This window comes from Gemmatimonadota bacterium (genome assembly GCA_016712265.1).
Lineage (GTDB): Bacteria > Gemmatimonadota > Gemmatimonadetes > Gemmatimonadales > Gemmatimonadaceae > RBC101.
Genome location: JADJRJ010000030.1, coordinates 346029 through 807401, shown reverse-complemented (window position 1 = coordinate 807401; position 461373 = coordinate 346029). Strand labels below are relative to the sequence as shown.

General features: G+C 67.3%; 433 protein-coding genes, 11 tRNA genes, 3 rRNA genes, 1 other RNA gene and 2 pseudogenes (2 of these 450 running past the window's edge). 201 read left to right on the top strand and 249 right to left on the bottom strand.

Going from position 1 to position 461373, the window contains the following annotated elements:
* From accC to IPK85_18995, 6 genes are all read left to right on the top strand, one after another.
* Window positions 1-314, top strand: partial view of an acetyl-CoA carboxylase biotin carboxylase subunit gene (gene accC / locus IPK85_19020; protein ID MBK8249465.1) — the 3' portion only. 1045 nt of this gene lie to the left of the window's left edge; the window shows 314 of its 1359 coding nt (coding positions 1046-1359); its start codon lies beyond the left edge, outside the window; it ends in the stop codon at window positions 312-314.
* Entirely contained in the window at window positions 311-1063 is a 753-nt protein-coding gene (locus IPK85_19015) for a 2-phosphosulfolactate phosphatase (protein MBK8249464.1), read from the top strand. The genes accC and IPK85_19015 overlap by 4 nt, the downstream gene beginning before the upstream one ends.
* Entirely contained in the window at window positions 1060-3360 is a 2301-nt protein-coding gene (locus tag IPK85_19010; GenBank protein ID MBK8249463.1) for a DNA translocase FtsK 4TM domain-containing protein, read from the top strand. Before IPK85_19015 ends, IPK85_19010 begins: the two co-directional genes overlap by 4 nt.
* 112 nt (window positions 3361-3472) lie before the next feature.
* The gene (locus IPK85_19005) at window positions 3473-3844 is read left to right on the top strand and encodes a YraN family protein (GenBank protein MBK8249462.1); all 372 of its coding nucleotides are present in this window, start codon (window positions 3473-3475) and stop codon (window positions 3842-3844) included.
* Window positions 3845-3937: 93 nt separating this feature from the next.
* Entirely contained in the window at window positions 3938-4987 is a 1050-nt protein-coding gene (recA, locus tag IPK85_19000) for a recombinase RecA (GenBank protein ID MBK8249461.1), read from the top strand.
* Window positions 4988-5117: 130 nt separating this feature from the next.
* A complete protein-coding gene (locus tag IPK85_18995; GenBank protein ID MBK8249460.1) occupies window positions 5118-5807 on the top strand; it encodes a regulatory protein RecX in 690 nt (229 codons plus the stop codon).
* Here the strand turns inward: IPK85_18995 and IPK85_18990 are convergent.
* Window positions 5792-6805, bottom strand: a complete 1014-nt coding sequence (locus IPK85_18990) for a COX15/CtaA family protein (protein MBK8249459.1) — start codon at window positions 6803-6805, stop codon at window positions 5792-5794. The genes IPK85_18995 and IPK85_18990 overlap by 16 nt on opposite strands.
* Window positions 6806-6882: 77 nt before the next feature.
* On the opposite strand from IPK85_18990, the gene alaS reads away from it, so the two are divergent.
* From alaS to gmd, 12 genes are all read left to right on the top strand, one after another.
* Window positions 6883-9606: an alanine--tRNA ligase gene (gene alaS, locus IPK85_18985; GenBank protein MBK8249458.1), complete on the top strand. Its 2724-nt coding sequence runs from the start codon at window positions 6883-6885 to the stop codon at window positions 9604-9606.
* Window positions 9603-9902 (top strand): hypothetical protein, encoded by a 300-nt coding sequence (locus IPK85_18980; GenBank protein ID MBK8249457.1) that lies wholly within the window; start codon window positions 9603-9605, stop codon window positions 9900-9902. The genes alaS and IPK85_18980 overlap by 4 nt, the downstream gene beginning before the upstream one ends.
* Window positions 9899-10660, top strand: coding sequence for a hypothetical protein (locus IPK85_18975; protein ID MBK8249456.1), 762 nt, complete (start codon window positions 9899-9901; stop codon window positions 10658-10660). The genes IPK85_18980 and IPK85_18975 overlap by 4 nt, the downstream gene beginning before the upstream one ends.
* Before the next feature lie 2 nt (window positions 10661-10662).
* The gene (locus IPK85_18970) at window positions 10663-11232 is read left to right on the top strand and encodes an SIS domain-containing protein (GenBank protein MBK8249455.1); all 570 of its coding nucleotides are present in this window, start codon (window positions 10663-10665) and stop codon (window positions 11230-11232) included.
* Window positions 11229-11984 (top strand): SDR family oxidoreductase, encoded by a 756-nt coding sequence (locus IPK85_18965; protein ID MBK8249454.1) that lies wholly within the window; start codon window positions 11229-11231, stop codon window positions 11982-11984. Before IPK85_18970 ends, IPK85_18965 begins: the two co-directional genes overlap by 4 nt.
* Window positions 11984-12949 carry an asparaginase gene (locus IPK85_18960; GenBank protein ID MBK8249453.1) on the top strand — a complete coding sequence of 322 codons (966 nt, stop codon included), beginning with the start codon at window positions 11984-11986 and terminating at the stop codon, window positions 12947-12949. Before IPK85_18965 ends, IPK85_18960 begins: the two co-directional genes overlap by 1 nt.
* The gene (locus IPK85_18955) at window positions 12942-14237 is read left to right on the top strand and encodes a CCA tRNA nucleotidyltransferase (GenBank protein MBK8249452.1); all 1296 of its coding nucleotides are present in this window, start codon (window positions 12942-12944) and stop codon (window positions 14235-14237) included. Before IPK85_18960 ends, IPK85_18955 begins: the two co-directional genes overlap by 8 nt.
* Entirely contained in the window at window positions 14237-14779 is a 543-nt protein-coding gene (locus tag IPK85_18950; GenBank protein MBK8249451.1) for a hypothetical protein, read from the top strand. Before IPK85_18955 ends, IPK85_18950 begins: the two co-directional genes overlap by 1 nt.
* A 74-nt stretch (window positions 14780-14853) precedes the next feature.
* Window positions 14854-16140 (top strand): replication-associated recombination protein A, encoded by a 1287-nt coding sequence (locus IPK85_18945; protein ID MBK8249450.1) that lies wholly within the window; start codon window positions 14854-14856, stop codon window positions 16138-16140.
* Window positions 16141-16153: 13 nt separating this feature from the next.
* Window positions 16154-16606, top strand: a complete 453-nt coding sequence (locus IPK85_18940; protein MBK8249449.1) for an LEA type 2 family protein — start codon at window positions 16154-16156, stop codon at window positions 16604-16606.
* A gap of 99 nt (window positions 16607-16705) precedes the next feature.
* Window positions 16706-17962 (top strand): GTPase HflX, encoded by a 1257-nt coding sequence (gene hflX, locus IPK85_18935; protein ID MBK8249448.1) that lies wholly within the window; start codon window positions 16706-16708, stop codon window positions 17960-17962.
* 9 nt (window positions 17963-17971) lie between these two features.
* Window positions 17972-18955: a GDP-mannose 4,6-dehydratase gene (gene gmd, locus IPK85_18930; protein ID MBK8249447.1), complete on the top strand. Its 984-nt coding sequence runs from the start codon at window positions 17972-17974 to the stop codon at window positions 18953-18955.
* Between the two features lie 54 nt (window positions 18956-19009).
* Here the strand turns inward: gmd and IPK85_18925 are convergent.
* Window positions 19010-19083: transfer RNA gene (locus tag IPK85_18925), tRNA-Val, on the bottom strand.
* Between the two features lie 116 nt (window positions 19084-19199).
* Between IPK85_18925 and IPK85_18920 the strand changes: the two genes are divergently transcribed.
* A complete protein-coding gene (locus IPK85_18920) occupies window positions 19200-20528 on the top strand; it encodes an OFA family MFS transporter (GenBank protein MBK8249446.1) in 1329 nt (442 codons plus the stop codon).
* 303 nt (window positions 20529-20831) lie between these two features.
* On the top strand, window positions 20832-22613 hold the full coding sequence (locus IPK85_18915; GenBank protein MBK8249445.1) for a hypothetical protein: 1782 nt from the start codon (window positions 20832-20834) through the stop codon (window positions 22611-22613).
* A gap of 39 nt (window positions 22614-22652) precedes the next feature.
* Here IPK85_18915 and IPK85_18910 read toward each other — a convergent pair.
* A tRNA-Ile gene (locus tag IPK85_18910) sits at window positions 22653-22726 on the bottom strand.
* Between the two features lie 15 nt (window positions 22727-22741).
* Window positions 22742-23752 (bottom strand): bifunctional hydroxymethylpyrimidine kinase/phosphomethylpyrimidine kinase, encoded by a 1011-nt coding sequence (locus tag IPK85_18905; protein MBK8249444.1) that lies wholly within the window; start codon window positions 23750-23752, stop codon window positions 22742-22744.
* Between the two features lie 87 nt (window positions 23753-23839).
* Between IPK85_18905 and IPK85_18900 the strand changes: the two genes are divergently transcribed.
* The 22 genes from IPK85_18900 (at window position 23840) to rsmA (ending at window position 45440) form a co-directional block, all read left to right on the top strand.
* Window positions 23840-24832 (top strand): asparaginase, encoded by a 993-nt coding sequence (locus IPK85_18900; protein MBK8249443.1) that lies wholly within the window; start codon window positions 23840-23842, stop codon window positions 24830-24832.
* Window positions 24833-24859: 27 nt separating this feature from the next.
* On the top strand, window positions 24860-25501 hold the full coding sequence (locus IPK85_18895; protein MBK8249442.1) for a carboxymuconolactone decarboxylase family protein: 642 nt from the start codon (window positions 24860-24862) through the stop codon (window positions 25499-25501).
* Window positions 25501-26499 carry a GTPase ObgE gene (gene obgE / locus IPK85_18890; protein ID MBK8249441.1) on the top strand — a complete coding sequence of 333 codons (999 nt, stop codon included), beginning with the start codon at window positions 25501-25503 and terminating at the stop codon, window positions 26497-26499. The genes IPK85_18895 and obgE overlap by 1 nt, the downstream gene beginning before the upstream one ends.
* Complete coding sequence (dprA, locus tag IPK85_18885; protein MBK8249440.1) at window positions 26489-27649, top strand: DNA-protecting protein DprA; 1161 nt, start codon at window positions 26489-26491, stop codon at window positions 27647-27649. The genes obgE and dprA overlap by 11 nt, the downstream gene beginning before the upstream one ends.
* Window positions 27650-27695: 46 nt before the next feature.
* Entirely contained in the window at window positions 27696-28811 is a 1116-nt protein-coding gene (gene hemW / locus IPK85_18880; protein ID MBK8249439.1) for a radical SAM family heme chaperone HemW, read from the top strand.
* Between the two features lie 10 nt (window positions 28812-28821).
* On the top strand, window positions 28822-29868 hold the full coding sequence (gene hrcA / locus IPK85_18875) for a heat-inducible transcription repressor HrcA (protein ID MBK8249438.1): 1047 nt from the start codon (window positions 28822-28824) through the stop codon (window positions 29866-29868).
* A gap of 7 nt (window positions 29869-29875) precedes the next feature.
* Window positions 29876-31018: a molecular chaperone DnaJ gene (gene dnaJ / locus IPK85_18870; GenBank protein ID MBK8249437.1), complete on the top strand. Its 1143-nt coding sequence runs from the start codon at window positions 29876-29878 to the stop codon at window positions 31016-31018.
* Window positions 31015-31836 carry a 50S ribosomal protein L11 methyltransferase gene (locus IPK85_18865; GenBank protein MBK8249436.1) on the top strand — a complete coding sequence of 274 codons (822 nt, stop codon included), beginning with the start codon at window positions 31015-31017 and terminating at the stop codon, window positions 31834-31836. The genes dnaJ and IPK85_18865 overlap by 4 nt, the downstream gene beginning before the upstream one ends.
* Window positions 31809-32552, top strand: a complete 744-nt coding sequence (locus IPK85_18860; GenBank protein MBK8249435.1) for a 16S rRNA (uracil(1498)-N(3))-methyltransferase — start codon at window positions 31809-31811, stop codon at window positions 32550-32552. Before IPK85_18865 ends, IPK85_18860 begins: the two co-directional genes overlap by 28 nt.
* Window positions 32549-32890 carry a histidine triad nucleotide-binding protein gene (locus tag IPK85_18855; protein ID MBK8249434.1) on the top strand — a complete coding sequence of 114 codons (342 nt, stop codon included), beginning with the start codon at window positions 32549-32551 and terminating at the stop codon, window positions 32888-32890. The genes IPK85_18860 and IPK85_18855 overlap by 4 nt, the downstream gene beginning before the upstream one ends.
* Window positions 32887-33342 carry a GatB/YqeY domain-containing protein gene (locus IPK85_18850; protein MBK8249433.1) on the top strand — a complete coding sequence of 152 codons (456 nt, stop codon included), beginning with the start codon at window positions 32887-32889 and terminating at the stop codon, window positions 33340-33342. Before IPK85_18855 ends, IPK85_18850 begins: the two co-directional genes overlap by 4 nt.
* A 6-nt stretch (window positions 33343-33348) precedes the next feature.
* Window positions 33349-35736 (top strand): endonuclease MutS2, encoded by a 2388-nt coding sequence (locus IPK85_18845; protein ID MBK8249432.1) that lies wholly within the window; start codon window positions 33349-33351, stop codon window positions 35734-35736.
* On the top strand, window positions 35733-37535 hold the full coding sequence (locus IPK85_18840) for a DNA primase (GenBank protein MBK8249431.1): 1803 nt from the start codon (window positions 35733-35735) through the stop codon (window positions 37533-37535). Before IPK85_18845 ends, IPK85_18840 begins: the two co-directional genes overlap by 4 nt.
* A 31-nt stretch (window positions 37536-37566) precedes the next feature.
* A complete protein-coding gene (locus IPK85_18835; protein ID MBK8249430.1) occupies window positions 37567-38277 on the top strand; it encodes a hypothetical protein in 711 nt (236 codons plus the stop codon).
* 34 nt (window positions 38278-38311) lie between these two features.
* Window positions 38312-40039 (top strand): single-stranded-DNA-specific exonuclease RecJ, encoded by a 1728-nt coding sequence (gene recJ, locus IPK85_18830; protein ID MBK8249429.1) that lies wholly within the window; start codon window positions 38312-38314, stop codon window positions 40037-40039.
* Window positions 40039-40578 (top strand): RsmD family RNA methyltransferase, encoded by a 540-nt coding sequence (locus IPK85_18825; GenBank protein MBK8249428.1) that lies wholly within the window; start codon window positions 40039-40041, stop codon window positions 40576-40578. Before recJ ends, IPK85_18825 begins: the two co-directional genes overlap by 1 nt.
* Before the next feature lie 93 nt (window positions 40579-40671).
* Window positions 40672-41157: a pantetheine-phosphate adenylyltransferase gene (gene coaD / locus IPK85_18820; GenBank protein MBK8249427.1), complete on the top strand. Its 486-nt coding sequence runs from the start codon at window positions 40672-40674 to the stop codon at window positions 41155-41157.
* 3 nt (window positions 41158-41160) lie between these two features.
* Window positions 41161-42138: a phosphotransacetylase gene (locus IPK85_18815; protein MBK8249426.1), complete on the top strand. Its 978-nt coding sequence runs from the start codon at window positions 41161-41163 to the stop codon at window positions 42136-42138.
* 28 nt (window positions 42139-42166) lie between these two features.
* Complete coding sequence (locus tag IPK85_18810) at window positions 42167-42499, top strand: STAS domain-containing protein (protein MBK8249425.1); 333 nt, start codon at window positions 42167-42169, stop codon at window positions 42497-42499.
* Between the two features lie 73 nt (window positions 42500-42572).
* A complete protein-coding gene (locus IPK85_18805; protein ID MBK8249424.1) occupies window positions 42573-43031 on the top strand; it encodes an ATP-binding protein in 459 nt (152 codons plus the stop codon).
* Window positions 43028-44632: a SpoIIE family protein phosphatase gene (locus IPK85_18800; GenBank protein ID MBK8249423.1), complete on the top strand. Its 1605-nt coding sequence runs from the start codon at window positions 43028-43030 to the stop codon at window positions 44630-44632. The genes IPK85_18805 and IPK85_18800 overlap by 4 nt, the downstream gene beginning before the upstream one ends.
* 22 nt (window positions 44633-44654) lie before the next feature.
* Window positions 44655-45440, top strand: coding sequence for a ribosomal RNA small subunit methyltransferase A (rsmA, locus tag IPK85_18795; GenBank protein ID MBK8249422.1), 786 nt, complete (start codon window positions 44655-44657; stop codon window positions 45438-45440).
* On the opposite strand, the gene IPK85_18790 is transcribed toward rsmA, so the two are convergent.
* The gene (locus tag IPK85_18790) at window positions 45437-46063 is read right to left on the bottom strand and encodes a redox-sensing transcriptional repressor Rex (GenBank protein MBK8249421.1); all 627 of its coding nucleotides are present in this window, start codon (window positions 46061-46063) and stop codon (window positions 45437-45439) included. The two genes, rsmA and IPK85_18790, sit on opposite strands and share 4 nt — an antisense overlap.
* Window positions 46064-46243: 180 nt before the next feature.
* Here IPK85_18790 and IPK85_18785 point away from each other — a divergent pair, with 180 nt between their 5' ends.
* The 9 genes from IPK85_18785 (at window position 46244) to IPK85_18745 (ending at window position 53676) form a co-directional block, all read left to right on the top strand.
* The gene (locus IPK85_18785) at window positions 46244-47083 is read left to right on the top strand and encodes a 3'-5' exonuclease (GenBank protein MBK8249420.1); all 840 of its coding nucleotides are present in this window, start codon (window positions 46244-46246) and stop codon (window positions 47081-47083) included.
* A complete protein-coding gene (locus tag IPK85_18780; GenBank protein ID MBK8249419.1) occupies window positions 47080-47964 on the top strand; it encodes an MBL fold metallo-hydrolase in 885 nt (294 codons plus the stop codon). Before IPK85_18785 ends, IPK85_18780 begins: the two co-directional genes overlap by 4 nt.
* Before the next feature lie 321 nt (window positions 47965-48285).
* Window positions 48286-48801: a translation initiation factor IF-3 gene (locus tag IPK85_18775; GenBank protein MBK8249418.1), complete on the top strand. Its 516-nt coding sequence runs from the start codon at window positions 48286-48288 to the stop codon at window positions 48799-48801.
* A gap of 18 nt (window positions 48802-48819) precedes the next feature.
* On the top strand, window positions 48820-49017 hold the full coding sequence (gene rpmI / locus IPK85_18770; protein MBK8249417.1) for a 50S ribosomal protein L35: 198 nt from the start codon (window positions 48820-48822) through the stop codon (window positions 49015-49017).
* A 12-nt stretch (window positions 49018-49029) separates the two neighbouring features.
* Window positions 49030-49389, top strand: coding sequence for a 50S ribosomal protein L20 (gene rplT, locus IPK85_18765; GenBank protein MBK8249416.1), 360 nt, complete (start codon window positions 49030-49032; stop codon window positions 49387-49389).
* A gap of 143 nt (window positions 49390-49532) precedes the next feature.
* Window positions 49533-50543, top strand: a complete 1011-nt coding sequence (pheS, locus tag IPK85_18760; protein ID MBK8249415.1) for a phenylalanine--tRNA ligase subunit alpha — start codon at window positions 49533-49535, stop codon at window positions 50541-50543.
* Between the two features lie 49 nt (window positions 50544-50592).
* The gene (locus tag IPK85_18755) at window positions 50593-53049 is read left to right on the top strand and encodes a phenylalanine--tRNA ligase subunit beta (protein ID MBK8249414.1); all 2457 of its coding nucleotides are present in this window, start codon (window positions 50593-50595) and stop codon (window positions 53047-53049) included.
* Window positions 53050-53056: 7 nt separating this feature from the next.
* Entirely contained in the window at window positions 53057-53359 is a 303-nt protein-coding gene (locus tag IPK85_18750; GenBank protein MBK8249413.1) for a hypothetical protein, read from the top strand.
* Window positions 53356-53676, top strand: coding sequence for a cell division protein ZapA (locus IPK85_18745; protein MBK8249412.1), 321 nt, complete (start codon window positions 53356-53358; stop codon window positions 53674-53676). Before IPK85_18750 ends, IPK85_18745 begins: the two co-directional genes overlap by 4 nt.
* 7 nt (window positions 53677-53683) lie before the next feature.
* Here the strand turns inward: IPK85_18745 and IPK85_18740 are convergent, their stop codons facing one another.
* Window positions 53684-55711, bottom strand: a complete 2028-nt coding sequence (locus IPK85_18740) for a sulfatase (protein MBK8249411.1) — start codon at window positions 55709-55711, stop codon at window positions 53684-53686.
* A gap of 335 nt (window positions 55712-56046) precedes the next feature.
* Between IPK85_18740 and rny the strand changes: the two genes are divergently transcribed.
* From rny to recN, 8 genes are all read left to right on the top strand, one after another.
* Window positions 56047-57630 (top strand): ribonuclease Y, encoded by a 1584-nt coding sequence (gene rny, locus IPK85_18735; protein ID MBK8249410.1) that lies wholly within the window; start codon window positions 56047-56049, stop codon window positions 57628-57630.
* Window positions 57617-58522: a bifunctional methylenetetrahydrofolate dehydrogenase/methenyltetrahydrofolate cyclohydrolase FolD gene (gene folD, locus IPK85_18730; GenBank protein ID MBK8249409.1), complete on the top strand. Its 906-nt coding sequence runs from the start codon at window positions 57617-57619 to the stop codon at window positions 58520-58522. The genes rny and folD overlap by 14 nt, the downstream gene beginning before the upstream one ends.
* 65 nt (window positions 58523-58587) lie before the next feature.
* Window positions 58588-59745 carry an exodeoxyribonuclease VII large subunit gene (xseA, locus tag IPK85_18725; protein MBK8249408.1) on the top strand — a complete coding sequence of 386 codons (1158 nt, stop codon included), beginning with the start codon at window positions 58588-58590 and terminating at the stop codon, window positions 59743-59745.
* Between the two features lie 11 nt (window positions 59746-59756).
* Entirely contained in the window at window positions 59757-59978 is a 222-nt protein-coding gene (xseB, locus tag IPK85_18720) for an exodeoxyribonuclease VII small subunit (GenBank protein MBK8249407.1), read from the top strand.
* Entirely contained in the window at window positions 59971-60873 is a 903-nt protein-coding gene (locus IPK85_18715; GenBank protein MBK8249406.1) for a polyprenyl synthetase family protein, read from the top strand. Before xseB ends, IPK85_18715 begins: the two co-directional genes overlap by 8 nt.
* A gap of 41 nt (window positions 60874-60914) precedes the next feature.
* Window positions 60915-62792, top strand: a complete 1878-nt coding sequence (locus IPK85_18710) for a 1-deoxy-D-xylulose-5-phosphate synthase (protein MBK8249405.1) — start codon at window positions 60915-60917, stop codon at window positions 62790-62792.
* On the top strand, window positions 62789-63634 hold the full coding sequence (locus IPK85_18705; protein ID MBK8249404.1) for an NAD(+)/NADH kinase: 846 nt from the start codon (window positions 62789-62791) through the stop codon (window positions 63632-63634). Before IPK85_18710 ends, IPK85_18705 begins: the two co-directional genes overlap by 4 nt.
* 16 nt (window positions 63635-63650) lie before the next feature.
* Window positions 63651-65324, top strand: coding sequence for a DNA repair protein RecN (recN, locus tag IPK85_18700; GenBank protein MBK8249403.1), 1674 nt, complete (start codon window positions 63651-63653; stop codon window positions 65322-65324).
* Between the two features lie 8 nt (window positions 65325-65332).
* Here the strand turns inward: recN and IPK85_18695 are convergent, their stop codons facing one another.
* Both IPK85_18695 and IPK85_18690 read right to left on the bottom strand, forming a co-directional pair.
* Window positions 65333-65725 carry a hypothetical protein gene (locus IPK85_18695; GenBank protein ID MBK8249402.1) on the bottom strand — a complete coding sequence of 131 codons (393 nt, stop codon included), beginning with the start codon at window positions 65723-65725 and terminating at the stop codon, window positions 65333-65335.
* Window positions 65722-67404, bottom strand: a complete 1683-nt coding sequence (locus IPK85_18690) for a hypothetical protein (GenBank protein ID MBK8249401.1) — start codon at window positions 67402-67404, stop codon at window positions 65722-65724. The genes IPK85_18695 and IPK85_18690 overlap by 4 nt, the downstream gene beginning before the upstream one ends.
* A gap of 127 nt (window positions 67405-67531) precedes the next feature.
* On the opposite strand from IPK85_18690, the gene IPK85_18685 reads away from it, so the two are divergent.
* The 20 genes from IPK85_18685 (at window position 67532) to IPK85_18590 (ending at window position 93844) form a co-directional block, all read left to right on the top strand.
* Window positions 67532-69307, top strand: coding sequence for a hypothetical protein (locus tag IPK85_18685; GenBank protein MBK8249400.1), 1776 nt, complete (start codon window positions 67532-67534; stop codon window positions 69305-69307).
* Window positions 69304-70437, top strand: a complete 1134-nt coding sequence (gene galK, locus IPK85_18680; GenBank protein ID MBK8249399.1) for a galactokinase — start codon at window positions 69304-69306, stop codon at window positions 70435-70437. Before IPK85_18685 ends, galK begins: the two co-directional genes overlap by 4 nt.
* Window positions 70438-70483: 46 nt before the next feature.
* Window positions 70484-70566: transfer RNA gene (locus IPK85_18675), tRNA-Leu, on the top strand.
* 28 nt (window positions 70567-70594) lie between these two features.
* The gene (locus IPK85_18670; protein MBK8249398.1) at window positions 70595-71590 is read left to right on the top strand and encodes a M20/M25/M40 family metallo-hydrolase; all 996 of its coding nucleotides are present in this window, start codon (window positions 70595-70597) and stop codon (window positions 71588-71590) included.
* A 2-nt stretch (window positions 71591-71592) separates the two neighbouring features.
* Window positions 71593-72660, top strand: a complete 1068-nt coding sequence (gene asd, locus IPK85_18665; protein MBK8249397.1) for an aspartate-semialdehyde dehydrogenase — start codon at window positions 71593-71595, stop codon at window positions 72658-72660.
* On the top strand, window positions 72657-74012 hold the full coding sequence (gene lysC, locus IPK85_18660) for a lysine-sensitive aspartokinase 3 (GenBank protein ID MBK8249396.1): 1356 nt from the start codon (window positions 72657-72659) through the stop codon (window positions 74010-74012). The genes asd and lysC overlap by 4 nt, the downstream gene beginning before the upstream one ends.
* The gene (locus IPK85_18655; protein ID MBK8249395.1) at window positions 74009-74698 is read left to right on the top strand and encodes a 4-hydroxy-tetrahydrodipicolinate reductase; all 690 of its coding nucleotides are present in this window, start codon (window positions 74009-74011) and stop codon (window positions 74696-74698) included. The genes lysC and IPK85_18655 overlap by 4 nt, the downstream gene beginning before the upstream one ends.
* Window positions 74695-75585, top strand: coding sequence for a 4-hydroxy-tetrahydrodipicolinate synthase (locus IPK85_18650; GenBank protein MBK8249394.1), 891 nt, complete (start codon window positions 74695-74697; stop codon window positions 75583-75585). Before IPK85_18655 ends, IPK85_18650 begins: the two co-directional genes overlap by 4 nt.
* Entirely contained in the window at window positions 75585-76439 is an 855-nt protein-coding gene (locus tag IPK85_18645) for a 2,3,4,5-tetrahydropyridine-2,6-dicarboxylate N-succinyltransferase (protein ID MBK8249393.1), read from the top strand. The genes IPK85_18650 and IPK85_18645 overlap by 1 nt, the downstream gene beginning before the upstream one ends.
* 2 nt (window positions 76440-76441) lie before the next feature.
* The gene (aroA, locus tag IPK85_18640) at window positions 76442-77719 is read left to right on the top strand and encodes a 3-phosphoshikimate 1-carboxyvinyltransferase (protein MBK8249392.1); all 1278 of its coding nucleotides are present in this window, start codon (window positions 76442-76444) and stop codon (window positions 77717-77719) included.
* Window positions 77703-78404: a (d)CMP kinase gene (gene cmk / locus IPK85_18635; protein ID MBK8249391.1), complete on the top strand. Its 702-nt coding sequence runs from the start codon at window positions 77703-77705 to the stop codon at window positions 78402-78404. The genes aroA and cmk overlap by 17 nt, the downstream gene beginning before the upstream one ends.
* 77 nt (window positions 78405-78481) lie before the next feature.
* Window positions 78482-79567, top strand: a complete 1086-nt coding sequence (locus IPK85_18630) for a radical SAM protein (protein ID MBK8249390.1) — start codon at window positions 78482-78484, stop codon at window positions 79565-79567.
* Between the two features lie 47 nt (window positions 79568-79614).
* Window positions 79615-80733 (top strand): glycosyltransferase family 4 protein, encoded by a 1119-nt coding sequence (locus IPK85_18625; GenBank protein ID MBK8249389.1) that lies wholly within the window; start codon window positions 79615-79617, stop codon window positions 80731-80733.
* Between the two features lie 128 nt (window positions 80734-80861).
* Window positions 80862-82643 carry a 30S ribosomal protein S1 gene (gene rpsA, locus IPK85_18620; protein MBK8249388.1) on the top strand — a complete coding sequence of 594 codons (1782 nt, stop codon included), beginning with the start codon at window positions 80862-80864 and terminating at the stop codon, window positions 82641-82643.
* 163 nt (window positions 82644-82806) lie between these two features.
* Entirely contained in the window at window positions 82807-83142 is a 336-nt protein-coding gene (locus tag IPK85_18615; protein ID MBK8249387.1) for a hypothetical protein, read from the top strand.
* The gene (locus IPK85_18610; protein ID MBK8249386.1) at window positions 83139-84431 is read left to right on the top strand and encodes a sigma-70 family RNA polymerase sigma factor; all 1293 of its coding nucleotides are present in this window, start codon (window positions 83139-83141) and stop codon (window positions 84429-84431) included. Before IPK85_18615 ends, IPK85_18610 begins: the two co-directional genes overlap by 4 nt.
* Before the next feature lie 46 nt (window positions 84432-84477).
* Window positions 84478-84648: a hypothetical protein gene (locus tag IPK85_18605; protein MBK8249385.1), complete on the top strand. Its 171-nt coding sequence runs from the start codon at window positions 84478-84480 to the stop codon at window positions 84646-84648.
* A 228-nt stretch (window positions 84649-84876) separates the two neighbouring features.
* The gene (locus tag IPK85_18600) at window positions 84877-87168 is read left to right on the top strand and encodes a hypothetical protein (protein MBK8249384.1); all 2292 of its coding nucleotides are present in this window, start codon (window positions 84877-84879) and stop codon (window positions 87166-87168) included.
* A 407-nt stretch (window positions 87169-87575) separates the two neighbouring features.
* On the top strand, window positions 87576-91505 hold the full coding sequence (locus tag IPK85_18595) for a fibronectin type III domain-containing protein (protein ID MBK8249383.1): 3930 nt from the start codon (window positions 87576-87578) through the stop codon (window positions 91503-91505).
* The gene (locus IPK85_18590) at window positions 91502-93844 is read left to right on the top strand and encodes a hypothetical protein (GenBank protein ID MBK8249382.1); all 2343 of its coding nucleotides are present in this window, start codon (window positions 91502-91504) and stop codon (window positions 93842-93844) included. The genes IPK85_18595 and IPK85_18590 overlap by 4 nt, the downstream gene beginning before the upstream one ends.
* 33 nt (window positions 93845-93877) lie before the next feature.
* On the opposite strand, the gene IPK85_18585 is transcribed toward IPK85_18590, so the two are convergent.
* A complete protein-coding gene (locus IPK85_18585) occupies window positions 93878-94108 on the bottom strand; it encodes a hypothetical protein (GenBank protein MBK8249381.1) in 231 nt (76 codons plus the stop codon).
* Between the two features lie 281 nt (window positions 94109-94389).
* Entirely contained in the window at window positions 94390-95781 is a 1392-nt protein-coding gene (gene sthA / locus IPK85_18580) for a Si-specific NAD(P)(+) transhydrogenase (GenBank protein ID MBK8249380.1), read from the bottom strand.
* A gap of 85 nt (window positions 95782-95866) precedes the next feature.
* On the opposite strand from sthA, the gene IPK85_18575 reads away from it, so the two are divergent.
* The 14 genes from IPK85_18575 to IPK85_18510 all read left to right on the top strand — a co-directional run bounded on the left by IPK85_18575 (window position 95867) and on the right by IPK85_18510 (window position 108766).
* Window positions 95867-97411, top strand: a complete 1545-nt coding sequence (locus IPK85_18575) for an acyl-CoA carboxylase subunit beta (protein MBK8249379.1) — start codon at window positions 95867-95869, stop codon at window positions 97409-97411.
* A gap of 57 nt (window positions 97412-97468) precedes the next feature.
* Window positions 97469-98986: an acetyl-CoA carboxylase biotin carboxylase subunit gene (locus IPK85_18570; GenBank protein ID MBK8249378.1), complete on the top strand. Its 1518-nt coding sequence runs from the start codon at window positions 97469-97471 to the stop codon at window positions 98984-98986.
* The gene (locus IPK85_18565; GenBank protein MBK8249377.1) at window positions 98970-100211 is read left to right on the top strand and encodes a class I SAM-dependent RNA methyltransferase; all 1242 of its coding nucleotides are present in this window, start codon (window positions 98970-98972) and stop codon (window positions 100209-100211) included. The genes IPK85_18570 and IPK85_18565 overlap by 17 nt, the downstream gene beginning before the upstream one ends.
* Window positions 100208-100732, top strand: coding sequence for a biotin/lipoyl-binding protein (locus IPK85_18560; protein ID MBK8249376.1), 525 nt, complete (start codon window positions 100208-100210; stop codon window positions 100730-100732). The genes IPK85_18565 and IPK85_18560 overlap by 4 nt, the downstream gene beginning before the upstream one ends.
* 139 nt (window positions 100733-100871) lie before the next feature.
* Window positions 100872-101318 carry a 50S ribosomal protein L13 gene (gene rplM / locus IPK85_18555; GenBank protein ID MBK8249375.1) on the top strand — a complete coding sequence of 149 codons (447 nt, stop codon included), beginning with the start codon at window positions 100872-100874 and terminating at the stop codon, window positions 101316-101318.
* Window positions 101319-101329: 11 nt separating this feature from the next.
* Window positions 101330-101713 (top strand): 30S ribosomal protein S9, encoded by a 384-nt coding sequence (gene rpsI / locus IPK85_18550; protein MBK8249374.1) that lies wholly within the window; start codon window positions 101330-101332, stop codon window positions 101711-101713.
* A gap of 192 nt (window positions 101714-101905) precedes the next feature.
* On the top strand, window positions 101906-102805 hold the full coding sequence (rpsB, locus tag IPK85_18545; protein MBK8249373.1) for a 30S ribosomal protein S2: 900 nt from the start codon (window positions 101906-101908) through the stop codon (window positions 102803-102805).
* 119 nt (window positions 102806-102924) lie between these two features.
* On the top strand, window positions 102925-103815 hold the full coding sequence (locus IPK85_18540) for an elongation factor Ts (protein MBK8249372.1): 891 nt from the start codon (window positions 102925-102927) through the stop codon (window positions 103813-103815).
* Between the two features lie 129 nt (window positions 103816-103944).
* Window positions 103945-104664 carry a UMP kinase gene (locus IPK85_18535; GenBank protein ID MBK8249371.1) on the top strand — a complete coding sequence of 240 codons (720 nt, stop codon included), beginning with the start codon at window positions 103945-103947 and terminating at the stop codon, window positions 104662-104664.
* Window positions 104661-105215, top strand: a complete 555-nt coding sequence (gene frr / locus IPK85_18530; GenBank protein ID MBK8249370.1) for a ribosome recycling factor — start codon at window positions 104661-104663, stop codon at window positions 105213-105215. Before IPK85_18535 ends, frr begins: the two co-directional genes overlap by 4 nt.
* Complete coding sequence (locus IPK85_18525) at window positions 105212-106075, top strand: phosphatidate cytidylyltransferase (protein ID MBK8249369.1); 864 nt, start codon at window positions 105212-105214, stop codon at window positions 106073-106075. Before frr ends, IPK85_18525 begins: the two co-directional genes overlap by 4 nt.
* Window positions 106072-107181 carry a 1-deoxy-D-xylulose-5-phosphate reductoisomerase gene (locus IPK85_18520; protein ID MBK8249368.1) on the top strand — a complete coding sequence of 370 codons (1110 nt, stop codon included), beginning with the start codon at window positions 106072-106074 and terminating at the stop codon, window positions 107179-107181. Before IPK85_18525 ends, IPK85_18520 begins: the two co-directional genes overlap by 4 nt.
* Window positions 107175-108374, top strand: coding sequence for an RIP metalloprotease RseP (gene rseP, locus IPK85_18515; GenBank protein MBK8249367.1), 1200 nt, complete (start codon window positions 107175-107177; stop codon window positions 108372-108374). The genes IPK85_18520 and rseP overlap by 7 nt, the downstream gene beginning before the upstream one ends.
* Window positions 108371-108766, top strand: a complete 396-nt coding sequence (locus IPK85_18510; GenBank protein ID MBK8249366.1) for a hypothetical protein — start codon at window positions 108371-108373, stop codon at window positions 108764-108766. Before rseP ends, IPK85_18510 begins: the two co-directional genes overlap by 4 nt.
* Here IPK85_18510 and IPK85_18505 read toward each other — a convergent pair.
* A complete protein-coding gene (locus IPK85_18505; GenBank protein MBK8249365.1) occupies window positions 108763-110427 on the bottom strand; it encodes a serine/threonine protein kinase in 1665 nt (554 codons plus the stop codon). The two genes, IPK85_18510 and IPK85_18505, sit on opposite strands and share 4 nt — an antisense overlap.
* Before the next feature lie 100 nt (window positions 110428-110527).
* Here IPK85_18505 and rpsO point away from each other — a divergent pair, with 100 nt between their 5' ends.
* From rpsO to IPK85_18445, 12 genes are all read left to right on the top strand, one after another.
* Window positions 110528-110788 (top strand): 30S ribosomal protein S15, encoded by a 261-nt coding sequence (gene rpsO / locus IPK85_18500; protein ID MBK8249364.1) that lies wholly within the window; start codon window positions 110528-110530, stop codon window positions 110786-110788.
* A 135-nt stretch (window positions 110789-110923) separates the two neighbouring features.
* Window positions 110924-113176 (top strand): polyribonucleotide nucleotidyltransferase, encoded by a 2253-nt coding sequence (locus IPK85_18495; GenBank protein ID MBK8249363.1) that lies wholly within the window; start codon window positions 110924-110926, stop codon window positions 113174-113176.
* Window positions 113085-114446, top strand: coding sequence for an insulinase family protein (locus tag IPK85_18490; GenBank protein ID MBK8249362.1), 1362 nt, complete (start codon window positions 113085-113087; stop codon window positions 114444-114446). Before IPK85_18495 ends, IPK85_18490 begins: the two co-directional genes overlap by 92 nt.
* Before the next feature lie 24 nt (window positions 114447-114470).
* Entirely contained in the window at window positions 114471-115586 is a 1116-nt protein-coding gene (gene ald / locus IPK85_18485) for an alanine dehydrogenase (GenBank protein MBK8249361.1), read from the top strand.
* A gap of 157 nt (window positions 115587-115743) precedes the next feature.
* Window positions 115744-117405 (top strand): protein translocase subunit SecD, encoded by a 1662-nt coding sequence (gene secD / locus IPK85_18480; protein MBK8249360.1) that lies wholly within the window; start codon window positions 115744-115746, stop codon window positions 117403-117405.
* Window positions 117405-118430, top strand: coding sequence for a protein translocase subunit SecF (gene secF, locus IPK85_18475; protein MBK8249359.1), 1026 nt, complete (start codon window positions 117405-117407; stop codon window positions 118428-118430). Before secD ends, secF begins: the two co-directional genes overlap by 1 nt.
* A 93-nt stretch (window positions 118431-118523) precedes the next feature.
* Window positions 118524-119309 carry a TatD family hydrolase gene (locus IPK85_18470; GenBank protein MBK8249358.1) on the top strand — a complete coding sequence of 262 codons (786 nt, stop codon included), beginning with the start codon at window positions 118524-118526 and terminating at the stop codon, window positions 119307-119309.
* 49 nt (window positions 119310-119358) lie between these two features.
* A complete protein-coding gene (locus tag IPK85_18465) occupies window positions 119359-121032 on the top strand; it encodes a formate--tetrahydrofolate ligase (protein ID MBK8249357.1) in 1674 nt (557 codons plus the stop codon).
* A 35-nt stretch (window positions 121033-121067) separates the two neighbouring features.
* Complete coding sequence (locus tag IPK85_18460) at window positions 121068-121448, top strand: RidA family protein (GenBank protein MBK8249356.1); 381 nt, start codon at window positions 121068-121070, stop codon at window positions 121446-121448.
* A 59-nt stretch (window positions 121449-121507) separates the two neighbouring features.
* Window positions 121508-122545 carry a selenide, water dikinase SelD gene (gene selD, locus IPK85_18455; protein ID MBK8249355.1) on the top strand — a complete coding sequence of 346 codons (1038 nt, stop codon included), beginning with the start codon at window positions 121508-121510 and terminating at the stop codon, window positions 122543-122545.
* A gap of 48 nt (window positions 122546-122593) precedes the next feature.
* Window positions 122594-122690 (top strand) — tRNA-Sec (locus IPK85_18450).
* Between the two features lie 20 nt (window positions 122691-122710).
* Window positions 122711-123382, top strand: coding sequence for a hypothetical protein (locus IPK85_18445; GenBank protein MBK8249354.1), 672 nt, complete (start codon window positions 122711-122713; stop codon window positions 123380-123382).
* Here the strand turns inward: IPK85_18445 and IPK85_18440 are convergent.
* Window positions 123370-124134: a UDP-2,3-diacylglucosamine diphosphatase gene (locus IPK85_18440; GenBank protein MBK8249353.1), complete on the bottom strand. Its 765-nt coding sequence runs from the start codon at window positions 124132-124134 to the stop codon at window positions 123370-123372. The two genes, IPK85_18445 and IPK85_18440, sit on opposite strands and share 13 nt — an antisense overlap.
* A gap of 89 nt (window positions 124135-124223) precedes the next feature.
* Here IPK85_18440 and eutM point away from each other — a divergent pair, with 89 nt between their 5' ends.
* The 57 genes from eutM (at window position 124224) to IPK85_18155 (ending at window position 178865) form a co-directional block, all read left to right on the top strand.
* Window positions 124224-124514, top strand: a complete 291-nt coding sequence (gene eutM, locus IPK85_18435) for an ethanolamine utilization microcompartment protein EutM (protein ID MBK8249352.1) — start codon at window positions 124224-124226, stop codon at window positions 124512-124514.
* Window positions 124465-124971, top strand: coding sequence for a BMC domain-containing protein (locus tag IPK85_18430; GenBank protein MBK8249351.1), 507 nt, complete (start codon window positions 124465-124467; stop codon window positions 124969-124971). The genes eutM and IPK85_18430 overlap by 50 nt, the downstream gene beginning before the upstream one ends.
* 13 nt (window positions 124972-124984) lie before the next feature.
* Window positions 124985-126463, top strand: a complete 1479-nt coding sequence (locus IPK85_18425) for an aldehyde dehydrogenase family protein (GenBank protein ID MBK8249350.1) — start codon at window positions 124985-124987, stop codon at window positions 126461-126463.
* Complete coding sequence (locus IPK85_18420) at window positions 126363-127508, top strand: hypothetical protein (protein ID MBK8249349.1); 1146 nt, start codon at window positions 126363-126365, stop codon at window positions 127506-127508. The genes IPK85_18425 and IPK85_18420 overlap by 101 nt, the downstream gene beginning before the upstream one ends.
* Complete coding sequence (locus IPK85_18415; protein ID MBK8249348.1) at window positions 127508-127918, top strand: acyl-CoA thioesterase; 411 nt, start codon at window positions 127508-127510, stop codon at window positions 127916-127918. The genes IPK85_18420 and IPK85_18415 overlap by 1 nt, the downstream gene beginning before the upstream one ends.
* A complete protein-coding gene (locus tag IPK85_18410; GenBank protein ID MBK8249347.1) occupies window positions 127911-128525 on the top strand; it encodes a hypothetical protein in 615 nt (204 codons plus the stop codon). The genes IPK85_18415 and IPK85_18410 overlap by 8 nt, the downstream gene beginning before the upstream one ends.
* Window positions 128503-129003, top strand: coding sequence for an LptE family protein (locus IPK85_18405; protein ID MBK8249346.1), 501 nt, complete (start codon window positions 128503-128505; stop codon window positions 129001-129003). The genes IPK85_18410 and IPK85_18405 overlap by 23 nt, the downstream gene beginning before the upstream one ends.
* Window positions 128997-129347: a hypothetical protein gene (locus IPK85_18400; protein MBK8249345.1), complete on the top strand. Its 351-nt coding sequence runs from the start codon at window positions 128997-128999 to the stop codon at window positions 129345-129347. Before IPK85_18405 ends, IPK85_18400 begins: the two co-directional genes overlap by 7 nt.
* Window positions 129248-129835, top strand: a complete 588-nt coding sequence (locus IPK85_18395) for an adenylyltransferase/cytidyltransferase family protein (GenBank protein MBK8249344.1) — start codon at window positions 129248-129250, stop codon at window positions 129833-129835. Before IPK85_18400 ends, IPK85_18395 begins: the two co-directional genes overlap by 100 nt.
* Window positions 129816-130532, top strand: a complete 717-nt coding sequence (gene rph / locus IPK85_18390) for a ribonuclease PH (GenBank protein MBK8249343.1) — start codon at window positions 129816-129818, stop codon at window positions 130530-130532. Before IPK85_18395 ends, rph begins: the two co-directional genes overlap by 20 nt.
* A complete protein-coding gene (locus IPK85_18385) occupies window positions 130529-131143 on the top strand; it encodes a non-canonical purine NTP pyrophosphatase (GenBank protein ID MBK8249342.1) in 615 nt (204 codons plus the stop codon). The genes rph and IPK85_18385 overlap by 4 nt, the downstream gene beginning before the upstream one ends.
* A 37-nt stretch (window positions 131144-131180) precedes the next feature.
* Window positions 131181-131254, top strand: a tRNA-Pro gene (locus tag IPK85_18380).
* A gap of 46 nt (window positions 131255-131300) precedes the next feature.
* Window positions 131301-131374 (top strand) — tRNA-Arg (locus IPK85_18375).
* Between the two features lie 19 nt (window positions 131375-131393).
* Window positions 131394-131466 (top strand) — tRNA-Lys (locus tag IPK85_18370).
* 360 nt (window positions 131467-131826) lie between these two features.
* Window positions 131827-133349, top strand: a 16S ribosomal RNA gene (locus IPK85_18365).
* A gap of 285 nt (window positions 133350-133634) precedes the next feature.
* Window positions 133635-136578, top strand: a 23S ribosomal RNA gene (locus tag IPK85_18360).
* A gap of 93 nt (window positions 136579-136671) precedes the next feature.
* A 5S ribosomal RNA gene (rrf, locus tag IPK85_18355) occupies window positions 136672-136788 on the top strand.
* Together the 16S, 23S and 5S rRNA genes with 3 tRNA genes alongside form the textbook arrangement of a ribosomal RNA operon.
* A gap of 80 nt (window positions 136789-136868) precedes the next feature.
* The gene (era, locus tag IPK85_18350) at window positions 136869-137726 is read left to right on the top strand and encodes a GTPase Era (GenBank protein ID MBK8249341.1); all 858 of its coding nucleotides are present in this window, start codon (window positions 136869-136871) and stop codon (window positions 137724-137726) included.
* On the top strand, window positions 137723-137899 hold the full coding sequence (locus IPK85_18345; protein MBK8249340.1) for a Trm112 family protein: 177 nt from the start codon (window positions 137723-137725) through the stop codon (window positions 137897-137899). Before era ends, IPK85_18345 begins: the two co-directional genes overlap by 4 nt.
* Entirely contained in the window at window positions 137874-138848 is a 975-nt protein-coding gene (locus tag IPK85_18340; protein ID MBK8249339.1) for a hypothetical protein, read from the top strand. Before IPK85_18345 ends, IPK85_18340 begins: the two co-directional genes overlap by 26 nt.
* A gap of 181 nt (window positions 138849-139029) precedes the next feature.
* Window positions 139030-140025 carry a diguanylate cyclase gene (locus IPK85_18335; protein MBK8249338.1) on the top strand — a complete coding sequence of 332 codons (996 nt, stop codon included), beginning with the start codon at window positions 139030-139032 and terminating at the stop codon, window positions 140023-140025.
* Window positions 140022-140813 carry a zinc-ribbon domain-containing protein gene (locus IPK85_18330; protein ID MBK8249337.1) on the top strand — a complete coding sequence of 264 codons (792 nt, stop codon included), beginning with the start codon at window positions 140022-140024 and terminating at the stop codon, window positions 140811-140813. The genes IPK85_18335 and IPK85_18330 overlap by 4 nt, the downstream gene beginning before the upstream one ends.
* Window positions 140814-140965: 152 nt before the next feature.
* On the top strand, window positions 140966-142066 hold the full coding sequence (gene prfB, locus IPK85_18325) for a peptide chain release factor 2 (protein MBK8249336.1): 1101 nt from the start codon (window positions 140966-140968) through the stop codon (window positions 142064-142066).
* The gene (gene lysS / locus IPK85_18320; protein ID MBK8249335.1) at window positions 142063-143598 is read left to right on the top strand and encodes a lysine--tRNA ligase; all 1536 of its coding nucleotides are present in this window, start codon (window positions 142063-142065) and stop codon (window positions 143596-143598) included. The genes prfB and lysS overlap by 4 nt, the downstream gene beginning before the upstream one ends.
* A complete protein-coding gene (locus IPK85_18315; GenBank protein ID MBK8249334.1) occupies window positions 143595-144845 on the top strand; it encodes an ABC transporter permease in 1251 nt (416 codons plus the stop codon). Before lysS ends, IPK85_18315 begins: the two co-directional genes overlap by 4 nt.
* Before the next feature lie 59 nt (window positions 144846-144904).
* Window positions 144905-145603, top strand: a complete 699-nt coding sequence (locus tag IPK85_18310) for an ABC transporter ATP-binding protein (GenBank protein MBK8249333.1) — start codon at window positions 144905-144907, stop codon at window positions 145601-145603.
* 1 nt (window position 145604) lies between these two features.
* A complete protein-coding gene (locus IPK85_18305; GenBank protein ID MBK8249332.1) occupies window positions 145605-146099 on the top strand; it encodes a UvrB/UvrC motif-containing protein in 495 nt (164 codons plus the stop codon).
* On the top strand, window positions 146096-147181 hold the full coding sequence (locus IPK85_18300; protein ID MBK8249331.1) for a protein arginine kinase: 1086 nt from the start codon (window positions 146096-146098) through the stop codon (window positions 147179-147181). The genes IPK85_18305 and IPK85_18300 overlap by 4 nt, the downstream gene beginning before the upstream one ends.
* A 25-nt stretch (window positions 147182-147206) precedes the next feature.
* Complete coding sequence (locus tag IPK85_18295) at window positions 147207-149711, top strand: ATP-dependent Clp protease ATP-binding subunit (GenBank protein MBK8249330.1); 2505 nt, start codon at window positions 147207-147209, stop codon at window positions 149709-149711.
* A gap of 83 nt (window positions 149712-149794) precedes the next feature.
* Window positions 149795-152224: an outer membrane protein assembly factor BamA gene (gene bamA, locus IPK85_18290; protein MBK8249329.1), complete on the top strand. Its 2430-nt coding sequence runs from the start codon at window positions 149795-149797 to the stop codon at window positions 152222-152224.
* A gap of 9 nt (window positions 152225-152233) precedes the next feature.
* A complete protein-coding gene (locus IPK85_18285; GenBank protein ID MBK8249328.1) occupies window positions 152234-152827 on the top strand; it encodes an OmpH family outer membrane protein in 594 nt (197 codons plus the stop codon).
* Window positions 152824-153906 carry a UDP-3-O-(3-hydroxymyristoyl)glucosamine N-acyltransferase gene (lpxD, locus tag IPK85_18280; GenBank protein ID MBK8249327.1) on the top strand — a complete coding sequence of 361 codons (1083 nt, stop codon included), beginning with the start codon at window positions 152824-152826 and terminating at the stop codon, window positions 153904-153906. Before IPK85_18285 ends, lpxD begins: the two co-directional genes overlap by 4 nt.
* Window positions 153903-155174, top strand: a complete 1272-nt coding sequence (lpxC, locus tag IPK85_18275) for a UDP-3-O-[3-hydroxymyristoyl] N-acetylglucosamine deacetylase (protein ID MBK8249326.1) — start codon at window positions 153903-153905, stop codon at window positions 155172-155174. The genes lpxD and lpxC overlap by 4 nt, the downstream gene beginning before the upstream one ends.
* Window positions 155171-155947, top strand: coding sequence for an acyl-ACP--UDP-N-acetylglucosamine O-acyltransferase (lpxA, locus tag IPK85_18270; GenBank protein MBK8249325.1), 777 nt, complete (start codon window positions 155171-155173; stop codon window positions 155945-155947). The genes lpxC and lpxA overlap by 4 nt, the downstream gene beginning before the upstream one ends.
* Window positions 155944-156942, top strand: coding sequence for a Gfo/Idh/MocA family oxidoreductase (locus tag IPK85_18265; GenBank protein ID MBK8249324.1), 999 nt, complete (start codon window positions 155944-155946; stop codon window positions 156940-156942). Before lpxA ends, IPK85_18265 begins: the two co-directional genes overlap by 4 nt.
* Window positions 156935-158047, top strand: a complete 1113-nt coding sequence (lpxB, locus tag IPK85_18260; GenBank protein ID MBK8249323.1) for a lipid-A-disaccharide synthase — start codon at window positions 156935-156937, stop codon at window positions 158045-158047. The genes IPK85_18265 and lpxB overlap by 8 nt, the downstream gene beginning before the upstream one ends.
* A gap of 25 nt (window positions 158048-158072) precedes the next feature.
* Window positions 158073-158663, top strand: coding sequence for a lysophospholipid acyltransferase family protein (locus IPK85_18255; protein MBK8249322.1), 591 nt, complete (start codon window positions 158073-158075; stop codon window positions 158661-158663).
* Window positions 158656-159675 carry a tetraacyldisaccharide 4'-kinase gene (gene lpxK / locus IPK85_18250; GenBank protein MBK8249321.1) on the top strand — a complete coding sequence of 340 codons (1020 nt, stop codon included), beginning with the start codon at window positions 158656-158658 and terminating at the stop codon, window positions 159673-159675. The genes IPK85_18255 and lpxK overlap by 8 nt, the downstream gene beginning before the upstream one ends.
* A 32-nt stretch (window positions 159676-159707) precedes the next feature.
* The gene (locus IPK85_18245; protein ID MBK8249320.1) at window positions 159708-161015 is read left to right on the top strand and encodes a Glu/Leu/Phe/Val dehydrogenase; all 1308 of its coding nucleotides are present in this window, start codon (window positions 159708-159710) and stop codon (window positions 161013-161015) included.
* Between the two features lie 66 nt (window positions 161016-161081).
* On the top strand, window positions 161082-161534 hold the full coding sequence (locus tag IPK85_18240; protein ID MBK8249319.1) for a 23S rRNA (pseudouridine(1915)-N(3))-methyltransferase RlmH: 453 nt from the start codon (window positions 161082-161084) through the stop codon (window positions 161532-161534).
* Between the two features lie 29 nt (window positions 161535-161563).
* On the top strand, window positions 161564-163120 hold the full coding sequence (gene bshC / locus IPK85_18235) for a bacillithiol biosynthesis BshC (GenBank protein MBK8249318.1): 1557 nt from the start codon (window positions 161564-161566) through the stop codon (window positions 163118-163120).
* Window positions 163117-164706: a murein biosynthesis integral membrane protein MurJ gene (murJ, locus tag IPK85_18230; GenBank protein MBK8249317.1), complete on the top strand. Its 1590-nt coding sequence runs from the start codon at window positions 163117-163119 to the stop codon at window positions 164704-164706. The genes bshC and murJ overlap by 4 nt, the downstream gene beginning before the upstream one ends.
* Window positions 164707-164735: 29 nt before the next feature.
* Complete coding sequence (uvrC, locus tag IPK85_18225) at window positions 164736-166601, top strand: excinuclease ABC subunit UvrC (GenBank protein MBK8249316.1); 1866 nt, start codon at window positions 164736-164738, stop codon at window positions 166599-166601.
* Between the two features lie 26 nt (window positions 166602-166627).
* Window positions 166628-167773 (top strand): threonine synthase, encoded by a 1146-nt coding sequence (locus IPK85_18220; GenBank protein MBK8249315.1) that lies wholly within the window; start codon window positions 166628-166630, stop codon window positions 167771-167773.
* An 8-nt stretch (window positions 167774-167781) separates the two neighbouring features.
* A complete protein-coding gene (gene larC / locus IPK85_18215; GenBank protein ID MBK8249314.1) occupies window positions 167782-168966 on the top strand; it encodes a nickel pincer cofactor biosynthesis protein LarC in 1185 nt (394 codons plus the stop codon).
* Window positions 168967-169020: 54 nt separating this feature from the next.
* Window positions 169021-170625: a hypothetical protein gene (locus tag IPK85_18210; protein ID MBK8249313.1), complete on the top strand. Its 1605-nt coding sequence runs from the start codon at window positions 169021-169023 to the stop codon at window positions 170623-170625.
* 204 nt (window positions 170626-170829) lie between these two features.
* A complete protein-coding gene (locus tag IPK85_18205; protein ID MBK8249312.1) occupies window positions 170830-172134 on the top strand; it encodes a DUF512 domain-containing protein in 1305 nt (434 codons plus the stop codon).
* The gene (gene der, locus IPK85_18200; protein ID MBK8249311.1) at window positions 172131-173438 is read left to right on the top strand and encodes a ribosome biogenesis GTPase Der; all 1308 of its coding nucleotides are present in this window, start codon (window positions 172131-172133) and stop codon (window positions 173436-173438) included. The genes IPK85_18205 and der overlap by 4 nt, the downstream gene beginning before the upstream one ends.
* Window positions 173439-173440: 2 nt before the next feature.
* Complete coding sequence (gene plsY, locus IPK85_18195; protein MBK8249310.1) at window positions 173441-174067, top strand: glycerol-3-phosphate 1-O-acyltransferase PlsY; 627 nt, start codon at window positions 173441-173443, stop codon at window positions 174065-174067.
* Between the two features lie 2 nt (window positions 174068-174069).
* Window positions 174070-175065: an NAD(P)-dependent glycerol-3-phosphate dehydrogenase gene (locus IPK85_18190; protein ID MBK8249309.1), complete on the top strand. Its 996-nt coding sequence runs from the start codon at window positions 174070-174072 to the stop codon at window positions 175063-175065.
* The gene (locus IPK85_18185) at window positions 175062-175448 is read left to right on the top strand and encodes a MerR family transcriptional regulator (protein ID MBK8249308.1); all 387 of its coding nucleotides are present in this window, start codon (window positions 175062-175064) and stop codon (window positions 175446-175448) included. The genes IPK85_18190 and IPK85_18185 overlap by 4 nt, the downstream gene beginning before the upstream one ends.
* A gap of 34 nt (window positions 175449-175482) precedes the next feature.
* The gene (surE, locus tag IPK85_18180; protein MBK8249307.1) at window positions 175483-176244 is read left to right on the top strand and encodes a 5'/3'-nucleotidase SurE; all 762 of its coding nucleotides are present in this window, start codon (window positions 175483-175485) and stop codon (window positions 176242-176244) included.
* Window positions 176226-176879, top strand: a complete 654-nt coding sequence (locus IPK85_18175; protein MBK8249306.1) for a protein-L-isoaspartate(D-aspartate) O-methyltransferase — start codon at window positions 176226-176228, stop codon at window positions 176877-176879. The genes surE and IPK85_18175 overlap by 19 nt, the downstream gene beginning before the upstream one ends.
* Window positions 176880-176914: 35 nt before the next feature.
* Window positions 176915-177937 carry a hypothetical protein gene (locus IPK85_18170; protein MBK8249305.1) on the top strand — a complete coding sequence of 341 codons (1023 nt, stop codon included), beginning with the start codon at window positions 176915-176917 and terminating at the stop codon, window positions 177935-177937.
* Window positions 177938-177953: 16 nt separating this feature from the next.
* Complete coding sequence (locus IPK85_18165) at window positions 177954-178229, top strand: acylphosphatase (protein ID MBK8249304.1); 276 nt, start codon at window positions 177954-177956, stop codon at window positions 178227-178229.
* Window positions 178229-178747 (top strand): adenine phosphoribosyltransferase, encoded by a 519-nt coding sequence (locus IPK85_18160; protein MBK8249303.1) that lies wholly within the window; start codon window positions 178229-178231, stop codon window positions 178745-178747. The genes IPK85_18165 and IPK85_18160 overlap by 1 nt, the downstream gene beginning before the upstream one ends.
* A 44-nt stretch (window positions 178748-178791) precedes the next feature.
* Window positions 178792-178865: transfer RNA gene (locus IPK85_18155), tRNA-Arg, on the top strand.
* Window positions 178866-178935: 70 nt separating this feature from the next.
* On the opposite strand, the gene IPK85_18150 is transcribed toward IPK85_18155, so the two are convergent.
* Window positions 178936-179352 carry a hypothetical protein gene (locus tag IPK85_18150; protein MBK8249302.1) on the bottom strand — a complete coding sequence of 139 codons (417 nt, stop codon included), beginning with the start codon at window positions 179350-179352 and terminating at the stop codon, window positions 178936-178938.
* Window positions 179353-179530: 178 nt separating this feature from the next.
* On the opposite strand from IPK85_18150, the gene IPK85_18145 reads away from it, so the two are divergent.
* Window positions 179531-180172 carry a tetratricopeptide repeat protein gene (locus IPK85_18145; protein ID MBK8249301.1) on the top strand — a complete coding sequence of 214 codons (642 nt, stop codon included), beginning with the start codon at window positions 179531-179533 and terminating at the stop codon, window positions 180170-180172.
* A 237-nt stretch (window positions 180173-180409) separates the two neighbouring features.
* Here the strand turns inward: IPK85_18145 and IPK85_18140 are convergent, their stop codons facing one another.
* From IPK85_18140 to vanZ, 102 genes are all read right to left on the bottom strand, one after another.
* Window positions 180410-181639 (bottom strand): aminotransferase class III-fold pyridoxal phosphate-dependent enzyme, encoded by a 1230-nt coding sequence (locus IPK85_18140; GenBank protein ID MBK8249300.1) that lies wholly within the window; start codon window positions 181637-181639, stop codon window positions 180410-180412.
* A 2-nt stretch (window positions 181640-181641) separates the two neighbouring features.
* Window positions 181642-183429: a phosphotransferase gene (locus tag IPK85_18135; GenBank protein MBK8249299.1), complete on the bottom strand. Its 1788-nt coding sequence runs from the start codon at window positions 183427-183429 to the stop codon at window positions 181642-181644.
* Window positions 183426-184301 carry a diaminopimelate epimerase gene (locus tag IPK85_18130; GenBank protein MBK8249298.1) on the bottom strand — a complete coding sequence of 292 codons (876 nt, stop codon included), beginning with the start codon at window positions 184299-184301 and terminating at the stop codon, window positions 183426-183428. Before IPK85_18130 ends, IPK85_18135 begins: the two co-directional genes overlap by 4 nt.
* A gap of 16 nt (window positions 184302-184317) precedes the next feature.
* On the bottom strand, window positions 184318-185082 hold the full coding sequence (locus IPK85_18125) for a polyprenol monophosphomannose synthase (protein MBK8249297.1): 765 nt from the start codon (window positions 185080-185082) through the stop codon (window positions 184318-184320).
* Window positions 185079-187475 (bottom strand): YfhO family protein, encoded by a 2397-nt coding sequence (locus tag IPK85_18120; protein MBK8249296.1) that lies wholly within the window; start codon window positions 187473-187475, stop codon window positions 185079-185081. Before IPK85_18120 ends, IPK85_18125 begins: the two co-directional genes overlap by 4 nt.
* A gap of 121 nt (window positions 187476-187596) precedes the next feature.
* Window positions 187597-188757: a glycosyltransferase gene (locus tag IPK85_18115; GenBank protein MBK8249295.1), complete on the bottom strand. Its 1161-nt coding sequence runs from the start codon at window positions 188755-188757 to the stop codon at window positions 187597-187599.
* 1 nt (window position 188758) lies between these two features.
* The gene (locus IPK85_18110) at window positions 188759-189838 is read right to left on the bottom strand and encodes a glycosyltransferase family 2 protein (protein ID MBK8249294.1); all 1080 of its coding nucleotides are present in this window, start codon (window positions 189836-189838) and stop codon (window positions 188759-188761) included.
* Window position 189839: 1 nt separating this feature from the next.
* Window positions 189840-191342 carry an RNA polymerase factor sigma-54 gene (rpoN, locus tag IPK85_18105; protein ID MBK8249293.1) on the bottom strand — a complete coding sequence of 501 codons (1503 nt, stop codon included), beginning with the start codon at window positions 191340-191342 and terminating at the stop codon, window positions 189840-189842.
* On the bottom strand, window positions 191339-192115 hold the full coding sequence (gene lptB, locus IPK85_18100) for an LPS export ABC transporter ATP-binding protein (GenBank protein MBK8249292.1): 777 nt from the start codon (window positions 192113-192115) through the stop codon (window positions 191339-191341). The genes rpoN and lptB overlap by 4 nt, the downstream gene beginning before the upstream one ends.
* 446 nt (window positions 192116-192561) lie before the next feature.
* Entirely contained in the window at window positions 192562-194109 is a 1548-nt protein-coding gene (locus IPK85_18095; protein MBK8249291.1) for a hypothetical protein, read from the bottom strand.
* Window positions 194106-194651, bottom strand: coding sequence for an LPS export ABC transporter periplasmic protein LptC (gene lptC, locus IPK85_18090; GenBank protein MBK8249290.1), 546 nt, complete (start codon window positions 194649-194651; stop codon window positions 194106-194108). Before lptC ends, IPK85_18095 begins: the two co-directional genes overlap by 4 nt.
* Window positions 194648-195613 carry a KpsF/GutQ family sugar-phosphate isomerase gene (locus tag IPK85_18085; protein MBK8249289.1) on the bottom strand — a complete coding sequence of 322 codons (966 nt, stop codon included), beginning with the start codon at window positions 195611-195613 and terminating at the stop codon, window positions 194648-194650. The genes lptC and IPK85_18085 overlap by 4 nt, the downstream gene beginning before the upstream one ends.
* Window positions 195610-196203: an HAD hydrolase family protein gene (locus tag IPK85_18080; GenBank protein ID MBK8249288.1), complete on the bottom strand. Its 594-nt coding sequence runs from the start codon at window positions 196201-196203 to the stop codon at window positions 195610-195612. Before IPK85_18080 ends, IPK85_18085 begins: the two co-directional genes overlap by 4 nt.
* Window positions 196200-197018, bottom strand: a complete 819-nt coding sequence (gene kdsA / locus IPK85_18075) for a 3-deoxy-8-phosphooctulonate synthase (GenBank protein ID MBK8249287.1) — start codon at window positions 197016-197018, stop codon at window positions 196200-196202. The genes IPK85_18080 and kdsA overlap by 4 nt, the downstream gene beginning before the upstream one ends.
* A complete protein-coding gene (locus IPK85_18070) occupies window positions 197018-198688 on the bottom strand; it encodes a CTP synthase (GenBank protein MBK8249286.1) in 1671 nt (556 codons plus the stop codon). The genes kdsA and IPK85_18070 overlap by 1 nt, the downstream gene beginning before the upstream one ends.
* Before the next feature lies 1 nt (window position 198689).
* The gene (kdsB, locus tag IPK85_18065; protein ID MBK8249285.1) at window positions 198690-199445 is read right to left on the bottom strand and encodes a 3-deoxy-manno-octulosonate cytidylyltransferase; all 756 of its coding nucleotides are present in this window, start codon (window positions 199443-199445) and stop codon (window positions 198690-198692) included.
* Window positions 199446-199521: 76 nt separating this feature from the next.
* Entirely contained in the window at window positions 199522-200694 is a 1173-nt protein-coding gene (locus tag IPK85_18060; GenBank protein MBK8249284.1) for a membrane dipeptidase, read from the bottom strand.
* Complete coding sequence (gene xerD, locus IPK85_18055; protein ID MBK8249283.1) at window positions 200691-201617, bottom strand: site-specific tyrosine recombinase XerD; 927 nt, start codon at window positions 201615-201617, stop codon at window positions 200691-200693. Before xerD ends, IPK85_18060 begins: the two co-directional genes overlap by 4 nt.
* The gene (locus IPK85_18050; protein MBK8249282.1) at window positions 201589-202224 is read right to left on the bottom strand and encodes a DedA family protein; all 636 of its coding nucleotides are present in this window, start codon (window positions 202222-202224) and stop codon (window positions 201589-201591) included. Before IPK85_18050 ends, xerD begins: the two co-directional genes overlap by 29 nt.
* A gap of 2 nt (window positions 202225-202226) precedes the next feature.
* Window positions 202227-202712, bottom strand: coding sequence for a 2-C-methyl-D-erythritol 2,4-cyclodiphosphate synthase (ispF, locus tag IPK85_18045; protein ID MBK8249281.1), 486 nt, complete (start codon window positions 202710-202712; stop codon window positions 202227-202229).
* Window position 202713: 1 nt separating this feature from the next.
* Window positions 202714-203751: a dehypoxanthine futalosine cyclase gene (gene mqnC, locus IPK85_18040; GenBank protein ID MBK8249280.1), complete on the bottom strand. Its 1038-nt coding sequence runs from the start codon at window positions 203749-203751 to the stop codon at window positions 202714-202716.
* A 77-nt stretch (window positions 203752-203828) separates the two neighbouring features.
* Window positions 203829-204668, bottom strand: a complete 840-nt coding sequence (locus tag IPK85_18035; GenBank protein MBK8249279.1) for a menaquinone biosynthesis protein — start codon at window positions 204666-204668, stop codon at window positions 203829-203831.
* Window positions 204669-204670: 2 nt separating this feature from the next.
* Entirely contained in the window at window positions 204671-205873 is a 1203-nt protein-coding gene (locus IPK85_18030) for a CofH family radical SAM protein (protein MBK8249278.1), read from the bottom strand.
* Window positions 205839-207083: a beta-ketoacyl-ACP synthase II gene (gene fabF, locus IPK85_18025; GenBank protein MBK8249277.1), complete on the bottom strand. Its 1245-nt coding sequence runs from the start codon at window positions 207081-207083 to the stop codon at window positions 205839-205841. The genes IPK85_18030 and fabF overlap by 35 nt, the downstream gene beginning before the upstream one ends.
* Before the next feature lies 1 nt (window position 207084).
* Window positions 207085-207327: an acyl carrier protein gene (locus IPK85_18020; protein ID MBK8249276.1), complete on the bottom strand. Its 243-nt coding sequence runs from the start codon at window positions 207325-207327 to the stop codon at window positions 207085-207087.
* Between the two features lie 53 nt (window positions 207328-207380).
* Window positions 207381-208118, bottom strand: a complete 738-nt coding sequence (gene fabG / locus IPK85_18015) for a 3-oxoacyl-[acyl-carrier-protein] reductase (protein MBK8249275.1) — start codon at window positions 208116-208118, stop codon at window positions 207381-207383.
* Window positions 208115-209062, bottom strand: a complete 948-nt coding sequence (gene fabD / locus IPK85_18010; protein MBK8249274.1) for an ACP S-malonyltransferase — start codon at window positions 209060-209062, stop codon at window positions 208115-208117. The genes fabG and fabD overlap by 4 nt, the downstream gene beginning before the upstream one ends.
* 2 nt (window positions 209063-209064) lie before the next feature.
* Window positions 209065-210054: a ketoacyl-ACP synthase III gene (locus IPK85_18005; protein MBK8249273.1), complete on the bottom strand. Its 990-nt coding sequence runs from the start codon at window positions 210052-210054 to the stop codon at window positions 209065-209067.
* Window positions 210051-211061, bottom strand: coding sequence for a phosphate acyltransferase PlsX (gene plsX / locus IPK85_18000; protein MBK8249272.1), 1011 nt, complete (start codon window positions 211059-211061; stop codon window positions 210051-210053). The genes IPK85_18005 and plsX overlap by 4 nt, the downstream gene beginning before the upstream one ends.
* Before the next feature lie 3 nt (window positions 211062-211064).
* Entirely contained in the window at window positions 211065-211247 is a 183-nt protein-coding gene (gene rpmF, locus IPK85_17995) for a 50S ribosomal protein L32 (GenBank protein ID MBK8249271.1), read from the bottom strand.
* 27 nt (window positions 211248-211274) lie between these two features.
* Window positions 211275-211784, bottom strand: coding sequence for a DUF177 domain-containing protein (locus tag IPK85_17990; protein ID MBK8249270.1), 510 nt, complete (start codon window positions 211782-211784; stop codon window positions 211275-211277).
* A 77-nt stretch (window positions 211785-211861) separates the two neighbouring features.
* Window positions 211862-212281 carry a nucleoside-diphosphate kinase gene (ndk, locus tag IPK85_17985; protein MBK8249269.1) on the bottom strand — a complete coding sequence of 140 codons (420 nt, stop codon included), beginning with the start codon at window positions 212279-212281 and terminating at the stop codon, window positions 211862-211864.
* A 65-nt stretch (window positions 212282-212346) separates the two neighbouring features.
* On the bottom strand, window positions 212347-213219 hold the full coding sequence (gene sucD, locus IPK85_17980) for a succinate--CoA ligase subunit alpha (protein ID MBK8249268.1): 873 nt from the start codon (window positions 213217-213219) through the stop codon (window positions 212347-212349).
* Window positions 213216-214361, bottom strand: a complete 1146-nt coding sequence (gene sucC, locus IPK85_17975) for an ADP-forming succinate--CoA ligase subunit beta (protein MBK8249267.1) — start codon at window positions 214359-214361, stop codon at window positions 213216-213218. Before sucC ends, sucD begins: the two co-directional genes overlap by 4 nt.
* Window positions 214362-214465: 104 nt before the next feature.
* Complete coding sequence (locus IPK85_17970; GenBank protein MBK8249266.1) at window positions 214466-216937, bottom strand: UPF0182 family protein; 2472 nt, start codon at window positions 216935-216937, stop codon at window positions 214466-214468.
* Window position 216938: 1 nt separating this feature from the next.
* On the bottom strand, window positions 216939-218306 hold the full coding sequence (locus tag IPK85_17965) for a phosphomannomutase/phosphoglucomutase (protein ID MBK8249265.1): 1368 nt from the start codon (window positions 218304-218306) through the stop codon (window positions 216939-216941).
* Between the two features lie 49 nt (window positions 218307-218355).
* Window positions 218356-219882, bottom strand: coding sequence for an NADH-quinone oxidoreductase subunit N (locus IPK85_17960; protein ID MBK8249264.1), 1527 nt, complete (start codon window positions 219880-219882; stop codon window positions 218356-218358).
* A 1-nt stretch (window position 219883) separates the two neighbouring features.
* Window positions 219884-221479, bottom strand: coding sequence for an NADH-quinone oxidoreductase subunit M (locus tag IPK85_17955; GenBank protein ID MBK8249263.1), 1596 nt, complete (start codon window positions 221477-221479; stop codon window positions 219884-219886).
* A gap of 3 nt (window positions 221480-221482) precedes the next feature.
* Window positions 221483-223663 (bottom strand): NADH-quinone oxidoreductase subunit L, encoded by a 2181-nt coding sequence (gene nuoL, locus IPK85_17950; protein MBK8249262.1) that lies wholly within the window; start codon window positions 223661-223663, stop codon window positions 221483-221485.
* Window positions 223663-223959: an NADH-quinone oxidoreductase subunit NuoK gene (gene nuoK, locus IPK85_17945; protein MBK8249261.1), complete on the bottom strand. Its 297-nt coding sequence runs from the start codon at window positions 223957-223959 to the stop codon at window positions 223663-223665. Before nuoK ends, nuoL begins: the two co-directional genes overlap by 1 nt.
* Window positions 223956-224489 carry an NADH-quinone oxidoreductase subunit J gene (locus tag IPK85_17940; GenBank protein MBK8249260.1) on the bottom strand — a complete coding sequence of 178 codons (534 nt, stop codon included), beginning with the start codon at window positions 224487-224489 and terminating at the stop codon, window positions 223956-223958. The genes nuoK and IPK85_17940 overlap by 4 nt, the downstream gene beginning before the upstream one ends.
* Window positions 224489-224914 (bottom strand): NADH-quinone oxidoreductase subunit I, encoded by a 426-nt coding sequence (locus IPK85_17935; GenBank protein MBK8249259.1) that lies wholly within the window; start codon window positions 224912-224914, stop codon window positions 224489-224491. Before IPK85_17935 ends, IPK85_17940 begins: the two co-directional genes overlap by 1 nt.
* A gap of 71 nt (window positions 224915-224985) precedes the next feature.
* The gene (gene nuoH / locus IPK85_17930) at window positions 224986-226221 is read right to left on the bottom strand and encodes an NADH-quinone oxidoreductase subunit NuoH (protein ID MBK8249258.1); all 1236 of its coding nucleotides are present in this window, start codon (window positions 226219-226221) and stop codon (window positions 224986-224988) included.
* 50 nt (window positions 226222-226271) lie between these two features.
* Window positions 226272-227834, bottom strand: coding sequence for a (2Fe-2S)-binding protein (locus IPK85_17925; GenBank protein MBK8249257.1), 1563 nt, complete (start codon window positions 227832-227834; stop codon window positions 226272-226274).
* Window positions 227831-229150 carry an NADH-quinone oxidoreductase subunit NuoF gene (nuoF, locus tag IPK85_17920; protein ID MBK8249256.1) on the bottom strand — a complete coding sequence of 440 codons (1320 nt, stop codon included), beginning with the start codon at window positions 229148-229150 and terminating at the stop codon, window positions 227831-227833. Before nuoF ends, IPK85_17925 begins: the two co-directional genes overlap by 4 nt.
* A 109-nt stretch (window positions 229151-229259) precedes the next feature.
* The gene (locus IPK85_17915; protein ID MBK8249255.1) at window positions 229260-229805 is read right to left on the bottom strand and encodes an NAD(P)H-dependent oxidoreductase subunit E; all 546 of its coding nucleotides are present in this window, start codon (window positions 229803-229805) and stop codon (window positions 229260-229262) included.
* A 49-nt stretch (window positions 229806-229854) separates the two neighbouring features.
* Complete coding sequence (nuoD, locus tag IPK85_17910) at window positions 229855-231024, bottom strand: NADH dehydrogenase (quinone) subunit D (GenBank protein MBK8249254.1); 1170 nt, start codon at window positions 231022-231024, stop codon at window positions 229855-229857.
* A 144-nt stretch (window positions 231025-231168) separates the two neighbouring features.
* Complete coding sequence (locus IPK85_17905) at window positions 231169-231774, bottom strand: NADH-quinone oxidoreductase subunit C (GenBank protein MBK8249253.1); 606 nt, start codon at window positions 231772-231774, stop codon at window positions 231169-231171.
* 89 nt (window positions 231775-231863) lie between these two features.
* Window positions 231864-232451: an NADH-quinone oxidoreductase subunit NuoB gene (gene nuoB / locus IPK85_17900; protein MBK8249252.1), complete on the bottom strand. Its 588-nt coding sequence runs from the start codon at window positions 232449-232451 to the stop codon at window positions 231864-231866.
* A 29-nt stretch (window positions 232452-232480) separates the two neighbouring features.
* Window positions 232481-232885 carry an NADH-quinone oxidoreductase subunit A gene (gene ndhC, locus IPK85_17895; protein ID MBK8249251.1) on the bottom strand — a complete coding sequence of 135 codons (405 nt, stop codon included), beginning with the start codon at window positions 232883-232885 and terminating at the stop codon, window positions 232481-232483.
* Window positions 232886-233155: 270 nt separating this feature from the next.
* Entirely contained in the window at window positions 233156-234124 is a 969-nt protein-coding gene (locus IPK85_17890; protein ID MBK8249250.1) for an acyl-ACP desaturase, read from the bottom strand.
* A 154-nt stretch (window positions 234125-234278) separates the two neighbouring features.
* Complete coding sequence (locus tag IPK85_17885; protein MBK8249249.1) at window positions 234279-235055, bottom strand: succinate dehydrogenase/fumarate reductase iron-sulfur subunit; 777 nt, start codon at window positions 235053-235055, stop codon at window positions 234279-234281.
* 5 nt (window positions 235056-235060) lie between these two features.
* Window positions 235061-236974: a fumarate reductase/succinate dehydrogenase flavoprotein subunit gene (locus tag IPK85_17880; GenBank protein MBK8249248.1), complete on the bottom strand. Its 1914-nt coding sequence runs from the start codon at window positions 236972-236974 to the stop codon at window positions 235061-235063.
* Window positions 236971-237714: a succinate dehydrogenase cytochrome b subunit gene (locus tag IPK85_17875; GenBank protein ID MBK8249247.1), complete on the bottom strand. Its 744-nt coding sequence runs from the start codon at window positions 237712-237714 to the stop codon at window positions 236971-236973. The genes IPK85_17880 and IPK85_17875 overlap by 4 nt, the downstream gene beginning before the upstream one ends.
* Before the next feature lie 20 nt (window positions 237715-237734).
* A complete protein-coding gene (mdh, locus tag IPK85_17870; protein ID MBK8249246.1) occupies window positions 237735-238664 on the bottom strand; it encodes a malate dehydrogenase in 930 nt (309 codons plus the stop codon).
* A gap of 97 nt (window positions 238665-238761) precedes the next feature.
* Window positions 238762-239742 carry a GTP 3',8-cyclase MoaA gene (gene moaA / locus IPK85_17865; GenBank protein ID MBK8249245.1) on the bottom strand — a complete coding sequence of 327 codons (981 nt, stop codon included), beginning with the start codon at window positions 239740-239742 and terminating at the stop codon, window positions 238762-238764.
* On the bottom strand, window positions 239739-240191 hold the full coding sequence (locus tag IPK85_17860; GenBank protein MBK8249244.1) for a molybdenum cofactor biosynthesis protein MoaE: 453 nt from the start codon (window positions 240189-240191) through the stop codon (window positions 239739-239741). Before IPK85_17860 ends, moaA begins: the two co-directional genes overlap by 4 nt.
* Complete coding sequence (locus IPK85_17855; GenBank protein ID MBK8249243.1) at window positions 240188-240427, bottom strand: MoaD/ThiS family protein; 240 nt, start codon at window positions 240425-240427, stop codon at window positions 240188-240190. Before IPK85_17855 ends, IPK85_17860 begins: the two co-directional genes overlap by 4 nt.
* Window positions 240428-240508: 81 nt before the next feature.
* Window positions 240509-240856: an integration host factor subunit beta gene (locus IPK85_17850; protein MBK8249242.1), complete on the bottom strand. Its 348-nt coding sequence runs from the start codon at window positions 240854-240856 to the stop codon at window positions 240509-240511.
* Window positions 240857-240928: 72 nt separating this feature from the next.
* Window positions 240929-242269, bottom strand: a complete 1341-nt coding sequence (gene carA, locus IPK85_17845; protein ID MBK8249241.1) for a glutamine-hydrolyzing carbamoyl-phosphate synthase small subunit — start codon at window positions 242267-242269, stop codon at window positions 240929-240931.
* Between the two features lie 262 nt (window positions 242270-242531).
* Entirely contained in the window at window positions 242532-243281 is a 750-nt protein-coding gene (locus IPK85_17840; protein ID MBK8249240.1) for a triose-phosphate isomerase, read from the bottom strand.
* A gap of 3 nt (window positions 243282-243284) precedes the next feature.
* Window positions 243285-244478 (bottom strand): phosphoglycerate kinase, encoded by a 1194-nt coding sequence (locus tag IPK85_17835; protein ID MBK8249239.1) that lies wholly within the window; start codon window positions 244476-244478, stop codon window positions 243285-243287.
* A 13-nt stretch (window positions 244479-244491) separates the two neighbouring features.
* A complete protein-coding gene (gene gap, locus IPK85_17830) occupies window positions 244492-245502 on the bottom strand; it encodes a type I glyceraldehyde-3-phosphate dehydrogenase (protein MBK8249238.1) in 1011 nt (336 codons plus the stop codon).
* Window positions 245503-245517: 15 nt separating this feature from the next.
* On the bottom strand, window positions 245518-246072 hold the full coding sequence (locus IPK85_17825) for a ComF family protein (GenBank protein ID MBK8249237.1): 555 nt from the start codon (window positions 246070-246072) through the stop codon (window positions 245518-245520).
* Between the two features lie 222 nt (window positions 246073-246294).
* Window positions 246295-247110 carry a shikimate dehydrogenase gene (locus tag IPK85_17820; GenBank protein MBK8249236.1) on the bottom strand — a complete coding sequence of 272 codons (816 nt, stop codon included), beginning with the start codon at window positions 247108-247110 and terminating at the stop codon, window positions 246295-246297.
* Window positions 247107-247577 carry a low molecular weight protein arginine phosphatase gene (locus tag IPK85_17815; protein ID MBK8249235.1) on the bottom strand — a complete coding sequence of 157 codons (471 nt, stop codon included), beginning with the start codon at window positions 247575-247577 and terminating at the stop codon, window positions 247107-247109. Before IPK85_17815 ends, IPK85_17820 begins: the two co-directional genes overlap by 4 nt.
* Before the next feature lie 55 nt (window positions 247578-247632).
* Entirely contained in the window at window positions 247633-248304 is a 672-nt protein-coding gene (locus IPK85_17810; GenBank protein ID MBK8249234.1) for a threonylcarbamoyl-AMP synthase, read from the bottom strand.
* Window positions 248301-249071: a 2-C-methyl-D-erythritol 4-phosphate cytidylyltransferase gene (ispD, locus tag IPK85_17805; GenBank protein MBK8249233.1), complete on the bottom strand. Its 771-nt coding sequence runs from the start codon at window positions 249069-249071 to the stop codon at window positions 248301-248303. Before ispD ends, IPK85_17810 begins: the two co-directional genes overlap by 4 nt.
* A gap of 3 nt (window positions 249072-249074) precedes the next feature.
* Window positions 249075-250430 (bottom strand): DNA repair protein RadA, encoded by a 1356-nt coding sequence (radA, locus tag IPK85_17800; GenBank protein ID MBK8249232.1) that lies wholly within the window; start codon window positions 250428-250430, stop codon window positions 249075-249077.
* A gap of 2 nt (window positions 250431-250432) precedes the next feature.
* Complete coding sequence (gene dnaB, locus IPK85_17795) at window positions 250433-251851, bottom strand: replicative DNA helicase (protein MBK8249231.1); 1419 nt, start codon at window positions 251849-251851, stop codon at window positions 250433-250435.
* Window positions 251805-252785 carry a uracil-DNA glycosylase gene (locus IPK85_17790; GenBank protein MBK8249230.1) on the bottom strand — a complete coding sequence of 327 codons (981 nt, stop codon included), beginning with the start codon at window positions 252783-252785 and terminating at the stop codon, window positions 251805-251807. The genes dnaB and IPK85_17790 overlap by 47 nt, the downstream gene beginning before the upstream one ends.
* Before the next feature lie 44 nt (window positions 252786-252829).
* Window positions 252830-253981: a bifunctional phosphopantothenoylcysteine decarboxylase/phosphopantothenate--cysteine ligase CoaBC gene (coaBC, locus tag IPK85_17785; GenBank protein MBK8249229.1), complete on the bottom strand. Its 1152-nt coding sequence runs from the start codon at window positions 253979-253981 to the stop codon at window positions 252830-252832.
* A 52-nt stretch (window positions 253982-254033) separates the two neighbouring features.
* Window positions 254034-254243: a DNA-directed RNA polymerase subunit omega gene (locus IPK85_17780; GenBank protein MBK8249228.1), complete on the bottom strand. Its 210-nt coding sequence runs from the start codon at window positions 254241-254243 to the stop codon at window positions 254034-254036.
* A gap of 2 nt (window positions 254244-254245) precedes the next feature.
* Window positions 254246-254890 carry a guanylate kinase gene (gene gmk / locus IPK85_17775; GenBank protein ID MBK8249227.1) on the bottom strand — a complete coding sequence of 215 codons (645 nt, stop codon included), beginning with the start codon at window positions 254888-254890 and terminating at the stop codon, window positions 254246-254248.
* Window positions 254887-255756 carry a YicC family protein gene (locus tag IPK85_17770; protein MBK8249226.1) on the bottom strand — a complete coding sequence of 290 codons (870 nt, stop codon included), beginning with the start codon at window positions 255754-255756 and terminating at the stop codon, window positions 254887-254889. Before IPK85_17770 ends, gmk begins: the two co-directional genes overlap by 4 nt.
* A gap of 15 nt (window positions 255757-255771) precedes the next feature.
* The gene (locus IPK85_17765) at window positions 255772-257688 is read right to left on the bottom strand and encodes a Plug domain-containing protein (protein ID MBK8249225.1); all 1917 of its coding nucleotides are present in this window, start codon (window positions 257686-257688) and stop codon (window positions 255772-255774) included.
* A gap of 5 nt (window positions 257689-257693) precedes the next feature.
* A complete protein-coding gene (locus IPK85_17760) occupies window positions 257694-259169 on the bottom strand; it encodes a leucyl aminopeptidase (GenBank protein MBK8249224.1) in 1476 nt (491 codons plus the stop codon).
* Window positions 259170-259248: 79 nt separating this feature from the next.
* A complete protein-coding gene (locus IPK85_17755) occupies window positions 259249-260220 on the bottom strand; it encodes a D-glycerate dehydrogenase (protein ID MBK8249223.1) in 972 nt (323 codons plus the stop codon).
* A gap of 62 nt (window positions 260221-260282) precedes the next feature.
* Window positions 260283-260366: transfer RNA gene (locus tag IPK85_17750), tRNA-Leu, on the bottom strand.
* A 34-nt stretch (window positions 260367-260400) separates the two neighbouring features.
* Window positions 260401-260949: a hypothetical protein gene (locus tag IPK85_17745; GenBank protein ID MBK8249222.1), complete on the bottom strand. Its 549-nt coding sequence runs from the start codon at window positions 260947-260949 to the stop codon at window positions 260401-260403.
* Window positions 260950-260951: 2 nt separating this feature from the next.
* On the bottom strand, window positions 260952-261548 hold the full coding sequence (locus IPK85_17740; protein MBK8249221.1) for a zf-HC2 domain-containing protein: 597 nt from the start codon (window positions 261546-261548) through the stop codon (window positions 260952-260954).
* On the bottom strand, window positions 261541-262095 hold the full coding sequence (locus tag IPK85_17735) for a sigma-70 family RNA polymerase sigma factor (GenBank protein ID MBK8249220.1): 555 nt from the start codon (window positions 262093-262095) through the stop codon (window positions 261541-261543). Before IPK85_17735 ends, IPK85_17740 begins: the two co-directional genes overlap by 8 nt.
* A gap of 179 nt (window positions 262096-262274) precedes the next feature.
* Window positions 262275-262532, bottom strand: a complete 258-nt coding sequence (gene rpmA / locus IPK85_17730; GenBank protein MBK8249219.1) for a 50S ribosomal protein L27 — start codon at window positions 262530-262532, stop codon at window positions 262275-262277.
* A gap of 14 nt (window positions 262533-262546) precedes the next feature.
* On the bottom strand, window positions 262547-262864 hold the full coding sequence (gene rplU, locus IPK85_17725; protein ID MBK8249218.1) for a 50S ribosomal protein L21: 318 nt from the start codon (window positions 262862-262864) through the stop codon (window positions 262547-262549).
* A 124-nt stretch (window positions 262865-262988) separates the two neighbouring features.
* A complete protein-coding gene (locus IPK85_17720; GenBank protein MBK8249217.1) occupies window positions 262989-264533 on the bottom strand; it encodes an Rne/Rng family ribonuclease in 1545 nt (514 codons plus the stop codon).
* A gap of 360 nt (window positions 264534-264893) precedes the next feature.
* A complete protein-coding gene (locus tag IPK85_17715) occupies window positions 264894-265445 on the bottom strand; it encodes an isoprenylcysteine carboxylmethyltransferase family protein (protein MBK8249216.1) in 552 nt (183 codons plus the stop codon).
* A complete protein-coding gene (locus IPK85_17710) occupies window positions 265442-266659 on the bottom strand; it encodes an acyl-CoA dehydrogenase family protein (GenBank protein MBK8249215.1) in 1218 nt (405 codons plus the stop codon). Before IPK85_17710 ends, IPK85_17715 begins: the two co-directional genes overlap by 4 nt.
* A 249-nt stretch (window positions 266660-266908) precedes the next feature.
* A complete protein-coding gene (locus IPK85_17705; GenBank protein MBK8249214.1) occupies window positions 266909-269398 on the bottom strand; it encodes a U32 family peptidase in 2490 nt (829 codons plus the stop codon).
* 57 nt (window positions 269399-269455) lie between these two features.
* Window positions 269456-269617, bottom strand: coding sequence for a hypothetical protein (locus IPK85_17700; GenBank protein ID MBK8249213.1), 162 nt, complete (start codon window positions 269615-269617; stop codon window positions 269456-269458).
* A gap of 3 nt (window positions 269618-269620) precedes the next feature.
* Window positions 269621-269980 carry a hypothetical protein gene (locus IPK85_17695; protein ID MBK8249212.1) on the bottom strand — a complete coding sequence of 120 codons (360 nt, stop codon included), beginning with the start codon at window positions 269978-269980 and terminating at the stop codon, window positions 269621-269623.
* Entirely contained in the window at window positions 269977-271338 is a 1362-nt protein-coding gene (locus IPK85_17690; protein MBK8249211.1) for a DUF1446 domain-containing protein, read from the bottom strand. Before IPK85_17690 ends, IPK85_17695 begins: the two co-directional genes overlap by 4 nt.
* Window positions 271338-272987, bottom strand: a complete 1650-nt coding sequence (locus IPK85_17685; protein ID MBK8249210.1) for an acyl-CoA carboxylase subunit beta — start codon at window positions 272985-272987, stop codon at window positions 271338-271340. Before IPK85_17685 ends, IPK85_17690 begins: the two co-directional genes overlap by 1 nt.
* Complete coding sequence (locus tag IPK85_17680; protein ID MBK8249209.1) at window positions 272984-273400, bottom strand: cobalamin B12-binding domain-containing protein; 417 nt, start codon at window positions 273398-273400, stop codon at window positions 272984-272986. Before IPK85_17680 ends, IPK85_17685 begins: the two co-directional genes overlap by 4 nt.
* A gap of 100 nt (window positions 273401-273500) precedes the next feature.
* Window positions 273501-274166, bottom strand: a complete 666-nt coding sequence (locus IPK85_17675; protein MBK8249208.1) for a class I SAM-dependent methyltransferase — start codon at window positions 274164-274166, stop codon at window positions 273501-273503.
* A gap of 122 nt (window positions 274167-274288) precedes the next feature.
* Entirely contained in the window at window positions 274289-275974 is a 1686-nt protein-coding gene (locus tag IPK85_17670; protein ID MBK8249207.1) for a methylmalonyl-CoA mutase, read from the bottom strand.
* Window positions 275971-277035 carry a methylmalonyl Co-A mutase-associated GTPase MeaB gene (gene meaB / locus IPK85_17665; GenBank protein ID MBK8249206.1) on the bottom strand — a complete coding sequence of 355 codons (1065 nt, stop codon included), beginning with the start codon at window positions 277033-277035 and terminating at the stop codon, window positions 275971-275973. The genes IPK85_17670 and meaB overlap by 4 nt, the downstream gene beginning before the upstream one ends.
* Window positions 277032-278009, bottom strand: coding sequence for a DUF21 domain-containing protein (locus IPK85_17660; GenBank protein ID MBK8249205.1), 978 nt, complete (start codon window positions 278007-278009; stop codon window positions 277032-277034). Before IPK85_17660 ends, meaB begins: the two co-directional genes overlap by 4 nt.
* The gene (locus tag IPK85_17655) at window positions 278006-279256 is read right to left on the bottom strand and encodes an HlyC/CorC family transporter (GenBank protein MBK8249204.1); all 1251 of its coding nucleotides are present in this window, start codon (window positions 279254-279256) and stop codon (window positions 278006-278008) included. The genes IPK85_17660 and IPK85_17655 overlap by 4 nt, the downstream gene beginning before the upstream one ends.
* Complete coding sequence (gene ybeY / locus IPK85_17650) at window positions 279256-279696, bottom strand: rRNA maturation RNase YbeY (GenBank protein MBK8249203.1); 441 nt, start codon at window positions 279694-279696, stop codon at window positions 279256-279258. The genes IPK85_17655 and ybeY overlap by 1 nt, the downstream gene beginning before the upstream one ends.
* Window positions 279697-279736: 40 nt before the next feature.
* Entirely contained in the window at window positions 279737-280693 is a 957-nt protein-coding gene (locus IPK85_17645) for a PhoH family protein (GenBank protein ID MBK8249202.1), read from the bottom strand.
* 4 nt (window positions 280694-280697) lie between these two features.
* Window positions 280698-282458 (bottom strand): aspartate--tRNA ligase, encoded by a 1761-nt coding sequence (aspS, locus tag IPK85_17640; protein ID MBK8249201.1) that lies wholly within the window; start codon window positions 282456-282458, stop codon window positions 280698-280700.
* A gap of 19 nt (window positions 282459-282477) precedes the next feature.
* Window positions 282478-282831 (bottom strand): VanZ family protein, encoded by a 354-nt coding sequence (vanZ, locus tag IPK85_17635; GenBank protein ID MBK8249200.1) that lies wholly within the window; start codon window positions 282829-282831, stop codon window positions 282478-282480.
* Window positions 282832-282989: 158 nt separating this feature from the next.
* On the opposite strand from vanZ, the gene rlmN reads away from it, so the two are divergent.
* On the top strand, window positions 282990-284111 hold the full coding sequence (gene rlmN / locus IPK85_17630) for a 23S rRNA (adenine(2503)-C(2))-methyltransferase RlmN (GenBank protein MBK8249199.1): 1122 nt from the start codon (window positions 282990-282992) through the stop codon (window positions 284109-284111).
* Here rlmN and IPK85_17625 read toward each other — a convergent pair.
* The 5 genes from IPK85_17625 to IPK85_17605 form a co-directional block, all read right to left on the bottom strand.
* Window positions 284004-284420, bottom strand: a complete 417-nt coding sequence (locus IPK85_17625) for a LytR C-terminal domain-containing protein (protein ID MBK8249198.1) — start codon at window positions 284418-284420, stop codon at window positions 284004-284006. The two genes, rlmN and IPK85_17625, sit on opposite strands and share 108 nt — an antisense overlap.
* Complete coding sequence (locus IPK85_17620) at window positions 284402-284875, bottom strand: hypothetical protein (GenBank protein MBK8249197.1); 474 nt, start codon at window positions 284873-284875, stop codon at window positions 284402-284404. Before IPK85_17620 ends, IPK85_17625 begins: the two co-directional genes overlap by 19 nt.
* A 126-nt stretch (window positions 284876-285001) precedes the next feature.
* Window positions 285002-287071 carry a GAF domain-containing protein gene (locus IPK85_17615; GenBank protein ID MBK8249196.1) on the bottom strand — a complete coding sequence of 690 codons (2070 nt, stop codon included), beginning with the start codon at window positions 287069-287071 and terminating at the stop codon, window positions 285002-285004.
* A 27-nt stretch (window positions 287072-287098) separates the two neighbouring features.
* Window positions 287099-288568, bottom strand: coding sequence for an HD domain-containing protein (locus IPK85_17610; protein MBK8249195.1), 1470 nt, complete (start codon window positions 288566-288568; stop codon window positions 287099-287101).
* The gene (locus tag IPK85_17605) at window positions 288565-290274 is read right to left on the bottom strand and encodes a HEAT repeat domain-containing protein (protein MBK8249194.1); all 1710 of its coding nucleotides are present in this window, start codon (window positions 290272-290274) and stop codon (window positions 288565-288567) included. The genes IPK85_17610 and IPK85_17605 overlap by 4 nt, the downstream gene beginning before the upstream one ends.
* 202 nt (window positions 290275-290476) lie before the next feature.
* Between IPK85_17605 and lexA the strand changes: the two genes are divergently transcribed.
* Window positions 290477-291085, top strand: a complete 609-nt coding sequence (gene lexA, locus IPK85_17600; GenBank protein ID MBK8249193.1) for a transcriptional repressor LexA — start codon at window positions 290477-290479, stop codon at window positions 291083-291085.
* A 6-nt stretch (window positions 291086-291091) separates the two neighbouring features.
* On the opposite strand, the gene IPK85_17595 is transcribed toward lexA, so the two are convergent.
* Together IPK85_17595 and IPK85_17590 are read right to left on the bottom strand one after the other, a co-directional pair.
* A complete protein-coding gene (locus IPK85_17595) occupies window positions 291092-291970 on the bottom strand; it encodes a GAF domain-containing protein (protein MBK8249192.1) in 879 nt (292 codons plus the stop codon).
* Window positions 291945-292403, bottom strand: coding sequence for a hypothetical protein (locus tag IPK85_17590; GenBank protein ID MBK8249191.1), 459 nt, complete (start codon window positions 292401-292403; stop codon window positions 291945-291947). The genes IPK85_17595 and IPK85_17590 overlap by 26 nt, the downstream gene beginning before the upstream one ends.
* A 149-nt stretch (window positions 292404-292552) precedes the next feature.
* On the opposite strand from IPK85_17590, the gene truA reads away from it, so the two are divergent.
* The 16 genes from truA (at window position 292553) to IPK85_17510 (ending at window position 309109) form a co-directional block, all read left to right on the top strand.
* The gene (truA, locus tag IPK85_17585; GenBank protein ID MBK8249190.1) at window positions 292553-293323 is read left to right on the top strand and encodes a tRNA pseudouridine(38-40) synthase TruA; all 771 of its coding nucleotides are present in this window, start codon (window positions 292553-292555) and stop codon (window positions 293321-293323) included.
* A 28-nt stretch (window positions 293324-293351) separates the two neighbouring features.
* On the top strand, window positions 293352-294758 hold the full coding sequence (locus IPK85_17580; protein ID MBK8249189.1) for a trypsin-like peptidase domain-containing protein: 1407 nt from the start codon (window positions 293352-293354) through the stop codon (window positions 294756-294758).
* The gene (locus tag IPK85_17575) at window positions 294755-296191 is read left to right on the top strand and encodes an adenylosuccinate lyase (GenBank protein MBK8249188.1); all 1437 of its coding nucleotides are present in this window, start codon (window positions 294755-294757) and stop codon (window positions 296189-296191) included. Before IPK85_17580 ends, IPK85_17575 begins: the two co-directional genes overlap by 4 nt.
* Window positions 296188-297108, top strand: coding sequence for a phosphoribosylaminoimidazolesuccinocarboxamide synthase (locus tag IPK85_17570; GenBank protein ID MBK8249187.1), 921 nt, complete (start codon window positions 296188-296190; stop codon window positions 297106-297108). Before IPK85_17575 ends, IPK85_17570 begins: the two co-directional genes overlap by 4 nt.
* Window positions 297105-297761 (top strand): phosphatidylserine decarboxylase family protein, encoded by a 657-nt coding sequence (locus IPK85_17565; protein MBK8249186.1) that lies wholly within the window; start codon window positions 297105-297107, stop codon window positions 297759-297761. The genes IPK85_17570 and IPK85_17565 overlap by 4 nt, the downstream gene beginning before the upstream one ends.
* Entirely contained in the window at window positions 297758-298615 is an 858-nt protein-coding gene (gene pssA, locus IPK85_17560; GenBank protein MBK8249185.1) for a CDP-diacylglycerol--serine O-phosphatidyltransferase, read from the top strand. The genes IPK85_17565 and pssA overlap by 4 nt, the downstream gene beginning before the upstream one ends.
* Entirely contained in the window at window positions 298616-298873 is a 258-nt protein-coding gene (gene purS / locus IPK85_17555) for a phosphoribosylformylglycinamidine synthase subunit PurS (protein MBK8249184.1), read from the top strand.
* Complete coding sequence (gene purQ / locus IPK85_17550; protein ID MBK8249183.1) at window positions 298870-299562, top strand: phosphoribosylformylglycinamidine synthase subunit PurQ; 693 nt, start codon at window positions 298870-298872, stop codon at window positions 299560-299562. The genes purS and purQ overlap by 4 nt, the downstream gene beginning before the upstream one ends.
* Window positions 299563-299605: 43 nt before the next feature.
* Window positions 299606-299908 (top strand): zf-TFIIB domain-containing protein, encoded by a 303-nt coding sequence (locus tag IPK85_17545; GenBank protein MBK8249182.1) that lies wholly within the window; start codon window positions 299606-299608, stop codon window positions 299906-299908.
* The gene (purL, locus tag IPK85_17540) at window positions 299909-302209 is read left to right on the top strand and encodes a phosphoribosylformylglycinamidine synthase subunit PurL (protein ID MBK8249181.1); all 2301 of its coding nucleotides are present in this window, start codon (window positions 299909-299911) and stop codon (window positions 302207-302209) included.
* 2 nt (window positions 302210-302211) lie between these two features.
* Complete coding sequence (locus IPK85_17535) at window positions 302212-303591, top strand: amidophosphoribosyltransferase (GenBank protein ID MBK8249180.1); 1380 nt, start codon at window positions 302212-302214, stop codon at window positions 303589-303591.
* 71 nt (window positions 303592-303662) lie between these two features.
* Window positions 303663-306326, top strand: a complete 2664-nt coding sequence (locus IPK85_17530) for a pyruvate, phosphate dikinase (protein MBK8249179.1) — start codon at window positions 303663-303665, stop codon at window positions 306324-306326.
* A 74-nt stretch (window positions 306327-306400) separates the two neighbouring features.
* Window positions 306401-307288 carry a 3-deoxy-7-phosphoheptulonate synthase gene (aroF, locus tag IPK85_17525; GenBank protein MBK8249178.1) on the top strand — a complete coding sequence of 296 codons (888 nt, stop codon included), beginning with the start codon at window positions 306401-306403 and terminating at the stop codon, window positions 307286-307288.
* Window positions 307285-307575, top strand: coding sequence for a chorismate mutase (locus IPK85_17520; GenBank protein MBK8249177.1), 291 nt, complete (start codon window positions 307285-307287; stop codon window positions 307573-307575). The genes aroF and IPK85_17520 overlap by 4 nt, the downstream gene beginning before the upstream one ends.
* Window positions 307572-308348, top strand: coding sequence for a carboxy-S-adenosyl-L-methionine synthase CmoA (gene cmoA, locus IPK85_17515; GenBank protein MBK8249176.1), 777 nt, complete (start codon window positions 307572-307574; stop codon window positions 308346-308348). The genes IPK85_17520 and cmoA overlap by 4 nt, the downstream gene beginning before the upstream one ends.
* A complete protein-coding gene (locus tag IPK85_17510; GenBank protein ID MBK8249175.1) occupies window positions 308345-309109 on the top strand; it encodes an isoprenylcysteine carboxylmethyltransferase family protein in 765 nt (254 codons plus the stop codon). Before cmoA ends, IPK85_17510 begins: the two co-directional genes overlap by 4 nt.
* Here the strand turns inward: IPK85_17510 and metC are convergent.
* Both metC and ssrA read right to left on the bottom strand, forming a co-directional pair.
* Entirely contained in the window at window positions 309099-310274 is a 1176-nt protein-coding gene (gene metC, locus IPK85_17505; protein ID MBK8249174.1) for a cystathionine beta-lyase, read from the bottom strand. The genes IPK85_17510 and metC overlap by 11 nt on opposite strands.
* A 61-nt stretch (window positions 310275-310335) precedes the next feature.
* Window positions 310336-310697: a transfer-messenger RNA gene (gene ssrA, locus IPK85_17500) on the bottom strand.
* Between the two features lie 266 nt (window positions 310698-310963).
* Between ssrA and IPK85_17495 the strand changes: the two genes are divergently transcribed.
* A complete protein-coding gene (locus IPK85_17495) occupies window positions 310964-311803 on the top strand; it encodes a class I SAM-dependent methyltransferase (protein ID MBK8249173.1) in 840 nt (279 codons plus the stop codon).
* Here the strand turns inward: IPK85_17495 and larB are convergent.
* Entirely contained in the window at window positions 311793-312563 is a 771-nt protein-coding gene (gene larB / locus IPK85_17490) for a nickel pincer cofactor biosynthesis protein LarB (protein ID MBK8249172.1), read from the bottom strand. The genes IPK85_17495 and larB overlap by 11 nt on opposite strands.
* Window positions 312560-313582, bottom strand: a complete 1023-nt coding sequence (dusB, locus tag IPK85_17485; protein MBK8249171.1) for a tRNA dihydrouridine synthase DusB — start codon at window positions 313580-313582, stop codon at window positions 312560-312562. The genes larB and dusB overlap by 4 nt, the downstream gene beginning before the upstream one ends.
* A 97-nt stretch (window positions 313583-313679) precedes the next feature.
* Here dusB and IPK85_17480 point away from each other — a divergent pair, with 97 nt between their 5' ends.
* A complete protein-coding gene (locus IPK85_17480; GenBank protein MBK8249170.1) occupies window positions 313680-314132 on the top strand; it encodes a PTS sugar transporter subunit IIA in 453 nt (150 codons plus the stop codon).
* 82 nt (window positions 314133-314214) lie between these two features.
* Here the strand turns inward: IPK85_17480 and IPK85_17475 are convergent, their stop codons facing one another.
* The 23 genes and pseudogenes from IPK85_17475 to murA form a co-directional block, all read right to left on the bottom strand.
* On the bottom strand, window positions 314215-315573 hold the full coding sequence (locus IPK85_17475) for an MATE family efflux transporter (GenBank protein ID MBK8249169.1): 1359 nt from the start codon (window positions 315571-315573) through the stop codon (window positions 314215-314217).
* A 4-nt stretch (window positions 315574-315577) separates the two neighbouring features.
* On the bottom strand, window positions 315578-317230 hold the full coding sequence (guaA, locus tag IPK85_17470; protein ID MBK8249168.1) for a glutamine-hydrolyzing GMP synthase: 1653 nt from the start codon (window positions 317228-317230) through the stop codon (window positions 315578-315580).
* Window positions 317125-317646 (bottom strand): metallophosphoesterase, encoded by a 522-nt coding sequence (locus IPK85_17465; GenBank protein MBK8249167.1) that lies wholly within the window; start codon window positions 317644-317646, stop codon window positions 317125-317127. The genes guaA and IPK85_17465 overlap by 106 nt, the downstream gene beginning before the upstream one ends.
* Window positions 317643-318914, bottom strand: coding sequence for a diaminopimelate decarboxylase (gene lysA, locus IPK85_17460; protein MBK8249166.1), 1272 nt, complete (start codon window positions 318912-318914; stop codon window positions 317643-317645). The genes IPK85_17465 and lysA overlap by 4 nt, the downstream gene beginning before the upstream one ends.
* Window positions 318914-320380, bottom strand: coding sequence for a proline--tRNA ligase (locus IPK85_17455; protein ID MBK8249165.1), 1467 nt, complete (start codon window positions 320378-320380; stop codon window positions 318914-318916). The genes lysA and IPK85_17455 overlap by 1 nt, the downstream gene beginning before the upstream one ends.
* Window positions 320381-320455: 75 nt before the next feature.
* Complete coding sequence (locus tag IPK85_17450) at window positions 320456-321817, bottom strand: ATP phosphoribosyltransferase regulatory subunit (protein MBK8249164.1); 1362 nt, start codon at window positions 321815-321817, stop codon at window positions 320456-320458.
* Between the two features lie 9 nt (window positions 321818-321826).
* Window positions 321827-323113 carry a bifunctional folylpolyglutamate synthase/dihydrofolate synthase gene (locus IPK85_17445; protein ID MBK8249163.1) on the bottom strand — a complete coding sequence of 429 codons (1287 nt, stop codon included), beginning with the start codon at window positions 323111-323113 and terminating at the stop codon, window positions 321827-321829.
* A complete protein-coding gene (locus tag IPK85_17440) occupies window positions 323098-323961 on the bottom strand; it encodes an acetyl-CoA carboxylase carboxyltransferase subunit beta (GenBank protein MBK8249162.1) in 864 nt (287 codons plus the stop codon). Before IPK85_17440 ends, IPK85_17445 begins: the two co-directional genes overlap by 16 nt.
* Window positions 323962-324011: 50 nt before the next feature.
* The gene (gene rodA / locus IPK85_17435) at window positions 324012-325274 is read right to left on the bottom strand and encodes a rod shape-determining protein RodA (GenBank protein ID MBK8249161.1); all 1263 of its coding nucleotides are present in this window, start codon (window positions 325272-325274) and stop codon (window positions 324012-324014) included.
* Entirely contained in the window at window positions 325271-327043 is a 1773-nt protein-coding gene (gene mrdA / locus IPK85_17430) for a penicillin-binding protein 2 (protein MBK8249160.1), read from the bottom strand. Before mrdA ends, rodA begins: the two co-directional genes overlap by 4 nt.
* Window positions 327040-327525: a rod shape-determining protein MreD gene (mreD, locus tag IPK85_17425; GenBank protein MBK8249159.1), complete on the bottom strand. Its 486-nt coding sequence runs from the start codon at window positions 327523-327525 to the stop codon at window positions 327040-327042. Before mreD ends, mrdA begins: the two co-directional genes overlap by 4 nt.
* Window positions 327522-328559 (bottom strand): rod shape-determining protein MreC, encoded by a 1038-nt coding sequence (locus IPK85_17420; GenBank protein ID MBK8249158.1) that lies wholly within the window; start codon window positions 328557-328559, stop codon window positions 327522-327524. The genes mreD and IPK85_17420 overlap by 4 nt, the downstream gene beginning before the upstream one ends.
* Before the next feature lie 12 nt (window positions 328560-328571).
* A complete protein-coding gene (locus IPK85_17415) occupies window positions 328572-329609 on the bottom strand; it encodes a rod shape-determining protein (protein MBK8249157.1) in 1038 nt (345 codons plus the stop codon).
* A 119-nt stretch (window positions 329610-329728) separates the two neighbouring features.
* Window positions 329729-330229 (bottom strand): dUTP diphosphatase, encoded by a 501-nt coding sequence (dut, locus tag IPK85_17410; protein MBK8249156.1) that lies wholly within the window; start codon window positions 330227-330229, stop codon window positions 329729-329731.
* A 12-nt stretch (window positions 330230-330241) separates the two neighbouring features.
* A complete protein-coding gene (locus IPK85_17405) occupies window positions 330242-331165 on the bottom strand; it encodes a bifunctional riboflavin kinase/FAD synthetase (GenBank protein MBK8249155.1) in 924 nt (307 codons plus the stop codon).
* Window positions 331158-332021, bottom strand: a complete 864-nt coding sequence (gene truB, locus IPK85_17400; protein ID MBK8249154.1) for a tRNA pseudouridine(55) synthase TruB — start codon at window positions 332019-332021, stop codon at window positions 331158-331160. The genes IPK85_17405 and truB overlap by 8 nt, the downstream gene beginning before the upstream one ends.
* Complete coding sequence (gene rbfA / locus IPK85_17395; protein MBK8249153.1) at window positions 332002-332385, bottom strand: 30S ribosome-binding factor RbfA; 384 nt, start codon at window positions 332383-332385, stop codon at window positions 332002-332004. Before rbfA ends, truB begins: the two co-directional genes overlap by 20 nt.
* 41 nt (window positions 332386-332426) lie before the next feature.
* Window positions 332427-335150 (bottom strand): translation initiation factor IF-2, encoded by a 2724-nt coding sequence (gene infB, locus IPK85_17390; protein MBK8249152.1) that lies wholly within the window; start codon window positions 335148-335150, stop codon window positions 332427-332429.
* A gap of 9 nt (window positions 335151-335159) precedes the next feature.
* Window positions 335160-335519 carry a ribosomal L7Ae/L30e/S12e/Gadd45 family protein gene (locus IPK85_17385; protein MBK8249151.1) on the bottom strand — a complete coding sequence of 120 codons (360 nt, stop codon included), beginning with the start codon at window positions 335517-335519 and terminating at the stop codon, window positions 335160-335162.
* A 5-nt stretch (window positions 335520-335524) separates the two neighbouring features.
* A complete protein-coding gene (gene nusA / locus IPK85_17380) occupies window positions 335525-336844 on the bottom strand; it encodes a transcription termination factor NusA (protein ID MBK8249150.1) in 1320 nt (439 codons plus the stop codon).
* A gap of 10 nt (window positions 336845-336854) precedes the next feature.
* Window positions 336855-337322 (bottom strand): ribosome maturation factor RimP, encoded by a 468-nt coding sequence (locus IPK85_17375; protein MBK8249149.1) that lies wholly within the window; start codon window positions 337320-337322, stop codon window positions 336855-336857.
* Window positions 337323-337472: 150 nt separating this feature from the next.
* Window positions 337473-338153, bottom strand: a complete 681-nt coding sequence (locus tag IPK85_17370) for a polyphenol oxidase family protein (protein MBK8249148.1) — start codon at window positions 338151-338153, stop codon at window positions 337473-337475.
* Window position 338154: 1 nt separating this feature from the next.
* Window positions 338155-339440: pseudogene (gene murA, locus IPK85_17365) on the bottom strand (UDP-N-acetylglucosamine 1-carboxyvinyltransferase).
* A gap of 95 nt (window positions 339441-339535) precedes the next feature.
* On the opposite strand from murA, the gene IPK85_17360 reads away from it, so the two are divergent.
* Entirely contained in the window at window positions 339536-340072 is a 537-nt protein-coding gene (locus tag IPK85_17360; protein ID MBK8249147.1) for a hypothetical protein, read from the top strand.
* Between the two features lie 2 nt (window positions 340073-340074).
* Window positions 340075-340983: a zinc dependent phospholipase C family protein gene (locus tag IPK85_17355; GenBank protein MBK8249146.1), complete on the top strand. Its 909-nt coding sequence runs from the start codon at window positions 340075-340077 to the stop codon at window positions 340981-340983.
* On the opposite strand, the gene gatB is transcribed toward IPK85_17355, so the two are convergent.
* The 7 genes from gatB to IPK85_17320 are packed head-to-tail and all read right to left on the bottom strand — an operon-like array spanning window position 340980 to window position 349524.
* Entirely contained in the window at window positions 340980-342413 is a 1434-nt protein-coding gene (gatB, locus tag IPK85_17350) for an Asp-tRNA(Asn)/Glu-tRNA(Gln) amidotransferase subunit GatB (GenBank protein MBK8249145.1), read from the bottom strand. The genes IPK85_17355 and gatB overlap by 4 nt on opposite strands.
* Window positions 342410-343855 (bottom strand): Asp-tRNA(Asn)/Glu-tRNA(Gln) amidotransferase subunit GatA, encoded by a 1446-nt coding sequence (gene gatA, locus IPK85_17345; protein MBK8249144.1) that lies wholly within the window; start codon window positions 343853-343855, stop codon window positions 342410-342412. Before gatA ends, gatB begins: the two co-directional genes overlap by 4 nt.
* Window positions 343852-344157: an aspartyl/glutamyl-tRNA amidotransferase subunit C gene (locus tag IPK85_17340; protein MBK8249143.1), complete on the bottom strand. Its 306-nt coding sequence runs from the start codon at window positions 344155-344157 to the stop codon at window positions 343852-343854. The genes gatA and IPK85_17340 overlap by 4 nt, the downstream gene beginning before the upstream one ends.
* Window positions 344158-346476 (bottom strand): UvrD-helicase domain-containing protein, encoded by a 2319-nt coding sequence (locus tag IPK85_17335; protein MBK8249142.1) that lies wholly within the window; start codon window positions 346474-346476, stop codon window positions 344158-344160.
* The gene (locus IPK85_17330) at window positions 346473-347624 is read right to left on the bottom strand and encodes a HAMP domain-containing histidine kinase (protein ID MBK8249141.1); all 1152 of its coding nucleotides are present in this window, start codon (window positions 347622-347624) and stop codon (window positions 346473-346475) included. Before IPK85_17330 ends, IPK85_17335 begins: the two co-directional genes overlap by 4 nt.
* 3 nt (window positions 347625-347627) lie before the next feature.
* Window positions 347628-348902, bottom strand: coding sequence for a serine--tRNA ligase (gene serS, locus IPK85_17325; protein MBK8249140.1), 1275 nt, complete (start codon window positions 348900-348902; stop codon window positions 347628-347630).
* Between the two features lies 1 nt (window position 348903).
* On the bottom strand, window positions 348904-349524 hold the full coding sequence (locus tag IPK85_17320) for a hypothetical protein (GenBank protein ID MBK8249139.1): 621 nt from the start codon (window positions 349522-349524) through the stop codon (window positions 348904-348906).
* 115 nt (window positions 349525-349639) lie between these two features.
* Here IPK85_17320 and IPK85_17315 point away from each other — a divergent pair, with 115 nt between their 5' ends.
* From IPK85_17315 to IPK85_17300, 4 genes are read left to right on the top strand one after another with little or no spacing between them, the layout of a single operon-like run.
* Complete coding sequence (locus IPK85_17315) at window positions 349640-349993, top strand: roadblock/LC7 domain-containing protein (protein ID MBK8249138.1); 354 nt, start codon at window positions 349640-349642, stop codon at window positions 349991-349993.
* Window positions 349990-351021, top strand: a complete 1032-nt coding sequence (locus IPK85_17310; GenBank protein ID MBK8249137.1) for an NTP transferase domain-containing protein — start codon at window positions 349990-349992, stop codon at window positions 351019-351021. Before IPK85_17315 ends, IPK85_17310 begins: the two co-directional genes overlap by 4 nt.
* Window positions 351018-352214: a hypothetical protein gene (locus tag IPK85_17305; GenBank protein ID MBK8249136.1), complete on the top strand. Its 1197-nt coding sequence runs from the start codon at window positions 351018-351020 to the stop codon at window positions 352212-352214. The genes IPK85_17310 and IPK85_17305 overlap by 4 nt, the downstream gene beginning before the upstream one ends.
* A complete protein-coding gene (locus IPK85_17300) occupies window positions 352211-353014 on the top strand; it encodes an MBL fold metallo-hydrolase (protein MBK8249135.1) in 804 nt (267 codons plus the stop codon). Before IPK85_17305 ends, IPK85_17300 begins: the two co-directional genes overlap by 4 nt.
* Here the strand turns inward: IPK85_17300 and IPK85_17295 are convergent.
* Window positions 353011-353973, bottom strand: a complete 963-nt coding sequence (locus IPK85_17295) for a glycosyltransferase family 1 protein (protein MBK8249134.1) — start codon at window positions 353971-353973, stop codon at window positions 353011-353013. The genes IPK85_17300 and IPK85_17295 overlap by 4 nt on opposite strands.
* A 108-nt stretch (window positions 353974-354081) precedes the next feature.
* On the opposite strand from IPK85_17295, the gene IPK85_17290 reads away from it, so the two are divergent.
* From IPK85_17290 to IPK85_17260, 7 genes are all read left to right on the top strand, one after another.
* Window positions 354082-354789 (top strand): carbonic anhydrase, encoded by a 708-nt coding sequence (locus tag IPK85_17290; GenBank protein MBK8249133.1) that lies wholly within the window; start codon window positions 354082-354084, stop codon window positions 354787-354789.
* A gap of 129 nt (window positions 354790-354918) precedes the next feature.
* Window positions 354919-356517, top strand: coding sequence for a SulP family inorganic anion transporter (locus IPK85_17285; GenBank protein MBK8249132.1), 1599 nt, complete (start codon window positions 354919-354921; stop codon window positions 356515-356517).
* Between the two features lie 47 nt (window positions 356518-356564).
* Window positions 356565-359366 carry a DUF2309 domain-containing protein gene (locus IPK85_17280; protein ID MBK8249131.1) on the top strand — a complete coding sequence of 934 codons (2802 nt, stop codon included), beginning with the start codon at window positions 356565-356567 and terminating at the stop codon, window positions 359364-359366.
* Window positions 359359-360657, top strand: a complete 1299-nt coding sequence (locus tag IPK85_17275; protein ID MBK8249130.1) for a proton-conducting membrane transporter — start codon at window positions 359359-359361, stop codon at window positions 360655-360657. Before IPK85_17280 ends, IPK85_17275 begins: the two co-directional genes overlap by 8 nt.
* Window positions 360654-361763, top strand: a complete 1110-nt coding sequence (locus tag IPK85_17270) for a hypothetical protein (GenBank protein ID MBK8249129.1) — start codon at window positions 360654-360656, stop codon at window positions 361761-361763. The genes IPK85_17275 and IPK85_17270 overlap by 4 nt, the downstream gene beginning before the upstream one ends.
* Before the next feature lie 279 nt (window positions 361764-362042).
* Complete coding sequence (locus IPK85_17265) at window positions 362043-362522, top strand: sigma-70 family RNA polymerase sigma factor (protein ID MBK8249128.1); 480 nt, start codon at window positions 362043-362045, stop codon at window positions 362520-362522.
* Window positions 362519-363133: a hypothetical protein gene (locus IPK85_17260; protein ID MBK8249127.1), complete on the top strand. Its 615-nt coding sequence runs from the start codon at window positions 362519-362521 to the stop codon at window positions 363131-363133. Before IPK85_17265 ends, IPK85_17260 begins: the two co-directional genes overlap by 4 nt.
* Here IPK85_17260 and IPK85_17255 read toward each other — a convergent pair.
* From IPK85_17255 to IPK85_17170, 18 genes are all read right to left on the bottom strand, one after another.
* Window positions 363069-365747, bottom strand: coding sequence for a CHAT domain-containing protein (locus IPK85_17255; protein MBK8249126.1), 2679 nt, complete (start codon window positions 365745-365747; stop codon window positions 363069-363071). The genes IPK85_17260 and IPK85_17255 overlap by 65 nt on opposite strands.
* A 240-nt stretch (window positions 365748-365987) precedes the next feature.
* On the bottom strand, window positions 365988-367619 hold the full coding sequence (gene groL, locus IPK85_17250; GenBank protein ID MBK8249125.1) for a chaperonin GroEL: 1632 nt from the start codon (window positions 367617-367619) through the stop codon (window positions 365988-365990).
* Window positions 367620-367636: 17 nt separating this feature from the next.
* Window positions 367637-367945, bottom strand: coding sequence for a co-chaperone GroES (gene groES / locus IPK85_17245; GenBank protein ID MBK8249124.1), 309 nt, complete (start codon window positions 367943-367945; stop codon window positions 367637-367639).
* Between the two features lie 120 nt (window positions 367946-368065).
* Window positions 368066-368839: a type III pantothenate kinase gene (locus tag IPK85_17240; GenBank protein ID MBK8249123.1), complete on the bottom strand. Its 774-nt coding sequence runs from the start codon at window positions 368837-368839 to the stop codon at window positions 368066-368068.
* The gene (locus tag IPK85_17235) at window positions 368823-369509 is read right to left on the bottom strand and encodes a biotin--[acetyl-CoA-carboxylase] ligase (protein MBK8249122.1); all 687 of its coding nucleotides are present in this window, start codon (window positions 369507-369509) and stop codon (window positions 368823-368825) included. Before IPK85_17235 ends, IPK85_17240 begins: the two co-directional genes overlap by 17 nt.
* A gap of 77 nt (window positions 369510-369586) precedes the next feature.
* Entirely contained in the window at window positions 369587-370387 is an 801-nt protein-coding gene (gene uppP, locus IPK85_17230; protein ID MBK8249121.1) for an undecaprenyl-diphosphatase UppP, read from the bottom strand.
* The gene (bshA, locus tag IPK85_17225; GenBank protein MBK8249120.1) at window positions 370384-371547 is read right to left on the bottom strand and encodes an N-acetyl-alpha-D-glucosaminyl L-malate synthase BshA; all 1164 of its coding nucleotides are present in this window, start codon (window positions 371545-371547) and stop codon (window positions 370384-370386) included. The genes uppP and bshA overlap by 4 nt, the downstream gene beginning before the upstream one ends.
* The gene (gene miaA / locus IPK85_17220; protein MBK8249119.1) at window positions 371544-372482 is read right to left on the bottom strand and encodes a tRNA (adenosine(37)-N6)-dimethylallyltransferase MiaA; all 939 of its coding nucleotides are present in this window, start codon (window positions 372480-372482) and stop codon (window positions 371544-371546) included. Before miaA ends, bshA begins: the two co-directional genes overlap by 4 nt.
* Window positions 372451-374190, bottom strand: a complete 1740-nt coding sequence (mutL, locus tag IPK85_17215) for a DNA mismatch repair endonuclease MutL (protein MBK8249118.1) — start codon at window positions 374188-374190, stop codon at window positions 372451-372453. Before mutL ends, miaA begins: the two co-directional genes overlap by 32 nt.
* Window positions 374191-374240: 50 nt before the next feature.
* A complete protein-coding gene (locus tag IPK85_17210; GenBank protein MBK8249117.1) occupies window positions 374241-376337 on the bottom strand; it encodes a BatD family protein in 2097 nt (698 codons plus the stop codon).
* Window positions 376337-378034 (bottom strand): VWA domain-containing protein, encoded by a 1698-nt coding sequence (locus IPK85_17205; protein MBK8249116.1) that lies wholly within the window; start codon window positions 378032-378034, stop codon window positions 376337-376339. The genes IPK85_17210 and IPK85_17205 overlap by 1 nt, the downstream gene beginning before the upstream one ends.
* Window positions 378031-378963 (bottom strand): hypothetical protein, encoded by a 933-nt coding sequence (locus IPK85_17200; GenBank protein MBK8249115.1) that lies wholly within the window; start codon window positions 378961-378963, stop codon window positions 378031-378033. The genes IPK85_17205 and IPK85_17200 overlap by 4 nt, the downstream gene beginning before the upstream one ends.
* The gene (locus tag IPK85_17195; GenBank protein MBK8249114.1) at window positions 378960-379937 is read right to left on the bottom strand and encodes a DUF58 domain-containing protein; all 978 of its coding nucleotides are present in this window, start codon (window positions 379935-379937) and stop codon (window positions 378960-378962) included. Before IPK85_17195 ends, IPK85_17200 begins: the two co-directional genes overlap by 4 nt.
* A 12-nt stretch (window positions 379938-379949) precedes the next feature.
* Window positions 379950-380918: a MoxR family ATPase gene (locus tag IPK85_17190; GenBank protein MBK8249113.1), complete on the bottom strand. Its 969-nt coding sequence runs from the start codon at window positions 380916-380918 to the stop codon at window positions 379950-379952.
* 2 nt (window positions 380919-380920) lie between these two features.
* On the bottom strand, window positions 380921-381709 hold the full coding sequence (locus IPK85_17185) for an rRNA pseudouridine synthase (protein MBK8249112.1): 789 nt from the start codon (window positions 381707-381709) through the stop codon (window positions 380921-380923).
* Between the two features lie 8 nt (window positions 381710-381717).
* Window positions 381718-382260: an SMC-Scp complex subunit ScpB gene (gene scpB, locus IPK85_17180; GenBank protein MBK8249111.1), complete on the bottom strand. Its 543-nt coding sequence runs from the start codon at window positions 382258-382260 to the stop codon at window positions 381718-381720.
* Complete coding sequence (locus tag IPK85_17175) at window positions 382235-382966, bottom strand: segregation/condensation protein A (GenBank protein MBK8249110.1); 732 nt, start codon at window positions 382964-382966, stop codon at window positions 382235-382237. The genes scpB and IPK85_17175 overlap by 26 nt, the downstream gene beginning before the upstream one ends.
* On the bottom strand, window positions 382963-383676 hold the full coding sequence (locus IPK85_17170; protein ID MBK8249109.1) for a site-2 protease family protein: 714 nt from the start codon (window positions 383674-383676) through the stop codon (window positions 382963-382965). The genes IPK85_17175 and IPK85_17170 overlap by 4 nt, the downstream gene beginning before the upstream one ends.
* Before the next feature lie 199 nt (window positions 383677-383875).
* Here IPK85_17170 and IPK85_17165 point away from each other — a divergent pair, with 199 nt between their 5' ends.
* A complete protein-coding gene (locus IPK85_17165) occupies window positions 383876-384106 on the top strand; it encodes a 30S ribosomal protein S20 (protein MBK8249108.1) in 231 nt (76 codons plus the stop codon).
* A gap of 194 nt (window positions 384107-384300) precedes the next feature.
* Here IPK85_17165 and IPK85_17160 read toward each other — a convergent pair whose 3' ends face one another.
* The 23 genes and pseudogenes from IPK85_17160 to IPK85_17050 form a co-directional block, all read right to left on the bottom strand.
* Window positions 384301-385227: a hypothetical protein gene (locus IPK85_17160; protein ID MBK8249107.1), complete on the bottom strand. Its 927-nt coding sequence runs from the start codon at window positions 385225-385227 to the stop codon at window positions 384301-384303.
* A complete protein-coding gene (locus IPK85_17155; protein ID MBK8249106.1) occupies window positions 385224-385946 on the bottom strand; it encodes a class II aldolase/adducin family protein in 723 nt (240 codons plus the stop codon). The genes IPK85_17160 and IPK85_17155 overlap by 4 nt, the downstream gene beginning before the upstream one ends.
* Entirely contained in the window at window positions 385939-387252 is a 1314-nt protein-coding gene (locus IPK85_17150; GenBank protein ID MBK8249105.1) for a dihydroorotase, read from the bottom strand. Before IPK85_17150 ends, IPK85_17155 begins: the two co-directional genes overlap by 8 nt.
* 81 nt (window positions 387253-387333) lie before the next feature.
* Complete coding sequence (locus tag IPK85_17145) at window positions 387334-388287, bottom strand: aspartate carbamoyltransferase catalytic subunit (protein MBK8249104.1); 954 nt, start codon at window positions 388285-388287, stop codon at window positions 387334-387336.
* Entirely contained in the window at window positions 388284-388829 is a 546-nt protein-coding gene (pyrR, locus tag IPK85_17140; GenBank protein ID MBK8249103.1) for a bifunctional pyr operon transcriptional regulator/uracil phosphoribosyltransferase PyrR, read from the bottom strand. The genes IPK85_17145 and pyrR overlap by 4 nt, the downstream gene beginning before the upstream one ends.
* Before the next feature lie 53 nt (window positions 388830-388882).
* Entirely contained in the window at window positions 388883-390058 is a 1176-nt protein-coding gene (locus tag IPK85_17135; protein MBK8249102.1) for a GGDEF domain-containing protein, read from the bottom strand.
* A gap of 70 nt (window positions 390059-390128) precedes the next feature.
* A complete protein-coding gene (locus IPK85_17130) occupies window positions 390129-390851 on the bottom strand; it encodes a signal peptidase II (protein ID MBK8249101.1) in 723 nt (240 codons plus the stop codon).
* 120 nt (window positions 390852-390971) lie between these two features.
* Complete coding sequence (locus IPK85_17125) at window positions 390972-391796, bottom strand: hypothetical protein (protein MBK8249100.1); 825 nt, start codon at window positions 391794-391796, stop codon at window positions 390972-390974.
* Window positions 391797-391901: 105 nt separating this feature from the next.
* A tRNA-Ser gene (locus IPK85_17120) sits at window positions 391902-391988 on the bottom strand.
* Window positions 391989-392094: 106 nt separating this feature from the next.
* Window positions 392095-392181, bottom strand: a tRNA-Ser gene (locus tag IPK85_17115).
* A 70-nt stretch (window positions 392182-392251) separates the two neighbouring features.
* Complete coding sequence (locus tag IPK85_17110) at window positions 392252-392686, bottom strand: nucleoside deaminase (GenBank protein MBK8249099.1); 435 nt, start codon at window positions 392684-392686, stop codon at window positions 392252-392254.
* Between the two features lie 21 nt (window positions 392687-392707).
* Window positions 392708-395295: pseudogene (gene clpB, locus IPK85_17105) on the bottom strand (ATP-dependent chaperone ClpB).
* A 194-nt stretch (window positions 395296-395489) separates the two neighbouring features.
* Window positions 395490-395951 (bottom strand): hypothetical protein, encoded by a 462-nt coding sequence (locus IPK85_17100; protein MBK8249098.1) that lies wholly within the window; start codon window positions 395949-395951, stop codon window positions 395490-395492.
* Window positions 395952-396051: 100 nt separating this feature from the next.
* Entirely contained in the window at window positions 396052-397881 is a 1830-nt protein-coding gene (selB, locus tag IPK85_17095) for a selenocysteine-specific translation elongation factor (GenBank protein MBK8249097.1), read from the bottom strand.
* Window positions 397878-398636 (bottom strand): DNA repair protein RecO, encoded by a 759-nt coding sequence (gene recO / locus IPK85_17090; protein ID MBK8249096.1) that lies wholly within the window; start codon window positions 398634-398636, stop codon window positions 397878-397880. Before recO ends, selB begins: the two co-directional genes overlap by 4 nt.
* Window positions 398637-398645: 9 nt before the next feature.
* A complete protein-coding gene (locus IPK85_17085) occupies window positions 398646-399428 on the bottom strand; it encodes an ABC transporter ATP-binding protein (GenBank protein MBK8249095.1) in 783 nt (260 codons plus the stop codon).
* The gene (locus tag IPK85_17080; protein MBK8249094.1) at window positions 399425-400405 is read right to left on the bottom strand and encodes an iron ABC transporter permease; all 981 of its coding nucleotides are present in this window, start codon (window positions 400403-400405) and stop codon (window positions 399425-399427) included. The genes IPK85_17085 and IPK85_17080 overlap by 4 nt, the downstream gene beginning before the upstream one ends.
* Window positions 400402-401244: an ABC transporter substrate-binding protein gene (locus IPK85_17075; GenBank protein ID MBK8249093.1), complete on the bottom strand. Its 843-nt coding sequence runs from the start codon at window positions 401242-401244 to the stop codon at window positions 400402-400404. The genes IPK85_17080 and IPK85_17075 overlap by 4 nt, the downstream gene beginning before the upstream one ends.
* A gap of 13 nt (window positions 401245-401257) precedes the next feature.
* On the bottom strand, window positions 401258-402355 hold the full coding sequence (locus tag IPK85_17070) for a hypothetical protein (GenBank protein MBK8249092.1): 1098 nt from the start codon (window positions 402353-402355) through the stop codon (window positions 401258-401260).
* An 11-nt stretch (window positions 402356-402366) separates the two neighbouring features.
* Window positions 402367-402900: a bifunctional nuclease family protein gene (locus IPK85_17065; protein MBK8249091.1), complete on the bottom strand. Its 534-nt coding sequence runs from the start codon at window positions 402898-402900 to the stop codon at window positions 402367-402369.
* A gap of 27 nt (window positions 402901-402927) precedes the next feature.
* Window positions 402928-404130: a methionine adenosyltransferase gene (locus IPK85_17060; protein ID MBK8249090.1), complete on the bottom strand. Its 1203-nt coding sequence runs from the start codon at window positions 404128-404130 to the stop codon at window positions 402928-402930.
* Between the two features lie 117 nt (window positions 404131-404247).
* On the bottom strand, window positions 404248-404799 hold the full coding sequence (locus tag IPK85_17055) for a DUF4199 domain-containing protein (GenBank protein ID MBK8249089.1): 552 nt from the start codon (window positions 404797-404799) through the stop codon (window positions 404248-404250).
* Window positions 404800-404935: 136 nt separating this feature from the next.
* A complete protein-coding gene (locus IPK85_17050) occupies window positions 404936-405382 on the bottom strand; it encodes a winged helix-turn-helix transcriptional regulator (GenBank protein MBK8249088.1) in 447 nt (148 codons plus the stop codon).
* Window positions 405383-405465: 83 nt separating this feature from the next.
* On the opposite strand from IPK85_17050, the gene IPK85_17045 reads away from it, so the two are divergent.
* Window positions 405466-406986 (top strand): amidohydrolase family protein, encoded by a 1521-nt coding sequence (locus tag IPK85_17045; protein ID MBK8249087.1) that lies wholly within the window; start codon window positions 405466-405468, stop codon window positions 406984-406986.
* On the opposite strand, the gene ptsP is transcribed toward IPK85_17045, so the two are convergent.
* The 33 genes from ptsP to alr all read right to left on the bottom strand — a co-directional run bounded on the left by ptsP (window position 406983) and on the right by alr (window position 436324).
* Window positions 406983-408746 (bottom strand): phosphoenolpyruvate--protein phosphotransferase, encoded by a 1764-nt coding sequence (gene ptsP / locus IPK85_17040; protein ID MBK8249086.1) that lies wholly within the window; start codon window positions 408744-408746, stop codon window positions 406983-406985. The two genes, IPK85_17045 and ptsP, sit on opposite strands and share 4 nt — an antisense overlap.
* A 1-nt stretch (window position 408747) precedes the next feature.
* Window positions 408748-409014, bottom strand: coding sequence for an HPr family phosphocarrier protein (locus tag IPK85_17035; protein MBK8249085.1), 267 nt, complete (start codon window positions 409012-409014; stop codon window positions 408748-408750).
* A complete protein-coding gene (locus IPK85_17030; GenBank protein MBK8249084.1) occupies window positions 409011-409787 on the bottom strand; it encodes a PTS system mannose/fructose/sorbose family transporter subunit IID in 777 nt (258 codons plus the stop codon). Before IPK85_17030 ends, IPK85_17035 begins: the two co-directional genes overlap by 4 nt.
* The gene (locus IPK85_17025; protein MBK8249083.1) at window positions 409784-410467 is read right to left on the bottom strand and encodes a PTS sugar transporter subunit IIC; all 684 of its coding nucleotides are present in this window, start codon (window positions 410465-410467) and stop codon (window positions 409784-409786) included. The genes IPK85_17030 and IPK85_17025 overlap by 4 nt, the downstream gene beginning before the upstream one ends.
* A complete protein-coding gene (locus IPK85_17020; GenBank protein ID MBK8249082.1) occupies window positions 410464-410958 on the bottom strand; it encodes a PTS sugar transporter subunit IIB in 495 nt (164 codons plus the stop codon). The genes IPK85_17025 and IPK85_17020 overlap by 4 nt, the downstream gene beginning before the upstream one ends.
* Complete coding sequence (locus IPK85_17015; GenBank protein ID MBK8249081.1) at window positions 410948-411343, bottom strand: hypothetical protein; 396 nt, start codon at window positions 411341-411343, stop codon at window positions 410948-410950. The genes IPK85_17020 and IPK85_17015 overlap by 11 nt, the downstream gene beginning before the upstream one ends.
* On the bottom strand, window positions 411336-412307 hold the full coding sequence (gene hprK / locus IPK85_17010; protein ID MBK8249080.1) for an HPr(Ser) kinase/phosphatase: 972 nt from the start codon (window positions 412305-412307) through the stop codon (window positions 411336-411338). Before hprK ends, IPK85_17015 begins: the two co-directional genes overlap by 8 nt.
* Window positions 412304-412615, bottom strand: coding sequence for an HPF/RaiA family ribosome-associated protein (locus IPK85_17005; GenBank protein ID MBK8249079.1), 312 nt, complete (start codon window positions 412613-412615; stop codon window positions 412304-412306). Before IPK85_17005 ends, hprK begins: the two co-directional genes overlap by 4 nt.
* Before the next feature lie 3 nt (window positions 412616-412618).
* The gene (locus tag IPK85_17000; GenBank protein MBK8249078.1) at window positions 412619-413719 is read right to left on the bottom strand and encodes a glycosyltransferase family 4 protein; all 1101 of its coding nucleotides are present in this window, start codon (window positions 413717-413719) and stop codon (window positions 412619-412621) included.
* A 1-nt stretch (window position 413720) separates the two neighbouring features.
* Window positions 413721-414152 (bottom strand): transcription antitermination factor NusB, encoded by a 432-nt coding sequence (gene nusB / locus IPK85_16995; protein MBK8249077.1) that lies wholly within the window; start codon window positions 414150-414152, stop codon window positions 413721-413723.
* A complete protein-coding gene (locus IPK85_16990; GenBank protein MBK8249076.1) occupies window positions 414133-414612 on the bottom strand; it encodes a 6,7-dimethyl-8-ribityllumazine synthase in 480 nt (159 codons plus the stop codon). Before IPK85_16990 ends, nusB begins: the two co-directional genes overlap by 20 nt.
* A gap of 6 nt (window positions 414613-414618) precedes the next feature.
* Window positions 414619-415824: a bifunctional 3,4-dihydroxy-2-butanone-4-phosphate synthase/GTP cyclohydrolase II gene (locus IPK85_16985; GenBank protein ID MBK8249075.1), complete on the bottom strand. Its 1206-nt coding sequence runs from the start codon at window positions 415822-415824 to the stop codon at window positions 414619-414621.
* 10 nt (window positions 415825-415834) lie between these two features.
* Window positions 415835-416434: a riboflavin synthase gene (locus tag IPK85_16980; protein ID MBK8249074.1), complete on the bottom strand. Its 600-nt coding sequence runs from the start codon at window positions 416432-416434 to the stop codon at window positions 415835-415837.
* Window positions 416435-416436: 2 nt separating this feature from the next.
* Complete coding sequence (gene ribD / locus IPK85_16975) at window positions 416437-417525, bottom strand: bifunctional diaminohydroxyphosphoribosylaminopyrimidine deaminase/5-amino-6-(5-phosphoribosylamino)uracil reductase RibD (GenBank protein MBK8249073.1); 1089 nt, start codon at window positions 417523-417525, stop codon at window positions 416437-416439.
* 36 nt (window positions 417526-417561) lie between these two features.
* Window positions 417562-418554, bottom strand: a complete 993-nt coding sequence (locus IPK85_16970; GenBank protein MBK8249072.1) for a hypothetical protein — start codon at window positions 418552-418554, stop codon at window positions 417562-417564.
* Complete coding sequence (locus IPK85_16965; protein MBK8249071.1) at window positions 418551-419576, bottom strand: phosphoribosylformylglycinamidine cyclo-ligase; 1026 nt, start codon at window positions 419574-419576, stop codon at window positions 418551-418553. Before IPK85_16965 ends, IPK85_16970 begins: the two co-directional genes overlap by 4 nt.
* Before the next feature lie 8 nt (window positions 419577-419584).
* A complete protein-coding gene (locus IPK85_16960) occupies window positions 419585-420502 on the bottom strand; it encodes a sugar kinase (protein MBK8249070.1) in 918 nt (305 codons plus the stop codon).
* Window positions 420503-420567: 65 nt separating this feature from the next.
* On the bottom strand, window positions 420568-422211 hold the full coding sequence (locus IPK85_16955; protein ID MBK8249069.1) for an arginine--tRNA ligase: 1644 nt from the start codon (window positions 422209-422211) through the stop codon (window positions 420568-420570).
* Window positions 422208-422540, bottom strand: a complete 333-nt coding sequence (locus tag IPK85_16950) for a zinc ribbon domain-containing protein (protein ID MBK8249068.1) — start codon at window positions 422538-422540, stop codon at window positions 422208-422210. Before IPK85_16950 ends, IPK85_16955 begins: the two co-directional genes overlap by 4 nt.
* A gap of 180 nt (window positions 422541-422720) precedes the next feature.
* Window positions 422721-424316 carry a methylmalonyl-CoA mutase gene (locus IPK85_16945; protein MBK8249067.1) on the bottom strand — a complete coding sequence of 532 codons (1596 nt, stop codon included), beginning with the start codon at window positions 424314-424316 and terminating at the stop codon, window positions 422721-422723.
* A 115-nt stretch (window positions 424317-424431) separates the two neighbouring features.
* Entirely contained in the window at window positions 424432-425448 is a 1017-nt protein-coding gene (gene fbp / locus IPK85_16940) for a class 1 fructose-bisphosphatase (protein ID MBK8249066.1), read from the bottom strand.
* Between the two features lie 2 nt (window positions 425449-425450).
* On the bottom strand, window positions 425451-425864 hold the full coding sequence (locus tag IPK85_16935; protein MBK8249065.1) for a hypothetical protein: 414 nt from the start codon (window positions 425862-425864) through the stop codon (window positions 425451-425453).
* Window positions 425834-428020 carry a DNA internalization-related competence protein ComEC/Rec2 gene (locus tag IPK85_16930; protein MBK8249064.1) on the bottom strand — a complete coding sequence of 729 codons (2187 nt, stop codon included), beginning with the start codon at window positions 428018-428020 and terminating at the stop codon, window positions 425834-425836. Before IPK85_16930 ends, IPK85_16935 begins: the two co-directional genes overlap by 31 nt.
* Window positions 428021-428041: 21 nt before the next feature.
* Complete coding sequence (locus IPK85_16925; protein ID MBK8249063.1) at window positions 428042-428335, bottom strand: late competence development ComFB family protein; 294 nt, start codon at window positions 428333-428335, stop codon at window positions 428042-428044.
* A gap of 118 nt (window positions 428336-428453) precedes the next feature.
* Complete coding sequence (miaB, locus tag IPK85_16920; protein MBK8249062.1) at window positions 428454-429788, bottom strand: tRNA (N6-isopentenyl adenosine(37)-C2)-methylthiotransferase MiaB; 1335 nt, start codon at window positions 429786-429788, stop codon at window positions 428454-428456.
* The gene (locus IPK85_16915; protein ID MBK8249061.1) at window positions 429785-430405 is read right to left on the bottom strand and encodes a hypothetical protein; all 621 of its coding nucleotides are present in this window, start codon (window positions 430403-430405) and stop codon (window positions 429785-429787) included. The genes miaB and IPK85_16915 overlap by 4 nt, the downstream gene beginning before the upstream one ends.
* Entirely contained in the window at window positions 430350-431012 is a 663-nt protein-coding gene (locus tag IPK85_16910) for a hypothetical protein (protein ID MBK8249060.1), read from the bottom strand. Before IPK85_16910 ends, IPK85_16915 begins: the two co-directional genes overlap by 56 nt.
* Before the next feature lie 8 nt (window positions 431013-431020).
* The gene (locus tag IPK85_16905) at window positions 431021-432157 is read right to left on the bottom strand and encodes a hypothetical protein (protein ID MBK8249059.1); all 1137 of its coding nucleotides are present in this window, start codon (window positions 432155-432157) and stop codon (window positions 431021-431023) included.
* On the bottom strand, window positions 432154-433434 hold the full coding sequence (locus tag IPK85_16900; protein MBK8249058.1) for a hypothetical protein: 1281 nt from the start codon (window positions 433432-433434) through the stop codon (window positions 432154-432156). Before IPK85_16900 ends, IPK85_16905 begins: the two co-directional genes overlap by 4 nt.
* The gene (locus tag IPK85_16895; GenBank protein ID MBK8249057.1) at window positions 433403-433690 is read right to left on the bottom strand and encodes a EutN/CcmL family microcompartment protein; all 288 of its coding nucleotides are present in this window, start codon (window positions 433688-433690) and stop codon (window positions 433403-433405) included. Before IPK85_16895 ends, IPK85_16900 begins: the two co-directional genes overlap by 32 nt.
* Complete coding sequence (cdd, locus tag IPK85_16890) at window positions 433687-434088, bottom strand: cytidine deaminase (protein MBK8249056.1); 402 nt, start codon at window positions 434086-434088, stop codon at window positions 433687-433689. The genes IPK85_16895 and cdd overlap by 4 nt, the downstream gene beginning before the upstream one ends.
* Window positions 434085-435248 (bottom strand): phosphopentomutase, encoded by a 1164-nt coding sequence (locus tag IPK85_16885; GenBank protein MBK8249055.1) that lies wholly within the window; start codon window positions 435246-435248, stop codon window positions 434085-434087. Before IPK85_16885 ends, cdd begins: the two co-directional genes overlap by 4 nt.
* Window positions 435248-436324, bottom strand: a complete 1077-nt coding sequence (gene alr, locus IPK85_16880) for an alanine racemase (GenBank protein MBK8249054.1) — start codon at window positions 436322-436324, stop codon at window positions 435248-435250. Before alr ends, IPK85_16885 begins: the two co-directional genes overlap by 1 nt.
* A 47-nt stretch (window positions 436325-436371) precedes the next feature.
* Here alr and mazG point away from each other — a divergent pair, with 47 nt between their 5' ends.
* The gene (gene mazG, locus IPK85_16875) at window positions 436372-437136 is read left to right on the top strand and encodes a nucleoside triphosphate pyrophosphohydrolase (protein MBK8249053.1); all 765 of its coding nucleotides are present in this window, start codon (window positions 436372-436374) and stop codon (window positions 437134-437136) included.
* Between the two features lie 50 nt (window positions 437137-437186).
* Here mazG and IPK85_16870 read toward each other — a convergent pair whose 3' ends face one another.
* From IPK85_16870 to asnS, 4 genes are all read right to left on the bottom strand, one after another.
* Complete coding sequence (locus tag IPK85_16870; protein MBK8249052.1) at window positions 437187-437354, bottom strand: hypothetical protein; 168 nt, start codon at window positions 437352-437354, stop codon at window positions 437187-437189.
* Between the two features lie 2 nt (window positions 437355-437356).
* Window positions 437357-438955 (bottom strand): sodium-dependent transporter, encoded by a 1599-nt coding sequence (locus tag IPK85_16865; GenBank protein ID MBK8249051.1) that lies wholly within the window; start codon window positions 438953-438955, stop codon window positions 437357-437359.
* Window positions 438956-439326: 371 nt separating this feature from the next.
* Window positions 439327-439887, bottom strand: coding sequence for a DUF1572 family protein (locus IPK85_16860; protein MBK8249050.1), 561 nt, complete (start codon window positions 439885-439887; stop codon window positions 439327-439329).
* Window positions 439884-441185: an asparagine--tRNA ligase gene (gene asnS / locus IPK85_16855; GenBank protein ID MBK8249049.1), complete on the bottom strand. Its 1302-nt coding sequence runs from the start codon at window positions 441183-441185 to the stop codon at window positions 439884-439886. The genes IPK85_16860 and asnS overlap by 4 nt, the downstream gene beginning before the upstream one ends.
* A gap of 95 nt (window positions 441186-441280) precedes the next feature.
* On the opposite strand from asnS, the gene IPK85_16850 reads away from it, so the two are divergent.
* Both IPK85_16850 and IPK85_16845 read left to right on the top strand, forming a co-directional pair.
* Window positions 441281-442771, top strand: a complete 1491-nt coding sequence (locus IPK85_16850) for a HAMP domain-containing protein (protein MBK8249048.1) — start codon at window positions 441281-441283, stop codon at window positions 442769-442771.
* Window positions 442768-443325 carry a hypothetical protein gene (locus tag IPK85_16845; protein ID MBK8249047.1) on the top strand — a complete coding sequence of 186 codons (558 nt, stop codon included), beginning with the start codon at window positions 442768-442770 and terminating at the stop codon, window positions 443323-443325. Before IPK85_16850 ends, IPK85_16845 begins: the two co-directional genes overlap by 4 nt.
* A gap of 80 nt (window positions 443326-443405) precedes the next feature.
* Here the strand turns inward: IPK85_16845 and IPK85_16840 are convergent, their stop codons facing one another.
* The 14 genes from IPK85_16840 to IPK85_16775 all read right to left on the bottom strand — a co-directional run.
* The gene (locus IPK85_16840) at window positions 443406-444458 is read right to left on the bottom strand and encodes a hypothetical protein (protein ID MBK8249046.1); all 1053 of its coding nucleotides are present in this window, start codon (window positions 444456-444458) and stop codon (window positions 443406-443408) included.
* A 224-nt stretch (window positions 444459-444682) separates the two neighbouring features.
* The gene (recG, locus tag IPK85_16835) at window positions 444683-446800 is read right to left on the bottom strand and encodes an ATP-dependent DNA helicase RecG (protein ID MBK8249045.1); all 2118 of its coding nucleotides are present in this window, start codon (window positions 446798-446800) and stop codon (window positions 444683-444685) included.
* A 10-nt stretch (window positions 446801-446810) separates the two neighbouring features.
* Window positions 446811-447743, bottom strand: coding sequence for a signal recognition particle-docking protein FtsY (gene ftsY, locus IPK85_16830; GenBank protein ID MBK8249044.1), 933 nt, complete (start codon window positions 447741-447743; stop codon window positions 446811-446813).
* A gap of 193 nt (window positions 447744-447936) precedes the next feature.
* Window positions 447937-449763, bottom strand: a complete 1827-nt coding sequence (locus IPK85_16825; protein ID MBK8249043.1) for a hypothetical protein — start codon at window positions 449761-449763, stop codon at window positions 447937-447939.
* Between the two features lie 40 nt (window positions 449764-449803).
* The gene (locus tag IPK85_16820; protein MBK8249042.1) at window positions 449804-451045 is read right to left on the bottom strand and encodes a M23 family metallopeptidase; all 1242 of its coding nucleotides are present in this window, start codon (window positions 451043-451045) and stop codon (window positions 449804-449806) included.
* Entirely contained in the window at window positions 451042-452241 is a 1200-nt protein-coding gene (gene ftsZ, locus IPK85_16815; GenBank protein ID MBK8249041.1) for a cell division protein FtsZ, read from the bottom strand. Before ftsZ ends, IPK85_16820 begins: the two co-directional genes overlap by 4 nt.
* A 226-nt stretch (window positions 452242-452467) precedes the next feature.
* Complete coding sequence (ftsA, locus tag IPK85_16810) at window positions 452468-453727, bottom strand: cell division protein FtsA (GenBank protein MBK8249040.1); 1260 nt, start codon at window positions 453725-453727, stop codon at window positions 452468-452470.
* On the bottom strand, window positions 453724-454422 hold the full coding sequence (locus IPK85_16805) for an FtsQ-type POTRA domain-containing protein (protein MBK8249039.1): 699 nt from the start codon (window positions 454420-454422) through the stop codon (window positions 453724-453726). The genes ftsA and IPK85_16805 overlap by 4 nt, the downstream gene beginning before the upstream one ends.
* Window positions 454419-455813: a UDP-N-acetylmuramate--L-alanine ligase gene (gene murC, locus IPK85_16800; GenBank protein MBK8249038.1), complete on the bottom strand. Its 1395-nt coding sequence runs from the start codon at window positions 455811-455813 to the stop codon at window positions 454419-454421. The genes IPK85_16805 and murC overlap by 4 nt, the downstream gene beginning before the upstream one ends.
* On the bottom strand, window positions 455806-456942 hold the full coding sequence (locus IPK85_16795; protein MBK8249037.1) for a UDP-N-acetylglucosamine--N-acetylmuramyl-(pentapeptide) pyrophosphoryl-undecaprenol N-acetylglucosamine transferase: 1137 nt from the start codon (window positions 456940-456942) through the stop codon (window positions 455806-455808). Before IPK85_16795 ends, murC begins: the two co-directional genes overlap by 8 nt.
* The gene (locus tag IPK85_16790) at window positions 456943-458100 is read right to left on the bottom strand and encodes a cell division protein FtsW (GenBank protein MBK8249036.1); all 1158 of its coding nucleotides are present in this window, start codon (window positions 458098-458100) and stop codon (window positions 456943-456945) included. It abuts the gene before it with no gap.
* Window positions 458097-459461, bottom strand: a complete 1365-nt coding sequence (gene murD, locus IPK85_16785; GenBank protein MBK8249035.1) for a UDP-N-acetylmuramoyl-L-alanine--D-glutamate ligase — start codon at window positions 459459-459461, stop codon at window positions 458097-458099. The genes IPK85_16790 and murD overlap by 4 nt, the downstream gene beginning before the upstream one ends.
* Entirely contained in the window at window positions 459458-460603 is a 1146-nt protein-coding gene (locus tag IPK85_16780) for a phospho-N-acetylmuramoyl-pentapeptide-transferase (protein ID MBK8249034.1), read from the bottom strand. The genes murD and IPK85_16780 overlap by 4 nt, the downstream gene beginning before the upstream one ends.
* A gap of 10 nt (window positions 460604-460613) precedes the next feature.
* A protein-coding gene (locus IPK85_16775) for a UDP-N-acetylmuramoyl-tripeptide--D-alanyl-D-alanine ligase (protein MBK8249033.1) crosses the window boundary here: on the bottom strand, window positions 460614-461373 show its 3' portion. Its footprint extends 620 nt past the window's final position; only the last 760 of its 1380 coding nucleotides appear in the window; its start codon lies beyond the right edge, outside the window; its stop codon occupies window positions 460614-460616.

Here is a 461373-nt window from a genome sequence, read left to right as displayed (position 1 = left end):
CGTCGCCTGGGCGCATTGACGTGTTTCATCCGCCGGGTGGGCCCGGGGTGCGGCTGGATACGCACGCCTATGCCGGGTATCGCGTGCCGCCGTACTATGACTCGATGATCGCCAAGGTGATCGTGCAGGGGAAGAACCGCGAGGAGGCACGTCGCCGCATGTTGCTGGCGCTCGAGAGCTTCATCATCGAGGGGGTCACGACGACGGCCCCCTTCCTCGCCCGCGTGATGGAGCACCCCGAGTTCCGGGAGGGGAACTTCGACACGAAGTTCCTCGAGCGCGAGCTGACCACCATCCTCCAGCAGCCCGCGTGAGCGCACGCGTGGATGTCTACTTCGGGGTGGTGGCGCTGCCACCCACCGAGTGGCAGGGCCGGATGGTCGTCGTGATCGACGTGCTGCGGGCGACGACCAGCGTCGCGACGGCGCTGGCCAACGGGGCGCGGGCCGTGATCCCATTTGAGTCGGCCGAGGATGCCGTCGTTCGCTTCAAATCGTTTGATCGGTCGGAGGTGCTGTTGGCCGGGGAGCGCCGCATGGGGCGCATTTCCGGTTTTGACCTTGGCAACTCGCCTGCGGAATTCACGCGCGAAGTGGTCGAGGGGAAGACGATCCTGATGACCACAACCAACGGGACGGTGGCGCTGTCCGCGGTGCAGGGCGCGACGGAGGTCGTGTTGGGGGCGTTCGTGAATCTGGCGGCCACGGTCGGGGTGCTGCGGGGCGCAGTGCGCCGAGGACTGCCGATTGCGATCGTCTGTGCCGGATCGGAGCGGCAGTTCGCCATGGAGGATGCGATCTGCGCGGGTCGCTTATTGCGCGCCCTCTCCAGGCGACTGGCCGGGGCCGCATGGAACGACGCGGCCCGGGCCGTGGTGGCGCTGGACCGGCGCTACGGCCGGGACCTGCTCGCTTGCCTTGAGCAGACGGCCCACGGGCGAGCGCTGACCGAGGCCGGCTTCGCGGGTGATCTGGCGCTGGCTGCGTCGGTGGACGCCCACCCGGTGGTGCCGGTGTACGCGGAGCGGCAGGTGACGGCCCAGGGCCGAGCGCGCACGCGGTGACCGGCGTGTCCAGTGGCGTGCGGCGCGAAATCGCCGGGGTCGCGTGGATCATCCTCGCCGTGTTCCTCGCCGGCGCCGTGGCGCTTCAGCCGGTGGATCCCTACACATCTTGTGCAGCGGCGACGGGGCGCTTTGGCCCGGTCGGCGCCTGCCTGAAGGCGGCGACCCAGGGGGCACTGGGGGCCTCAACCACCTGGCTGCTCCCACTCCTCCCCCTGTTGCATGGGCTGCGCGTGCTGCGGCGGATCCCGCAGGACGCAGATCGTCGCTGGACGCTCTTTACGGTCGGTCTCCTCGCCCTCCTGCCGATCGCGATCGGCTTGTGGAGTGACGGAACCCCGCGTCCGGACAGCCCCGGGGGACTCTGGGGTGGCTTCGTCTCGTTCTATCTGCGGCGAGCCCTCGGCACGGCAGGTGGCTGGCTGGCGCTCCTGATGAGCGGGTCGGCGCTTACCGCGTGGAGCTTGCGCTGGAACCCCGTGCGCATGGTGATCGGTTCGGCCGCGTCCGCGCAGGTCAAACCACCGCTTGCCGCTGTGCTCGAGCCGCCGCCGGAGGAGATGCCTGCGGTCGAAGGGTACGTTCCCGCCGAACCCGCGCGGCCGCTCGCCGTGGAGCCCACGGTAGATCAGCTGGCCGAGCGTCGGAAGCGCAAGGAGAAAAAGGCGGTCCCTGCGCCAGCGGCGCCGGTGCCCGACGTGGCCGTGGTGGCGCCCATCCTGGTGAGCAGCGAAGACGCGCTCGCCTACGCCTTGCCCTCTCCTGAGCTGCTGACCCCGGCGCCACCCTCGGAACCCGAGCTCGGCAAGCGCGAGTTGGAGGCTATGGGGGTGAAGCTCATGGACGCGCTCCGGACCTTCAAGGTGGAGGGGACGCTCGTCGATCACACGGTCGGTCCGGTCGTCACCCAGTTCGAGATCGAACCAGCGCCGGGTGTAAAGGTCCGCCAATTCGCGAATCTGGCGAATGACCTTGCCTTGGCTATGCGGGCCTCAAGTATCCGGGTGGTTGCCCCGATCCCGGGGCGCGGCGCGGTCGGCGTGGAGGTCCCCAATCCGACCCCGCAGGTCGTGGCCTTTCGGGCGCTGATCGAGTCGCCGGAGTTCCAGAACGCGCGCATGGCCCTCCCGCTCGCCCTCGGCCGCGACCTCGAGGGGCGCCCGGTGGTCACGGACCTCGCCCGCATGCCGCACCTGCTCATTGCCGGCGCCACGGGCTCCGGCAAGTCGGTCTGCGTGAACACCATCATCACGAGCCTGGTCTACCGGCACACCCCGGAGACCCTGCAGTTCCTGATGGTCGACCCGAAGATGGTCGAACTGTCGGTCTACAACGCGCTGCCACACCTGCTGCACAAGGTCATCACCGACAATCGCGACGCTGCCTACGTCCTCAAGTGGGCCGTGATGACGATGCAGAAGCGGTATGAGCTCCTCGCGGCCAATGGGGCGCGCAACATCCAGGAGTTCAACAAGCGCGTGCTCGATGGTGCGCCGCTGATTCATCCACGCCGCGCGGACGTCGCGTTCGAACGGGAGGAGTACAAGGACGGCATCATGCCGTATGTGGTCCTCGTCATCGACGAGTTGGCCGACCTGATGATGACGGTGCAGGGCGAGGTGGAGACCCCGCTCGCCATGCTCGCCCAGAAGGCACGCGCGATCGGGATCCACATCATCCTCGCCACCCAGCGCCCGTCGGTGAACGTGATCACCGGCCTGATCAAGGCGAACTTCCCGAGCCGCATTGCGTTTCGCGTGGCGTCCCAGATCGACAGCCGAACGATCATCGACGGGATGGGGGCCGAGTCGCTGCTGGGCAACGGCGACATGTTGTTCATTCCCCCGGGGAAGTCCGAGCCCCAGCGCCTGCAGGGGGCGTATATCCCCGGTGAGGACACCGAACACCTTACGGCCTGGTTCACGGCCCGCACAGAGGCGCGCCAGGACGCACTGCGGGCCCGTGGAGCCGCGGGTGAGGAGTTGCGCCGGGCCGATATCATCGCGGAGATGAAGGCGCAGGAGGCACTCGACCGCGAGGACGAGGAAGAGTCGTCGGAAGGCGAAGGGCAGCGCGACCCGATCTTTCGCAAGGCAGCCGAGACCTGCATCCAGCACCAGCTGGGGTCGACGTCGTTGCTCCAACGACGCTTGGGCATCGGCTACGGTCGTGCTGCGCGCGTCATCGATCAACTGCATGCGGCCGGCGTGCTGGGCCCGCCCAATGGGTCCAAGCCACGGGAGATTCTCATCGGCCTCGACGACCTGGATCGCATCGTTCCGCAGTCCCTGGACTGACGTCAGGAACGGTGGGCGAACGCGCCGGGGTCCGAACCCGGGTGCGCGAAAATGCTGGGATCGGGGATGGATCGGTGACGCTGCGAGGGCGTGTGGGTGCCAACATGGCGGGGTGCAGACACCGTACGAACTCGGGATCGTAGGCGAGCAGATTGCCGAACGCTGGCTTCGCCGCCGGGGCTGGCGCGTGCTGCACCGCCGGTACCGGTCCGGCCATCGCGACATTGACCTCGTCGCGGAACGCGATGGTCTGGTCACCTTTGTGGAAGTGAAGACGCGCCGCGGGGCCGCATTCGGTGGACCGGTGGCAGCGGTTAACTGGCGCAAGCAGAGGGAGTTGGCGCGTTCAGCTCACACATGGGTTGATCGGTTCGGGCGTCGGGGGGAGTCGTATCGCTTCGATGTTGTCGGCGTTTTGGTTAACGGAGAGGTTGTCCGTGTACGGCATGTGGAGAATGCATTTTCTCTTGAAAGTGGCGCTTGAGTTCTTGCGAGGGTTTCGTATTTTGTTCGGGCGGCGTTCGGCGGCGCACTTTCGGCGATCGGCGCCTTTCCCCACCACACCACACCTTGGGTGATGCACATGGCGGCAGCAACGCAGGATGACCGACGAAAGGCGCTGGGTCTCGCCATCTCGCAGATCGAGAAGAACTGCGGAAAGGGCGCCATCATGCGGATGGGGAGCGAGTCGGCGCGGGTACCGATCGCCTGCATCCCGACGGGGGCGATCAACCTTGATGCAGCGATTGGCATCGGTGGGATCCCTCGGGGGCGAGTCACCGAGATCTACGGCCCGGAGTCGAGTGGCAAGACGACCCTGTGTCTCCACGTAGTCGCGAATGCGCAGCGGAGCGGCGGAGTGGCTGCCTTCATCGACGCCGAACACGCGCTCGACGTCGAGTACGCCAAGAAGCTCGGGGTCGACATCGAGAACCTGCTGGTGTCGCAGCCGGACACCGGAGAGCAGGCCATGGAGATTTGCGAGATCCTGGTGCGCTCGGGCGCGGTCGACGTGATCGTGGTCGATTCGGTCGCGGCGCTGGTGCCGAAAGCCGAAATCGAGGGCGACATGGGGGACTCCCACGTGGGGTTGCAGGCGCGCCTCATGAGCCAGGCCTTGCGAAAGCTCACCGGTGCCATCGCGCGCTCGCGGACGGCCGTGATCTTCATCAACCAGTTGCGTGAGAAGATCGGGGTGATGTTTGGCAACCCCGAGACCACCACCGGCGGCAAGGCACTGAAGTTCTACGCCTCGCTCCGTCTCGACATTCGGCGGATCGGCGCCGTGAAGGACAAGGAGGAGGTCATCGGGTCACAGGTTCGCGTCAAGGTCGTAAAGAACAAGGTGGCCCCCCCGTTCAAGCAGGCCGAGTTCGACATCATGTATGCCGAGGGCATTTCGCTCACGTCCCTGCTGGTGGATATCGGATCGGAGGCCGGGATCATCGACAAGTCCGGCGCCTGGTATTCCTACGGCGGACAGCGGATCGGTCAGGGCCGGGAAAACGCCAAGATGTTCCTCAAGGACAACCCGGCGCTTATGGCAGAAGTCGAGGAAAAGGTCAAGGGCGTCCTGGGGCTGAAAAAGGGCGAATTGACCGTCGACGTGGAGGCTCCGGAGGAGTAGCGTTCTGTAGGTCCGTTCCCACGGAAATCTCGGGGCCGGAGGGTTGTTCTCTGAGGATGTTGGGGCCCGGTACCCCGCATTGCTCAAAGGGCTTCTCTCCGGCCCCTTCCGTTTACCCTGAGACCCGACTGTGAAGCGAGACCTCGCCCCCCCGCCAGACGGCACCCTCGTTCCGAGCGCCGGGATAGTGGCCGGGCTGCGCGCGATCGACAGTTCCGGGGCTCGCTTTGAGATCCGGGTGGGGGAGTCCGCCGCGACGGTCTCGGCTGCCCTGATCGCGGAGTATCAGCTCGCTGCGGGCAAGTTGCTCACCCCGTCGGAGGCAGCCGGCCTCTCGCAAGCTGTGAGTCGCCTTCGGGTCTTCGACAAGGCAGTCGCCCTCCTCGCCCTGCGCGCGAGGTCCGCGCGCGATCTACGTACCGCACTCCGGCGCCGGGGTGCCGTCGCGACAGACGCCAACGCCGTCGTCGAGCAGCTGCAGGAACTCGGCCTCGTCAATGACGCCGCCTTCGCCTTAGCGGTAGCCCAGGGCCGTGCAGGCTCAAGCGGGATGTCGCGCCGACGGGTATCGCAGGTCCTAGCCCGGAAGGGGATCGACTCCCGCCTTGCGGACGAGGCGGCCCGTGAAGTCTTCGATGGCGTCGACGAGACCGAGGCCGCCCGAGTGATCGCCGAACGCCGCCTGAGGTCCCTGGGCCGGCTTGATCAGGCGGTACGGCGCCGTCGACTTCACGCGTTCCTCGCGCGCCGCGGCTTCTCCTCCGACGTCGTGAGGCGCGTGTTGGACCAAGTGCTCCGGGGCAGTCAGCGCGACGAGTGACCCGTTGCCGGATGCGCCGCCCGAAGCGCTGCGGTAAGTAGCACGACTGCTCCCAATTGGTGCAGTGCGGCTATAGGGATCGGCACCTGCATGAGCAGGGTCGTGATGCCGAGCGCCACCTGCCCAAGGGCCGCGACTGCCATGACCTTGGTGCCTTGCGCGCGTCCTTGCCACCACGCCAGGAGGGCGGCGAACAGGGTGACGGTGGCCAGAACGCGATGGTTGAATTGCACGGCGGCCGGGTTCTCAAACCAGTTGCGCCACATCGGGGTCAACTGTGAGTAGCCGGGCGGGACCATCCCGTCGCCCATGAGCGGGAACGTGTTGAAAATGTGGCCTGCGTCGAGGCCGGCGACGAAGCCCCCGCTGAGGATGGTCGCCGCGGCCAGGGCGGCGACGAGGGTTCCCATCCGGTTGAGTTGTCCTGGTCGCTGTCCCGAACGCAGGTCCAGCCACGTCCAAATGGCGATTGCATAGATCAACAGGGCGAGACCGAGGTGAGCCACCAGGCGGTACTGGCTGACGTCGGTGCGTTGCGAGAGACCGCTGCTCACCATGTACCACCCGAGGGCCCCCTGCGCACCGGTGAGAATGGGAAGCGCGGCCAGCCGGGTCATCCACCCCGCGGGAACCTGCCGACGGGCGAGGAGCCAGAGGAACGGCAGCGCCATGACCAACCCCGCGAGTCGTGCCACGATGCGGTGCGCCCATTCCCACCAGAAGAGCGACTTGAACGCCTCGAGGGAGATGCCGCGGTGAACGGTCTGCGCCTCTGGAATTTGCTGATAGGCGGTGAACGCGGCCTCCCATGCCTCGCGTGTGAGCGGAGGGAGCACCCCGGACACCGGCTTCCACTCGGTGATGGAGAGTCCGCTCTCGGTGAGGCGAGTTGTGCCCCCGATGACAAGGGTGAGCACGACGACGGCGGCGCTTGCCAGCATCCAGCGGCGGAGGAACGCGGCGTGGGAGGCGGTGATGAACGGGGGGGCCGGGGGCATCGCAGGGTCGGATGGCGTTGCGCTTACACAAGATACACCGCGCCATCAGTGCACAGGCGCGGCTATATTTGGCCCTCATGCGCGCTTCCGAGATCCGCACCCGATTCCTGGAGTACTTCCGTCGCCACGGGCACGCCGTGCTCCCCAGTTCGTCGCTCGTTCCGGGCGACGACCCGACGTTGTTGTTCACCAACGCCGGCATGGTCCAGTTCAAGAAGGTCTTTCTGGGGATGGAGCAGCCGGCCCATGGGCGACGGGCGACGACCTCGCAGAAGTGCGTGCGGGCCGGCGGCAAGCATAACGATCTCGAGCAGGTGGGGCACACGGCGCGGCACCACACGTTCTTCGAGATGCTCGGCAACTTCTCGTTCGGGGACTACTTCAAGCGTGACGCCATCCGGTTTGCGTGGGACTGGGTGACGGGACCCGTTGCCGAGGGTGGGCTGGGGATGGACCCCCAACACCTGCGCGTGTCGGTGTTTCGCGAGGATGACGAGGCGCGCGTGCTGTGGCGCGAGGTGGCCGGGCTTCCGGATTCCCGCATCTACGGCCTGGGGGAGAAGGACAACTTCTGGCAGATGGCGGACACCGGCCCGTGCGGGCCGTGTTCCGAGATCTACGTGGACCTCGCCCACCTGGCTCGCGATTGGCGCTTTCCCGAGGGGGCGACCGGCGAGTGGACCGACCTGACCCGCGAGGAGTTTTCGGAAGCGGCGTTCGTCGAGGGCGGGGAGGCGGGACGTTTCCTGGAGATCTGGAACCTGGTGTTCATGCAGTTCGACAAGCAGGCCGATGGCACGCTCGTGCCGCTGCCCAAGCCGTCGGTGGACACGGGGGCTGGTCTGGAGCGTATTGCGGCCGCCCTGCAAGGCGTGACGAACAATTTTCATGCGGACGTCTTCGCCCCGTTGATCGCGCGCATCGAGGAGGTGGTCGGGCGCCCGTATGATGGGCGGTCGGCGACGGCCAGCGATCGGGAGGCTTCGTACCGGGTCATCGCGGATCACGCGCGGGCGGTCGCCTTTCTCTTGGCGGACGGGGTCTTTCCGTCGAACGAGGGGCGCGGGTACGTCCTTCGGCGCATCCTGCGTCGTGCGGTGCGCCACGCGTGGCTGCTCGGCCGGCGCGAGCCCACCCTGGTGCACGTGGTGCAGCGGGTCATCGAGACGATGTCGGATGTGTATCCCGAACTGACGCAGCGTGCGTCCCATATCACCGAGACGACGCGTGCGGAGGAGGAGCGGTTCCTCGCGACGATCGAGGGAGGGATGCGGCGGTTTGACGAGCTGGCGCCTGCCGGTGGCACCGGGACGATTGCCGGGGACGACGCCTTTCGCCTGTACGACACGTTTGGGTTCCCGTTGGACCTGACGGAACTGATGGCCCGGGAGCGCGGGTACAGCGTGGACGTGGCCGGGTTTGAGACGGCGCTGGCGGCCCAGCGCACGCAGAGTCAGGAGGAGCGCAAGTCGCGCAAGCTGGGCGTGGATGCCGGGTCGGCGACGGAGTGGACGTGGGAAACGGCCACCGGGGCCCAGTCGACCGTCGGCGCAGGCATGCCGTCATTTGTCGGGTACGCGACGACGTCGATCGACACGCAGGTGACGGCGGTCCGACACCTCGACGATGGGCGCGTCGCGGTGATGTTGCGCGAAACGCCGTTCTACGCGGAGTCCGGTGGCCAGGTCTCCGATCACGGGGAGATTCGTGGTTCGGGGTGGTCGGTCACGGTTGAGGATGTCCGCAAGTTCGAGGGACGGACCGCTGCGATCGGGGCTCTGACCGGCACGATATCGTTTGGCCCCGCTACGGCCATCGTGCCGACGACGCGGCGACATGACACCGAGCGCAATCACACGGCGACGCACCTGCTGCACGCGGCGCTCCGGGACGCCCTCGGCGACCACGTGCACCAGGCCGGGTCACTGGTCGCCCCGGATCGGCTTCGGTTCGACTTCACCCACCATGGACCGATCAAGGCCGAGGTATTGGCCCGCATCGAACAGCAGGTCAACGAAGGGATCTGGGCGTCCGTGGACGTGCGGACGGACGAGCGCCCGTACCAGGAAGCGGTGGCGGCGGGGGCGATGGCCCTGTTCGGCGAGAAGTACGGGGACGTGGTGCGCGTCGTGAGCATCCCCGGGCTGTCCGTCGAGTTGTGTGGCGGAACGCATGTGCGCAACACCGGCCAGATCGGACTGTTCAAGGTGGTCTCCGAGACCGGGGTCGCCGCGGGGGTCCGTCGCCTCGAGGCCGTGACCGGCAAGGGAGCGTTTGGGTTGCTGGCGGAGCGCGACCGCACGCTGCACGAGGTGAGCGACTTGCTCAAGGCGAATGGTGCTACCGTGGTGCGCAAGGTTCAGGGGCTGCTCGAGGAACGAAAGACCCTGGAAAAGCGGTTGGACGAAGCGCTCCGAGGCGGCGGTGACCAGGTGCGCGAGATGTTGGCCCGCGCGCGCGACGTGGGGGGGCTCAAGGTGATCGCGGAAGCGGTCGTCGTCGAGGATGCCAAGGTCCTCCAGGCACTCGGCGATGCCCTGCGGGAACAGATGGGGTCGGGCGTCGCCGCCCTGGCCGCCACGTTGGCGGATGGGAAGTCGAGCCTCCTGGTGGTGGCGACCGATGACGCGCGGGATCGCGGTGCCCGTGCGGATGTCATCGTGAAGGACCTCGCGTCCGCCATTGGTGGGCGTGGGGGAGGGAAGCCCCACCTGGCACAGGCGGGGGTGCCCGATGGGTCTCGACTGCCTGAGGCGCTCGGGCGGCTCGAGGGCGTGGTGCGCGGGCTGTTGGGCGCATGACGGACGCGCGGCCGGCGTGGGCCGAGTCGGTCCCGGTGCACCTGCGGGACCGCGTTGCCACGGCGCTCGCGGCGCAGGGGCGTCCGGCACCGGTGGACCTGGTGCAAGCCGCGGTCACCCTCACGACCCCGCTGTTGGGGCCCGAGGGTGGGAGGCGGGGAGCAGCGCTGGACTTGCTTGCCGCCGATGCCCTCGTCACTCATGCCTTGCTGCTGCTGGCCGACAATCCGGAAGATTTTGACCCGCGCTGCGGTGATGTGATGGCGACCCTGTCCTCCATGGTGCCTCCTCCGTGATCGATCTGCATACGCACCTCCTGCCTGGCGTCGACGACGGGTCGCGGACCATGGAGAATTCGCTCCGCGTGATGGAGCGCATGCGAGCCGAAGGGGTGACCGACGTGGCCTGCACGCCGCACCTGGATGCGTCGCGAGCCGGCGAGGCGCCCTTTGATGCGTACGCCGCGCTGCTGACGGAGCTCCGTGCCAAGGCGCCGCCGGGACTCCGGCTGCACAAGGGCTTCGAGATCATGCTGGACAAACCCGGGGCCGACCTGACCGATCCGCGGCTGGCCCTCGGGGACTCGAAGGCGGTGTTGGTGGAATTTCCGCGTGAGCCATTGGGACAGCACTCCACCGATGACCTGATGCAGCTGCGTGCGAGCGGCGTGGTGCCGGTGATTGCGCATCCCGAGCGCTACCAGGGGATCAGCATCGACCGCTTGCACATCTGGCGGGACATTGGCGTGGTGATCCAGGGCGACGCCCTGCTCCTCCTGGCGGCCGGTCGTAAGGGAGACTTCGCGCGCAAGGCGCTCGCGAGCGGGTTGCTGGATATCCTGGCGAGTGACAACCACGGCGATGCGCGTGCGCTCGCCACCGTGCGCCTGTGGCTGCACGAAGTTGGAGGTGACCGGCACGCCCACATCCTCATGGAGCACAATCCGCGGCACGTGCTGGATGACGAGATGTTGGAAGGGGTCCCGCCCCTGCACGAACACAAGTCGATCTGGGATCGGCTCCGCGAACTCTTCACCGTGGGGAGGGGGGGGTGACCATGGACGCCGAGACCCTCGTGCGGACGCGTCTGGGCGATTTGTCTGCGGTGGCGAGCGCCTCGACTGGCTGCCTGGACGATGTCCTGGCTGCGGCCGGGTTGATGCGCACGGCGCTGCGGTCGGGCGGCAAGCTCCTGTTCTGTGGCAACGGCGGTTCCGCGGCCGATGCACAGCACCTCGCGACCGAGTACGTGGTGCGATACATGAAGAACCGGCGTCCCCTGGCCGCGTTGGCGCTCACGACTGACACCTCGCTGCTTACGGCGGCCGGGAACGACCTCGGGTTCGACGAGATCTTCGCGCGACAGGTCGAGGCGTTAGGTCGCCCGGGTGACGTCGTGGTGGTGCATTCCACGAGCGGCAACTCGCCGAATGTGTTGCGGGCCGCGACCGTGGCGCGGGCGGCGGGGCTGCCCGTGATCGCGTGGACCGCGCAGGACGGCGGGCAGCTGCGTGCGCTGGCGACGGTGTGCGTGCGGATCCCCACGGCGCGCACCGACCGGGCGCAGGAACTCCACCTGCACCTGCAGCATGTTATTTGTGAACTCCTCGAGGGGGACCTGACGTGATCGACTTGACGGGACGACGGGCGCTGGTGACCGGGGGCTCGCGCGGGATCGGCGGCGCGGTGTCGCGCCTCCTGGCGGCGTGTGGGGCGGATGTGGCCGTCCACTATCGGAGCCGCGCGGCGGACGCCGAGGCGATGGTGGCGACGGTGCGCGCCGCGGGACGTCGCGCGATGTCGGTCGCGGCGGAGTTGTCGGACGGTGCCGCGGTCGCTGGGGCGGTGGACGCGGTGGCCACGGCGTGGGGCGGGATCGACATTTTCGTGGGCAATGCGGGGATCTGGCCGGTGGAGGAGGTGCCGATCAGCGCCATGGCCGATGCGCGGTGGTCGCAGACGATGCGGGAGAACGTCGACGGGATGTTTTTTTCCACGCGTGCGGCGTTGCGGCATATGGGCGATGGCGGTCGCGTCGTGCTCGTCAGCAGCACGGCGGGCCAGCGTGGCGAGGCGATGCACGCGGACTACGGCGCCAGCAAGGGCGCGATGATTGCGTTCGTGAAGTCGCTGGCCGTCGAGGTGGCGTCTCGCGGGATCACGGTCAACAGCGTGGCACCGGGGTGGGTGGACACCGAGATGTGCGAGGCGCCGTTTGCCGGCGAGGGGCGCGCGCGCATCGCCGCGGCCATTCCGGTCGGGCGGATCGCCACGGCGGAGGACATTGCGTTTCCGATCGTGTGCCTCTGTGCCGCGCAGGCGCGTCACGTCACGGGCGAGATTGTCAACGTGAATGGCGGGAGTGTGCTGTGCGGGTAGTGGCCCTGGTCTTTACCGGGGGGACCATCTCCATGCGCTTTGACGCCGGGGCGGGCGGCGCGGTGCCAGCGTTAGGCGCCGAGGAGATCCTGGCCGCGGCCGGTGGGATCCGCGAGGTGGCCGACCTGCGCATCGAGGAGTTTGGCCGGTTTCCCGGCCCCCACATGTCGATGGCCCGCGAGTGGTCCCTGCGCAATCGCCTGGCGGCGCTGGTCTCGGATCCGGCGATCGATGGCGTGGTGGTGACCCACGGTACCGACACGATCGAGGAATCGGCGTACCTCGCGACGCGCTCCATCGACACCGAGAAGCCCATCGTCTTCACCGGGGCCATGCGCAATGCGTCGGAGTTGAGCTGGGATGGACCCGCCAACCTCAGCGATGCGGTGCGGGTCGCGGCGTCGACCGACGCCCGGGGGTATGGCGCGCTCGTGGTCCTGAACGGGCGTGTGTTCTCTGCGCTGGACGTGACCAAGGCGCACACCCACCTGCTCGACGCCTTCGAGAGTCCGGGTCTTGGCCCCGTCGGGGTGGTGGACGACGGCGATGTCGTATTCCGTCGCATGCTGCCGCCGTCCTCCCCGGTGCTGGCCCCCGCGCAGCTGGCGGATCCGGTCGACATCATCCTCGCGTACTCCGGGGCAGACGGACGCCTCGTCGATGCGGCGCGAGGGACCGCGCGTGGCCTCGTCGTGGCGGCGCTGGGACGCGGTAACGTGCCGCCGGCCATGTCTGAGGCCATCGGGCGATGTGTGGGGGATGGGCTGCCTGTCGTGGTGGCCTCCCGCGCGCCGCGGGGGCGCGTGGGCCAAACCTATGGATATGAGGGCGGTGGCCGACACCTTGCGCGCCTGGGGGCGATCTTCACCGGGGCGCGCCGGCCACAGCAGGCGAGAATCGACCTGATGCTGGCGCTCGGCGCCGGGCTGTCGGGGGACGCACTGCGCGCGGTCTTTGATGGCTGAGCCGCGCCTGGATCCTCCGCCGGCGGTTACCGAGATCGCCGCACGATTGGAGCAAGCGGGGTTCGAGACCTGGTGTGTCGGCGGGGCGGTACGCGATGCTTTGCTGGGCCTGCGGCACCTGGATTGGGACCTCGCGACGGCGGCCACCCCCCCACAGGTCCGCCGCCTTTTTCGGCGGACGGTCCCGGTCGGCGAAGCGTTCGGCACGATCGGTGTGCTGGACGCGCACGGGCAGATGCACGAGGTCACGACCTTTCGGCACGACGTGAAGACGGATGGGCGGCACGCCGAAGTGGAGTTTGGGGCGTCGCTGGACGAGGACCTGGCGCGACGCGACTTCACGATCAACGCCATGGCCTGGTCGCCCTCGCGCGGCCAGCTGCACGATCCCTTTGGGGGGCGTGCGGACCTGACGAAGCGGGTGGTCCGGGCGGTGGGGGATGCACCGACCCGCATGGCCGAGGACCGACTGCGCGCGCTCCGGGCGATCCGTTTCGCCGCCCGGTTCGGCTTTGCCATTGAGCCCGCGACCTGGGCGGCCATTGCCGCCAGCGCGCCCGCACTGCAGCGTTTGTCTCGTGAGCGCATCCAGCAGGAATTGGTCAAGACGCTTGAGCAGGTCCGCTGCCCGGGCGATGCGCTGCAGCTGTGGGACGCCAGCGGCGCGTTGGCGGAGCTGCTGCCGCCACTCGCGGGGCGTGCGGCATGGCAGTACCGCGCGGCCGACCGTCGCGCACTTCCGGATGATGCGTCGCTGGACGGCGTGTCGCGACGGCGGATGCTTGTCCGCCTGGGCGCCGTGCTGGCCGGGCTTGCTCCAGACGTCGTGCGGTCCTTGCTGACCGGGCTCCGGTTCGCGGGCCGTGACGTCCAACGGACGGCGCGGCTCGTCGAGGTCGCTGGCGTGATCGCGGCGGCACTGGAACAGCCCGGGACGCTGCGCGACGCCACGTACCGCCGGTGGGCGGCCGCCGCCCAACGACCGGACCTGGCCGACGCGATGCGCGTCGCGATCAGCGTCGTGCAGGCCCGCGGGGCGGCGCCAGACGGTATACGACGGCTGTGGGGCCGCGACTATCGACGGGCGATTCGTGTGGCCTACCGCGATCCCGTGGCGGTGGCTGACCTTGCCGTCGATGGTGAGGACCTGGTACGGGCCGGTGTAGGCGCCGGGCCGGCGGTGGGCGCCATGCTGCGTCGCCTGCTCGATCATGTGTTGGAGCATCCGGAGGCCAACCAGGTGGAGGCCTTGCTCGGGCTCGCCCGGGCGTGGCAGCATTCCCGCTGATGTTTATTCGTGAACGTCCCGTCGAGGCGGCACCGTGGCACCACACGCGCCAGACGGGCGACGGCTTCGTGTTCGGGGTGCGTGGCGGCATCCACGAGGCACGGCTGGTGCCTAACGCGGACCGCGCCGTCGAACTGTTTCTCGCGATTACCGAGCACTTTGGCCCGTTCGGCCAGGTGGTGGTGGACGACTGGCGGCGCGACCGCACCTGGCGCGGGGATGACCTGTCGACGTCCGACGTGCGTGAGGCGGTGGCGCGGGCGCGGCACGTGCTCACGGCGCACGCCGGCACGGAGCTTACCTTCGTGGCGGATGGGGAACAGGCCACGCTGACCGCCAACCTGGGGGTGCGCGTGTTCGCCCCGACGGACCGCTGGCTGTTCCTGCTTCAGGGCAAGGGCCTGCGGCGTGTCCATCGACTGCGGCGTCGCAGCTGGGCACTGGGACGTGGGGAGTTTCGTCCTGTGGCGGCAACAGAGGAGATGGTCTCCCTCCTGGTGGCGCGTCTTCAGCTGGCCCCGGACAGGAGCGAGCAGACGTGAGAGGGTCGAGTCGTGGCCGCGCGGAGGGACAGACCCTGTTCGCTCCACTGGATGCGGAGCCGCTGGCGGCCCGCATGCGTCCTGCCAGCCTGGATGAATTCGTCGGTCAGGGGCACCTTCTGGCGCCGGGCAAGCCGCTGCGCGAGGCGATTGAGAAGGGGACGCCGGGGTCCATGATTTTGTGGGGGCCGCCAGGCACCGGCAAGACGACCCTGGCCCTGCTGCTGGCGCGGTATACCGATCGCGAGTTCGTGCCCTTTTCTGCGGTGACCGAGGGGGTCCCGCGGGTGCGGGAGATCGTAGCCGAAGCGCGCCAGCGTCTCGACCTCGGCCGCCGCACGATCCTGTTTGTCGATGAGATCCATCGCTTCAATCGCGGACAGCAGGACGCGTTCCTGCCCGCCGTGGAGCGCGGGATCGTGACCCTGATTGGGGCGACCACCGAGAACCCGTCGTTCGAGCTGAATGGGGCGTTGTTGTCCCGCACGCGCGTGTTTGTCCTTCAGTCGTTAGGCGCCGAGGCATTGGCGGTGCTGTTGCGGCGTGCCCTGGTGGACCCGACGCGCGGCCTCGGGGCGACCGGCGTGTTGGCCGAGGACGAGGCGATCCTGTGGCTGGCGACGGAGGCCGACGGCGATGCGCGGCGGGCGCTGACCGCGCTCGAGGCGGCCGCGGCGCACGTCGGGGCCGGGGGGCGCCTGACGGTGGATGTCGCAAAGGAAGCGCTGCAGCTGCGCGTCCAGCGGTATGACAAGTCGGGCGAGGAGCACTACAACCTCATTTCCGCCTATCACAAGGCCTTGCGTGGCAGTGATCCGCAGGGGGCACTGTACTGGCTGGCGCGCATGATCGAGGGGGGTGAGGACCCCATGTACGTCGCGCGGCGGACGGTGCGATTTGCGGCGGAGGACGTGGGCCTGGCGGACCCCCAAGCCCTAACGATCGCCCTGGCGGCGCGCGCGACATACGAGGCCCTCGGGTCTCCCGAAGGCGAGTTGGCGATTGCCGAGGCGGCCGTGTATCTCGCGACGGCGCCCAAGTCCAACCGGGTCTACGCGGCCTGGAAGGCGGCGCTGGACCTCGCGCGCGCGCACCCGGCTGAACCGGTACCGTTGCACATCCGCAACGCGCCGACGGCGCTCATGAAGGAACTCGGGTACGGCGATGGGTACCAGTACGCGCACGCGGCGCCGGAGGGATATGTCCCGCAGGACTATCTTCCCGATCGGCTGCGCGACCAGGTGTTATACGAACCCGGGCCCTTCGGTTTCGAGCGTGACATCGCGAAGCGATTGCAGTGGTGGGCCGACCTCAAGCGACGCGCGGACGACGCGGCGCGTACACCGACGACGGAGAGTTGACACGATGCGGGTCATGCGAACACTGACGGGAATGGGCCTACTGCTGGCCGCGACCGGATGCGCTGCGCTGCGCGGGGGCTTCAAGGAGCCGGTCGTCACCTTCAAGGAGGGCCGGGTGACCGGGCTCGGCGTCACCGGGGGGTCACTGGAAGTGGTGCTGGACATCTACAACCCCAACGGGTTCCGGCTGGATGGCTCGCAAGTCTCGTATACCATCTTCGTGGATTCGTTGAAGTTCGGCGATGGCGTGTATTCGTCGCGTTTTCAGGTGGAGAAGGGACAGACCAGCGAGATTCGCCTCCCGTTGAACTTCAGTTACGCCGGCGTAGGTGCGGCCGGTCGACGACTCATGCAGACGGGCAGTGTGGAGTATCGGGTGGCCGGCGACATCACGGTGGGCACGCCGATCGGGAGTTTCACGCGACCGTATGACCAGAAGGGCCGTTACTCCACCCTGTCGCGCTAGGCGCGCGGTCGTCACCGTTATCTTGCAAACGCCACTGATCGCACTGAGGCTGCCATTTCCCGCGAACTGATTTCCCTTGCGCCCCCGGTCGAGCGCGCCATTCTCGTTGGCGCGCCGCTCAAGCGGAGCGCGGCCAAGCTGCATGTCGAGGAGCATTTGGCCGAGCTGGCGCAGTTGGCGGACACGGCGGGTGCCCAGATAGTGGGCACCCTGACACAACAACTCGACCGGCCGAATCCGTCAACCTACCTTGGGAAGGGCAAGCTCGAGGAATTGGCGACGCTCGCGACGGACCTCGGGGCCTCGCTGCTGATCTTCGATGACGAGCTGTCTCCCTCGCAGGCGAAGAACGTGGAGGAGGCGGTCGGGAAGCGGGTGATGGATCGCGCGGAGCTGATCCTCGACATCTTCGCTACCCGGGCGCGGAGCAATGAGGCACGGATGCAGGTGGAGCTTGCCCAGCTCGAGTACCTCCTCCCGCGCCTCACGCGGATGTGGACGCACCTTGAAAAGACGCGCGGCGGGATCGGCCTGCGGGGGCCGGGAGAGACGCAGCTCGAGACCGATCGCCGGCTGATTGGCCACCGCATCCGCGTGCTCAAGGAACGACTCGCGGATGTGCAGCGTTCGCGCGCGATCCAGCGCCAGTCACGGCGCACGCTCTTTGGGGCCGCACTTGTCGGGTACACCAATGCCGGCAAGTCGTCGCTGCTGCGCGCGCTGTCGCATGCCCCCGAGGTGTTTGTCGAGGACCGGCTGTTTGCCACGCTCGACCCGCTGACCCGCGAAGTGGCGATCTCGGACCAGCAGAAGATGGTGGTCACCGATACGGTGGGATTTATTCGCAAGCTACCGCACCACCTGGTGGCGTCGTTTCGTGCCACCCTGGAAGAGGTCCTCGAGGCCGATGTGTTGCTGCACGTGATTGACGCGTCCCACCCGTTCTGGGAGGAGCAGCGCGAGGTGGTGGAGGAGGTGCTCGTGGACCTCGGCGCGCAGGACCGGGACGTGGTCTACGTCTTCAACAAGGTCGACCTGCTGAGCCCGGAGGAGCGAGAGGGGCTTGCGGCGCGTTGCCGCAACCTGTTTCCGTCGCACGTGCTGGTTTCTGCGGTGGGTGGTGACGCCGGTGTGTTGGCGTTGCGCGACCTGCTGCTGGAGCGCGCGCGACGGCATACCCCTTTGGTGGAGCTGCGCCTCGACCATGGCAACGGCCGACTGCTCGCCGAGCTGCACCAGCACGGCGAGGTGGCCGGCGTTCGGCATGCGGAGGACGCCACGTACGTGACGGCGCGACTCGATGCCGCTGCGCTGGCGCGCGCGACCCGTTTGGGCGGGGTCGTCGTTCACGCTTAGTTTTCGCGCATGAAGATCGCGCTCATCACGGGAATCACGGGGCAGGACGGGTCCTACCTCGCCGAGTTGCTCCTGGCCAAGGGGTATCACGTGCACGGCCTCGTGCGCCGGGCCTCGACGTTCAATCGGGGGCGCATCGACCACCTCGCCCTCGACCCCGCGCTCGCCGAACGATTTACGCTGCACTACGGCGACATGGCGGACGGCAGCTCGCTTCGGCGCGTGGTGGAGCTGGTGAAGCCGGACGAGGTGTACAACCTTGCCGCGCAGTCCCACGTGCGCGTGTCGTTCGACCAGCCGGAGTATACCGCCGACATCGTCGCCACCGGGACCCTGCGCCTGCTGGAGGCGGTGCGCGAGCACATCGACCGGACCGGCCGCGCGGTGCGCATCTACCAGGCGGGCTCGTCGGAGATGTTCGGTGCCGAGGCGCCACCGCAGTCGGAATCCACGCCGTTCCACCCGCGCAGTCCGTACGCAGTAAGCAAGGTGGCGGCGCATTGGCACGCCGTGAACCATCGTGAGGCCTACGGCATGTTCGTGGCTAACGGCATCCTGTTTAACCACGAGTCGCCGCGACGCGGTGAGTCGTTTGTCACGCGCAAGATCTCACTGGCCGTTGCGCGTATCGCGGCGGGCCGCCAATCGGCATTGGCGCTTGGCAACCTGGATGCACGTCGCGATTGGGGCTTCGCTGGTGACTACGTCGAGGCCATGTGGCGCATGCTGCAGCATCACACCCCTGGCGACTACGTGGTCGCGACCGGGGAGTCACACTCCGTGCGCGAGTTCGTCGAGGCGGCCTTCGGGCATGCGGGACTCGAGTGGGAGCGCTTCGTGAAGCTCGATCCGAAGTACTTGCGGCCGTCCGAGGTGGATCACCTGTTGGGCGACCCGTCCCGGGTGAAGCGGGAGCTTGGCTGGACCCCCACGGTGACGTTCCAGGAACTCGTTCGCCGCATGGTGGACGCCGACCGTGCGGCAGAGCACTGACCCGCCGAAATGACAATGCCCGCCACGGGGGCGGGCATTGCTCTGAACCGAGGATGGTCGCGCAGGGACTCGAACCCCGGACCTCTGGTATGTGAGACCAGCGCTCTAACCAGCTGAGCTACGCGACCGAAACGGAGCGGAACGTTAACGGGTCGTGGGAGGGGGTGGTAGTCCGCCCGCAGGCATTGACGCGCCCGGTTCCGGGGGAGAGGTTCGCGCCGCCTCTCGTCTCGCTGAACCGGTGCTGAACCTCCTCGATCGCCATCGCACGATTGCCCCCCGGGGCTACAACCGGTGGCTGGTGCCGCCGGCGGCGTTGGCGATTCATCTCTCCATCGGTCAGGCGTACGCGTTCAGCGTGTTCAACCTGCCGCTCGGCACCCTGATCGGGGGGGATCGACCGGCCGCTGGCGACTGGAAACTCTCGACGATCGGGTGGGTGTTCTCGGTGGCCATCGTCTTTCTGGGGCTGTCGGCGTTCGCCTTCGGCCGATGGCTCGAGGACGCGGGCCCACGAAAGGCCATGTTCGCCTCGGCGGTCTGCTTTGCCGCGGGGTTCTTCGTGTCCGCCCTCGCGGTCCATTGGCACAACATCTGGCTCCTGATCCTTGGCTACGGGGTCATCGGCGGGATTGGGTTGGGCCTGGGCTACATCTCGCCGGTGTCCACCCTGATCAAGTGGTTTCCCGACCGGCCGGGGATGGCGACCGGCCTGGCCATCATGGGGTTTGGCGGAGGAGCGATGATCGGTTCGCCGCTCGCCGTGGCCCTCATGCGCGCGCTGGATACCGGGACCGGCCATGGGGTCGCCCGGGCGATGATGGCCATGGGCGTCTTGTACTTCGGCTTCATGATGTTCGGCGTGGTGACCGTGCGCCTGCCGGCGGAGGGGGAAGGTGGTGGTAACCGCGCGCCCCGCGCCGCGGCGGCTCCGGACATGCATGTACGACAGGCGACGCGCACCCCGAGCTTCTGGCTGCTCTGGTGGGTGCTGTGCCTCAACGTGACCGCCGGGATTGGCGTGCTGGGTCAGGCCTCGCCGATGATCCAGGAGATGTTCCCGGGCCGCATTGGCGCTGAAGCCGCGGCCGGATTCGTCGGGCTCCTGAGCCTCGCGAACATGCTCGGCCGGTTCGCCTGGAGTTCGCTATCGGACCGGGTGGGCCGCCCGGCGGTCTACGCGACCTACTTCGCACTGGGCGCGGCGCTGTATGCTGTCATTCCGCCCACGGGTACCTCGGGAAACATTGTGGGTTTTGTCGGCGCCTACGTCCTGATCATGAGCATGTACGGCGGCGGTTTTGCCACGATTCCCGCCTACCTGCGCGATCGGTTCGGGGTACGACACGTCGGCGCGATCCACGGTCGTCTCCTGACGGCCTGGTCGTTGGCTGGGGTTCTCGGTCCGGTGTTGGTGAACTACCTGCGGGAGTACCAGGTGGATCGTGGGACCGCGCGGGCCGACGCCTACTCGTTCACCATGTACCTGATGGCGATCCTGCTCGTCGTTGGTCTGGGCTGCAATGCGGCCGTCGCGCGTCGGCCGCTGGAACGCGTGGAGGCACCGTGGTGAGCCGTCGCGATGGGTGGCGGCTCGCCCTGTCCTGGCTCGTGGTGGGGATTCCGGCCGCGTGGGGTATTTGGCAGGTCGTCCAGCGTTCGCTTGCCCTCTTTCGGCCGGCGAGCCCCGGGTGAAACGTGTGCGCCGGCGCACACACCGTGTGCGAGGCAACATCCCGGCGTCACGCCGGCTCACGCCTAGATTTCGCGGATTCGACCGATGGGATTGTTGGTGAGCCAAACGATCATGCGTTTGTGGGGCTGGGGCTTGGTGTCCTCGTGTGTCGCTGGGTGTGATCACCCGGCGACGGCGAGCGTGACCGTGCTCGCGGCACCACCAGTGCTCTCGCTCAGCGCGTCAGACAGTGTCCTGCAGGCGGCTCCCAGCCTGCCCGCCGTTGTGCAGATCAGCATCCGGTACGACTCCGCTGGGACGGTGATGGATAGCGCGACGTTCGCGGTGGATGACACCACACGGGCCACGCTGGCGTGGGACCCCGTGGGGCGCCAGTTGGAGCTCGCCCAGGCGCGATCGAACGGCGTGGTCACTGTGCAGGCCACGCGCGGGCAGGCACAGGGCAGTGTGTCCGTGCGCGTCGCCGGGCCGCCCCCTCCGGATACCACCGAGCAACCGCCGGCGGGGATCAAAGCTCCGGTGTTGCCCCAACGGGAGCCGTCCTGGCCTGCAGACCTCACGACGCGACCGTGCACCGTCCGGCCGACGTCCGCGAGCGCGCTGCAGGCGGCGTTGAACGAAGGTGGCGCTCGGGTGATCTGCCTGCCGATGGGGACCGTGCTCCATGGCAACTGGCACGTGAATGCGCGGCGTACTGGGGACACCAGCTGGGGTGTCCTTCGCGCCGACACGACGATGACCCGTGGAGTGCGGTTGCGCGGTGGTGAGCGATTGCCGCGCCTGGTGGCCGCGCTGGTGAACCAGAGCGTCGTTCAGTTTCATCGTGGGGCGAGTCGGTGGGTCGTCCAGGGAATCGAGTTCACGACGGACAGCGCCCTGGCCCAGGGGCCGATGTCGCATGTCTTTGTTGGGGAGTTCATTGGCGAGCGCGCCGTGGCCGAGTTGCCGCGCGACGTGCACTTCTCCCATGTCCATTTCAAGGGGTGGCTTCACCAGAACGTGCGGCGCGGGGCCGTGCTGAATGGGGTGGGTCACGTGGTGCGCGATTCGTGGTGCACCGAGATCCACGAGCGCAATGCAGATAGCCAATGCCTGATCAGCTGGAACGGCCCGGGGCCGTTCCTGTTCGAGAACAACCTGCTCGAAGCCGCGAGTGAGAACATCATGTTTGGCGGTGCCGATCCTGCGATCCCGGGACTGGTACCGTGCGACATCACGGTGCGTGGGAACCTGATCCGCAAGTCCGTGGCATGGCGCAACATCGGGACCCCCACCAAGAGCGGCAGCTACCTGGTCAAGCTTCTCTACGAGAGCAAGAACGCGTGCCGCGTGTTGATCGAGGGGAATCGGCTGGATGGGTCGTGGCTTGATGGGCAGACCGGATATGCGATCGGCCTCAAGTCCGTCAACCAGGAGGGGCGTTGCACCTGGTGCCGCGTCACCGACGTCACCATCCGCGGCAACACGATCGTGAATGTCGGGGCCGGCTTCGGCCTGGCAGGGGCCCCCGAACGCTTTCCCGTGGACACACCGCTCTCGCGCATCCTGGTGACGGGGAACTGGATCGACAGCCTCAACATGGCCCCGTACAACGGAGATGCGCGTGCAATCCTCCTGTTGGCCAAGGCGCGCGATATCCAGTTCGTCCGCAACACCTGGGCGCGCGGCAACTATTCGCGCGAGGCGATCATCATGGGACTCGACGGCGGGAACTGGCCGGCCGTCAGCGGCTTCCGCTTTGACGAGAACATCCTGCCGATTGGCACGTACGGGGTGGGCGCGTCGGCGGCGGGGGAAGGCGAGCGCGCCTTGCGGGCGGCGGTGCAGGGCACCTGGACCTTTGCACGGAACACGTTCATCGGGGCTCCGCGCGCCAACTATCCGCAGACGACGCGATGGGTCTCGTCGTTGGCCGAGGCCCTGACGACGGGAGCCGGAGTGTCTCGCCCCCCAGTCCCCTGAGCGCGACGGCCGCCGGCCTGGTTCTTTGTACACCGCGAATGGGCCCTGCAGGGTTCGAACCTGCGACCGTCGGATTATGAGTCCGCTGCTCTAACCGGCTGAGCTAAGGGCCCGTGTCACCAAAGCTATCACCCCGGCGGGCGCGGGTCGACGCGTGCCTGGTGGGCGGCGGCCTCGATCTCCTCGGGCGACACCGTGGCGGCCCCGAGCTTCCCCACCTCGACCCCGGCCGCGAGGTTCGCCACGATCGCCGCCTCCAGTGCGGTGGCCCCCGCGGCCAACGAGGTCGCGAGGTACGCCGTCACGGTGTCTCCCGCTCCTACGACATCATAGACCTCACGGGCCGCCGACTGGATCTGGTGCACCTCCCCGTCGGCGCCAACCAGGGCCATCCCGCGCTCGCCCAACGTCAACAACAGGTGGCCCGCGCCGAGCCGGTGCAGGGTCGCGGGCAGGGTCCCGGCGTCGTCGAGATGGACCGCGGCGCCTAACGCGGATTCCAGCTCACGACGGTTGGGCTTGAAGATCGTCGCGCCGCGGTAGGCAAAGAAATTCCGGAACTTGGGATCGACGACGACCGGCACGCCGCGCGCCTGCGCCCGCTCCATCGCGTGGGTGATGACCCCGGCCGTCAGGACTCCCTTGTTGTAGTCCTCGAGGACCACGGCATCACAGTCGGCAATCGCCGCATCGATGGCGCCGCAGATGCGCTCGCGATCCGCCGGCCCGAGGTCCGCGTCGTCTTCCTCGTCGAAGCGCACGACCTGCTGCGAGCGCGCGACCAGGCGCGTTTTGGTCGTCGTCGGGCGCTCCACGCGCAGGACGCCGCGGCCGTCTCCGCCGTGTGCAGCCCACATCTCCGCGAAACGTGCGCCCGATGGGTCGTCGCCGACGACGGCCACGAGGGCGCCGATGGCCCCCGAGGCGACCACGTTCTGTCCGACGTTCGCCGCGCCACCCAGGGCGTACTTGCGCTCCCGGACCCGCACGACCGGGACCGGGGCCTCCGGGGAGATGCGCTCGACGTCACCGCGCAGGTACACATCCAGCATGGCGTCGCCGATGACGGCGATCCGTCGGCCGCGCATCGCGGCGAGGAGGGTGCGCAGGCGCGCGGTGCTCAGGTGGTTTGAAGACATGGCCGGGAAGCTACGAGCCCTCCGGTAACAGGGTCAACGCGACCAGATCGCCGGATTCGGAGCGGTGCCGGTTATCTTGCCCGTCGCATGGATACGTACCAGCTCGATGTCGTGGTGACCCGTGGCCCGATGACCGAATCCCGGCACCGCGTGCACGCTGCGGTGTGGCAGGCCAGCGCCGGGTTGGTGGGCACGGCTCGTGACCCGTTCCTGCAGTGCCCGTGGCGGTCCTGCGCCAAGCCATTCCAAGTGATGCCGTTCCTCGAAACCGGCGGTTTTGACGAACTGGTATGGGGGGATGACGAGCTGGCATTGGCCTGCGCCTCGCATGGGGGCGAGCCGGAGCATGTGGAGGTGGCCTCCCGGATGTTGCAGGCGATCGGGCTTGAGGAGGGGGACCTGGCCTGCGGACCGCATGAGCCGCTGTCCCGCCGCGGGGCGCGCCTGGTCCGCGAAAGCGGCCTCCCGCCGACGCGCCTGCACAACAACTGCTCGGGAAAACACGCTGCCATGTTGGCGCGTGCCCACCTGTCCGGCTGGCCGACCCATGCGTACGAGCGCGAAGGCCATCCGGTGCAGGCCGCTGTCCTGGAATCTGTTGCGGCTTGGACCGGGGTCCCGTCCGACAAGATCACGCGAGGGGTGGACGGGTGCGGCGTGGTGGTGTTCGGCTTGCCTCTCGCCCACATGGCGCGGGCGTGGGCCATGTTCGGCGCCGCCGCCTCGCGAGGGGACGAACACCCGTCGCGCATCGCGCGCGCCATCCGCACGCGTCCCCTGCTGTTTGCCGGCACCGACCGTTTTGACTCGATCGTGGTCGAGGAGACGGGTGGGAATGTCATCCCCAAGATTGGGGCAGAAGGCGTGCACTCCGTGGCGATTCTTGATCGGGGCGTCGGCTTTGCCGTGAAGGCCGAGGACGGCGCCTCGCGCGCGCAGCATGTGGGCGTCCTGCGTCTGCTGCAGTTGCTTGGCGTGCTTCCCGAGACACTGCCCGCGCGCCTCGCCGACTACCTGCGACCACGCGTGAAGAACACGCGAGGCGAGGTGGTGGGGGAGGTGCGGCCCATCGATGCCTGAAGTTTTGATACCCTGCGGGACACGACGATGATGCCCGATACATCGTCCGCACCGACCTTCACCGTCTGGAATGACGAGTTGCGCCTGCTGGTGCGTCTCGCGGCGGCGATTGCCGGTAGCAACGAGGACGGAATCCGGCGCGCGCTGGCCGATGCCACGATCGTTCGTACCCCATGGGTTGAGGAAGTCATCTTGCAGTCCTACCTGTTTGCCGGATTTCCGCGAGCGCTGAACGCGGCGCGCGAGTGGAGGCGCGTCTCGGGTGTTGCGGCCCCGCTTGCGGATGAGGACGCGCATGAGGCGTCCTCCGCGGGCTGGCGCGCGGCGGGCGAGGCGACCTGCGCCGAGGTGTACGGAGAGTTCTACGACCCGCTGCGACGCAATATCCGCCAGCTGCATCCTGCATTGGACGCATGGATGATCGTCGAGGGGTACGGGAAGGTGCTGTCGCGACCCGCCCTGGACCTCACGCGTCGAGAGTGCTGCATCGTGGCCGCGTGCCTGGCTGCGGCGCAGGATCGCCAGTTACACGCGCACCTGCACGGCGCGCTCAATGTGGGTGCCGCACCGTCCGACCTGCGCGAGGTCCTGGCTTCGCTCGTCGGCCTGGTGCCTGACGAGGCCCTTGCTCGCGGGCACCACCTTCTTTCACGCGTCCTGGGGGCCTGATGTTCGTCGATCGTGTTGTGGTGCGCGTGAGCGCGGGAACCGGAGGGTCGGGGCAGGTTTCCTTCCGGCGTGAGAAGTTTGTCCCCATGGGCGGCCCCGATGGCGGCGACGGAGGCAAGGGGGGCGACGTGATCGTGCGCGCGGATCGCAACCTCGCCACCTTGCTCGACTACACCTACCGTGACGCCTGGGCAGCGGAGCGCGGCGAGCACGGTGAGGGCTCCAACCGAACCGGAGCGTCGGGGAATGACATCCTCCTTCCGGTGCCGCCGGGTACCGTGATCCGCGAGCACGAGACCGGGAAGTTCGTCGGCGAGGTCCTCTCTCATGGTGAGGAACTCGTCGTCGCGCGAGGAGGGCGCGGCGGCAAGGGCAACGCCTTTTTCGCCACCTCCACGCACCAGTCGCCGCGGGAATGGCAGCCGGGTGAGGAAGGCGAGGAACGCTCGCTCGATCTCGAACTCAAGCTGATTGCCGATGTGGGCCTGGTCGGGCAGCCGAACGCCGGCAAGTCCACCTTGCTCTCCGTGATCTCGGCCGCGCGGCCGAAGATCGGGGATTACCCCTTCACCACGCTGTCCCCCAACCTCGGGGTCGTGCCGCTGTCCGACCACCGCTCGTTTGTCGTGGCCGACATTCCCGGCATCATCGAGGGCGCGAGCGAGGGGAAGGGGCTGGGTCTTCAGTTCCTGCGGCACATCGAGCGGACGCGGTTGCTTGCCTTCCTCATCCCGATCGATGCGATGGATTGGCAGGCGGAGCTGGACCAGCTGCGCCACGAGATCACGAGCTACTCGGCGGAGCTCGCCGCCAAGCCCTGGTGCATTGTGTTCACCAAGATGGACCTAATGGGGGAATCGTACATACCACCGGTGGAAGCGCCGGAGGCCTTCGCGATGTTCGCCGTGAGCGCCCCCGGCCGCATGGGGCTCGAGCCGATGATGTCGGCGTGGTGGACTCGACTCCTCGAGTTGCGTCGCGCCACCGGTGAAGGCTGAACGCCGCGAGCCGGCAAGCTCGGGGGCTGCGGGGGCGCCTGGTGGTCCCGCGGCGATCGCAGCCCGCACCGATCCGGCGGCGTGCCCGCCGGCGGTCGTCGAGCCACCCGCCGCGCTGGTCCTGCGATGCGTGCGGGGCCTCGGAGGGGTTGGGGCAGCGCGGCTGATCGAGCGTTACGGGTCCGCGATTGAGGCCGCCGGCAGCCTCCCGATGGCCGACCGGCTCCCGGCCATCGAGCGGGCCCGCATGGTGGAGGCGCGCTGCAGGGACGGCGGAATCGCCATGGTGCTCGCGGGGGCGCCAGGGTATCCCGCGTCGTTGCACGCGCTGGAGGACCCTCCGCTCGTGTTGTTCGCTATCGGGAATGTCTCGCTCTTGCATCCCCCTGCGATCGCGGTGGTGGGGACCCGTACGGCGACAAATTATGGACTGCAGGTGGCCGAACGCATGGGGCGAGGTATCGCCCGCGCGGGCGCTGTCCTCATATCGGGCCTGGCTCGCGGCATCGATGCAGTTGCCCACGAGGCCGCGCTCCGGGTGGGTGGCGGCACGGTCGCGGTCCTCGGCACCGGCGTGGACGTCTGCTACCCTCGGGAGAACCTCGCCCTCTATCGCACCATCCGGTCGCGCGGTTTAGTGGTCTCGGAGGTCATCCCCGGGACGCGCGCTCTGCCTGGAGCCTTTCCCCGCAGGAATCGCATCGTCGCCGCCCTCGCCGACGTGACGCTCGTCGTAGAGGCCGGCGTGAAATCCGGCGCACTCATTACGGCGCAGCACGCCATCGCCATGGCACGACCCGTCGCGGGAGTTCCCGGTCCCATCGACGTCGAGTCATCCGCCGGGAGCAACCAGTTGCTGCGTGACGGGGCACACGTGGTGACTGGCGTCCCTGACCTGATGTCCGTGCTTGACCTCACGAGCCGTGGACGGACGCGTCGCGCCCACCGCGAGGTGCAGGAACCGCCCGGGGAATGGACCGACGCCGAGGCTCGAGTGCTCGACGCGCTCGCCCGCATGCCGGCCCGCCCGGACGAACTGGTGGCTGCCGCGGACCTTCCGGTAAGCGACGTGGTCGCGGCCCTCACGTCCCTGGAACTGCGCGGTGCGGTCGCCGTCGATGCGGTTGGCGTGGTCCACCGTAGCGAGTGAGCGGGCGTCGCGAATTGCAGCGCGGCGGCCATCGCTACCTTCCGGCATGACGACGTATCAGCACGTCTACGTCCACGTCCCGTTTTGCGCGCGGCGATGCGTCTACTGCGACTTCTCCATCGCGGTCCGGCGAGAGGTGCCTGCGTCCGCGTTCACCGGTCGCGTCGCACGGGAGCTGGCGCTCCGCGAAGTGACCGCGCACGGCGTGGACACCCTCTACTTCGGCGGCGGCACGCCGTCGCGCCTGGGTGGGGAGGGACTTGCCGACCTCGTGCGGCAGGTCGCGTCCCTCTGCCCCCTGTCCCACGGCGCCGAGGTGACCGTGGAGGCAAATCCGGAGGACGTGAACCTCGCCAACGCCCGTGCCTGGGCGGCGGCCGGGGTGAATCGCGTCTCGTTAGGCGTGCAGAGCTTCGATCCGCGCGTCCTGGCCTGGATGCACCGCGGGCACGACGCCGCGCGGGTCCAGCGGGCGGTGGACGCATTGCGCGAGGCCGGAATCGCCAATCTGTCGCTGGATCTCATCTACGCCCTCCCGGTCGGGCTGGAACGCGACTGGTCGCGCGACCTGGATGCCGCGATCGCTCTTCGGCCGAACCACATCTCGTGTTACGGACTGACGGTGGAACCGCAGACGCCGCTGGGTCGACAGGTCTCACGGGGCACCGAGTCTCCTTCGCCGGAAGAGGCGCATGAACTGGAGTTCCTCGCGACGCACGAACGCCTCACGCGCGCGGGCTTTGACCACTACGAGGTCTCGAACTACGCACTGCCGGCGTTTCATTCTCGCCACAACTCGAGCTACTGGTCGGGGGTGGCTTACCTCGGGCTCGGCCCCTCGGCGCATGGGTTCGATGGGGTGGAGCGTCGGTGGAATCGCCGGGCGCTTGCCGCCTGGGAACGGGACGTGGACGCCTCGCGTGACCCGTTGGAGGGGGCCGAGCGACTGAGTGCGGACCAGCATGAACTCGAACGCGTGTACCTGGACCTGAGGACCACGCGCGGGCTGCTCACCAGAGCGACCGACGCGCCGATGATTAGCTCCTGGATGGCGGCCGGGTGGGCGACCGGGCACGGTGACCGGATTCGACTGACTCCACTGGGGTGGCTCCGCCTCGATGCGCTGGTCGCCGCCTTGACTGATCACCGAAGTCGTTACTAGGTTTGCACTTATGGCGCTTCCTGAACTCACGGAACGCGAACGCCGTGTACTCGAAGCGGTCATTCAGCGATATGTAGAAACCGCGGAACCTGCCGGGTCACGCACGATTTCGCGGCGGTTCGGGCTGGGCGTATCGCCTGCGACCATCCGCAATACGATGAGCGATCTGGAGGAGAAGGGGTATCTCTTCCACCCGCACACCTCGGCGGGCCGCGTTCCCACCGACATCGCGTATCGGTTGTACGTCGACTCCCTTCTGCGTTCCCGCCCTCCCGTGCGAGCCGACGTGGAACGGCTGACCGAGCACCTGAGCGGTGAAGGTTCTGGCGCCATCGAGAACATTCTCCGTCGAGCGGCGCAGAGCCTGTCGATCGTGACCCAGGAGCTCGGCGTGGCGTTAGGCCCCCGGCTGGATGGCGCGCGGTTGCAGCGCCTCGACCTGGTGCGGCTGTCGAGTGAGCGGTTGCTGCTCGTCCTCACGCTCGAGGGAGGGGCGGTGCGGACGATTTTTGTTGAGCTCGCGGGACAAATCGCCGAGTCCGCGCTGGCGGAGGTGATGGTGGTACTCAACGACCGTCTGGCAGGGCTGACGCTGCGCGAAATCCGGTCGTCGCTCGGCGATCGCGTGCGCGATTCGGCGGTTAGTCTGGGTGGCAGCGAACTGCTCAACGTCTTCGTCCAGGAAGGCGATACGCTCTTCGACCTGCCCGTGGTCGCCGAGGGCGAGGAGGTGGTGCTCGGGCAGGCATCCGTCCTCGCCGACCAGCCAGAGTTCACTTCCGGGGATGGGATGCGCCGCCTGCTGGAACTTACCGAGCAGAAGCGCCACCTCGCGGAGTTGCTCCGCACCCGGACCGCCGCCCCCGGGATTTCGATCACGATTGGCAACGAGCACAGCGACCCCAGGCTGGAGCCCTTTACCATCGTGACCGCGGAGTATCGGGTGGGCACGCTGTCGGGGGTGATCGGCGTCATCGGTCCCACCCGCATGCCGTACGAAAAGGTGATCGCACTGGTGCGGCACACCTCGGTGATGGTCACGGACATCCTGCACTAGTCAAGACATGGCTGATTTTTACCAGGTGCTTGGCGTCGCACGCGACGCGAGCGACGACGACATCAAGCAGGCATACCGTCGGTTGGCCACCAAGTGGCATCCGGATCGGAATGAGGGCTCGGCCGAGGCCGAGGAGAAGTTCAAGGAAATCACCGAGGCCTACGACGTCCTGAAGGACCCGGAGAAGCGTTCGGCGTACAACCGGTACGGCGAGGCCGGGCTGCGCGGGGCTGGGGCCGGGGGTGGGTTCCACCATGTGGACCTGTCGGAAGCGCTGAACATCTTCATGCGCGACTTCGGGGGGTTTGGGGGCGGATTCGGCGACCTGTTTGCCCAGGGAGGCAGGCGCAGCGGGCCGCGCGCCGGCCAGGACGTCAAGATCACGGTCGAGTTGTCGCTGGCCGAAGTCGCGGCCGGCAGCACGAAAACGTTCACGGTCAAGCTGCTCGACCCGTGCGACAAGTGCACCGGGTCCGGCGTGGAGCCCGGGTCGAAGCCCGCGACGTGCCACACCTGCGGTGGGTCCGGCGAGGTACGCCGCGCGCAGAAGTCATTCTTTGGGCAGTTTGTCTCCGTGGCCCCATGCCCGATGTGTTCGGGGGAGGGGGTCGTCATCACGGCGCCGTGCAAGAAGTGCCGGGGGGAGGGTCGCGCCCGCGGGGAGCACACGATCCCGGTGCAGATCCCGGCTGGCGTGTCGTCCGGCCAGTACATGACCCTGCGGGGGCTGGGGAATGCCGGGCCGCGTGGTGGCCCGCGGGGCGACGTCCTGATCGTGTTCGACGTGACAGAGGACCCTCGGTTTGAGCGCGACGGGGAGGACCTCTACACCGAGGTGCTCGTCGGTTATCCGCAGTTGGTCCTTGGTGCCGACGTCAACGTCCCCACCTTGGGCGGACCCCTCTCGGTGCGCATCCCGCCGGGGACGCAAAGTGGGCAGGTCATCCATCTCCGGGGACGCGGGTTGCCCCGCGTGAACTCGTCCGGCACCGGTGACCTGCATGTCCGCGTGCAGCTGTGGACCCCGGATCGCGTGACGAAGGAAGAGGAGAAGCTCCTCCGCGAACTCCAGGCCCACCAGCAGACTCCGCCCGAGAGTGCCCGCGGGAAGGGCTTCTGGTCCAAGATGAAGGAAGCGTTAGGCGCGTGACCTGGTCCTCGTTGCGTGTCGACCCCGGCCCGGATCGCGAGGCGGTGCTCGCGGTCCTCTTTGGGGCCGGGGCCCAGGGTGTCCACGAGGATGGATCGTACCTGGTGACGCACTTTCCCGCCGAGACCGATGTCGCCGCGGTCGTGGCGGAGGTCCAGGCCATGTCGGCGAGCGCGACATGCGTGGTGGCCGAGGCGCCTGCCACTGACTGGAGCGTGGCGTGGCGCGATCGGCTCGGGGCCCATGGCGTGGGGCGCCTGACCGTGGCGCCGCCGTGGCTGGCCGAAGGGCGCGATCCGGCCACCACCATCGTCATCGATCCTGGCATGGCATTCGGTACGGGTGATCACCCCACCACGCGCGGCGCCCTGCGGCTCCTCGAGCCGGTGCTCATGCCGGGCATGGTCGTGGCCGACCTCGGCGCAGGGAGCGCGGTGCTGGCCATCGCGGCGGCCAAGCTCGGTGCGTCGCATGTCTTTGCGGTGGAGTACGACGGTGAGGCCATCGGGAACGCACAGGAGAATGTCGCGCGCAACGGCGTGGCCGACGTGGTGGACGTGTTCGAGGGGGATGCCGGTGCCTTCCTCCCCCTCGTCGCCCCGGTTGACCTCATTACCGCAAACATCATCTCGTCGGTGCTCGTTGAGCTATTGCCCGCGATGTTCGCCGCGCTGCGCCCCGGCGGCCGCGTGGTGCTCGCCGGGATCCTCGCCGAGGAGCGTGACTCGATGCTCGAGGCGCTGACGGCGGACGGCTGGACGGTGCTGCAGGAAGACACGGAGGAGGTCTGGTGGAGCCTGACGATCGCCCGGTCGTAGCCACCTTCCTGATGGAAGGGGACCCGTTCCTGCCGGGGACGGCAGTGTCGTTAGGCGATGAGGTCGCGCGACACGTGCGGGTGCGTCGACTGGGCGTGGGCACGCGGCTCGCGCTGATTGACGGCCATGGGCACCGGGCGACCGGTACGCTCGTGCGGACCACGCCGACGACGATGGTGGAGATCGAGAGCCTCGCCGTGAGTGGTCCGCCGGCGCCGGTGCACCTCCTCGTGCCGATTGCCGACAAGGACCGCATGATGTGGCTCGCCGAGAAGGTGGCGGAGCTCGGGGCGACCAGCTGGCGCCCGGTGCTCTTTCGACGTTCGCGCAGCGTGAAGCCGCGCGGCGAAGGCCAGATGTTCACCGGTCGTGTCCGCGCGCGCATGGCCAGCGCCCTCGAACAGTCGGGTGGCGTCTGGCTCCCAGCGCTGTATCCGGAGGCCAACCTGTCGCGCGCCGTGGCCGCGCTGCCCGCGGAGGGGACCCGGCTCGTCCTGGATCGGGATGCTCCACCACTGGTTGGGGTGCCGTTGGTCGGGCCGGCCACAGTGGCCCTCGGGCCTGAGGGCGGGATTGAGCCCGACGAGATGGAGGAGCTTGAGCACGCGGGATTCCGGCGCGTGAGCCTCTCGGCGAGTACCTTGAGGTTCGAGACTGCGGGAGTGGCCGCCCTGGCCATGGTCACCGCGCGCCTGATGGAGGTTCCCCCGTCGTGAGTCCTTCGTGCCTGTTCTGCCGGATTGTCGCTGGGGAGATCCCGGCGACGATCGTACGCGAGGATGATCACTGCGTGGCGTTCCGCGACATCAACCCACAGGCGCCCGTGCACGTGCTGGTCATTCCCCGCGGCCACGTGGACAGCCTGGATACGCTGGCGGATGACATGGTGGGGGCGCGGGTGCTGGCCATGGCGCGTGAGGTAGCGCGGCAGGAGGGGATTGCCACGACCGGGTATCGGACCGTGTTCAACACCAACGCGGCGGCCGGGCAGACCGTGTTCCACCTGCACGCGCATGTGCTTGGTGGCCGTGCGCTGGACTGGCCACCGGGATGACGCCCGTGCCTACACTGCTGCAGCAGGTTCAGGGGGACGCCCTGGCGGCGCGCAAGTCGCAGGACAAGCTGCGGTCGCTTGTGCTGGGGACCCTCCTGTCCGAGTTGAAGAATCGCGAGCTGGAACTCCCGCAGCCGCTGGTGGATGCCGACGTGATCGAGGTGGTGCGCAAGGCGGTGAAGCGGCGGCGGGAGTCGGTCGAGGCGTTCACGCAGGGGAACCGGCCGGAGTTGGCCGAGCGCGAAGCCGAGGAGGCGCGGATGTTGGAGGCGTACCTGCCTCCGGCCATCGATCCCGAGGAGATCCGAGCTGCGGTTCGCGCCGCGATGGCGTCCGGGGCGACCACGATGGGTGCCCTGATGGGGCGCGTGACGCCCCAGTTCAAGGGGAGCGCGGACGGGAGCCAGGTGAGCGCCATCGTGCGCGAGGAGCTGGCCCGCGCGGCCACCTGAGGGGTCGTGAACACGCACGCGTTGTCGGTGCTGCAGTTCGCGTCGGTGCTCGACGTGGTGGCCGGCCATGCCAGCAGCTCGTTAGGCGCCGAGGCCATTCGCGGTCTTGGGCCCACGACGGACCGTGGGGCCATCGAGCAGGAACTCGCCCGCGTCACGGCCATGCGTGCCATGGTCGCCTCGGACCAGGGGTGGTCGCCCCCGGGGATCCCCGACGTGCGCGCCGCCTTGTCGCGCCTCCGCGTGGAAGGGACGCAGCTGACCGGACCCGAACTCCGGGACCTGGGTCGGCTCCTGCGGGCCTCGCGGCTCGCGCAGGACTCCCTGCGGGACCCACGCCTGCCGGCGGTGGCGCGCGGCGTGCTGGAACCGTTCCGCCACCGGCTGGTGGCGAGTGCCGCCGATGAGCAGGCCGTCGAGCGGGCGATCGACGACGATGGCTCCGTTCGCGACGAGGCGTCACCCCTGTTGCGACGGCTCCGTCGCGAGTTGCGCGATGCGCAGGGCAACCTCGTGGCGTTGCTCGAGCGGGTGGTCCAGCGGCTCGAACCACACCAGCGCGTCCTCGATGCCTCGGTGACCATCCGCAACGGGCGTTATGTGATCCCGGTGCGTCGCGAGGCGCGCGGCGTGGTCGGGGGGCTCGTGCATGACGCGTCCGGCTCCGGGGCCACGCTGTTCGTCGAGCCACCGGCGGCCATCGAGGCGTGCAACCGCATTCGCGAGTTGGAGGCCGATGAGGCGGCCGAGGTCGACCGCATCCTCCTCGAGCTGACGGCGCGGCTGCATCCGCTCGCGCTGCCGTTGCGCGAGGCATTGGAGGCCCTCGTCGCCCTGGACGCCCTGTATGGCCGGGCGCGCTACGCGATCCGCTTTGGGTGCGAGGCCACGCAGGTGCGCGATGCAGGGGAGGGGTTCACCGTGAATGTTGGGCGTCACCCGCTGCTGCTCGCGCAGGGCATCGACGTGGTGCCGTTCACGCTGACGATGGAGCCCGGGGAACGCACCATGCTGGTCTCCGGGCCGAATACCGGGGGGAAGACCGTCCTGCTCAAGGCGCTCGCCCTCCTCTCGCTCATGCTGCAGAGCGGGATCCCGGTCCCTGCCGCGGCCGGGAGCGTGGTGGCCATATACGACGATGTCTTTGCCGATATCGGCGACGAACAGTCGATCGAGGCGTCGCTGTCGACCTTCAGTGCCCACCTGCGCAACCTGGGCGAGATCCTCGGGGCCGCCACACCGGCATCGCTCGTGGTGATCGACGAGTTGGGATCCGGCACGGACCCGCTGGAAGGGGCCGCGTTAGGCGGCGCCATCCTCGAGGCGCTGACCACGCATGGCGCGATGACCGTGGCCACGACGCACCTCGGGGCCCTGAAGGAACTGGCGGCGGAGGTGCCGGGGATCGTGAACGCGTCCCTGGAGTTCGACGCCGTGCAGCTCGCCCCAACCTATCGGTTGATCAAGGGGATTCCCGGCCGGTCGTATGGGCTGAGCATCGCGCGTCGCCTGCGGCTGCCAGAGGAGGTGATCGCCCGGGCCGAGGCGCGGGTGCCGACCGTGGAGCGCGACCTGAACGCGCTGCTGCAGGCGCTCGAGGCGCGGGACCGCGAGATCAGCACACGGGAACACGACCTCGAAGCCTCGCGCACCCTGGCGCAGGAGACCGCGCATCGCCTCGCCGAACGGGAGAAAAAGCTCCGCGAGCGCGAGCGCGAGGTGGAGCGGGAGTCTCGACGGGACGCGCGGCGGCACCTCCTCGAAGCGCGGCAGACCGTCGACCGGGTCGTGCGCGAGCTGCGCAAGGCGAGCGAATCCCAGGTCGAGGCGGCGGCGCACGAGGCCCGGCGCGCGGTGGAGGCCGAGGTCGCCCGCCAGACCACGCGCCTCGACCAGATCGAGCGGGAGGAAGCGAACGTCGAGAAGCGTCGCCACCCGCCTGCCCGACGGGTGCCGCTGGCGGCCGGGGACCGCGTCCACGTGCTGCCGCTGGAGGGCCGCGAGGGACGCGTGCTCGAGGTCCGCGACGACGTCGTGCTGGTGTCGTTAGGCGCGGTCAAGCTGAGCTACCCGACGACGCAGCTGGAGCGCTCCGAGGACCAGGGGCCGCGCGCACCCGCACCGACCTGGATTGGTGACCTGCCCGAGGTGACGGCGCCGACTGAGATCGACGTGCGTGGGCAGCGTGCGGACGAGATCGACGACACCGTGATGCAGGCCCTCGATGCGGCCATCCGCGCCGACCTGCGCAGCCTGCGGATCATCCACGGCAAGGGCACCGGGGCGCTGCGTGCACGTGTGGGCGAGATGCTGCAGAAGGACACCCGCGTGCGCGCCTTTCGGCTCGGCCTGTGGAACGAGGGTGGGGCGGGCGTGACCATCGCCGAGCTGTGATCCCGGACGCCGAAGTCGAACGCGTGCGGGAGACCGCCGACATCGCCAGCATCATCGGCGAGTATGTCGAGCTGCGCCGCATGGGGGCCGACTTTCGCGGCCCGTGCCCGTTCCACCAGGGGACGCACCGCAACTTTTCGGTTTCCCCACGCAAGGGGATGTACTACTGCTTTGTCTGCCACGAATCGGGGGATGTCTTCACGTTCATCCAGAAGCGCCTGGGGATGGACTGGCCGGACGCGGTGCGCCTGGTGGCCGGCAAGGTGGGTATTGAGCTGCACGAAACGCGAGCCCGGCAGGAGGGGCCGGACCCGCGCACGCCGTACTGGGAGGCGAACGCGGCGGCCGCGGAGTACTTCCAGCAGGTGCTCTGGGGGGACGAGGCCGGGAAGCCGGCCCGGGCTTACCTCGCGCAGCGCGCGGTAGACAAGACGCTGGCTGACAAGTTCGGGATGGGCTTTGCCCCACGCGATCCCGCGCCGCTCCGTGCCCGTCTGGCGGCGCTCGGAATCCCGGATGAGACCCTGATCGAGGCCGGCCTCGTGGTGCGTCGCCCCGACGAGACCGAGCTGCGTCCGCGATTTCGCAATCGGCTGATCTTTCCGATCCTCGACCTCGGCGGCAAGCCGGTGGGGTTCGGCGGGCGCCTCATTGCCCCCGGGGAACCCAAGTACCTCAACACCGGCGAGTCCCCGGTGTACTCCAAGGGGAGCTTGCTCTACAACCTGCACCAGGCTCGACTCGCCGCACGGCGCGAGGAACGGATCTTCCTCGTGGAAGGGTACTTCGACGTGCTGCGCCTCGTTGGGGCCGGCGTGGAGCCCGTGGTGGCGCCGCTCGGGACGGCGTTGACCGAGGGACAGGCGCAGCTCCTCAAGCGGTATGCGGCGAGCGCGTTCCTCCTGTATGACTCGGACAAGGCCGGCCTCAAGGCGACCTTTCGCGCAGGGGACATGCTCCTCGCGCAGGGGGTCTCGGTGCGGGTGATCACGCTGCCCGAGGGCGACGATCCGGACACCTATGTGCGAAAGCACGGTCGCGAAGCGATCGAGCGGGCGGCCGCCGCGAGCCTCGATGTCTTTGAACGGAAGATTCAGATTCTCGAACGCGGCGGCTGGTTCGCCGACCTGCACAAGCGCCGCAAGGCGATCGACCACCTGCTTCCCACGATTCGCGCGTGCGCCGACCCCGTCACTCGCGAGATCTACCTGGCGCGCGCCGCGGAGGTCTCCGGGGTCGATCGCGAGGTGCTCCAACGAGAGGCAGAGTCGGTGCGCAAGCGCGCACAACCCCAGCCGACACCGGAGCCGGTTGCTCCGCCGGTCGAATCCCGCGGTCCCCAACCCACCAGCCGGGCTCGCCGCCGTCCCAAGGTTGTGGCCGAACCTGCCGAGCGCGAGCTTGTCCGGGCGATGCTCCATGATCGCGGTGTCGTGGAACGCGTGACCGAACGCTGCGGACCCGATAGCTTTCAGGTGCCGGAGCTTCGCGAGATCTTTGCCACCCTCCTGAACCTGGGGTCCGAAGCCTCAGTGGAAGAGTTGGCGCACGAGTTGTCCGAACCGGCCGTGCAGGCGATGCAGGAGCTGCTGGACACACCGGATGCGATCCAGCACCTGCAGCGCACGGTGGACGACAGCCTGTCACGACTCGACCAGCGCCGACTGGAAGAGCGCAATGCCGAGATCATGTCGCTGCTCGCGACGGCCACCGGAGGGGAGAAGGATGCCCTCTTGCTGGAGAAGGAACGGAATCGCCGTGAGATAGGACAGTTGCGCGCACTCCGCGAGCAACCGTGACCCAGCACCTTAACGACACGCAGACCGCCCGATGACCAACCCCGACGTGCAAGCGCTGATCGACCTTCAGGCCGAAGACGATATTGTGGAGGGCATTGTGGCCCAGCTCGACGCCATTGCGCCCCGGCTCGCGACCCTGGACAGCGTGCGGGCCGCGGCGGTCAAGGCCATTCAGCAGCTGCGCGGTGCCGTCGAGGCGGATGATCGGAAGCGCGGGGAGCTGGGGCAGCGCCTGGCGGAGCACAAGGAACGCCACGACAAGAATGTCGCCCAGCTCGATCTCGTGAAACGCATGCGGGAGGCGACCGCTGCTGTAGCGCAGGTGGAGATGGGGAAGAAGGTGCTCCTTGAGCTCGAACAATCGCACCGCGACGTCGTGAATCGGGCCACCGAGGGGCGAAAGGTCCTCGCCGAGAAAGAGGCCGCGTTGGAGCAGCTCGATGGCCAGCAGGCGGCCGCGCGTGCCACGATTACCGCCGAGCAGGGCGCATTGGGGGAGACCTTGGACGCCGCGCGCGCCAAGCGGAATGCGCGCGCTGAGGGAGTGACGAACAGCCTCCGGCTCAAGTACGATCGCATCCGCCAGCGTCGGCGCTCGCAGTCGCTCTTTGCCATCGAGTCGGGCGCCTGCGGGGCGTGCGACACCGCGATTCCGGTGCAGCGCCGCCAGGCGATGACCAACAGCGGGGCGGTTGAGGTCTGCGAGGGGTGTGGCGTGCTCATCTACGCAAGGGAAGGATGATGGTCGGGAGGGGCCGCGCTGAGAGATTGGACGCATGACCGCACCCCCTGTTCGTCCCCGCATCGCGCCTCGGTGGCGCCCCGTGCCGCCGGCACCGTCACCTGACGTGGCGCGCCTGGCGGAGGCGCTGCACCTGCCTCCCCTCGTCGCCCAGCTGCTCATCACGCGCGGGTATGGCGACCTCGACGCGGCGCGCACCTACCTGCGGCCGCGGATGGACCAGCTCCACGACCCGGCGCTGTTCCTCGGCATGGCGCCGGCCGTCGATCGCCTGTCCCGCGCCATCCGCGAAGGGGAGACCGTACTGGTGCACGGGGACTATGACGTGGACGGCATCTGCTCGTCGACGATCATGGTCAAGGTGATCCGGTACCTTGGCGGGCGCGCCGTGCCGTTCCTTCCCCATCGCATGACGGACGGCTACGACCTGTCCAACGCCGGTGTGGATGCCGCCGTGCGCGAGGGGGCGCGCCTGGTGTTGACCTGCGACTGCGGAACGAGTGCGCACGAGGCGATCGCCCGTCTCGCGACCCTCGGCATCGACACGATCGTGTCGGACCATCACCTGCCGAGCCGGCCGGTGCCGGCGTGCGTGGCCGTGCTCAACCCGCGGCAGCCGGGCTGCGAGTACCCGGACAAAGATTTGTGCGCGGCCGGGGTCGCCTTCAAGCTGTCGCTGGCGCTCGTGCGCGCGTTAGGCGGGAACGAGAACGTCGTGTTGCGCCACCTGGACCTGGTGGCGCTGGCCACGGTCGCGGATGTGGCCCCCCTGCGCGGGGAGAACCGAACCCTCGTGCGGTATGGGCTCCGGATGATGCCGGACACGGCCCATCCCGGGCTCCGGGCGCTGATCGAGGCCGCGGGAATGGCGACCACCGCGCTCACCGCTGGACGCATCGGCTTCGTCCTGGCCCCGCGCCTCAACGCGGCGGGGCGCGTGGGACACGCGATGCGCGGGGTCGAGCTGCTCATGTCCAGTGACATGGCCGAATGCAACCGCATCGCCCGCGAGCTCGAGGAGCTCAACCGCACGCGCCAGGAGATCGATCGCGAAACGCTGGCCCAGGCCCGCCGAATGGCCGATGCGCTGGACCTCGAGACCACGTACGGCGTAGTGCTCGGCCGCGAGGGGTGGCACCCCGGCGTGATCGGAATCGTGGCGTCGCGCCTGGTGGAGGACCTGGCGCGTCCGGTGATGATGGTGGCCGTGGACGGCGGGATAGGGAAGGGTTCGGGGCGGTCCACCCCGCGGTTTGACCTACATGCGGGGTTGACGGCGTGCGCGGATCTCCTGGTGCGATACGGCGGTCACCGGGCGGCGGCCGGGATCACGATCGACCCCGCGCGGTTGGGTGCCTTTGCGGAGCGCTTCAACGCGGTCGCGCGGGAGCGGCTCACCCCGGACGACCTGGTGCCGGAGCTGCGAGTCGACGTCAAACTGTCTACAGCAGACGTCACCGATGACCTCGAACGCTTGTTGCGCCACTTCGAGCCATTCGGGATCGGGAACCCGGCCCCCGTGCTGGCCGTGGCCGGGGCTCGCGTGGTTGGGGCGCCACGCACGGTGGGCCAGAACGGCCTCAAGTTCCGGCTGGCCGCGCCCACGGGCAGCTTGGAAGCGTTAGGCTGGGGGATGGCCGACCGGATCCACGAGGTCGGCGATGGGGCCGCCGTCGACGTGGCGTTCAAGTTGGAACGCGACGCCTGGCAGGGCGAGTCGCGCCTGGTCGCCCGCGTCCTGGACGTGCATCCCGCCGACTGATGCGGATCGTGGCCGGCGAATGGCGCGGACGCACCATCAAGGCGCCGCGGGATCAGCGGGTCCGCCCGACGGCAGACCGCGCCCGGGAGGCCTGGATGAGCATCCTGCAGCATGACCTGCATGGGGCCACCGTTGTGGATCTCTGCGCGGGTTCGGGTGCGCTGGGATTGGAAGCCTTGTCCCGCGGTGCGGCCTGGTGCGATTTCGTCGAAATCGCAGACATGGCGATCCGCTGCATCCGCGAGAATGTGGCGACCCTCAATGCCGGAGATCGCTGCCGCATCCTTCGTGGGGATGCGGTGCGCGTGGCGCAGGACCTGCGACACGGCCCGTGGGACGTGGCCTTCGCCGACCCGCCCTACAACCTCGGCATCGCCCCTCGCATCGCAGCCGCCTGGATCGCTCGCCCATTCAGCCGCATCCTCGGGGTGGAGCACGAAGCTCATGAAGAGGTGCCGCCAGGTGGCGCTTCGCGCGCCTACGGGGGAACGCGGATCACCATCTACCGGGCCGGTCACGAGCAGGTGCTGGACCCTTGACCGACCGTCACAGCGCCACCCGTCACCTTGCGTTCGCGCGCCCGGCCGCTACGCTCCTCGCGTCTGCCGTCTGCCCACCCTTGATGAGTCGCCATGCGCACCGCCATCTACGCCGGTTCCTTCGATCCGCTCACGCAGGGCCACGAGGACCTCGTGCGCCGGTCGCTGGGATTCGTTGACCGCGTCGTCATTGCCGTGACGACCAACGTCTCCAAGCAGCCGCTGTTTTCGGTGGAGGAGCGGGTGGCCATGATTCGTGGAGTGATCGCCGATGAGCCCCGCGCCGAGGTGCGTCCCTTCGGCGGGCTGTTGGTTGACTTCGCCCGGAGTATCGGGGCGACGCTGCTCATTCGCGGGCTCCGCGCGGTGTCCGACTTTGAGTACGAGTACCAGATGGCGCTCATGAACCGTCACCTCCACGCAGACCTGGAGACCGTCTTCATGGTGCCGTCCCTGGACACCACCTACATCTCGTCCTCGCTGGTCCGCGAGGTGGCGAAGTACGGCGGGAGCCTGGACGGACTCGTGTCCCCGAGTGTCGCGGACGCCTTGCGCCTCAAGGTCGCCGGAAATCGTTAGGCCATGCCGGCGTTCCTGGAAACCCTCGCACAGCGGGCCGCGACGCGCCAGCGCCGTATCGCGTTTCCGGAAGCCGACGATCCCCGGGTGCGTGAGGCCATCCTGGCGCTGCACGAGCGCCGCACGATCCACCCGGTGGTTGTCGCGGCGCCTTCAATGGACGCAACGCCATTCCGGAGCGCCGGCATCGAGGTCGTGCACCCGTTGACGGATCCGCGCGCCGCGGGGTTCGCCGCCGACCTGCATGCGCGGAGACGGGCGCGGGGGATGGATCTGGACGAAGCGGCGCGACGGCTCCGTGACCCCCTCTTCTTCGCCGATGCCCTGGTCGCGTCGGGAGCGGTGGACGGCTGCGTCGCCGGCGCGGTATCGACCACGGCCGACGTGCTGCGGGCGGCGCTGTGGGTCGTTGGACCTGACGAGGGCGCCTCCACGGTGTCATCGGCGTTTTACATGGTCGTTCCGCCGTTTCGCGGTAGCGCCTCTGAGGTCCTCACCTTCACCGATGGCGCCGTCGTCCCGGAGCCGACCGCGACCCAATTGGCGGATATTGCCGTCTCCGCGGCGCGCGACCGAAGCCGGATTGTCGGTGACATGCCCGTCGTGGCCTTTCTCTCCTACGCCACGCATCTCAGCGCATCAGGCGCGGCGGTGGATCGCGTCCGTGACGCCATGGCTCTGTTCAGGCAGCGGATGCCGGACGTCCCCGTCGATGGCCCGATGCAGGTAGATGCCGCTTTGATCGAGGCGATTTCCGCGCGGAAGGCGCCCGGATCTCCCATCGCCGGGCGCGCCAACGTCCTGATCTTCCCGTCGCTGGAAGCCGGGAACATCGGCTACAAGCTCGTGGAACGCCTGGCCCACGCAACGGCCGTTGGTCCCATCATCCAGGGGCTGCGCCGACCCTGCTGCGACTTGTCGCGAGGTGCCTCTTCCGGCGACATTATGGCCGTCGCGGCCATTACTGCGCTGCAGGCATGACGGATCGCGGAATCCCATCGGAGCAGACATGAGTTTCACCATCAAGAAGCATGGTGAGGTGTGTGTGGTCGATGTCGACGGTCAACTGATCGTGGGCAATCGGCAGGAATTGAAGCAAAAAGTCCTCGATGAACTCGAGCGGGGAGAACGCCGCTTCCTGGTCGACTTTTCGCAGACGGGGTACATCGATTCGTCCGGCCTTGGCGTCCTGGTGTCCTTGTCAAAGAAGGTCCGTGAGTCCGGCGGCCAATTCCGGCTGTCGAGCCTCAACGATGACCTGCGGACCCTGTTCGAGCTCACCAAGCTCGATACCCTGTTCCAAATCGCCCCCTCCAGGGATTCCGGGCTGGCCTCGTTCTGATCCGCCCAATCCCTCCACTCCCATGCCCCCGGGAAAGTGACCCCGGGGCCCCTGCGCGCGTTTTTCTGTCAGAATGACTGCTCCGACCGACGCCTTCCTCGTGGACCTGCCCGGTGACAACGGGTTCCCGATCGACGTGCGCGTCCCCTCCGATGTGCGGCTGATCGAGCCGCTCGTCGGACTGGTGACTCGCCAGTGCGCGGTCCGGCAGCTCTCTCCCCGTGCCTGCAACCTGCGGGTGCCTGTGGCCCTCACCGAGGCGCTGTCGAACGCCATGCTGTACGGGAACCGAGAAGATCGGACCCGCAGCGTGCGTTTGCGTGCACGCCTCGACGAGGTGTCGCTGGTACTGGAGGTGGTGGACGAAGGGAGCGGATTTGACATGGAAGCGTGCACGATCGATCCCACCAGTCCCGAGCACCTCGATCGCGAGGATGGTCGCGGGCTGTTCCTCATGCGGACACTGATGGATCGGGTTGAGCGCTTCACGGACGGCGGTAACGTCGTACGGCTCACCCTCCATCGTGCGTGAAGGACCTCCACCAGGTCATTCTCGGCTTCACGACGGCCACCGGCTTGCCGGCGGTCGTGTGGACCACGACGCACGACGAGCGGGGGTGGGTCGTCGCCGCTGGCACGAGCACCGTGGCGGCTCCCGGCATCCTGCGCCTGCTCACCTCGGGCATGGCCCCCGCCGAGCTGGAGGTGGCCGGTGGGATTCTCTTGATCAGTGCCACCACGGGCACGGCGCGGGCCTGGGTCGGCGTAGGTCCGTGTGATCCACGGGATCGGGAGCGGGCGATCGCCGCGCTCGCCTTCCTCGCGCCTGTGGTCGCGCACTACTTCCAGTCGTCGCTGGAGATGGAGCATTCGGCCTACGAGCTGGCCGAACGGTATGAGGAGATCAACCTCCTGTACACTACGAGCGAGATTCTTGGGCGCACGGTGTCGTTGGAGGATGCGGCCGCCCGGATCCTTGCCGAGATCTCCGAGACGGTCGGCGCCCGTCGGGCCGCGATTCTCGTGCACGACCGGTCGACGGATACGCTACAGGTGCTGAGCGCCCTCGGTTTCGAGTCCGCCGGCCTTCCGGCGATCAGCACCTCCAACCCGGATGCCGTCACCGCGTTCGTGTTCCGCGAGCAACGCGGATACATCTTCGATGACGACGTCATGCCCTGTCCGCTGGAAGCGCGGTTTCGCCAGGGCGGAGTCCTGGCCGTGCCGATCTTGTGGACCAACCCAGGGCACCATCCGGCCGTGCCGCTGGGGGTGCTCACCCTCTCCGAACGACGGACCGGCGAGGCATTCAGCGCTGGGGACGAGAAGCTGGTCTCGGCAATCGCCACCCAAATCGGGACTGCCATCCAGAATGCCCGTCTGGTCCGCTCGTCGTTGGCCCAACAGCGACTGCAGCAGGAGATGTCCCTGGCCAGTGACCTGCAGCAGAAGCTGCTGCCCGACGCGCGGCTGTTCGCGCCGGAAGCACAGGTGGCGGCGCGCGTCGTCTCGGCGGACAGTGTCGGTGGGGACTTCTACCAACTGTTTCGGCTTGGGGGAGGGCGGACGGGGATCATGATTGGTGATGTCTCAAGCCATGGGATGCGGGCGGCGTTGGTGATGGCACTGGTCATGAGTGCCTCGTCGATCCATGCCCAGGCGACGGCGGATCCTGCGGAGATGTTGTCCAAGTTGTTGGGGACCCTGTCAGATGAGCTCGAGAGCACCGAGATGTTCGTCACGGCCTTGTACGCCGTGATCGATCCGGTGCGCGGTCGCATTCGGTATGCGAACGCGGGGCACCCGCACGCCTTTGTGCTCGCCGCGGACGGCTCGGTGGAGCGCCTGGGTGCGTTGGAGCCTCCGCTCGGGATGTCCGGCGCGATTCTCTCCGCCAGGGAGCGTCCGTGGAGCCCGAACCGAGATGTGCTGCTCCTCTTCACGGATGGCATTTCCGACGCGAGGAATCATCAGGAGGTCGCGTTCGGCGAGCAGCGCGTGCTCGACGTCGCGCGCACGGTACGCGAGGAGGCGCCGTCTGTCGTCGTGGATCGTATCTTCTCCGCAGTAGCGTCGCATGCGGGCGACGCTCTGCGTCGTGACGACCTCACCCTCGTCGTCGCGCGTAGCTAGCACTCGTCCCGCGCGCCCCGGCGTGCCCATTCGTCGACGATTCGGCCAGAACTTTCTTACCGACCAGCACGCCCTGGCGCGGATCGCCGCTGCGCTCGAGCTCTCGGGGGGAGAACAGGTCGTGGAGATCGGGCCGGGCCGCGGCGCCCTGACGGCGCACCTCGTGGGGCAGTGTCGGCGACTCACCTGTGTCGAGATCGATCGCGACCTGGTGGCGGGGCTGCGCGCCACGTACGGCGCCCACGAGGATGTCGCGATTGTGGAGGGGGATATCCTCGCGACGGACCTCGACGCACTGGCGGGCGGGCCGTTTGTGTTGGTCGGCAACGTTCCGTACAACATCACCACGCCGATCATCTTCCATGCGCTGTCGAGCCAAGGAATGCAGCGCGCCGTCTTCCTCGTCCAGCGCGAGGTCGCCGATCGGTTGTCCGCGCGCCCCGGGGATGCCAACTATGGGGCGCTGACGGCGAACGTTGGCCTGACGTGTGAGGTGGAAACGGTCGCGGCGATTCCTGCCGGCGCCTTCTTTCCGCGTCCCAAGGTGCAGTCTGCCGTCGTGCGACTCACGCCCCGGGCCAATCCGCGCGTATCACCTGGTCGCGCCTCGGACGTTCGCACCTTTGTCACGGCCCTGTTTGGGCAGCGTCGGCGCCAATTGGTCCGTGCGCTCCGCACGGTGTCCGACCTCTCGGCCGAGCGGGCGACCGACGTGGTGGCCCAGGCACAGCTGGACGCGACCTGCCGGCCGGAAACACTGGGGGGAGCCGAGTTCGTGCGCCTCTACGAGGCGGTGCACAGCGCCTAACGCGAACGGCTGGAGAGTTCGTAGCTCAGTCCTTCCAGCTCCATGGCCATGTTCACGCTTCGGACGGCCACGTCGGGGGGCACCTGCAGCTGCGTGGGCGCAAAGTTGAGGATCGCCTTGACCCCCGCGTCCACCAGCCGTCGGGCGGCGTCCTGCGCCCCGTCCGCGGGGACCGCGAGGACGGCGATGTCCACGGCTTGGGTGGCGAGATCGGCCGTCACCAGCGAGAAGTCACGCACCACGATCCCATCCCAGCGCGTCCCGACCTTCGCAAGGTCCGTGTCATAGACCCCAACGACGTGGAACCCGCGCGGACGAAAGCCGTGGTACTGGGCGAGAGCCGTACCAATCTTGCCGGCGCCCACGATGATCACATTCCATTCGCGCCCGAGCCCCAGGATGTCGCGGATGGAGTTCGTGAGTTCAGGCACCGCGTACCCGAGCCCGCGCTTCCCGAACGAGCCGAAGAACGAGAGATCCTTCCGGACCTGCGCCGAGGTGGTTCCGCCATGGCGCGCGAGTTCCGCGCTGGAGACGGTGGACAGGTCTCGCTGCGCAGACCCCTCGAGGAACCGAAGGTAGATCGAGAGCCGTCGAACCGTGCTGTCCGCGATGCGTTTCACTGATACTGGCGGGCTTGTGAAAGTATTCACAAAGTAGGCGGTCCTTGGTAACCGGTAAAGCGCCATTGGGACTGATCTCGCTTCGGTGTATGTTTGGCCGAGACAGGACCTGGAGCCAACCTGAGAGCCGAAAGTCCGGTGAAGAGCGGGGCGCCCCGGAGCCTGCGCAGCGATACCGAGGTGATCTCCCGCGCTCGGGAGGCACTCAAGCATGGCCCGCTGGACGACGTGGCGCTCCTTGGCCGGGTGCTCAGCCTTCCGGGTGCGCCGCCCGTGGTGGCCGCGAGGATCGCGGCGTCGCTGTTCGGTCGTCAGGAGGGGTTCGCCCGGTCGGCTGACGGCCATTGGATGATCCGTGAGGAGGCGGCGAGCCCGGACGAGGTGCCGGCGCTGTCGCGCGTGTCCTTCGCGGTGGTGGACGTGGAGACCACCGGCGGAGGGGCACGAAGCGGGGATCGCATCACGGAGTTTGCCTCTGTGCCGGTGTGCGGGCGGGAGGTCGGCGAGCCGTGGACCACCCTCGTCAATCCATTGCGACCGATCCCATCCAGCATCACGTCGCTGACGGGGATTTCGACGCGGATGGTGCAGTCCGCCCCGACGTTCGCTGAGGTCGCGCCCGGAGTCGTCGACCAACTGAAGGGTCGCGTATTCGTGGCGCACAATGCGACCTTCGACTGGGGTTTCGTGTCGCGGGAAGTGGTGGCGGCGACGGGCGGTGTGCTGGACGGCGACCGCCTGTGCACCTTGCGGATGGCGCGGGTCTTGTTGCCGCAGCTCAAGCGTCGATCGCTCGATGCGCTGTGTTACTACTTTGGGGTGGAGAACCCGGCGCGGCACCGGGCGTGGGGCGACGCCCTCTCGACAGCGCATGTGCTGTCCCGGCTGCTGGGGATCGCGCAGGACCTGGGGCTGGACACCTGGCCGGCGTTGACGGCCCGGCTCGACCGCCGGACCTCCCGGGCGCGGCGGCGACGGCGCGCAATGCCGCGTCCGGTCGATTACGATAGTGCGGCATGACCATCTCTGCTGCCACACCGTCGGTCGAGACGCGGACACTCGGTCGCCTCCGGATCCACGCCATCCAGGCCGCCGGCCAGAAGTTGGACGGCGGCGCCATGTTCGGGGTGGTGCCCAAGCCACTGTGGGAAAAGCGCATTCGGCCGGACGAACGCAACCGGATTCCGCTGGGCATGCGTTGTCTGCTGGTCGAACACGAGGCTGGCCTCGTGCTGATCGATACTGGGGTCGGGAACAAGGAGAATGACAAGTTCCGCGACATTTATGGGATCGAAAACGCGGGCGAGGGCGGGGGGACGTGGCTTGAGGACGGCCTGGCGGCCCTGGGCTTTACGCCATCAGACGTCCGGGTCGTGATCAACACGCACCTGCACTTCGATCACGCCGGCGGGAACACCCGCGTCGATCCCGATGGGGGTGTCGTGGCATCCTTCCCGAGGGCGCGGTACTTCGTGCAGCACGGGGAACATCACTGGGCGACCCACACGAACGAGCGGACCGCGGCGAGTTATTTCACCCGCAACTGGGATTCGCTGTTGTCGTCCGGCGCCATGACATTGGTTGAGGGGGAGCTTGAGATCGTGCCAGGGATCACGACGGTGCTGAGTGGCGGGCATACCCCTTGGCACCAGAGTGTGCTGGTCGACGGGGGCGATGGGGAGAAGGCGCTCTTTCTTGGCGATGTGTGCCCGACTGCTGCGCATCTGCCGTTGCCCTGGATCATGGGATACGACGTGGAGCCGCTGGTGACCCTGGAGTCAAAGCGGCGCATCCTGACCCGGGCGGTCGGGGAGGGTTGGCTGCTGGTCTTCGAGCACGACGCCGAGGTCCCCTGGGGGCGGATCGAGCACGATGGGAAGGCGTTCCGGCTCAAGGGGTGAAGGGGCAGGGGGCGGGGGCCCCCTTCGGGAGGTGGGATGTTGGCGGGGTGTGCTGGCGCATGGGTTCAGGGCCGGTGCTCCCCTTGCCCTCTAAGTCCCTGTCCTCTAGGTTCTTAGCTACAATTCGTTGAAGTAGAGCGGAGACGCTGCTCTCACCTGACGGCCCGCGTGCGGAGCTGTCTGAGTCCTCGATATGAACTTGTCCGGTGCGCCGTGGGCGCAGCGGCCGGTTGTTCATCGCGGGCTCCCAGGGGGTCCGCGTTTTCATTTTCGGGGACGAGCGTTCGGCGTCTCCACCCCTCCACCTGAGGATTGCCAGCTATTCAGGACACGACCAAGCGCATTCGCGTCAATCGCCAGATTCGCATTAGTCCGGTACGCGTAATCGGTGCTGACGGAAGCCAACTCGGGATCATGGAAGTGGATCGCGCGTTGGCCCTTGCCGACGAGGCAGGGATGGATTTGGTGGAAGTCGCGGCGGCCGCCCGGCCTCCCGTGGTCCGCGTGATGGACTTCGGGAAGTACAAGTTCGAGATGGCCAAGCAGGCGCGTGCGGCGAAGAAGAAGCAGCACGTGATCGAGTTGAAGGAGGTGAAGTTCCGCCCCGGCATCGACGATCACGACTTCGAGACCAAGGTGCGCCATGCGCGGCGGTTCCTCGGCGAGGGCAACAAGGTGAAGGTGACGTTGATGTTTCGGGGGCGGCAGATCGCACACCCGGAGCTTGGGCACGCGGTAGTACAACGGGTGGCGGTGGAACTGGCGGACGTCGGGAAGATCGAGATGTCAGCCAAGATGGAAGGGAAAGCTTTGACCATGATTCTGGCCCCCAAGTAGGGGCCTGGGACGATCGACATGCCGAAGATGAAGACCCACAAGGGGGCGAAGAAGCGTTTTTCCGTCACGGGGACGGGGAAGGTGCGCCGCCTGAAGGCCAACAAGAGTCACATCCTCACCAAGAAGGACGCCAAGCGAAAGCGGCGCCTGCGCCGTCCGGCCACGTTAGGCACGAATGGCGAGGTGAAGGTCATCAAGCGTTTGATCCAGGCTTAAGGAGCACGAGCAATGGCACGCGTCAAGGGAAATCCCAAGCGCCTCGGGCGCAAGAACCGGTACATGAAGGCCGCGCGCGGCTACTTTGGCGCGCGCAGCAAGTTGTGGGGCCCCGCCAAGGAGTCGGTCGAGCGGGCATGGCGATACGCCTATCGGGATCGCCGCAACAAGAAGCGCGACTTCCGTCGGCTCTGGATCGTGCGCATCAATGCGGCCGCACGCCTGAACGACATGAGCTACTCCGTCTTCATGAACGGCCTGCACAAGGCCGGGATCGAGGTCGATCGCAAGGTGCTGGCCGACCTCGCGGTCCATGATGCCACGGCGTTTACCGCGCTCGCCGAAAAGGCGCGCGCTGCGCTCGCCGCCTGACCTTCGCGTCCGGCGCAGTGACCTGAGCGGCGGTGGCGCGGTCTCTCGCCCCCGCCGTTCTTCGTTAGCACCGTTGGGTTTGCTTGCGCTCCGCAGTCTGGGAGCATAGTCATCGCGTCTGTCGTCTGCCTCTCCGCCATCCCGTGACACTCGCCGAACTCCTCTCCGCATGTGACGACCTCCGTGCCGCCGCGCTCGGCGATATCGCCGCGGCGCCCACCACGGAGGCCTGGACCGAGCTCCGGACCCAGTTGATCGGCCGAAAGGGGGGGCGCGTCACGAACCTCATGGCAGCGTTGCCCACCCTGCCCGCCGAGGATCGCCGCTCGGCCGGCGCCGCCATCAATGCGCTGAAGCAGGCGGTGGAAGCGGCGCTCGATGCGCGCGCTGGCGAATTGCAGGCGGCCCGTGCCAGTGGACCGGGGCTGGACCTCACCATGCCCGGACGTCCCGCGTGGCGTGGCAGCCGGCATCCGGTCACCCTCGTCATCGACGAGATCACCGACATCTTTCGCGAGTTGGGCTTCACCATCGCGCTTGGGCCTGAGGCCGAGACCGAGTGGTACAACTTCGGGGCGCTGAACTTTCCCCCCGATCATCCCGCGATGGACATGCACGACACGTTGTACCTGGGGACGGGGACACTGCTGCGGACGCACACCTCGCCGGTGCAGGTGCGCACGATGCAGCGATGGAACCCACCCATCCGGGTGCTGGCGCCGGGCAACGTGTATCGCCGCGACTTCTTTGATGCGACACACGCCCCAGCGTTCGCCCAAATCGAGGGACTGGCGATCGATGAGGGGATCTCGTTCGCTGACCTCAAGGCGACGCTGACGCATTTCGCCAAGCGGTTTTACGGCGCGACGACGCGCACGCGATTCGGGCCGTCCTTCTTTCCGTTCACGGAGCCGTCCGCCCAGATGGATGTCGAGATTGACCTCGGGGATGGCCGCGGTCTTCGATGGGTGGAGATCATGGGGACCGGGCTCGTCCACCCCGCGGTGATCGAAGCCGCCGGGCTCGACAGCCAGCGTTACAGTGGTTGGGCGTTCGGCATGGGGCCGGCCCGCATCGCCATGTCACGCTACGGGATCCCGGACATTCGCCTTCTGTACGATTCCGATGTGCGTTTCCTGGAGCAGTTCGCCTGACGAGTTGTTGGCTCGCCCTGCCATCGACGTTCCCGTTTCCTGACTCACCGTGCTCTACTCACACGACTGGTTGCGCGCCCTGGTCCCGCACGATCGATCGGCGACCGACCTCGCGGCGCTGATTGGCCGTCACGTCGCGACCATCGACGCCCTGACTCCGCTGCGTGCGGACCTTGTCCCCATCGTGGTGGCTCGCGTGGTGGAGGCGGGGCGTCACCCGAACTCGGACCACCTGTGGGTCACCAAGGTGGATGACGGGACCGGCGCGCTGCTCGACGTGGTGTGCGGGGCGCCCAACGTTGTGGCGGGAACCCTCTACCCGTTTGCGCGGGTCGGGACGGTCATGCCCACCGGCAACAAGGGCGGCATCCTGATCGAGCGGCGCAAGATCCGGGGCGAATGGTCCACCGGCATGTTGTGTTCGGCCCGCGAGTTGGGGCTCGGTGAGGACCACGACGGGATCATGCCGCTCGACCTGGATGTGCCGACCGGCACTTCGTTGTTAGCGGCGCTTCCCGTGGGCGACACGTGCCTCGACGTGGACGTCCTCCCGAACCGCCCGGACCTCTTCTCGCAGCTGGGGATGGCGCGGGAGGTGGCGGCCCTCACACGGACCCGGCTGCGCCCGCTCGTGGACGTGGTGGCCAGCGAGGCCGGGGGCGCCGCGCTCACACTTCCCGCCGCGACCCGTGGCCGCGAGGCGGCCACGGCCGGTGGGGTCCAGGTCCGGCTGGAGGACCGGGCGGGGTGCCCGCGGTACATGGCCGCCGTGGTGCGCGGCGTCACCGTTGGCCCCTCGCCGGAGTGGCTCGTGAATCGCCTGGCGTCGGTCGGTGCCCGCAGCATCAGCAATGTCGTGGATGTAACCAACTACATGCTGCACGCTGCCGGACAGCCGATGCACGCCTTCGACCTCGCGCGCCTCGGACAGGCGACGCTGGTGATCCGCGGGGCGCGCGAGGGAGAGCGGCTTCTCGCGCTCGACGGCGTGGAGCGGGCGCTGCAGCCGGAGATGACGGTGATTGCCGATGCCGACCGGGCCGTGGCCATTGCGGGCGTCATCGGGGGACGCGAGAGCGAGGTAACGCCGACCACCACCGACGTGGTCCTCGAGGTCGCGGCGTTCGACGCCCGGACGACCCGTCGGACGCGGCGCGCGTTAGGCATCCAGACGGACGCCGCCCACCGGTTTGAGCGCGGCGTGGATGCGGCGGGCACGGCGGCGGCGCTGGCAGCCGCGGCGCAGTTGCTGGTCTCGGTGGCTGGCGGGCGCGTCGAGGGGATCGTGGATGTCGGCGAGGCACCGCCGCCACCTGCGCCGGTGTCGCTCAGCGTCACGCGCCTCGGGCGCCTGCTGGGTGATGTGGTCTCCGCCGAGGAAGTTGCCGACCTGTTGCGCGCCATTGGGTTCGCCACGACGCGCGAGGGGGACACCCTTCAGGTGCAGCCGCCCACGTGGCGTCGCGACGTGGTGCGGGATGCCGACCTGGTGGAGGAAGTCGCGCGCTTGCGCGGGTACGACCGATTGCCCGACGCTCTCACCCCGTTCCGGCCGGGTGCCGTGCCGGAGCACCCGTATGCCGTGGTCACGCGTCGCCTGCAGGCCGAGCTTGTTGCGGCAGGACTCCACGAGGTGCGACCGATGCCGTTTGTGCGCGGGGATGACGCGACGCACGTCCGCGTGGCCAACCCGTTGGCCGAGGACGAGCCGCACCTGCGCCACACGGTGGCCGAATCCCTCGCCCGTCGGGCGGAGTACAACCTGACGCGCATGGAAGGCAATGTCCGGCTGTTCGAGGTCGGATCGGTGTTTCGCAAGACAGATGACCGGTTGCCGGTGGAGTCTCTTCACGCTGGTGTGCTGCTGATGGGGTGGCGGCGGCCCCCCCACTTCACCGAGCCGGAACCGCCGGCGATCGATGCATGGGACGCACGCGCCCTCGCGGAACGCCTCGTGCCGATGGCCCATGCGGGGGCCATGTCGGTGGAGCCAGGCCACGGTGGCGGCGACTTGTGGCGCGTACACGCCAACGGAGAGGAAGTGGCGCGGGTCTTCCGCGTGGACCTCGATCGGCCGGTATGGGCCCATGAGGCGTTTGGCATTGAGCTGTGGATCGGGACGCTGGATTCCGCAGATGTCACGCCGCCGGGAACCCACGCGGCGCCACCAATGGCGGCGCCTTCGGCGACCGCACACCCGACCTACCGCGCGCTGCCCACGCAACCCGCGGCCGAGTTTGATCTTGCCCTCGTCCTCCCGCCCGACATCGCGGCCGGCGCGGTTGAGGCCGTCATCCGCGGGGCTGCAGGCGCCTTGCTGGAGTCCCTGCGCCTGTTCGACGAGTACCGCGGGACGGGACTTCCCGAGGGGCATCGATCGGTTGCATGGCGATTGACCTTCCGTGATCCGAGTCGCACACTTCGCGACAAGGAAGTCGAAGGACGACGCGCGAAGATCGTCCAAACACTGGAGAAGGAACTTGGAATCCGTCCGAGAGGGAGCTGAAGGCCCCGTGGCCTCACCTGCGTTGCGGCAGTTGGATGCGCTGGTTCGCGCCCTCGGCGATGAGTTGGCCGGATTCCGGCGCCGGGCGCAGGCAGCCGAAGCACGCGTCCGCGCGCTAGAGGGCGCCGCGACGGTCGGCAGTGATCTAGCGACCTTGGAGCGGGTCCGCGCTCTCGAGCTCGAGAATGCCGAACTCAAGTCGCGGCTGGCGTTCGGGGCCAACCGAACCCGGCAGCTGGCGGCACGTGTGAAGTTTGTCCGTCAGCAGGGTTCGCGTCCCGTCGGGCCGTCGGGAACGGGGGCCCCGTGAGCGAAAAACGCCACGCGGTCAAGGTCTCGATTGTCGGGGAGGAGTTCACGATCCGGAGCGACGAGACCCCGGAGCACACCCGGGCCGTTGCCGAGCACGTCGACCGGGCGATCAAGCAGGTCTTGAATACGAGCCCGGTGATCGAAATGCAAAAGGCGGCGATCCTGGCGGCCCTGCAGATCACCGACCAACTACTGAAGTCCCGGGCGGCGCGTCAGGATGTCGAAGACGAGATCGACGCGCTTTCGACCGAGGTACGTCGATGGCTCCCGCCGGCGAAGCGCGGCGAAAGCGGGGATTTTCCGGCTGTAACGTGAGGTCGGGTCAGCGACGCGCCCGGCGCTTGCCTAACGGGCCGAAGACGCTGTCCAACGCCGCGTACAGCTGACGTGCGATGTCAGGCTGCTCCGCACTGATGTCACGCCGTTCCATGTAGTCGGCGTCGAGGTCGAATAGCAACGAGGACTTGCGGCTCTGGATCAGCTTCATGTGTCCCTCGACGGCCGCGTAGAGATCGCCACCCGACGACGGCCATGCCGGACGGCCGTACGGATGTCGCTCGATCACGGAGAACGCCTCCCCGCTTGGGACGGAGTCGCGCAGCGCGGCAGCGAGGGAGCGGCCGGGGAACGACGCGGTGTCGCGCACTCCAGTGAGGTCCACGATGGTCGCGGGAATGTCGCGGATGCTCACCGGGGTGTCCGAGCGTGTCCCTGCAGGCAGCAGGCCTGGGGCAACAATGACCATCGGCACGTGCAAGACGCCATTGTACAGGCTCTTCATGTGGCCGTAGACCGCATTGCCATGCTCGCCGAATTCCTCGCCATGATCGCTCGTGATGATCAGGATCGTTCGGTCGAGCTTTCCGCGGGCCCGCAGCCCCGCGAGCAAGGCCTCCAGTTGTGCGTCGAGGTAACGAATCCCGCCATCGTACGCGTTCCGGAGCTGGATGAGCGTCGCAGAGTCGGGGACGGGAGCCGTCGCGTCGTGGATCCAGTAGCGCTCGCCGGGGGCGGAGAACGTCCTGTTGAATGGCGGCGGCGGAGCGTAGGGTTCGTGCGCGTCGAAGTGATTCAGCACCGCGAGGAACGGCCGATCCGGAAGCCCATCGATCCAGCGGAAGAATGATGCGTTGACATGGTCCGCGCGCCGCCGGAACATCCGCTGCTGCGTACCTTGCGCCTCCCGAACCCGCTCCATCAAGCGCCGCGTCAACTGTCCTCGCGCCGCCACCAGGACGGCGGAGACCGGCGGCTGGTCGTCATAGTGCTGCAGGCCGCGGCCGATCCCGAATTTCGCCGAGCCATACACGAGGTTGGCCGTGAATCCCGCGGTGGCGTATCCCGCACGTTGCATGACCTCGCCAATTGTTGGGTACCGCGCGTCCATCGGGAGTCGGAAGCCCGTGCTCAGCTCGTGTGGAAGCCGTCCGGTCATCATCCCAGCGTGGGAGGGGAGCGACCACGGCGCCGTTGCGAAGGCCCAGTCGAACGCGACCCCGTGCGTCGCCACCGAGTCCAGGACCGGCGACGTCGGACGTGAGTACCCATGGAGCGACAGGTTCGCGGCGCGAACGGTGTCCCAGATCAGGACGATGACGTTCGGACCATCCGCCCGAGCAGGGGCCGCGCCGTCCACTCTCATGGAGCTGCCGATCACTCGGAAGGTCGCTGGCACCAACGGGAGGAGAAGGAACACGCCTGCACCCCGCACCAACCAGCGGTCGGCATGCTGCCTGATCTCCGGCGTGAACAGGGAGGCCAGCCGGGATCCGGCGGATCCGGCGCCGATGCTGAGGAGCGCCATGGCTACCGGGTGCAGCAGAACCTTGAACGCGAGCATGACTCCCGCGACACCGAGGGCGAGGACGATGGGCAAAGCCAGACGACCCGCGCGGAGCCGCCCCCCCGATGCGCGCTGGAGCAGGAGCAGGAGCAGTACCACGAGTACAGCCAGTGCGACGGCATCCAGCGGAGCCATCCACAGCGCCTCGGCCGGGGTGTCCTCACCGCCGGGCTCAAACAGTAGATTGGAACGAAGGTACGAGACGGCGGCTTCCAGCATCCCGAACGAGAGGGCTGCCACCCCCGTGGCCGCCAACAGTGGTCGGGACTCGAACTCCGGTACAGCCGTGGCCCCGCGCTTGTGGAAGCGTTCGCGGCAGCGGCCGACGAACGACGGGCCATACCGTGCCGCGACGATCGCCACGAACATCAGGGCGGAAAGGAGCGCGGCGGCCCGGTACCACAATCCCAAGTAGTGCTGTACGAGGTGGACTTCGCGGCCGCTGATGGCCTGGTTCAGAACCTCAAGGGACTCCCGCCTATAGGCGGACCGAATGGTGGCTGGCACAGCGACTAGGGCCAGGAGACCCCAGCCCAACGCTACCAGAGCGATCAGAACGCGTCGTCTCAGCATTGGGCCACATTACACACCCGCGCAGGAAATTCCAGCATCCCCTTTCAGCGTCACATTGGTTGCCTTGCCCCCCTGACGGGGACTCCGTAGCTTGCCACGTGATCGCACCTGTCGGCACGTAGGTCGCGGACCTGTCACGACTTAGCGCCTTCCACCTCGCGCCCCACGTCGGCGCCAGCCGAAGGCCCAGAGTCCCCACGGATCCCGCTCTCGTTCCGGTCGGCGAAATCCCTGAACCTCGCGGCTCGCTTCGCGATGGAGCATAGATCATGGACCAAACGCTACTCGCTGCGTTAGGCGGACTCGTTGTCGTCGCCTCCGTGGCGTTTTTTATTTTGGGTCGAGGCGCCGGAAGGCGCGCCGCCATTGCCGAACAGGCGCTGGCGAAGGCCACCGCGGAAGAGACCGGCAAGCGGATCGTCGCCGAGGCCGAGCGCGAGGCCGACTCGCTCCGCAAGAACGCGGTGCTCTCCGGCAAGGAAGAGCTGATGAAGGCCCGGGAAGCCTGGGAGTCTGAGGCCCGGCACCGGCGGGAGGAGGTCGAGCGGGAGGAACGTCGCGTCCAGGAGCGCGAGAATCAGCTAGACAAGAAGTTCGATCTTCTCGACCAGCGCGAACGGGACCTCGGTCGTCGCGCCAGCGACCTCGGCCGCAAGGAAAAGGGGGTCGGCGACCGCGAGGCCGAACTCGACCGCCTGGTCGCCGATGAGCGCCGCCGCCTGGAGAGCCTGGCCGGCATGTCGGCTTCCGAGGCCAAGACCGAACTCATTTCGCGCCTGGAACGTGAGGCGGAAGCAGACGCGGCGAACCGCATTCGCGAGATCCGCGAGGGGGCCAAGCGGAACGCCGAGCGGGAGGCCAAGAAGATCGTCGCCCTGGCCGTGCAGCGGATCGCCTCCGAGCACACGTCGGAGATCTCAGTCTCTTCGGTCTCGCTGCCGAATGACGAGATGAAGGGGCGCATCATCGGGCGCGAGGGCCGGAACATTCGGGCCTTCGAGCTGGCGACCGGGGTCGACGTCGTGATCGACGACACGCCGGACACAGTGGTGGTGTCGTGCTTCGACCCCGTCCGCCGTGAGGTGGCCCGCCTGGCGCTGGAGAAACTCGTCGCCGACGGTCGGATTCACCCCGGCCGCATCGAGGAGGTCGTCGCAAAGTCACGACGCGAGGTCGACGCGCAGATCGTCGAGCTGGGCGAGCGTGCCGCGTACGAAACGGGGATCCACGGGTTGCACCCCGAGCTGATCAAGCTCATCGGGCGCATGAAGTGGCGCACCTCCTACGGCCAGAACATCCTGGACCACTCCAAGGAAGTCGCGCACCTCGCCGGGATCATGGCGGCCGAGCTTGGGCTGGACGTGACGATGGCGAAGCGCGGCGCCCTGCTGCACGACGTGGGCAAGGTTCTCACGCACGAACACGAAGGCACCCACGTGCAGCTGGGGGTGGAAGTCGCGACGAAGTTCGGCGAACACCCGCTCATCGTGAACTGCATTGCGGCGCACCACGACGACGTGCCGCACGAGAGCGAGGTCTCCGTCCTGGTGCAGGCCGCCGACGCGATCAGTGGGTCGCGTCCCGGTGCCCGGCGCGAAGCGTTTGAGACGTACGTCAAGCGGCTCGAAGGACTGGAGAAGATCGCGTCGAGCTACCGCGGCGTGGATCGCGTCTTCGCCATTCAGGCTGGGCGTGAAGTGCGTGTGGTCGTGACACCCGAGACGGTGGACGACAACCGCATGGCCGCGATGGCCGAGGAGATCGCGCGCCGCATCGAGTCGGAGTTGCAGTACCCGGGGCAAATCAAGGTTGTACTCATCCGCGAAACGAGGGCAGTCGATGTCGCACGGTGATTCCAGCACGGGCGCCACCAGGATCGATGGGGTGGCGGTGGCGAAGGCGGTCCGCGACGATGTGCAGCTCGAGGTCAACGAGCTCAAGGCGCGCGGCATCACGCCGGGGTTAACGGTGGTGTTGGTGGGAGAGGATCCCGCGAGCACCGTCTACGTCCGCTCCAAGGAAAAGATGAGCAAGGAGCTGGGGATGAAGGGGGAGACGATTCGCCTCCCCGCGGAGACCCCCCAGGCCGAGCTCGAGGCACTCATCGACCGGCTTAACGCCGACCCGACGGTGCATGGGATCCTGGTGCAGAGCCCGTTGCCCAAGCACATGGACGAGAACACCATCGTGCGGCGCATCGACCCGGCGAAGGATGTCGACGGCTTTCACCCGGTGAACGTCGGCAAGCTGCTGATCGGTGAAAAGGACGGCTTCGCCCCGTGCACCCCGGCAGGCGTGCAGGAGCTGCTGGTGCGATACGGGGTCGACACCACCGGCAAGGAAGCGGTCATCGTCGGGCGCAGCAACATCGTCGGCAAGCCGATGGCGGCGTTGCTCGTCCAGCAGGGCGCGGGCGCCAACTGCACGGTGACCATCTGCCATTCGCGCACGAAGGACCTGGCCGCACACACGCGCCGCGCGGACATCGTCATCGCGGCGATCGGCAAGCCCGAGGTGATCACCGGGGACATGATCCGACCCGGCGCGGTCGTGATCGACGTGGGGATCAACCGGGTGACAGATGCGACGCAGCCCAAGGGGTATCGCATCGTCGGCGACGTGCACTTCGAGAGCGCGAGCGCCGTAGCCGGGATGATCACGCCGGTGCCGGGGGGCGTGGGGCCGATGACCATCGCCATGCTGCTGAAGAACACCGTGCGCGCGGCTCGTCAGGCGGGTCGGTGAGCGGGGGCGGGCGTCCGCGACGGAACACGGGCGGCGCCCGGAGCCCGGTCGGACCGGGCGAGGTCGTGCCGGGTGACACGGCGGCGACGGCGTTTCCCGTCGACGACCTGGCCCGGCTCGTTCGCACGATGGTGCAGGGGAGCTTCCCGCCGTTGTGGGTGGCTGGCGAGGTGTCCCAGTTCACGCGGCACCGCAACGGGCACTGGTACTTCACGCTCAAGGGGCGCGATGCGTCGCTGCGCTGCGTGCTGTGGGCGTCCAACACGTGGCGGGTGCCCACGGCCCCTGAAGAGGGAATGCAGGTTGCGGCCTTTGGCCAGTTCGATGTGTTTATCGGGCGCACCGACCTCCAGTTCATCGTGCGCAACCTCGAGGCGGCCGGCGATGGGCTGTGGCGCAAGGCGTTCGACGAGGTCAAGGGACGGTTGGCGGCGGATGGCCTGCTCGACGAGTCCCGTCGTCGACCCCTGCCGTTCTTTCCGCGCCGCGTGGCCGTCATCACGAGCCCGGACGGCGCGGCCTTGCACGACGTGATCTCGGTCGCGCGACGCCGCAACCCGTTGGTGGAGGTGATCCTTGTGCCGGCCGTGGTGCAGGGCGAAGAAGCGCCGCGTTCGCTCCGGCTCGCCCTCGATCGCTGCTACCGGTGGGGCCAGGCCGACGTGATCATCATCGGGCGCGGGGGCGGGTCGCGGGAAGACCTGTGGGGATTCAACGACGAAAAGCTGGCGCGCAAGGTGGCCGACAGCCCAGTCCCCATCGTCTCGGCCGTCGGGCACGAAGTGGACATCACGATCTGCGACCTGGTCGCGGACTTTCGCGCACCGACGCCGTCGGCGGCCGCCGAGAAGGTGGTGCCGCTGCTGTCGGACATGCAGCGCGAGACGCGTCGCCTCGCGCAACGACTCGCCGACGCGGCGACCTGGCGCATCGAGGAAAAACGGCGACGGCTGGAGTCCATCGCCCGACGCGCCAGCTCCGCCTCGCAGGGACTTGTGTCGCGGCACCGCATGACCCTCGCGGGACTGTCCGGTCGTCTCCATGCGCTCAGCCCGCTCGCCACACTCGAGCGCGGCTACGCCGTGGTGACGCAGATGGATGGCGAGCTGGTACGGAGCAGGACGCAGGTCACCGTCGGCGACACCGTGCGGGTGCGGGTTAACGATGGGCAATTCCAGGCGCGTGTCGAGCCAGGTGCACCGCCGGACACTTTGCTGTCATAGGAGGCGATCCCATGGACGTGCGATTCGAGGACGCCATCCAACGTCTCGAGGCGATCGTGGAAGAGCTCGAACAACCGAGCATCACCCTTGATCGCTCTCTGGCGCTGTTTGGCGAAGGAATCACGCACCTTCGCTCTGCAAGTGAGGCGCTGGGCCGCGCCGAGGAGAGCGTCAAGGTGCTGGTGGCGCGGGCGGGCGGTATCCTGGAGGTGACGGAGCATTCCGGTGGCTGAATCGCAGGATCGCGCTGGAGTCGATGCACAGGATCGCGCGGCCATCGACGTGGCGCTGGAGTCCCTCGCTGCCGCTGCGCGCGACTCTTTGGCCGGAACGGTCGCGGAAGCGATTGGCTACGCGTTGGCAGGCGGCGGCAAGCGTGTGCGCGGCCTCCTGGTGCTGCACGCGTACCGGGCCTGCGGCGGTCGTGGGCAGGTTCAATCCCTGGCTGCCGCCGTCGAGGCAATCCACGCGTATTCGCTCGTACACGATGACCTGCCGTGCATGGACGACGACGACATGCGACGCGGCCGGCCCACGCTACACCGGGTCTACGGCGTGCCGGTGGCGACTGTCGTTGGGCTGGCGATGATCCCCCTGGCGGCGCGCGCGGCCTGGCGAGCGTCTCGCGCCTTGGGCAACAGCCCGACCACCGCCGCCGAAATCGTCCAGACGCTCATGCGGGCGTCCGGGGCCGAAGGAATGGTCGGAGGGCAGCTGATGGATCTCGAAGCCGAGGGCCGGGCCGTGTCACTCGCGGAGCTGGAGGAGATCCATCGCGGCAAGACCGGGTCGCTGATCGCGGCCTCGGTCGTGGTGGGGGGACTCGCGGCGGGTGCGAGCGCTGAAACCCGGCGAGCCCTGGCCGCATTTGGTGACCAGGTGGGACTCGCTTTCCAGATCGCCGACGATATCCTCGATGTGACCGCCACGACCGAGACCCTTGGCAAGACCGCAGGGCGCGACATTGCCCTCGCCAAGAGCACGTACCCCTCGCTCCTCGGCTTGGACGGCGCCCGCGCCCGGGCCGCCGCGCTGGTGGATGGCGCCTGCGACGTGTTACACGCGGCCAACCTCCGTTCGTTCGACCTCGAGCGCCTGGCACGGTTCGCGGTCAATCGCCCGTCGTAGCGCTTCCCCTTCCGCCTGAGCGTCGGCAACTTGCAATGACCATGTCGTGCCTCGACCGCATTTCCGAACCCTCGGACCTCAAGCGCTGCGCCCGTGAGGAGCTGCCGCAGGTGGCCGAGGAGGTGCGCCAGCGCATCATCGACGTTTGCTCGCGCACCGGAGGTCACATCGGCGCTGGCCTGGGTGTGGTCGAGCTGACCGTGGCGCTGCACTATGTCTTTGACACACCGACCGACCAGGTGGTGTGGGATGTCGGTCACCAGGGCTATCCGCACAAGGTCCTGACGGGGCGCAACGCGCAACTCGAGACGTTGCGGCAGGAAGGCGGCGTTTCGGGATTCCTCAAGCGCAGCGAAAGCCCCTACGATGCCTTCGGTGCCGGGCACGCAGCCACGTCGATCAGTGCCGCGCTCGGCATTGCGGCGGGGCGGGACGTGCTCGGGGACGGATACAAGGTGGTCGCCGTCATCGGCGACGGCTCGCTCACCAGCGGGCTCGCGTACGAGGCGCTCAACAACGCCGGCCACTCGGATCGGGACATCATCGTCATCCTCAACGACAATGAGATGTCCATCGCGCCTAACGTGGGCGCGATGTCGAAGTACCTGACCCAAGTGCAACGCAACCCCATCTACAACCGGGTGCGCTCAAAGATCGGTGAACTGATCGAGAAGAACCACGCCATCGAGACCCTGGTGCGGAAGTGGGAGGAGAGCGTGAAGTCCTTCCTGACGCCGGGCGTGTTGTTCGAGGAGTTGGGCTTCCGCTACTTCGGCCCGATCGATGGGCACGACCTCGGGCAGCTCGTCGACACCTTGGGGGCGGTGCGTGCGATGGGAGGCCCGCGCCTCGTGCACGTGGTCACGCAAAAGGGACGCGGTTTCCCGGCCGGGGAACATGGGGAGAAGTGGCATGCCCTCCCCCCTGGGCACGACCCGGCCACGGGCAAGCAGCTCAAGGCTTCGACCGCCAACCCGGCCTATACGGCGGTGTTCGGCCGCGGCCTGTCGGAGCTGATGGAGGAGGACGCCCGCGTGGTGACCATTACCGCCGCGATGCCCGGCGGCACGGGGACCGGGCTCGTGGCGAAGGCTCATCCCCAGCGCTTCTTCGACGTGGGCATCGCCGAGGGGCATGCGATCACCTTCGCCGCCGGGATGGCGACGCGCGGCGTGCGCCCCGTGGCGGCGATCTACTCGACGTTCCTGCAGCGGGCGTACGACAACATCATCCATGACGTCGCGATCCAGAACCTGCCAGTGACGCTGTGCATGGATCGGGCGGGGTTGGTCGGCGAGGATGGCGAGACGCACATGGGGCTCTACGACATCGCGTACCTGCTCGCCGTGCCTAACGTTGTGGTGTCCGCTCCCAAGGACGGGACCGAGATGCTCGCGCTGCTTCGCACCGGGGTCGGCCACGAGGGTCCCTTTGCGCTCCGGTACCCGCGCGACGCGGCGCCGGACATCGTGGGGCCCATGCGGGACATCGCGGCGATCCCGGTCGGGAGCTGGGAGGTGTTGAGGAAGGGGAGTGAGGTGGCGATCCTCGCGGTCGGGACGATGGTGCGCACGGCCCTCGAGGCGGCGGAGACCCTGGCCACCGAAGGGCTGCACGTGACGGTGGTGAATGCACGCTTCCTCAAGCCGTACGACGAGGCGACGCTGCAGGGGCTGCTGGTCGATCACCAGGCGCTGCTCGTGGTGGAAGAAGGGACGGTGATCAACGGCTTTGGCGCGTACATGGCGTCGGTGGTCCAGCGCATGGACCCTGCCGTGCGCGTGGTGGCGCACGGCGTGCCGGACCGGATCATCTACGCGGCCTCGCGGACACGACAGCTGGCCGCCTGCGGGTTGGACGCGGCGGGCATTGCGGACCGGGTGCGTGCGGTTCATGGCAGCGAGGCGGTCGCCGGATGAAGGTGCTCGGCGTCGTCGGCAACCGGGAGTATCCGGAGCTTGCGTCCTTCCTCGATCGCCTCCTGCGCGTGGCGCCGGCCGCGGGAGTGGCCTTGGCTTTCGAACCCACCCTGCATGAGTTGGTCCCGCAGGCGATGCGGATGGATGACCCCGAGCAGGTCGACGGCCTGGTGACGTTAGGCGGCGATGGGACCTTCCTGCGCGGCGCGCGGGTCCTGGCCGGGCGCACCGCGCCGGTGCTGGGCGTCAACCTCGGTCGGTTGGGTTTCCTCACGGCGTGCGGGGGCGATGAGGCGGAGACGGCCATTCGTCGCTTTGCCGAGGGTGACTACGTGTCCGAGTCCCGCATGATGCTTGAGGCCCAGTTGTCGCGGAGTGGGGTGGACCTCGAGAGCTGGTTTGCCCTGAACGACGTCGTGCTGCACCAGGGCGGCAAGGCCCGCGTCATCCGCCTGGTGATCGATGCCAATGGGGAGCGCATCGCGTCGTACGCGGCCGACGGATTGATTGTGGCGACGCCGACGGGTTCCAGCGCGTACTCGCTGTCCTCCGGTGGGCCCATCGTCTCTCCCGAGTTGGACTCGATCATCCTGACGCCCATTTCCCCGCATACCCTCAGTGTGCGCCCGCTGCTGCTGGCCCCCGGGGCGACGGTGAGCCTGCGTGTCGCGGATGATGAGAGCGAGCAACTCCTCACGGTGGATGGACAGGAAAGCGCTGAGTTCGTGCACGGCGATGTCCTGTCCGTTCGCCGGGCGGAGCGGCGCGTGGAGTTGGTGCGCTTTCCCGAGACCACCTTCTTCGCCCGCATGCGCCACAAGCTCGGGTGGGGCGGGGCCTGAGCCGCGGCGAGCCGACGTGCTGACGGAACTCTCGATTCGCAACCTGGCCATCGTCGACAGCGTGACCCTCGCGCTGTCCCCTGGGTTCAATGTGCTGACCGGCGAGACCGGGGCGGGCAAGTCGATCATCGTCGAGGCACTCGGCTTGTTGTCTGGTGGCCGTGCCAGCGCGGACGACGTGCGCACCGGGTGCGACCGACTGAGCGTTGCGGCGAGTTTCGCCGGTGCGGCGGTCGATGCCCTCGCACCCATGCTCGACGCGCAGGGGATTGCGCTGGACGAAGGGCGCGTGGTCTTGCGCCGCGAGGTCTCTGCCGCGGGACGTAGCCGCGCCTGGGTGAACGACGTGTCGGTGACGACGACCTCGCTCGCCCAGGTTGGCGCGCAGCTCATCAACATCCACGGCCAGCACGACGCTCGGGGGTTGCTGGATCCCGAGGTCCAGCGCGAGATCGTTGACCGGTTTGCGGGCGCCCTTCCGCTCCGGGACCGGGTGGCCGCGGCCTTCGATGCGCTGGTGGCCGTCCGGACGCAGATCGAGCGACTGACGCGCCGTCGCAGCGAGGCGATCAAGCGCGCGGACTACCTGCGGCACGTGGTCCAGGAAATCGCCGATGCGCGCTTGGTTGCCGGTGAGGAGGCACGCCTGGCGGAAGAAGCGCGGCGCCTGGCGCACGTCGAGGAGCTGCGACTGCACGTGGGGCAGGCACTGGCCACCCTCGATGGCGACGAGGGGAGTACCGTGGATTCGTTAGGCCAGGCGCGCCGGGTGCTCGCCGCGGCGGCCCGACTGGATCCATCGCTCGAAGCCCTCGTCGGTCAGCTGGAGGGGGTCATGGACCAGCTGAAAGACGCCGCCCGCGACCTCACGCACTACGAGGGGGCGCTCGAGGCCGACCCCGGGCGCCTCGCGGAGGTGGAGCGTCGGCGCGACCTGGTGGATCGCCTGGTGCGGAAACATGGTGGCACCATCGAGGAAGTGTTGGCGGCCCTGGCCACGGCCCAGGGCGAACTGGACCTGCTCGATACCGCGGCCACCGACCTTGGGGCGCTGGCGCAGCGCGTGGCCGGCTGCGAGCGAGATCTCGCCGCGGCGACGACCGCGTTGCGGGCGGCGCGCGCGGAAGCTGCCGGTCGTTTGTCTGAGCAGGTGACGCGGGTGTTCCCGGACCTCGGGCTCGTGGACGGCCGTTTTGCCGTGGCCCTCACCCCGCTCGCGGAACCGACACGGCAGGGAGGGGAAGATGTCTCGTTCGTCACCTCGTTGAACCTGGGGCACGACCCGCGCCCCCTCGCCCGTGTGGCCTCGGGTGGGGAACTCTCCCGCGTGATGCTGGCCCTGACGACCGTGCTGACCCGGACGCACCGGGTGCCCACCCTGGTGTTCGATGAGGTCGATGCCGGGGTGGGGGGGCGCGTGGCGACACAGCTGGGACTCCTGCTGCAGCGCGTGGCGGGGGATCACCAGGTGCTGGTCATCACGCACCTCGCCCAGGTGGCCGCCCGGGCGCATGCGCATGTGGTGGTGACCAAGTCGGCCGATGCCGGCGTCACCACCGCGGACCTCCAGCGTGTCGAGGGACGTGACCGGATCCGCGAGGTTGCGCGCATGCTCGGTGGGGCGGAGAGCACCGCAGGCCTGCGGCACGCGCGGGAGCTCCTGACGACGTCCGACGGCCCGGCTCGTTGACAGCGCGGTCAGCTCGGCGGCTGTACCGTCACGCTCAGTTGCGAGGTCACCGACAAGGTCCCGCTCTCGGCCTTGATCGTCACGAGTGACGTCCCGGCCGGGGCCGTGGCCGTTGCCAGCAGCTCAAGGGTGGCGGTGCGGTCGCTCAGCGCCATGTTCGACGGCGTCAGGGTCGCGCGCACGCCCGTGGGTAACCCGGTGAGGGAAAGCTGCACGGCCTGGGTGGCGGTGGTGTTCCGGCTCAACACGACCTGCACTATGGGTGAGGTCGTGCCCGCGCGAAAGGTCACCGATTGCGGGGCGACGGCAACGGCAATCGCCGGTGCCTCGGGCGGGGGGGCATCGAGGGTCGCGCTGCACGCGGCCAGCACGAGGACGCACACGACCGAACGCCTGTTCATCGCCGACCCTCCAGCAGTTGGTTGTAGACCCGAACCGTCAACGCCGTGACGGACTGCTTCATTAGTCCGCCGGAGCCGGCCAACGAGCGTCCGACGGTCAGGCTGACTTCCATCGGCGTGCGAGCCTTCTGTTGAAAGTACTGCGCCATCGTGGAGTACGTGACGGACACGAGGGCGCGCTGCAACACCTGGTCGCTGCCGGTCTCGAGCAGGGAGAGGTCGGTGCCGGCACTCCCGGTGTAGCGGTCCGACCCCTTGCGGTAGAGCTGCCAGGTGGCGCTGAGGCCGAGGTTGTCGGAGACGACGTAGCGCGGCGAGACCTCCACTGCGACGGCGTCGCCGAGGTCTCGCTGGAGCACGGCGATGCGCGACGCGCCGGGAAACGGGTCGTCAACCGACTCGGGGACGCGTTGTCGGAGCTCGTCGGCCTGCTGCACCGTGTACCGCGCGGACACGCTCGCCCATGCCCGTCGGCCAAACAGGAGGTCGGCCATGACGCGACCCTCGAGGTCACGCTGTCCGTCCCCCGTGCCCACGTCGGCAAAATGGTGAATCGAATCACGCGTAGCGGTCCCGAATCGCATCACGCCTTCGATCGCGAGTCGCAGTCGGACCCCGGTGGGCCTGGCCAACTGGGGGACACCCCCGATGCCGTCGAACACGAGGAAACGTCCCCCAACCTCGACGTCGCCGAGGCGGTTCATTCCCACCGAAATGAGCGAGTCGGCACCGATCCCATACGCGGTGTCCGTCAGGACACGTTGGAGATTCCCCCAGCTGAACTGTGTCGCCCCCACCGGACGGGCCGTGATCCACCCGGTCCCACCCGTCGGGGCACCAAGGAAGGTGGCGAAGTCAGCGGAGAGGGCCCCCAGCCGCGAGGCGATCGAACGCTGGAGTATTGAGCTGTCCGCGGGGGCAAACCGACTCCCCGGTTTCGCCGCCGACGTGCCGTACACCGCCTCGACGCCCGTTGCCGCCGCCGCCGCGGACTGCACCAGCGCTTGTGCGCGTGCACGATCGGCGTTCACCGCCGTGCATTCCGGCGCCGTGCTGCCGGAGCACGATTGGAGTAGCTGGCCGAGCGCCTGCGCCGCAGCCTGCAGTTGCGACACGACGGTTTGGTTGGTGCCGTAGCCGCGAGGATTGAGCCCCACGGTGGATCCGTCGCGGCTCTTGTTGGGTTGGACGGATACCTCCGTCCAGGTTTTCACGAGCGGAAACATGGCGCCGACGGTTAGCCGACGCGTCACCCCGTACTCCACGTGGATCGGTGTACGCGCGACCGACACGTCAAAGCGGCTCTCGAGGGCGCCGAGCGTCACGGGGAGCCCGTTCGTTCCCCCAACGATGCTACGCACCCCAGCGCTCACCGCCGCCAGCGCCGGCACCTGGCTGGGCCCAAGGGAGTCTACGTTGAAGTCCGCGGCGAACGGTTCGAGCTCACCCTTCGGGACGCGTCCGCGTCCCGCGGAGTAGCGCTCATGGCCGCGCGCCCACTCGGGGCCGGTCGTGACGCGAAGCATCCCCCGCGGGACAACGGTGGCATCGGTGGTGGGCCCCAGGACGCGCTGCGCGTGCAGGGCAGTCGGCAGGGACAGCACGGCCGCGGCGGCGGTGGCCCGGCGAATCAGGCCCCGGACGGCGAAGGAGCGTAGTACTGGGAATGGGAAGCTCATGCGGGCGCGAAAGATACACCTTGGGGGACGAGGGATCGTACGACCCCGGGTAATCGCCGTCGGTTCCGGCGCGCCACAGCCCAGAGACACGCTAACTTGCGCTCTTCCTTCAGCCCGCCCCCCGTACGTGCAGCCGATTCCCGTCCCGTCCGTTCCCTGGCAGATCACCGGCAATCACTGGATTGCCCTCCCGTGCATCCATCCCACGGACGGGTCCCTCCACGCCATCGGGGTGATCCACCGCGCGGCGCGGGCCGCGGTTGAGTTCGCTGGGGGGGAGGAGTTCAGCGAGGGGAATGCGCCCGCACTTGCCAAGCCATTCCTTGCGATTGACGGCGTCCCCGTGGCGTGGGCGGCCGAAGGTCTCGTCTGGGAGCGTGCCTACGGTTGGCTCCCGACCTTCACCGCCACGATCGGTGATGTGATCGTGCGGGCGACCGTGTTCGCCCCCTACGGTCGCGACGCAGATACGGCCGGTGCCGTGTATGCCCTGGCTTTCGAGAATCGCTCCGCCACCGCCAAGCGACTGACGGTTGGGCTGGACGGGACCCTCGGGCACCGTCAGCTGCGCGTGCGGGTCCCGCGACCGTTCCTCGATGCGCACGCCGTGCGCCGCGGCACCACGGACGCTGTCGTTCTCTCCGGCAGTGCTGTTCCGGGGCTGGCGTCCCTGGCGATCGGGGCCGATGGGACCTCAACCATCGACGTCACCGACGGGTCCTACGTGATCCGCCGCGAGGTTCGCCTGCCCCCACGGGGCCACGCCGACACGGCCTTCTTTCTCGCCGTGGGACCCGAAGGAGATGGGGCAGAAGCCACCGTCGCCGTGATGCGACGCCGCGGCTGGCGCTACCTCCTCACCGCAACACGAGACGCCCTGCGTTCCCTTGAACAAACGACGGGAAACGAGACGCTGGACGCCCTGATCAACCGCAACCTGCTCTTTGCCTATTTCTATGGCGTGGGCCGGGCGCTGGACGACGCCCATTTCTACCTCATGCGGACGCGGGTCCCGTGGCACTCGCGCGGCGTCACGGTGCGCGAGTGGGAAGCCCTCATGTGGACCCTCCCGGCGATCCAACTCGCCGATGCGCCTCTCGCCCGCGAGTTGCTGCTCCGCGCCTGCGAATTGCACGGCTACTCCCCCGGTCAGGGGGTGCGCTATCTGGACGGCACCTTGTTCGAACCAGGGTTCTCGCTGGAGGGCGCCGGTGCCTACGCCATCGCCATCGAGCGCTACATCCGCGAGACCAGTGACGAACAGGTCGTCGAGGAGCCGGTGATTGCCGACACGTTGTACGGCGCTTTTGACGACATGCGCGCCCGACGACGTGAAGACGTGGCCCTGTTCTCGACCGAGGTGTCACCGGCGGGTCATCCCACCCCGTTCGCCTATACCCTGCATGGCAACGCCGTGGCAGCGATGGCGATGGACGTCTTCCGTCGCACCCTGGACGAGGAGACGGCGACGCAGGTCGACGACCCGGATGCTGTGCGGGCGGCCTGTGCCGAGCACTTCACCCGGGAACGCAACGGAAAGTCGATCCTGATGTCTGCCGTGAACCTGGCCGGCGAGGCCGTTGCCGATGACGACCCGTCGGCTTCCGTGGTCTGGCTGCCGATGTACGATGCGGCGGACCGGTCGGACCCTGTGTACCGCCGCACGGTGCGATCGCTCGAGCTGGAGCCCAGTGTCCTGGTGCGCCAGGTGGCGCACTTGCTGGGCCCGGAGGCAAATGAGGTCCTGGCCTGGTTTCGCCGCGCGCCGCTGCACAGCGGCCTCGCGACCGAGTTTGTCGATGCGGACGGCCGTGGAGTGGAGAATGGCGGGGACGCATCACTCGCCGGCTTGCTCGCCTACATGCTCTGGCTGTCCGTGCACGTGCTCGGCGTTCGTCCGTGAGCGCAGGCGCTGCGGCTGAGCTGTTTCGCAGCGCCTACGGTCGTGCCCCCGATGTCATCGCATCCGCCCCGGGGCGGGTGAACCTCATCGGGGAGCACACGGACTACAACGGCGGCGAGGTGCTCCCGATGGCTATCGATCGGCGCACCTCGGTGGCAATTGGGCGCGGCCCCGGTGATCGCTGCCGTGCCATCTCTCGCGAGCTGCGAGGCACCGGGACCTTCGCGCTGGCAGACACCCAACCGGCCGGTGCATGGTGGGATTATGTCCACGGCGCCCTGCGTGAAGTGCGCGCACTGACGGGGGAAGGCGGCGCGTGGGCCGTCGCGGTCGCCAGCGAGGTGCCAGCAGGGGCAGGACTCAGCTCCTCGGCCGCGCTTGAAGTCGCGACCGTTCTCGCGGCCGCGTACCTCACCGATCGGGCGTCGGTACGGGACCTTTCCATGGTTGCGCAACGTGCTCACCGGGCCGAGCGCGAGTTTGTGGGGGTGCCGTGCGGCATCATGGACCAGTCGGCAAGCGCGTGCGCGAGCGCGGGTCATGCCCTGCGTATCTGGTGCGATTCCGGTCGCCTGCAGCACGTGCCCTTTGATCGCGAGGTGCTCGTGATCGACACGGCGGTGCCCCGGACGCTTCGGGGCTCCGCGTTCGCTGAGCGGCAGTCGACGTGCCGCCGCGCCCTTGCCATCCTCCAGGAGCACGATCCCGGCCTCGATGTCCTGGCCCATGCCTCCGTGGCCTCCATCGAATCACTCCTCGATGGGGAGGTGCGACGACGGGCCCGCCACGTGGTGCGAGAATCGGCGCGGGTGGGCGCCGTGGTCGAGGCGTTGGCCAAGGGCGAGTCGTTAGGTCCGTGGCTCGCGGCATCGCAAGCCTCGCTGCGCGACGACTACGAGTGCTCGTCCCCCGAGCTGGACTGGGTGGTCGCCCTCGCCGTGGCGACGCCGGGCGTCGAAGGGGCACGCTTGACGGGTGCGGGGTGGGGGGGATGCGTCATCGCTGTCGGGGAGGCGGATGCGCTCGAGGTTCTTGGCGCACGCGTGATGAGCGACTTTCCGATGCGCTGGGGGCATCAGCCCCGTATCTGGCGGACGCGCGCGAGTCACGGCGCGACCATCGAGCACTAGCCGGATAGCCGGCGACGCAGGTCCGCGCGCTATTATTCGCGGTCACGCGAGGGTGGCGAAATGGTAGACGCGGGGGACTTAAAATCCCCTTCCCGCAAGGGAGTGCGGGTTCGAATCCCGCCCTTCGCATCACGTGCTTTCACCGATCACCGTTCGCATGACTGACGTTGTCTCCCTCGCCGCAGAGTTGCTGGCCATCGAGTCTCCCACCGGCGGGGAGGGGCGGGCCGTCGACTTTGTCTCGCGATGGCTCATCTCGCGCGGGTGGAACGTGACCGTGCAGGAAGTCTCGCCGGGACGTGGCAACGTCTGGGCCTCACGGGCCGGCGGTGGCGTGACGCTGTCCACGCACCTCGATACGGTGCCGCCATACGTGCCGCCGCGCCTCGATGGTGATGTGTTGTACGGTCGCGGGAGCTGCGACGCCAAGGGGATTGCTGCGGCCATGCTCTGCGCGGCGGATGCGATGGCGGCACGCGGCGAGGACCGTGTGGACCTGTTGTTGGTCGTCGGGGAAGAGAAGGGCTCCGACGGCGCGCGGATGGCGAACCGGCTGCCGGCCACGAGCCGTTGGCTGGTCAATGGCGAGCCCACCGAGTCGCGACTCGCCATCGGCTGCAAGGGATCGCAGCGCGTCACCCTGCGAATCCGCGGCCGCGAGGCGCACTCGGCGTATCCACACCTGGGCGCGTCGGCCATCGAGCCCATGCTCGCGCTCCTGCCGACCTTGCGTGATGTGGGCTGGCCGACCGACGAGCGGCTGGGAGAGACGACGGTGAACATCGGCACCATCCGTGGTGGCACCGAGGCCAACATCATCCCCGGGGAGTGCGAGAGCGAGCTGATGTTTCGTCTCGTTGGGGATGTCGGGGTGGTGAAGGCGCGCCTCGAGTCGTGGGTCGCGGGACGCGCGGAGATTTCCTACGGTTCGTACATCCCGGCGCAGTTCTTCCATACGATCGACGGGTTCGAGACGACGCCGGTCGCCTATACCTCGGACATCCCGTTGCTCGATCGCTGGGGGACGCCGCTCCTCTTCGGGCCCGGGTCGATTCACGTGGCACACACCCCGGATGAACACGTGTCCGTCGCCGAGTTGCGGTCGGCCGTCGACGCCTACCAGCGCCTGGTCTCCGCCCTGCTCCCCGCCTGACGATGCCCGTACCAACCTCACCGATCCCCGTGGCCGTGCTCGGCGCAACGGGCGCCGTCGGGCAGACTTTTGTCCGATTGCTCGAAGGGCATCCCTGGTTTCGCGTCGCCGAGGTTGCGGCGTCGGAGCGTTCCGCCGGGCAGCGATACGACGCGGCGACGCGCTGGATCGAGGGAATGATGCCGGCCTCGGTCGCCGACCTCACCGTCGTCGCGTGTCGCCCCGAGGCGGTGCGATCGCCCATCGTCTTCTCCGCCCTGGACAGTGGGGTGGCTGGTGAGATCGAGGCGGCCTTTGCCGGCGCTGGTCGCCTGGTGCTCAGCAACGCAAAGAACTACCGGATGGACCCGGACGTCCCGCTCGTTATCCCCGAGGTGAACGCCGACCACCTCGGTCTTCTCGACGCGCAGCGTGTCCAGAGGGGCTGGGCCGGTGGAATCGTCACCAATGCCAATTGCGCCGCCACCGTCGCCGCGATGGCCCTGGCCCCCGTCCACGCCGCGTTTGGCGTCGAGCGTGTCTTCGTGACGACGATGCAAGCTGTCTCTGGAGCCGGGTACCCGGGGGTGCCCTCACTGGACATCATGGGGAACGTGATTCCCTACATCGGGGATGAAGAGTCAAAGATCGAGCGCGAGATGAACAAGATGCTCGGGCGGTTCGAGGCGGGGCGCATCGCGGACGCTCCCTTCACGGTGAGTGCCCACGCGAACCGTGTGCCCACGATGAATGGGCACATGGCGTGCCTCTCTGTTTCGTTTGCGCGACCGGTCACGACAGAGGATGTACACGCGGCGCTCTTGGGATGGCAGGGACATGCGATTTGCCGCGGCCTGCCCTCGGCGCCATCCGTGCCGCTCCGCGTGATGGCCGAGCGGGACCGGCCCCAAACGCGCCGCGACGTCGAGGCGGGGCGCGGGATGACAGTGAGCGTCGGCCGGATCCGTCCGGACCCGCTGTTCCACGTGAAGTTCGTTGTGCTCGGGCACAACACCATCCGTGGTGCGGCGGGCGGCTCGATCCTCAACGCGGAAGTGCTCGTGGCGCAGGGCGCCGTGCCGCTCGCATGATCGTCGTCAAGTTTGGTGGCACCTCCGTTGGCGACGCCGACGCGATCGACCGCGCGGCGGCCATCGTCCGGGAGCGGCTGCCGCGCCAACCGTTGGTGGTCGTCTCCGCGCTTGGTGGCGCGACCAATGCGCTGATCGCCATCACCCAGCAGGCGTCCGAAGGCCAACTCATCTCGGCGATTCGCGGGGTGGAGGCGCTGCGCGACCGTCACCTTGAGGCCGCCGAGCGATTGCTGTCGCCCGGTCCCGGGCTGCACGAGGTCCAGGCCGAGCTTGGCGCCACGTTCGATGAGCTGGCCCATCTCGCCGAGGCGTTGTCCACCCTGGGGCATGCCACGCCGCGCGCGCGCGATGCAATCGCCGCCAAGGGGGAGCTGCTGTCGAGCGTGTTGGTGGTCGCCGCGTTTCGGGAGCGTGGTGTCCCGGCGACCTGGGTGGACGCGACCACGGTCATGATCACGACTGACCTGTTCGAGAAGGCCGAGCCTCGTCCCGATCGCATTGCCGAAGCGTCGCAGCGTGTGCTGCGGCCGTTGCTGGCCCAGGGACAGGTGCCCGTCGTGGGCGGGTACGTCGGCGCGACTGATCATGGGATCACCACCACCCTGGGACGCGGGGGCTCGGACTACAGCGCCTCGTTGTTCGGGGCCGCGTTAGGCGCGGAGGCCATCGAAATCTGGACCGATGTCGACGGGATGCTGACCGCGGACCCGCGCGTGGTGCCGTCCGCGCGACTCATCGATCGCATCCGGTTTGACGAGGCCAGTGAGTTGGCGTCGTTCGGGGCGAAGGTGCTGCACCCGAGTACCATTTCGCCGGCCGTGCGGCTGGGGATCCCGGTCTGGATCTTCAACTCGCGAAAGCCGCAGGGGACGGGGACACTTATCACCTTCGAGGCCCCGCGTCGGCCGGTGAGCGCGATCGCGGGCAAGACGGGGGTGACCATCGTCAAGGTGCGCAGCCCGCGCATGCTCCTGCAGCACGGATTCTTGCGGACCATATTTGACATCTTCGATCGCCACCGGACCTCGGTGGACGTGGTGGCTACGTCAGAGATCTCCGTGAGCGCCACCATCGACGACGCCACGCATCTCGATTCACTCGTGGTCGAGTTGTCGGCGCTCGGCGACGTCTCCGTCGAACGCAACCGGGGGATTGTCGCCCTCGTCGGCGCCGGGATGGGCGAGTCGAGCCAGGCGATGGCGGCCGCGCTTGGGGCGCTGCGCGACCTGCGGGTGCACATGCTGTCGCTGTCGGCGAGCGCCATCAACCTCACGATGATCGTCGATGGGGACCAGGTGGGGACGGCGATGGGTCGGCTCCATGACGCCTTCTTTCCGGCGACCCCGTGAAGCTGTTGATCGTTGGGGCAGGCCGGATGGGGCGGGCGATCGAGACCCTGGCTCGCGAGCGCGGGGACGAGGTGGTGGACGTGCTCCGGGCATCGGACAACACGGACGCTGCCGGGATCGCGACCTTCGCCGACCGGGTGGATGTCGCGATCGAGGTGTCGGTGCCCACGGCGGCGTCGGCGAACGTGCTGGCGTGCCTCCGCAACGGGATCCCGGTCGTGTGCGGGACCACGGGGTGGCAGGCGCAGCAACCCGCCGCGATCGAGGAATCGCACGCGTGTGCCGGCGCCCTCCTGCTCGCCTCGAACTTCTCGATTGGCGTGGCGCTGCTCACCGAACTGGCCGCCCGGGCCGGTGCCTTGTTCGCGGGGCATCCGCAGTACGACGCGGCCATCGTGGAAACCCACCATCGCGCCAAGCTCGACGCCCCGTCCGGCACCGCTGTGACCATTCGCGACGCCGCCGCCAGGACTCTTGGGCGCGACATCCCCGTCATGAGTGTGCGGGTGGGGAGTGTGCCGGGGGAGCACACCCTCCTCTTCGATGGACCCTTCGAGCAGATTGCCCTGACACACGAGGCGCGGGACCGACGGGTCTTCGCCGACGGCGCGTTGCATGCGGCCCACTGGCTCCACGGCAGGCAAGGAGTGTTCACGATGCGTGATGTGCTGGGGTTGCCCCGATGACCGTGCGACCGCTGACCGGATGCGGGACCGCGCTGGTCACGCCGTTTTCGGCCGATGGGGCCGTGGATGAAGCGGCGCTGCGCGCCTTTGTCGAGTGGCAGGTGCGGGAGGGGGTGCACTTCGTCGTCCCCTGCGGCTCCACCGGTGAAGCGGCGACGCTCACCACGGCCGAACACGAGCGCGTCATTGCGATCACGGTGGAGCAGGTGGCCGGACGGATCCCGGTCGTGGCCGGCGCGGGGGCAAACGACACGGCCCGCGCGATTGCCCTCACGCGCGCGGCGCAGCGACACGGCGCGACGCATGCGCTGCATGTCTCGCCGATGTACAACAAGCCCCCGCAGCGGGGGATCGAGGCGCACTTCCGGGCGATCACGGACGCGGTCGACCTGCCGGTGATCGTGTATAACGTCCCCGGGCGCACGGGGAGCAACATCGAAACCCGGACCGCACTGCGTCTCGCCGAGCTGCCGCACATCGTCGGCATCAAGGAAGCGTCCGGGAACATCGGGCAGATCGGCGACATCCTGCGGGACCGGCCACCGCATTTCGTGGTGCTGTCCGGTGATGATGCCCTCACGCTGCCCGTCATGGCGTTAGGCGGCGAGGGGGTCATCTCGGTCACGAGTAATGCCACCCCGCGAGCGATGGCCGAGCTGGTGGACGCGTGCGCGTCGGGCGACCTGGCCGCCGCACGAGTAATCCACCGCCGCCTGCTCCCCTGGATGCATGCCGCGTTTGTGGAGTCAAACCCGATCCCGGTAAAGGCCGCCGTGTCGTTCCTCGGCCACATCACGAACCACGTCCGTCTTCCGTTGGTGCCGCTCGCCGCGTCTCATGAGGCGACTGTGCGCGAGGCCCTGCGAGCGGCGGGCGCGCTCGCCTGATGGGGGGTGACCGGGTGGCGGCGCTCGCCGCACAGATCGCCGAGTTGGCAGCCTACCCGCCCGGGGTGGCGCTCCCGCCTGACGCGGAAATCGTCGTCGCCCAGCTGATCGACGGCCTGGAGCATGGGGAGCTGCGGTCGGCCGAGCAGGACCATGCGGGGACCTGGCGCGCGGTGCCGTGGGTGAAGCAGGGGATCCTGCTCGCCTTCCGCGTGGGGCGCATCATCCGCATGGACGACGAAGGGATGTTCCCCTTCTTTGACAAGCACACGATCCCCCTGCGTCGGTTCACCCTGTCGGATGCGGTTCGCGTGGTGCCGGGTGGCTCGTCGGTGCGGGCCGGGGCGTATCTCGCCCCGGGCGTGGTTTGCATGCCGCCGATGTTCGTGAACGTTGGGGCGTGGGTCGGGCCGGGGACGATGATCGACTCGCACGCTCTGGTGGGATCGTGCGCGCAAGTCGGGGCGCGCGTCCACCTGAGTGCTGCCGCGCAGATCGGTGGCGTCCTCGAACCCGTGAATGCGGCCCCGGTGGTGATCGAGGACGAAGTGGTGGTTGGCGGGAACTGCGGGGTCTATGAAGGGACGGTTGTACGGGCACGGGCCGTCCTTGCGGCCGGGGTCGTCCTCACCCGGGGAACGCCGGTCTACGACCTGGTGCAGGAGCGGGTCTACCGCGGGAGTGCGGACGCCCCCCTCGAGATCCCGGCTGGGGCGGTCGTGGTCCCCGGGGCGCGCCGGGTGCGGGGGGCCTGGGGCGAGGCGGAGGGACTGTCCCTGCAAACTCCGGTGATCGTGAAGTACCGGGACGAAAAGACCGATCTTGCGACCGCACTGGAAGGGTGGCTGCGTTAGGGATGCGACACCTTGTGGTGCAAGGCGCGCTGGACCTGCCGGGCGACAAGTCGATTTCGCACCGGGCGTTGATCCTCGCCTCGCTTGGGACGGGTCAATCCGAGATCCACGGGATCCTCGCCTCGGCCGATACGCGCGCGACCGCCGCGTGTCTCGGGCACCTCGGTCGGGCGATGCCCGCGCTGGGGGCAGCCATCGCGATCGAGGGGCGCGGGTTGCGGCTGAAACATCCCCCGGTTGACGTGAGCCTCGACTGCGAGAACTCGGGTACGACGGCCCGCCTCCTCGCCGGGCTCGCGGCCGCTCAGGACAGTGTTGCCCTGTTTGACGGGGACGCCTCGCTCCGGGCGCGGCCCATGCGACGGATTGCCGAACCGCTGGCCGAGATGGGGGCCGGCATTCATTGGCGCGGTACCGTGGGGCAGCTGCCGATGGAGGTGCGGGGCGGGGGACTCCGCTCCGTGAGGTACACCACCGAAGTGCCGAGCGCCCAGGTCAAGAGCGGGGTGCTCCTCGCCGGCCTGTGCGCGGGGGTGCCGGTTGCTGTGCGTGAGCCGCTCCCCACGCGCGACCATACCGAACGGATGCTGCAGTCGCTTGGGGTCGACCTGGTCCAGCGCGACGGCTGGCTCGAACTCTCACCGCCTGTGGCGATTCCCGCTGCGCGGTACGACGTGCCGGCCGATCCATCGTCCGCCGCCTTCTTCGCGGTGCTGGCCACGGCGGCTGCCCGCGGCTCGCTCACACTGCGCGGTGTGCTGCTCAATCCTCGACGCACGGGGTTCCTCCGCGTCCTCGAGCGCATGGGCGGGATCTTTGACGTGCATAACGAGCGCATTGCCGGGGGCGAGGTCGTAGGCGACCTGGTGGTCCATGCATCCCCCCTGCGCGGCACGGTGGTCGAGGCCCATGAAGTGCCCGATCTCGTCGACGAGATCCCGGTCCTCGCCGTGCTGGCCGCCTTCGCCGAGGGCGAGACGAGTGTGCGAGGTGCCGGCGAACTTCGCGTCAAGGAAAGCGACCGCCTCGGCGCGGTGGTCGAGAACCTGCGGCGGTGTGGGGTGGAGGCCGAGGAGTACCCCGACGGCTTCGCCGTCCGGGGCGGCGGGGTCATTCGCCCAGCGCCAATCGCGACGCGCGGGGACCACAGGATCGCCATGGCCTTCGCCATATTGTCGGTCGCGTCCGGTGTCTCGCTCGCGTTGGATGCGCCGTCATGCGTTGACGTGTCCTATCCCGGCTTCTTCACCGACCTTGCCCGCATTGCCCCCAGCCCCTGACCGACCCATCGTCGTTGCCATCGATGGGCCTGCCGCTTCGGGGAAGTCGTCGACCGCGCAATGGGTCGCCAAGGAACTCGGCTTCCGGCATGTCGACTCCGGGGCGCTGTACCGCGCCGCGGCGGCGGTCGCCCTGAGGAGCTGCGGACCTGTGGACGAATGGCAGGCCGAGGCAATCGTGCGGGCGGTGGAGGGGATCGAGCTGGTGCCTCAGGATACCTCGTTTGTCCCCCGAATCGGGGACGAGGACCTCGGCGACGAGATCCGGGGGAGTCCGGTGACTGCCGTCGTGCCCCGGGTGGCCCAAATGGAACCGGTGCGGCACTGGGTCAACACTCGGGTTCGCGAGGTGGGGCGGCTCTATGACGTGGTCGTCGATGGTCGCGACATGGGAACCGCAGTCTTTCCGTCCGCGCAAGTCAAGATCTTTCTGGTCGCCGATCCGTCGGAACGGGCGAGGCGTCGGCTGATCCAGAGGCTGTCGCGGCGGCCTTCGGACGACGAGATTGCGGTCGAGGTCGATCAGCTGGTCGCCCGAGATCGGGCGGATGCACTGCAAACGGTGGAAGCCCGGGACGCGGTACGAATCGATACCACGGCCCTGACCCAGGCCGACCAGGTTGAGCAGATCGTGGCATTGGTACGGGACCGGACGGGTTCCGGAACGCAGTTTGCCGGGGAATGAGTGTGGTCGTCTTGACTGACAGGTATGATCCCGCGCACCGGCAGTGGGTGCGATGGGCCACACGGATGGGGTGAGGCATGGACGTCAACTGGCTGTACAAGCGCGTATACGACGGGGTGAATTACCGGCTCCGGACCTTCGCCGGGGGACGGCTGGCTCATTTGTGCCGGCCACCGTCGATCATCTTCCTCCTGACCGAGCGCTGCAACGCGCATTGCCTCCACTGTGACATCTGGAAGAACCGGGGGAAGGAGGACAGCCCGACGTTCGAACAGTGGGCGCAGGTCCTCACCGACCTGCGGAACTGGCTGGGCCCCGTGCAGGTCTCCTTTTCGGGAGGCGAGGCGCTCCTCAAGCCCTATACCATTGACCTCGTTCGGCATGCCCGCTCCATCGGGCTCTACCTCGAGATCCTGACTCACGGGTATTGGACCGACCAGGGGAAGATCGAGGAGTTGGCCCTTGCTGGTCCATGGCGCGTCACGTTGTCATTCGACGGCATCGGCGAGACCCACTCGCGGGTCCGAGGTCGCGAGAAGTTTTGGGACAAGACCAGCACGTCGATCGAGACGTTCAAGCGTGTGCGCCAGGAGCACGGCCTGGGCTACACGATCCGGCTCAAGAACGTCATCATGTCGCACAACCTCCACGACACCGTGAAGGTGGCGCATTGGGCCAACCAGCCGGGGATGGAGGTCTTCTACCAGCCCATCGAGCAGAATTACAACACGCCGGAAGACGAGCGGTGGTGGGAGCACTCCGAGAACTGGCCGAAGGACACGAGCGTGGCGGTGGCGAACATCCGCGAGCTGATTCGCCTCAAGGGGCAGGGGCTGCCGATTGCGAACAGCATTGCGCAGTTGGAGGCGATGATCCTGTACTTCGAGAACCCCGAGTCGAGCCGCGTTTCGTCGATGAGCCATAGCGCGCACGAAGTGCGACAGAGCTGCAACGCCCTCAGCACCCTGCAGTTCCAGGCGAACGGCGACGTGACGGTCTGCACGGGATTGGGAGTGGTCGGCAGCGTCAAGGAGAAGGGGATCCGGGAGATCTGGGAGGGACGTCCCCGCGTGTGGGAGTCCGGCTGCTGCCTGCAGCGCCGTATGTCCCCCGTCGAGATCGAGACGAAGCGTCCGGTCGTCGTCGCGGCCACCCCGGAGTAGGCGCCAGGACCTTGGCAGGCACGAGAGCGCGGGGCGGGCGGACGGTGGTGACCGTCCTGGGACTCGAAGCCCGACGCATCGGAGGCGTTGAGGCCTTTGCGCGCGAGTTTTCGGCGCAGCTCGGTGAACGCGGAATTCGGAGTGTGCTGTGCTTCCTGGGTGAACCGTCGGCGACCGTCCGCGAATACCTGGCGCTCCCAAACGTCGAGCTGCGGGTCTTCGCGAATGCCATGCGTCCACTCGGTGCCGGAGCGGACCTGCGCAAGTTGCTGGCGGAATTTCGTCCCGAGGTGCTGCTGCTGGAGTTCACCCCGTTCCTGAGTTCGATCCCGTGGGAGGCGACCCTCGCGCGCGTTCCTCGGGTCTACTTCGTGGATCAGGGGTCGCAGCCCGAGGGGTGGGTGGGTACGCCCGCGCCGTGGTGGAAGCGGGTGGTGGCGCGGATCATCACCTGGCCGCTCGACCGCGTCCTGTCGATCTCAGATTTCAACCTTCGATCGATTCGCACCCGTGGCCTCGTTGCTCCGGGGAAGACCGTTCGGCTCTATAACGCGGCTGACACGAGCCGACCCCACAATCGCGAGCTTGGAACGGCCTTCCGGGCGCGACACGGGATTCCAGCGGACGCCATCGTGGTGGCGCAGGCCTCATGGCTAATCCCGGAGAAGGGCATCCCGGACCTGATCGAGGCCGTGCGTCTGGCCCGGGTCTCCGAACCGCGCATCCACCTCGTACTTGCGGGCGACGGCCCCCAGAGGGGCGCCTACGAAGCCCTCGTGGTATCCAGTGGGCTCCGGGAGCATGTAACGTGGACGGGGCTCGTGGAGGACCCGTTCGGGGAGGGGCTCTTCGACGCAGCGGACGTTGTCACCCAGCTCTCTCGGTGGGAGGAGGCGTTTGGTTACGTCATCGCCGAGGCCATGGCCACCGAGCGCCCGGTGATCGGGACGCGGGTCGGGGCGATTCCGGAGCTGGTGGTCCACGAGGAGACCGGGTTCGTGGTGGATCGGGGTGACAGCGCGGCGGCGGCCGCCGCCATGTTGATGCTCGCCCGGGACCCTGCTTTGCGGGCGTCGATGGGGCGGGCTGGGCGGGCTCGCGCGCGGGAGCTGTTCGACCTTCGGACCAACGTCCGCCAGGCTGTCGAGCTCCTCGGGCTGTCCTAGCCTCCGCGCCGTCCGTGCGTTGACCGGAGCAGGAGCCAGCGGCTAGCTTTGCAGGCTCCCCCGGCGCCGTGCCTGGGGAACTCCCCCAAACCTCGCCGCGGCGAGCGAACATCCGCGAGTCAGGAGACATGACCGACACTGCCACCCCAACCGGCATGACGGCCGCCGAAAAGCGCAAAGCCCAGATGGGCGAGCTTCGGCCGCTTGCCAACCGACGCCCCGAACTCTACGACGAGGACGAATACACGTCGGCCGAATACGACCGCATGCTCGAGATGTACAAGGGCACGCTGGCGTCGATCGACGAAGGTGAAATCGTCAAGTCGCGCGTCCTCGAGATTCGCGAGAACCTCGTCGTGCTCGATATCGGCTTCAAGTCCGAAGGCACGATCCCGCTGGAGGAGTTCAAGGACCTTCCCGACCTCAAGGTCGGTGATGAAATCGACGTCCTCCTCGAGCACCTCGAGGACCAGGAAGGGTCGGTCGTCCTCTCCAAGAAGAAAGCCGACTTCATGCGCGTCTGGGAGAAGATCCGGATCGCGTACGAGGAAGACACGCCGGTCACCGGCACCCTGGTCAAGAAGATCAAGGGTGGTGTGGTCGTCGACCTGATGGGCGTCGACGCCTTCCTCCCGGGTTCGCAGATCGCGCTCCGTCGCGTCCCGAACATCGACGAGCTCCTCGGCCAGAAGTACGACTTCAAGATCATCAAGCTCAACAAGCGTCGCCGCAACATCGTTGTGTCGCGTCGTGTGCTGCTCGAGGCCGAGCGGGCCGGCAAGCGCGAGAAGCTGATGAAGGAGCTGCAGAAGGACCAGGTGCGGAAGGGCGTCGTCAAGAACATCACCGACTTCGGGGCGTTTATCGACCTCGGGGGCGTGGACGGCCTGCTCCATATCACCGACATGTCGTGGGGCCGCATCCAACACCCCACCGAGATGGTGCAGATCGGCATGGAGATGGAGGTCAAGGTCCTGGACATCGACTGGGATCGCGAGCGCATCTCGCTCGGCCTCAAGCAGCTGCAGCCGTATCCGTGGAAGGACGTCATCGAGAAGTACCCGGTCGGCACGCGCGTCGCCGGGAAGGTGGTCTCGATCACCAACTACGGCGCCTTCATTGAGCTGGAGCCGGGGATCGAAGGGCTGGTCCACATCAGCGAGATGAGCTGGACGCGCAATGTGCGCCACCCGTCGAAGATCGTCTCGATCGGCGAGAGCATCGAGGCCGTGGTGCTCAAGGTCGACCCGAACGAGGAGAAGATCTCGCTCGGCATGAAGCAGACCGAGCAAGATCCGTGGATGGTGCTGCCGCTCAAGTACCCGGTCGGCGCCCGTCTCAACGGCAAGGTCCGCAACCTTACCTCGTTCGGCGCCTTCGTCGAGATCGACCCGGGGATCGACGGCTTGATCCACATCTCCGACATGAGCTGGACGCGTCGCGTGCAGCACCCGTCGGAAGTCGTGAAGAAGGGTGACGCGGTCGACGTCGTGATCCTCTCGATCGACGCCGACAACAAGCGGATCTCGCTCGGTCTCAAGCAGGCGACCGACGATCCGTGGCTCAGCATCGGCGAGACCTACCCGGTCGGCACCGAGCTGCGCGGCAAGGTGGCCCGCCTGATGGAGAAGGGCGTCGTGGTCGACATCGGCAACGACATCGAAGGGTTTGTCCCGCTGTCGCACCTCCCGTCGGACAAGGTGATCGAGTCACCGGCTGACGTGTGTTACGACGGCATGAACCTGGAGCTGCGCGTGGTGGAAGTGGATCCGATCCATCGCCGCATCGTCCTGACCGTCACGGACATTCCGGCGGAGCAGCCGCCGCGTCCGGAAGGGCCGATCAAGATCCACTCGGAAGACGACATTCCGGAGATCCCCGCGGACCTGATGATCCCGGACGAAGACTAGGACTCCGGGACGTCGAGCTGGAAACGAACGGCGCGTGGGCTTCGGCTCACGCGCCGTTCGGATTATGTCAGGTGTGGTGTCTTGGCAGGGAGTGTCCAAATTCCGCCGGTCCGCGCGTCATTCCGTGTCGCTCGATTGCGGGCGGCCCCTACAAGGAGAAGTCATGCCGAAGTACTTGTGCCTGCAGCGGAGCCTTCCTGGCGGGAAGGCCGAGCGTCCCTCGCCCGCGCAAATGCAGGAGATGTACGCCCAGTTCGGCGCTTGGCAGCAGAAGTTCAAGGCGAACCTGGTGGACATGGGTGGCAGGCTCGGCGAGGGGCGGCTCACCACCGCGGACCCTGCGCCGGACGGGCCGTTCGTCGAGATAAAGGAGCTGGTTGGCGGCTACATGATCGTGTCGGCCGACAGCCTGGATGCGGCGATTGAGGTAGCCCGTGGCTGCCCGGGTCTTGTCGGCCCCGGCTCGGGCGTCGATGTCATCGAGATACGCACGCCGTGAGCGACGCGCGACAGCTGGCCGAGCACTTCTTTCGTCACGAATACGGCCGGCTGGTCGCGATCCTCGCACGCCGGACCGGTGCGCAGCACATCGAAGCCGTCGAGGACGCGGTCCAGGGCGCCCTGATGTCCGGCCTCGAATCGTGGACGGTGGGCGGGGTGCCGGAGGATCCCACGGCGTGGCTCTTTCGTGTCGCGCGCAACCGACTGTGGGATGCACTGCGCAAGGAGACCCGCCACCGCCGGCTCATGGAGGAGAACGCCACCGAGTGGGCAGCGGACATTGAGCAGGAGCCCGAGACCCTGATCGTTGCGGACGTGCACGACGACCTGCTCCGGATGCTGTTCGTGTGTTGCGACGAGGCGATTCCAACCGAGTCGCAGCTTGTCCTGGCCCTGAAAGTTCTCTGTGGCTTTGAGGTGCGGGAGATCGCCCACCGACTGTTTACCAGCGAAGCCAATGTGTACAAGCGGCTGGCCCGAGCACGCGAGCGCTTGCGCGCGACGCCGCCGCGCACCGACGAGCTCACGGGCGAACAGTATGCATCCCGGCTCATCGGAGTGCGGAGGATCCTCTATCTCATGTTCACCGAGGGGTACCTGTCGACGCGCGCGGAAACGGCGATCCGCCGCGAACTCTGCGCCGAAGCGATGCGCCTAACGGGCATCCTGGCAGGTCACCCGATCGGCCGGTCACCAGAAAGCTCGGCGTTGATGGCGCTCATGCACCTGCACGCGGCTCGGCTGAGTGCTCGCCAGGACGACGCTGGCGGGCTGCTCTTGCTCGAAGAGCAGGAGCGCGGCTTGTGGGATCCGACCGAAGTCGCGCTCGGCCTCTCATGGTTGGCCAGGTCTGCGGAGGGCAATGACTTTACGAGGTACCACGCCGAGGCGGCGATCGCTGCGGAACATTGCCTCGCGCCGACGTTCGCTGCGACGCGCTGGGACAAGGTGGTGGAGTGTTACGAACTCCTGGAGCGGGTCGCACCGTCCGCGCTCCATAGGTTGAATCGTGCCGTGGCGGTCGCAGAACTCCACGGACCAGCAGCGGGGCTCGCCGTACTCGATGGTTGTGAGCCACCCACCTGGTTGGCAGGTTCATACATGTGGGCGGCGGTCCTCGCCGATTTGCACGGACGCTGCGGCGACGCCAACGCAGCGAGTCGTTATGGGAGGTTGGCTTGCGAGATGGCCCCCACGACGGCCGTGAGGCAACTTCTGCAGCGTCGGTTGCAGATCGTCCAGGCGGCACAGAGCGCGCAGGCGGTGCGGCGGCCGGATCTGCGTTGAGTTCCTGCACCCAGGCGGTTGGGCGCGTGGCGCCGTTGCGTGGCGCGTGGCATCTTGGGAAAACATTCAGACGCTCGCTGCTGACTACATCGCAGAGCTGGGGCGCCAGCTCGCCACGCTGAGTGCCTTCCTTACGGGGCTCGGGCTACTGACGGGCGCGGTGGCAGTGCTCGCGGGCTTGCTTATCGCGGCCGTGACGATGAGTCTCGGCAGCTAGCATCGAGACCGCGGGCGGATGCCAGGCTCGGCCAGTCCAGGATGTGGCGGCGTGTCGATATTGGAACTGGTGAAGAAGTCGGTCGAAATCGGCTAAGCATCGTTCGCCTCGCGACCTGTGCACATGCAGGGGCCGCACCAATGTCCAGAAACCCGACGCGTTGACGCTACCCGGGGACAGGCCTGCGGGCCTTGCCCGACTGTAACCATCACAACGCGGGGTAGAGTCATGCGTGGAAAGTACCTTTCCGTTCTTCTCGTCCTCTGGGCGTGCGCCGAGGCGCCGGTTGCGCTCCCTCCCACCATCAGGGCGACGGCCCCTGTGCAGGTGCACGTCCCGGCCAACTGCAACTTCTGGCTGGCGCCGGTCGATGGGGACTGGGACGACCCAACGAACTGGAGCCTCGGCGTCGTGCCCTACTACAACAGCTGGGCGTGCATAACGACCCCGGGGTCATACACCGTGACGGTGGATTCCTGGGGCGTCGCCGACTTGTACCTTGGCGACGGCACCTCCGATATCCGTCTCGAAGTTGTCGCCAACGCCCTTCCGACCCGCGGCCTGGATGTCGACCGGCTCTTCGTGTACGCCAACGCGCGGCTCGTGCAAACCAGCGGCGCCCCGATTGAAGGCGAAGAACTGCACCTGTACGGCGCATACGATGCCCGCGGCGACAACATCTGGGGCGACCTTGAGGTGTATGCCGGAGGGATCCTGAATGTACGCGAACCATCCCGGATCACCTCCAGTGACGTGGTGCGGTTCAACGGCTACACGTTTCTCTCCACTGCCGCCGACCTGTCACTCTCGGGTGGAGGATACGTCTACATCACCGGATCGATCAGCGGCGACGCCCGCATGTTCGTCGACGACGCAGCGGAGGTCCTCTTGGCGAACGCGCATTTCGGCACCCTCCTGTCGGCTCCGACGGATCCGATCCTGCGGGTCCGTGGGTCCGACGTGGACGTTTTCTTCAACGCCACCGGCGCCGTTGAGGTGGACCCCGCTGGAGAAACCGTGGAGCTCATCGGGGAGATGGACAGCGCCATGCGTGTGCTCGTCCGGAAGTCCCAGTGGGGGACAAGCACCCTGCGCCTCGGCGACGGGAACCGTCCCCTCGCGAACGAAGGAACGCTGGAACTTCAGGATGGCACGGGCACGTCGCTTTCAGTGGTCGGATCCGTCGTCTCGACGGGCACGATCACGTTGGGCCCGGGGCGCCTGGCGATCGCAGCAGATTCGCTGCGAAACGAGGGCACCATCACGGTCGCTGACTCGACGACGCTGTCTTCAGGTTTCCTTCGCAACCTCGGGACCGTTCAGGTGCTGGGTAGTCCGGCCGATCTCGTCGTGAGTAGCGCGGCCTCGTTCTACGCCGAGCCGACGGGTGCCACAACCGGCACGATCGTCCTGGCGAATGCTGGGCGGCTGCGCGGCCGCGGCAGCATGGAACGTGTGGTCTCACTCGGCGGCGTGGTGAGCCCTGGGACGACGACGACCCATGGGACCCTTACCGTCTCCGATCTCAGTCTCGACGCGGCGTCCCGCGTGGTGATTGACGTAGGAGGTACGGCGAACGGGACGTACGACGCGGTTCACACCACGTCGCGCCTGACGATGGCGGGAACGGTAGACCTCCAGGAGATTGCGCCGTTTACCGGCGGGGTGTGCGGCCAATCATTCGAGCCGCTCACTCGCGCACCGGGCAGCTCGCGGAGCGGCGCCTTTGCGCAATGGACGGGGCTCACTCCCGGGACGCATCGCGCGTGGCGAACTGCGACACTCCAGAACAGTATCGCCGTCTACGGCTACGACCCAACGAGGCGGGTAAGCCTTTCCGCCGGCGCGGTTGGTGCCGTCGAGGGGGGCGCGAGCGGGATGGCGAGTGTGTGCATCGGCTCCAACACGCCGACAGCCACGGTGACTGTGACCCCCGGATCCCGACTCGGCCAGACCACGCCATCACCCATTCCGCTCAGCTTCACGACCACGAACTGGTTTGCGCCGCAAGCGCTGACCGTGACGGCCATCGATGACCTCATCGGCGAGGCTCCCCGCGCCGACTCGATCCGCTTTCGGTTGACGAGCGCTGACCCGGCCTATCACAATCTGGTCCCGCTGAACGAACTGGCCGTCATCGTCGCCGATAACGATCCGGCTGCCGACCTTGCGGTGTCGTTGCTGAGCGCGCCGGACTCGGTCAACGCCAACCAGGTGTTCGAGGCGCGGTACCGTGTGATCAACAATGGCCCGGGCGTGTCGAACGGATCGACGTTCACCATCACGGCGATGGATGGGATGACCTTCCAGTCCAGCACTCCGCAGGTCACCTGTAGGGCAGGTGTCGGGATCCTGACCTGCACCGTGGCGGCGCTCGCTGCGGGGGCGCAGGTCGACTTCACGCTGGTGATGCGGGCCGGGGTGGCCGGGAGTTACATCAATACGGTTCGTATCGTGGGAGTCGACTGGGACGTCGTGGCCGGCAACGACTCATTCCTGTGGAACCTGACGGTGAACTAGCGAGGGGGAGAGGTCGGGTCGGATGGCGGGGGCCGGTCGTGCAGGCCGCGGGAGGGATGAAGGGAACGACGCGTGGGCTTCGGCTCGCGCGTCGTGCGTGTCTCACGGTGTCCCGTGTCGCAGCGACCGGCGGGGCCTGGTGGGGTCACGTTCGTGATGTGCGGCGCTCGCACATGGCGACATGCGTTGTGATCGACGGGCGGCGCGTGAACGGGTCGCCCCTGCGGGGGATCAGGCGACTCACGAAAGTGCAGGCAACGGTCCCCGATCTCAACTCGGCTGGCCCCTCCCATGAGGGAATCCGCAGCCCAAGGGCGCTTTGAGGGATGAGGGGTGACGGCCATCGGGTCGATGGCACCCGCCGCTCCCTCATCGGATGTCCCTCGATCAGGAGACCGGGAGGAACCATGCAGCAGCCTCTGTCCGCAGGGCCTCGCCGCGCCATGTCGGTCGGCGCACGACGGCTTCTCGTCCTGTTGTCGCTCGTGGCCGCCTGCCGCGACGACACCAAGCCCCCCATCACGGCACCCCCGGTGGCAGCAGCGGTCGCGAGCGTCTCCATCAACGCGTCGCGGCAGGTGCTCGCCCCCGGCGACAGCGTGCGGTACACCGCCCGCGCCTTCGACGCTGACGGTCGCGTGCTGCCCACGGCCACCATCGCCTGGACTTCCAGCGACCCCCAGGTGGCCACCATTTCGGCGACCGGCATGGTGGCCGCACTGACCGCCGGATCGGCCACGATCACGGCCACCGCCGAGGGGCAGGGTGCCTCGGTCGAACTCTCCGTAGGCCAGTCGCAGCTCTGCGAATGCCTGCGCATCATCGACTCCGCTGCGGTCACGCTCGCGGACCGCAACGACAGCACGGGGATCTACCGGCTGCGCGTGTTGCGCGGCGCGCCGCCGGCAATCGACTCGGGGAGCATCATCGTCGGTGCCGAAGCGGGGGGCTACCTGCGCCGCGTGCACCGGGTCACGCAGGCCGGCCCGCTCCTCACCCTCGAAACCACGCAGGCCTACCTCGAGGAAGCGGTGCAGGAGGGCGAGTTCGCCACCACCAGTCCCAGCGATGGCGAGGTGGTGTTCGAGGAGCCGGTGGAAGAATCCCAGGGAGGGCAGGGCGCGACGCGTTGGGGCGCCTGGCGCACCACCTACGTGGCCCCGGAGCTGGAGGCGTCAGCGGCCAGCGGCCGCGGCACGCGGCTTAACGGCCTGGGCTTTCGCCTGCAGGTCTCTCCCACTCCCCAAACACCCATTCGCGTCGACTTCACGGTCAAGGAAGGGACCTTCGCCTTTGCGCCGCCGCTGGACATCGGGGCGAAGTTCCGGTTCTTCCAGCTGCAAAGCATGCGGGCCATCTTCCGCAGCCAGGCCGACCTGGTCATCGACAAGTACGAGCTCAAGGTGACCGGCGCCCTCACCACTAGCGCCCTGAAGCTGGCCACAGAGTCCAAGCGCTTCCTCGTGAAGCAGCGTCCGTTCGCGACCTTCATCGGCCCCATGCCGCTGGTCGGCATCCTCACGGCGACCTTCAAGCTGCAGGTCACCCCCATCGTCGGGGCCAGCGCGGTGTTCACCGGAGACTTCAAGACAGGCTATGGCGTGGCGGCGGGCATTCGCTGGTCCCGCGACAACGGCTGGACCCCCGTGTCGAGCTCGACGCGCCCCTATTTCAGCGCCTCGGCACCGCAATTCCAGTCGGTGGAGGGGACCGCCTCTGTCCGCATTGCGGTCGTGCCCGAACTCAGCCTTCAGCTCTACGGGGTCGCCGGCCCGTTTGTGAACCTCGAACCCTACGCCGAGGCCGCCGCCACCGCCGCGCTGGGATTTGCTGAGGGGGAGGTGGGCGGGCTGGATTGGGAAACGCGAGTCTCGTTAGGGCTCAACCTGAACATTGGCGCCAAGCTGTCCGCCTTTGGCCGCAAGGACCTGGCCGAGGCCAAGTTCATCATTCCGCTGGTGCAGCCGTACAAGCTGGTGCGCGACTACAGCGATGGCCCGCTCACCGTGCGGACGCGCATCTCGGGAGACGACGCCCCCTCCTCGGTACGTGTGCGGCTGCGCCCCGCCTTTGTCGACACCAATCCACCGTTCGGCCGCGACCTGGGCAACTCGGTCGGTGAGCGCGTGATCGCCGCCGGTCACAGCACGCAGTTTGACGATGTGCGATCGGGGCGCAAGTATCCGCACACCGTCGCCCCCACCGCGCTCGCGGGCAATTGCAGCGCGGACCGGCCGCGTGACACTGTCGTGGTGGCCTCGAAGGCCTACATCCTCGTGGGCGGGACAGCGGCAGAAGACACCATCGCGATCAACTGCGTTGCCCTTGGTGCGCTCGCCGTCCGGGTGCGCGCCACCGGTGACGACATCGTCACGCGTCCGCGCCTGACCCTTGCCCGCCTCGACACGGCGGGAACCGGCAAGGCGACCACACCACTCTCGCTGACCATGCCGGGGGGACTGGGAGCGCGCGACACCGTGGTCACGGGACTCGTCCCCGCGAATCCCGGTTCTGGCGCGACCGGGATGCACCGCGTCACGCTCGATCCCGGGCGCCGCAACTGTGCGGTGGCCGCGCCGTCCATGCCGCGGGCCACGGTGACGTCGGGTGACACGGCCCTGGCCGAGTTCCGCCTGTCGTGCGTGCGGCGCGGGCATGTCGTCGTGATGACGGCGACCACCGACCCGGACCCGGCACCGGGCCTAACGACGATCGACGTTGGCACCCAGGTCGTCCCACGCGATACGCTCGATGGGACGGGCGAGCCGGCCGTGCGCGTGGCCGCGACCGGAAGCGTCGTCATCGACAGTCTCATTCCCGTGTACAGTGCCAGCGGCGCCAGCGGTCGTCACACCGTGCAGCTGACCGATGTGCCGTCGCGCTGCCGGGAGGCGGGTGGCGTGCAGCGCGCCGTCACGGTCTTTCCCGGTGATACGGCGCGCGCCGTGTACGCACTCACGTGCGTGGAGCGCTTCCACCTGCTGACGCGTTCCACCGGCCCCGGCACCGACGTGGACGGTTACTTGGCGCTGATCCATGCTCCTGACGGCTCGATCGACTCCGTCGCCGTTGGCGTGGCCGGCGCAACCGCCATCCCCGGCCTTGCCGTGGGGACGCATCGTGTGGAACTGGCGGGGGTCGACGGAAGCTGCCTGGCCCCTGCGCCCGTGCTGGCGCAGGTGGGAGCTCGGGACTCCACCTCGGTGACGTTCACCGTCAGCTGCCCTGGTCCGGCCGCACCCTCCGGACTCCGCGCCACCGCCATCGGCGTCTCGTCGGTCGACCTGACGTGGAACGCACCGGCCAGCGGGGCCACGGTGGCCCACTACCGCATCACGCGCTCCACAACCGGCTCGCCTGTCACCACCACGATCCTCGACTCGTTGTCCACGCTGTCGCTCGCGGACAGCGGCCTGGGTGCCTTCACGCGCTTTGTCTATCGCGTGGCCTCCGTGGATCGCAACGGATTGGTGGGGCCGAGCAGTGGCCCACTGTCGGTGCGCACGCGCGACGGCACGCCGCCGTCACCGCCGACCAGCCTCAGCGCTGTGCTGGCCAGCGCCAGCAGTGCCTCCCTCCAGTGGAGCGCCGCGCGTGATCCGGAGAGTGGGGTCGTCCGCTACCGCGTCTTCCGGGATGGCACCCTCATCGACAGCACCAGCAGCACCGCCTACGTGGACCGCGGGCTGGCGCCATTCCGCACCTTCACCTACCGCGTGGAAGCGGTCAACGGCGATGGCCAGCAGTCAGCACGGAGCGTGCCCGCCTCAGTGGCGACGCTTGACGCCACGCCACCCAGCGCCCCGTCCAATCTCACGGCCACGGTTTCCGGGCTGCAGGTCGCGCTGGCCTGGACGCCTGCGGCCGACCCCGAGTCGGGCGTGGGGCGCTACATCATCTACCGCGACGGCGTGCGTATCGGCACGTCGGCGATCACCAGCGCGCGCGATAGCGGGCTCACGGCCGGCGACACCTATACGTATGAAGTAGCGGCCGAGAACGGGGAGGGCCTCCAGGGGGCGCGCAGCACGCCGGCTGTAGTCACCATCCCCACCACCCAGCCAGTGGGGGACCTGCAGGTGCAGGTGCGCGTGCGCGGGGCCAACGTGCCGACCGGGGGCCTCTTCGTGGAGATCTCAGCGGGCGCGGTCACGCAGCGGCAGGCGGTCACGCCGAACGGCCACGTGACCTTCAGCGCCATCGTCGCGCAGCCCTGGTCGGTGTTGCTGCAGGGCATCCCGGGCCATTGCGCACTCCGGGACGGCACCAATCCGCGCACGTTGTCCGTGAGCGCGGGGACCGTGAGGCGCACCACCTTCGATCTCGTCTGCCAATGACACCCTCACCTTCTGCTCCCTGGCGAGGCGCGGCGCTGTTGGCTGCGACCGCCGCACTGTTCGTGGCCGCGTGCAGTGACCGCAGCACGGGGCCCGCCGGCGCGGGAGCCATCGACGCAGCACAGTCTGAAGTGTTGATCGCCGCGCGCACGGTGGCGGCCGGCGACTCCGTCCTTCTCACGTTGCGGGCGAGGGACGCGCGCGGCCGCTCCCGCACCACGGGAGGAGGCCTCGTCGCCTTCAGTGCCACCGGCGGCGGCAGCACGGGGATCATCGGCCAGGTATTCGATCGTGGTGATGGCCGCTACCAGGCGACGTTCCATGGGCGCCGATCCGGCTCGCCGGCCACCATCGGCGCGTCCATCGATGGCGTGCCGGTCACGAGTCCGCTCCCCACGCTTCAGGTGCAACCCGGCCCGTACTCACCCACCGACAGCTACCTCTCCGTGTCGCCGCGCACCGTGGTCGCCGGCGACAGCGCGCGCGTGGTGCTCCATACCGTCGACGCCTTCGGCAATCCCCTGGATTCAGGTGGGCTACGCGTGAGGGTGCGCGTCACGGGTGGCAGCGGCACCGGCGAAGTGGGCACGGTAACGGACAACGGCGATGGCACGTACACCGCGACGTTCACCGGCGGCACCGCAGGTACGCCCATCACCGTCACGGCAACCGTGAACGACACCGAGCTCACGTCGCCTCCTCCCACCGTGACCGTCGCACGCGGCGTGGCGGTGGATCGGTCCATCGTGCACCTCTCCGCCGACACCACCGCGATCGACGCCGGCGTGCGACTCACCCTCGTGGTGCACGACTCCGCCGGTGTGCGCCGCACGTCAGGAGGCGAGACCGTCGAGTTCTTCCTGCCGGACGATGCGCCGGGAACCATCGGCCCCGTCTCGGACCACGACGATGGTAGCTACGACGCCACGCTCACGGTCACACAGCCCGCCACGCTGCAGGTCGGGGTGCGCCTCAACGGTGTGGAGAAGGGCGGCCCCGCACCGTCGCTCACGGTCCTCCCGCCACCGCTGGCGCCGCAGCGGTCGCGCGTGCAGGTGAGCGCGACCGCCTTCATTGCGGGGCAACAGGGCACCTTCACCGTTGAGCTGCGTGACGTGACGGACGCCCTCGTCCGCAGCGCGCACACCGTCGAGTTCACGCTCGACAACACGGGCACGAGCGGGGGCACCGTGTCGAAGGCCACCACCAGCGGAGATGGACGCTACACCGCCACCTTCGTGGCGACGCGGGCCGGCACCCCGGTCACCGTCGGGGCCACGATCGATGGCACGACCCTCGTCCAGATGCTCGACTCCCTTGGCGAGTCACACCTGCCGTCCCTCGTGGTCCGTGCCGGCGCCGCCTCGGCGGATTCCTCGGAGCTTGCCGCCTTGCAGTCGGTCCTGACGCCGGGCGATTCCACCCTGGTGCAGCTGAATGCTCGCGACCCGTACGGCAATCGCGTCGAGACCGGTGGTCGCACCGTGACGTTTCGGCGGTCAGCGGCGGTTGGAGCGAGCGTGGGCCGCTTGGGCCCGGTACGCGATGGCGGCGACGGGTCGTACTCCGCCTGGTACGTGGCCCAATCGGCCGGTGCACCGGACGCCATCAGCGCCACCATTGACGGTCGCGCGGTGCGCACCCCCTCGCCCACCGTGACGGTGATCGCGACCTGTCCCAACAGCGAGGTGTCGTACGCCACGTCGGAACTGGTGATCAACGATCGCTCGCCGTCGCCGCAGCCGCGCACATCGCTCGTGTTGCCATCGGGCATCGCCACCACGCTCACCCTCCAGGTGCGTGACGCCAAGGGGTGCACCATCACACGCCCACTCACGGTCACCTTCGGCGCCGCGAGCACTGACAGCGGCACCGTGTCCACCGGCATCATGGGTCCCGTCGTCGACCTCCGGGATGGCCGGTACGTTGCGACCGTTACCGGCGAGGTTGCGGGCGCCGCGACGACCCTGGTCGCCTCGATCGGCGGCACGAGGCTCAGCTCGGTGCCGGTCACGCTCACCGTTGTCCCCGGCGACTTCTCGGTTCGACGCTCCGACGTGTCCGTCGAGCGCAGCACATTGGCGGTGGGCGACAGCGTCATCGTTCAGGTGCGCGCTCGCGACGAGGCCGGCAATGCGATTGCGGCCGGCGGGCGCCAGGTGACGTTCGCCGTCGGATCCGGCGACGGTGCGGGTGCCTTCCGCCCTGTCACGGACCACGGGGACGGCACTTACCGCGCTTGGTTCGTCGCGACGCGGAGTGGGACCGGCGTTACGATCACGGCGCGCGCGGACGGTACCGCACTCACACGCACGATACAGGTGGCGATCTCCCCATGACCGCACTCTGCGTCTGTCAGGCCGCGCCTCGGATCACCTGGTAAGGCGCAGCATGGCCAGACGGCTCGCCATCGAGGTGCTCACCACGAGTACGGTCGGGTCGCTCGGCGCGGTCACCGGGAGATTGGCCAGCTCGAACGGATCGACCTGGAGGTCATAGAGTTCGCGGAACAAACCGCCGCTCGCACTGCCGCGCTCGATGAGGGCGGTGACCACCCCGCGTGCCTGGAGCTCGGTCGCGAGGGTCTGCGCGTCGGCGAACATCCGCGCTCCGCCGCCGGGCGGGCGTCAGGGAAGCACCGGCCTGGTGTCCTGAAGCGCCGGACGCGTGCTGCATCGCTTCGGCGGCGATTCACGAGCGGTCGCACGGCGCGCATTGCCCAACTCGTCGGCGACCCTGGACACACGCAGCGGAGCGGTATCGAGTGCGGCCGCCCGTCGGGCCCAACATTGGCGAGCGCCCCGCCGGTACACGAGGGAGGAGGCCCTGGGGCAGCTCAAGAGCGACCCGCGGGTGGCACACCCCGCGTGACCGCCAGTGCCTCCTAGATCCGGTTGGTGCCGTCCAGCCCCGCGACCTTGTACGCCTCGGCCAACGTCGGATAGTTGAACACCGCATCGCGGAAATACTCGATCGTCCCACCCAGCGCCATCGCGGTCTGCCCGATATGCACCAGCTCTGTCGCGCTGTCGCCGAACGCATGCACGCCGAGGATCCGCTTCGTCTCGCGATTGAACAAGACCTTCAGCATCCCCGTGTCCACCCCCATCATCTGGGCACGCGCCAACTCGGCAAAACGGGCGAGCCCGATGTCGTACGGCACCTGGTCGCGCGCCAGGGTATCCTCCGTGGCGCCGACCATGGAGATCTCCGGGATCGTGTAGATGCCATAGGGCAGCACCACGTCGGCCGGATTGGGGACCGGGGCACCGAACATGTGGCACGCGGCCGAACGCCCCTGTTCGGCGGAGGTGGCCGCCAGGGCGGGGAAGCCGATCACGTCACCGGCCGCGTAGATGTGCGGGACCGGTGTTTGGTACCACTCGTTCACGCCGATGCGTCCCCGATCATCCGCCTCGAGCCCGGCCGCATCCAGCCCAATGAGGTCCGCGTTGGTCTGTCGGCCAACGCTGTACAGCAGGACGTCGCCGCGGACCACCCGCTGGCTCCGCAGACGGACGCTGATCCGGGCGCGGGCATCGTAGCCCACCTCCTCGACCGCGTCACCGAGCCGGAAGACGGCATTCTGGCCACGCATGTGGTGGCAGAGCAGGTCGACCATCTCGTGGTCGGCGAAATCGAGCAGCCGCTCCCGCGCGTCCACGACCGACACGCGAACGCCAAGCGCTGAGAACATCGACGCGTACTCGAGCCCCACCACGCCGCCGCCGACGACGATCAGCTCGCGCGGCAGGGTGCGGAGGTTCAGGATCTCGTCGGAGTCGATGAACCGCTCACCATCAAACGGGATGCTGCTGCACCGCGCGGGGCGTGTACCGCAGGCGATCAGGACGTTGGATCCGCCGACCACCGTGTGTGAACCGGAGTCGTCGACGACGCCGACGTGGTGGCTGTCGGCGAACGTCGCGGCGCCACACAACATGGTCACGTTGTTCCGCTTCAGCTGTGACCGGATGACCTCCAGCTCGCGCGCCATCACCTGGTGCACGCGCGAGGTGAGGTCCGCCATCGTGATGTCTTCCTTCAGCGAGTAGTCGCGCCCGTAGAAGGCCCGCTGGCGGAAGCCGCTGAGGTAGAGGATCGCCTCGCGGAGAGTCTTGGACGGGATCGTCCCCGTATGCAGGCAAACGCCGCCCACGAGCTCGCGGCGGTCGATGAGTGCGACGCGCTTGCCCAGTTTCGCGGCGGCAATGGCGCCGCGCTGCCCCGCGGGTCCGGAGCCGATGACGATGAGGTCGAATTCGTATCCTGCCATGTCCAGGAAAGCATCGGCACCGGGGACGATCCCTGAATGGGCTCCTCCCCCCCGGGCTCGCTCACTACCTTTCCCGGCCATGACCATGCGAGAGAAACTCGAGCAGCTCGAGGGGCGCCGTGCCCTGGCCGAGCAGGGGGGCGGGGCGGCCCGCATCAAGGCACAACACGACAAGGGCAAGTTGTCCGCCCGGGAGCGGCTGGACCTCCTGCTGGACGAGGGGTCCTTTGTCGAGTACGACCGCTTCGTGACCCACCGGTCGACGGACTTCGGCCTGGACCAGCAGAAGGTCTACGGCGACGGGGTGGTCACCGGTCACGGCCGCATCGATGGGCGGCTGGTTTACGTGTTCTCCCAGGACTTCACGGTCTTCGGCGGCTCCCTGTCGGAGACCTTCGCCGAGAAGATCTGCAAGGTGATGGACCTCGCCGTCCGGAACGGGGCGCCAGTGATCGGGCTCAACGACTCGGGCGGGGCCCGGATCCAGGAAGGGGTGGTCTCGTTAGGCGGGTACGCCGACATCTTCCTGCGCAACACGATGGCCTCCGGGGTCGTCCCCCAGATCTCGGCCATTCTCGGCCCCTGTGCGGGGGGCGCGGTCTACTCGCCCGCGATCACGGACTTTGTGTTCATGGTGCGGGGCTCCTCGTACATGTTCGTCACCGGTCCCAACGTCGTGAAGACGGTGACGCACGAGGATGTCACGATGGAACGACTCGGCGGAGCCGATACGCATGCGGCCACCTCCGGCGTGGCCCACTTCGCGCACGACTCGGAGTTGCAGTCGATCCAGGCGATCCGGGAACTGTTCCACTACATCCCGCAGAACAACCTCGATGCGCCCCCGCGTGGCATGAGCCGCGATCCGCATGACCGGCGCGACGAGGGACTGCTGGACGTCGTCCCGGACAACGCGAACAAGCCGTATGACATGCACGAGGTGATCCGGCGCATCGTCGACGACGGGACCTTCTATGAAGTCCACGCCGAGTTCGCCCAGAACATCCTGTGCGGGTTCGCGCACCTGGGAGGCTTCTCGGTCGGGATCGTGGCGAACCAGCCGGCGGTGCTGGCCGGCGTGCTGGACATCAACGCCTCGGTGAAGGCGGCGCGGTTCGTCCGGTTCTGCGATGCCTTCAACATCCCAATCGTGACCTTCGAGGATGTGCCGGGCTTCCTGCCAGGGGTGGCGCAGGAACATGGCGGAATCATCCGGCATGGCGCCAAGCTGCTGTATGCCTACTGCGAGGCGACGGTGCCGAAGCTGACGGTGATCACGCGCAAGGCGTATGGCGGTGCGTACGACGTCATGAGTTCCAAGCACATTCGCGGGGATTTCAACGTGGCCTGGCCCACGGCGGAGATCGCCGTGATGGGTCCCAAGGGGGCGGTGGAGATCCTCTTCCGCAAGGAGATCGCCGAGGCGGCGGATCCGGCGAAGGCGATGGATGAGCGCGTGGCTGAATACAGTGAGAAGTTCGCCAATCCGTATGTGGCGGCCGCCCGCGGGTTCGTGGACGACATCATCGACCCCCGCGATACCCGCCCGCGATTGATCGACGCGCTACAGACGCTGCAAGGCAAGCGCGACCGCAACCCGCCGAGGAAACATGGCAACCTGCCGCTCTGAGTTGGGGCTGCGGCGGTACGCGCTGCCGGGTGCCTGCCGCCTGCCGTCTCCATGACCATGTTCACCAAGCTCCTTGTCGCGAACCGGGGCGAGATCGCCATCCGGATCATGCGCGCCTGTCGCGAACTCGGCGTGCGTACGGTGGCGGTCTATTCGGACGCCGATGCCCAGGCCCCGCATGTGCGTGCCGCCGATGAAGCGGTGAATATCGGGCCCGCGCCCTCGTCGCAGAGTTACCTGCTGGGCGAGCGTCTCATTGAAGTTGCAAGACGCACGGGGGCGGAAGCCATCCATCCGGGATACGGCTTCCTCTCCGAGCGCGAGTGGTTCTCGCGGGCGGTGCGCGACGCGGGGCTGGTGTTCGTCGGGCCGCCGCCCGAGGCGATCGCGGCGCTGGGGAGCAAGACGGCGGCACGCCAACTGGCGATTGCCGCCGGCGTTCCCGTGGTGCCAGGGACCACGGAGGGGCTGAAGGATGCCGCCGAGGCCGAGGCGATCGCTGAACGCTACGGGTATCCGGTGTTGTTGAAGGCCGCGGCGGGTGGGGGGGGGAAGGGGATGCGTGTCGTCCGGACGGCGGCAGAGATGGCGTCCTCGCTCGATGCGGCGCGGCGCGAGGCGCAGAATGCGTTTGGGGACGACACGGTCTACGTGGAGAAGTACATCGTCGGGCCGCGCCACGTGGAGATCCAGGTGATTGCCGACGCGCATGGCACCGTGCGTTCCCTGGGGGAGCGGGAGTGTTCGGTGCAGCGTCGGCACCAGAAGATGATCGAGGAGGCGCCGTCGGTCGCGGTGTCGCCGGAGCTGCGCAAGCGGATGGGCGACACGGCGGTCGCGGCCGCGCGCGCGGCGGGTTACGTGAACGCCGGCACCTGCGAATTCCTGCTGGACGCGGACGGCAACTACTACTTCCTGGAGATGAACACCCGCCTTCAGGTCGAGCATCCGGTGACGGAGTTTGTCACTGGGGTCGACATCGTGCAGTGGCAGATTAGGGTCGCGGCCGGTGAGCGATTGCCATTCCCGGAGCATCTCACGCCGCGCGGCTGGTCGATGGAGTGCCGGATCACGAGCGAGGATCCGGCGAACGGATTCCTCCCGTCGACAGGGCGGATTGAGTTCCTTCAAGTCCCCACCGGGCCTGGGGTGCGATGGGACGGCGGGATCGAGACCGGATCGACCGTTGGGCTGCATTACGACCCGATGCTCGCCAAGTTGATCGTGTGGGCCGCGACGCGTGAGGAGTGTATCGCGCGCATGCACCGCGCCCTGCGGGAGCTGACGATCGTTGGGGTCGAGACCTCGCGGGAGTTCCACCTCCGTGTGCTTGAGGACGAGGAGTTCCGTCGCGGCGCGATCGAGATCCAGTGGCTCGAGCGGCGCCTGCCGTCGTTGGTCGGGGCCGCGGCGCCGGCGTCGCAGGTGCAGCTGGCCGCGATCGCGGCCGCGCTGCTGGCCGACCGGGACCGCGGGACGCGGCGCGTCGCAACCGCGACGACAACGACCGAGGCCGGGCCCGCGACGCCCACGGCCTGGGAGCTGGCGGCGAGGCGTGATGCACTCAGGGTCTAGGGTAGCCACGCACGCCGAACTCCGCATCGACCGCATCGCCGCTGGTGGTGCCGGGATTGGGCGTGTCGACGGACTGGCGACCTTCGTGCCGCGCACCGCGCCGGGTGACCTGGTCCGGGTGCGGCTGCGCAACCGGCGGCGATATGCGGAAGGCACGCTGGTCGAGGTGCTCACCGCGGGGCCGGACCGCGTCGAGCCGTCGTGTGCGCACTATGTGCGCGATGCCTGTGGTGGATGCCAGATGCAGCACCTCGCCTATGACGCGCAGCTCCTCGCGAAGCAGGACATCGTGCGCCAGGCGCTGTCGCGCATTGGACATCGCATGGTGGAGGTCGAGGCGGTGCGTCCGTCGCCGGAGGTCTGGCGCTACCGGAACAAGTTGACGCTGACCGTTCGCGGACGCGGCGCCGGCCGGCACGGTGGGCTCCGGCGACTTGGCGCCCCGGACGAGGTTTTCGACCTCACGGAGTGCCCGATCTCGGCGAAACCGATCGAGCTTGCCTGGCGAGAGGTGCGCGAGGCGATCGCCCTCCTTCCGGCGGGTGACGACGTGCGGGTCGTCCTGCGGTGGGAGGTGCTGGGAGTGAGCGCCGTCGTGAAGGGTGGCGGCCAGTGGGGGGACCGGGAGGCGTTCCTCGGGCGATGTCCGTCCCTCACGCGCGTTCGCCATGACACGTCGGCGGCGGCTTCGACGGACGAGGACGACGCCGTGGCCTCGCTCGACGCCTTCACCCAGGTCAACGACGCGATGGCCCGCGAGATGGAGGACCATGTCGTCGCGGTGATCAGCGAGACGTCGCCGGCCCGCGTAGTGGATGCCTATGGCGGCCAGGGGCGGATTGCCGGGAGGTTGTCGTCCGCCGGGATCGACGTTTCCCTGATTGAGCTCGACCCGGAGGCGACGCGGATCGCCGCCGCGGAATGCCCCGGTGTCGATGTACGAACCGCGCGGGTGGAAGACACCATCGCGGAGGTCCTGCCTGCCGACCTGGTCCTCGTCAATCCGCCCCGGACGGGGCTGCACGCCAGGGTGTGCGAGGTCCTCGAGGGTGCCCGTCCACGGCCGGGTCGACTGGTTTATGTGAGTTGCGACCCGGCCACCCTGGCCCGCGACCTCGGCCGGCTGCCGTCCTGGCGGGTGGAGCGCGTGTCGCCATTTGACCTCTTTCCGCAGACCGCGCACGTGGAGACGGTCTGCGTCCTCAGCCCGGAGGAAGTGCAATGAAGTACGCCGTCGAAGTGAACGGCCAACGTGTGGACATCGCCCTGGAGGAGGGAGGCGTGAGGGTGCTGGGCGACGAAGGAGCCGCGGCACCGGGCGCGTTCGCGTCGGCGCACCTCGAGCAGGTCGACGGGACCCCGGTCTATATGGTACGGCTGGGGGAGGCTGTGCATCGCGTGGTGGTGTCCCGGGGAGAGACCAAGGGGAGCTATGCCCTGTGGATCGATGGGCACCGCTTCGCCGCTGAAGCCCTGGACGAGCGGACCCGGGCCATCCGGGAGCTGACCGCCGCGGCGGCCGGGGCCCAGGGGCCACGCCCGCTGGTCGCCCCCATGCCGGGGCTGATCGTCCGCCTCCACGTGAAGGTCGGGGACGAGGTCATCCCCGGGCAGCCGCTGGTCTCCATGGAAGCGATGAAGATGGAGAACGAGCTACGGTCGCTGTCCGGCGGACGGGTGACTGCGATCCCAGTGGCCCCCGGCCAGCCGGTGGAGAAGGGGGCGGTCCTGGTGGAGCTGGCCTAGGCCGCCCTGATTTCGGCGGTCCGGCTCCGTTGACACGCCAGAAGGGGCTACCTACTTTCAGGGTCTGCCATAAACCACGTATCCATCGCACTTTGCGCGCCTTTGTCGGCCGCGCGTGGCGTCACCCAGGTTCGTCCTCATGAAGACTTTTAGCGCGACCCCCAAAGACATCCAGCGTCACTGGTTCGTTGTTGACGCGGAAGGGATGGTGCTCGGTCGCCTCGCCTCCGAGATCGCCCGCATCCTGCGTGGCAAGCACAAGCCGATCTACACGCCGCACATGGATACCGGTGACAATGTCATCGTGATCAATGCGTCGAAGGTCAAGGTGACGGGCAAGAAGGGCGAGCAGAAGAGCTACTTCTCGCACACCGGCTACATGGGTCACGAGCGGCACACGCCGTACGCCATGCTGCACGGCAAGCATCCGGAGCGCGTGATCGAGAAGGCGGTCTTCGGCATGCTTCCCAAGTCTGCGCTCGCCCGCCAGGTGCTGCGCCTCAAGCTCCGCGTCTACGCTGGCGCCGAACACCCGCATGCGGCCCAGCAGCCGACTGCGCTTTCCTTTGATCGCAAGAGTGCCTGAGCATGGCTGAAATGCAACTCCGCGCAGTGGGCCGCCGCAAGGAAGCGGTGTGTCGTGTCACCCTAAAGCCCGGCTCGGGTAAGTGGGATGTCAACGGGCGTACGCTCGGCGACTACTTCCCGCGTCCGTCGCTGGTGTCTGCCATTCAGCAGGCGTTCACCGCGACCGACTCGCTCGGGCGCTTTGATGTGCGCGCCAAGCTCGAAGGTGGTGGACAGACCGGTCAGGCCGGCGCCCTCCGCCTCGCGGTGGCGCGCGCCCTGGTTTCGCTGGACGAGACGCATCGCCGCAAGCTGCGTGACCTCGGGCTATTGACCCGCGACGCGCGGGCCGTCGAGCGCAAGAAGCCCGGCCGTCCCAAGGCCCGCAAGCGCTTCCAGTTCTCCAAGCGCTAGTCCAATCGCGCATCCCCTCGCCGGGATGCGCACGAAGCACCTCCCCGGCCGGCCGGTGCCGGGGAGACCACAGTACCACCGGCGGTTCGTTCCCCATCTCGCACGCGCTCCCGAGTCGCCTCGGGTGCCGGCTTCGGCCGGTCGAAGGCGACGCCGACGGACGCGGACGCACAACCCGACAAGGACACTTTCATGAAGCCGACACTCGAGCAGTTGCTGGAAGCGGGCGTTCACTTCGGGCACCAGACCCGTCGTTGGAACCCCAAGATGCGCCGGTTCATCTTCGCCGAGCGCAACGGCATCCACATCATCGACCTGCAGAAGACCCTCAAGCAGATCGACGAAGCCGAGAAGTTCATCCGCGAGATCATCCTCCGCGGCGAGAACGTCCTCTTTGTCTGCACCAAGCGGCAGCTCGGCTCCATCGTGCGCGTTGAGGCCGATCGCTGTGGCGCCCTGTATGTCACGGAGCGCTGGCTCGGTGGCTTGCTCACGAACTTCGGCACCATCAAGAAGCAGACGCGCCGGCTCAAGGAGCTGGAAGCGGGCTCTGAGGCCGGTGGTGAGTTCGAGAACTACACCAAGAAGGAGCAGCTGCTGCTCACGCGCCAGCGCGACAAGCTCCTGAAGAACCTGTCGGGCATCAAGAACATGGGGCGCCTCCCCGGGCTCATGTTCGTGATCGATGCCAAGAAGGAGCGCATCGCGGTCAGCGAGGCCATCAAGCTCGGCATCCCGATCGTCGCGATCTGCGATACCAACTCGGATCCGGACCAGATCACGGTGCCGATCGCCGGCAACGATGACGCCATCCGCTCGGTGGAGCTGATCACGCGCTTCATCGCCGACCTGATCATGGAGGCCCGTCGAGAGGCCCCGGTGCGCCAGGTCGAGGAAGAGGCGGAAGAGACGACGTATTCGTCGGACCGCGGGATGGAGCCGGCCGGTGAAGACGAGCGTCGCCGTCGGCGTCGCCCGCGTCGTCGTCGGGCCAACCCGGGTGCCCTCGCGGCGCGGCTCAAGCCGGGCTCGCCGGAAGGCGGCGAGGCAGGGACAGACGCTGGCGAAGCCAGCGAAGCTGGAGCGGAATAAGCAATCGAGGCGGCGCCTCGGACTCCTCCCGGTTCACTCCGGGATCATGGATCACCATCGCGCCGCCGGCCTCCCACGCCGGCGGCGTTCTCACAAACAGGGCAAGGAGTGGTTTGCACATGGCTGTGACTGCCAAGGACGTAGCTGACCTCCGCGCGCGCACCGGCGCCGGGATGATGGATTGCAAGAAGGCCCTCGATGAGTCGGCGGGCGACATCCAGAAGGCGGTGGAACTCCTCCGCATGAAGGGGATTGCCAAGGCGGAGAAGCGCGCCGGACGCACGGCGTCCGAGGGGCGCATCGTGGTCAAGTCGGCCGAGAACGGCAGCGCGGCTGCGATCATCGAGGTCAACTCAGAGACCGACTTCGTCGCCCGCAATGATGAATTCGGCGCGTTCGCCCAGGGCATCGCGGATCACGTCTTCGCCGATGCGACTCTGGACGCGGTCGTCGCCGTGGCCGCCGAGGGGAGCGTGCCGGCCCAGAAGTACCACGCCGACGCCTCCAAGACTGTCGACGAGGTCGTGAAGGAGGCCTCGGCCAAGACCGGTGAGAACGTCGTGCTGCGTCGCTACGCGCGCCTGGTGTCTGACGGCGTGGTGGGGTCGTACGTGCACTTCAACGGCAAGGTGGCCGTGCTGGTCGACGTGCGGGGATCGTCGGGCGACGCGGCGCGTGAACTCGCCAAGTCGGTCGCTGAACACGTTGCAGCCGGTGTTCCCCGCGTGCCTTACGGCGTGACGCGCGATGACGTCCCGGCGGAGTTCGTGGCCAAGGAACGCGAGATCTTCACCGAGCAGGCCAAGCAGTCGGGCAAGCCGGACAACATCATCGCCAAGATGGTGGACGGGCAGGTGAACAAGCTCTTCGCCGAGGCCGCCCTCATCGAGCAGCCGTGGGTCCGGGACCCCAACATGACCATCAAGCAGCTTGCCGAGCAGAAGTCGAAGGAAGCTGGGGCAACGCTGAGCGTGCGGCGGTTCGTCCGCTACCAGATGGGTGAAGAGTAAGGTCGAGATGTTCGGCCATGGCGTGCGCCGTGGGGCGGGCTGGTCAGCCCGTGCCCACGGCGTGACTCCTGCCACTTGCCTCCGGCCCCGTAACAAAGCCACCTTCGCTTGTCGCCCAACCTGAGCTGCATGCCTGACTCCCGTCCCGCCTACGAACGCATCCTCCTCAAGCTCTCGGGCGAGGCCCTCGCCGGGGATAAGGGATCGGGATACGACTTTGATCGCGTTGGCCAGTTCTGCGATGAGATCAAGGGGGTCGTCGAGATGGGAGTTGGTGTTGGCTTGGTGATCGGCGGCGGCAACATGGTTCGCGGCACCCAGCTCGCTGCCCTCGGGATGGATCGGGTGGCAGCGGACTACATGGGGATGCTGGGCACGGTGATCAATGCCCTTGCCTTGCAGGACGTGCTGGAGAAGCGCGGGCTCGACACGCGGGTGATGACCGCGATCCGGATGGAGGAGCTGGCGGAGCCGTATATCCGTCGGCGGGCGCTGCGCCACTTCGACAAGGGGCGCATCGTGATCTTCGCGGCCGGGACGGGGAACCCGTACTTCTCGACGGATACCGCGGCGGTGCTGCGGGCCATCCAGATCAAGGCCAACGTGATCATCAAGGCGACGTCCGTCGACGGCGTCTATACGGCGGACCCCAAGAAGAACCCCGATGCTCGGCGGTATGAGACCATCTCCTATCGCGACGTCATGCTGGAAGAGTTGGGGGTGATGGACCAGACCGCCGTGACGTTGTCCAAGGAAAACCGGTTACCGCTGATCGTCCTCAACATCCACGAACGCGGAGCTGTCGCGCGCGCGGTGCGCGGCGAACGCGTGGGAACCCTGGTCTCATGAGCACACTCGCAGCGATCCTCAAGGACACGAAGGCCCACATGGACAAGGCCTTCGAGAGCACGAAGCATGAGTTCGCGTCCATTCGCTCGGGGAAGGCGTCGCCGAGCATGCTGGATACCGTGCGGGTGGAGATGTACGGCACCAGCATGATGATGAATCAGGTGGCCACGGTGGCCGCGCCGGAGCCGCGCGTGCTGATCGTGACGCCGTTCGACAAGGGCCAGATCAAGCTGATCGAGAAGGCGATTCGCGAGGCGGAACTCGGGCTGGACCCGGTGACCCAGGGTCACGTGGTGCGGGTGCCGCTCCCCTCGATGAACGAGCAGCGGCGCAAGGACCTGGCCAAGGTGATCCACAAACTCGCCGAAGAAGGCCGAATCTCCGTGCGGCACTGGCGCACCGAGGCGCGGGATAAGTTCAAGAAGATCGACGGCGTGTCCGAGGACGACGTGAAGCACGCGGAGAAGGACCTGCAGAAGCTCCACGACGAGGCCGTGGCAAAGATCGACGCCGCGATGAAGGCGAAGGAAGCCGAGATCATGGAGGTCTGACCATCGGCGAACTCGCGCGCCGCGTCGCTGTTGCGATCGTCGGCATCCCGATCGTAGGTGTGCTGGTCTACCTCGGCGCGCTCCCGCTGGCATTGTTGCTCGCGGTACTCGGTGGCCTCGGGGCGTGGGAGTTGTTCCGCATGGCCCGCCACAGCGGGATCGAGGCGATGGACGTGTTCGGCGTGGCGATCGCCGCCGGGCTCCCGCTGTACACCGCACTCTGGGCGTCTGGCGCGCTCGCCGCTCCCGCCGCACTGGCCGCGGTGGTGCTGGTGACCCTGCTTGGGGCGTCGCTCTGGGCCCGAGGTGTGGAGGGTCGCCCGCTGGCCTCGGTGTCCGTGACCGCCTTCGGGGCCGTGTACACCGGTGGGTTGCTGTGTTTCGCCTGGCTCCTGCGGAATCATCGCTACGCGGCGACGGCGGCCGCGGGGACGGCCCTCGTGATGTACCCTGTGGTCCTCACCTGGGCGTCGGACGTCGGCGCCTACTTTGCGGGGCGGGCGCTGGGGACCACCAAGCTCATGCCGGCCATTTCCCCGGGAAAGACGCGCGCGGGGGCTTGGGGGGCGCTCGTGGTCACGGCACTGGTGAGTGTGGGCTATATCCGGTTTGTGCTCGAGCCCCGGGCTCAGCTCTCGTTGTCGTTAGGTGTGGCGATCGGCTTCGGGCTGCTGGTGAGTGTGGTCGCCCAGATCGGTGACCTCGTCGAGTCCATGCTCAAGCGCGAGGCGAAGGTGAAGGACAGCTCGCACCTGTTGCCCGGGCACGGTGGAGTCCTGGACCGGCTCGATTCGTTGTACTTCGTCCTTCCCGTGGCGTACCTGGTCCTCGAGCAGGCACTGAAACCGGTGACGCGATGACCCGGCGCGGCGTGGCGATCCTCGGGGCGACCGGGTCGATCGGTACGTCCGCGTTGCGGGTGATCGCCCGGCATCCCGACCGTTTTCGTGTGGTGGCGATGACCGCGCACGCGAATCGCGCGGCGCTCGACCTGTTGGTCACGGCGCACCAGCCGTTGTTCGCCGGCTTGAGTGGGGCGGACGGGGGAGGGGATGTCCTGCTCGCCGCCGCCACACGCCCGGACGTGGACATCGTGCTCAACGCCGTCGTTGGGGCGGCCGGGCTCGCGGCCACGCTGGCGGCGCTGGAGGCCGGAAAGCGGGTGGCCCTCGCGAACAAGGAGTCGCTCGTCGTGGGCGGCCAGCTCGTTCTCGATGCCGCGCGACGCGGGGGTGGTGAGCTGGTCCCCGTGGACTCGGAGCACTCGGCCATCCTGCAGGCCCTCGGCGCGGCGCCCACCGCAACCGTGCGTCGCCTGGTGCTCACGGCGTCCGGTGGCCCGTTTCGCTCGAGTAGCGCGACCGAGGTCGTGAACGCGACCGTTGGGCAGACCCTGCGCCATCCCACCTGGTCGATGGGTCGGAAGATCACGGTGGACAGTGCGACGTTGGCCAACAAGGCCCTTGAGGTGATCGAGGCGCACTTTCTCTTTGGACTTCCGTTCGACGCGATTGACGTGGCGGTGCATCCCCAGAGCATCGTGCACTCGTTCGTGGAGTTCGTGGATGGGTCGATGCTCGCGCAATTGGGGGTGCCCTCCATGGAGTTGCCGATCCTGTATGCTTTCACCCATCCCGAGCGATTCACGGATGTGGGGGTCCCGCGACTCGATCCGATCACGATGGGGTCGCTCACCTTCGAGGCGGTGCGGCACGACGTGTTCCCGATGCTTTCCATTGGTGTCGGAGCCGCGCGACGGGGTGGGGCTGGTGCGGCGGTGTTCAACGCGGCAAACGAGGTGGCGGTCAGTCATTTCCTTGACGGACGCCTCACATTTGGTGGAATTCCGGAGGTGGTCGGCGAAACTGTCGATACACTTGGATCGTTGGCTGGAGAGACCCGGCAGGAACTCCTGGACGCGGACGCTCGCGCCCGGGCACACGTGGAGGGATTGGTTCGATGCTGACGTACCTGGCGCCCCTGGTAGTGTTCGGGCTGGTGGTGTTCGTGCACGAGCTGGGGCACTTCGTGGCCGCCAAGCTCGTGGGCGTCTACGCCCCGGTCTTCGCGTTCGGCTGGGGGCCACGGCTGTGGGGCTTCCGGCGGGGGGAGACGGACTATCGCGTCTCGTGGTTTCCGGTCGGTGGTTTCGTGGCGATGGCGTCGCGGGATGCGGAGGCGATGAGCGCGATCGAAGGGGACGCGACGACATCCGACGATGCGAAGCCGGGCGTGCAAGGCCACGAGCGGGGACTCAACCCCATTCCTCACGATCCCGAGGCGCTGCGGCCGTTTGGGCCCAAGCCGGTCCCCGACCATCGATTCATCGAATCGAAGACGCTGCTGCAGAAGGTGTTTGTTCTGTCGGCGGGTGTCATCATGAACGCCATCCTGGCGTTCTGTGTCGCCGCGGCGGGCGTCTGGGCATACGGCAAGACGTTTGGTGGGCAGTTCGCCGTCGCGACCCCTGTCGTCGCCCCGGTGCTGGATTCGGTGGTCGGCGGATCGCCGGCGGACCGGGGTGGGCTGCTGTCCGGCGACTCGGTGGTCTCGGTGAATGGCGCCCCGATCCGAGGATGGGGCGAGGTCGTGCAGGCGGTCGAGGGGTCGCCCGGGCGGGCGCTCACGCTCGGCGTCGTGCGGGGCGGCGCGACCCTGTCGCTCGCCGTGATCCCCGATTCGGTGCGTCCCGACAGCACGTCGCCGCGTGTGATCGGACGAATGGGGGTCCGCTCGCGGCAGCGGCTCATCCCGGATCCGGCGTCCTTCTCCGAGGCGTTGGCCCTCGGCGCCACGGTGACCGGGCGGATGGGAGTCGAGGTCGTGCAGGTCGTGAAGGGGCTGTTCACTGGCGCGGTCTCCGTGAAGCAGCTCGGCGGTCCGATCCGGATTGCGCAGGTGTCGCTCGAGGTGGCGCAGAGCGGGCTCGAGCCGTTGTTGGTGCTGATCGCTTTCCTTTCGATCAACCTCGCCGTGCTGAACCTGCTTCCCATCCCGGTCCTCGACGGCGGGCAGATCCTGATTCGCGTGGCTGAGGCGGTGAAGGGCGGGGCGTTGAGCGCGCGCACGCAGGAGTACCTGATGCGGTTCGGCGTGCTGGCGATGCTCGCGCTGTTTGTGCTCGTGATGTTCAACGATATCGTCGGGCTGGTCCAATGAGTTGGGGACGACGTGCCATCGTAGCTTGCGGGTTGTTTGTCTCGCCGCTGGCGGCGAATGCCCAACGGCCGGCGACACGTTTCGAGATCACCGCGGTCACCGATAGCACCTTGTCGTTCCGGACCGCCACCGCTCGATGGATCAAGACCGGGCGCGCAGGGATCGCAGTGGATCCGCGGCGTCGTGACCAGCTGGTCGCGCGCTTCGAGGTGGTGACCGTCGCGGACGGTGTCGCGACGGCGTTGATTACCGGTCAGACCACGGATGTCTCGATCGATCACGTGGCGACGGTCGTCGAGCCCGAGACGGCCTGGTATCGGCGCAAGAGCTTCTGGGTGGGGCTCCTGCTCGGCGGTGCCCTCGGGGGCGCCGCGGGATCAGCCGCGCGTTAGGGATTCGACGCGCTGCAGTCCAGCGTGGCGGTCCGGTCCAACGCACCAGCGCCAACGGTGACGTTCGTTCGAAACTCCTGGCAGCCAGGAGCGGAGATCACCAGCTCGTAGACGCCGACCGGGAGCAGTTGCCCGTTTGGCATCGGGAGCTCACCGCTCCTCGCGATTCCCTCGCCGGTCACCGCGTAACGTGCCTGCTCGGGTTGGGGGCGATTGCGTAAGGCGATGCGGAGGGTACCGCAGGTGCGGACGGCCAGGTTCACCTGCTCGCGACCGCCAGGCCGAACACGCAGGGTGGTGTTCGCGAATGCCGTTGGGCACCCCTCGGGTGCGGCAATGCTCGCCCGAACCGCCAGCGGGGTACCGGCGCGGAGCGTGTCGGATGACCAGCTGGTCGTCCCGACGTCGATGCCGTTGACCGAGAGCCGCGCGCCGTCGGTGGCTCGGACGTCCAGCCGCCCGACGCCGGTGGCTGGTAACGGTTTTCGGCCGCTGTCTCCCCGTGCGCGGGCGATGGAGTCGATCACCGACCCGATCGTGTCCACTGGCGCGACGCCCCGGAGGGAATCTGCGAGGGTGGAGTCGAAGCGTGCCGTGACGCCGGCGATCACCGGTGGAGTCCCGGCCACGGTGGGCGCCGCGCGCTGTGCGAGGATGATGACGCCGACGACCCCGACCCCCGCGAGGGCGAGGACGGTCGCGCCGACACGTCGTGCGAGGCGGGATCCCTTCCGGCGTCGTCCGGAGCTGAGGGGGCGTTCGGTGACCGTCGGTGTTTCCGTCGGCGATAGGAATGCGCCGGGAGACGCTGGCCGCCCACCCCGTGCCGGACGCGGCAGGGCGAGGAGGGCGGAGAGCTCGTCGGCGAGCTGCTCGCCGGTGGCCGGCCGGTCGTCCGGGTGCTTGGCCAGGCAGCGGAGGATCAGCTTCTGGAAGGCCGGGGAGATGTCCGGGTTGAACTGGCGGGGGGGAGGTGGCTCGGCTTCAACGTGGGCTCGGGCGATCTCGTACCAGTCTTCGCCCTCGAAGGGGAGGCGACCCGCGACGGCGCGGTAGAGCGAGACGCCAAGGGAATACACGTCGGCCCGTCCATCCAGCGGCTTGGCCCGGGCTTGCTCCGGGGCGAAGTACTGGGGCGTCCCCACGACCATGTTCGTGCCGGTCTGCTGGGTGTAGCCGGAGACGGCGCGGGCGATGCCGAAGTCCGCCACCACGGCGTTCCCGTGGACGTCGAAGAGGATGTTGTCGACCTTGATGTCCCGGTGGATCACCCCTTCGCGATGGGCAAAGCCGATGGCCTTGGCGACGTCGATTCCCACGCGAAGGACCACCTCCTCCGGGAGGAAAGCCTGCGCCTCGAGCCGGTTGGCCAGCCCGGAGGGGAGGTAGTCCATGGCGAAGTAGACGGCGTCGCCGTCTTTCCCGACTTCGTAGATCTTGACGATGTTCGGGTGCCTGAGCCGGGCGGCCGTGGAGGCCTCACGGCGGAACCGCTCCTCGAACTGCGGGTCCCCCGCGAATTGGGGCTTGAGGACCTTGAGGGCGACCGGGATGCCGAGGGTGGGGTCGAACCCCCGATAGACCCAGGCGAAGCCGCCGGAGCCGATGAGCTCCTCGACCCGGTACTTGCCGAGGCTCTTGCCTAGATAGCGCTCAGGCACCGGGGGCGGACGGCTTTACAGGTTAGGTGACGGCCAGTAAGTTGTTATGCTTCTAACAACTTAGCGAACTGGCGACCGGATCGCGCGGGGAATATACCACATGAGTTTTGAAAAGGCACCAACCATCACGAAGTACAAGACGCACGAGACGGACACGGGTTCGCCCCAGGTCCAGATCGCAGTCCTGACGGAGCGTATCAACTATCTCCGTAGCCACTTCGACAAGAATCCCAAGGACCATCATGGTCGCCGGGGCTTGCTCAAGATGGTCGGTCGGCGGAAGCGCCTTCTCGAGTACCTCCGCGGCAACAATGTCGAAGGGTACCGTAAGGTCATCGCTGATCTTGGCCTCCGCCACTAGTCGAATCCCGAAGTAAGCAACTCGCGCGGGCGCCCATGGGCCCCGCGCGTTTTGTGTGTGCTGTACCCCATCATCACGTGCGCCCCGGGCCTTGCGAAGGCTCCGCTCGCGGCGCCCACCTACGCCACAAGGCAGATGCAACGAATCGAACGCACCTTCGCAGGTCGCACCCTCTCCATCGAGACCGGCCGGATGGCCAAGCAGGCCGCGGGCTCCGCGGTGGTCCGCTTCGGCGACACGATGGTTCTGGCCGCAGTCACGGTCACGGACAAGATCAGCAACCTCCCGTTTTTTCCGCTGACCGTCGAGTATCGCGAGAAGACCTACGCCGCCGGCAAGATCCCCGGGGGGTTCATCAAGCGTGAGGGGCGTCCCCACGATCACGAGATCATCTCGGCTCGCATCATCGATCGCTCGATTCGTCCGCTGTTCCCGGAAGGCTTCAAGAATGAGGTGCAGGTGTTCGTGTACGTCATCTCCGCGGACCAGGAGAACGACACGGACGTCCTCGGGCTCGTCGCGACCTCCTTTGCGCTCAACGCTTCCAAGATCCCGTTCAAGGCCCCCATCGCTGGCGTCCGCGTCGGCCGGGTACAGGACAAGTGGATCCTCAATCCCACCTTCCAGCAGCTGGAATACAGCGACCTCGAGTTCGTCGTCGCCGGCTCCGCCGATTCCATCGTCATGCTCGAAGGCGGCGCCAATGAAGTGAGCGAAGCCGATGCCCTCGAGGCCCTCACCATCGGGCACGGTGGGATCAAGGAGCTCATCGAGATGCAGGAAGAGCTCCTCAAGAAGGGGCGTGAGCCGAAGATGACGTGGACCGCGAATGTGGTCCCGGACGAGATCGTGAAGGCGGTCACGAAGGAAGCGGACGACAAGATCGTCGCGGCGCTGAACCAGAAGGACAAGCACACGCGCATCCAGGCGGTTGAGGCGGCGAAGGCGGCGGTCAACGAAAAGCTCGTCGCGAGCCATCCCGAATGGGCGCCACACATCTACTCCGTCCTGAGCGACCTGGAGTACAACGCGCTGCGTTCGCAGGTGCTCTCCACGAACCTGCGCGTCGACGGCCGCAAGACCACGGAAGTCCGGCCGATCAGCATCGACACCACCGTGCTGCCACGCGCCCACGGGTCCGCGCTCTTCACGCGCGGCCAGACGCAGGCCCTGGTGGCGGCCACGTTAGGCACGGCGGAGGACGTCCAACGCCTCGACACGATCCACGAGGCCGCCGAGTCCACGCAGACCTTCATGTTGCATTACAACTTCCCGCCGTTCTCCACCGGCGAAGTCCGCCCGGTGCGCGGCACGTCGCGTCGCGAGATCGGCCATGGGAACCTGGCGGAGCGCGCCCTGCAGGCCGTCCTGCCCGACTTCAACGAGTTCCCCTACACGATCCGCATCGTCTCCGACGTCCTCGAGTCGAACGGCTCGTCGTCGATGGCCTCGGTCTGCGGCGGATCGCTGGCGCTCTTTGATGCCGGCGTCCCGACCCGCGCGGCGGTGGCCGGCGTGGCCATGGGCCTGATCAAGGAAGGGAAGAAGTACGCCGTCCTCACCGACATCCTGGGCACGGAAGACCACCTCGGCGACATGGACTTCAAGGTCGCCGGCACCGAGCACGGGATCACGTCGATCCAGATGGACATCAAGATCGAGGGGCTCGACCTCAAGATCATGAAGGAAGCGCTGGCCCAGGCGAAGGAAGGGCGACTGCACATCCTCGGTGAGATGCAGAAGGCGCTCGCTGCGCCACGCGCCGAGATGTCGCTCTACGCGCCGCGCATCGTCACGATGACGATCAACCCCGAGAAGATCGGCGACCTGATCGGCCCGAAGGGCAAGACGATCCGCGGCATCCAGGAAGAGACCGGCGCCCAGCTTACGGTTGACGATTCCGGCCTGGTCACCATCGCCGCCGTGGGTGGCGAGTCGATGGAGCGGGCGCGCCAGATGGTGCAGGCGATCACCGCGGAGCCGATTGTCGGCGAGACCTACGAAGGGGTCGTGAAGAGCACGACGACCTTCGGGGCGTTCATCGAGATCATGCCCGGGACCGAGGGGCTGCTGCACATCTCCGAGATGCGCCACACGCGCGTCGAGAAGACGGAGGACGTGGTCAAGAAGGGCGACCGTGTCAGCGTCAAGCTGATCGATCGTGACGAGCGCGGACGTCTCCGCCTGTCCATGAAGGCCCTGATGCCGAAGCCGGAAGGGATGGTAGATGCGCCGGCCGAGGGCGGCGCGGGTGCGTCGGCTGAGGGTGGCGAAGGCGGCGAGGGTGGTGAAGGTGGTGAGGGCGGCGAACGTCGCGAGCGGCGCGGCGGAAGCGGCGGTGGGCGTGGCGGCCGAGGTGGCGAACGTCGTGGAGGCGGCCGGCGATAGGGTCGTGACCGCGACAGCTGAACTGACCGGGCTCCGGCGCACGATATTCCCGAACGGCCTCACGGTCGTCTCGGAGTACATGCCGCACGTCCGGTCGGTCGCGCTGGGCGCATGGGTGCGCTCGGCGTCGGTCCACGAGGTGCGTGCCGACATGGGCGTCTCGCACATGTTGGAGCACCTCGTGTTCAAGGGGACGGAGCGCCGTGGGCCGCGGGAGATCGCCCTGGCGCTCGAATCGTTAGGTGGATCGCTCGACGCATGGACCTCGCGCGAGCACACCTCGTTCCAGGCGCGGGTCCTGGATGAACACCTGCCGCAGGCCGCCGATGTGCTGGCGGATCTGCTGTTCGCGCCGACGCTGCGAGCCAGGGACCTCGACCTCGAGCGCAAAGTGGTGCTCGAGGAGATCTCGATGGTGGAGGACGCGCCGGACGACATCGTGTTCGAGCTGCACAACGCAATGATGTGGGGCGAGCACCCGCTCGGTTACTCGATCCTCGGGACGCGGGATACCGTCTCGGGGCTTCACGTCGACACGGTGCGTGCCCTGCATGATCGCGCCTACCGACCCGAACACATCGTACTTTCGGCGGCGGGGCATGTGGAGCACGACGCGCTGCTGGATGCCCTGGTGGCCACCGGCTGGGACCGTGTCCCACGCGGCGACGCGCAGCGAGCCGTAATGCCGGCTGCCGCCGGCCCGGCGCGGGGCCAGCGCCAGCACGTGGATCGCGACGTGGCCCAGAGCCATGTCGTGCTCGGTGCGGGAGCGATCTCGTACAGCGACCCGCGGCGTTACGTCTTTGCCCTGCTCGCGTCGGTGCTTGGGGGCGGGATGAGTTCGCGCCTCTTCCAGCGAGTGCGGGAGGAACGCGGACTCGCGTACTCCATCTATGCGTTTCACCAGCACTACCGGGATGCCGGGATGCACGGCGTGTACTTCGCTACCTCACCAGAGCAGGTCGACGAGGCCATCGGCGCCGTTCGCGCGGAGCTGGGTGACCTCGTCGCCCATGGCCTGCCGGCGGCCGAGCTGGCCATCGGCAAGGGCCAGCTCAAGGGCCAGATGACGCTGTCGCTGGAGAGTCCCGGATCCCGGCTGTACCGTGCGGCGGCCACCGAACTGTACGGCGAGCCGTTTCGTTCGCTCGACCAGGTGCTCGCGGAGATCGAGGCGATCACCGAAGCGGATGTGGCGTCATTGGCCGTGGAGATGTTCCGGCCCGACGACCTGTCGATCCTCACCCTGGGGCCCTCCGGGGCCTCCTGACCAACACTTCGAATCCAACCGACCATGCGTATCGGCGTACCCAAGGAAATCAAGACGAACGAGAACCGCATCGCACTCGTCCCCGCTGGCGCTGAAGCGCTGGTCGCGGCCGGGCACGAAGTCGTCATCGAGAAGGGTGGTGGCGAGGGGAGCGGCTTCACTGACCAGGACTACCTGGATGTGGGCGCCAAGATCAACGCCGACGTCGACGCCGTCTGGGCTGGCGCGGACATGATCATCAAGGTCAAGGAGCCGATCGCTCCCGAGTGGAAGCGCATGAAGAAGGGGCAGGTGGTCTTCACCTACTTCCACTTCGCCGCGGACGAACCGCTGACGCGCGCTCACATGGAGGCCGGCGCCACCTGTATCGCCTACGAGACGGTCGAGCTGGCGACCGGCGAGCTCCCGCTGCTGACCCCGATGTCCGAGGTCGCGGGCCGGATGGCGGTGCAGGAGGGGGCCAAGTACCTCGAGAAGCTGTACGGCGGGCGTGGCGTCCTCCTGGGTGGCGTCCCCGGCGTTCCCCCGGCCAAGGTGGTCATCCTCGGCGGCGGGATCGTGGGGATCAATGCGGCGAAGATGGCCGCGGGCCTTGGCGCCAAGGTCGTGATTCTCGACATCTCCCTGGATCGGCTGCGTTACCTCTCGGACGTCATGCCGGCGAATGTCCAGCTGATCTACTCCAACCGGCAGAACATCCTGGAGCAGATCGCGACGGCGGACCTGGTGGTTGGTGGGGTCCTGATCCCGGGGGCGAAGGCACCGAAGCTCGTGCGCCGCGAGGATCTCAAGCGGATGCGTCCGGGCTCGGTGATCGTGGACGTGGCGATCGATCAGGGCGGTTGCGTCGAGACGATCAAGGCGACCACCCACGAGAATCCGACGTACGTCGTGGACGGTGTGATCCACTACGGTGTCGCGAACATGCCGGGTGGGGTCCCACGCACCTCGACGCTGGCCCTCACCAATGCCACCCTGCCGTACGCGATCCAGCTGGCCAACAAGGGGTGGAAGAAGGCGCTGACGGACAGCCCGGCCTTGTTGAAGGGGCTGAACATGATCGACGGGAAGGTGACCTATCCGGGCGTCGCCGAGGCGTTCGGGCTGCCCTGTCACGATCCCGCATCGTTCCTGGGGTAGGCCAAGGTTGTTCCTCATCGGCCGCAAGGCGCCCGGTCCCTCTGGAGAGGCCGGGCGCCTGTTCTTTTTCCGGTCGGGGCATGGTCGTTGACTCCCCTTCGGGTGCCCGGTAACCTTCCAAGCTCTTTCAAAGCCCCATTTTCGCGAGCTTTACCGCATGTCCAACCTGAAGTACCGACTGGGTTTGATCGCGGCCCTCCTGTTGGCGTCCGTGTGGGCGCTATTCCCGAGGACCGTGGTCGAGCGCGTCAACCGGGAGGGCGGAATCGCCCTCGACACCGTGCGCCGTGTCCCGCTGAAGCGGGGCTTGGACTTGCAGGGTGGCATGCACCTCGCGCTCGAGGTGGACGAAAGCAAGCAGGCCGTCGCAGACAAGAGTGACGCGCTGGATCGCGCCCTGAAGGTGGTGCGGTCGCGCATCGACCAGTTTGGGGTGGCGGAGCCGGTGGTGCAGAAGGTGGGCACGGACCGGATCATCGTGGAGCTGCCAGGGATCGACGATCCTGATCGCGCTCGTGCGGTGGTCGAGGCGCAGGCTTTCCTGCAGTTCCAGATCACGGATGAGTCGCAGGCGCTCGAGAAGGCGCTGCCGCGTTTCGACCAGATCGTGCGCTCGCGCGGTGGTGCAGCCGTGGCACCGGGCGCCGCGCCGGCGACAGACGTAGCCGCTGCCCCAAAGGGGCTCGACCTGTTTACCAAGAAGGACTCCGGCGCGGCTGCCGATTCGACCAGGGCTGATACCGCGAGCGTCGCTGGTCAGCTCGGCGGTGCGGGGAGCGTGTCAAAGCTCGTCGCCCCGGGTTCCATTCCGGGCGAGTACCTGGTGGCCAACGCCGACGTGCCGTCGCTCGAGCGGATCCTTGCCATGCCGGAGATTCAGGCGGCGATGCCGCCGGGTCGCGAGCTGTTGTGGGGCGCCGACACGGTGTCTTCGGGCGCCGCGCCGTTCCGAACCATTTACATGGTGGAGTCCCGACCGATCATCACGGGCGAGTACCTGGAAGACGCGAAGCCCAACCAGGACCCGATCCAGGGAACGCTCGTCGAGTTCCGCTTCAACAACGAAGGTGGGCGTCGGTTCCGCAGCGAGACCGGGAAAAACGTCCAGAACTACATGGCGATCGTCCTCGATGACAAGGTCATGGGGCAACCGCCGGTCATCATCCAGGCCATCGGGGCGCGGGGCCAAATCACGATGACCGGTCGCCCGCTGCAGGCCGCTCAGGACCTTGCCCTCGTCCTCCGTGCCGGCTCGTTGCCGGTGCCGCTGAAGGTGGCCGAAGTCCGCCAGATCGGGGCGTCGCTCGGACAGGACTCGATCTCCAAGGGGGTCATGGCGATGATGATCGCGGTATTGCTCGTCATCGTGATCATGATTGGGTACTACCGGTTCTCCGGGACCCTCGCGGTTGGCGCGCTGATCCTGTTCATGGTGTTCACGATGGCCATGCTCTCCAGCTTTGGCGCCGTGCTTACGCTGCCCGGGCTCGCTGGTCTCGTGTTGTCCGTCGGTATCGCGGTGGACGCGAACGTGCTCATTTTCGAGCGCATTCGCGAGGAACTGGATCGCGGCAAGACGGTCCGCACGGCGATTGACGAGGGCTTCAAGCATGCATGGAGCGCGATCGTCGACACGTCCGTGGCGACCATCCTGACCGCGGCCGTGTTGTACCAGTACGGCTCCGGTCCGGTGCGGGGCTTTTCGGTAACCCTTATTGCCGGTATCGCGGCGTCACTCTTCTGCGCCGTGTTTGTCGTCAAGACCTTCTACCTGGTGTGGCTGTCGCGCACGACGTCCGCGCAGACGCTGAGTATCTGATGATTCGCATCTTCCACAACACCAGCTTCGACTTCATCAAGTGGTGGCGCCAGGCGGCGATCGCCACGGTCGCCTTCATCGCCCTCGGGCTCGCCTCGTTTCTGGTCACCGGCGGTGTGAACTACAGCATCGAGTTCACCGGCGGCACCCTGATGCAGGTGCGCTTTGATGCGGACGCCGATGCCGGCGCCCTGCGCGAGGCGCTCGACGCCGGTGGCGTCCGCGGGGCCGAGATCCAGCAGTACGGCGGCGGCAACGAGTACACCATCCGTGCGCAGAACAGTGCACAGGTGGCGGCGCAGGATACGTCCGCCACGGCGATTGCGACCACGATTAAGGGCGCCCTGGATGCGAAGTTCGGCGCTGGCAAGTACAAGGTCGAGCGAACTGAGGCTGTCGGGCCCAAGGTCGGCGCCGAGTTGAGCCGCGGCGCGGCGATCGCCATGCTGCTCGCGTCCCTCGTGACCCTCGCGTACCTCGCCATGCGCTTCGAATGGCGCTTCGGCGTTGCCGCGGTGCTTTCGACGGCGCACGACGTCCTCGTCACGCTGGCCTTCATCAAGCTGACCAACGTCGAGGTGTCACTGGTCATCGTGGGCGCGATCCTCACCCTCCTCGGCTACTCGGGCAACGACACGATCATCATCTTCGATCGCGTCCGTGAGAACCTCAAGAAGGGGCGCAAGGAGCCGCTGTACGACACGCTGAACCGCTCCATCAACGAGACCCTGCCGCGCTCCATCCTGACGCACACGACCACCTTGGCGGCCACACTGGCCCTCCTGTTGTTCGCCGGCGAGGTGCTGCGGCCGTTCGCGCTCGTCATGACGTTTGGTGTCTTCGTGGCCACCTTCTCGTCGATCTACGTGGCCTCCCCACTCCTGCTCTGGATCGAGCGCAAGTTCCCGCGCGATCCGTCCGGGAAGGGAGCGGTCAGCCGCACCGTCGCCATGGCAGAATCCGCGGCGGAGGCGACTGTGAAGGAATCGAAGCCTGGTCGCCGGGTACCAGCCGGGGCGCGCTGAGCCATGCACACCTGAACCGCCGCGAAATCGCGGCGGTTCTGCTTTGTGGCCGCCGCGCCGCGCGGCACTGAGGTCGCCCTTCACGACGCGACGATGACCGTCTTTGTCGATAGCCACTGCCATCTCGCGGACCCGGCGTTCGCCGACGACGCCGATCAGGTAATTGAGCGGGCGCGAACCGGCGGTGCGTTGGCCATGGTCGCGATCGGGGAGTCCCTGGCCGCGGCCGGGCGGGCGGAAGCGATCGCTCGCCGGTACCCCAACCTCGTCTGGTGGACGGCTGGGGTGCATCCCCATGATGCGGCGGAGTTCGATCTGTCCCGCGACGTGGAGTTGATCCGGGAACACATCGCTCGCGGGGCGGTCGCCGTGGGGGAGTGCGGCCTCGACTACCACTACGATCACTCACCGCGCGTCCAACAGCGCCGGGCGTTCGCCGAGCAGCTCGCGATTGCCTCCGATACCGGTCGTCCCGTGGTCGTGCACACGCGCGAGGCGGTCGACGATACGATCGCCATGGTGCGCGAGGCTGGTGCGCAGGGGATCCGGGGAGTCCTGCACTGTTTTACCGGTCCCCAGTCGCTGATGGAGGCCGCCCTGGAGGCCGGATGGCACGTGTCGTTCAGCGGCGTGGTGACCTTCAAGAAGTGGGACGGTGACGCCCTGATCCGCGACTGCCCCGCTGACCGGTTCCTCGTGGAAACGGATGCGCCCTACCTCGCGCCGGTCCCGCATCGTGGCAAGCGCAACGAGCCCGCGTTCGCCAGCCTGACCCTGGCCCATGTGGCAAGCGCACGGGGGCTCGAAGTGTCAGAGGCCGGACGGCTCTGCGTGGCGAACGCGGCAAGGCTATTTGGGCTGGCGGTGACGGCGCCATAACCGTACAATCCGCGCGCGTTCCTGTTGGTCCCTCCAGCCCCTGCCATCCGTGTCGTTTCCCTCGGATATCGAGATTGCGCAGCAAGCGAAGTTGCGCCCCATCACCGACGTCGCCGCCGAGCTTGACCTGACGCCGGACGACCTCGATCTCTACGGCAAGTACAAGGCGAAGATCCCCCTTGAGATCACGCAGCGTCCGCCCCGCGGCCGTCTCGTGCTGGTCACGGCGATCAATCCCACGGCCGCCGGTGAGGGCAAGACGACCACGTCCGTCGGGTTGGCGCAGGCGCTGCGCAAGATTGGCAAGCGCACCGCGCTGTGTATCCGCGAGCCCAGCCTTGGTCCCGTGTTCGGCGTCAAGGGCGGGGCCGCCGGCGGCGGGTACTCGCAGGTCCTGCCGATGGACGACATCAACCTGCACTTCACGGGCGACTTCCACGCGATCTCGTCGGCACACGCGTTGTTGTCCGCGATGATGGATAACCACCTGCAGCAGGGGAACTCCCTGAGCCTGGATCCCCGACGGATCACCTGGCCGCGCACGATCGACATGAACGACCGGGCGCTGCGCAAGGCGGTGATCGGGTTGGGCGGGCCGGCCGAGGGGATCGTGCGCGAGGAGCGCTGGGTGATCATCCCGGCCTCCGAGATCATGGCGATCGTTGCCCTCTCGAATTCATTCGAGGATCTCGAGCAGCGCTTGGCCCGCATCATTGTCGGATCCACCGCCGGCGCCAACCGCCAGCCGGTGCGCGCGGGTGAGCTCAAGGCGTCCGGCGCGATGGCCATGCTGTTGAAGGATGCGATTCGCCCCAACCTCGTCCAGACCCTGGAAGGAGGCCCGGCCTTTGTGCACGCGGGCCCGTTTGGCAACATCGCGCACGGCTGCAACTCGATCCTCGCGACCCGCGCGGGACTCGCACTGGCGGACATCGTGGTGACGGAAGCGGGCTTCGGCTCGGACCTCGGCGCGGAGAAGTTCTTCGACATCAAGTGCCGAGCGGGCGGCCTCAACCCCGAAGTGAGCGTGCTGGTGGCCACGGTGCGCGCCCTGAAGATGAACGGCGGGGCGAACAAGAAGGACCTCGCCCGCGAGGACCTCGGCGCCCTCGAGCGGGGCTTGCCCAACCTGCAGCACCACATCGAGAACGTGAAGCAGTTCGGCACGCCGGTGGTGGTCGCGGTCAACCGGTTCGCATCCGACTCCGATGCCGAGTTGCAGATGGTGGCGGATTGTGCGCGCAAGGCGGGGGTGCGCGTGGCCCTCAACGAGGTCTTCGCCCGCGGTGGCGAGGGCGGTGTTGAGCTGGCGCACGAGGTCATCGCGCTGCTCGAGGCCGGCGGGTCGAAGTACGCGCCGATCTACGACAGCAGCCGCCCGATCCGGGAGAAGGTCGAGACGATTGCCCGCAAGGTGTACGGGGCAGATGGCGCGGACTTCTCGCCGAAGGCCGAACGCTCGATCGACTACCTCGAGTCGATTGGCCTGGGGACAACGCCGATCTGCATGGCGAAGACGCAGTACTCGTTGACGGATGACGCCTCGAAGCTGGGCCGGCCGACGGGCTTCCGCATGACGGTCAACGAGGTCTACCCGGCGGCGGGCGCAGGCTTCGTCGTCGCCCAGTGCGGGGACATCATGACGATGCCCGGGCTGCCCAAGGAGCCGGCCGCCGAGCGGATGGCCGTCAAGCCAGACGGGTCGATTACGGGGTTGTTCTGAGTTAGTGCTGGTATCACGTCTTTCCTGACTTTCACGTGCCCACGTCCATTCATACCGATAACGCCCCTGCGGCGATTGGCCCGTACGCGCAGGCCGTCAGCGCCGGTGGTTTCCTCTTCACCGCCGGCCAGATCGCCCTCGACCCGGCGACGATGGCCGTTGTGCCGGGTGACGTCGTTCCCCAGACGGAGCGCGTCCTCGCGAACCTGGGTGCCGTGCTTGCCCAGGCCGGGTGCGGCTGGGCGGACGTGGTGAAGACCACGGTCTTCCTGCAGGACATGGCGGACTTCCCGCGTTTCAACGAGGTCTACGCGCGCGCGTTAGGCGACGCGCGGCCTGCGCGATCCACCGTGCAGGTCGCCGGGTTGCCGCGCGGGGTGCTGGTGGAAGTGGAGGCGGTCGCCAAGCTGCCGTAGGCGCGCGCTCCGCCGGCGCGCCCTTCCACCGCGGCATGTCATGGGCCCATCTTGTGCCCATGACTAATCAACGCGCCCACCTCTTTCGCCTGACCCAGTTCGCCCGCTGCGCCGGTTGAGCCGCCAAGCTGGGTCCGGGTGACCTGGCCAAGGCGCTCGCGCCGCTTCCGGTGCGCGAACATCCAGACCTGCTCGTCGGACGCGAAACGTTCGATGACGCCGGGGTCTTCCGGCTGTCCCCCGAGCTCGCGCTCGTGCAGACGGTGGACTTCTTTGCGCCGATTGTGGACGATCCCTATGCCTTCGGGCAGGTCGCGGCGGCGAATGCGCTCTCGGACGTCTACGCTATGGGTGGGGAACCGATCACGGCGATGGCCATCGTGGCCTTTCCGACCGGGAAACTGCCGCTCGAGGTCCTCACCGAGATCATGCGCGGTGGCCAGGACGCGGTGACGGAAGCTGGTGCGGTCCTCGTGGGTGGCCACAGCATCACGGACGACGAGGTCAAGTTCGGCCTCTCCGTCACGGGACGCGTGCATCCGGACCGCCTGCTGACGAATGCCGGGGCGAGGCCGGGGGACATCCTCATCCTCACGAAACCGCTCGGGACGGGGATCATCTCCACCGCCGTGAAGCGCGATCTCGCCGTGGCCGGGGCAGAGGCCGCGATGGTCGCCAGCATGCGGAAGCTGAACCGCGATGCCGCGCGCGAGGCCGTGAGCGCCGGAATGCGCTGCGCCACGGACATCACCGGGTTCGGCCTGCTGGGGCACGCGTCGCATATCGCGCGCGCGAGCGGCGTGACGATGCACCTCACCCTCGCGGCCTTGCCGAAGCTGCCGGGGGTGGACGAGGCGCTGGCCCAGGGGATCAACACAGGTGGCGCCGACCGCAACGCCGCGTGGCTCGCCGCCGATGTGCACTGGGGCAACGCGGACGCGGCGACTCGGGCCCTCCTCGTCGATCCACAGACGTCCGGTGGGCTGTTGGTGGCAGCTTCGCCGGAGAGCGCCGACGGCTATGTTTCGCGCGTTCCAGGTGCGGTGGTGGTTGGACGTGTGGCCGCCCGCGGGGAACACCTGATCGTGCTGGAGTAACACGGAGAGCTTCGCCGGGCCCGCGCGGTCCCCGTCGAATGATGTTTGGGGAGCGGATGTGGTCTGGTGGCTGCCGTCGTCTTCAAAACGGCTGTGACCCGACGCTGTCGGGTTGGGTGGGTTCGATTCCCGCACGCTCCCGCCATCCATTTTCGTGTTGACACTGTGAACGATTCACCCCGGGGACAGGTGATGGCGCTGGTTCGTGCGTGCGTGGGACTGGTGCTGGTGGCGGGAAGCCTGGCCGCGCAGCAGCGGGATACCAGTCGTGTCGCGCCACGGGACACGACGCGTCCGGCCGCGGCGCCGGATACGGTGCGGCGGCCCGTGGTACGGGTGGTCGACCCCTTTGCGCCGCCGATCACCCCGCGCCGCGCATTCCTGTACTCGCTCGCGGTGCCCGGACTTGGCCAATCCAAGCTCCAACGGCCAAGTGCAGGGGCGGTTTATGTCGCGGTAGAAGCCCTCTCGGTCGCGATGCTCGCCAAGTCCCGCTACGACCTCAACATCGCCAAGCGGCGGGTGCGTGAGTCCCTCGTGAAGAACTTCGCCTCGGGCACCGACGGCGCGACCTTCAAGGACGGGAAGCCGGTGGTGCAGGACACAGTGGTGAGCCGCTACGCCCAGCCGACCAACGACGAGTTACGCAGTCGCCTCAAGGCGCGCCGCCTGCACTACGAGGACTGGGTGGCCCTGCTCGCGTTCACGCACCTCTTCTCGGGGGCCGACGCCTTCGTCTCCGCGCACCTGTGGGACCTGCCGCGCCAGGTGGAGATGCGCACGCTGCCGTCCGGTGCGACCGGCGTCGGTTTTCGGGTCCCCTTTCAGCCGCGCTGACGCTTCGGCTCCACCACGATCGGGTCGTCCTGGGGATGGCGATAGAGCGCGATCGCTTCTTCGGTGACGCGCAGGTAGGTCGAGTCCCCCAGCCATGTCCCGGCGTTGCCGTACACTCCACCCGAGGGCGCGCGCTGGAGGGTGGGGACGTGCGAGTGGCCGAACACGAGCAGGTCGAGCGATGGCTCGGCGGCGAGGTCATGGAAGGCGACGTCCTGGAGCCCCTGGCCGTTGTCGGCGGCGCTGTAGGTGCGGCTCGTGGCCGACGTGCCTAACGCGAGTCGGCTCGCCCAGTCGGGGTGGAGCAGGTGACGAAAGGCGCTAATCGCCGCCGGGTTCCGCATGATCGGACGCACGGCCCGGTACTTTCGGTCGGCCGCGCCGCGGAGTCCATCGCCGTGGTCCACGCGGGAACGCCATCCCGCGATCTCCCCGCGCCAGGTGGATAGGGTGTAATCCACCCCGGCGTCCTCCCGGAGAAAGTTGCCACCCCAGCAGTCGTGGTTCCCGGCGACCCAGACCACCGGGATCCCGGCGTCGGAAAAGGCGGCCACCTCCGCGAGCACGCGGTACCCATGGCGCGGAATGACCGATCGCCACTCGAACCAGAAGTCGAACAGGTCCCCGTTGATCACCAGGGCGCGTGCATCGCGCCGTGCGGCCCGCAAAAAGGCCACCAGGGCGAGTTCCGCGTCGCGACGCGCTACGCCGAGGTGCGCGTCAGAGATGATGTAGCACGGGGCCGGGAGCACGTCGCCGAGTATACGCGCTCCCGCGCGCCTTTACAAAGGCCGGCGGAGCACGCATCTTCGCGGTCAATGCTACGGCCCTGAGGAGACGGATGGCTCAAAGCGCGCTCGGCCTTATTGAAACCAAGGGACTCGTCGGGGCCATCGAGGCGGCCGACGCGATGGTCAAGGCCGCGAATGTCCGGTTGGTCGGGAAGGAGAAGGTGGGTGGCGGCTACGTGACAGTGATGGTTCGCGGCGACGTCGGGGCGGTGAAGGCCGCCACGGACGCCGGGGCCGCTGCCGCCGAACGTGTTGGTGAGCTGGTCTCGGTGCACGTGATTCCGCGCCCGCATGCGGAGCTCGAGATGCTGCTCCCCCAGGGCACGCCGGGTGACGGCTGACCGAGGGACACAAGAAGCCCTCGGATTGGTAGAAACCCGGGGGCTTGTTGGGGCGCTGGAGGCTGCGGATGCCGGTGCCAAGGCGGCGAACGTCCGCCTGCTCGGCGCGGAGCGCGCCGATGCCGGGCTGGTGACGGTCAAGTTCCTCGGCGAGGTAGCCGCCGTGCGGGCCGCCGTCGACGCGGGGGCCGCTGCCGCCCAGCGCGTGGGGCACCTCGTGTCGTCCCATGTCATTCCGCGACCGCACGACGAGCTTGGCCTGGTCATCGAGGACGATGAGGCCCCGGCCGGGACCGTCTCGCGCGAGCACATCGACTTCTCGCAGCTCGAGCAGATGAAGGTCGTGGAGTTGCGGACCCTGGCGCGGCGCATGGCCGCCTTTCCGCTCAAGGGTCGCGACGTGGCGCGCGCCGGTCGTGATGAACTGCTCGCAGCCTTCCGCGGCCTGAAGGGCTGAGCCAGGCGGCCGGATGGACGCCGACCTGCTGAGCATCCAGGAGGCGCGCGACCTGGTCGGCCGCGCGCTCATCGCCCAACGGGCATTCGCCAACGCGACGCAAGAGGTGGTGGACCGCGTGGTCACCGCCATGGCCCGCGCGGCAAGCCAGGCCGCCGAACCGCTCGCGCGCCTCGCCGTGGACGAAACGGGGATGGGCGTCTACGAGCACAAGGTCGTGAAGAATCGCTTTGCGAGCGATGTCCTCCTCGACTACGTGCTGCCGATGCGCACGGTGGGCGTGTTGCGTGAAGACCCCATCCGTCGCGTCCGCGAACTCGCGGTGCCGATGGGGGTTGTCGGCGCCATCATCCCGACGACGAATCCCACGTCGACGGCGATCTACAAGGCGATCATCGCCGTGAAGTCGCGGAACGCGATCGTCATGTCCCCGCATCCCCGCGCGCCGAAGTGCACCGCCGAGGCGGCGCGCATCCTGGAGGCGGCGGCGGTGAGTGCGGGTGCCCCGCCGGGGCTGGTGAACTGTGTCACGCGCCCCTCGCTGGATGGGACAAACGCCCTGATGCGTCACAAGGACGTGGCGGTCCTGCTGGCGACGGGCGGGGGCGACATGGTCCGCGCGGTCTACACTGCGGGCAAGCCGGCGTATGGCGTCGGGCCCGGGAACGTCCCGTCGATCATCGAACGCACGGCGCGGTTGGAGAAGGCGGTCGCCGACGTGGTCGATGGCAAGACCTTCGATGCCGGTGTGCTGTGTTCGTCCGAGAACTCCGTGATCGTCGACGCGCCGGTCGCGGAGCGAGTGCGTGCGTTGTTCACCCGGGAGCGCGCGCACTTCTGCAGTCCGGAGGAGAAGGCGCGGCTCGAACGCTACATGATCCCTGCGTCGGGGAAGGGGATCAATCCCGATGTCGTCGGCCAGCAACCCCAGCGGATTGCCGAACGCGCCGGGTTCCGCATCGCCAGGGACGCGAAACTGATGATCGTTGAGCTGCGCGAGGTCGGGGCGACCGACCCACTCAGCCGCGAGAAGTTGTGCCCGGTCCTCGGCTTCTACGTCGAGGAGGGGTGGGAGCGCTGCTGTGAGCGCGCCATTGCCCTGCTGCGCTACGGTGGCGTTGGCCACTCGCTGGGGATCCACTCCCAGGACCAACAGGTGATCGACCGGTTCTTCTTCGAGAAGCCGGCCTTCCGCATCGTGGTCAACACCAACACCGCCATCGGTGCGGTGGGCTACACCACCGGTTTTGCCCCGGCCCTCACGCTGGGGCCGGGGTCCTGGGGCGGGAGCATCACGTCGGACAACATTACCCCCATGCATCTCCTCAACATCAAGCGGATTGGCGAGGAGATCCGGCCCTACGTGGATCCCCTCCGGGCGCCGGCAGCTGATGCGTCGCCGGGCCACCGCGGGGCGCCGGCGATCGACGACCGCGCCGTGCGCGAGATCGTCGACGACTTCCTGGCCGGCGTGCGGGCGCGACGCAAATGACCAACGACGAAATGGATCGGCTCGCCGATGCGATCGTCCGGGCGCTGGAGAAGGCGTCACCTGTGGCCGGGTCCTGGGTGCCTGCACCGGTCCGGCCCGAGCCGTCAGGCCCCGTGGGCGAACCCCCGCCTGGGCGGGCGCGGCCCAACGCCTCGGCGATGTGGCCCCGATTCGCCACCCCGAACCGTCCACGCACCGCGATGACATCGCGGCGGCGACGCGGGACATTCGGGCGGCCGCCGCCGGACATGGCACCGTGCCCGCGCGGGCAGGCGCGGCCCGAGCGACGAGAGGGAGCGCACCACGGTCGAACGCCCGCGGCGGCGCGTTCCAGGTGCCGATCGGGATATCAAACCGCCATGTGCATCTCTCCGCGGATGATGCGACCGCCCTCTTCGGCGCGGGGGGACTCACCGCACACCGCGGCCTGACGCAACCCGGGCAGTTCGCCGCGGAACAGCGGGTCACGGTCATCGGTCCCACCGGGCGCATCGAGGGGATCCGTGTGGTGGGGCCGGCGCGTGGGGCGACGCAGCTCGAGATCGCGATGTCGGACGCCGCGGTGCTGGGGGTGACGCCCCCGGTAGCAAACTCGGGAATGCTTACGGCCTCCGCCGGTGGGGTGACCCTCGAGGGCCCGCGCGGCCGGATCACCCTCACACGCGGCGTCATCGTCGCGGCCCGGCACCTCCACCTGTCGCCCGCCGACGCGCGGCGCCGCCACCTCGTAGACGGCGACACCGTCGCGATTCGCTGTGGGGTCGCGGGCCGCGAGACGACCTGGCACGGTGTGCTGGTGCGTTCGGGCGAGGGGCATGCGACCGAATTCCACCTCGACGTGGATGAGGGACGGGCGGCGGGGGTGACGAGCGGGGACATGGCGACGGTGGTGGCACACGTCCCGTCTCGGCATGGCGCGCGGCCCCTCGTCACCGAACACGACGTGATCCGTCTCGCCGCGCGCGGCGAGAGCCTTCCCCCCAACGCCCTGCTCACCCCGAGCGCGCGGGATCGGGCACGGGCGCTCGGCCTCGCCCCCTCCTGATGGCGACCACCCTGGTCCGTGTGCGGTACGGTGAAACCGACCAGATGCGGGTCGTGTATCACGCGGCGTACCTCTCCTACTTCGAGATTGGCCGCACCGAGTTCATTCGCGACCTGGGGCTGCCGTACGCCGAGATGGAGCGGCGTGGGGTCCTTCTCGCGGTGGCGGAGGCGTCGCTGCGCTTTCACGCGGCGGCGAAGTACGACGATCTGCTTCGCGTGGAGACGGTGCTCACCAGGGCCGGATCGCGCGGGGTGTCCTTTCGGTATGTCATCACGCTCGAGCCGGACGCCAAGCGCCTGGTGTCCGGCCACACCGACCTGGTAAGTCTCGATGCCCAGGGCCGCCCAGCCCCCATGCCGATCGACATCCGGACGCTGCTCGCGGGTGCGGTCGCACCGGATGCGTAGCTGGGTCGCGTCGATCGCCCTCGCCGTTGCCGCGTGCGCGCCCCGGGTTGCCCCTGTAACCGCGCCGAGGGTGGCGGAAGGGGTCCCGGTGACCCTCCTTGCCCCTGGGCACCAGAGAGTGGTATTCCGGTGGCATTACGATGATCCGCTGTTTGAGGCTCGAGGCGAAGGCGTCGCCCGGGTCGCGGCCCCCGACTCCGTTCGGCTGGACTTCTTTGCCGACGGAGGGCTGGGCAGCGGCGGGGCAATCCTGATCGGGGATTCCCTCCGAACGGCAGCTGAGGACGGGAGGCGCTATCTTCCCCCCGTACCGTTGCTCTGGGCCGCACTCGGCGTGCTGCGTGTATCCGCCAGGGACACCGTCGTTCATCGCAGTGGCGACACGGTGTGGGTCGAGTTCGATCGGGAGTATCGCGCAGTGGTGGTGGGGCGTCAGGTGGTGGAGCTTGGTCGGATGGACGGCGGTCGTTGGCGCGACCGGGTTTCCATCGATTCCCTGCAGGTTGCCTACCGGCAGTTCCGTACTTCGGTGCGCCGACGCTTGACCCTCACGTCGTTGCGCCGCATCCCCGAAGGTCCCTTCGATGCCTCGATCTGGCTTCCCTAAGGTCCTCGCGATCTGCCTGTCGCTGTCGGGATGCGTGTACTCCCTGTCCAGCGGGTCAGGGTTCCCGTCGAGCGTCAAGACCGTCGCGGTCGCGCCCTTCGACAACGAGACGCCGAGCCCCGAGCTGACCCAGGAGTTGCTGCAGGAGCTCCGCAAGGGCCTCACGTCGCGCCTGGGGCTACGTGACGCCCCGGAGAGCCGCGCGCACGCCCGCGTGCGGGGGACGATCACCAAGTACGAGGTCGACATCCCGGTGGGATTTTCCGCGGACCCGGCGCTTGCGACCTCGGCAAGGCGCAAGCTGCAGTTGGTAATTGATGTCGAGATCGTGGAGGAGGCGACCGGTCGCGTCCTGTACGAGCGTCGTGGCCTGAGCGGCGAAGGGGAGTACAACGAGCGGGACGAGGCGGCGGGTCGAAAGGCCGCGATCCAGCGGGTGATCACTGAAATTGTGGAAGGGGCACAATCCCAATGGTGACGCGACGTGGCGCGACGAAACTGGGCTGCCTGGTCACGACGTTGCTGGTGGTCGCGACGGCGTACTTCGGGTTCGGCGTGGCCGAGGTGTATGTGCGCGCCTACCGATTCGAGGACGCGATGAAGACGCAGGCGCGCTTCGCCCGCCAGCTCCCCGATGACGTGATTCGTCGGCACCTGCGCAGCCTTGCGGACAGCCTCGGGCTGCCGGAAGAAGCCGGAGCCCTCCGGATCCGGCGTACCGCATCGAAGTTCGAGATCTCCGCGGAGTACCACGAGAACCTGGAACTCCCCGGGATGATCCGGACGGTCCGTTTCAACCCGAGCGCGTCGACCCCGTTTTGAGCCGTATCCGTCCTCCAGCAGCCAAGGTGCTCTCCGAGGCGGACGCCGTGGCGTGGCGGCAGTCGGCGGCGGGACCCGTGGTGTTCACAAACGGCGTGTTTGACCTCCTCCATCGGGGGCACCTGGACGTCCTGTATGCGGCACGAGCGGAAGGGGCTTCGCTGGTGGTCGGGGTGAACGCCGATGCGTCGGTGCGGCGACTCAAGGGGCCGAGCCGGCCGGTGCGTGGGGAAGACGAGCGCGCCGTGGTCGTCGCGGCCCTGGAGATGGTGGACGCCGTGGTGATCTTCGGTGAGGACACCCCGGCGCGCCTGATCGAGCTGTTGCGCCCTGACGTGCTGGTGAAGGGCGGAGACTACACGGAAGCGACGGTGGTCGGCGCTCCCGAGACCCGGGCCCGCGGGGGACGGGTGGTCATCGTGCCGCTCACCGCCGGGCATTCCACCACCTCAACCATCGAGATTCTGCGTGCCTCACCCACCCCGTAACACCCGCCACCTCCACGCCCTGCGCCCCGTCACCGTGACGCGCGGGGCGGCGCGATCCGCCGAGGGGTCCTGCTTGATCGAGTTTGGGGATACGCGGATCCTGTGTGCCTGTTCGGTCGAGCAGGGGGTGCCGGGCTGGCGCAAGGGGAGTGGGCAGGGGTGGATCACCGCGGAGTACTCGATGCTCCCGCGGGCCACGCGCACCCGTACGCCGCGCGAGCGTTCCCAGGTGGGGGGGCGGACCCAGGAGATCCAGCGGTTGATCGGCCGGAGCATCCGGGCGATGCTGGACGACTTCGCCTTCGGGGAGTTCACGCTCAAGGTCGACTGCGATGCGCTCGAGGCGGACGGGGGGACGCGGACGGCGGCGATCACCGGGGCCTGCGTCGCCGTGGTTGATGCCTTCGACTGGATGGTGCGCACCGGGCGCCTGGCCGTGACACCGGTGCGTCGTCGCGTGGCGGCCGTGAGCGTCGGTGTGGTGGGAGGGGAGGCGCGACTCGACCTGGACTACGACGAGGATGTGGTCGCCGAGGTGGACATGAATGTCGTGATGACGAGCGAGGGGCGGTTCATTGAGGTGCAGGGGACCGGGGAACATGGCTCGTTTGATCGCGGGCAGCTGGACGCGCTGTTGGGGCTGGCGGAGGCCGGCATCCGCGAGTTGCTGCATCACCAGGAGTCGGCGCTCGCGTGAGGGAGGTGGTGCTGGCGACGCGCAGTGCCGGGAAGCTGCGCGAGCTGGGGCCGATGCTACGGGCGGCGGGGTTCGAGCCGCGGCTGTTAAGCGACGTTGGGGTGGAGCCGACGGCCGCCGAAGACGGCATCGAGGTCTTTGACACTTTCGAGGCGAATGCGCGCGCGAAGGCGTCCTATTTCTGGGCGCGGTGTGGGGGCCGCGCGGTGCTGGCCGAGGACAGTGGGCTCGTGGTGCCATCGTTAGGCGGGGCGCCCGGCGTCTGGTCCAAGCGTTTTAGCGGTGCGGCGGGGCTCGTCGGGGAGGCGCTGGACGGCGCGAACACTACGGAGCTGCTGCGGCGAATGGTGGGGGCGTCAGATCGGGCGGCGCACTACGTGTCCTGTGCTGTCTGGCACGATGAAGTTGGGGTGGTGATGGCGGCGGGGACGTGCCGGGGCCGGATTCTCGAGCGCCCGGTGGGGGACGGCGGGTTCGGATATGACCCGATTTTCTGGTCCGATGACCTCGGGTGCGGATTCGGGGAAGCGGTACTGGAGGCCAAGGCGGGGGTGAGCCATCGGGGGCGAGCGTTTGGGGCGTTGTTGGAGCGGTTGGTGCGAGGTCGTTGACATCGGGAATGACGTCCTTACGTTTCCCTCTCCCTCGCGGGGCGTAGCGTAGCCCGGTATCGCGCCTGCTTTGGGAGCAGGAGGTCGCCGGTTCGAATCCGGCCGCCCCGATTGTGCTGCAGCCGAAATTGTGGGGGAGGGGGGTGGGGGCGTGGAAGCGCCAGTAGCTCAGTTGGATAGAGCAACAGCCTTCTAAGCTGTGGGTCGGGGGTTCGATTCCCTCCTGGCGCATGAGGTGGAGGGCAGGTTGGCTCCCTTAGCTCAACTGGCAGAGCAAGCGACTCTTAATCGCTAGGTTGTAGGTTCGATTCCTACAGGGAGCATGGGCCGGCCGAGGTGGCCGGCTTGTGTTTTTCCGGGGCTGGAGAGTGTGTTGGGAGGGGGGTTGCGGACGGGTTCTGGTCTTGGTATGGTTGGTGCTCCCCGGGCCACTATGTTGTTCTGACGCAGTGGTTTGGGTGGGTTGACAGAAGCGTTACGGTTGGATATGATTTAAGGCTCCCGCAGACGCGGGACCAAAGCTGATTGAAAATCGAGAGTGAGCGTTCATGGATGTGCGAGGCGGACTCGTCGAGCCGGGAGCAGTCAGCGACCGGCGAGAGTTGAAAGTCTGACGTATATCAAGTGATTCGGACAGCTGTGATCTCGGAAGAGGTTGCAGTAGGACGAAAGAGCTAATCAAACTTTTGGAGAGTTTGATCCTGGCTCAGGACGAACGCTGGCGGCGTGCTTAACACATGCAAGTCTAGGGGGCCCGCAAGGGTCACCGGCGAACGGGTGCGTAACACGTGAGCGACCTACCCTGGAATGGGGGATAGCCGGCCCAACGGCCGGGTAATACCGCATACGCTCTTCGAGCTGCATGGCTTGGAGAGGAAACCTTTTGGGTTCCTGGAGGGGCTCGCGGCCTATCAGCTAGTTGGTGAGGTAACGGCTCACCAAGGCTATGACGGGTAGCTGGTCTGAGAGGATGGCCAGCCACATTGGGACTGAGAAACGGCCCAGACTCCTACGGGAGGCAGCAGTGGGGAATATTGCGCAATGGTCGAAAGACTGACGCAGCGACGCCGCGTGGAGGATGACGCCCTTCGGGGTGTAAACTCCTGTTGCTCGGGACGAACCTCCCCATTTTTGGGGACTGACGGTACCGGGTGAGGAAGCACCGGCTAACTCTGTGCCAGCAGCCGCGGTAATACAGAGGGTGCGAGCGTTGTCCGGAATCACTGGGCGTAAAGGGCGCGTAGGCGGCTTGGTAAGCGTGCGGTGAAAGCTCGGGGCTCAACCCCGAGTCTGCCGTGCGAACTGCCGAGCTGGAGCACGGTAGAGGCACATGGAATTCCGGGTGTAGCGGTGGAATGCGTAGAGATCCGGAAGAACACCGGTGGCGAAGGCGGTGTGCTGGGCCGTTGCTGACGCTGAGGCGCGACAGCGTGGGGAGCAAACAGGATTAGATACCCTGGTAGTCCACGCCGTAAACGATGGGCACTAGGCCCTTGGGGGAGCGACCCCCTGAGGACCGGCGCAAACGCATTAAGTGCCCCGCCTGGGGAGTACGGCCGCAAGGCTGAAACTCAAAGGAATTGACGGGGGCCCGCACAAGCGGTGGAGCATGTGGTTTAATTCGACGCAACGCGAAGAACCTTACCTGGGCTTGACATGGCCGGGAATGGCCGGGGAAACCTGGTCAGCTCTTCGGAGCTCGGTCACAGGTGCTGCATGGCTGTCGTCAGCTCGTGTCGTGAGATGTTGGGTTAAGTCCCGCAACGAGCGCAACCCTTGTCACTAGTTACCAGCGGGTAAAGCCGGGAACTCTAGTGAGACTGCCGGTGCCAAACCGGAGGAAGGTGGGGACGACGTCAAGTCATCATGGTCCTTACGTCCAGGGCTACACACGTGCTACAATGGGCCGGACAATGGGTCGCCAAGGCGCAAGCCGGAGCCAATCCCCCAAACCGGTCCTCAGTTCGGATTGTCGTCTGCAACTCGACGGCATGAAGCTGGAATCGCTAGTAATCGTGGATCAGCTACGCCACGGTGAATACGTTCCCGGGCCTTGTACACACCGCCCGTCACGCCATGGAAGCTGTGAGTGCCCGAAGTCGGTGCCGCAACCGCAAGGAGCAAGCCGCCGAAGGCAAGCGCAGTGACTGGGGCGAAGTCGTAACAAGGTAGCCGTAGGGGAACCTGCGGCTGGATCACCTCCTTAACGGAGCAGTTGAGTAAGGATGTCCTTTCGGGGGCATTTGGAAAGACGCTCAGTAGTCGCCCGCCCGCACAGCCGTGTGCGCCTCACTCTCGATTTCTATATTGACCTGTCGCCCGCAAGGCGATGGGTCGGCTGTTTGACAACGGAAGGTGGAGTAGATCGTGGGACGATGCACCGTCAGGTCTTTTCGGTGCATCAAGTGAATCTTGCACTATGAAGCAATTCGTTGAGACGAACTGTTTCATTCGTGAATAGATCGCGCGTAGCTTTGCTTGACGATAAATGGGTCAAGCGAACGAAAGCATGTGGAGGATGCCTGGGTACACAGAGGCGATGAAGGCCGTGGTAAGCTGCGATAAGCTCGGGGGAGCTGCACACAAGCCGTGATCCCGAGATGGCCGAATGGGGAAACCCGGCATGGCGTGAGCCATGTCATCCCGCAAGGGAAGCGAACGCTGGGAACTGAAACATCTAAGTACCGGCAGGAAGAGAAATCAAACGAGATGCCCTGAGTAGCGGCGAGCGAAACGGGTACAGCCCAAACCGACCTCCTTGTGGGGTCGGGGTTGTAGGACCCACAGACGGACTGCATTAATGAGCTGAAGTCTCCTGGAACGGAGCGCCATAGACGGTGACAGCCCGGTAAGCGAAAGGCGTGCAGCCAGTGGAGTTCCTGAGTAACGCCCGACCCGAGAAATCGGGCGTGAAACTGGGGGGACCACCCTCCAAGGCTAAAGACTCCTGTGTAACCGATAGTGGACGAGTACCGTGAGGGACAGGTGAAAAGCACCCCTGGGCGGGGAGTGAAAGAGATCCTGAAACCACATGCTTACAAGCGGTAGGAGGCTGGCCGTGGGGCAACCTGCGGCGCGGCTGACTGCGTGCCTTTTGCATTATGATCCGGCGAGTTACTCCTCAGCGGCAAGGCTAAGCAGATCATCTGCGGAGCCGGAGCGAAAGCGAGTCCTGTAACGAGGGCGTCTAAGTCGCTGGGGGTAGACCCGAAGCCAGGGCGATCTACCCATGAGCAGGGTGAAGCTGGGGTAACACTCAGTGGAGGCCCGAACCGGTGTGGGTTGAAAACCGCTCGGATGACTTGTGGGTAGGGGTGAAAGGCCAATCAAGCCTGGAGATAGCTGGTTCTCCCCGAAATCTATTGAGGTAGCGCCTCAGGAATTTTGGGTCATGGGGGTAGAGCGACTGGATGGGCGCGGGCTGGCGAAGCTGGTACCAACCCCAACCAAACTCCGAATACCATCGACCTGTATCCTGGGAGGCAGTCGCTGAGCGATAATGTCCAGCGGCGAGAGGGAAAGAACCCAGAGCCACAGCTAAGGCCCCGGAGTGACCACTGAGTATAGCGAAGGATGTGTTTCTGCATTGACAACTGGGAGGTTGGCTTAGAAGCAGCCATTCCTTGAAAGAGTGCGTAATAGCTCACCAGTCCAGCGGGAATGCGCCGAGAATGGTCGGGATTAAGTGGTCCGCCGAAGCTTGGCCTCAACACTTAGGTGTTGGGGGTAGGGGAGCGTTCTGGGAGCAGTGAAGGGCCCGGGGAACCGTTGGCCTGGAGCGACCAGAAGTGAGGATGCCGGAATGAGTACGCGCAAATGCGGGTGAAAACCCCGCACACCGTAAGCCCAAGGGTTCCTGCGCCATGGCAATCAGCGCAGGGTGAGGCGGGTCCTAAGGTGAGGCCCCAGAGGCGTAACCGATGGAAAGCCGGTCGAAATTCCGGCCCCGCCCGTAAAGCGATGAACCTTCGAGGGACCGTGGAACAAAGGGATAGCGGCTTTGTGGATGGCCGTCCAACCCGGTAGGCGCAAGCCGAGAGGGGAGTGCGAGTGCTGCGATTACATCAATGCGCAAGTATCCTGGAGTCGACACGCGAGAAAAGCTCGGAGGGGAGCAATACGGGCGTCCGTACCGTAAACCGACACAGGTGGGCGAGGCGAGCAGCCTCAGGTGCACGAGTGAAACCGGGTCAAGGAACTCGGCATAATGATCCCGTAACTTCGGAAGAAGGGATGCCGACGAGGGTAAGGTGTACAGCCAAGCTCTTGTCGGTCGCAGAGAATCGGCCCAAGCGACTGTTTAGCAAAAACACAGGTGCGTGCAAAGCCGCGTAAGGCGCCGTATACGCACTGACGCCTGCCCGGTGCCGGAAGGTTAAGGGGAGATGTTAGCCGCAAGGCGAAGCATTGAGCCGAAGCCCCGGTAAACGGCGGCCGTAACTATAACGGTCCTAAGGTAGCGAAATTCCTTGTCGGGTAAGTTCCGACCTGCACGAATGGCGTAACGACTTGGGCACTGTCTCGACCCGGTGCTCGGCGAAATTGCAGTCTCGGTGAGGATTCCGAGTCCCCGCGACAGGACAAAGAGACCCCATGCACCTTTACTGTAGCTTGCCATTGGACGTTGTTTAGGACTGTGTAGCATAGGTGGGACCCGTTGAGGCCCGGGCGCTAGTTCGGGCGGAGGGAACAGTGAAATACCACCCTGGCTTACACGACGTCCTCACCACTCTCAGCAAACCTGAAGTGGGACCGTGGCAGGTGGGCAGTTTGACTGGGGCGGTCGCCTCCGAAAGAGTAACGGAGGCGCGCGAAGGTTGGCTCAGCGCGGTCGGTACTCGCGCTTCTAGAGTGTAACGGCAAAAGCCAGCCTGACGGTGAGACCGACGGGTCGAACCGCCACGAAAGTGGGCCGTAGTGATCCGGTAGCCCGGTGTGGAACGGCTATCGCGCAACGGATAAAAGGTACGCTGGGGATAACAGGCTTATCGCATCCGAGAGTTCACATCGACGATGCGGTTTGGCACCTCGATGTCGGCTTGTCACATCCTGGGGCTGGAGAAGGTCCCAAGGGTCCGGCTGTTCGCCGGTTAAAGTGGCACATGAGCTGGGTTCAGAACGTCGTGAGACAGTTCGGTCTGTATCCGTCGTGGGCGTTGGAATGTTGAGGAGAGCGGACTTTAGTACGAGAGGACCGAGTCGGACGATCCGCTCGTGTCCCGGTTGTCCCGCCAGGGGCAACGCCGGGTAGCGATGATCGGTGGCAATAACCGCTGAAAGCATCTAAGTGGGAAATGCCCTCCAAGATGAACATTCCCTGGGACCTTGAGTCCCCTTAAGGGCCGGGAGAGACGATCCCGTCGATAGGCCGCACGTGGACACGTGGTAACACGTTCCGAGCGCAGCGGTCCTAATCGCCCGTGAGGCTTGACTCACCCCTTTGCAATATCAGCAGAGCTTCGCACGATCTGACAAGATTCAGTCCACGATCTACTCCATATTCCGCTTGTCGTCCTACAACACGACTCGCTGGCGACTAGAGCGTAGGGGCCACACCCGTTCCCATCCCGAACACGGTAGTTAAGCCCTACAGCGCCGATGGTACTCCGATCGAGAGATCGCGGGAGAGTAGGCCGTCGCCGGCACCCCTTCGCGGGCCATCCCTTACGGGGTGGCCCGCGTTTGTTTTCCATACCACGCACCGGCCAAACCCATCACCACCACCATGACCCGCTGCGGCACCGTCGCCATCGTCGGCCGACCCAACGCCGGTAAATCGACGCTGCTCAACGCGCTCGTCGGGACTCACCTCGCCATCGTCAGCCCGCGACCCCAGTCCACCAGACTCCCCGTCGTCGGCGTCTGCACCCGGGGGGACACCCAAGCCGTCCTCCTCGACACCCCTGGACTCCTCGATCCTGGCTACGCCCTTCATCGAGCCATGCTCGACACCGTGCGTGATGCCCTCGCTCGCGCCGATCTCATCGTCCACCTGGTTGATGGCGTCGACCCGGACCCTGATGCCCTCGAGGCCGCGCTGCGCACGCTCGAGCTGACCGTGCCGCCAGCCCGTATTCTGCCGGTGTGGACCAAGACCGATGTCGCCAACCTACCCTCCGGGCAGGTTGGCATCTCCGCCAGGGACCACGCCGGCCTCGAGCAACTGTGGGAGGACATCCGCAGCCGACTCCCGGAGGCGGAGTTCCGCCATCCAGAGGATGACCTTTCCACCCAGCCCCTCAGGTTCTTCGTGACCGAGGCTATTCGCGAGGTCGCCTTTGCGCAGCTCCGTGAGGAGCTGCCGTATGCGATTCACGCCGAGGTCGAGGAGTTTCGGGAGTCGTCGTCCCCGGTGTACATCCGCGTGACGATGTATGTGGAGCGCGACAGCCAGAAGGGGATCGTCCTCGGAAAGGGCGGGGCCCAACTTCGGTCGCTGGGTACCGCGGCTCGTGCCCTGCTGGAACCCCTGATCGGCGGCCCGGTGTATCTTGACCTCTGGGTCAAGGTCCTCAAGGACTGGCGTCGCGATGTCGCGGTCTTGAGGCGCTTGGGTTTTCACGTTCCAGAGAGCCTCCCATGAGCGCCATTCCACAACAGCTCCTCCAATTGCTCGTCTGCCCGCAGTGTCGAGGGCCCCTGATCGAGAACACGACGAACATGCGGCTCGATTGCGGCGCGTGCGCCCTCGGCTACCCCGTTCGGGACGGCATCCCGATCATGCTGCGTGATGAAGCGGTTCCGCTGCGCAGCTAGATGGCTGCTCGCCGGCCTGACCGGTGGCTTGCCCTCCCTGGCCCACGCTCAAGCGAGTTCCGATGCCGCGTTGTTCCTCCTCCTCCCTGTGGGCGCGCGAGCAGCCGCCCTCGGGACGGCGATGGTTGCGCAGCGTGGAACCGCCGACGGGATGTGGTGGAATCCTGCGGGGCTGGCGTCTGTCACTCAACGAGAGGCCTCGCTCAACCACTCACAGAGCCTGATGGGGACGGGCGACGCTTTGTCCGTCGTCACGCGATCTCGTGTGGGAACTTTCGGAATCGGCGCAAACCTCCTCCAGAACGATGGCGGCGAGCTGACAGGGGAAGACACCCTCTCCTCGGGCAATCTTTTCCGACGCAGCGTGGCACTGGTCGGCTCATACGCCGTCCGACTCGGCGAGGGGATGCAACTTGGCGCATCGTGGAAGTACGTCCAGGTGCGGTTCGACTGCAGCGGGGAATGCCCTCCGAATCCGACGGTCTTGTTTTCCAGCGCAGCCTTTGATGTTGGCGGACAGTTCTCGGCACGAATGGCTGGGGTTCCAGTCGTCGTCGGGCTGGCCCTGAGGAACCTCGGGACGGGAATTCGTGAGGGGGCCGACGGCCTCGACCCTGCACGCTTACACCTTGGCGCCGCGGCGCAGGTGACGATTCCGGAGCGGGTGGCCCGCGATGTGGTCGTGGGTGGAACGCTCGACTTCGCCATGGGACGTGCGGATGCGAGGCCCCTGCCGCGCGTCGGCGCTGAGCTGGCGTGGGCCGACGGTGTGTTCCTTCGCGGTGGTTACATCGTGGAGTCAACCGGATCAGAGGCGGGCGGTGCGTCCCTTGGTGTCGGGTTCAGGGTCAGACAGCGGCTTCAGGTGGACTTCAGCCGTAATTTCTCAGGGCTTTCGGCGGACGTCGGCCAGCCCCCAATCCAGCTGGCGATCCGGGTGGCGTTCTAGTCATCGCTGTGACGTTTTGGTCGACGGGCGCTGTCACGCCGGTCCGAGCAGGTCGTCCACTGTCGAGGTCGCGTTCCATGCGTACCGGGATACGACGGTGTTTCGCTTCAGCTTCCGCCCGGTAAGTACTGGCCTAGCAACAGCTTGCACGGCACGAATAAAGTCATTTCGCACCTGAGTCGTGGATCGACATCCGCCGGCCGTCCTATTCTCTCGCGCCCACATCGAGCCGCCGACAGCGCTGCTCGAATGGCTGGAGGCTGCGCGCATTCCTGTGGTCGCGGCGGGGACTGCCGATGACCTGATGGGAATTGCCCTGCGTGGTCGGCCGAGGTTGGCCGTGTTCGACATGCGGGATTCCGAGCGAGCGTTGTCGGCGCTCCGCCGCTTGAAGTCGGACTCCTACACTGGGGTTGTCCCGGCCGTTGTGCTGACGGGCGTGGATGACTCCGATTTCGAGGCGGCATACCTCGCTGGCGCGGACGAGATCCTGTCGCGTGCTGCGGTCGACCAGGAGTTTCCCCGTCGGCTGGACATGCTGCTCCGCCGGTCGGATCGGGATGTGTTTGTGCATCCGTCGACGCGACTGCCGGGCACGATCGCGATCGAGGCCGAGATGCAGCGGCGGCTCGACGCCGGGGATCGGTTTGCCGCCTGCTACGCCGACCTCGACCATTTCAAGGAGTTCAACGATCGGTACAGCTACTACGACGGGGATCGGGTCATCCGATTCCTCTCGATCCTGCTTCACGACCTGGTGAAGGGGATTTGCGGCGAGCGCGGATTCGTAGGGCATATCGGTGGCGACGACTTTATCTTCCTGATTCCCACCGACCAGGTGGCGGATACGTGCGGAGAGATCGTGACCACGTTCGATACCTTGATCCCGTACCAGTACTCGGAACAGGACCGACATGCGGGTTATTTCTTTGGCAAGGACCGACGGGGCCAGCTGCACCGCGTTCCTCTCATGACGCTGTCGGTGGGTGTCGTGACCACGGAACGCCGCACGATCTCGCGGGCAGCGCAGATGAGTCACCTGGTGACGGAGATGAAGGGATACGCGAAGACCCTCGCTGGATCCGTGTATAGCGTGGATCGGCGCGCAGACGGGGCGGCGAGTGGGAGTACCACGCCGCAGCGCGCGCCGCGGGCCATTAGCATAGTCGACGAATGAACGTGGCGTGCCCGGAGTGCCAGAGCGTGTATCGCGTCGATCCTGCCCGCGTGCTTGGTGGGGCCGTTCGCGCCCGCTGCAGCGTGTGTGGGGGAATCATCGCGGTGTCGGAGCATGCCCGTTGGGGTGAGGACTTTCCTGACGCGCGTCTGGATCCTCCCAAGCGTCGGGAGTCGGCGCCGGAGCGGGCAGCCGAGCCATCACCGACGCCTTCGCACGTTCCTGCTGCGGGGACTGCGCAGAGGGTGCCTCTCTTCGCGTCTCGACGGCCAACCCCTGCGACCGCCCCCGCGGTCTTTCCAGGGGCGGCCCTAAGGCCGCCCACGCCGAAGTTCGTTCCCGCGATACCCGTGGCAACGCCAGTGCCGCCAGTGAGCGCTGGGACCCCGGCGTCGCTGCGAGTTGATGCTCCCGCGGTCAGCTCGGCGACCGCGCCGGAGTCGGAGGCGTCACCCGGCGTGCCGCCGTTTGCGGCCGCGTCAGGCACAGCAACGTCGGGCACGTCGTCGCCTCAAGCTCGGCGCCCGATCAACCCATTCCTGTCGAACGACCCCAACCAGAAAGCTCGGCGCCTGGCTCGGGTGTTGGTCTCCGACATGGTGACGTACCATCCCCAAAAGCGTGAGGATGGCCTGCGACATGGGACGTTGAAGCAGCAGTTTCGGGATGAGATTCGAAAGAGCTACGAGGAGTATGTCGAGCAGGTCGGTCGGGAGTTCGCCGAAGCGACCTCGCACTTTCAGGATGCCCTGAACGAGATCCTCGCGGGCGGCCAGCGGCTCTTCTAGTCGGCGCCGGGGTTCACCCGGTCGTGCGGGGGTGGTAGGTTGCGCCGGTACACACCGAGGCCGAACTGGAGCCGTTCCCGCGGGAGCGGCTTTCGCGTTAGGCCCTCCACCTGCTCCTTCCATGGCCGACGCCGAACGCACCCGCACCCTGGCTGGTTACCTCGACCGGATCGAGGAACTGCGGAGGTATCTTTGACGTCGACACCCGACGCGAGCGCCTGACGGCGCTGGAGGAGCGGATGTCGATGGCGGGGTTCTGGAACGACCAGGAATCCGCGCGCGGCGTGGTGCAGGAAGTGAAGACGCTGAAGGGATGGACCGAGCCGTACGCGAGCTTGCGCGCGCGCGTCGAGAGTGCCCAGGAGTTGGATGAGCTGCTGCGCGCGGAACCTGATACCACGATGGTGGCCGAGCTGGATCGGGAGGTGGCGGCCATCGAGGGCGACCTCCGGGCGTACGAGCTCAAGTCCCTGTTGCAGGGTCCGGATGACTGGCGGGACGCGCAGATCGAGATTGCGGCGGGCGCTGGAGGGACGGAGGCGATGGACTGGGCGGAGATGCTCGAGCGAATGTACATCCGGTGGGCCGAGCGTCACGGGTTCGCTCTGGAGGTGCTCGACCGGTCGGAGGGGGAGGAGGCCGGGATCAAGGGCGCGGTGCTCGAGGTGCGTGGACCGTCGGCGTACGGGTTCCTGCGGCCGGAGACCGGGGTGCATCGCCTCGTGCGCATTTCGCCGTTTGACTCGAATGCCCGCCGGCACACCAGCTTTGCCTCGGTGTTCGTGTATCCGGTGGTCAATGAGGAAATCAACATCGAGATCCGGGATGAGGACATCAAGATGGATGTCTTCCGGGCGAGTGGGGCCGGGGGGCAGCACGTGAACAAGACGAGTTCTGCGGTGCGCTTGACGCACATTCCCTCGGGGATCGTGGTGGCGTGCCAGCAGGAGCGTTCCCAGGGGAAGAACCGGGCCACGGCGATGAAACAGCTGAAGAATCGACTCTACCAGCTCGAGGTGGAGAAGCAGGCGGCGGCCAAGGCGAAGCTCGACGCGACGAAGTCCGACGTGTCATTCGGGAGCCAGATCCGGAGTTATGTGTTCCAGCCCTATACGATGGTCAACGATCTTCGCACGGAGTTGAAGGTGCCTGACGTCCACCGGGTCATGGATGGTGACCTCGATCCGTTCATCGAGGCGTATCTCAAGCAGTTTGGGGCCGGGGCGGCGAGTGGCGCCGGGCAGGGCGCATGAGCGAGGAACTCAACTTCGTCCTCCAGGCGCGGCGGGAGAAACTCGCCCAGCTGCAGGCGTTAGGCGTGGAGCCGTTTGCCTATCGCTGGGAGTCGACGCATACCACGTCGGACGCATTGCGTGCCCTGGCCCCTGAGGCCGCCGAGGGGCCCGGCGTGGTGGTGGCGGGCCGGATCGTCTCGTGGCGCCCGCACGGCAAGACGGTGTTCGCCCACCTCGCCGACGCACAGTCACGGCTTCAGGCGTACTTTCGGCGCGACGAGCTGGGCGACGCGGTGTGGGCGCAGCTCGAACTCTACGACATCGGGGACATTGTCGGGGTGCGCGGGCCGCTCTTCCGCACGCGGACCGGCGAAACGACGGTGAAAGTGGAGTCGGTGACGATGCTCGCGAAGTCCCTGCGACCGCTGCCGTACGGGAAGGACGAGATTGTCGACGGAACCGTGGTGCGGCACTCCGGCTTCGCCGATCCTGAGCAACGATACCGGCAGCGGTATGCCGACCTGGCCGTCCATGCCGATGTGCGGCGCCGCTTTGTGGCGCGCAGCCGCATGGTCAGTGAGCTGCGCCGCTGTATGGACGACCTCGGGTACCTCGAGGTCGAGACGCCAGTCCTGCAGCCGCTGTATGGCGGTGCCTCGGCGCGCCCGTTCACGACGCATCACCACGCGCTGGACATGCCGCTCTATCTGCGGATTGCAGATGAACTCTACCTGAAGCGCTTGGTCGTGGGTGGCCTGGACCGGGTGTATGAAATCGGCCACGACTTCCGGAATGAGGGGATCGACCGGACGCACAATCCCGAGTTCACCATGCTTGAGTTCTACGAGGCCCATGCGGACTACACCGTGATGATGGGTCGGGTGGAGCAACTGCTCGTGCGGGCGTCGGCATCGGTGCGTCGGGTGCTGGGCCCCGAGGCCGCGACGGCCGAGGAGCGGTTGCTCCTCCCGGCCGACAGTGCCGTGGATGTGCCCGCGTTCCAGCCGCCGTTCCCACGCATGGAATGGCTCCCCTCACTGAATCGGGCGCTGGGGGAGGACGTTCAAGCGCTCGACGACGCGGCGCTGCGGAACAGGGCGACACGCATTGGGGTTCACAAGGTGGAGACGCTGAGCCGACCCAAGGTCCTCGACGAGATGTTCCAGTCGCTGGTAGAGTCGCACATTGAGACGCCGACGTTTGTCGTCGACTATCCGGTCGAGCTGTCGCCGCTGGCCAAGCCCAAGCGCGGCGTGCCGGGCTTGACCGAACGCTTTGAGCTGTTCGCCAAGGGGCGGGAGCTGGCCAATGCCTTCAGCGAGTTGAACGACCCGATTGACCAGCGCCAGCGGTTCGAGGCGCAGGCGCGGCTGAAGGCCGCAGGGGACGATGAGGCGTCCGGGGTGGACGAGGACTACCTGCGGGCCATGGAGTACGGGATGCCGCCGATGGGGGGCGTGGGCATCGGCGTGGACCGCCTGTTCATGTACCTCAGTGGGGCGCAGAACATCCGGGACGTCATCTTGTTTCCGACGATGCGACCGGAATGAGCCGACTCGAGTTGGGGATCGCCTGGCGTTACCTGCGCAGCCGGCGCGGCTCGCGACTGCTGTCATTTATTAGCCTGATTGCCATTGGGGGCGTGGTCGTTGGGGTGAGCGCGCTGATCGTAGTGATGGGCGTGATGAATGGCCTGCAGCGCGACTTGCGCGAGAAGATCCTTATCGGGAGCCCGGACATTCGCGTGCTTCCGTATGGCGAAGACCTGCGGATCGACGACTGGAAGGGGGTGCAGCGCCGCGTCCGGGGTGAGCCAGGGGTGGTGGCTTCGGCGCCGTTTGTGCTGACCCAGGGGGTGGTCAATGCGGGCCACGACTATCGGGAGGCGGCGTTCATCGCAGGGATCGAGCCCCTGGCCGATGGTCAGGAAGGGGTCACGACCGTGCGACAGCATGCCACACAGGGTGACTTCTCGTTCCGCGCGTCCGATGGGTCCCTGCGCGGCGTGGTGATGGGGCGGCTGCTGGCCGCCAAGCTCAATGCCTACCCGAAGGACACTATCACCATCGTGACCGGAGGGGACCTCAAGCCGAATGCGGCGACCGGGATGTTCGTCCCCGTCACTGCGCAGTTTGAGGTGACCGGCATCTTCGAGACCGGGATGTACGAATACGACAACACCTACATCTACACGTCACTGGCCGTCGCGCAGGAGCTCGCCGGCCTGGACTCCGCCGTCACGGGGATCGAGGTGCGCACCACGGACCGATGGGTGGCGCACGACGTCGCCCCCCGCATCGCGCAGTCACTCGGGTACCCCTATCGCACGGTCGACTGGCAGGAGCAGAACAGCTCGCTGTTCCAGGCCCTCAAGCTGGAGAAGCTGGGGATGGGGGTGATCCTGCTCCTCATTGTCCTCGTGGCGGCGTTCAACATCGTCTCCAACCTGACGATGGTTGTGACGGACAAGACGCGAGAGATCGGGATCCTGAAGGCGATGGGAATGTCCGCACGGTCCGTACGCCGCATCTTCCTCGCGCAAGGATTGACCATCGGGATGGTGGGTACCGGGCTCGGCCTTGTGCTGGGGCTGGCGGTGTCGGTCGCCTTGGGGCGATACAAGCTGATCCGCCTCGATCCGTCGGTGTATTTCATCGATCACTTGCCCGTCGCCACGGAGTGGGTCGACGTGGTGGTGACGGTGCTGGCGAGCGTGGCCATCGCCGGGCTCGCCACGCTGTATCCGGCGCAGCAGGCGGCCCGCCTGTATCCCATCGAGGCAATCCGCCATGAATAGGGTCGGAGTTGTGGCGGCGGCGTCCGCCCGCCAGTCTTCGTCGTAGCGCGGAGCCAGTCGTGAGCGTCCTGAGAGCCAGCGGAATTGCCAAGACCTTTCGCGGTGGGGATGGAGGAACCCTCTCCATCCTCAACGGCGTGAACCTCGATGTGCGTCGCGGGGAGATGGTCGCGGTCGTTGGGGCGTCCGGGGCGGGGAAGAGCACCCTGCTGCACGTTCTCGGCGCGCTCGATCGCCCGACTCGCGGCGAAGTGTGGATCGATGGCGAAAGCATCGACGGGCGCACCGACGATGAGTTGGCGCTGCTGCGGAACCGAAAGGTCGGGTTTGTCTTCCAGTTCCATCACCTGCTGCGTGAATTTTCGGCCCTCGAGAACGTGATGATGCCACTGCGGATCGGTGGGATGTCCTCCGCCGATGCCCGTGCGCGTGCGGAGCGGTTGCTCGACCGCGTGGGCCTGACCCCACGACGCGATCATCATCCCTCCCAGCTCTCGGGTGGTGAACAGCAGCGCACCGCCGTGGCGCGTGCGCTGGCGACCGATCCCGCCATCCTCCTCGCCGACGAACCTTCAGGAAACCTGGACCACGGGAATGCCGAGCGCCTGCATGATCTGCTGTCATGGCTGGCGCGCGACCTCGAGATCGCCATGGTGGTGGTGACGCACAATGCGTCATTGGCCGCGCGGGCGAGTCGGACCATGGTGTTGGCGGACGGCATGCTGGCCGAGACTGCCGACAAGGGAGTTGTGGCCTGAGATGCTCTGTGATGCCTGCCGGGAAACGGATGCCAGCGTCCACCTGACCAAGGTGGTCGAAGGGGAGGTTACGCTCGTGCACCTGTGCGCCGGCTGCGCCGCGGAGCGCGGCATCGAGCCGACCACGCATGCGACGCCGAAGAATGTGCTGGGCGAGTTCCTCCATGCGGCGCAGCAGCAGGTGGCGAACGAGAAGGGCGGGGGCGACGACGCGACCTGCAGTTTCTGCCGGCTGACGCTGAAGGAGTTTCGCGCCGTTGGTCGGCTCGGATGCGGCAATTGTTACGCGACGTTTGAGCCCAGTCTGCGCCAGCTGCTGCGCCGGGTCCACGGGAACGTGCAGCATGTCGGGCGGAAGTACCTTCCGCCGGCGCCCGAAATCCTCACCCGAGCCACGACGGTCGGGGAGCTGCGAGACCGGCTCCGACGCGCCATTGTGAGCGAGGAGTTCGAGTTGGCCGCGAGCCTGCGTGACCAGCTGAGGGACGTCGAGTGACCATCGATCTTTCGGCGGTATCCGAGGGGGGACTGGGCTGGCTCTCGGGCGGTGGGGAGCACGCGGATGTCGTGCTCTCCACCCGGATCCGGCTCGCCCGCAACCTGGAGGGGATCGCCTTCACCAGCCGCGCGCGGGAGGGCGAGCGCGTCCGGGTGCTCCAGATGCTCCGGGACGCCATGCCACACCTGCCGTCGCTGCAGGGTGGGGTCCTCCTGCGCCTCGAGGACCTGGACCAGAACGACCGACGGTTGCTGCATGAGCGGCACCTCGTCAGCCGAGAGCTCGCGGCCCTCGACGGGAGCGTTTCACGCGGCGGCTCGGCGGTCTTCGTCGGACAGGGCCACGGCATCATGGTCAACGAAGAGGATCACTTCCGGCTGCAGACGGTCCGGGGCGGGCTCGCGACGCGAGCAGCGGTCGACGCCCTCCTTGCGGTGGATCGGGAGATCGGGGCGAGGCTCCCCTATGCCTACCACGAGGAATTCGGGTTCTTGACCGCCTGCCCGACCAACACTGGAACCGGTCTTCGGGCATCGGTACTCATCCATTTGCCGGGTCTGGTGTTGACGAAGGAGATCGGGAAGGTGCTCTCCGGACTGCAGGCGATGGGACTGACGTATCGGGGTTTGTACGGCGAGGGGAGTGAGGTGATCGGCAATTTCTTCCAGATTTCGAACCAGACGACGTTAGGTCGGTCCGAGGACGAGCTGGTCGATCATTTGCATCGGGTGGTGAGCCATGTGATCAAGCGGGAGCATGACGCCCGACGGGTGATGTGGCGGGAGGCGGGCTATATTATCGAGGACAAGTTGTGGCGCGCCTATGGCACGCTGCGCTTTGCACGGAGCCTGACGTTCGAGGAGGCGATGAATTACCTCAGCGGCGTGCGGCTTGCGGTGGGACTGCAGTTGATCACGGGCTTGAGCGTGGAGACCCTGAATCGACTGTTGATTTTCAGCCAGCCGGCGCACTTGGGGTACGCCGAGGGACGGGTGTTGGGGGAGGAAGAGGCCAATGTGGCGCGGGCGCGCTATGTCCGAGAAGCGCTCGGGGCCGAAACTGACCAGGCGAAGCACTGACGGACGGTTATCCGCGAGGTATGCGATGAACGGCTACAACTTCACCGAACGTGTCCGCAAGGTCCTCCAGATGGCTCGGGAGGAGGCGCAACGCCTTCACCACGAGTATGTGGGGACGGAGCACATCCTGCTCGGGTTGATCCGCGAGGGCGAGGGCGTCGCTGCGGCCGTGCTCCAGAGCCTGAGTGTTGATCTGGACGACGTCCAGCAACGCATCGAGGAGACGGTCAAGAAGGGCAAGGCGGGGCAGACGATGGCACCTGACCTGCCGTACACGTCCCGCGCGAAGAAGGTGCTCGAGTTGGCGATGAGCGAGGCGCGCGAGCTCCAGCACTCCTACGTCGGCACCGAGCACCTGTTGCTCGGGCTGCTGCGCGAGGAGAAGGGGATCGCGGCCCAGGTCCTGACGGACGCCGGTGTGAATCTCGATGCGGCCCGCGCGGAGACGCTGCGGCTGCTCGGCACCGATCCGTCGACGAGCACCCCCACCTCGACCCCGACCCCGCCGCCAGCGGCTGCGCCGACGCCAAGCAGCAGCGCCAAAGGTGAGAAGAAGAGCAAGACGCCGGCGCTTGACCATTTCTGCCGCGATCTGACCCAATTGGCCGCAGAGGGGCAGTTGGATCCGACCATCGGTCGAGCCAAGGAAATCCAGCGCGTGATGGAGATCCTCACGCGTCGCAAGAAGAACAACCCGGTCCTCATTGGTGAACCTGGCGTGGGCAAGACCGCCATCGTCGAGGGGTTGGCCCAGTTGATTGCCGCCGGGGACTGTCCCGATGCCCTGCGCGAGCACCGCGTGCTGTCGCTGGACATGGCCGCGGTGATTGCCGGGACCAAGTACCGCGGGCAGTTCGAGGAGCGGCTCAAGGCGGTGATGAACGAGATCGCGCAGAACAAGCTTGTGATCCTGTTTATCGACGAGCTGCACACCCTTGTTGGGGCCGGTGCGGCTGAGGGCGCGATCGATGCCAGCAACATGCTCAAGCCCGCGCTCGCGCGCGGTGAGCTGCAGTGCGTCGGCGCCTCTACGTTGAATGAATATCGCAAGTACATCGAGAAGGACGGGGCCCTGGAGCGACGTTTCCAGACGGTGATCGTGGAGCCGCCCTCGATTGATGAGACGGTCGAGATTTTGAAGGGGCTGCGCTCGAAGTACGAGGACCACCATCGCGTGGTGGTGCCGGACGACACCCTGGTCGCGGCGGCGAAGTTGTCCGAGCGCTACATCACCGACCGGTTCCTGCCCGACAAGGCGATCGACGTGATCGACGAGGCTGGTGCACGCGCCCGGCTCGCGGCCCAGGTGCCACCGTCGGATGTCGCGCAGCTCAAGGAGGCGCTGGACAAGGTCAACGCCGAGAAGGAAGCGGCGGTCCGCGACCAGAACTTCGAGAAGGCCGCGTCATTGCGGGACCGGGAGCGCGAACTGCAGGGCGATATCCGGAAGAAGCAGGAAGAGTGGGAGAAGCGACGCCAGTCCCATCGTCCGGTCCTGGGCGAGGAGGAAGTGGCCTTCATCGTCAGCCGCTGGACCGGGATCCCGGTCACCCGGTTGCAGGAAGCGGAGAGTGCCCGCTTGCTGCGGATGGAGGAGGAGCTGCACGAGTCCGTGATCGCGCAGGAAGATGCGATCAAGGCGATTGCGCGCTCCATTCGCCGCAGTCGGGCCGGCCTCAAGGACCCCAAGCGTCCGATCGGCTCGTTCATCTTCTGCGGACCCACCGGCGTCGGCAAGACGGAGTTGGCGCGGGCGCTGGCCCGTTTCCTCTTTGCCGACGTGTCCGCGTTGATCCGCGTGGACATGTCGGAATACATGGAGAAGTTCTCCGTGTCGCGGCTCATCGGGGCACCCCCGGGATACGTCGGTTATGAGGACTCGGGCACGCTGACGAAGGCCGTGCGTCGCAAGCCGTACAGCGTCGTGCTGCTCGACGAAATCGAGAAGGCGCACCCGGACGTCTTCAACATCCTGCTGCAGGTCCTGGATGAAGGTCACCTGACCGACAACTACGGCCGGGTGATCGACTTCAAGAACACCGTCGTGATCATGACCTCGAACGTGGGGGCCAAGGACATCACGCGGAACAAGTCCGTGGGCTTTAGTGCGCCGGATTTCAAGGCGAACTTCGATCGGATGGCCGACAAGGTGAAGGAGGAGCTGCAACACACCTTCAACCCGGAGTTTCTCAATCGGCTCGACGACACGATCGTGTTCCACCCGCTGACCCAGGAGCACATCGGGCAGATTGTGGGGATCATGCTGAAGGAAGTCCACAAGCGGCTGGCGGAGGGCGAGCTGACCCTCAAGCTGACCCAGGCCGGGCAGGAGTTCCTGGTGAAGCATGGGTACGACGAGCAATACGGGGCCCGGCCGCTCAAGCGGGCGATCCAGCGCTACATCGAGGATCCCCTGTCGGAGAAGATCCTCATGGGCGAGTTCTCGAAGGGGGATGAGATCGAGGTGGACGTGGCCACGGACGGCCAGCGCCTCGAGTTTCGGGTCCCGAATTCCGTCCCCAAGGCGTAATCCTCCTGGCGGCTCGGCGTGTCCAAGGGGCGGCCCGGTTCACTCCGAACCGGGCCGCCCCTTCTGGTGTATATTGTCCGGCTATGTTGCGACGTCGCTTTGTGTTCCCCCTCCTGCTCGGACTTCTGGGCCGACCCCTCCTGTCACAGGAGGCTCCGGCGCAGGGGCGCTGTGCGACGCCGGACTCCCTGATGGTGCGGGGGAACAAGCGCCTCACGGAAATGAATGTCCTGGCGGAGTCCGGGCTCGTGGCCGGAACGTTGTTGAACTTCAAGGCTATCCAGCGCTCCATCCGGGCGCTGTACGAGTCGGGACACTACGAGCAGGTCTCGATCACGTGCGACCTGGACGATGTGCAGAACCGCGCCGCCCTGGTGGTGGAGGTGCGTGAACGACCGATGCTGGTCGAGGCGGATGTGAAGGGCGTCGAGCGATTGTCGACGGGCTCGGTGAAGGACCGGGTCGACCTGATCTACCAACGGCCGCTGGACCCGTCCGCGGTGGCACGCGTGGTCACGCGGATGGACTCGCTCTACGAGCGCAACGGCTACTACCTCGCACGGATCTTCGTGGACACGGTGGCGGCCGGCGATGGCGCGGTGCGCCTGACGTTTCGGGTCGACGAGGGCCGACGTTTGGCGGTGTCCGGCGTGCAGATCGTCGGGAACCGAAGCTTGAGTGCGTCCGACATCGCGGGCTCGATGAAGACGCGTCCAGAGGGCTTCTGGTGGTTCCGCAAGGGCGAGTTTGATGACGACAAGTTTGCGGGTGACTTGTCGGAGCGCCTCCCGAAGCTGTACGGCCAGCGCGGCTTCATCGATTTTCGGGTGTCGCGCGACACACTCATCATCGATCGAGAGCGCGGCAAGGCGCTGGTGCAGATTGAGGTGGACGAGGGGCCCCGGTACAAGGTCGGGGAGTTCATCATCAACGGGAACAAGCATTTCTCCACGGAGGACGCGACCCGCTTTTATCCGTTCGCGGATGAGAGTCGCACGATCATGTCGCGTGTGACGGATTTTCTGCGCCGGCGTACGCCGACGCCGGCCGGCGTCTTCGACGCGGGGCGCTGGGACGAGGCGCAGGGTCGGATCCAGAGTGCCTACGCGACGGACGGGTACATCTACGCCAACGTTCGGCCGGTGGTTGAGCGGCGGGTGCTGGAGGATTCGACGCGGTACGTGGACCTGCGCTGGGAAGTGGAAGAGCGCACCCCGGCGATCGTGAATCGGGTCGAGATCTTCGGGAATGACTACACGCAGGAGCCCTGCATCCGGGACCAGCTGGTGCTGCTCCCCGGCGACGTGTTTAACCAGGAGCGGCTGATCCGCAGCTGGCAGTCGCTCGGGAACCTCGGATTCTTCGAGACGCCGATTCCGCCGCCGGACACGCGCACGGCGAATGATCAGGGTGACGTCGACGTGATCTTCCGTGTGAAGGAGAAGCGGACGGGGAACGTCAATTTTGGTGCGTCGATGGGGCAGGGGACTGGGGTGGGCGGGTTCATCGGGTTGGACCAACCGAACCTGTTTGGCTCTTGCAAGCGGGGGTCATTGCAGTGGCAGTTTGGTCGCTTCATCAACGACTTCCAGCTGTCGTACTCGGACCCGCGGATCAGGCAGTCGTTCATCTCCGGCACGCTCTCGCTGTATCGGTCGCAGGCGCGGTATTTCATTGCCGACCTCGGGCGGTCGCTGCGGACGGGTGCCAACCTGCAAATCGGGCTTCCCGTGCCGGGGGATCGCTGGTCGCGCCTCTTCCTGTCGTATGGGGCAGAGAACGTGCAATTCGGCACCGGAGGCCTCCTCGGCGATGTCCGTGGCGAGTTCGGCAACGGGTCGTTCCGTTCGACCCTGGGGGCGCAGCTGACGCGCGACACCCGGATCGACCTGCCATTCCCCACCGCGGGCGTGCAGTACTCGGCGTCGGCCAACTTCAATGGCGGGATCCTCGGCGGATCGAGTACCTTCTCGCGCTACACGGCCGATGCTTCCGCGTTTGCGACCCTCGGCCAGGTGGGCGGCGACCGGCCTGGTTCGCAGCCGATCAAGTTCGTGGTTGGCCTCTCGACCAAGACCGGGACGGTCTTCGGGAGTACTGGTCCCTTCTTCTTCTCGCAGGAGTTCGCCCTGGGTGGTGTGCAGTTCGGCGAACGTCTGCGCGGTTATGACGAATTCTCGATCTCGCCGAACGGGTATATCACCGGAACGACGACCTTCAACGCGCAGCGGAATTCGTTCGGGCGTGCGTTCATGACGACCACCGCGGAGATGGGCGTGCGCCTGAACCAGGCCCTGTATCTCTCGGCGTTCTACGACGCGGGCAACGTATGGCGCCACCCGCGTGACTTTGATCCCACTCGACTGTTCCGTGGTGCTGGCATCAGCGCCTCAACGGTCACCCCACTCGGCCCGTTAGGACTGGACTATGCCTACGGGTTCGATCGGCTCGACGCGCAAGGGCGTCAGCAGCCGAAATGGCAGTTGCACTTCCGACTTGGACAGCTCTTCTAGGAGCCCATCATGACCGTCGTTCGTGGTATCTCGATCGTAGCCCTTTCCCTGTTCGGTGCGGTCGCGGGCGCCCAGCAGAAGATTGCCTTCGTCGATTCCCGCATCATCGTCCAGCGAGCGCCGGGCGCGATCGCGGCGCAGGCCGCCCTCAAGAAGGAGGGTGACGAACTCCAGGCGCGCGTGCAGACCTGGCAGGATTCGTTGAAGACCATGGTGGACGCGTACGAAAAGGCGAAGGCGACCATGCCGCCGGCCACGCGGACGTCTCGCGAGAAGGCGCTGCAGGACAAGCAGGCGGACTACGCCAAGCGGGCGGAGGAACTCGACCAGCAGATGCAGGTGCGCCAAGAGGAGTTGTCGCAGCCGGTGATGGCGCAGATTCGGGAGACGCTCGAGGAGGTGCGGGTGGAGGGTGGCTACACGGCGATCCTCGACGTCGCGGCGTCCGGGGTGATCGTTGCCATGGACAAGAACCTGGACCTCACGGAGAAGGTGATCGGCCGCCTGAAGCCGATTCCGGTGGCCACGAAGGCGGACACGTCGAAGGCTGCCGGCGCGAAGCCGGCGCCGGCGGGGTTGACGAAGAAGCCGCCGACGTTGTGACGGCGGTACTCCCGCACGACGCGGGAGTGAGCGGTGGGGGAACGCCTGAGCGGCGATCCCTCACCGCTCGACGCATCGCGGAACTCACCGGCGGTGAATTGATCGGCGATCCCGAGGTGGCCGTCCGTGCCGTTGCCCCGGTCGAGCGTGCGGGGGTCGGCACGGTCACCTTCCTCGCCAGTGCGCGGTACGCGGCGGCGTTTGCCGCGTGTGAGGCGTCGGTGGCGCTGGTGTCGGGTGAGTTGGCGGAGCTTCCCGGGGTGCCGACGCGCATCGTGGTGCGCAACCCGCATGAGGGCGTGCTCGCGCTGCTCCCGCACCTATACGAGGCACGACGGCGGCGCCCGGGGATCGATCCCACGGTTCGGCTTGGGCGTGGGGTGCAGCTCGGCGCAGAGGTGGAGATCGGGCCGTATGTGGTGCTGGGCGATGGCGTCGTGCTGGGCGATCGCGTCACCCTTGGCGCTCATGTGGTGATCGGCGATGGCGTCACCGTCGGCGCCGACACGCTGCTGCATCCGCACGTCACGGTGTACAGCGGGGCAACGTTAGGCGCGCGTGTGATCGCCCATGCCGGCGTGCGGATCGGGAGCGACGGCTTCGGCTACGTGTTTGGCGATGGGGTGCACCGGAAGATCCCTCACGTGGGGCGGTGCCTGGTAGGCGACGACGTTGAGCTTGGTGCCAATACGACGATTGACCGCGGGTCGATTGACGATACCGTCATCGGCGCCGGGACCAAGGTCGACAACCTCGTCCAGGTCGCCCACAATGTGCGCGTCGGTCGGTTGTGTCTGATCATGTCGCAGGTAGGCATCGCCGGCTCGGTACGGATCGGCGACGGGTGCGTGCTCGCCGGCCAGGTGGGGGTTGCGGGTCACGTCGCCATTGGGGATCGCGCCCGGCTGGCCGCCCAGGCTGGCGCCTTCGGCGACATTCCGGCTGGTGAAACGTGGTCCGGGTATCCGGCGCGTCCGCATCGCGAGGCGTTACGAGCGCAAGCCGCGATGTTCAAGCTCCCGGCGATGCTCCGACGCCTCGAACGCTTGATTGCCGGGGAGGCGGAGCGCGACGGATGACGGGGCGTCGGACGATTAGCCGTGAAGTGACCGTCGAGGGGATTGGACTCCATCTCGGTCAACCTTGCCGCCTGACCTTTCGGCCGGGGGGCTGCGGCACCGGGGTGCGGTTTCTCCGGACCGATCGTGCGACGCCGCCGATTCCGGCGCATGTCTCGGTGGCCGTGGAGGTGGAGCGTCGGACGCAGCTTGGCGAGGGCGACGACGCGTTGCACACGGTGGAGCATGTCCTGGCCGCGGTCGTTGCGGCGCAGCTGGACGACCTCGACATCGTGATGGACGGACCGGAGCCCCCGATCCTGGACGGTAGCGCCGGGCCGTTCCTGCGGGCACTTCAAGAGGCGGGGATCAAGACAAACGGCGGCATGCCATCGTCGCTGGTGATTCGCACGCCTTTTCGCATGGAAGACGGCGACTCGTGGTATGAGGCACACCCAGGCGACGGACTGACGGTTGGCGTCACCATCGAGTTTGATCATCCGCTGGTCGGGCGTCAAAGCGGGACGTGGCGGGTGAGCCCGGACGGATTTGCTGCGGAGCTGGCCGACGCGCGGACGTTCGGTTTTGCGTCCGAGGTGGACTACCTGCGGGGGCGCGGCCTGATCCGGGGGGGCTCCACGGACAACGCCATCGTCCTGGATGACCGCGGGGTCGTCGGCAACCAGCTGCGGTGGCCCGACGAGTTCGTGCGGCACAAGGCCCTGGATTGCGTAGGGGACCTCGCGCTGGCGGGGCATCGCGTGCAGGGACGCATCATGGCGTTCCGCCCCAGCCACAGCGGGACGGTCCGGTTCGTTCGGGAGTTGACTAAACGCGCGCAGAGGGAGTTTGCCATGATCGGGATCGAGGATATCATGAAGGTCCTTCCACACCGGTATCCGTTCCTGCTCGTGGACCGGGTGATCGAGTACGAGGAAGGCAAGCGGGTGGTCGGGATCAAGAACGTCTCGATGAATGAGTGGTTCTTTCAGGGGCACTTCCCGGGGCACCCGATCATGCCGGGGGTGCTGATCGTGGAGGCCATGGCACAGGTGGGCGGGATCCTGCTCATGGGGACCGTGCCGGATCCGGCGAGCAAGGTGGTGTATTTCACCGGGCTCGATGGCGTGCGGTGGCGCCGGCCGGTCAAGCCGGGGGATGTGCTCCGGTTCGAGTTGGAGGTGCTGCAACTGCGCGGGGCCGTGTGTCGCATGCGTGGCGTGGCCAAGGTCGATGGGACGGTCGTGTCGGAGATCGCGGAGATGTCTGCGATGTTGCGGGACCGATGAGCCGCACCATTCATCCGACGGCGCTGGTCTCGCCCAGCGCCGAGATCGGGGAGGAGGTGACGATAGGCGCCTTTGCGATTGTTGGCGACCACGTCAGCATTGGCGACGGGTGTGTCATCGAGCCCCGCGCGACGCTGGAGCGTAACGTGCGGCTGGCGCCGCGCGTGACCATCGGCTCGGGAACGATCATTGGCGGTGATCCGCAGGACCTGAAGTTCAAGGGCGAGGACACCTGGGTCGAGATCGGGGAAGGGACGCGCATCCGCGAATACAGCACGATCAACCGCGGGACCTCCCACTCGTGGAAGACCACGGTCGGCAAGGGGTGCTTCCTCATGTCGTACGTGCACCTCGCGCATGACTGCCACATCGGGGATGGGGTGATCATCTCCAACGGCACACAGCTGGCGGGGCATGTGACGATCGAGGATCGCGCCATCGTGTCAGGACTCGTGGCCGTCCACCAGTTCGCCAAGATCGGCAAGCACGCGTTTGTCGGTGGGTGTTCCCGGGTGGCCAAGGACGTGCCCCCGTTTATCAAGGCCGTCGGCAACCCGGTGAAGCTCTACGGGCTCAATAGCGTGGGGTTGCAGCGCAGCGGCTTCCCGGATGAGGTGGTCCGCGAGCTGAAGCGCGCCTATCGCCTGTTCTTCCGGTCGGAGCTCAACGTGTCGCAGGCCATGGCGCGGGCCCGCGTGGAGTTGCCGGCGATCCCGGAGATCGAGCATTTCCTGTCGTTCCTGGAAGACTCCGAGCGCGGGACGGTCGTGTGACGGTACGCATCGGGGTGATCGGGGCGGGGGCCTTGGGCTTTCACCACGTGCGCATCCTGCGCGAGGTGGAGCACGCCACGCTGGTCGGGTTCGTCGAATCGCGGCCGGAGCGCGCGGCACAGGTGTCCCAAGACCTTGGTGTGCCTGCCTTCCCGGACGCGGCGACCTTGATCGCGGCGTGTGATGCGTTGTCCATCGTGGTGCCGACGCCCGCGCATTTCGCCGTCGCTCGGGAGGCGCTCGCGAACGGGCGCCACGTGTTGATCGAAAAGCCCCTGACAACCACCGTGGCCGAGGCGGATGAGCTGCTCGCGCTCGCCGCATCCACCGGGGCCTTGATCCAGACGGGCCACGTGGAGCGGTTCAATCGGGCGATTCGCGCCGCGCTGCCGTATGTCGAGGCCCCGCGATTTATCGAGAGTGATCGCCTGGCGCCGTTCAATCCGCGCGGATCGGACGTGGCGGTGGTGCTCGACCTCATGATCCACGATATCGACCTGCTGCTGACCCTGGTGCGCAGCGAGGTGCTCGACGTGGCGGCGGCCGGGATCCCGGTGCTGACCCCGTTTGTCGACTTGGCGAACGCGCGTCTCACGTTCGGCTCCGGGGCGGTCGCGAACATCACGGCGAGCCGCGTCTCGCGGGAGCGCACGCGGAAGCTGCGGATCTTCCAACGGTCCGGCTACCTGTCGTTGGACCTCGCCGCGGGCGACGGCGAGTTCTACCGCCTGCGTCCCGGCATCAACCTCGCAGAGCTCGCGACGTCGCCCCAGCAGCTCGAGGCTTTCGTCGAGCGCATTCCGCTGGTGGCTCCCGAGGGCGAGCCGTTGCGCCTTGAGCTGCAGGCGTTCGTGGATGCCGTCCGTGGGGCGGCTCCGGTCCCCGTCAGCGGGCGGGATGGCCGTGACGCGCTGGCCGTCGCGTTGCGCATCATGGCGGAAATCGAGCGCTCGACCCCCGCCCTCGCGGCCGGGCCCGCGCCTTCGCGTGCGTGAGGTCCTGGTCTCGGTCGGGGAGGCGTCCGGGGACCTGCACGGTGCCGCCTTTGTGGCCGCCCTCCGCGCCCGTGCGCCTGGGCTGACGGTCTGTGGGTTGGGTGGGACTCGGATGGCGGAGGAGGGCGTCACACTCCTCGAGACACCGGGGCGAATGGCGGTGATGGGATTTGTTGAGGTGCTGGGGACGATCCCACACCACTGGCGGCTGCTGCGACGCATCGAGGCGAGGCTCGCGAGTGGCCGCGTGGGGCTCGTGGTGGTGATGGACTATCCCGGCTTTAACATGCGGGTGGCTGCGGCCGCGCGTCGACATGGTGTCCCCGTGTTGTACTACATCACACCCCAGGTGTGGGCGTGGGGAGCGGGGCGCCTGCCCAAGCTGGCGGCGTTGGTCGCGCGTGCCGCCGTGATCCTGCCGTTTGAAGCCGAGTTGCTCCGCGCTCACGGGATCGACGCCACCTTCGTCGGGCACCCGCTGCTGGACCGCATGGGCGAACTACCCACGCGCGAAGCGGCCCGTGCCGCGTTAGGCATCGCGCCGGGACGTCGCGTGCTGGCGTTGTTCCCCGGCAGCCGGCGGCAAGAGATCGCACGACATCTCGAGCCCTTCGTTGCGACGGCGCAGCGGCTGCAGCGGGAGGACCCTGGGCTCGACGTGGTCGTCAGCGTGGCGCCCGAGATCGCGCTCGAGCGCGAGCACTGTCCGTACCCGCAGGTGCGGGACGCGTCCTGGACCGTGTTGCGCGCCGCCGACGCCGCGCTCTGCAAGAGCGGCACCACCACGCTGGAAGCGGCGGTGGCGGCGTGTCCGCTCGTGGTGGCCTACAAGACGAGTGCGTGGACGTATGCGATCGCCCGTCGGGTCGTACGAATTCCGCGGATTGGGCTGGTGAACGTCGTCGCCGGTCGGGAGGTGGCGCCCGAGTTCGTGCAGGACGCCGTGACGGCCGAGGGCATGGCGACGGCGTTGGCGCCGCTCCTGGCGGAGACCCCAACGCGTGATGCCATGATCCGGGCACTCGCCGACGTGAAGTCGAAGCTCGGGACGCCAGGCGCCTCGGCGCGGGCTGCGGAGATCGCCGTGGAGCTGCTCAGTGGGTGAGCGGGCCTCAGGCGCAGGCCGGCGCTTGAAGATTGTCGTGGCCTCCGCGCTGGGTGAGTGGCTCGTCCGGCTACTTGGGGTCACTTGGCGGGTGCGATGGGAGGGGTCGATCCCCACCGGACCCGTGGTGTTGGCGATGTGGCATGGGGAACTGTTGCCGCTGGTGTGGGCGCTGAGAGGTCGGGGGATCGCTCCGCTGGTGTCGACTCACGCCGATGGCGAGGTGATCGCGCGCATCGTCCGCCGGCTGGGCTTCGATCCCATTCGGGGTTCATCGAGCCGCGGTGGTGCCCGAGCCCTGATCGAGGCCGCCCGTCGCCTCGAAGCGGGGGCCACCGTGGCCTTCACCACCGATGGCCCCCGCGGTCCGCGCAGGCAGTCGGCGCCCGGGGCCTTGGCGGCGGCGGCGCGCAGCGGGCTCGATGTCGTTCCGATGGGGGCCCTCGCCTCGAGGGCCTGGCGTTTCAAATCATGGGACCGCTTTGTCGTGCCCCAGCCGTTTGCCGTGATCACGATCCGCTGTGGCGCCCCGCTCCGGCACATTCAGTCCGGGGACACCGCTCGTCTCGATGCCGCGCTGCTCGCCGTCAGCGAACCGGACGCACCCAATGCGTGAGCCGTTCTGGTGGGGCGATGGATCGACCGCGCGGTTCGTTCGGCTGCTCATGGCTCCTCTAGCCGGCGCCTGGTGGGCTGCGTCGAAGGTGCGCAACCTGGCCTTCGATGTCGGGGTCGCCCCCGCACGCCGCAGCGAGATCCCGGTGGTCTCTGTGGGGAATGTGACGGTGGGGGGCACGGGCAAGACGCCGGTGGCCGCCTGGATCGCGCGCGAGCTGGCGCAGCGCGGTGTGACGCCGGGCATCGTGCTCCGGGGCTACGGACAGGATGAGAGCCTGGTGCATCGACTCCTGACCCCCGGCGCGGTGGTCATTGCGGATCCGGATCGCGCGCGGGGCGTGGCTGCGGCGCTTCAATCCGGGGCCAGGGTGGCCATCCTGGACGACGGTCACCAGCATCGACGGGCGTGGCGCGACTTGAATCTCGTGCTCGTGAGCGCCGACGCGCCGTGGCCACGGTGGACCCTTCCCGCCGGGCCACTGCGGGAGTCGTGGGGGGACGGGCTCGCCCGGGCCGACCTCGTGCTGGTGACCGCCAAGTCGGCGACCGAGGGTCAGGTCGCGGAAACGCTGGAGAAGGTGCGCCGCGTCGGCACCCCTCGTGCCGCGGTGCTGCGCATCAGGCTGGATCGTTTGCATCGTGTCGGGGGACATGAGGAGGAGGGGCTCCAGATGCTGGAGGGTCGGCGGGTCCTGGCCGTCAGCGGTGTGGCGAACCCCGGGCCGTTTCACTCTCAGCTGCAGGCGACCGGGGCGATGGTCGAGACTCTGGTCTTTGGGGACCACCACCCATATGCGCCCACCGATGTGGAGCGCATCCGGGCCCGTGCCCGTCAGGTGGACTTCGTCGTCTGCACCTTGAAGGATGCCGTCAAGCTTCAGGGCTCCTGGCCGCAATCCGGGCCGGGGCTGTGGTATGTTTCCCAGCGCGTTGAACCGATCGCCGGCGCGGCCGAGATCGAGGCAGCGCTCGACCGGGTCAGTTCGAGGCCCGATACTCCCCACACATAAACCCTCGCGGCACCTGCCGCCTCCCATCCCCCATGGCTAGCGACCTCCGCCTCCCGACGAACGCCATCGTCAAGCCGGACAAGGATCGATTCCTCAACGAAGACAACCCGTTCGAGGCGATGATGTCGCGCTTCGACCGGGCGGCCGAGCTGCTTGACCTCGAGCCCGGCCTGTACAAGGTGCTGCGCAAGCCGGAGAAGCAGATCATCGTCGCGTGTCCGGTGATGCTGGACAACGGCGAGATCGAGGTGTACACCGGCATCCGCGTGTTGTACAACACCTCGCGCGGCCCGGCCAAGGGCGGCATCCGGTTCGACATGCAGGTCAACCTGGACGAGGTGACGGCGCTGGCCGCCTGGATGACCTGGAAGTGCGCGGTCGTCAACGTCCCGTTTGGTGGCGCGAAGGGCGGCGTGATCTGCGACCCGCTCAAGATGAGCGTGGGTGAGCTGGAGCGCCTGACCCGCCGCTATACGGCAGGGATCATCGCCACGCTCGGCCCGGATAGCGACGTCCCCGCGCCGGACGTCAACACCAACGAGCGTGTGATGGCGTGGCTCATGGACACGTATTCCATGCACAAGGGCCACACGGTGACGGCGGTGACCACCGGGAAACCGGTGGAGATGGGTGGCTCGCTGGGGCGTCGCGAGGCGACCGGTCGTGGGTGCATGCTGGTGACGAAGGAAGCGTTGGCGCACCTCGGGATGAACGTGAAGGGGACGACGGTGGCGGTGCAGGGCTTCGGGAACGTCGGCAGCGTGTCGGCGCAGTTGCTCGCGAAGGAAGGGTGCAAGATCATCGCGATCTCCGACCGCACCGGCGGGTGGCACAACCCCGCGGGCCTCGATGTCGATGACGCGATCAACTACGTGAAGCAGCACAGGTCCCTCGAGGGGTACGGCAAGGGGGACCCGATCACCAACGAAGAATTGCTGACGCTCGACGTGGACGTCCTGCTACCGGCCGCGCTGGAGAACGTTATCACGACGAAGAATGCCGCGAAGGTGCGCGCGAAGGTGATCTGCGAGGGCGCCAACGGCCCGACCAGTGCGGCGGCCGACGCGATCCTCGACGAGAAGGGGGTCTTCGTCATCCCCGACATCCTCGCCAACGCCGGCGGCGTCACGGTGTCGTATTTCGAGTGGGTGCAGGACCGTGGCGGCTACTTCTGGGACGAGGACACGGTCAACGACCGGCTGCGCAACATCATGGTCAAGGGGTTCCGCGACGTCCTCGGCCTGTCGAAGCAACACAAGGTGAACATGCGCACGGCGGCCTACATGGTCTCGATCAGCCGCGTAGCGACGGTCCACCGGCTCCGCGGGATCTACGCGTAGGTCGAAGGTGTCGGAACATGAGGCGGGCGACCTGGCGCGAGTGTCGGGTCGCCCGTTCATGCTTTTATGAAGTTCCGCGTGGCGTGCGTGGGGAGGCCGCACGGCGCCCCCCTGGCGGCCCTCATCGCGGACTACGAGCAGCGGGCGGCCCGGTACTGGCCCCTCGAGGTGGTCGAGGTACGCGAGGCGCGTGGGCGCGAGGCCGACCAGGTGCGGCGGCTTGAGACCGAGCGCCTTCGGGAGACCTGTGGCAGCTCCTTGGTCGTCGCCTGCGATGAGCGCGGCCGGGCCATGGAATCGGTGCCGTTCGCCACGCAGATGCAGGGGTGGCGCGAGGCGGCGCGGGACGTGACGTTCGTCGTCGGGGGCGCCCACGGGCTGGATCGCGAGATCCTGGCGCCGGGGCTCATCCTGCAACTGGCGCCGTGGACGCTTCCCCACGAACTTGCCCGACTCATCCTCGCCGAGCAGCTGTACCGGGCGGGGACCATTGTTAGGCGGGAGCCCTACCACAAGTAGTCCGCCTCCACCACACCGAAGACGTCGCGATGGACGGTTTGCAGGTCGTTTCCGAATCACTGGGCGGATCCGCGTTGGCGCAACGGGGGCTCGCGGGCGAGCTCCCCGGGTGGTTCGTCCCTCGCCCCGGCACGGCCGACGCCTGGCGCGCGCGGATCGACGCGACGGCGCGCGCGGGGGCGTGGCTGGACGCGCTGGAGCCCGCCTTTGGCGCCTCCGGACGCGGGTCGTCCCGATTACGGGACGTTGCCGCGGCCGGTGGCGTCGTGGTGACGACGGGCCAGCAGCCGGGCTTGTTTGGTGGACCGCTGTACACCCTGGCCAAGGCGCTCTCGGCCCTGGAGCTGGCCGACGCCCTTCAGGCAACCACCGGACGTCCAGTGGCGCCGGTCTTCTGGGCGGCCACGGACGACGCGGACTTTGTGGAGGCGTCGCGCGTTTGGGCGCGCACGGCCAGCGGCGCGGCGGAGCTGGTGCAACAGCAGGTCCCAACCGATGGCGTCCCCATGGCTGAGGTGCCGTTGGAGGGGACCGAGGAAGCGCTCGCATCGCTGATCGAGGCCTGTGGATCTTCGGCGGATTCGAGCCTGGTGCGCCTCCTGCGCGAGGGGTATCGCGCGGGCGCGACCGTGGGTGGTGCCTACCTCGACTTCCTGCGCGGGGTGCTGGAGCCCCTGGGCATTGCGGTCCTCGACGCGTCGCACCCTGCGGTTCGCGCCCGGAGTCGCGGGATGCTCGAGCATGCCCTGCGGCAGGCGGACGGGGTGAACGCCGCGCTGCGTGCCCGCGAGGGTGAAATCGTCGGGGCTGCGCTGCAACCGCAGGTGGGCGCCATGCCGGAGCTCTCCCTGGTTTTCACGCGGAGCCAGGGGCGCAAGACGCGAGTTCCAGTGGGCGATGCGCTGACCACGGCCGCGGACGCGGGATCCTCGCTGTCGCCTAACGTGTTGCTCCGCCCGGCGCTGGAACGGCAGCTGCTGCCCACCGTCGCGTATGTGGCCGGCCCGGGTGAGTTCGCCTACTTCGCCCAGGTCACGGCGGTGGCTGCAGCGCTTGGTTGGGCGTTGCCGTTGGCCGTGCCGCGGTGGTCGGGGACGGTGCTTGAGCCGGGCGTCCTGCGGATGCTCGCTCGATGTCGCACGGCGTGGCGCGATCTTGCCGTGCCGCATGCGGCCGAACGCGCGATCGCCAAGGAAGCGTCACCACCCGGGTCGCTGGAGGCCATCGCGGCGATGCGCGCGACGGTCTCGTCGGCGGGGTCGACGATGCAGACAGCCCTGACCACCTCGGCCGCGCCGCTGGATCCCCGCGTGGTCGAAGGGACGTTGCGCCAGATCAACTGGCGGATCGACCGGCTGGAGCGGAGGTTGCTGGCCAGGGTCAAACGCCGCGAAGCCGACCTGATGCTGGATCTCGCGCGGGCGCGGGGGGCCCTCTTTCCCGGGGGCATGCGCCAGGAGCGCGCGCTCAGTTTCGTTCCGCTGATGGCGGTCCACGGGGACGCGCTGCTCGCCGCGATGCGCGCCGGAGCCCGTCGGCACGCCCAGGCGCTCGTTGCGGGTCAGGCACCGCCCGCGGATCCATGAGCGACTCGGCACGCACCGGCGGGGCGGGCCGGGGCGGGGCGGTGGCAGTCGCCGCCGGGATCCTGGCCAGTCGCGTGCTCGGCCTGGTGCGCCAGAAGGTGTTCAACCACTTCCTCGGGGCGGGCACCGCGGCGGACGCCTTCAACGTCGCGTTTCGCATTCCCAATGTGCTGCAGAATTTGTTTGGGGAAGGGGTGCTCAGCGCGTCGTTCATCCCGGTTTACGCGCGATTGCGTGCGGGGGCGGACGATGCGCGCCGTCGTGAGGTGGCGGGGGTCGTCTTCGGCGTGCTCGCGCTCGGCGTCGGTGTCCTCGTGCTCGCCGGCGTCCTCGCGGCGCCCCTGGTGGTGCGGCTGCTCGCGCCCGGCTTCACCGGTGACCAGCGCGACCTGACCATCCGCCTGGTGCAGGTCCTTTTCCCGGGCGCGGGCCTGCTGGTCCTTTCGGCCTGGTGCCTGGGCGTCCTGAACACCCACGGTCGCTTCCTGCTCTCCTACGCGTCGCCGGTGGCGTGGAACCTGGCGATGATCGCTGCACTCCTCGGTTGGGGCGAGCGGGAGACCTCGGCGCGCCTCGTCGTGATCCTGGCCTGGGGGAGCTTGATCGGGAGTGCCCTGCAACTGGCTGTGCAATGGCCGTCCGTCCATCGCCTGCTCGGGGCATGGCGCCCGCGCCTCCGCTCGACGAGCCCGGAGGCGGCGACCGTCTTTCGCAACTTCTGGCCCGTGTTCGTGGGGCGCGGAGTCACTCAACTCTCCGGATTCGTCGACGTGATGGTGGCGTCCACCCTCCTGCCCGGCTCGGCCAGCATGCTGGCAAACGCGCAGGCCGTTTACATGCTGCCGGTGAGCTTGTTCGGGATGTCCGTCTCGGCTGCGGCACTACCTGGTTTGTCAGCCGTGGCGGGGGACGCGTCGGAGGAAGCCAGGGTGTCCCTGCGCGGGATGCTTGATGCGCGGCTCCGTCAGGTCGCGTATTTCGTCATCCCATCTGCCGTGGCCCTGGTGGCGCTTGGGTCGGCAATCATCGCCCTCTTGTTCGAGGGGGGGGCCTACGGGGCTACCGAGGCAGCATGGCAACGCTGGACCCTGGCCGCCGCGGGGCCCGGCCTGTTGGCTGCCACGCTCGGACGATTGTACGCGACCACGCTGTTCGCCCTGCACGACACGCGCACGCCGCAGCGCGCCGCGATCACGCGTGTGGCCTTGGCGGCCGGGTTTGGAGTCGCGGCCGCGTCGTGGGGCGTCCCCGCGGTCGGGCTGCACCCACGGTTCGGGATCGTGGCGCTGCTCGCGGCCTCCGGCCTTGCTGCGTGGGTGGAGTGGGCGATGCTCCGGCGCCATGTCGCGCGGCGCCTCGGCGCAGGTGCCCCGGCGTTGACGGCTTTGCTGCGCGTGTGGGTGTGTGCGCTGGCGGCGGCCGGTGCGGCGCTGGCCGCATCGGCGGCGCCTGTCGCGGGACAGGTGAGTGCCCGGTGGCTCGCACTGATGGCGCTGGCCGTCTACAGCGTCGCCTACCTGGTCTTGACGCTGTGGCTCCGTGTCCCCGAAGCCCGAAGCTTCTCCGCGCGCCTCCGGCGCCGCTAGGCGCTGGCGCGGGTCGCTATCGTTCGCTCATGAGCTGGGATCCACCCCCGTCGGTTGCGGCCAAGCTGCCGACCCTTCCCGAGACCCCGGGCGTCTACCTCTGGAAAGACACCGCCGGGGTGGTGCTTTATGTCGGCAAGGCCAAGCGCCTGCGCTCCCGCGTGCGGAGCTACTTCGCCTCGGACCATGAGGCGAGCGTGAAGACCCAGCTGCTCGTGCGGCTCATCGCGTCCCTGGACACGATCGTCGTCCCGAGCGAGGCCCATGCGCTCATCCTCGAGGCCAACCTCATCAAGGAGCACCGGCCGCGGTTCAACATCTCTCTTCGCGATGACAAGTCGTACCCGTACATCAAGGTCACGCTGAACGAGCCGTTCCCGCGTGTCCTCGTGACGCGGCGGCTGGTGCACGACGGCGCCCGGTACTTCGGGCCCTACACAGACGTCGGTGCGATGCGACGCGCGCTGAACCTCGTAAAGCGCATCTTCACGGTGCGCTCCTGCCAGTATGCCTTGCCCGAGGACGCCCCAGAGCGGGCCTGCCTGGACTACCACATTGGACGGTGCAAGGCACCCTGCGTCGGTTACCAGGCCGATGCGGAGTATCGCGGGATGATCGATGAGGTGGTGCTGTTCCTGGACGGCAAGGCGCAGGAGGTCGTGCATCGCGTCCGCGAGCGCATGACGGCCGCGGCGGCCGCCCTCGACTTTGAGCGCGCCGGGGAGTATCGCGACGCCCTGCGGCACCTGGAGCAGATGGAGGAGCCTACCGTCGTGGTGCAGGTGGAAGGCGGCGACCGTGATGTCATTGGCTACGCCCGTGATGCCGGCGACGCGTGTGTGGTGGTCATGCGGATCCGCGGCGGCAAGTTGCTCGCGCGCGACCAGCGCTTCATGGACAACATCGAGGGAGAGTCCGACGAGGCCGTCCTGGCGGCCTACCTGAACGGGTGGTATCGCGCCGCCGGCGAACGTGCGGACGAGCTGCTGGTCCCGTTTGACTTCGCTGATCGCGAGGTGCTCGAGGGCACGCTGGAGCGGACCCAGGTCCTGGTGCCCCAGCGCGGGCCGCGCCGTGAGCTCGTCGCGTTTGCCGAGCAGAATGCGAGGCACCTGCTCGAGGAGTTCCGGCTCGCAGGCCTGGAAGTGGAGGAGCGTGCGGCGAGCCCGGTCTACGAGCTGCAGCGCGAGCTTGGCCTGCCGCGGCTTCCACGGTCCATCGCCTGCTTTGACATCTCGACGGCTCAGGGGACCGACACGGTCGGGTCCTGCGTCTGGTTCGAGAATGCGCGCCCGCGCCGCGGCGAGTACCGCAAATTCAAGGTGAAGACCGTCGTCGGGACCGACGACTTTGCGTCGATGCGCGAGGTGGTTGGGCGCTTCGCGCGGCGGCGCCTCGACGAGGGGAAGGGGATGCCGGACCTCATCGTCATCGATGGGGGCAAGGGCCAGCTGCAGGCGGCCATCGATGCCCTCACCGACGCCGGGGTCACCGACCAGCAGGTGATCAGCCTGGCGAAACGAGACGAGGAGGTCTTCCTGCCGGGGCGCAGCGATCCGGTGCGGCTGCCTCGCCGGTCTCCCGCGCTGCGTACGCTGCAGCAGGCCCGTGACGAGGCCCATCGGTTTGCCGTGACGTTCAATCGCGCTCGGCGCACCGCCCGCACCATCACATCCGAGCTGCTCAAGGTCCCCGGGGTCGGTCCCCAAAAGCGCCGATCACTGCTGCACCGATTCGGGTCGCTGCAGGGGGTGAAGGACGCGGCCCCGGAGGACATTGCATCCCTTCCGGGGTTCTCGCTCGTGACAGCCCGGCGCATCCTGGACGCCCTGTCGGGGACGGCGCCGGCCGTGCCTAACGAGCCGCCGCTTGCTCCGGGCGAGCCCACGGGCTAGCATCGTCCAGCCCTTGTCCCGATCCCATGTCCTCCTGGTATCTCGAATGTTCGTCGTGCGGCGCTCGCGCCGAGCAACATGCCCCCGTTGGCCTGTGCCCGGCGTGTACCCAGCCGTACCTGGCCATCTACGACGGGGCGCCACCGCGCCGCGAGGACCTGCTTTCCCGCTGGGACATGTGGCGGTATGCGCCCGCTTTGCCCCTGCTGGAGGGTGAGGCGCCGGTGACGCTGGGGGAGGGCTGCACCCCGCTGACCGAGTTGCCGGCACTTGCCGACGAGGTCGGGGTGCGCCGCCTGTGGGTGAAGGATGAGGCAGTCAACCCCACCGCGTCCTTCAAGGCGCGCGGCCTCGCCGCCGCGGTAACCCGTGCGAAGCACCGTGGTGTGCCCGGGCTCGTCGTCCCCACCGCCGGGAACGCCGGCGCTGCCCTCGCCGCTTATGGCGCGGCCGCAGGCGTTCCCGTTCGCGTGTACGCCCCCGAAACAACCCCGCGCCCCATCCTGGACACCATCCGCGCCATGGGCGTTGAGCTGATCACCATCGACGGCCACATCGGGGACGCAGGACGGATGAGCGTCGCCTTCGCGGCCGAAAGTGGGTACTTCAACGTGGCCACGCTGCGCGAGCCGTACCGCGCCGAGGGCAACAAGACCCTGGGACTGGAGCTGGCCGAGCAACTTGGGTGGCGACTCCCTGACGTCGTGGTCTATCCCACCGGCGGTGGCGAGGGCGTCATCGGGATGTGGAAGGTGTTCAAGGAGATGATCCAGTGGGGATGGCTACCGCCAGAGACCCGCTTGCCGCGAATCGTGGTGACGCAGTCGACGGGGTGCGCGCCCTTGGTCCGTGCCTTTGACGCCGGCGCGGATCGCGCGACCCCGTGGGACAATCCGGTCACGCATGCCTCAGGGTTGCGCGTCCCCGGGCCCCTGGGCGATCGACTGGTGCTCCGTGCCATTCGGGAGACGGACGGCATCGCCGCGGCCGCCGACGAGGACACCATTCGCGCCTGGACGGCCCAACTGGCCTCACGGACCGGGATCGACGCCGCGCCAGAGGGTGGCTGCGCCGTAGCGGTGACGGCGCAGCTGGTTGCCGCCGGGCGGATCGCGCGCAATGCCGAGGTGGTTGTCTACAACACGGGCAGCGGCGCCTCCTACCGCGCCTGAGCGACAGGATGTCCCCTTTCGCCATCCTCGATCCGTTCAGCGGGATTTCTGGGGACATGACTCTGGGCGCGCTGGTCGGCGTGGGGCTCGACCCGGGATGGCTCCGCGCGTTGCCTGGACGACTCGGTCTTGATGGAGTCGAGGTGAAGGTCTTTTCGGTGAATCGCGCCGGACTCGCGGCGACGAAAGTGGAGTTTGTGATCCCGGATCAGCCACACGGCCGACACCTCTCGGAGATCCGGGAACTCGTGGAACGCGCCGACCTGTCGTCCGAGGTGAAGCGGACCGCGGATGAGGTCTTCAGCGGGATCGCGATGATCGAGGGCGAAGCCCACGGTGTTTCCCCCGAGGAAGTGCACCTCCACGAGGTGGGGGCCGTGGATGCGATTCTCGACGTGGTGGGGGTGACTGGGGGCTTTGCCGAACTCGGACTGTCGGAGGTGTATTGCGGCACGATTTCATTGGGCGACGGGTTCGTCCGGGCGGCCCACGGGGTCCTGCCGGTTCCCGCGCCAGCGACGTTGCGGCTGCTGGAGGGCTGGCGGGTGCGTCCGGGCCCGGAGGGTGCGGGTGAGCTGGTCACGCCGACGGGGGCGGCGTTGGTTCGCGCGCTGGCGCGGGGAGCCCCTCCGGTCACCTACGTGCCACGCACCGTCGGCCTTGGCGCCGGGACCCGGGACCTGGTTGAGCGGCCCAACGTCCTGCGGGTCATCGTCGCCGAGCATCCCGATCGGGTGGGCGGGGAAGAGCGTCTGGTCCAGCTGGCGTGTGACCTGGACGACATGACGGCCGAGGGGCTGGCGGCCACGGCAGAGCTCCTGCTGGGGGCCGGGGCGCTGGACGTGGTTGTCCTGGCGACCCACATGAAGAAGGGACGTCCGGGGATGCGTCTGGAAGTCTTGTGCGCTCCTGACGAAGTTTCCCGGCTGGAATCCCTGGTGTTCCAGCACACGACGACCCTGGGGGTGCGTCGGGTGGGGGTGGAGCGACGGTCGCTGGAACGCGTCGGGGGGCGGGTGGAGGTGGACGGCCACGGGGTGCGCGTGAAGGTGGCCACGCTGCCTAACGGGGACCGGCGATGCAAGCCGGAGTTTGATGACGTCGTGGCCGTGGCGCGGGCGACCGGCCGGACCACGACGGATGTGTCCCGCGCGGCGTTGGCCGCGTGGAACGATCGTGGCGGACGTGTGTAGGAATTCCACTCGCGCGACCCCCCTCGCGCGCTCACCTGTACGGAGATTCAGTCGATGACGTGGAGAAAGCTCTCGCCGGCCCTTGCCCTCATGCTGGCTGTGCCTGGCGTGGCGGTCGCGCAAGCGGCGTGCAACATCGAGCTTGGCAAGCCGGGCCAGGTGAAGGACGCGAACAGCGCCCTCGCCAAGCTGGCCCTGTTCCAGGGCAAGCCGGACCAGATGATGACGACGGTGAAGGAAGCCCTGACCAAGCTGGCCAAGGACGAGGCCAAGGTGATCGCGGCGAACCCGGTCGGTCGGGCCATGACGTTGGGCAACGCCTATGCCGAGTTGGCGTCGCTGCCCGAAGGCAAGGCGCCGCTGTCCCGTGCAACGCTCGGGCTGGCGGGTGAAGGCACCATCGACCTCCTGCTGGCCGCGGACTCGATGTACGACGTGGTCGAGGCCTCGAACGCCGCCTGCAAGGAGCAGACGGAAGAAGGGCGTCGGAAGGTGTACGCGGCGCTCGTCAACGAGGCCGTGAATGCCTACAACGGGCAGAAGGTCGACGAGGCGATGGAGCTGTCCAGGCGCGGGCTGGTGATCTACGACGGCTTCAAGCTCGCGTACATCGCGCACAACCTGTTGGGGAACGCCCTGCAGTCCAAGGACGACCTCACCGGCGCCGTCGAGTCCTTCATCAAGATGACGGACCTCCAGAAGGGCGATACGGCGCTGGTCGATGAGCGCCGGTCCACCATGACGAACGTCGCGATGCTGATGCTGGCCCACGCGGAGAACCTCGAAGGGGACGCGAAGGCCAAGAAGATCCAGCAGGCGATCGAGTACCTCGGGAAGTACAATGCGGAATTCCCTGGTGACGCCAAGGCCGAGGCGACCCTTGCCCGTGCCCAGATCATGACGGGGGACGCCGGGGCCGCGCAGAAGGTGTTCGCGGACATGATTGCCAACGCGGCCAAGTACACCGACGTCGCCCTCTTCGACGCCGGCGTCAACGCGGCTCGCGCGGAACAGGCGAAGGAGGCCGCGGCCCTCTTCGAGGCGGGACTCAAGAAGAACCCGTATTCGCGCGATGGCCTCTTCAACGTGGCGTTGACCCTCCAGAAGCTCGAGCGCTACCAGGACGCGGACGGCTACATCCGTCGGCTCCTCGCCATCGATCCGGAGAACCAGGAAGCGTATCAGGTGATGGCGTTGAACTATCAGTCCGACGCCAAGTCCGTAAAGGCCAAGGTGGATTCCCTGCGCAAGATCGCGCTCGATGCGGCCAATGACAAAAAGACCACCATGGCGCAAAAGAACGCCAAGGCCGCCGAGGTGAAGACCCAACTGGATCCCGTTGAGTCGAAGTACAAGGCGATGAACGACTCGCTGCTCGTTCACTTCACGCGGTACCAGAACGCGAAGGCGAAGATGTCGTTCAACCTCTGGAGCCACGACGGGACCAAGCACGTGCTCGCCGGGCAGGTGGACAACCTCTCGGAGGCCGCAGCGGACTACACGATCAAGTTCGAGTTCCTGGATGCGGCCGGCACCGTCAAAGGCACGAAAGAGACAAGCCTGGCCGGCGTCGCTGCCAAGGGCAACAAGGCGTTCCGCGTGGAAGTGGAAGGAGAGGGGATCATCGCCTTCCGCTACGCACCGTTCTCGGGATCCTGACCCGAGCAGTTTGCCAACGAACAAGGCGGCCCCACCAGGGGCCGCCTTGTTCGTTTCAAGGCAGGACGCCTCGTGTTCGTTGTCCGCTGAATGTCTGAAGTCTATGTGCTGCATTGATATCGGCCCCCTCTCTTGCTACGTTCCTTGAGCCCCGTTCGGGCGTCATCCGGCGCCACCTTCTGCTCACGGATTCCAGGTCTCCTCATGGTTCGCGTCGCTCGGGTCCAACCCGAGAGCATCGCCGAAGAACTCGGCATCGAGCCCGGGACCGAGATCGTTGCCGTCGACGGACGTGCGATCGAGGACTTCCTTGACTGGGAGTTCCTCACGGCGAACGATGAGTTCGAGGTCGAGGTGAGGACGCCGGCTGGCGAGGCGATCGTCTTCGAAATCGAGCGCCCCGAAGGTTTGGCACTCGGGGTCGAGCTGGAGCCGCCGACGGTTCGTCGGTGTGCGAACCGGTGCGAGTTCTGCTTCATCGAGGGCCTGCCGAAGGGTCTGCGAAAACCCTTGTATGTGCGTGACGACGACTATCGCCTCTCGTTCGCGTACGGGAACTTCGCGACCCTCTCGAACCTCAAGGAGCGCGACTTCGAGCGCATCATCGAATACCGGCTTTCTCCGCTGTACGTGTCGGTGCATGCCACGCCGTGGGACGCCCGGAAGGTCCTCTTGAACAACCCGCGTGTCCCGGACATCGTCGCCCAGCTTCGGCGGCTGGTGGCCGCCGGGATCGAGTTCCACGGGCAGATGGTCATTGTTCCGGGGCTGAATGACGGGGAGGTCCTGGAGGCGTCCCTGCGTGACTTGTGGAGTTTTGGGGCCGCCTGTCGATCGGTCGCGATCGTTCCGGTGGGGCTCACCCAGTTCTCGCACCTGTACACCGGCAAGACGATGGATCGCGAGCGCGCCAGCGAGCTGCTGGCGGTGGCGGAACGGTGGGGGGCGCGAGCGCTTCACGAACGCGAGGAGCGCTGGGTGTTCGGTTCCGACGAGCTGTACCTGCTCTCGGGCGCTCCCTTGCCCGATGCCGCGTTTTACGGAGACTTCCCCCAGGTCGAGAATGGCGTGGGAGCCGTCGCCATGCTCCGACAGCGGGTGGCCGACTCACTGGACACCCTCCCGCGCCTTGCAGGGCGTCGAATCGGGATCGTCACGGGGACGGCCATGCGCGAGTTGATGCCACCGCTGCTGCGCGAACTCGCCGCCCAGACCGACGCGGTCCTGGAGATGATCCCGGTCGAGAACTCGCTGTTTGGCCCGACCACGACAACCGCCGGCCTGTTGGTCGGCGCGGATATTCGGCGCGCACTCAGCGCCCGTCACGACCTCGACCTGGCCTTGATCCCGGCCGAGACGATCAACGACGCCGGGGTGTTCCTCGACGACGACACCTTTGCTGACGTACGAGCGTCCCTCCCCATGCCGGTCTTTCCGTCGCACGATTTCATCGACGTCCTCGCGGAAGTCGAGTCCACCGGGGTTCTTCTCACCGGGAGCACGCGATGAGCCTGCCTGTCGTGGCCCTGGTCGGGCGGCCGAATGTCGGGAAGAGCGCCCTGTTCAACCGCATCGTGGGTGATGGGGCGGCCATCGTTTCCGAGGAAGCGGGGACCACCCGTGATCGGCACTTTGCACGGGCCGAATGGAACGGTTCGTCGTTCTGGCTGGTGGACACGGGCGGCATCACCGACGACTCCCGCGGGCTCATGGAGCAGGAGATCCGGCGGCAGGTGGACGAGGCGATCGCCGAGGCCGACCTGCTGCTCCTGGTGGTCGATGCCCGGGCCGGGTTGCACCCGATCGACCAGCGCATTGTCGAGATCCTGCGCGAGACGGGCAAACCACACTTGTTGGTCGCGAACAAGGTGGACCAGCCATCGGCGACCGACTACTACGAGTTCTACGCTCTCGGACTCGGCGACCCAATCCCGGTCTCGGCGATCAGCGGGAAGCAAAGTGGTGACTTGCTGGATGCGCTGGTGGAGCGCATCCCGGTGATGCCACCTGAGCCGGTCGAGAGCCTCCGGGTGGCCGTGATCGGGCGTCCCAATGTCGGCAAATCGTCGTTTGTGAATCGCCTGCTGGGTGAGGAGCGCCTCGTCGTGAGCGACGAAGCCGGCACCACGCGCGACGCGATCGACACGCCGATGAAGTACCACGGCCGCGAGATCGTCTTCGTCGATACCGCCGGCCTCCGTCGGCAATCACGGGTCGACGATGGCATCGAGTTCTACTCCGGCCTACGCACGCGCCGCGCCATCGAACGGGCCGACATCTGTTGCCTGCTCGTGGATGCACAAGCCGGGTTGGAGGGGCAGGACCTCAAGATCGCGCACCTGGCGTGGGACGCCGGTCGCGGGCTCGTCATTATCGTGAACAAGTGGGACCTGAGGGAGAAGGACGACAAGACCTCGGCGCGCTTCGAGCGCGATGCCCGGGAGAAGGCGCCGTTCCTGAACTTCATCCCGTTTGTCTACACGTCGGCGCTGACGGGCCAGCGGGTGACGAAGGTGCTGGACGTGTTGCTCGAGGTCGAGGCGGAGCGCGGGAAGCGGATCTCCACCTCCAAGGTGAACGAGCGGCTCGAGGAGTTGCTGCAGCGTCGCCAGCCGCCGCAGGCCGCGGGGCGCGAAATCCGGTTGATGTACGCGACCCAGGTGGAGACGTCGCCTCCGGTCATTGCTGTCTTCAGCAACCACCCGGACCTGGTGGAGGAGCACTACATCCGGTTCCTGCACAACGGGTTCCGTGAGTCGTGGGGGTTCACCGGCAATCCGTTGCGGATTGTCCTGCGGCGGAAGGCGGCCTGACCGTGGGCGAGGGCGGACGCTGGCTCGGCCTGGTGGTGGCATACCTCGGGGGCTCGACCCCCTTTGCGTACCTCGCCGGCCGGCTGCTCCGTGGCATTGACCTGCGGGAGCACGGGAGTGGCAACCTCGGCGCCACCAACGTCCTGCGCACGTTAGGCGCCGGGGCCGCGGTGGTGGTCCTGCTGCTGGATGCGGCCAAAGGCGCCGTGCCGGTGCTGTTCTTCCGCGAGTGGTTTGCTGGGCCCCCCGGGGTGTGGTGGCCGGCCCTGTTTGGCGTGGCCGCCATCACCGGGCACGTGCGTCCCTACCTCGGCGTGTTTCGTGGGGGGGGGAAGGGCGTGGCGACGGCGGCCGGCGTATTCGCTGCCCTGTCGCCGACCGCCATGGCCGTAGCGCTGCTGGTGTTTGCGGTCCTGGTGGCGGCAACGCGCTACGTGTCCGTCGGATCGATCGGCGCGGGGCTCGTCCTGGCGATCACGTCGGCCGTCCTGTACGGCCCGACGTCGGTACGCTCGCTCCTGGCGCTCTTGGTCGCTGGGTTTGTCGTGTTTACCCACCGGGCCAACATCGGGCGACTGCAGCGCGGCGAGGAGTCGCGGCTCGGTGCTCCCGCCGCGGGAGCGCGTTAGGCATGCGCGCGGCAGTGATCGGCGGCGGAGCCTGGGGGACCGCCCTGGCGCATGTGCTGGCCTCCCGCGGCCACGAGACCGTGTTGTGGGCGCGCGAGGCGGACGTCGTGGAGCATATCAATGCCACGCATGCCAACCCCCGCTTCCTCGCCGGCGCCACGTTGCACGAGGCCCTGCGCGCGACCACCCGGATGTCCGAGGCGGTGGACGCGGCGGAGTGCGTCGTGTTTGCGGCGCCGTCGCATGTTTTGCGCACGGTCGTGCAGTCCGGGGCGGCGTCGGTGCCCGCTGGTGCCACGCTCGTGGTAGCGACCAAGGGGATCGAGCGGTCGACCCTCGCGCTCATGACGGACGTGGTCGCCGCCGAGGTGCGCGGGCGCCCCGTCGTCGCCCTGTCCGGGCCGAGTTTTGCCCAGGAGGTCGTGCACGGGCAACCCACCGCCGTGGTCGCGGCCTCGCACGATCGCGCCGCACGCGAACAGGTGCAACGTGCTCTGAGTGGAGGGCCCCTGCGGCTGTACACAAGCGAGGACGTCACCGGGGTTGAACTCGGCGGAGCCCTCAAGAATGTCATGGCCGTCGCGACCGGTATCGCCGAGGGAGTCGGGTTGGGGCTGAATTCGCGGGCGGCCCTCATCACCCGCGGGTTGGCGGAGATGATCCGACTCGGCGTCAGCGTGGGAGCCCGGGTGGAGACGTTCGCCGGGCTCGCGGGGATGGGTGATCTCGTCCTGACCTGCACCGGAGCGTTAAGCCGCAATCGGGCAGTCGGGATTGCGGTGGGGCAGGGTGCGTCCCTCGCCGAGGTCCTCGCGAGTACCGAGAGTGTCGCGGAAGGCGTGGTGACCACCACCAGCGCCCTGGCGTTGGCGGAGCGACAAGCCGTCGACATGCCGATCGCGCGGGCGGTGTCCCGTGTGTTGTTCGAATCCGCCTCGGCGCGGGAAGTCGTTGCCGAGTTGATGGGCCGCGAGCTGCGGCCGGAGCGTGATGGATGAAGCCGGAGCCGGTGCAGGAGTTCTTTTCGATCGGCGAGGTCTGTGACCTGACCGACCTCAAGCCGCACGTACTGCGGTACTGGGAGAGCCAGTTCAAGTTTCTCAACCCGGCCAAGAACCGATCCGGGAACCGCGTGTACCAGCGCCGCGAGATCGAGCTGATCCACCTGGTCAAGCAGCTGCTCTACACGGAGAAGTACACCATCGATGGGGCGCGCCAGAAGGTCGATGAATACCGTCGCGGCGGCCAGGTGAAAGGGGCGGCGCGCGACGCGTTGACCGTCGAAGCCGCGGCGGCCCTCGAGGCGGAGCTGGAGCAGCTGGCGCGGATCCTGGAGGGGGTGGAACCGGTCCCCCAGGCGACCGACGCCCCCGTGGCGTAGCGGCAAGCGCAGCAAGCCGATATCGTTAGGCCCCATGCGCCTCCTCTGTTCCAACGACGATGGGATCCACGCCCATGGCCTTGATGTCCTCGTGCGGGCCGCGACCGAAATCGGCGAGGTCACGGTCGTCGCCCCCGATCGCGAACAGAGTGCCACCAGCCACTCGCTGACGCTGCACCATCCGCTGCGGCCTGTTCGTCGCGGGGAGCGACGGTTCCAGGTCGACGGCACACCGACCGATTGCGTGATGCTGGCCGTTGAGGTCCTCATGCCCGAACGCCCTGACTTTGTGCTGTCCGGGATCAACCACGGGCAGAACATGGGGGAAGACGTTCTCTACTCCGGCACCGTGGCCGCCGCGATGGAGGGGCTCGCCCTCGGCGTTCCTTCGATTGCCGTGTCCTTCGCGGGCGGCGACCTTCGGGCGGACATCGCGAAGCTCGATGAGCAGGTCGAGGTGCTCGTACCCCTCCTTCGGCACCTGACGTCAATGGAAGCGTTCCCTGCGCACACGCTGCTGAACGTGAACCTGCCCCCGCTGCGTGCCGATCAGGTGAAAGGGGTGCGGCTCACGCGCCTCGGGCGTCGGGTCTACTCGAATTCCATCTCGCCCATGCGAGATCCTTACGGGCGGCAGATCTACTGGATCGGCGGGGGAGAGTTCTCCTGGTCCGGAGCGGAGGACTCAGACTTCCAGGCGATCCACGACGGATACATCTCCGTCACGCCACTTCATCTGGACCTGACACATCGCGACATGTTGGATACCGCGGATCGCTGGTGGCGAGCCCCATAGTCACCGAGTTCCGGGCGGAGCGTCGGTTCCTCGTCGAGACGCTACAGGCGCAGGGCATCAGCGATCTTGCGGTGCTTCGCGCCATCGAGTCGACACCGCGACATTCCTTTGTGCCCAGCGGTATCGGGCGCCAGGCCTACGAGGACCGCCCGATCCACATTGGGCTGGGTCAGACAATGTCGCAGCCGTCGATCCATGCCAGATACCTGCAGATTGCCGCGCTGACCGGGAAGGAACGAGTCCTCGAGATCGGCACGGGGTCGGGGTACCAGACCGTCCTGCTCGCGCACCTCGCCGAGCAGGTCTTTTCCATTGAACGGGTCGGCACCCTCCTCGAGCGCGCGCGCCAGGCCATTCGCTCTTGTGGCGTGCGCAACGTCTCGACCCTCCTCGGCGACGGCACCATCGGCTGGCGCGAGTTCGCGCCGTTCGACGTAATTCTGGTCTCCGCGGGAGGGCCGTCGGTGCCGCAGCCGCTCGTGGACCAGCTGGGCGAAGGCGGACGAATGCTCATCCCCGTGGGCGATCAGGAAGAGCAGGTCCTGGCACTCCTCACCAAGCGGGACGGGGTGGTCGAGCGGCGTGACATTGCCCCCGTGAGGTTCGTCCCCCTGAAGGGTACTCACGGCTGGTAGACGAACCGTGGGCCCCCATCCACCGGAGCCCGCGCATGCCAGCCACCTCGGAGTCTCAAGGCCGATCCCGTCCCCGTCCGTTCGTTGGCCCGGGAGGACCGCGCCCCGCACTTACGCACGGCTCGCGGGCCGGCGCGATCCCGGGCCTTCTGGTGCGGCCGGGAACGCCGGAGGCCACGAAGACGATTGACGACCTGCCGTCGGCCCTCGCGATCAGCGACCTGATTCCGGGCAACCTGCTGGATCGCACGAGCGATCAGGCCGGCTTTGACGCTGCGGAACCGTCCGGGGCAGTCGAGGGAATCGTCGAAGCCCTCGTGTCACCGGTGCAGGAACCAGAGGCCATGATTGAGGTTGTGCCGGAACCGGAGGCCATGATTGAGGTTGTGCCGGAACCGGGCGAGTTGGCGGCCGACGTAGCGGCCGATGTTGAGGTGCCGCCCTACCTTGAGCTGGAAGGCGAGCTCGAAGGTCGCGTTGAGGCGCCTCCGCTGGTTGAGTCGGCCGAGGTGCTCGAGAGCGGGTTTGCGGTCGAGCCACGGCAGGGCGCTCTGGAAACTGCCGACGCAGATGTTCAGGGGCTCGAACAGATAGAGCCGACCGAATTCCCTGAAGCAGTCGCCGCAGTGTCCGAGAGTGCGTTTGGGGTGGAGGTGCCGGTCGAAGTTGTCGCGGACGCCCAGTCGGGCCACCACGCGGAGCAGCCAGAGGTGGTTCCAATGGCCTTCGCGTCAACCTGGGAGCCGATTCTGGAGGCGGGCGAGGACGAGTCAACGGCGGATGAGGACCTGTCCGCAACGGCGGAGTTCAGCGCGCCGCTAGACATATCACCGTTCGATCACGAGACAGGGGAGCGCCTTTCGGTCGTGATCGAGAACGCGCCGGAAACACTGGAGGCGTTGGTCGAGGAGACCGATGCCCAGGCGGCGGCGCTCGAAGTGCTCGACCAGGTCGCTCGACGTGTCCGGTCGGGTGAGCTGCGGGTTGCCCCGACGGGGGCTAGCGCGGAGTCGGTCCTCGCATCCATCCTTGCCGCTCTCCTGAGTCCGCGCTCCTGACCCCACGCCGCATGTCGTGCGATTAGTTCATTTCGAAATTGCCGGTGATGTCCAGGGCGTCGGGTTTCGTGCATTTGCCCGCAGCACGGCCGTGCGGCTTGGCCTCGCCGGGTGGGTTCGTAACCTCTCGAGTGGCAACATCGAGTGTACGGTCGCCGGACCCACGGAGGCCATCGACGAGTTCCTGACCGCGATGCGCCAGGGGCCGGAGGCCGCCGGCGTGAAGCAGCTCATCGTGTTGACGCCGCCTGCCAATCCCGAGCTTCCCTCGCCATTCACGATCCTCAAGTGATGACAGCCGATCAGCTGCGGTCGCGCATTCGCGAAATTCCCGACCATCCCAAGCCCGGGATCCTGTTCAAGGACATCACCCCGCTCCTCGGCGACCCTGTGGCGTGGCGAGCGGCATGCGAAGCGATGTCGTCGGTTTGGGACGGACTCGGCATCACCCACGTCGTGGCGGTGGAGAGTCGGGGATTCCTCTTCGGGGGGGCCATCGCCACGCGACTCGGGGCAGGGCTGGTTCCCGTGCGCAAACCGGGGAAGCTACCGTTCGCTCGCAGTCGTGAGGAGTATGAGCTGGAGTACGGCACCGACGCCCTGGAGATGCACGTCGATGCTGTTGGGCCGGAGTCGCGAGTGATCGTCGTCGATGACGTCCTTGCGACCGGTGGCACGGCCGCCGCTACCGTGCGCCTGGTGGAACGGCATGGCGCCACTGTCGTGGGCTGTGGCTTCCTGATCGAGCTGTCGTTTCTTGGGGGGCGCGCGGCGGTCGGCAAGCGCATCGAGAGCGTCATCGTGTACTGACGGGCAATGCCGCCGTGGCGCCAGGCGCGTAGATTTCGCGCTTCGCCCTCGTAGCTCAGATGGATAGAGCACCGGTTTCCTAAACCGTTGGTCGGAGGTTCGAATCCTCTCGGGGGCACCTGTATGCGAACGGGGCGGCACCGCTTGGGTGCCGCCCCGTCGTTCGATCGGACCTGCGCGGGAAAGCTCTAGCCGCGCTTGGCGTAGATCTCCTTCTCGAGCTTCAGGCGAAGCTTCTTGGCGTCGACCAGCGCGTCGGCCCGCTTGCGGCCCTTGGCGGGCACGTAAAAGCGCTTCTGCTTGCCCGGCTCCGGGTTGATGGAGACGATGAACGCCTGATGGCGCTTGTCCCACTGGACGCCGGTGACGCCGAACTTGTTGCGGCGGGAGCGGACGACGACACGGCCCGTCGCGGGCTTTCCGAGGGCTTTTTCGGTCTTGTCGCGCCAGACTACGGCCTCGGAGAAGGCCTTCTTTCGGCCACCATGCTTGTTGTCCGAGAACCACTTACGATGCGTCTTGCCTTCGAAGGTGACCTGGACCAACCAGCCATGGTTGTGCTTCTCCGGCTGATCGATGCGTGAAATGCCTTTGCGCCTGATCATGGGATTGGGTTGAAGGGTGAGGGGCACTACAAGAATAGCGCATGAATTTGCAGTCGCCAAGACTGGACTTCCGTCATACGCCCTCTGGTGCGAACTTTCGGGCTTACCGGGCCCCTCGTGCCCGCCTGACTTTCGCCAGACCCGACCCGCCCGGCGGCTCGGCCAACCCGACAATTGCATGACCGGCCCTTCAGCACCCTCGCTCGACCTCGACGACCGCACGGAGAACCTCATGGCCTGGGCGAAGGCCAACGCGCGACAGCTCGGCTTTGGAGGCCTTGCGGTCGCGGCCGTGGCCGGGATCCTGTGGGTCGTCCGCGCCCAGAACGAACGCAGTGAGGTGACGGCGTCCCAGCAGTTGGTTGCCGCTCAGCGCACGGTGGGCGCTGGCAACCTCCCGGTGGCAGCTGCGGACCTCAAGAAGCTGGCCCAGCAATACGGATCCACGCGCGCCGGCACTGATGCGAAGGTGCTCCTCGGTCAGGTGCTGTTGCAGCAGGGCAAGGCCGATGAGGCCCTCAAGGAGTTGGAGGGGATCGGTTCGTCGGGCCCAACCGCCGCGTCCGTCCAGGCGCTTCGAGGAGCCGCCTTGGAACAGACCGGAAAATTTCCCGAGGCGGCTGCGGCCTACTTGAAAGCTGCGGACGCGACGGTCCTGGAGGCCGAGGGCGAGAGCTTCAAGTCCGACGCAGCCCGCGCCTGGCTCGCGGCCGGCAAGCGTGAGGAGGCGCTGAAGATCTGGCAGGCGATCGCAGCGAACCCGGGATCGGTCTTGTACAACGAAGCGCTCCTGCGGGTTGGAGAGCTGACGGCGAAGTAGCGCCCCTGGGATCTGACCAGCAAGCAGGTGAGGCCCGGGCGCGCAATCGCCCGGGCCTCATTGTTCTTGCGTTGGCCCGGCGCGCGAAGCAGCGAGGGTGGGAAGGCCGCGGTACCTCTAGACGCCCAGGACAGGCCGGCGGAAAAGGCGTATAATAAGTGTTATGTAAAGTCGATCGGTGGAAATCTGTGGAGAAGTGGATTGTCGGCCGTCTGGCACCTCCCCTCCGCAGTCTGCCTATGTCTTGGCCGCGGCTTCCAGCGATCGGCCCAGGGATTCGAGAAGAAGCGCCTCGTGGGACGCCTGGAAGGTCATTGGGGGCCGGAGCTTGATCACGTTGTCGTACGGGCCGTCGGTTCCGAGGAGGACGCCTTCCTTTCGGCACTGGTTCACGACGACGGCAGCGGCCTCCGTGGCGGGCTCCTTTGTGGTGCGGTCGCGGACGAGCTCGATCCCAAGGAACAGCCCCCGCCCCCTCACGTCGCCGATCAGCGGATGGCCGGCCTGGAGGGCCGCAATTCGCTCGGTCAGCGATGCTCCGCGTGCCCGCGCGTTCGCGCGGAGCTGCTGCGATTCCAGCACGTCGAGCACGGCGAGACCGGCGGCACAGGAGACGGGATTCCCGCCAAAGGTGTTGAAGTACTCCATGCCATTCGCGAAGCGCCGGGCAATGCTCCGGGTCGTGACTACGGCGCCGACCGGGTGGCCGTTACCCATGGGCTTCCCCAGGGTGACGATATCGGGCACGACGCCGTGCTCCTCGAACGCCCACATGTGCGTTCCAACTCGCCCGAACCCAACCTGGACCTCGTCCGAAATGCAAAGCCCACCGGCGGCGCGAATCAACTCGAAGGTGCGCGGCAAAAACCCTTGTGGGAGAACAACTTGCCCTGCGCAGCTCGGAATCGTCTCAGCTATGAATGCCGCCGGCGACGCGCCGGACAAGAGCGCAAGTTCGAGATGCTCGGCGTAGCGAAACCCGATGGCCTCCGCGGGCCAGTCACCGGGCGACCGGTATGGATCCGGGCACGGTAGTTCGATCACGAAATCGGGGCGCCCCTTACCCCCGGCCCGCTTGTACTTGTACGGCGATGCGTCGATCGCCGCCTGGGTGTTCCCGTGGTACGCCCAGTCCAGGACGGCCACCTGGTGCCGACCGGTGAGGGTCCGCGCGATGCGGAGGGCGAGTTCGGTCGCCTCAGACCCCGAGTTCGTGAAGAAGACCGTGTCGAGTTCCCGGGGAAAGGTCGCCGTCAGGCGTTCGGCATATTCCCCGATGAGCCGATTGAGGTACCGGGTATTGGTGTTGAGAGTCCTCGCCTGGGACGCGATCGCCGCCACAACCCGTGGATGGCAGTGGCCCACGTGGGCGACGTTGTTGTAGCAGTCGAGGAAGGCCCGTCCGCGAGCATCGACCAGCCAGACGTCCTCCCCTCGCACGATCTCCAGCGGCTCGCGGTACGACAACTTCAGGTTCGGGCCGAAGTACTGCTCACGGAGACTGCGGGTCCGATCCGCTTCGGGGCCGAAAAGGTGAGCACTTCGGTCGGCACCCCGGCAAGCTGGGCCGGGTCCGGGTACAGCTCGGCCCACAGCTCCGTCAACGCGGATTCGCCGACGCCGATGATCGCCTCGGGGTCCTCCTCGTTGGTCAGGCAGAGTTGCAAGTGCAGGTGCGGCACCCACCCGCCGTTGACGCCGCTATCCCCCAGGGTGCCCACCCGGTCTCCCGCCGCGAGGACGTGTCCCGGTGCAAGGTCCTCGATGGAACGCGGATCGAGGTGGCCCCACAACGTGCGGAACTGGTGGCCGTCGGGGAGATCGTGCTCGAGCAGGAGCACCCCGCCGTAGTCCTGGGGGCGGTCGCAGTTGGCCGTGCGGATCACGCGCGCGGCGAGGGGGGCGAACAGTGGCGTGCCCGCCGGCGCGAACAGGTCGAGGCCAAGGTGCATGTCGCGCCGGGCGCCCGGTACAACCCGCGAGGTGAAGGCCGCTGAGGTGTACACCGCCCGCTGCTCTCCCCATCGTCCAAGACCAACGTCGAAGCCGATGGAGCTTTGGAGGGCGGCGTAGGCTGCATCCGCCCCCGGGAGGTCGCCGGCGGCGGTCTCCGGGACCATCGGGTCGTTGGGAGACGACCAGGACAGGGCGTGGACGGCCTGCTGGGCCAACGGCTGTCCGAGGATGGGGGCGAGGGCAGGCTTGGTGGAGAGAAAGGCCCTGAGGGCGGTGGAGGCCCGGGAAGCGGGTCTTCGCGCCGCCTTGCGCAATGCGCCCCGAAGGTGCCCCTGGGGGATCTGGTGCAACGCCTCGAGCAGCGCCCAGGCCGGGGCCTCGGAGACGAACCAGTACGACTCGGCAGTCGAGGGCGCCCGCGACCGTCGTTCTGCGGAAATCGTGAGGCTCGTGGCGAGGCGTCCCTGCACCAACGCGGGGATGAGCTCGATTTCGTCATCCTCCAGCGGGCAGGTGCCTGCATACCCGGCGACCACGTCAGACATGGCCTGCAGCGGGGACTCGCTTCCCATCGCCGCGTACGTCACAGCGATCGCGAGGTCGGCAACGGCTGGTCCGAAGATGGCGTCGCCGAAGTCGATGATGCCCGTGAGGGAAGCACGCTCCGGGTCGGCCAGAAGGTTCCAGTCGTTCAAGTCGCCATGCAGGACGGCGTGGCGGACCCGGTCGAGGGCGGGACGCGCGAGCTCGAAGGTGTTGATGGCCTGCTCGACCAGGGAGCGCTTCTCGGCAGGGATATGGACCAGGCGAGCAGCGGATTCCCCGCTTCGTCGGATATCCCAGGCCAGGGGCCGATGCGCGCCGGGATGCCCGAAGGATTGCAGGGCCCGTGTGAGCCGACCGACGGAATCGCCGATGCCGCGGAGCAGCTGCGTTTCCCGTGGAACCTCGCCGACGGGGGTTCCCCGACACCATGAGACCAGGCGGAGCCTGAGTGCGCCGTGACGATAGGTCGGCTCCCCCTCCCGGCTCCGCCGCACCCTTGGCACAGGGAGGTCGGGGGCGACGTGCTCCAGGTGCTCGAGCAGGGCGGCCTGCATCTCGATCGCCGCCCCAGGTTCGCCGGGGTGGACGACCTTGAGGACTGCCAAGGGCGTTCCGCCCTGGTGAACGGCGAAGTTCAGGTCGCGTTCACCGTCCAGGGGCGTGAGCTGGGCGTCGATCCCCCAACCCGTCCTCAGAGCCCGGATGGCGTCCTCGAGGGCCAGCTGCGGTCGGTCGAGCGCTGGTCCGGCGGTCATTCGGGGAGGTCGACGATCGTCCCGGTGGCGACGATGCGTCCCTCGCCTCGGAGCACCGGTGCCCTGCCCCCACGCGCGACGTCGGCGAAGAGGTCCACTCCACATCGGGTGTGCATGGCGAGGCCCGTTGCCTCGATCTGCCAGGCGTTCAGCAAGGCGACGGACGCGACGGTCCCGGTGCCGCAGGCGAGCGTCTCCGCTTCCACTCCACGCTCATAGGTGCGCATCGCCCAGCCGTCCGTGGTTCGCGCGACGAAGTTCACGTTGGCGCCGTGTGGCAGGCTCGGGTCGTATCGCAGGGCACGCCCGCGCCGATCGACATCCGCTGCGTCGAGGTCGTCGACTAGCAGGACGAGGTGCGGGACACCGACGCGTGCGAAGCCCATCCGTTGCTCGCCGGCCTCAAGAGGAAGCGCCGCCTGGACCTGGAGGTCCGTGACTGGCGTCATGTCGATCTCCGGGATGCCGTCGACGATACGCGCGGCAACGGGGCCCGAGGGGGTCCGGAAGTGAAAGGGGCCCGGCGCGACCATTCCAAGGGTGGCGGCGAGTCGTGCGCTGCATAACGCGGCATTGCCGCACATCTCGGCCAGGCTGCCGTCGCGGTTGTAGTAGCGCATGCCAAAATCGAACTCGCTGTCGGCATCCAGGAGCACGATCCCGTCGGCACCGACACCGCGCCGTCGGTCGCACAGCGCGGCGATGCGCTCGGGAGTGGCCAGGTCGTCGTGGCGGCCGTCCCGGTTGTCGAAGAAGACGAAGTCGTTCCCGGAGCCGGTCATCTTGAAGAAGGAGCGACCGGCGAGGGGCCGGGGCCCCCCCCCCGGTTGAAAGATGGCGGCATCCGTCGGATCGGGCGTCATCGTTTTCACGCGACCCGTGGCAGAATCACGGCGAATGCGGGAGGGCACGTCCCTCGGCGGCCGGGCGCGACAGTCGACCCGTCATGCCCCACCAGCGCAGGCGCCAGACCATCCAGATCGCCTCGCGCACGATCTTCTTCGACATCTTGCTCTCGCCTTCCGTGCGATCCACAAAGACGATCGGGATCTCGACGATGCGAAAGCCGAGCTGCCATGCGCGAAAGCTCATCTCGATCTGGAACGCATACCCATTGGATCGCACGTCGTCGAGGTCGATGCCCTCGAGCACGCGTCTGCGGAAGCACTTGAAGCCTCCGGTCGCATCGTAGAGGGCCAGTCCCGTGACAAACCGTGCGTAGATGTTCGCGCCATAACTCAGGATCAACCGCGCCATGGGCCAGTTGACCACGGTGACCTTCCCTTCCCGATACCGCGAGCCGAGGACAAGGTCGGCCTCGGCGATCGAGGCCAGGAACTGCGGCAGGTGGGATGGGTCATGCGAGAAGTCCGCGTCCATCTCGAAGACGAACTCGTAGTCGCGCGCGAGCGCCCACTTGAATCCCGCCACGTAGGCCGTCCCAAGTCCCATCTTGCGCGGGCGGCTGAGCAGATGGACCCGGGTGTCGCCGGCGCTGCGTTCCGCCACGAGGGTTCCCGTCCCGTCGGGAGAGCCGTCATCGACGACGAGCACCTCAAGGCGCCGATCCTGGCTCAGAACGGCGTCAATCAGGCGGATGATGTTGTCCCGCTCGTTGTAGGTCGGGACGATGACCAGGGCCTTCTCGCTCACGCGGTGGTCACCTCCGGGCGCCGGCGCCAGCCGACAACCCACCAGCCGAGGGAGAGTGCGACGGCGAGCCAGGTGACCAGGCGACCGGTCGCGTAGGGCGCGTTCACGAACTCCAACTCGATCTTGCGGGCTCCGGCCGGGAGGGCGATGCCGAGGAGGGAGACATTGGCCCGATGGACGGCGACCGGCTGGCCGTCGACCTTGGCCTGCCAGCCGGGGTAGTAGTTCTCGGAGACGACGAGCGCGGATCCGGCGGGGGCTGGTGCGTCGAGTTCGATCGTTGCCTGCCCAGGTGCCCATGCGATGGTCCGCGCGGCGACACGGCTCGGCTGCGGCACGGCGCGCAGCTCTGCCGCGTCCACCCGGGCACTCGAGTCGAAAATGGCCACGGTCTGCACGTCAAAGCTGGGATTGAGCACCGTCTGTGCGGCCTGCTCCTCGCTTGCCTTGAGCAAGGCTGTGGTCGTCCACGCGTAGGATGTTTGCACCGGGACCTGATGTACCCAGACCTGACGCCCGTGCACATTCGTCGCCGGGCCGAAGACGGTGCGTGCACTGTCGATGGGCAGCGTCGGCTCGTCGGTGAGAAAGTAACGGGTGTTGGCCAGCCGCCAGAAGTTCGGGTTGCCGAGCTGCGAGTAATCCGACCCGAGGAGCAAGTCGTACTTGCCGATGTGGTTGCCGTGATATCCCATCGCCACCGCGATGCGGTGCGTCATCAGGCCGTCATAGTTGAGCGCCTGCAGGTACTGGTCATGCTCCGTCCCTTGGCGTGGCGGGAGGGGAATGACACGAAACGGACCGGGTTGCTTCTGGAGCCAGGCGATGGCGTCGTCGGTCGCGAAGGTCGCCGCCGCCGGTGGCATGAACATGAAGTAGCGCCGGAGGATGCTCCAAAGGTCCACAGCGACGATGCCGATCAGCAGGGCACCGGCGAGGTCGCGGGAGAGTCGCTTGCGAGCCACGAGCACGAGCGCCAGCGACATGAGGACCGCAAAGGCCAACATCCGGACCGCGCCCGCACGGAGCGCCGGCTCGTTGGCGAGGACAAACTGTGCGCGCTCCGGGCCGGCCAGAGATAGGGCGGTATTCGTCAGCGCACCCGAAACGGCAAACAGCCCGAGCAGTGCCGCAACGCCACTGGCGACCCACAGGACGCGCCGAGGGAGCGATCCCCTCAGTACCCGCTCGGCGCCGACCGCGGCCAGGCAGGCCAAGGTGAAGTTGACGATGAAGAGCATGGTGCTCGGCGCCCGAAAGAACTTGGTGCCGGGTACGATCGCGTAGACCAGCTGGTAAAACGGCGTGTTCCCTCCCATCGCCCAGAGCAGGGAGACCACAAAAGACCCAGCGAAGAACCAGCGCAAACGCCGGAGCGGACCCTGTGCCCAGTCGCCAAACGCCGCCGCCGCCAAGAGCAGCACGGCGATGCCGACGTACTCCGAGTGCAGGTGGATCCCGTTCCGCCCCCAATACGCGCCAAGCATGCCGGTGAATTCCGGCAATGCGAAGTTGACCAGCTCTTCTGGTGGCAGGGAGAACGAGACAGCATGCTCCCAGCCCAGTCCACCATTGCGCGGAGACCATGGGGTGTATGTCACCACCGGCCAGAACTGTATGGCGCCGATGAGCATCCCCGTGGCAATCGCTGAGAGTGCCAGTCCCAGTTGCTTCCCGCTTCGTGCCCCGGGAGGGTCGTCGGGCCCATTCCCCCACCCACGCCAGAGGAAGAGGGAAAATGCGCCGCACAGCAGCAACATGTACTGCAGCAGTTGCGGGTGCGGCGATAACACGGCCAAGCCCACGACGAGCGCGAGTGGTCCCCAGGCCCACCCGCGTTGATCGCGAATGCCTCGTACGAGGAGCCACAGCGCCAGCGGCAACAAGGCCGCGACGAAGATCTTGCCGTCGTGACCGGGCGACACCAGACCGGCGATGTTCCCCGACATCTGGTACGCCACGCCGCCCAGCATCGCCGAGTGGAAGGAGAGGCGCAGGGTCCGGAGCAGCAGGTACGTGAAGATGCCAGCCAGGAACAGGTGGATCACGAGGCCCCACGTCATCCCGGGGCCCGTCCCGAGCAGCAGCCGGAGCAACGCGGTCGGGTAGAAGGTGTCGCCGTGCATTGCGTCGACGAACGGCATCCCACCAAAGAGCCAGGGATTCCACTGCGGAATGGCGCCGTGCTCGGCGAAATACTGCCGCGCGAAATCGCGGAACGCATACCCGGCCTTGTACTGGTCGGAACGGGCGTTGAGCAATAGCTGGCCGGTGAGGGCCGGCCAGGCCAGAATCATCGTGGCGAGCAGGTGCACGCCAGCCGCGATCCAACCCGCGTGTCGAGGTGCGGTGGAAGGCCCGGATGTACCAACTTCAGCTGCGGGCTTGGTCATGTCTGGCGTTGAAGGGGCACCGTTCGGAGGCTGCATCTGGTTCCGGGGGCGCAATTTAGCCCGGCACCGGCAATAGGGCGACGCACCGACTCTTGGTACCGCCAAACCCCGTGACGGTGCCCTACCCTTTCCGTACCTGCCGGTAGACCGCGGCGTACCTGGCAGCCACGGCCGCTGGTGAGAAGCGATCCAGCATCCTTCGGCGGCCTTCCTGTCCCATGGAGGGACCGCCGGTTCCGGTGGCCAGCGTGTCGATGGCAGCAGCCAGCCCGTCGATCGATCCGGGGGGAACCAGGAGGCCGGTTCGGTTCGGTTCCACGACATCCACGGTGCCGCCGGAGGCGTACGCAATCACCGGCGTCTCGCACAGCAGCGATTCCACGGCGACGAGGCCGAGCCCCTCGTCGAGCCCCGGCATCACGGTCGCGATGGCCCGCTGGTAGTACGGGACGACGTCCGGCTGTGGCAGCGCTCTGTGCCACCAGACGCGTTGTGCCACACCGAGCTCCCTCGCCCGGGCCTCGAGGGTAGGCCGGTCCGGGCCATCACCGATGACATCGAGGCCAACTGCGCTGTGCGTCCGGGCCATAGCCTCGATGAGGTCGGCAATGCCCTTCTGTCGGTTGAGGCGCCCAACGAACAACAGGCGCTCGCGCGCGGCCGTAGCTGGGGCGAACAAGTCGGTTGCTACCGGCATCGGCTCGACCAGTGGTTCGACCGTTGCCGCAATGCTCCGTACTTGTGCTGCGAGCCAGGAGGATACGGTGGTGACCGCGGCCGAACTCCGAAGGACGTGACGAAGCAGCGGGTGCGCGGCTCTCACGCCGACCGCCAGGCGCACATCGGAACCGTGCATCGTGGTGACCATGGGGACCCCATGCCACCGGGCCGGGAGCACGCCGGTCAGTCCCCCTGGAAACCACCAGTGGGCATGGACGACGTCTGGGGCCCACCCGTGAATCGCCCGACCGGCGGCGCCGGTGCCTGAGAGGAGGTAGCCGAGCATGGCGAGCTTTCCCGCCAGCGATCCGCGCACCTCGGCCGCCATGTTCCCCGTGTAGGCCAGCGTTTCCCAACGAGGCGGGGCGTACCGGAAGCGCATGGTGGGAATCCCGCCGACCTCCTCGAACCCCGGCAACCCGGGTGCCGAGGGGGCGACCACGCGAACCTCGACATCCTGCTCCCCGAGTGCCCTGGCGAGGTGGAGGAGAAAGGAGCCAGCGGCGTCGCCCGAGGTGCGAGGAAACGAGTGCGCGAGGAAGAGGACGCGCAGCGGCGACACGTCAGGTCGGCGGGTCGTGCAACTCGTCGGTCACCCGACGCAGCTCGCGCACCTGTGCGCGCAGGCCGGCCACCTGCTCTCCCAGCAGCCCCGCGACAAAGAAGATGGACCCCAGGATGAGCGTCGTCTGGATGACGGTCCACACCGATCGGGTTCCAACGCCCAGGAACGCGAGGCGGCCGAGCGCGACCAGGCCGGCGACCACGCCAGTGGCAAACAGCGCGGCGCCCATCATCCCAAACAGGAGCAGCGGCTTCTGCGAGAAGCGCAACTCGAACCAGACGCTCAGCATGTCGAGCACGCCGACGGGGATGCGACTGAGGCCAAACTTCGACTTGCCGGCGTGCCGGGGATACAGAGGCACCGGGATCTCCGCCACCGAAAATCCCTGCGAGGCGGCGATGACGATCATGTAGCGGTGCCAGTCCGGGCGGATCGGCAACTGTTCCATGATCTCGCGCCGATACGCCTTGACGCTGTTCAGGTCCTTGACGCGCACGTCAAACAGCAGCCGGCTGAGGCCGTTGTAGATCCGCGAGACGAAGGCCTTTTCATACTTCCCCTGCTTGAAGCCGGTGACCATGTCGGCCTCGTTGGCGAGGATCGGTGCCACCAACCGCGGGATGTCCTCCGGCTTGAACTGCAGGTCGGCCGGGTAGAAGACCAACACCTGTCCCCGCGCGTTGAGAAACCCGGTGCGCAGGGCATCGGCGATTCCCCGGCGGCTGCGGTGCCGCACCCCTCTCAGGAACGGGTACCGGGCACGCAGTCGTTCGATCGTTGCCCAGGTTTGGTCAACGGAGCCATCATCGATCACGATGACCTCATACCGCACCCCGTCGCGCCCCAGGACGGCTTCGGCCTGCTCCATGAACAGCGGGAGGTTCTCGGCTTCGTCCTTGGCCGGCACGAGGACCGAGACCTGAATGTCTGAGGCGGCGGCCGGCAGGCGGCGGTCAGCGGGCGACGTCTCGCTTTCGGTCGGGAGCGGCGCCTGCACCTCGAGCGGAGAGCCGACGGGCCGCTCGCCTTCGACCTGGCGGCCGCTACCGTCTTCCGTCTGCCGTCTGCCGTCCGGCATGCTAGACGCGCTTCCGCATGCGTGCCGACAACACACCGAGTTGATCGCGATACTTGGCCACCGTGCGTCGGGCGATGTGCACCCCGCCGTCCTGGAGAATTTGCACGATGGCCTGGTCGGTCAGCGGGTTCTTCGGGTCCTCGTTGGCCACGAGTTTCTCGATCTGGTCGCGGATCCCGCGGGCCGACACATCCTCGCCGCCGGTGGTGGCGAGGCCCGACGAGAAAAAGTACTTGAGCGGGAGCACGCCGCGAGGGGTTTGCACGAACTTCTCGTTCGTCACGCGACTGACCGTGCTCTCGTGCATGCCGATGACGTCGGCGACTTCGCGCAAGGTGAGCGGCCGGAGGCCGCGGACGCCCTTTTCGAAGAAGTCGCGCTGCCGTTCGACGATGTAGTTCATGACCTTGAGCATCGTCTGGCGCCGCTGCTCAATGGCCTGGATCATCCAGTTCGCTGAATTCAGCTTGTTGGCGATGAACTCCTTGTTCTCGCCGTCGAACTTCTTCTTGTCTCGGGCAATCTCCTGGTACGCCCGGCTCAGCTTGAGTCGCGGCAGGTTCGCGTCATTGATGAATACGCGATACGCGCCGTCGATCTTCTCCACGACCATGTCCGGGACGATGTAGCCGTCCGAGGCGCTCGAGTGGCGCAGTCCCGGCTTGGGGTCCAGCTTGGCCACCTCGTCGGCGGCTTGCTGCACGTCAGCGGGGCTGATGCCGAACCGCTTGGACAACTCGCTCCAGCGATGGGCGATGAGTTCGTCGAACGCGTCGTGCACCAGGCGGTACTGCAGGGTGTCTTCGTGCTGCTGGTCGCGCAGTTGGAGGAGCAGGCACTCGCGCAGGTCGCGTGCGCCCACGCCCGACGGGTCCAGGCCCTGGATGACCTGCAACGCCGCCTGGCATTCTTCGGCGGTGTAGAACGGGAGGGTGCCCTGAAACCCCTCCTTTTCTGCGGCGCGGGCCACGACCTCGTTGATAGAGGTCTGGATCTCTTCCAGGGAGCAGGTCAACCACCCGGTTTCACCGATGTTCCCGATGAACTCATCGGCGAGGAGCAGCTGCCGGGGGTTGAGTTCGAGCAGCGCGACCTGGTCGCGGAGGTGATCGGACAGGTCCCGCGACTCCACCGTGACCGGCTCGTAGTACTCGCGTTCCTCGGTCTCCTCCCGCGGGCCATCCGGGGCGAATCCGTCCTGGAGGATCTCTTCCCAATCGACCGTGTCGTTCTTTTGCGCCTCGAGTTCCGGGGTGCTGGGTTCTTCGGGCTCCGAGAGGTCGACCGGACCTTCCTCGCCTTCTTCGGCGGCCTCCTGTTCTGCGACCTCCTCGTCCTCCTCGGGTTCCACCATCTCGAGGAAGGGGTTGATCAGCAGCTCCTGCTTGAGATGCTGCTGCAGGTCCAGCAGCGGCATGTAGAGCAGGTCCATCGCCTGGTACAGGCGTGGATTGATCTTTAGTTCCTGCCTGAGCGAGGTGCTCTGGCTGAGGCCGGCCCTCATGCGGCCGTGTCCTCGGTCGCGAAGCGCTCGCGCAACCGCGCGGTCAGCGTGGGCCCGAGATAGATGCGGGAGACTTCGTCGTCAAAGACGAGTTCCCGCACCGTTCCGGAGACCTTCACCTGGCCATCGAACATGATGTACGCGCGGTCCACGATATCCAGCGTCTGCTCCACGTTGTGATCCGAGATCAACACCCCAATGCCGCGTTGCCGCAACCCTGCCACGATCTTCTGGATGTCGTGGACCGCGATGGGATCAACTCCCGCAAACGGCTCATCGAGCATCATGAACTTCGGTTGCGATACGAGGGCCCGGGTGATCTCGAGCCGCCGCCGCTCCCCACCGGAAAGCGCGAACGCCTTGCTCTTCCGGAGGTGCTTGATTCCCAATTCGTCCAGCAGGGCTTCCAGCCTAGATCGACGCTCCTCCTTGCTGAGAGGCAACGTCTCAAGGATGGCCAGGAGGTTCTCCTCCACGGAGAGTTTCCGGAAGATGGAGGGCTCCTGCGAAAGGTACCCGATCCCCCGCCGAGCGCGACGGTACATCGGCATGCGGGTGATGTCCTCACCGTCCAGCTGGATGTGGCCGGCCTGGGGCGGGATCAGCCCGACGATCATGTAAAACGTCGTGGTCTTTCCGGCGCCATTGGGTCCGAGCAATCCCACGATTTCGCCCTGCTGAAGCCGGAAGGCGACGTCGTTCACCACGCGGCGGCGCCGGTAGACCTTGACCAGGCCCCGCGCCTCGATGATCGACCCCGACGGCACCGCCATGGGCGTTGGGGCCCGCGTCGGTGCCGCGGCGACGGAGGCATGCTCCCCCGTCTTTCGGAGCGCCTCTGCGAGGTCTCCCCGCTGCGTGGCGATCGTGGCCCACACATTGGGCGCAACCCGAATGGCGTCAGCGACCTCCGGCGGTGCCCCGGTGGCGGGGTAGATGGCCAGTCCTTGCGCCGTCAGCCGCGGGAATACCGACTTCGACAGGAAGGTCCGCACTTCGTCGAGGGAGAGGCGGGCCGCCTCCTGGTCCGCGTCCAGGCCGCGGGTACGAATCGACGCGAGATAGTCTTCGCGAAACCTGATGGCGACATCGTGGAAGCTCGCAAATCCCTCCGGGGACGCGCTGACGATCAGCGCATGGAGACCGAACGCCAGCGAACGATCGCCGCCGGTCAGTCCCTCGATGCGTTGCGAGATGTCGTCGTCAGGTAGTTCGTCGGTCATTCGCGGAGTCCCGGTCCCGGGCGACGACGTGGTGCGGCCCCCGGCCGGGCCGGTACCGGGGCCCGTGTGGGGCGCTTCACGGCGCGCGCCTTATCCGGAGGAAGGGTATCGGGAGGAGTCGCTTCAAGGAACAGCCCAGCGACAGAATCCGTTACGGTCACGGTCTGGACCTCCCGCGCCTTGAAGTCGAGGGCGATCACGCGACCGCGCACATACGAAAGCCCGGGCTTGTCCTTCTCGCCGCGATTGGATGGCATCTGGTAGAACGAACTCGCCTGGCCCTTTGCGACCAGGTCGCGAAGGGTGGGCTGCGATGTCGTGTCTCGCGCCGGGATGCTGTCGAACCGAGCGACGATAGTGTCGCCGCGGAGCCAATCGCGTTCTGTGGACACGATCTTGAGCGTGTCCACATCGCTTTCGGCGTACGCCCCGCGTACCGCGAACAACTCACGCAGGCGCTGTCCGGGCATGCGCACGTCGAGCGAATCCGCCGTGATGCGCCGTTCCTTCGTGATTGCATTCGCGCGCGAAGGCCCGAATGCAAAGGCTCGGTCGAGCCGGTTGTCGGTGACCCGCAGGTCCACCGTGTCGGCCGAGAGCGTCAGGTCCTTGCTGACGGCACTGGCGGAATCGACGGAGAGTACGCGCTCCACCTTGCGGGTGCGTCCGAAGACATCGATCACGCGTCCAGTAAGCGAGAAGGCGTCCTTTCCCTTGCTCTCCACCCGCGGACCCTTCATGAGGCGGGAATACTGCTTGAGGTTGTCCAGCGTGGCCGAATCGCCGCGCGCAGTAAGGTCTGTCCGGTCGAGCTCGACGCGCCCAAAGGCGGTGAACAGCGTGTCCCCTTCCCCAATGATGTTGTCCGCCACCAACTGCACGGGGTCGGGCTGCCGCTTGCCTACCGAGTCGGTCTCATACATGTGGAGGGTCGGCCGCGCCGTCATGATCACGCGGCTGGCGGTCCGCACGCCGCGCACAGCGCGGAAGTACTCGGCGCGCGGGCCAGTCATGCGCGACGAGTCCTTCATGATCACCACGACATTGCCTTCGGCGACCAGGCGCTCCTCGGCTTGGTAGTAGGTCAGCCGGTCAGCGTCCAGCGTGACCCGGTCTTCCCGGTACTTGACCTTGCCGATGAGGTAGTACAGGCGGTTCTGCTCGTAGCTCTCGGCGGAGTCGGCAAAGATGCGCAGCGATTGTCCGACGCAGCGCCCGATCACTCCGCCGCCGACGTAAGAGGTGTATTTCTGTGAGATCGGGTCCTTTACGGCCAACCCGCGCGACTCCGGGGTGTTCTCGAGATCGAAGGTGCAGCGATTCACCGGCCGCTCTGCCGCGCGCGGCGGGGTCTTGCGCGCCGAGTCCACGGCCGGGGGCACCACGTACGGCACGGGGGTGGTGTCGCGCGTTGGGGCGGTCGGCAGGGCGTCGACTCCGCTCGGGACGGGCGTCGGGACGACCACGGCTCGCGGGGTGCTGCGGCCACAGGCCGCGAGCGCGAGGACCAGGAGGCCGAGACGACGCACCGTGGGGCCGCTCATCGCGATGGGAGCGTGACCTTGTTACCGCTGGACTGGAATCCCTTGAGCACGCGCACCGCGTTCAGGTCGGGATCCGACACAAAGCCGACGCCACGCAAGATGCGTCCGTTCTTCTCGCGCAGCTCAAAGGTGCTATCGGACGAGATTTCGTTCCGGGTCGGGTCGAAGCGCAGGTGAGGCGTGGTCAACTTACGTCCCGCGACGCTGTTGACCACCACGTCCCCGCGCGCCTCCATGCTGCCGAGGCGGGAATTATAGGTTCCTTGCCGGGAGGTCAGGTCGGAGTCCTTGTCTCCCGCCGTCTGGAAGAACGTGGCCTTCACCGCGCGCAACTCGGTGCGGGTATTCTCCTCGAACATGTAGGCCGTGTCCGCCTTGACTTCCGCCCGACGCAAGCCCGCGTCCGTGACGAAGAACTGCACGCCGAACATGGTTTGGTCGGCGGAGTCCGCCGTGGTCGCCGGGGCCTTGGTGGCCTGGGTCGTGGTCTCCCGGCAGGCGATGGAGAGGGTGAGCGCCAGGCTCAAAACAAACCACCTCATGCAACCCCCGCGCGCATCAAGTCATGCAAGTGCACCACCCCCACGAGTTGCTCCTGGTCATTGATGACCGGCATCGCAACGATGCCGGATTGCTCCATCCGGTACACCACGGCCGAGGCAAGTTCCCCCTGACGCGCCACTTTCGGTGCCCGCGTCATGAGCTCGGCCAGGCCCAGCTCGAGGGCCCGATCCGACCGTTCCAAGGTCCGCGTCAGGTCGCCAGCGGTGAAGACGCCCACGATGCGGTGCTCGGCATCGCACAGGGCGACGATGCCCCGACGACGGGCCAGCATGACCGTGGCCTCACGCACCTGCGCCGTGGGCGGCAGCACAGGCAGGTCGTGCGCCTCCATCACGTCCGCGACGCGGAGGATCAGTTTGCGGCCGAGGGCGCCCCCTGGATGCAGGCGAGCGAAGTCGTCGCGCTGGAATCCCTTCTGTGCCAGCACGGCGACCGCGAGCGCGTCGCCTAACGCGAGGGCCACGGTCGTGCTGGTCGTCGGGGCGAGGTCATGCGGGCACGCCTCCTCACGCACGGAGCCGTCGAGTGACGCGTCACAGGCGCGGGCCAGCGACGAGTCGGCGTGGCCGGTGATGGCGATGGTGCGCGTCCCGAACCGCGTCAGGTGGCTGAGGAGCGTCAGCAGCTCCTCGCTCTCCCCGCTCTTGGAGAGGAGGATGGCGACGTCGTCGCGTCCCACGATGCCCAGGTCCCCATGCAGGCTCTCGACCGGATGGAGGAAGCTCGCGGGGGTCCCGGTGGAGGTGAGCGTCGCGGCGATTTTGCGCGCGATGAGCCCGGACTTGCCGACGCCGCTGACGATGACGCGCCCGGTGGCCTGCACGATCAGCCGGACCGCCGTGGCGAACGCCCCGTCGAGACGCTTGCTGGCCTCGAGGAGTCCTTCGGCCTCGAGGGCGAGCACGCGCCGGCCCTGCAGCAGCACGAGGTCGTCACTCATGCTTGGGCTCCCACGGCGCGGCTCTCGACATACCAGGTCGCGAGGGCGTTCCACTCCCCGCGTGTGTTGAGCAAGACTTCGGCGAACTCGCGAATGGCGCCGTCGCCCCCGCGCCGTGACAGGGTGAAGCGTGCGGCCGCCCGGGCATCGGCCGAGGCGTTCGCCACGACTACGGGCAGCCCAACCACCTGCAGCGCGCCAACGTCGGGCAGGTCATCCCCGACGAACGCCATTTCGTTGAAGTCGACGCCGTGCCGGGCCGCCAGGTCGCGGAGGGCGATGAGCTTGCGGGCGTGCACATCCTGCACGAGGTCGTCGACCCCCAACTCACGCGCACGCAACGCGACGCTCTCGGACACGCGGCCCGTGATGATGGCCACGAGGATCCCGGCCTTCTGGAGCATCTTGATGCCGAGCCCGTCCTGGATCTCATACCGCTTGAACTCCAGGCGTTGGCCCGCCACGTCGCCCAGGTAGATGCCACCGTCGGTGAGCACGCCGTCGACATCGAGCCCGACGAGACGAATCCTCGCGGCGAGCTGGCGTCCCTCCTCTGTGTCGCCAATGCCGGCGAACGGGGGCACCGTCATGCGCGGGCCGCCTCCCACACGTGCACCACGCGCTCGATGAGCCGCGGCAGGGTCTCCAGGGGCAGCATGTTCGCGCCGTCGCTGGGGGCGTGTGCGGGGTCGGGGTGGGTCTCGAGGAAGAGTCCATCGATACCGGCCGCGGCGGCCGCGAGCACAAGCGTCGGGATGTGCTCCCGTGCGCCCCCGCTGCTTCCCCCTTCCCCACGGCCCGGCTGCTGCACGGAGTGTGTGCCGTCGAAGATCACGGGCGCGTGTGTGGCGGCCCGGAGGCGCTCGAAGGCGCGCATGTCCACCACGAGGTCGCCGTACCCGAAGAACGTCCCGCGCTCGGTGACGGCGACGCCGTTGGTTGAGCCCGCGGGTGCTGCGGCCCGGACCTTGGCGACCGCTCCGGACATTCCCTCGGGATGCATCCACTGCCCCTTCTTGATGTTGACCGGCTTCCCCGTGGCTGCGGCGGCCTCCAGGAGGTCGGTCTGCCGACAAAGGAAGGCCGGGATCTGCAGGATGTCCACCACGTCCGCCGCGGCGGCGCACTGCTCCGGCAGGTGCACATCCGTCAGCAGGGGCAGCCCGGTCGCCACACCGACGCGACGGAGCGCCTCCAGTCCCTCGTGCATTCCCGGTCCACGGGCGGCGCCTGCATTCGAGCGGTTGGCCTTGTCGAACGACGCCTTGTAGATCACGCCCCCCGGTAGGCGATCCGCCAGGCGAGCCAGCGCCTCGCCGACGCGCAGGTTGAGCGCGTCGTCCTCGATTACGCACGGCCCGGCAATGAGGAAGAGCTGCCTGGTCGGGAACCCGTGATATGGCATCAGGACGCGTCGTGGGCCACGGCGGCCGGAACACTCGTCGGGGTCGCTGCCTTCCGACGCATGGCGGCCCCGACAAAGCTCTGGAACAACGGGTGCGGGTTCGTCGGGCGCGACTTGAGTTCCGGGTGGAACTGGCACCCAATGAACCACGGATGTGACGCGTGCTCGACGATCTCGACGAGCGACTCGTCAGGCGAGAGCCCGGCCAGGCGCAAGCCGTGTTCCTCGAATTGCTCCCGATAGGCGTTGGACACCTCGTAGCGGTGGCGATGGCGCTCGCTGACCTCGGGCGCGCCGTAGATCTCGGCAGCCTTGCTGCCCTTCACCAGCCGGCAGGGGTACGCGCCGAGCCGTTGCGTGCCGCCAATGTCGGTGATGTGCTTCTGTTCCTCCAGGAGGGAGACCACCGGGTGCGCGCACTCCGGCTTGAACTCACTGGAGTTGGAATCGTCCAGCCCGAGCACGTTGCGCGCGAATTCGATGAGGGCCACCTGCATCCCCAGGCAAATGCCGAAGAACGGCAGCCGCATCTCGCGCGCGGCGCGGATCGCTTCGATCATGCCTTCCACGCCGCGGACCCCATAGCCGCCCGGCACGAGGAGTCCGTGATATCCGGCGAGGATCTCGCGTCCACGTTCCGGCGACGTAAAGTCATCGCTCGACAGCCACTTGATCTCCACGCCGACATCATTTCCGATCCCACCGTGAATCAGCGCTTCCTGGACACTCTTGTAGCTGTCGACAAACTGTGTGTACTTGCCCACCACCGCGATGCGGACCTTGTCTCGGGGACGGATGACGCGGTTGACCAGGGTCTCCCAGCGCCCCAGGTCCGGCTGGCGGCCGCTCAGGTTGAGGCGGGTCATGACGCGCTCGTCGAGCCCCTGTTCGTGGAAGCTGAGCGGGATCTGGTAGATCGTCGGCACGTCGACGCTCTCGATCACGTTGCCGAATTCCACGTTGCAGAAGAGGGCGATCTTGCGCTTCACGTCGTCGCCGAGGGCGCGCTCGGTGCGACAGATGAGCACGTCCGGCTGGATCCCGATCTCCATGAGCTCGCGCACCGAATGCTGCGTGGGTTTGGTCTTGACCTCGCCCGCTGCTGAGATGTAGGGAACCAGGGTGAGGTGGATAAACATCGCGTTCTGCTTGCCGACCTCCTGGCGAAACTGGCGGATGGCCTCCAGGAACGGCAAGGACTCGATATCGCCGACGGTCCCCCCGATTTCCACGATGACGACATCGTTCTCGGGCGCCATGCGCTTCATGTGCGACTTGATCTCGTCGGTGATGTGCGGGATCACCTGGACCGTGTGGCCCTGGTACTCGCCGCGTCGCTCCTTCGTGATGACATTGAGGTAGATGCGCCCCGTCGTCACGTTGTTGAGCTGCGACAACGGCCGGTCGATGAACCGCTCGTAGTGCCCGAGGTCGAGGTCGGTCTCGGCGCCGTCGTCGGTCACGAAGACCTCGCCGTGCTGAAATGGCGACATCGTGCCGGGGTCGACGTTGAGGTACGGGTCGAACTTCATGATCGAGACCCGCAGCCCCCGCTCGACGAGCAGGCGGCCGAGCGAGGCGGCGGCGATTCCCTTCCCTAGCGACGAAACGACGCCCCCGGTGACAAAAATGAAACGCGTGGTCTGCGGCGTCGTGGCACCGGTCTGCATGTCAGCTCCGTCCAGCGAAAAGGTCATGCCAGCGCGCGTTCGCGCGGGCCAGGTCGTCTTCCGTGTCAATGCCCCCGTCGAGCGGGCCGTCCAGCACGGCCACCCCCATGCCCATCCCCGCTGCCAGCGGTCGAAGTTGCTCCAGTCGCTCCACTTGCTCCAGTGGGTGCACCGGCAGCTGCACCCAGTCTTGCAAGGCCCCACGTCGGTAGGCGTACACCCCTACGTGCTGGAGCACGAGGGGCTCGTGCACGGCGCGGTCCGCGGCGTCGCGCAACCACGGTATGGGTGCTCGCGAAAAGTACATCGCGCGGCCCGATGCGTCGCACACGACCTTCACCACGCTCGGCTCCTGCAGGACCGCCGCTCCTCGACGCACCGCGACGGTGCCCAGCGGAAAGCGCTCGCACATCCGCACGGCGCCCCGCAGCACATCGGCCGACACAAAGGGCTCGTCGCCCTGCACGTTCAGCACGACGTCGAACGACTGGTACTCCGGGCGCGATGCCACCTCGGCCACGCGGTCCGTTCCGGATGGGTGGTCCTCCCGGGTGTCGACGCTCGTCCCTCCGTGGGCGCGGACCGCCGCGTGCACCTCATCGGCGTCCGACGCCACGACCACGGCGTCCGCCACGCCGAGCCCCACGACGCGGTCCAGAACCCGGAGGACGAGCGGTTGGCCACCAAGGAGCCGGAGGGGCTTTCGCGGGAGGCGGGTCGCGCCCAGCCTGGCGGGGATTACGGCCAGGACGGGCATGGCGGCGCTGGAGAGGCGTGCGGGGTCGTTTCAGGCACGCTCGTCAAGTTAGTCCGCCACCGGTGCGAAGAACAGCCTAGGGCGGGAGGTGTCGCCGCAGGAACGCTACGGCGTTCTCGCCCAGCACCGCGCGGACCTGTTCCGGAGTCAAGCCAGCGTGCAACATCGCCTCGGTCAGCCGGGGGATCCCACTGACATCGAACGGCATGCGCGTGGCCCCGTCGAAGTCGGAGCCCAGGGCGACCACGCTATCCCCCGCCACGGCGAGCGCGTGCCGGACCGCTCGCGCAAACGACGCGGCGCTCACCTCACAGATGGCCCCGTCCCAGAACCCGATCCCCACCAGGCCGCCGCGGGCGGCAATGGCCCGCAGTTGGTCGTCCGACAGGTTGCGCGGGCCGGGACAGGTCCCCTGGACGCCCGTGTGGCTCACCATCACGGCCGCTGCCGATGCCCCGAGCACGTCGTCAAGCAGCGCCGGTGAGGCGTGTGCCACGTCGACAACGCCGCCTAACGCTGCGATGCGATCAATGGCGGTGCGACCGAAGGCGGTCAACCCGCCGCGCGAGACTCCATGCGCGGATCCCCCAACTTCGTTGTCGAAGAAATGGGTGAGCCCGAAGATGCGAAACCCGGCGGCGAACAGCGTGTCCACGTTTTCAAGCACGCCTTCCGCCGGGTGCAGTCCCTCGGTCGCGAGTATCCCGCCAATGACTTCGGTCCCACCCGCACGCGCCGAGAGGAGCCGGTCGAGGTCCCCGACGGTGCGAACCGGTCGCAGCGCGCCGGCCGACGCCCCAGCCATCTGGTCGAACCGACGTGCTTGCCACAACGCGCGCTCCCGGAGGGAACGCCACGCCCGCGGCGGGTACCGCTCGGCCATCGCGAGCAGTGTGATGTTGTCGGTCTCGCCGGTGTTGCGTTCGTAGTTGATGCCGCGCGGCGTTTTGGTCACGACGCTGAACACCTGGAGCCCGACGTGGCCGTCGCGCAGTCGTGGCAGATCGACGTGACCATGGGCATGGCGGTCATTCAGGTCGCGCTGCCAAAGCAGTGCGTCAGCGTGCAGGTCGACGATGGTCGCCGCGTGGTGGAGTGCCAGCGCGGCCGCCGAAACCATGGAGTCACTGCCGGGGATGACGGTGTTCATCCGGCGGTCCACTACCGGGGCGACCACGGTCACCATGCCAACCGCCGCGATCCCCAGCAGGGCGGCGGTCGTGAGCAGGAAGCGGCGGCGGTAGCTCATCCTCGGGGATGGTACTGCCGATGCACCGTGTGCAGGTAGTCCCGATCCAGGTGGGTGTAGATCTGCGTCGTCGAGATGTCGGCGTGACCCAGCATCTCCTGCACGGCGCGCAGGTCGGCGCCGCCCTCCAACAGGTGTGTGGCAAACGAATGGCGGAGGGTGTGCGGGGACACGTGCTTGGTGATCCCGGCGCGCTTGACCCACGCGCGCAATACCTGCCAGGCCCCCATGCGGCTCAGGGGTTTTCCGCGCGCGTTCAGGAACAAGGCACCCTTTCCTTCGCCATGCTCGAGTCGCGGTCGTCCCTCACGCAGGTAGATCGAAACCGCCGTGATGGCGCTTCGGCCGATCGGCACCAGGCGTTCCTTGCCCCCCTTGCCAAAGACGCGGACGACGCCCTCCTGGAAGTCCACATCCTTGATGCCGATCCCGATCCACTCGGACACGCGCAGGCCGGCGCTGTACGCCAGTTCGAGCATCGCGCGATCGCGAAAGAACTGCGGATGGTCCTGGTCACCGGCCGTCAGGAGTCGCTCGACATCGGTGGCCGTGAGGACGTCGGGCAATTCACGCGTTCGCCGGGGCAGTTCGAGCCGGTCACTCGGATCGGCCGCGAGCAGCCCTTCGGACACAAGGAAGCGGCACCAGGTCCGCACCCCGGCGATGGTGCGCCGAATGGACGGTGCAGCCAATCCGCTGTCCTTGAGGTGCCAGGTGAACTCCCGGAGCAGTGGGTGGTCGATGTCGGTGACGCGTCCACGTCCACGCGCGAGGCAGAAGGTGGCGAGCCGTGCGACGTCGCGCCCGTAGGCCTCGCGCGTGCGCGAGGATGCCCCCTCCTCGAGGGCGAGGAAGTCGTCGAAGCGCTCGAGCGCGAAGGCCCGGGACGCCTCGTCAGGCAGGCGGGCGCGTCGGGCGGGCATGAAGGCGACGGTGATACCACCACACGGCCGCGACCACGACGACGGCCGCGCCGGCGAGGCCAGCAGACCAGGAGCCGAGCCGCGCAATGCCCCCTCGCAACGAATCCCAGTTGGTGCCGGCACGAAAGGCCAGCCAGGTAATGGCGCCATACCAGATCCCGCTGGCGAGCCCCATCGCGCTTATCACACCTAGGGGTGGAATGCGCAAGGCCCCTGCCACGGGCGGCACCACCGCGCGCAGCCCCGGGATGAAGCGGGTCAGGAAGAAGGCGGCCGTTCCGTACTTGCGGTGCCAGCCCAGGATGCGCGCATCGGCGCCGCCGGTGCGATCCAGGTGGTAACGGCGCTCCACCCGTTCGGCCCCAAACCGCCGACCCATGAGGTACATCAGCCAGGCGCCCAGCAGGTTCCCCCCCCACACGGCGAGGAACGCCGGCCACGCCGGCTCCGCGGACCGTGCGGCCAGAAAACTCCCGAACGCGACCAGGATGTCCGCGGGGATAGGGGGGAAGATGTTCTCGACGGCGGCAAGTACGGCCATCAGTGCCAGCAGCGCACCGGGTGGCAGGGTGGTCAGCCAGGCCAGCGCGGCGTCGAGTGACTCCATCCTCAGGGCATCAGGGTCGCGGCCGCGATGCACGCCAGGCCCTCGCCGCGACCGATCCACCCCATCCCCTCGTTGGTCTTGGCCTTGACGTTCACGTGGCCGGCCGGGATGCCTAACGCCTCGGCGATGCGTGCGCCCATCGCGTCGCGGTAGGGCCCGATCTTTGGCGACTCCGTGATCACCGTAATGTCGACGTGCTCCACACGGAGTCGCTGTTCCTGGCGGACCCGCCCCATCGCGCGCTCCAGCATATCGATGGAATCGCGCCCGCGATTCGCCGGATCCGTGTCGGGGAACATGCTGCCGATGTCCCCGAGGCACGCCGCGCCGAGGATCGCGTCCGTCACGGCATGGCACACGGCGTCGGCGTCCGAGTGCCCCACGAGATGGCGATCTCCCGGGATGTCGACACCGCCGAGTCGCAGCGGGCCGCCGTCGGCGAAGCGGTGGGAATCGTATCCGATGCCGGTGCGGGCGTGCATGGTCATCTCAGGCAGCCACGGGGTGTTCGATCGGGATGATGGAATAGTCCTGGCGCCGACGCGCCGGGGTGAACCCGGCATCACGGATCAGGCGCTCCAGTTCCTCGGTCGTCGTGCGGTGGGTCGTGTTGGCGGCACTGACGACATTCTCCTCGATCATCAGGGACCCGAAGTCGTTGCACCCAAACCGGAGCGCCAGCTGCCCCACCTTCATCCCCATCGTCACCCAGCTGCTCTGCAGGTTCGGAACGTTGTCCAGCACGATGCGCGAGATGGCGACGGTGCGCAGGTAGTCCACCGCGCCCGTCTTCTCCATATGGGAGAACTCCGGCGTGTTCTCGGGTTGAAGTGGCCACGTGATGAAGGCCGTGAATCCCCCGGTGCGCGCCTGGACATCCCGCACCCGCTGGAGGTGCTCGATCCGCTCGGCCAGCGTTTCTCCGAGGCCATACATCATCGTGACCGAGGTCTTCATGCCGGCCTGGTGTGCCAGCTCCATGATTTCCAGCCATCGATCAGCCCCCGCCTTCTTGGGAGCGGCGATGTCGCGCACCCGCTGGACCAGGATCTCGCCGCCGCCGCCTGGAATGGAGTCGAGCCCAGCGCCCTTCAGTTCGCGAATGACGTCCGTGGCGTCCATCCGGAAGACCTGCGAGAAGAAGTCCACCTCACTTGGGCTGAACCCATGAATGTGAATGGGGTGGTTCCGCTTGATGTAGCGCAGCAGGTCCAGGTACCACTCGAAGGGGATGTACGGATTGTGGCCTCCCTGGATCAGGATCTGTACGCCGCCTAACGCCTTGGTCTCCTCGATCTTCTGGCCAATTTGCTCAAAAGACAGGGTGTAGCCTTCCGCGTGTTTTGGTCGCCGGTAGAACGCGCAGAACCCGCAATCGGCCACACAGACGTTCGTGTAGTTGATGTTGCGGTCCACGATGTACGTGACCGTCTGGTGCGGGTGTTTTGCCGCACGCACGCGATCCGCCTCGAGACCGAGCTCGAGGAGTGGTGCATTGGTATAGAAGTCCAGCAGGTCGCGGTTCATGGGGCGGGACACTCCGCGGAGGTCACGAGTTCAGGACGAAAGGTAGCGCCGGGAGGGACGGCAACGGCGACACGAGGTCAGGCGGCAAGGAACTGCAGGGTGGTCGACGGTACCTTCCCCGCCGCACTGAGCCGGGCGAAGAACTCGGTCAGTCCAGCGAGGTATCTCAGTCCCAGCCCATAGTCGAGTCCCTCGAGGTAGCGTCGGCACTCGTCGGCAGGCACGCCGGTCTGCTGTGCCGCCTGCTCCGACAGGGGGCCGAGGTGTTGGAGCCCCCAGTCGCGCGACGCGAGAAGCGCCGCATGGGTGGTCAGGGCGTCGCGCGCCGGGGTCGTCCGCTGCGCCACCCATACGGCGAAAACGAATGGGTGCCCGGTCCACTGCAACCACTCCTCCCCGAGGTCGTAGACGTACGGATACGCCGGTCGGTCCTCGGCAGTCGTGCCCGGCGACTGCAGCAGCAGTGCCGCGTCGCCAATGACCAGGCGCGCGTCGTGCTCATCCTGGGCGAACGCCTTGAGATCGGCCATCTCGGCGTCACCCGGCACGAACTCGGGACGCGCCTTCCAGACTGCGTCAAACAACAGCTCCAACAGCGCTACACTGGTCATGGAGGAGCGTGAGAGCACCACGCGGCGGCCACCGAGTTCCCCAGCCGGGCGCCGGGAAAACAACATCACGGAACGCACCGGTCCGTCGCACGAGATCGCGAGGTCGGGAAGCAGCAAGTACCGCGCGGCGTCTCGCGCGTACTCCACGGCGGAAACCACCGAGACATCCAATGCGCCGGCGGCCATGCGCGCATTGAGCAGGCTCGGGATCCCGGTCACCAGCTGGCCGTCGAGGGGCACGATGCCACGGTCGATCGCCCCGTACACGGGAAAACAATTGATGTAGGGAATGCGACCGACGCGCACGGTCAGTCTGCGGCGACCCGCGTGAGGTCGTCGTCGAAGCGACGAATCACCTGGTAGAACGCGTCACGTTCCGCCGGCACACGTTGCGCCCCGCGGATCAGCTTGAGGATCTCCGCCAGTGGGAGTCCCTGTGGTGTGGTGGCCCCGACCGCGTGGTAAATCTTCTCCCGCACGACCGTTCCTTCGAGGTCGTTGACGCCGAACGCCAGCGCCACCTGCGAGAGGAACGGGGTCACCATGATCCAGTGTGACTTGATATGCTGGAAGTTGTCCAGGAAGAGGCGACCGACGGCCAGGACGCGCAGGTCATCGAACCCCGTCGTGCCGCGCCCCTGTCGCTGGAGCCGCTTGCCCAACTCATTGTCGTCGGGATGGTACGCCAGCGGGATGAACGCGAGGTACCCGCCGGTTTCGTCCTGCAGGTCGCGGAGCATGGTGAGATGCGCGACCCGGTCCTCCATTGTCTCCACGTGACCGTAGAGCATCGTGCAGTTGGACCGAATGCCGAGCTCGTGGGCCGCGCGATGCACCCCGATGTAGTCGGCACCTCCGAGCTTGCGATCGGCAATCTGCTCGCGCACGGCGGCACTGAAGGTCTCTGCCCCGCCGCCCGGCATCGTGTCGAGGCCGGCCTCACGCAGCGCGATCAGCACTTCCTTCCAGCTTAACTTCTCGATGCGGGCGATGTGCGCGATCTCGACCGCCGTGAGCGCCTTGATGTGCACCTGCGGGAATTCGCGCTTGAGCGAGCGGAACATCGTGGCGTAGTACTCGAGCCCGGCCTGCATGTCGAGCCCACCCACGATGTGAAACTCGCGCGTCATTCCCTCCCGCGCCGTCTCCGCCTCGGCCATCACCTGTTCCAGCGTGTAACGGTAGGCACCCTCCTCTTTCGGGAGGCGTGCGTAGCCGCAAAAGACGCAGGTCTTTCGCAGCACGCACACATTGGTCGGATTGATGTGCTGGTTGGACGCAAAGGTGACCACCCGGCCGTTCTTCGCCTGGTTGGCCGCATCCGCCAGGTACCCGAGGCCGAGGATGTCCGGCGTGCGGAACAGCGTCAGCGCGTCATTCGGGTCCAGTCGCGTGCCGGTCGCCACCTTTTCGGCGATCGGCCGGAGGTTGGCGTCCCGGATGCGGTCGAGATCTACCGCGGGGGGCACGTGCGCCTCAGGGGACAAACTGGCGAATGACGAGCGACACATTGTGCCCGCCAAACCCGGCGCTGTTCGATAGTGCGGCCCGGATCACGCGGGATCGCGGTTCGTTGGGCGTGAAGTCCAACGGCCCACAATCGGGATCGGGCGTCACGAAGTTGATGGTCGGTGGGACCACCTGATCGCGCAGCGCCAGAATGCACGCGATGGCCTCGATCGCTCCGGCGGCCCCCAGCATGTGGCCCGTCGCCGACTTGGTGGAGGACACGCTCAGCCCCGCCGCGTCGTCGCCGAAGACGCGCATGATCGCCTTGGCCTCGTTCGGGTCGTTCATCGGGGTCGACGTCCCGTGCGCGTTCACGTAGTCGATATCGCCCGTCGTCAGCCCGGCGTCCTTCAACGCGCGGCGCATGGAGCGCTGCAGCCCCTCGTGTTCCTCGGGCTGGCCGGTGAGGTGGTACGCATCGCCGGTGGCGCCATAACCGGCGACCTCGCCGTAAATCCGTGCCCCTCGTGCCTGGGCGTGCTCGAGGACCTCGAGTACGAGTATGCCCGCTCCCTCCCCCATCACGAACCCATCGCGATCCTTGTCGAACGGTCGCGACGCGCGCGCGGGGTCGTCATTGCGCTCCGACAACGCCTTCATGTTCGCGAAACCCCCGATCGCCATCGGGGTTACCGACGCCTCCGCCCCGCCGCACACCATGACGTCCGCGTCACCGTATTGGATGGTGCGCATGGCGTCCCCAATGGCGTGCGCGCTGGTTGAGCACGCGGAGATCGTCGCGTAATTCGGTCCCTTGGCCCCCACCCGCATGGAGACGACGCCCGACGCAATGTCCGCGATGAACGTCGGGATGAAGAACGGCGAGATCTTCGAGGGGCCCAGCTCACGATAGACATCGTGCTGCTCCTCGAAGCTCTTCAGCCCGCCGACCCCGGACCCCACAATGACCCCGGTCATCTCGGGGTCGAACCCACCCTGGGAGAACCCGGCGTCGGCCATTGCCTGGAGGGACGCTGCAACCGCGTACTGCGTGTACGCGTCCGACCGCTTGGCTTCCTTCCGCTCCATGTACTGGAGCGGGTCGAAGCCCTTCACCTCGCAGGCAAACCGGACCGGGAAGCGGGCGGCGTCGAACTTGGTGATGGGGCCGCCCCCGGAGACGCCAGCGAGGAGCGCGCGCCACGTCGACGCCACGTCCAGGCCGACGGACGTGACGGCCCCGAGGCCGGTGATGACGACGCGGCGCTTCATGTTACGCGGCGGGCCCCTTTTCCTTCAGGTACTTCAGGGCATCCCCGACCGTGCGGAGCTTCTCCGCGTCCTCATCGGGAATGTCGATGTTGAACTGCTTCTCGAACTCCATGACGAGTTCGACGATGTCGAGGCTGTCAGCGCCAAGGTCCTCGATGAAGCTGGCCTCGTCCGTGAGCTTCTCCCGCTCGACGCCGAGCTCCTTCTCGATGATGTCCTTGACCTTCTCGCTCATGTCCGCCATGTCGTGCTCCGTTGGGGCAAAGGGGTGGTTCGAAGATAATGGAATACCGCGACTTACATCACCATGCCGCCATCCACCACAAGCACCTGCCCGGTGATGTATGACGCCAGGTCAGAACACAGGAACAACACGGCGCCGGCCACGTCCTCGGGCCGCCCCAGTCGCTCCAGGGGAATCTGGGCAGACAATGCCAAACGAGCCTCGGGCGTGAGGGCGGCCGTCATGTCGGTCTCGATGAATCCGGGAGCCACAACGTTCGCGAGAATGCCTCTCGACGAGAACTCCTTGGCGACTGACTTGGTGAGCCCGATGAGCCCCGCCTTCGACGCCGCGTAATTGGTCTGGCCCTTGTTTCCGATCAGTCCGACCACGCTCGCAATGTTGATGATGCGACCTGAACGGCGCTTCATCATCCCCCGGGTCACGGCCCGGGTTGCGACAAACGCGGACCGGAGATTTGCGTCGATCACCGCGTTCCAGTCGTCGTCCTTCAGCCGGAGCATGATGTTGTCCCGCGTCAGCCCGGCATTGTTCACGAGGATGTCAATCGACCCGAACTCCCGCTCGGCATCCTCCACCAGCGCAACGATTTGCGCCGGATCGCTCACGTCGCACCCGAACCCGCGCGCGTCGCCACCGACCTCCAAAGCGATCGCGCGAGCCCGCTCCGCGTCGCGCCCGACGACCCCCACGCGGGCACCGCTTGCGGCTAGCGCGTTCGCGATCGCTCGGCCAATGCCGCGCGTGCTCCCGGTTACGAGCGCATTCCTTCCCGTCAAGTCAATGTTCATGAGAGCCTCTCGATCATGCCGTGAACCTCAGCGGCCGTGCCGCAGGTGGCGGTCGCCACGCTTGGCGCGATCTTGCGCACGAGCCCGGTCAGCACCGCCCCGGGTCCCATCTCCACGAACAGCGCGTCAGGAAATCGTTCGGCCAGGACCGTGATCACCTGCGTCCATCGGACCGGTGAGGTCAGCTGCTCCACCAGGAGCGCCCGGCCACGCTCTGGATCGGTCTCGAATTCAGCCGACACATTCACACAGACCGGGACGCCAGCCATGCCGAAAGGCACGTGTGCGAGCGCCTCCGCCAAGCCCGTAGAAGCCGGCGCCATCAACGGTGAGTGAAACGCGCCGCTCACGGGGAGCTCAACGGCGCGCTTGGCTCCGGCCGCCTTGGCCAGCTCCATGGCCTTCCGCACCCCAGCGACCTCGCCGGAGATCACCACCTGCCCAGGACAGTTGTAGTTCGCCGCGACGACGAGTCCGCCATCGGGGTCTGCTGAGGCCCGGGCGCAGATCGCGTCGATAGGTTCGGACGGCTCGCCAAGGATCGCCGCCATGGCCCCAGGCCGCGTAACGCCGGTGGCGTACATCAACTCCCCGCGCCGCCGGACGAGGCGAACCGCGTCCTCGAGTGTCAGCGCGCCTGCCGCGTGCCATGCGGTGAACTCGCCGAGGGAATGCCCTGCCGTGGCCACCAGATGGGGCCCCGCCGCACTCACGAGCGCCGCCCAGACGGCGGCGCCGTGGGTGAGCAGTGCGGGTTGGGCGTTATGCGTCAGCGTGAGTGCCTCAGCCGGTCCCTCGAAACACAACGTCGAGAGCGACTCACCGAGGGCCGCATCCGCCCGCGCGAACACTGAGCTCGCGCTGTCGACACCCTCCGCGAGGTCCTTGCCCATGCCGGGCTTCTGTGACCCCTGGCCGGGGAACAGCGCGACAACCGATGGCATGCCTAAAAGCGAACGATGAGCGAGGCCCAGGTGAACCCGGCGCCGAAGGCCACGAGGAGGACGGTCGATCCCGGCTTCACCCGGCCTGAGGCCATCGCCTCGTCGAGCGCGAGCCCGATGGAAGCCGACGAGGTGTTTCCATAGCGGTCGACGTTCACGTACACCTTGTCCATCGAGACGTTGGCGTGCTTCGCCGTGGCCTCGATGATGCGAATGTTGGCCTGGTGCGGGATCATGAGGTCGATATCGGCGCCCGTGAGCCGTGCGCCGTCGAGGGCGCGATCCGTAGCCTCGGACATCGACCGCACGGCGTGCTTGAACACCTCACGCCCCTCCATCTTTACGTAGAACGACCGATCATCAAGGACCTGCTGGTTGAACGGGTGCGCGGCTCCGCCGGTCGGCCGATACAGCAGTTCGGCGAGCGTGCCGTCACTGCGCATGAATGTGGAGAGGATCCCCTTGGTCCCGTCCGACCGTTTCAGCACCGCCGCGCCGGCTCCATCCCCGAACAGGACACACGTCGAACGGTCCTGCCAGTCCACGATGCTGGTCAATTTTTCGGTGCCAACCACCAGGGCCGTCTGCGCCCCGCCGGCGGCCATCAGCCCTTCCGCGACGATCAGCCCGTAGAGCCAGGAGGAACACGCGGCCATGACGTCGAAGGCCGCCGCGCGACTGGCGCCGAGTTCAGCCTGCAGGTCGACCGCTGTGGACGGGAGCAAGCGATCGGGCGATGCCGTTCCCAGCACGATCACGTCGATGTCGCCTGGCGTGATGCCAGCGCGCGACATCGCCACGCGCGCGGCCGCGGCGGACATGGTCTTGTTCGTTTCGTTCGGCCCGGCCACGTGTCGCTCGCGGATTCCGGTGCGTTGGACGATCCACTCATCGTTGGTGTCGAGTCCGAGCGCGGCAAACTCTTCGTTGCGCATGACGCGACTGGGTGCGAACGACCCCACACCGGCGAGGTGGGCGATGGGCCGGTTCATGCCGCCTCCGTCAGGCGTCGCCCCATGTGTTCGCTCATCCGTGACTCGACAGCGCGCACCGCCAGCTTGACGGCGTTCTTGAGCGCGCGTGGTCCCGACTTGCCGTGACAGATGATGCTGACGCCCTTGACGCCGAGCAGCGGAGCGCCGCCGTGCTCGGAGTAGTCCAGCTCCTTGAAGGCGCCGGCCAATTGCTCCCGAGAGAGCCCGGCGTGCCGGGCGACCAAGCCGAACAAAAAGGGGGCCACGGACTCGTAGAACTTGAGGACCACGTTTCCGACGAAGCCATCGCAAACCACGACGTCAAAGGGGCCGCGATCGCTGGCCCCGTTCGGGAGGTCACGACCCTCGACATTTCCCTGGAAGTTGAGCCCGGACGCACGGAGCAGTTGGTGGGCGGCCTTCACGGCCGCATTTCCCTTCTCCGCTTCCTCCCCAATGGAGAGCAGCGCGACGACCGGGTTGTCGCGTCCGAGCAGGTCTTCGGCGTACACTGCCCCGAGCCGCGCGAACTGCACCAGTTCCTCAGCCGAGCAGTCCACGTTCGCGCCAGAATCCAGCACGACCACCGGGCGTTGGGCCGTCGGGAAGAAAGTGCTGATGGCCGGGCGCGTGAGACCCTCGTGCAGGCGCAGGACAAGGGAAGACACCGCCATCTGCGCGCCGGTGTTCCCCGCGGAGACGAAACCGTCCGAAAGGCCGTCGACCTGCAGCCGCAGGCCGACGTGCATGGAGCTGTTTGGCTTCCCACGAAGGACCGCCGAGGGTTTTTCCGCCATGTCGATCACGTCGGCCGCGGGCACAATGTCGATGCGCTCCGCGGCGGCCGCATGACCGGCACATTCACCGGCGAGCGCAGCGTCGAGGGCGTGCCGGATCGTATCGGGGATCCCTACGAGCTGAACCCGATGGTCGTGGCCCAGTTCATCGAGGGCGAGGAGGGCCCCTACGACCGGAGCTCCGGGCGCGTGATCCCCCCCCATGGCGTCAAGCGCGATGCGCGCCAAGCGTCAAGCCTCGGCGGGAGCGACTCGCTGTTTGCCTGCGTAATACCCGCATTCTCCACACACCCGATGCGGGCGCTTGGGTGACCCACACCGGGGGCACGACTGAATGACGGCCACGGCGGCCGTCTTGTGCGTATTGCGCGCGCGCTTCTTGCGCTTGGAGGTACGTCGTTTCGGGACAGCCATGGTGGTGCCGGGAAAGGAAGTGAACGCCTAACGTGCGTCGCCGCCGTGCGGTGAGAGCGCGTGCCAGCGTGGATCGATCGCGGGGGTACACCCGCAGGCGCCGACGTTCCGGTTGGCGCCGCATGACGGGCACAAACCCTGACAGGCGTCTGAGCACACCATGTAGGACGGAGCGGCCAGCACCCACTCTTCGCGGATAGCCGGCCGTAGGTCCAGTTCACGTTCGCGGGCGTCGATCACGTAGACGTCCGCTTCATCCGCCTCGTCTGCCGACCCGTCCACCAACAGCAGGTGGACGTCCGCCTGCACCGGCTGATTCACCGGCTCCAGGCATCGCCGACAGGTCGATGTGGCTGTCCCCTCGAGGTGACCGCTGAAGTAGAAGCGGCCAGCGCCCGCGGCAGATACCCGACCGGAGACCTTGAGCGATCCCTGTGGCCGGGCGTCACCTTCCTCCCAGATCGGATCAGACTCTGGCAGCTCCCCATCGACCAGGGATGCCTGGGCCTCGAGGTCGCGAAGGTCAAAGGACAACATAGCCCAGCAATCTAGGGTGCCGGGCTATGAGTTTCAAGTTACTGGGAATTACAGACTTACGCCGCCTCGACGGAGGCCTATAGCGTTTCCGCTTCCGCGAAGAAAAAACGGGACTCCCGGACCGCATTCTCGTCCGAATCTGATGCGTGGATGGCGTTCCGTTCCTTCGACTCGGCGTAGAGCTTGCGAACGGTCCCCTCCGCGGCCTCTGCGGGGTCCGTTGCCCCAATGGCTCGGCGTAGCTCGGCCACGGCGTCCGCCTTCTCCAGGATCATGGGCATGCACTTCCCGGAGGTCATGAACGAGACCAGCGACCGGAAAAACGGGCGCTCGCGATGTACCCCGTAGAACTCCTCCGCCTGAGCGGTCGACAGGTGCATGACCCGCGCGGCCACCACCCGAAACCCACCGGTCTCGAGGTGGGCGATGACCTTCCCTGCCTTGCCGGCGCCAAATGCGTCGGGCTTGATGATCGTCAACGTCCTGTTCCCAGCCATATCACGTCACCTGTATCTGGTTTCCAATGTGAGCCTGGGCTCGACGCCGAGCCCGGGTGCATGTGCTACTTCAGCCGAGCCCGGACCAGGTCGACAAAGTCGATCGGTCGCTTGGCAACTCCCATCCCTGCGGCCTCGAAAGCCGCCACCTTCTCTGCCGCAGTTCCAGAGGAGCCAGAAATGATCGCTCCCGCGTGTCCCATCCGGCGTCCCGGCGGCGCCGTCTGGCCAGCAATGAACCCAACGACCGGTTTGGACATGCGCGTTCGGACGAACTCGGCCGCCTCCTGCTCGTCGGTCCCACCGATTTCGCCCATCATGCAGACGACCTGCGTCGCCGGATCTGCTTCAAACGCAGCGAGACAGTCAATGAAGTTCGTGCCATTGATGGGGTCCCCGCCGATCCCCACGCAGGTGGTCTGGCCAATGCCCGCGCGAGTGAGCTGGTAGACGATTTCATAGGTCAGCGTGCCGGACCGGGACACGACACCCACCGGGCCCGGGGTACAGATGCGGCCCGGGATGATCCCGACCTTGGCCGCACCCGGCGTGATGAGTCCGGGGCAATTGGGACCGATGAGCCGGACGCCGCGTTCCTTCACGAACGGGTGCACGCGCGTCATGTCGAGCACCGGGACCCCCTCAGTGATCGCCACGATCAGCTGGAGCCCCGCGTCCGCCGCCTCCATGATCGCGTCCGCCGCGAACATCGGCGGCACGTAGATCACCGTGGTGTTGGCCCCCGTGGCCGCCACGGCCGCTGCGACCGTATTGAAGATCGGCACACTCCCCTCGAACATCTGGCCGCCCTTGCCCGGTGTCACGCCACCGACGACCTGGGTGCCGTATTCCATCATCTGCTTCGCGTGAAACGAGCCGTCGCGGCCGGTGATCCCCTGGACGAGGAGTCGCGTGCCCTTGTCGATGAAGACGCTCATGCGGCCTTCCCCCCGGTGGCGAGTGCCACCGCCTGGCGGACGGCCTCATCCATGTCACTCGAGGCGGCGAAGCCGTTCTCGGTCAGGATCTTCATGGCAATTTCCTCGTTGGTGCCCGTCAGGCGAATCACGATCGGGACCTTGAGCGGGTTCTGTTTGGTGGCGGTCACGATCCCGTTCGCGACATCGTCGGTGCGGGTGATGCCACCGAAGATGTTGAACAGGATGCACTTCACGTTGGGATCGGACGTGATGATGCGCAGTGCGTTCACCACCTTTTCCGGGTTGGACGACCCGCCGATGTCCAGGAAGTTCGCGGGGTCGCCGCCGTAGTATTTCACCAGGTCCATGGTGGCCATGGCCAGCCCGGCGCCGTTGACACAGCAGCCGACGTTGCCGTCCAACTTGATAAAGGTCAGGTTGGCGTTGCGCGCGGTCACCTCGGAGGGCTCTTCCGCAGACTCGTCCCGCAGCGCCGCGATGGCAGGACGCCGGTCCAGTTCATTGTCGTCGATGCCCATCTTGGCGTCGAGGGCTACCACCTGCCCGGCGGTGTCGACGATGAGCGGGTTGATCTCCGCGAGCGAACATCCGCTCTGCATGAACGCGGTGTAGAGCTGCCCCATGATCTTCGCCGCCGCGCGCGCCTTCGTCAGGTCCTCGTAGAGGAAGAACCCGAGCCGCATCGCCTGGTACGGCAGCAGGCCATACCGCGTGTCGATGGGAAGCTTGAGGATCTTCTCGGGGGTGGTGGCGGCCACCTCCTCGATGTCGATGCCGCCGGCCGGACTCACCATGAAGACCGGCTTCTTCGTGGCCCGGTCCAGGATGATGCCAACGTAGGCTTCGCTCGCGATATCAGAAGCTGCGGTGACCAGGACCTTTTGTACCACGAGTCCCTTGATCTCCATGCCCAGGATCGCGGCAGCCTTCTCGCGAGCCTCCTGTGGCGTTTTCGCCAGCTTGACGCCGCCCGCCTTGCCGCGGCCTCCGGCGTGGACCTGTGCCTTGACGACAACCTGGCTGCCGATGCGCCGGGCAATCGCCTCGGCCTCGTCCGCCGTTGTGGCCACCTCCCCGGCGGGGATCGGCACACCAAGGGCGCGAAGGATTTCCTTCGCCTGGTATTCGTGGATGTTCACGCGTTCTCCGTGGAAGGACGGGGTGCCGGGCGCCGGTCGGGACATCCTCGTCCCGAGTCGTCAGCATGCCAGCCGGCGCAAGCTATCGGGGGCCGTGACCCCCATCAAGGCGCGCGGGCGCCGCCCCGGAGCAGTTGCCCCAACAAGCTCCAGTTCTCGCCGAAAGCCACCATATCGCGACGGCTCAAGGCGTCATCCATTCGTGCGTACAACTCGGCCGCTCGACGTCGAAACTCCTCGGGGCCCAGGGGGCCGTCGCCAGTAGCCGGCTCCGGAAAGCCCAAGGCGGCTTCCAGCGTGCGGCCAACGCGTATGCCATCGCCGACCCACACGGCGGCACTCCGCAGGAGAGGCGCGCGATCAGCCGGCCACTCGTAGAGCGCCTGCACCGGCACCAAGGCGTTGTCGTGAATTCCCAGGTGGATGGGTCCCCTGAGCAGCCGGCCCGATTCGCCCCGCGCCGCGGCGGCGACAGAGTCCAGCGCCTGTCGCATGGCGGTGGCAATGTCGCGCCAGCGTCGATCCGCCCCCAGGAGCGGGACCCATGCCGTGTGGACGTCGGCGCCCCCGGAGCCGATGATGACGCCGCGCAACCGATCCGTCGGATCGACCACGGGATACGCCACGGCGAGACGCTGCCGTGGGACGTCCACATACGGCGTAAGCCCGGGGAACGCAAACCCCGAGTCGGCCCCCATGTCGCGGGTGAGCTGTGACGCGGGGACAAGCGCATCACCGCGTCTACCGAAACGGGAAAACGCCCTGGCCTGCGCGAGGATACCGTCCACCGGAGGAGGCAGTTGTCGCAGGAACTCCTCGGTCATCGCGTTCGAGGCGGTGAACAGCTCGGGAAATCGTCGATACCAGCTGCGCGCCACGGGGTCCGCTTCGGCGGGACGGAGGGCGAACACGCGTCCGGAGTGGGCGTTCACGATCGCCACACCGGCGTGCTTGAAGTAACTCACGTCGTGCTGTGCGAGCACGATCGGCTCACTCAAGGGATAGTGGCTGGACGCCGCATACAGGTGTACGCCCCACCACAGGGAGTCGCGCACGAGGAACGGCAGGACGCGATTTCCGGCGATGAAGAAGGGAAACAGGCGCTCCACGCGGTCGCGCACGTTGCGAATGCGCACCAGGCGCGCGGGACCAAACGTGGACTGCGCCTGCAGGAGGCGAGGATTCTGGAGCCCCCACGCGTGGACGATCCGCGCCGCGAGGGTCTCGAGCCGTGGCGCGGCGATCCCGTTGGCGGAGTCCGACACCACACTGCCTTCGGTGATACTGTCGCCGACGGCCAGCGGGGGCAGCCGCGGCGCCTGATCCAGGAAGTCTGTATAGCGCTGCAACTGGCCATCACCCGCGCGATGCATGACATTGGCCAGCGTCACCTCCGGGTGGTCGCTCCCGGTCGGTCCCACGGACCGCTGCACGACCAACGCATGCGGCTGCCCGCCCCGCAGCGCCCAGCCGATGCTTGCCTCAGGTTGTCCGGCGGTTCCCCAGCTCGCGGCCGACCGGCGAACGGCCTCCGTGTCCCACAGGCTCATCGCCGGGGGCGACATGGCGACGGCGCTCGATCGCAGCGTATCGCGCGCGTCGAGGCGCTCGACATCGAATGCCCGGCGTGAAAACGCGGCACGCGTCGCACGATACGGACGATCGCGCAGCTCGGGGTCCGCCGGCTGCATGTACCGGGACGCCAGAGCGGGGGCCAGCTGCCGCGCGCCGAGCGAAGAAATCGCCCAGACCGCGAGCGCCACCAGGACCACTCGGACCTGCCCGACCCAACCCGCCCAGGCCACGAGCATCGCACACACCACGGAGCCCATGGCCAGGAGCAGCCGCGCCGGAATCCCGACCCGGTGATCGAGGGCGAGAAAGGCCCGTCCGGTCCCTTTCCCGTCCAACAGGAGGCCGAGGGCGTCCAATCGATAGCTCCACGCCATCAGCAGGAGGAGGAGACTGAGCAGCAGCAGCAGGTGGCGGCGCACGTGCCCCGATACGCGGAGGCGTCCCTCGGACCAACGCAAGCTTGGGGTGAGCGCGTACAGCAGCACCACCACGGCACCCACCACAAGGAGGGCGAGGGTCGCCCACGCGTGAAAGGACTCCTCAATCGGCAGCCAATACACCCAAAACGCCAGGTCGTAGCCGAAGTACGGCTCACTCTCGCGGAACGACTCCCCGTGGCGCACGAGATCGAGGGAGACCCAGTCGCCCTGTGGGAGCGCCAGCACCGCGCCTAACGCGACGGAAATGACCAGCACGACGAGCACGAGCGACCGCCCGGGCAGCTCCTCGCCGATCTCAAGGTTGCCCACGCGACGAGGCAGGATGACCGAGACGATCGAGAAGCGGACGGCGTAGAGGTTCAGGAAACAGAGAACGGTCCCGGCGAGAAAGGCCGTACCACGCAACAGTGCCAGGTTTGACGTGGTCGCCCAAAACACATTGGCGGCGCCGAGTGACTCATACCAGCGATACTCCACCAGCCATCCCGCCACCACGCGGCCCACCAGCAGGCACGCCGCGACCGAGAGACCGATGGTCAGTCCGAGCCGCCGTTTCGTCACGTCAGGGGGTCACACCCTGCGCGCGAAGCCACCCCTCCATCTCATTCCGGATGGCCGTCAGGCGTGGTTCGGTCAGGGCTTCGTATCGAGTGACCAGGACGGGCTGGGTATTGGAGGCGCGGATCAATCCCCACCCATCCCCGAACAGCACGCGCACACCGTCCACGTCGATCACGTCGTAGCGGCTGCGGAAGTGAGCGGCCGCCTCGGCCACCAAGGCAAACTTGCGCTCTTCCGGGCAGTCCACGCGAATCTCGGGCGTCGAGACAAACTTGGGAACATCGGCCAGCAGCTCGTCCACCTGTTGCCCGGCATCGGCCACGATGCGCAGGAGGCGGGCACCGCCGTAGAGGGCATCGTCATGCCCGTAGAACCCCTCGCCGAAGAACATGTGACCGGACATTTCCCCGGCGATCGGGGCGTGGGCTTCCTTCATCTTGTCCTTGATGAGTGAGTGCCCGGTCTTCCACATCACCGGCACGCCGCCGGCGGCCGTGATCGCATCCGGGAGCGCCTGCGAACACTTCACGTCGAAGATGATCGACTGCCCGGTCCCGGTGCGCGCCAGCACATCACGCGCGTAGATGATCAGGATGTGATCCCCCCACACGATCCCCCCGTGCCGGTCGACCACGCCAATACGGTCGGCGTCGCCGTCGAACGCAATCCCGAGGTCGGCACCCTGCTTCGCGACCTCGGCGATAATGTCGTGCAGGTTCTCGACTACCGTCGGGTCCGGATGGTGGTTCGGGAACGTGCCATCGCTCTCGCAGAAGATGTAGGTCCCGTCGACCCCAAGCCGCGAAAACAGCTTCTCGGCCACCAGGGACCCGGCGCCGTTCCCCGCATCGAACACCACCTTCAGGCGGCGGGAGAGGGGACCGATGCGCGCCACGACATCGTCCACGTACCGATCGATGACTTCCTCGTGCCGGACCGTCCCCGCACCGTGCAGGCGCTCACCCGCGTGGTGGATGCGCAGCAGCCCGGTGATCCCATCGCCGTGCAGTGACTCACGGCCAACCGAGATCTTGAACCCATTGTATTCGGGCGGGTTGTGGGAGCCCGTGATCTGGATGCCGCCATCGACGCCGACGTGATGCAGGCTCCAGTAGAGGAGCGGGGTGGGTACGACGCCGATGTCGACGACGTCCACGCCGCTCTCGGTGAGTCCCCGAACGAGGGCGTCGCGCAGCATCGGACCGCTTGGGCGATTGTCGCGCCCGACCGCCACAGCACCCATGCGCCCGGAGCGTCGCAGGTGGACCGCGTAGGCGCGGCCAATGGCTTCGGCCGCCTCGACGGTCAGGTCCTGGTCAACGATGCCTCGGATGTCGTACTGCCTGAAGATGCCGGGAGAGACGGTCATGGAATTCACCGGAAACGAGGCGGGGCCGCATCGACGCGGCCCCGTGGAGTCATGGAACGGCCGCCGTCTGCGCGGCGGGGGGCTGGGCGGTCGCCGCGCCACCTAACGCCGAGTGCTGCTTGACCAGCCGCACGAGGGGATCCGGCCACACTCCGAAGATGAGGATGACGACCACCGATGCCCCGATGACGAGGCGCGTCATCCCGGTCGCGGCGGGCAGCGCCGCCGCACCGGCGGGCCGCGGCTTCATGAACATGGCGATGATGACACCCAGGTAGTACCCGGCGGACACGGTCGTGGTCAGGACCAGGATCACCGCAAGTCGAGCCTGGGGCGCGGGCGCCTGCAGGGCCGCTTGCAAGACGTACCACTTGGCGAAGAACCCCATCCCGCCAAAAATCGGGAACCCCAGCAGCGCCAGCATGAACACCGTCATGGCCAGGGCCAGCCCGGGCCGCTCGTGCCACAATCCGTGATAGTCCTCGATGTGCTCGCGCGGTTGGCCGGCACTGCCTAACGCCAACATGACGGCGAACGCGCCCATGGTCGCCAGGGTGTAGGCGAGCAGATAGAAGACGAAGGCCGTGGCGGCCTGCGCCGTGCCGGCCGCGAGGGCCACCAGGATAAAGCCCGTATGCGCAATGCTCGAGTAGGCCAGCATGCGCTTCAGGTTTCGCTGCTGCAGGGCCACGACGTTCCCCACCACCATGGTGATCGCGGCGAGCCACCACACCGCCTTGTGCCATTCGGCGTAGGCCCCTGGGAACGCCTCCAGCCAGACCCGCAGGAGCGCGGCAAAAGCGCCGGCCTTGACCCCGGCCGCCATGTACCCGGTGATCGGCGTCGGCGCACCTTCGTACACGTCAGGCGCCCACATGTGGAAGGGCGCAGCGGCAATCTTGAACGCGAAACCCACAAGGAGCAGCGCGATTCCGACCAGCAGCATCGGCGTCTTCGCGAGGTCGTACTGGCTGATGCGCTCGCCGATTTCGGTCAGGTTCGTCGTTCCCGTGGCGCCGTACACCAAGGCGATCCCATACAGGAGGAATCCGGTCGAGAACGCGCCCAGGAGGAAGTACTTCAGGGCGGCCTCGGCGCTGCGGTTGGAGCGACGGTTGAGGCCGGCGAGCACATACACCGCGATAGACATGAGCTCGATGCCGAGGAACAGCACCATGAGGTCGCGTGCCGCCGCCATCAACATCATGCCCGAGGTCGCGAACAGGAGAAGGACGTGCGCCTCCGCCGTATGGAGTCCCTCGCGCGTGTTGTACTCCACCGCGAGCGCCAGGGTGATGAGCGTTGCGAGGAGGAAGACCACGCTACTCGCCCAGCGGAAGGGGTCAACCGCTACGACGCCAGGACCAGCGGTCGCGCCGCGCTGCGCCATGACCAGCACATAGCCCAGAACGCCGGCGGTCACCAGCATGCTGCCCAGTCCCACCGTGCGCTGGTGCGCCGCGCTCTCGGGTCGCCAGGCGGAGACGAGCATCAGGACCATGGCACCGGTGATCAGGGCCAGTTCGGGGCCAATGGCCGCCGCGAGTTGTCCGGGGATGGAGAGGTCGAAGGTCATCCTAGTTCCCTCCCCCCATCGTGAAGGTGATCGACTGCGCGGCGGCCTTGGCCTCGGCTTGTTCGACGAAGCGGGTGACCGAGGCCTCCATGCGCGAGAGCACCGGCGTGGGGTAGATCCCCATCCACAGGATCATGAAGATGAGTGGCGCCATCAAGCCGATCTCGCGCCAGTTGAGGTCGGTGAGGTGCGCGTTCGCGGGCTTGTCGAGCGGGTTGTACAGGATCCGCTGCAGGGCCCAGAGCAGATACGCCGCGGCCAGGATCACCCCGAGGGCGGACAGGGTGGTGGCAATTGGGGCCGTCTTGAACGCGCCGACCATTACCAGAAACTCGCCGATGAAGCCGTTCGTGCCCGGCAGACCAATGGAGCTCAAGGCTACGATCGTCAGCAACGTCGCATAGATCGGCACCACCTTCGCAATGCCGCCGTAGTCGGCGATGATGCGCGAGTGCTTGCGCTCGTAGATCATACCGATGAGGAAGAACAGCGCCCCGGTGGAGATGCCGTGGCCGATCATGACCATCAAGGCGCCCTGAACACTTTCCCGCGTCATGGCGAAGATGCCGAGCATGACCATGCCGAGGTGGGCGACCGACGAGTAGGCGACCAGCTTCTTGAAGTCCGGTTGCACCAGCGCCACCAACGATCCGTAGATCACGCCGATCACGGACAACCCGATAATCACGCCGCGGACGGTTGGGTGCAGCGCGATGGCCGGGAACAGCGGTACGGCCAGGCGGAGGAAGCCGTACGTCCCGAGCTTGAGCAACACCCCGGCCAGGATCACCGAACCTGCCGTGGGCGCCTCGACGTGCGCATCCGGCAACCAGGTGTGGAACGGAAACATGGGGACTTTCACGGCGAACGCCACAAAGAACGCGGCGAACAACCAGAACGAGACCATCGGGGTGAACTCCGGGAGGGCCATGATCGCGTCGTACGCGAAGTTGGGCTTCCCCTCGAGCAACCCCGCCTGCCAGCCGAGGTACACGATGGCGATGAGCATGAGCAACGAGCCCACCATCGTGTAGATGAAGAACTTGATGCTGGCGTAGATGCGGCGTTCCCCGCCCCACAACCCGACGATGAAGTACATCGGGATGAGCATGACTTCCCACATCACATAGAACAGGAACAGGTCCCGGGCGACAAACACCCCGAGCATCCCCACGGTCAGCAACAGCATCAACACGTGGTACGCATGGACCTTGTGCCGGATGCTCGTCCAGCCGCCGAGGATCGCGAGCGGCATGAGGAACGTCGTAAGCAGCACCATCATCAGCGACAGGCCATCGATGCCGAGGGCAAACGTCACCCCCCAGGAGTCGATCCAGGGCCAGTCGACCGTCGCTTGGTACGCCGCGGATGACGCATCGAAGGACCACCAGAGGCCGGCCGAGATGACGAATTCGAGCAGGAGGATCCCGAAGGTGAGCCGACGCGCCGTCATGGCGCCGGCTTCCATGTGGTCATCCGAGGCTCCCTTGAGCGCGCGCCCATGGGCCCAGACCACGAGGGCGCCGAGGGTGGGCAGGATCAGAAGCGCTGGCAGGACCCAGTGGTGGTACCCGATGGATTGCAGGAAGGCGGCCATGGGTTACCTCAACGAGAAGGCGGAGAGGACACCGAGGACGCCAAGGATCAGCACCCATGCGTACGTCCCCACCTGGCCGGATTGCAGCCGCGCGCCCATCCAGCCAAATCCCTTGGCCAGGTACGCGCTGCCGTTCACGACAAGCCCGTCAATGAGGCCGGCGTCCATCCCGCGCCATAACACGGAGCGGGACAGGCCAACGACCGGTTGCACCACGGCGCGGTCGTAGCCCTCGTCCACGAAGTACTTGTGCTCCAGCACGCGCTCGATTCCCTCGGAGGCCGGTGACTGTGCCTTGGGCACCAGGCGATCGGTCTTGAGCCGCGTCACGGCGAACGCGATGCCGATCACGGCGATAGCAATCGCGATCCCCACCAGCACGTACTCGGTGGAGTGTTCCAGGTGCGCTTCGGTTCCGTTGGTGACTGCCAGCGCGGCCGCGCCGGTCACCGGCTCGAGCCAATGGTGGAGCGCCTGCACCGGGCCAGCCGGGAAGAACGTCGGCAAGTTGAGCCATCCGCCAGCCACGCTGAGCACGCCCAGGACGACCAGCGGACCGGTCATGACCCACGGCGCTTCCTTGAGATGCGCGCGCTCCGCCTCGCCCGTCCGGTTGGAACCGTGGAAGGTGTAGAGCATCATGCGGGTCATGTAGATCGCCGTCAGCAGGGCCGAGGTGAGTCCGATCGCCCAGATGGCGTACAACAGGGCGCTGCCGGGGATGCCAAGCCAGGAGGCGTCGGCCAGGGTCGAACCGTGCGTCCGCGCGAACACCGCTCCGAGGATCTCGTCCTTGGAGAAGAATCCGGCAAACGGCGGGATGCCCGCAATCGCGAGGGTGGCGATCCACATGAGCCCGAAGGTCACGGGCATGTACTGCCGCAACCCGCCCATGTTGCGCATGTCTTGCGCATCATCGTGGTTGTGCGTGTGGTGGTAGGCCTGGTGCATCGCGTAGATCACCGAGCCGGACCCGAGGAAGAGCAGCGCCTTGAAGAACGCGTGTGTCACGAGGTGGAACACGCCCGCCGCGTAGGCGCCGACCCCCACGCCGACGAACATGTAGCCGAGCTGGGAGACCGTGGAATACGCCAGGACCTTCTTGATGTCCCACTGCTTGAGCCCGATGGTCGCCGCGAACAGCGCGGTCAGCGCACCCACAAGGGCCACCGTGAGGCTGGCGACAGGCGACATCGCAAAGAGCGCCGAGCTGCGCGCCACCAGATAGACGCCCGCGGTCACCATCGTGGCCGCGTGGATCAGCGCCGACACCGGCGTCGGGCCAGCCATCGCGTCCGGAAGCCACACATAGAGCGGAATCTGTGCAGACTTGCCGGCGCAACCGAGGAACATGAACAAGCAGACCGCAGTCACGACGAGCGGCGGCAGTGACGACGCGCTCGCCGCGACGCCGGAGAACGTCAACGTTCCGAGGTGACTGAACAGGAGGAACAGGGCGACGAGGAAGCCGAAGTCGCCGATGCGGTTCACGATGAAGGCCTTCTTGCCGGCGTCGGCATTGGCCTTCTCGCTGAACCAGAAGCCGATCAGGAGGTAGGAGCAGAGGCCCACCCCTTCCCACCCGACGAAGAGCATCGGGTAGCTGGCGCCGAGCACCAGGATCAGCATGAAGAAGACGAACAGGTTGAGGTATGCGAAATACCTCGGGTACCCTGGGTCCTCCTTCATGTAGCCGACACTGAAGACGTGGATCAGCGATCCGACCCCGGTGATGACCATGGCCATCACCATCGACAACTGGTCTACCTGGAAGGCCGCGTCGAGGGACAGGTTCCCGGCGGGCATCCAGCGGAACAGCGTCTTGACGAATGGCTCCTCCGCGTGTGCGCCCGCGAGTGCGGCGAAGATCGCAGCCGTAAGGCCAAACGCCGCGAAGAGCACGGCGGGGCCGACCAGGCTGACGAGGCCTGCATGGCGATGCGCCGCCGGGTGGTGCCCGTGATGGTCGTCGTGCCCGCTCTGGGCGTGGGCGTCATCGTGACCGTGGTGCGCATGGTGTGCCGTCGGGTCCGCCGGACCGATGTGCGCGGCGGTCGACAGCGACAGCCAGCCATTGATCAGGAACCCGAGGAACGGAAGGATTGGCACCAGCCAGATCCATTCCGCGACCGACCCGGTGAGGGGATGCGCGCCCGCGGCTGCAGCTTCCTGGAGGAGGAGCATCAGCCCTTGAGGAGATTGATGTTCTGGAGGTCCACCGTCTGGCGGTGGCGGAAGATCGAAATGATGATCGCCAATCCGACCGCAGCTTCTGCGGCGGCGACGGTCATCACGAAGACCACAAACACCTGGCCGGTCGCGCCATACAACTTCGAGAGGGCGACGAAGGACAGGTTCACGGCGTTGAGCATCAGCTCGACGCACATGAAGATGACGATCGCGTTGCGGCGCGTAAGGACGCCGATCACCCCGATGGTGAACAACACCGCCGACAGGGCGAGCGCTTCGGCAATCATCATGCGGCCCTCCGCTTGCCGAGGATCACGGCGCCGACGATGGCCACAAGCAGGAGGATGGAGGTGAGTTCAAAGGCCAGCAGGTGCTCGCGGAACAAGGGCTTCGCGATGACCCCGACCGCATTGAGCTCCTTGAGCGAAGCGGCCGCCGTTCCCACCGGCTGCACCAACGCCTTGGGCGCCACCGAACCGGAGAGGGCCATGATCTGCGCGAGGATCGCGATCCCCACAAATCCGGCGGCCACCTTTCCCCACGTGCCCCGGATGTCCGAGATCTCGTTGGGGTGCCCAAGGTTCAGCAACATGAGCACGAAGAGGAACACGACCATGATCGCGCCCGCATAGACCAGCACCTGGATAGCCCCGATAAAGTGGGCGTCCAGCATCACGTACAGTGCGGCCAGCGAGAACATGGTGTTCACCAGCCACAACGCCGCGGCGACCGGGCTCTTGCGGGTCACGAAGGCCAGCGCCGAGGCGAGGGCGATCAACCCGAACAGGTAGAAATGGACGCGATAGAAGAAGTCCGACATCACTCCCCCTTCGGGTCAGCGGGATCCCACAGCTCGGTCACCGGGTGCGTCTGGGCCATGAGGCGCTCGAGGTCGTAGATAAAGCCTTCACGGTTGAACTCGGCATTTTCGTAGTGCCGCCCGAGGTGGATGGCCTCCTCCGGGCAGACTTCCTGACAATAGCCGCAGAAAATGCAACGGAATTCGTCAATGTCGAAGACGAGCGGGTAGCGATTCCCCTGTTCGTCTTCGCCCGGGACCAGCTTGATGCAGTTGGCCGGGCAGACGGTCGGGCAGAGGCCACACGCGACACACTTGGCCTTGCCGTCTTCCGTCGTGAGCATGCGGTGCGTGCCGCGCCACCGCCGCGAAATCGGCTCACGCTCATCGGGATACTGCGTCGTGACGCGATGCGGATCGATGAGGTGCTTGAACGTGTTCGCCATCCCCGAGAGGGTGGCCCGCACGTAGCTGGTGTCCGCGATCGGTCGCTCGACCACCTTGATGTTGATCGCCATTAGTCCCCCGACAGGGCGGAAAGCCGGGCGCGCGAGGCCGTGATCCCTCGCAGGCGCCGCAGGGCATCGCCCTGCACCGGTGCGTTGGCCGGGCTGATGATCTTCCCGCGGTCGAGGAAGACAAAGAACAGGCCGAGCAGCACCACGTTCACGCCGAGGAAGATGAGCCCGTACACGAGTCCGCGGTCGATGCCGGCTGCATCCAGGACGAGCATCAGCGTGGCCACAATCACGATGTAGGCCAGCGCGAGCGGCAACAGGATCTTCCAGCCCAGGGACATCAGCTGGTCATACCGGAAGCGCGGCAGGGTCCAGCGGATCCAGATGTAGAAGAACAGGAAGAACAGCGTCTTCGCCATCATGATCGCCATCGACAGCAGCACCAGGGGGAACGACACCGCCCCGGCGTTGTCCGCACTGGTAAACGGCACGTCCCACCCACCAAAGAACAACGTGGCGATCATCGCGGACTGTGTTGCCATGTTGGCATACTCCGCGATGAAGAAGAGCGAGAACTTCATTGCCGAGTACTCCGTGTGGTACCCGGTGATCAGCTCGGACTCTGCCTCAGGCATGTCGAACGGCAACCGGTTGGTCTCCGCGAACGCCGAGATCAGGTACACCAGGAAGGCGATGGACAGGGTCATCACATTCCACAGGTGCATCTCCGCCTGCTGGTCCACGATCGAGCGCAGGGTGACGTTGCCGGCAAAAAGCAGCACCGGGATCAGTGACATGCCCATGGAGATCTCGTAGGAGACCATCTGGGCGCTGGACCGCAGGCCACCGAGCAGCGCGTACTTGTTGTTCGACGCCCATCCCGCCAGCACGATGCCGTACACGCCAAGCGACGCCACCGCGATCGTGAACAGGAAGCCGATCGGGAGGTCCGCCAGCACCATGTCCACCCGGCCCCACGGCGAGGCCCACGAGGCGCCCCACGGGATCACGCACCAGATCGTCAGCGCCGGGATGAAGGCCATCATCGGCGCGAGGATGAACATCGCCTTGTTGACGTACGGCGGGAGCGTCTCCTCCTTCATGAAGTTCTTCACGCCGTCGGCCAGGGGCTGGAAGAACCCGTTCGGGCCCACGCGGTTCGGGCCGTGCCGATGCTGGATCCACGCAGAGATCTTTCGCTCGGCGAGGGTCAAGTAGGCCACCCCCAGCATGTAGATCGTGAAGAACAGGAGCAGCTTGACCCCGGTGGCGGCGAGCCACGGCCAGAAGGCCATCGGCCCCTGGGGGTCCACGGCCAACACCAAGGCAAACGTCGAATAGGCGCTCATCGGGTGGCTCCTGCCGCCTGCGCGGCAATCGGGAGGCCACGGAGGCCCAGCCGGTCATAGTCCAGGCCGGCAAACTCGCTGTTGCTTGCCGCCAGGTCGGCGAACACGGCGCTCGCGACCAGGTAGTCGGCGGGTTCACCCAGGGCCTGCAGGAGGTCAGCGAGGATGAACCACCCCGGCCGGGCGAGCCCCGGGGCGGCCTTGGCCTGGAGGAAACGCTGCACGCGCCCGCGAAGGTTGGTGAAGGTCCCCTCCTCCTCCACATGCAGGCAGGAGGGCAGCACCACGTCGGCACGGGCCAGGCCCGACGGCATGGCACTGCTGATCACGAGGACTGCCGACGCCCGACCGGCGGCTTCGACATCGGCCGCGTTCAGCTGGTGATCGGCGATGATCAGCGCGTCGCCCGCCTGGAGCCCGGCGAGCGGGGTCTCGGTCCGGGTGAACCCCATCGCGGTCGCGCCGCTTCCGTTTGCCGCGCGATCTGTCCGCAGGGCCAGGTCGGCGGCGCCGGGGAGCGGTGCCTCAATCCCCTGCTCCACGCGGAAGGTGCCGACGCCGTTGGTCTTCTTCACCAGCCGGCTCAGGAGATGCAAGGTCTCGTTCGACAGGTTCGGAGACGCGAGGACATACGCGCGCTTCCCCTTGAGGATGCGCACCGCCGCCTCCACCGCCACCGCCCAGTCGACGGCCTCGTGCCCCTTGGGGCCGAGGATGGTCGGGACCTCGAGGCGGTCGCGCCGGTTGAGCGCGCGGTAGTTCATCCGCCCATGGTCACACATAAAGAACTCATTGACGGCCTCGTTCGACCGGGGCCGGAAGCGCATGACGATGTTGTCGCGCGTTTCCACGATGATGTTGCAGCCCTGGGAGCAGCCCGTGCACACGGAGGCCGTACGGTCTAACTCCCATGCCCGTGCCTTGTTCAGGAAGTCCTTGGACAGCAAGGCGCCTACGGGACACAGGTCCACCACATTGGCGGCCCACGGGTGCGTGAGGTCCTTCCCCTCGAACTTCCCAATGTGTGCCCGGTCGCCGCGCTCAGTCACGTTGAGCACCGTGTCCTTCGCGACGTCATCCATGAAGCGCACACACCGGGTGCACAGGATGCACCGGTTCGGCACGTACATCACGTCGCCGCCGAAATCCTCCACCGGATTGAATCGCTTGGGCTCCCGGTAGCGGGAATCGGATCGCCCTTCCTGGTAGGTGTAGTCCTGGAGCTCGCACTCACCGGACTGGTCGCAGATCGGGCAATCCAGCGGGTGGTTGATCAGGAGCATCTCCAGGACGCCCTTGCGCGCTTCGCGGGCCTTCTCGGAGTGGACGTGGACCACCTGCCCTTCCGCCACGGCGGTGGCACATGCCGGCGCGAGTTTTGGCGACTTCTCGACCTCGACCAGGCACATTCGGCAGACCCCGGCCACGGGGAGTCCCGGGTGGTAGCAGTAGTGCGGGATGAGCACCCCCGCCTGCTTGGCCGCTTCGACGAGGTTCATCCCGGCCGGTACCGTCACCGGGCGTCCCTCGATCGTGAGGTTCACGGTTGGCGCCGTCATCGAGTCACCACCTGCGGAATCGCGTGGACGGTCGTTCGCTTGATGAGGGCCTCGAACTCGGGACGGAAATACTGGAGGGCGGACGTCACGACCGTGGCGCAGGAATCCGACAAGACGCAGATGGTCTTGCCCGTCATGTTGTCGCCGATGGAGAGGAGCGTGTCGAGGTCCTCGGCGGTCCCGTCCCCGGCACAGATGCGCTCGAGGATCTTCGTGGTCCAGGCCGTGCCCTCGCGGCACTGCGTGCACTGGGCGCAGGACTCGTGGGCGTAGAAGCGCGCCAGCCGGGCCGCCTGCCGGGGGATCGACTGGGCGTCGTCCATGACGATGCACCCGGCGGAGCCGAGCATCGTGCCGGCCGCGACCATCCCTTCGTAGTCCATGACGGCGGTCGCCGCCTGTTCCCACGGGATGACGGGCACCGACGACCCCCCGGGGATGACCGCCTTGATCTTGCGGCCCTTGGGGGCGCCCCCACACACGTCTTGCAGGAACTCACCGAACGGGAAACCCATCTCGACTTCGTAGTTGCCCGGGCGCGCGATGTTGCCACACACGCTCCAGAGCTTGGTCCCGGTGGACTTGGGGTTGTCCGGCCGGGCCATCTTCTTGTACCAGTCCGCGCCGCGGTTGAGGATGTGCGGGACGGCGGTGAGGGTCTCGACGTTGTTGATGGTGGTCGGCTTGCCGAAGAGGCCGGCCACGGCGGGGAACGGGGGCTTGATGCGCGGGTTGCCCCGCTTGCCCTCGATCGAGTTCATGAGCGCGGTTTCTTCACCGCAGATGTAGGCCCCGGCGCCCTTGTGGACCCAGACGTTGACGGTCTTGCCGGTGCCCATCGCGTTCTTCCCGATGATGCCGGCGGCCCGGGCCTCGGCGCAGGCCTGCTCCATCACCTGCAGCGGCTCGGTGAACTCGCCGCGAATGTAGATGAAACAATCCTCGGCCCCGATCGCATGCGCGCCGATCGCGCAGCCCTCGATGAGCGCATGCGGCGTCCAGCGCATGATTTCGCGGTCCTTGAAGGTGCCGGGCTCGGACTCGTCGGCGTTGCAGCACAGGTAGTGCGGCTTGCCATCGCCGAGCTTCATGAAGGACCACTTGAGGCCGGTTGGGAAGCCGGCACCGCCGCGCCCGCGGAGGCCCGACTCCTTCACCACGTTCTGGATGGCGACGGGGTCCGAGCCGAGGGCGTTGGCGAGCGCCTGGTAGCCGCCGCGCTTTTTCCACCCATCGACGGTCCGCGCCTCGGCATCACCGAAGTGCGTGGACAGGACCTGCGTCTCGCGCGGGTGAGGTGTATGGGGAAAGCCCATGATCTAGACGGCAGACGGTAGGGGCGAGCGCGCCGGGTACCCCGGAATGGCTCTGGGACCCTGCGCGCTCGTCGTCGACGACACGGGTGACACGACCCGCGAGGCGGCGTTAGGCATAGCGGGTCAGCACCTCGGGAACGCGGTCCGGGGTGACCGACTCAAGGAAGTCGGCATTGACCATGACCGGGGTGGCAAAGCCACAGGCACCGAGGCACTCGACCTCGATCACCGTGTACCGGCCATCGGGCGAGGTGACCCCCAACTCCCCGCAGCCGGTCTTGTCGAGGAAGGCCTTGACGACATCCTCGGCGCCGCAGACATGGCACGGCGACGTGGTGCAGACCTGGATGAAGTACTTCCCGACGGGGTGCTGGTGGTACATGGTGTAAAAGGTCACCACGCCCTTGACGTAGGCGGGGGTGACGCCGAGCGCGGTGGCGACTTCGGCCATCCCTTCCTCGCTGACCCAGCCCTTGGCTTCCTGCACCATCCAGAGGGCGGGCAGGAGCCCGGCCTGGCGCGTGGGGTAGCGGGAGAGGAGGTCCTCGAGGCGGGCCTTCATCTCCCCGACGAAGACGGGGGTGTAGGGCTCGCCGTGGGGCTGGTGGCCGGCCTTGATGATGGCGCCGCCGGAGGCGGAGGGGCCGTGGCTCATCGGTCGATCTTCCCTTGGGAGACGGTCGCGCTCTCCCGATTCGCGTGGCTCATCGGTCGATCTCTCCCATCACGATATCGATGCTGGCATTGATCGCGATCACGTCCGAGAGCAGGTGGCCCTCGACCATGCGCGGGATTGCCGACAGGTTGACGTACGAGGGGGGACGGATACGCCAGCGCACCGGCTTGGACGTTCCGTCGGACACCATGTAGTAGCCTTTCTCGCCCTTCGGGCTCTCCACCGCCACATAGGCCTCACCTACCGGGGGGCGCGGGCCTTCCATCACTTGCTTGAAGTGGTGGATCATCGACTCCATTTCGCTCGTGGCCTTCGACTTGGGCGGGAGGATCACCCGCGCGTCGTCCACGTTGACCGGGCCGTCAGGCAAACGCTTCGCTGCCTGTTCCAGGATCCGCACCGACTGGCGCAGCTCTTCCATGCGCACGAGGAAGCGATCATACACGTCACCCGCGCTCCCCACCGGGACCTCGAAGTCGTACGTCTCGTAGTCGAGGTACGGGAAGTCCTTGCGCACGTCGTAGGCGACGCCCGCCGCGCGGACCATGGGACCGGAGAGGCCGTAGTTCACCGCCTCCTCCGCCGACAGCGCCCCGATCCCGATCGTTCGGCCCACCCAAATGCCATTCCGCGTCACCATCTTGTCGACTTCGGCGATGGTCTTCGGGAAGGTCTTGATGAACTCGTTCAGCTGGTCCATCCAGCCGTCGGGAATGTCGGCCGCCATCCCACCGACCCGCGTCAGCGAGGTCGTGAGTCTGGCGCCGATCCACGCTTCCAGCAGGTTGTACACCCGTTCGCGTTCCTGAAATGCCCAGAGGAACGGCGTGAAGGCCCCGATATCGATACAGGTGGTCCCCAGCCAGACGAGGTGCGAGATGATCCGCGACAGTTCCATCGCGATCACTCGGAGCACCGTACAGCGCGGGGTGATCTCAATCCCGAACAACCGCTCCGCGCCCAGTGCGAAGGCGACGTTGTTCCCCGGGGAATTCAGGTAGTCCTCGCGATCCGTCCACGGGATGATCTGGTTGTACTGCCGGTACTCCCCGATCTTTTCGAAGCCGCAGTGCAGGTAGCCCACATGCGGAATACAGCGGACCACGGTCTCGCCATCGAGTTCGAGCACCAGGCGGAGCACCCCGTGGGTCGCTGGGTGCTGCGGCCCGAGGTTGATGAGCATGTGCTCGCCTTCCATTTCCGGCTCGAGCGCCGGCGGGGCCTCCAACGCCGTGACGCTGCCGCCGCCATCCACCACGAGCGGTACACGCTGGGGGCGCCCGGACGCATCCAATCCGGTCGTCGAGAGCGCCACTTCGATCGTTCGCTTGGTCGCCATGGCTTACTCCCCCGTCCGTTCGCCGCTGTTCAGGCGCTGCCGCATGTCGCCGGGCAGGTCCTCAAACGCGTCAGCGATGGTCAGCTCTTCCATCGAGTAGCGGGCCTCGGGATTCGCGGCCAGTGCCTGGCGCAACTGTTCGGCGCGGGAGAACCGGCCGCGGAGCGGGAAGTCTTTCCGGAGCGGGTGTCCTTCCTTGTACTGCTCCCACAGCAGGATGCGACGCAGGTCGGGGTGCCCCTCAAAGACGATGCCGAACATGTCGTAGCACTCGCGTTCGAGCCAGTCCGCCCCCTTGTAGATCGGCCACACACTAGCGATCCGCAGCGGCTGCCCCTTGGGGAGCTGCGCCTTGATCCGCAGGAACCGGCGGAACGGGAGCGACCGCAGGTGCCAGACCACCTCCAGTGGCTGCTCCAGGTCGCGGTACTCGACGGCGGTCACATCCGAGAGGTAGTCGTATTGCTCGGCCGCGTCGTCGTGGAGGTGCTGGATGATCGCTGCCGCTGCCGCCGGTGCGATGAACACCGTGGTCTCACCCCAGGTGACCTCGGCGCGCACGATGGCCGCACCGAATTTCTCACGAAGCCGCGCGACGCTCGGGTTCATCTCGCCGCCGCGATGTGCCACGGCACGCGGGGTCTTCGGGGTGGCGTCCGGGGCCGCCCGGCCTGCCGCAACCGGCTGAAAGGCGCCGCTCACAAGCCCGACCGCGTTTGGTGGACCGAATTCCCGAACGGCTCAGAAAGTTCGTCGATCATGGATGGCGGGATATACAGGTTGCTCGCCGGATCGGGTTCGAGCTCAACGCGAAGCGTGGTGTCGGCCATCCGCTCCCGCTTGATTTTCTCCTGCAACATCATGATCCCATACATCAACCCCTCCGGGCGCGGCGGGCACCCCGGCACGTACACGTCGACCGGGATGATCGTGTCGATCCCCTGGGTGACGGCATAGGTGTCGAACATGCCGCCCGTGGAGGCGCACGCGCCCATCGAGATCACCCACTTGGGCTGCGGCATCTGCTGGTAAATGCGACGGATGACCGGGGCCAGCTTGAAGGGCACCCGCCCAGCGCAGATCAGCACATCCGCCTGGCGCGGGGAGAACGACATGCGTTCCATCCCGAAGCGGGCGAGATCGAAGCGGCTCGCGGCGGAGGCCATGAACTCGATGGCGCAACACGCGGTCCCGAAGGGCATCGGCCACAACGAGTTCGCGCGGCCCCAATTGACCAGGAAGTCGAGGCGCGTGGTCACCCAGCCTTCCTGCGACTGGGGATCCATCGTGACGACAGAGGATTCGGGCCGAGGGGTCAATCCCACTGGAGCGCTCCCTTCTTCCAGATGTAGACGAAACCGACGAGCAGGATGGCGATAAACACCAGCATCTCACCAAGGCCGAAGAACGACGTCATCCCGGCCGGACACATCCCGCCAACCAATGCGGCATTGCAGGAGAGCTGGCGGTAGTACGCCCCCCACGGGATCATGAACACGGTCTCGATGTCGAAGATGATGAACAACATCGCGACCATGTAGAACTTCACCGAGAACCGCTCGCGCGCGTCTCCCAGCGGCGGGATCCCCGATTCGTAGGGCTCGTCCTTGATCGGACTCGGGCGCCGCCGCAGCGTCAGCGTCGAGATCGCCACCATGGCAATCGCGTTGACGGCGACAAACCCGAGCAACAGGAGTACTGGCAGGTAGGTCCGGTCCATCGCGCTCCTGACTTCGTGAAAAATTTCACTTAGAAAAGCCCGTCGAAATTACCTGCCCACTTCCGGTGGTGTCAACGGACGTAACCCGTGGCGATCACACACGTTATGCCACGCGGTCGTTGGTTGGTGCCTTCCAAAGGTCCCTTATCCCACACCCGTGGACTTGCCTGCCCACACGATTAGCTTTCGCCGCCCGTTTTCCGCGCCGGCCCCGCTGCGCCATACCAACGATCGTCGGGTGTCACCGGTCCCGACGGTCGACGCCGGACCTCAGGCCATCTCGAACTCGCGGTTGAAAGCGACCGCGAAGTTGAACGTCTTGGCCTTGGTCCGCGACTCCATTGCGTCGGCCACGCGCTCCAGCCGCCGCGGAATCTGGAGGATCGACTCCTGGGCTCGTTTGCCCGCGTCCGTCACGGCGGCGACGGCATCGATTGCCCAGAACCGGATCTGTTCCTCCACGATCTTCAGGTAGTCACGGGGACCGTAGATGCCAGCGCGTCGGATGACGTCGGCCATCTCGCGGAAGTTGGGCATGTTGATCCCCGGCATGTCGATGGCTGGCATCAACGCCACCGCCGAGACAAGAGCCCGGTCCGGGTCACGGGTCAAGACTTCCTTGAAGATCGTCCGGTAGAAGGTGTAGTGCCGCGCCTCTTCCTTGGCGACATTGGACAGCACTTCGCCAATCAACGGCTCGTACTCGCCCGCGAGCTTGCCTGTGTTCGCATGGCTGAATTGAGTGGCACGCTCCTGCAGCGACGTGTACACGAAGACCTTGTACGGGTCCATGTCCCAGGCCGGCTCGAACCCCGCGCGCATGTACTCGAATTGCATTCGATCCAGCTCGGGATTGTCGAGGATGCGGCTTTCTCTCATGTAGTCGTGCAGGATCACCCCGTGCCGGTCCTCCTCCGCGGTCCACAGGTTCGTCCACTTGAACCAGAACGAGTCGGAGCCGAGGTACTGCCCGAGGATGCGGTGAAAATGCGGGAGCCCCTCCTCGGTGAGGAGGTTCACACATAGCGCGACACGGGCCGGGAGGCTGATGCCCACGGCTCGTTTGCGCAGGTCAGAGAAATGCTGGTCGGGGTCGGTGTCCGGCGCAGGGGCCAGGACCTCACTGGGGAGCCAGAGGATCCGTTTGGCCTCATGCGCTTCCATGAGTTCCTGGACGACTGGCTCGAGGTCCGCGAGGACCTCGACCTTGCTGCGCAAACTGGCGTCGGCGTTTTCCATAGGCACGCAAGATACTCCCTTGTCCGCAGGTCGCGAGACCCTCCGAGCACGGGCGTCAGGGGGCGCCGGACATCATGTCGTTAGGCGCTATCGCGGTCGGGTCCAGAGGACGATCAGCCCGCAGTATCCGTCGCGCCCCATCGACGACGCGTGCCTAGCCGGAACCCGACGCCTTCCGGCTCTCCGGCAGCTCGAACGCACTCGCCGCCAGGAAGTCCCGGTTCATCCATGCGATCGTGTCGATGGAGATCTCCTTCGGGCACGCCTCCTGGCACTCGCCAAACAGGGTGCACCCGCCGAAATGCTCCAGGTCCATCTGGGCCACCATCTTGAGGGCCCGGCGATACCGCTCGGGTTGTCCCTGCGGGAGGTGCCCGAGATGGGCGATCTTCGCCGCCGTGAAGAGCGACGCCGAGGCGTTGGGACACGCGGCCACGCAGGCCCCACATCCAATGCACGCCGCCGCATCCATCGCCGCGTCGGCATCCTGCTTGGGCACCGGCAACGCGTTGCCGTCGGGCGCATTGCCCGTTTGCACGGAGACAAACCCGCCGGCCTGCACGATGCGATCCAGGGCCCCGCGATCCACGCACAGGTCACGCAACACGGGAAATGCCGTCGCGCGCCAGGGCTCGATCGTGATCGTCTCCCCGTCGGCAAACGACCGCATGTGCAGCTGGCAGGTCGTCGTCGCGGGCATTGGCCCATGCGCCGACCCGTTGATCATGAGGCCGCACATCCCGCAGATCCCCTCGCGGCAATCGTGATCGAAGGCAATGGGGATCTCCCCCTTCGCCGTCAGTTGTTCATTGACGACGTCCAGCATCTCGAGGAACGACATGTCCGGCGACACGTCGTTGGCCTGGTATTCGCGAAACGCGCCGTCGGCGTTAGGCCCCGCCTGACGCCAGACTCTCAGCGTGAGCTTCATCGTCCTCACTTGTACGAACGGGTGGCCAGCTGCACGTTCTCGAACGCCAGCGGTTCCTTGTGGAGGATCGGCGCCTTCCCTTCCCCTCCGTGTGCCCACGCGGCCACGTACGTGAAGCGCTCGTCATCACGCCGCGCCTCGCCGTCTTCGGTCTGATGCTCCGTGCGGAAATGGCCGCCGCACGATTCCTCGCGGTGCAACGCGTCCATGCACATCAGCTCGCCCAGCTCGAGGAAGTCGGCCACGCGACCCGCCGCCTCGAGCGACTGGTTCAGCTCCGCCCCGCTCCCTGGCACGTTCACGTTGGCCCAGAACTCCTCGCGGAGCGCCGGGATACGCTGCAGGGCCTCCCGCAGTCCAGCGGCATCGCGCGCCATGCCACACTTGTCCCACATGATGCGACCCAGCTCCCGGTGGAAGGACTGCACCGTGCGCGTGCCACCGATGGACAGCATGCGTCGTGTGCGTTCCTCAACGGCGCGCTCCGCACCGCGGACCTCCGGATGGTCGATCCCCACCGGATCGAGTTTCGTCCCGGCCAGGTAGTGTCCGATGGTGTACGGGATGATGAAGTACCCGTCGGCGAGTCCCTGCATCAGGGCGCTGGCCCCGAGGCGGTTGGCGCCATGGTCGGAGAAGTTCGCCTCCCCCAGCACGTGCAGACCGGGGATGGTGCTCATGAGGTTATAGTCGACCCAGAGCCCGCCCATGGTGTAGTGCACAGCGGGGTAGATGCGCATCGGCACCTGGTACGGATCCTCATCCGTGATGCGTTGGTACATCTCGAACAGGTTGCCGTACCGCTCGGCGATCTTGTCGCGTCCCAAACGCTGGATGGCATCACGAAAATCGAGGTACACCCCCAGCCCGCCCGGCCCGACCCCGCGCCCCGAATCGCACGCCTCCTTCGCGGCACGGGACGCGATGTCCCGTGGCGAGAGGTTGCCGAACGACGGGTACTTTCGTTCGAGGTAGTAGTCGCGCTCGGCGTCCGGGATCAGGTGCGGGGCACGCGTCTCCCCTTCCTGCTTCGGGACCCAGACCCGCCCGTCGTTCCGCAGGGACTCCGACATCAGGGTGAGCTTGGACTGGTAGTCGCCGCTCTGCGGAATACAGGTGGGATGGATCTGGGTAAAACACGGATTGCCGAACAGGGCACCGTGCTTGTGCGCGCGCCAGATGGCGGTGGTGTTGGATCCCTTGGCGTTCGTGGACAGGTAGAAGGCATTGCCGTAACCGCCGGTCGCCAGGATCACCGCATCGGCCACGTGGGACGAGATCTTGCCCGTGACGAGATCCCGCACGACGATCCCGCGCGCGCGCCCACCCACAAGGATGAGATCGAGCATCTCCGTGCGCGGAAACATGCGGACCCCGCCCTTCGCGATCTCCTTCTCGAGGGCCTGGTACGCCCCCAGGAGCAGCTGCTGGCCGGTCTGCCCACGCGCATAGAAGGTCCGGGAAACCTGCGCCCCCCCAAATGAGCGGTTGGCGAGGAGTCCGCCGTACTCACGGGCGAACGGAACCCCCTGCGCCACGCACTGGTCGATGATGTTCACCGAGATTTGCGCGAGCCGATACACATTCGCCTCGCGCGCCCGGAAGTCGCCGCCCTTCACGGTGTCGTAAAACAGGCGGTAGATCGAGTCGCCGTCGTTCTGGTAGTTCTTGGCCGCGTTGATCCCCCCCTGCGCGGCGATGGAGTGCGCGCGGCGGGGAGAATCCTGGAAGCAGAAGCACGAGACCTGGTACCCCAATTCCGACATCGTGGCCGCGGCCGACGCGCCGGCGAGCCCTGACCCCACGACGAGGACGTGGTATTTCCGCTTGTTGGCCGGGTTCACCAGCTTCATCTCGAACTTGTGCTTGTCCCACTTCTGGGCGATCGGCCCCGAAGGAATGCGAGCGTCGAGGGTCATGGGGCAGTCTCGGTCATGACGACGGCATCAGGCGCGAAGGCGCCAAGGGCCGCCGCCAGCGGGACGGCCGCGAGGCCAAGCGACACCAGCAGCGCAATGCCAATCGCGACATTGCGATGGAGGGGGCGGTCCGAAGGTCGTCGCAGCCCAAGGGTCCGCCACGACGCCCACGCGCCGTGAAAGAGATGGAGCCCGAGGAGACCGGCGGCGACGACATAAAACACCACGGCCCACCAGCGCTGGAAGCCAAGCCGCAGGTTGTTGTAGGGATCCAGGTGCACAAACTGCGGATGCCCGACGCCGAGCGTCATGTCCAAGATGTGAAAGATGATGAACGCCGCCAGCACCAGGCCCCCGATGCGCATGCTGCGGGCGCCGAGGGTTGAGGTGTGGTGTTCCTTGCGGCCGTACGCAGCCGGCCGGGCGGCGCGATTGCGGGCGGTCAGCTGTAGCGCCGCGACGACATGCAGCACCACCATGGCCACGAGGCCGGCGCGCGCAACCCACAGCAGCGGGCCCAGCGTGCGAAGGCCCACGGCATACTCGTGCATGGCCTGGGCAGGCGCCGTCGGCACGAACATCTGGAGGTTTCCGGCCATATGAGCCAGCGCGAACCCGATGCCACCGAGCCCGGTCGCGGCCATCACCACCTTCTTGCCCACCGTCGAGTCCCAGAACCGGCGGACGCGTCCCGCCGGCGGACGGGAAACGCCCGCCGCCGGTTGCATGGTAGCACTCATTCTTCAGTCGAGCGTGAAGGTCAGATCGACAGCTTGCCCATCGGCTCGCGCACGGCTTCTGCGCTCTTGCCGAGCGCCACGCGTTCGGCCGGCGTCAGCTCGACCTCGAGGATCTTCTCGAGCCCGTTGCGCCCGAGCTTGCACGGTACGCCGAGGAACAGGCCGGACATCCCGTACTCGCCCTCGAGCCATGCCGCGCACGGCAGGATGCGCTTGTGGTCAAACACGATGGCTTCCGCCATCTGGACGGCGCCTGCAGACGGCGCGTAGTACGCCGACCCAGTCTTGAGGTAGCTCACGATCTCCGCGCCACCGTTCCGCGTGCGATCGACGATCTTGTCGAGCGCGCTGCGTTCGAGCAGCTGCGTCACCGGGATGCCGCTGACGGTCGTGTACGAGATCAACGGCACCATCGTGTCGCCGTGGCCGCCGAGGACCATCGCCTGGATGTCCCGGACGGAGACGTCCATCGCCTCCGCAAGGAACGCACGGTACCGGGCGGTGTCGAGTACACCGGCCATGCCGAGCACCCGCTCGCGCGGAAATCCGGTGACTTGCTTGGCGACGTAACACATCACGTCGAGCGGATTCGAGACCACGATGATGATCGCGTTCGGTGAGGTACGGGCGACCTGCTCGGACACCGCCTTGACGATCCCGGCATTCGTGTTCATCAAGTCATCGCGCGACATCCCGGGCTTTCGGGCGATGCCAGCGGTGATGATCACGATGTCGGAGTTTTCGCTCTCGTCGTACCCGTTGGTGCCGATCACCCGCGAGTCGTACAGCTCGATGGGGGCGGATTGCCATTGATCCAATCCCTTGCCCTGCGGGACGCCCTCGACGATGTCGACCAGCACGACCTGGCGGGCGAGTTCTTTTTCGGCCACGCGCTGGGCTGCCGTGGCGCCGACGTTACCGGCGCCGACGACCGTGATCTTGTTGACCATGTGTAAGTGAAGGAGTTCGAGTGTGGTCTGGATAAGGTAATCGAGGCGACGGCAGTCGTCCGACGGTCATCCCCCGGAGTATCGGCTCGTCCTGGCGTCAGCCGCCAACCTCGCTGAGGGCCCGCAGCCCCCCGACCCGGCGCTCCAGGAGGAAATGCTCCTTCGGCTTGTTTTCCAGGGCGTGCCGGAACAACGGCTCCAGCGGGTCGCCGGCTCGGAGGGGCGTCCGCAAGTCGACCTCGTGATCGCCATACAAGCAGGTCCGGAGGCGCCCGTCGGCCGTTAGGCGCACCCGATTGCACGTCCCGCAATACGTGTGGGTCATGGGGGTGATGACCCCAATGGTGCCCCGGGCTCCAGCGAGCGCGTAGTAAGCGGCCGGGCCATTCCCCTTAGGGCCTTCCGTCGGCGTCAGGGGGCCCAACGTGGCGACGCGGCGGAGCACTTCCTCGCTCGGAATCACGTGGGCGTCGGTAACGTCGCGCAGATCGCCCACGGGCATCAACTCGATGAACCGCACGTGCCACGCGTGGTCGAGGGTCAATCGGGCGAAGTCGGCGACCTCGTCGTCGTTGACCCCCCGCATCACGACCACGTTGATCTTGAGCGGACCCAGACCTGCTGCCTCGGCCGCGAGTAGCGAGGCGACGGGATCAAACTCCAAGTTGCGGCGCGCAATGGCCACGATCCGCTCAGGGCGCAGCGAGTCCGCACTCATGTTGACCCGGTCCAGTCCGGCGGCCGCGAGGTCGCGGGCCAAATCCGGGAGCCGCACTCCGTTCGTGGACAGCGCGATATCGCTGATCCCGGGTATGGCCTTCAGCTGGCGCACCAGGGCGGCGAGCTCCGGGCGAATGGTCGGCTCGCCCCCGGTAATGCGCAGTTTGCGCAGGCCGAGCGGGGCGAGCTGACCCACGATGGCCGCAATCTCCTCGTACGAGAGAATGTCGCGCTTGGGGAGCCACTGCAGCCCCTCAAGGGGCATGCAGTACTGGCAGCGAAAGTTGCAGCGATCCGTGACGGAGATCCGGAGGTACTCGATGCTCCGGCCGAATTGGTCCTTGAGCGGGGCGTTCATCGCTCCACCGCTGGTGTCGCCGCCGTGGCGCGCGTCGGGTCCACCCACTCGCGGGTCCCATCCACATAGTGCTCGCGCTTCCAGATTGGGACGCGCTTCTTGATCTCCTCAATGATGGCGCGCGCGGCATCCATCGACGGTGCGCGACGCGGATGCGCCACCGCGATGCCCACGCTCGTGTCACCCAGTTCGAGGTAACCCAGGCGGTGTTCCACCACGATGCGCGCCCCCGCGTGCTGCGCTGCGACCTCAACCGCGATGGCCTGAAGCTCCGCGGCGGCCATGCGCTCGTAGCTGCGGTAGTCGATCCCGGAAACCGATCGGCCCTCGTTGACGTCGCGCACGGTCCCCAGAAAGACCGTGGTCGCGCCGCACGACACATGGGCAACCTCGCGCGTCAGGATGCTCACATCGATCGGGCGATCGACCAGACGGGCCACGGCGGTCATCCGCCGGCCACCGGTGGGATCACGGCGACCTCATCGCCCTCACGCACGACGTCTGCGGCGTCGGCATACGTGGCATTGATCGCGACGAGGGGGCGCGGCGGAACGGGTACCGTGATGCGTTCCTGGACGAGGGCCAGCACCTCCGCTGCGGTCGCGCCGTCACGGGCGTCAACCACGACCGAGTCCGCGCCGAGTGCGTCGGCGTACGAGGCAAAGAGAAGCACGCGGACCTTCATATTCCAGCAACACTAGCCGGTTTGCACTGGTTCCGGCCAGTGGATGAAAAAAACGCCCGGGACAGCCCGGGCGTCAGAGGTCTAATCGTCGTCGTGATCGTCGTGGTCGTCGTCCACGTGGCCTGGGAGCGGTTCCAGGTCGGCCACCATGGCCCGAAGCTCCTTGGACGGCTTGAAAACCGGCACAGGTCGTGCAGACACTTCAACCGGACTCCCCGTCCGCGGATTGCGCGCCATCCGGGTTTTTCGGTGCCGGATCTTGAACGTGCCAAAGCCGCGCACCTCGATGTTCTTCTGAAGCTGGAGCGCCTCCTTGATGGCGTCCAGAAAGGCGTCCACCACGCGGGCGCAGTCCTTCTTGGAGATCAGCGGACCGGCCGTTCGGGAGATCTGTTGTGTGACGTGCTCGACGAGGTCGGCTTTGGTCATTTCACTGGATCAAGGGGGACGCCATCGTTCCGCCCGCTGCGGGTCGAACTTATGGAGCCCCCTCCCGACGTGTCAAGCGGTTGTCCCACTTCGGTTTACATCGTCGCGTACCGCGCTCATGAACTGCTTGAACAGGGGACGCGCGTCGTGCGGTCCTGGAGCCGCCTCCGGGTGATACTGCACCGCGAATAGCGGCAATCGACGATGCCGGAGCCCCTCAACCGTTCCATCGTTCAGGTTGATGTGCGTCACCTCGAGGTCCGGCGCCCCAGGAATCCCGTCCACTCCTCCTTCCACCGCGAAACCATGGTTTTGGGAGGTGATCAGGACCCGACCCGTCGCCAGTTCCTTGACCGGATGATTCCCGCCGCGATGCCCGAACGGCAGCTTGGTTGTTCGTCCGCCATACGAGAGGCCAATCAACTGGTGGCCAAGGCAGATGCCGAACATCGGAACTCCGCGCTCGCCGATTTCCCGGATCGCCGCCGGAGCGTAGTCCACTGCGGCTGGGTCCCCCGGGCCATTTGAGAAAAACACACCGTTCGGGGCAAGCTTGAGCACTTCACTCGCCGGCGTGCGCGACGGAACAACAGTTACGCGACAGCCGTGTGCCTCGAACAGACGCAGGATGTTTCGCTTGATCCCGAAGTCGTATGCGACGATGTGGTAGTCCGCATCGTCCGGGCCCCAGGTGTATGGCCGATCTGTCGTAACCACGGACGCGAGATCCAACCCCTCCATGCTCGGGCACGCGGCCAACGCGGCTCTTGCATCATCTCCAGGTACGTCGCCAACTCCAATAACACCTGTCATTACGCCAACTGACCTCAAGTGCTTTGTGAGGCGCCGAGTGTCCACGGAGTGGATGATGGGAACGTGGTTGGATCCGAGCCATGAGGCGAGATCACCCGTCGCTCGCCAGTTGGAGTAGGTGCCGGACAGCTCCCTCACCACGACTCCCGCGACCTGGGGGCGTTCCGACTCCGGGTCCTCGGAATTCACGCCGTAGTTCCCGATCATCGGGGCGGTCATCACTACGATCTGACCGCGGTAGGAGGGATCGGTGAAGGTCTCCTGATACCCGCTCATGCTGGTGGTGAACACCACCTCGGCAACCGTGGGCTCGACGGAGGCCGGTAGGACTCCACGAAAAAGGGTTCCGTCCTCGAGGAGGAGGAACCCCTTGATGCGTCCCGGCTGGCTCACTGCTTGGGAGCGGGCGCGGTGGACGGCGCGGCTTCCTTGGGCGTCTCGGTGACCGGCGGCGTCAGGGCGGCAGGCGCCTGACCGGCCGCGGGGGCGGCAGGGGCCGTCGAGAACGGCTGGTCGAGGATGGACTTGGGCGCTCGCGTCCTGACCGACATCAGTCCGAGCAGGAAGGACAAGAAGAGGAACGCTCCCCCACCCCACCATGAGGCCCGCGTCAACAGGTTGCCCGCCTGCCTGCTGCCCATGAGGGAATCAGACGACGACGAGGCGCCTCCGAAAGACGCTGCGAGCCCGCCTCCCTTGCCAGCCTGCAACAGGACGGCTGCCATCACCACAAGGCTGACGATGATGAGGATGACGAGAAGGAAGGTGTACATGAGGCGAGTGGAAAGCGTTCAATCGGGGAGCCGATAAGTATCGCCGCTATCAGGGGATAGGCGCAATGGGCCGACCCCGCCTGGTCGCCTCAGGTACGTACGATCGTAGACCAACCCTCGGAGTCGAGCGAGGCTCCCCCAACGAGGAGCCCCCCGACCTCGTCGGCAGCCAGAAGCGACTGGGCGTTGCCCCGGTTGACCGAGCCGCCATAAAGGATCGGGACTGCCTTGGCCTTTTCACCCAGCAGCGACAGGAGTTCACGACGCACCACGCCATGAATCGAGGCGGCGTCTTGGGGGGTGGCGTTACGACCGGTGCCGATCGCCCAGACCGGTTCGTAGGCGAACAGCATTCCCCCGACCGCATGAGGTTCGATGCGAGCGATCCCCGCCCGCAGCTGCCGCAACACGACCGACTCGGTCTCGCCCCGTTCGCGTTCCTCCAGGCGCTCACCGACGCACAGCATCGGCACGAGTCCGGCGCGGACCGCGGCCGCGACCTTCGTGGCGGTCTGTTCGTCGGTCTCGCCGAACACGTGCCTCCGCTCGCTGTGGCCCACCAGCGCGACGTGCGCCCCGGCGTCGCGGGCCATGCTCGCGGATGTTTCACCCGTGTAGGCACCCTTGTCCTCCCAGTGGATATTCTGCACACCCACCTGGATGTCCTGTCGCTCGCGGAGGCCGTCCACCACGGCCGTGAGGGACACGGCCGGCGGGAAGAAAATGACCTGACGGTCGGGCCGCCGGGCATAGTGGGCGAGGAACGACCGGAGGAACGCGCGGGCATCAGAGGGCCCGTGATGCATCTTCCAGTTTGCGGCGAAGACAGGTCGTTGCATGGATCAGCGTTGGGTGAGGGCGGCAACCCCGGGAAGGACCTTGCCCTCGAGAAATTCCAGCGAGGCGCCACCCCCGGTGGACACATGGCTCATCGCGGATTCGAGCCCTGCCTCGGCCACCGCAGCGGCCGAGTCGCCGCCACCCACGATGGTGGTGGCCCCGCGGGCGGTGGCGTCGGCCATGGCGCGTGCGATCGCACGGGTGCCGGCGTCAAATGGCGGGGTCTCGAACACCCCCATGGGTCCGTTCCAGAGAACGGTCCCTGCAGCAGCGATCGCCCGGGCAAAGGACGCCGCGGAGTCCGGTCCGATATCGAACATCGCCTCGCCGGACGGGATGGCATCCCGCTTGACAGCGTGGGCCAGAGCCCCGGCATCCATCGAAGGAGCCGCGATGGCGTCATGTGGCAAGGTCAGGCGGTAGCCGGCGCGCTCGAGCAGCTCGGCGGCCAGCTCAACGCGATCAGCCTCGACCAGCGACTTTCCGGTCTCCAGCTCCATCGCGCGAAAGAAGGTGCACGCCATGGCTCCCCCGATGAGGAGGCCATCCACCTTGGGCAGCAGTGCCTCGATCACGTCGATCTTGCCGGAGACCTTTGCGCCCCCCAGGATCGCGATGAACGGCCGCTTGGGTTCGGCGATGGCTTTTCCGAGGTAGTCGAGTTCCTTCTCCATCAGGAAGCCAGCCACCGCGGGCGTGAGGAACGCGGTCACCCCGGCCGTCGACGAGTGCGCGCGGTGGGCGGAGCCAAAGGCATCGTTAACATACAGGTCGCCCAGGGCCGCCATCGCCCGGGACAGGGCTTCGTCGTTCTTCTCCTCGCCCGCGTGGAAGCGGGTGTTCTCCATGAGGAGGACCCCGCCGTCGGCGAGGCGGCGGGTGGCGTCCACGGCGTCATCCCCAACCGTTGTACTGCAGAACTGCACCGGGCGGCTCGTCATCCCGGCCAGGCAGCGCGCGACAGGGGCGAGGGAGTACTTCGGATCGGGGCCGCCCTTGGGACGGCCGAGGTGCGAGAGCAGGACGACCCGCGCCCCACGGCGCGCGAGCTCCTCGATCGTCGGGAGCGCCGCCCGCACCCGGGTATCGTCGGACACCCGGCCCTCGGAGTCCAGCGGGACGTTGAAGTCCACGCGCACCAACGCGCGCCGGCCGGCCAACGAGGCCGGCAAGTCGCGGATCGTCTGCGTGTTCATGGTCATCCGTCGATCAGAGCGAGGAACCAATCAGCTGGAGCAGGTCCACACATCGGCTGGAGTACCCCCACTCATTGTCGTACCATCCCGAGAGCTTGACCATCGTCCCATCGATCACGTTGGTGTTCTTGGCGTCGATGATGCAGGAGTGCGGGTTGCCGATGTAGTCGCTCGACACCAGCTCTTCCTCGGTGTACGCCAGGATGCCCTTCAGCGGCCCGCTCGCCGCGGCGGCACGAAATGCGGCGTTGACCGCGTCGATCGTCGTCGCCTGCTCCACCTCAACGGTGAGTTCCGTCAGGGACACGTCCGGCGTTGGGACGCGAATCGCAATACCGTCGATCTTCCCCTTCACCTCGGGGATCACCAGCGACGTGGCCTTGGCGGCCCCGGTCGTGGTCGGGATGATGTTCAACGCGGCGGCGCGTGCGCGGCGCAGGTCCTTGTGGGGCAGGTCGAGAATCTGCTGGTCGTTGGTGTAGCTGTGGATCGTGACCATCGACGCGTGGCGGAAGCCGAAGGTATCCCGGACCACCTTGACCATGGGCACGAGGCAGTTGGTCGTGCACGAGGCGTTGGAGATGATGTGGTGCGACGCCGCATCGTACTTCTGGTGGTTCACGCCCATCACGATCGTGAGATCCTCTCCCTTGGCCGGGGCCGAGATGATGACCTTGCGCGCCCCGCCCTCGAGATGCTTGCGCGCGTCTGGCGCATTGGTGAAGCGGCCCGTCGCCTCCAGGACCACGTCCACGCCCAGGTCCCTCCACGGCAGGGCTGCCGGATCCTTCTGGGCAAACACCTTGATCGTGTCCCCATCGACCGTGATCGAGTCCGCCGTGCTGCTCACCTGTCCTTCGTAGGTCCCGTGCACCGAGTCATACGTGAACAGGTGCGCGAGGGTGGCGGTGTCCGTCAGGTCATTGATGGCGACGAAATCCAGCGTGGCGCCGGTTTCCTTGGCGGCACGCAGTACCTGACGTCCGATCCGGCCGAAGCCGTTGATGGCAACTCGGGTTCCCATGTCGTTCTTAGTCCTCTAGGCAGGGGTCGTCGCGCGAGGATCGCGGGCTCGACCGAAGGTGACAGCAGCAATGGCCTCGACGCCGACCGCGTCGAGCGCGGCGGCACAGGCATTCAGGGTCGCGCCGGTTGTCATGACGTCATCCACCAGGACGCAGCACGTTCCGCGCAGCCGTGACACACCCGCAGCCGTGACCGCAAAGGCACCGGCAACGTTGGCGAAGCGGTCGGAACGTGTCAACTGAGTCTGCGAGGGGGTGTCGCGCAGGCGTACGATGGCGTCAGGAACACAGGCACACTGCCAAAGACGAGCGAGGTGCTCCGCGAGCAATTCTGCCTGGTTGTAGCCACGGGTGCTGCGTCGAGCGGGCGCGAGTGGCACGGGGAGGAGGTACGCGGTGGCGGACTGGGGACGGATGGGACAAATCGAGCCCATCCCGGACGCCAGGGCGCCGGCAGCCCCTGTCCACCCATCGTACTTGAGGGCATGCAACAGCGTCCTCGCCGCCGCGTCATCCGCCCAGCACCACGACCGGGCCACGCGGATGGCAGGGTGCAGTTCCTCGCACATCGTACAGGGCACGTCCCGCCATGGGTGCCCGCAGCGATCGCAGCCACCGCCGGGTACCCTCGCGATCGACCGAAGGCACGCCGCGCAAGCGACCCCGCGGTCCGTCGCTTCGAGCAGTCGCCGACACACCAGGCAGGTGCACGGAAACAGGATCTCTTGAGCTCCGCAGATCAACGCGTCGAGCAGGCGGTGCGTGGGGATGTTCCTCCAGCCGGCCCGGCCTCACCTCGCGGCGTGCAGGGCGGCTCGCATGATGTCCAGGGCCGGCACTCGCCCAAACCACCGTTCGAACGCGACGGCGCCCTGTCGCAGCAGCATTTCGCTTCCGTCGCACGCAAGCAGGCCGCGCCGGCGCGCGTTCCGCACGAGCAGGGTTTCGTCGCGACGATACACCAGGTCCATCACGGCGGCGTCAGCCGGGAGCGCGGCCACATCGCACGGTGTCACGTCGTCGCGCAGGCCAATTGGCGTGGCGTTCACCAACAGCGTGCACTCGTGCAGCGCGGTCGTCAGTGCGGTCGCCGGTGTGACATGCGCGAAGGCCGACGCGAGGCGCCGCGCCTCTTCAGGTCGCCGGGCGATCAGCTGGACCGTCGCGCCAGGCCAGCGGCTGGTCGCGACACACACGGCGGCCGCCGCCCCGCCAGCTCCCAGCAGGGTGACGCGCGCCTCCACCAGACGCGCGCCCAGGGCACGCGCCGCCGCATCGAAGCCAGCGACGTCTGTGTTGTCTCCCCAGAGCTCGCCGTCCTGCACCCAGAACGTGTTGACCGCGCCGGCCTGTTCGGCCACATCGGTGTGGCGCTTGCAGACGAGGAACACGGCGCGCTTGTGGGGGATCGTGACGTTCCCCGCCCACCCCTGCGCTGTGGCCGTCTTCAGCACATCGTTCAGGGTCTCCGGCGCCACGTCGAGGGCTTCGTACGCCAGCGGAATCCCGGCCGCCCTTAGCGCGGCCCCCTGAAACGCGGGGGATAAGGAGTGGCTGATGGGGTGCCCAAGCAGAACCAGTCGCGAAGGCGCCCGCCTCGCGCTCACGTTCGCCCAGCGGAGCGCTCGGTCGCAAGCCGGCGGAATGCCACCGCGACGAGCGCGTCGAGGTCGACGAAGGTCTCCCGGTATGCGGGCAGGTCGCCGCCGAAGGGGTCGGTGACCCCCCGGCCACCCGAGCCGGGCGCGGCGTATTCGGTCAGCAGCTCGGCCTTGGCATCCCCTCCCAGAGCGCGAACTGCACTCAGGTGAGAGCCGGACATGGTCAGGATCAAGTCCGCGCCTTGGACGAGGGCTCGGGTGAGCGGACGGGCTTGATGCGCCCCCAGGTCGAGCCCGTGCTCAAGGCCGACGAGCAAGGAGCCGTCCGAGGCTGGTGCCCCAGGATGCGCTGCGGTTCCCGCGCTCTCCACTTCCACGTCAAGCCAGCCACGGGCGATGACCTCGCGCCGGGCAAGAGCCTCCGCGAGGGGCGATCGGCAGGTATTTCCAGTGCAGATAAAGAGGATCTTCACGAGCGAGCGCCCTGGGGCAGTCGCCGGAAAGTAGTCGGCGCGGCCTCGAAGTGCCCTACTTATCCCCGATGAGGGACGGCAGGAACTCCCGCAGCGCAGCGGCCGAGATGGCCCCCGGACGGATGACCCGGGGCCGTGTGCCGACGCAGTCCACGACGGTGGAAGGCTGTGACGGTTGGAGCCGCCCACCGTCGAGGACCCGGATGACCCCAGCGGCCACGGGACCGCTCCATTGCTCCAGGATCTCGAACGCAGACATCGCCGGGGCCTCGCGGGGCCGGTTGGCACTCGTACTCGTGATCGGGTCGCCGTATGCCCTGAGCAGTCGCTGGAGCCCTGGGTGTGGGGTCCAGCGCACGGCGATTCCCCCTTCCGGCCCACGCAAGCGCTCAGGTACGCGCTTTTCCCCCCCGGGGAGGACGAGGGTCACTGGCCCCGGCCAGAATCGCGCGGCCAGGGTGGCGGCGTCGCGGGTGAGGTGCAGTCCCAGCCGCGTGAGCATGTCACTGCCAGCGATCAGGAGGAGGAAGGGCTTGGCGGCGGGCCGTTGCTTGAGCTGCACGAGGACCTCGACGGCCTCTCGGTTCACGGCGGTGCCGAAGCCATACAACGTCTCGGTCGGGTAGGCGAGGACGCGACCCTCCTGCAGGTGACGGATGGTGCCGCCGAGCGACGCCTCGACTTCATCCGCCGACCAAAAGGGCACCGCCAACGACGGGGCGCTCATGCGTCGAGGGGCGCCAGCAGCGCGGCCCGCTGGAAGTCGCCTTCTTCAGTCACCTTGAGCGCCCGTTCGCTACCCCGCACCACGACCACCTCGAATCCCAACTGTTCGCAGAGGGCGGCGTCATCGGTGGCGACGAGGCGCTGGCGTTGCGCCTCGAGGTGTGCGCGCTCGATCATCGCGCGCGGAAACGCCTGCGGGGTCTGGGCGCGCCAGAGTCGCGTGCGATCGATGGTGCGCACGATGCGCCCGGTGTCATCGACTTCCTTGAGGGTGTCGACGACGGGCAGGGCCGCCGTGGCGCCACGACCGGCACGGGCCTCGGCGATCACGGCGGCGATCGTGGCGTCCGTGACCAGGGGCCGTGCGGCGTCGTGGATGACGACGATGTCCGCCTCGTCCGGCAGGTCCTCGATCCCGCTCCAGACGGAATCGGTGCGTTCGCGTCCGCCGGTGGAGACCAGGAGGCGATCGACATCGCACTGGAACAGCCACGGGGGTGGATCGCCGGCATGGGATCGAGGCAGCACGGTGACGACGAGGGCAACGTCCGGCCGCCGATGGAACGCCTGGACGCTGTGGAGCAACATGGGTTTGTCGCCCACCCACCGGAACTGCTTGAGCTCCCGCGAGCCGGTCCGCGTCCCCGACCCGGCGGCCACAATGACGACGCCGACATCCGGGGCGGTCGCCGGCGTGGGGCGCAAGGCGTCGGGAGTGGTCTCGCGCGGCAGGTCACCGCGGGCCCGTGTGTCGTCGTGATGGTCCATGCGCTACCCGAACAGGCGGCCGAAGAGGTCGCCTAACGAAGATACCCCATGGACCCGCAGCCCCTCGGGTGCCTTGCGAGGGATCGCTCGGCCAGCCACCCACGCGGTGCGGAACCCGAGCTGCGCGGCCTCCGCCAGGCGGCGGTCGAGCTGGGAGACGGGGCGCACTTCTCCGCCCAGCCCCACCTCCCCGATGAAGACCGCGTCGCCGCCTAACGGGCGATCGTACACGCTCGAGGCGAGGGCGGCGACCACAGCGAGGTCCCCGGCCGGCTCGACCATCCGGAGTCCGCCGACCACGTTCAGGAACACGTCGAGCGTCGCATAGGAGAGTCCCGCCCGCTTGTCGAGCACCGCCAGCAGGAGCGCCAGGCGCCGCCCGTCGAATCCCGTGGCCACGCGCTGCGGGGTACCGAACCCGGCCTTGGCGGCGAGGGCCTGCACTTCCACGAGGACCGGACGGCTCCCCTCCATCAGGGCGGTGATCGCCGAGCCGCTGGATCCCGCGTCACGGTCGGCCAGGAACAGCGCCGACGGGTTCTCGACCCCTTGCAGCCCCTGTTCGGTCATGCGGAAGACGGCGATCTCGTCCACCGATCCAAAGCGGTTCTTCGTGGCGCGGAGCACGCGGTGATCGGCCGTACCCTCGCCCTCGAAGTACAACACCGTGTCCACGATGTGTTCGAGCGTCTTGGGGCCGGCGATGCCCCCACCCTTGGTCACATGTCCGACCACAACCACGGCGGCCCCGGACGACTTGGCGAACCGCATCAATTGCGCCGCACATTCACGGACCTGACCCACATTGCCGGGCGCGCCCTCGAGGGCGGAGGTTGCGACCGTCTGGATCGAGTCGACGATCATGAGGAGCGGGCGGACCTCGCGCGCGGTCGCGAGGATCTCCTCGAGTTCAGTGGCGCAGAGCAGCGACGCGTCATCGCCGATGCCGAGTCGCATCGCGCGCATCTTGACCTGCAACGCGGACTCTTCGCCCGAGACGTAGAGGACCGTGCCTCCGGCCGCGAGGGTTCCGGCGACCTGGAGGAGGAGCGTCGACTTGCCAATCCCGGGCTCCCCCCCCACGAGGATCATCGATCCAGGAACGACGCCTCCCCCCAACACGAAGTCCAACTCGCGGGAGCCGGATGGGATGCGTGCCGTCACTGCGCCATCCACGTCGGCAATGCGCATTGGGCGCGCCGCGCGACCAGGAGGCGGCGCCGTGGGCGTCCCACGGGTCGGTCGCGCCACGGTCTCTTCCACGAGGGTGTTCCATTCCCCGCAACCGTCGCACCGGCCCTGCCACTTGGCGTGGTCGGCGCCGCACTCGGGGCAGCGGAACGTGGACCGGGTACGCAGGCTCACTCCTGGCGCGCGGCGAAGTTGTCGAACCGCGTGTAGCGCTTGTGAAAGAAGAGACGCACGGTGTCGGTAGGGCCGTTGCGCTGCTTGCCGATGATCACCTCGGCGAGCCCCTCCAGTGGGGTTCCGTCCTGCAAGCGGCGCGGTTCGCCACGCTCGTCGTGTGCGCCCTCGTAGTATTCGGGGCGATACAGGAACATCACGACGTCGGCGTCCTGCTCGATCGCGCCCGACTCGCGGAGGTCGGAGAGCTGGGGCTTCTTGTTGTCTCCCGTGCGCTGCTCCGGCGCGCGCGAGAGCTGCGACAGGCACACCACCGGCACCAGCAGCTCGCGGGCGAGGATCTTGAGGGAACGGGAGATATAGGAGATTTCCTGCTGGCGACTTTCGGAGTCGGCGGGCCCCTGGATGAGCTGCAGGTAGTCGATGATGATGAGCCCGATGTTGTTCTCGGCTTTCAGCCGCCGACAGCGGGAGCGGATTTCGAGCGCGGTCAACCCCGGCGTGTCGTCAATCCAGATCGGGAGTGAGCCGAGGATCCCGGACGCCTTGCCGAGGTTGCGGAAGTCGTCCTGCGTCAACTTGCCGCTACGGAGCTTTTGTGCGTCGACCCAGCCTTCCGCCGCCAGCATGCGGGTGACGAGCTGCTCCTTGGCCATTTCCAGTGAGAAGATCGCGACCGGGGTGTTCGCAAAGGCCGCGTTCTGCGCGACGTTCAGCACGAACGCCGTCTTGCCCATCGACGGACGGGCAGCGACGATGATCAACTCGGACGGCTGGAAGCCCAGCGTGAGCTTGTCGAGGTCCGTGAAGCCAGAGGGGGCACCGGTGACCTCGCCCCCGTGGCGAGACAACTCCTCGATCCGCTCCATGGCGGTCCAGAGGAGTTCCTTCATCCGATGGAAGCCTTCGGCCTTCCGCGTCTGGTTGATCTGGAAGATGCGTTGCTCGGCGCGATCGAGCAGGTCGGCCGACGTCGTCCGGCCCTCGAAGGCATCCGTGACGATCTCGGTCGAGGTCTCGATCAGGCGGCGGACCAGCGCCTTCTCTCGGATGATCTTCGCGTGATACTCGACGTTGGCCGCCGTGGGGACGGCGTCCACGAGCAAGGCGAGATAGTCCTTGCCCCCACTGCCGTCGAGTTCACCGCGCCGGGCCAGTTCATCCGCGAGGGTGAGGATGTCCACGACCGACCCGCGCTCGTTGAGCGCGAGGATGGAACGGAAGATCCGCCGGTGGCCCTCCCGGTAGAACATGGTCTCGTCGCAGAACTCGCCGGCACGCACGATGGCGTTCCGGTCGAGCATCATCGCGGAGAGCACCGCCTGTTCCGCGTCTTCGGAGTAGGGAGGGCGCCGGTCGCGGAACGGATCAGGGTTCGACGACACGATCGAGGAGCGTTCGAGCAAGCTGGACATCTTCCCAAGTCGGGCGCTTCCACGACGGATTGCGAAGCAACGCCGCGGGATGGTAGGTCACGATAACGGGCACGCCATGATAGCGGTGCAGGCGGCCGCGGAGTTTGCCGAGGGGTTCCTTCGTCTGCAATAGTGTTTGCGCCGCAAATGTGCCGAGGGCGAGGATCACCTTGGGGCGCAGCAGCTCGATCTGTCGCACGAGGTACGGCGAGCAGGCGGTCACCTCATCCGGATTGGGATTGCGGTTCCCCGGCGGGCGATGCTTGAGGACGTTGCAAATAAAAACGTCCTCGCGGCTGAGGTTGATCGCGGCAAGGATCTTGGTCAGCAGCTGGCCGGCCTGCCCGACGAAGGGGACGCCTTGCTCGTCCTCGTTTGCCCCGGGCGCCTCGCCGACGCAGACAAAGTCGGCCTGCGGGTTTCCGTGTCCAGGCACGGGATTCTTTGCGCCCGCATACAGGGAGCAGAGCGTGCAGGCTGCGACGGCACGCGCTATCGCGTCAAGGCTGTCCCACGCGGACGGTGACCCCAGGGTGCCGAGGGGTGGGCCGACCGAGAGCCCCGCCCCGAGCGATGCGATGGCGCCTGGCGGATCTGTTGGAGCGGGCACGGTCGGGCCGGGTTTCGTGTCGGAGGTGGGTGAGGAACCATGCGCTATCGGGGAGCTGACCGCAGCACCGGATCGGTCAGCTCCCCCTGGCGTGGTCAGTGCGGTCGGGTCGTTCCCGATGGCGCGCAGCGCGTCACGCCAGTTCCCGTGCTCCTCACCGCCGCTGGCCCGCATGGGTCGGGGCTCGGGCATCTGCCGCGTTGGGGCCGGCACCGGCGCCGGTGGCCCCGCCACGATGGTGTCGGGCCCGGCGTTCCCGGCCCCGAGCACCCGCAGCACGTCGTCGACATGAAGGGAGTCGAGGACGAACTCGGTCTCCCCCATCTCACGGCGCTGCTCGAGGAATGTGCGCAACCGTTCGCGGGCACTCACGGCAGGAGCCCCACCGCGCGATCGAGGATGGCGTCGGCGACGTCGTCCTTGGACAACAACGGAAGTGCCTCGGGTGCCCCGCGACGCTGAAGGATCGTGACGCGGTTGGTGTCCACGCCAAACCCGGCGCCCACTTCCCGCGCATCGTTGACGACGATCAGGTCCAGCCCCTTCCCCTCGAGCTTGCGCTGGGCGTTGGCCAACACATCTTCTGTTTCGAGGGCAAAGCCGATGACGACCGTGCCGCGTCCGCGGTCGCCAACCGTCGCCTGCAGGATGTCGGTTGTCGGTGTGAGCGCAATGACGCCCGGGGCCGTGGACTTCTTGATCTTCTCGCTGGCCAGCGTGGACGGGCGGAAATCCGCCGGCGCGGCGGCCATCACGAGGACGTCGGCGGATGGCAGCGAGCGACGGACGGCCTCGTGCATCTCTTCGACGGATTCGACCGACACGATCGTGGCCCCCACGGGATGGGGGACGGACAGCGGGCCGCAGACCAGGGTCACGCGCGCGCCGCGGCGCCACGCAGCAGCGGCGAGGGCGACCCCCATCTTCCCGCTCGACCGATTCGACAGGAAGCGGACCGGATCAACGGCCTCGCGCGTCGGCCCGGCGGTGACGAGCACATGCCGATCCTTGAGGTCGGCCTGCCCCTCCAGCCGACGGCCGATGTGAGCCATCAGCACCTCGGGCTCGGGCAAGCGCCCCGGCCCCGATCCCTCCCCAACGGCCAAGTCGCCCGTGTCAGGGTCCAGGACGTGATAGCCGATCTCGCGGAGCTGCGCCACGTTGCGACCGGTCTGGGGGTGTTCCCACATCCGGTCGTTCATGGCCGGTGCCAGGAACACGGGAGCCTGTGTTGCGAGCAGGCAGGCGGTCAGCAGGTCGTCGGCGCGACCTGCGGCGGCGCGCGAGAGAAAATCGGCCGTGGCCGGGGCGACAGCGATGACGTCTGCGGATCGCGCCAGACGGATGTGGTCGAGTGCGTGTCCCGCCTCGATCAGTTCGGTATGCACCGGGCGTCCGGTCAGGGCCTCGAAGGTGACGGCCCCAACGAACTCCTGGGCACTCCGCGTGAGGACGACGTCCACTTCGGCGCCGGCCTGCGTCAGGCGACGCGCGAGCGTCGCGGACTTGTAGCTCGCGATTCCCCCGGTGACCCCGAGAAGGACGCGACGCCCAGCGAACGGACGAACGGGATTACTCCCCGCGCTTGCGCGCTGTGATCTTGTAGTCGACGTCCCCCTGCGAGAGTTCCTCCATCGCCCGGGTGGTCAGCTTCTTTTCGCGCGTGGCGGAACGGTCGCGCGGGAACTCGTTGAGCACGCGCGCATACTTGGCGGCGACGAGCACCCCGAGGTACTTGTTGGCCGAGCTGCTGGCGATTTCGTCCGGCGTGAACACTCGCATGGTCAGTTTCCTGGGAATTGCTGAATGAGGTCGTTCAGGGCTCCCACGATGTGCCGAACCCGCTCGGCCGTCCGGGGGAGTCTCGCATGGCGCACCGCCTCGGCTTCGACGATCGAGGCTACCTGACGGTACGCTGTTTCCAGGTCGTCATTCACGACGACGTACTGATAGTGCCCCACCTCCGCCAACTCGTCCCGAGCGCCCTGCAACCGCTTGAGAGTGGTCGCCGCGTCCTCGGTTTTCCGGCCGGTCAGCCTGCCCACCAGAACGTCGGCGGAGGGCGGCAACAGGAAGACTAACACAGACTCGGGGTAGGATGCCATGAATTGGCGTGCTCCCTGGACGTCGATGTCCATGATGACGTGCCGTCCGGAGGCAAAAACCCGGTCGACCTCTCCCTTGAGGGTGCCGTATCGGTTGCCGTGGACGTGGGCGTGTTCGGCGAATTCCCCCCGGTCGACCCGCCCCCCGAAGTCGGCGAGGGTCAGGAAGTGGTAGTCGCGCCCCTGAACCTCACCCGCGCGGGGGGACCGGGTGGTACACGAGACGGAGTACCCCACGTCCGGGCGCCGTTCGACCAGCATCCGGGCAATCGTCGTCTTGCCTCCCCCAGAAGGGGACGAGAGGATGATCGGGAATGGGGTCACTCGATATTCTCCACTTGCTCCCGCATACGTTCCAGCTCCTCCTTGATCAGGACGACGTCGTTCGTGATGGCCACGTCGTTGGCCTTTGACCCGGTCGTGTTGGCCTCCCGCAGCATTTCCTGAAGCAGGAAGCCGAGGCGCTTTCCCACCCCGTCGGGAGCCCCGACCAGGGTCTGCCGGAACGCGGCGATATGCGCCGTGAATCGCGCGACTTCCTCGCCGACGTCTATGCGTTCAGCGAGGAGTGCCACTTCGGTAGCCAGGCGCTGGGGATCCACGGCGGTTCCTCCCAGCAACTCCTCGACGGCCAGTCGGATCTTCTCGCGATGGGCAAGCACGCGTTCGGGGGCGCGCGCTGCGACGCGCGCCAGGGCGGTGTCGACGCGGTCCAGGCGATCGTGCAAGTAGGCGGCGAGTGTGGCGCCCTCGACGGTCCGCGAACTGGTGAACGCGTCCAGGGCCTGGTCGCAGAGGAGGAGCAGCGCCGCACCGTCTTCTTCGCCGGGGGACTCCTCCCGGGCAAAGACGTCCGGTAGGCGCAGCACCGTGGCCACATCCACGTCACCGGCGAGGTCGTGGCGCCCCTTGAGTTCGCGCAGGACGGCGACCCAGGCCGCCACACGCCGTTCGTCGATGGCCGGCCGATCGGCCACGGCATCCTCGAACCGGGCGGCGAGGCTGACATGGCCTCGCGTCACCCGCTTCTTGAGCAGTTCGCGGACCTCGAACTCGAAGCGGGAGAGTTCGCCCGCCAGGCGGATCGTCGAGGTGAGGAAACGGTGATTCACCGACCGGACGTCCACCGAGACGCGTCGGGCCCCAATGCTTCCGGTCGCGATGCCGAACCCTGTCATGCTGCGGATCATTGGCGCATCCCTGGTTCAGTTGAAGAAGTTCCAGCGAACGCCATAGAACTGTGCGGGGCGCGAGTTCCGAAATCCGGGCACTTGCGAATAGGTCTCGTTGAGAAAGTTCCGGAACTGGTACGAGAGGGTCGCCTGCATCAGGCGAATCTCCAATTGGAAGCCCACGAGGCGATACTGGCCCGATTCCACCACCACGTCATCCTCGAGCACGAACGGCACCTGTGTTCGGTAGTCGTGGGTCAGGGCGAACCGGATGTTGAGGTTGCCCGATGGGAAGCGTGTGAGCCAGTCCGTATCGATGAACAGCTTCGCGTGGGACTGGAACTCGGGGCGGAAGCCACGCGACTCGGTCCATCGAACCCCGGTGGCGTCGAATCCCACGTCCTTCCAGAATCGGCCACGCGCGGTCACGAATAGCCCGGTCGCTGCGGGGTCCGGGACCATGCGGTACCCGGTGTCGAAGAGCACTGGCGGTGGAAGGCGTGCGGGATCACGCTGCATCACTCCCCCGCCCACCCACATCTCCTTCACGCGCCACGCGGCCTCGCCACGAAACGCGAGCGGGGAGCCGGTGATCGTCGAGTCGTCGAACGTCGTGCGACTGGCGGCCCCGCTCAGCGCGAGTCGCGACCACGGCTGCAGGCGTACTGATCCCTCGGCGCGGAGGAACCCAAGGTCATCCCGACGCTCGACTGTGCCCGAGGCGTCGAGTTTCCACCACGCCACGGCCCCTCGAACCATGGGCGACACTGAACGGGAGCCGTCCCGGTCGCGGACGCGTACGGTCGCGGAAAGCGTCGCCCCTCCACGAGTCCAGCCGATGGCGCCCACGTACTGTCGGGTCGAGGCCGCAAAGGCGGTCGAGTCGGGGATCGTGTCAGACACCGATGGGGTACCCGTCGTGTTCGCTGAGGCCAGGATGGCGCTCTGTCGGTGAGACAGGCGGGCGCCGATCACTTGGGCCCAGAGTCCCGTCGTCGTGTCCACGTAGGAGGCACGCGCGGTGACATCGCCGTTGGTCAGGTCAATCGGCGCCAGGGCCATGCCGGTTCCCCCGATGCGCTCCTGCTGTGTTCGCTCCCGCCGCGTGCGCATGAAGGTCACGTCAGCCCCCCACCGCCCCCGGGCCCATCCGGTTCGCCCAAACAGGGAAAGCTGGTCTCCATCGCCAACATCCCGTGGGTCGCGCGTGGAGAACTGCTGGCCGCCCAGCTGCAACACCTGGCCCCCGCCAAAGCGGCGGCCGTAGTACCCACGGTAGGCGTTGGTCTGGAGGTCCCCGTTCCCGATGTCCACTCGGGTGGACGGAGTCGTGCTTCGCACTCTCCAGGTCTGGAGGTACACCCGGGTCTCGAAGGCCCCCCGCTCGACGCGAACTTCTTCCAGTGGCCACAATGGGATCATCGAGACCTCCAGGACCTCCCCATTGCGTGGGTCCAGGTTGTCCAGCTCAATACCGTCCTGAAAGACGCGCACCGCTCGGAAGTCCCCGAGGTACGCGGCGTGCTCCGGAGAGGCGAGCCACCCGGTCCGGAAGACCGTCACCCCAGGGACGGTCTCCAGCAGGTCGCCTAACGACAGCGCCCCGCTCTTGCCGATGGCCTCGCGATCCCAGCGGAACACTCCGGGGTGCTCGGTCAATCGAGGCATTTCTGCGGCTGGGGTCGCCACCTTGATCGAATCGCCCCGCTTTTGCTGTTCGCGGATGATCGCGAGGTCCTGCTGCATCAGGGAATCCGCGCGCAGGGAGTCGACCCGTGCCTGTCGCACGGAATCCGTCCGGGCGCGCGCGGTCGAGTCCGCCCGCAGCGAATCAGCCTTGAGCGAATCCGCCCGCGTGCGCAGGCTATCACGCACCTGGGCCTCGGCGCTGCCATGAAAAACGGCCCCGACCAGGAGGCCGAGACCGGTCCTGAGACACCAGCGACGCATCCCGGTCAGTGGGCGCGTCCCCGGACGAACTCGACAAACGTTCCCACCGGCACCCCGGTGGCGCCTACCGGCATGATCGTCAGGTCGCTTTCGCCGTACGCCGTCCCGGCGATGTCCAGATGCACCCATGGATAGTCCACGAACTCGTTCAGAAATGCGGCCGCCGTGAGCGCACCGCCCGCTCGTCCTCCGGTGTTCTTGATGTCGGCAACGACGGAGCGGATCTGTTCCTTGTACTCGTCCGTGAGCGGAAGTTGCCATGCCGGCTCGGCCGCACGCCGTGAGGCGGCGATCACCTCTGCCATCAACGCGTCATCGTTCCCCATCGCCCCAGTCGTGCTGTTACCCAGCGCGACAACACAGGCGCCCGTGAGCGTGGCGGCGTCGATCACGGCGGCCGGGTGATACTGCTTGACCCAGTGCAGCACGTCGGCCAGCACGAGCCGTCCCTCGGCATCTGTGTTGATGATCTCGATCGTCTTGCCCGAGGACGCGCGCACAATGTCGCCCGGCTTGACCGCGACGCCACTCGGCATGTTGGTCGTGGCCCCGAACACTCCAACGACATTCTGCTTGAGGCCGAGTCGCGCAATCGCCTCCATGGCGCCAATCACGCCAGCGGCACCGCACATGTCGAACTTCATGAACTCCATGCGCTCCGCGGGTTTGATCGAGATGCCTCCCGTATCGAAGCACAAGCCCTTGCCCACCAGGACGATCGGTGCCTGGCCCTTCGGACCCTGCCCGTACTCGATGGCCACCAGTTTGGGGTCCTGCGGGGTGCCCTGCGCGACGCAGAGGAATGATCCCATCCCTTCGCGCTCCATCTCCTTGCGACCCAGCACCGTTACCCGGAGCTTGTGGCGCTTCCCGAGGTCGCGCGCGGTATCGGCCAGCAGGTCCGGCGTGCAGACGTTGCCAGGCATGTTCGCCAGGCGGCGTGCCATGGCATACCCCTCGCCGATGGCGGCCGCGGAAGCCAGAGACGCCGTCGCGCTCTGGGTATCGTCGACGAGGAATGTCACGGAGGCCAGCGGCGCCCGTCGGTCCGACTCCGGGACGGGAGTCTTCATCTCGAGGTACTCCCATGACCCCAGCTGGACCCCAATAGCTGCCTGCTCGAGCTCGGACGGCGTCCAGCCCGAGGAGACGAGGGTTAGGGAGCCGACCCCCGCCCTGTGCGCCTGACGGCCCGCGAGGGCGGCGGCCCGGCGCAATGCGGACTCCCTGGACCCAGCGCTACCCATGCCCACGAGGAGGATCCGACGAGGGCCACGGGAACCCCCCACCAGATGCAGCTGCTCGTCCCGTCCACCCCGAAAGTCCCGCCGGTCAAAACTGCGCTTGAGGGCCCCACCCAACGCCTTGTCCAACTCGCGAAGGTCGGACGGCAGGCCACTCCCCACCGGCAGGAGGCAGGCTAGCATCGGCGTATTGGCGGATGCTGCGCGACCGGAACGCGCACTCAGGGCAAGGGACATGTGGGGAGGAAGCGAGGGGCACGTCGTGCGGAAGCAGGTAAGCTATTGGCGTCCGCATTAAGCCCACAAGCGACCGCAGTCAGGCCACGCGATCGGGAAGTGGTTCGCCCGCCACCCAGGCGGCAATGTTGGCCAGGACACGCTCCCCCATCGCCACCCGACTTTCGATGGTCGCGCTACCAAGATGTGGAAGGGTGACGATGTGCGGGTGGGCCAGGAGCGCCGGGTTCACTGCGGGCTCGCCGTCAAACACATCGAGGGCTGCGCCGGCGAGCTGCCCTGCATCGAGGGCGCCAAGGAGTGCGGACTCGTTCACGACGTCGCCGCGCGCCGTGTTCACGAGAAACGCCCCACGTCGCATCGCTGAAAGGGCGGAGCCATCGATGAGGTGGCGCGTCCCCTCGGTCGCCGGACAATGCAACGAAACGAAGTCGGCCGAGCTCAGCAGGTCGTCCCGGGAATCGCACCATCGCACGCCCAGCTGGGACTCCTCGCTAAGCGGCAGCCTCGTGCGGGACCAATAGGCCACGGACATCCCGAACCCTTGGCGCGCGCGCTGGGACACGGCGCGGCCGATCCGGCCCATGCCGACGATGCCTAACGTCTTGCCGGACACCCGGGTCCCGAGCATGTGGGTCGGTCGCCAGCCAGTCCACGCTCCCGCTCGCAGCTCTCGGTCTCCCTCCCAGGCGCGCCGTGCCACGGCCAGAAGGAGCAGCATCGTCAGGTCGGCCGTATCCTCGGTCAGGACGCCGGGTGTGTTGCTGACGGGCATCCCAATCCGACGGCACGCCGCCAAGTCAATGTGATTCGTTCCCACGCCGAAGTTCGCGAGGAAAACGGTTCGTCGAGGGGTGCCTTCCAGGAGTCCCGCATCGAGCCGATCCCCCAGGGTGCAGAGCACCACGTCGAATTCGCGAAGGGCGGTGCCCAACTCCGCTCGGGTCAACTGTCGGTCGTCTGAACTCAGGGTCGCGCGGTAGCGCTCGCGCAGTACGGTCTCAATGGGTGCCGGGAGGCGACGGGTGACCAGGATCGACGGACGGAGCATGTCGGGGCGAGAGGCCAGTACAAAGAAAAGCGGCGCATCCTTCGATGCGCCGCTCCAGTGAGTGCCCAGGACGAGAGTCGAACTCGTAAGGGCCGAAGCCCGGCGGATTTTGAGTCCGCTGCGTCTGCCAGTTCCGCCACCCGGGCGCACCAATGAGGCTAGGCACCCGAGCGCCGAAGCTCAAGGGCCTTCCCCGCCCGGACGTCGCGGGCGGCGCAATCCTGGGGTCTCCAGACGATCCGCCGGAGGGCCACTCCGGCGATCCCTCATCTCGTCCATTTGGCGACGCAACTGCTCCTGCATCCCGACGTAGCGGGCCCGCTGCACCGGACTCAGGAATTGGCGCAATTCTCGTTGTTCCTGCTCGAAGAGCTCCAGTCGTCGACGCTCCACGCGCAGGCTGCGCTCCAGCAGTGCGTCCACCACGGCGTCAGGCGCGGTCGAGTCCGCACGAAGGGCCCGGCGCATCTCCCGTCGCACGTCCAACTCCTCCCGGATGAGGGTGCGACGCTCGCCCTCGAATCGTCGATTGACCTCGCCGAGGCGAACCATTTGATCGTCGCTGAGGGACAAGCGTTCTCTCATGATGAGCGCGAGCCGCTCCCGAAAGCGCTCCTCGAGGCGGCCCCGGTCGGACGAATCCTGCCGCAGCCGACCACCGCCCTGCGCGTCCATGGTGGCGGCCGCCACCATGGTACCCAGTACCGCACACAGCGCACGCCATCGCATGGCTAGTTCCCTCCGGTCGAGCTGGAGATCCAGCGCGACTGGCGCGACCCCTCCGGCTCCGCATGCGGGGCGACCTCGATCTTCTCCAGAGCGCCAATCAGCGCCTCCAGATCTTCATCGGCGAGGTCGTCGATGCCGCCTCCTGCCGTCAACCTGACCGCACTCGGCTCACCGACGGTCGGGACGACCGTCGGCGTCGAGGTTGGCACGGCCGTCGGAGTGTCAATACTGGCGACGATCGCGGGGACCTGGGTGGAGTCTGAGGTGGGGTCGTTCCGGAAGGAGCGCACCGCGGTAGCCACCGACGTCCCTCCCAGGATCACGAGGGTGATGGCCGCAGCCCATCGCCAGCGCACCGGGCGGGCCTCGGGGGTCACATGCGTCCGCGCCACGGCGGCGAGGATCGCCTGATGGTCGATCCGCGGGGTCGGCGTCGCCGTCAGCACGGCACGCGCCGATCGCAACACGTCCAGCTCCGCCCGACACTCCGCGCACGCGGACAGGTGTTGTTCGACCAGGGCCACGCGGGTGGCGTCCAACCGGCCATGGAGCAGGTCGGGCAGTTGTTCCCGGATGTCGATGTTGTTGCAATCAAGCATTGAGACGCTCCTTCACCTGCCGCAGTGCGTTGTGATAGTGCACCCGTGCCGCCCCTTCCGTGGTCCCCGCGACCTCGGCGATCTCCTTGTAGGACAACCCTTCGTTCACGCGCAAGACAAACACCTCACGTTGCGTCGGCGATAACGTCGCCAGTGCGGCCCGCATCCGGCGATGGGACTCGTCGGCAATCACGATGTCGAGGGCGTCATACTCCGTGGCGGCGTCCCCCTCGCGGACCTCCTCGTCCTCCGGGTGCCGCTTGCGGGCCCGGCGGACATCCGACACCAAACGTCGTGCGATCGTGAACAGCCAGGTACGCAGCGAGCTTTCGCCCCGAAAAGACGCCAACGCCCCGAAAGCCCGGATAAACGTGTCTTGCACGACGTCCTCCACCCCGCTCCGCAGCCCCAGGCTGCCGACGAATCGTGCCACCGCCTCGGCGTGCCGTTCCACGAGACGCGATGCGGCTCGCTCGTCGCCTGCCTGCCAGCGGGCCACGAGGTCGGCATCTGATGCCTCGGAGAGAGTAAGTGTTCCATCGGCCATCGCACACTCTAGCTGGTGGGACGTTGGGGCCTCGGACGCGTTAAGGCTAAGGCCGCCGCGCGGCGTTCGGGCCCGGGCCTTGGAGCTGGCGCGGGTGCGACCCGCCGTGAGCCCCGGCCCGGACAAAGCAAAAGCGCACCCCAAACCGGGGTGCGCTCTGACTCTTACACGCGGCCGCCTTACGCAGCGGGTTCCACCGACACGCGCATGCGGCGCTTGTCCTTGTGCTCGAACTTCACCGTTCCCGCCACGAGGGCGTAGATGGTGTAGTCGGTTCCGAGGCCGACATTGCGACCCGGATGCCAGTGCGTGCCGCACTGACGCAGGATGATGTTGCCGGCGATGACGCGCTCGCCGCCGTACTTCTTGATTCCGCGATATTTCGGGTTCGAATCGCGGCCGTTGCGCGATGAGCCGACGCCTTTCTTGTGAGCCATGGAGAGAGCCTCGCTCAGCCGAGGGTGATGTCGTTGATGCGGACCTCGGTGAACCCCTGCCGATGGCCCTGCTTGCGCGCGTAGTTCTTTCGGCGCTTGAACTTGAAGACGATGATTTTGTCGTCGCGGCCCTGCTTGACGATCTCGCCGGTCACGCGGGCACCCGCGAGGGTCGGAACGCCGACCTTCGCTTCGGAACCGGTGGAACCGAGGAGGACCTCGTTGAACTCGATGGACGTGCCGGCATCACCGGGGAGCGAGGGGATACGAAGAGTCGTCCCCGGCTCAACCCGGAACTGCTTGCCACCAGTCCGGATGATTGCGTAAGTCATGGTAAATCGGGCAGATGCGAGCCCAAGAAGCTAGAGGGTAGGCTGGGGTAATGGCAAGTGGGACAGGGAAATGAGACCCACGAAGGCTGTCCGGGACCGGCTTCGTGCCCGGCCCCGGAACAGCTCAGACCACCGCGTACTGCTGCGTGACGTCTCGTCCCGCGCCCTTCTGGACCAACTTGAACTCGTCCGGTCGGAGGAGAGGGTCGTCGCGCAGCTCGACCGGAAACCCCCCGACGCGCTCGAGCTTCTTCAAGAAGTCCTTCTCGGTCTCCAGGAGGAAGAAGGCGACGTCGGGGTGCAATTTGACCACGACGTGCTCCTTGCGCCCCTCGGCGCCCATGCGTTTCACGGACCGTTCCACCCGGCGGACGATCGTCTCCGGGGTGAAGACCCGACCGGTCCCGTGGCAGGTTGGACAGGGCCCGGTCATCGACTGGAAATGGCTCTGTCGGACCCGCTGGCGGGTCATCTCGATCAGGCCGAGGTCGGACACCGGGAACGCCCGTGTCCGGGCGCGATCGCGGCCGAGGTGGCCGCGGAGTTCCTGCACGACCCTCTCGCGGTTACTGCGGGTCTCCATGTCGATGAAGTCGGCGACGATGATCCCCCCCATGTCGCGCAGGCGGATCTGGCGTGCGAGCTCGCGCGCTGCCTCGAGGTTGGTGCGGAGGATCGTCTTCTCGGGGTCCTTCTTGCCCGTGAAGCGCCCCGAGTTCACGTCGACGGAAACGAGGGCTTCGGTCGGCTCGATGATCAGGTAGCCCCCCGACGGCAGGTCACAGCGGCGCTTGAACAGGTCCCGAATTTCCGTCTCGATCTCCGAACGGTCGAACAACGGGACGTTGCCCTCATACAGGTGGATCCGCTCGACCAGCTCCGGCGCGAATCCCTTGAGGTATTCGACGATCTCGTTGTAAATCTGCCGCGAGTCCACTTCGACCTTCTCGATCTTGGTCGAGAAGACATCGCGGATGATCCCACGGGTCAGGCTGGTTTCGCGGTGCAGCAACGCGGGCGCCCGGACGAAGGTGTTCTTCCGCTTGACCTTCTTCCATGTGTTAAGCAGCATGTCGAGTTCGCGCTTGAACGCGTCCTCGGTGGCTTCTTCGCCCACGGTACGCACGATCACGCCGCCCGACTTGGGCGGGAGCATCGATTCGACCTGCTCGCGCAGCCGCTGGCGCTCGGCCCGTTCGCCGATCTTGCGTGAGACGCCCACACGGGAGGCGTGGGGCATGAAGACCAGGAAGCGACCCGCCAAGCTGACCTGCGCGGTGACGCGCGGCCCCTTGGTGGAGATCGGCTCCTTGGAGACCTGGACGATTAGCGTGTCGCCCTTCTTGATGACGTCCTGGATCGGCGGTGCCTTGGCCCGTCGCCCGGTGGGAGGGCCGTCGTCGTCCTCCTCTTCCTCGTCCTCGTCGTCGTCCTCGGGGTCGATGGGGACGACGTCAGACGCGTGCAGGAACGCGCTTTTCTCCGTCCCGATGTCGACAAAGGCGGCCTGGATGCCGGGCTGGACGGCCTCGACGCGTCCGAGGTAGATGTCGCCCACCATGCGGCGCGCTTCCGGTCGGTCGACCAGCAATTCCACCAGCTGGTCGTCCTCGAGGATGGCTACCCGGGTCTCCCGGGACGTGGAGTTGATCAGGATCTCGCGCTTCATCTAGTGCCCTGGCCGTGCGCGGTCCTCGCGACTCGAGGTGACCACAACTGGCAGGTCCATGGGGTGAGGTCCGTCGCGAAGCGGCACCAGGCCGGTGCGTGCGAGGAGCCGTGTGGGACGTTGGCCCGACGCGCCGGGTGATCGTCGCAGCCGAGGGGACGACCGAGCGCTCCAGCGGAGCGCGGCCGTCCCGGGACTGGCGATCGGGAGCATGCGCCCCCCTGTCCATCGCGATCGTGCCGGTCACGCGCCTCGACACCGTCCGGCGGCGCCACGCACGTGACACGAAAACGCGAAGGCCCGCGAGTCGCGCGAGCCACCGCAGAAAGAACACCAAGGGTGCCGACACGCCGCTCGGGGTCACCAGGACCACTGGAGCTTTAGTGCCAACACAAGGAGGGCTGCCAGGAATCCGAGCGCCGCCTTCCATTCGCCGTGCTTCATGTACAACGCACGCGAGAAACCGATCGTCGCGGTCGCATCCGCCTGCCGCCACGGGGTCAGTCGCGGCACGAACATCGGGACGTTCCGCGCATAGGCGGCATACGCCTCGGGAAACCGCCCGGCGATGTTGGCACGCTCACGTTGCATGGTCGGAACATAGATCAAGGCGAAGAAGCCTGCCACAACCACCAGCAAGGCCCAATGCGCGGCGACCGCAAAGCCGGCACTGATCAGGAACGAACCGAAATAGAGGGGATTGCGGGTGTGCGCGTAGGGCCCCGTGGTGGCGAGCCGGTCGTTCTTCATGATGTGCCCGGATGCCCAGGCTCGCACGACCACGCCCACGAGGGCTATGGCACCACCGAGGGCGAGCCCGCGTGCGCTGGGGCGAGCCAAGGCGAGGTACGCGCCGGAAAGAAGGAACCCAAGCGGCAATCGCAACCGCTTGGCCAGGAGCGAATAACTCACGCACCAATCTCCCGAAGCAGCTCGCGTGCAATCACCAGACGCTGGATCTCGCTGGTGCCTTCCCCGATCTCGCAGATTTTGGCGTCCCGCATCATCCGCTCCACCGGGTACTCCTTGGTATAGCCGTACCCGCCGTGGACCTGGATGGCCTTGATCGTGGCGCGCATGGCCAACTCGGAGCAGAACAACTTGGCCATCGCGGCGCTCTTCGTGACCGCCTTGCCTTCCTGAAGCATGCGGGCCGCGTGGTAGACGAGGTGCTTGCCGGCCTCGATTTCCGTGGCCATGTCGGCGAGTTGGAAACTCACGCCCTGGAAGCTCGAGATGGGCTGGCCGAACTGCTTGCGGACGGTGGAGTAGCGCAGCGCCTCCTCGAAGGCCCCTTCGGCAATCCCGAGGGAGAGGGCGGCAATGCCGATGCGGCCGGCATCGAGGGTGCGCATGAAGTTGATGAACCCCTGCCCCTCCTCACCCAACCGGTTCTCGACGGGCACCTCAACATCCTGAAAGATCAACTCTCGCGTGTCTGAAGCACGCCAGCCGAGCTTGTCCTCCTTCCGGCCGGAGGTGAAGCCCGGCATCGCCGGCAGGGAGGCATCGGTCCCGATCCCGTACGGAGTCGCGCGGGCGATGTCGTCGTTTCGCTTGGTGAGGATAAAGCTGGAGATACCACGCGTGCCGGCTTCGGGGTTCGTCACCGCGGTAGCCACAAAGATTTCGCCGACCCCGCCGTGCGTGATGAACCGCTTCGACCCGTTGAGGATGTAGCGATCTCCCTTGCGGACCGCCGTCGTGCGCGTGCCCCCCGCGTCGCTCCCCGCCCCTTCCTCCGTCAGGCCGAAGCCGCCCATCACCTTGCCAGAGGCCAGCAGCGGGACATAGCGCTGCCGCTGTGCCTCGGTCCCGAAGTGGACGATGGGCGAGGTGCCGAGGGTGGTGTGGGCCGAAATGGTGAGGCCATGCGAGGCATCGACGCGCGCCAGCTCATGGATCACGATCATGTACGACGTCAGGTCGAGCCCGGCGCCGCCCAGCTCTTCGGACCAGGGGACGCCCAAGAGGCCGAGGTCGGCCATGCGGGCGATGTTCTCCCAGGGAAATTCGGCCGAGGCGTCGTAGCGGGCGGCAACGGGCGCCACCGCTTCACGGGCAAACGCGCGCACCATGTCGCGCACCTGCAGATGTTGCTCCGAGAAATACTGGGAATCGTCCATCGTGATCTGGTGGCCGGGGTCGGAGAGGCAGCGACCAGCGGCGGTCCGACGGCCGAGGATGCGTCTCATGTCGTGCGTGGGGAATGTAACATCGGGACGGGTACGGCCCGGAGAGGCAACGCCCTCCCCCTTCGCCCCGGAAGACGATCCGTCGCCACGGGTGCTTGGGGTCAGCCCGTCATCCGGGAGTCCCACGTGGTCCCTGCGGCTCGGCTGGCGTTAGGCCATCCGGGCCGACCCGTCGCCACGTCACACCGCGCGGACGAAATGCCCGCGGGTGAAAGCGCTCCCCACCAACTCGCGTGGACTCAGGGTCCCGGGGACGCTGCCCCCGGCCGCGATCGACGCCGCATAGGCGGAGGTGACGCGTCCCACCGCGTCGCCCGGCACGTTGAACAGCAGCTGGAATCCCCGAAGCCCTGCCGTGCCTAACGCGGCCACAAACTCGGACCCCTCGATGGGGCGCGAGTGGAGGAGCCGGTTGCGACACGCGGCGTCGGTGGCCACCGGAAAGGTGTATCCGGCCGGATCGGTCAACTCCACCGTGCGGTGCTTGGACACACACAGGTCACGACAGGTCGTGGCGACCCGGTCGAACGCGGCGGAGAGGACGCAATGCTCAATGGTCATCCCCTCCGGGCGCCCATAGAGCACCACGTCGAACCCACGGCCCTCCCACGGGGCAACCATCCGCGCGAGCTCGTCCACCGTCAGCTCGACCGACGCCACGATGCGGGCGATGCCACGTTCAAACAGCAGGGCGGCCGTGTGGGCATTGGTACAGTTGACGGCGTAGTCGGCGACGACGTCGCGGCCGGCCGCGGCGAGTTCGACGGCGAGGCCGACATGTCCCACCTGGATCGCCAGGCCGGTTGCGAGCCACTTGTCCAGCGTGCGTCGTTCTTCGGGGCGCACGATCGTTGGCAGTCGCAGCCGCAATCGCGCGCCTGTCGCGTGCAGCTCCTCGGCGAGTGCCACCACGCGGCTCACGGGAGGCACCGGGTGTCGCAGGAAGGGATCCACGACGACCTCGGTGGCTCCCGCCTGTGCGGCCTCGCGCGCCTGGTCGACGTCGCACGTCGTCGCGACGAGGCGCGCCGCGGTGTGCGACACGGGCGACGCCACGCCAGTCAACGAGGTCGCTGCGGCAATGGTCGCCGTGCGGATCGCCTGGTCGGCCGCGCGCGTCCAGTCGCGCCGCAGGGTCAACTCCTCGACGGCCGCCGTGCGGAGTGCATTCAAGGCGCGCACAGGGAGGAACACCCCGGTGCCAACCCCCTGCATGTCGAGCGACCCCAGCACGAACGGGGTCTCGCCGAGGCGGCCCAGCTGCTCCCGCAGGCGCGAGACGTCGAGCGGATGTTGGGTGGCGGGGGTGAGCGCGACGTCGCTTCGGGTCTCGACCTGCTCGTCGCCGGCCACCCAGATGGCCTTGAGGGGGCTGCCGGCGGCGCCGAACAACCGGACGTCGACGACCTGCTTGCGTTCGCGCGTTGACGTCGGCAGCGAGGCCCACGTGGCACGCGCGCGTTCCAGCAGCGCCGCCTCCCCATTCCGGAAGACGCGCCAACCCACGGGAATGCGCTCCCTGCTGCGAATCACTTGACGGACGCGTCCGGTGGACGCGCTACCGATTGTCTGCACCGATTGCGCGGTGAAGCCGGTGCCACGTCCACGGTGTCCTGGCGGCGGCTCGAAGCCCAGGCCGTCACGTTCGGCGACGGCGTGCGTGACCTCCACGATCACCTCGCCCGGGTCGCTGCGCACGACCACGCCAATTTCGTGTCCCCGGTTGTCGGGTTGCTCTCGGGTGACATAGTCGCGCCCGGCGCGGCCGACCAACATCCCCGCGGTAAAGCCGCGGGAGTAGATCTGGACCAGGGGGCGCACGTCCTCGAATTCCGGCACCGCCAGCTCACCGGCCTGCAGGCGGTCCAGCCAGCGCCGGTACCCCAGGGTGACGGTGGCGACGTATTCCGGCTTCTTCTTTCGGCCTTCGACCTTGAGGGTGCTGATGCCGGCCGCGTGAAGCTCGGCCAGCTGGTCGTGCGCGGCGAGGTCCCTCGCGGAGATAAGGTACCCGCGATCCAGCTCGGCGCCCGTCACTGTGTCGGTCAGCACGTAGTCCTTGCGACACGACTGCGCACACGACCCCCGGTTGGCGCTCCGCTCGGAGATCATCCCGGACATCAAGCACTGCCCGGAGTACGAGATGCAGAGGGCCCCATGGACAAACGCCTCGAGCCCAAGGTCCTGGACCGCGTCGCGGATGGTGCGGATGTCCTCCAGTGTGTTCTCGCGCGCGAGGACGACGCGGTTGATGCCGAGGGTGCGCATGAACCGGGCGCCGCTGACGTCGTGAACGGTAAGCTGGGTCGACCCATGCACCTCAAAGGACGGGTAGACGCGCTGGATTAGCCGGATCAGCCCGAGGTCCTGGACGATGGCCGCATCGACCCCGAGGTCGATGGCTTCACCCAGGTGACGCAGTGCATCGGAGAGTTCGGCGTCCTTCAGGAGGATGTTGAGGGTGAGGTACACGCGCACCCCCCGGTCGTGTGCCATCGCGCAGGCCACCCCCACCTCCGCCATGGTCAGCTGGGCGCCTTCATCGCGCGCATTAAATCGCTCGGCGCCGAGGTAGACCGCGTTTGCGCCGTTGGCAATCGCGGCGCGGACCGCCTCCAGGGAGCCAGCGGGGGCGAGAAGTTCCGGTATCTGGGACGGATGGGAGGGCACGCCCGGAAACTAACCGGCCACGTGCTCCCGGCGGCGACGGTTCCTCGGTCCCGCAGGTCAGTCCTGTCGGTCGCGTTCGAAGAAGCGCATCAGGAACGCCAGGGCGACCGCGACGATGGCGGCCCAGCGCAGTCGGTCACTCTCAAACCGGACGCCGGCGGCAAACAGCGCCAAGCCGATGCCGGCCAGCGCCAGCTTGATCGCGGTCGGGCGGGACATTCGTCAGGAATCGCGGGCCGTGCCACCATGGACGGCTGCGACCTCGGCCGCCGGCAGGTCCAGGACCATGCGCAGGAGGGCTGTCGAGTACACCTTGCCCTGGGCGTCGGTCTTGAGCGACAGGGTGCCGCCGCCGTCCAGGGCCCCGTGGAGCAGGAAGTTCAGGGCCTTGAGGTTCGGCAGTTCGTACCGTTGCACGGGGCCGGTGATCATGCCCCGGAAGTGCTCGGCGACGCGTTCCACCGTGAGTTCGCGGACCAGGATGGGATAGAATTCCGGCCGGAGGGCGATCACGCCGACGTTCGCGGTGTCTCCCTTGTCGCCGGAGCGGGCGTGGGCGAGGTCCAGCAGTCGCACCTTCATGAGCGGATCTCCACGACCGGGGTGACGACGGTCTTGTCGACCAGGGCCGGCCAATAGGCGACGATTTCCTCGACCTTGGGACGGCCGCCGGCAAATCCGGTGACGGTCGGCGGTCCATTGAGGACGAGCGGGGCCAGCTCACGGGTGAACTTCTCGACCATAGTCTTGTCGGGCGACCGGACACCGATGCGCAGCTGCACCTCGTTGGCCTCGTGGCCGTCACCGGCGAGATAGCCGTGGGTCGACGTCGCCCCGACGAACTCGGTGACGATCGCATCAAAGCGCATGCCGAGCATCACGAAGCGTCGGCGCAGGACGTCATCGGCTGCCCGCGCCTTGGCCATGGCGTCCGGCCACGCGTAGACCAGGGTACCGACGGCCTTGAACCCGGCGCGGTAGGCAATCGAGACCTTGAGCTTGTCGGTCGGGGGCCGTCCCACGATCCCGGAGACGCGCACGCGATCCGGGCCCGAGGCCGCCAGCTGAATACTCGTGAAGTCTGCCGTGACGTCCGGCGTGATATAGCTGTGGGGATCCCCCATTTCGTAGACCAGCTGCTCGGTCACCGAGGGGACGGAGATCCGTCCGCCGGTGCCCGGATGCTTGACGACCTCGAAGGTGCCGTCGCGCCGGGCCTCGACGATCGGGTATCCGACGTTCCAGAGATCGGGGATGGTTTGCCAGTCGTGGAGGCAATTGCCACCGGAGCACTGGGCCCCACATTCGATGATGTGGCCGGCGATAATGCCGGCCGCCAGTCGATCCCAATCCTGGGCGTCCCAGCCGAATTCGTAACGCAGCGGGGCCATGGTGAGCGCCGTGTCGGTCGAGCGGCCCGTGATCACGATGTTGGCGCCCTGGCCGAGCGCCTCGATGATCGGCTCCGATCCGATGTAGGCGTTGGCAGAGAGCACCCGGTCGCGGACGTCGGTGAGTGGCGCCCCGGTGTCCATATTGGCGAGCGGGTGCCCGGCGGCGATGAGCGCGTCGAGGCGTGGCAGGAGGTCATCCCCGGTGACGACGCCGAGCTGCAGCTTACCACGAACCCCACGCTGGTCGGCGAGGGAGAGGAGGGCGTCGGCGCAGCCGTGGGGATTGACCCCACCTGCATTGGCTATCACGCGAACGCCACGCTGCACGACGGCCTCGAGGACGGAATCGACGGCGCCGATGAAGTCGCGGGCATACCCCATCTTCGCGTCACGTTCCTTCTGCTTCTGCAGGATGGACATCGTGACTTCGGCGAGGTAGTCCAGCATCAGGTAGTCCACCGGACCACCTTCGACCTGGCGCCGGGGCGCGGCGAGCCAATCGCCCCAGAAGCCCTGGCCAGCGGCTACACGCACGACATCCTTCATCAAGTTGGCTCCGGCTGCGGGGGGAGGACAAACGCACCGATGTGTGGCCCGGGATTGTGCAGAGTGACGCGCAGCACCTGGGCCAGGACGTCGCGGGTTTCATCGGGGTACACCACGGCGTCGACGTACCCACGGGCGGCCGCGTAGCGGGCGTCCAGCTGGTGTTCGTAGTCGGCGCGCATCTCGTCCACGGCGGCCACGACCTCGGGTCCCGGCGTGGTGCCTGCGCGCTTGGCGGCTTCGAGCGCCGGGCCGTGGACGGCCTGGATCGCGGCTTCGCCTTCCATGACGCCCATACGGCCGCTGGGCCAGGAGAGGATGAAGTCGGGATCGAACCCCTGCCCGGCCATGGCGTAGTAGCCGGCGCCCGAGGCGTGATTCACGGTGAGGACAACCTTGGGCACGCGCGCGCAGGCCATGGCCTCGACAAAGCGCGCGCCCGCGCGGATGATTCCCTCGTGCTCGGCTTCGCCACCGACCATGAAGCCTGAGACGTCCTGAATGAACAACAGGGGAATGCCCTGGCGGTCGCAGCGGTCGATGAAGAACGCGGTTTTCTCGGCGCTTTCCGGGTAGATGATGCCCCCGAACCGGGGCCGTTCACCGGCGCGGCCCTTGATGAGGCCGCGTTGGTTGGCGATGACGCCGACGGGGATGCCGTGGATGCGCGCGTCGCCGCAGATCATTTCCTTGGCGAGGTTGCCCTGGAATTCGTCGAGGGACCCGTCGTCCACGATGGCGCGCAGGACCTCGTGCATGTCGTAGGGCATGCGGTGATCCGAGGGAAGCAGCGCGTAGAGGTCGCGTGCGGTGATTCGGTCACCACCTGCAATGGAATGGTTGTGTTCCTGCGCGATCGCGCCCCTATCTTGAGACCGGGGGGGGGCCCCCCGCCCCGGCAACCGGGCCACCAGATCGCGAATTTTCGCCAGGCAGGCGGCGTCGTCGTCCACCGCGTAGTGCGCCACCCCGCTGACTTCCGTATGGGTGACCGCGCCGCCAAGCGTCTCGCCATCGATCACCTGGCCCGTCGCCCCCTTCACGAGGTTGGGCCCGCCAAGTCCCATGAACGACGTGCCCTTCACCATCAGGATCACGTCGGACAGCGCCGGGAGATACGCCCCACCAGCAATACACGGCCCCATCACCGCCGCGATCTGCGGAACCCGGAGGTACCGCCGCATGATCGAGTTGTAGTAGAACAGCCGCGCCGCCCCGTATTGTCCCGGGAACACCCCGCCCTGGTACGGCAGGTTCACCCCGGCGGAGTCGACCAGGTAAATGATCGGCACGCGACACCGCATCGCGATCTCCTGCGCGCGCAGCATCTTCTTGATCGTTTCGGGCCACCACGAGCCCGCCTTCACGGTGGCATCGTTCGCGACCACCACCACGTCGCGACCACTCACCACGCCGAGCCCGGTGACCACCCCGGCGCCGGGCGCCTGGCCCTCGTACTGGTCGTGTGCGACCAGCAACCCTACCTCAAGAAAGCGCGTTCCCTCGTCCACAAGGCCCGCGATACGTTCCCGCGCGGTCAGCTTCCCCTGTTTGTGCTGGCGCGCGATCTTGTCCTCGCCCCCACCCAGTCGCAGCTGCTCTTCCAGGAGCCGAAGCTCCGCGCTCAGGGACCGCAAACGCGATGTCACGTGGATGCCTGCTCCCGTGCCGCGAACCAGCCCTGGATGTATTCGATCAGGTCGGTGGTCCTGGTGCCCGGGCCAAACAGCTCACCCATCCCCTGCGCACGCAGGATGTCCATATCCTCTTTGGGGATGATCCCGCCACCCGTGATGAGGATCTCCGCGCGACCCGCCTCCACGAGGAGCTGGCGCACTCTTGGGAACAAGGTCATGTGCGCACCACTCAGGATCGACAAGCCGACGACGTCGACGTCCTCCTGGATCGCCGCCGTCGCAATCATCTCCGGCGTCTGGTGCAGGCCGGTATAGATGACCTCCATGCCGGCGTCGCGCAGGGCGGCCGCGACGACCTTGGCGCCGCGGTCATGGCCATCGAGCCCGGGTTTGGCGACAAGGACACGAATCGGACGGTTCGACATGCTCGGGGGAAAGGGTTCCGGGACGAAAACTAGTCGCGGCTACGAGACCGGGGCAGCGCGACCCGACCACCATCGGCGGACGCCGACGCCAGCCGAACCGTCACGCCTTCCGCGCGACGAGCAACATCTCGCTCGACGTCCGCCGCAGCGGCCGCCCAGACCACGCGTCTTCGGCCAATTCAACAACCAGGCCGGCGTCATTCAGGAGGCGGGATAGTTCGGTCGCCGTGTACAGACGAATCCGGTGCTCCCGGGGGGCGAGGGCGCGTGGGCCGCCAGAGAAGGCGCTCGTGATCGTCAGAACCCCCGACCACGCGTCGAAGCGACGTTCCTGTACCACCGTGGTCCCGTTTGCGGTCGTCCACCAGTCCTTGGACACGAATCGCGCCATCACGCCGTCGCGGCTCCCGCCATGCCAGACAAGGACACCGCCCGGACGGAGCACCCGGGCAAACTCGCCGATGACCCGAACATCGTCGCGGGGGTCGAGGAAAAAGCCAAACGAGGTGAAGAGGTTGAGCACCACATCGAACCGGCCACTCCACGGTGCAGGCAACCGGCGCATGTCGCCCTGACGGTATCGCAGGGTTGGCCCGGTCCCACGCGCGATGGCGCGTTGGAGCAGCGCGCGGGAGTAGTCGAGGCCGTCCACCCGGAACCCCGCTTCGGCGAGCAGGTGTGTGTGGCGCCCCTGACCGCACGGGCAATCCAGTACCCGCGCACCGGCGGGCAGCCCCAGGAGCTCGACCAGGCGAGCGACCTGCACCCGGTCCTCCACCGGGCTGAAGATGGGCTCGAACTCCAGCAGGTACTCCTCGCCAAAGTACGAGGTCCACCACTCGCCGTCGGTCGCGGGAGCCGTTCGGCCCCCGCGTGCAGGTTTCCGGATCAGAAGAACACCGGCTCGCGGTATGCGCCGAACTGGAGCTCCATCGCATGCCGGATTTCGTAGAGCGTGCAGTTCGCGCGCGCGCAATCCAGGATGAAGGGGATGAGGTTGCCGGTCGTCGCCGCCGCGTCCGTGAGCGCCTGCAGCCGCGCCTCGACCAGCGCTTGATCCCGCGCCGCCCGCATCTCGGCCATGCGCGCGCGCTGTTCGGCTTCGGCGCGCGCCCCTACCTTGAGCACCGGGATCGCCAGCTCCTCATCCGAAGTCGTGAACTCATTCACTCCGACGATCACGCGCCGATGCTGCTCGATTTCCCACTGCTGACGCGCGGCGCTCTCGGCGATCTTTCGCTGGAACCATCCCTGCTCAATGCCTCGCACCACCCCGCCTTGTTCCTCGATCTGGGCAAACAGCGCCTCGGCATCGCGCTCAAGGCGATCGGTGAGCGCCTCGACGTACCATGACCCGCCTAACGGGTCACTGACGTTCGGGACGCCCGTCTCGTACGCAAGCACCTGCTGGGTACGGAGGGCGACTTGCACCGCCTGCTCGGTGGGGAGCGCGAGCGTTTCGTCCATCGAGTTGGTGTGCAGTGACTGCGTGCCGCCCAGCGCGGCGGCCAGCGCCTGGTAGGCCACGCGCACCACGTTATTCATCGGTTGCTGCGCGGTCAGGGTGACCCCGGCCGTCTGCGAGTGGAACCGGAGCATCCACGATCGAGGGTCCTTCGCCCCGAAGTGTACGCGCATCCGGCGCGCCCAGATGCGGCGCGCGGCGCGAAGCTTGGCGATCTCCTCGAAGAAATCGTTGTGGATGTCGAAGAAGAACGAGAGGCGCGGGGCAAACGCGTCCACGTCGAGCCCGCGCGCGATGCCGCGCTCCACGTACGTAAAGCCGTTGGCGAGGGTGAAGGCCAGCTCCTGCGCCGCGGTCGCGCCGGCTTCGCGAATGTGGTAGCCCGAGATGGACACGGTATTCCACTGCGGCGCGTGCTCGGCGCCCCACTCGAAGAGGTCGACGATCAGTCGCAGCGCCGGTTCAATGGGATAACACCAGGCGTGCTGCGCCATGTACTCCTTGAGGATGTCATTCTGGACCGTTCCACGCAGCTGGTCGGCCCGCACGCCCTGCCGCTCGGCCGCTGCGACGTAGAAGCAGAAGAGGATGACCGCGGGGCCGTTGATCGTCATCGATGTCGAGACCTGGTCGAGCGGGATCCCCTCGAAGAGGACCTCCATGTCTGACAGGCTCGAGATCGCCACGCCGGTCTTGCCGACTTCACCCTCCGATCGCGGATGGTCGGCGTCATAGCCCATCAAGGTGGGAAAGTCGAACGCCGTGGAGAGCCCGGTTTGCCCGTTCTCCAGCAGGAACTTGAATCGCGCATTCGTCTCGTGCGCGGTCCCGAAGCCCGCAAACTGGCGCATGGTCCACAGGCGTCCGCGGTAGCCGGTGGGATGAATGCCTCGCGTATACGGGTACGCCCCCGGAAGCGGCGCACCGACGGGGTTGGCATCCAGCGCCGTGTACACCGGATCGATCTCGAACGCCGAGTTGGTGAAGGCCAGGTCGCGGCGCTCTGCCTTGTCGTACCGGGCGCGCCAGACGGCGACTTCGGCGCGCAACCGAGCCAGCTCGGCGTCTTGTGCTTGCACAGCGGCCTGCAGTTCCTGAATCGACGTCATGGCTTCACCGTGGAAAGGACGCCGGCGGCCCGGCGCAGCAGCTCATCCGCAATTGCAAATGGCGACGTCTCGCCCGAGGCTACCTGCGGCAGGTGGGCCTCGATGAAGTCCCGAATCTCGGGATGTTCCCACACTCGACGACGCATCCGCTGTTCCGCCACCTCGATCACCTGCTCCCGCCAGCGCGCCAGCCGACGCGTCATCCGTTCCCCGCTGGCCTCAAGATACTGCTGGTGTCGAGCCAGGGCGTCGGTCAACTCCTCCACCCCCTCTCCCTTGGCGGCGACCGTCCGAAGGACGGGTGGGACCCACCGCTCCGGAGCCGCCTCCCGAGCGGCGAGGCGGGCGGCCTTCCCCGGATTGGCGATGGCCCCCAGATCGACTCCATGGTGGGCGGGGGCATTCCTGAGCGCGAGGCCCGCGCGCATCCCGAGCATCAGCTCGATGTCGTTGCGCAGCCGATCGGCCCCTGGCCGATCGGCCTTGTTCACGACGAACAGGTCGGCGATCTCCATCAGCCCCGCCTTCAGGGTCTGGATGGAGTCCCCGGACTCGGGGACGAGGACCACTACGGTGGTGTCCGCGACGCGCGCGATGTCCAGTTCACTCTGCCCGACGCCGACCGTCTCCAACAGGATGCGATCAAAGCCAAAGGCATCGAGGACGTCCGCCACCAACCGCGTCGCCGACGACAAGCCGCCTAACGAGCCGCGGGTGGCAAGGGAGCGGATGAACACCCCGTCATCGAGCGCGACGCTCTCCATGCGAATGCGATCGCCGAGGAGGGCGCCGCCCGTGAAGGGTGACGTGGGGTCCACGGCCACCACTCCCACGCGGAGCCCTGCGCGTCGCCAGGCCAACACGAGCTGCGTCGTCAGCGTGCTCTTGCCGGCGCCCGGGGGCCCGGTGATGCCGATCCGTTGGGCGCGACCAACGCGAGAATGCAGTCGAGCAAGCAACGTGTCGTAGCCCCCGCGCTGGTTCTCGACAATGCTGACGGCGCGGGCGAGGGCCGCCGGTCGCCCTGCGTCAAAGTCCTGGAGCAGCTGGTCCACGCTCACGCCGTGGCCCCTCCGTCGGGCCGGTGCACCGGCTCCGGTTCGTCGTGTTCGTCGCGAATCTCCCCCACGAGTTCCTCCAGCAGGTCCTCCAGGGTGACCAGGCCAAGGGTCTCCCCCGCTGGCCCCTGGACGATGGCCAGGTGCTGCCGCTCCCGAAGCATGCGGAACAACAGGTCGTTGCAGCGCCCCGACGGAGTCGCCAGACCAACCCGTCGCAGGGTCGGCGCCTCATCGACCGCCTGGATCACGTCAAACGCGTGGACGAAGCCGGCCACCTGGTCGAGGGTGCCCGTGTAGACAGGCACCCGGCTGAATCCACCCTGTGCGAGCTGGCGGCCGAGGGCAGCCGTGTCGAGCGCACTGTCGACCGCAAAGATGTCCTTGCGTGGCGTCATCACTTCGCCCACGCTGCGCTCGCCGAAATGGACAACCCCTTCGATGATCGCAATCTCCGTGTGCTCACCAACCCCCTCGAGCTCCCCTTCGCGAAGCAACTCGCCCAGCGCCTCGTCGTCGGTTCGCACGTCACCGGCGTCCCGTCTGGCCTCCCCGGTCAGGCGTCGTACCAAGGCGAGGAGTGGCAGGAGGAGGTACTCCAGCAGGCGGACGATCGGGATCAGGGGTGGGATCAGCGCGGACGGCCAGCGCCGCGCCACGGCGCGTGGCAGGAGCTGGCCGAGGACGAGCAGCGCGACGGCGTAGCTGAACGTCAGGCGCACCCGGGCCCACGGCTCCACCGTGGAGGTGGCGATGAGGGTCCCGGCCAGGAACACCGTCAGCGCGACCCCGGTCGTGGCGGCGAGGATGAGCCGTTGGGGACGTTCGAGGTACAGCTCGGCAGTCGGTGCGCCACTCAGGCGACGTTCGACCCAGTGCCGCAGCCAAATGCGACTGACCGACCGCACGGCGGTCGCCGTGGCCGTGAGGACGGCGACCAGGATCAGCGAGAAGACCAGCATGGTAGTGGTCGTCATCTCGGTGGCTCCCCGTGCGCCCACGCCTCGCCCGGTGGGGCACGCCGTTCGAGATAGACGCGCTCGATGCGTCGACGCACCACGCGCTCCACGACCACGCGGAAGGAATGGATCTGGAGTTCTTCCCCTGCCTTCGGTACTCGTCCCAGGACTTCGTACACCAGGCCAGCGATGGTCTCCACCTGTTCGTGGCGCAGATCCTCGCGCACCAGCTCCGAGAGTTCGTCCAGCGTCAGGCGCCCCGTCACCCAGAACCGCCAATCGTTCTCCACCTCGACGCGCGGTTCGTCTTCATCGTATTCGTCGCGGATTTCGCCGACGATCTCCTCGAGGACATCCTCGATCGTGATGAGACCCGCCGTGCCGCCGAATTCATCAGCGACGATCGCGATATGTGACCGCGAGGCCTGAAAGTCGCGCAGTTGGGCATCCGCAGACTTGGCCGCGGGAATGAACACGGCGGGGCGAATCAGCCCGGTCCAGTCGTCGGGCGCTTCATCCGCGACAATGGCGGGCAAAATGTCCTTCGCAAAGACGATCCCGACGATATTGTCGATCGTATCCTGGAACACCGGGAGGCGCGCATGTTCGGAGCTCCGTACGCGGTCGACCACTTCAGACCACGGCGCGTCGCGATCGACAGCGATAATGTCCACGCGCGGCACCATCAACTCGTGTACCGTCGTCTGGCTCAAGCGGAACACACCGTTGAGCAGGACCTCCTGTTCCTTCGACACGTCGGCCTCGCTCGCCACCACCTGGCGGAACTGCTCCGCCGTCTCCTCGATATCCTCATCATCGCGGGCGGGGGGCGGCAGCAGGTGGTGCAACCACCGATCGAACCAGCCGCCCAGCGCTGCCACAGGGGCCAGGAGGCGCTCCGTGACGAGGATGAACCGGAAGATGGCGTCATCGGGCGCGAGCCCACCGACCGTCCCCAGGCTGCGCGCCAGCGACTCGGTCGCCCCGACGAGCACGATGGCGGCGATCACTCCGAGCAGGAGGGACATGCCCAGCGAGACGCTGCCCAGGTCGAGGGCGAGGGCCACCCCAATGCCGGCGAGCAGCTGGGCCATCACCCGCGCGAAGGCGAGGGCCCGGTGGGCGCGCTCGCGACGCGCGTGCAGCGCCTGCAGCGGAGCCGCCAGTGGCGCGTCCGGCTCGATCGCGAGGAGCGCGCCGTCGGCGGCGGCGCAGGCGTACGCCACCTGTGCCCCAACCAGGGTAAGCAGCAGCCCGGTGAGCATCAGGCGAGCCCCCGCTTGACGGCGTCCCGCAGGAGTCGCTCCTGTCGCCGCCACATCACCGAGGTCTCGCGCGCCGCGGTCGCGGGATGTTCCCAACCCAGGGCGTGCAGCACGCCGTGGACCACCAGGCGTCGGCATTCCTCCGCCACCGTGGTCCCGAAACGCCGGGCATTGTCGCGGGCCACCTCGGGCGCGATCCACACCTCGCCCACGATCGGAGCCCCGGGGGCCTTTCGCGCGTGTTGAAGGGTCACGATATCCGTCGGGCCCGAGACCCCGGTAATCGCCCGATGCACGGACGCGATCTGCCGGCGTCCCACAAAAGCAAACACCAGCGCCGCGTGCCGGACGGCCTCCCGTGCCAGCACATACCGCGCGAGCCGTTCGACGCGCGCGGCGGCCAGCGGCAGTCGGGTGAGGGTCGGTCCCCGGGTGACCATGACGTCGATCCCGGGGCCGCGCCGGCCTTGGGGAGGGTCCTCACCCACGGCTGCCATTCCCTCCACTGTCTTCCTCGTACGCCTTGATGATCTGCCGGACGAGCCGGTGCCGGACGACGTCCACATCGGTGAGGTAGTGGATCGCGATCCCCTCGATGCCCTTGAGGATCCGTTCGATCTGCAGCAGTCCGGACTCCTCGCGACGTGGGAGGTCGACCTGGGTCTTGTCGCCCGTGATCACTGTCTGGGAGTTCGCGCCGAGTCGCGTCAGGAACATCTTCATCTGTGCGTTGGTCGCATTCTGTGCTTCGTCCAGGATCACGAAGGCGTCACTCAGGGTGCGGCCGCGCATGTAGGCGAGCGGGGCGATCTCAATCGTGCGGGTCTCGAGGGCGCGCTGCATGCGCTCGGCGGGCATCATGTCCTCGAGAGCATCGTACAGGGGACGCAGGTACGGATCGACCTTGGCCTGCATGTCGCCCGGCAGGAAGCCCAGGCTCTCTCCAGCCTCGACGGCGGGGCGTGCCAGCACGATACGTCGCACCCGCTTGCGGGACAGGGCATCCACCGCGGCGGCAACAGCGAGGTAGGTCTTGCCCGTCCCCGCCGGCCCGATGCCGATGACGATGTCGTGGTCCGCAATCGCCCGGAGGTACTCGGCCTGGCCGGGCGACTTGGGCTGGATGATCTTGCGCACCCCAGGCAGGACGATGCGCACCTCCCCGTTCGCGGCGCCGTGGTCGCGCGCCTGCTCCAGGCTTGCCCGCAGGATGTCATCCGCATCAAAGATCATGCGTTGGCGGGCCGCATCGATCATCCGCTGGGCAATCGGGACCGCCCGGGTGACGGCTTCGCCATCACCGGTAAGCGTGAGCACGTCCCCGCGCAGCGACACGCGCACCGCCGTCAGCTTGGCGAGCTCGTTCAGGTTCACGTCGTTCACGCCGGTCAACAGAAGGGGATCCGCCCCCTCCACGCTGAGGCGCTGGGACAGCATCTCGTCAGGCACGCGTGGTCCTGGGCGTGAGGTTGAGTGCCTCCAGGTCCCTCGCGTTCACCGTCGTTGGCGCGCCCTCAAACAAGGCGCGGGCCGCCGTGGTCTTGGGGAACGCGATCACGTCGCGCAGGGACGGGGCGCCGGCGAGCAACATGGCAATGCGGTCGAAGCCGAGGGCAAAGCCCCCGTGGGGCGGCGCGCCGGCCCCGAGGCCATCGAGGAGAAAGCCGAAGCGTCGGGCTTGCTCGTCCGCGGGGATGCCGAGCAACCGGAAGATGGTCGCCTGCAGTTCCGGGTTGGTGATCCGGATAGAGCCGCTTCCCAGCTCATTGCCGTTGTAGACGGCGTCATAGTGCTGCGCGCGGACCCGCCCCGGGTCGCTCTCCAGGAAGGGAAAGTCATCGGCGTGGGGCGACGTGAAGGGATGGTGTGCCGGCACATGAGCGCCGCTCTCGGGGTCGTGCTCGAACAACGGAAAGTCGACGACCCAGCAGAAGGCATGCGCCCTGTCCGGCGTGACCCCGGGGCGCCGGGTGACCGCGCTACGGACGGCGTGGAGCGCCGGGGATGTGATCGTGTCAGCCCCAACGACGGCAAGCAGCAGGTCGCCGGGGGTGCCCGATCGCGCCGCCAGGAAGGTGGCGCCGAGTGCCTTGGCGCCCTGCCCTTCCCATCCGGCCTCCGTGCGGCGCACCCAGATCAAGCCCCCCGCCCCAGCGTCCTTCGCGGCGGCCGTCAGCGCATCCAGCTCCTTGCGGGACACGTCGGCCGCGCCGGCCACCTGCAGCCCGCGGAGGCGCGCGCCCGTGGTCACGGCACCGTGGACGAACGGCGCGGCATCGTCGCCGACCAGGGCCGTCAGGTCGGTGATCTCCAGCTGGAAGCGGAGGTCCGGCTTATCGACGCCAAAGCGCTCCATCGCCTCGCGCCAGGTCAGGCGAGGGAATGGGCGCGGCACGTCGTGGCCCGCCTCGTCCCACAGCTCAACAAGCACCGTCTCCACCACACGTTGCACGTCGTCCTGGGTCACGAAGCTCGCTTCCAGGTCGATCTGCGTGAACTCGGGCTGGCGGTCGGCGCGCAGGTCTTCATCACGAAAGCAGCGCGCGATCTGGAAGTAGCGATCGTATCCCGCGACCATCAACAACTGCTTGTAGATCTGCGGGGACTGCGGCAGCGCATAAAACTCACCAGGGTGGACCCGGCTGGGCACGAGGTAGTCACGAGCGCCTTCCGGGGTCGGCTTGGTCAGGATCGGCGTCTCGATCTCCAGGAATCCCAACCCGGCCATCGTCGCCCGTGCGCGCTGGAGTAGCCGGTGGCGCATGATGAGGTTGGCCTGCAATTCCGGTCGGCGCAGGTCCAGGACCCGATGCTTCAGCCGCAGTTCCTCGGCCGCCAACTTGTCCCCCTTGTTGCGCGCGACCGGGATGGCCGGGATCGCCGCTGGCCCCACGACGGACAAGGCGGTGGCTACGACCTCCACGTCGCCAGTGGCCAACTCGGGATTGCGCCCCTCGGCCGGTCGGGCAACCACCCGCCCCTCGACCAGCACCACCGTTTCGGGCGTCAGCTGGGCCGCTGCGGCCATCGTGCCCGCGTCACACTGCGCCGGATCGAACGAGACCTGCACGATCCCCTCGCGATCCCGGAGATCGAGGAACACCAATCCTCCAAGGTCACGGGTGCGATGCACCCAGCCGCCCAAACGAACGGCGTGACCCGCGTTCCCCGCGCGCAGGGCGCCACAGCGGTGGCTGCGCATTCCGGTCTCCACCGACCAATCACGATTCACGTACCAACTCCTGGCGCCCTCGCGCCCGAAACGCTGCGATGCCTAACGTTGCTCCAGCCATATCCGCCGCCCAGTCCGCGACATCCCCCGACCGCCCCGGGATCCACCGCTGGTGCGCCTCGTCGAGCGCGGCGAAGGTACCCACGGCGACCAAAACCCCCCAGCGGACGCCATTCGAGGCGCGGGCGGCGGCCCGACCAAGCCCGAAGTACATGGCGCCGTGAATCACCTTGTCGATCCCGGGGAACGTCGGGCCTCGGGGAACCGAGGAGCCCGGGACCGACGTGACACAGACTATGCCCAGCGCCCACGCGAGAACGGGGCGGAGACGCGGAGCGATCACCAGGGGGTGGGGGCGAGAGATGCGGGGAGGCGACGGAGTTGCGAATCTAGCGCATCCACCCCGACGCCGGGAGCAGCGGAATTGACCAGAGCCGACTCCTGCGACTAGGTTAACCCTTTGTCACGCATGCAGTTGTGTCGTTTCCCTCGCGAATGATCATGAGCGCCGCACGCGAAAACCTGTTGGCGCTTCCTCTGGAGCTTGCCCGCGAGCGCCTCACCGCCTTCATGGATGAGCGCGGCGAACCTCGCTTCCGGGTTGGCCAGGTGTATCGGCGACTATGGTCCGAGCCCGTGCGCCGTTTCGCCGAGATCAGCGAACTTCCCCTCCCCTTGCGCGCGGCCCTCGACGAAGCCTTCGAACTCCCCGGGTTGGCCTTGTTGGCCGAGCAGGCGTCGCAGGATGGGACTCGCAAGTTCCTGTTCCGTCTGGCCGATGACCAGGCCATCGAGACGGTCGCAATTCCCGACGGCGATCGACTGACCTTCTGCATCTCGTCTCAGGCGGGGTGTGCCCTCCAGTGCGCCTTCTGTGCGACCGGGGTCATGGGGTTCGCGCGCAACCTCGGGATTCATGAGGTGGCCGGGCAGGTACGCGAGCTTGCTCTGCTCGACCCACCGCTTCGCGCGACGAACATCGTATTCATGGGCATGGGCGAGCCGCTCATGAACTGGGACGCGGTGGCGGGGACCTTGACGATCCTCAATAGCCCCGAGGGTTTTCACATCGGCGCGCGCCACATCACCGTGTCCACGGTCGGCGTGCTTCCCGGCATCGTCGCGCTGGCGGAGCGCCCGGAGCAATTTCGGCTCGCAATCTCCATTCACGCGCCCAACGATGCCCTCCGGCGTTCGTTGATGCCGATCAACGTGAAGTATCCGCTCGCAGAGGTGATCGCCGCGGCCCGCAACTTCGACCGACGCGTGACCTTCGAGTACGTGATGCTCGGCGGGGTCAACGACCAGGCGACGCATGCCACCGAGCTCGCCCGGCTGGCGCGCGACTGCGGCGCCTTCGTCAACCTCATTCCGCTGCACCCGGGAGGCGCCGGGGGATTCCGGCCGTCCACAGCGAGTGAGATGCGCGACTTCGCGGCGTTGCTGCGTCGCGCTGGTGTTGAGGTGGCGATCCGCCGGAGCCGCGGCATGGACATCGCTGCGGCCTGCGGCCAGCTACGGGTTGAACGGCTGCGGCGGAGGGCGCCAGTCAGCGCCGATCAGGATCGTCAGGTCCACGTAGCGCCCGGAATCGGGCCGGGTCTCGACCCCACCGCCGCCTAACGCCCGCACGGCGAGCTGCGCCCAGTCCGGATGACCGGTCCGGTCGATCACGAGGTTGGACGTGCGACGCGCGTTGTCCCCGGTAAAGCGGACCACATCGAACCCGGCATCGCGCAGCACAAACGTTGCGCGCCGCGCCAACCCGCGAACCTCCGAGGCATTCAGCACCTCAACGCGAATGCGCGTCCCCTCGGGGACGAGCCGGCTCACCACCGGAGCGCTCGCGGCGCGGTCGCGTGACCACCACCACCCCGCGGACGCCAGTACGACGGCCAACAGGCCGCCGAGGATCAGCGGACGGCGTTCCATAGGGAAATCGTCTGGGGAAAGAGCGCCTTCCCGTCGCGCAACGCCCATTCCAGGCGCCATTGCACGACGCGCCGCAGGCAGGCCGCGAACTCGCGAGGGACCTTCGCGCGCAGGCCGGCGCGTTCCTCGTCGGCGAACGAGCGGCCGGGCTCCAGGAAATCCGCCAGGTACAGCGCCTGCCCGACCCGACTCCATGCGCCACTGCCTAACGTGTGCCACCGGATCGCTTCCAGGACGTCGGCTCTGTCCTCCCCATCGGCGGCGAGGCGCGCGGCGGCGGCGGGTCCGTGCAGCGCGTTCAGCGGAAGCGAGCCCAGGGTCCCCACCCACGGGCGCAGCTCGGCTTCCCCCGCGTCGCGCAAGGCATCATGCCATCGGCCGGCATCGTGCCACGCGGCGGATTCAGCCGCTGGCAGTGTCATTTCGCTGGCCCACTGGTCGAGGAGGGTAGTCACGCGTTCGATGTGCTCGCGTCGGCGTGGATGGACCACGGCCCACGCGGGAAGAAAGCTGGCACGGATTGGCGAGGGATCCTGGGGCGACACAGCGCGAGGTGCACGGGGCGACGGAAGGTCTCCGCCTCACCCAAGGCGCGTCAACTGCCTGGTCAGCTCGGCGAGGGAACCCGCGAGGTTGCGGAGGTCCTGAGACGTGGACTCGAGCTCACCGAGCGCGCGCGCCTGCGCGACCGCTGCCTGACTCACCTGCCCCGCGCCGCGCGCGTTCTCCTGCGAAATGGACGCGATGCGCTCCACCCGGGCGCGCACGTGAGCCACACTGCCCTCCTGGGCGCGTGACACGTCGGCGATCTGGCGAATGCCCACGGTCGCGTGGTCGACGGCGTCCCGAATGGCCGCCAGGGCACCGTGTGCCGCCCCGGACAGCGATTCCACGTCGCCCACCAACTCGCGGCCCCGTTCCATCTGGCGACTGGCGCGTTGCACCTGCTCGCCCAGGGAGACGACCAATTGCGTGACGTCGTCCGACGCCCGCGCACTCTGTTCGGCAAGCCGACGGATCTCGTCGGCGACGACCGCAAATCCTCGCCCCTGTTCGCCGGCGCGCGCCGCCTCGATCGCGGCGTTCAGGGCCAGGAGGTTGGTTTGTTCCGCCAGGTCACGGATCAGGGCAAGAAAGGAGGTCGCACGTCGGGCCTGTTCGGTGAGGTCGCTAAGGACGCTGGTACTGTCGCCGACAAACCCCTTGGCCTCATCCAGTCGCGCGAGGGCGTCTCCCACGGTGGTGCGGTGCGCGTCGGCAAGTGCGGCGGCCCGCTCGGATGCGGCGGCTGCGCCGGAGGCATCTGCCGCGATGCGCGTGGTGCCTGCGTGCAGGGCCTCCACGGCGGAATGGCTCGCCCCGAGCTGGTCGCTCTCCTCTATGATGGAACGCGTCATGGCGGCGGCAAGCCGCGCCACGGACTCGCCTTCGTGTCGCATCTCGCGGGCGGTCTGGGTCAGCGCCTGCACCTGGTGCTCCAGCCGCGCGACGGAGTCCACGAGGGGGCGACGCAGATCCTGGATCTGGAGGATCGTTGCCACGTGACCGGCGAGCCGTTCGATGAGTGCGACATCCTTCGCACTGTAGATATCGCGCTTCTGGTGGTGCACTTCGACGAGCCCGAGCGTCCGATCGCCGAAGCGCAGCGGGGCAAGGATCACGCTGCGCACCCCGGCCCGCGCCAGGTGATCGGTCCGCGTGTCTCGCGTCGTGTCGGGAACGAGCCGTGCGCCCGTCGCGGCGAGCACATCGCGTTGGAGGGGATCCGGGCCAGCAGGATTGGCCAGGGGGGACGCTGTCGACGTGTAGAGGTGATGCATTACCCCTTCCTGCCACCGATATACGTGCAACGCGCGCCAGTCGACCAGGCGGTGAGCGACCTTGCTGGCATGTTGCAGCGCGTCGCCGAACGCCGCGTCGCTGCGGATCGCGCGCTCGATCTCGTGAACGACGTTCAGTTCCTCGGCTTCGATCGCCTCCTGGACCATACGGCGAAACAGGAGCGCCGCAAAGGCGACCGCCGCACCGACGACCATCCACCCCAGGGGGCCGACTTCCTGGACGGTGAAGGCCGCGACCAACGCCCCAATGACGCCGGCCGCCGCGACAATCACCTCGTAGCGGAGAATGAACCCGCGTTCCGTCGGGCCGAGCTTGCCGCGATGCAGGAGTGAGAAGTACTGCAGCGCGCGCCCAACGAGGAAGTGCGCCGCGAACAACGTCGCGAGTGCGGGGACCCGCTCCGCCTGCAGGACCGCTCCCTGCGGTGCACCGGCGAGGACGACGACGAGCGCATACCAACCCCACGCGGCGGTCAACGCCAACACCTCGCGGCCGGCATTGATGCCGGCCCACGACCATTGCTTGCGATGCACGACGACATCGGATACCACGATCCCCAGGACCAGGCCGACCGCCGTCGCGGGGAGTCCGCCGATCAGCGCACCAGCGAGCACCACGCCCCCGCTCCCGGTCAGTGCCGTGTACTTGGTGAGCGGGACCGGCCGCCAGCGTGCCGCCACCAGCGCCGCGCCGACGGCGAGCACAACACCAATGCCCGGCAGCGACAATGGTTGCGCCAACAGCAGGAAGCCGGCGACGATGAGGCCGGCCACCCCGACGAGCCGCGGGACGGCGCCCGCCAGCGTCACAATCGTGCGGTCGGCGCCCGACCGCGGTCAGACGAAGTAGTCGCCAATGTTGATCCCATACCGCTCGGGATTATCGGTCTTGATGATGGTGCGACGGAACGCGCCGTTGGCGACGACCTCGGCGAGGTCGACCAGGTGACCGGGATACAGGAGGTTGCCGCGCGCGTCGCTCACAACCCGCACGATGGGGCGCGAGAGGGCCTCGGGGCGCGGGGATGACGCGTGGACAATCGCCAGCTCGAACGTATCGAGGACGACCAGCGTCCCCACGGGAAAGACGCCCAGAAGGTTAATGAACCCCTTGACGATGACCGGGTCAAACCCGCGACGCGGGCTGTCGCGCATGCCCGCGAGAACCGCCGCTGGTGACAGGGGCACCGTCTGGTACGCCCGCCGCGAGGTGGCCGCATCGAAGCCGTCGGCGACGGCCACGATCCGACTAAAAATGCTCTGCTCTCGTGGGCGCACGGCGCGCGGATACCCCGTGAGGTCGGTCTTCATGTGGTGCTCGAAGGCCACGATCATCGCGCGATACGGCAACTCCTGCTGCCCCCGCATGTGAAACAGCGCCAGCACACCGAGCCACGGGTGGGCCGCCAGCCATCGCCAGTCGTCGTCCGTGAGCCCCTCGGCCTTGTTCAGCACCGCGAGTGGCACGCGGGACTTGCCGATGTCGTGGAAGAGCGCGGCCAGCCCCAGGTCGTACAACTGGAGCTTGGACAGCCCCAGTCGTCGGCCCAAAGCCACGGAAAAGATGCACACGTTCACCGAGTGCGTGAACGTGTACTCGTCGTAGTCCCGGATGGTCGTGAGACCCAGCAACGAGGTCTCCTCGTTGAGGATCTGGTCCACGATGGACTGCACCACGCGCTTGATCTTCTTGATGCTCGTCGCCTGCCCCATTCGCACCGAGTTGATCACTTCCTTGGTGACGGCGACTGACTGGGCGTACGTGCGCTTGGCCGCTTCCTTCGCCCGCTGCTGGAAATCCTCGTCCTGCGGTACTTCTTGCGGGGGCCCCAGGTCGAACACGGTCACGCCGGCCCCGGCGAGGCGTTCGAGCCAGTCGGCGACGGGCATTTCCTCACCCGCCTTGGCCTGGGCCATCAGCTGGGAGAGAAAGACCAGCCAGTCGCGTGCCGTCGGCGCGACGCTCGCGCGGAACGACCCCAACCCACACGCCCGCAACGTCGACAGGATCTGGCTGAAGGCCGCGTAGTTGTCCAGGTCGAGACGCAGGCGCGTGGCGTTGACGAAGATGAACTCCGCCGAGGCCCGGAATTCGAGTTCCTGCTCTCGCTCGAGGATTGCACCGGCGGCCGCTGCGAGATCGTCGAGGGCCTTGGTGACGGCCTCGTTTTCCGGCGGATACAGCCGGATCACGCGCATGGCGCCGTGCACGGTGACCACCAGCTGGCGTCCGGCCTTACGCAGGAACCCATCGCCGGAGAAGTCCGCGAGGGCCCCACCCGGTGGCGTTAGGCGCGTACTGCTCATGCGGGCCCCGGGCGCAGCGCGCGATTGACCGCATTGCGCACCAGCACTTCCTTGTCCGTGCCTGACTTGAGGAGCGCCGCGCGCGCCGGCTCACTACCGATTCGTCCCAGCGCCATGGCGGCGCAGGCCCGGAGCTCCGGATCCCCACGTTTGCCGAAGAGGCCGCGACCATTGAGGATGCCGTCGAGCATGGCGATCCCGGCGTCTCCGCACATCGCGCCGTACGCCTCGAACACCGCCATCTTCTCCGTGAGGTCGGCGGTGTTGATCTTCTGTTCCTTGATCAGCGCCTCGAGCCGATTGAGGGCAGGCCGGTGGGTCCGGGCGCCGAATGCGCGCACAGAGGCAACCCGCACGTCCCGGGACGCGTCATCCAGGGTGCGCTCCAGGGCCTGCAGCGACCCCGGGCTGCCGACTTCCGCGAGGGCTTGCACGGCCACCAGGCGAACCTCGGCCTCGGTGGACTGCAGCATGCGTCCCAGGGCCGGAACAGCGGCGGGTGCTCGCATCGCGCCTGCACGTCGCACGGCTTCCAGCGAGATCTCCCGCTCACTCGAGCCGATTAACCGGATGAGCTCGTTGGTGTTCGCGGCCGCAAGCCGCGCGGCCGCCGTCTCCATTTGCGCACGGACTCGTGGGTTCTGGACACGCCCCAGCCACTGGAAGATCGTGCCAAGGGCCTGGACGCGGAGCTGCTCGAACAAGTCGTTGAGCTCCTGCTGTCCCACGCTCTCCACGCGCTCATCAATGGCCTGCAGGAGCTGGGTCAGGGCCTCGGGTTCGCTTAGACGATCCGCGAGAAGGAGCAGGCGCGCCCGTTGGCCGTCCTCGATCGATCGAGCCCGCTCGGCCGTCACCGTCACTTCGTGGAGGAGCGCCGCCACGGCACCGAGCTGTCCGGTGGTCAGCAGGTTCACCAGCAAGATGTCGAGGACCCCGGCGATTTCCTCACGCACTGTGGGGTCGACTTGTTGCTCGTATGTGTCGAGCAGTGCGCCGACCACATTCGTACGCAGCTCGCTTGCGTATTCCTGCTGGATCGCCGCCCGAAGGTACTCGACCTCCTTCTCCTCGAGGAAGTAGAGGGTGGTATTGAAGTCGTCCAGGGAAACGACGCCCGGGGGAAGGACCTCTTCCGTGGCCGGCTGCCGCAATTGGCTCGGATCCACCAGACGCTCCATCCGCGACAGATCGGACGGGTCCAGCGGCTCCGCGCCGTCCACGGTCATGTCGACATACCGATAGCGGATGAAATTGAACTCCCGCTCCCACATGAGGGTGAGGAGGTCGTCCTCATCGTGCAGTGCCTTCCGGACCCGGGTGATAACGTCGATGAATCCGACGAATTCCTGGGTCTCCACCTCCTTGAGGAACCTCAGTTCGCGAATCCCGTCCTTGTAGAGCACCCACGGGAGGGCGTCCGTCGTCTTGTCGGGCTCATTCAGCACCACCCGCCCCGCCCAACGGAGTTGGGTGTCGGAGACCTCGAGAGTGAGCTCCGCGGTGTGCTCCCAGATGGGCGCGAACGTCGCCCGGGCGACTTCGAGCGACTTGAGATAGGTCGGGTTGTTATGGAGATAGAGCTGGTGCGCCCGCACCGCCCGGCCGAAAGCGCGGAGCATCTCCTCCACGAGTGCGGGAGGAAACGGCGCTTCGTCCAGGGCATCGCTCGCGGAACCTCGGGGCGGCGCGGCGTGACCAGTCACGCGCGCAAAATACATGATTCACAAGGACATGCCACTCGTCGGTTCAGATGGCGTGCCATTCGTCGGTGTCGGGCTACATAAAGGGCAATGGCTCTCCGGGTCCCTTGCGCTTCGGGTCTTGTTCGGCTAGGCTTTCGGATGTTGTTCGGTAATGACCTGGTCGTGCCGCACGGATCGTGGTCCACATGCACCGGAGCCTTTCATGCCGCTCACCAAGCGTCAACGTGAAATCCTCACCTTTCTCGAGACCTATGCCGCCCGGTATGGCTATGCGCCGAGCTTCGAGGAAATCGCCGAGGAATTCAGCTACAACTCGCTCGCCACGGTTCACGAGCACCTGTCGAACCTCGAGCGAAAGGGGTACATCCGCCGGAGCTACAACGAGAGCCGATCAATCGAGGTGCTTCCTTCGGAGGTGTTCGCTCGCGCCGTGGAGCTTCCGCTGCTCGGTCTCGTCGCCGCCGGGGCGCCCATCGAGGCGCTGAGCGCCCCGGAGACGATCGCGGTTCCTGAGGAGCTCACCGGTCGAGGTGGCAACCACTACGTGCTCAAGGTACGCGGGATGTCGATGGTCGACGAGCAAATCCGCGATGGCGACTTCGTGGTGGTGAACGGGCGCAACTCGGCAGACAACGGAGAGATGGTCATCGCTCTTGTTGGCGGCACGTCGGCCACCGTCAAGCGCATGTATCGTGAGCGCGACGGGCGGGTGCGTCTCCAGCCCGCGAACGATACGATGGCCCCGATCTACGTTCACGAGAACGACATTTCGATCCAGGGGGTCGTCGTCGGGGTCATCCGCCGCTACTAGGCGCGGCTACGGGTCTCGGAGCGTCACCAAGAGTCGCTTCGGCAGGTCATTGCGGGAGGCGATGATCGCAATGACCAAGCCGAGGAGCGATACGCGCTCCACGTCTTCTTCGATGAAGACGCCGCGCCGGGCCCGATTGGTGAGGTTCACCACGCCGATCAGCTCGGAGCGGTAGATCAGCGGGAAGGAAATGAACGAACCCGTGGTGAGGTACTGGTCGCGCAGGAGGGGGTGCTCTTGCAGCTCGGCCGCATCCTGGACCAGCAGCGGTTCGCGGGACGACGCCACGATGCCTGCGACTCCCTTTCCAAACGGGATGCGGGAGCCAGCACGGATATTCGGCGCGAGGCCCCGCGCGGCCGCCAGGTAGAGCACCTCCGGCTCCGGCGACTGGAGCATCAACGAGCATCGTTGGGCCTGCATGTCGTCGCCAACGAGCGCCAGGAGCCCGTCAACCAGGGCGCGTGGGTCGGTCGCCGTGTTGTCGAGGCGAAGGGCTCGCTCGATCAGGTAGAGCGTTCGGACCTTCTGGCGCAGCGCCTCGTGGCGGCGATGCAGTTCGACATGAGCCTGTTCAAGCTGGGAGACCGCCTCGGTGAGCTGGTGCTCCAACGAGGACGCTTTCCGGGCGGCCTGCCTTGCGGATTCTTGCCCTGCGGCAGCTTCCCGCTCCAGGTGAACCAGCCGCTCGGCGTCCGCTGTATTTGCCTGATGCGCAGCACCGCGGGCACGGCCCAACTCGGTCTCAAGTCCCGCGAGTTTCCGGAGGTACTCGCCGTGAACGCGCTGGGTGACGTCTTCCAGAGTTTGCACGGCCTCTTCGCGCGCCTCTCGTTCCTGGAACCTGAGGTACGTGAGGTCAAAGAGGGGCGGCCGCAGGCGCAACTCGCTCCGAGGTCCGCGTCCCGAACATTCGCCGTTGCTCGTAGAGCGCCAGGACGCCGGAGAGCTGACCGTCGGTCAGGAGGCCGCGCAGTGACAGCACCCCGCCGTCGGCGAAGGCGGTCATCCCGAGCAGGCGGGCGTACTCGGCCGACTTGTCCCCCAGGTCGACGAACTGGCCGCCATTGGACAGCATGGCACGGACGGCGGGTGGCAGGTGGTCGATGGTCGTGTCGACCTTGGCGGTGACCACCTGGCCACCACTGGGCGTTAGGCGATCACGGAGGAGGCTCCGGCGTCCATCATATCGGAGCAGGCTGAGCACGGCGGTGCGATCGGCCTCGACGACGGATTCACCGAGCGCGACGAGCGCCGCCTCCAGGTCAGGAGCGACGCTCAGCGCGTGGGCGAGGGATGGGAGGCTGCGCGTGGACATGCGGAGACGGATCCGGGCGGCTCGCGCCAGAGCGTCGCGCCCGCGCGCGACGGCGTGCAATGTGGACGTGCGCAGTGAATGAAGTCAATCGCGCGCGCACGAATGCCTGTTTGCTTGACTTGATGGGGGCTGGAACTAGGTTTCGCCGCGTGTCGGTACGCACCGTGCAGCTCGTGCTGCACTACGACGGATCCGCGTTCTCCGGCTGGCAAGTCCAGCCGCAGCGACGAACCGTGCAGGGGGAGCTGGAGCGCGTGCTCGCCGAACTCTGTGGGGAGCGAATCGTGGCACAAGGTGCCGGACGGACCGATGCGGGCGTACATGCGCGAGGGCAGGCGGTTGGCGTTCGGGTCCCGGTGCGGTGGCAGGCGCAGGGGTTGCGCCGGGCGGTCAATGCCCTGCTCCCGGATGATGTGTGGGTCGCGGCGGCGCACGACATGCGTCCCGAGTTCCACGCGCGCCACAGTGCCACCAGTCGCCGCTACCGGTATGTCATTGGGACGGATGATGGGACCCGCTCGCCATTCCGGCGCCGCTGGGAGTGGTTTGTCTCGCGCCCGTTGGACCTCGACGTACTCCATACCCTCTCCGGCATGATCCTGGGCAGCCACCGATTCCTGGCGTTCGCGGTGCGCGGCACCGCGCCAGCCGGGGACGAGCACCGCTGTGACGTCTCGCTCGCGCGCTGGGAGCGCGAGGGCACGCGGCTGACCTTTCACGTCGAGGCAAACCGCTTTCTGCATCACATGGTGCGCTTCCTCGTGGGAACGATGGTCGACGTGGCCGCCGGTCGGCGGCCGTTGGCGCACTTCGGGCCGCTGCTCGCAGCTCCATCCAACGACGAGGTCTCGCCCCCGGCGCCCGCGCATGCCCTGTCGCTGGAGGCCGTGCAGTATCCCGCCGACCTCTACCTCGCATGAACCCGATCCGCCGCTCGTGCCGCTTCGCATGAAGGACCTCCTCGCCTCCGTCGCTCTTGCGCTTGGCGCGGCCTGTGAAGGGACCGCTCGCGCCACCCCTCCCGCTGTCGCGGCCGACACGCTGCCCCGCGCTGCGGTGACCGAACAGCTGAATACCTCCCGGCGCACCGCCATCACCGAAGCCGTCACGCGTATTGCCCCAGCCGTGGTCACGGTGCAGACCGAGACCGTCGAGCGCGTGCCCGTTGACGTCTTCGAGCAGTTCTTTGGTGGGCGATCCGGGCAGCAGACCCAATCGGGGATCGGTAGCGGGTTCATCATCCGCGCCGACGGCGTGATCGTCACCAACGAACACGTGATCAGCGGCGCCTCGAAGATCTCCGTCATGCTCCGCGACGGGACCACCTATCCCGCGCGCCTCCTCGGGGCCGACGAGACCAACGACCTGGCGGTGATCAAGGTCGACGCGCGCAACCTTCCCGTCGCTCAACTCGGGAACAGTGACCAGCTCATCATGGGCGAGTGGGCCATTGCGATCGGCAACCCGTTCGGCTTCGTCCTCGGGAACACGGAGCCTGCGGTGACGACTGGGGTCATCAGCGCGACCGGGCGGAACCTGCTCGGTCGAAGTGAGGGGAATGGCGTCTATCTCGGGATGATCCAGACTGATGCCTCGATCAATCCGGGAAACTCTGGCGGACCGCTGGTGACCGCCACCGGAGAGGTGATTGGGGTCAACTCCTCCATCTACACGCCCAGCGGTGGCTCCATCGGTCTCGGCTTCGCCATCCCGATCAACCGGGCACGTCGGATCGTCGATGACTTGCTGGAGCATGGCAAGGTGCGCCGACCATGGATCGGTGAGAAGCTGCTCACGCCGCGAGGAAACAATCCCCGGGACGTGGTGACGGCTGGCGTCGTGTTGCAAAGCGTCGTTCCGGGGTCGCCCGCGGCGCGCGCCGGGCTTGAGGCGGGCGACGAAATCGTGGCCGTCAGGGGCAAGAGGGTTCGGAACGTTTTCGAATGGGAGACCGAGCGGCTCGACATGCGCGTCGGCGAAACGGTCGCGCTCACGATCCGAAGCGGCACTCGGGAGCGACCGGTCACCGTCACCGTGGCCGACCTCCCGGAGGTCAGCGCACCGCGCGTTACGGTGCTCCGCGAGCTGCAGCTCACCACCCTCACGCCGCAGATTCGCGCGGAACGCAGCTACCGGAGTGCGCAGGGTGCCGTGGTGGTCGAGGTCTCGGATCGGATTCGCGAGGAGATCGGCATCCAGTCGGGTGACCTCATCGTGCAAATCAATCGTGCGGTGATTCGCACGGCGTCAGATGTCTCCCAGGCGTTCGAGACCTATGGGGGACGCCAGCCCATACGCATGGCGTTCGAGCGGAACGGCTTCATTCATACCCGAGACTTCGAGATTCGCCGGTGAACGCAGGGACGGACATCTATTCTTCTCCGCTCGCGCAGCGGTATGCCTCGGCCGCCATGCTCGCACTCTGGTCGCCGCAGCGGCGCTACGGTTTGTGGCGGCGCCTGTGGTTGACCCTCGCGGAGGAGCAGACGGCGCTCGGCGTCGCGATACCGCCGGCCGCGATCGACCAGATGCGCGACCACCTGGACGACATCGATTTTGACGCCGTGGCGGCGTACGAGAAGCGCTTTCGCCATGACGTGATGGCGCACATCCACGCCTTCGGCGACGTCGCACCGGCGGCCCGGGGGTTCATTCACTATGGGGCGACGTCGTGCTTTGTCACGGACAATGCGGAACTCGTCCTCATGCGCGAAGGACTGCAGCTGTTGCGCACCAAGCTGCAGCAGGTGCTGGCCCAGTTGCGGGACTTCGCCACGACGTGGCGCGCGCTGCCCACGCTCGGTTACACCCACCTGCAACCCGCGCAGCTCACCACGGTAGGCAAGCGGGCGACGCTCTGGATGCAGGACATCCTGCTCGACCTCGCCGAGCTGGACCACCGCGTCGCCACCCTGCCGTTCCGTGGCGTGAAGGGCACCACTGGGACCCAGGCGTCGTTCCTGCAGATCCTCGATGGGGATCACGACAAGGTGCGCGCGCTCGACCGGCGGGTGACGGCGGCGTTGGGATTTGCTCGTCCGCTCCCGGTCACCGGCCAGACCTATTCGCGCAAGTTGGACGCGCAGGTGCTCGCCGTGGTGGGCGGCATCGCCGCCAGCGCGGCCAAGGTGGCCTCTGACCTCCGGATGCTACAGGCCTTTGGGGAGATCGAGGAACCGTTCGAGAAGGAGCAGGTGGGCTCGTCGGCGATGGCCTACAAGCGCAACCCCATGCGGAGCGAGCGCATCAACTCGCTCGCCCGGTTTGTCGGGTCGCTCGAGGTCAACGCCAACCAGACCCACGCGATCCAATACTTCGAGCGCACGCTGGACGATTCGGCCAATCGGCGCCTGGTGATCCCCGAGATGTTCCTTGCCACGGATGCGATCCTGGTCCTCCTCGTGAATATCACGAGTGGCCTGGAGGTCCACCCCGCCCGGATCGAGTCGCGGGTTCGCGAGGAGCTCCCGTTCATGGCCACCGAGGAGTTGATCGTGCGAGCGGTGCGCGCCGGGATGAGTCGGCAGGATGCCCATGAGGTGATCCGTCGACATTCCATCGCGGCGGCACGGGCGATGAAGGACGAGGGGCGACCGAACGACATGCTTGAGCGCCTCGCGTCCGATCCGGAGTTTTCGGTCCCGGTCGGGGAGATGCACCAGGCGCTGGACCCTGCGCGGTACACCGGTCGCGCGGCGCAGCAGGTGGACGACTTCCTCGCCGAAGAAGTCGCGCCGGCACTCGTCGGGATGGTGCCGGGCACCTCGCGTGAGGAGGTCCGTGTATGACCATTGCCTCAACTGCCCTGCCCTTGCCGCTCGTGCGACGCGGCAAGGTACGCGACGTCTACGAGGTGGATGCAAATCGCCTGTTGATCGTCGCGACCGACCGGGTGTCAGCTTTCGACGTGGTCATGGCCGAGGCGGTGCCGTTCAAGGGCGCCGTGCTCACCCAGCTGACCGCCTGGTGGCTGGGCCGACTCGACGGCATCGTCCCGCACCACATGCTGACCGCGAACGCCACCGATATCGTGCGAGAGGTCCCCGCCCTGCGACCCCACCACGCGCTGCTGTCTGGTCGCGCGATGCTCTGCCGGCGGACCGAGGTGTTCCCCATCGAGTGCGTCGTCCGGGGATATCTCAGCGGATCAGCATGGAAGGAATACCGTGAACACGGCACACTGGCGGGTGAGCCGCTCCGCGTCGGGCTGCGGGAGAGCGATCGGTTGGACCCGCCGATTTTCTCCCCCGCCACCAAGGCGGAGACCGGCCATGATGAGAACATCACGCGAGCCCAGGTGAGGGCGGTGGTCGGCGATGCCGTCGCCGCCGAGCTGGAACGCCATGCTCGGGAGATCTATGCCTTGGGTAGTCGTGTCGCCGAGCCGAGAGGGATCATTCTCGCCGACACGAAGTTTGAGTTCGGCCTGGCGGGCGGGCAGATCCTGCTCATTGACGAAGTGATGACGCCGGACAGCTCCCGGTTCTGGCCCGCCGACCTGTATGCACCCGGGCGAAGCCAACCGAGCTTCGACAAGCAGCCCTTGCGCGACTATCTCGACGTGGAACGCGCCGCCGGGCGGTGGAACGGCGAAGCCCCTCCACCGCCGTTGCCACCCGAGGTGGTCGCGGCGACCAGCCTGCGGTACCTCGATGCCTTTCGACGCCTCACCGGCGCCCCCCTCGACACCAGCCGCGAGTCATGAGCATTGCGCGCGAAGGCCTGATCTTCATTTACATCGCGGCGGCCATCACGGCGGCGACCTACATGGCCGCAGCCGGCCGGCGATCGTGGCCGCTATGGGTGTTGGCCTTCGTGTTCACGTTGCTGACCCTGTGGGTCATCTACTTCTTCCGGGACCCGGAGCGCACGGGCCCTCGCGGCGACGACCTGGTGATCGCGCCCGCCGATGGCCGCGTGATCCAGGTCAGCGAGGTCGATGAGCCTGCCTTCCTCCACGGCCGCGCGATTCGCGTCAGCATCTTCATGAACGTGTTCAACGTGCACGTGAACCGGTACCCGATTACCGGAACCGTGCGGTACGTCCACTACAATCCCGGCAAGTTCCTCAATGCCGCCGTCGACAAGGCGTCGCTCGAGAATGAGCAGATGTCCGTTGGGATTGAGCATCCCAGGGGACGCCTGCTCGTGCGACAGATTGCCGGCCTGATTGCGCGACGCATCGTGACCTACTCGCGTGAGGGGGATGCCGTGGAGCAGGCGGAGAAGCTCGGCCTCATCCGATTTGGGTCGCGCGTCGACGTCTTCCTCCCGCCCGGAACCGACATCACCGTGAAGGTCGGTGAGCATACCACAGCGGGAACCAGCGTCATCGCGCGCCTGCGGGGGCCCGGATGAGGCGCCCGCCGCCCCTGCGACGCACGGTCGTCCTGCTCCCGAATGGCTTCACCCTCGCCAACCTGTTCCTTGGCGTGTTTGCGATCGTGGCCGCGTCGCGCGGGGACTACTCCCGCGCCGGTGCCTATGTCGTTTTTGGGGCGGTCTGTGATGCCCTCGACGGTCGCATTGCCCGCGCGACGCAGACCGGCAGTCGCTTTGGCGAGGAACTGGACTCCCTGGTGGACGCGATCTCCTTCGGGCTCGCCCCGGGATTGATCATGTACTTCGCCGTCCTCAACCAACAAGGTTGGGACTGGCTCTTCACGTTCCTGTTCGCCATGTGCGCCGTGATCCGCCTCGCGCGGTTCAACGTGGAGCAGGCGGGCCGCAAGAAGTCGCACTTCAGGGGCCTGCCGAGTCCGGCGGCGGGGACGACGCTGGCGACATACTATTGGTTCTCGCAGACCCCGTTGTACACGCAGACCATGATCGCGGACCTGCCGTGGCACGTGATGCTGCGGTACATCATGCTCGGGCTCGGCTTCTTGATGATCAGCAACGTGTCCTACGCGGCAGTCCCGACGGTGGGGTACCGCACCGTCAAGGAAATTCTCGGCAGCCTCCTGGTGCTGGCGACGATCATCGGGGTCATCTTCCTGCCCAAGCAGTTCTTCTTTCCTGCGCTGATGGGCTACGTGTTGTATGGCCTTGGGCGCACGGTACTATTTGGCCTGCTTGGCCGCCTGCCCGCGGAAGAACTCGACCTGCCCGACGAAGACGGTGAGGTGGACGAACGGCGCCGGCGGCGTCGTCGCCGCCGCCGACCGGACGCGGACGCCCCTCTCACACCACCCTCTTCACCTACCGTCTGAATGCCTCGCTTTCGCGTTGCCGTCCACGTTGTTCCGCGCAAGGGGATTCTCGATCCGCAAGGCAAGGCGGTGCGCGACGCCCTGCACACCCTCGGCTTTGGGTCGGTTGTTGACGCCCACGTGGGGCGACACCTCGTGTTGGAGGTCGACGCGCCCTCCGAGGCCGAGGCATCCGCTGGTGTGCGCACCATGTGTGACAAGCTCCTCGCCAATCCGGTCACCGAAGACTACGAAATCGCCGGGGTGCAGCCCGCATGAAGTTCGGCATCGTCCTCTTTCCGGGCACCAACCGCGATGGTGATGCGTGGGACGCGGTGACGGGTCCCCTCGGCGCCACCGCCGTGCGCTTGTGGCACAAGGACCACGACCTTCAGGGCGCTGACGTCGTCATCCTGCCGGGCGGGTTCTCGTATGGCGACTACTTGCGCGCGGGCGCGATTGCCCGGTTCAGCCCGATCATGCAGGAGGTCGTCGCGTTCGCCCGGGGCGGAGGGCCAGTCATTGGCATCTGCAATGGCTTCCAGATCCTGTGTGAAGCACATCTGCTGCCCGGCGCGCTGATGCGCAATGCCTCCCTGCAGTTCCGCAGCATGCCGGTCACACTGCGGGTGGAGAATGCTACCACGCGTTTCACCAACCAGTACCGTGCCGGGCAGCTCCTGCGCGTGCCCATCGCCCATGGGGATGGACGTTTCGCCATCGATCCGGACGGCCTGCGTGCCCTCGAGGACGCGGGCCAGGTGGTCTTTCGGTACACGGACCGCCACGGCCTGCCCACCGAGGACGCCAACCCCAACGGCTCCCTGGACCACATCGCCGGCATCATCAACACGAACGGAAACGTGATGGGATTGATGCCACATCCCGAGAATGCGATCGACCCGATGCTGGGGTCGACCGACGGCCTCGGCATCTTTACCTCGCTCCTTGCCCACGTCGGCGCCTGATCGACCGGCACCGACGCTCACGAATTTCACCACGCCATCCCCCATGCCTGATTCAAAGCCGACCCGCGCTGAGGACGAATACTTCGTCAAGCAGGACGCGGAACTCATCAAGGAACAGCGCGCCCGCCTCGATGCCGAACGTGCGCGCGCCGAGCGTCGATCGCACTTTATGAAGTGCCCCAAGTGCGGCGCAGACCTGCAGGAAGTGGACTTCCACCACATGAAGCTCGACCGCTGCGCCGAGTGTGGCGGGTTGTGGCTCGACAAGGGCGAGATGGAGATGCTGGAGCACGTCGACCAGAGCGCCGTGCGCGGCTTCATCCGATCGCTCTTCGGGCTGAAGTAGATGGGAGCCACCCCTCGCCCCGGCGATCCGGCGATCACTCCGGCCCTCGTTGCCGACCATGGCCTGACCCCGGATGAGTATGACCGGTTGGTCGCGATGCTCGGCCGGACGCCGACCCTGACCGAGGTCGGGATCATCAGCGCATTGTGGAGCGAACACTGCTCATACAAGCACTCGCGGCCCATCCTCAGGACCCTGCCCACCAAGGCCCCGCACGTCCTGCAGGGCCCGGGGGAAAACGCCGGGGTCATCTCCATCGGGGATGGGCTGGCCGTCGCGTTCAAGATCGAGTCCCACAACCACCCCAGCGCGGTCGAACCGTACCAGGGCGCAGCCACCGGGGTCGGCGGCATCCTCCGCGACGTCTTCACGATGGGCGCACGGCCGATTGCGCTGCTCAATTCGTTGCGCTTCGGATCGTTGGAGAGCCCTCGCGTGCGTTGGCTCGTGGCCGGAGTGGTCAAGGGCATCGGGGACTACGGCAACTGCGTAGGCATCCCAACCGTGGCGGGCGAGGTCGTGTTTGATCCCTCGTACGAGGGTAATCCCCTCGTGAATGCGATGTGTGTCGGCCTGCTCAAGGAATCCGACCTGATCCGGGCGAAGGCGCAGGGCGTGGGGAACCCGGTCATCGCCGTCGGCGCACGCACCGGTCGTGATGGCATCCACGGCGCAGCGTTCGCCTCCGAGGATCTCACCGAGGCCCCGGAAGCCAAGCGTCCGCAGGTGCAGGTCGGCGATCCGTTCACCGAGAAGCTGCTGCTCGAGGCGTGCCTGGAACTGATCACAAGCGGGCACATCGTGGCGATCCAGGACATGGGGGCCGCGGGACTGACGTCCTCATCGGCAGAGATGGCGGAACGCGGCGACGTTGGCGTCACCATCGACACCACCAAGGTGCCCGTGCGCGAGCCCGGGATGACCCCGTATGAGATCCTCCTGTCGGAGTCGCAAGAACGGATGCTGGTGGTGGCGCGCCGGGGGCATGAGGACGACGTCCGTGCCATCCTGGAGAAGTGGGACCTCGTGGCCGAGGTGATTGGAGAGGTCATCGCCGAGCCGGTGTATCGCGTCACGGAAGGCGCGCAGGTGGTGGCGGAGTTCCCCGGCTCACGACTCGTGACCGATTGTCCGGTCTATCATCCCGATGCGCGCGAGGGGGACGAGGTGCAGGCCCTCCGCGCGATCAATGTGCACGCGATTCCCGCGCGCCCGGAGGAGGCCGACCCGTTCTGGACCCTCACGGAACTGCTGGCGAGCCCAACCATCGCCAGCAAGACGTGGATCCATCGGCAGTACGACTCCACCGTGCGTGGGCAGACCGTGGTCGGGCCAGGCCACGGGGACGCTGCCGTGGTCCGCATTCCCGGGACGACGAAGGCCATCGCCCTCAAGACGGACTGCAACGGACGCTACGTGTATCTGGAGCCCAGGACGGGGGGCCGGATCGCCGTGGCCGAGGCCGCGCGCAATGTCGCGTGCACCGGCGCGCGGCCAATGGCCATCACCAACTGCCTCAACTTCGGGAACCCCAAGCGTCCAGAGATCTTCTTCCAGTTCCGGGAGGCCGTCGGCGGCATGGGCGACGCGTGTACCGCGCTGGGCACCCCGGTCACCGGTGGCAACGTCTCGTTCTACAATGAGAGCCCGGGCCGCGCGGTGTTCCCCACCCCGACGATCGGGATGGTCGGGCTGATCGACCAGGTGGAGCAGTGCGTCGGCGGCGCGTTCCGTGTTGCCGGCGACGCGATCGTCTTGCTGGGAGAGCCGACCGATGAACTGGGGGCGAGCGAGTACCTCTCCCGCATCCACGGCCTCACCGCCGGCGCGCCGCCTCGGTGCGACCTGGAGCGCGAGCGGCTCCTGGTGGACGTCCTGCTTTCCGCGATCGGCGCGGGGGTGGTGCGATCGGCGCACGATTGCAGCGATGGAGGGCTCGCGGTCGCACTCGCGGAGAGTGCGATGATGAACGCCGAGGCACCGCACGGGTTCACGGTGGATCTGTCCGCGTATAGCCTTCCGACGCGGGCCCTGCTGTTCGGTGAGGCCCAGGGGCGCGTGGTGGTCTCCACACCGGACCCGCAGGCGCTCCTGCAGGTGGCCGCGCAGCGCGGCCTTCCGGCCACCGTGCTCGGGACCGTCGGGGCACTTGGGGCGGATGCGGTCGTCCAGGTGGCTGGGGCTCGGCATGTCGCGCCGATCGCACGGCTCGCCACCGCATACCATGACAGCATACCCAACCTCATGGCGCGGGTGGCCGTGTCGTCAGACGATGCGGCAGTCGCCGGGAGCATGCGCTAACCATGTGCGGAATCTTTGGGGTGTACGGACGGCCCGACGCGGCAACCATCACGCACCTGGGCTTGTACTCGCTGCAACACCGTGGCCAGGAGTCCGCAGGCATCGTGGCGGTCGATGGGGAGTCGGTCGCTCGCGGCACGCGGCGCATGGGGCTCGTGTCGGATGGGTTGACCGCCCGCGAGATGGAGGCCCTGCCAGGCCACATGGCGATCGGGCACACGCGATACAGCACGGCCGGGTCATCGGCGCTCGAAAACGCGCAGCCCGTGCTGGCGCGATTCAAGGGCGGGCACATCGCCCTGGCACATAATGGCAACCTGACCAACGCCACGGAGATTCGCGGCACCCTGGAGAATTCAGGGTCGATCTTCGCGAGTACGATGGACTCGGAGGTCATTGTCCATCGCCTGGCGCGCACCCACAGCGCCGCGCCTGAGCACATGCTGGCGGACGCGCTGGATGGCATCGAGGGCGCATATTGCCTGACCGTGCTGATCGGCGAGACCCTGCTGGCGGCCCGCGACCCGCGTGGCTTTCGGCCGTTGGTTGTTGGTCGATTGGGCGACGGGTGGGTCGTGGCGTCCGAGACCTGTGCCCTCGACATCGTCGGGGCTTCCCTGCATTGCGAGGTCGCCCCCGGCGAAATCATCGCCATGGACAGCCGGGGCTTTCGATCCCTGCAGCTCCCGACCCAGCGTCCCCTGACACGATGTGTGTTCGAACACGTGTATTTTGCCCGACCGGACAGCTACGTGTTCAGTGGTTCGGTGGACCGTGCGCGACGGGCGCTCGGTCGAAGGCTGGCGGCCGAGTCGCCGGCCCCCGAGGCCGAACTCGTGTTCGCCGTCCCGGACTCGTCCAATGCTGCGGCCCTGGGATACGCGGAAGCGTCCGGCCTGCCGCTGGAACTCGCCCTGATCCGCAACCACTACGTTGGGCGAACCTTCATTCAGCCGACACAGGCGGGGCGGGATGCCAAGGTGAAGGTGAAGTACAACGCGGTGAAGGAGGTCCTGCAGGGGCGCAGCGTGGTCATGGTGGATGACTCCATCGTCCGAGGCACCACGACGCGGGGGCTGGTTGCGCTCGTCCGCTCAGCGGGGGCCCGGGAGGTGCACATGCGGGTGTCCTCGCCGCCGATTACCGGACCGTGTTACTACGGGATCGACACCCCCAATCGCGAGGAGCTGATCGCCGCGACGCACTCCCTGGACCAGATCGCCGCCGCCATTGGCGTGGATTCCCTGGGGTACCTCTCGCTGGACGGGATGCTCAACGCGGTACCCGGGGGCCCGCACGGATTTTGCCACGCCTGCTTCTCGGGTGCGTATCCCACCGCTGCCCCACTCGTCGATCTGCACCGGGCAGGAAAGGACATGTAGGCAACCGCTGGACCTGCTCCGGACCCGACATCGGGTCCGCCAAGGACCCTGGGACGACATCGAGGCGCTCCATGACGCAGTTGGTCTACTTCTTTGGCAACGGCAGGGCCGCGGGCACCCGCGAGATGAAGGCCATCCTTGGCGGCAAGGGGGCGAATCTCGCGGAAATGACAAACATCGGTGTCCCGGTGCCCCCCGGGTTCACCCTCGCCTGCTCCACCTGCCTCACCTACCTCGAGGCGGGTCGGCGGCCCGATGGACTCGAGGCCGAGGTGGCGGAACACCTCGCCCGACTGGAAGAGGTGACCGGTCGTGGCTTTGGCGATGCGGCCAACCCGCTGCTGGTGTCGGTCCGCTCCGGCGGCCCGGTCAGCATGCCGGGGATGATGGAGACGATCCTCAACCTCGGCCTGAATGACCGAACCGTTCAGGGGCTCGCGACACTGAGTGGCAATGCGCGGTTCGCGTTTGATTCGTACCGCCGCTTCCTCCAGATGTATGGCGATGTAGTGCTCGGAGTCCCCGCCCAGCAGTTCGAGCACCTGCTTAAGGCCAAGCGGATGACGGCAGGCGTGGCCACAGACGCGGAGCTGTCCGAGGAGGCCCTCCGGAATCTCGTCGAAGAGTACAAGGCACTGATTCGCCACGAGACGGGCGCCGACTTCCCGATGGACCCGCGACTTCAGCTTTGGGGAGCCATCGAGGCGGTGTGGAAGTCCTGGACGCTCAAGAAGGCCGTCGACTACCGTCGCGTGAATGGCATCGCCGAGACGCTGGGAACTGCCGTCAACATCGTCGCGATGGTCTTCGGCAACATGGGCGATGACAGCGGGACGGGGGTCGCATTCACGCGCGATCCCTCCACGGGAGAGCGCCGGTTCTATGGTGAGTTCCTGGTCAATGCACAGGGCGAGGATGTCGTGGCCGGCATTCGTACCCCGCTCCACATTGATGAAATGGCGACGCGCCTTCCCGCCGCCTATGCGGAGTTGCTCCGTATCCAGGAGGTGTTGGAGCGCCATTTTCGCGACATGCAGGACCTGGAGTTCACCGTGGAACGGGGCACGTTGTACCTCCTCCAGACCCGCACGGGAAAGCGGACCGCGGCGGCGTCGCTCCGGATTGCCCGTGACATGGTGGCGGAGGGCTTGATCACGACGCGGGACGCCATCCAGCGCGTGAACGCGTCACAGCTGGACCAGCTGCTGCACCCCGTGATTGATCCATCAGCCCGCGCGGTCCCCATCGCCACCGGGCTCCCCGCGAGCCCTGGCGCGGCGGCCGGCATTGTGGTGTTTGACCCCGACGTCGCAGAGTCCCGTGCCGCACGGGGTGAAGCCGTGATTCTCGTGCGCGAGGAAACGACACCAGAGGACTTCCACGGTATCGTCGCCGCACGTGCGGTCCTCACCTCGCGCGGTGGGATGACGAGTCACGCGGCGGTCGTGGCCCGCGGGATGGGCAAGTGCGCGGTGGTGGGATGCAAGGAGGTTGAGGTGGACACCACGCGTCGGGAGTTCACCGTCGGCACCACCACAGTGCGCGAGGGAGACTGGATCACCCTCGACGGCGCGACGGGTCGTGTCTTCCCGGGAGACCTCCCTACAGTCCCCTCGGAGGTCGTGCGCGTCACCCAAGGACAACTGGCGGCGGCCGAGGCACCCCTGCACCAGGCTTTCGCCCAGGTCCTGCAATGGGCGGACGGCGTACGTCGCCTCAAGGTGCGCGCGAACGCCGACACGCCGCGCGATGCGCGCGTCGCGCGGGCGTTTGGAGCGGAGGGGATCGGGCTGTGCCGCACCGAGCACATGTTCTTCGAAGGCGACCGGATCCACGCGATGCGCGAGATGATCGTCGCGCGCGATGAGGGCGGTCGCCGTCGGGCCCTGGCCAAGTTGCAGCCGATGCAGCGCGGAGACTTCGAGGCGATCTTCGAGGCCATGAGCGGGTATCCGGTCAACATCCGGCTACTGGACCCGCCGCTCCATGAGTTCCTCCCCCACGGTGGCGAGGAAAGCAAGTTGCTGGCTCGCCAGCTCCGGCTGACGCGCGAAGAGCTGACGAGGATTGTCGAAGGACTCCGGGAATCCAACCCCATGTTGGGCCACCGCGGCTGCCGCCTCGGGATCACCTACCCGGAGATCACGGAGATGCAGGGGCGGGCAATTTTTGAGGCCGCGGTCCGCGCGAGTCGACGCGGGCTCGACGTTCAGGTCGAGATCATGGTTCCCCTGGTCGCCACCGAGAAGGAGTTCGTGCACCAGCGGGCCATTCTTGAGGAGTGCCACACCCAGGTGGTCCGTGCGATGGGATACGACATCCCCTACCAGATCGGTACCATGATCGAGCTGCCACGCGCGGCGCTGACCGCGGCGGAGATCGCCCGAACGGCCGAATTCTTCTCGTTCGGGACCAACGACCTGACGCAGACCACGCTCGGTCTGAGCAGGGACGACGCCGGCCGCTTCTTGCCGGGCTACGTGGAGCGCGGCCTGCTGCCGGAGGATCCCTTCCAGGTCCTCGATGTCGTGGGAGTCGGTAAGCTCATCCGGATGGCGGTGGACGACGGGCGCGGTGCCCGCCCCGGACTCAAGACGGGAATTTGCGGTGAGCATGGCGGCGAGCCTCGATCGATCGCCTTCTGCCACTCGGCGGGCCTCGACTATGTTTCCTGCTCGCCGTTCCGGGTACCTATCGCACGATTGGCCGCGGCCCAGGCGGCGCTGACGTCGTGAGGCTCTGGCGCTTGACGGTGAGGCGGTCGCGGGGATAGCGTCGCGCCGCCCGACACCATCTTGCTCCCCCCGACGTGAGCGCACCTCGAAAGCGGCCGTATCCCCTCGCAGGTCTGGGCGCCTCTGCAGGCCCGACCGTCATCACGGTTCCTGACACCAGCCTGACGATTGGCGGGCCTGGGATTGCGATCATCGCCGGGCCATGCTCAGTGGAGAGTTACGGAATGTTGAGCCAGACGGCGACCTCCGTCCGCGCCGCCGGCGCCGCATTCCTGCGAGGGGGCGCCTTCAAGCCGCGAACCTCTCCCTACACATTCTCCGGACTCGGCGTCGACGCGCTCGAGATGCTGGCGACCGTCCGGGCCGAGACCGGGATGCCGGTCGTGACCGAGGTCATCGACACCCGGCTGGTGGATACGGTCGCGATGTACGCGGACATCCTGCAGATCGGCGCCCGCAACATGCACAACTATGCCCTGTTGTCCGAGGTCGGCCGGACGCGCAAGCCCGTCCTGCTCAAGCGGGGGTTTGCAGCCACCATCGCCGAGCTGGTCATGGCCGCGGAGCACATCATGACCCAGGGCAATATGGATGTGATCCTGTGTGAGCGCGGCATTCGTTCGTTTGATACGGAGACGCGCAACACGTTCGACGTGGCCGCGATCCCGGTGCTCAAGCGGGAAACGCACCTGCCGGTGATCGTGGATCCGAGCCATGCCGCCGGACGGACCGACATCGTGGCGGCACTGTCCAATGCGGCCATTGCGGCGGGCGCCGACGGCCTCATCGTTGAGGTGCACCCCCGCCCACCGGAGGCACTGTCTGACGCCGACCAGTCGCTGAGTCTCGCGGAGTTCGACGCGCTCATGCGCGGGCTCGCTCCCTTCGTGCAGGCGGCCGGACGGTACCTGGTGGCCCCAGCACCCATTCCGGTTGCCCCGCACACGGAGCCTGCCTCGTGAGCACCCCCCAGGAGGCCGTGCGGGAGCTCGCGCGGCTGCGCGAAGAAATCGAGCAGGTCGATCGCCAGATCGTGGAACTCGTCGTGCATCGCGCCAAACTTGCGGCAGAAGCGGGACGCGCCAAGCGAGTCGCGGGCCTTCCCCTCCTCGATCCGGTCCGGGAGGCTCGGGTCATGGAAACCGCCGCTGAGTACGCCCGCCAAGCGGGTATCCCGGACGCTGAGGTTCGCCAGGTCTTTCGGCTGCTCATCACGATTGCGCGCAAGTCGCAGGAGGCGATTCCATGACCAACCCCGATGCCGTGGCCGGCGCGATGCCCGTTGGGGCCGTGGAGCACGTCCCACCGGACAAGGTGTTCGCCGCACCCCAGCAGGCGACGGACTTCAAGTTCGACTCACGCACCGCCGGCGTGTTTGACGACATGGTGGGGCGTTCCGTCCCGTTCTACCATGAGATCCAGCGCATGACCACCGAGTTGGCCGCGGACTTTGCGGTTCCGGGGACCAATCTGTACGACCTTGGGTGTGCGACTGCGACGACGCTCATCGCGTGCGAGCCCGTGGTGCACCCGGACGTGCACTTCGTGGGTATCGACAACTCGGCGGAGATGCTCGCCAAGGCGCAGAGCAAACTCGATGCGCTCCCGAGCGCGCGGCGCCGCACGCTGGTGCTCGGCGACCTCCACGAGGAGATCACCATCGAGAATGCCTCGGTCGTGATCCTCACGCTCACCCTGCAGTTCGTGCGCCCCCTCCATCGCGAACGCCTCATCCGGACGATCGCCGAAGGAATGAACCCACAGGGATGCCTCATCCTGGTCGAGAAGCTCACCGAGGACGACACCCTCTTCAACCGCCTCTTCATCAAGTACTACTACGACATGAAGCGCCGGCACGGGTACTCCGATCTCGAGATCTCCCAGAAGCGTGAAGCCCTCGAGAACGTGCTCATTCCGTATCACCTCGCCGAGAATGAGGCGCTCTGCAGGAAGTGCGGGTTCACGAAGTTCCAGACCTGGTTCCGCTGGTACAACTTCTCGGGGATGATCGCCGTCAAGTGAACGCGAGCCAGGTCCCTGCACTGCCCTGGAGTCCTGCCTGGCTCGTCCGGTACGGGAACTTCCTGTTCAAGACCCGCGATGCGGTCTTTCCCGTGGTCCTCGTGGGGCTCCTCGTGATGACCCCGATGGGCACCATGGGCGGCGACGTACCGAGGTCTCGCCTGGTTGACATTGCCGGCGTGGCCATTGCCCTCGCCGGGCAGCTGCTTCGTGTGGCGGTCATCGGGTATCGGTACATCGTCCGTGGCGGGCGTAATCGCGAGGTCTACGCCGAGGGCCTGGTGTCCACCGGGTTCTTCGCCCTGTCGCGCAATCCGCTGTACGTCGGAAATATCCTGATCCTCGCGGGGCTCTTCGTTATCTGGAACAGCCCGTGGATGTACCTCTTCGGCGCCCCGTTCTTCCTCCTGGGATACCGCGCGATCGTCGCGGCCGAAGAGGCCTATCTCGGTCGACAGTATGGGAGCGAGTTCGCGGCCTACTGCGCCCGGGTACCTCGCTGGTGGGTGCGTCTCGGGGGGCTCGCCACTGCGACCTCCGGGATGACCTTCAATTGGCGGCGCGTGGTGCTGAAGGAATACGGGAGTGCCGCCTACTGGATGGCCGGCTCCGCCGTGCTCCTCCTGCTCAAGGATCGGCGGTACGCCCTTCTCACGTCGACGGAGCCGCGACCGTTGGTCTACTGGGTAGCCATCGGCGGCGTCGTTCTCGGGTGGGGCATTGCCCGCTACCTGAAGAAATCGAAGCGGCTCAAGGAATAAGGGCCGAGCCCAGCGCGAACTCGAGTGCCGCCACGAGGCGCTCGACGGGCTCAAGCCCGATGTGCAGCCGAACGAGGTTCTCCAGCGACGCCGTGGACACCGTCCGGGTGATGTTGGCGCCGCCCGGGAGCACCGCTGGCATCACGAGGCTCTCAAACCCACCCCACGAGTACCCGAGGCCAAAGGCGCCGGTCTGTACGAGGCGATCGACGAATACCGCAACTTCGTCCTTCGTTGCCGCCGTGCCCGCCGGCGTGAGCAGCATGAACGCGAATAGCCCGTTCGATCCGTTGTAGTCCCTTCGCCAGACGTCGTGCCCCGGACAGTCCGGGAACGCCACGTGAAGGACCTGACCAACGCGCCGCTGTCCCTGCAGCCACTTCGCGACGGCGAGCCCGGAGCGCTCGTGCTGGCGGAGGCGAATTTCCACAGAGCGTGCACCGCGCGTCGCGAGGTAGGCCTCGTCCCCATTGGTGCAGCTGCCTAACGCGACGGCGGTATCCCGTAACGCACTCCATGAAGTCGCGCTCGCAACCACTGCCCCCAAAAGGAGATCGGCGTGTCCGCCCCAGTACTTGGTGAGGGGGATGATCGAGATATCCACACCGTGGTCGAGGGGGCGGAAGAGCCCCGGCGAGCCCCACGCATTGTCCATGAGAATGGCGGCGGGGTGACCGCTGCTCCGGATGGCGCGGGAGATGGCGGGGACATCCTGCACCTCGAAGGTGTAGCTTCCCGGGCTTTCCTGGAGCACGGCGCAGGTGGATGCCCGCAACAGCTGCACGATCTCTGCGCCAACCATCGGATCGTAGTACTCCGTCTCCACGCCAAGGCGGCTAAGGGTCTTGTCGCAGAGTTCACGGGTCGGTCCGTACACGGAGTCGGGGACCAGCAGGTGTGCTCCGGTTCGCGCGACGGTCAACAGGGCGACGGCCACAGCGCCGAGCCCACTGGGAGCGAAGACGACACCCGCGCCCCCTTCCGCGGCGAGCACCGCGTCCCGGAGTGCGTCGGTGGTGGGCGTCCCGAAGGTGCCGTACATCTTCGGATCGGGATCGCCCGCGCGGTTGGCCCGGTGCACCTCCTCGAGGTGTGCGATCGAGTCGAAGAGGACGGTGGAGGCGCGATAGACCGGCGTATTGGGCGCGCGGAACGATGATGCCATTGAGGTATCCAGACGGTGCAAAGCAAAGAACCCCACTCGCAAGGTTCACGAGTGGGGTTCAGAGTGGAGGCGCGGGGATTCGAACCCCGGTCCGAGACAAGATCAACCACAGCCCCTACGTGCGTAGCCCACCGGTTGATGTCTGCAGAAACTGGCCAGTGGGCAGCCCATTCCTGCACAAGCCTCCTAAAGTTTCGCCCGTCGCCAAGAGGCGCGACGACAGACTATCCCGATATTCCGATACTCCTAACGCCGCCTCGGGCAGGCTTCATCAGGAGCAAGGCTTACAGCAACTCCGAAGAGTTACGCAGCCAGGGCCATTTCAGTGTTGGCAGTTGTAGGTTTGCCGAGGGTTTTACCAGGACCCAGCACCTGGGCACGCAGCTACAGCGTCACCGACCCCGTCGAAGCCAAGTCGCCCCCGGATTGATCATGGACAGTAGGAAGAGTAGCGCAGGCCGACGCCATGTCAACGGCACCATGCGCGATGCTGGTTCAGCAGACACCGCGAAGTTGTTGTTGACGAACGACTTGCGACGTTCGTCCTCATGGTACACATGACACCATCCCGGACCTGTCTTGCATGCGGTAGCGCCGATCTGGCCCGGCTCCGTCCCTATCGTTCGGAGTCACCGGCTGGGCGGCGGTTATTCAACGGCGATATTGCGCGCTGTGCAGCATGCTCCCTGGTGCAACTCTCCCCTGTTCCTTCCGAAGACGAGCTGACCAGGTACTACACCAGGGACTACCGAAGCGGGGGGCGTTACGGGGGAAATGCGGCGGATCTCGCGAACTTCCCCCGGGACAACCTGTTCTTCTTCAACCGCGGTGAGGCGGTCGCGGACCTGCTGGTGAAGCACCTCGGGGATCGGTCGCCCCAGCGGATCCTCGATGTTGGTGCCGGCTTTGGGCACATCCTGCACCGCCTTGGATCCCGATTCCCCGGGGCCGAGCTGCACGCCCAGGAACTGTCCGAACCCTGCGTGGCCCACCTGCGCGGGATCGGGGTTGCAGTTCACGATCGTCCCCTCGCCGAGGTGGTCTCGGGGGTAGGTCCGTTCGACGTCGTGGTCCTCTCCCACGTGCTGGAGCACCTTCGCGACCCGGTAGGCGTGCTCCGGCTGCTCGGGAAGCACATGACCGCAGGGGGGCTCCTCTCCGTCGAGGTTCCCCATGTCCCAGCGGATACCCTCCTCTCATGGGATGACAGTCCGTGGGCACCGCGTCACGACGAGCCGCACCTCACCTTCTTTGGCGCTCCGGAGCTCCGCGGCCTCCTTGGGCGTGCCGGGTTTGACCTCCGCTTCCTGGAAACGGCCGGTCCCCCCTGGGAGCGCGTGAGCCGACTCCGCTACAGTCTTCCGCCGCTGATACCCACGCTGCGTCGCGCCATTCCAGAAGGGGTGCAGCGGGCGCTACGACGACGATCCTCGGCGGTCGGTGATCCAGCCTCAACCCGCTGGCCAGCCTTCCATGCGTATGGCGGCCACCGCATCTGGCTGCGGGCCATAGCCACCCTTACGCGCTAGGCGCGCGGACGTCCGCGCTGAGGATACGGGCTGCAGCCATCGCGGCCCCGAAGCCGTTGTCGATGTTCACGACGACGACGCCAGCGGAGCAGGAGTTCAGCGCGGTCAGCAAGGGAGCCACCCCCCCGAAGGCGGCCCCATACCCGACACTCGTGGGGACCGCGATGACCGGGCACGCCACCAGTCCTCCCACCACCGACGGCAGGGCGCCGTCCATCCCCGCGACCACAATCACCGCACGTGCACTTCGCAGCTCGGCCGAGCGGGCGAGGAGTCGATGAATCCCGGCGACCCCGACATCAGTGACGCGCAGCACGGCCATGCCTAACGCCGCCGCGGTCTCATCGGCTTCGTCGGCCACGGGGAGGTCGCTCGTCCCGGCCGTGACGATCATGACGGGCCCGGGCAATGGTGTGGGAGCGTTCGCTCCCGGGATGCGGACGGTCCGTGCGACGGGATGCGCGATGGCTCCGGGGAACCGTTGGCACAACTGATCCTGCATCTCGCCACTTGCCCTGGTGAGGAGCACCCCCTGTCCCCGGGCGAGCAGGCGCTCGCTGATGCCGATCACCTGCTCGATGGTCTTCCCTGCCCCGTAAATGACCTCCGGGAATCCCTGGCGCAGTGTCCGATGGTGATCGATGGTCGCGAAGTCCGTGGACTCCAGCGGCGCCTGTACAAACGCTGCCAACACGTCGTCCACCGAGGCGGCACCGGACGCGACCTGCCCCAGGAGGGCGCGCGCCTGCTCGGGCGTCACGCCTCGACCGGGGTCAGGTCGGTGCTCACGTCCGAACGCTCCAGATGGAGCCCGGTCGCGAGGTATTCTCCGAAGATCCCCTCTACCTCGGAAAAGGAATTCACGGCGTGCAGGCGCTTGCGCAGGTAAGCCGAATTGGGGAGGCCCTTCACGTACCAACCGAGGTGCTTCCGGAACTCCACGGCGGCGCCTTCCGGGTCGTGCTCATAGGACTGGACCAGCCGCGCGTGATCGAGGGCGATCGCGAACCGCTGTTCGACCCCCGGAGTCGGGGGCACGGGAGTTCCATCCAGCAGTGCGCGCGCCTGGGGGAAGATCCACGGTTGACCAAACGATCCGCGCGCGATCATAACCGCATCGCAGTTCGTCAACTGGCGCATGCGCACCACGTCCTCGGGAGTCTTGATGTCGCCATTGCCGATCACCGGGATGGACAGCGCCGCCTTCACCGCGGCAATCTCCTCCCACCGCGCGTGTCCGGTGTACATCTGGGTGCGCGTGCGCGGGTGCAGGGTCAACGCGCTCGCGCCAGCGTCCTGGCACCGGAGGCCGATGGTGACTGGATCACGCATCTCCTCACTCCACCCGCTGCGGACCTTGACCGTTACCGGCAGGTGGGTGCCGGATCGCACCGCGCGTATCACGTCCTGCACGAGCCCCAGGTCGCGGAGGCATCCGCTGCCCCCATTGCGGCGCACGACCTTCTTGACCGGACAGCCGAAGTTGATGTCGATGAAATCAGGCTGGAACACGTCGGTGACGAGCGCAGCCGCGTCGTGCATGGCAACGGGATCAGCGCCGAATATCTGGACGCCGATGGTTCGTTCATCGGCTCCAAACCGCAACTTGGCCACCGTCGCCGGGTTCTCCCGACGAATCCCCTCGGCAGAGAGGAACTCCGTGACCACGACGTCAGCACCGAACTGTCGGCACAACCGCCGGAACGGCGACTCCGAGACACCGGCCATCGGGGCCAGGATCAACGGGATGTGGTCGGGGGTTGGGTACGGGAGCCGCATGCCTCGGAACCTAGTCGTGCCCGGAAATCGCTGCAACACAAGGGTTTGACACGCGTCTACCGCACCGGTACCTTGCCCAGCCACCCCTCTTCAGCACATGGAACTTCGCGAGTTTTTCTCTGAGGATGCGATCAAGTTGGAGCTCGAGGGCTCGTCCAAGGACGACGTCCTGAAGGAACTGATCGGCCTCCTGAAGATCGACGAAAAGTCGGAGGCCATGCTCTTCAAGATGCTGAAGCGTCGAGAGAACCTTGGCTCGACGGGTATCGGCCGCAACATCGCGATCCCGCATTGCCGCTCGCTGGTGGTGAATCGCCTGCGCGTCGCGTTCGGGCGCAAGGCGTCGGGGCTCGACTTCAAGGCCATCGACGACAAGCCCGTCAAGTTCTGCTTCCTCATCGTGGCACCGCCGCTGGAGGTGTCCAACCAGTACCTCCCGGTCCTGGGCAAGATTGCGCAGTTCAGCAAGGAGCCGGACGTTCCGGAGCGGCTGTTGGGGATTTCAACCCCGGCGGAGTTCATGGCCCTCCTCGCTGAAAAGGGCGTGTAGGGCACGGCGGCGATCGCCGGCTGCGATCGCTGAGGGGCCGTACCCATCGCCGCGCATCCGACGGAGAGGCGTGCGGTTTCGCCTAACGCTCGACGCGGGCCACGGAGGCACCCAGGCGGGTGTGCACGCGCCACCCGAGCGATGTGGCGACCACGGCCAGGCAGATCACGAGTCCCCACCAGATCCCCTCAGGACCCAATCCGCGACTGAAGGCCAGCCACGCAGCGGCGGGAATTCCCACCGCGACGAAACCGAAGAGGTTCAATAACATTGGCACCCTCGTGTCCCCGGCTCCTCGCAGGATACCACTGGACACGCCCTGAATGCCGTCAAAGACCTGAAAGGCCGCTGCGATCGGTAACAGGCGAGCGGCAAGGGCCAGCACCCCCGGATCGCGCGTGAAGACCGCCGCGAGGGGGCCCGGGAACGCCATGATCAGGCCCGCGCACGTTGCCATGAACCCCACGCCGCACGCCAGCGCCGCACTCGCCTCGCGGCGTGCCGCATCCATGTCGCGGCGGCCGATCGCGTGACCCACAAGGACCGCCGCCGCGGCGGAGGTGCCTAACGGCACCATGTAGGTCAACGCGGCCACCTGGATCGTGAGGTTGTGTGCGGCAAGTGGCACCGTCCCGAACAACCCCATCAGGAGCAGGGCGGCGCCGAACGCCGCGATCTCCAGCCATTGGTGAATGCCGATGGGGAGCCCGAGGCGCAACATCGACCAGAGCGCCGGCCACTGGCGTGCCTCCCGCCAGGGGGATTGCAGGTGAGTGGCGAGCTGGGGCCACGCGATCCCCAGGAGGAGGATCACGGTGGTCCACCGTCCGATGGTGGTGGCCAGCGCCGCGCCCTGCACGCCAAGGGCAGGTGCCCCGAGTCGGCCAAAGATCAACACCCAGTTGAGCAGAGCGTTGATGAGGTTGGCGATCAGGACCGTCACGAGGACGGGCCGCACGGCGTGCAACGCTTGCAGGGATTGGCGGAGCGCGAAAAACCAGTAGTACGCCAGCACACCCGGGATGAGGGCCGTCGAGTATTGGCCCGCCAGCAGCGCAACATCGGCGGGTTGGCCCAGGCGGTGCATGACCCGCTCCGCCGGCCACAGCAGGAGCATGGTCGGGACCGTCAGCACGAGGCCCAACAGGAGACCGCGCTGGACGCCGAGTCGGACCGCCGCCGCATCTCCGGCGCCACGGGCCTGCGACACGATGGGGTCAATCGCCTGGATGGCCCCCTGACCCACCATCGTCACCAGGAGCCAGTGCCAATTGCCGAGGGCGCCACCGGCCATCGCCGTCGGTGAGACGCGGCCGAGCATGATGGCGTCCACGGTGCCCATGCTCATCAAGCCGAGCTGCACAAGTACGATAGGCCCCGCCAGGCGCGCCACGTCAAGGAGTTCCCGACGGGTCGGCACCCGCAGGGCACCGCCGCTCATCCGCCTACTCCCACTCGATGGTCGCCGGCGGCTTGGATGACACGTCGTACACCACGCGATTCACGCCCTTGACCTCGTTGATAATGCGATTCGACATCCGGCCGAGCACCTCCGGGGGAAACGCGAACCAATCGGCGGTCATCCCGTCGGTGCTGGTCACGGCGCGAAGGCCCACGACATTGTCGTACGTCCGGAAGTCTCCCATGACCCCGACACTCCGTACGGGTAACAACACCGCGAATGCCTGCCAGATGTCCCCGTACAAACCGGCGCTCCGAATCTCTTCCAAATAGATCGCATCGGCCTGGCGGAGCACGGCGAGTTTCTCCTCCGTCACATCGCTCAGCACCCGGATGGCCAGGCCGGGGCCCGGAAAGGGGTGGCGACCGACCATCTCCTCCGGAAGCCCAAGCTCGCGTCCCACGTTGCGCACCTCGTCCTTGAACAACTCGCGCAACGGCTCGATGAGCGCAAACTTCATGTCAGGCTTGAGCCCCCCGACATTGTGATGGGTCTTGATCGTCGCACTGGGGCCGCCCTTGGCCGAGATGGACTCGATGACGTCCGGGTACAACGTGCCCTGCACCAGGAACGCGGCGTCCTGCCCGGCCGCAGCGGCAGCATCCTCAAACACGTCGATGAACGTGTGCCCGATGATCTTGCGCTTGCGCTCCGGGTCGTCGACGCCAGCGAGCGCGGTGAGGAAGCGCGACTCCGCCCGCACCGTTACCAACTTCATCCCCATGTGCGAGCCGAACATGTGCTCCACCTGTTCGCGCTCGTTCTGTCGCAACAGCCCGGTGTCGACGAAGATGCAGGTGAGCTGGTCGCCGATCGCCCGGTGAACCAGCGCCGCCGCGACGGACGAGTCGACGCCGCCCGAGAGTCCACAGATCACGTGCTTGTCGCCCACCAGCGCCTTGATGCGGGTCACTTCCTCCTCGATGAAGTGACCCGGCGTCCACGACGGGGCGCAATGGCAGACATCGAACAGGAAGTTCGCAATCACCTCCGCACCTCGCGTGGTATGCATCACCTCCGCGTGGAATTGCACGCCGTGAATAGGGCGCGTCTCGTGGCGCATCGCGACCACGGGGTTGTCTTCACTCGCGGCGGTGACGAGGAATCCCGGAGGGACACTTTCGACGTGATCGCCGTGGCTCATCCACACCTGCGTGCGCTCGTGAGGCGCGAAGCCGCCAAACACGCCCTCGGCCTCCAGGATCGTCACCTCCGCACGTCCGTACTCCCGCCGTCCCCCGGCCTTGACCTCACCGCCCACCGCGTGGGCGATCCACTGCATGCCGTAGCAGACGCCGAGGACTGGCGCCACGTCGAGGATGCCGGGATCGAAGGTCGGCGCGCCGTCCTCGTACACCGACGACGGACCACCGGACAGGATGATCCCGGTGGGCTTCCATTCCTGGATCCAGGCCAGGGAACGCGGGGGATGGATCTCCGAGTACACCCGCGCCTCGCGCACGCGACGGGCAATCAGCTGTGTGAACTGCGATCCGCAATCAAGGATCAGGATTCGGTCCGTCGGAATGCTCACGGCGCGTCCGGCGTGTAGGTGTCGGTGTGACGCAACTTGAAGAACTGCAGTTGGCGGGTTTCGAGGTCGAGGATGGCGCCGCTCGGCTCGCCGTTCAGCCATCCGCATCCCTCGCCGGGATTCACGATCAGCGTGTCGCCGCGGTCCTTCATCTCCTCACGATGCGTGAAGCCATGGACGACGATACCGTGGCCGGCAATGGAGCGATCATTCACCTCATTGAGGTCGTGCACCATCAAGATCCGTTGCCCACCCAGTTCGAGGGAATGCGGCGACTCGAACAGCTCGATGCCGACCCCCTGCTGGGCGTAAGCCCGCAACCCCTCGCGGTCGCCATCGTTTCGGCCGAACACGCCGATGAGCGGCATGTTCATCTCGACAAACGGGCGCAGCGAGAACGGAGCGCAGAAGTCGCCGGCGTGCAGCACGAGGTTGACCCCGTGTTCCTGCATGTACTGGAGGAGTGAGCGCACCGCAGGGATGCGGTCATGGGTGTCCGACAGGAGTCCGACCTTCATGCCTGCGTCCTCCACTGGGGGGTGACAGTCTCGCGCCGGACAAGGTCCGCGTATGACTCGCGTTCGGTGATCACCGCCCACTGCCCCTGGTGTACCAGCAGCTCGGTGGCTCGCGTGCGCGAATTGTAGTTCGATGCCATGCACGAACCGTACGCACCCGTCGTGCAGAGGACGAGGAGTTCGCCGGCGCCGACGTCCTCCATGGGGCGGTCGAGGGCGAGGAAGTCCCCGCTCTCGCAGATCGGGCCGACGACATCCAGGGTGGTGCGGGCCTCCCTCGGCCGGACCGCGAGGATCCGGTGATAGGCGTCGTAGTGCGACGGACGCAGGAGGTCGCTCATGCCGGCATCCGTCACGAGCACGTCGCGTCCACCGGTGCGCTTGCGGTACAGCACGCGCGTCAGCAGGGCGCCCGCCTCGGCGACAAGGAATCGGCCGGGCTCCACGATCAGGGTCAGGGCGATGCGCTGGAGCGCCGGCACCACGATCGCCGCATACTGCACGAGGTCTGCCGCTGGCTCGTGGTCATACGGCACGTAGAGCCCGCCGCCAATATCCAGCGATTCCAGGGTCGAGACCCCGGTACTGCGGAGTCGACCGACCAACGTCTCCAGCCGCTGCAGTCCGTCCGCGAGCGGGGCGAGGTTGGTCAGCTGTGAGCCGATGTGCATGCCGACGGCGACCAGGCTAACGGCAGGCAACGCGTGGGCGAGCCGCGCCACGCGTTCTGCCTCATCCCAGGGCACGCCGAACTTGTCTCCCTTCTGTCCTGTCTTGATGTAGGCATGGACGCTGTCCACGGCCACTTCCGGGTTCACGCGCACCCCGATGCGGGCCTGGACCCCCTGCGTGCTGGCGATGGCACTAATCTCCCGCAACTCCGCTTCGGACTCGACGGTGATGAGATGCACCTGGGCGGCGACGGCGGCCTGCAGTTCCTGGGGGGACTTCCCCACCCCGCCGAAGATGATCGCGCCTGGCGCAAACCCGGCCTGTTGGGCACGGTACAGCTCACCACCAGAGACCACGTCCACGCCGGCGCCCAGTTCGCGCAGCCAGCCAAGGATGCCGAGCGACGCATTTGCCTTGCACGCGTAGTGCACGCGATGCGGCACGGGGGCGAGGGCCTCGGTGAGTTCCCGGTACCGCGCGCTGATCGTGGACCCGCTGTACACGTAGGCGGGCGTGTCGGCGGCCGTCGCGAGCGCCTCGAGCGAGACACCATCAAGGTGCAGGACGCCCTCTACCGCCAGGAGGGGCGTCCGCATCAATACGCTCTCGCCCAGACCACCTGGTGTTGCGCCGGCTCCCCGGTCACCAGGCATCGCGTGGGCCCATCGACCGTGCGGAACTCAGGCTCCGGGATGCAGCGAATGGTGGCCTTCGTCTCCTCCTTCACCTTGGCCTCGACCGCCGGGTCACCATTCCAGCCTGCGTACACAAAGGCACCTTCGCCCTCGATGATCTCCCGGAACCGGTCATAGCTGATCACTTCGCGGACGGAGTTGGCCTCACGCCGCTCGCGCGCCGCGGCCAGCATGTCCTGTTGGATAGCGTTGAGCAGCTCGGCAACCGCAGCGGTGATCCCTTCCATGGGCAGCACGGCCTTTGCACGGGTATCGCGCCGGGCCGTCATGCAGGCCTGGTTGGCGAGGTCGCGCGGTCCCAGCTCAATGCGCAGCGGGATCCCCTGCAGCTCCCATTCGTAGTACTTGGCGCCTGGCTTGACCCCCTCACGGGCATCCACATGCACGCGAATCCGGTCCTCCCCGCGACCGCCCCAACCCGTCAGGTCGGCCTTCAGCCGTTGCGCAGCCTCAAGCAGCCGGCCGCGTTCCTCGTCGGACTTCCAGATCGGGACGATCACGACCTCGATCGGGGCGAGTCGCGGAGGGATGCGCAGGCCAATGTCGTCGCCGTGCGTCATGACCAAGCCGCCGATCATGCGCGTGGACACGCCCCAGCTCGTGTTCCAGGCGTGCTCGATGCTGCCCGACTCGGACTGGAACTTCAAGTCAAACGCCTTGGCGAAGTTCTGTCCGAGGTTGTGCGAGGTACCGGCCTGCAACGCCTTGTTGTCCTGCATCATGGCCTCGCACGAATACGTGCGCAGCGCGCCGGCGAACTTCTCGGCCTGCGTCTTGAGGCCGGTGACCACCGGCATCGCCATCCACTCCTCCATGAAGGTGCGATAGACGCCCAGCATCTGGCGGGCTTCCGCCTCCGCCTCGTCGTGCGTTGCATGGGCGGTATGGCCTTCCTGCCAGAGGAACTCCAGGGTGCGCAGGAAGAGCCGCGTCCGCATTTCCCAACGGACAACGTTCGCCCACTGGTTCATCAGGATGGGCAGGTCGCGATAACTCTGGACCCACTTGGCGAACATCGAGTAGATGATTGTCTCGGACGTCGGGCGCACGACGAGCGGCTCCTCGAGCTTCTTGCCGCCCCCGTGGGTGACCACGGCGGCTTCCGGGGCGAACCCCTCGACGTGTTCCGCCTCCTTGTGCAGGAAGCTCTCGGGGATGAACAGCGGGAAGTAGGCGTTGCGGTGGCCCGTGGCCTTGAACATGTCATCCAGGGCGCGCTGCATGCGCTCCCAGATCCCGTACCCGTTGGGGCGGATCACCATGCAGCCGCGGACCGGCGAGTAGTCCGCCAGCTCGGCGCGGAGCACCAGCTCGTTGTACCACGCGCTGAAGTCGGCTGCGCGGGTCGTGAGGGCCTTGTCAGACATTGTTGGCTTGGTCAGAGGGGCGTGAGGCACGAGGAGCGCGGGCGGCACCGGCGGCCCGGAAGGCACGACAGCTCGTCACGGTCGATCGGTCGCGCCACCGACGCCCGACCGCCATGCTGCGACGATCTCCTCGATCGATGCAGTCCGCCCTTCGAAGTGCTGCGCGAGGCTTTGGCGAACCAGCGAGCGGAACTCGATGACCGCCTTCACGCGATAGCTCCGCTCGGTCGACGCACCTTCGGGCTCCAGCATGTAGCTCGCAGCCGAAGACCAAGCCGCCTTCCGCTGCTTGCTCAACGACATTGGCCGAAGCGGGTATTCGACGTGCACGCCTGCGTCTCGCAAGGCACGCGCCGCGCGGATGGTGCTCGTCAACGGCTCGCCTTCGGGGGCCGCAAGCCATATGTCAGGCGCGTTGGCATTTGCCCATGGGGGCAGCTCGCCCGGTGCCAACCGCGAGACGATCAGTTCACCGAGCACCACGTCACCCATGCCGAAGCCAAGCGCCGGCATGTCGACGCCGCCTAACGCCTTGAGGAGGTTGTCGTAGCGTCCGCCCCCGCAGATCGCGCGAAACTCCCCGCGTGCATCGAACAGCTCGAACACGATGCCGGTGTAGTACGCCAGGCCGCGAACGATCCCCAGGTCCAGCTGCAGGTACTCGAGCACACCGTGCGCGTCCAGCAGTGCCCGATAGTCAGCGAAACGCGCCAGCGCCGCCTCGACATCGGCATTGCCCGCGAACTCCCTCGCCAGGGCATCAAAGTCCGAGGCGCGCACGGTGGCGAGGACCCGCTCGGCCACGTCGGTCGTCACCCCGGCGTCGCGCATTCGCTTGACCAGCGCGGCATCGTCATCGCGGCCGATCTTGTCGACGGCGGCGAACACGGCAGGCGTCGCGTCCTCCGCGATCCCGAGCCCGCGGAGCACCGCGGCAAGGAGTCGCCGGTCGGACACACGCGCCTTCACATCATCGGGCTCGAGCCCCACCCGTCGCATGACGGTGCAAGCCACGGCGAGCAGCTCCGCATCGGCCGCAACGTCGGCCTCGCCGAAAATGTCGACATTCAGCTGGAAATGCTCGCGGAGTCGACCCTTCTGCTGCCGCTCGTAGCGAAACAGCTGGGGCATCGAGAACCATCGGACCGGCTTTCGCAGCGCGTTCGCCCGAGCGGCGACCATCCGGGCCACGGTCGGGGTCATCTCGGGCCGCAACGAGATCTCGCGGCCCCCCTTGTCCGTGAAGTTGTAGAGCTGGCCAACGATCTCGTCGCCGCTCTTGCGCGTGTACAGGTCGAGGGGTTCCAGCGGCGGGCCATCATATTCGACGAACCCGAAACCCCGAGCGGCCGCGCGCCAGTGGTCGAAGAGCCACGACCGCTGCGCAAACGTCTCGGGATAGAAGTCTCTGAACCCTGGCAAAGCCCCTGCTGACATTCGCTAAACCTAGTTCCCAAGAGGACTTACGTGCAAGCGATCCATCGCGTCGCCGACGGTGTGAAAGGACCCCGTCACGACCGTTCTGCCGCCGCGATCGCGGGCGAGCCGCAAGGCTTTGTCGAAGTCCGGGGCCGACTCCACGGTCCATCCCTGTGTGACGGCGTACGCGACCGCCTCATCCAGACTCCACGCCCGACTGGCGGGAGCCGTTGGCGCGTTGGTGAGGATGAACCCATCTACAACCGGAGCCAGGGCCGCCATGATACCACGCCAGTCCTTGTCCCCCAACACACACAGAACCGCGGTCACGGGCTCACCTGGAACCGAGCGCAGTGTCGAGGCGAGTACAGCCGCTCCGTCTGCGTTGTGCGCTACATCGAAAATCCACGGGCCCACCTGCTGGAATCGGCCGGGGAGGGCCACCTGATCCAGGGCGGCGCACGCGGCGTCCCACCCAGGCCACCAGCGACCGCCCGCGGACTGCACCGTTCGCAGGGCGACCGCGCAGTTGGACGCCTGGTGTACACCGGCCAGAGGCGTACGCACGCGTCGGGGGCCCTCGGCCAGTTCCAACGTGAAGGTGGTTCCACGTCCACTCGTCTCGATCTCCCGCGGTGGCGTCTCACGCCACAGGTCAACGATCCGGGATGCACCGCGCCCCCTCGCGTGGTCGGCCAGGAGCCCCGCGACCTGCCCGTTGGCCTCGCCAATCACGGCGGGCGCCCCCGGCTTGAAGATCCCCGCCTTCTCGGCGGCGATGAGCTCATGCGTGGGGCCCAACTGCTCCACGTGGTCAATCCCGATCGAGGTCACGGTCGCCACCACGGGCGACACCACGTTCGTGGAATCGAGACGACCGCCGAGCCCGGTCTCGATAACGGCGACATCGACCTCCTGGTGCACGAACCACGCAAAGGCCATCGCCGTCGTGGCCTCGAAGAAGGTCACGCCTAACGACTCGACGGTCGGCGTCCATCGGTCCAGGAAGGCGACGACCCAGGCCGGGTCGATCGGGCGACCATCGACCAGGAACCGCTCGCGAAAGTCGACGAGGTGCGGCGACGTATATCGCCCAACCCGGTGGCCGCCGGCGCGCAATACCGCGTCGATCGTGGCGCAGGCGCTTCCCTTCCCGTTGGTTCCCGCGACGTGCAGCACCGGCAGGGCGAGGTGCGGGCGGCCCAGCATGGCCAGGAAGGCGTCGGTGCGCTCAAGGCCGAACTTGCTGACCCCGGTGGTGCGGGCAAAAAGCGCGTCGAGGGCCTGGCGATAGGACGTCAGGTCGTCGCCCATCCTGCTGCCGCGGGTTTGCCACTCATGTGGCGCAGCAACCGGCCAAGGGTCTGCTTGAGGTCCTTGCGATGCGAGACAAGGTCCAGCATGCCGTGGTCCAGCAGGAACTCGGCGGTCTGGAACCCCTCCGGGAGGTCCTGCCCCAGGGTTTGCTTGATCACGCGGGGGCCGGCAAATCCGATCACCGCCCCAGGCTCGGCGATGATGGCATCCCCAAGCATGGCATAACTGGCGCTCACGCCCCCCGTCGTCGGATTGGTCAGCACCGACACATAGGGAATCCGACGATCCGCCAGTTGCGACAGCACAGCGGAGACCTTGCCCATCTGCATGAGCGAGAGGACCCCCTCCTGCATGCGGGCACCACCGGACGCGGAAATCACGATCAGGGGATGCTTCCGCTCAAGCGAGCGCGTGGCCAGCCGTGCGATCTTCTCACCGACGACGGAGCCCATCGAACCACCCATGAAGGCGAAGTCCATGACCCCGAGATTCACCGGCATTTCGCCGAGCTTGCCGGCCACCGTGAGGATCGCGTCCATCTCCCCCGCATTCGTGCGTGCCTTCTTGAGGCGGGCCTGGTAGTCAGGAAACCCCAGCGGGTCGGTCGAGCGCACGTCTGCGTCCGTCTCTTCCCACGAGGCGTCGTCCATGAGCAACTGGACGTAATCGAGCGCCCGGATCCGCCGGTGATAGTCGCAATTCGGGCAGACATTGAAGGCCCGAACAAACTTCTCCCGGATATCCGTGTGCGCGCACGCCTCGCACTTCTCCCAGACGTCCGGCGGGATCTCGAGGCGCTCGCGGCGCGGCGTGCGGGTCTTCTTTTCCTTGCGGAACCAAGCCATACCGGAAAAATGAGGCCGGTCGAGACCGGGCGGTAGGATCGGAACGCGATTTAGCGCCGCAACCCGATCGGGAGGGCGTCAGCCTCGCCACGTCCTTCAGCGGACACGCGGACCAAAATGCCCACGGCCAGCCAGCAGGACAACATGAAAGACCCCCCATACGAGAAAAACGGCAGGGGAATCCCCGTGATCGGCATGAGGTTCAGCGTCATCCCCACATTCACGACGACGTGGACAAACCAGCTTGCGAGGAGCCCGAATGCGACCAACGAGCTGAATCCGTCGTTGGCCCGGGCAGCGACGCGGATGACCCGAAGAAACAGAAAGAGGAAGAGCGTCAGTGCCGCCGAAACACCGAGAAAGCCCAGCTCCTCACCAAGAACCGCAAAAATGAAGTCGGTGGTCTGGGCGGGCAGGAAGGCTCCTTGTTTCTGCGTCCCCTCGAGGTATCCACGACCGGTGAGCCCACCGGAACCGATCGCAATCTGTGACTGGATGACGTGGTACCCGGTTCGCTGGGGATCCTGTTGGGGGTCAATGAACACCAGGATGCGGCTTTGCTGGTGTGGTTTGAGGTTGTCCCAGAGGACGGGGGCAGCAACCCCCATGACCACATTGGCGACGATCAGCACGACGCCCTCGACCACGTACGGCTTGAACCAGAGGACCAGGGCAACGAGGAGCAGAAACCACGCCCCCCAGAGCCCGGTGCTGAACGCGAGAATGAGTGACACGGCTGGGCTGGCGACCAGCAAGAGCAAGGGCCAAGAGGTGCCCGCCCAGAACATCATCCCGAAGAAGATCCCGACGAAGACCATCCCCGTCCCCAGGTCGGGTTGTGCCATGACCAAGAGCCAGGGCACCAGCACGGCCACGGCGGGGACGATGAGGTCGACCAGCGACTTTGGCGCCTCACGGCGCCCGGCGAAGAGCCGCGCCAGCATCAACACGACGGCGATCTTCGCCAACTCGGAGGGTTGCCCCAACCGCACCCCGCCAATGGTGAGCCACCCACTCATGCTCTTGGCCGTCCCCGCGCCGGTGCCGAAGGCGAGGGTAATCAGGAGCAGGACAATGGACAGGGTGTACGCGGGAACGGCGACCCATTCGAGAAAGCGGACGCTGGCCCGCGAGACCACGTAGGCCATCACCAAGCCGGCGCCGAGCCACATCAGTTGGCGTTGCCAGGCATTCATGTCGACCACGACCTGCGCATCGGTCTGGCCGGCCGAGTAGACCATCGCCACACCGTACGCCGTCAACAGCAGGGCGAGGAGCGCGAGCGGATAGTCAGCGACGACGCGCTTGATCAATTGCCCACCACGTTGGCCGGCTCGATCGCCGGGCGCTTGAAGAAGTGCGAGATGATCTTCGAGGCGATCCGCGCTGCCGCATAGCCGTGTTCACCCTGCCAGAGCATCACCGCGACCACGATCGTCGGGTCATCCTGCGGGGCCATGCCGACAAACCAGGCATGGTCACGCGAGGTCTCGTTCTGTGCGGTCCCCGTCTTGCCTGCCAGCTGAACTCCGTCGATGGCGGCGCTGCCCGCGGTCCCGCGGCCTGAGACCACATCGCCCATCGCCGCGCGCAAACCGGCGAACTGGGCCGGGGTCAGCTTCAGGATTTGGGTTCGCTCGGGGGATCGGGCGACGACCTCGGGCGTGGCGGCGAATCCGTCGGTGGCGAGCGCGGTGTAGAAGCGCGCCATGTTCAGCACGGTTTGCGAGTTCTTCCCCTGGCCGATCGACAGGTTCAGCGTTTCCCCGTTACTCCAGTTGCCTCTCCCGAACGTGGAGTCCAGGTACGCCGTGCTGGCGGGCCACAGAGGCTTCACTTCGCTTGGCAGGTCGATTCCGGAGCGTTCCCCCATCTTCAGGCTCACGCCGCCGGCGAGCAGGCGCGAGAGCGACATCCGCAGACCCAGCTGGTAGAAATAGACGTCACACGACTTCGCGATGGCCTCGCTCAGCGTGACGGCGCCATGTCCGCCCTTGTCCCAGCACCCCCATGATCGAGAGCCGTAGACATAGCCGCCCGTGCAAGGCCGCGGCATCCGGCTATCGAAGTCCACGAGGCCATCCTGCAGCGCCAGGGCGGCGGTGGCGAGCTTGAAGGTGGACGCTGGGGGATACAGCCCCTGCATCGCCTTGTTGTACAACGGCAACCGCACCTTGTCCGCGTTCAGCTCGTCCCAGTACTCCTGCTGGATCCCCCCGATGAACCGATTCGGGTCAAACGAGGGAGAGCTATGCAGCGCGAGTACCGCCCCCGTCTTCGGCTCGATGGCGACAACCCCAGCCGCCAGCGTATCGCCCAGATAATTCGCTATGAACCGCTGGAGGTCGAGGTCGATGTTGGTCTTGAGCACCTGGCCCGAGACCGGGGCGTCGAAATCGCGGTCGGCGCCATCACGCACCACGCGACCGCGGGCGTCCACCTCAACGAATCGGCTGCCTTCGCGTCCCCGCAATTCGGCCTCGTACTGACGCTCGAGCCCCGACCGACCGATCTCCTGGCCACTCTTGTATCCCTCAAACGCCTCCGTGCCGAGTTCGGTATCCCGGATCTGGCCCGTGTACCCCGTGAAGGCCGCCACTGCGGGGCCATCAGGGTAATACCGCTTGGGTGCGGATTGGATGATGAGGCTTGGAAACTCGACGCGATGTTCCTCGAGCACCGCCACCTGGTCATACGAGGCGTCGGACAGGATCACCGTGGGCCGGTTGGGATCCTTCCGGAATCGTTGCACCGCGCGATTGACCTCCCCCTCGCTGAGCGGAAGGATGCGCGTCAGCGCGACCAGCGTCGATCGCAGGGAATCCGCGGAGGCGCCAAGGATCGACACCGAGTACCCGGGAACGTTCTCCGCGATGATCTCACCGTGTCGATCGTAGATGACCCCACGCGCGGCAGGCAGCGGTACCTGCCGCAAGCGATTGCGCTCCGAGGAGAGTCGGTAGGCCGCATCGTCGAGCACCTGCGCGCGAAAGAACGCGCTGCCCAGGGCGGTCATGGCCACGAGGATCGCCGCCGTCGCAGCGACCCCACGTCGCTGGATGTCGTTCGGATGGAAGCTCATGTCCCGGGCGGTTCGAGGATTCCGCGAAACAACACGAGCAGGACGAGCCCCGCCAGCGCCGTCACGGCCGCCGCCAGCGGTGACCAGAGCAGCAGCTGCGCGGCCCCATCCCCCCAACCGACTTGCTGCCGCAGCACCACCGAGACTACGTCATGGGCCCACTTGCCGCCGAAGAAGAAGACGGCGTGCAGCATCACGTTGTCGGAGAAGAACACCGCCTTCAGCCACGACGCGGTGAAGCCGAGCACGGTCAGTGTGAAGGCCCCCACGCCGAAGGCCTCGGGAAGCAGCGCATCGCCCAACAACCCAACGACGAGTCCCGTCACCGCCGCGACGCCTGGGCGCAATCGCACGGCCGCGAGGAGTACGGCAATCACCAGGAAGTCCGGCGTCACCCGCCACGCGACGAGTGGTGTCACCGAGAAGTGCAGGATGATCAGGAAGACGCACAGCAACAGGGTGCGGAGGCCGCGGCTGTTCATGGCACCCTCCGCCCAGAGTCACGCAGTGCCGCGCCGCCGGCAGCCGCGATGGAATCCGTGACCCGCTGCATCTCGGCCAGGCGCGCCGCGTCGTTGAGCTGGCGCAACGAGTCACCGGCGGCCACCGCTCGTGCCCGCGCGGCCTCGGCGGCGGACGAATCCGGCCAGGCACCGGACAGGTCGTTCCCCTGGACCGACGGGGACAAGATGAGGACCGCCGAGACCCAGGCAGGGTGTGCTGCTGCACGCAGGAGGTAGGTCCGCGTCCACTGCGCGGTCGTCGGGACCTCCCCGATCACCCGCCCGACCACAATGCCCCGCGGAAAGACGCCGCCGAGTCCGGTCGTGACAATCGTCGTCCCTGAATCCAGCGCATCGCGGTACGCGACGCCCCGCAACTCGAGTAACATGCGGTCTGGTTCGGCACAGGCTATCTCATCCAACCCGCGACAGGCGCTGCTCGCCTGGCCGGTGAGGTGCGGGGCCACGATCCCCACCGTTTGCCCGTCGGCGGACATCGCCGAGGCGCGGAAGTTGGGGTGCGACCACAGGATCGCATGACTCGTGCGTTCGTCCACGAAGGTCAGCCGGCCGACCAACCCCTCCGGCGCGACGACGGCGCTGTTCGCGAACACCCCATCACGGCGACCGGCCGTCAGGACGAGCGTGTGGCTCTCACCAGGGAGGTGCCCGTGCAGCGCGGTGGCCGGGGTGAACCCGGTCCGCACTTCCGCGCCAATCCCGAGCAACCCGCGCAAGGTCGCGTTCTCCGCGGCCAATTGCCGATGGGCGACGTCACGCAGCGCGAGCGAATCGAGTCGCTGGACGATATTGTCGCGCTCCGCCAGGGCCGCGCGTGCGCGCTCGGACTGCTGCTGCAGCGCCAGCAGGGGGCGCGCAAGGCTTCGCTGGAGCGCTGCGGCCACGGCATCGCGCGTACCCCCGGGGAGCACCATGGCCATCACCGCGACCAACGCGGACGCCACCAGGAGCGCCGCGTCGATCCGGGTGCCGGCTTTCGCCGCACGCGCCATGACGATTCCTCGTCAGGAAGAAAGGACCGAGAAGTACTTCTGCTCGTCGTCGAGGATGCGCCCTACCCCACGAACGACGCAGGTCAGGGGGTCTTCGTCCACGTGGATCGGCAGGCCCGTCTCCTGGCTGAGCACGACATCCAGACCGCGAATCAGGGCACCGCCACCGGTCATGACGATGCCGCGATCGACGATGTCCGAGGACAGTTCCGGCGGGGTGATCTCGAGGGCCCGACGCACCGCGTCGACGATCTGCTGGATCGGCTCCTGGATGGCTTCACGGATCTCCGACGAATGGACGCGAACGATCTTCGGGATCCCCGAGACCAGGTCGCGCCCCTTCACCTCCATCTCGCGCTCCTCCCCGACGGGAGCCGCGGACCCGACGGTGATCTTGATCTGCTCCGCCGTGGGCTCGCCGATCAGCAGGTTGTAATTCTTCCGCATGAACTGGACGATGGCCGTGTCGAGCTCATCCCCGGCTGTGCGGATCGAGGTATCGGAGACGATGCCGGAGAGGGCGATCACGGCGATCTCCGTGGTCCCCCCGCCAATATCGATAACCATGTTCCCGGTGGGAGTCTCGATGGGGAGCCCGACCCCGATAGCCGCGGCCATCGGCTCGGCGACCATGAAGACCTCCTTGGCGCCCGCGCCAAGCGCGGAGTCGCGCACGGCGCGCTTTTCGACTTCGGTGATCCCGGACGGCACGCAGACGATCACGCGCGGCTTGATCTTGAACATCCGGTTCTTGATGATCAGCTCCAGGAAGTAGCGGAGCATCTTCTCGGTGACGTCGAAGTCGGCGATCACCCCGTCCTTCATCGGCCGGACCGCGATGATCCCGTCGGGCGTGCGTCCCAGCATGCGCTTGGCTTCGAGTCCCACCCCCTTCACCCGCTTGGTCTCGCGATCCATCGCGACGACGGAGGGCTCGTTCAGGACGATCCCTTCGCCCTTGACGTAGATGAGTGTGTTGGCCGTACCGAGGTCAACGGCGATCGCATTTGCGGGAAAGAGCTTCCCCGCCTTGGGGAACGGCCAGCGCATGTATGTAATACACCCTGGCGCCTGGGCGGGCGCCGGTGGACTTGGGGGGCTTCCAGGGGTGAAGCGCCTTTAAGTTATCGGAGCAGGTGAAGCGGTGCAAGGCGTTGGTAGATCACAACCTAGGTGCGACCGGACGAGCCCGCCGAGGACCCCTCGGGACCCCCGAAAGCCCTGGCGTCCCCCGACACCCCCGTGCTCCCAAAGCCCCCCTCCCCCCGCTCCGTTACCTCAAGGGCCTCTGCGACCTCCAGCACCGGGGTCTCGAAGCGGGCGAACACCGCCTGGGCGATCCGATCCCCCCGCCTAACGACCATTGGCGCCACCCCGAGGTTCCAGACGATCACCTGCAGCTCGCCGCGATAATCCGGGTCGATCGTTCCCGGCGCGTTAGGCACCACCAGGCCGTGCTTCAGCGCCAGGCCCGAGCGGGGACGGATCTGCATCTCAATACCCGGCGGCAACTCGATCACCAGCCCGGTGGCCACGGCCCGCCGCTCCCCAGGCGCGAGGGTGAACTCCGGTTCCGCCGAGCACACATCGTACCCAGCGCTGCCAGCCGTTTGTCTCGCGGGCAGCGGCAGGTCCATATTGTGCGGCAACCGCCGGACACGAATCTGCATGGTCAATCCTCGTTAGGTTGTGGCCAGGGCCGCGCGCGCCGCCACCTCATCCCGCCGCAGTTGCGCCACCAGCGCCTCCGGCGAGGCAAACCGCTCCACCGCGCGCAAGCGCGCAACGAAATCGATGCGGACCCGCCGATCGTAGAAATCTCCCGTCGCATCAAACAGGTGCACTTCCAGCGCGACCTCGGCATCGTCAAACGTCGGACGGCCCCCAAGGTTCAGCATCCCGCCAAACGCCCCCTGCGGCGTCTGTACCCGCACCGCATACACCCCAAGCGGCGGCAGCAGTTTCCGCGAGGACAACACCGGCACGTTGATCGTGGGGAAGCCCAGGAGCCGCCCGCGCTGGGCACCGGTCACCACACGGCCCCCCATCGAGTACGGACGCCCCAGCCCCTCGGCGGCCCGCGCCAGGTCGCCCCCAGCCACTGCGCGGCGCAGGAACGTCGAGGAAATCGGGTGCCCGCCTCCGCTGGTCACCGCCGTCACGACTTCCACCGAAAAACCCCGCGATGACCCAAGGTGGCGCAACACGTCGGGATTGCCGGCGCGATTCCGGCCGAACGCATGGTCATGCCCCATGAGCAGGTGCGCCACCCGGAACCGATCGACAAGCACTCGGTCAACGAAAGATGGGGCATCCAGGGCGGCGAGCGCGGAGGTGAACGGCACGACGGCGAGGTAATCGATGCCGCTTTCCACCAGCACCTCCACCTTTTCATCACCCACCGTCAGCAGCGGCGGCGCGGCCCCGGGGTTCACCACCTCGAGGGGATGCGGTTCGAAGGTCACGAGGACGGTCGGAAGCCCCCGTTCGTGACCCCGTGCGACGAGTCGCGCGAGCACGTCCTGATGGCCTCGGTGCACGCCATCAAAGGACCCCACGGTCACTACCGTCGCGGTCACGTCCGGGGGGAGGCCGCTCTCAACCATGCACCACGATCGGATATACCACGCCCTGGGACACGCGGGCGATCCCGAGCCATTCCCCCTGGGGCCCGCACAGGACCGCGGCGGCCGCTTCCAGCGACTCTGGGCGGGCAACGGTCGCCCCATGTCTGGCCCGGGCGGCCTCGGTGGCGTCCAGGGTCACCACGGGCAGCTCGCGAAGCGCATCCAATGGAGCCCGCGCCCCGGCCTCGCCCCGGCGCAGCGCCTCCCACGAAGTGGCCTCATCAACGTGAAACGGACCGCTGCGCTCGCGCCGCAGCGACGAAAGGTGGGCCGCTGAACCCGTCGTGCGGCCAAGGTCACGCGCCAAGGCGCGAATGTACGTCCCTGTTCCGCACGTCACGCGGGCGACCAGCTGCCCTTCCCCCCATGCCACCTCCTCCCACTGATGGACGGTCACGCGGGACGCCGCGAGCGTGACCGTTGCCCCGCCGCGGGCCAACGCATACGCCCGCTGTCCATCCACCTTCTTCGCGGAATACGCCGGCGGGACCTGCGCGAGCACCCCGGTCAACCCGGGCAGCGCGTCCCGGATCGCCTCGAGGGAGGGTGGCGCCGCGTCACGCGTGACCTGCCCCGTGACGTCGTCGGTGTCGCGCTCGGTGCCGAAGGAAATAGTGGCGAGGTACACCTTGGGTTCCGTCGAGACAAATCGAATGCAGCGGGTGGCGACCCCACTCATGACCACGAGCAGTCCCGTGGCGAACGGATCCAGGGTTCCGGCGTGCCCCACCCGGCGCGTCCCGACCGCACGACCGACCTGCCGCACGACATCGAACGACGTCACCCCCGCCGGCTTGTCGACGAGGACGAGTGCGTCAGTCGAGGTCGCTCGCATCGTCGCCTGGCGCCCCGTCACGGATTCGCGCGAGCAACGACTCGATGCGCGCGGCGTGTGCGACCGTCGCATCGAGACGGAACTCGATGGTCGGTGCGGAGTGCAGCCGAAGGCTGCGGCCCAACCGGCTGCGCAGGTGCGAGGCCACCGAGTGCAGCCCCTCCAGCGTGGAGGATTTCACGGCGTCCTCCCCCATGATGCTCACATAGACCTTGGCCGTGCGCAGGTCGCGCGTGACATCCACCCCCGTGACCGTCACGATGCCCGTGACACGGGGGTCCTTGACGCCCTCTGCCAGGAAGGTCGCCACTTGCTCGCGAATGGCCTCAGCCACACGGTCGGGACGTCGGGAATCTCCAGCCATCGGGCACGATGCGGGGCGGCCCGTGAGCGCGCCCCCACTCCTCAGGAATTGGGCGACTGCAGGGTTCGGGCGAACTCCTCCTTGCGATAACACTCGATCACGTCGCCGACCTTGATGTCGTTGAAATTCTCGATGCCGATACCGCACTCATACCCTTCCTTGACTTCCTTCACGTCATCCTTGAACCGTCGCAGCGAGGCGATGGTGCCGTCGAAGATTTCGGTGCTGTCTCGGATCAGGCGCACACGGCCCGTCCGGTTGATGATCCCCGACCGCACCTGGCAACCGGCAATGGTGCCAATGCGCGAGACCTTGAAGATCTCGCGGACCTCGGCCTCGCCGAGCACCACTTCGCGCTCTTCCGGGCGCAGCATCCCTTCGAGCGCCGCCTTCACGTCCGCGACCGCCTCGTAGATGATGCGATACAGCTTGATGTCGACCCCTTCACGCTCCGCGGCAGCCCGCGCATTGTTGTCTGGCCGGACGTGGAAGCCGATGATGATCGCGCCGGAGGCCCTGGCCAGCAGGATATCGCCTTCCGTGATAGCACCGACGCCACGGTGGACCACCTCGACCGACACTTCCGCGTTGGAGAGCTGCTGCAATGCGTCGGCGAGTGCTTCGGCCGGGCCGCCCTGGTCGGCCTTGATGAGGATGCGCAGGTTGCGTCGTTGACCCGCCGCGGCTTGCGACATGAAGTCCTCGAGCGTGACCGCGCTCTTGGATGTCCGTCGGCTCTTGGCCTCGCGATCGAGGCGCTCACGTCGCTGGGCGATCTCGCGAGCCTGCGTGGCGTCGTCGACGACGAGGAACTGGTCGCCCGCCATCGGGACTCCGGTCAGGCCGAGGACCTGGACCGGGATGGCAGGCCCCGCCTGCTTGACGATCTTGCCGCGTTCGTCGAGCAGCGCCCGCACGCGACCCGAGAACAGGCCGCAGATGAAGTTGTCGCCGACCCGGAGCGTCCCGCTCTGCACCAGGATCGTCGCCACCGGTCCCTTGCCGGCGTCGAGCTGGGCTTCGATCACCGACCCCGTGGCCGGCTTGTCCGGGTTGGCCTTCAGGTCCAGGATCTCAGATTGCAGGAGCAGCTGCTCCAGCAGTTCGTTGACGTGCGTGCCCTTCTTGGCCGAGATCTCGGTGGACAGCACCTGGCCACCAAACTGTTCGAGGACGACGCCGTGCTGCAGGAGATCCTGGGAGACCCGCATGGGATTCGCATCGGCCAGGTCTACCTTGTTGATCGCCACGATCAGTGGCACGCCGGCGTTCTTGGCGTGCGAGATCGCTTCGATGGTCTGCGGCATGACCGAGTCGTTTGCGGCGACGACCAGGACGACGATGTCCGTCACCTGGGCGCCGCGGGCGCGCATGGCCGTAAACGCCTGGTGACCCGGGGTGTCGAGGAAGGTGATCGTCTTCTCGTTCGGCAGGCTGACGTGGTAGGCCCCGATATGCTGGGTGATGCCCCCGGCTTCGCCGGCCACGACATTCGCTTTCCGGATGTAGTCGAGGAGTGAGGTCTTGCCGTGATCGACGTGACCCATGATCGTGACGACCGGGGGCCGGAACTTCAGCGTTTCCGGCGCATCGGCTGGTGCCGCAGCACCAAGGTCGGCCGCGTACTCCTCTTCCTTCACCGCCTGGAAACCGAACTCCGATGCGATCAGCTCGATCTGGTCGAAGTCGAGGCGCTGGTTGATGGTCACCATCAGCCCCAGGTTCTTGAAGGCGAACCCGACGATCTGAGTGGGGGGAACCTTCAGGATCTCAGCGAGCTCGGCCACCGTGATGAACTCGTTGACGCGCACGAGCTTCTTCTCACGCTCCGCTTCCTCGCGGCGCATCGCCTCGAGGTCCTGGCGTGAGTCATCGCGCCGCTGCGGCCCGCGCTTGGCGGTACCGCGCATCGACGTCATGACGCGGCTGATGTTGGCCGACACCTCTTCCTGATCCACCCGATCGCGCCGACCCTTCTTCTGCTTGCCGCGCCCTCCGGCGCCTGCGGGCGGTTGGGAGGCACCGCGATCATCGCGGGCCGGCAGTCCAACGGCGCCACCGGGGGTGGCAGACGCAATGGGCCGCGGCGGCCCGAACGGCGAGCTCCCGGCCGTTCCCCGAGGCCGCGGAGCACCAGGAACAATCGGGCGCGGTCGCGGGCGATCCGGCATTCCCTGGGCAGGCGCCGGACGCGGCGGCGGAGTGGACGTGCTGTACGCCGGCCTGGGCAGCGGTCGCGGAGGCGGGACGTCAGCAATCGGTTCGGGTACCGGCGCCGGTGCCGGCGGTGGAGGCTCAGGCGCTGCGACAGGAGCAGGAGGCGCTACCGCCGTCACGACATCTTCGACCGGCTCCGGACGCGGGGGCTCGACGACCTGGGTCGCTGGGGCGACCGCCTCAATCGTCGTCGGCTCGGGTGGCGCCGGCTCCGGCTCGACCACCTCTGGCTCGGGCACGATGATGTCGGCAGCCTTCCGGCGGCGGATCGACCCCTTGGCCGCGGGCGTGGTCTCCACGACCGCGGGCGCCTCGGTGGCCGCGGTGCCGCGACGCCGGCGGGCCGCGGCGGGAGCTGCGGGCGCCGGCTTCTCCTGGCGCGCGCGCTTCTCGCGTTCCCATCGGAGGCGCACTCGAGCGACCTGATCATCGGTCAACTGACTCAAGTGACTCCGTACAGGCACGTCCAATTGCCGGAGGAGCTGCATGAGATCCTCCGCCGGAACGCCGAATTCGCCTGCCAGGTCGTGTACGCGCAGCTTGCTCAAACGAACCTCCTAACGAGTCCCCCGGGGACTCGGGTTCCGTCCATCACGTCGATCGGGTTCGACCAGACGTCGTAACCCACCTGCCAGCGCCGCGTCGATCACGCCCACGGCCACCGTACTCTCCTTGCCTACCGCCTGTCCCAGCTCCACGGCCGACAATCCCTCAACGACCTGCACGCGCTTCGCCTCCAACAGCGGCAGCACCTTGTCGCGACTGTTGGCCGATGCATCCGGCGCCACAAACGCGATCTTCACCTTGCCGCGCCGCGCAGCGTCCTTCACGCGCTCCACCCCGACCACCACGTTACGGGCCCGCGCCCCAAGGCCAATGAGGCCAAGCAACTTGCGCTGCACCTCAGGGGCAAACACGCCGGCTACCCCTCGCCGCCGGCTTCAGCGTTCCCATCTTCCGTCGTCAATTCGGACAACATCCGCATGATGCGATCCGCCTCTTCCGGCGCAATCCCCGGGAGCTTGAGCAAGTCCTCTCGCTCCAAGTCGAGGATGTCGTTGAACGTCTTGTAGCCAGCATCCTCGAGCACGGCGACCGTCGCTGGCGGCAACCCCTCGATCTCCGAGAGGCGCACATCGCCACCGACATCCCCCTCCTCAGGCAACGGCTGGAACACCGGACCTTCAACCCGTTCCATCCATTCCCGGCTCGAATAGAGGTCGATCTTCCACCCCGACAGCTCGGACGCCAGTCGCACGTTCTGTCCATTTCGCCCGATAGCAAGCGAGAGCTGGTCTTCGTCCACCACCGCCTGGATCGTCCGGGTTTCGGGGTCCGAGAAAACGCGTGCCACCCGGGCAGGAGCCAGGGCGAGCTTCGCAAAACGCTCGGGGTCACTCGACCACGGCACGATGTCGATGCGCTCGCCATTCAACTCGTTTACCACGGCCTGCACCCGAGCGCCTTTCATCCCCACGCATGCACCGACCGGGTCGATGCTCTCGTCCCGCGACCAGACGGCGATCTTGGTCCGGCTGCCGACCTCGCGTGCCCCGGCCCGAATCTCCACGATGCCCTGCTGGATCTCCGGAACCTCCAGCTTGAACAGCGCCTGAACGAACAGGGGATCCGCACGCGTCAGGATCAAGCGAGGCCCCTTGGGCGTCTCCTCGACGCGCTTGAGTACCGCGCGAATCGGGTCGCCGGTGTGGAAGTGTTCGCGGTGATTCTGCTCGCGATAGGGCATGATGGCCTCTGCCTCGCGGTACTTCTGCAGCATCAACACGATCTTGCCCCGTTCCACTTGCTGCACTTCGCCCGTAAGAAGCTCCCCCACCCGGCCACTGAATTCGTCCCGGATGCGCGTGCGCTCACCTTCGCGCACCCGCTGGATGATGCGCTGCTTGGCGGCCTGCACCGCGCTCCGGCCAAACTCTTGAAAGTCGACCGGGATTTCCATCACGTCGCCGACCTGGAACTCCGGATCCTCGAACTGCGCCTCCTCCACGGAGACCTCGGCTCCGGCGTCCATCACCTCGGCCACCACAGTCTTGAGCAGGACGATGCGAATCTCTCCCTTCGCCTCATCCACCTCGACCTCGGCCTTCACATTGGGGCCATGCTTCTTGGCCAGGGCGGCATGGATGCCGTCCTGCAACAGGCCATGCAATTCGGTGCGATCCAGCTGCTTGATGTGCGCCAGTTCGCGAATCGCGGCCAGGATTTCTGCGGTTCCGCTCATGCCATCATCCTCAGTTGTTCCACACGAGCACCAAGCGAGCCTCTTTCACGTCCGCGAGGGGCACCCGTTGCTCCTCGCCCTTGAGGTCGCGCACGACTCCAATCTCCTGCCCAGCCTGTTCATCGACACCGACCAGCTCAACCTCGACACGCCCTCCCAACGACGGCGCCAACACACGGGCCCTTCGGCCAGAAAACCGACGCCAGTCCTCCGCGTGACGCAAGCGCCGCTCAACCCCCGGCGACGACACCTCAAGCGTATAGTCCGGGCTCACCAACTCGCTGCCGTCGAGCTGCGCCTCCAAGGCTCGCGACGTCCGCGCACAATCCTCGATGGTCACCTTGACGCGGTCGACCCGCTCGATCCGCACATCCAGCACGGGACGTCGCGAGGTGCCGCCACGGCGCAACTCGACGAGCTCGAAACCGAGCTCGCCAAGTACTTGCTCCACAACAGCTTCCAGCGATGAGACTCCCATGGCCTCGACCCCTTGAGAACAAAAAAATGCGGGGGAGCCTCCCCCACATTTCACGCGCCCGGTGGCATCCGGGCGTGACGGGAATGTAGGTCCCGGCTTGGGTCAGGTCAAGGAAACCCTTGAGTTCCTTGTACTTCGGTGCCCCCGTCTCTACGAAACGATGACCCCAACTTGGCGACCCGCATCGCCGCACCGGTGGGAAAAGAACCGGGCATTATCGCACCGCGTGCAACGAGCGGAAATCGTCACTGCGGGCACCCCACATTGCTCGAGCCGATGCGCGATCAACCGGCGGAGGTCCACCCCGGTGGGATCGGCGACCGACCGGCCCGTGAGCTGCCCGTAGACATCCGGCCCCACCACGTAGCAGCTCCCACAGATCGCCGGCCCGCAGTGCGCGACCAGGTCGGAGGCCCTGAGCCCCAGCTCCACCAAGGTATCGATTGCGCGGCCGGCAATGTCGCCAACCGTCCCGCGCCATCCCGAGTGTACCACCGCAACAGCGCCCGAGGGATGCGCGATGAACACGGGCACGCAGTCCGCCAGCGACACGGCCATCGCTGTCCCGCGGCCGGCCGACAGGTGCCCGTCGGCGTCGCCCTCGCGGAGCGTCCCTTCCCACCCGCCCCTGTGCACGAGGATCCGCGAGCCATGGACCTGGTGCGAGGCGACCAGCCGTGGTGCGCCGGCAAAGGCGCGAAGGGATTGCCAGCGCTGGAACACCTGGTGCGCCGGCTCGACGGATTGCCACGCGAAATCTCCCGCCTGACGAGTCGTCGTGAACGCGCGGACCCCAAAGGCCTCGAACCCGGGGGCGGACTCGACCTCCACCTTAACGCGCCGGCACGCGCGTGATCCGGGCGCCGAGGGCGTTCAGGCGCTCGTCGATCCGCTCGTACCCTCGTTCGATCTGGCCGGCGTTGTTAATGACGCTCGTTCCCTCCGCACACAGGGCCGCCAGGAGGACAGCCATCCCCGCGCGAATATCCGGTGACTCGACGCGGGCGCCTCGCAGGCGACAGGGACCGGCCACCAGCGCGCGATGCGGGTCACACAAGACGATGCGAGCCCCCATCGCCACCAGCTTGTCAACGAAGAACATGCGCGACTCGAACATCTTCTCGAACATGAGGATCAGTCCCTCGCATTGCGTCGCCGTCACGATGGCGATCGACATCAGGTCGGCCGGAAAGGCCGGCCACGGCTGGTCCTCCAGCTTGGGCACGTGGCCTCCCAGGTCCTCCCGGATGCGTCGCGACTGCTCGGCAGGGACCACCAGGTCATCGCCATCGATGTGGCAATGGATCCCCAGGCGCTCGAACCCCATCAGGACGGAGCGCAGGTGCTCCACCCCGGCGCGCACGATGCGCAACTCGGACCGGGTGACGGCGGCGAGTCCGATGAACGAACCGACTTCGATATGGTCCGGCCCCACGCGAAAGGTCGCCCCGCCAAGGGGGCGCTGGCCGTGGATGGTCATCGTGTTGGTCCCGATGCCCTCGATGGCAGCACCTAACGCTACGAGGAAGCGCGCCAGGTCCTGCACGTGCGGCTCGCTGGCCGCGTTGCGGAGCACCGTCGTGCCCTCAGCGGCCACCGCCGCCATGAGCGCATTTTCGGTTGCGGTGACGCTGGGTTCATCAAGGAAGACATCTGCCCCACGCAAGCGCTCGGCGCGGAACTCGTAGCGGTCCGTCGCCGAGACGGTGGCCCCCAATTGTTCGAAGGCCAGAAAGTGCGTGTCCACGCGACGGCGCCCGATGACGTCGCCACCTGGCGGGGAAGGATCGCGTGGCCGCGGCGCGCGAGCAGCGGCCCAGCCAGCAGGATCGAGGCGCGAATCCTGGCGCACAGCTCCGGATCGAGATCGTCCGTCCGAAGGTCGCGGGCCTCAACCGACAGGGTGTTCCCGTCCCACGTGGCGCTCGCCCCTACCGACTGGAGGAGCTCGACCAGGATCTCGGTATCCTTGATCCGTGGCACATTGGTCAGGGTCACCGGGTGCTCGGTGAGGAGCGTCGCGGCGATAATCGGGAGGGCGGCGTTCTTGTTGCCCGCCGGTTCAATGGAACCGGACAGTCGATGCCCGCCTTCCACGATGTACTGGACTGGTGCCATGCGCTGTGTTGTGAGTTGGCGAATAATGCCCGTAGCTGCGCTGCCTTCTCAAGCTGCTAGATTGCCCGCGTTCGCCAACCTCCTGCCCGTTCCTCGTGTTCGCCATCGCCCTTCTTGCCACCTTGCAGGACGACCCCACGCGCGTTGTCATCGAGCGCGGCGGCCTGGAAAATGTTGCCCTGGTCGGCCAGGCCGTGACCTCGGTCCTCGTCCTCGTGCTGCTCATCAGCGCCACCCTCACGCTGCTGGCGCTCCGCCGCGCCCTCGACGAGCTGACGCGCCTGGTGCGCTCGACCTCGTCGGACATCACGGCCGCCGTGCACGACGCGCGAGAAGTCGCCGATGAATTGCGGCGGTTGACCGGCCGGGTGCGAGATACCGCAGACGTGGTCCGGAGTGGGGCGCAGAAGGTGCGCCGCTTCATGGAGCGTGGTTCCGAGCGCGGCGCAGCGGCCCCGGCACCGGCCCCAGCGATGGCAGCGGAAGACGGGGAGGAGGGTTCGGAGCGCCCGGAAGGAGCGCGTGAGCGTTCGGAACGTCGTCGCCGCAAGCGTCGTCGTCCCGGTGATCGGCCGCGGCGAGACGACGGCGGGGCCGAGCCCCAAGGCCCCCCCGCACCCAGCGAAGACTGACCGTGCGTGCGGTGCGGGTCGCTGTCCTGGTGTGCCTCGCACTCTGCCTGACGCCGACGGAGGCGTGGGCGTGGACCCCTGGAACCCACGTCTTCCTCGGTGACGCGGTCCTCCGGTCCCTGCACCTCCTGCCCGGCCCCGTCGCCGAGCTGCTGCAGGCCTTTCCCTATGACTTCCTCTACGGATCGATAGCGGCGGACACGTCGATCGCAAAGAAGTACGCGGCGGCGGGGCGACACTGTCACTCCTGGGTCGTTGGGCAGGAGATTGTGGACCGCGCACGGGACGAGGCCACGCGCGCCTTCGGCCTGGGGTATCTCGCGCACCTCGCCGCTGACGTGGTCGCGCACAACTTCTTTGTGCCGCGCCAGCTGACCGTCACGTCATCCACGGCCGCCCTTGGACACTCATACTGGGAAAACCGCTTCGAGACACACCTTGGCGAGGCGCCCGCCCGCCGCGCGCGCGAGCTGATCCTCCTCGACCACAGCCGGAGCGACGCTCACCTCGACCGCATCCTGAGTCCGACGATCTTCTCCACGCCGACCAATCGCCGGATCTTTCGCGGCATGGTGCGGGTCACCGACTGGGAGTCGTGGCAGCGCATCTTCCAGCTAGCCAAGGAGCACTCGCGCTTCGACCTGCCGGACGACGAGGTCGATCGCTACCTGGCGCGGTCCTTCGACTTCGTGATCGACATGTTTCGCCGCGGCGTGTTGTCCGAGCCACAGCGGCTAGACCCCGCCGGCCTCGATCCACTGCGAGACGCCAAGCGGGTCCGCCGTGACGTGCTGCGCGCCGGGGGCGAGCCCGACCTCCTGGCTGCCGCCGATCGCCGTTTCGGCATGCCGGCCACGGAGCTCGCCTTCGCCGCCGCCGTCGTGCCCCCACTGTCCAGCGTCAGGCGTTAGGCGAGGCGATCGCGGAGCAGTTGGTTCACGCGCTTGGGGTCGGCGCGACCGCCGCTGCGCTTCATCACCTGACCCACGAGCACTCCCAGGAGCTTCTGCTCGCCGCGACGCAGCCGGAGCACCTCATCCGGGTGATCGGCCATCACGGCATCGACCCAACCGAGGAGTGCGCCATCGTCGCTGACCTGGCGCAACCCGAGGGCGTCGGCGACGGCGGGCGCCGGCCGTGCGCCCCGTTCATCCATCATCGCGAAGAAGACCTGCCGCGCTGCGGTTCGGCTCACCACGCCATCGCGGACCAGGTCGAGCACTCCCGCCAAACCGGCTGGCGCGAGCGGCACGTCCCGGATCTCCAGCTTGCGATCGTTGAGCCAGGCCAACACGTCCCCCATGACCCAAGTGGCCGCGGCTCGCCCGTCGCCGTGCGCCGCAGCGACGGCCTCGAAGTAATCCGCCATGGGCGCCGCACCCGTGAGCACCGTCGCGTCGGCTGCCGAGATGCCGTGCTGCGAGACCAGGCGGGCCCGGCGGGCGGCCGGCAATTCCGGCAGTTCCGCGCGTCGGGCCTCGATCCACGCGGGCTCGAGGTCGAGCGGGGGAAGGTCGGGATCCGGGAAGTAGCGATAGTCGTGGCTTTCTTCCTTTGACCGCTGAGGTCGGACCGTGTTCGCCGCGCCATCCCACAGCAGCGTCTGTGACACCACGCGTTCCCCGGCATCGCGGAGGCGCACCTGCCGTGCGCACTCGACCTCGATCGCACGCTCCGCCGCGGCAAACGAGTTCATGTTCTTGATCTCGGTCTTCGTGCCTAACGCCCCCTCGCCCTGCGGTCGAATGCTGACGTTGGCATCCACGCGCAGCGATCCCTCCTCCATATTCGCGTCGCTCACGTCCGTGTACTCCAGGATCTCCTTGAGCCGGAGGAGGTACTCGCGCGCCTCCGCCCCGGACCGCAGGTCGGGCTCGGAGACGATCTCGATCAGCGGAGTGCCGGCGCGGTTGAGGTCGATGGCACTCCAGCCGGCGAACCGGTCATGAATGGACTTGCCGGCATCCTCTTCCATGTGCACGCGTGTGATGCCGATCCTCCGCCCTTCCGCAACCGGGAGCCAGCCACCGAGTGCCAGCGGGCGGTCGAATTGCGAGATCTGGTACCCCTTGGGTAGGTCGGGATAGAAGTAATTCTTTCGGGCAAAGACCGACCGAGGTTGGACGTCGCATCCCAACGCGAGCGCCGCGCGCACCGCCAGCGCAACCGCGCGCGCGTTGAGCACGGGCAGGGCGCCTGGCAGACCAAGGCAGACGGGACACGTGTTGGTATTCGGCGGGTCCCCAAAACTCGCCCGGCAGCCACAGAAGATCTTGGTCGTGGTCTTGAGCTGGACGTGAACCTCGAGGCCGACCACCAGCTCCCAGTCAACGGCAGTCATGGCGCCACGGCCTCAAGGACGGCGGCCGCCCGGCACAGTGTCGCCTCGGCAAAGTGGTTGGCCATCAGTTGCACGCCGATCGGCAGACCATCCACCCGTCCGGCGGGAACGGAGATCGCCGGAATTCCGGCGAGGTTCGCCGGGACCGTGAAGGTGTCGGCGAGGTACATCTCGTACGGGTCACTGATGGCTCCCAGCGGCCACGCCGGGGCTGGCGTGGTCGGCGTCAGCAGGACATCCACGCCGGTGGCGAAGACTCGCGCGAAGTCGTCCGCGATCAATCGGCGGGCTTGCATGGCGGTCCGATAGTAGGCGTCGTAGTAGCCGGCAGACAGCACGTAGGTGCCCAGCAGGATGCGCCGCGTGACTTCCTCACCAAACCCGCGAGAGCGCGTCGCCTCGTACATCCCGCGGAGCCCGTCCCCTTCCATGCGCATACCGTACCGCGCCCCGTCGAACCGCGCGAGATTTGCCGAGGCCTCCGCGGGGGCGAGCACGTAGTAAGTGGGGATGGCGATCCCGGTGTGCGGTAGCGTGACCGGTCGCACGGTGGCCCCTGCCGCGAGGAGGAGATCGCGCGCGGTCTCGCAACTCGCACGGATTCGCGGGTCCAGGGCGTCGTCGTAGTACTCGGTGGGCCAGCCCACCACGAGGCCCTGCACGTCGCGTGAGGTGGCCGACGCCACGTAGTCGTCCACGGCGTCGGCGGCGCTCGTGGCATCGCGCGGGTCGTGCCCGGCGATGGCCTGCAGCCCCCGCGCCATGTCAGCGACGGTCGCCCCGAAGACGCCGACGTGATCGAGCGACGAGGCAAACGCCACAAGGCCATACCGACTTACGCGGCCGTATGTTGGCTTGAGCCCGACCACGCCGCAGAAGGCGGCCGGCTGGCGCACCGACCCGCCCGTCTCCGAGCCTAATGCGATGCGGCACACCCCAGCGGCCACGGCCGCCGCCGACCCTCCCGACGACCCCCCAGGCACACGCGTCGGGTCGACGGGGTTCCTCGTGGGGCCAAAGGCCGAGTGCTCCGTGGACGACCCCATGGCGAATTCGTCGAGGTTCGCCTTCCCCACCACCAGAGCGCCGGCCGCGCGCAGGCGGCGCACGGCCGTCGCCTCGTACGGACTGACGTACCCCTCGAGAATTCGTGACCCACAGGTCGTCGGGAGGTGCTCGGTCGCCAGGTTGTCTTTCACCACCACAGGAATGCCGGCGAGCGGGCCCAGCGCCTCCCCGGATGCGACCTGCCGATCCACCACCTCCGCCTGCTCCCGCGACCACTCCCGATCGTGGGCGAGCAGGATGTTGAGCCCGTCTGGCCCTGCGGCAACCTGCCGCATCCGATCGAACGTCCGGTCGACGCACTCAAGGGCGGCCAACTCGCCCGCAGTGACCCGCCCGTGCAGTTGGGCCACATCGAGCGCCGTCAGGTCGTTCATGCGCCGACATCCTCGTGGGCCGCGAGCCGCGGGACGAGAAACAGCCCGTCCCGCATCGCCGGCGCCATCGCGTCGCTCGGACGCCGAAGGGGATCCGCCGCTGCGACGTCCTCGCGCAGCACAGAGCGCACCCCAGGAGCACCGTCCATCGGCAGCGTGTCCGAGGGAACTGCGCGCGCCAGCACGTCCATGTGATCGAGGATCCCGCTCAACTCCCGGGCCAGCTGGGCGACGCGATCCGGTTCCAGGCCGATCCGCGCCAGGTCCGCCACATGGCGGACGTCCTCGGGTGCAACACGCATCTAGTCAGTCCCCCGCGCAAGACCGGCGTGCGCCAGGACGAGTCGCTTCCGGCCGATGGTCTCGTCGTCAAAGTCGATTGTGGCCTTCGCTTCGCGCCCCGTCCCGGAGAGTTCGGCGATGACCCCCTCGCCGAACTTCACATGACGCACGCGCGCCCCAACCGCGAGCCACGGCTCATCCTGCGACTCGTCCTCAGGGGCCACCGAGGGCGTCGGACGAAAGACCGGGACGCCGGGCCTTCGGGCGGCCGCACTGGGACGATCCCAGCGTTCTTCCTCATCGCGCGCCCAGGACGAGCCCCCGCCCCGTCGCCAGCTGCCGCTTTCCTCGCCCAGCTTGCCGGACCCACGCAGCCGCGGCGTGTTCCGCGCCACGACCAGTTGTTCGGGAATCTCGCGCAAAAAGCTTGACGGCATCGATGGCATGAACTCGCCGTTGCGACGCCGGCCCCGCGCGTGCGTGATGAACAGGCAATCCTCGGCGCGCGTGATCCCCACATAGAACAGCCGACGCTCCTCCTCCAGGCCGCTCGGTGTTTCTCGCGCCCGCGCCAACGGAAAGAGGCCCTCCTCCACGCCGGTCACGAAGACGACGGGAAACTCCAGTCCCTTGGCGTTGTGTAGCGTCATGAGGGTGAGCGCATCGGCGGACGGGTCCAGGCCATCGACACCGGCGACCAGTGAGGCGTGCTGCAGGAAGTGGTCGAGCGGCGTGAGGCCCACCTCGCCCCCATCGTCCACAACCGATTCGGCAGCGCCGGCGACGAGCTCGCGCACGTTCTCCACGCGTTCCTGACCTTCCGGTCCCTCGGCGCGCAGCATGTCAAGAAACCCCGTGCGCTCGATCACCTCTTGCAGCAATGCGTCAACCGAGGCGTCCACCGCCATCGTGCGCAACGCCCCGATCAGCTGCGCGAACGACTGCAGGGCCTGTCGCGCGGCCGGTCGGAACGGCGCGATGGCGGCCGCGTCGGTCGCCATCGCCAACATGGGGCGACGCGCGACGAAGGCCGCCTGCGCCAGCGCCTCGACCGTGGTGTCGCCCACGCCGCGGCGCGGGACCCCGATCGCCCGGCGGAACGCCTCGTCGTCCGCCGGGTTGGCCACCAGCTTAAGGTACGCCATGAGGTCGCGAATCTCGCGGCGGTCATAAAAGCGGACAGCGCCGACGAGTCGATATGGCATTCCCACGCGCCGCAGGGCTTCTTCCATCGCCCGGCTCTGCGCGTTCGTTCGGTAGAGGACGGCAAAGTCCCGGAGTGGGCGCCCGCGCGATGCGAATCGGCGGGCCTGCACCTCACTGACCACAAACTCCGCCTCGTCGCGGTCGTCGAGCGCGGCCATGACCGTCACGCGATCCCCGCTGGCGCGCGTCGTCCGCAGGGTCTTGCCGCGGCGCTCCGCGTTCTGGGAGATCGCGGCGTTCGCCACGGCGAGGATCTCGGGGGTGGAGCGGTAGTTCTCCTCCAGCCGAACGACCGTCGCGCCCGGAAAGTCGCGCTCGAAGTCGAGGATGTTCCGGATGTCCGCCCCGCGCCAGCCGTAAATCGATTGGTCGTCGTCACCGACCACCATCAGGTTGCCGTCGCCGCCAGCCATGAGCACCGCAAAACGATACTGCGCCCGGTTGGTGTCCTGGTACTCGTCGATCAACACGTGCCGAAAGCGGTCCCGGTATCCCTCCAGCACGGCCGGGTGACGGGTGAGCAGCTCAACAGGCAGCGTGAGCAGGTCGTCAAAGGTGACCGCGTTGGCCTGTCGCAACGCTGCATCCAGGTCCCGGTACACCTTGGCGACGTCTTCCGAGAAGGCGTCCTGGGCCAACGAGGCGTACTCCTCATGTCCCACGAGCTGATTCTTCGCGTCGGAGATGGCCGCCGCGATGGCCTGCGGCGCTCGTTCCTTCACCGAAATGCGCAAGCGCTCCATGGACCGCTTGATCGCGCCGAGGGTGTCGTCCTCGTCGTAGATCGTGAAGCTCGAGGTGCGGCCCACCAGGGGCGCTTGCATGCGGATCATCCGCGCCCCGATGGCGTGGAAGGTGCCGCACCACATCCCCGCCGGCTCGCGCTCCAGCAGGCGCCCGATGCGATCCCGCATCTCACGCGCCGCCTTGTTGGTGAACGTCACCGCGAGGATCTCGCCGGGGTGAACGCCATGCTGTCGAATCAGGTGCGCGAGCCGCGTGGTCAATACGCGCGTCTTGCCGGAACCGGCGCCGGCGAGCACCAGGAGGGGCCCGGCGTGGTGCAACACGGCCGCACGCTGCGCCGGGTTGAGCCCATCCAGGTACGACCGGGGAGAAGCAACGACCGTCATGCGGGGAAGGTAATCTGGAACGTGGCACCACGGTCCGTCGGCACGAGCACGATGGCCCCGCCATGCGACTCGGTGACAATGCGGCGCGTCAGCGCGAGCCCGAGCCCCCAACCACCTTGCTTCGTGGTGAAGCCGGCGTCGAACACCCGCTTGCGGATGTCGCGTGGAACGCCCGGGCCATCATCGGCCACCACCACGCGCACGGCCTCCGGCGTCCGCTCGACGGTGAGCTGCACACGGCCGCCCCGTCCCGCGAGCGCATCAATCGCGTTCTTCACGAGCGATTCGAGTCCCCACTCGATCAGCACCGCGTCCCCCGCGATCGTCGCACCGGTCTCCAGCTTTGTCTCGATGTGTACGCTGTGGGCCAACGAGGGGACGCGGGCCCGGAAGTAGGTGGCCACGCGTTCCGCTACCAGGGCCACGTCGACGGACTCGCGGCGCGCAGGGCGCCCGATGCGCTCGAATCGATGCGCCACGCGCTCGAGGCGCTCAAGGTCGCCCTCCATGTGCGTCAGCGCGTGTGTGCTCAGGGCATCGCCCTCCCGTTCGCGAAGCAACTCGATCCATCCGCTCAGCGACGACAGCGGAGTACCGAGTTGGTGCGCGGATTCGCGCGCCATCCCGGCCCACACGCGCTCGCGATCCGCCGCCGCCCGTGTCCGGAACCCATAGACGGCGGCAACCAGCAGAAGCGCGAGAAAGGCCGACTGCAGGAGCGGCACCACGCGGAGCTCCTTGACGAGCGGCGTGTGACCGAAATGCAGCGTCCCGATCTGCGGCAACAGCAGTGGTTCGTTCTCGAGGTCGAGTTGCCGCGCGAATGCGGCCAATCGAGCGAGTGTATCGGCCTCGGTGGCGCCATCGAACGGGGTGTTGGCCGACGCGGTCGGGACACCATTCGCGTCGGTGATCACCACGGGGACGCCGGACTCCTGGATATGCCCGGCGAGGTCGAGCAAGGCGGCCGTTTGCGCGGCGCCGTCCGTCGCGGTGTCACTGAGCGCTCGGTAGACGCGCGCGTACATGCGCCCTTCGCGCCCGGCCTCGGCCTGAAGCCTTCGCACCACGCGTTGGGTATAGAGGACGTAGGAGCCGAGCACAAGCACCACGACCACCGCGAGGGCCAGCGCCGCGCGCGAGCGCATCACTTACCCGAGGACTGCTGTCCCCATGTAGGGATGCAGGCAGTCGGGCAGCCGGACGGTTCCGTCCTCCTGCTGGTAGTGCTCCAGGAGGCAGGCGATGATCCGCGGGAAGGCGAGGCCGGACCCGTTCAGCGTGTGCACGAAGCGCGGCTTCTCACCCGCAGCGGGCCGGTACCTGATGTTGGCGCGCCGCGCCTGGTAGTCGCTGAAGGTGCTGCACGACGACACTTCGAGGAACTTGCCCACGCCGGGCGCCCAGGCCTCAAGGTCCCACGTCTTGGCACTGCTCTGGCCGGTGTCACCGGCGGAGAGCAGGACGCGCCGATAAGGCAATCCCAGTCGCTCCAACAGCGTCTCCGCATGCCGTGTCAGGCGCTCATGCTCCTCGGCGGCCTGCTCGGGGACGCAGTAGCGGACGATCTCGACCTTGTCGAATTGGTGGAGTCGCAGGAGCCCCCGGGTGTCCTTGCCGGCCGCCCCCGCTTCGCGTCGAAAGCACGGGGTATACGCCACAAAGCCGCGGGGAAGCTCGCTTGCCGCGAGGATCTCGTCCCGGTAGAGGTTCGTCACGGGCACCTCCGCCGTCGGCACGAGATACAGATCCTCTTCGCGAAGGCCGTACATGTCCTCCTCGAATTTGGGGAGCTGACCGGTGCCGACCATCGAGCGTCGGTTCACAACCGCAGGGACCCACACCTCCTCATAGCCGTGCTCACGCGTATGGACGTCAATGAAGAAATTCATCAGCGCACGCGTCAATCGTGCCCCGGCACCGCGCATCACGATGAAGCCGGATCCACTGACCTTGGCTCCACGCTCCAGGTCGAGGATGCCCAGCTGTGACGCGATGTCCCAGTGCGGCCGACATCCCGCGCCATCCCGAGGGGTCCCCCAGTCCTTCTCGATCCGGTTCGACGACTCGTCGCCGGCTGGCACGTCGTCCAACGTGATGTTCGGGAGGTCCAGGAGGATGCCATCCAGGTCCGCCTGCGAACGCGTGAGCTCATACTCCAGCGTCGCGATCTCCTCACCGAGGGTACGGCCCGCCGCGATGAGGTCCTCGGCGTCTTCCTTGTTCCGCTTGCGCCGCGCGACTTCCTGGCTGTTCTGGTTTCGGGTGGCCTTCTTTTCCTCAACCGCCTGGATCATGGCGCGACGCGTGGCATCGAGCGCGATGCCACGGTCGATCACCGCGGCATACTGGTCGCGCTTGCCGCGACGTTCGATCGCCCCCCGCAACAGCTCAACCTCGTCGCGGAGCACTCGGTAGTCGTGCATCTCAGTTCTTGGGGACGCCGGGCAGGAAGGACCGGAAGCCGCAGTTGGGATTCCGGACGGTGCGGAAGTAGATCTGGCGACTCGAAGTATTCACGCTATCGACCACGAGCTTGGCGTACAGGATGGACGCGAGCGAAAACTGGCAGGCCTCCGAGGCCACCTCGACGATGACCGGCTGCCCGCGCGCCACCACCAGGGCCGTATCCCGCTTGAAGCCACTTTCGGGCGCCCGCGTCACACCGTCAAAGGTACCGGTGGGTGCGAGCAATCCCACCTGTTGCGTCGCGCTGGGAATCCCGAACGACTGCTTGACCTGGGAAATCAGTCGGGCCGGGATGACCCGTACCTTGCCGTCGGCCTCAAGGTCGAACGCTACGTCGAACCCGACGTCCGGCCCGATGCGCACCAGGGCCCCGGTCGCGGCATTGAAGCCCGAAACGAAGGACGAAGGGGTGCCCGTCATGGCAAAGGCCACGAGCGTGTCCCGCCGGGTCTCAATGGTTGCGTTGAGCCCAAACGGGTCGTCGCATCCCGAGGTGCCGGCGAGCCCCAGAAAGGCGCCAGTCAGGACGACAAGGCGTGCGTGTTTCTTCAATGGGGACAACGAGTTCCTGATAGCCATGATCACAGTGGCGAAGGTTACCGACCCAGAGAGGCTTCATCAAGCGACCTGGGCTTCGTCGACGAAATGCCCTACCCCATCCCGTTAGACTTGGACAACGATGCAGACCACACGGATGCCCACGATTCGAGACCTTGTCGCCAACCTCGCTGCCCGGCCTGGGGTGGACGCTGCCGTCCTCCTCGGCCGGGACGGCCTGCTGATCGACGGCGCGGGCGCCGATGGGGCCGGCCTGGAGGCGGCGGCGGCCTACGTTCCCTCCCTGATCGCCGCCGCTGAGGAACTCTCCAGCGCAGTTGGCAGCGGACGCCTCGTCTCCAAGGTCATGGAGTTCGAGCGAGGCTACGCCGTGATTTCTGCCCTGTCCCCTGAGGCCCTCCTGCTGGTCCTCGTCAGTTCCGCCAACGACCTCGGGCCGATCGTTGGGGATATCCGGCGCCACCGAAGCCATATCGCCTCCATTCTATGAGTCGTTGGGTTGTCGTCCTTGCCGGGGGGGTGGGTTCCCGCTTCTGGCCGCTCAGCACGCCGGCGCGCCCCAAGCAGCTCCTCCCGTTGATCACCGATACTCCGTTGCTCTCGGAGACGCTGCAACGCCTGGAGCCACTCGCCGATGCCGATCACACACTGATCCTGACCAACGCCTCACTGGTGGAGGCGATTCGGGACCTGCTGCCCGGTGTCCCATCAGGAAACGTTATTGCGGAGCCACGACCGGCTGGGACCGCCGCTGCGCTCGCATGGGCGGCGCACGTGATCGCCGGCCGGGACCCCGAAGGGACCATGCTCTCGGTGCACGCCGACTGGGCGGTTGGTGATCCCGTTGGCTTCCGCAGCGCGTTGACTGCTGCGGCCGTGGCCGCGGAGCAACACCATGCGCTCGTCACGGTCGGGGTGCTTCCCGTGCGGCCGGACCCAGGCTTCGGGTACATCCAACCTGGGGAGCCTGTCACCGGCCCGCTCCGCCGGGTTCGCCGGTTCGCCGAAAAGCCGAGTCGAGAGCGGGCGGCGGAGATGATTCGCGAGGGGTATCTCTGGAATTCCGGGATTTTTGTCTGGCGCGCGCAGGACTTCCTGGCCGAGGTGGAGGCCCTCACCCCGGAGGTCGCCCCCGCACTGGCGGCCCATCGCAATGACATCGCCGCGTTTTTTGGCGCGGTCACCTCCATCGCGGTAGACGTTGGCGTACTGGAGCGCAGCCAGCGGGTGATGGTCCTTCCGGGCGACTTCGGGTGGGACGACATCGGCACGTGGGAGGCGCTGGCGCGCGTTCGCCACCTGGATGACCACGGCAACGCCGCACAGGGGAGTGTATTTCCCGTGGACTCCTCACGAAACGTGGTACACGCCGAGGAGGGTGATGTGGTACTCTACGGCGTCTCGGACCTCGTCGTGGTCACTTGCCGTGGGATGACCCTGGTGACAACGACCGCACGCGCCGCTGACCTCAAGCTCCTCATCGACCAACTGCCCGCCAACGTGCGTCAGCGCGAGTGAGTTCCGCCCCGCCCTTTTTTCTCTACGACGACGCGCAGGCGCGCCGCGCGGAACCGTTCGCGCTCACGCGGCCCTTTGGTGAGCTTCGTGCCGGGGCCTTGCTCGTCCGTGAACGGTGGGCGCACGCCCTCGCAGGTACCGCCGTGGGTCGTTTCGGCGCACCGCACCTCGCCAGCTTTGAAGAGTTTGGTTCCCCACCAGGCGCGTCCCGCGGAGCAGTGATCCCCGCGGGGTCGCTCGTCGTCAACACGCGCTGCACGCCGCGGCTCACCGCGTTGGATCCGCTCGGGGGGCGATGGCTATGTGATGGAGAGGTCGCGGCGATCCGACTCGCGCATGATCTCGAAGCCCACGTGTTCGCCACTGGCGAGACGCGCCTTGACGACCTCGCCGCCCGCGGCCCGGACGCCGAGTGTCAGGGATGGTGGATGCACCGACCGTGGGACCTGGTTCGACACCTCACGGAGATGTTGGCCGCCGACATTCCCGCGCTTGGCACTGGGTTCGGTGGTCCTCCCGCGCACTGCGTCACCTTGGGCACGTTCCCCATCCTCGTCGATGCCACGGCAACCATCGAGCCTTTGACGGTGCTCGATGCGTCCGCTGGCCCGATTCTCGTGCAAGCTGGGGCCTCGATCTCGGCCTTCTCCCGCGTGGTCGGCCCCTGTGCGATTGGGTCGGCCACTCAGGTCCTGGGTGGACGCGTGGCCGCATCGTCCCTCGGGCCGTCGTGCCGCGTGCATGGAGAGCTCAGCACGAGCATCTTCGTGGGCCACGCCAACAAGGGACACGAGGGATTTGTCGGGCACTCCATCCTCGGCCGCTGGGCCAATCTCGGCGCCGGCACGACCACGAGCAACCTCAAGAACACCTACGGCGCGGTACACGCGTGGAGCCCTGACGGTCCCGTCGATACCGGGATGCAATTCCTTGGCAGCCTGCTAGGTGATCACGCGAAGACAGCGATCGGCACCCGCCTGACTACAGGGGCGGTTGTCGGGGCCGGCGCGAACGTGCTCGCGGACGGACTGACACCCAAGGTGATCGCGCCCTTTGCCTTTGGTGATGGCACATATCGAGTGGACAAGTTCCTCGAGGTCGCTGCGCGCGTCATGGCGAGGCGGCAGGTCGCCCTGTCGGATGACCAACGCGCCGCCCTGGCGGCCGCGCACGCCGCCCGCTGGCACGGGTGAGGGTCACGGTCCTCGGGAGCGGCTCGAAGGGAAACGCACTGGTGGTGGAGTGCGAGGACGACCGCATCCTGGTCGATGCCGGATTTCCCGCACGAACCCTGGTGGCGCGGATGCGGGCCGCGCGCATTGAGCCAGAATCGGTCAGTGCGTTGATCCTGACCCATGAGCACAGTGACCATGTGGCGGGAGCGCGGGTAGCAGCGAAGCGGTTCGGATGGACCGTGTATGCCACGGCGGGAACCATCGAGGAAGTGCCACGGCTCAAGGAAGTGAGCCCGATCCCGATCACCCCGCGGGAGTCCCTGGCCCTCGACACCATGCGGGTCACGTGCCTGAGGATTCCGCACGACGGTCTCGATCCTGTCGCGCTGACTATTGAGAGTCGCGCCACCGGGGCGCGCCTTGGGGTGGCCTATGACGTGGGGCACGTCACGCCCTCGCTTGAGCATGCGCTGCGCGACCTGGACGCGCTGGTCCTCGAGAGCAACCACGATGCGGAGATGTTGCGGACCGGGCCGTATCCCGCATCGCTCAAACGGCGCATTGCGGGCGGCCGCGGCCACTTGAGTAACGAGGCCGCCGCTCGGCTGGCGAGCGCGATCGCGCATCGCGGCCTGCGGCATGTCGTCCTGGCGCACCTGAGCGAACAGAACAATGCCCCGGACGTCGCCCGGCGCACCGTGGGCGTCGCCCTGCGCCGGACCCCGTATGACGGCACCCTGACCGTGGCATCGCAGGATGGGGTCGTACGGTTCGGGGTGGCCCGGAGCCCCCGCGTCGAACAGATCGACTTGTTCTAGCCTAACGGGTTCTGCCAATCCCGTCGCGCCAGCAGGAACGGCACGCGGGCATCGTACGTGTGGTGCGCGCGCACAAAGGCCTCACCCTGGCGTCGCACCCGGGCCCGCAGTTCGGGCCGGCCATCGAGCCCGCGAATGCGCTGGATACAGTCGTCCGCGTCGCGATACCAGAAGCAGTGCTCGCCGTCGCGGAGCATCTCCCGTATCCCCGGTGCCTCCGGGCCGAGGTACAGTCCACCGGCGAGGATAACCATCCACATCCGGTCAGACGCATAGGTCGTCGCCCCGCTGGCCCGTGCCGGCAGGATACCTAACGAGTACTCGGCGCTGGTGCAGGCCGTGGCGAACGCCGCGCCCTCCACGGGTCCCCCGCTCCAGGAAAGCTCCGTTTGCCAAGGCTCCCACCCGGGCCCGTAGACCCGGGTCGGCACGGCGCGACCCACCGTGCGCAGGAATTCGGCTCGGGTCGGGTCATACCCGGCCCCGATGAAGGCGACCGTGGTGGCGTGGGCGGCTTCCGGAAGGCCCGGGACGATCTCGCGCGCCCCGGCGGCTGGCAAGAAGGACGCGGGGAGCCCCAGGGCTTGCCACTCCTGTACGAAGCCCGTGACGAAGAAGGTCTCCACCAACCGCCCCACCGCCGTGATATGGCCGATCTCCGGGATCGCCTGGTCCGCGTGCCACTGCGGATCGTGATACCACATGGCGTTAGGGCGACCCCGGATGACTTCGGCGATCGTCTCCAGGTCCAGGCGTAGGCACTTCGACAGGAAGACGAAATCCGGGGCGAAGCGGCGCGTGAGACGCCGCAATCGGAGCTGCGTGAGACGACGACCCACCAGGCGCGCCGATCGCCGATCATCGAACAGGACGGTGGAGTGGCCGGCGCGGTCCAAGGCCCGCTGGATCGCCCGTTCCATGCGCCAGGGATTTCGGGCCCCGACGAGGAGCACTTTCATGGCCGACTGCTCATCACAGGCGTTTTATGTATACGTGATGTTACAATCTGTCTGATTGTACATGCATTACAGTCTGCTTACACTCCGGGTCCACTGATACCGGATCGCATGCGGACACACAACAAGGAAACCCAGGCCACGATGACCCCCGACCGGGCGCTCGAATTCCTGCGCGACGGGAATCGGCGTTTCGTCGGCAACCTCAAGGCCAACCGCAACTACCTCGAGCAGGTCAATGATACACGCGAGGGACAGTGGCCGTTTGCCACGATCCTGAGCTGCATTGATTCCCGCACGAGCGCGGAGCTGGTGTTCGACCAGGGACTGGGGGACGTCTTCTCCATCCGGATCGCCGGCAACGTGCTGAACGACGAGATCCTGGGGAGCATGGAATTCGCCTGCAAGGTGGCGGGCAGCAAGTTGCTGGTTGTGCTCGGCCACACCAAGTGCGGCGCCATCAAGGGGGCCTGTGATAATATCCAGCTCGGGAACCTGACGACGTTGATCAACCGCATCCAGCCTTCCGTGTACTACGAGCAGACGGAGCGAGAGAATCGCACCGCAAGCAATCCGACGTTTGTCGAGAAGGTGGCGCGCATCCAGGTCTATCGGTCCGTGGAAGGGATTATCGAGCGCAGCATGGTCTTGCGCGAGATGATCGAAGCCGGAGAGATCGGGTTGATCGGGGGCATGTACGACGTCACGACCGGCACCGTCGAGTTCTTCGAGGATGCCTGGATGTGCGGCGAGGTCCGCCACTTCTATCTCGACACACCGTCGGTCCGAAGACAAAGAGATTCCTTCCAGCCGGCATAGAGAAAACATCCTCATTGCGGGCGGCCCGTCGCTCCCTCTACTTACGTCCGTCTTACATCCTTGCAAACGCCCGCACTTCGCGGGCGTTTCATGTTCCAGCGCCAACTCTCACCGGTTGCCCCCCGTTCGATGAGCACGTCAAACTCCGCCGATCTCCTCGACGCACCAGCCGCCAGCTGGACGCCTCCCTTCCGCGAATCCTGGCGTGCGGACCTGGGTGCCTCCGTTGTGGTGTTCCTGGTCGCCCTTCCACTGTGCCTGGGCGTCGCACTCGCCTCGGGAGCTCCGCTCTTCTCTGGGATCGTCACGGGAATCATCGGAGGCGTGGTCGTCGGATTTGCGTCCGGCTCGCATCTCATGGTCAGTGGCCCGGCCGCCGGGCTCACCGCCATCGTGCTCGCGGCAATTGCGACGGCCGGCTCCTTTTCCGCGTTTCTGGTCGCCGTCTTTCTCGCCGGGCTCATGCAGATTGCCCTTGGCTTCCTCAAAGCCGGCGTGATTGGGTACTACTTTCCCAACTCGGTCATTCGCGGCATGCTCGGCGGCATCGGGATCATCATTATCCTCAAGCAAATCCCCCATGCCTTCGGATACGACGCCGATTTTGAGGGGGACGAGGCGTTCCAGCAGGCGAACCAGGAAAACACGTTCTCCGCGTTGCTGAATGCCTTCGATCATGTCGAGACAGGCGCCATCCTGCTCAGTGTCCTGGCGCTCCTGATCCTGGTCCTGTGGGACCAGAAGTTCATGAAGCGCGTCGCGGTCGTGCCTGGTGCGCTCGTGGCGGTCATCGTCGGCGTCGCACTGAATGGCGTCTTCACTGGGAGCGGCTCCCCGATGGCGCTGACCGGCGATCACCTGGTGGGGTTGCCGATCATCGGGTCGGCGTCCGACCTCCGCAACGCGGTCAGCCTGCCGGATTGGTCGGTGATCGCCAGCCCGGCAATCTGGACCATCGCGGTGACGATCGCGATCATCGCGTCTTTGGAAACGCTGCTCAGCCTCGAAGCCACGGACCGCATGGATCCACTCAAGCGCGAGGCACCCGCCAATCGGGAGCTTGTCGCACAGGGAATCGGCAACGCGCTCTGCGGCCTCGCCGGTGGCCTGCCCATGACGGGGGTTATCGTGCGGTCCTCGGCCAACGTTTACGCCGGGGCCAAGACGCGGGCCAGCGCAATCCTCCACGGCGTACTCCTGCTGGTCGCCGTCCTCGCAATTCCCACGCTGCTCAACCGGATTCCCCTCGCGGTGCTGGCGGCGATCCTCATCTATACCGGGTGGAAACTCGCGCATCCTCGGCAACTAAAGTACTTCCTGAGCAAGGGGAGCCATCAATGGATCCCGTTTGTGGTGACGACGGGAGCGATCCTGCTGTCTGACCTGCTCAAGGGCATTGGGATAGGCCTGGCCACGGCTGCGGTCTTCATCCTCCTCGAGCACTTGCGGGCGCCCAGCTACACCGAGGTCCCCGGAACCGATGGTACCACGCGGCTGCGACTGAATGAGCACCTGACCTTTCTGGCGAAGGCCAACCTGACGGAACGTCTCCAACAAATCCCGCGGGGCACGATCGTTGAGCTGGATGGGACTGGGGTCCGTCGCATCGATCACGACGTGGCCGAGGTTATCCGTGAGTTTGTGTCGTCGGCGGGCAACCGTGACGTGGAGGTGCGCCTTCGCGGCCTCGACCACCTCACGCAGGGGGCCGCGGCCCTGGCCCATTGAGCACGCACCACGACCTGTCAGGAGGACCCATCGACCGGGCCCTCGGTGTGGCGCGTGGAATCTTGCCGGACCAGGGCCCGATCGGGGTGTTCATCCATCACAACACCCTGCACGCGCTCCAGCACCTGCCGTTCCACGAGGCCGTCGCTGAGGGGGCGCACCTGACCGGCGCGCGTCCCTACCTGTCGCTTGACGAATTTCGCAGCGCCTGGGCACGCGGACGCATCACCGCGCCGGACCTCGACGACGCCCTCGCGCGCTTCGTTGGCGAACGTGGAGCTGAACCCGCAGCGCTCGGCTTCACCCGGCTGGCGTTGTGGCGGATGATCCTGCTGCACGATCCCGAACAGGCGGAACCGGTCGGCACGGCGTATTTGCTCAGCCTGGCTGGTGAGACGGACCGATGGGCAGCCTGTCTCGAGGTTGCCGCCCGCCTGGCGGGGGGGGCTCCGTCAGCGGCCAGTCCGGTCATCGAGCGGCACCAGATCGCGCTGCAGGCGCTGGGGCACGGGGGCACCGATGCCCTCGTTCATCGGGAGCTGATCCGGCTGACGAGCGGATTCCTGGATCGGGGGCAGGCCCTCGTGTCGATGCCGGGACGCGATCAGGGGTTTCTGGCCGCCGTGGCGGCGTTGTATGCGGCAGCCCCGACGTCGCCCCGGGGTGCGCCGGGACTTGGCGACGACTTTGCGGTATTGCATCGCGACGGGCAGTCCGCGCGTCAGGTCGTGGAGATGTGCCTCGCCGCGTTAGGCGTTGGGGCCGAGGATGCCGAACCCTTTGTGCGCTCGACCCTGCTGGCGCTGCCGGGATGGGCGGGGATGTTCAGCCGCCTCGAAGCCCATCCCGAGGAGGGCATGCCGGGCATCCCCTATCGGCTGGAGGACTTCCTCGCCGTCCGGCTGGTGATCGAGCGGCGCGCGGTGGCCGCTGCGGCGCGGGAGCTCGGGGTGAGTCCGGGTTTGGATGCGCTTCGCGCCCTCGTCCGGCCGTCGCTGCCTGAGGGCAACACCTTGGCGGCTCGCCTTCACGCGCTGACGGCTGGGTGGTCGATGGAGCGCATCACGGCCCTGGAGCCAGGTGAGCTCGAGGCTCTGGTCCGCGAGCTGGAGTCGTTTTCCATGCTCGCCCGGCGCCGCGTGTGGCAGGAGGCATACGAGGGTTGGTATCGCCGGCAGGTGCTCGATGCCCTCGCCGCCCGCCGAACGTTAGGCCCGCGCCCGCGTCCGGCCCGGCCGGAGGCGCAATTTGTCTTTTGCATCGACGAGCGCGAGGAGTCGATCCGTCGGGCCATCGAGGAGCAAGGGCCTGGACTCGAGACCTTCGGCGGCGCCGGCTTCTTTGGTGTCGCCATCGACTTCCGTGGGTTGTACGACGCAGAACCTGCGGCGCACTGTCCCGTCGTGGTCGTTCCGGACCATGAAGTGCACGAGGCTCCGCTCTACACGGCGGAGGGCTGGGATGCGGCGCGGCGACGCATGCGAGAGGGCTGGCACGCCGTGCACCGCGTGGCGCATCGCCGGTCGCGCACGCTCGTTGGCGGCGCGGTCCTCTCCTTCGCCATGGGGCCGGCGGCCGCGGCGATGGCGCTGGCCCGGGTGGCCTTTCCGCGGGCGTCGTTAGGCGCCTTCAACCGCTGGCGCCACCGGCTGCTCCCGCGCCCTGCCACGCGCCTTGCGGCGGTGCGCGCTTCCGGGGAGTCCCGCTCCGATCGCGGGAAGTGGCTGGGGTTCACGCTGGACGAAGCCGCGGACCGCGTCGCGGGCACGCTGCGCAATATCGGCTTGACCACGAACTTCGCCCCGATCGTGGTGGTCCTTGGCCACGGATCGACGTCGCTCAACAATCCCCACGAGTCCGCGCACGATTGTGGCGCATGCGGCGGTCGGCGCGGCGGGGCCAACGCGCGGCTGTTCGCCGAGATGGCCAATCGACCGGCCATTCGCGAGGCCGTCGCCGCCCGCGGGATCGTCATCCCGGCGGACACCTGGTTCGTTGGGGCGTTGCACGACACGGCAGATGACGGTGTGCACTACTTCGATGTGGACGTACTGCCGCGCGAGAGCTACCTCCCATTTGGCCGGGCGGACCTCGTCCTGCAACGCGCACGCGAGCTGAGTGCCCAGGAGCGGTGCCGCCGCTTTGCGCATGCACCGCTCGGCATCACGCCGTCGGAGGCGTTGGCGCACGTCGAGTCGCGCGCGTCGAGCCTGGGCCAACCCCGACCGGAGTACGGGCACTGCACCAACGCGGCCGCCATCGTCGGGCGTCGGGAGCTCTCGCGCGGGGTACACCTGGACCGCCGCGCGTTCCTGATCAGCTATGACCCGTCCATCGATCCCGAAGCGGTCATCCTCGAGCGTGTGCTCGCGGCCGTGGGACCCGTCGGCGCGGGGATCAGCCTCGAGTACTACTTCTCCTCCGTGGACAACGAGGTGTACGGCTGCGGCACCAAGCTGCCGCACAACGTCACCGGACTCGTTGGGATCATGAATGGCCACCACAGTGACCTCCGCACGGGCTTGCCGCTGCAAATGGTTGAGCTGCACGAGCCGGTTCGCCTCCTCCTGATCGTCGAGGCCACGCCGGAGGCCCTCCTCACGGTCGCCGGGCGCCAGGCCGAGGTGCGCGAACTCGTCGTCAACGAGTGGGTGCAGCTGGTCAGCGTGGACCCGGTCACCGGGGAGATGCACCACTTTCGCGATGGCGGGTTCGTCCCGTACGCGCCCGGGAACACGCCCATCCCCTCCGTTGGACGCTCCGTTGAATGGCACGGGCAGTCCCGCGACTACGTGTCCCCTGCCCTCACCCTCGCGGCGATTACCGAAGAGACGGCTGTCCATGCGTGACCTCCTTCCGGTGGCTTTCGGCCTGGCGATCCTGACACCGCTGCTCGCTTCCCTGGCGCTCGGCCTCAGGGTACTGATCGCCGACACGTGGATCAGCGAGCGCCAGGCGACACGCATCATTCGGCTGGCACTCCTTGCGTCGTTCGGCGGGTCGGTCCTGGTGGCCGCCATGCATCTCGGATACCTGGGATCGGCGGTCAGCGGTGAGGTGGACTTCGGCAGCTGGGTTGCGATTGGTTCATACGAGGTTCCCGCGGTGTTGTTCGTGGATCATGTGGCGGTCGCCTTCTCGCTGCTCGGGGCCGCCATGACCGGGTTGGTGGCCCGCTTCTCCGTGACCTACCTCCACAAGGAGCCAGGCTTCACGCGTTATTACCTCTTGCTCGGGTTGTTCGCGTCGGGTACGCAGCTCGTGGCGTTTGCCGGCGCCCTGGACCTGTTTTTTGCTGGTTGGGAAGCCATCGGGATTTCGTCCGCCCTGTTCATCGGCTTCTTCCACGAGCGGCCCGAACCGATCCGATCGGGGCTCCGGGCGTTCGTGACCTATCGCGCCTGCGACCTCGGGTTTCTCATCGCCATCGTCACCACCCACGAACACCTGGGTTCAACGCGCCTGCTGGATCTGGCCAACATCGGTCGCCTGCCAGGGACCGAGGTCACGGTGATCGCACTCCTGCTGCTTGTTGCCGCGCTCGGCAAGTCGGCGCAGCTACCCTTTTCCGGATGGCTGGTCCGCGCGATGGAGGGCCCCACGCCATCGAGTGCCCTGTTCTACGGGGGCGTGTCCATCCATTGCGGACTGTTCCTCTTGCTGCGCACCGCCCCAGTGATTGAGGCGTCCCCCGCAGCGGCCGCGACCGGCGTGGTGATTGGACTCCTGACCGCGATCTATGCGTCTGCCGCGACGCGGACGCACGCGGATGCGAAGGGCGCGCTGGCTCATGCCACCCTGGCACAAACGGGATTGATCCTCGCCGAGATTTGCCTGGGGCTCACAACCCTGGCTTTGGTCCACCTGGTCAGCCATGCGATGTTACGCGCATGGCAATACCTCCGGGCGCCCAACATGATTCACGACGCCCATCACTACGGCCATCATGAGGCGCATGCGGACGTCGGAGGGGAACAGTCGCGCATGACGCGCGCCTGGTACCTGCTGCCCCTCCATCGGTTTCGCCTCGAAGACCGCCTCGACGCCGTGGCCGACGCCGTGCTGCGCCTCGCACGCGGATTGCATCGGATGGACCAGCGCCTGCTTTCCCTGTTTGGTACTGGCGAGGCACACCGATGAGCATGGACGTGCTTTGGTTGCCCGGACTGGTGTGGGTGGCCGTCCTCCTCTTGTACGCCGGTGTGCCGCGCGGCGTGCGTGACCCCCTGCCCCGGCCCGCCGCCGTCACGGTTGTGGTCGCGTCCACCATTGCGATTTTCTCGTCGCGCGCGGACCTCGCGTACGTCACCACGGCGGTGGGCACGGCGGTCCTCGCATGGGCGGCGTGGCCGGTCACACGTGTGGGGAGCGTGGTCCTCTGGATCGGTGGGCTCCTGACCGCTGCCGCTGCGATGGCGTTTCGCTCAGCTGGTAGCGCGGAGTTGCCCCTGTACCTCTCTCTCGGCGCGCTGGCACTTCGCTGCGGGGTGGTGCCCGTGCATGCGGGTGTGACGGCGCTCTCGCACCGGGCGCCGGCGCTCCAGTCTCGGCAGTTCGCGACCCTGCTCGTGCTCGTGTTTGTCCACCTGCGATTCGCCGATCACGTCGACGTGGCGCGGGAGATGGCCCCGGCCCTGGTCGGGGTCGGCGCAGGCAGTGCGCTGATCTTTGGGCTCACCAGCCTTGCGCGCGGCTCATTGACCGGGTTCCTCCAGGGCTCGACCCTCATGCACGGCGGCCTGTTGTTCGCCGCGGTAGGAGCCGCCGGGCGAGGCCACCACGCAGCGGCCTTGTTTGCATGCATCACGATGGCCCTCGCCGTGGGCGGCCTGAGCCAGATGGTGCTGGCCCTCGAGGCGCGCGTCGGACCGGTGAGCCTAGAGCAACGGCACGGGTGGGGGCGAGCCTTCCCGCGGTTGACGGCCGCGTTCGCCTTCCTGGGGGCGTGCGGAGTCGGGATGCCCGGCACCGCAGGATTCATCGCGGACGACCTCCTTCTGCATGCCTTGTGGGAGGAAAGCGTGGTCGCAACGATCGCTGTCGCCGTGGCGTCTGCCCTCCTCGCGATTGCGACCCTTCGCGCCGTGGCGTCCGTCGTTTTCGGGAAGCAGTCCACGTCGGTCGCCCCCGACCTTCTGGCCCCGGAACGCTGGTCAGCCGTGGCCCATGTGCTACTCCTTGTCATCTTTGGACTCCTCCCCAATCTCCTGACGGCGAAGGCCCCGGTGCTTTTCGGGGGCCCCTGAGCCGCCTCCGGCCTCTGTCGGTTGGCGGCCGTCTGTGCTAGAACCCACCGTCCATGCCAGCCGAGGCCGGCCGGCGTCCGACAGAGGCCCGGCTACCACGCGCGCCACGTGGTGAGAAAACCGGACGCGTACCCTCGTTCAGGGGGCATGGCCGCTCTCGCCCACCGACATGCTGTTCCCCAGAGGGATTGTGGGGGATTGCCCGTCGGACCTAGGTTGCGGCCAATGTCCCAGTCGCCGCGCGCTACGGGAGGGGTCCGTTCCGACCTCTCTCGCGAGGTGGAAGGCCTCATTTCCAGATGGGCTGGCGTCATTGTGCGCGCCGCTCGGCAGTATGGGCTGGATGCCAATGAGCAGGACGAGGTGACGCAGGATCTTCGCCTTCGCTTCTGGGCGCTGCTGGAACGCGACACAACCAGTGCGCCCACGATCAACGCGACCTACGCCATGCGGGCGGCGACATCCGCCGCGGTGGATCTCGTGCGGCGCAATCGCATGCGCCGGGATGCAACCCATCAAGAGTTGTCTCCGGAAGTGGCCGGCGCGGTGACGGGCGAGGCCGACCTGGTCGCGCGCCTCAGCGAGGCCATCGACACCCTCATCCCGTCGCGTCGGTTGGCCGTGCGACTGCACCTGGACGGAAGATCGCTCCAGGACATCTCGCGGATTCTCAAGTGGTCGGAAGCGCAAGCTCGAAACCAGGTCTACCGGGGCCTGGCAGACCTCAAGGCGCAGTTGCGCGAGGGAACAGGCACATGACCCAGTTTGATGACGCAACCTTGCGTGCGGCCTACGCCGGACGGCGGGATCCCCACGTGGCTCGAGTGCCGGTCGAGACGGTCGAGGCCCTGGCCCGGGGTACCTACGTCGGCGCCGACCGCGAGCACTTGCTGGAACAGGTGCTTCGTGACCCAGGTCAGTCGCGCGAATTCCACTTCTTTCACGATGTAGGGGTTTCCGCCGCGCCGGCGGTGCGTCGCGCCTGGTGGCACGGAACCCGGGGACTGGCCCTGGCAGCGGGCGGCGTCCTCGCCGTGGCGCTTGGATCGCGCTATCTCGGGTCGCCCGGGCCGGAGGAAGGCCCCATGCGCGGCGCTGGTGCGGGGGTGATGGTCTGGGGCCCGGCCGACGCCATGGCGGTCGACGCCGCCGAAGGGCCAGTCACCTTCGCGTGGCGCCCGATCGCCGGGGCGCGTGACTATGAACTGACCATCACCGGCGACGACGGTGCGGAGCGCCTTCGTCGCGCCGTCACCGACACGGTGCTGACCCTCGTTGTCCCGCCGGGCGCCACGGCGTGGTGGGTCACCGCGCGACACGCGGACGGTTCGTCCCGGCAAAGCGAGATTCGCTCGCTGGTCGTGCGTTAGGCGCCGCGGCGAACGGCCGGACCCGGTCATCCCCGACGATCCCGACACTGGCCCAGGTCCGGGGCGAAACCCCACGCTGGATGAGCACCCGCTTGGCGCGCGCCAGGGCATCACCTGCGGTTGCGCCCGTTGCCATTCCCTCGTAGAAGAGGCGCATCAACTGCACCAGGGACCGATCGCGAACATCCCAGTACGTCGCCGCCACGGCGCGCGCCCCCGCTTCCAGCAAGGGGCCGACCAGGCCCTGGACCCCTTCGCCCGTGGCGACGAACCCCCCGACCGTCCGGCACGCGGAGAGAACCACCAGATCCACGGGGACGCTCCACCGAGCGAGTTCGGCCGTCCCGATCCGGCCGTCGTCGGTTGCATTTCCGCTCAGGTAGATCGCGGTTTCGAAGAGGCCATGGTCCTCCACCCGCGCGTGTGTCGCGAGGTGCAGGGTGCTGATGCCGCGCCAATCGGCCGTGGCAATCGCGTTGCCCTGCGCCGCGGTCCGCAGGAGCGCTGTGCCCTGGTCGCGCGCCGCCCGGATCACGGCGCGCACCTCTTCTTCCGAGCCTCGAAGGCGTGACAAGCCGTAGCGTGAGTCAAACACCGGGTCACCGAATGCCAGCACACGTCCCCCTCGCGACCCCTGCGAGGGCGCCAGCGCGAGCCGAACGGATGGAACGGTCGAGGTCACGTACCGCATCACCAGCGGCTGGCCGCCAACGACGAGCGCGTCGAAGGGCACATGGTAGAGCTGGCCGTCCGGAACGATACGCAGGTGCGTCGTCGTCGGGGGGAGCAAGCGCACGACCGATTGCAGGAGCTGGGTGCCTAATGATTCGGTGATTGCCCGGGTGGGTCGGTCATCCTCCATCAGAGTCGTCAGGCGGCTGATGGCCGACCGCATGGAGTCGATCGGCGCGAGCGACGCCGCCCGCACCCCGCCGTCCCACATGACGAATGCCGTCGTCGGTTCCCCGCCCCGCCCCGTGACAAACGACACGACGGCAGTGCGCGGTGGCACCAGGGACTGCAGCTCCGCCACGTCCAGTCGACGGTCATCGAGGATGACCGGGGCGGCCTCCAGGGTGTCCAGCGCATGGCGCCGCGACCGCTGGATCCAGAGCCAGCGCGCTCGCTCGGATTCCGCAACGGAAAACGCGCGCTCGACCTGTCCACCGAGGACGAAGCGGTTCACGATCGTCGCGACCCCCAGGTCCGTGTCAGAGTCGAAGCGCTGACCCGACATGAGGCGAAGAATGTCCGCGCGCTCTCCGTTCGGGCCACGCAACCCGTCGAGGGCTCGCATCCCGATGGTGTAGAAGGAGTCCGACAACGCAAGCCGACCGGCCAGCGCGTGGGCTTCGGCAACCCGAAGGTTGCCATCCAGTTGGTCATGGCGGGCACTGCCGACCACCGCGAGGAACCGCTGGAACCCCGTGATGGCTTCATCGAACCTGCCCTGCTTCAGCGCGACGCGCCCACGCAGGTACGGCAGGTTGGCGCGCAAGATGCCCTGCACCCCGGCCGCCGTGGCGAGCACCTGGACCGAGTCGGTCACGACCTCCGCCTCGCGCAGCCTCCCCAAGTCAATGAGGGCCATGGCGCGCCGAAACTTGAGCTGCAGCGTGGCGTTTGCGCCCTGGACGGCCGTGATGACCGCCTCCGCCCGCGCATACCCAGCCACCCCTTCCTCCAGTCGCCCGCCAAGCACATCGGCTTGGGCCTGCAGAATCGCGACGTTCGCCTCGCCCTGCGCGTCGCCAAGCCTCCGAAAGGACCGCATCGCCTCATCCGCGTTCCGCCAGGCCACGGCGGCATCGCCCACCCGGAGGGCCACCTGGGCAAGGTTGAGACGAGCCCACGCCACGGTGATGGGGTTCTCCGTGCGGGTGGCTCGTGCAATCGCGCGCTCGGCGTACCGTCGCGCCGCCGGAACGTTCGAGCCGTACGAGACGAACGCGTAGGCCATCCACTGCTCAATGCTCGCGACCAGGTCCTGGTCATGCAGCGCGCCGGCCAGCAGCAGTGCCTGGTTGAGCGCGCCGCCAGACGCGCTCTGGCTCCCGCGCGCCTCGAGCACCATCCCTTCGGCCAGGAGGCATCGCGCCAGGGTCAGGGAGTCGCGCTCAACGCGTGCCGCTCGCAGTCCCGCCTGCACCAATGAGTCTGCCGCACGCAGCGAACGCGTCCGCAGCTGGATGGCCGTGCCGCACGCGCGCCCTGCAGCACCAGGAGCGTCCAGCGGAAGCAACTGCGACGCTCGATCCACGGCGGCCTGGGCGCTATCGCCCTGCCCCCGCCGCCCCAGGAGGGGTGCCATCAGCATCAGCGCTTCCGCTTCCGTGCGGGCGTCCCCCGCGCCTTGCGCGTCACGGACAACGCGCTGCAGCAGTCCAAGCGCGGAGTCCGGGCGCCAGCGCGTGACCAGGCTCGTCGCGTACCCGAGCGCTGCCAGGCGCCCAAGGTCGGAGCGCCAGCTGTTCGCGTTCGCCATCACGCGGGAATGCCACAGATCGGACGCGCGATGGTCGTAGCGCAGGCGGTGCATGGTAGCGACCGCCAAGGCATCCAGCAGCTGTTGCTGCGAGCTTGCTGCGCCCACCACGGGTGTCTTGAGCGTCACCCCCCCCGCGCCGCCAACCGTCCCTGGGCGACCGCCGCTCGCCCAGGAGAGGACTCCTGGGACGCCATCACCTGCGCGCCGAGGATCAACGTGGCGCTGAGATATCGAAGGGGTGTCATACGGATGAGATATCCTCAACCCCCCGCTCCCATCCGTCAACTGTGGGATGCCCGGGGGGTGACAACAATGCGGGCCGGGCGACGAGTCGCCCGGCCCGCATCACCTGCCGTGGAACGCGAACTAGTACATGCCACCCATGCCACCCGGTGCAGCCGGGGCGGCGGGCTTGTCTTCCTTCTTCTCGACGATCAGCGCTTCGGTCGTGAGGAGGAGGCCGGCGATCGACGCCGCGTTCTGAAGCGCGTACCGGGTGACCTTGGTCGGGTCGATGACGCCCGACTGGACCAGGTTCTCGTACGTGTCCGTGAGGGCGTTGTAGCCGAAGGCGTCGTCCTTGGAGGCACGGACCTTCTCCACGACGATGGAGCCTTCGCCACCGGCGTTGGCCACGATCATGCGGATCGGCTCCTCGATCGCGCGACGAATGATGTCGACGCCGATCTGCTCCTCGTGCTCGGCCATCTTGAGACCCTTGAGCGCGCGCTGGGCGCGGATGAGGGCCACACCACCGCCAGGGACGATCCCTTCTTCAACCGCCGCACGCGTCGCGTGCAGGGCGTCTTCCACGCGCGCCTTCTTCTCCTTCATCTCGGCTTCGGTCGCCGCACCGACGTTGATCACCGCCACGCCGCCGGCGAGCTTCGCCAGGCGTTCCTGGAGCTTCTCGCGATCGTAATCCGAGGTGCTCTTGTCGATCGCCGAACGGATCTCCTTGACGCGACCCTGGATGGCATCGCTGTCGCCAGCGCCGTCGATGATCGTCGTGTTGTCCTTGTCGACCACGATGCGCTTGGCGCGGCCGAGGTCAGCCACCACGGCGTTCTCGAGCTTGAAGCCGACTTCCTCGGAGACCACCTGGCCGCCGGTGAGCTTCGCGATGTCTTCCAGCATCGCCTTGCGGCGATCGCCGAAGCCAGGCGCCTTGACGGCGCACACCTTGAGGGTGCCACGGAGCTTGTTCACCACGAGGGTGGCCAGCGCTTCGCCTTCCACGTCTTCGGCGATGATCAGCAGCGGGCGGCCCATCTGGGCGACCTTCTCAAGGACCGGGAGCAGGTCCTTCATCGCGCCGATCTTCTTGTCGTGGATCAGGATGACGGCGTCCTCAAGCGAGGCTTCCATCTTGTCCGGGTCCGTGACGAAGTACGGCGAGATGTAGCCGCGATCGAACTGCATGCCGTCGACGGTCTCGAGGGTCGTCTCGATGCCGCGGGCTTCCTCGACCGTGATGACGCCATCCTTGCCGACCTTCTCCATCGCGTCGGCGATGAGGTCGCCGATCTCCTTGTCGTTGTTCGCGGAGATCGAGGCCACCTGGGCGATTTCCTTCTTGCCGGCCGTCGGGACCGAGATCTTCTTGAGCTCTTCGACGATAGCCGCGGTCGCCTTGTCGATGCCGCGCTTGAGCGACATCGGGTTGATACCAGCGGTCACGTTCTTGAGCCCTTCGCGGAAGATCGCCTGGGCGAGCACCGTGGCGGTCGTCGTGCCGTCACCGGCGACGTCCGAGGTCTTGGTCGCGACTTCCTTCACCATCTGCGCGCCCATGTTCTCGATCGAGTTCGAGAGCTCGACTTCCTTGGCGACCGTGACACCGTCCTTGGTGACCGTCGGCGCGCCGAACTTCTTGTCGATGACGACATTCCGGCCCTTGGGGCCGAGCGTCACCTTCACTGCGTCAGCGAGCTGGTCGACACCGCGCTTCAACGCGGCGCGTGCGTCGGTGCTGAAATGGAGTTCCTTTGCAGCCATGGATAGTCCCCTGGATGTCAGTTGATGACCGCGAGGATGTCGGTCTCGCGGAGGATGAGGTACTGCTCGCCGTCGACCGTCACTTCCGTCCCGGAGTACTTCCCGTAAAGGACCTTGTCGCCAACCTTGCAGTCGAGCGGTACGCGCTTCCCGTCTTCAAAGCGGCCCGGGCCGGTCGCCACGACCTCGCCCTGCTGCGGCTTTTCCTTGGCGGTATCCGGGATGTAGAGACCGCCACGCATGCTCTCGGCCTCTTCCATCGCCTTCACGACCACCCGATCGGCGAGCGGCGCGATTTTCGTCGCAGCGGCATTCTTCGTCGCCATAGACGTCGTCCCTCCTTCTGGGATTGAAATGATGAGATTAGCACTCGTCCTGTTCGAGTGCTAACGAGAAGTCTACTCGACCCCGTCCTCCCCGTCAAACCGGAGGGAGGCCGCGGCACCTCAGGCGGTCAGCAGCTCGTGGGCCAGTCGCAGCCCGATCAGGGTGAGGTGGGGTTCCACCCGATCCACTGAGGACGTGATCGGAGCGATCATGGGGGCCAATCCACCGGTCGCAACGACCAGCGGGACACGCCCGGTCGGCCATTCCGCCTTGATCCGGCGGACAATCCCGTCGAGCGCCTCGGCTGCACCGAAAACCACGCCGCTCCGGATGCACTCCTCGGTGCGGCGGCCAATAACGCTGGTGGGCGGGACGAGTTCGGTCGCCGGCAGCTTGGAGGTGCGACGGAAGAGGGTTTCCGCGGATGTCCGGATCCCGGGGGCAATCACCCCGCCAAGGAATACCGCGTCGCGGGTGATGCAGTCATAGGTGGTCGCGGTACCCAGATCGACGACAATGGTGTCCGACGCAAATAGCCTCGCCGCGGCGAGCGTATTGATGATCCGATCCGCACCCACCGTCAGTGGCTCGAGCACATCCAGGGTAATGGGGAGCGGGGAGCGCGCATCGACGAACAGCGGCGAGCAACCTGCGAGCACGCCGATTCCGCCCGCGAGCGTGTCGTTCATCGCCGGGACTACGGACCCGACGGCTGCCGCGGAGACCGCGCCGCGATCCAGCCCCCGGAGCTGCAAGAGGGCCAACAACGTGCTGGCCACCTCATCCGGGGTCCGTGCAGGATCGGTGCCCATGCGCCAGGACGCGTGCAACACCTCGCCGTCGAACAGGCCGACGGTCGTTTCCGTGTTCCCCACATCAAATACGAGTAGCATCTCCTGACTCCTCGGCAAGCACGAGTGAACCCGACATGCAACGAATGGGACCTGCGGCGCCGTCCACGACCAGGCTCCCATCTTCATCCACCCCGCGAACCACCCCACGCGCCGGCATCACGACGGCCCGCCCCGCCGCCCAATCACGCCGTCGCCAGTCGCTCCGTTCCGCCTCGGTCAGCCCACCGCTGGCGGCCGCTGCGGCCCGAAAGGCGGGAAGCAGCACTTCCAGAATGTCCACCCGTGACCCGGCGAAATCGAGCGACGCTGATCCCGGCCACGGCCCCTCCCTCACGTTCAGCCCGAGCCCGATGACGACCCAATCGGGGGTTGCCCCACGCCACCGCGCCTCGACGAGGATCCCACCCACCTTGGCTCGCGAACGCATCAGGTCATTAGGCCACTTCACCCGCAGCTCCGTAGCCAACGGGGATAACGCCTGAACGGCCTGGAGCCCCAACCGGAGACTCAGCACTCCAATCGCCACCGGATCCGTTGGTCGTTCGATGAGGCTCATGGCAATGGTCCCCCCTGGCGCGCTCACCCATCCGTGGCCGCCCCGCCCGCGACCATGGACCTGTTGCTCGGCGATCACCAGCGTCCCGGCCGCGGCTCCCTCGGCGGCGAGTTCGTGGGCCACGTCCATGGTGCTGCCAATTTCCGCAAACAAGCGTACCCCCGGCAGGTGGCATCGCGCGGCGATCTCTCCCGCAGATGCCCCATCGTAGTGACCCGCGGGCACACGACCTAACGACGCATCCACCAGAGCACCAGGACGAAGAGACCCGCCACCCACCGATACACGGCAAACACACCGTAGCTCCGCTTGCTCACGTACCGTAGCAACACGGCGATGGCGACCCCGCTCGACACGGCCGCCGCCAACACGCCAACGACGAGCGGCGCCGTGACACCATTTACCATCGCCTCTGGTGCCTTGTGCGCCACCGCGGCCAGGGTGATCGGAAAGCTGAGCAGGAACGAGAAGGTCGCGGCGCTCGATCGATCGAATCCGAGGGCGCGCGCCGCCGTGATGGTGCTCCCTGAGCGCGAGACACCGGGGATGAGGGCACACGCCTGTGCCAGTCCCACCAACGCGGCATCGCGCCACGTCATCTCCTTGAGCGGGCGCGCCGAGCGAATCGAGCGGTCGGCCCACCACAGCAGGGTGCCCAGGACCATGAGGGCGATGGCGATCGACACCGGATGTCGCAGCGCATGCTCCGCGAGGTCGCCTAACGCCAAGCCAGCGATTCCTGCAGGGATCGTCGCGAGCAGGACAAACATCGCGCGACGCTCGGCATCGTCTTCTACCCGGCCGCGCCGCACGACGCGCAACCCGGCGAGGGTCAGGGCCCCCCATTCCCGGCGAAAATACCAGGCCAGGGCCACCAGCGTCCCCAGATGGAGCGCGACGTCAAACGCCAATCCCGGATCCTGCCACCCCATGAGCCAGGGGACCAATGCGAGATGTGCGCTCGAACTGACCGGAAGGAATTCCGCCAGTCCCTGCACCAGACCGAGGACGAGGGCTTGCCAGACGGTCACGTGGTGCTCCCGGGGAGGATGCGCGGCGGGCGCGAGCGCTCCACCGCGTCGACATAGAGCGCCTCGTATTGAGCCACGATGGCATCCTGGGAAAAACGCTCGCGTGCATCCTGGGCGGCACGCACCGATGCGGCGTGCCACCGCTTCTCGTCGCGCAGGAGTTCAATGGCGCCGGCGGCCATCCCTTCCACGTCTCCAACGTCGCATAACACCCCGGTCTCGCCGTGGCGCACCACCTCCGGGAGGCCACCCGCCGAACACCCGATCACGGGGACGCCGGAGGCCAGCGCCTCGAGCGCACTCAGCCCGAACGACTCCTTCTCGGAGGGCAACAGAAAGAGATCGGCGCTTGCCAGCAGCGGCGCCACGGATTCGATCTTTCCCAGGAAGTGCACATGGTCCGCGACCCCCAGCAGGCGCGCCTCATCTTCCGCCTCTCCGCGCTCCGGACCGTCCCCCACCATCACCAACGCCGCGTCGATCGCCGCGTGCACCCGGGCGAACGTCCGCACCACATCACGGACGCGCTTCACCGCGCGAAAGTTGGAAATGTGCATCAGGACGCGTCGGCCGCCGAGACGGTCGCGCAGCAGCGGACTGTAGCGCGACCGGTCGTAGACCGCGGGGTCGATGAAGTTGTGGATCACCTGCACATCACAGCCAGCGCAGCCAAAGGCAAAAAACGTCTCATCCCGCAAGTACTGCGAGACCGCCGTGATGCGGTCGGAGCGTTCGATCGAGAACTTGATGATCGCGTGGAACGACCGATCCTGACCGACGATGGTAATGTCGGTGCCGTGCAGGGTGGTCACCACCACCACATCATGGCCGTTCGCCCGCAGCATCTCCTTCGCGATCCAGGCGGAGGTGGCGTGTGGAATGGCGTAGTGCACGTGGAGCAGGTCCAGCTCGTGGGATCGCACGACCTCGTGCATCCGCACGGCGAGGGCGAGGTCGTAGGGCGGATACTCGAACAGGGGATACCGGCCGACATCCACCTCGTGAAAAAAGACCCCCGGCATGAACGCCGGCAGGCGGAACGGCTGCTGGTACGTGATGAAGTGAACCTCGTGGCCCCGCTGGGCGAGCGCCATGCCCAGCTCGGTCGCCATCGCGCCGGAGCCGCCGTATGTCGGATAACACGTAATGCCGATCCTCACGTCTCCTCCTGCCACTGGTGCCACCAGGTCGCCACCACCTCGCGCCCTTCAAACGTCTCGAGATCCACGCGCGTGACGTCCAACGCCGGTAGCTGGTGCCGGAACCAGGTCCGCTGCCGCTTGGCATATTGGCGTGTGCGGATGATGACCTCCTGGCGGACCGCGTCCAACCCCCGCACTCCCTCGACAACGTCACGGACCTCGCGATACCCCGTGGCGTTCCATGCCGGAGCTGCGTCGGGGATCCGGTCACGGAGGCCCCGGACCTCGTCGAGCCATCCCGCGTCGAACATCGCGTCAACGCGGCGCGCGATCCGATTCGCGAGTTCCACCCCTCGGTCCACCACCAGGTAGACCGGGTGATAGCGGGGCACGCGAGCCCTGTCCCGATGCCACGCAGAGAGAGGCGTTCCGGTCAAGGTGGCCACCTCGATGCTCCGGAGCAGTTGCGTGCGGCCGAGGTGCGCACGTTCCGGGTCCAGCTGCGCGACCCGCGCCCGGAGCGCCTCGATGGGAAGCCCCTCAAGTTCCGCCCCAAGGGCGTCGCGCGCCACCGGGTCGAGCGGCGGTTCGTCGAACAAGGGCGCAAACAACGCGCGAACGTACAATCCGGTCCCGCCGATCACGACCGGCAGGCGTGAGGCGGCGAGCGCAGCCTCGATCCCCCGGCTGGCATCGTCGGCCCAGCGCGCCGCGTTCCACCGATCGCCAGGCTCGGCGACGTCGATCCCCACGTGTGGCACGCGCTGACGCTCTGCGGCCGTGGGCTTGGCCGTCCCGATGTCGAACCCGGCGTAGAGTTGGCGTGAGTCGGCCGACACGAGCGTCACGGACAGTGAGGTCGCGACGTCCATGACCAGGGCAGACTTGCCGGCGGCGGTGGGGCCGACGACCACCGGGAGCCTAACGACGCCCAAAACGCCGCTCCACTTCATCCCAGGACAACCGGACAATGGTCGCCCGCCCGTGGACGTCGTGCGCCGCGAGCGTCGTGGCGGACAACTGCCGGAACAGCGCAGCCCGTTCGTCGCGAGACAGCACATCACCCGCCTTCACCGCGGCCTTGCAGGCCACGGTCGCCGCCAGATGTTCGTGGGCCGCGTGGGTCGCCGCTTGACGGCCTCCGGACAACGCCGCGAGGGATTCACGCAAACAGCGCAAAGCATCGAACCGGGGATGTGGCACGGGGACAGCATGCACCACCAGCGAGTGCCCACCAAACCCCTCGATCTCATAGCCCAGCTTTCGGAACGCCGGGGCGTGGGACTCCCAGGCATCCGCGTCGTCCGGGGACAGGTGCAGGGTCTCGGGAAACAACAGGCGTTGCGACGGCGCGTCTCCGCGTTCGAGCGCGGTGAGGAATCGCTCGTAGAGGATGCGCTCATGCGCCGAGTGCTGGTCGATGAGGATCACGCCGTCCTCGTGTTCGTACATGAGGTACGTCCGACGCAGCTGGACGAGCTCCGGCACCTCAATCGCAAGAGGCGGCGAATCCGCGGCATCCGTGCCCTCGGCGGAGCCCAGGTCGACGGCAAACAACCCCTCACGCATCGGCACCTGGGTCGCAGCGACCGGGGGATGGGTGGGCTCCGGCACCCCCCCGCCCCCGCTGCCCCCCAGCCCTGGGCTCCACGATCGCCCGACCCACGGCACGGCATCCGCCGTGCCTAACGCGCGCTGCACGATCGCCTCGATAGCACGATCCACGGCCCACTTGTTCGTGAAGCGCACTTCGGCCTTGGCCGGATGCACATTCACGTCCACGTCGTCGGCGGGGACCGTGACCTCGAGCAGGAACGACGGCCGCAACCCCGAAGGCAGGGTCGACCGATACGCGGCCTCCACCGCACGCGCCACCCCATGTTCCCGCACCGGCCGACCGTTCACCAGGAGGAACGCACGGCGCGATCCCGTCCCGACGTCGCCCGGTCGCTCAGCGAGACCGGACACGTGGACGGTTCCCGCCACCCCCTCGACATCGAGGAACCGCGCGGCATAGTCAGCGCCCCAGATGCCGGCCACGCGCTCACGCAGGGTCTGCACCGGGGACAGGACCAGCGCCTCCCGACCATCCGAGGTCACGCGCAGTCGCACGTCGCGGCGGGTGAGCCCAACACTCACCAGCGTGTCGGCGATGGCACGCCACTCCGATCGCGCGCTGCGGAGGAACTTGCGGCGTGCCGGCGTATTGTAGAACAACTGTGCGACCGACACCGTGGTGCCGCGCCGCCGCGTGGCCGCTTCGGCACCAAGCACCACACCACCCTCCGAACGCAGCAGGATCCCCTCACCATCAGTCACGGCGGTCAGCAGGTCCAGCCGCGACACCGAGGCGATGGCGGGCAACGCCTCGCCGCGAAAGCCATAGCTGGCCACGCCGACCAGGTCGGCCGCGCTGCGGATCTTTGACGTCGCATGCCGGGCGAGCGCAAGCGCGGCATCGTCACCGTCCATGCCGCTCCCGTCATCCACCACGCGAATGAGGCCGCGCCCACCGTCCTCCACCTCCACCTCAATGGACGTGGCCCCGGCATCCAGGGCGTTCTCGACAAGTTCCTTGACCGCCGACGCCGGCCGCTCGACCACCTCGCCGGCGGCGATTTGGTCGGCAACAGTGGACGGGAGGATGGCAATGCGGGGCACAGCGAACTCGCAGGGAAAGGGCGCAGCGCGAAATCTACTGGTTCACCCGCTCAGTTCACGCGCGCCCGAACGACCCGTCCCGGCACCTCGAGCCCGTGGGTCTGCGACGCCTCGATCCACCCTTCGCGGCCATCAGCCAGGCGGATGCGCGACCAGTTGCCCTGTTGCGACACGAGCCGGGCCGTCTCCCCCATGGTCACCCGTGCCCCTGGGGCGCCGGACACTGCCGGAAGGTCGCGCAGGGGCTCATCGGCTGCGATCACCAACTGCCTGCGACCGACCTGCTGTTCCCGGAGCGCAACAGCGGCGCCACCGACCACGATCGCCGCGGCGAGCCATCGGCTGTTCGTCCGCCCTGGTCGCCACCATGCCACGGCCCACATCCCGAGCCCGATCATCGCCAGCGCGCTCGTCGGGACGGGGGGGATGTCGCCGAGGAGTCCATCGCGAAAGGAGGGTGTGAGGACGAGGCGCGTCCGGGCGTCGTCGGCCATGGGTTCGAGGCGCAGCGCGCGTTGCCATCCGACCACCGCCTGTGCGGTGTCGCCGAGCACCCACGCCGCCGTGCCGGTGTTCATCCAGGCGTCTGCCGATCGTGGGCGCCGTTGCGCCACGTCGAGAAATCCGGCCCTGGCGGCGGGCACATCGCCCGCGTCCCACCGCGCGAGGGCCGCGCGAAACACCGCGGCATCCGGGTCTGCGTCGCGTGCGCTCGCCAGTCCCGCGCCGAGCACCATCACGACGCCGAGCGCACGGCGGGCAACGCGGCGGGACACAGCCGCGTGCGGCACCGCCTCATGGTCCACGCGCTGGCACAGGTCGAGGGCGCGTTGCGCCACGTCCGCGCGGCGCAGCGCATTTCCGCTGTAGAGCGACGCGTCGAGTTCATCCAGCAGGACGGAGACGTCCCGCGCGGTGGACGCCGTGACCCCCGCCCGGCGCAACGTACGCTCGAGCGTCCGCCGTTGCGTGAGGGAGAGCGCCGCCGACGGCACGCGCGCCGCCAGCACGTCGCGGAAGGTGCGTCGCACCTCAACAGGGTCCGGGACGGCGAGAGACGCCCAACGCTGCAATCGGTCCAAGGGCAGGAGCGCGCGCACCGGGCTGGGACGACGCCGCCACCGCAGGAACAGGGCGGGCACTGGCACGACAAGCACCCCGAACCAATACCACGAGCTCGCGGGCCACGGAACGCCAACGTCGCCCCGCCAAGTGCGGCGGACGGTGTACCGGGGAGCAACCGCTCGCTCCTCCTCCGTCGCGACCACCAGCCCGCCGTCGGCGACCGTGAGCGAGAGCGGAGAGATGACGCCGACCTCGTACTGCTCCGTATACGGGTTGAAGTACGGGTATCGAATCTCCGGCACGTCCTGGCGACCGATGACCCGCGGCGTGACCACCCACTCGAAGGCCTTGTCGCCGCGGATCAAGGCACTGCTTGAGTCAACCCGCACCCGCTCAGGTCCGGCCACCACGTGGGCCCAGGGGATCCCGACATCGGGGCGCGGAAACAGTCCGACGTTCCCCGTGCCGCTGACGGTGACGGTCAGCACAAATGGGTTACCGACGCGCTTGGCGGACGCGTCCACGCGCGATGTTATTCCCAGTTGGCCGACGGCGCCCGCATACCCCGTCGGGCGGCCGGCCGTGGGTGGCGGACTCACCTGTAGTCGGTGGGTGGACGAAGTCGCGCTATGCGACTCCTCGCGGGCGAAGATCGAGTTGGAGAGGGGGACGAGCCAGTTGAGTCGTGCTGGGGCAATGTCGATCGTTCCGGGGGCCACCGGAAACAGGGCGCGCGAGTATACGTGCACATCCCACACCCGGTCACCGGCACTCCGGGAGAACAACCGCCCGGGCAACGGCAGGTCATAGGCAATGACCGATCGCACGTCCGGAGGCACAAACTGCGGATTGCTCCGCAGGCGGCTCCGCATCGACTCGGACAGGAAAATGCCGATCTGGTACGTGGCCTGTTGTCCAGCGTACACCCGACCGGGCCAGACCCCGGACGCGAAGTTGATCTCGCGAGCCGGGTCGACCGTGGCGGCCGCCACGATCTCCGGCGTTCCCCGGGCCGGTGCCTGCGGGCACAGCACCGCCGGCGTGCACCAGGCGAGCGCCAACACCGCCAGGTGTCTGCGCATCACCAGTCCTTGCCACCGGGCGGTGGCTTCGGGCGGCTGTCCTTCTGTTTTCGCCCTTGGACGCCACGCTCCTCGCGGGCCGCAGCGTCCAGGAGCTGCTCGGCCTGTTGCTGGCCGAGTCCCCCACTCTGTTCCCGCGATTGCGGCGAATCCTGGTCGCTCTCGTTGCGGTCGTTGGCGGAGCTGTTCCCACCACCCCCTCCCCCACCGCCTCCACCTCCACCGCCGCTCTCCTCTTCCTTCCGGAGCGCGAGTTCGTAGTTCCACTTGGCGTCCGGGTTGGTGTGCTGCAACAGCAGCGCCTGCTTGTACGCGTCGACCGCGGCGCTGAATGCCGCACGCGCCGCGGTGTCCCCTTCTGCCTCAGCCGCCAGGCCACGCTGCAGGTGGCCGAACCCGATGTTGAACAACGTGCGAAAGCGCAGTTCCTCGTTGGACGCGCGCCGGAGCGGCTCGAGCCGCTGGAGCCCGGACTCGACCGAGTCGCCGGCCACCAGGGCGGTCCCCAGGTTGTACGAGAGTTCCGGTCGCACGTCTCCCGCGACGATGGCGCGCCGATACGCCGCGGCGGCTTCGGCATGTCGCCCAAGGGCGAAGGCGCGAGCCCCGTCACGCGCCGCCGCCCCCGGCAAGGCACAGCCCGCCATGGCGAGGGGCGTCGCCACCAGCAGCGCCGCCCGACGCCCCGACCGACGGGATAGCAGCCAGGTATCGAGGAGCAGGAGGAGGAGCGCGGGAAAGACAAACCATTGGAAGCGAGCCTTTCGGCTCATCCCGGACGCCAGCGCACGCGTCGTCCGCCGCAGGCCCTGCAGCGCCGCCCGGACACGCGCCGCCTTGTCCGTCGCCTCCGCCGCGATGAACGTGCCCTGGGCCGTCTCGGCAATCAGGCGCAACGTCTCCGGCGAGTACCGCGTCACGACCTCCTGGTCGTTCTCGTCTCGCTTGAATTCGGTGCCGCTCGTCCCGGTACCCATCGGGATCCGGCTTCCCTCGACGGTCCCGAATCCCACCGTAACGACCGCGATCCCGTTCTCCCGAGCTCGCGTAGCCGCGGCCGCAACCTCCTCGGCCGGCTCGAAGGCCTCGCCGTCGGACATGATCACCAGCGCGCGGTCTGACGACGTCCGCGTGGCGAGCAGCAGGTCGGTCCCCTGCGCGATGGTCCGTGCGAGGGAGCTCCCGGCCTGGCCGACGATGGAGGGATCGAGGTTGTCGAGAAACAGCTCAATGGCCCCGTCGTCCACCGTGAGCGGAGTCAAGATGTAACTTCGACCGGCAAAGGCGAGCAGGGCCACGCGATCCCCGCGCGCCAGGTCCCGGTAGCGGCGCACCTCCTGCTTGAGCCGGGCCAGCCGACTGGGCGATTCATCGGTGGCCAGCATCGACAGGGACGCATCGAGTGCCAGGACAACGTCCACTCCTTCGCCGCGTACCGCCTGTGCTTCCTCACCCCATCGCGGCCCGGCAAAGGCGACACCGGCCAGCACCGCCGCGAGGGCGAGGCGCACAACGCGCGCCATCGACTGTGGCTCCAGCCCGGGCGCCAGTCGTTCGATAAGGTGCGCCTCGGCAAGGCGCACCAGTCGACGGAGCATCTGGCGGCGGCCCACGATCAGCAGCGCGACAATGGCCAGGGTGACCGCGGCGGCAACGACGAGCAGGAGCGGCGCATCGACGTACCCAAGTACGCTCATGCCGCCTCCGGGACTGACGACGCCGCGTCGCTCGCGGCATGCACGTCCTGGCAGACGCCGCGACACTCCGTGGCATGCGCCACGGCGAGCTGGGCCGACATGCGGCGGCGGGCAAACTTCACGAGGTCCGCGTCGTGCAGCAGCCGCGCCAGTCGAGTGAGCGGGACGGTGTGATCCCCCCGCAGCCGGTGCAACAATTCTCCACTCGTCAGGGCGGTGCGCGCCGCGGGACGCGCTGCGGCGAGGTAGTCACGCAGGATGTCGGTGCACAACGTGACGTGCTGTCCGGTTTCACCGGCCGCGAGCAACCCCAGGGCATCCACGCGCGCAAAGGCGCGGGTCGCCACCACAAAGGGATCAACCACCGGCGCCGCACCCTTCGGACGTCGTCGCCACCACCACCAGAACAGGCCGCCCAGCGCGAGGGCGCTCGCAACGACCGCGAGCCACCACCACCACGGCAACCCAAACTCGTAGACCGGCCGCGGCGGCCTGGGCACGCGCTGCGCCGTGTCCTCCGGGAGCACGGTCGCGACGAACACCGCGAGGTCGCGTCCCACGGGCACGCGTCGCGTCTCCCCGTCCCGGGTTGTCAGGATGTCCTCAAAGCGCAGAGAGCGACGGCCAACGTCCCATGCAGCCAATCGATAGGTGGCGCTCATCTCGACCGCCGTGGTGTCGCCGCCGTCGGTGAGGACCACGCGATCCAGCGGTTCCACGGCGAAGGCCGTGTCCGGGCTGTCCGGGAAATCCAGGACAGTCCCACGTGGGGCGCGTACGCGAATGACCACGCGGAACGGGTCGCCCACGGTCACCGACTCGGGCGACACCACGACGCCCAACTGGATCCCCGAGGGCGCCTGTGCGACGACCGCCGGCCCCAAGGGCGCGACCGTCACCAAACACGCGGCGAGCAGCCGGGGCCTCATCCGCGAGCCACCCGACGCTCACGCGCCCGGAAGAACCGCATCAGCGGTTCGATGAAGGAGTCCTGGGTGGTGACCGGAATCTCGTCAATGGCGAGTCGACGCAGGAGGGCGCGCTTGGCGGCTCGCCGCTCGGCCATCATCCCCGCGTAGGCGACGCGCACCTTCGGATGACTGGTATCGACGGCCACCAGTGCCCCAGTTTCGGGATCGCGCAGGGTCGCCAGCCCGACGTCGGGCAGTTCGTGCTCCGCCGGATCCTCCACCCGCGCCACCACCACATCGTGACGCTGGTTCAACAGCTTGAGCGGTCGCTCGATGGCGGGATCGTCGAGATCGGTGATGAGGAAGATGATGGCGTGCTGGGACAGCATCTTGCGCAGGTGATCCAGGGCCGCGCCGATGTTGGTGCCCGTGCCGGTTGGCCGGTGCACGAAGATATCGCGGAGGATGCGCAGGGCGTGCCGGCGTCCCTTGCCGGGCGGGACGAAGTGCTCCACCCGGTCGGTGAAGAGCAACGTGCCCACGCGATCGTTGTTCCGCACGGCGCTCATGGTGAGCACGGCCGCCAGTTCGGTGGCCAGCTCGACCTTGAAGCGGTTCACGGTGCCAAACTGTCCGGAGCCGGACAGGTCCACCACGAGCATCAGGGTCAGCTCGCGTTCCTCGATGTACCGCTTGACGAACGGCCGGCGCATGCGCGCCGTGACGTTCCAGTCGATCGACCGCACCTCGTCGCCGGGCTGGTATTCCCGCACCTCTGCGAACTCCATCCCCTGCCCCTTGAAGATCGAGCGATACTCCCCCGAAAAGAGCGAATTGACCAGCCTCCGGGTGCGCAGCTCAATCAGCTTCACCTGCCGCAACACCTCCGGGGTGATGCCGATCGGCGACGCCGTCGGGCGCGCCGACGGGCCCGGGCGCGTGCGCGCCGCGTCAGCGGCGCGGGAGGACGACGGCGAGGCGGGGACGGGCATGGGCGTCGCCGGTCACGGCGCTTCGACGGTGTCGAGGATCTTCCGCACGATGTCGTCGCTCGTGACCTCTTCGGCCTCCGCCTCGTAGGTCGTGAGCACGCGGTGCCGCAGCACGTCGGGCGCGATGGCCTTGATGTCGTCCGGCGTGACGTAGGTCCGGCCGCGCAGGAAGGCGTGCGCGCGGGAGGCCTGCGCGAGGGCGATCGTGGCGCGGGGTGACGCCCCGAACTCGATCAACGGGGCCAACTCCTTCAACCCGGCCTCCGCGGGGACGCGGGATGCGTGGACGACATCCACGATGTAGTCCACGATCCGCTCGTCCATGTACAACTCGGTGATCCGTTGCCGCGCACCGAGGATCCCTTCCGGGGTGGCTACGGCGTTCACCGGGATCGGGGACCCGCTGGCCATGCGCCGCATGATCTCCTTTTCGTCGTCACGCGTCGGGTACCCGACGCGCAGCTTGAGCATGAAGCGATCAACCTGCGCCTCCGGCAGGGGGTACGTGCCCTCCTGCTCAATCGGATTCTGCGTGGCGAGGACGAGGAAGGGCTCCTCCAGACGGAACGTCTGCCCTCCGAGGGTGACCTGCTTTTCCTGCATGGCTTCGAGCAGCGCCGCCTGCACCTTCGCTGGTGCCCGGTTGATTTCGTCGGCGAGCACAATATTCGCGAAGATCGGTCCACGCTTCACCGAGAACGACCCGGTAGACTGGTCGAAGATCTGGGTGCCAACCACGTCGGCCGGAAGCAGGTCCGGAGTGAACTGGATGCGCTGGAACGTCGTGTGAATGGTCTCTGCGAGCGTCCGAACGGTCAGGGTCTTTGCCAGCCCCGGAACCCCTTCCAGCAGGACGTGCCCCCCGGTGAGGAGGGCAATCAGCAGGCGTTCCACCATGTATTCCTGCCCGACCACCCGCTTTCCCACCTCGCGGGTCACTCCCTGCACCAGCGCCATGTCAGCGCTGTTCACGGCTGGCATCGTCACGCGTCGCGTCTCCTCTTGCGGCTGCGGTCATACCCCCGGCGTGGGGGCCGTGGTTCCTTGGGCATCTCGATCGGCTCCCCGATGTGCTCCTGCAGGAGGAGCAACTCCCGCGACGTCACCGGCCGCGAGGCGCCGACGGGCAATGCCCCAAGCCGGATGGGGCCGAACTGCGTGCGCACCAGCCGTTCGACCTTGAGGCCTAACGCGGCGCACAGGCGACGCACCTCGCGGTTTCGTCCCTCGCGAATGGCCACCTCAAACTCCCAGCGTCGTCCGCCCAACGGTCGCACCTGGACCCACGCCGGGGTCACCATCCCGTCGTCGAGTTCGACTCCCTCGCGCGCCTGCTCCATGGCCCGGCGTGCGGCCCCGGTCACCGTCGCCACATACACCCGCTCGACTTCCGAGCTGGGGTGCGTGAGGGTGTGGGCGGCGTCTCCGTCGGTGGTAAGGAGGACGAGCCCCTCGGTGAGGTAGTCGAGGCGTCCAACATAGGACAGCCCCGGCACCGGCTGGATCAAGTCGAAGACCGTCTTCCGTCCTTCGGGATCCTTCTTGGTGGTCACCACGCCCACGGGCTTGTTCACCACGATCCAGGTTGGCAGACCGCGCGTGGCCAGCTGCACGTGTTGGCCGTCAACGCAGACGGTGTCGCGGTCGGTGTCCACGACCTGTCCGACGAGTGCGGGTGACCCGTTGACGGTCACCCGACCCGAGGCGACGAGTTCGTCCGCTCCCCGGCGCGATGCGACTCCAGCGCGCGCCAAGGCGCGTTGGATGCGCATGGATTCCACTAGATGGACCGGGGTTCGGCGCGGAGCGCGATCGCCAGTTCGTCGGCGCGCGGGAGTTCCTCGAGATGACGCAAGGCGAAGTGTTCGAGGAACAGCGGGGTCGTGCCGTACAGCAGCGGCCGCCCCAGTCCCTCGGCGCGTCCCACGATGTCAATCAGGCCGCGTTCGTGGAGCGACTTCAGGACCCCGCCGACGTTGACGCCCCGAATCTCCTCGATTTCCGCCCGTCCGATGGGCTGACGATAGGCGATGATCGCGAGGGTTTCGAGCGACGCCGCCGACAGGCGATGGGGCCGGACCGCGAGCTGGGCGCGTTCGATGGCCTCCGTAAACTCCGGGCGGGTGAGGATCTGAAATCCCTCGCCGAGTTCACCGAGTTCGATGCCGTGTCCATTCACGTCATAACTCTCGCGCAGCTCGTCCAGGGCAGCGCGAACAGCCGCGGGCGACGCCTCGGGGTCGAGGGCGGCGAGTTCTTCCACGGGGACTGGACGTGCGCTCGAGAAGAGCGCCGCCTCAAGCAGCCTGGCTAGGGGACTCACGACTGATCAGTACGTTGGCAAAGGGAGATGCCTGGGCGAGCCGCAGCTCACCCCGGCGGGCCAGTTCAAGAAGGGCGAGCAGGGCGGAGAGGATTTCCCAGCGCTCTGCGCCCTGGCGCACGACGTCGCGCCAGCGGGCTCGTTCGCGCAGCTCAAGTACGCCGCGGACCGTCGCGATCGCTCCGTCCACATCCAGGGCGCGCGGCACGACATCGTGCAGCACGGGGTCACGCGCCGCCCGCAGCACCCGGTCGACGGCGGAGAGCAACTCCGCGAGCGACAAGGCCAGCGGAGCCGGCGGCACCTCAACATTCGACGGTGGGAAGTACGACCGCGCAAAGCGGGACCGGCGGTCCTCGGCGTAGCGCTCCAGCACGTCCACCACCTCGCGCATCTGCTGGTACTCCAGCAGGCGGCGCACCAATTCGGCTCGCGGATCTTCCCAGGCGTCGTCGTTTTCGTGGCGCGGCAGGAGCATCTGCGCCTTGATGCGCAGCAGTCGCGCGGCCATCTCCAGGTAATCGGCGGCCTGGTCGAGCCCCAGCGTCCGGATGCGCACCAGGAACTGGTCGGCGATGCGCGACACCGGGATGTCGTAGATGTCGACCTTCTCGTCCCTGATGAGCGAAAGCAGCAGGTCCAGCGGACCGGCGAATTCCCCAAGTTCCACCGTGAAGGTGGAGTCATCCAGCGGGGCGTGCGTCATCGGAAGAACCCGGCGAAGAACCGCTGCGTGAAGTCGCTCTGCAGAAAGTACGGTTGCAGCAGCGAGAAGGTGCGGTCGGCGATCCAATACACCGGCGACAACCAGGTCGAGAGCAGCCCCCGGCCGAGCCCGGTGCTCATCAGGAAGAGCAGGACGAAAATGCCGTACATCCCGAACTGCTGGTAGCGCAGGGCCCAGGCGGGCGGCAGGAGGTACTTCATGACGTGCGACCCGTCCAGCGGAGGCAACGGCAACAGGTTGAACATGGCGAGCATGAGGTTGAACAGCACGCCCATCACCATCATGACCTGCAGGATGGCGAAGGTGTCCGAGAGCGCGGGCACCGCGCGCCCCAGCAGGCCAAACACCAACAGCAGGATCGACGCCACGACATACAGGCCGAGGTTCACGACAATCCCGGCCATCGAGACGATGATGTCGCCACGACGATAGTTGCGGTAATTCCGTGGGACGACCGGCACCGGCTTCGCCCCGCCAAAGATGAAGCTGCCAAAGAAGTACGTCAGGACCGGCATGACGATCGTCATCAGCGGGTCGATGTGCTTGGCCGGGTTCCAGGTCAGCCGTCCGAGCTGGTACGCCGTGGGGTCCCCCTGACGGAGCGCCGCGTAGCCATGGGCGTACTCATGCGCGACCATCGAGAACAGGATGACCGGCAGCTGGATAAGGAACCCTTCGAGCCGGTCCAATGTCGATACTCTGGGCTGGGTGTCGCGTGAGGGGGCAAGCTAGCTGCCCCCCCAACTGGAGTCAAAACCATGTCGTTGCTTGACATGGACCACCGCCAACCCTACGTTTTCCCGTTCGCGTTACAACCGGTTCGGTCCCGACATCCCCGTGGGCCGCGGTCAAGTTGTCCGACCCAAGATTACGTCTCTCGAGGATTCTGTGCCGAATATCGCTTCCGGCGAAAAGAACATGCGCAAGTCGCGAGCGGCCAATGCTCGCAACCGCGCGCAACGGTCCGCCCTCCGCACCGCGCTCAAGAAGGCGCCCGGTGGAACTCCGGCCGAGCAAAAGACTGCCGTGCAGCTGCTCGATCGCGCCGCTCGCAAGGGGCTCATCCACCGCAATGCCGCGGCGCGCCACAAGAGCCGCATCGCAAAGTCTGGCAAGTAACTCCTCCCAGGAATTTGCCAGGTCGCAGAGGGCGGGCCGCTTCGGCGGTTCGCCCTCTGTCTTTTCCCCCTCCGGCATTCGCACGGTTCGGCCGCAGGGTGCCACCAGAGGGGCGCCAAGGGACTTGGGCCCCGACCAAGAAAAAAAGGGCCGCCCCTCCAGAGGGCGGCCCCGAGATCTGCGACCCGGACCCCTTACATCGCGGCAAGCTCCCCGCCGCAGCGCTCGCAGTACCACTCGGTCGCGTAGTTCATCGTGCTGCACTCCTGACACTTGAGGGTCTTCACCTGCTCCGCCGGTGCTTCCTTGAGGAAGTTCATCGCGGACGCCGTCGCCGCCCCAGTTTCACCGAGCGCGGAGCGGAGTGGATCCCGAATCGCCGTGGCACTGAGCGGGGTCGGCTGACGACGGGGCGCCGCGAGGACGGGAGGCGCCACGTACTCCTGCCCATCAGGCGATCCCAGCTCCGGGGCCGGCGCGCTCACCAGCGATCGCAAGAACTCAAGCTCCGCCGCGGCGGACGGGGTCGTGGGCTCGGCAGCGGCCGCCACCGGAGCGTCGCCGGCAGGATCCGGCTCGGACATCACCGCGGTCACCTGTGAAACCTCCAGGGCCGACGGGGGTGCCTCGGCGGCGGGTTCTGGCTCGGGCGCGACCGGTTCCGGTGCGACCGGCTCCGGTTCCCGTGCGACGACCAGAACCAGCACCTCCTGGAGCTTCGCGAGTTCCGCACCGAGCGCGTCCCGCTGGGCGACGAGGGAGGAAATCGAAGCATCGCAACGCTCAAAGGTCGAGCGGGCTTCGTCCTCGGAATACTCGCCGACGGCAGCGCGCAATTCGGTCTCTGCGCGTTCATCGCGCCGTGTCTCCTCCTCTGTCGCCAGCGCGCCTAGACGTGAGCGCAGGGTCGCGGCCGTGGACTCCAGTTCAACGGCGCGACCTCGGAGCTGGGTGACGACCTGATCCAGGCGGGTGGCATAGTCCGAGCGAACTCGCTCAAGCACGTGGCCCGGAGCGGTGGCGCGGCGCTCCTCGAGCTGGGTGATCCAGGTTTCGTAGCGGGTGCGCTCAGCGAGGAGCTGGTGCAGAACGTCCATCGTGCCTTCCGGCGATCCAGTCATGTGCGGTCGGTGCTCCGTGTGTCGGAGGGTACAGCGCATCCCGAAAACGGGCTGTCGGGGAGAGCGCGCCGGCGTGCGTCCACGAGTGCTTCTACCTGCGGGGTGGTCAGGGTGTTCACCCGCCCCAACTGACGTGCCGTCAGCAGGATGCGAGCGCTGTGCTCCAGGCTCTCCATGCGCTGGTGAGCCATGGTCAGCGTTGGTCCCACCGTCGTGGCGCCGTGGTTCGCCATCAAAAAGGCGTCGTGGTCCGCGACGAAGGGGTCAAAGGCGTCAGCGAGGGCGGGTGTGCCGGGGGTGGCATATGGGACGAGGGGCACCCAACCCACCTGGAAAATCATCTCCGGGAGGACACATGCCGAGAACGACTCACCCGCCACGGCAAAACCGGTGGCCAGCGGCGGGTGCGCATGCACCACGGCCTGGACATCCGGGCGACGCTGGTAGATGCGCAGGTGCATGAGAATCTCGGAGGAGGCCCGACGGCTGCCGCGGAGGTGCTTGCCATCGAGGGAGATCTCGACCAGGTCATCGACGGTGGCGTCCACCTTCGACATCCCGGCTGGCGTGACCAGCAGTCGATTCGGACCGATCCGCACGGAGACGTTGCCGTCCGGTCCCGCGATCAACCCGCGCTCGTACAGCCGCTGGCAGACCTTCACGACCTCGCGCCGCAGCGCCAACCCGCCGCTCACCGGCCCACCCTCCGCCCTAGGCATTCTGTCGGTAGACGATCTGGCCACCCACGACGGTACACTTTGCGCGGCCGGTCAGGGTCATCCCGGAATACGGGCTGTTCCGCCCCTTGGTCTGGAACGACGCCGGATCCACGGTCCAGCTCGCCGCGGGGTCGAAGACTGTGACATCTCCCACACTCCCCTTCCGCAAGGTTCCTCCCTGCAGCCCGAACACGCGGGCCGGGGAACACGACATCCGGTCCACGAGGGTGGCGTAGCTGATGATGCCTGGGGCGACTAGATGCGTCACCAGGACCGCGAGGGCGGTCTCCAGCCCAACAATGCCGTTCGGGGCGTCCGAAAACTCGCGCTCCTTCTCGTCATAGTGGTGCGGCGCGTGGTCGGTCGCCACCAGGTCGATGGTCCCATCCTTCACCGCCTCCTGCAGGGCGGCGACGTCCGCTGCCGTACGGAGCGGAGGGTTCATCTTCGCATTGGTGTTGTAGCCTTCAACAGCGTCCTCCGTCAGCGAGATGTGGTGCGGGCACACCTCGGCCGTCACCCGGATCCCCCGCTCCTTGCCCCAGCGGATCAGCTCCACCGACCCCTTGGTCGACATGTGACAGAGGTGCACATGGCCACCGGTCCGGCGCGACAGGAGGATATCACGGATGACCATGATCTCTTCGGCCTCATCCGGAATCCCCTTGAGGCCCAGCCGCGCGGACACGATCCCTTCGTTCATCGCGCCGCCATGCGCGAGCGTGGGTTCCTCGCAGTGGTCGGCGACGGGAATATTGAAGGCTCGCGCGTACTCGAGCGCGGTGCGCATGAGCTGGGCGCTGGCGACTGGCTTTCCATCATCGGAGACGGCGACCGCCCCTGCCCCGATCATCTCACCAAACTCCGCCAGCGCTTCACCTCGCTGGCCCACGGAGATGGCCCCGATCGGATAGACCCGCGCGGCACGGGCGAGTTGGGCCTGCCGGATGATGAAACCCACCGCTGCCTGGTTGTCCGTCACCGGGGCGGTGTTCGGCATGGCGCACACGGCTGTGAACCCGCCGGCCGCCGCGGCCCGCGCGCCCGTGGCGATCGTCTCCACGTCTTCGCGCCCGGGCTCACGCAGGTGGCAGTGCACATCGATAAACCCGGGCGAGACCACCAACCCGCGGCAGTCCACCTCGGTCAGGTCGCCGTCGCGCCGCACCTCGCCTAACGGGGCGCCGGCGTGCTCGACCTTGCCGTCCCGCAGCAAGACGTCGCCCACCTCGTCGAGGCCGGTCGAAGGATCCAGCACGCGCCCACCGCGCAGCAGGACGAGCGATGTCGCAGAGGTGTCAGCCATGCGCCGGTTGAAGGTCAAGTCAAAGATTCAGTGCCGCCTCCCCGCCCATCCCCACATGTGCGGCATCCCGCCGTGCTGCTACTACCCCTTGGCTGCCTCTGCCAATTCCGGCCGGCCCCCGGCCAGCAGGTAAAGGACCGCCATGCGAACCGCCACCCCGTTGGTCACCTGCTCGAGGATCACGCTGTGTGGCCCATCGGCCACATCCGAGTCGATCTCCACCCCGCGGTTCATCGGCCCCGGGTGCATGATCACGATGTCGCGCGGCGCCCGGTCGAGCCGTTCCCGCGTCACACCGAACACCCGGTTGTACTCGCGCAGGGACGGGATGTAGCCGGCCTGCATCCGTTCCAGCTGCAAGCGAAGGATGTTGAGCGCCTGCGCCCACTCGATGGCCTCCTCGATGCGCGAGAAGACCCGCACCCCCAGCTCGTCGATGGCGTTCGGAAGCAGCGATCGCGGACCACACACCCCCACCTCGGCCCCCAGCTTCTGCAGCCCCCACAGGTTCGAGCGGGCCACCCGCGAATGCAGGACGTCGCCGCACAGGCACACGCGGAGCCCCGTGAGGCTCCCGAATCGCTCGCGCAGGGTGAGGAGGTCCAGCAGCCCCTGGGTCGGATGCTCGTGCGTGCCGTCGCCGGCGTTGATCACGTTCGACTGGATACGATCCGCGAGGAACCGCGCCGCGCCCGACGACGGGTGGCGGATCACCACCATGTCGATCTTCATCGCCTCAAGATTTCGGGCGGTGTCCACCAATGTCTCGCCCTTCGACACGCTGGACCCGCTCACCGCGACGTTGACCGTGTCGGCGCTCAGGCGCTTCTCCGCGAATTCGAAGGAAATGCGGGTCCGCGTCGATGCCTCGAAGAACAGGTTGACGATCGTCATCCCGCGCAGGGTCGGGACCTTCTTGATCGCGCGCTCGCTGATCTCCTTGAAAGGCACCGCCGTGTCGAGGATCAGCGTGATCTGCTCGGCCGAAAGATGCGCCAGGCCGAGGAGGTCCTTGCCGATCGCTGCGGCGCTCACCCCTCGCTCCCGCGGCTCACCAGGACGGCGTCCACCCCGTCCAGGTCGAGCACCTGGACGTCCACCCGCCCTTCGGGCGGCAGCTCGACCGTCTTCCCAACCACGTCGGCATGGATGGGCAACTCGCGACCCCCGCGGTCCACCAGGACGGCAAGCGCAATCCGGGCGGGGCGCCCAAAGTCGGCCAGTTCGTCGAGCGCCGCACGGATGGTCCGCCCCGTGTGCAACACGTCATCCACAATCACCAGCCGCTTGCCGTCGATCGCCCACGGCAGGTCCGTCTTGCCCACGAGGGGACGCGGCCCGACCGTCTGGAGGTCATCCCGGTATAGCGTGATGTCGAGGGCACCGCGCGGGACGGCCACTCCCTCCGTGGCTTCGATGACGGCGGCAATCCGCTGCGCGAGCTGCACCCCACGGCGCTGGATTCCGACGAGGATCAGCCCATCGGTCCCGTCGAACAACTCGACGATTTCTTCGGCCATTCGCCGGACGGTGCGCGCGATGGCGGCCGCATTGAGGAGGTTCGCGGGAGCTGGCATGTGGCGCCAATATGGCATCGCACCCGCGCGAATTGAAGCACGAGCCCCCGACCTCAGCTCGCGGCGCCTACCGTCTCGTTCTTGTGGCGCTTCTGTTCGTACAACATCGCGTCCGCGGTCGCCAGCAATTCCTCGATCTCGGGCGGTCGCTCCGGATCGAAGGTCGCCAACCCCACCGAGAACGAAAGCCGGTACGGGTACCCCTCGCGTTCGTTGCGCAGCTGGAGCTCCGCCCGCAGGCGTTCCACGATCAGGGGGCCCGTTCCATGCGCAATGTCACTTGCCAGGACGACAAACTCGTCACCGCCGAGCCTGGCCACGATGTCGGAGTCGCGGAAGGTGTGCTGCAGGATGGCCGCCGTGCGGCGCAGGGCGACGTCACCCTCGCTGTGGCCGAACCGGTCGTTGATCTCCTTGAAGTCGTCCATGTCGACGAACAGCAGGACCAGTTCGCGTTGACCGCGTCGGGCGAGCTTCAATTGTTGCTGCGCCAGCGTCAGGAAACCGCGGCGGTTGTACAGCCCCGTGAGCTCATCCATCAGCGAGAGCGCACGCAGTGTATCCTCGCGCTGGTGGCGCTCGGTAACGTCCCGCGAGGTGATCGCGACGCCGTCGCCCAGTGGCACCACCTGGTCATGGACCCACGCCGCGTTCATCTCGCCCTGCTGGATCTCGTGTTCTCCCTCCACAGCAACCCCGGAGTGCATCACCTGAACGTAGCGCGCGAAGAAGCCATTGGTCCGGTTGGACGGGACGAGTTCGCACAGGCGCTGGCCGATGATCTCGGCGCGTGAGCCACCAAGCAGCCGCTCCGCTTCGGCGTTGAGCTCGACGAACTCGAAATCCAGCACGACGCCCGCGGCATCGCGGACCGCCTGGAGCACATAGAACGAATCGTGACTCCCCTCCATCGCCGCGCGAAACCTGGCCTCGCTGTTGGCGAGGGCGGTCTCTGCCGCGCGGCGGCGCTCCAGCTCGCGACGCAGCACGATCGCCGCCCACGGCACCAGCACCAGCAACACGGACGCAGCCGCGACGAGCAGCACGCGACCCTGCTCCACCCCGCGTGCCAGATCGTCCACCAGGCGAACGGGCAGGTCACCGCGCGCGACGCGCAGCGTGACCGTGAGCAAGTCCAGCGCATCGTGCGCGACCACGCCCGCGGTGATCGCGAGCGCGACCAGCACGCTTCCCGCCAACGTCAGCTTGCGAGTGACCGTGATGCCCATGGAGCCAAGGTGACTGAATCCGGCGAGATCTTCCGGTAGTCAGGGGACGCCTGAGCTGGGCCCGGGTCACCTACTCCGGCGTCGTGTCGGCAATCACTGCTGGGCGAGTCGGCAGTTCGTTGGTAGGCACCAATCGCACGGACCGTCGGGGGACCGCGCCCAACGGGCGTGGCACCCGTGAGTCATCGGCGGCCGGGCCGTCACCTCGCACGACGCCGAGGTCAACCACGTTGCTCCAGTCGTTGACCATGCGCTCCGAGCGCTTGCCGCGCACCAGATCCCGCGCAGCATACACACTTCCCACCTTGATGGCGGCGGCTTCCCGCGCCTCGGCACGGATGGCTCCCACCAAGCGGAACCCCGTCCGCATGATCAGCACGAGCCCGAGGTACGCGGCGATGTCGGCGAGGTTCAGGACGATCGCGTGACCTGGCCGCACCTGCAACGCGATGAAGTCCGCGACGCCGGCGGGGGGACCAACCAACGACGCCAGGTTGCCCAATGCCCCGCCAACGATCAGCCCGAGCGCCTGCGGCGATCGCGCATCAACGCGGGCGAGGTCTCGCGCCACGGGAAAGACGAACACCACCGCGCACATCGTGAGCGCGAGGTTCAGCTGCCAGGTGTACGCCCCGGCAGACCAGCCGAAGGCTCCTTGCAGGTTGTGCACGACGTGCAGGTGCAGCCACGGCAGGATGTCCACGTCTGAACCGCTGAGAAAGCGGTCCGCGAGCGCCTTGGAGGAGAGGTCGAGGCCGACCACCGCCAGGGCAACCCGGGCCAATCGAGTCATCACAACAGAGTGCGCTCGCATCTCGGCGGGTTGAGGTGACACGGACATGAGGTAGACCCAACCATCGGTCAGGTCGCACCTACCCTGCCCTTTGAAAGGCAGGGTGTGTGCCACGCGTCACTACTTGAGGGAGTCGAGCTTCGCCTGGAGTCGCGCGTTGGGGGCCGGCAGCCCGGCAATGACGGGCTCGAGGATCGACCGGGCGGAGTCTCGGTGGCCAGCGGCGGCCAAAATGTCGACCTTGAGGAGCGCCTGCGATCGCTTGCCACGGTCGTCGGGGGCGTTGAGGGACTCCACGGCCTGCCGCGCAGACGCCACATCATTTCGGTCACGAAGCAACGATTCCACGGCCAGGAGCTGGACGGAAAAGTCCGCCGGCCTCAGGCGGCCCATTTGCTCGAACAGGGCGCCGGCAGCCTCGCCACGATTCTCCCGTCGATCGAGCATCGCCTGGTGGTACAGTCCGGCCATAAGGAGGCGCTCTACGTCGGCGGGATCGCCGGAACGGATACCGACGCCCCCCGCGTAGGAGTACACGAGTTCGCCACCGTGTTCACCGGTTTCGTACATGGCAAAGACGCCACCCAGGCCGATCACCGCGCTGGCCATGTGGAGGAAGCGACGATTCTTCTCCGCCATGGCCAGGGCTGCGAGTTCCACGGCTGCGATGAGCAAGAAGATGTTTCGGGCGCGTTCCCCCCACTCTTCGTGTTCCACGACCGCGTTCCGGGCGCCGGGCACCCGCTCCGCCGGGCCGTGCGCGTCATCTCCGCTCTTCACCGCCACGACGGCGGCGACCGTTCCGAGCAGGATCAGCGCGGTCGCCGCCGGGTTCATCCACGGCCACTTGCGGAGGAGTGAGACAACCCGAAGGCCAACGCCGACCAGGCAGAGGGCAATGACGAAATGGACGACCTGCGGATGAAGTACGCCGACGTTGGGCATCTGATTGGCGTGAAGTGGGGCTGCGAACATACACCGCGGCGCTTGAACCGTCGATGAACCGGGCGAATACAAGAAAAGGCGGCGCCCCGACTGGGAGCGCCGCCACGGACAGGGCGGGATTCGAACCCGCGAGTGAGTTTCCCCACCACACGCTTTCCAGGCGTGCGCCTTCAACCACTCGGCCACCTGTCCTGAGGAAACGAGAGGTTAGCGAGTCAGGTGGTGACAGCGCGAGAGGGTAAGCGGGTGTGGAGTAACTCCGTACCCCGCGACCCTCTTACCCTCGTTCTCATGTCCACGGACAGGGTGGGATTCGAACCCACGGTACCGTTACCGGTACACCGGTTTTCGAGACCGGCTCCTTCAGCCACTCGGACACCTGTCCTCACAGAGCCAAGCAACTTAAACAGTCAAGTTGTGTGGCGTCAACGCGTTGGACGCCGCCGCCTCAGTCATCACGCAGGCCGTCGCGCACGGAAGAACTCGGTAAGTATCGCGCCCGATTCGGCTGCCAACAGCCCCCCCAGAACCTCAGGGCGGTGATTGAGCCTCGGGTGCCGGAGCAGGTCCCCAACAGACCCAACCATCCCCGCCTTCTCGTCCCACGCGCCAAACACGACCCGACGGACACGCCCAAGCACCAGCGCTCCCGCACACATGGCGCACGGCTCCAACGTGACGTACAGGGTGCAGTCGTCCAGACGCCACCGACCCAGGGTGCGCGCCGCCTCGCGCAAGGCCAGCACCTCGGCGTGCGCCGTGGGATCCTGATCGCGCACCGTGCGGTTCCCCGCGCGCCCCACCACCCTGCCCTCGCCCACGATCACGGCTCCGACGGGCACATCGCCGGCCCTCGCCGCTTCGGCAGCGAGGGAGAGGGCTTCCTGCATCCAGAGGTCGTCCGTACGCACCTACGAGACCTTCTCGAACACCAGTGAGGTGTCCGGCCCAACGGTGGCGCGGATCGCGTCGCCCTCGGTGAACTTCCCCTCGAGAATGGCCAGGGCCAGGGGATTCTGCACCAGGCGCTGGATGGTGCGCTTGAGTGGGCGCGCCCCGAAGGCGGGATCGTAGCCTTCGTCCACGAGGACCGTCCGGGCGTCGTCGGACAACTCCAGGGTGAGCTTGCGGTCGGCCAACAGGCCGCGCAGACGCTCGAGTTGCAGGTCAACGATCCGGTCGATGTGCTCGCGACCGAGTGGCCTGAAGATGACGGTGTCGTCGACGCGGTTCAGGAACTCCGGCTTGAAGTGCTGCCGCATTGCGGCCTGCACCTGGGTCTCCACCATGCTCCAATCACTGGCAGCATGTTCAAGGATGAACGACGACCCCAGGTTGGACGTCATGATGATGACCACGTTGCGGAAGTCGACCGTGCGTCCCTGGGAGTCGGTCAGGCGCCCGTCGTCCAGGATCTGCAGCAGGATATTGAAGACATCCGGGTGCGCCTTCTCGACCTCATCGAACAGCACCACCTGGTACGGGCGTCGGCGCACCGCTTCCGTCAGCTGGCCACCCTCCTCGTAGCCGACGTATCCCGGGGGCGCCCCGATGAGTCGCGCCACGGCGTGTTTCTCCATGTACTCCGACATGTCGATGCGCACCATGGCCTGCTCGTCATCGAACAGGAACTCGGCCAACGCACGCGCGGTCTCCGTCTTGCCTACCCCGGTTGGGCCGAGAAAGATGAACGAGCCGATCGGCCGATGCGGATCCTGGAGCCCGGCCCGCGAGCGACGGACGGCATTGGAGACGGCCTCCACGGCGACGCGCTGTCCCACCACACGCTTGGCCAGCTCGTCCTCGAGCTTCGCCAACCGTTCCCGCTCACTCTCCATCATTCGCGTCACGGGGATCCCCGTCCAACGCGACACCACCTCGGCGATGTCGTCCGCGGTCACCTCTTCCTTGAGGAACCGCGTGCCGCCATCCTGCCGGGAGGCCAACTGCCCTTCGCTGGCCGCGAGCTTCGCTTCCAGCTGGGGGATCGTCCCGTACTGGATTTCGGCGGCACGACCGAGGTCACCGGCGCGGGTCGCCTGCTCCGCTTGCCCCGGGCGTCCTCGATCTGCTGCTTAATGGTCCCGACGGCGCCGAGGGTTTCCTTTTCGCGCTGCCACTGCGCCTTCATCCCGCCGCTCTTCTCGCGTTCTTCCGCCAGCTCGCGCTCGACGCCCTGGCGCCGCTCGACGGCCTGGGGATCGGTTTCCTTGACCAGGGCTTGTCGCTCGATTTCCAGCTGCACGATGCGGCGCTCGACCTCGTCGATTTCCTGCGGCATGGAGTCGATCTCGATGCGCAAGCGCGACGCCGCCTCGTCGACGAGGTCGATGGCCTTGTCGGGCAGGAACCGGTCGCCGATGTAGCGATTGGAGAGCGTGGCCGCGGCCACGATCGCCCCGTCGGTGATGCGCACGCCGTGGTGCGCCTCGTACCGCTCCTTGAGCCCGCGGAGGATGGCGATGGAGCTTTCCACGGTGGGCTCCCCGACAAAGACCGGCTGGAAGCGGCGTTCCAGCGCCGGGTCCTTCTCCACGTGTTTTCGGTACTCGTCCAGGGTCGTGGCCCCAACGACGCGCAGCTCCCCGCGGGCGAGCATCGGCTTGAGCATGTTGCCGGCGTCCATGGAGCCTTCGGCCTTGCCAGCCCCAACGAGCGTGTGCATCTCATCGATGAACACCACGAACAATCCTTGGGCGTCGATGATTTCCTTGAGGACGGCCTTGAGTCGCTCCTCGAACTCCCCGCGGAACTTGGCCCCGGCAATCAGGGCGCCCAGGTCGAGCGCGATCAGGCGCTTGTTCTTCAGCCCCTCCGGCACGTCGCCATTGACGATCCGCTGCGCCAATCCCTCGGCGATCGCCGTCTTGCCCACGCCCGGCTCGCCGATCAGCACCGGGTTGTTCTTGGTGCGCCGGGAGAGCACCTGCATGACACGGCGAATCTCCTCGTCTCGCCCGATGACTGGGTCGAGCTTGCCCTTCCGGGCCTGCTCGGTGAGATCGCGCGTGAATCGTTGGAGCGCCTGGTACTTCTCCTCCGGCGTCTGGTCCGTCACCCGATGGCTCCCCCGGACGGCTTGGAGGGCCTCGAGCAGCGCCTTGCGTTCGATCCCCGCCGCGGACAGGAGGGCCTTGCTCTCCGTTCCCTTGGTGTCGGCGAGCGCGAGCAGCAAGTGCTCGGTCGAGACGTAGTCGTCCCCCAGGCCACGGGCCTCCTCTTCCGCGCGCCCGACGACGCCGTTCATCTCGCGGGACAAGGTGGGTTGCGCCCCGGATTGCCGAGGATAACGCGCCATCTCACGGTCGATTCCCTCGCGAAGGCCAGCGAGATTCACGCCGAGTTTCTGGAGGATGGGACCGACAATGCCCTCGTCCTGCGCCAGCAAGGCGTGCAGGAGGTGCAGGTCGTAGACGAGAGGGTTCCCGTTCTTGCGAGCCAACCCGAGCGCCTCATTGAGCGCTTCGGTGGACTTCACGGTCAGGCGATCGGGATTGATCATGGAATGAGGTGTGTCGTTGGGCTCCTCAAAGGCACGACCGGTGCCCGTGGTCGCCTGCCCCATTGGCGGATATTCGCCTCGTCGCGACCCGCCCGTGCTGTCATGCTGGCCGGACTGCCTGCAAAAGGCAACGGTTCGAAACCCGAACCTCCGGATCTCGAACCGTTGCGCATCGTTCGCGAAGTGCTGCCTTATCGAATCACTGTCATCCGCCTGACGATCGGCCGACCATCGATTTCCAGTCGGTACAGGTAGATCCCGGACGCAGCCTGCCGTCCTGTCCCCTGATGCGTGCCGTCCCACCACGCCGTGTACTGGCCGCACGTGAGCTGCACGTCCCGCACTTGCTCCCCCCCGGTCCCTCCGCTGCTCGACGACCGCAACCCCGGAATTGCGACGAGTTGCGCGAGCATGTTGTAGACCCGCAGTGTCACCCGATACCGCTTACCCGCATCCTGGCTACAGTCTGCTGTGGGACCGATCGAGAACGGAATCGTCGTCTCGCGCGTCACCGGGTTCGGGTAGTTCTGCCCCAGGGTCGAACCTGAAGCTGCATCAACCGCACTGCGTTGGGTGGACTGGGCCCCGCTTGCCGCGGGAACCAGCGTCAGGCAGGCAAGCATCACACCGCGCATTGCCCACCGTCCGTTCATTTGTGTCTCCGATCTGACAAAAGAGTTGAGTGCGCCTTGCTCCGTTTTGCCGTGAATGAGTGACCTGCTCCGCCAACCTAGGACGCGCGTCCGTTGGTTGTCAAGAAAGGCCGCCACGACTGCCAAGTACCCTACCTTCTCCCCGCCGTTCCGTGATGCGTTCTCGGTCACAGTATTCGAGAAAGGGCATCAGGTACTTGCGTGAGACCCCAAGAATTCCCCTCAGGGTTGCCGGCGTTTCTGCGTCCGCCGTCCCCCGTAGATGGGCAACGAGACCCTCGACCATTTCGTTGACCGCCTCAGTAGTGAAATACCGGTCCGGCTCCACCGCGATAACTCGCCCGGAGCGTTCCAAGTACCGCAACACCTGCGGCAACGCCGCGCCGGACCACTCCGCCCCCAGCTCAGCGACAGAGGGAGGCTCACGGCCGGCGGACCGCAACCGGTCGATCACCCAGGTCGCCGCCTCTTGTTGACCCGTGTCCAGCCTCGGGGACCAATCCGGCGGCGCGAGGGCCGGCCCGCGAAACACCAGGCGGCCGGCACCGACGAGTCGATCGGCCGCGAACTCCAGCAGGGGCGCATTCGATCTGGCGTTACCCCAGCTCGACGGCGGAGCACCGACCTCCGTACCATGTGAAGACAAGTACGCAAGCACTTGATCTTCAACGACTTGCTCGTAGTCACGCAGAACGCTCCGAGCATAGGCGCGATCCCGGAACTGTACGTATTGGGACGCCAACTCCGCGACCTCAGGGGGCCGGCACCCCACGCGCACCGGGATTTCGCGTAGCGACACTCCGTGCTCCCCCGCGTCGCGCACAAGGTGTTCGAGCCGCGCCGCGGGATCGGAGTTCCAAGGGCCAGCGGGACGTCGCCGTGCCCGTCCGGGAGCCGGATCGATGACGATCCCGCCGCCAACGGTGGCGAGCGGCTGAGACCGCCGGAGTACGAAGCGGTCCCCTGCGCGCAGTACCACGGGCTCTTCAGTGACCACCCGCGCCGTCTGTGATCCCTGGGCCGCGACGACTCGTGCGGAAACCTCTGCCGTGCCAACATGGAGCCGGATCCACTCCCTGGGACGGAAAGGTCCGGCGGAGTCCACCAGGGTAACCTCCGCGTGAAAGAGCGTCGTGCCGGTCCAGGGGGCGGGAGCTGTCAATGTCATCCCGCGGTGCACCTGGCCGAGGTCGACGCCGGTGAGCGCGACGGCCAGCCGAGCCCCCGGGCCTGCCCCATCGACGGTGTCGCCATGCATCTGGATTCCGCGCACCCTCACGGGCATGTCGCCCGGGAAGAGCCGCAGGTCGGCACCCACGCGGACCGTCCCGGACCAGGAGGTACCAGTGACCACGGTGCCGGTACCTCGGACGGTGAACACGCGATCGATCGGCAGACGGAACAGGTCATCGCCCTGCCGCTCGGACGACGCGGCGAGCGCCGTGGCGAGCGCGTCTCGCAGGGCGTCGAGCCCATCGCCGGTACGCGCCGACACCGGCAGGATCGCGGCGGCGGCGTATGGGGTCTCCTCCAGCAGGCTCCGCACGTCCTCCGCGACGAGGTCGAGCCACTCGGGCTCGGGAAGGTCCGCCTTGGTGAGGGCCACGACCAGCGACCGAACCTGGAGCAACCGCAAGATGGCCAGGTGCTCGCGCGTCTGCGGCATGACCCCCTCGTCAGCCGCGATGACGAGGAGACCGACGTCCACCCCCGTGGCACCAGCGACCATCGTTCGGATGAACCCCTCGTGACCGGGGACATCGACGACGCCGACGCGACCCACGACCGGCAAGTCGAGCGGGGCGAAACCGAGTTCGATGGTGATTCCGCGACGCTGCTCCTCGGGGAGTCGGTCGGTGTTCACCCCGGTCAGCGCGCGCACGAGTGTCGTCTTGCCGTGGTCGATGTGGCCGGCGGTCCCGACGATCATGCGTGCCCCACAAACCGTTCGGCCCAGGCGCCAAACGCGCGCAGTTCCACGTCGTCCGTCAGGTGGCGCTGCACGAACTCGCGCAGCAGGCGCACGTGCGCGCGGAGGTCGAGCGCACTGGGGAATGGCGCCTCGATGCCGGCGAGCCAGTCCGCGAGCGTTCGGCGCGCCGCGGCGGGGAGGAGTCGGCCGGCCCGCGCCGCCGCGTGACACGCAGCGCAGACCGCCCCGCCGCCGGCCGCGGAAAACCAGGCATCGGCGTCCATCGGCAGCTCGGCGTGACATCGTGCACAGCTTTCGATCGTTGGGGCGAACCCCAGGGCGCCCACCAGCATCCAGGCGCTGGCGAGGCCTTCCGCCCGGGCATCCTCCCGCACTCGACGGTGCAGCCGGGTGAGTGCGCCGGCGAGGGCGCCGAAGGCGGCGCCGTGATCGGACTCGCTCATCGTGCGCAACACCAGCTCGGCGAGCATGGCCGCCGACATGAAGCGGTCGAGGTCGTTCGCCAGGCTCGCGTGTCCCGCGCGGACATCAAAGGACTCCAGCGGATGGAGGTCGCGGCCCGGGCGATGGGCGATGGTCGCCGTGCCTTCGGCAAAGAGGTCCATGGCGGAACCAAACCGTCGAGTGGATCGACGCGCGCCCCGGGCAATAACCGAGACCACACCACCGTCGCGGGTGGCGAGGCGCAGGATTCGCGACGTCTCCAGGTAGTCGAACGCGTGGAGCACGATGGCATCGGTGACCAGGGACATCGGCGAACCCTATCGAGGGCGCCGCAGGGGAACCAGCGCTGGCGCCCCCACGGCGGGATCCCGGGTAACGACCAGGGGCCACTGATACACCTGCTCCAGCACCTCGCCGCGCATCACGTCCGCCACCTGCCCCGATGCCACCACCTGGCCCGACGCGAGCAAGACCACGTGGTCCGCGAACCGCGCCACCAGGTTGAGCTGGTGGCTTACCACGAGGACCGCGCGCCCCTGCGCGGCGAGCCGTGTGAGGGTCTCGAAACAGGCCATTTCATGGGCGACATCCAGGAAGGTGGTGGGTTCGTCGAGCACGAGGCCCTGCGCCTGCTGCGCCAAGGCCCGAGCCAACCGCACGCGCTGCCATTCCCCACCGGAGAGGGCATCCGTCGTGCGCTCCGTGAGCGGGGCCACGTCCGCTTCGCGGATGGCCACCTCGATAGCCGCGTCATCCTCGGCCGTCAGGGTGGCCCACTGCGATCGGAACGGGTGACGTCCTAACGCGACGTAGTCGCGCACGCGCATGGGGAACACCGGCTCCTCCCGCTGCACGACGACGGACATCCGGCGGGCGCGATCCACTGGCGACCATGCGTCGACCGGCTGTCCGTCAAGCCACAGCGCACCGCTCGTCACCGAGACCCGCCCGAGGAGCGCCCGGACCACCGTGCTCTTGCCGCTCCCGTTCGGACCAACGACCGCCGTCACCTGTCCGCCGGGCGCTTGGAGGGACACCGAACGCAATACGTCGCGTGCGGCGCCAGGGTAGCGAGCGGTCACGTCGCGCAGGTCAATCATCGCGAGCTCCGCAGCAGCCAGAAAAAGAACGGGACGCCAAACAACGCCGTGATGGCCCCCAGCGGCAGTTCTGCTGGCGAACGCGCCAGTCGCGCGATCAGGTCGGCGAGCAGGACCAGGATCGCGCCCAGAAGTGCGGCGACCCCCATCGTCACGCGGACGCCCTGGTGACGCTGCCATCGCCGCGCGAGGTGCGGCACCATCAGTCCCACAAAACCCACCAGCCCCGCGGTCGCGACGGTTGTCGCGGCAAGGAGGGACGCCAGCACAAAGGTCCGCTGCACCACGCGCTCCGGCTGCACCCCAAGCGAGGCGGCCGTCTCGGGGCCGAGGGCCAGGAGGTCGAGCGCGCGCGCCTGGTGCAACAAGGCACCACCGGCCAACACGAGCGCCACGGCGAGGAAGGCCACGTCCCGCCACTGCGCCACGGCAACGGACCCCATCATCCACCACAGCGCGCCACGCTGCGCCGTGGGACCAGCGTCGGACAGGAGCACCATGATGACCGCGTTGGCGAAGGTCCCTGTCACCACACCGGCCATGAGCAATCGCTCGGATCCCCCGCCGCGGCCCAGGACCAGCACCAGGCCAACGGCCAGCATGGCGCCGAGAAAGGCAAATCCGGCAATGCCGCCGAGGCCGGCAACTCCCACCGTGACCGCGGTGACCGCACCCACGGCAGCCCCGCCGGATACACCAAGCAGGTAGGGCTCGGCCAGGGGATTCCGCAGCGAGACCTGGAGCGCCGCCCCGGAGGCGCCTAACGCCGCTCCAACCGTGGCCGCCAGTAACGCGCGGGGCAACCGGAGATCGCGGACGATGACTGCCGCGGACCCATCTGCCGCCCCGAACAGTGCGCGCCATACCTCACCCGCCTCGATGCGCACCGTGCCAAGGCCAAGCGAGAGAATCACCGCGAGGAGCAACGCGGCAACCAGCACGAGCAGCGTCCCCGCGGACGACCCGCGACCGCTCATGGCACGATCCGCCGCACCTCGGCCGCCAGCGCAGCCGCGGCATCGCCCATGTGCCGTGACGGCTGGGACATGGTCAGGGTGTCCAGTGTCAACCAGCGCTCCTCGCGCACGGCCTTCAGCGTCGTCCACGGTGGCGCCTCGCGCAGTCGCGCCCGGGCGGCGGGCGAGGCGAGAATGACGTCTGCATCGCGGCGCAGGACGTCCTCGAACGCCACGGTGAACGAGGGCTCCTGGCGATGGCGATAGATGTTGTCTGCGCCGGCCAGCGTGAGCAGCTCGGAGATGAAACTCCCGGCGCCCACCGTCATCGGGGGCTCCATCCAGACTGGTACAAAAACCGTTGGGCGCCGCCCAGGGGACGGTAACTGGCGGACGGCATCCAGGGTCGACTCCAATGCCCGTCGGATGGAATCGGCGCGGGGGCGCGCCCCCAGCAGCGTGCCTAACGTATCGAGGGCGTGGAGGTAGTCAGCGATGCGATCCACCCGAAGGGCGAGGACGGGAATGCCGGCCCGCGTCAGCGCGTCGATCGCGGGAGCATTGTCGCCGGCGGGGTACAGGACCACGAGGTCGGGGCGCGCCCCCACGATGCGTTCCAGGTTCGGACGTATGGCATCGCCGACCTCGGCGATCGCCTGAACTGCCTCCGGGGAGCGATCCCAGCGCGATCGGCCGACCAGGCGATCGCCCGCGCCCAGCAACCAGGAGATCTCCGTAAACGAGGGACCGAGGGTCACCAATCGACGGACTTCGCCACCAGCGACGCGCCGACTCTCCCCGGAAGCGCAGGCGGCGCCCAGGACGAGGGTCGTAAGGAAGGCTGTTGCGCGTCGCCACATGGGGACGCCCAAGCTAGCCGGGCGGAGTTCCCCGGGCTATCGCATCGAGGGCCTCGCGAACCGACGCGCGGTGTTCCTCGAGCCGGCGGCGATCCACCGGATCCAGCGCGGGCCCTTCCAGTTGCATCGTGAGGGCGGCCTCCATGGCCTGAAGGGCGTCGCGTTCCCCCGGGACGGCCGGCCGAGCAGCGGCGGCCGGTAGGCCACGCGCGGGCCGCAACGCCCAAACGACTGCGGCGGCGGACAGCGCGCCGAGCCCGAGCATCCACGGCCAGGAGGACGCGTTGACGGCGGGGGGCGCGACCCGGATGGTCAGGGGCCCCGGTGGAACGTCGTCCCCAAGAAACCGGAGGAAGTTGCGTCCCTCGCTCGGGACCGCGCCGAGAGCCCGAAGCCTCGGGTCGTCCACGCTGGCCCCAGCCTCCTCCAGGAGGACCTCGAGCACGGCGGTGGAATCCGGAACCGCCACGGTCAGCGGGAAGGCCCCAGGGACCAGGTCGTACGTGACTACGAGCTGCCTCACCCCCGGCGCCACCGGCGCGATGACCCGAACGTCACGTCCGTCGACCTCCGACCCACTCCCCGCAAAGTCCCCCTGGGTGGAGCGTACGTTCGTCGCGGCGGCCGGCACCTGTGTGACAAACGCTGGCCTGCCAGGCGGTGAGGTGCGCGTGCGCCGCCCTTCATTGCCGAGTTCCCAGACCTCCACGACCTCGCGCAGCCCCTGTGCATTGGGAGCAGACACGACGACGTGGCGTCCGACCTGCCGCAGCGGAGCATCCACCGACGTCGTGTCGAAGACGTGAATCTCGCCGGGGGCCTCCAGGGAATCGCTCACCCGCACCGGTGGTGCGAAGTAGGCAATCCCGCTGTAGCGCGAGGTGGCCAGGTACATGGCGCCGGTATCCGGCCGGGAAATCCGGAAGGCGTAGCGACCCGCGGCGTCCGTTCGCGCGGAGTCCACCGGCCCGGACGTCGGCCCGATCTGGTGCAGCGTAACCATGGCGCCCGGCACGGCGCGCTCGCCTGACTCGGACGCCAACATCACGCGGCCGCGCGCCCGCAACTCCTGCCCGGGCGCGACCGTGGCGCTCAGCAGCAGCAGGGCCATCACCCGCCGCATCACGGGCGGAACTTGCCAAAGTCCTCGGGGCGAAGCCCTTCGAGGTGTCGTTTGAGCTGCTCCGGCGTGAGCTGGTCTCCCGTTTCGCGTGCGCCGGGCTCGACGGGTGTGTCGGGCGCGCCCCCTTCCCCGTCGGGTTCGGTCTCGGCCAGCAGGGAGGCCGAGGCAAACATCGGGCTGCCTGTTCGCAACGCGATGGCAATACTGTCGGACGGGCGGGCATCGACGCGATACACTTCGCCGGCACGCGAGAGGTGGAGTTCGGCGTAGTAGGTGCGCGATTCCACGCGGGTGATCTCCACGCGATCGAGATGCGCCCCCAGTCCCACGATGAGGCCCTTGCACAGGTCGTGGGTGAGCGGCCGCTCCTTTCGAACGCCGTTCATCTCGAGCAGGATCGACTCCGCCTCCGCCTGCCCAATCCAGATGGGGAGGAGGCGATCTCCTCCCCGTTCCTGCAGGATGACGACGTAGGTGTTGGAGGAGCCGTCGAGCCCGAGGCGACCAACCACAACTTCAACGAGCGGCTCCATGGGGTCCTGCGCGTGGGTGTTGCCGAACTATCGCACCGCGCGCTTCAGCTGGGCAACCTTGTCGAGCCGCTCCCAGGAGAACGACGTAGCCGCCACGGACCGGGACTTCTTGCCATTTTCGGCGCGGGTCACGTACGTCAGCTTCTCCGACGGCCGTCCGAAGTGGCCATAGGCCGAGGTCGGAGTGTAAATGGGCTTCCGCAGGTCGAGCGAGGCACCGATGCCACGCGGCGTCAGGTCGAACGTTTCGTTGATCGCCGCGATGATCGCGTCGTCACTCACGCTTCCCGTGCCAAAGGTGTTGACGTTGACGCTGACCGGTTCGGCCACGCCAATGGCGTAGGCAAGCTGGACCTCGCAGCGCCGCGCGAGCCCGGCCGCCACGACGTTCTTGGCCACCCAACGCGCGGCATAACACGCGGAGCGGTCGACCTTGGACGGATCCTTACCGGAGAAGGCGCCGCCGCCGTGCCGCCCCATGCCGCCGTAGGTATCAACGATGATCTTGCGGCCGGTCAACCCGGCATCGCCCTGCGGTCCACCGACGACGAACCGGCCGGTCGGGTTGATATGGTACGTCGGCTTCTGCCTCCGCCACTCCTTGGGGATACAGGGCTCGACGATCTCCGCAGTGATCGCCTTGCGGATCTTCTCGATCGTCACCTTGTCGTCGTGCTGCGTGGAGACAACGACGGTGTCGACGGCGACCGGCTGATCACCCTCGTACACAACCGTCACCTGCGCCTTGCCATCCGGCCGCAGCCACTTGAGGTTGCCAGACTTGCGGTGGTCGGCCAGCGCCTTGGTGAGGTGATGCGACAACATGATCGCGGCCGGCATCATCTCCGGCGTCTCGTCGGTGGCGTACCCGAACATCATCCCCTGGTCGCCGGCACCGCCGGTGTCGACCCCCATGGCGATATCCGGTGACTGCTTGTCGATCGTGCTCATGACGGCACAGGTGTGCGCATCAAAGCCGTAGTTGGCGTCGGTGTACCCGATGCGCTGGATTGTACCGCGCACGATGGCCGGGATGTCGACCCAGGTGGTCGTCGTGATCTCGCCAGCCACCACGGCCAGCCCGGTGGTGACCAGGGTCTCACAGGCCACACGAGCCTGGGGATCATCGGCCAGGATGGCGTCGAGGACGGCGTCCGAAATGGCGTCTGCGACCTTGTCGGGATGCCCTTCCGTCACCGACTCCGAGGTAAACAGGGTGCGTGCAGTCACGAGATTTGTAGAGGCTCTAGGGTGTCTGAGTCGACGCGCAGGTTGTGACGCGGGTAACCTAATCAGAGTTCGTGCCAGCGCCCCGAACGAGGGCTCAAGACACCCCGGCCTCAAAGGTCATCCGGCCCGGGCGAGCGCCCCCTGCCCAGCCCCGTCGCGCCGGCGGCGACTCATGATCCCGGCCGTCAACAGGGTGAACAACAGGCCGACGGGGAGCGGCTCCAGGAAGGTGATAGCCGCGTTGTACAGCGGCTTGTCATACATGATCTGGAACTCCTCCATCTGCTTCTGAGTCGCCGCCAGTTCCGCCTCTGAGGCCCCCGACTGGCGCGCCTTCTCAATCGCCTGTGCCGCGTAGGCCTCTCCGTAATCCGGGGTCACCTTGAAGTACACAAATTCCCAGGTGACGACGTAGCACGCCGTCGCCACGAGCGTGATCAACCCGCCTACCGCAAACGCTCGCCCGAACGACACGGACCCACCGGCCACATTGTCCCGATAGGAGCGGACGCCGAAGTAGATCATCAGAAAGGCCAACACCATCGTCGTGTAGCCCACCACGACGGCCCGGTCGAGGCCGATCTGGTCTCGAAACGGAAGGGCAAGGAGCATCGAGGCGGCGAGGATGCCGCCGGCGATGAGTCCGAAGGTGAGAACGACACGACGCATGGGTCACTCCAGAGGGTTGAGGAATGGCCGAGAGTAGGGTCCCCGGGCGCTTTTTTGCGTCACCCGAACGGGTGATTTTCGCGGTTCGGGGCCAAAATCACCCGGAAGCAGGACCTCCAGGACAAGCACGGTGGCCTCAGGGGATCAGTCTCAGCTCTTTCCCGCGCTGGACCGCCTGGGTCCGCCGTTTGACGTCCAGTTTCTCGAAGACGCGACTCGAGTGCGTCTTGACCGTGTTCTCGCTCAGAAACACCCGTTCGGCGATTTCGCGATTGGACAGCCCCTGCGCAATGAGCTCCAGCACTTCAAGCTCGCGGGGGGTCAAACCCAGCTCGGCGATCCTGCCTTCGTCGCGGGTGAACTCGGCCGGAGCCGGGACAAGGACCTCGCGAACTACGACGGTCTCCCTGTGCCGGGTCAGCCGAAGCCCCAACCAGATCCCGACCACGGAAAAGAGTGTCGCGACGATGCCACCGTAGATCTCCACCGAGTACTCGATGATCAGCCACCGGTACTCGACGAAGCGCAGCCCGGCGATGAGAAGGCCGCCCAAAAGGCCATACAGGAGGACCTGTCGTCGCATGCTCCAATTGTACGGCCTCATCCCCCGCGCGCGCATCTCCGATTTCGGTGCTAAGGTATGCCCGACTCCCTTCCCCCCGTCTCATGCCCCAGGCGCGCCACCGTCTTGTCACTTCGCTATTCGTGTTCGCGGGACTCGCGTGCGCCGAGCGCGGCGCCGTTCGCGAGTCGGCCGATATCCTGGTCACCGGCGGCACCGTGGTCACGATGGACTCGCTGCGTCGCGTCCTCGAGGACGGCGCGGTCGCGGTGCGTGGGGATCGCATCGTCGCCGTTGGGCCAACGGCCGAACTCCAGGCGCGATACACGGCCCGCGAGACGATCGACGCGCGGCGCATGATCGTGATGCCGGGGCTGATCGACGGGCATGGCCACGCCGGTCACGGCCTCGTGAAGTCCCTCGGGATGGACACCGGGGACTGGTACCCGGCCACCGAGAAGCTCTACGCCACGGGGAGTTCCGTCGACTTCTGGCGCGCGGAGGCATACCTCACCGGGGTCGAGCGTGTGCGCTTCGGGGTGACGACGGCGCTCACCTTCCTCGGGGGCGGCGACATGGTGATGCGCACAGACGACGTTCGGTACGGCAACGCCTACATGGAGGCGACCGACAGCGTCGGATTGCGATTCTTCCTCGCCGTCGGCCCACGACGCCCACCGTTTCCCAAACCCTACACCCAGTGGGATGGCGACAGTGCGCGTCCCGTCTCGGTCACCTTCGAGCGGCAGCTCGAGGTTTCCGAGGCGCTGATCCAGAAATGGAATGGTGCGTCCAACGGACGCCTCCATGTCGCGATGGCCTTTCCCACGCACCACCCCGAGCAGACGCCGCTCGCCGGTGCGGCGCTCGATTCACTTGTGAGCCAGGCCCGGGCGACCCGCGAGCTGTCGCGCAAGCATGGATTGTTGTTCACGCAGGATGGACACTCGCGCGGGAGCGTGAAGTTCGCGCACGAGGTCTTCAACGTCCTTGGGCCCGACGCCCTGCTCTCCCACGCGACCGGCATGACGGATGAGGAGGTGGCGATTGTCGCGCGGACCGGGACGAAGATCGTGCACAACCCGAGCGCCAATGCGGCCATTCGCGAACCCTTCCGACTCGTTGAGCTGCTGGACGCCGGCGCGACCGTGATGCTCGGCTCCGACGGGGTCGCCCCGGATCGCAGCTACGACATGTTCCGCCACATGTTCCAGGCGATGCGCTACCACCGCGCGGCCTGGCGCGACACCAAGGTCCTGCCGCCGGGGAAGGCGCTGGAGATGGTGACCATCGATGCGGCGCGTGCGCTAGGCATCGCCGCCGACGTGGGATCCCTCGAACCCGGCAAGAAGGCGGACCTCATCCTCATCGACGCCTACCGCCCGCACATGATGCCGTTGCAGATGCCGCTGTACCGCGTCGCGTACTTCGCGAACGGCAACGACGTGCACACCGTGCTCGTGGATGGGCGCGTGCTGATGCGCGACCGACGCGTCCTGTCGGTAAATGAGGGGCGAGTGCTTGACGACGCGCAGCGCGAAGCCACCCTGGCCATCAAGCGCACCGGACTGGAGGGACTCCTGCAAACACCGGAAGGCTTCTGGGGCCGGAGCCGCTTCCCCTAGTGCACCGCTTCCCACATGAAGGTGACACTCCCGAAGGCCGCCTTCAGCCGGAACTCCAGCTCACGCTGCGCTTCGGCAGCGGTGCGCGCCGAGGTGGCGGCGTCGGCCGCCTCGGCGGCGAATGACGCACTGACCCCGCGGATGATCCGCTTGACCAGCGCCACGGAGCGCGGATTCACGCTGAGCTGCCGGATCCCCAGCCCCACCAGGACGAAGGCGAGGAGGGGCTCGGAGGCCATCTCGCCGCAGACGCACACTTCCAGCCCTGCCTGCTGCGCCACCTCGGCGGTCCGGCGGATGAAACGCAGGATGGCCGGATGCAAGGGCGTGAACCGGTCGGCCAGATTGGCATTGCCCCGATCGACGGCGAGCGAGTACTGCACCAGGTCGTTGGTTCCGATGCTGAAGAACTCGGCCTCGTCGAGGAAGGTGTCGATGGCCATGGCCGCGGCCGGCGTCTCGATCATCACCCCGAGCGGGACATCGCGCTTGTAGGCGACGCCCCGCGCGTCCAGCTCGGCCATGGCCTCGCGCAGGAGCACGCGCGTGGCACGCACTTCGTCGAGGGTTACGACCAGGGGGAGCAGGATCCGGACATCGCCATGCAGTCCGGCCCGCAGCAGCGCGCGCAGTTGCGTCTTGAACAGTTCCGGCTCGTCGAGGCACATCCGGATGGCGCGCCAGCCGAGGAAGGGGTTCGGTTCATGCGGATACCCACCCACTGGCAGCTTGTCGCCCCCGATATCGAAGGTGCGAATCACCACCGGATGCGACCCAAACGCTTCCACGACGCGCGCGTATTCGCGGTACTGTTCCTCCTCATCCGGCATCGTCGCGCGCCCCACGACCAGGAACTCGGTGCGCATCAGCCCCACGCCTTCACCCCCGGCGTGCGACGCGTGGGCCGCCTCTTCCGGCAGGTCCACGTTGACGCGCACGATGATCCGCACGCCGTCGGTCGTGAGCGCCTCGGCGTCGGCGGTCTTCTGCAGTTCCGCCTCATCCTGCTTCTCGATAATCGCCCGTCGCTCGAAGGTCTTCACCTCCGCGGGACTGGGGTTCACGATGAGCATCCCGCTTGATCCATCGAGCACCAGCGTCTCATCACCGCGCAGGCGCTGCAGGGCGTCCCGCAGGCCGACCACCGCGGGGATGCCTAACGACCTGGCGAGGATGGCGACGTGGGACGTGCGCGTGCCCGCCTCGGTCGCGATGCCGGCGATCGCCTCGCGGTCCAGCTGCACCGTGAGGCTGGGCGTCAGGTCGTGGGTGACGAGGATCGCATTGGCGCCCTTGCGCACATCCACCGGGTCATGGTCACCCAATCCCAACATCAACGACAGCACGCGGATGTGCACATCCGTCAGGTCGCCGACCCGCTCGCGCAGCATGGGGACAGGGCTCCGCGCGAAGTGCTGGCGGAATTCCTGCATCACCACGTCGAACGCCTTCTCCGCCCCGAGATTCTGGCGGATATAGGACTCCACCTGGCTGACGAGCGCGGCGTCATCGAGGATCATGCGCTGCGCCTCGAAGATCGACGCTTCCTCGGGCCCCGCCTGCCGCGCGGCGCGGTCCCGGACGGCGTCCAGCCGCTCGCGCGCCCGGGTCATCACCTCGTGGAACCGCGCGATCTCCGCCGGAATGTCCTCATCGGGGACGATGCGCTGCGGCACATCCGGCACCTCCCAGCGCAGCAGGTGCGCCGGTCCGATGACGATGCCAGGCGAGGCCGAGATCCCGTTGAGGACGCGCTCCACGCTAACGCTCCCCGAACCGGCTCTCGAACAACGTGCCCAGCGCCCTCACGGCGTCCTCGGCATCGGGCCCCTTGGCACGCAGGAGCACGGTGGCCCCGCATTCCGCGGCGAGCATCATGACCCCCATGATGCTCTTGCCGTTCACCTCGAGGTCGTCGCGCGCCATCGTGATCTCGCTCTGGAATTTCGCGGCCACCTTCACGATCTCGGCGGCCGGACGCGCGTGGATCCCATTGCGGTTCGTGACCTGCAGGGCCCGTTCGATCATGTGACCACCGTGGCGAAGAGGACGAGCAGCACCAAGACACCCACACTCCATTTCCACACCTCGTAGCGCCCCTGCAAGCGGGCCACCCCCAGGCCGCCTAACGCAGCCGCGGCCAGCACCCCCACCAACAGCACCACGTCCACCGGACCGCTCACCCCGAGCCCGCGGTGCATCGCCAGGGGGATCGCCACGCCAGCGAGTAACGCACCGGCCCGGCTCACCCAGGTCGGACCTTGTCGCAACACCGGGGTCCCCAGCGCCTGTGAAACCTGGAGTCCCCGGGAGAACCCGACATGCAATCCCCAGACCCGCAGCGCAAGGTGGCCGAGATTGTAGGTGCCGAGGAACACCAACAGGGTGAGCCCGGGCCCGGCGCCCAAGCCGAATGCGAGCAGACCGAACAGGACGCTCAAGGGCAGCCAGCCTGCCCAGATAAGGCGGTCCCCGGAAGCGCCCAGCGGACCGCACAGGGCTGACCGGAACCGCTCGATCCGGGCCGGCGGGGTCCCGTCCAGCTCCGCGCGGGCGAGGGCGCCAACGGCCACCGACGCCATGTACGGATGGGCGTTGAAGTACTGGCTCTGGCGCGCCAGGGCTTCGCGATATGCCACCCCGCCGACCCCGCCCGGCAGGAGCCGCAACGCGGGCTCGATGACGAAGCCGATCCCCGCGCCAACCAGGGTCTCGTAGTTCCAGGACGCCTGGATCGCGAGGGATCGAACCAGGATGGCGGCCCTGGTCCGGAACGGGAGGCGAACGGCGGGGGCACTCATCGTGACCACACGGCGAGAAGCCCGAGCACACCCCCAACCAGGAAATACCAGCGGGTCCGCGGGACTCCGTGAAAGACCTTGTGTGCCGCGCCGCCGGCGACGATCCCGGCGATGGTAACCAGGGTGGCGCGCGTGAGCACCGCATCCAGGCTCCAGCGCGCGTCGAGCCAGGCCACCACCGGGAAGGTCAACGCGGCAGCGAGCAGGGTGACGACCATGCCGCGGACGAGATCTGCGATGAGCCCATGGACCTGGAGCGCCGTGACCGCGCGCCGATCGCCCTCCCGCAGTGCATCCTGTCGCTGGTGTGCCCACGCGGCGTTGACCTGCCGCAGCTTCACCATCGACCACCCACCAAACCACCCGGTCACCAGGGTCGCGAGCAGGGCCAGGACGACGGTGCCTTCGTGCCACTGGGGCGAACGGGCGACGAGGGCCCCGCCAATCACGGACGCCGCGCCCCACTCCGGATAGCGGGACGCGCCCACGGGTAGGGTCTCGAGCGCAAACGACTCCACCAACGCCCCGAGGAAGAGGCCGGCAAGCGGCTGGCCAAGAAATGCGGCCGCAACGGTGCACGCCACCAGGGGCCGCGAGATCATCGCCTGCGGAAAACTCACGGTGTCGAGTCCAAGCACCCCGCCGAGGAGGCCTAACGACATCCACTCGGCGATCGTCATCGGGCCCCGTCGCCGGCCAGCAGCTCGTTCAGGGGGACCGGGGCCGCCGCCGGGACGTCCTGGGCCTCCACCTCAACGCCCGCCGCCACCATGGCGCGCAGGACTGCTTCCTCCTCGGCGGAGAGGAAGATGTAGCGCAGTCGTTGTACCCGGCCGGGTCGGTGGTGGATGCCGCCGAGGTTTACCCGGCGGATCCGCGGCGCCCCCGCCACCAGCCGCTGCATGGTGAAGACGTCGGCGGTGAGCAGGATCCCCACCCCGCGCGAATCGTCGATGAGGGCGTCCATCCGGGCCACGGCGGTCTCGACCGATTCGAAGGAGACGTCCATCTCCTCGGGCACCCCCATGCGGTAGAGGTCCTGCTCCCAGGCGGACGCGGCAACTTCATCGTCGACGAGCACGATGGACCGCACGTCGAGCGGTTGCCCCCATCCCACGACCACCTGGCCATGGATGAGGCGGTCGTCGACGCGAAAGATCTCAACGCCCACTGGGCGTCCCTCCAACGACGACGTGCAACGCCTCGCGCCCACGCTCCACCGCGTGCCCTGCGGCCACGGCATCGGTGCCCTCGGCAAACACAAAGTCCAGGAGGGCCACCAGGTTGACGCCCACCACCACCGTCAGGCCCGGCATCTCCCGCTGCAGGCGCCGCGCGGCCATCGTGCAGCTCCCCGCCGGCAGGTCCGCAAAGACGACATGGGCCCCGGTCTCCAGGACCAGCGCGTGGAGCCTGGCCTGCACGTCCGCCGCCCCGAGTCCCGTATTGCTTAACGCGACGAGCGCGTCCCCGCGTCCGGTGATCTGCTGCACGGCCGAGACAAGCCCGGCGGCCAGCTCTCCGTGGCAGGCCACGATGGCCCGTGCGCTACTCATCGTCTTCCACCAGGTAGCGTCGGACATCGGCGGCTTGCCGCATGTGCCCCACCAAGCGCTGGTTGAAGGCTTCGGCCGGGTCGATCCCGCTGTACCGGAGAAGGTGGTTCATGGCAATCACCTCCGCGATGACGGTGATGTTCTTGCCGGGGTTCAGGAAGACCGTGATCAACGGCAGCTCCACACCGAGGATCGTCGTCACTTCGCCATCGAGCCCGGTCCGGTCGACGACGGTGCCTTCGGTCCACTCCTTCAGCTGCACCACGACCTCGATCCGCTTCTGCTGTCGCACCGCGTGGATGCCGAAGATCGCCGGGATGTCGATCAAGCCGACCCCGCGAATCTCCATGTAGTGCCGTTGCAGCTCATGCCCGCGACCGATCAACACATCGTTCCCGCGACGCGTCACCAGGACGAGGTCGTCCGCCACCAGCCGGTGCCGCCGCTCGACGAGGTCCAGCACACACTCGGACTTTCCGATCCCCGAGGCCCCGGTAAACAACACGCCGACTCCAAAGACGTCGGCCAACGATCCATGCAAGGTGGTCGACGGCGCAAAGACTGCCTCGATAACCGGCTTGGCCCGTCGGTAGAACTCGTTGGTCTTGAGCGACGTGCGCAGCACCGGGACGCCAGCGTCACGAGCCAGCTCAATGAGCGGCGCCGGCGGCTCCAATCCCTTCGTGATAAAGACCACGGGCAGGGCAAAGGAGAAGAACTGCGCGAGGTTTCGACGCCGTTCGTCGTCACCCAACGACGCGAGATACGTGATCTCGGTCTCACCCAGGACCTGCGACCGCTCCGACATGAACCGCCCGACGAACCCGGCGAGGGCAAGCCCCGGGCTCGAGATGTCGGGGTTCGCCACGACGCGCCCCTTGCCGTCATGTCCGGTGAGCTCCTCCAGCGCAATCGAATCCCGGAGGCGCTCCACCAGGCGATCGACCGTGACGACGGCGGTCACCGGCGCGCGGCCCGATGGGCGCGATCCTTCGCCGTCCGCTTTTCCGCAGCGACCTGGTGTTCCAGGTGCTTGAATGCGACCACGAGTGCCGGACCGTAGTAGCGGCCATTTCCCTCGGCCACCAACGGACGGTGACGCGGGGTCGTGACGACGATCTCCACTCGACAGCGCGTCCCTTCCCGCTCAAAACGCACGGTCGCCCGGACGGCTCGATCCAACCTCCGTTCCAGTTTGTCCAGCGCCGCCGACGCCTTGGCCTTCAGGCGATCACTGATGACGGCATGATGGGCCTGCCACGTAATCTCCATCGTTTATCCTCGCGTCAACACCCGGGTGAGGTGTGCCTCGGTTTCGTCCGCTGTCCGTTCCCATGTAAAGGTCTCGGCGAAATGTCGCCCGCCGACACCCAGTCGCTCGACCACGGTTCGATCACTCGCCAGACGTTCCATCTCGCGCACGAGCCCCTGCACGTCGCCATGTCGCACGAGGTAGCCGGTGTCGCCATGACGAACGGACTCCCGGATTCCCGGCGAGTCCGACGCGATCACCGGCGTTCCACTGGCCGCCGCCTCAAGGTTGGTGATGCCCCACCCTTCCTTGGGTGAGGTGAGCATGAGGCACCACGCGCGACGCAACAACGACCGCTTTTCCTCCTCGCTCACCCGCCCAAGAAACCGAACGCGTGCGGTGAGGTCAAGCGAGGCGACCAACTGTTCCAGCGCGGGACGGTGGTCGCCCGCGCCGGCGATCTCGAGCGTCGCGTCCCGGTGCTGCAGCTGCCCAAAGGCCCGAATGATCAGGTCCACGCGCTTGTACTTCTTGAGCCGGCCCAGATACGCGAACACCGGTCGAGCGGAACGCTGGTCCGGCGCCGGTGTGTACCCCTGCGCATCGATTCCACAGTAGATCACCTCGATCGCCTCGCGAGGCACTCCGCGCGCGGCGAGGTCATCCGCCGTACTCTGCGAGATCACCTGGAACGGAATCCCGCGATAGACCCAGGGGATCGGTCGCTCAGCGAGCCACACGACTGCGGCCACCGGCGCTGGCAGTTCCTGGAAGGCCGTCCCGCCGAAGAGGTGGGGGATGATCCCGACCACGGGCGGTCCCCCCCAACGCGGCGTGAAGAGCGGCACCTTGTTGATGTCCTCGATCACCAGGTCATGCCGGCCCGCGTGATGGGCGGCGAACGCCCGGCGCGCGTGCAGGGGAAAGGTGTACCGCGTGCCGACGCGGTGCACCTGTATGCCATCCAGCTCAACGCGTGGCGCACAGCCCGGCCAGCCGCCACACAGCAGGGTCACCTCGTGCCCACGCGCGGCCAGGCGACCAAAGATCTCGTGCAGGTGTATCTCGGCGCCGCCGGCCTGGGGATTCTCGCGATCCTGCCAGTTGACGACGAGCAACCGCACGTCAGAGCCTCCCGAGGCGCCGCGCGATCGTGTCGAGGACCCCGTTGACGAACTTCGCACTCCCGGGGCTGGCGAAGCGTTCCGTCAGGTGCAGGGCTTCCTGGATGGCGACGAGCGGCGGGACCTCGCCCCGGATGAGTTCGGCCGTCGCGAGGCGAAGCACCGCGCGCTCGATGGCCCCGATGCGCTCCATGCGCCAGTTGTCGGCGGCGGCCACGATCGCCGCGTCGATCTGCTCGCGGTGGGCCTCCACCGTCCGCATCATCGGCCCGGCCAGCTCGCGAACCTCCGCTGAGAGGGCAAGGTCGTCCCAGAGCCGCATCGCGGCATCGCCGATCGACATCGATCCGGCGGCTTCCCATGCGTAGAGCGCCTGCAACGTGCGCGCGCGCGCCTGCCGGCGCAGCCGAACCTCACTCCTCGTCAGTGGCATCCAATCGCTCGAAGAGGTCCGACATTTCCAGGGCCGCGAGGGCCGCGTCCCATCCCTTGTTCCCGTGGCTGCCACCCACGCGCGCCTCGGCCTGTTCCATCGTGTCGCATGTCAACAACCCGAAGCCGACGGGCGTCTCGTATTCCTCGGATGCCTGTGCGATGCCGCGGGCGGCTTCTCCGGCCACGTAGTCGAAGTGGGGGGTGTCGCCGCGGATCACCGCGCCGAGGGCCACGAGCACGTCGTAGCGTCCCGTGCCCAGGAGCCGTCGGGCGGCCACCGGAAGCTCCCACGCCCCGGGCACCCAGACGACATCGATGTCATCAAGTGCCACCCCGTGGCGCACCAGCGCATCCAGGGCGCCATCCACCAGCCGGCGCGTGATCGTCTCGTTGAACCGGGACACCACGACGCCAACCCGCGCCCCGCGTCCCTCAGGAGTTCCTGCGAATTCAGCCATGCGAGTTCACGCGAGGTGGCCCATCTTGGTGCGCTTGACTTCCAGGTAGCCGGCGTTGTCCTCGGTGGCCGGCGCCTGGATCTTCACCCGGTCCACGATCTCCAACCCGTATCCGTTGAGTCCCTTGAGTTTCATCGGGTTGTTAGTCAACACCCGAATCGAGCGCAGGCCAAGGTCGAGGAGGATCTGCGCACCGATGCCGTAGTTGCGCAGGTCCGACTTGAAGCCGAGCTTCTCGTTGGCCTCCACCGTGTCATGGCCCTCGCCGTCCTGCAAGGCGTAGGCCTTCAGTTTGTTGATCAACCCGATGCCGCGCCCTTCCTGGTCCAGGTAGACGACCACCCCACGTCCTTCGGCGGCGATCATCTCCATGGCGGTATGCAGCTGCCATCCGCAATCGCAGCGACGCGAGTGGAAGACGTCGCCCGTGAGGCACTTGGAGTGCATCCGCACGAGCACCCCGTCCTCGCCCGCGACGTCGCCGTACACGATGGCCACGTGCTCGCGGTCATCCACCGCATTGCGGTACCCGACGATGCGCCAGCCATCGCCACCAATATCCGAGGGAAGCCGCGCCTCGGCCGCTCGTTGCACCAGGCGCTCATTCTGGAGCCGATGGGCCACGACGGCCGCCACGGTGATAAACGTGTAGCCACGGTCTGCCGCGTACGTCGCCAGGGCGTCGCGACGCATCGGTTCCCCGTCGTCCCCGAGAATCTCGCAAATCACCCCGGCGGGCTGGAGGCCGGCCAGGCGGCACAGGTCCACCGCCGCCTCGGTGTGCCCGACGCGTTGAAGCACACCGCCAGAGCGGGCGCGCAGCGGGTTCACATGTCCGGGACGGCGCAGGTCTTCCGGGCCTCGGGTCGGGTCGGCCAGGAGCCGGATGGTGGTCGCCCGGTCACTCGCGCTGATCCCCGTGGTGACGCCGTATTCCGCGGCCCCGTCCACGGTGACCGTGAAGGCCGTTTTCATGGCCTCGGTGTTCTCGAGGCCCTGCATTGGGAGTTCGAGCTGGGCCACCCGCTCAGGTGTCAGCGAGACGCAGATCATACCCATGGCGCGGAGCATGACGTTGACCATGTCCGGGGTGATCAGCTCGGCCGCACAGATCAGGTCCCCCTCGTTTTCGCGGTCCTCGTCGTCGGCGACGACGATGAACTTGCCTTGCCGGAGGTCTTCCAGTGCCTGCGTGACGGTGCCGAATGCCATGGATGGCAACCTAATCAGCCGGGAGCCGGGGCTGCAGCAGCCGACGGACATACTTGCCGATGACATCCGCCTCCAAGTGGACGCGATCCCCCGGACGGAGGGCACCCAGGGTCGTATGACGCAGGGTGTGGTCGATGATCGAGAGCTGGAGCGTACGCGGCGCAGGGAGCGCGTTGACCGTTAGGCTCACGCCGTCCACGGTGATCGAGCCGTGCGGGACGAGCAAGTCGTCGACCTCCGGGGGCACCGAGACGTCGATCAGCCAGGCGTCCCCATGGGCCTGGGCGGCCGTGACGACCCCCACGCCGTCCACGTGCCCCTGGACGATGTGACCGCCGAACCGATCCGTCGCACGCATCGCCCGTTCGAGGTTCAGGCGGGTCCCTTCCCCCCACTGGTCCATGGTCGTGCGCCCGAGGGTTGTGACCACGGCGGCCACGGTGAACCAGCCCGTCCCATGTTCGCGGACCGTGAGGCACGCCCCATGGCAGGCAATGCTTTCCCCAACGGCGAGCCCGTCATAACCACACCGCACCGTGAAGGTCCGGCCCGCCTCGGTGTCCGTGGCGGCCGCGATGGTGCCCACGTCGTCGACCAGTCCGGTAAACATCGTCAGTCCTCCCGGACGGCGTAGGTCGTGGCAATATCATCGCCGAGGATCTCTCGGGTGATCACGCGCCACCGCGGCGCCGCTTCCGCGCGCCGCGCCGTGACCCGGCTAAATGCGCCCAGCGAGCCTGCGCCGAAGACGGTCGGCGACTGCACGAGGATGAGGCGATCGACGAGGTCCGCCTCGAGGAGCGACGCGGCCACCCCCGCGCCCCCCTCGACGAGGATCGACCGCAGCCCCCGCGCGCCTAACGCGTCCATCACCTCGTGGAGGTCGCCTCCGACGACCACGTCCACCCCGGCCTGACGCAGGCCGTGTTCGTACCCCGGATCCATGTCGTACGCGGTGACCACGACCGGCCCCTGGCGAAGCGAGTTCGCAAGCGTGGATGTCAACGAGAGCCGCCCGTTGCGGGAAAACACGATTCGGGTCGGCGGCACGCGGGGCGCCGGGCCGTCTCGCACCGTCAGCTGCGGGTCGTCGATACGCACCGTGGCCATTCCGACGGCCACCGCATCGTGCCCGGCGCGCAGCTGGTGGGCGAAGCGCCGCGCCGCCGGTCCGGTGATGCGGCTGGTGGTGTGCGTTCCATCAGCGATCGCGGCGTCGAGGGTGATCGCCATCTTGAGCGTCACCCAGGGACGCGACCGCGTGTGGCTGGTGAGGAAGGCCGCGTTGAGTTCGTGCGCAGCGGCTTCGCCCACCCCCGTCGCCACGTCGACACCGGCCGTCGCCAGGCGCTCCAGTCCACCGGAGGCCACGGGATTGGGATCGCGCACGGCCACCACGACCCGCGCGATGCCCGCCGTGAGGATGGCGTCTACACAGGGCGGCGTCTTTCCCTGGTGCGCACACGGTTCGAGCGTCACGTACAGCGTGGCCCCACGGGCGCCTTCGCCAGCGGCCCGCAGGGCGACCACCTCGGCGTGCGCCTCACCGAATCGGGCATGATAGCCCTCGCCGACGACGCGATCGCCCTGGACGACCACCGCACCGACCAGCGGATTCGGCGCGACCTGTCCCCACCCCAGCCGGGCCAGCTCAACGGCACGCGCCATCCAGCGCCCGTCCACTCCGTGCAGGTCCGTCACCCGTGTTCGTGGCTCCGCCGGTGTGGCATGGCGCGCCTAGAACCGCAGGCGAAAGCCCACCGACGCGTACTCGAGTGCGTCGTCGGCGCGCGTGCTGCCAAACGTGTTGTACGTGGAGATCTTCCCACCACTGATCCGGCCGTATTCCCCAATCAGCGAAAACACCGGCAGGCGGAGGGCAACCGATCCAAAGGCGTTGTCCCGGGTGAGGGACTGGATCGCCGCAATCGGACCGGCCGTATAGGTCACCCCGCTGCGCACGACGCTCACGTCGGCCACGGCGGACACTTCGGTCTCGTCCTGTCCGAACCCGGCGCTGAGCGCCACGAAGCCGAGGTTCTTCCCGATGACCGCACGCCACGCCGTGGTTTTTGCCAGAAAGTCGTTCACGTTGAGCTGGTCGCTCCCCGGAGTCGCCACGAGGTCCAGGCGCGGCAGATTGCGCTGCAGCCAGGTCACGGCGATCCCGGGAGAAAACGACGTCTCCTGGACGACCGACACGCGCGCCCCGAATCCGACCTTCACCGACCCATCGGGTAGCGAAAGGCGCACATCGGTCTCGTTCACCGAGGGGAGGTAGGCGAGGTTGAACAACGCGTCCACGGCGAGGGCCTGCGTTCCCCCGATGTAGACTCCCGGAAAGACGCCGAGGGCAGCGTCCACCACCGGGACGGGCAGGATCTGTTCTTCCGGTGTGTAATCACTCACCACCGCCCCATTGGTGGACGGCGTGACAGCCTCCACGTTGGGCAGCCGACCGCGCACGGCGTTCACCCGGACGCCGACCGAAAATCGACCCGCGCCCCCGCGCGACGAGTGCTCACCCAGGGCCGCATTCCCGCCGGTGATCGCGCCGGCAAGCTGCGGGGCCATGTACTGGAAGAGGTCGATCGCCTTCTGGCAGGCGTCCTGTGAGGCGCGCTGGGTGGCCGTCGCACCCCGGCACTGGCTATCGACGGTGGCACCCTGCGCCGCGCCGGTGCGAGCCAGCGCCATCGTCGCGAGAACGAAGTACGGAATCAGCTTCATGCAGACCCTCCGGTGAGGCGGACAGTTCCTGTCCCAGGGACGACGGCCCCCAGGCGCCAGGCACGCACACCCGCCGTCGCCGCGGCGGCGAGCACCCCTTCCACATCCCCCGTCTCGACAATCGAGACCGCCCCAACCCCCATGTTGAACGCGCGGAACATCTCCATTCGATCCACCCCGCCGGCCCGTTCGAGCTGGGTGAACAGGTTCGGGATCTCCCAGCTGCTGAGGTCGACGACGGCGTCGAGGGTCGACGGAAGGGCACGGTTCAGGTTTCCCGGGAGGCCCCCACCCGTGATGTGCGCCAGCGCATGCACCTGCCCGAGTACTGGCCGGACGGCGGCCAGGTACGAACGATGGATCCGCAGCAACACGTCGGCGGTAGAGGCACCACGTTCGCCGGGGAATGGGTCCTGGACTCCGAGCCGCATCCGCTCAGAGACAATGCGTCGGGCCAGCGAGTACCCGTTGGTGTGCAACCCCGAGCTCTCGTAGCCGATCAGCACGTCCCCCTCGCGGACGCGTTCCGCGCCAATGGCCGCGTCCGCTGCGACGACGCCGACAATGAACCCCGCGAGGTCATAGTCCGGCGGCGTGTACAGTCCGGGCATCTCGGCCGTCTCGCCCCCGATGAGGGCACAGTCGTTTTCGCGGCACCCGGCGGCGACGCCAGCGACGACCCCCTCGACCACGGCCGGCACCAGTGCGCCGAACGCGACGTAGTCCAGGAAGAACATCGGCGTCGCCCCCTGCGCGAGGATGTCGTTGACGCAGTGGTTGACCAGGCAGTGGCCGATCGTGTCGTGCCGTCCGGCCTCGATCGCCACCTTGATCTTCGTCCCCACTCCATCCGCGCTGGCCACGAGCACGTTGCCCGGAGCTCCTGGGGCCTGGAACATTCCGCCAAACGATCCAAAGCCTCCGACACATCCGGCCGTGCGCGTCGACTCCACCAGTCGCTGGATCCGCCCCTTGGCGTCATCCGCCGCGTGGAGGTCGACCCCGGCACTCCGGTAGTCCAGACGGTCGCTCACGCCGGCATCTCCTCCTCGAAGGCCACCAGGCGTCGGAACTCGTCGAGGCGATTCCGGATGTCGGTGGGATCAATCTCGAGCAGTCGCCCGATCGAGAAGCGCTCCACGGCAAACGATCCCATGGTGGAGCCGTACACCACGGCCCGCCGCAGGTGTGCCTCATCCAGCTTTCCGGTGCGCGCCAGGTAGCCGATGAAGCCGCCCGCGAAAGAGTCGCCCGCCCCGGTGGGGTCGAAGACGTCCTCCAACGGGTACGCCGGAGCAAAGAAGACCGTCGAGCCGGTGAACATGAACGCGCCGTGTTCGCCCTTCTTGATCACCACGTGCTTGGGGCCACGCTCGAGGATCCAGCGTGCGGCTTTCACGAGGTTGGACTGCTCGGTGAGCTGGCGGGCCTCGCCATCGTTCAGCAACAGGACGTCCACATGCTTCAGCAACTCGACCAGGTCGGCGCGTCGGCTCTCGATCCAGAAGTTCATGGTATCGCACGCCACCAGGCGGGGCCGCTCGACCTGCTTGAGGACCTCCAGCTGCAGGCGAGGGTCGATATTCGCCAGGAAGACAAACGGCGCCTGCCGGAAGGCCGCCGGGATCTTGGGGCGAAAGTGCGAGAACACCCCCAGCCGCGTCTCCAGGGTCTCGGCCGAGTTGAGGTCATGCCGGTAGCGACCGCGCCAGCGAAAGGACTCGCCGTCGGCCTGCTCGAGCCCGCCCAGGTCCACGCCGCGCGCGCGCAGCGCCTCCAGCTTCTGGACCGGGTAGTCGGAACCGACCACCCCGACCAGTTGCACCGGGGTGAAGTGGGAGGCCGACGCCGCGAAGAAGGTGCCGGACCCACCCAGCACTTCGTCGGCCTTGCCGAACGGCGTCTCCACGGAATCGAGGGCAACGGATCCTACGACGAGGACAGACATGGAGCGAGGAAAGGGGCGGAGGAAGTCGCGTGGAACGCCGTGGGTGGTGCGCCGGGCACCCGGACCTACATGCGCTCGGGAGCAGTGATGCCTAACAAGTGCAAGCCGTTGTGCAGGACGACCTGCGCGGACCGTGCGAGCACCAGCCGAGCCGCCCGTACGGCGTCGGCCTCCCCGAGCACATGGTGCTTGTGGTACCAGGTGTGGACGAGGCGTGCCGTATCGAGGAGGTACGACGCCACGAGATGCGGCGCCCGCGAACGAGCTGCCGTGGCGAGCAGCGCGGGATAGCCGAGCAGGGCCTTGACCAGCTCGCGTTCATCGTCGCTGTCGAGCACGGCGTAGTCGACCCCGGCCCCGTGGATCGTCGACGGGTCCACCTCGCCGACGCGAAAGATCCCGCAGAGGCGCGCGTGCGCCATCTGGATGTAATACACGGGATTCTCCTCGCTCTGCGAGCGCGCCAGCTCAACGTCGAAGACCAGCGGCGACTCCGACTTGCGCATGAGGAAGAAGTAGCGCACCGCGTCACGGCCCACTTCGTCGATGAGATCACGCACGGTCACGTAACTGCCCGCCCGCTTGGAGATCTTCACCTCCTCGCCGCCGCGCATCACCGTGACCATCTGGTGCAGCTCGTATTCCGGGTATCCCTCGGGGATCCCCATCTCGAGGGCCTGCAGCCCGGCGCGCACGCGCGTCACCGTGCTGTGATGGTCCGCGCCCTGGACGTTGATGGCGCGGTGGAAGCCACGACGCCACTTGGTGACATGGTAGGCGACGTCCGGCAGGAAGTACGTATACGTCCCATCCGACTTCCGCATCACGCGGTCCTTGTCGTCGCCGTAGTCCGTCGTGCGCAGCCAGAGGGCCCCATCCTTCTCGAAGGTATGGCCGGCTCCCTGCAGCATGGCGACGGTCGCCTCAACCTGGCCGTCGGTATACAGCGACGACTCCAGGTAGTACACATTGAATTTCACCCCGAACGCCTGCAGGTCCAGGTCCTGTTCATGACGGAGGGCCGCGACGCCAAAGGTGCGCAGCTGATCGAGGTTCTCCCCCCGCGCGTCCTCCGGGTGGGCCGCGACGTAGGCGCGCGCGATATCCCCGATATACTCCCCGTGGTATCCCCCCTCGGGGATCACGAGCGGCATCCCGGCCAGTTCGCGGACGCGCGCCTGGACGCTCAAGGCGAGGTTGGCGATCTGGACGCCCGCATCGTTGTAGTAGAACTCGCGGGTCACCGTCCACCCGGTGGCCTCCAACAGGGCGGCGACGGCATCGCCTAACGCGGCCTGCCGGCCATGCCCCACGTGCAGCGGCCCCGTCGGGTTGGCCGAGACAAACTCGACATTGACGGGCGCCCCCTGCCCCTCGGTCGAACGGCCGTACTGCGCACCGGTGCTAATGATCTCGGCGAGTCGAGCCGCCTCGGCCCCCGCCGCCATCCGGAAGTTGATGAACCCCGGCGGCGCGACATAGGCCTCGCGGACCCCTGCAGCCGCCACGTCCAGGCGCGCCACCAGGTCGTGCGCGATGTCCAGCGGCTTGCGACGCAACACCTTGGCGAGGGCCATCGGGGCGTTGGACGCCCAGTCCCCAAATGACGGATCGCGCGGACGCTCCAGGTGGGCCGCAAAGTCGGCCGCAGCGCCCAGGTCCACCGCCGCGCGGGCGATCGCGCCGCGGAGCATCTCCTCCGCGCTCATTCGCTCCCGCCCGAACTACCCGATGCCGGGGCGGCCTTCGTGGGTTCCGCCTTGGCCGGTGCCGCGTCGGCCTTGGGGGTGTCAGCCTTGCTCGAATCGGATTTCGCGGCCTCGCCTTTCGACGCCTCCCGCTGGTCCTTCTTGCCGTCTTTCCCGTAATCGGTGATGTAGAACCCTGACCCCTTGAAGATCAGCCCGGCACCGCCGGAGATCATCCGCACCGCCTCCCCCTCGCCGTTGGGCACGGGGATGGTGGCGGGAACCTCACTGATCTTGAAGATGCGCTCGACGATGGTGCCGTCGGGGCAGCGAAACTGGTACGTCGGCATTCCCGAGATTCGTTGCAAGTGGTGGACCGCAAATAACTTAGCCGCGCCAGAAGGCCGGTGGTAGCGCGGGGACCTCACATCCACCCGCGGCATCATGTCGCCAGGGGTCCCGCCCGGAGCGGGATGCGCCATCCCCCGCGACAGGAGGTCCAAAAACCAAGCCCGGAGGCGCCGCCCGACTCAGCCCGGGCGGTGCTCGCCCCAGGCGCCCCGCAGGCAGTCCGAGATCTCGCCCACCGAGGCCCGCGCCCTGACGGCATCGATGATCAGTGGCATGAGCGCCGGCCGCACGGCTCCGGGAGCCCCCGCAGCGGTCCGCAGCAGGTCCAGCGCGCCGCTGAGCGCTGCGGCATCCCGACGCCCCTTTACCACGCGCACGCGAGCGACCTGCTCCGACTCCAGCGCTGAGAAATCCGGCGTGGGAATCACCGGCGGCTCCTGCCCGTCCCCAAATCGGTTCACCCCCACAACCACCGACTCCCCCGACTCCACCCGCAATTGGTGGGCGTAGGCGCTGCGCGCGATCTCTTCCTGGAAGAACCCCTGCGCGATCGCCGCGACGGCACCGCCCAACGTGTCGACCTTTTCCACCAGGGCCGTGGCCTGGCGCTCGAGTTCGTCCGTCAACGCCTCGACGAAGTACGAGCCGGCCAGTGGGTCGACGGTGTTGGCCACCCCGGATTCGTATCCCACCACCTGTTGGGTGCGCAACGCGAGGGTCGCCGCGTCCGCGGTCGGGAGGGCCAGCGCCTCGTCGTAGCCATTCGTGTGGAGGGACTGCGTCCCGCCTAACGTGGCCGCCAGAGCCTGCACCGTGACGCGAACGACATTGTTCAGCGGCTGTTGGGCCATGAGGGTCACCCCACCGGTCTGCGTGTGGAAGCGCAACCGGGCGCTGGCGTCGCTCGCCCCAAACCGCTCGCGCATCAGGCGCGCGTACATCCGTCGGGCGGCCCGGAACTTCGCGACCTCCTCGAACAGGTCGTTATGCGCGGCAAAGAAGAACGAGAGCCGCGGCGCAAAGGTGTCCACGGCCAGGCCAGCATCAAGGGCACACTGCACATAGGCCAGGGTGTTGGCCATCGTGAAGGCCAGCTCCTGCACCGCGGTGGCCCCGGCTTCCCGGATGTGGTACCCGCTGATCGAAATCGGATTCCAGTCCGGCACCTCGGCCGCACAGAAGCGAAAGATCTCGGCGATCAGCTGCAGCGACGGCGCGGGCGGGTAGATGTACGTCCCGCGCGCGATGTACTCCTTGAGCAGGTCGTTCTGGATCGTGCCACTGAGCTTCGCGCGTGCGATCCCCCGCTCCTCCGCCACCACGAGGTACATGGCCAACAGCGTGGACGCCGTGGCATTGATCGTCATCGAGGTCGACACCTGGTCGAGCGGAATGCCGTCGAGGAGGGTGTGCATGTCCTCGACGGTGTCGATCGCCACCCCTACGCGACCCACCTCGCCGAGCGCGCGCGACGAGTCGCTGTCGATCCCCATCTGCGTGGGAAGGTCGAAGGCGACCGAGAGCCCGGTTTGTCCGGCGGCCAACAGGTGCTTGAAGCGCTCATTCGTCTGCGCGGCGGTGCCGAAGCCGGCGTACTGGCGCATGGTCCACAAGCGGCCGCGGTACATCGTGGGCTGCACACCGCGCGTGAATGGCCACTGCCCCGGAGTGCCCAGGCGCTCGGCCAATCCAGGGCCGACGTCGGCCTCGCTGTAGGCCACCTTGAGGGGAATCCCAGCCGGCGAAAGCCGCTCGCTGGACGCAGGTTTGGTCATGCGGGGAGGATAATGGGGAGTCCGTGCATGCGGGTCGCGGGCACGGGGAAGATGACGGGGGGCGGCCGCCGCTGTCGGCGATCGCCCCCCGGCCCTTCCATCCCGCGGGTGCGGCTCAGGCGACGCGTTTGGCGAGCATGTCCTTCGCCGTCTCGATGTCGTCGGCACTACCGATGAAAAGCGGGGAGCGCTGGTGCAGCTCGGTGGGGATGACATCCAGGATGTCGTTGATCCCATCAGTGGCGGCCCCACCGGCCTGCTGCACGATGAACGCCAGCGGGTTGCACTCATACAGCATGCGGAGCTTGCCCCGCGGCGACTGCGTGTTGGCGGGATAGGCAAAGACGCCACCGCCGAGCAGGTTGCGATGAAAGTCGGCGACCAGGGAGCCCACGTACCGCACGTTCATCGCCTTCTGCTGCCCGTCGAGGCCGCGGTAACGACGCATCAGCGCCTTCACCGGCTCATCCCAATACTGCTCGTACGAGTCGTTCACGCTGAGGTAGCGCCCGCGCCGTGGGGTCTTGATGTCCGGATGCGACAGGAGGAACTCGCCGATGGACGGATCGAGTGTGAAGCCATGCACCCCGTGCCCCGTGGTGTACACCATCATGGTGCTGGAGCCGTAGATGATGTAGCCGGCCGCCACCTGCCGACGCCCGGGCTGCAGCACGTCCTCCAACTCACCGTGCACCCCTCGCGTGATCTTCCGCATCACCGAGAAGATCGTGCCGACGGGCACATTCACGTCGATGTTTGACGACCCATCCAGCGGGTCGAAGCACAGCACATAGTTGCCGCACTTGAACTGGTCGGGAATCGGGATGATCTCCGGCTCCTCTTCCGACGCCATGGCACACAAGCGACCACCGTGGTCCATCGCCTTCACGATGGTCTCGTTGGCAAACACATCGAGCTTCTGCTGGATCTCGCCCTGCACGTTCTCGGAGTCCAGGGCGCCAAGAATGTCGACCAGGCCCGCGCGCCGCACCTTGTTGGTAATGAGCTTGCCGGCGAGGGCAATGTCCTGGAGGATCCCCGACAGCTGGCCTGTGGCCTGGGGGAAATTCCGCTCTTGCTCGATGATGAAGCGCTCGATCGTGACGACCGACGTCGCGGTGTGCTTGACCACGTTCAGGGATCCTCGTTCCAGGGAGAGTCGACCAGACGACGGTCGAGTCGACGTGCGGCGAATTGACGAGCATCCACCTCGAACCGATTCGCCAGGTACCCGCGCCGGGCCGACTCCCACCAATATCTGAGGGGAAAGGCCCGGAATGCCTCAAACTGCCGGACGTGGGCAAGCTCGTGCAAGAGTAGTTCCGCAGTTATGGCGGCCCCAACGCCCAGAAAGACCGTCCGGCGGACCGTGATACCGGCCACACTGCCCTGTCCAAGGAACCACCCCCCCAGCCGCGGCAGCAGCCCGCCGCGCCGGAGACGCATCACCGCCAGCTCCGGGAACTCCCTGACGAGCACCGTCGGCATTGCCTCCACCCGGCCGAGGACCAGCTCGATCAGGGCCCGCGGTAGCGCCAATACCCCCATTCCGTTCGTACCTCCAGCGAGTGCCCGTCCGACGAAAGGACGATCGTCCCCTCGTCGTCCGTTCGCAACACATGGGTGCCGAGCGCGTCGAGCCGCTGCAACACCTCGACGGAGGGATGCCCGTAGTCGTTGTCGCGACCGACCGAGATCACGGCGACGCGGGGCGTCACCGCTTCAAGGAAACCGGGTGACGAACTCGATCGACTCCCGTGATGTCCCACCTTCAACACGGTCGCGCCCAGCGCGTCCCGACCGTGCGACAGCAGCCATTGCTCCGCACCGGCCTCGGCGTCACCCGTCAGCAACCACCGCTGTGCCCCGAACTCGACGCGCAGCACGACGCTGGCCTCGTTAGGGTTCTCCTGTGACTCGCGCCACGGGCGAGACGGCGCGAGCACACGCACCACCACCCCATCCAGCCGCAGGGAATCGCCGGCAGACAATACCCCCCACGGCCGCCGTTCGCGCGAGCGCCAGTCGACATACCCCCTGTTGGCGTGCGCCCCACCCTCCCACACCGAATCGACCGCCAGGGGCGAGAGCACCCCGGGCACACCCCCGTAGTGGTCCAGGTGCGGGTGCGTGATCACCTGGTGCACCACATCGCCACCAAACCGCCGAATGTAGGGGGCGACGGTGCGCCGACCGGCGTCGCCGCCGTCCCACGACGGTCCCGCGTCGACCAGGATCCAGCGCCCGCGCGGTGTGCGGATCGCCAACGCATCACCCTGCCCCACGTCAATCACGTGCATCTCCACCCGCCCGTTGCCGCGCGGAATCACTCGGGCCCATGTCGCCCCAACCACACCGACGAGGAGGATGGTGATCCCCCACCGCACCTCACGCATGGCCCCGGCCAGGACGAGGCCGGTGGCGACGATCACCAGGCAGGTGGCCGTGAAGGCGTCCGGCGACACGCTGACCGTGGCGAACGGCACCAGCGCCCCCAGGCGGGCGACGACGTTGATGAGGGCCAGTGCGCCCCGCGCGGCATCGACCACCAACCCGATCACCGCCTCGGGAACCCAGGAAAGCACGACGGCCAGGAACAGCAACGGTTGGGCGATGTTGAAGAGCGGCGCGGCGGCGAGGTTGGACACAACGGCGGCAATGCTGATGCGACCAAAGGTCCACGCGACAATCGGGGCGCTCACGATCGTGGCAATCCCGGTCGCCACCGCGCCCTCGACGAGGTAGCGCACCATCGGCCTGCGCAAGCGAAGCGACTCCACCAGTCGGCCAGACGCCACCAGCCCGGCCATCCCCACAACCGAGAGCTGCCACCCAAGGTCCGTGACGACGTGCGGGTCGACCAGCGAGATCCCGCTCCCCACCCCCCAGACTGCCCACACGGCGGGTGGACGTTGCTGCCAGCGGGCCATCAGGGTCCACGCCGTCATCACCGCAGAACGCACGGCGGGGGGCGGCCACCCGATCCAGGCCACATAGGCGAGGAGCACGGCCAACGCCGCCGCCTCCGCGCGCATGCGCGGCCAGCCGAACGCCCCAAACGCCCCCACGAGTGCCCCGGCAATGATCGATACGTGCAGCCCGGAGACCGACACCATGTGAATGATCCCCGCATCCGCCCACCGGGTGCGCAGCTCAACATCGAGGTCATATTGCTCCGCCAGCACCAGCGCGCGCACCAGCGCCCCATCCGCACCAAACAGCTGGTCGATCCGCGTACCCACGCGGGCACGACTGCGGGCGATGAGCCCCGGCGGCTCGAGCACCGTGACGCTACGGCCGCGGATCGCGAGGGTCCCGCCCGCGCGGCGCACACTCCCTTCGACGCGAAGCACGCTTCCGGCCGCTGCCGCCGCGCGCGCGGTGACCCGGACACGAACGCCGCACGGCTCCAGCGCGCGGGCCCCGGCACTCTTCCCGGTCCGCAAGGGCTCCAGGAGTCGCACCTCGACAACCCCACCGCGCAACATTGCGGCGCGGCACCCCGCATCGATCCGCGCGGTCTCCCGACCGGTGGCCAGGGCGAGCCCCATCGTGAGGGCAGCCAACCATCCTTCGGGACGCCGCCTCGCACACCCAGCGATCGCGAGGAGGGTGGCGACGACCAGCCCGACCACCAGTCGCCCGCCGATGGCAAGCCACAGACCGCTCGCATACGCGAGGAACACCACGGTGATGAGGGGCACGGGGCACTCCGGCCCCGGGGACTACCCGCTGTGCACAGCCTCTGGCACGAGCGGCGCATGTCGCGGATGCGCGTGCACCCGCCGCATCGCGTCGATCATGACCACCGACAACTCCGCTCGCACCTGCCACTGTGACAACGCCACGCGGGTGACCGCGGAGCCAACCGGCGACCCGCTGATGTAGCGTGGTCGGATCTTGTTGAGCGCGTGCGTGATGGCATCATCCCGGCATTGCAGGCACGAACAAAATCCCGCATTGCGGCGGCGCAGCTGCTCGAACACGTCGGCAGCGATTTCCTCAAGCGCGTTCTTCATGGCGAGGTCAGCAACATCAGCAGGACGATCTCGCCCGGGGATGGGACACGCCGTGCGCCCGGATGCCTCCCGGGTGTGACGGATCGCACAGGCACCGGGGCGCCCGGGCCAGTGTGCTTCAGCCGACCGGCAGCTCCTTCCGCGCGGCGACTCGCGTCCCGGTGAACGTCGAGCCCGTCGTCCCCGTGAGTTCCACATTGAGGTATTGGCCCAACAGCTGGTCGTCGCCACTCACGAGGACGGTCTTGAAGTCGCGTGATCGCGCCTGCATCAGGTCCCCACGACGCGCCGCCTTCTCGACGAGCACCTCGCGGCGCTGGCCGAGCAGGCCGAGGTTGCGCTGACGCGACCCGGCGCGCACGACGGCGATCAACCTTGCCAGCCGCTCGGAGGCCACCTCATCCGGCACCGTCAATTCCGCCGGCATTCGCGTGGCCGGCGTGCCTTCGCGCGCCGAAAACTTGAAGGTGTACCCGTCGTCAAAGCCGACCTGCTGCACGACCTCCAGGGTCTCGATGAAGTCCTCCTCGGTCTCCCCCGGAAAGCCGACGATGATGTCGGTCGTGATGGCCAGGTTGGGAATGGCCTCGCGCAGTCGCGAGACACAGGCGAGGTATTCCTCCCGCGTGTACCGACGCAACATCCGCTTGAGCACCGACGTGGACCCGGACTGCAGCGGAAGGTGCACGTGCTCGCAGACCGCGGGCACCTCGGCCATCGCCGCGATCACCCGGTCGGAGAAGTCGTTCGGGTGCGGGCTGGTGAAGCGCAACCGACGGAGTCCCGGTACCGCGCCAACTGCGCGCAGCAGGTCGGCGAAATCATGGGTGCCATCATGGAACGAATTGACGGTCTGCCCGAGCAGCGTCACCTCGGTGATGTCGTCGGCCACCACCTGCTCGGCCTCGCGCACCGCGTCGGCCAGCGCTCGACTGCGCTCCGTCCCGCGCGTGAACGGCACGATGCAATAGGTGCACTTGTAGTCGCAGCCCCGCTGCACCGGGATCCAGGCCCGCACCTTGTCGAGCCGACGCGGGGAAAAGTCCTCGTAGTGTTCCTCGAGGTCAAAGGTCGTCTCGACGGACCGGTCGCCGGCCCGGGCACGCGCCACCAGCTGCGGCAACGCGCGGTACCCATCCGGCCCAACCACCATCGACACGTGCGGCGCCTGCGTCAGCAGCTGCGGTCCCAGGCGCTGGGCCATGCACCCCGTCACCCCGACGACACTCCCCGGCTTCATGGAGCGCTTGAGCTCGCCCAGGCGACCGATCACCCGTTGTTCGGCATGGTCTCGGATGGCACAGGTGTTCAGCAGGATGACATCCGCCGCCTCAGGCGCGTCCACAGGCGCATAGCCCTCAGCCGCCAGCTTGCCGAGCATCAGCTCGGTGTCGCTCACGTTCATCTGGCAGCCGTAGGTCTCGATGTAGACCGTGGCGCGGGGGTCGGTCATGGCGCGATCGGGGTGGCCTGCAGGGTTCCGTCTTCGAGCTGCAACCGGGCGGAGAAGCGCTCGCCGCGCCCACGGGGTGGCCCCGCAACGCGGACGGTAAGGTAATCCTCCGTGAGCCCCTGTTGCCCGGCTCCGCGGACCAGTACGACATCGGCCGCGCCCCCCGCTCGCCGCTGTGCATACTCGCGTGCCTTTCGGTCACCGAGTCGCCGCAGCTCGGCGGCCCGCGCACTCGCGACCTCCGGGGACACGTGATCTCCAAGGGCCAGCGCAGCCGTTCCGGGGCGAGGGGACCAGGGAAAGACATGGAGGTAAGAGAACGGCAGCGCTTGCACGAGGTTGACCGTCGCGGCGTGGTCGGCCTCCGTCTCGCCCGGAAAGCCGGTGATCACGTCGGCCCCGAGGCCAAAGGCGTCCCGTCCACCAACCACTGCCTCCACGGCCGCGCGATAGGAGGTCGCGGTGTACCAATGCCGTCCCATGCGCTTGAGGATGCGGTCCGAACCGGATTGCAGCGGGGCGTGCAGGTGCGGGGCGACGCGTCCGCGTTCCTCAAGACACTCACGCAGCGAGCCGTCCACCTCGCTCGCCTCCACCGACGACAGGCGGAAGCGCACGCTGGGAACCGCCCGCACCAGCTGCTTGCAGCAACAGACCTAACGAGGACCCGTGCTCGCGTCCCCAGTGGCCGATATGGATCCCGGTCAGCACGATTTCGGGATGGTGGGTCGCGAGGGCCTGCGCCTCGCGCACCAGCTCCGGGGCCGGTCGGGATCGATGCTCACCGCGTGCAAGGGTCGTCGCGCAGAAGGTGCAGTGTTCGCCGCACCCATCCTGGATCCGGAGGAGGGCGCGCGCCCCCGTCTGCTGCGCCGGCCGCTGCAGGGGAACGGGAAGACTGAGCGCCTCGGCAATACGCGAGAGATCCGCCCCAGCCACCAGATGGCTCACGCCGGGCAGCCCGGCAATGGTCCCGTCATCGATCGCGGCCGCACATCCCATCACCACGGTGCGGAGCCCGGGCGATTGACGGGCGCCCCGGCGCACCTGCTGCCGCAGGTCCGCCACGGCGTCACTCGTGACCGCACAGGAGTTGAGGACCGCGACGTCCGCCTCGGACATGGACCCCACGATCGTCGCACCGCCGTCGTGCACCATCCCGCGCACCAGCTCGGTGTCGTACTGGTTGGCGCGGCAGCCGAAGGTGTGCAGGTAAACCTTCACGTGGCCCCCTACGGGCGAACCGTCACTCCAACACTCAATTGCCAGGCGCGTTCGGCCACCTGCCCCGTCGCTTCACGGGTCACGCGCAGGCCGGCGAGGTCAAGACTCGACCGACCACGCGCGACAGGAATGGAGACGCCACCGCTCAGCAGGCGCTCGTCCACACCGGAACCTCCGGCGGCGAACGGCAACTCCCGTGTGCGATAGCCCGCGCTGTAGGTCCAGTCGGTGATGCGGCGCGCGCGCGTGCTGAAGAACTCCACGCCGAGCCCGTACTCCCAGGCATCCCGCGCGTCGGCCTGCGCACTGCCGAGGCCATTGAGGCGCGACCAGGTCGCCTTGTCTGCCGACGCCATCAGGCTGACCCCGGGAATCGCGTCCATCCGCGCCGCGACGCCCATCCGATTGGGAACAGACGCCGAGGTCTTGAGCGTGTCCTCGATCCGCAGGTTGATCCCTGCGCCCTGACGCACCGAAGCGGCAAGCGAGAACCACTTCACCGGCTGCAGCAACACGCCGGCCGACACGCCACTGCCAGAGTACGCGAGCGTCAGCGACCGGTTGAGCGTGCCATAGCGGAGTGAGTCGTCAAACTCGCGGCGCAAGTTGAGTCGATTCTCGCCAGTCACCACCAGCCCTGCCACACCTAATGACACCTTGCCGCTCGCATGTTGCCACCCGAACGTCAAGCGGGTTTCGTTAATGGCGCCGGACGACCGGTTCGTCTCCGTGAACAACACGCTGTCGAGGCCCAGCCGCTGGCCGGATCGGATGCTCGTTGCCCAGGTGCGGTCCAGCAGCGAGTGCGTGGAAAGGCTGATCGCCATCGTCTCCTTGACGGGAAAGATCAGGCCAAAGGTCGCGAACCGCGGGACGACGGTGTTGTCCGTCGCCGTCGCCGACTCCACCTGCCGGAACTCGGGGTCATACTGGAAATAGAGCCCCATCCGGAGCCCCTGGGTGACCGCCGCCGGATTGCGCGCAGACCGGGGATCGAACTCCCCTGCTGCCCCGCCCAACGCCAGCGCCCGCGCGCTCAGCCCGCCCAACGGATACCCGAACCCCTGGCCGCTCAACGTCCCCTGCGCCGACGCGGAGGTGGCCACCACCAGGCCAAGGACCGCGAATCGAATGGAAGGACTCATGGGATCCCGAAGCTCGTGCGGAGGGAATACGATACCCGCAGCTTCGGCCGCAACGCCGCCGGTGCCTCGAGCGAGAAGAAATGCGCGTCAAAGGGACTCAACCCTTCGGCGTTGCTGCGAATCACCAGCGCCCGCTGCTGCTTGAATGGGTTGTTGTCGGTGGTCCATTGCCGCAAGGCGGCCGCGACCTCGATGTTGCGCACGCCGGAATCCCCGGGTGCCACCCGCACCGTATCCACCGGGAACGCCGAAAGCAGTGTGACCGCGCGAGCCAGGTCCCGCACTTCCTCGCCGGCCGTGACGACCTGCGGAAGGACCAACACGCTGTCCCTGGCGTCGAGGAATCGGTTCGGCCGCTGCGTCAACTCCAATGTGGCGCGCAGGACCGTCGACGAATCCAGGATGCGCGTCGGCACGTCAAACCGCAGGAAGCTGCGTCGCGCCGGCAGTCCGCCGATCGAGAGCACGTCGCTTGGGGGAGGCGGAGCCCCACGGGCAATCACGAAGTAGTCCAGCAGATCGTCCCGCAGCGTCGCGTTGTCCGCCGGCGTCATCGACCGCGGCGAGACCGTCAGCGCCTTGATCGCGGTGTCCGAAGGGACGGGATCGAAGAACAGCGCCGCCGACAACGCATCATTCGCCGCGCCCACGCTCACCGAAACCCGGCCCTTGGACGTTGCCCGCAACCCCACACGCAAACGCCCGCTCCCCGAGATCTTTGCCAACAGCTTCTCGTTGGTCAGGTACACACGCATGGAGTCCTTGACCTGCGTCGTGTCAAACGCGCTTCCGCCAATAAGTCGATCCGGCCGGAACAGGGCGAGCACCGCGGCCGTCGACGTGTCGCTGGCCGTGGTATCGACGTCGTACACGTCGATGCGAACCGAGTCGGTGATGCGCGTGTCACTCGCATTCAGCCGCAGCAGCAGGTAGGCGCTGTCGACCGCCGCGATCACCGAATCACCGCCGTTGCGCGTGACGGTTTTCGGCAGCGAGTCAAACCGCACGATGACGCGGGTGTCGAGCGTGTCACCACGCGCCGCAAGCAGCAGCGCGGTTTCCGCGCCGAGCGTCGTGATCTCGTTGATCACCGTGTCGAAGGTGACGGCATCGAGCACCGTGTCCCGCACCACGACCTGGGTCCCCGGGCAGAGCGACGGACATGCCGCCCCTCCCACCAGGTCCTCGTTGCAAGCCGCGAGCGCCGTCACCAGGACGGCGCCCAACGCCAGACGGCGGAGCCCTTCAGGCCAACCGAGTATTACGTCCTTCGACATCGTAGCTATCCACAATGGCCATGATGACGGCGTCCACCGGCCGGTCCTTGGTGACGCTCGTCAGGCGCGCGGAACTTCCGCTCGCATACAAGACAACTTCGCCCATCCCTGCCCCCACACTGTCCACTGCCACCACGTATCCCCCTTCCTTCTCCAACCCCGTGGTGAGGTTGTCGACAATCAGCAGCTTGAGGGCGTCCAGCGACGGGTCCTTCCGCGTCGCCACGACCGTGCCCACCACGCGTCCCATCTTCATCGATGCGCCAGGCTCTCGGGGGTGAACGGCGCCGGCAACAGGTTGCCCAGGCGCCACGCCGCACGCTTGCCATCGGAGGTCACGCTGATCACTTCCAGGTCTGGCGCAAACTCCACCAGCGCCTGCCGACACAACCCGCACGGCGGCGTCGGTTCGGTCGCTTCGGTCGCCACCACCACACGCACAAACTCACGAGCCCCTGCCACAACCGCCGATGACAGCGCCGAACGTTCCGCGCAGATCCCGGCCGGATACGACGAGTTCTCCACGTTGCACCCCATGAACACCGCACCGTCCCGACTCACCAGCGCGGCCCCAACTCGAAAGTGCGAGTACGGGGCGTAGGCGCGCTGCATCGCCTCAAGCGCCGCGTCGATCCCGGCGTCGGCCGCCGTCATGCGACAACCTCCGACAGCATCGAGGTGCCACGGCCCCTGAACGATACGCCCAGCCATTCGGCGATCGTCGCCCCGACGTCCGAAAAAGTCGATCGCTCCGGCAGCCGCACGGGACGCACGCGCGGCCCAACCACCAGCAACGGTATGCGCTCGCGCGCGTGATCGGTGCTGGGCGTCGTCGGGTCGTTCCCGTGGTCAGCGGTAATGAACAGCAGGTCGTCCTCCTGGAGTCCAGAAAGCAGGCTCGGCAGCGCGTCGTCGAACTGCCGCAATGCCCCGTAGAACCCCGGGACGTCATTCCGGTGCCCGTAGAGCTGGTCAAAATCTACTAGGTTCGCGAAGAGCAGCCCACCACGGTCGCCGTTCAGCCACTCCAGGATCAGGGCGATCCCCTCGGCGTTGTCCTTCGTATGCCGGGATCGGATCCCCCGACCGGCGAAGAGGTCGTCCACCTTCCCGACCCCTGCCCGGTCGACTCCAGCCGCGGCGAGGGCATCCAGCAAGGTCTCTGCGACCGGTTCGATCGAGTAGTCGCGACGGTTGGCCGTCCGGGTCCAGGCGCCGTCCGGCCCGACGAAGGGCCGTGCGATCACCCGGGACACGTTGTGCGGCGGCATGAGCATGTCCCGCGCGATCTGGCAGCCCCGGTAGAGCTCATCCAGCGGGATGACCCCCTCGTGGGCGGCGATCTGGAAGACAGAATCCGCCGAGGTGTACAGAATCCAGGCGCCGGTCCGAGCCTGTTCGGCCGCAAATCGCGCGATCACGTCGGTGCCGCTGCCCACCACATTCCCAATCACCGGACGTCCAGTGCGACGGGCAAATTCGTCGACGACTTCCTGCGGGAACCCCTGCGGATACGTCGGGAATGGCTCGGCCAAGTGCACGCCGCACAGCTCCCAGTGTCCCGTGGTCGAGTCCTTCCCGGCCGATGCCGGCTGGAGCGTACACCGCGCCGCGCTTCCGGTCGCGGCGACGAGCCCCTCAAGGACGTCGAGATCCCCCAGCCCCAGCGCGTTGAGATGCGGCAGCGAGGGCTCTGGCGTCGCGGCGAGGACGTTGCCGAGGGTGTGGCTGCCGACGTCACCATACCGGTGCGCGTCGTGGGCCGCACCGATCCCGACCCCGTCGAGGATCAGCAGGATAGCCCGGCGCGGCATCACGCCCCCACGTAGATCCGGGGGACGCGCAGCTTGAGGCCGACCAGCAATTCGTATGACAACAGGCCGACCTCCTCTGCGATCACGTTGATGTCCAGATGATCGTCACCCGCGCGCCCCAACAGGGTTGCCACATCGCCCACCGCGCAGGGGACGTTGGTGACGTCGACCATGGTCATGTCCATCGTCACGCGTCCCACCACGGGAGCACGGCGTCCGTTCAGGAGCACCATGCCGCGGGAAGAAAAGGCGCGCCGGTACCCGTCGGCGTATCCAATCGGCAACGTCGCGATGCGAGATGGACGCTCCGCCTTCCACGTCGCGCCATAGGACACTCCTTCTCCCGCCTGTACTTCGTGCAGGTCGACGACGCGGGCTCGGAGGTGGGCCACCGGGTCCGGCTGTATCGCGGAACCGCTCGCACCACCCACCCCATACAGGAAAACCCCGGGCCGCACGATGTCCCACGGCGAAGGCGCTTGCCGCTCGACCCCCGGACTGTTTTCCGCGTGCAGGAGACCTGGGCGCGCCGGGAGGGCCGCCAGCGCCTGACGAAATCGGTCCTGCTGGACAGCCATCGACCCGTCATTGGCGTCCGCCGAGTGGAAGTGCGTGAAGGCACCCTCCGGCGGGAAAGTGCGTACCTGATCGGCGACCTCCCCGACCCGGTGCCACTCGATCCCAGCGCGGTGCATCCCAGTGTCGATTGCGAGGTGCCACGCGCCACCGCCAGTCGCGATCCAGGTGTCGATAGTCGCCGGGCTACCCAGCGTCGGCGTCGCACCAACTTCACGGATGGCCGCGAAGTCCCACGGCAGCGTCGGGCTGAAGATCAGGATGCGACCTGCCATCCCAGCTGCGCGCAGCTCGGCGGCCTCGGCCACCGTCGCCACGCCAAAGCCCCAAGGCTGTTCGGGGAGGAGGGCCCGCGCGACCGGCACGGCACCGAGTCCGTAGGCGTCCGCCTTGACCATCGGGATCAGGGGGCGACCAGCCTGAAGCGCGATCGTGCGGGCGTTGCGCCGGACCGCCTCGAGGTCGACCTCAACCCACGCGCGCGACGTTCGCGAATCCATTGACCCCGGGTCGAAGGGTCGGGTAGTATAGGACTCGAGAGGAGACTATGCAACCCAAGGCCACACTTGAAGATACGCTCGTCCTGATGAAGGACTTGCGAGCCCGCTGCGAGTGGGATGCGGCGCAAACCCATGACTCGCTGCGCCCCTACCTCGTGGAGGAAGCGCACGAGCTGGACGACGCCCTCCGAGCCGGCGACGACACCCACATGAAGGAGGAACTGGGCGATGTCCTGCTCCAGGTTCTCTTTCACTCGGTGGTCGCGGAAGACCGCGGCGCCTTCGACATCGGCGATGTCGCCAGCGGTCTGATCGCCAAGATGCACCGGCGGCATCCCCACCTCTACGGCGATGGGATTCGGCAGGACTGGGAGACGATGAAGGCCGCGCGCCGTGGCTCCATCGAGGATGGGCTCGCCTCAGGCCTCCCCGCCCTGCACCGCGCTCACCGGCTTCAGGACCGGGCGGCCGGCGTCGGGTTCGACTGGGACGACGTCGAGGGTCCGGCCGACAAGGTCGCCGAGGAACTGGCAGAGGTTCGGGCGGTGTTGGCCGAGCCCGCCGAGCAACCGGGACGACACGACCGGCTCGAGGGTGAACTCGGCGACCTGCTGTTCTCCGTGGTGAATCTCTGCCGCAAGACCGGGGTCCATGCCGGGCTCGCCCTCGATCGGGCGAACGCGAAGTTCACGCGCCGGTTCACGGCCATGGAACGACTCGCGGCCAGCCGCGACATCGATGTGAAGTCGGCGGGGCTGGCCGTTCTCGATCCGCTTTGGGACGAGGTGAAGGCTACTGAGACCGACAAGTAGCCTTGAGCGGCGCCCCGGTCAGGCCGGGGCACCGTGGTGTCATCGACGTGCTACGCGCCGAGCCCGACCGGCGCCTTCTCGTCCTGCGGCGACTGCAGCACCCGACGGAAGCACCAGAACGCCCCGCCCCACACCACGGAGAGGGAAAAGATCATCGTGGCCCAGCCCGCCGCAGTCAGCGGTTGAGCGGCTTGCGCTGTTTCCTGGATCATCAGCATGGTCAGTCCGCGGGTTGACGGTCGTCGATATCAAGGCCCTGCGCGCGCCAACGTTTCTCGCCCACGGCAACGAGCGCCAGGAGGAAGACGACCAAGCCGACGATCGTGAGCATCGCCATGCGCGAACCAGTGGTCGCCCACGCCGCCTGAAGCGACGGCACGAGATTCTGGAAGCAGAACGCGACGAAGACGATGATCAGGTAGGCCGGCGCGACGTACTTCATCACGACCTTGTACACCGTGGGAATCTGAATCGACGCGCCCGCATGAATTTCCTTCCACCCCCGCTCCAGCCCGAAGACCCATGAGAAGTAGATGATCTGGATCCCAGCCATCACGAAGATGAGCAGCGTTCCAACCCAGAAGTCCATCGTATTCCAGAAGGTCCCGTTCTGCGTGAACCAGAGCGTGAGAACGGCACCGACGGTCCCGAGCGCGGCGATGAGTCCGGTCGCCTTTCCGTGGGCCCATCCCAGCGCTTCCTTCACCAGGGCCACGGCCGGCTGGTACATCGACAAGGAACTGGTGATCGCGGCGAGAAAGAGCATGAAGAACCACGCCGCTCCCACGATGTTCCCCGCCGGACCCATCTGGGCAAAGACGACGGGCAGCGTGGCGAACCCGAGCGAGAACGAACCGGTGGCTACCGCCGCCGTGGTCCCGCTGACTCCCAGAAAGACAAACGCCGCCGTCAGTGTGATCATGCCGCCAAATCCCACCTCGAACAGCTCATTGGTCGCCGATGCCGTCAACCCCGAAAGCGCCACGTCGTCATTCTTCTTCATGTACGACGCGTAGTTGATGATCACGCCGAACCCGACCGAGAGGGAGAAGAAGATCTGGCCGGCCGCGGCGAGCCAGGTCTGCGCCTCGCCGAGCTTCGAGTAGTTCGGATTCCAGAGATATCCCAGACCGTTCATGACGTTCTGGTCTGGCATCGAAGGATCCGGGGTCCCGAGCGTCAGCACGCGGATCAGTACACCGACCGCAATGACGGCCATCGTGGGCATCGCATACGAAACAAACTTCTCAATCCCCTTGGACAGCCCACGGAACAGCAGGTACAAGTTCAGGCCGAACACAATGACCCAGGAGATCACCGTAAACTTCGAGTCACCCGTGAACAAAACGCCGTCCTGGTCCGCCCCCGTGAAGGAGCGATAGAACGCGGAGGACGCCGCCACCTGGTCCGAGACAGGCGCACTCGGGTCCACCCCGACGCCACCGGTGAGGTACTTCAGGAAGTACCCGAAGGTCCACGTTTCAATGAACGTGTAGTAGAACGCCACGCCGAGCGGGATCAACACCCCAACGATCCCCAGGTACCGCCCTGCAGACCCCTTTGCAAACAATCCCATGATGGCCGGGGCCGAGTGCAGCCCCTTCTTGCCGCCGTACCGCCCCATCGACCACTCGGCCCACCCGATCGGGATGCCGAGCAGGAACAGGGCGCAGAAGTACGGGATGAGGAACGCGCCGCCACCATTCGCGGCAGCCTGGCCAGGGAATCGCAGGAAGTTGCCCAAACCGACGGCCGACCCGGCAACCGCCAGGATCACGCCCAGTTTTGAGCCCCACTGCTCTTTGTTGTCGGACGACATGCGGGAGGAGTCCTCGGGGAAAATGCCGCGGAAGAATCCCCCCCGGGGGGCAGATGCGCAAGGAGGCGGGGCAAGAGACCGCGGTCGGGATGTGGTACGGCAAGAGCGATACTGCCACTGCGCGGCACGAGTAGCACGGGCGGTACGAGCAGCACGGGGAGTACGGGACTCAACGCGTGCCCCTCGTGCTGCGCGGGCTGCCCGTGCCGCCCGTGCTTCGCAGTGGAGGGGACGGTTTCTCGCGGCCTCAATATCAGCGAACCGCCACTGCGCAGTACGAGTAGCACGGGCAGTACGAGCGGCACGGGAAGCACGGCACCGCGCGCGGGCTGCTCGTGCCGCCCGTGCTTCGCAGTTGAGTTGCTGTCCCCCTATTGGATATCGCTCCGCCCCGGCCCCAGAAACAGCGGTGCCGCGTTGTTCGCGTCGTCGTAGAACCGGATCGACCCCGCCCCCGACCACATCTTGCCTAACCAGACGATCTGGCCCGTGTGCGTCGAGAAGTGCTCCACGACATGGAACAGCGCCGACATGACCAGGGTGTCGCGTCCCTGAATCAGCCGCTGCTTCATCAACTCGTCCACTGGCAGCGCGGCCAGGGTCGCCTCGACCTCGCGGATCGTCTCGTCGAGGATCCCGCGCAGCTCCTCCGCGCTGTACCCCTCCCTCGCCGCAAACTCCTCATCGCGCTTGCGTACATCGGTCACCCCACCAATCCCCGAGACCACCCACTGCCGCACGTTCCCGCAGAGGTGCAGCACCAGGTTCCCCACCGAATTCGACCAGATGTTCGGGCGCCACCAGAGCGCCTCGTCGGGGATCACCTCGAGCACCGCCCGGATCTTGGCCGGATACTCCTCGCCGAGGTAATAGCGACAGCGTTCGATGAACTTCGCGCCCAGCGCGTCGGGGCCTACCCCGGTCGTGCTCATGGGCGCAGCCGGTGCATCATCCGCGGGAAGGCGATGCACTCGCGGATGTGCGGGGTGCCGGCGACCCAGGCCACCGTGCGCTCCAGGCCGAGACCAAAGCCGGAATGCACAAAGGTGCCGTACTTGCGGAGGTCGAGGTACCAGCCATACGCGTCCACCGGCAAGCCTTCCTCGTGGATGCGCGCGAGCAGTTTGTCGTGGTCGTCCTCTCGCTGTGAGCCGCCGATGATCTCCCCATATCCCTCGGACGCCAGGCAGTCCGCACACAACACCGTGCGTGGATCGGCCGGATTCTCCTTCATGTAGAAGGCTTTCGCCTCCTTGGGGTAGTTGCAGACAAAGATCGGGGTCTCATAGTCCGCCACGAGCAGCGTCTCGTCCTCGGCGCCGAGGTCGTCGCCCCAAGTGATCGCACTCCCCTTGCCCTGCAGCGTCTTCACGGCGTCCCCGTAGTCGATCCGCGGGAACGGACCCTTGATCTTCTCGAGGGGGGCCGTGTCGCGCTCCAGTTCCTTGAGTTCGGCCGCGCGATTAACGAGGACGCGCTGGACGATATGGACCAGCATCTCCTCCTGGAGCTGCAGCGAATCGTTGAGGTCGTAGAACGCCATCTCCGGCTCCATCATCCAGAACTCGGTGAGGTGCCGGCGCGTCTTCGACTTCTCGGCCCGAAAGGTGGGGCCGAAGGTGTAGATGCGGCCCAGGGCCGCGGCCGCGGCTTCGCCGTAGAGCTGCCCGGTCTGGGCCAGGTAGGCGTTCCCTTCCTCGAAGTACTCGGTCGAGAAGAGCCCGGAGCGCTCCCCGATCGCCGCCGTCAGGATGGGAGTATCAACATGGATGAACCCCCGGTCGCCGTAAAACTCATGGATGGCGTTGATGATCTCGTGCCGAACCTTCATCAGGGCCACCTGCCGTGGCGACCTCAACCACAGGTGCCGGTGGTCCAGCAGGAAGTCGATCCCGTGTTCCTTGGGCTGGATCGGGTAGTCGAGCGGGCTGGCCCCCAGGACGCTCAACCCGGTCACTCCCATCTCATATCCCCCCGGCGCCCGCGGCTCGGCCCGCACCTCACCCGTGACCGAGACACTGGTCTCGAGCGTCAATGAAGCGAAGCGCTCCCACACCTCGGGAGCGAGCTGGTTCTTGACGAGGACGCACTGCAGGAGCCCGGTCCCGTCACGCATCACAATGAAGGCGATCTTGCCGGACGACCGCAGGTGGGCACACCAGCCCCGGACGGTCACCGACTGTCCGACGTACGTTGGTAGACCCGCGATGGTGGCGTAGGTTGTTGACACGAAAGGGCTTGGTGAAAGGACGTCAGGAATCGGGAAGTTATGCGATCCACGGGAAAGGCGGCAACACGCATGAACACAAACGCACGTAGCCGACCATGACGCTCCGAACGCGCCTGGCCCTCGGCATTGCCGCGATCGCCCTCGTCATGGGGGTGCCGCTGACCCTGGCCCTGCGCTCGGTGCAGCACCTGCGCGCCGACACCGAACGCTTGAGTGACGTCGAGTTCCGCGCCGCGGTGTTCCTTGGCCGCGCCCGGACCTCCATCCAGGAAGTCAACCAGACCCGGAACTTCATCTCGCTTTTCCCCACGGCGCAGACCGAGGCGCAGTTCACCGCACGGCTGGATACCCTGCGGAGTCACATCGACTCCCTGGGCGGCATCACCTCGTCTGCCACCCTCCCGCGCATGCGCACGGCGCTGCGTATTGTGGGCGATGAGGCCAACGCCGCCATGCGCCTGGCCGCCTCCGGTCGCACGGCGCTCGCCGATTCCATCATCGACCGTGAGGTCGCTCCGGCCGTCGTCGAGGTCGAACGCATCCTCGCCCTCACAGAGCAGGCGCTGCAGGAGCAGACCCGCGAGCGGGTGGGTGCCATCGCCCAGCAGACCGAAGCCGCGCGGCGCACCGCCCTCTTCCTGGTCGCGGCGGCCGGCGTGCTCGCCGTGCTTATCGGCCTCTGGCTCACCCAGTCCATTTCCGGCCCCATCGACGAACTGGATGCCGGGATGCGCGCCGTCTCCGGGGGTGACTTTGGCCACCCGTTAGGCATCGCCGCCTCGCGCCGTGATGAGTTCGGCCGACTGGCGGCGTCGTACAACTCGATGGCCATGCAGCTGCGCGAGCTGGACCGACTCAAGGCCGAGTTTGTGTCGGTCGCGTCGCACGAGCTCAAGACACCGATCAACGTCATCACCGGGTACCTGCAGTTGCTGAAGGAAAACGTCTACGGCCCGCTCACCGAACGGCAGACCGAGGTCGTGGACACCCTCGCCGCCCAGGGCAAGGCGCTCGGCCGACTTGTGCGCGGCTTGCTGGACGTCTCCCGCTTCGAAGCCGGTGGCGGACGCATCGATCCACGTCCCATCCCCCTCCCTGCCTTCCTCAGCGACCTCGAGCGCACCTTTCGGGTGCTGGCCATCCAGCGCGAGGTGACCTTTGAGGTCACGCGCGACGGGACGCTGCCGGCCGAGGTCACCTGGGACCCGGAACAGATCAACGAAGTGTTGGGTAACCTCCTGTCCAACGCCTTCAAGTTCACCCCGCGTGGTGGTGCCGTGCGCCTCCTGGTCAAGGCAGACGCCGACGGCGTCCAACTGACCGTTGCCGACACCGGTGCCGGGATCCCGGCCGCGCAACTCCCCTACGTGTTCGAGAAGTTCTACACCGCCGACAACCAGACCACCGGGCTGAAAGGCACCGGGTTGGGGCTGGCGATCGCCAAGGGGATCGCGATGGCTCATGGCGGCGGGATTACCGTGCAGAGCGCCGTTGGCGTCGGCACCTCGTTCACGATCCACCTTCCGGTCCGCTCCACCGCCGGCCGCGTCCCGACCGGGCGCGACTCTGACCCTACCCCCGCATGAAGTCCGCCATTTCGGCCCTCCTGATCGTCCTGGCCTGTCGCACCGCGCCTGCTCCGCTCCCCGTCCCCCTGCCCGTGACCCCCGCCGTCGCCGTCGCCGTGGCACCCGCGGCCCTGTCCGAGTGGCCCGTCGTGTTGACCAATGCCGCCAAGGCCGCAGAGGGCGGCGAGTGGGAGCGGGCCGATCGGATGTTGATCACCCACGGTTTGCAGCACGAGGGTACGGGTGAGGCGGTGGACGCCGCCCTGTGGCGCGCGATCTTCGCCGCGGACCCGCTCAACCCGCGCTTTCAGTACAGCGAGCGCCTGGGATTGCTGGACGCCGCGATCGCCGCCGGTGCCCAGGGCCCACGCGCCGTGGAGGCGCGGGTGCTCCGGCGGTTGATCGAGACCGCCGACTCGATGTCGGCGGTGCTGGGGACGATCCGCACCAACTCGGAGCAGCGCGTCCGGGCACGCGAGGAAGAGCTCCGCAAGTTGACGGACGAGCTGGATCGGACGACGGCCGAGCTGGAGCGGATCAAGAAGCGACTGGGGCCGCGTCCGCCGACGTGATGAAGGCGCGCTGAGCGATCCGGGACTCGATTCGCCCCCTCGTCCCGACTGTTCGCGGTCGTCGTCCCCGGACCCGCACCTCACGGCCACGGCGTGGGGGGATCACACCCAAACAGCGCTGATTTCGACCAGTACACCGCGACCCCCGGGACCACTGCATTGTCCGTCACGACCGCCCCGCAGGACGTCATCCCCACAACCTTCGTCTGAGCCGTCGGGGTGTTGAGCACAACCGTCGCGCCGCCAGTCACCGCGGTCTCGACCGGATACGGGGAGAAGCTCCCGTTCGGGAGCGCGTACCTCGACCACGCCACCCGACCGGTCGGCCCGACCATCGCGATTGCGCGACCCAGGGCGAGCCCGGTGGCAGGATCAAGCTGTGGGCTAACGCTGCCCTGCCGAGTCCAGATCAGTGCCTGCACCGAATCGAAGAGTGTGACCGTCCCGTTCCCGAGAATCCCGGTTATCCGGAAAGGACGCCCCAGGATCTGATCCACATACCCACCCGCCACGGTGGTGCGGACCAGTCGAGACTGCGCGGAGACCCCCGCCACTTCCCCAGCGGCGTTCACCGCCATTGGAAACCACGGTACACCAGCTGACGGCAGTGGGCGCAGCCCAGTGGCGAGCGACCAGCGAAAGGCACGGTTCGGAACCTCGGCGAAGCCATCAATGGACCCCACGATGACTCCCGCGTCAGAAATGCCCGTCACGCTTCGTAGTACCCCCTGCGTGCCGAAAATGACCGGCGCGGCCGCAGCACTGGACCAAAACGCCCCCACCAGCCCCGTTGGAGTGTATATGTACCCGGCAATCTGCCCCACCGCATTCACCGCCTTTGCATGGTATTGCGTCCCTGGCGCGACATAGCTCGGATGGGTCCGCAAGGTGGAGAGAATTCCCGCCCGCCAATGCACCGCGCGAATCGCGCCGCTTAGGTCCGTGCCGACGACATCACCGTTCGCGCCGACGGCCGTCGACGCAAAGCCCAGGGTGATCGGCGAGAACGGGAAACCCCCGGGCAGCTTCGCTGCGAGCGCGGCGTCGGGAGGGCCCTCAGCAAGGAGCCGTGGGTCGGTGACCTCACGGCAAGCCGTCAGGAGAACCGCAGGAACAAGAAGCCATCGGGACATGAGACACTCTCACAGAGGGTGATGCCCCTCAATCGAAATCGCATGCCCCGGGATGACATCGTCGCACGTACAGGACACTGAGCCCAACCTCTTGCGACGCGCCATGTCGTAGGTGGCGCAGACTTCGGGCCGTCACGGGTGCTGGCCCCTTCGATCCGGTCACGCTCATGGGAGGCACTCCCCCGTCCCTGCCGACTCTTGCCCTCGTGACCACCTCGGGGGGCTCAGCCCACCCGAAATAGCTCCAGCGCACGCGGAAATCGCCGCCCGAGCGCATCACGCAACATGCGATGCTCCGGCGCCCCCAAGGTCGGATCCCGGTCCATGAGTGCCGTTGCGGCTTCCCGCGCGGCGAGCCCCAGCTCCTCGTCCTCTACCGGGTCCGCGATGCGGAAGGTCGCGACCCCGCTCTGTTGGGCACCGAGCAAGTCGCCCATGCCGCGCAATCGCAAGTCGGCCCGCGCCAGCTCAAAGCCATCCTCCGTCGACGCGAACAGCTTAAGCCGCTGGTACGCGTCCGCCCCAACTCCCCCAAGCAAGATGCAGAATGACTCCTCGGCGCCCCGCCCCACGCGTCCTCGCAGCTGGTGCAGCTGCGACAGCCCAAAGCGCTCCGGATGCTCAACGATCATCACGGTCGCATTCGGCACGTCGATCCCCACCTCGATGACCGTGGTCGCGACCAGCACGTCCACCTCGCCGCCACGGAATCGACGCATGACGTCATCGCGCTCCGCGCCAGGGAGCCGCCCGTGGAGCAGCGCGACGCGCAACCCGTGTAGCGCCCCGCCCTCACCGCCCAGCTGCGCGAACATCGTCGTCGCCGCCTTGAGGTCGGTCTTCTCCGAGTCCTCGATGACCGGATAGACGATGTAGGCCTGGCGCCCTTGCTTTACCTGCGAGACCACAAAGGACATCACCTTCTCGCGCGCGCTCTCGGGTCGAACCGCGGTGGTGATGGGCTGGCGCCCGGGTGGGCGCTCATCGAGGGTGCTCACGTCCAAGTCGCCGTACATGGTCAAGGCCAGCGACCGCGGGATCGGGGTCGCGGACATCAGCAACACATCGGGCGCGTCCCCCTTCGCACTCAACGCCGCCCGTTGCTCCACCCCAAAGCGATGTTGCTCGTCGATGATTGCCAGTCCGAGGCGTCCGAACGCCGTTCGCTCGGTGACGAGGGCATGGGTGCCCACGGCGAGCAGGGGATCGACCGAGCGCAGGCGGTCATCCACCGCGCGGCGTGCGGCCGCTCCGAGGGCGCCCAGCACCAGCACCGGTTCGATCCCCAGCGGCGCCAACAGGGCCCCCATGCTTCGCGCATGTTGTTCAGCCAGCAACTCGGTCGGCGCCATCACGGCCACCTGGAACCCATTCTCCATCGCGAGCATCGCGGCAAAGACGCCGACAATCGTCTTGCCGCTGCCCACGTCGCCCTGCAGCAGCCGGTGCATGCGTCGCGGCGAGGCCATGTCGGCGGTGATCTCCCGGATCACGCGCTTCTGCGCTCCCGTCAGTTGGTACGGAAGGTGGTCGGCGAGCTGGCGCGTGAGGGTCCCCTTCACCTCGAACGCGTGCCCGGCGCGCGGATTGCGCGCGATGGCGTTCGCCCGCCGGTGGAGGACATGCACGCAGAACAGTTCATCGAACGCGAGGCGGTTGCGCGCGCGGCGTGCTTCGTCGAGCGACGTCGGACGGTGGACCGCGCGCAGGGCATCTGCCAGAGCGGGAGAACCCGCCGGACGCTTCACGTCACCGGGGATGTAGTCCTCGACAATCCCGAGCAGGGCGTCCAGGTGCTGCTCAATGATCGCCCGCATCTGGCGCACCGTGAGCCCCTCCGTCACGGCGTACACGGATAACACCTTCCCCGAGGCGTTGTCCGTGTCCTCGGCGCCACCCTCGCCGCCGAGATTGACGTACTCGCGCGGCTGGAGCTGCCGCCCGTGGTAGAACTTGCACGGGCCCGAGAGCAGCAGGAGGTCGCCCTTGTTGATGGAGCGGTCGAGGAACGCCTGTCCGGGCCACGACACCTCGATCATCCCGCTCGCGTCCTGCACCACCGCCTGGAAGATGCGCAGCCCCTTGCGCGTCGGCAGCACGCCCTTGGAGATCACCCGGCCGAGGATGACCACGTCCTGCCCCGGCGACACCTCGACGATCGGGGTGACGGTCGACGCGTCCTCGTAGCGATGGGGGATGTGGTACAGCAGGTCCCCAGCGGTTCGGATGTTCAGTCGCTTGAGGAGGTCCGCACGCCGTTCACCCACCCCCTTGAGGAACTGGATCGGCATGTCGAGGGTGATGCGCCCCTTGCCTCCCGGGCGGGCGTCGCGCGCACTCATCGGCTCGACCCTACTCCTCGAGCAACTCACGCGCGAAGGCCGCCGCATCAAACACCTCGAGGTCGTCGGCCTGCTCGCCCACGCCGAGGAACTTCACCGGGACGTTGATCGCCTCGTGCACGGCGACGACAATGCCGCCACGAGCCGTACCGTCCAACTTGGTGACCACGAGCCCGGTCACCGGGACTGCGGCAGCGAAAATCTTCGCCTGCTGCACCGCGTTCTGCCCAATCGTCCCATCGAGGACGAGCAGCGTCTCGTGCGGCGCCTCCGGCATGCGACGCTTGATGACTCGCACCACCTTCTTGAGCTCGTCCATCAGCGCGTCGCTGGTGTGTAAACGACCCGCCGTGTCGACGATCAGCACGTCCATCCCGCGGCTCCCCGCCGCTTCAAGCGCATCAAAGGCCACCGCCGCCGGGTCACCCCCGGCTTTGCCCCCGACAAAGTCGGCGCCCGTGCGCTCGCTCCACACGCGTAGCTGGTCGATCGCCCCGGCGCGGAAGGTGTCGCCCGCCGCGACCATCACGCGCTTTCCTTCGCGACGGAGCTTGCTGGCCAGCTTGCCGATGAAGGTCGTTTTTCCCGCGCCGTTCACGCCAACGACGAGGATCACACTCACCCCGCTCGCCGCCAGCGTGAGGCGGGAGTCGGCGTTCCCACCTTCAAGCGCCTTGCGCACTCCGTCCGAGAGGCAAGCGACAAACTCGTCGTGCGTCCTCAGCGTCCCCCGCTTGGCCGCGCGATCGAGGTCCTCCACCAGGCGCAACGTCGTCGGGACACCGAAGTCCGCCTCGAGGAGCAACTCCTCCATCGCCTCCAGGGAGCCTTCGCGCGCACCCCGCCGCACGATCGACGCGACGTCGGTGAGCGCGATGTCCTTGATCCGCTGCCACAGCGAACGCTTCGGGGTGTCCCCGGCTCGGCGAAAAAGTCGACCCATGGGGCGAAAGCTAGCGACGGGCGGCGCGAGGCAGAAACGAAAACGCCAGGGCGATGGAGCGGCCGGGCGGGTTCGTACCCCTCGTGCTGCGCGTGCAGCTCGTGCTTCGCAGTGGCCGTCGTTCCCGCGCCGCCAAAGAGCGAGGAAACAGCAGCACGAGCAGTCCGGGCAGCACGGGTTCGTGCCGCTCGTCCTATCGCAGCCCCGCTCCCCTCCGCAGCACCCACTCCACGCATAACGCGAGCACGGCAAGCACGAACAACCACGGAAGGTCTCGCGCGCGACGACTCTCGCCACGCGCCTCGCCACTCCCGATCGGTCCGCTCGCGACGCTGGGCCGACGCGGCAGGAGTTCCGCGGACGGATTCACCACCAGGAGCGACGTGCCACCGGCGGTCGTCACATCGTACACACCGGGGGCAAGCGGTGGTGTCTCAACGACCGAGCTGCTCGCACCAAAACGCATCACGAGCGAGTCCGTCGCCGCCCCTGCTGCCCCGCGACGCCGTGCGGTCGCCGTCACCAGCGTGTCGGTCGCCGTACCGCGCCGCCACCGGATCATCTCCCCCTCGCGAACGGCCGGCGCATCGGGCACGGCAGATCTCACATCCGCGCGCTCGCCGGCGAGCCAGTCCAGGCTGCTGCCCCAAACGGCCGTAAACGCGTCCGCACCAGCCCCGCCGCGGAAGCGCCATCGCCAGAACCCTGACGCGCCCGCGACAATGATGCGTCGCGGCTGGTCCCAGCCGACCATCGCCACACGACGGTCGAGTCGCCGCGCGCGACGCGTTTCGAGCACCTCGAACGCGGCGTTCTCCGGCATGGCCGCGGCCACTTCCAGTGGCGGCAGCGAGTCCCATGGCGTTCCGGTGAGGATCGTACTCACGGGTGAGATCGGGGCGCCGGTGGCAAACCACTCTCCGCTATTGGCCGGCGGCGGGGCGACGAGGGCCAGCGAACCTCGAGTGATCGTCCTCGGCGGGCCGAACAAGGCGGTATCACCATGGAGCACGACCAAGGCCGCCTCGCGCACCGCGCGCCGGACATTCTCCGCACTCACCGCCGTCAACGCCCCGTCCTCGCGCCAGGTCCCCGGCATCACCTGGTAGTACACGCGCGTCGGGAGCGCTGACGTGCCTCGCAGGAGCGCCGCCAACTCTCGTGAATCGAGGTCCGGTGATGTCGACACCAGGACGGCCGCGGCGGCCGAACCAATGTCGAGCGCTGCGGCCGCCGTGTCATTGCGGGCGTCGACATCCCCAGCCGACTGCAGCGCCACTCGCAGCTCTCGCTCCCCGCGGGACGCACCCCCCGCAGGGAGCGCCGGTGCGACCACCCGAATGGTCAGTGAACGTTCGCCGTAGGCCCCGAGCGAGTCAAAGGCCACACTCGTCGCCGCGCGCCCGTCGAGGGACAAGGCTACGCGCCCAGCCCCTGCACCTCCCGCACCGGCGGCCACCGTCACCCGCACCTCCACGGTGTCACCGACTGACGCGACCCGTGGCGCCTGGATCTCGGTGACGGCGGCATCGGGTGCCACCGGGGAGGGCGAGACCTCCAGCCGCGATCCGCTCGGCAGCCCGCCCAGGATCTCGGCGTCTTCCAATTCGCCGTCGGTGTACACCACCAGGGGGCGCCCTGCCGCGATGGCCCGCTCCACGATGCCACGCAACCGAGACTGCGCGTCGCCGGCCCGAGATTCCGCCGTCACTCGTCGCACGGAGTCGCCGAACGCCAGGACCGAGTCCGATGCCTCGGCCAGGGCAGCGCGCCGAGCCGCGACGAACCGCGTACTGTCCCCACCGCGGAGCCACGAAGCCGAAGCGTCCAGGGCAACCATTGGGCGGATCCGCGAGGCACCGCCCAGGGGGACGTTCAGGGCGAGGCCTGCGACCAGTGCCACCGCAAGGCCACGGAGCCCCGCGGCGGTCCGAACACGAGGTCCGGAAAGTGTCTGGCGCGGATACGACAGGAAGGTCGCCAACGCACCCGCCGCGAGGGCCAGGAGAACAGAGAGCATTGGATCGGTTACGCGAAGGGGGCCGTGCGACGTTGAAGGATCACGCGCCGCCGTCCGGAACGCTCAGGGGGACCGAGTCAAGTCGCGCGAGCAGGAGGCGACGGGCTTCTTCGAAGGCCCCGCGTTCTCCCTCCGCCAGCGGCAGGCCGGCCGCCGAATTGAAGGCGCTGCGCGGGTCACGCTGCTCGCCGTTGACCAGGACCTCGAAATGCAAATGAGGCCCGCTCGCGAGCCCCGTCATTCCGACGAACCCGATGGTGGATCCGATCGTGACCCGCGTCCCCCGTCGGATGCCCTCGGCAAACCCACGCAAGTGGCCATACCGGGTGACGAAGCCGTTCGGGTGGCGGAGTTCGACGACGTTTCCGAAGCCGCTCATGCGTCCGGCGGTGACCACCAGGCCGTCGCCGATGGCCCGGACCGGCGTGCCCGATGCTGCCGCGTAGTCCGTCCCACGATGGCGACGCATGATGCCGAGGATAGGGTGTCGGCGCATGCCGAACACGGACGACACGCGGCGAAACTCCAGAGGGGCGCGCAGGAACGCCGCCTGCATCGAGCGACCGTCCTCGTCGAAGTACCGCGCGCGTCCCTCCCGGTCGAGGTAGCGCACCACGCGCAGGCGCGATCCTCTTGATGTGTAGTCAACTCCGAGGACATCGCCCAGGCGAACCGCCCCAGTCGAGGTCCGCTCGCGCTCCACAAGGACGCGGAATGCATCGCCGGGTTGGAGGTCGCGCGACATGTCGAGCCGGTACTCAAAGACGTCGGCGACGCTCCACGCCAACTCGTTGCGCACCTTGGACGGAAGTTCCTGCGCCCCGGAAGCAAACGCCTCGTACAGGTTCTGGTCGACGGTGCCGCTGACGACGAGCGTGTCGCGCTCCCAGGGGATCGTTTCCTCCCGCCCGCTCCACCCGGAGTCACCACGCGAGAGGCGGAGCAGCCTGTCCACGCCGAGGTGCAGGAGGATCTGCGATGGAACGGAGTCCGCTTCGCCACCCAGGGTGATGCGCATCCCGGCGCGCAGGCGTCTTGGATCAAGCGTGGTAGCCGCCTCGAGTGCGCCCCGCACTTCCTCGCCCGGCAGGTTGCGTCCGAGGACGCCCATGATCGTCTCACCCTTCGCCAGGGAGTCGGTGCGCTCGACCCAGGCGACCCGAGCCCCGGAGATGACATCTCCGACGCGAGGCGTGGGAATGGGTCGCATGACGGCAATGGCGCCCCATGCGAGGAGCGCCACTGTGAGGTAGAAGGCCGTGCGTGCGAGCGCCCGCTTCAATCCATCTGTCTCCGGATGAAGGTCGGGATATCGAGATCGTCAATCGGCGGGTTCGTCGGTCGCGGCGGCTGCCCAGCCGACGCGACCTGCTTCCGAACTGGCTCCGGCGCAGCGACGCGCGGCGGCTGCGCAGTCGTGCGCCCGGTCACTACGCGATTTCCGGCGCTGATCGGAATCACGGTGCGCCCCGTAGGGTTCGCCGCAACGTGTGTCACCGGGGGCTGGGCAGCCAGCATGTCGCGGTCGAAGCCGGTCGCGATCACGGTCACCCGAATCTCCCCCTGCATCGCAGGCTCGTGGACCGCACCGAAGATGATTTCGGCGTCATCGCCCGCGGCCTCGTGGACGATCTCCGAGATCTGGGTGACTTCACCGAGGGTGAGGTCACCACCACCGGTGATGTTGAGGAGGACGCCGGTGGACCCGTTGATGGAGATGTTGTCGAGGAGCGGCGATGAGATCGCCTGTTGTGCCGCTTCTGCCGCGCGGGCGTCCCCGCGGCCGACGCCGGTGCCCATGAGGGCGGCGCCACCGTTCTGCATCACCTTGCGCACGTCGGCGAAGTCGACGTTGATGAGCCCCGTGCGGGAGATGAGGGTGGAGATGCCCTGGGTCGCGTGGAGGAGGACCTCGTCCGCCTTCTTGAGGGCATCCTGGAACGGGATCCCCTTGCCGACGACGGCGAGCAGCCGTTCGTTAGGCACCACGATCATCGTGTCGACATGCGCGCGCAGGTCCGTGATCCCCATCTCGGCCTGCCGCATCCGCTTGCGCCCCTCGAAGAGGAAGGGTCGCGTCACGATACCGACGGTGAGCGCACCAGCCTCACGCGCCAGTTCGGCCACCACAGGAGCCGCACCCGTTCCAGTGCCGCCGCCCATACCGCACGTGACGAACACCAGGTCCGCGTTGGTCAGGACCCGCGCGACTTCGTCGCGGTTTTCCTCAATGGCTTGACGACCGATCTCGGGACGCGCCCCTGCGCCAAGACCACGCGTGAGCTTCTTGCCGATCTGGATCTTCACGTCCGACTTGGACGACAGCAGCGTCTGCGCGTCCGTGTTGATCGATATGAACTCGACCCCCTCGAGGTGTTCATCGATCATGCGGTTGACGGCGTTCCCACCGCCGCCACCCACACCGACCACCTTCATCCGGGCGTTCTGGGTCCCGTTCTCCTCGAATTCGAAGATCATGGCGCGCGGCACTCCTCTGGGGACGAGGGCAGGCAAACAGGGCGAGTCGTCGCTCGCCTCCGTCGGTACGGCCCGAATATAACGCGCGAACGACGAGAGGAAATGAGTGAGTGAGAACAATCACCACGTTGTGCACAAACGCCGGTGTCCCTCATCCGCGTGAGTGCGCCGCTTCTCCACAAAAGAGCGGCGGAAGATCAGGTTTTTGACCGCCTAACGAAACGCGTCAGAAGAAGTCCTGCAGCCAGATCTTCACGCGTTGCGCCAACTTGTCCACACTGGGTGCATTCAGCGACGTCCGCTTCACTACCGACGACGCCGCCCCCAGCGCCAGACGGTTCGCGGCGTACAGCGTCAGCCCGGCCGCCGTCGAATACCGCGGCGCCTCAACCGCATCCGCCAGGCCGGTGAGGTTCTCCCCCGGGAGCCCCACGCGCACGCCGGTGCCGAACACATCCGCGGCCAGCTCACCAACACCCGGATGGGCCGCCACACCACCGGTGAGCACAATCCCCGCGCTCAGCTTGGCGGCGAAGCCCGCACCCTCGATGTCCGCCAGCACCAGGTTGAAGATCTCGTCCACCCGCTGGTGGATGATGTGGGCCAGCAGTTCGCGCGGAATCTGTCGGTCACCCTGCGCCACCGTGCTCGGCAGCGAGATCACTTCGGCGGGGTCCACCAGCGGTTCATAGGCGCAGCCGTACCGCTCCTTGATGCGTTCGGCGTCAGCCTGGGTCAGGCCGAGTCCGTGGACGATGTCGTTCGTCACGTTGTTCCCACCGAGGGCGATGGTGCCGAGGTGACGGATCTTCGACTCGTGAAAGACGGCGATATCTGTGGTACCAGCGCCCATCTCGATGACGGCGACCCCGAGTTCGCGTTCGTCGTCCGTGAGGACGGCCAAAGCGCTCGCCAGCGGTTCCACGACCAGTTCGGCGACGCGATACCCCGCACGCTCCACGGCCTTGCGCAGGTTCATCGCCGGCGACGCGCCAATCGTCACCAGGTACATCTCGGTCTCGAGGCGCGTACCAACCATCCCGAGCGGGTCGCTCACCCCCTCGGCCTTGTCGACCACGTACTCCTGGGGGATCGCGTGGAGCAATTCCCGGTCGGTCGGGATGTTCTGCGCACGGGCCACCGCGTTGGCGCGATCGACGTCGGCGCGAGTCACCTCCTCGCCCGACACCGCGACAATCCCCTTGCTCGTCATCGCCTTCACATGCTCGCCGGTAATCCCGACGTAGACAGCCTCCACCTTGGCGCCGGCCATCTGCTCGGCGTCGCTCAAGGCCTTCTTGATCGACTGTGTCGTCTCCTCGATGTCCGAGACGACGCCACGTCGCAACCCTGTGGTGCGAGCCTGGCCGATCCCCAGGACCTTGATCCCTGGGCGACGCGGGAGATCTCCCACGACCTCGCCGATGAGTGCGGTGGTCTTGGCCGACCCGATATCGAGCCCGGCAACGAGGCGTTCAGCGTTCATGGGAGGCGGGCGATGACTTGGTCCTTGAAACGCAGGTCGAGCTCCACGGGCGTCACACCACGAGTGGTGAGGTCGCGGAGGACGGAAGATAGCCCGTCGAACCGCTCGACGCCGTCTCCGCGTCGCACACGCACCGGAAGCCGTTCGACATACAGGCGAAACTCATCGCGACCGGAGAGCCGAACCTCAGTCACGCGCGCAAACAGTGTCGGCTCGGCGGCCCGCAGGTCAGCGAGCAAGTGAAGCAAGGCGGTGTCGGCGCGTTCCGCGATGGGAAGGTCAGCGTCCACTCGCGTGGGATCCATGGGGAGCAAGCGACCCTGCTCGTCGTAGGCGCGCAGTCCCTTGGTCCCCGGCACGAACGCCACGGGCTCGTTCTCCTCGACATCGACGACGAACGTTCCCGGCAGCCGGCGGCTCACGCGAGCGGACCGGACCTGCGGGTGCCGCTCCGCCCGTCGCGCGAGGGTGTCGACGGACATCCAGATGGACGCCGTGGAGTCAATGCCAAGCCGACGCCGGATCTCCTCGGGGCGGGCATACCGCGTCCCGCGCACTTCCACGAACTGCGCGCGAAAGAACGCGAGGTCGCGGCCCCACCAGGGGACGGTCCACAGCGCGAGCCCAACCAGCGCCGCCACGACAAACCACCCCGGCTTGAACCGGCGAGGGACGGGGACCGACTCGTCACTCATCCGGTGGCCGCAAGATGCGCGAGGAGTTCGGGGCCGCTGCGCGTGATGTCTCCTGCCCCCATGGTCAGGACCACATCGCCGGCGCGAACGAACGACGCCAGTGCGGCGGCAAGTGCCGCACGCGGTCCCTGCCACTGCAGGCGCGCCGCGGGAATCGCCGCAGCCACCAGGGCCGAACTGACGCCGGGCATCGGCTGTTCACGCGCGGGATAGAGATCACAGAGGAACACCGCGTCCGCCGCAGCGAGCGACGTGCCAAAGGCTCCAGCAAAGTCGCGGGTGCGCGAGTAGAGATGCGGTTGGAATGCCGCGACGATGCGCCGGCCGGAGAACGCGGTCCGAGCCGCCGCCAGCGTGGCCGCCACCTCCGTGGGGTGGTGCGCATAGTCGTCGACCACGTCGACACCGGCGGCCATGCCTAACCGTTGAAAGCGGCGCTCCACACCACCAAAGGCCTCGAGCCCCGGACGCATGGCCTCCAGGGTGGCCCCGAGGGCGAGCCCCGAGCCAATGGCAGCCAGCGCATTGCGCACATTGTGCAATCCTGGCACGCGCAGCACGACATCGCCGAGGCATTCGCCGTCCCACGTGACCGCGACCACGGTGCGGCCATCCATCAGTGGCGACGGTTCGCCGTGCAGGCGCACGCGGCGTGAATTCACGCCGTACCGCACGAGCTGCGCCCCACTCGCCAGCGGCAGGGTGGCAGCCCCCTCGTCGTCGTCGCACACCACGATGGTGTGCGCCGGGGTGGCAAACTGCACAAAGGTGGCCCGGATGTCGTCCAGGTCACGGTAGATGTCGAGGTGGTCGGCCTCGACGTTGGTGATCACCGCCACGGTGGGCCGCAACGCGAGGAACGACCGGTCGTACTCGTCCGCCTCGACGACGAACACGGCATCCCCACCTGGCCGAAGGTTGCCACCCCAGCTGCCGACCCGTCCCCCGGCGATGCCGGTGGGCGCAAGCCCCGCCGCCGCGAAGGCCTCGGTCGTCATCACAGTCGTGGTGGTCTTGCCGTGCGTGCCTGCGACCGCGACCACGCGTCCCGCATTCACGGCCGCGCCTAACGCTTCCGCGCGTCGCACCACGGGAATTCCCGCAGCCTGTGCCGCCTGCAGTTCGGGATGGTCGCGAGGAACGGCGGACGTGACGACAATGGCGCGGGCCCCGCCAACGTGGGACGGGTCGTGCCCACGCGCCAGCACCACCCCACGATCACGCAGCTCCATCGGCGCATCGCCGCTGTCGCACCCGGTGAGCGGGACGCCGCGCTCCAGACACCACACGGCCAGGGCACTCATCCCCGCCCCGCCAATTCCCATGAAGTGCACGGGGCGCGGGTCGGACAGGGCAAAAAGCGGGTCGCTGGTCGCGACGTGGTCAGGCATGGGAAGCTCGCAGGTGGCTGGCGGACGCGTCCGGCGTGAGGAACGCCGCCACGCGCAGGGCAATCTGTCGCGCCGCATCGGGCCGGCCACGCGCGAGGGTCGCGTCACGTGCCGTCTGCAGCGTGCGGGGCGACGTGAGCAGTCGCGCGCAAAAGGCCGACAGGTCGTTCGGTGTGGCCTCCGCCTCGCGAACCCAGGTGGCCGCCCCCGCCGCGGCGAGGGAACGCGCATTGACGGTCTGGTGATCGGCAGCAGCTGTCGGCAACGGCACCAGGAACATCGGGATTCCCCACGCGCACAGTTCGGCCGTGGTCATGGCGCCCGCGCGGGCCACCGCGAGGTCGGCGGCCGCGTAGGCCACGGCGATCGGGTTCAGGTACGGGTGGATCATCACGCGTGCCGATCCCAAATGCTCGAGGCCCGCGTGATGCGACGCACCGGTCCCCCAGATCAGCCCCAGGCCGGGCGGCAACCCGGCGCTGACCCACGCCGCCACCAACCGATTGAGAGCAGCTGATCCCTGCGACCCGCCAAACGCGAGCACAACCGTGTGCACATCCGCGCCAAATCCCCAGCGGGCGCGCGCGGCCTCGCGGGTGGGACGCGTGTCCGGAGCCGGGGGCGGCAGGATCGGGTTCCCGAGGTCGTGCGCGCGGGGCTGCGCGGCTGGTGGGAGCCCCTGCACCGCCTCGGGGAACCCGACATAGACCTCACGAGCCCACCGGGCAAAGAAGTGATTCGTGGCGCCCACGTGGGCGTTCTGTTCCTGCAGCACGAAGGGCACGCCGTGCGTCGCGGCCCAGGCCAGGGTCGGGCCGGAAGCGTAGCCGCCCGTGGCGACCACGAGCCGCGGTGCCGCCTCCCGTCCCATGGCTGCGAGCGTGCGCCACCCGCCGACGAGTCCCGCTACGGTGCGCCAGTTGCGCCAGGGCTTCGACCGGTAGAGCGGGTGTGCGTCGAGCAGCAGGTGAGGAAACTCGGTGCCCGGGAGCAGCTCACGCTCGATGCCGCGCCGTGCCCCAACGAAGAACGGGCGCGCCGCCGGACAGGCGGTCACCAGCGCCCGCGCGATCGCCAGCGCCGGATACAGGTGCCCCCCGGTCCCACCACCGGTGAACAGGACGCGCACCTAACTCGCCGCGGCAACTGGGTCGGTCGCGAACCCACCGTAGACCTTCTCGCGGACGCTCCCGATGTTCACGAGGATCCCCGTCACCGCCAACGTCAGGACCAGGTTGGTCCGGCCATTGGAGAAGAAGGGCAAGGTGAGCCCGGTGTTGGGGAGGAGGTTGATCACCACCCCGATGTGCACATACGCCGTGATCGCCACCGTCGCCGTGAGCCCCATCGCCACCAGCTGCAGGAACCGCGACCGTGCCTTGCGTGCAATCCGGAAGCCCAGCCAGGTCCAGGTCGCGAACGCCAGGATCACCAGGGTCATCCCGAGAAAGCCCCACTCCTCCCCGATCGTTGCCGCGATGAAGTCATCCTTGCCCATGGGCACCCAACCATAGGACTGCATCCCCTCCCCGAATCCGGTCCCGGTCAGCCCCCCCGACCCCACCGCCATCAACGACTGCGCCTGCTGGTCATTCAGCTCGACCCGGGCCCCTTCCTGCCCGAAGAAGGCCGCCAGCCGGTCGCGGAAGTACTTCTTCTGCATGAGCTGGTGCCAGAGGAGCGGGGCGCCGAGGAACCCCAGGAGCACGAAGTGACCGATGCGCGCGCCGGCGGAAAACAGCACCAGGAGCATCAGCAGGACAAACATCAGCCCCATCGAGTAGTCCGGCTGCTTGAACGCGATGAGCGTCGGGATCCCGACCATCACGAGGAAGATCGGCATGCCCTGCGACAGGCGACGCATCTGGTCCCCCTTGCGAATGACCATCGCGGCCGTCCAGATGACGACGGCGACCTTCATCACCTCGGCCGGCTGCACACTCCGCCCGAGCAGGTACCGCCGCGACCCGAGGTGGGCGGCGCCGATGCCGGGCACCAGGGTGAGGGCCATCAGGACGATCCCCGCCCACATGATCGCGGGCGCATGTGCCTCCATCCGCTGGGCATCGACCTTGGCGGCAATGGCAAACAACACGATGCCGGCGGCCACCCCGGTGAGCTGCTTCACGAAAAAGGTCGAGGGCGGACTTCCCTTCTGCAGCGCCTCCAGGGCACTCGCCGAGAACAGCGTGGCCAGCCCGAGCGCGACCAGCACCGCCGTGATCAGGATGAGCGCCCGCGCCTCGAGGCCCATGGCCCACCGTTCGCGTACACCGGCGTTCGTCACTGCCCCTCTCCTCGCGCAGCGCGCGCAAAGGCCGCGCCGCGCTCCTGGTAGTTGGTGAACATGTCATAGCTCGAACAGGCGGGAGACAGGAGCACCGCCCATCCGGGCTCGGCCACGGCCCGGGCCCGCCGCATGACGGCGCCAAAGTCCCCCAACACGCGCTCGACCGGTGCCCCGCGCCCGCCCAGGTCACCCATGATCTCGTCGCTGGCTTCGCCGTACACGAGGACGCGCTGACAATGCTGCGTGATGAGCGGCAGCAGGCTCGAATACGCCTCCCCCTTGTGACGCCCGCCAAGCAGCAGGATGGTTGGGCGCGTCATCGCCTCCAGCGCCACGCGCGACGACGCCACGTTGGTCGCCTTGGAGTCGTTGATCCAGGTCACGCCGTCGAACTCCCCCACCACCTCGAGTCGATGGGCCGGTGGACGAAAGGTCGTGAGTGCGGCCGCCAACCGCGCCCGGGCCTCGTCGCTTTCATGCGCCGGGTCCGCCACCATGACGGCCAGTGTCGCCGCCAGCGCATTGGCCACGTTGTGCAGCCCGAGGAGCGGGAGCTGGTCACGTTCAAGGAGCGGGGCATCGCGCACCACGAGCGTGCGGTGGGCCCGGTCCAGGAAGGCGTCGCCCAATCGGCCGGCGGTGCTGAACGTCGATACGCGTCCAACAAGGTCCGCGCACATCCGCTGGGTTCCGGCGTCGTCCGCGTTGATCACCCACCGCGCGTCGGGTCGGTCATGCTGGAAGAGCATCGCCTTGTCGGCGTAATACGCCTCCACGGACGGGTACCGATCGAGGTGGTCGGGGCTGAGGTTGGTCAGCACACCAACCACCGGCTGCAGCGACGGGGTGTCGTGCAACTGAAAGGAGGAGATCTCCAGGGCGAGCCACGCTGGAGGCACGTCCCGGAGTGCCACCTCGCACACCGGGGTCCCGATGTTGCCCACCGCCGCCACGTCGCGCCCGAGGGCGCGCAGCAGGTGGTCCACGAGGGCGGTCACCGTGGTCTTGCCGTTGGTCCCGGTGACCGCAATCACGTGCGCGTTCGGCAGGGCCGACAACCCCACTTCGACTTCCGAGACGATGGGGACGCCATGCGCGCGCGCAAACACGATGGCGGCCGCGTCCGGCGGCACCCCGGGGCTCGCCACCACGCGCCCGGCCCGACCGATGCGATCGAGGTCGTGCCGACCCAGATCCACGGTGGCACCAAGGCCACGCGCGACCGCAGCACGCTCCTCGAGCTGAGCTCCCTGTCCCGCGTCAGACACGTAGACGGGATGCCCCTGGCGACGCAGCAACCGCGTGGAGGCAAGCCCACTTGTACCCAGGCCAAGCACGGCCACTTCCGGCGTGGTCATCGGAGCTTGAGGGTGGCGAGGGCGACAAAGGCGCAGAGGATCCCGAGGATCCAGAAGCGCACGACCACCTGGGACTCCCGCCACCCCTTCTTCTCGAAGTGATGGTGGATCGGCGCCGTGAGGAAGACCCGGTTCGCCCGCGCGTACTCCTCGCCGAATCTTCGCTTCCGCACCTTGAAGACCGTCCGCTGGATGATCACCGACATGGTCTCCATGGCAAAGACGCCCCCAACAAAGAACAGCAAGAACTCGGACTTGAGCAGCACGGCAATGGCACCGAGCGCCCCGCCCAGGGCCAGCGCGCCCGTGTCGCCCATGAACACCTGGGCCGGGAACGTGTTGTACCACAGGAAGCCGATGCACGCCCCGACGAGCGCGAGGCACAGGATTGTCAGCTCACCGGCGCCCCGCAGGTAGAACAGCTGCAGGTAGCTGCTCGCGTCCACACGCCCCATCACATACGCAAAGAGCGCAAAGGTCGTCAGGGCGATGGCGCACAATCCGGCGGCGAGCCCATCCAACCCGTCAGTGAGGTTCACCGAGTTCGACACCCCCGTGATGATGAAGGTGACGAACGGGACGTAAGTCCACGCCAGCCAGGCCGCAGCGGGCACCAGCAGCACATTCTTGAAGAACGGGAGCGTGGTCGACGCACCAGGCAGGTTGGAGACCGGCCACAGCCACAGGATCAGCCCGAACACGAGCCCGATCCCGATCTGCCCCGCCAGCTTGTAGCGCTCCACGAGCCCCTCGTTCTTTCGATCTTCGCGCTTCTGCTTGAGCTTGAGGTAGTCGTCGAGGAAGCCGATTCCTCCCATCCACAGCGTGACCAGCAGGGCGAGGACGACATAGCGCTGGTTGTCGAATCGCGCCCAGAGCAACGTGGGCACCACGGCGCACACCAGGATGATGAGCCCGCCCATCGTCGGCGTCTGTCCCTTCACTTGATGGGTTTCCGGCGTCCCTTCGCGCACCACCTGCGACACCTTCATGGCCTGCAGGCGCCGGATGAGCGGGGGCCCGAAGATGAAGGTCAGGAGCAGCGAGGTGACCGCGGCGGCCGCCCCACGCACCGAGATGTACCCGATGAGGCGGAGGATCGGGAAGTCGTCGATCCAGGGAGCGAGGAGGAAGTGGAGCACGGTGGGTAACCTAGTGACTTTGAACAGGAGCCGACGCACCGCCCACCACCGCCAGCTCCGGCAGGAGCCGTTCGAGTCGCGTCCCGCGCGACCCCTTGAGCAACACGAGGCTGTCTGGCGCCACCCGCGGTCGCAAGGTCGGCCATACCGCCGCGACATCGGGGGCCGCCACCACGCGCGGGTCGGCCGGCGCGACGCGCGCAAACGCGTCCGCAAACGCCCCCACAGCCGCGATCACGTCCGCCCGCGAGGCCAGCGCGCGCCGCGCGATCGCGTCGTGCAGCCCGTCGCTCTCCGCGCCCAGCTCAAGCATCGATCCGAGCACCACCACCCGCGGCATCGTGCCCTCCATCGCATCCATCGACGCGAGCGCTTCCCTCGCCGACGCAGGGTTGGCGTTGTACGCGTCATTGTAAATGCGCAGCGTGCCCAGCCGCTCGACCACAGACCGCATCGCGGCCGCTGGGGTCGCAGCGAGCCCACCCGCGATGTGCGCATCGTCCACGCCACAGACGCGGGCCACGGCCACCGCAAGGCAGGCGTTGCGCACGTTGTGCGCGCCCACCAGCGTCAGGGTCGCCCGATGCTCGCCCACCTGCAGCCATCCGTGGCCATCCCCGTCCACTCCCCAGGCCTCGGGCCGCACGGTGCCGCCCTCCACGCCGGCCTCGATCACCGCTCCCCCGAAGCGGCGCGCGGCTTCCCCAACCTCTGGTTGCGCCGCGGGCACAACCACCGTCGGGACACCGAGCGCAATCGACACCTCTTCT

What these genes read in the sequence shown, in the direction of transcription:
- IPK85_17005 (MBK8249079.1), bottom strand. Translation starts at nt 412,615, where the DNA reads ATGGAGATTACGTGGCAGGCCCATCATGCCGTCATCAGTGATCGCCTG.
- truB (MBK8249154.1), bottom strand. Translation starts at nt 332,021, where the DNA reads ATGCGAGCGACCTCGACTGACGCACTCGTCCTCGTCGACAAGCCGGCG.
- fabF (MBK8249277.1), bottom strand. Translation starts at nt 207,083, where the DNA reads ATGAAGCGCCGCGTCGTCATCACCGGCCTCGGGGCCGTCACGTCCGTC.
- rplU (MBK8249218.1), bottom strand. Translation starts at nt 262,864, where the DNA reads ATGACTTACGCAATCATCCGGACTGGTGGCAAGCAGTTCCGGGTTGAG.
- IPK85_17445 (MBK8249163.1), bottom strand. Translation starts at nt 323,113, where the DNA reads ATGGGCGACGACCTGACGTCCTATCGCCAGGCCCTCGACGCGCTTTTT.
- ftsA (MBK8249040.1), bottom strand. Translation starts at nt 453,727, where the DNA reads ATGAACGCTGAACGCCTCGTTGCCGGGCTCGATATCGGGTCGGCCAAG.
- IPK85_17015 (MBK8249081.1), bottom strand. Translation starts at nt 411,343, where the DNA reads ATGAGTAGCGCACGGGCCATCGTGGCCTGCCACGGAGAGCTGGCCGCC.
- pyrR (MBK8249103.1), bottom strand. Translation starts at nt 388,829, where the DNA reads ATGCCAGCTCCCGCGAACCTCCTCAATGCGGCCGCCATCGCGCGCACC.
- IPK85_17755 (MBK8249223.1), bottom strand. Translation starts at nt 260,220, where the DNA reads ATGCTCCGTCCGTCGATCCTGGTCACCCGTCGCCTCCCGGCACCCATT.
- IPK85_18565 (MBK8249377.1), top strand. Translation starts at nt 98,970, where the DNA reads ATGCACTCAGGGTCTAGGGTAGCCACGCACGCCGAACTCCGCATCGAC.
- IPK85_18990 (MBK8249459.1), bottom strand. Translation starts at nt 6,805, where the DNA reads ATGCCCCCGGCCCCCCCGTTCATCACCGCCTCCCACGCCGCGTTCCTC.
- rseP (MBK8249367.1), top strand. Translation starts at nt 107,175, where the DNA reads ATGCTGACGTACCTGGCGCCCCTGGTAGTGTTCGGGCTGGTGGTGTTC.
- recO (MBK8249096.1), bottom strand. Translation starts at nt 398,636, where the DNA reads ATGTCCCTGGTCACCGATGCCATCGTGCTCCACGCGTTCGACTACCTG.
- kdsB (MBK8249285.1), bottom strand. Translation starts at nt 199,445, where the DNA reads ATGCCCGTCCTGGCCGTAATCCCCGCCAGGCTGGGCGCGACCCGCCTC.
- IPK85_18415 (MBK8249348.1), top strand. Translation starts at nt 127,508, where the DNA reads ATGGCGACCACCCTGGTCCGTGTGCGGTACGGTGAAACCGACCAGATG.
- IPK85_17765 (MBK8249225.1), bottom strand. Translation starts at nt 257,688, where the DNA reads ATGCGTCGCTGGTGTCTCAGGACCGGTCTCGGCCTCCTGGTCGGGGCC.
- IPK85_18835 (MBK8249430.1), top strand. Translation starts at nt 37,567, where the DNA reads ATGACCAACCCCGACGTGCAAGCGCTGATCGACCTTCAGGCCGAAGAC.
- IPK85_17270 (MBK8249129.1), top strand. Translation starts at nt 360,654, where the DNA reads ATGAGCATGGACGTGCTTTGGTTGCCCGGACTGGTGTGGGTGGCCGTC.
- IPK85_18570 (MBK8249378.1), top strand. Translation starts at nt 97,469, where the DNA reads ATGTTCACCAAGCTCCTTGTCGCGAACCGGGGCGAGATCGCCATCCGG.
- IPK85_18815 (MBK8249426.1), top strand. Translation starts at nt 41,161, where the DNA reads ATGCCGGCGTTCCTGGAAACCCTCGCACAGCGGGCCGCGACGCGCCAG.
- IPK85_18420 (MBK8249349.1), top strand. Translation starts at nt 126,363, where the DNA reads ATGCGTCGCCGGGCCACCGCGGGGCGCCGGCGATCGACGACCGCGCCG.
- guaA (MBK8249168.1), bottom strand. Translation starts at nt 317,230, where the DNA reads ATGGCTGAACGGCGAGCCGAGCGGCGCCATCCTCGACCTCGAAACCCG.
- nuoK (MBK8249261.1), bottom strand. Translation starts at nt 223,959, where the DNA reads ATGATGATTGCCGAAGCGCTCGCCCTGTCGGCGGTGTTGTTCACCATC.
- IPK85_16870 (MBK8249052.1), bottom strand. Translation starts at nt 437,354, where the DNA reads ATGCTGATGATCCAGGAAACAGCGCAAGCCGCTCAACCGCTGACTGCG.
- IPK85_18110 (MBK8249294.1), bottom strand. Translation starts at nt 189,838, where the DNA reads ATGCCGGACGGCAGACGGCAGACGGAAGACGGTAGCGGCCGCCAGGTC.
- IPK85_17200 (MBK8249115.1), bottom strand. Translation starts at nt 378,963, where the DNA reads ATGAGGCCCCGGCTGCTCGCCGCGTGTTTGGTGACGGTCGCGCCCTTG.
- mrdA (MBK8249160.1), bottom strand. Translation starts at nt 327,043, where the DNA reads ATGAGCTTCCATCCGAACGACATCCAGCGACGTGGGGTCGCTGCGACG.
- recG (MBK8249045.1), bottom strand. Translation starts at nt 446,800, where the DNA reads ATGAGTGCGCGCGACGCCCGCCCGGGAGGCAAGGGGCGCATCACCCTC.
- IPK85_17850 (MBK8249242.1), bottom strand. Translation starts at nt 240,856, where the DNA reads ATGACCAAAGCCGACCTCGTCGAGCACGTCACACAACAGATCTCCCGA.
- nuoF (MBK8249256.1), bottom strand. Translation starts at nt 229,150, where the DNA reads ATGGGCTTTCCCCATACACCTCACCCGCGCGAGACGCAGGTCCTGTCC.
- IPK85_18540 (MBK8249372.1), top strand. Translation starts at nt 102,925, where the DNA reads ATGGCTGTGACTGCCAAGGACGTAGCTGACCTCCGCGCGCGCACCGGC.
- IPK85_17155 (MBK8249106.1), bottom strand. Translation starts at nt 385,946, where the DNA reads ATGCCTAGGGCGGAGGGTGGGCCGGTGAGCGGCGGGTTGGCGCTGCGG.
- lpxK (MBK8249321.1), top strand. Translation starts at nt 158,656, where the DNA reads ATGCGTGAGCCGTTCTGGTGGGGCGATGGATCGACCGCGCGGTTCGTT.
- IPK85_18585 (MBK8249381.1), bottom strand. Translation starts at nt 94,108, where the DNA reads ATGTTCGCCGACGCGCAGACCCTCGCGACCGAGCTCCAGGCACGCGGG.
- IPK85_17590 (MBK8249191.1), bottom strand. Translation starts at nt 292,403, where the DNA reads ATGTCCACGCGCAGCCTCCCATCCCTCGCCCACGCGCTGAGCGTCGCT.
- IPK85_18495 (MBK8249363.1), top strand. Translation starts at nt 110,924, where the DNA reads ATGCAACGAATCGAACGCACCTTCGCAGGTCGCACCCTCTCCATCGAG.
- IPK85_17320 (MBK8249139.1), bottom strand. Translation starts at nt 349,524, where the DNA reads ATGGCTATCAGGAACTCGTTGTCCCCATTGAAGAAACACGCACGCCTT.
- ndk (MBK8249269.1), bottom strand. Translation starts at nt 212,281, where the DNA reads ATGGCTGGGAACAGGACGTTGACGATCATCAAGCCCGACGCATTTGGC.
- IPK85_18780 (MBK8249419.1), top strand. Translation starts at nt 47,080, where the DNA reads ATGACCATCTCTGCTGCCACACCGTCGGTCGAGACGCGGACACTCGGT.
- xerD (MBK8249283.1), bottom strand. Translation starts at nt 201,617, where the DNA reads ATGCCCGCCCGACGCGCCCGCCTGCCTGACGAGGCGTCCCGGGCCTTC.
- IPK85_17315 (MBK8249138.1), top strand. Translation starts at nt 349,640, where the DNA reads ATGCCCACGATTCGAGACCTTGTCGCCAACCTCGCTGCCCGGCCTGGG.
- kdsA (MBK8249287.1), bottom strand. Translation starts at nt 197,018, where the DNA reads ATGCCATATCACGGGTTCCCGACCAGGCAGCTCTTCCTCATTGCCGGG.
- IPK85_17770 (MBK8249226.1), bottom strand. Translation starts at nt 255,756, where the DNA reads ATGATCCGCAGCATGACAGGGTTCGGCATCGCGACCGGAAGCATTGGG.
- IPK85_16990 (MBK8249076.1), bottom strand. Translation starts at nt 414,612, where the DNA reads ATGGCTGAATTCGCAGGAACTCCTGAGGGACGCGGGGCGCGGGTTGGC.
- IPK85_17260 (MBK8249127.1), top strand. Translation starts at nt 362,519, where the DNA reads ATGACCCAGTTTGATGACGCAACCTTGCGTGCGGCCTACGCCGGACGG.
- IPK85_17935 (MBK8249259.1), bottom strand. Translation starts at nt 224,914, where the DNA reads ATGGCGAACACGTTCAAGCACCTCATCGATCCGCATCGCGTCACGACG.
- dut (MBK8249156.1), bottom strand. Translation starts at nt 330,229, where the DNA reads ATGCAGATTCGTGTCCGGCGGTTGCCGCACAATATGGACCTGCCGCTG.
- IPK85_17890 (MBK8249250.1), bottom strand. Translation starts at nt 234,124, where the DNA reads ATGGAAAACGCCGACGCCAGTTTGCGCAGCAAGGTCGAGGTCCTCGCG.
- IPK85_16980 (MBK8249074.1), bottom strand. Translation starts at nt 416,434, where the DNA reads ATGTTTACCGGACTGGTCGACGACGTGGGCACCATCGCGGCCGCCACG.
- frr (MBK8249370.1), top strand. Translation starts at nt 104,661, where the DNA reads ATGAGCACACTCGCAGCGATCCTCAAGGACACGAAGGCCCACATGGAC.
- murD (MBK8249035.1), bottom strand. Translation starts at nt 459,461, where the DNA reads ATGACCACGCCGGAAGTGGCCGTGCTTGGCCTGGGTACAAGTGGGCTT.
- IPK85_18220 (MBK8249315.1), top strand. Translation starts at nt 166,628, where the DNA reads ATGTCCTCCTGGTATCTCGAATGTTCGTCGTGCGGCGCTCGCGCCGAG.
- IPK85_18160 (MBK8249303.1), top strand. Translation starts at nt 178,229, where the DNA reads ATGACAGCCGATCAGCTGCGGTCGCGCATTCGCGAAATTCCCGACCAT.
- IPK85_17825 (MBK8249237.1), bottom strand. Translation starts at nt 246,072, where the DNA reads ATGTGCGAGGAACTGCACCCTGCCATCCGCGTGGCCCGGTCGTGGTGC.
- bshC (MBK8249318.1), top strand. Translation starts at nt 161,564, where the DNA reads ATGGACGGTTTGCAGGTCGTTTCCGAATCACTGGGCGGATCCGCGTTG.
- IPK85_18615 (MBK8249387.1), top strand. Translation starts at nt 82,807, where the DNA reads ATGCCGAAGTACTTGTGCCTGCAGCGGAGCCTTCCTGGCGGGAAGGCC.
- IPK85_17415 (MBK8249157.1), bottom strand. Translation starts at nt 329,609, where the DNA reads ATGCGCTGGCCGTTCCCCAAGGCGGGGAAGCTCTTTCCCGCAAATGCG.
- IPK85_18590 (MBK8249382.1), top strand. Translation starts at nt 91,502, where the DNA reads ATGACACCCTCACCTTCTGCTCCCTGGCGAGGCGCGGCGCTGTTGGCT.
- IPK85_17125 (MBK8249100.1), bottom strand. Translation starts at nt 391,796, where the DNA reads ATGCCCAACGTCGGCGTACTTCATCCGCAGGTCGTCCATTTCGTCATT.
- lexA (MBK8249193.1), top strand. Translation starts at nt 290,477, where the DNA reads ATGCCGCTCACCAAGCGTCAACGTGAAATCCTCACCTTTCTCGAGACC.
- moaA (MBK8249245.1), bottom strand. Translation starts at nt 239,742, where the DNA reads ATGAACGCCCCGCTCAAGGACCAATTCGGCCGGAGCATCGAGTACCTC.
- IPK85_17955 (MBK8249263.1), bottom strand. Translation starts at nt 221,479, where the DNA reads ATGGCCGCCTTCCTGCAATCCATCGGGTACCACCACTGGGTCCTGCCA.
- surE (MBK8249307.1), top strand. Translation starts at nt 175,483, where the DNA reads ATGCGCCTCCTCTGTTCCAACGACGATGGGATCCACGCCCATGGCCTT.
- cmoA (MBK8249176.1), top strand. Translation starts at nt 307,572, where the DNA reads ATGACCAACCCCGATGCCGTGGCCGGCGCGATGCCCGTTGGGGCCGTG.
- gap (MBK8249238.1), bottom strand. Translation starts at nt 245,502, where the DNA reads ATGGGAACCCGAGTTGCCATCAACGGCTTCGGCCGGATCGGACGTCAG.
- IPK85_16860 (MBK8249050.1), bottom strand. Translation starts at nt 439,887, where the DNA reads ATGAGCACGACCGGGGTAGGCCCCGACGCGCTGGGCGCGAAGTTCATC.
- nuoH (MBK8249258.1), bottom strand. Translation starts at nt 226,221, where the DNA reads ATGGCCTTCTGGCCGTGGCTCGCCGCCACCGGGGTCAAGCTGCTCCTG.
- rpsB (MBK8249373.1), top strand. Translation starts at nt 101,906, where the DNA reads ATGAAGCCGACACTCGAGCAGTTGCTGGAAGCGGGCGTTCACTTCGGG.
- IPK85_17965 (MBK8249265.1), bottom strand. Translation starts at nt 218,306, where the DNA reads ATGACCGTCTCTCCCGGCATCTTCAGGCAGTACGACATCCGAGGCATC.
- IPK85_18970 (MBK8249455.1), top strand. Translation starts at nt 10,663, where the DNA reads ATGGACGCCGAGACCCTCGTGCGGACGCGTCTGGGCGATTTGTCTGCG.
- IPK85_18810 (MBK8249425.1), top strand. Translation starts at nt 42,167, where the DNA reads ATGAGTTTCACCATCAAGAAGCATGGTGAGGTGTGTGTGGTCGATGTC.
- IPK85_18060 (MBK8249284.1), bottom strand. Translation starts at nt 200,694, where the DNA reads ATGAGCTACCGCCGCCGCTTCCTGCTCACGACCGCCGCCCTGCTGGGG.
- ispF (MBK8249281.1), bottom strand. Translation starts at nt 202,712, where the DNA reads ATGACCATGCACGCCCGCACCGGCATCGGATACGATTCCCACCGCTTC.
- IPK85_18535 (MBK8249371.1), top strand. Translation starts at nt 103,945, where the DNA reads ATGCCTGACTCCCGTCCCGCCTACGAACGCATCCTCCTCAAGCTCTCG.
- coaD (MBK8249427.1), top strand. Translation starts at nt 40,672, where the DNA reads ATGCGCACCGCCATCTACGCCGGTTCCTTCGATCCGCTCACGCAGGGC.
- IPK85_18805 (MBK8249424.1), top strand. Translation starts at nt 42,573, where the DNA reads ATGACTGCTCCGACCGACGCCTTCCTCGTGGACCTGCCCGGTGACAAC.
- IPK85_18595 (MBK8249383.1), top strand. Translation starts at nt 87,576, where the DNA reads ATGCAGCAGCCTCTGTCCGCAGGGCCTCGCCGCGCCATGTCGGTCGGC.
- IPK85_17135 (MBK8249102.1), bottom strand. Translation starts at nt 390,058, where the DNA reads ATGGGCATCACGGTCACTCGCAAGCTGACGTTGGCGGGAAGCGTGCTG.
- IPK85_17205 (MBK8249116.1), bottom strand. Translation starts at nt 378,034, where the DNA reads ATGAGCGTACTTGGGTACGTCGATGCGCCGCTCCTGCTCGTCGTTGCC.
- IPK85_18135 (MBK8249299.1), bottom strand. Translation starts at nt 183,429, where the DNA reads ATGACCGCCGGACCAGCGCTCGACCGACCGCAGCTGGCCCTCGAGGAC.
- IPK85_18030 (MBK8249278.1), bottom strand. Translation starts at nt 205,873, where the DNA reads ATGTGTCGCTCGTCATTCGCCAGTTTGTCCCCTGAGGCGCACGTGCCC.
- IPK85_17625 (MBK8249198.1), bottom strand. Translation starts at nt 284,420, where the DNA reads ATGGAACGCCGTCCGCTGATCCTCGGCGGCCTGTTGGCCGTCGTACTG.
- IPK85_18150 (MBK8249302.1), bottom strand. Translation starts at nt 179,352, where the DNA reads ATGATCAGGCGCAAAGGCATTTCACGCATCGATCAGCCGGAGAAGCAC.
- IPK85_18170 (MBK8249305.1), top strand. Translation starts at nt 176,915, where the DNA reads ATGCCAGCCACCTCGGAGTCTCAAGGCCGATCCCGTCCCCGTCCGTTC.
- IPK85_17645 (MBK8249202.1), bottom strand. Translation starts at nt 280,693, where the DNA reads ATGCTGTCCCAGCGCCTCAGCGTGGAGGGGGCGGATCCCCTTCTGTTG.
- serS (MBK8249140.1), bottom strand. Translation starts at nt 348,902, where the DNA reads ATGCACGACTACCGAGTGCTCCGCGACGAGGTTGAGCTGTTGCGGGGG.
- folD (MBK8249409.1), top strand. Translation starts at nt 57,617, where the DNA reads ATGTCGCACGGTGATTCCAGCACGGGCGCCACCAGGATCGATGGGGTG.
- IPK85_17195 (MBK8249114.1), bottom strand. Translation starts at nt 379,937, where the DNA reads ATGCCCGTCCCCGCCTCGCCGTCGTCCTCCCGCGCCGCTGACGCGGCG.
- IPK85_17290 (MBK8249133.1), top strand. Translation starts at nt 354,082, where the DNA reads ATGCGGACACACAACAAGGAAACCCAGGCCACGATGACCCCCGACCGG.
- IPK85_17655 (MBK8249204.1), bottom strand. Translation starts at nt 279,256, where the DNA reads ATGCTCACCGGGCTGCTGCTTACCCTGGTTGGGGCACAGGTGGCGTAC.
- xseB (MBK8249407.1), top strand. Translation starts at nt 59,757, where the DNA reads ATGGACGTGCGATTCGAGGACGCCATCCAACGTCTCGAGGCGATCGTG.
- IPK85_17660 (MBK8249205.1), bottom strand. Translation starts at nt 278,009, where the DNA reads ATGACGACCACTACCATGCTGGTCTTCTCGCTGATCCTGGTCGCCGTC.
- secD (MBK8249360.1), top strand. Translation starts at nt 115,744, where the DNA reads ATGTCCAACCTGAAGTACCGACTGGGTTTGATCGCGGCCCTCCTGTTG.
- lptC (MBK8249290.1), bottom strand. Translation starts at nt 194,651, where the DNA reads ATGAGGTGGTTTGTTTTGAGCCTGGCGCTCACCCTCTCCATCGCCTGC.
- IPK85_18470 (MBK8249358.1), top strand. Translation starts at nt 118,524, where the DNA reads ATGACCGTCTTTGTCGATAGCCACTGCCATCTCGCGGACCCGGCGTTC.
- IPK85_17745 (MBK8249222.1), bottom strand. Translation starts at nt 260,949, where the DNA reads ATGCGATGGCGTGCGCTGTGTGCGGTACTGGGTACCATGGTGGCGGCC.
- IPK85_17330 (MBK8249141.1), bottom strand. Translation starts at nt 347,624, where the DNA reads ATGCGCTCGCGCGCGGCGCTGGCCCTCGCGGTGGTCGTGGTGCTTGTG.
- IPK85_17700 (MBK8249213.1), bottom strand. Translation starts at nt 269,617, where the DNA reads ATGTCCCGCCCGACCGCGATCAAGCTGGCGCTGGCCGGCATCGGCTTG.
- purS (MBK8249184.1), top strand. Translation starts at nt 298,616, where the DNA reads ATGCCTCGCTTTCGCGTTGCCGTCCACGTTGTTCCGCGCAAGGGGATT.
- murC (MBK8249038.1), bottom strand. Translation starts at nt 455,813, where the DNA reads ATGCCTGACCACGTCGCGACCAGCGACCCGCTTTTTGCCCTGTCCGAC.
- IPK85_18430 (MBK8249351.1), top strand. Translation starts at nt 124,465, where the DNA reads ATGCGGAGCTCGAGATGCTGCTCCCCCAGGGCACGCCGGGTGACGGCT.
- der (MBK8249311.1), top strand. Translation starts at nt 172,131, where the DNA reads ATGAGCCTGCCTGTCGTGGCCCTGGTCGGGCGGCCGAATGTCGGGAAG.
- IPK85_18905 (MBK8249444.1), bottom strand. Translation starts at nt 23,752, where the DNA reads ATGTCTTCAAACCACCTGAGCACCGCGCGCCTGCGCACCCTCCTCGCC.
- IPK85_18080 (MBK8249288.1), bottom strand. Translation starts at nt 196,203, where the DNA reads ATGACGGTGCCCCCGTTCGCCGGCATTGGCGACACAGAGGAGGGACGC.
- IPK85_18400 (MBK8249345.1), top strand. Translation starts at nt 128,997, where the DNA reads ATGGTGACGCGACGTGGCGCGACGAAACTGGGCTGCCTGGTCACGACG.
- IPK85_18240 (MBK8249319.1), top strand. Translation starts at nt 161,082, where the DNA reads ATGAAGTTCCGCGTGGCGTGCGTGGGGAGGCCGCACGGCGCCCCCCTG.
- IPK85_18020 (MBK8249276.1), bottom strand. Translation starts at nt 207,327, where the DNA reads ATGGCGGACATGAGCGAGAAGGTCAAGGACATCATCGAGAAGGAGCTC.
- IPK85_17150 (MBK8249105.1), bottom strand. Translation starts at nt 387,252, where the DNA reads ATGGCTGACACCTCTGCGACATCGCTCGTCCTGCTGCGCGGTGGGCGC.
- IPK85_16895 (MBK8249057.1), bottom strand. Translation starts at nt 433,690, where the DNA reads ATGAAGATGGGACGCGTGGTGGGCACGGTCGTGGCGACGCGGAAGGAC.
- IPK85_17080 (MBK8249094.1), bottom strand. Translation starts at nt 400,405, where the DNA reads ATGAGCGGTCGCGGGTCGTCCGCGGGGACGCTGCTCGTGCTGGTTGCC.
- metC (MBK8249174.1), bottom strand. Translation starts at nt 310,274, where the DNA reads ATGGCATCATCGTTCCGCGCGCCCAATACGCCGGTCTATCGCGCCTCC.
- IPK85_16925 (MBK8249063.1), bottom strand. Translation starts at nt 428,335, where the DNA reads ATGAAGAACGCGCTTGAGGAAATCGCTGCCGACGTGTTCGAGCAGCTG.
- lysS (MBK8249335.1), top strand. Translation starts at nt 142,063, where the DNA reads ATGAGCGAGGAACTCAACTTCGTCCTCCAGGCGCGGCGGGAGAAACTC.
- IPK85_17610 (MBK8249195.1), bottom strand. Translation starts at nt 288,568, where the DNA reads ATGAGCAGTACGCGCCTAACGCCACCGGGTGGGGCCCTCGCGGACTTC.
- IPK85_16985 (MBK8249075.1), bottom strand. Translation starts at nt 415,824, where the DNA reads ATGGCATTCGGCACCGTCACGCAGGCACTGGAAGACCTCCGGCAAGGC.
- IPK85_18600 (MBK8249384.1), top strand. Translation starts at nt 84,877, where the DNA reads ATGCGTGGAAAGTACCTTTCCGTTCTTCTCGTCCTCTGGGCGTGCGCC.
- IPK85_17875 (MBK8249247.1), bottom strand. Translation starts at nt 237,714, where the DNA reads ATGAGTGCTACCATGCAACCGGCGGCGGGCGTTTCCCGTCCGCCGGCG.
- IPK85_17710 (MBK8249215.1), bottom strand. Translation starts at nt 266,659, where the DNA reads ATGGACGATTCCCAGTATTTCTCGGAGCAACATCTGCAGGTGCGCGAC.
- IPK85_17420 (MBK8249158.1), bottom strand. Translation starts at nt 328,559, where the DNA reads ATGGCGCGTGCGGCGAAAGCCGGCACCCGGATCGACGCGGCGCTCCTG.
- IPK85_18690 (MBK8249401.1), bottom strand. Translation starts at nt 67,404, where the DNA reads ATGAGCTTCCCATTCCCAGTACTACGCTCCTTCGCCGTCCGGGGCCTG.
- IPK85_17670 (MBK8249207.1), bottom strand. Translation starts at nt 275,974, where the DNA reads ATGACGTCGATTCAGGAACTGCAGGCCGCTGTGCAAGCACAAGACGCC.
- IPK85_17860 (MBK8249244.1), bottom strand. Translation starts at nt 240,191, where the DNA reads ATGACCGCCGTGGCCCGTCTGGTCGATCGCCCGATCGATGTGAGCATC.
- IPK85_17085 (MBK8249095.1), bottom strand. Translation starts at nt 399,428, where the DNA reads ATGATTGACCTGCGCGACGTGACCGCTCGCTACCCTGGCGCCGCACGC.
- mdh (MBK8249246.1), bottom strand. Translation starts at nt 238,664, where the DNA reads ATGGTCAACAAGATCACGGTCGTCGGCGCCGGTAACGTCGGCGCCACG.
- IPK85_18050 (MBK8249282.1), bottom strand. Translation starts at nt 202,224, where the DNA reads ATGGAGTCACTCGACGCCGCGCTGGCCTGGCTGACCACCCTGCCACCC.
- IPK85_17025 (MBK8249083.1), bottom strand. Translation starts at nt 410,467, where the DNA reads ATGACGATCGCCGAGTGGATGTCGTTAGGCCTCCTCGGCGGGGTGCTT.
- recJ (MBK8249429.1), top strand. Translation starts at nt 38,312, where the DNA reads ATGACCGCACCCCCTGTTCGTCCCCGCATCGCGCCTCGGTGGCGCCCC.
- IPK85_18950 (MBK8249451.1), top strand. Translation starts at nt 14,237, where the DNA reads ATGTTTATTCGTGAACGTCCCGTCGAGGCGGCACCGTGGCACCACACG.
- IPK85_16850 (MBK8249048.1), top strand. Translation starts at nt 441,281, where the DNA reads ATGACGCTCCGAACGCGCCTGGCCCTCGGCATTGCCGCGATCGCCCTC.
- IPK85_18695 (MBK8249402.1), bottom strand. Translation starts at nt 65,725, where the DNA reads ATGAACAGGCGTTCGGTCGTGTGCGTCCTCGTGCTGGCCGCGTGCAGC.
- IPK85_17335 (MBK8249142.1), bottom strand. Translation starts at nt 346,476, where the DNA reads ATGACGGTCGTTGCTTCTCCCCGGTCGTACCTGGATGGGCTCAACCCG.
- IPK85_17455 (MBK8249165.1), bottom strand. Translation starts at nt 320,380, where the DNA reads ATGTCTGACAAGGCCCTCACGACCCGCGCAGCCGACTTCAGCGCGTGG.
- IPK85_17535 (MBK8249180.1), top strand. Translation starts at nt 302,212, where the DNA reads ATGTGCGGAATCTTTGGGGTGTACGGACGGCCCGACGCGGCAACCATC.
- IPK85_17340 (MBK8249143.1), bottom strand. Translation starts at nt 344,157, where the DNA reads ATGCGTGTTGCACCCGAGGACGTCCGCCATGTGGCGGACCTGGCGCGG.
- sucD (MBK8249268.1), bottom strand. Translation starts at nt 213,219, where the DNA reads ATGAGCGTCTTCATCGACAAGGGCACGCGACTCCTCGTCCAGGGGATC.
- IPK85_18340 (MBK8249339.1), top strand. Translation starts at nt 137,874, where the DNA reads ATGAAGCGGTTCCGCTGCGCAGCTAGATGGCTGCTCGCCGGCCTGACC.
- nusB (MBK8249077.1), bottom strand. Translation starts at nt 414,152, where the DNA reads ATGCCACTGACGAGGAGTGAGGTTCGGCTGCGCCGGCAGGCGCGCGCG.
- ftsZ (MBK8249041.1), bottom strand. Translation starts at nt 452,241, where the DNA reads ATGATCTTCGAATTCGAGGAGAACGGGACCCAGAACGCCCGGATGAAG.
- dusB (MBK8249171.1), bottom strand. Translation starts at nt 313,582, where the DNA reads ATGCGGCTCCCGTACCCAACCCCCGACCACATCCCGTTGATCCTGGCC.
- IPK85_18710 (MBK8249405.1), top strand. Translation starts at nt 60,915, where the DNA reads ATGTCGTGCCTCGACCGCATTTCCGAACCCTCGGACCTCAAGCGCTGC.
- IPK85_17790 (MBK8249230.1), bottom strand. Translation starts at nt 252,785, where the DNA reads ATGGGGGAGACCGAGTTCGTCCTCGACTCCCTTCATGTCGACGACGTG.
- rlmN (MBK8249199.1), top strand. Translation starts at nt 282,990, where the DNA reads ATGAGCGCCGCACGCGAAAACCTGTTGGCGCTTCCTCTGGAGCTTGCC.
- IPK85_17035 (MBK8249085.1), bottom strand. Translation starts at nt 409,014, where the DNA reads ATGATCGAACGGGCCCTGCAGGTCACGAACCGCAATGGGATCCACGCG.
- IPK85_17100 (MBK8249098.1), bottom strand. Translation starts at nt 395,951, where the DNA reads ATGAACGGACGGTGGGCAATGCGCGGTGTGATGCTTGCCTGCCTGACG.
- selB (MBK8249097.1), bottom strand. Translation starts at nt 397,881, where the DNA reads ATGATCGTCGGGACCGCCGGCCACATCGACCACGGCAAGACGACACTC.
- ald (MBK8249361.1), top strand. Translation starts at nt 114,471, where the DNA reads ATGCGTATCGGCGTACCCAAGGAAATCAAGACGAACGAGAACCGCATC.
- IPK85_17110 (MBK8249099.1), bottom strand. Translation starts at nt 392,686, where the DNA reads ATGCAGGAAGCCCTCTCCCTCGCTGCCGAAGCGGCGAGGGCCGGCGAT.
- IPK85_17740 (MBK8249221.1), bottom strand. Translation starts at nt 261,548, where the DNA reads ATGCTTGATTGCAACAACATCGACATCCGGGAACAACTGCCCGACCTG.
- ybeY (MBK8249203.1), bottom strand. Translation starts at nt 279,696, where the DNA reads ATGGTCACCCGGGGACCGACCCTCACCCGACTGCCGCTGGCCGCCGCG.
- IPK85_18955 (MBK8249452.1), top strand. Translation starts at nt 12,942, where the DNA reads ATGGCTGAGCCGCGCCTGGATCCTCCGCCGGCGGTTACCGAGATCGCC.
- ftsY (MBK8249044.1), bottom strand. Translation starts at nt 447,743, where the DNA reads ATGGGTCGACTTTTTCGCCGAGCCGGGGACACCCCGAAGCGTTCGCTG.
- IPK85_17905 (MBK8249253.1), bottom strand. Translation starts at nt 231,774, where the DNA reads ATGAACCCGAGCGTCGCGCGGCTTCGTGAGAAATTCGGTGCGGCCATC.
- IPK85_17065 (MBK8249091.1), bottom strand. Translation starts at nt 402,900, where the DNA reads ATGGAGCCGCTCGTTGAAGTTGTGGTTGGTCGCCTCGGGCTCGACGGC.
- alaS (MBK8249458.1), top strand. Translation starts at nt 6,883, where the DNA reads ATGCGCGCTTCCGAGATCCGCACCCGATTCCTGGAGTACTTCCGTCGC.
- larC (MBK8249314.1), top strand. Translation starts at nt 167,782, where the DNA reads ATGTCCCCTTTCGCCATCCTCGATCCGTTCAGCGGGATTTCTGGGGAC.
- gmd (MBK8249447.1), top strand. Translation starts at nt 17,972, where the DNA reads ATGAAGATCGCGCTCATCACGGGAATCACGGGGCAGGACGGGTCCTAC.
- IPK85_16825 (MBK8249043.1), bottom strand. Translation starts at nt 449,763, where the DNA reads ATGCTCTCTGTTCTCCTGGCCCTCGCGGCGGGTGCGTTGGCGACCTTC.
- IPK85_17130 (MBK8249101.1), bottom strand. Translation starts at nt 390,851, where the DNA reads ATGACTCGATTGGCCCGGGTTGCCCTGGCGGTGGTCGGCCTCGACCTC.
- IPK85_17285 (MBK8249132.1), top strand. Translation starts at nt 354,919, where the DNA reads ATGAGCACGTCAAACTCCGCCGATCTCCTCGACGCACCAGCCGCCAGC.
- gatB (MBK8249145.1), bottom strand. Translation starts at nt 342,413, where the DNA reads ATGACTGCCGTTGACTGGGAGCTGGTGGTCGGCCTCGAGGTTCACGTC.
- IPK85_16970 (MBK8249072.1), bottom strand. Translation starts at nt 418,554, where the DNA reads ATGAAGCTGATTCCGTACTTCGTTCTCGCGACGATGGCGCTGGCTCGC.
- murJ (MBK8249317.1), top strand. Translation starts at nt 163,117, where the DNA reads ATGAGCGACTCGGCACGCACCGGCGGGGCGGGCCGGGGCGGGGCGGTG.
- IPK85_17545 (MBK8249182.1), top strand. Translation starts at nt 299,606, where the DNA reads ATGCCTGATTCAAAGCCGACCCGCGCTGAGGACGAATACTTCGTCAAG.
- lpxA (MBK8249325.1), top strand. Translation starts at nt 155,171, where the DNA reads ATGAGCCGCACCATTCATCCGACGGCGCTGGTCTCGCCCAGCGCCGAG.
- IPK85_17940 (MBK8249260.1), bottom strand. Translation starts at nt 224,489, where the DNA reads ATGTCGGACTTCTTCTATCGCGTCCATTTCTACCTGTTCGGGTTGATC.
- rpsI (MBK8249374.1), top strand. Translation starts at nt 101,330, where the DNA reads ATGCAACTCCGCGCAGTGGGCCGCCGCAAGGAAGCGGTGTGTCGTGTC.
- groES (MBK8249124.1), bottom strand. Translation starts at nt 367,945, where the DNA reads ATGGCGACGAAGAATGCCGCTGCGACGAAAATCGCGCCGCTCGCCGAT.
- IPK85_18405 (MBK8249346.1), top strand. Translation starts at nt 128,503, where the DNA reads ATGCCTCGATCTGGCTTCCCTAAGGTCCTCGCGATCTGCCTGTCGCTG.
- ndhC (MBK8249251.1), bottom strand. Translation starts at nt 232,885, where the DNA reads ATGGACCGGACCTACCTGCCAGTACTCCTGTTGCTCGGGTTTGTCGCC.
- IPK85_17475 (MBK8249169.1), bottom strand. Translation starts at nt 315,573, where the DNA reads ATGAGCGGCGGTGCCCTGCGGGTGCCGACCCGTCGGGAACTCCTTGAC.
- rpmI (MBK8249417.1), top strand. Translation starts at nt 48,820, where the DNA reads ATGCCGAAGATGAAGACCCACAAGGGGGCGAAGAAGCGTTTTTCCGTC.
- IPK85_17925 (MBK8249257.1), bottom strand. Translation starts at nt 227,834, where the DNA reads ATGACGGCGCCAACCGTGAACCTCACGATCGAGGGACGCCCGGTGACG.
- IPK85_18005 (MBK8249273.1), bottom strand. Translation starts at nt 210,054, where the DNA reads ATGAACCGGCCCATCGCCCACCTCGCCGGTGTGGGGTCGTTCGCACCC.
- dnaJ (MBK8249437.1), top strand. Translation starts at nt 29,876, where the DNA reads ATGGCTGATTTTTACCAGGTGCTTGGCGTCGCACGCGACGCGAGCGAC.
- IPK85_18305 (MBK8249332.1), top strand. Translation starts at nt 145,605, where the DNA reads ATGCTCTGTGATGCCTGCCGGGAAACGGATGCCAGCGTCCACCTGACC.
- IPK85_17990 (MBK8249270.1), bottom strand. Translation starts at nt 211,784, where the DNA reads ATGTTGTCCTTTGACCTTCGCGACCTCGAGGCCCAGGCATCCCTGGTC.
- IPK85_17580 (MBK8249189.1), top strand. Translation starts at nt 293,352, where the DNA reads ATGAAGGACCTCCTCGCCTCCGTCGCTCTTGCGCTTGGCGCGGCCTGT.
- IPK85_18330 (MBK8249337.1), top strand. Translation starts at nt 140,022, where the DNA reads ATGAACGTGGCGTGCCCGGAGTGCCAGAGCGTGTATCGCGTCGATCCT.
- IPK85_18940 (MBK8249449.1), top strand. Translation starts at nt 16,154, where the DNA reads ATGCGAACACTGACGGGAATGGGCCTACTGCTGGCCGCGACCGGATGC.
- IPK85_17760 (MBK8249224.1), bottom strand. Translation starts at nt 259,169, where the DNA reads ATGTCCCTTGCCCTGAGTGCGCGTTCCGGTCGCGCAGCATCCGCCAAT.
- IPK85_18185 (MBK8249308.1), top strand. Translation starts at nt 175,062, where the DNA reads ATGAAGCCGGAGCCGGTGCAGGAGTTCTTTTCGATCGGCGAGGTCTGT.
- rpmF (MBK8249271.1), bottom strand. Translation starts at nt 211,247, where the DNA reads ATGGCTGTCCCGAAACGACGTACCTCCAAGCGCAAGAAGCGCGCGCGC.
- rpmA (MBK8249219.1), bottom strand. Translation starts at nt 262,532, where the DNA reads ATGGCTCACAAGAAAGGCGTCGGCTCATCGCGCAACGGCCGCGATTCG.
- IPK85_18205 (MBK8249312.1), top strand. Translation starts at nt 170,830, where the DNA reads ATGGTTCGCGTCGCTCGGGTCCAACCCGAGAGCATCGCCGAAGAACTC.
- IPK85_17735 (MBK8249220.1), bottom strand. Translation starts at nt 262,095, where the DNA reads ATGGCCGATGGAACACTTACTCTCTCCGAGGCATCAGATGCCGACCTC.
- IPK85_17680 (MBK8249209.1), bottom strand. Translation starts at nt 273,400, where the DNA reads ATGTCGAACCGTCCGATTCGTGTCCTTGTCGCCAAACCCGGGCTCGAT.
- IPK85_18900 (MBK8249443.1), top strand. Translation starts at nt 23,840, where the DNA reads ATGGATACGTACCAGCTCGATGTCGTGGTGACCCGTGGCCCGATGACC.
- IPK85_17565 (MBK8249186.1), top strand. Translation starts at nt 297,105, where the DNA reads ATGAGCATTGCGCGCGAAGGCCTGATCTTCATTTACATCGCGGCGGCC.
- IPK85_18245 (MBK8249320.1), top strand. Translation starts at nt 159,708, where the DNA reads ATGGCTAGCGACCTCCGCCTCCCGACGAACGCCATCGTCAAGCCGGAC.
- IPK85_18425 (MBK8249350.1), top strand. Translation starts at nt 124,985, where the DNA reads ATGGACGCCGACCTGCTGAGCATCCAGGAGGCGCGCGACCTGGTCGGC.
- IPK85_17275 (MBK8249130.1), top strand. Translation starts at nt 359,359, where the DNA reads ATGCGTGACCTCCTTCCGGTGGCTTTCGGCCTGGCGATCCTGACACCG.
- IPK85_18295 (MBK8249330.1), top strand. Translation starts at nt 147,207, where the DNA reads ATGAACGGCTACAACTTCACCGAACGTGTCCGCAAGGTCCTCCAGATG.
- ispD (MBK8249233.1), bottom strand. Translation starts at nt 249,071, where the DNA reads ATGGACCATCACGACGACACACGGGCCCGCGGTGACCTGCCGCGCGAG.
- rplM (MBK8249375.1), top strand. Translation starts at nt 100,872, where the DNA reads ATGAAGACTTTTAGCGCGACCCCCAAAGACATCCAGCGTCACTGGTTC.
- IPK85_17045 (MBK8249087.1), top strand. Translation starts at nt 405,466, where the DNA reads ATGCCCCAGGCGCGCCACCGTCTTGTCACTTCGCTATTCGTGTTCGCG.
- IPK85_17840 (MBK8249240.1), bottom strand. Translation starts at nt 243,281, where the DNA reads ATGCAACGACCTGTCTTCGCCGCAAACTGGAAGATGCATCACGGGCCC.
- bamA (MBK8249329.1), top strand. Translation starts at nt 149,795, where the DNA reads ATGTTGCGACGTCGCTTTGTGTTCCCCCTCCTGCTCGGACTTCTGGGC.
- lptB (MBK8249292.1), bottom strand. Translation starts at nt 192,115, where the DNA reads ATGGCGGTGCCGTCGGGGTCGATCATCGAGGCGCGGGGCCTGGTCAAG.
- IPK85_17295 (MBK8249134.1), bottom strand. Translation starts at nt 353,973, where the DNA reads ATGAAAGTGCTCCTCGTCGGGGCCCGAAATCCCTGGCGCATGGAACGG.
- IPK85_17405 (MBK8249155.1), bottom strand. Translation starts at nt 331,165, where the DNA reads ATGGTTGAGAGCGGCCTCCCCCCGGACGTGACCGCGACGGTAGTGACC.
- IPK85_17160 (MBK8249107.1), bottom strand. Translation starts at nt 385,227, where the DNA reads ATGACTGGATCGCCGGAAGGCACGATGGACGTTCTGCACCAGCTCCTC.
- IPK85_16955 (MBK8249069.1), bottom strand. Translation starts at nt 422,211, where the DNA reads ATGAGCGCGGAGGAGATGCTCCGCGGCGCGATCGCCCGCGCGGCGGTG.
- IPK85_17480 (MBK8249170.1), top strand. Translation starts at nt 313,680, where the DNA reads ATGGAACTTCGCGAGTTTTTCTCTGAGGATGCGATCAAGTTGGAGCTC.
- obgE (MBK8249441.1), top strand. Translation starts at nt 25,501, where the DNA reads ATGTTCGTCGATCGTGTTGTGGTGCGCGTGAGCGCGGGAACCGGAGGG.
- IPK85_18560 (MBK8249376.1), top strand. Translation starts at nt 100,208, where the DNA reads ATGAAGTACGCCGTCGAAGTGAACGGCCAACGTGTGGACATCGCCCTG.
- aspS (MBK8249201.1), bottom strand. Translation starts at nt 282,458, where the DNA reads ATGCGCAGCCACCGCTGTGGCGCCCTGCGCGCGGGGAACGCGGGTCAC.
- IPK85_16865 (MBK8249051.1), bottom strand. Translation starts at nt 438,955, where the DNA reads ATGTCGTCCGACAACAAAGAGCAGTGGGGCTCAAAACTGGGCGTGATC.
- IPK85_18520 (MBK8249368.1), top strand. Translation starts at nt 106,072, where the DNA reads ATGACCCGGCGCGGCGTGGCGATCCTCGGGGCGACCGGGTCGATCGGT.
- IPK85_18120 (MBK8249296.1), bottom strand. Translation starts at nt 187,475, where the DNA reads ATGACCAAGCCCGCAGCTGAAGTTGGTACATCCGGGCCTTCCACCGCA.
- IPK85_17690 (MBK8249211.1), bottom strand. Translation starts at nt 271,338, where the DNA reads ATGAAGGATGTCGTGCGTGTAGCCGCTGGCCAGGGCTTCTGGGGCGAT.
- IPK85_17030 (MBK8249084.1), bottom strand. Translation starts at nt 409,787, where the DNA reads ATGAGTGCCCCCGCCGTTCGCCTCCCGTTCCGGACCAGGGCCGCCATC.
- IPK85_18575 (MBK8249379.1), top strand. Translation starts at nt 95,867, where the DNA reads ATGCGAGAGAAACTCGAGCAGCTCGAGGGGCGCCGTGCCCTGGCCGAG.
- IPK85_17915 (MBK8249255.1), bottom strand. Translation starts at nt 229,805, where the DNA reads ATGAGCCACGGCCCCTCCGCCTCCGGCGGCGCCATCATCAAGGCCGGC.
- IPK85_16885 (MBK8249055.1), bottom strand. Translation starts at nt 435,248, where the DNA reads ATGCCGCGCCGGGCTATCCTGCTGATCCTCGACGGGGTCGGGATCGGT.
- alr (MBK8249054.1), bottom strand. Translation starts at nt 436,324, where the DNA reads ATGGATTCGCGAACGTCGCGCGCGTGGGTTGAGGTCGACCTCGAGGCG.
- IPK85_18145 (MBK8249301.1), top strand. Translation starts at nt 179,531, where the DNA reads ATGACCGGCCCTTCAGCACCCTCGCTCGACCTCGACGACCGCACGGAG.
- IPK85_18070 (MBK8249286.1), bottom strand. Translation starts at nt 198,688, where the DNA reads ATGCAGACCGGTGCCACGACGCCGCAGACCACGCGTTTCATTTTTGTC.
- IPK85_18345 (MBK8249340.1), top strand. Translation starts at nt 137,723, where the DNA reads ATGAGCGCCATTCCACAACAGCTCCTCCAATTGCTCGTCTGCCCGCAG.
- aroA (MBK8249392.1), top strand. Translation starts at nt 76,442, where the DNA reads ATGCGACACCTTGTGGTGCAAGGCGCGCTGGACCTGCCGGGCGACAAG.
- gatA (MBK8249144.1), bottom strand. Translation starts at nt 343,855, where the DNA reads ATGAACGACCTGACGGCGCTCGATGTGGCCCAACTGCACGGGCGGGTC.
- IPK85_16945 (MBK8249067.1), bottom strand. Translation starts at nt 424,316, where the DNA reads ATGACCAAACCTGCGTCCAGCGAGCGGCTTTCGCCGGCTGGGATTCCC.
- mqnC (MBK8249280.1), bottom strand. Translation starts at nt 203,751, where the DNA reads ATGAACCGCGACCTGCTGGACTTCTATACCAATGCACCACTCCTCGAG.
- IPK85_18850 (MBK8249433.1), top strand. Translation starts at nt 32,887, where the DNA reads ATGACGCCCGTGCCTACACTGCTGCAGCAGGTTCAGGGGGACGCCCTG.
- IPK85_17855 (MBK8249243.1), bottom strand. Translation starts at nt 240,427, where the DNA reads ATGAAGGTCCGCGTGCTTCTCTTTGCCTCGTACGCCGACGCACTCGGC.
- IPK85_18285 (MBK8249328.1), top strand. Translation starts at nt 152,234, where the DNA reads ATGACCGTCGTTCGTGGTATCTCGATCGTAGCCCTTTCCCTGTTCGGT.
- IPK85_17810 (MBK8249234.1), bottom strand. Translation starts at nt 248,304, where the DNA reads ATGAGCGCCCCGTCGTTGGCGGTGCCCTTTTGGTCGGCGGATGAAGTC.
- IPK85_17835 (MBK8249239.1), bottom strand. Translation starts at nt 244,478, where the DNA reads ATGAACACGCAGACGATCCGCGACTTGCCGGCCTCGTTGGCCGGCCGG.
- IPK85_17885 (MBK8249249.1), bottom strand. Translation starts at nt 235,055, where the DNA reads ATGAAGCTCACGCTGAGAGTCTGGCGTCAGGCGGGGCCTAACGCCGAC.
- rbfA (MBK8249153.1), bottom strand. Translation starts at nt 332,385, where the DNA reads ATGGCTGGAGATTCCCGACGTCCCGACCGTGTGGCTGAGGCCATTCGC.
- IPK85_16805 (MBK8249039.1), bottom strand. Translation starts at nt 454,422, where the DNA reads ATGAGTGACGAGTCGGTCCCCGTCCCTCGCCGGTTCAAGCCGGGGTGG.
- carA (MBK8249241.1), bottom strand. Translation starts at nt 242,269, where the DNA reads ATGGTGGGGTGGGGGAGCGTTCCTCTTCTTGTCCTTCCTGCTCGGACT.
- IPK85_17210 (MBK8249117.1), bottom strand. Translation starts at nt 376,337, where the DNA reads ATGCGCAGACACCTGGCGGTGTTGGCGCTCGCCTGGTGCACGCCGGCG.
- mreD (MBK8249159.1), bottom strand. Translation starts at nt 327,525, where the DNA reads ATGAACAGCCGCGGCCTCCGCACCCTGTTGCTGTGCGTCTTCCTGATC.
- nusA (MBK8249150.1), bottom strand. Translation starts at nt 336,844, where the DNA reads ATGAGCGGAACCGCAGAAATCCTGGCCGCGATTCGCGAACTGGCGCAC.
- secF (MBK8249359.1), top strand. Translation starts at nt 117,405, where the DNA reads ATGATTCGCATCTTCCACAACACCAGCTTCGACTTCATCAAGTGGTGG.
- IPK85_18190 (MBK8249309.1), top strand. Translation starts at nt 174,070, where the DNA reads ATGCGCGCGGCAGTGATCGGCGGCGGAGCCTGGGGGACCGCCCTGGCG.
- IPK85_18825 (MBK8249428.1), top strand. Translation starts at nt 40,039, where the DNA reads ATGCGGATCGTGGCCGGCGAATGGCGCGGACGCACCATCAAGGCGCCG.
- IPK85_17695 (MBK8249212.1), bottom strand. Translation starts at nt 269,980, where the DNA reads ATGAAGGTGCGACTGCTGGACCTCGCCCACGCCCGCTCCGGCGACAAG.
- IPK85_18085 (MBK8249289.1), bottom strand. Translation starts at nt 195,613, where the DNA reads ATGAGTGACGACCTCGTGCTGCTGCAGGGCCGGCGCGTGCTCGCCCTC.
- IPK85_17240 (MBK8249123.1), bottom strand. Translation starts at nt 368,839, where the DNA reads ATGCTACTCGTATTTGATGTGGGGAACACGGAAACGACCGTCGGCCTG.
- rpoN (MBK8249293.1), bottom strand. Translation starts at nt 191,342, where the DNA reads ATGAGGGCCGGCCTCAGCCAGAGCACCTCGCTCAGGCAGGAACTAAAG.
- recA (MBK8249461.1), top strand. Translation starts at nt 3,938, where the DNA reads ATGCACATGGCGGCAGCAACGCAGGATGACCGACGAAAGGCGCTGGGT.
- cdd (MBK8249056.1), bottom strand. Translation starts at nt 434,088, where the DNA reads ATGACGGCGGCCGACGCCGGGATCGACGCGGCGCTTGAGGCGATGCAG.
- IPK85_17530 (MBK8249179.1), top strand. Translation starts at nt 303,663, where the DNA reads ATGACGCAGTTGGTCTACTTCTTTGGCAACGGCAGGGCCGCGGGCACC.
- IPK85_17465 (MBK8249167.1), bottom strand. Translation starts at nt 317,646, where the DNA reads ATGAAGGTCGGACTCCTGTCGGACACCCATGACCGCATCCCTGCGGTG.
- IPK85_17440 (MBK8249162.1), bottom strand. Translation starts at nt 323,961, where the DNA reads ATGGCTTGGTTCCGCAAGGAAAAGAAGACCCGCACGCCGCGCCGCGAG.
- IPK85_18980 (MBK8249457.1), top strand. Translation starts at nt 9,603, where the DNA reads ATGACGGACGCGCGGCCGGCGTGGGCCGAGTCGGTCCCGGTGCACCTG.
- IPK85_17375 (MBK8249149.1), bottom strand. Translation starts at nt 337,322, where the DNA reads ATGGGAGTCTCATCGCTGGAAGCTGTTGTGGAGCAAGTACTTGGCGAG.
- IPK85_17055 (MBK8249089.1), bottom strand. Translation starts at nt 404,799, where the DNA reads ATGCGTCGTGTCGTTCTCACCTTCGGACTCATCGCCGGCGGCATCCTC.
- IPK85_16845 (MBK8249047.1), top strand. Translation starts at nt 442,768, where the DNA reads ATGAAGTCCGCCATTTCGGCCCTCCTGATCGTCCTGGCCTGTCGCACC.
- lpxC (MBK8249326.1), top strand. Translation starts at nt 153,903, where the DNA reads ATGACGGGGCGTCGGACGATTAGCCGTGAAGTGACCGTCGAGGGGATT.
- rpsO (MBK8249364.1), top strand. Translation starts at nt 110,528, where the DNA reads ATGAGTTTTGAAAAGGCACCAACCATCACGAAGTACAAGACGCACGAG.
- rplT (MBK8249416.1), top strand. Translation starts at nt 49,030, where the DNA reads ATGGCACGCGTCAAGGGAAATCCCAAGCGCCTCGGGCGCAAGAACCGG.
- IPK85_17310 (MBK8249137.1), top strand. Translation starts at nt 349,990, where the DNA reads ATGAGTCGTTGGGTTGTCGTCCTTGCCGGGGGGGTGGGTTCCCGCTTC.
- IPK85_18705 (MBK8249404.1), top strand. Translation starts at nt 62,789, where the DNA reads ATGAAGGTGCTCGGCGTCGTCGGCAACCGGGAGTATCCGGAGCTTGCG.
- nuoB (MBK8249252.1), bottom strand. Translation starts at nt 232,451, where the DNA reads ATGGATCCCCAGTCGCAGGAAGGCTGGGTGACCACGCGCCTCGACTTC.
- IPK85_16960 (MBK8249070.1), bottom strand. Translation starts at nt 420,502, where the DNA reads ATGTCTGTCCTCGTCGTAGGATCCGTTGCCCTCGATTCCGTGGAGACG.
- groL (MBK8249125.1), bottom strand. Translation starts at nt 367,619, where the DNA reads ATGGCTGCAAAGGAACTCCATTTCAGCACCGACGCACGCGCCGCGTTG.
- nuoL (MBK8249262.1), bottom strand. Translation starts at nt 223,663, where the DNA reads ATGCTCCTCCTCCAGGAAGCTGCAGCCGCGGGCGCGCATCCCCTCACC.
- IPK85_18945 (MBK8249450.1), top strand. Translation starts at nt 14,854, where the DNA reads ATGCGTCCTGCCAGCCTGGATGAATTCGTCGGTCAGGGGCACCTTCTG.
- IPK85_17075 (MBK8249093.1), bottom strand. Translation starts at nt 401,244, where the DNA reads ATGTGGCGACGCGCAACAGCCTTCCTTACGACCCTCGTCCTGGGCGCC.
- dnaB (MBK8249231.1), bottom strand. Translation starts at nt 251,851, where the DNA reads ATGTCCAGCTTGCTCGAACGCTCCTCGATCGTGTCGTCGAACCCTGAT.
- fabD (MBK8249274.1), bottom strand. Translation starts at nt 209,062, where the DNA reads ATGCCATCGGTTGTCGCGCTGTTCCCCGGCCAGGGGTCACAGAAGCCC.
- IPK85_18895 (MBK8249442.1), top strand. Translation starts at nt 24,860, where the DNA reads ATGATGCCCGATACATCGTCCGCACCGACCTTCACCGTCTGGAATGAC.
- IPK85_18315 (MBK8249334.1), top strand. Translation starts at nt 143,595, where the DNA reads ATGAGCCGACTCGAGTTGGGGATCGCCTGGCGTTACCTGCGCAGCCGG.
- IPK85_18410 (MBK8249347.1), top strand. Translation starts at nt 127,911, where the DNA reads ATGCGTAGCTGGGTCGCGTCGATCGCCCTCGCCGTTGCCGCGTGCGCG.
- uvrC (MBK8249316.1), top strand. Translation starts at nt 164,736, where the DNA reads ATGAGCTGGGATCCACCCCCGTCGGTTGCGGCCAAGCTGCCGACCCTT.
- IPK85_17190 (MBK8249113.1), bottom strand. Translation starts at nt 380,918, where the DNA reads ATGCCAGCCGTGAACAGCGCTGACATGGCGCTGGTGCAGGGAGTGACC.
- nuoD (MBK8249254.1), bottom strand. Translation starts at nt 231,024, where the DNA reads ATGGAAGGCGAGCACATGCTCATCAACCTCGGGCCGCAGCACCCAGCG.
- IPK85_18645 (MBK8249393.1), top strand. Translation starts at nt 75,585, where the DNA reads ATGGGGGGTGACCGGGTGGCGGCGCTCGCCGCACAGATCGCCGAGTTG.
- hemW (MBK8249439.1), top strand. Translation starts at nt 27,696, where the DNA reads ATGACGACGTATCAGCACGTCTACGTCCACGTCCCGTTTTGCGCGCGG.
- IPK85_18095 (MBK8249291.1), bottom strand. Translation starts at nt 194,109, where the DNA reads ATGAGCGGCCCCACGGTGCGTCGTCTCGGCCTCCTGGTCCTCGCGCTC.
- IPK85_16905 (MBK8249059.1), bottom strand. Translation starts at nt 432,157, where the DNA reads ATGAGTCCTTCCATTCGATTCGCGGTCCTTGGCCTGGTGGTGGCCACC.
- miaA (MBK8249119.1), bottom strand. Translation starts at nt 372,482, where the DNA reads ATGAAGTGGAGCGGCGTTTTGGGCGTCGTTAGGCTCCCGGTGGTCGTC.
- purQ (MBK8249183.1), top strand. Translation starts at nt 298,870, where the DNA reads ATGAAGTTCGGCATCGTCCTCTTTCCGGGCACCAACCGCGATGGTGAT.
- IPK85_17780 (MBK8249228.1), bottom strand. Translation starts at nt 254,243, where the DNA reads ATGCGAGTGTTCACGCCGGACGAAATCGCCAGCAGCTCGGCCAACAAG.
- IPK85_18210 (MBK8249313.1), top strand. Translation starts at nt 169,021, where the DNA reads ATGACGTGGAGAAAGCTCTCGCCGGCCCTTGCCCTCATGCTGGCTGTG.
- IPK85_18630 (MBK8249390.1), top strand. Translation starts at nt 78,482, where the DNA reads ATGGACGTCAACTGGCTGTACAAGCGCGTATACGACGGGGTGAATTAC.
- IPK85_17050 (MBK8249088.1), bottom strand. Translation starts at nt 405,382, where the DNA reads ATGCGACGACAGGTCCTCCTGTATGGCCTTTTGGGCGGCCTTCTCATC.
- purL (MBK8249181.1), top strand. Translation starts at nt 299,909, where the DNA reads ATGGGAGCCACCCCTCGCCCCGGCGATCCGGCGATCACTCCGGCCCTC.
- IPK85_17185 (MBK8249112.1), bottom strand. Translation starts at nt 381,709, where the DNA reads ATGCGCATCCAACGCGCCTTGGCGCGCGCTGGAGTCGCATCGCGCCGG.
- pssA (MBK8249185.1), top strand. Translation starts at nt 297,758, where the DNA reads ATGAGGCGCCCGCCGCCCCTGCGACGCACGGTCGTCCTGCTCCCGAAT.
- rny (MBK8249410.1), top strand. Translation starts at nt 56,047, where the DNA reads ATGGACCAAACGCTACTCGCTGCGTTAGGCGGACTCGTTGTCGTCGCC.
- IPK85_17880 (MBK8249248.1), bottom strand. Translation starts at nt 236,974, where the DNA reads ATGACCCTCGACGCTCGCATTCCTTCGGGGCCGATCGCCCAGAAGTGG.
- IPK85_16840 (MBK8249046.1), bottom strand. Translation starts at nt 444,458, where the DNA reads ATGTCCCGATGGCTTCTTGTTCCTGCGGTTCTCCTGACGGCTTGCCGT.
- era (MBK8249341.1), top strand. Translation starts at nt 136,869, where the DNA reads ATGACCCGCTGCGGCACCGTCGCCATCGTCGGCCGACCCAACGCCGGT.
- miaB (MBK8249062.1), bottom strand. Translation starts at nt 429,788, where the DNA reads ATGACCGACCCCCGCGCCACGGTCTACATCGAGACCTACGGCTGCCAG.
- sthA (MBK8249380.1), bottom strand. Translation starts at nt 95,781, where the DNA reads ATGGCAGGATACGAATTCGACCTCATCGTCATCGGCTCCGGACCCGCG.
- IPK85_18510 (MBK8249366.1), top strand. Translation starts at nt 108,371, where the DNA reads ATGAGTTGGGGACGACGTGCCATCGTAGCTTGCGGGTTGTTTGTCTCG.
- IPK85_17960 (MBK8249264.1), bottom strand. Translation starts at nt 219,882, where the DNA reads ATGACCTTCGACCTCTCCATCCCCGGACAACTCGCGGCGGCCATTGGC.
- IPK85_16950 (MBK8249068.1), bottom strand. Translation starts at nt 422,540, where the DNA reads ATGCCGACGTACCAGTTTCGCTGCCCCGACGGCACCATCGTCGAGCGC.
- IPK85_16935 (MBK8249065.1), bottom strand. Translation starts at nt 425,864, where the DNA reads ATGGGGGTATTGGCGCTACCGCGGGCCCTGATCGAGCTGGTCCTCGGC.
- IPK85_17450 (MBK8249164.1), bottom strand. Translation starts at nt 321,817, where the DNA reads ATGTCAGCAGGGGCTTTGCCAGGGTTCAGAGACTTCTATCCCGAGACG.
- IPK85_16900 (MBK8249058.1), bottom strand. Translation starts at nt 433,434, where the DNA reads ATGTCGAAGGACGTAATACTCGGTTGGCCTGAAGGGCTCCGCCGTCTG.
- asd (MBK8249397.1), top strand. Translation starts at nt 71,593, where the DNA reads ATGCCCGTACCAACCTCACCGATCCCCGTGGCCGTGCTCGGCGCAACG.
- hrcA (MBK8249438.1), top strand. Translation starts at nt 28,822, where the DNA reads ATGGCGCTTCCTGAACTCACGGAACGCGAACGCCGTGTACTCGAAGCG.
- IPK85_17175 (MBK8249110.1), bottom strand. Translation starts at nt 382,966, where the DNA reads ATGACGCACGCCCCGCTGGATGACTCCACCTTCACGGTGGAACTTGGG.
- IPK85_17070 (MBK8249092.1), bottom strand. Translation starts at nt 402,355, where the DNA reads ATGGCCCTGCTGCTGCTGAGCGCCACGGTCGCGCCCGGGCAGGAGTTG.
- fabG (MBK8249275.1), bottom strand. Translation starts at nt 208,118, where the DNA reads ATGAACATTGACTTGACGGGAAGGAATGCGCTCGTAACCGGGAGCACG.
- eutM (MBK8249352.1), top strand. Translation starts at nt 124,224, where the DNA reads ATGGCTCAAAGCGCGCTCGGCCTTATTGAAACCAAGGGACTCGTCGGG.
- IPK85_17570 (MBK8249187.1), top strand. Translation starts at nt 296,188, where the DNA reads ATGACCATTGCCTCAACTGCCCTGCCCTTGCCGCTCGTGCGACGCGGC.
- IPK85_18650 (MBK8249394.1), top strand. Translation starts at nt 74,695, where the DNA reads ATGACCGTGCGACCGCTGACCGGATGCGGGACCGCGCTGGTCACGCCG.
- lysA (MBK8249166.1), bottom strand. Translation starts at nt 318,914, where the DNA reads ATGCGGACGCCCCTCCTGGCGGTAGAGGGCGTCCTGCACCTTGATGGT.
- lysC (MBK8249396.1), top strand. Translation starts at nt 72,657, where the DNA reads ATGATCGTCGTCAAGTTTGGTGGCACCTCCGTTGGCGACGCCGACGCG.
- mazG (MBK8249053.1), top strand. Translation starts at nt 436,372, where the DNA reads ATGCAACCCAAGGCCACACTTGAAGATACGCTCGTCCTGATGAAGGAC.
- IPK85_17720 (MBK8249217.1), bottom strand. Translation starts at nt 264,533, where the DNA reads ATGAAGCGCGAGATCCTGATCAACTCCACGTCCCGGGAGACCCGGGTA.
- rpsA (MBK8249388.1), top strand. Translation starts at nt 80,862, where the DNA reads ATGACCGACACTGCCACCCCAACCGGCATGACGGCCGCCGAAAAGCGC.
- IPK85_18670 (MBK8249398.1), top strand. Translation starts at nt 70,595, where the DNA reads ATGACTGACGTTGTCTCCCTCGCCGCAGAGTTGCTGGCCATCGAGTCT.